428 protein-coding genes, 5 tRNA genes and 1 riboswitch (2 of these 434 cut by a window edge) are annotated in these 461,373 nt (G+C 52.0%); of the genes, 222 read left to right on the top strand and 211 right to left on the bottom strand.

The genetic code is table 11. From position 1 onward, the window contains the following. The 4 genes in view from GQE98_RS04390 to maiA are tightly spaced (at most 14 nt apart) and all read left to right on the top strand, a layout consistent with a single transcriptional unit that may run on beyond the window. A protein-coding gene (locus tag GQE98_RS04390; RefSeq protein ID WP_161314413.1) for an MBL fold metallo-hydrolase crosses the window boundary here: on the top strand, nucleotides 1-524 show its 3' portion. Its footprint begins 427 nt before the window's first position; only the last 524 of its 951 coding nucleotides appear in the window; its start codon lies beyond the left edge, outside the window; its stop codon occupies nucleotides 522-524. A 7-nt stretch (nucleotides 525-531) separates the two neighbouring features. After that, nucleotides 532-2,121 (top strand): FAD-dependent oxidoreductase, encoded by a 1,590-nt coding sequence (locus GQE98_RS04385; RefSeq protein ID WP_161314412.1) that lies wholly within the window; start codon nucleotides 532-534, stop codon nucleotides 2,119-2,121. Then, nucleotides 2,118-2,315: a DUF2783 domain-containing protein gene (locus GQE98_RS04380; RefSeq protein ID WP_161314411.1), complete on the top strand. Its 198-nt coding sequence runs from the start codon at nucleotides 2,118-2,120 to the stop codon at nucleotides 2,313-2,315. Before GQE98_RS04385 ends, GQE98_RS04380 begins: the two co-directional genes overlap by 4 nt. 14 nt (nucleotides 2,316-2,329) lie before the next feature. Continuing rightward, nucleotides 2,330-2,977, top strand: coding sequence for a maleylacetoacetate isomerase (maiA, locus tag GQE98_RS04375; RefSeq protein WP_161314410.1), 648 nt, complete (start codon nucleotides 2,330-2,332; stop codon nucleotides 2,975-2,977). Nucleotides 2,978-2,990: 13 nt separating this feature from the next. Here the strand turns inward: maiA and GQE98_RS04370 are convergent, their stop codons facing one another. Then, entirely contained in the window at nucleotides 2,991-5,387 is a 2,397-nt protein-coding gene (locus tag GQE98_RS04370) for an adenylate/guanylate cyclase domain-containing protein (RefSeq protein ID WP_161314409.1), read from the bottom strand. Between the two features lie 246 nt (nucleotides 5,388-5,633). Between GQE98_RS04370 and GQE98_RS04365 the strand changes: the two genes are divergently transcribed. From GQE98_RS04365 to GQE98_RS04355, 3 genes are read left to right on the top strand one after another with little or no spacing between them, the layout of a single operon-like run. Continuing rightward, nucleotides 5,634-6,416, top strand: a complete 783-nt coding sequence (locus GQE98_RS04365) for a VOC family protein (RefSeq protein ID WP_161314408.1) — start codon at nucleotides 5,634-5,636, stop codon at nucleotides 6,414-6,416. Nucleotides 6,417-6,473: 57 nt separating this feature from the next. Next, a complete protein-coding gene (locus tag GQE98_RS04360) occupies nucleotides 6,474-6,956 on the top strand; it encodes a MaoC family dehydratase (RefSeq protein WP_161314407.1) in 483 nt (160 codons plus the stop codon). A gap of 21 nt (nucleotides 6,957-6,977) precedes the next feature. Then, nucleotides 6,978-7,436 carry a MaoC family dehydratase gene (locus tag GQE98_RS04355; RefSeq protein ID WP_161314406.1) on the top strand — a complete coding sequence of 153 codons (459 nt, stop codon included), beginning with the start codon at nucleotides 6,978-6,980 and terminating at the stop codon, nucleotides 7,434-7,436. Between the two features lie 95 nt (nucleotides 7,437-7,531). On the opposite strand, the gene GQE98_RS04350 is transcribed toward GQE98_RS04355, so the two are convergent. The 3 genes from GQE98_RS04350 to GQE98_RS04340 form a co-directional block, all read right to left on the bottom strand. Then, entirely contained in the window at nucleotides 7,532-8,092 is a 561-nt protein-coding gene (locus tag GQE98_RS04350; protein WP_161314405.1) for an ankyrin repeat domain-containing protein, read from the bottom strand. Between the two features lie 66 nt (nucleotides 8,093-8,158). Continuing rightward, nucleotides 8,159-9,106: a hypothetical protein gene (locus tag GQE98_RS04345; RefSeq protein ID WP_161314404.1), complete on the bottom strand. Its 948-nt coding sequence runs from the start codon at nucleotides 9,104-9,106 to the stop codon at nucleotides 8,159-8,161. Between the two features lie 74 nt (nucleotides 9,107-9,180). Beyond that, on the bottom strand, nucleotides 9,181-10,392 hold the full coding sequence (locus GQE98_RS04340; protein WP_202526075.1) for an MFS transporter: 1,212 nt from the start codon (nucleotides 10,390-10,392) through the stop codon (nucleotides 9,181-9,183). A gap of 172 nt (nucleotides 10,393-10,564) precedes the next feature. Further along, a riboswitch (TPP riboswitch) is annotated at nucleotides 10,565-10,664 on the top strand. Between the two features lie 50 nt (nucleotides 10,665-10,714). Here GQE98_RS04340 and thiM point away from each other — a divergent pair. The 4 genes from thiM (at nucleotide 10,715) to GQE98_RS04320 (ending at nucleotide 13,902) form a co-directional block, all read left to right on the top strand. Further along, a complete protein-coding gene (gene thiM / locus GQE98_RS04335; RefSeq protein WP_161314403.1) occupies nucleotides 10,715-11,452 on the top strand; it encodes a hydroxyethylthiazole kinase in 738 nt (245 codons plus the stop codon). Further along, a complete protein-coding gene (locus GQE98_RS04330; RefSeq protein ID WP_161314402.1) occupies nucleotides 11,449-12,537 on the top strand; it encodes a TRAP transporter substrate-binding protein in 1,089 nt (362 codons plus the stop codon). Before thiM ends, GQE98_RS04330 begins: the two co-directional genes overlap by 4 nt. A gap of 229 nt (nucleotides 12,538-12,766) precedes the next feature. After that, nucleotides 12,767-13,024, top strand: a complete 258-nt coding sequence (locus GQE98_RS04325; protein WP_161314401.1) for a GlsB/YeaQ/YmgE family stress response membrane protein — start codon at nucleotides 12,767-12,769, stop codon at nucleotides 13,022-13,024. A 35-nt stretch (nucleotides 13,025-13,059) separates the two neighbouring features. After that, a complete protein-coding gene (locus tag GQE98_RS04320) occupies nucleotides 13,060-13,902 on the top strand; it encodes an alpha/beta hydrolase (protein WP_161314400.1) in 843 nt (280 codons plus the stop codon). On the opposite strand, the gene GQE98_RS04315 is transcribed toward GQE98_RS04320, so the two are convergent. The 7 genes from GQE98_RS04315 to GQE98_RS04285 form a co-directional block, all read right to left on the bottom strand. Then, nucleotides 13,892-20,077, bottom strand: coding sequence for a type I polyketide synthase (locus GQE98_RS04315; protein ID WP_161314399.1), 6,186 nt, complete (start codon nucleotides 20,075-20,077; stop codon nucleotides 13,892-13,894). The genes GQE98_RS04320 and GQE98_RS04315 overlap by 11 nt on opposite strands. A gap of 72 nt (nucleotides 20,078-20,149) precedes the next feature. After that, nucleotides 20,150-24,658, bottom strand: a complete 4,509-nt coding sequence (locus GQE98_RS04310) for a MupA/Atu3671 family FMN-dependent luciferase-like monooxygenase (RefSeq protein WP_161314398.1) — start codon at nucleotides 24,656-24,658, stop codon at nucleotides 20,150-20,152. Between the two features lie 122 nt (nucleotides 24,659-24,780). Then, nucleotides 24,781-25,416 (bottom strand): glutathione S-transferase family protein, encoded by a 636-nt coding sequence (locus tag GQE98_RS04305; RefSeq protein ID WP_161314397.1) that lies wholly within the window; start codon nucleotides 25,414-25,416, stop codon nucleotides 24,781-24,783. A gap of 17 nt (nucleotides 25,417-25,433) precedes the next feature. Further along, nucleotides 25,434-27,128 (bottom strand): thiamine pyrophosphate-binding protein, encoded by a 1,695-nt coding sequence (locus GQE98_RS04300; protein ID WP_161314396.1) that lies wholly within the window; start codon nucleotides 27,126-27,128, stop codon nucleotides 25,434-25,436. A 99-nt stretch (nucleotides 27,129-27,227) separates the two neighbouring features. Beyond that, nucleotides 27,228-28,022, bottom strand: coding sequence for an iron chelate uptake ABC transporter family permease subunit (locus tag GQE98_RS04295; protein ID WP_161314802.1), 795 nt, complete (start codon nucleotides 28,020-28,022; stop codon nucleotides 27,228-27,230). Further along, nucleotides 28,015-28,821, bottom strand: a complete 807-nt coding sequence (locus GQE98_RS04290) for an ATP-binding cassette domain-containing protein (protein ID WP_161314395.1) — start codon at nucleotides 28,819-28,821, stop codon at nucleotides 28,015-28,017. Before GQE98_RS04290 ends, GQE98_RS04295 begins: the two co-directional genes overlap by 8 nt. A gap of 3 nt (nucleotides 28,822-28,824) precedes the next feature. Continuing rightward, nucleotides 28,825-29,289, bottom strand: coding sequence for a Fur family transcriptional regulator (locus GQE98_RS04285; protein ID WP_161314394.1), 465 nt, complete (start codon nucleotides 29,287-29,289; stop codon nucleotides 28,825-28,827). A 90-nt stretch (nucleotides 29,290-29,379) separates the two neighbouring features. On the opposite strand from GQE98_RS04285, the gene GQE98_RS04280 reads away from it, so the two are divergent. Beyond that, entirely contained in the window at nucleotides 29,380-30,333 is a 954-nt protein-coding gene (locus GQE98_RS04280; protein WP_161314393.1) for a zinc ABC transporter substrate-binding protein, read from the top strand. Nucleotides 30,334-30,335: 2 nt separating this feature from the next. Here the strand turns inward: GQE98_RS04280 and GQE98_RS18375 are convergent, their stop codons facing one another. After that, nucleotides 30,336-30,680 (bottom strand): TraR/DksA C4-type zinc finger protein, encoded by a 345-nt coding sequence (locus tag GQE98_RS18375; RefSeq protein ID WP_161314392.1) that lies wholly within the window; start codon nucleotides 30,678-30,680, stop codon nucleotides 30,336-30,338. A gap of 102 nt (nucleotides 30,681-30,782) precedes the next feature. Beyond that, nucleotides 30,783-31,349, bottom strand: a complete 567-nt coding sequence (locus GQE98_RS04270; RefSeq protein ID WP_161314391.1) for a TMEM165/GDT1 family protein — start codon at nucleotides 31,347-31,349, stop codon at nucleotides 30,783-30,785. Between the two features lie 244 nt (nucleotides 31,350-31,593). Between GQE98_RS04270 and GQE98_RS04265 the strand changes: the two genes are divergently transcribed. Next, nucleotides 31,594-32,490: a DMT family transporter gene (locus GQE98_RS04265; RefSeq protein ID WP_161314390.1), complete on the top strand. Its 897-nt coding sequence runs from the start codon at nucleotides 31,594-31,596 to the stop codon at nucleotides 32,488-32,490. Nucleotides 32,491-32,547: 57 nt separating this feature from the next. On the opposite strand, the gene ddpX (GQE98_RS04260) is transcribed toward GQE98_RS04265, so the two are convergent. From ddpX (GQE98_RS04260) to GQE98_RS04220, 9 genes are all read right to left on the bottom strand, one after another. Continuing rightward, nucleotides 32,548-33,126: a D-alanyl-D-alanine dipeptidase gene (gene ddpX / locus GQE98_RS04260; protein WP_161314389.1), complete on the bottom strand. Its 579-nt coding sequence runs from the start codon at nucleotides 33,124-33,126 to the stop codon at nucleotides 32,548-32,550. An 11-nt stretch (nucleotides 33,127-33,137) separates the two neighbouring features. Further along, nucleotides 33,138-33,941 (bottom strand): ABC transporter permease, encoded by an 804-nt coding sequence (locus tag GQE98_RS04255; protein ID WP_161314388.1) that lies wholly within the window; start codon nucleotides 33,939-33,941, stop codon nucleotides 33,138-33,140. Then, nucleotides 33,935-34,792 (bottom strand): ABC transporter permease, encoded by an 858-nt coding sequence (locus GQE98_RS04250; protein WP_161314387.1) that lies wholly within the window; start codon nucleotides 34,790-34,792, stop codon nucleotides 33,935-33,937. The genes GQE98_RS04255 and GQE98_RS04250 overlap by 7 nt, the downstream gene beginning before the upstream one ends. Nucleotides 34,793-34,828: 36 nt before the next feature. Then, nucleotides 34,829-36,004, bottom strand: a complete 1,176-nt coding sequence (locus tag GQE98_RS04245; protein ID WP_161314386.1) for an ABC transporter substrate-binding protein — start codon at nucleotides 36,002-36,004, stop codon at nucleotides 34,829-34,831. Between the two features lie 32 nt (nucleotides 36,005-36,036). Then, nucleotides 36,037-37,113: an ABC transporter ATP-binding protein gene (locus GQE98_RS18515; protein ID WP_161314385.1), complete on the bottom strand. Its 1,077-nt coding sequence runs from the start codon at nucleotides 37,111-37,113 to the stop codon at nucleotides 36,037-36,039. A gap of 15 nt (nucleotides 37,114-37,128) precedes the next feature. Further along, a complete protein-coding gene (locus GQE98_RS04235; RefSeq protein WP_161314384.1) occupies nucleotides 37,129-39,177 on the bottom strand; it encodes a hydantoinase/oxoprolinase family protein in 2,049 nt (682 codons plus the stop codon). 11 nt (nucleotides 39,178-39,188) lie between these two features. Beyond that, the gene (locus GQE98_RS04230; protein WP_161314383.1) at nucleotides 39,189-40,916 is read right to left on the bottom strand and encodes a hydantoinase B/oxoprolinase family protein; all 1,728 of its coding nucleotides are present in this window, start codon (nucleotides 40,914-40,916) and stop codon (nucleotides 39,189-39,191) included. 164 nt (nucleotides 40,917-41,080) lie between these two features. Continuing rightward, complete coding sequence (locus tag GQE98_RS04225; protein WP_161314382.1) at nucleotides 41,081-43,762, bottom strand: LuxR C-terminal-related transcriptional regulator; 2,682 nt, start codon at nucleotides 43,760-43,762, stop codon at nucleotides 41,081-41,083. A 117-nt stretch (nucleotides 43,763-43,879) separates the two neighbouring features. Beyond that, nucleotides 43,880-44,749, bottom strand: a complete 870-nt coding sequence (locus GQE98_RS04220; RefSeq protein ID WP_161314381.1) for a TauD/TfdA dioxygenase family protein — start codon at nucleotides 44,747-44,749, stop codon at nucleotides 43,880-43,882. 129 nt (nucleotides 44,750-44,878) lie between these two features. On the opposite strand from GQE98_RS04220, the gene GQE98_RS04215 reads away from it, so the two are divergent. The 3 genes from GQE98_RS04215 (at nucleotide 44,879) to GQE98_RS04205 (ending at nucleotide 48,456) form a co-directional block, all read left to right on the top strand. Continuing rightward, nucleotides 44,879-45,643, top strand: coding sequence for a TetR/AcrR family transcriptional regulator (locus tag GQE98_RS04215; protein WP_161314380.1), 765 nt, complete (start codon nucleotides 44,879-44,881; stop codon nucleotides 45,641-45,643). Between the two features lie 123 nt (nucleotides 45,644-45,766). Next, the gene (locus GQE98_RS04210) at nucleotides 45,767-46,846 is read left to right on the top strand and encodes an NAD(P)H-dependent flavin oxidoreductase (protein WP_161314379.1); all 1,080 of its coding nucleotides are present in this window, start codon (nucleotides 45,767-45,769) and stop codon (nucleotides 46,844-46,846) included. Between the two features lie 251 nt (nucleotides 46,847-47,097). Beyond that, entirely contained in the window at nucleotides 47,098-48,456 is a 1,359-nt protein-coding gene (locus tag GQE98_RS04205; RefSeq protein WP_161314378.1) for a DEAD/DEAH box helicase, read from the top strand. A 169-nt stretch (nucleotides 48,457-48,625) separates the two neighbouring features. Here the strand turns inward: GQE98_RS04205 and GQE98_RS04200 are convergent, their stop codons facing one another. The 3 genes from GQE98_RS04200 to GQE98_RS04190 form a co-directional block, all read right to left on the bottom strand. Beyond that, nucleotides 48,626-50,353: a hypothetical protein gene (locus tag GQE98_RS04200; RefSeq protein ID WP_161314377.1), complete on the bottom strand. Its 1,728-nt coding sequence runs from the start codon at nucleotides 50,351-50,353 to the stop codon at nucleotides 48,626-48,628. 430 nt (nucleotides 50,354-50,783) lie between these two features. Beyond that, a tRNA-Ala gene (locus GQE98_RS04195) sits at nucleotides 50,784-50,859 on the bottom strand. A gap of 85 nt (nucleotides 50,860-50,944) precedes the next feature. Further along, complete coding sequence (locus GQE98_RS04190; protein ID WP_161314376.1) at nucleotides 50,945-51,292, bottom strand: TIGR02300 family protein; 348 nt, start codon at nucleotides 51,290-51,292, stop codon at nucleotides 50,945-50,947. A gap of 210 nt (nucleotides 51,293-51,502) precedes the next feature. On the opposite strand from GQE98_RS04190, the gene aroA reads away from it, so the two are divergent. The 13 genes from aroA (at nucleotide 51,503) to GQE98_RS04125 (ending at nucleotide 63,866) form a co-directional block, all read left to right on the top strand. Further along, a complete protein-coding gene (aroA, locus tag GQE98_RS04185) occupies nucleotides 51,503-52,855 on the top strand; it encodes a 3-phosphoshikimate 1-carboxyvinyltransferase (RefSeq protein ID WP_161314375.1) in 1,353 nt (450 codons plus the stop codon). Further along, a complete protein-coding gene (gene cmk, locus GQE98_RS04180; RefSeq protein ID WP_161314374.1) occupies nucleotides 52,852-53,469 on the top strand; it encodes a (d)CMP kinase in 618 nt (205 codons plus the stop codon). Before aroA ends, cmk begins: the two co-directional genes overlap by 4 nt. Before the next feature lie 147 nt (nucleotides 53,470-53,616). Next, complete coding sequence (gene rpsA, locus GQE98_RS04175) at nucleotides 53,617-55,356, top strand: 30S ribosomal protein S1 (protein WP_161314373.1); 1,740 nt, start codon at nucleotides 53,617-53,619, stop codon at nucleotides 55,354-55,356. A gap of 56 nt (nucleotides 55,357-55,412) precedes the next feature. Continuing rightward, nucleotides 55,413-56,318, top strand: a complete 906-nt coding sequence (sppA, locus tag GQE98_RS04170; protein WP_161314372.1) for a signal peptide peptidase SppA — start codon at nucleotides 55,413-55,415, stop codon at nucleotides 56,316-56,318. Nucleotides 56,319-56,372: 54 nt separating this feature from the next. Continuing rightward, complete coding sequence (gene ihfB, locus GQE98_RS04165) at nucleotides 56,373-56,657, top strand: integration host factor subunit beta (RefSeq protein ID WP_161314371.1); 285 nt, start codon at nucleotides 56,373-56,375, stop codon at nucleotides 56,655-56,657. A gap of 70 nt (nucleotides 56,658-56,727) precedes the next feature. Beyond that, a complete protein-coding gene (locus tag GQE98_RS04160; protein ID WP_161314370.1) occupies nucleotides 56,728-57,108 on the top strand; it encodes a LapA family protein in 381 nt (126 codons plus the stop codon). Nucleotides 57,109-57,113: 5 nt separating this feature from the next. Then, nucleotides 57,114-58,052: a bifunctional Delta(1)-pyrroline-2-carboxylate/Delta(1)-piperideine-2-carboxylate reductase gene (gene lhpI, locus GQE98_RS04155; RefSeq protein WP_161314369.1), complete on the top strand. Its 939-nt coding sequence runs from the start codon at nucleotides 57,114-57,116 to the stop codon at nucleotides 58,050-58,052. Between the two features lie 111 nt (nucleotides 58,053-58,163). Beyond that, nucleotides 58,164-58,874, top strand: a complete 711-nt coding sequence (gene pyrF / locus GQE98_RS04150) for an orotidine-5'-phosphate decarboxylase (protein WP_161314368.1) — start codon at nucleotides 58,164-58,166, stop codon at nucleotides 58,872-58,874. A gap of 1 nt (nucleotide 58,875) precedes the next feature. Continuing rightward, complete coding sequence (locus GQE98_RS04145; RefSeq protein WP_161314367.1) at nucleotides 58,876-59,529, top strand: phosphoribosylanthranilate isomerase; 654 nt, start codon at nucleotides 58,876-58,878, stop codon at nucleotides 59,527-59,529. A 27-nt stretch (nucleotides 59,530-59,556) separates the two neighbouring features. Then, entirely contained in the window at nucleotides 59,557-60,768 is a 1,212-nt protein-coding gene (trpB, locus tag GQE98_RS04140; protein ID WP_161314365.1) for a tryptophan synthase subunit beta, read from the top strand. Continuing rightward, on the top strand, nucleotides 60,765-61,583 hold the full coding sequence (gene trpA / locus GQE98_RS04135) for a tryptophan synthase subunit alpha (RefSeq protein WP_161314363.1): 819 nt from the start codon (nucleotides 60,765-60,767) through the stop codon (nucleotides 61,581-61,583). The genes trpB and trpA overlap by 4 nt, the downstream gene beginning before the upstream one ends. A 12-nt stretch (nucleotides 61,584-61,595) precedes the next feature. Next, on the top strand, nucleotides 61,596-62,552 hold the full coding sequence (gene accD / locus GQE98_RS04130) for an acetyl-CoA carboxylase, carboxyltransferase subunit beta (protein WP_161314361.1): 957 nt from the start codon (nucleotides 61,596-61,598) through the stop codon (nucleotides 62,550-62,552). 12 nt (nucleotides 62,553-62,564) lie between these two features. Then, nucleotides 62,565-63,866 carry a Mur ligase family protein gene (locus GQE98_RS04125; RefSeq protein ID WP_161314359.1) on the top strand — a complete coding sequence of 434 codons (1,302 nt, stop codon included), beginning with the start codon at nucleotides 62,565-62,567 and terminating at the stop codon, nucleotides 63,864-63,866. A 6-nt stretch (nucleotides 63,867-63,872) separates the two neighbouring features. On the opposite strand, the gene GQE98_RS04120 is transcribed toward GQE98_RS04125, so the two are convergent. Next, nucleotides 63,873-64,562 (bottom strand): response regulator transcription factor, encoded by a 690-nt coding sequence (locus tag GQE98_RS04120; protein WP_161314357.1) that lies wholly within the window; start codon nucleotides 64,560-64,562, stop codon nucleotides 63,873-63,875. Between the two features lie 298 nt (nucleotides 64,563-64,860). On the opposite strand from GQE98_RS04120, the gene ribA reads away from it, so the two are divergent. The 3 genes from ribA (at nucleotide 64,861) to GQE98_RS04105 (ending at nucleotide 67,494) form a co-directional block, all read left to right on the top strand. Continuing rightward, entirely contained in the window at nucleotides 64,861-65,982 is a 1,122-nt protein-coding gene (gene ribA, locus GQE98_RS04115; RefSeq protein WP_161314355.1) for a GTP cyclohydrolase II, read from the top strand. Between the two features lie 121 nt (nucleotides 65,983-66,103). Continuing rightward, the gene (locus GQE98_RS04110) at nucleotides 66,104-66,934 is read left to right on the top strand and encodes a hypothetical protein (RefSeq protein ID WP_161314353.1); all 831 of its coding nucleotides are present in this window, start codon (nucleotides 66,104-66,106) and stop codon (nucleotides 66,932-66,934) included. A gap of 47 nt (nucleotides 66,935-66,981) precedes the next feature. Further along, nucleotides 66,982-67,494 carry a L,D-transpeptidase family protein gene (locus GQE98_RS04105; protein ID WP_161314351.1) on the top strand — a complete coding sequence of 171 codons (513 nt, stop codon included), beginning with the start codon at nucleotides 66,982-66,984 and terminating at the stop codon, nucleotides 67,492-67,494. Here the strand turns inward: GQE98_RS04105 and GQE98_RS04100 are convergent, their stop codons facing one another. The 6 genes from GQE98_RS04100 to GQE98_RS04075 all read right to left on the bottom strand — a co-directional run bounded on the left by GQE98_RS04100 (nucleotide 67,495) and on the right by GQE98_RS04075 (nucleotide 73,538). Beyond that, nucleotides 67,495-68,190 (bottom strand): YggS family pyridoxal phosphate-dependent enzyme, encoded by a 696-nt coding sequence (locus GQE98_RS04100; RefSeq protein ID WP_161314349.1) that lies wholly within the window; start codon nucleotides 68,188-68,190, stop codon nucleotides 67,495-67,497. A gap of 102 nt (nucleotides 68,191-68,292) precedes the next feature. Beyond that, nucleotides 68,293-69,132 carry a sulfotransferase domain-containing protein gene (locus GQE98_RS04095; protein ID WP_161314347.1) on the bottom strand — a complete coding sequence of 280 codons (840 nt, stop codon included), beginning with the start codon at nucleotides 69,130-69,132 and terminating at the stop codon, nucleotides 68,293-68,295. 37 nt (nucleotides 69,133-69,169) lie between these two features. Further along, nucleotides 69,170-70,006: a sulfotransferase domain-containing protein gene (locus GQE98_RS04090; protein WP_161314345.1), complete on the bottom strand. Its 837-nt coding sequence runs from the start codon at nucleotides 70,004-70,006 to the stop codon at nucleotides 69,170-69,172. Nucleotides 70,007-70,036: 30 nt separating this feature from the next. After that, the gene (locus tag GQE98_RS04085) at nucleotides 70,037-70,876 is read right to left on the bottom strand and encodes a sulfotransferase domain-containing protein (protein WP_161314343.1); all 840 of its coding nucleotides are present in this window, start codon (nucleotides 70,874-70,876) and stop codon (nucleotides 70,037-70,039) included. 114 nt (nucleotides 70,877-70,990) lie between these two features. Continuing rightward, entirely contained in the window at nucleotides 70,991-72,055 is a 1,065-nt protein-coding gene (locus tag GQE98_RS04080; protein ID WP_161314341.1) for a porin, read from the bottom strand. 418 nt (nucleotides 72,056-72,473) lie between these two features. Further along, nucleotides 72,474-73,538 (bottom strand): porin, encoded by a 1,065-nt coding sequence (locus tag GQE98_RS04075; protein ID WP_161314339.1) that lies wholly within the window; start codon nucleotides 73,536-73,538, stop codon nucleotides 72,474-72,476. A gap of 340 nt (nucleotides 73,539-73,878) precedes the next feature. On the opposite strand from GQE98_RS04075, the gene GQE98_RS04070 reads away from it, so the two are divergent. The 5 genes from GQE98_RS04070 (at nucleotide 73,879) to GQE98_RS04050 (ending at nucleotide 79,255) form a co-directional block, all read left to right on the top strand. Further along, nucleotides 73,879-74,424, top strand: coding sequence for a DUF3576 domain-containing protein (locus tag GQE98_RS04070; protein ID WP_202526072.1), 546 nt, complete (start codon nucleotides 73,879-73,881; stop codon nucleotides 74,422-74,424). Nucleotides 74,425-74,537: 113 nt separating this feature from the next. Then, complete coding sequence (gene leuS / locus GQE98_RS04065) at nucleotides 74,538-77,096, top strand: leucine--tRNA ligase (protein ID WP_161314337.1); 2,559 nt, start codon at nucleotides 74,538-74,540, stop codon at nucleotides 77,094-77,096. Beyond that, on the top strand, nucleotides 77,083-77,583 hold the full coding sequence (gene lptE, locus GQE98_RS04060; protein ID WP_161314335.1) for an LPS assembly lipoprotein LptE: 501 nt from the start codon (nucleotides 77,083-77,085) through the stop codon (nucleotides 77,581-77,583). Before leuS ends, lptE begins: the two co-directional genes overlap by 14 nt. A 4-nt stretch (nucleotides 77,584-77,587) precedes the next feature. Next, nucleotides 77,588-78,607 carry a DNA polymerase III subunit delta gene (holA, locus tag GQE98_RS04055; protein ID WP_161314333.1) on the top strand — a complete coding sequence of 340 codons (1,020 nt, stop codon included), beginning with the start codon at nucleotides 77,588-77,590 and terminating at the stop codon, nucleotides 78,605-78,607. 3 nt (nucleotides 78,608-78,610) lie between these two features. After that, nucleotides 78,611-79,255, top strand: coding sequence for an HAD family hydrolase (locus tag GQE98_RS04050; protein WP_161314331.1), 645 nt, complete (start codon nucleotides 78,611-78,613; stop codon nucleotides 79,253-79,255). Between the two features lie 79 nt (nucleotides 79,256-79,334). On the opposite strand, the gene GQE98_RS04045 is transcribed toward GQE98_RS04050, so the two are convergent. Together GQE98_RS04045 and GQE98_RS04040 are read right to left on the bottom strand one after the other, a co-directional pair. Next, nucleotides 79,335-79,883, bottom strand: a complete 549-nt coding sequence (locus tag GQE98_RS04045) for a GNAT family N-acetyltransferase (protein WP_161314329.1) — start codon at nucleotides 79,881-79,883, stop codon at nucleotides 79,335-79,337. Continuing rightward, the gene (locus GQE98_RS04040) at nucleotides 79,876-80,121 is read right to left on the bottom strand and encodes a hypothetical protein (protein WP_161314327.1); all 246 of its coding nucleotides are present in this window, start codon (nucleotides 80,119-80,121) and stop codon (nucleotides 79,876-79,878) included. Before GQE98_RS04040 ends, GQE98_RS04045 begins: the two co-directional genes overlap by 8 nt. Nucleotides 80,122-80,270: 149 nt before the next feature. Between GQE98_RS04040 and GQE98_RS04035 the strand changes: the two genes are divergently transcribed. Beyond that, the gene (locus tag GQE98_RS04035; RefSeq protein WP_161314325.1) at nucleotides 80,271-81,194 is read left to right on the top strand and encodes a LysR family transcriptional regulator; all 924 of its coding nucleotides are present in this window, start codon (nucleotides 80,271-80,273) and stop codon (nucleotides 81,192-81,194) included. Nucleotide 81,195: 1 nt separating this feature from the next. Here GQE98_RS04035 and GQE98_RS04030 read toward each other — a convergent pair whose 3' ends face one another. The 6 genes from GQE98_RS04030 to GQE98_RS04005 form a co-directional block, all read right to left on the bottom strand. After that, nucleotides 81,196-82,302 carry a ParB/RepB/Spo0J family partition protein gene (locus GQE98_RS04030; RefSeq protein ID WP_161314323.1) on the bottom strand — a complete coding sequence of 369 codons (1,107 nt, stop codon included), beginning with the start codon at nucleotides 82,300-82,302 and terminating at the stop codon, nucleotides 81,196-81,198. Nucleotides 82,303-82,324: 22 nt separating this feature from the next. Continuing rightward, nucleotides 82,325-83,140, bottom strand: coding sequence for a ParA family protein (locus tag GQE98_RS04025; RefSeq protein WP_161314321.1), 816 nt, complete (start codon nucleotides 83,138-83,140; stop codon nucleotides 82,325-82,327). Beyond that, on the bottom strand, nucleotides 83,133-83,789 hold the full coding sequence (rsmG, locus tag GQE98_RS04020; RefSeq protein ID WP_161314319.1) for a 16S rRNA (guanine(527)-N(7))-methyltransferase RsmG: 657 nt from the start codon (nucleotides 83,787-83,789) through the stop codon (nucleotides 83,133-83,135). The genes GQE98_RS04025 and rsmG overlap by 8 nt, the downstream gene beginning before the upstream one ends. After that, the gene (gene mnmG / locus GQE98_RS04015; RefSeq protein WP_161314317.1) at nucleotides 83,782-85,644 is read right to left on the bottom strand and encodes a tRNA uridine-5-carboxymethylaminomethyl(34) synthesis enzyme MnmG; all 1,863 of its coding nucleotides are present in this window, start codon (nucleotides 85,642-85,644) and stop codon (nucleotides 83,782-83,784) included. The genes rsmG and mnmG overlap by 8 nt, the downstream gene beginning before the upstream one ends. A 147-nt stretch (nucleotides 85,645-85,791) precedes the next feature. Continuing rightward, nucleotides 85,792-87,123: a tRNA uridine-5-carboxymethylaminomethyl(34) synthesis GTPase MnmE gene (mnmE, locus tag GQE98_RS04010; protein WP_161314315.1), complete on the bottom strand. Its 1,332-nt coding sequence runs from the start codon at nucleotides 87,121-87,123 to the stop codon at nucleotides 85,792-85,794. A 27-nt stretch (nucleotides 87,124-87,150) separates the two neighbouring features. Beyond that, on the bottom strand, nucleotides 87,151-87,396 hold the full coding sequence (locus GQE98_RS04005) for a DUF6489 family protein (RefSeq protein ID WP_161314313.1): 246 nt from the start codon (nucleotides 87,394-87,396) through the stop codon (nucleotides 87,151-87,153). 101 nt (nucleotides 87,397-87,497) lie between these two features. On the opposite strand from GQE98_RS04005, the gene GQE98_RS04000 reads away from it, so the two are divergent. Genes GQE98_RS04000 through GQE98_RS03990 form a run of 3 tightly spaced genes read left to right on the top strand, consistent with a single transcriptional unit; the run spans nucleotide 87,498 to nucleotide 91,017 of the window. Continuing rightward, nucleotides 87,498-89,540, top strand: coding sequence for a thioredoxin domain-containing protein (locus GQE98_RS04000; RefSeq protein ID WP_161314311.1), 2,043 nt, complete (start codon nucleotides 87,498-87,500; stop codon nucleotides 89,538-89,540). After that, nucleotides 89,527-90,006, top strand: coding sequence for a methylated-DNA--[protein]-cysteine S-methyltransferase (locus GQE98_RS03995; protein ID WP_161314309.1), 480 nt, complete (start codon nucleotides 89,527-89,529; stop codon nucleotides 90,004-90,006). The genes GQE98_RS04000 and GQE98_RS03995 overlap by 14 nt, the downstream gene beginning before the upstream one ends. Nucleotides 90,007-90,042: 36 nt before the next feature. After that, nucleotides 90,043-91,017 (top strand): quinone oxidoreductase family protein, encoded by a 975-nt coding sequence (locus tag GQE98_RS03990; RefSeq protein WP_161314307.1) that lies wholly within the window; start codon nucleotides 90,043-90,045, stop codon nucleotides 91,015-91,017. A gap of 70 nt (nucleotides 91,018-91,087) precedes the next feature. On the opposite strand, the gene rho is transcribed toward GQE98_RS03990, so the two are convergent. The 4 genes from rho to hemE form a co-directional block, all read right to left on the bottom strand. After that, a complete protein-coding gene (gene rho, locus GQE98_RS03985; RefSeq protein ID WP_161314305.1) occupies nucleotides 91,088-92,347 on the bottom strand; it encodes a transcription termination factor Rho in 1,260 nt (419 codons plus the stop codon). A gap of 211 nt (nucleotides 92,348-92,558) precedes the next feature. Then, on the bottom strand, nucleotides 92,559-93,008 hold the full coding sequence (gene hemJ, locus GQE98_RS03980; protein WP_161314304.1) for a protoporphyrinogen oxidase HemJ: 450 nt from the start codon (nucleotides 93,006-93,008) through the stop codon (nucleotides 92,559-92,561). Between the two features lie 55 nt (nucleotides 93,009-93,063). Then, nucleotides 93,064-94,095, bottom strand: coding sequence for a ferrochelatase (gene hemH / locus GQE98_RS03975; RefSeq protein ID WP_161314302.1), 1,032 nt, complete (start codon nucleotides 94,093-94,095; stop codon nucleotides 93,064-93,066). Between the two features lie 9 nt (nucleotides 94,096-94,104). Then, nucleotides 94,105-95,142, bottom strand: coding sequence for a uroporphyrinogen decarboxylase (gene hemE / locus GQE98_RS03970; RefSeq protein ID WP_202526071.1), 1,038 nt, complete (start codon nucleotides 95,140-95,142; stop codon nucleotides 94,105-94,107). 396 nt (nucleotides 95,143-95,538) lie between these two features. Between hemE and GQE98_RS03965 the strand changes: the two genes are divergently transcribed. Genes GQE98_RS03965 through dnaQ form a run of 5 tightly spaced genes read left to right on the top strand, consistent with a single transcriptional unit; the run spans nucleotide 95,539 to nucleotide 99,113 of the window. After that, nucleotides 95,539-96,372, top strand: a complete 834-nt coding sequence (locus GQE98_RS03965) for a pyruvate, water dikinase regulatory protein (protein ID WP_161314300.1) — start codon at nucleotides 95,539-95,541, stop codon at nucleotides 96,370-96,372. Nucleotides 96,373-96,386: 14 nt separating this feature from the next. Then, the gene (locus tag GQE98_RS03960) at nucleotides 96,387-97,001 is read left to right on the top strand and encodes a Maf family protein (RefSeq protein WP_161314298.1); all 615 of its coding nucleotides are present in this window, start codon (nucleotides 96,387-96,389) and stop codon (nucleotides 96,999-97,001) included. Next, nucleotides 96,991-97,857, top strand: coding sequence for a shikimate dehydrogenase (locus tag GQE98_RS03955; protein WP_161314296.1), 867 nt, complete (start codon nucleotides 96,991-96,993; stop codon nucleotides 97,855-97,857). The genes GQE98_RS03960 and GQE98_RS03955 overlap by 11 nt, the downstream gene beginning before the upstream one ends. A gap of 1 nt (nucleotide 97,858) precedes the next feature. Beyond that, entirely contained in the window at nucleotides 97,859-98,449 is a 591-nt protein-coding gene (coaE, locus tag GQE98_RS03950; RefSeq protein ID WP_161314294.1) for a dephospho-CoA kinase, read from the top strand. Then, a complete protein-coding gene (gene dnaQ / locus GQE98_RS03945) occupies nucleotides 98,442-99,113 on the top strand; it encodes a DNA polymerase III subunit epsilon (protein WP_161314292.1) in 672 nt (223 codons plus the stop codon). Before coaE ends, dnaQ begins: the two co-directional genes overlap by 8 nt. 5 nt (nucleotides 99,114-99,118) lie before the next feature. On the opposite strand, the gene secB is transcribed toward dnaQ, so the two are convergent. Both secB and GQE98_RS03935 read right to left on the bottom strand, forming a co-directional pair. Next, nucleotides 99,119-99,628 (bottom strand): protein-export chaperone SecB, encoded by a 510-nt coding sequence (gene secB / locus GQE98_RS03940; protein ID WP_161314290.1) that lies wholly within the window; start codon nucleotides 99,626-99,628, stop codon nucleotides 99,119-99,121. A 101-nt stretch (nucleotides 99,629-99,729) separates the two neighbouring features. Next, nucleotides 99,730-100,227 carry an FxsA family protein gene (locus GQE98_RS03935; RefSeq protein ID WP_161314288.1) on the bottom strand — a complete coding sequence of 166 codons (498 nt, stop codon included), beginning with the start codon at nucleotides 100,225-100,227 and terminating at the stop codon, nucleotides 99,730-99,732. Nucleotides 100,228-100,397: 170 nt separating this feature from the next. Between GQE98_RS03935 and GQE98_RS03930 the strand changes: the two genes are divergently transcribed. The 10 genes from GQE98_RS03930 to GQE98_RS03885 are packed head-to-tail and all read left to right on the top strand — an operon-like array spanning nucleotide 100,398 to nucleotide 107,822. Then, nucleotides 100,398-101,090, top strand: coding sequence for a Tim44/TimA family putative adaptor protein (locus tag GQE98_RS03930; RefSeq protein WP_161314286.1), 693 nt, complete (start codon nucleotides 100,398-100,400; stop codon nucleotides 101,088-101,090). Nucleotides 101,091-101,107: 17 nt separating this feature from the next. Further along, on the top strand, nucleotides 101,108-102,340 hold the full coding sequence (gene mltA, locus GQE98_RS03925) for a murein transglycosylase A (protein ID WP_161314284.1): 1,233 nt from the start codon (nucleotides 101,108-101,110) through the stop codon (nucleotides 102,338-102,340). Next, the gene (locus GQE98_RS03920; RefSeq protein WP_161314282.1) at nucleotides 102,341-103,054 is read left to right on the top strand and encodes a TerC family protein; all 714 of its coding nucleotides are present in this window, start codon (nucleotides 102,341-102,343) and stop codon (nucleotides 103,052-103,054) included. 59 nt (nucleotides 103,055-103,113) lie between these two features. Then, the gene (locus GQE98_RS03915) at nucleotides 103,114-103,890 is read left to right on the top strand and encodes a (Fe-S)-binding protein (RefSeq protein WP_161314280.1); all 777 of its coding nucleotides are present in this window, start codon (nucleotides 103,114-103,116) and stop codon (nucleotides 103,888-103,890) included. Then, a complete protein-coding gene (locus GQE98_RS03910) occupies nucleotides 103,890-105,314 on the top strand; it encodes a LutB/LldF family L-lactate oxidation iron-sulfur protein (protein ID WP_161314278.1) in 1,425 nt (474 codons plus the stop codon). Before GQE98_RS03915 ends, GQE98_RS03910 begins: the two co-directional genes overlap by 1 nt. Beyond that, on the top strand, nucleotides 105,314-106,000 hold the full coding sequence (locus GQE98_RS03905; protein WP_202526070.1) for a LutC/YkgG family protein: 687 nt from the start codon (nucleotides 105,314-105,316) through the stop codon (nucleotides 105,998-106,000). The genes GQE98_RS03910 and GQE98_RS03905 overlap by 1 nt, the downstream gene beginning before the upstream one ends. Further along, nucleotides 105,984-106,670 carry a Smr/MutS family protein gene (locus GQE98_RS03900; RefSeq protein WP_161314276.1) on the top strand — a complete coding sequence of 229 codons (687 nt, stop codon included), beginning with the start codon at nucleotides 105,984-105,986 and terminating at the stop codon, nucleotides 106,668-106,670. The genes GQE98_RS03905 and GQE98_RS03900 overlap by 17 nt, the downstream gene beginning before the upstream one ends. A 24-nt stretch (nucleotides 106,671-106,694) precedes the next feature. Further along, a complete protein-coding gene (locus tag GQE98_RS03895; RefSeq protein ID WP_161314274.1) occupies nucleotides 106,695-107,060 on the top strand; it encodes a helix-turn-helix domain-containing protein in 366 nt (121 codons plus the stop codon). Beyond that, the gene (locus GQE98_RS03890) at nucleotides 107,057-107,509 is read left to right on the top strand and encodes an MmcB family DNA repair protein (RefSeq protein WP_161314272.1); all 453 of its coding nucleotides are present in this window, start codon (nucleotides 107,057-107,059) and stop codon (nucleotides 107,507-107,509) included. Before GQE98_RS03895 ends, GQE98_RS03890 begins: the two co-directional genes overlap by 4 nt. Then, nucleotides 107,499-107,822, top strand: a complete 324-nt coding sequence (locus tag GQE98_RS03885; protein ID WP_161314270.1) for a cupin domain-containing protein — start codon at nucleotides 107,499-107,501, stop codon at nucleotides 107,820-107,822. Before GQE98_RS03890 ends, GQE98_RS03885 begins: the two co-directional genes overlap by 11 nt. Nucleotides 107,823-107,825: 3 nt before the next feature. Here the strand turns inward: GQE98_RS03885 and rfaD are convergent, their stop codons facing one another. The 6 genes from rfaD to GQE98_RS03855 all read right to left on the bottom strand — a co-directional run bounded on the left by rfaD (nucleotide 107,826) and on the right by GQE98_RS03855 (nucleotide 113,688). Beyond that, nucleotides 107,826-108,809, bottom strand: coding sequence for an ADP-glyceromanno-heptose 6-epimerase (rfaD, locus tag GQE98_RS03880; RefSeq protein WP_161314798.1), 984 nt, complete (start codon nucleotides 108,807-108,809; stop codon nucleotides 107,826-107,828). An 11-nt stretch (nucleotides 108,810-108,820) separates the two neighbouring features. Further along, nucleotides 108,821-110,296, bottom strand: coding sequence for a D-glycero-beta-D-manno-heptose-7-phosphate kinase (gene rfaE1, locus GQE98_RS03875; RefSeq protein WP_161314268.1), 1,476 nt, complete (start codon nucleotides 110,294-110,296; stop codon nucleotides 108,821-108,823). Between the two features lie 5 nt (nucleotides 110,297-110,301). Continuing rightward, nucleotides 110,302-110,880, bottom strand: coding sequence for a D-sedoheptulose 7-phosphate isomerase (locus tag GQE98_RS03870; protein ID WP_161314266.1), 579 nt, complete (start codon nucleotides 110,878-110,880; stop codon nucleotides 110,302-110,304). A gap of 78 nt (nucleotides 110,881-110,958) precedes the next feature. Next, a complete protein-coding gene (locus tag GQE98_RS03865) occupies nucleotides 110,959-111,759 on the bottom strand; it encodes a DNA-methyltransferase (RefSeq protein ID WP_161314265.1) in 801 nt (266 codons plus the stop codon). Nucleotides 111,760-111,763: 4 nt separating this feature from the next. Next, a complete protein-coding gene (locus GQE98_RS03860) occupies nucleotides 111,764-112,294 on the bottom strand; it encodes an ActR/PrrA/RegA family redox response regulator transcription factor (protein ID WP_161314263.1) in 531 nt (176 codons plus the stop codon). Between the two features lie 62 nt (nucleotides 112,295-112,356). Continuing rightward, the gene (locus tag GQE98_RS03855; protein ID WP_246157208.1) at nucleotides 112,357-113,688 is read right to left on the bottom strand and encodes an ActS/PrrB/RegB family redox-sensitive histidine kinase; all 1,332 of its coding nucleotides are present in this window, start codon (nucleotides 113,686-113,688) and stop codon (nucleotides 112,357-112,359) included. Nucleotides 113,689-113,819: 131 nt separating this feature from the next. Here GQE98_RS03855 and GQE98_RS03850 point away from each other — a divergent pair, with 131 nt between their 5' ends. Next, a complete protein-coding gene (locus GQE98_RS03850; RefSeq protein ID WP_161314259.1) occupies nucleotides 113,820-114,518 on the top strand; it encodes a lipid-binding SYLF domain-containing protein in 699 nt (232 codons plus the stop codon). A gap of 25 nt (nucleotides 114,519-114,543) precedes the next feature. Here GQE98_RS03850 and GQE98_RS03845 read toward each other — a convergent pair whose 3' ends face one another. Further along, nucleotides 114,544-115,089, bottom strand: coding sequence for an ankyrin repeat domain-containing protein (locus GQE98_RS03845; RefSeq protein ID WP_161314257.1), 546 nt, complete (start codon nucleotides 115,087-115,089; stop codon nucleotides 114,544-114,546). A gap of 202 nt (nucleotides 115,090-115,291) precedes the next feature. Here GQE98_RS03845 and GQE98_RS03840 point away from each other — a divergent pair, with 202 nt between their 5' ends. The 4 genes from GQE98_RS03840 to GQE98_RS03825 are packed head-to-tail and all read left to right on the top strand — an operon-like array spanning nucleotide 115,292 to nucleotide 119,352. Next, on the top strand, nucleotides 115,292-116,920 hold the full coding sequence (locus GQE98_RS03840; RefSeq protein ID WP_202526068.1) for a polyhydroxyalkanoate depolymerase: 1,629 nt from the start codon (nucleotides 115,292-115,294) through the stop codon (nucleotides 116,918-116,920). A 48-nt stretch (nucleotides 116,921-116,968) separates the two neighbouring features. Then, nucleotides 116,969-117,376 carry a YcgN family cysteine cluster protein gene (locus tag GQE98_RS03835; RefSeq protein WP_246157206.1) on the top strand — a complete coding sequence of 136 codons (408 nt, stop codon included), beginning with the start codon at nucleotides 116,969-116,971 and terminating at the stop codon, nucleotides 117,374-117,376. Beyond that, the gene (locus GQE98_RS03830; RefSeq protein WP_161314253.1) at nucleotides 117,333-118,112 is read left to right on the top strand and encodes a M48 family metallopeptidase; all 780 of its coding nucleotides are present in this window, start codon (nucleotides 117,333-117,335) and stop codon (nucleotides 118,110-118,112) included. The genes GQE98_RS03835 and GQE98_RS03830 overlap by 44 nt, the downstream gene beginning before the upstream one ends. Then, a complete protein-coding gene (locus GQE98_RS03825) occupies nucleotides 118,084-119,352 on the top strand; it encodes a multidrug effflux MFS transporter (RefSeq protein ID WP_161314251.1) in 1,269 nt (422 codons plus the stop codon). Before GQE98_RS03830 ends, GQE98_RS03825 begins: the two co-directional genes overlap by 29 nt. An 8-nt stretch (nucleotides 119,353-119,360) precedes the next feature. Here the strand turns inward: GQE98_RS03825 and GQE98_RS03820 are convergent, their stop codons facing one another. The 10 genes from GQE98_RS03820 to mutM form a co-directional block, all read right to left on the bottom strand. Beyond that, nucleotides 119,361-121,478 carry a transglycosylase domain-containing protein gene (locus tag GQE98_RS03820; protein WP_161314249.1) on the bottom strand — a complete coding sequence of 706 codons (2,118 nt, stop codon included), beginning with the start codon at nucleotides 121,476-121,478 and terminating at the stop codon, nucleotides 119,361-119,363. Nucleotides 121,479-121,583: 105 nt separating this feature from the next. Beyond that, on the bottom strand, nucleotides 121,584-124,010 hold the full coding sequence (gene gyrB / locus GQE98_RS03815; RefSeq protein WP_161314247.1) for a DNA topoisomerase (ATP-hydrolyzing) subunit B: 2,427 nt from the start codon (nucleotides 124,008-124,010) through the stop codon (nucleotides 121,584-121,586). Between the two features lie 16 nt (nucleotides 124,011-124,026). After that, complete coding sequence (gene recF / locus GQE98_RS03810; RefSeq protein ID WP_161314796.1) at nucleotides 124,027-125,220, bottom strand: DNA replication/repair protein RecF; 1,194 nt, start codon at nucleotides 125,218-125,220, stop codon at nucleotides 124,027-124,029. 42 nt (nucleotides 125,221-125,262) lie between these two features. Beyond that, the gene (gene dnaN / locus GQE98_RS03805; protein ID WP_161314245.1) at nucleotides 125,263-126,381 is read right to left on the bottom strand and encodes a DNA polymerase III subunit beta; all 1,119 of its coding nucleotides are present in this window, start codon (nucleotides 126,379-126,381) and stop codon (nucleotides 125,263-125,265) included. A 252-nt stretch (nucleotides 126,382-126,633) separates the two neighbouring features. Then, nucleotides 126,634-128,055 (bottom strand): MFS transporter, encoded by a 1,422-nt coding sequence (locus tag GQE98_RS03800; protein WP_161314243.1) that lies wholly within the window; start codon nucleotides 128,053-128,055, stop codon nucleotides 126,634-126,636. Nucleotides 128,056-128,202: 147 nt separating this feature from the next. Continuing rightward, nucleotides 128,203-129,615 (bottom strand): chromosomal replication initiator protein DnaA, encoded by a 1,413-nt coding sequence (gene dnaA / locus GQE98_RS03795; RefSeq protein ID WP_161314241.1) that lies wholly within the window; start codon nucleotides 129,613-129,615, stop codon nucleotides 128,203-128,205. Further along, complete coding sequence (locus GQE98_RS03790) at nucleotides 129,615-130,061, bottom strand: rhodanese-like domain-containing protein (protein WP_161314239.1); 447 nt, start codon at nucleotides 130,059-130,061, stop codon at nucleotides 129,615-129,617. Before GQE98_RS03790 ends, dnaA begins: the two co-directional genes overlap by 1 nt. Before the next feature lie 482 nt (nucleotides 130,062-130,543). Beyond that, nucleotides 130,544-130,810, bottom strand: coding sequence for a 30S ribosomal protein S20 (gene rpsT, locus GQE98_RS03785; RefSeq protein ID WP_161314238.1), 267 nt, complete (start codon nucleotides 130,808-130,810; stop codon nucleotides 130,544-130,546). Between the two features lie 156 nt (nucleotides 130,811-130,966). Continuing rightward, the gene (locus GQE98_RS03780; RefSeq protein WP_161314235.1) at nucleotides 130,967-131,743 is read right to left on the bottom strand and encodes an enoyl-CoA hydratase; all 777 of its coding nucleotides are present in this window, start codon (nucleotides 131,741-131,743) and stop codon (nucleotides 130,967-130,969) included. Nucleotides 131,744-131,828: 85 nt separating this feature from the next. Continuing rightward, nucleotides 131,829-132,665, bottom strand: a complete 837-nt coding sequence (gene mutM, locus GQE98_RS03775) for a bifunctional DNA-formamidopyrimidine glycosylase/DNA-(apurinic or apyrimidinic site) lyase (RefSeq protein ID WP_161314233.1) — start codon at nucleotides 132,663-132,665, stop codon at nucleotides 131,829-131,831. A 90-nt stretch (nucleotides 132,666-132,755) separates the two neighbouring features. Between mutM and ubiE the strand changes: the two genes are divergently transcribed. From ubiE to GQE98_RS03740, 7 genes are all read left to right on the top strand, one after another. Next, nucleotides 132,756-133,517: a bifunctional demethylmenaquinone methyltransferase/2-methoxy-6-polyprenyl-1,4-benzoquinol methylase UbiE gene (gene ubiE, locus GQE98_RS03770; RefSeq protein WP_161314231.1), complete on the top strand. Its 762-nt coding sequence runs from the start codon at nucleotides 132,756-132,758 to the stop codon at nucleotides 133,515-133,517. 37 nt (nucleotides 133,518-133,554) lie between these two features. Continuing rightward, the gene (ubiB, locus tag GQE98_RS03765; RefSeq protein WP_161314230.1) at nucleotides 133,555-135,171 is read left to right on the top strand and encodes a 2-polyprenylphenol 6-hydroxylase; all 1,617 of its coding nucleotides are present in this window, start codon (nucleotides 133,555-133,557) and stop codon (nucleotides 135,169-135,171) included. 114 nt (nucleotides 135,172-135,285) lie between these two features. Further along, nucleotides 135,286-136,509: a bifunctional phosphopantothenoylcysteine decarboxylase/phosphopantothenate--cysteine ligase CoaBC gene (coaBC, locus tag GQE98_RS03760; RefSeq protein WP_161314228.1), complete on the top strand. Its 1,224-nt coding sequence runs from the start codon at nucleotides 135,286-135,288 to the stop codon at nucleotides 136,507-136,509. Continuing rightward, a complete protein-coding gene (dut, locus tag GQE98_RS03755; RefSeq protein WP_161314226.1) occupies nucleotides 136,506-136,970 on the top strand; it encodes a dUTP diphosphatase in 465 nt (154 codons plus the stop codon). The genes coaBC and dut overlap by 4 nt, the downstream gene beginning before the upstream one ends. A gap of 2 nt (nucleotides 136,971-136,972) precedes the next feature. Continuing rightward, complete coding sequence (locus GQE98_RS03750) at nucleotides 136,973-137,422, top strand: RrF2 family transcriptional regulator (protein WP_161314224.1); 450 nt, start codon at nucleotides 136,973-136,975, stop codon at nucleotides 137,420-137,422. Nucleotides 137,423-137,450: 28 nt separating this feature from the next. After that, nucleotides 137,451-138,404: a cysteine synthase A gene (gene cysK, locus GQE98_RS03745; RefSeq protein ID WP_161314223.1), complete on the top strand. Its 954-nt coding sequence runs from the start codon at nucleotides 137,451-137,453 to the stop codon at nucleotides 138,402-138,404. A gap of 4 nt (nucleotides 138,405-138,408) precedes the next feature. Beyond that, nucleotides 138,409-139,209 carry a HesA/MoeB/ThiF family protein gene (locus GQE98_RS03740; RefSeq protein ID WP_161314221.1) on the top strand — a complete coding sequence of 267 codons (801 nt, stop codon included), beginning with the start codon at nucleotides 138,409-138,411 and terminating at the stop codon, nucleotides 139,207-139,209. Here GQE98_RS03740 and GQE98_RS03735 read toward each other — a convergent pair. The 3 genes from GQE98_RS03735 to GQE98_RS03725 form a co-directional block, all read right to left on the bottom strand. Then, nucleotides 139,197-140,129: an AEC family transporter gene (locus GQE98_RS03735; RefSeq protein WP_161314219.1), complete on the bottom strand. Its 933-nt coding sequence runs from the start codon at nucleotides 140,127-140,129 to the stop codon at nucleotides 139,197-139,199. The two genes, GQE98_RS03740 and GQE98_RS03735, sit on opposite strands and share 13 nt — an antisense overlap. A 195-nt stretch (nucleotides 140,130-140,324) precedes the next feature. Next, complete coding sequence (locus GQE98_RS03730) at nucleotides 140,325-141,938, bottom strand: phosphoenolpyruvate carboxykinase (protein ID WP_161314217.1); 1,614 nt, start codon at nucleotides 141,936-141,938, stop codon at nucleotides 140,325-140,327. A 182-nt stretch (nucleotides 141,939-142,120) separates the two neighbouring features. After that, a complete protein-coding gene (locus GQE98_RS03725) occupies nucleotides 142,121-142,843 on the bottom strand; it encodes a HugZ family pyridoxamine 5'-phosphate oxidase (RefSeq protein WP_161314216.1) in 723 nt (240 codons plus the stop codon). Nucleotides 142,844-143,045: 202 nt separating this feature from the next. On the opposite strand from GQE98_RS03725, the gene GQE98_RS03720 reads away from it, so the two are divergent. From GQE98_RS03720 to GQE98_RS03650, 15 genes are all read left to right on the top strand, one after another. Beyond that, nucleotides 143,046-143,744, top strand: a complete 699-nt coding sequence (locus tag GQE98_RS03720) for a response regulator transcription factor (RefSeq protein WP_161314795.1) — start codon at nucleotides 143,046-143,048, stop codon at nucleotides 143,742-143,744. 21 nt (nucleotides 143,745-143,765) lie between these two features. Then, nucleotides 143,766-145,436: a sensor histidine kinase gene (locus tag GQE98_RS03715; RefSeq protein WP_161314214.1), complete on the top strand. Its 1,671-nt coding sequence runs from the start codon at nucleotides 143,766-143,768 to the stop codon at nucleotides 145,434-145,436. Nucleotides 145,437-145,460: 24 nt separating this feature from the next. Beyond that, on the top strand, nucleotides 145,461-145,892 hold the full coding sequence (locus tag GQE98_RS03710; RefSeq protein ID WP_161314212.1) for an HPr kinase/phosphorylase: 432 nt from the start codon (nucleotides 145,461-145,463) through the stop codon (nucleotides 145,890-145,892). After that, nucleotides 145,885-146,787, top strand: a complete 903-nt coding sequence (rapZ, locus tag GQE98_RS03705) for an RNase adapter RapZ (protein WP_161314210.1) — start codon at nucleotides 145,885-145,887, stop codon at nucleotides 146,785-146,787. Before GQE98_RS03710 ends, rapZ begins: the two co-directional genes overlap by 8 nt. A gap of 37 nt (nucleotides 146,788-146,824) precedes the next feature. Next, nucleotides 146,825-147,229 carry a PTS sugar transporter subunit IIA gene (locus GQE98_RS03700; protein ID WP_161314208.1) on the top strand — a complete coding sequence of 135 codons (405 nt, stop codon included), beginning with the start codon at nucleotides 146,825-146,827 and terminating at the stop codon, nucleotides 147,227-147,229. Between the two features lie 42 nt (nucleotides 147,230-147,271). Continuing rightward, complete coding sequence (locus tag GQE98_RS03695) at nucleotides 147,272-147,535, top strand: HPr family phosphocarrier protein (protein ID WP_161314206.1); 264 nt, start codon at nucleotides 147,272-147,274, stop codon at nucleotides 147,533-147,535. 157 nt (nucleotides 147,536-147,692) lie between these two features. Then, the gene (gene ahcY, locus GQE98_RS03690; protein WP_161314205.1) at nucleotides 147,693-148,988 is read left to right on the top strand and encodes an adenosylhomocysteinase; all 1,296 of its coding nucleotides are present in this window, start codon (nucleotides 147,693-147,695) and stop codon (nucleotides 148,986-148,988) included. Nucleotides 148,989-149,102: 114 nt separating this feature from the next. Beyond that, on the top strand, nucleotides 149,103-151,259 hold the full coding sequence (locus GQE98_RS03685; protein WP_161314203.1) for a PAS domain-containing sensor histidine kinase: 2,157 nt from the start codon (nucleotides 149,103-149,105) through the stop codon (nucleotides 151,257-151,259). Between the two features lie 8 nt (nucleotides 151,260-151,267). After that, nucleotides 151,268-151,759: a tRNA (adenosine(37)-N6)-threonylcarbamoyltransferase complex ATPase subunit type 1 TsaE gene (tsaE, locus tag GQE98_RS03680; RefSeq protein ID WP_161314201.1), complete on the top strand. Its 492-nt coding sequence runs from the start codon at nucleotides 151,268-151,270 to the stop codon at nucleotides 151,757-151,759. Further along, nucleotides 151,752-152,711 carry an aminoglycoside phosphotransferase family protein gene (locus GQE98_RS03675; RefSeq protein ID WP_161314199.1) on the top strand — a complete coding sequence of 320 codons (960 nt, stop codon included), beginning with the start codon at nucleotides 151,752-151,754 and terminating at the stop codon, nucleotides 152,709-152,711. Before tsaE ends, GQE98_RS03675 begins: the two co-directional genes overlap by 8 nt. Then, the gene (locus tag GQE98_RS03670; RefSeq protein ID WP_202526064.1) at nucleotides 152,711-153,442 is read left to right on the top strand and encodes a sugar phosphate nucleotidyltransferase; all 732 of its coding nucleotides are present in this window, start codon (nucleotides 152,711-152,713) and stop codon (nucleotides 153,440-153,442) included. Before GQE98_RS03675 ends, GQE98_RS03670 begins: the two co-directional genes overlap by 1 nt. Continuing rightward, a complete protein-coding gene (gene addB, locus GQE98_RS03665; protein WP_161314197.1) occupies nucleotides 153,439-156,423 on the top strand; it encodes a double-strand break repair protein AddB in 2,985 nt (994 codons plus the stop codon). The genes GQE98_RS03670 and addB overlap by 4 nt, the downstream gene beginning before the upstream one ends. Then, nucleotides 156,420-159,809 (top strand): double-strand break repair helicase AddA, encoded by a 3,390-nt coding sequence (addA, locus tag GQE98_RS03660; RefSeq protein WP_161314195.1) that lies wholly within the window; start codon nucleotides 156,420-156,422, stop codon nucleotides 159,807-159,809. Before addB ends, addA begins: the two co-directional genes overlap by 4 nt. Before the next feature lie 106 nt (nucleotides 159,810-159,915). Next, nucleotides 159,916-160,236, top strand: coding sequence for a thioredoxin TrxA (gene trxA / locus GQE98_RS03655; protein ID WP_161314193.1), 321 nt, complete (start codon nucleotides 159,916-159,918; stop codon nucleotides 160,234-160,236). Nucleotides 160,237-160,313: 77 nt separating this feature from the next. Next, nucleotides 160,314-161,201: an alpha/beta fold hydrolase gene (locus GQE98_RS03650; RefSeq protein WP_161314191.1), complete on the top strand. Its 888-nt coding sequence runs from the start codon at nucleotides 160,314-160,316 to the stop codon at nucleotides 161,199-161,201. A gap of 3 nt (nucleotides 161,202-161,204) precedes the next feature. Here the strand turns inward: GQE98_RS03650 and GQE98_RS03645 are convergent, their stop codons facing one another. Continuing rightward, nucleotides 161,205-162,698 carry an AMP nucleosidase gene (locus GQE98_RS03645; RefSeq protein WP_161314189.1) on the bottom strand — a complete coding sequence of 498 codons (1,494 nt, stop codon included), beginning with the start codon at nucleotides 162,696-162,698 and terminating at the stop codon, nucleotides 161,205-161,207. 123 nt (nucleotides 162,699-162,821) lie between these two features. Here GQE98_RS03645 and GQE98_RS03640 point away from each other — a divergent pair, with 123 nt between their 5' ends. Continuing rightward, a complete protein-coding gene (locus GQE98_RS03640; protein ID WP_343044157.1) occupies nucleotides 162,822-163,787 on the top strand; it encodes a tRNA dihydrouridine synthase in 966 nt (321 codons plus the stop codon). Next, complete coding sequence (locus GQE98_RS03635; RefSeq protein ID WP_246157147.1) at nucleotides 163,777-164,349, top strand: hypothetical protein; 573 nt, start codon at nucleotides 163,777-163,779, stop codon at nucleotides 164,347-164,349. The genes GQE98_RS03640 and GQE98_RS03635 overlap by 11 nt, the downstream gene beginning before the upstream one ends. On the opposite strand, the gene GQE98_RS03630 is transcribed toward GQE98_RS03635, so the two are convergent. Then, a complete protein-coding gene (locus GQE98_RS03630) occupies nucleotides 164,346-164,666 on the bottom strand; it encodes a VanZ family protein (protein ID WP_161314185.1) in 321 nt (106 codons plus the stop codon). The genes GQE98_RS03635 and GQE98_RS03630 overlap by 4 nt on opposite strands. 285 nt (nucleotides 164,667-164,951) lie before the next feature. Here GQE98_RS03630 and GQE98_RS03625 point away from each other — a divergent pair, with 285 nt between their 5' ends. From GQE98_RS03625 to asnB, 11 genes are all read left to right on the top strand, one after another. Further along, nucleotides 164,952-166,385: an undecaprenyl-phosphate glucose phosphotransferase gene (locus GQE98_RS03625; protein WP_161314183.1), complete on the top strand. Its 1,434-nt coding sequence runs from the start codon at nucleotides 164,952-164,954 to the stop codon at nucleotides 166,383-166,385. Between the two features lie 315 nt (nucleotides 166,386-166,700). Next, nucleotides 166,701-168,341, top strand: a complete 1,641-nt coding sequence (locus GQE98_RS03620; RefSeq protein ID WP_161314181.1) for a lipopolysaccharide biosynthesis protein — start codon at nucleotides 166,701-166,703, stop codon at nucleotides 168,339-168,341. 12 nt (nucleotides 168,342-168,353) lie between these two features. Beyond that, nucleotides 168,354-169,169, top strand: a complete 816-nt coding sequence (locus tag GQE98_RS03615) for a CpsD/CapB family tyrosine-protein kinase (RefSeq protein ID WP_161314179.1) — start codon at nucleotides 168,354-168,356, stop codon at nucleotides 169,167-169,169. A gap of 87 nt (nucleotides 169,170-169,256) precedes the next feature. Next, on the top strand, nucleotides 169,257-170,798 hold the full coding sequence (gene xrtD, locus GQE98_RS03610; RefSeq protein WP_161314177.1) for a VPLPA-CTERM-specific exosortase XrtD: 1,542 nt from the start codon (nucleotides 169,257-169,259) through the stop codon (nucleotides 170,796-170,798). Nucleotides 170,799-170,834: 36 nt separating this feature from the next. Beyond that, nucleotides 170,835-172,160, top strand: coding sequence for a polysaccharide pyruvyl transferase family protein (locus tag GQE98_RS03605; RefSeq protein WP_161314175.1), 1,326 nt, complete (start codon nucleotides 170,835-170,837; stop codon nucleotides 172,158-172,160). Between the two features lie 48 nt (nucleotides 172,161-172,208). Beyond that, on the top strand, nucleotides 172,209-173,618 hold the full coding sequence (locus tag GQE98_RS03600) for an oligosaccharide flippase family protein (protein ID WP_161314173.1): 1,410 nt from the start codon (nucleotides 172,209-172,211) through the stop codon (nucleotides 173,616-173,618). 36 nt (nucleotides 173,619-173,654) lie between these two features. Then, complete coding sequence (locus GQE98_RS03595) at nucleotides 173,655-174,440, top strand: CatB-related O-acetyltransferase (protein ID WP_161314172.1); 786 nt, start codon at nucleotides 173,655-173,657, stop codon at nucleotides 174,438-174,440. A gap of 3 nt (nucleotides 174,441-174,443) precedes the next feature. Next, nucleotides 174,444-175,727 (top strand): Coenzyme F420 hydrogenase/dehydrogenase, beta subunit C-terminal domain, encoded by a 1,284-nt coding sequence (locus tag GQE98_RS03590; RefSeq protein WP_202526062.1) that lies wholly within the window; start codon nucleotides 174,444-174,446, stop codon nucleotides 175,725-175,727. Continuing rightward, nucleotides 175,727-177,091 carry a hypothetical protein gene (locus GQE98_RS03585; RefSeq protein WP_161314170.1) on the top strand — a complete coding sequence of 455 codons (1,365 nt, stop codon included), beginning with the start codon at nucleotides 175,727-175,729 and terminating at the stop codon, nucleotides 177,089-177,091. Before GQE98_RS03590 ends, GQE98_RS03585 begins: the two co-directional genes overlap by 1 nt. Before the next feature lie 93 nt (nucleotides 177,092-177,184). Next, nucleotides 177,185-178,093 (top strand): glycosyltransferase family 2 protein, encoded by a 909-nt coding sequence (locus GQE98_RS03580; RefSeq protein ID WP_161314168.1) that lies wholly within the window; start codon nucleotides 177,185-177,187, stop codon nucleotides 178,091-178,093. 37 nt (nucleotides 178,094-178,130) lie between these two features. Continuing rightward, a complete protein-coding gene (gene asnB / locus GQE98_RS03575) occupies nucleotides 178,131-180,023 on the top strand; it encodes an asparagine synthase (glutamine-hydrolyzing) (RefSeq protein WP_161314166.1) in 1,893 nt (630 codons plus the stop codon). Nucleotides 180,024-180,034: 11 nt separating this feature from the next. Here asnB and GQE98_RS03570 read toward each other — a convergent pair whose 3' ends face one another. Continuing rightward, on the bottom strand, nucleotides 180,035-181,912 hold the full coding sequence (locus GQE98_RS03570) for a right-handed parallel beta-helix repeat-containing protein (protein WP_161314164.1): 1,878 nt from the start codon (nucleotides 181,910-181,912) through the stop codon (nucleotides 180,035-180,037). Nucleotides 181,913-182,012: 100 nt separating this feature from the next. Then, nucleotides 182,013-182,990, bottom strand: a complete 978-nt coding sequence (locus GQE98_RS03565; RefSeq protein WP_161314163.1) for a glycosyltransferase family 2 protein — start codon at nucleotides 182,988-182,990, stop codon at nucleotides 182,013-182,015. 248 nt (nucleotides 182,991-183,238) lie between these two features. On the opposite strand from GQE98_RS03565, the gene GQE98_RS03560 reads away from it, so the two are divergent. From GQE98_RS03560 to GQE98_RS03540, 5 genes are all read left to right on the top strand, one after another. Next, a complete protein-coding gene (locus GQE98_RS03560; protein WP_161314161.1) occupies nucleotides 183,239-183,943 on the top strand; it encodes a polysaccharide deacetylase family protein in 705 nt (234 codons plus the stop codon). Nucleotides 183,944-183,970: 27 nt separating this feature from the next. Further along, complete coding sequence (locus GQE98_RS03555) at nucleotides 183,971-184,471, top strand: UDP-N-acetylglucosamine--LPS N-acetylglucosamine transferase (protein WP_425501079.1); 501 nt, start codon at nucleotides 183,971-183,973, stop codon at nucleotides 184,469-184,471. After that, nucleotides 184,468-184,983, top strand: a complete 516-nt coding sequence (locus GQE98_RS03550; protein ID WP_161314157.1) for a glycosyltransferase — start codon at nucleotides 184,468-184,470, stop codon at nucleotides 184,981-184,983. Before GQE98_RS03555 ends, GQE98_RS03550 begins: the two co-directional genes overlap by 4 nt. 216 nt (nucleotides 184,984-185,199) lie before the next feature. Next, nucleotides 185,200-187,635, top strand: a complete 2,436-nt coding sequence (locus GQE98_RS03545; RefSeq protein WP_161314155.1) for a tetratricopeptide repeat protein — start codon at nucleotides 185,200-185,202, stop codon at nucleotides 187,633-187,635. 53 nt (nucleotides 187,636-187,688) lie between these two features. Further along, entirely contained in the window at nucleotides 187,689-188,639 is a 951-nt protein-coding gene (locus GQE98_RS03540; RefSeq protein ID WP_161314153.1) for an ExeA family protein, read from the top strand. 68 nt (nucleotides 188,640-188,707) lie between these two features. On the opposite strand, the gene GQE98_RS03535 is transcribed toward GQE98_RS03540, so the two are convergent. After that, complete coding sequence (locus GQE98_RS03535; protein WP_161314151.1) at nucleotides 188,708-190,129, bottom strand: TIGR03016 family PEP-CTERM system-associated outer membrane protein; 1,422 nt, start codon at nucleotides 190,127-190,129, stop codon at nucleotides 188,708-188,710. Nucleotides 190,130-190,233: 104 nt separating this feature from the next. Then, nucleotides 190,234-190,866, bottom strand: coding sequence for an XrtA/PEP-CTERM system exopolysaccharide export protein (locus GQE98_RS03530; RefSeq protein WP_161314149.1), 633 nt, complete (start codon nucleotides 190,864-190,866; stop codon nucleotides 190,234-190,236). Between the two features lie 335 nt (nucleotides 190,867-191,201). On the opposite strand from GQE98_RS03530, the gene GQE98_RS03525 reads away from it, so the two are divergent. The 5 genes from GQE98_RS03525 to GQE98_RS03505 all read left to right on the top strand — a co-directional run bounded on the left by GQE98_RS03525 (nucleotide 191,202) and on the right by GQE98_RS03505 (nucleotide 197,952). Next, complete coding sequence (locus GQE98_RS03525; protein ID WP_161314147.1) at nucleotides 191,202-193,268, top strand: type I secretion system permease/ATPase; 2,067 nt, start codon at nucleotides 191,202-191,204, stop codon at nucleotides 193,266-193,268. Next, a complete protein-coding gene (locus GQE98_RS03520) occupies nucleotides 193,265-194,548 on the top strand; it encodes an HlyD family type I secretion periplasmic adaptor subunit (protein ID WP_161314146.1) in 1,284 nt (427 codons plus the stop codon). Before GQE98_RS03525 ends, GQE98_RS03520 begins: the two co-directional genes overlap by 4 nt. Before the next feature lie 225 nt (nucleotides 194,549-194,773). Further along, the gene (locus tag GQE98_RS03515; RefSeq protein WP_161314145.1) at nucleotides 194,774-195,940 is read left to right on the top strand and encodes a glycosyltransferase family 4 protein; all 1,167 of its coding nucleotides are present in this window, start codon (nucleotides 194,774-194,776) and stop codon (nucleotides 195,938-195,940) included. A 65-nt stretch (nucleotides 195,941-196,005) separates the two neighbouring features. Beyond that, the gene (locus GQE98_RS03510; RefSeq protein ID WP_161314144.1) at nucleotides 196,006-196,965 is read left to right on the top strand and encodes a glycosyltransferase family 2 protein; all 960 of its coding nucleotides are present in this window, start codon (nucleotides 196,006-196,008) and stop codon (nucleotides 196,963-196,965) included. Between the two features lie 9 nt (nucleotides 196,966-196,974). Next, nucleotides 196,975-197,952 (top strand): glycosyltransferase family 2 protein, encoded by a 978-nt coding sequence (locus GQE98_RS03505; protein ID WP_161314143.1) that lies wholly within the window; start codon nucleotides 196,975-196,977, stop codon nucleotides 197,950-197,952. Between the two features lie 104 nt (nucleotides 197,953-198,056). On the opposite strand, the gene GQE98_RS17975 is transcribed toward GQE98_RS03505, so the two are convergent. Continuing rightward, a complete protein-coding gene (locus GQE98_RS17975) occupies nucleotides 198,057-200,786 on the bottom strand; it encodes a LamG-like jellyroll fold domain-containing protein (RefSeq protein WP_202526061.1) in 2,730 nt (909 codons plus the stop codon). Between the two features lie 811 nt (nucleotides 200,787-201,597). On the opposite strand from GQE98_RS17975, the gene GQE98_RS03490 reads away from it, so the two are divergent. The 5 genes from GQE98_RS03490 to GQE98_RS03470 all read left to right on the top strand — a co-directional run bounded on the left by GQE98_RS03490 (nucleotide 201,598) and on the right by GQE98_RS03470 (nucleotide 210,858). Further along, on the top strand, nucleotides 201,598-201,975 hold the full coding sequence (locus tag GQE98_RS03490; protein WP_161314142.1) for a hypothetical protein: 378 nt from the start codon (nucleotides 201,598-201,600) through the stop codon (nucleotides 201,973-201,975). A gap of 245 nt (nucleotides 201,976-202,220) precedes the next feature. Then, on the top strand, nucleotides 202,221-203,018 hold the full coding sequence (locus GQE98_RS03485) for a metallophosphoesterase family protein (protein ID WP_161314141.1): 798 nt from the start codon (nucleotides 202,221-202,223) through the stop codon (nucleotides 203,016-203,018). Further along, nucleotides 203,015-204,211: an alpha-amylase family protein gene (locus GQE98_RS03480; protein WP_161314140.1), complete on the top strand. Its 1,197-nt coding sequence runs from the start codon at nucleotides 203,015-203,017 to the stop codon at nucleotides 204,209-204,211. Before GQE98_RS03485 ends, GQE98_RS03480 begins: the two co-directional genes overlap by 4 nt. 390 nt (nucleotides 204,212-204,601) lie before the next feature. After that, nucleotides 204,602-209,437, top strand: coding sequence for an NAD-glutamate dehydrogenase (locus GQE98_RS03475; protein WP_161314139.1), 4,836 nt, complete (start codon nucleotides 204,602-204,604; stop codon nucleotides 209,435-209,437). Between the two features lie 62 nt (nucleotides 209,438-209,499). Continuing rightward, a complete protein-coding gene (locus tag GQE98_RS03470; RefSeq protein WP_161314138.1) occupies nucleotides 209,500-210,858 on the top strand; it encodes an MFS transporter in 1,359 nt (452 codons plus the stop codon). A 3-nt stretch (nucleotides 210,859-210,861) separates the two neighbouring features. On the opposite strand, the gene GQE98_RS03465 is transcribed toward GQE98_RS03470, so the two are convergent. After that, complete coding sequence (locus GQE98_RS03465) at nucleotides 210,862-211,176, bottom strand: YbjQ family protein (RefSeq protein ID WP_161314137.1); 315 nt, start codon at nucleotides 211,174-211,176, stop codon at nucleotides 210,862-210,864. A gap of 25 nt (nucleotides 211,177-211,201) precedes the next feature. Then, entirely contained in the window at nucleotides 211,202-212,800 is a 1,599-nt protein-coding gene (gene purH / locus GQE98_RS03460) for a bifunctional phosphoribosylaminoimidazolecarboxamide formyltransferase/IMP cyclohydrolase (RefSeq protein ID WP_161314136.1), read from the bottom strand. Between the two features lie 157 nt (nucleotides 212,801-212,957). On the opposite strand from purH, the gene GQE98_RS03455 reads away from it, so the two are divergent. Then, nucleotides 212,958-214,268: a nucleotide sugar dehydrogenase gene (locus GQE98_RS03455; protein WP_161314135.1), complete on the top strand. Its 1,311-nt coding sequence runs from the start codon at nucleotides 212,958-212,960 to the stop codon at nucleotides 214,266-214,268. A 3-nt stretch (nucleotides 214,269-214,271) separates the two neighbouring features. Here the strand turns inward: GQE98_RS03455 and GQE98_RS03450 are convergent, their stop codons facing one another. The 3 genes from GQE98_RS03450 to GQE98_RS03440 form a co-directional block, all read right to left on the bottom strand. Continuing rightward, on the bottom strand, nucleotides 214,272-215,924 hold the full coding sequence (locus tag GQE98_RS03450; protein WP_161314134.1) for a heparinase II/III family protein: 1,653 nt from the start codon (nucleotides 215,922-215,924) through the stop codon (nucleotides 214,272-214,274). Continuing rightward, entirely contained in the window at nucleotides 215,921-216,586 is a 666-nt protein-coding gene (gene rpe, locus GQE98_RS03445) for a ribulose-phosphate 3-epimerase (RefSeq protein WP_161314133.1), read from the bottom strand. Before rpe ends, GQE98_RS03450 begins: the two co-directional genes overlap by 4 nt. Before the next feature lie 77 nt (nucleotides 216,587-216,663). Beyond that, nucleotides 216,664-217,950 carry an RsmB/NOP family class I SAM-dependent RNA methyltransferase gene (locus GQE98_RS03440; protein WP_161314132.1) on the bottom strand — a complete coding sequence of 429 codons (1,287 nt, stop codon included), beginning with the start codon at nucleotides 217,948-217,950 and terminating at the stop codon, nucleotides 216,664-216,666. A gap of 110 nt (nucleotides 217,951-218,060) precedes the next feature. On the opposite strand from GQE98_RS03440, the gene GQE98_RS03435 reads away from it, so the two are divergent. Continuing rightward, complete coding sequence (locus tag GQE98_RS03435; protein ID WP_161314131.1) at nucleotides 218,061-218,219, top strand: succinate dehydrogenase assembly factor 4; 159 nt, start codon at nucleotides 218,061-218,063, stop codon at nucleotides 218,217-218,219. A 12-nt stretch (nucleotides 218,220-218,231) separates the two neighbouring features. On the opposite strand, the gene GQE98_RS03430 is transcribed toward GQE98_RS03435, so the two are convergent. The 8 genes from GQE98_RS03430 to tsaD all read right to left on the bottom strand — a co-directional run bounded on the left by GQE98_RS03430 (nucleotide 218,232) and on the right by tsaD (nucleotide 225,834). Further along, nucleotides 218,232-219,146, bottom strand: coding sequence for a DMT family transporter (locus GQE98_RS03430; RefSeq protein ID WP_161314130.1), 915 nt, complete (start codon nucleotides 219,144-219,146; stop codon nucleotides 218,232-218,234). An 88-nt stretch (nucleotides 219,147-219,234) separates the two neighbouring features. Beyond that, a complete protein-coding gene (locus GQE98_RS03425) occupies nucleotides 219,235-220,974 on the bottom strand; it encodes a tryptophan halogenase family protein (RefSeq protein ID WP_161314129.1) in 1,740 nt (579 codons plus the stop codon). Nucleotides 220,975-221,068: 94 nt separating this feature from the next. Continuing rightward, nucleotides 221,069-221,482, bottom strand: a complete 414-nt coding sequence (locus GQE98_RS03420) for an EVE domain-containing protein (protein WP_161314128.1) — start codon at nucleotides 221,480-221,482, stop codon at nucleotides 221,069-221,071. Between the two features lie 8 nt (nucleotides 221,483-221,490). Then, nucleotides 221,491-222,654: an acyl-CoA dehydrogenase family protein gene (locus tag GQE98_RS03415; protein ID WP_161314127.1), complete on the bottom strand. Its 1,164-nt coding sequence runs from the start codon at nucleotides 222,652-222,654 to the stop codon at nucleotides 221,491-221,493. A gap of 85 nt (nucleotides 222,655-222,739) precedes the next feature. Next, nucleotides 222,740-223,027, bottom strand: coding sequence for a YciI family protein (locus tag GQE98_RS03410; RefSeq protein ID WP_161314126.1), 288 nt, complete (start codon nucleotides 223,025-223,027; stop codon nucleotides 222,740-222,742). Continuing rightward, nucleotides 223,027-224,049: an NAD(P)H-dependent glycerol-3-phosphate dehydrogenase gene (locus GQE98_RS03405; RefSeq protein ID WP_161314125.1), complete on the bottom strand. Its 1,023-nt coding sequence runs from the start codon at nucleotides 224,047-224,049 to the stop codon at nucleotides 223,027-223,029. The genes GQE98_RS03410 and GQE98_RS03405 overlap by 1 nt, the downstream gene beginning before the upstream one ends. Beyond that, nucleotides 224,046-224,741, bottom strand: a complete 696-nt coding sequence (rpiA, locus tag GQE98_RS03400; protein ID WP_161314124.1) for a ribose-5-phosphate isomerase RpiA — start codon at nucleotides 224,739-224,741, stop codon at nucleotides 224,046-224,048. The genes GQE98_RS03405 and rpiA overlap by 4 nt, the downstream gene beginning before the upstream one ends. 22 nt (nucleotides 224,742-224,763) lie before the next feature. Beyond that, nucleotides 224,764-225,834 carry a tRNA (adenosine(37)-N6)-threonylcarbamoyltransferase complex transferase subunit TsaD gene (gene tsaD / locus GQE98_RS03395; protein WP_161314123.1) on the bottom strand — a complete coding sequence of 357 codons (1,071 nt, stop codon included), beginning with the start codon at nucleotides 225,832-225,834 and terminating at the stop codon, nucleotides 224,764-224,766. A gap of 68 nt (nucleotides 225,835-225,902) precedes the next feature. Between tsaD and hemC the strand changes: the two genes are divergently transcribed. The 4 genes from hemC (at nucleotide 225,903) to GQE98_RS03375 (ending at nucleotide 230,458) form a co-directional block, all read left to right on the top strand. After that, nucleotides 225,903-226,844: a hydroxymethylbilane synthase gene (gene hemC, locus GQE98_RS03390; protein WP_161314122.1), complete on the top strand. Its 942-nt coding sequence runs from the start codon at nucleotides 225,903-225,905 to the stop codon at nucleotides 226,842-226,844. 11 nt (nucleotides 226,845-226,855) lie between these two features. After that, the gene (locus GQE98_RS03385; protein WP_161314121.1) at nucleotides 226,856-228,937 is read left to right on the top strand and encodes a uroporphyrinogen-III synthase; all 2,082 of its coding nucleotides are present in this window, start codon (nucleotides 226,856-226,858) and stop codon (nucleotides 228,935-228,937) included. A gap of 10 nt (nucleotides 228,938-228,947) precedes the next feature. Further along, a complete protein-coding gene (locus GQE98_RS03380) occupies nucleotides 228,948-230,300 on the top strand; it encodes a heme biosynthesis protein HemY (RefSeq protein ID WP_161314120.1) in 1,353 nt (450 codons plus the stop codon). Between the two features lie 82 nt (nucleotides 230,301-230,382). Continuing rightward, nucleotides 230,383-230,458 (top strand) — tRNA-Thr (locus tag GQE98_RS03375). A 281-nt stretch (nucleotides 230,459-230,739) separates the two neighbouring features. Here the strand turns inward: GQE98_RS03375 and GQE98_RS03370 are convergent. The 7 genes from GQE98_RS03370 to GQE98_RS03340 all read right to left on the bottom strand — a co-directional run bounded on the left by GQE98_RS03370 (nucleotide 230,740) and on the right by GQE98_RS03340 (nucleotide 238,922). Then, a complete protein-coding gene (locus GQE98_RS03370; protein WP_161314119.1) occupies nucleotides 230,740-231,906 on the bottom strand; it encodes a GmrSD restriction endonuclease domain-containing protein in 1,167 nt (388 codons plus the stop codon). A gap of 4 nt (nucleotides 231,907-231,910) precedes the next feature. Further along, a complete protein-coding gene (locus GQE98_RS03365; RefSeq protein WP_202526058.1) occupies nucleotides 231,911-233,062 on the bottom strand; it encodes an adenine-specific methyltransferase EcoRI family protein in 1,152 nt (383 codons plus the stop codon). A 68-nt stretch (nucleotides 233,063-233,130) separates the two neighbouring features. Next, entirely contained in the window at nucleotides 233,131-235,224 is a 2,094-nt protein-coding gene (locus tag GQE98_RS03360) for an AAA family ATPase (RefSeq protein WP_161314118.1), read from the bottom strand. A gap of 182 nt (nucleotides 235,225-235,406) precedes the next feature. Further along, nucleotides 235,407-236,573, bottom strand: coding sequence for a DNA glycosylase AlkZ-like family protein (locus GQE98_RS03355; protein ID WP_161314117.1), 1,167 nt, complete (start codon nucleotides 236,571-236,573; stop codon nucleotides 235,407-235,409). Nucleotides 236,574-236,719: 146 nt separating this feature from the next. Further along, nucleotides 236,720-237,244, bottom strand: a complete 525-nt coding sequence (locus GQE98_RS03350) for a P-loop nucleotide/nucleoside kinase family protein (protein WP_161314116.1) — start codon at nucleotides 237,242-237,244, stop codon at nucleotides 236,720-236,722. A gap of 136 nt (nucleotides 237,245-237,380) precedes the next feature. Beyond that, nucleotides 237,381-238,016 (bottom strand): tyrosine-type recombinase/integrase, encoded by a 636-nt coding sequence (locus GQE98_RS03345; RefSeq protein ID WP_202526057.1) that lies wholly within the window; start codon nucleotides 238,014-238,016, stop codon nucleotides 237,381-237,383. Nucleotides 238,017-238,127: 111 nt separating this feature from the next. Beyond that, on the bottom strand, nucleotides 238,128-238,922 hold the full coding sequence (locus GQE98_RS03340) for an alpha/beta fold hydrolase (protein ID WP_161314115.1): 795 nt from the start codon (nucleotides 238,920-238,922) through the stop codon (nucleotides 238,128-238,130). 391 nt (nucleotides 238,923-239,313) lie between these two features. Here GQE98_RS03340 and GQE98_RS03335 point away from each other — a divergent pair, with 391 nt between their 5' ends. Then, complete coding sequence (locus tag GQE98_RS03335; protein ID WP_161314114.1) at nucleotides 239,314-239,829, top strand: terminase small subunit; 516 nt, start codon at nucleotides 239,314-239,316, stop codon at nucleotides 239,827-239,829. A gap of 121 nt (nucleotides 239,830-239,950) precedes the next feature. Here GQE98_RS03335 and GQE98_RS03330 read toward each other — a convergent pair whose 3' ends face one another. The 12 genes from GQE98_RS03330 to GQE98_RS03275 form a co-directional block, all read right to left on the bottom strand. Beyond that, the gene (locus tag GQE98_RS03330; protein ID WP_161314113.1) at nucleotides 239,951-240,397 is read right to left on the bottom strand and encodes a hypothetical protein; all 447 of its coding nucleotides are present in this window, start codon (nucleotides 240,395-240,397) and stop codon (nucleotides 239,951-239,953) included. 2 nt (nucleotides 240,398-240,399) lie between these two features. Next, nucleotides 240,400-241,908: a DUF3987 domain-containing protein gene (locus GQE98_RS03325; protein ID WP_161314112.1), complete on the bottom strand. Its 1,509-nt coding sequence runs from the start codon at nucleotides 241,906-241,908 to the stop codon at nucleotides 240,400-240,402. Continuing rightward, nucleotides 241,905-242,801 (bottom strand): DUF7146 domain-containing protein, encoded by an 897-nt coding sequence (locus GQE98_RS03320; protein ID WP_161314111.1) that lies wholly within the window; start codon nucleotides 242,799-242,801, stop codon nucleotides 241,905-241,907. The genes GQE98_RS03325 and GQE98_RS03320 overlap by 4 nt, the downstream gene beginning before the upstream one ends. Continuing rightward, nucleotides 242,801-242,998: a hypothetical protein gene (locus tag GQE98_RS03315; RefSeq protein WP_161314110.1), complete on the bottom strand. Its 198-nt coding sequence runs from the start codon at nucleotides 242,996-242,998 to the stop codon at nucleotides 242,801-242,803. The genes GQE98_RS03320 and GQE98_RS03315 overlap by 1 nt, the downstream gene beginning before the upstream one ends. Then, nucleotides 242,991-243,200, bottom strand: coding sequence for a helix-turn-helix transcriptional regulator (locus GQE98_RS03310; RefSeq protein ID WP_161314109.1), 210 nt, complete (start codon nucleotides 243,198-243,200; stop codon nucleotides 242,991-242,993). Before GQE98_RS03310 ends, GQE98_RS03315 begins: the two co-directional genes overlap by 8 nt. A 51-nt stretch (nucleotides 243,201-243,251) precedes the next feature. Next, nucleotides 243,252-243,944 carry a hypothetical protein gene (locus tag GQE98_RS03305; RefSeq protein ID WP_161314108.1) on the bottom strand — a complete coding sequence of 231 codons (693 nt, stop codon included), beginning with the start codon at nucleotides 243,942-243,944 and terminating at the stop codon, nucleotides 243,252-243,254. Continuing rightward, a complete protein-coding gene (locus GQE98_RS03300; RefSeq protein ID WP_161314107.1) occupies nucleotides 243,944-245,137 on the bottom strand; it encodes a tyrosine-type recombinase/integrase in 1,194 nt (397 codons plus the stop codon). The genes GQE98_RS03305 and GQE98_RS03300 overlap by 1 nt, the downstream gene beginning before the upstream one ends. A gap of 274 nt (nucleotides 245,138-245,411) precedes the next feature. After that, nucleotides 245,412-246,296, bottom strand: coding sequence for a formyltetrahydrofolate deformylase (gene purU, locus GQE98_RS03295; protein ID WP_161314106.1), 885 nt, complete (start codon nucleotides 246,294-246,296; stop codon nucleotides 245,412-245,414). 30 nt (nucleotides 246,297-246,326) lie between these two features. After that, nucleotides 246,327-246,899 (bottom strand): sarcosine oxidase subunit gamma, encoded by a 573-nt coding sequence (locus tag GQE98_RS03290; protein ID WP_161314105.1) that lies wholly within the window; start codon nucleotides 246,897-246,899, stop codon nucleotides 246,327-246,329. Then, complete coding sequence (locus GQE98_RS03285; protein WP_161314104.1) at nucleotides 246,892-249,849, bottom strand: sarcosine oxidase subunit alpha family protein; 2,958 nt, start codon at nucleotides 249,847-249,849, stop codon at nucleotides 246,892-246,894. Before GQE98_RS03285 ends, GQE98_RS03290 begins: the two co-directional genes overlap by 8 nt. Then, nucleotides 249,846-250,133, bottom strand: coding sequence for a sarcosine oxidase subunit delta (locus GQE98_RS03280; protein ID WP_161314103.1), 288 nt, complete (start codon nucleotides 250,131-250,133; stop codon nucleotides 249,846-249,848). The genes GQE98_RS03285 and GQE98_RS03280 overlap by 4 nt, the downstream gene beginning before the upstream one ends. Nucleotides 250,134-250,140: 7 nt before the next feature. Beyond that, nucleotides 250,141-251,391, bottom strand: a complete 1,251-nt coding sequence (locus GQE98_RS03275; RefSeq protein WP_161314102.1) for a sarcosine oxidase subunit beta family protein — start codon at nucleotides 251,389-251,391, stop codon at nucleotides 250,141-250,143. Between the two features lie 278 nt (nucleotides 251,392-251,669). On the opposite strand from GQE98_RS03275, the gene GQE98_RS03270 reads away from it, so the two are divergent. From GQE98_RS03270 to GQE98_RS03255, 4 genes are all read left to right on the top strand, one after another. Further along, nucleotides 251,670-252,023, top strand: coding sequence for a hypothetical protein (locus GQE98_RS03270; protein WP_161314101.1), 354 nt, complete (start codon nucleotides 251,670-251,672; stop codon nucleotides 252,021-252,023). After that, nucleotides 252,024-253,256, top strand: a complete 1,233-nt coding sequence (locus GQE98_RS03265) for an HlyD family secretion protein (RefSeq protein ID WP_161314100.1) — start codon at nucleotides 252,024-252,026, stop codon at nucleotides 253,254-253,256. A gap of 268 nt (nucleotides 253,257-253,524) precedes the next feature. Further along, nucleotides 253,525-254,244: a tyrosine-type recombinase/integrase gene (locus tag GQE98_RS03260; RefSeq protein ID WP_161314099.1), complete on the top strand. Its 720-nt coding sequence runs from the start codon at nucleotides 253,525-253,527 to the stop codon at nucleotides 254,242-254,244. 205 nt (nucleotides 254,245-254,449) lie between these two features. After that, the gene (locus tag GQE98_RS03255) at nucleotides 254,450-254,980 is read left to right on the top strand and encodes an Lrp/AsnC family transcriptional regulator (RefSeq protein WP_161314098.1); all 531 of its coding nucleotides are present in this window, start codon (nucleotides 254,450-254,452) and stop codon (nucleotides 254,978-254,980) included. A 17-nt stretch (nucleotides 254,981-254,997) separates the two neighbouring features. Here the strand turns inward: GQE98_RS03255 and GQE98_RS03250 are convergent, their stop codons facing one another. The 9 genes from GQE98_RS03250 to GQE98_RS03210 all read right to left on the bottom strand — a co-directional run bounded on the left by GQE98_RS03250 (nucleotide 254,998) and on the right by GQE98_RS03210 (nucleotide 263,042). After that, nucleotides 254,998-256,134: an ArgE/DapE family deacylase gene (locus GQE98_RS03250; RefSeq protein WP_161314097.1), complete on the bottom strand. Its 1,137-nt coding sequence runs from the start codon at nucleotides 256,132-256,134 to the stop codon at nucleotides 254,998-255,000. 123 nt (nucleotides 256,135-256,257) lie between these two features. Beyond that, nucleotides 256,258-257,163 (bottom strand): polysaccharide deacetylase family protein, encoded by a 906-nt coding sequence (locus GQE98_RS03245; protein WP_161314096.1) that lies wholly within the window; start codon nucleotides 257,161-257,163, stop codon nucleotides 256,258-256,260. Between the two features lie 41 nt (nucleotides 257,164-257,204). Then, nucleotides 257,205-258,440 (bottom strand): Rid family hydrolase, encoded by a 1,236-nt coding sequence (locus GQE98_RS03240; protein WP_161314095.1) that lies wholly within the window; start codon nucleotides 258,438-258,440, stop codon nucleotides 257,205-257,207. A gap of 23 nt (nucleotides 258,441-258,463) precedes the next feature. Next, on the bottom strand, nucleotides 258,464-259,498 hold the full coding sequence (locus GQE98_RS03235) for a 2Fe-2S iron-sulfur cluster-binding protein (RefSeq protein WP_161314094.1): 1,035 nt from the start codon (nucleotides 259,496-259,498) through the stop codon (nucleotides 258,464-258,466). A 47-nt stretch (nucleotides 259,499-259,545) separates the two neighbouring features. Then, on the bottom strand, nucleotides 259,546-260,535 hold the full coding sequence (locus GQE98_RS03230; RefSeq protein WP_161314093.1) for a ferritin family protein: 990 nt from the start codon (nucleotides 260,533-260,535) through the stop codon (nucleotides 259,546-259,548). 52 nt (nucleotides 260,536-260,587) lie between these two features. Continuing rightward, nucleotides 260,588-260,878 carry an MmoB/DmpM family protein gene (locus GQE98_RS03225; protein WP_161314092.1) on the bottom strand — a complete coding sequence of 97 codons (291 nt, stop codon included), beginning with the start codon at nucleotides 260,876-260,878 and terminating at the stop codon, nucleotides 260,588-260,590. A gap of 31 nt (nucleotides 260,879-260,909) precedes the next feature. Next, complete coding sequence (locus GQE98_RS03220) at nucleotides 260,910-261,239, bottom strand: Rieske 2Fe-2S domain-containing protein (protein ID WP_202526056.1); 330 nt, start codon at nucleotides 261,237-261,239, stop codon at nucleotides 260,910-260,912. Nucleotides 261,240-261,242: 3 nt separating this feature from the next. Beyond that, nucleotides 261,243-261,503, bottom strand: a complete 261-nt coding sequence (locus tag GQE98_RS03215; protein ID WP_161314091.1) for a toluene-4-monooxygenase system B family protein — start codon at nucleotides 261,501-261,503, stop codon at nucleotides 261,243-261,245. A 42-nt stretch (nucleotides 261,504-261,545) separates the two neighbouring features. Beyond that, a complete protein-coding gene (locus tag GQE98_RS03210; RefSeq protein WP_161314090.1) occupies nucleotides 261,546-263,042 on the bottom strand; it encodes a YHS domain-containing protein in 1,497 nt (498 codons plus the stop codon). Nucleotides 263,043-263,421: 379 nt separating this feature from the next. Here GQE98_RS03210 and GQE98_RS03205 point away from each other — a divergent pair, with 379 nt between their 5' ends. The 17 genes from GQE98_RS03205 (at nucleotide 263,422) to GQE98_RS03125 (ending at nucleotide 279,173) form a co-directional block, all read left to right on the top strand. After that, nucleotides 263,422-264,285 carry an ABC transporter permease gene (locus GQE98_RS03205; RefSeq protein ID WP_161314089.1) on the top strand — a complete coding sequence of 288 codons (864 nt, stop codon included), beginning with the start codon at nucleotides 263,422-263,424 and terminating at the stop codon, nucleotides 264,283-264,285. A gap of 12 nt (nucleotides 264,286-264,297) precedes the next feature. Further along, nucleotides 264,298-265,152, top strand: coding sequence for an ABC transporter ATP-binding protein (locus GQE98_RS03200; RefSeq protein ID WP_161314088.1), 855 nt, complete (start codon nucleotides 264,298-264,300; stop codon nucleotides 265,150-265,152). Between the two features lie 54 nt (nucleotides 265,153-265,206). Beyond that, nucleotides 265,207-266,250 (top strand): ABC transporter substrate-binding protein, encoded by a 1,044-nt coding sequence (locus GQE98_RS03195; protein ID WP_161314087.1) that lies wholly within the window; start codon nucleotides 265,207-265,209, stop codon nucleotides 266,248-266,250. Between the two features lie 377 nt (nucleotides 266,251-266,627). Continuing rightward, complete coding sequence (locus GQE98_RS03190; RefSeq protein ID WP_161314086.1) at nucleotides 266,628-267,989, top strand: site-specific integrase; 1,362 nt, start codon at nucleotides 266,628-266,630, stop codon at nucleotides 267,987-267,989. 10 nt (nucleotides 267,990-267,999) lie between these two features. After that, on the top strand, nucleotides 268,000-268,581 hold the full coding sequence (locus GQE98_RS03185) for a hypothetical protein (protein WP_161314085.1): 582 nt from the start codon (nucleotides 268,000-268,002) through the stop codon (nucleotides 268,579-268,581). A 78-nt stretch (nucleotides 268,582-268,659) separates the two neighbouring features. Beyond that, entirely contained in the window at nucleotides 268,660-268,878 is a 219-nt protein-coding gene (locus GQE98_RS03180; RefSeq protein WP_161314084.1) for a helix-turn-helix transcriptional regulator, read from the top strand. Nucleotides 268,879-268,881: 3 nt separating this feature from the next. Continuing rightward, nucleotides 268,882-269,061 carry a helix-turn-helix domain-containing protein gene (locus tag GQE98_RS18370; RefSeq protein WP_161314083.1) on the top strand — a complete coding sequence of 60 codons (180 nt, stop codon included), beginning with the start codon at nucleotides 268,882-268,884 and terminating at the stop codon, nucleotides 269,059-269,061. Between the two features lie 170 nt (nucleotides 269,062-269,231). After that, entirely contained in the window at nucleotides 269,232-269,756 is a 525-nt protein-coding gene (locus GQE98_RS03170; protein ID WP_161314082.1) for a hypothetical protein, read from the top strand. 112 nt (nucleotides 269,757-269,868) lie between these two features. Continuing rightward, on the top strand, nucleotides 269,869-271,320 hold the full coding sequence (locus GQE98_RS03165) for a class I SAM-dependent DNA methyltransferase (RefSeq protein WP_161314081.1): 1,452 nt from the start codon (nucleotides 269,869-269,871) through the stop codon (nucleotides 271,318-271,320). Further along, a complete protein-coding gene (locus tag GQE98_RS18365) occupies nucleotides 271,317-272,531 on the top strand; it encodes a restriction endonuclease subunit S (RefSeq protein ID WP_161314080.1) in 1,215 nt (404 codons plus the stop codon). Before GQE98_RS03165 ends, GQE98_RS18365 begins: the two co-directional genes overlap by 4 nt. Continuing rightward, nucleotides 272,528-274,831: an EcoAI/FtnUII family type I restriction enzme subunit R gene (gene hsdR, locus GQE98_RS03155; protein WP_161314079.1), complete on the top strand. Its 2,304-nt coding sequence runs from the start codon at nucleotides 272,528-272,530 to the stop codon at nucleotides 274,829-274,831. The genes GQE98_RS18365 and hsdR overlap by 4 nt, the downstream gene beginning before the upstream one ends. A 147-nt stretch (nucleotides 274,832-274,978) precedes the next feature. Next, nucleotides 274,979-275,407, top strand: coding sequence for a helix-turn-helix domain-containing protein (locus GQE98_RS03150; protein WP_161314078.1), 429 nt, complete (start codon nucleotides 274,979-274,981; stop codon nucleotides 275,405-275,407). Between the two features lie 4 nt (nucleotides 275,408-275,411). Continuing rightward, nucleotides 275,412-275,618, top strand: a complete 207-nt coding sequence (locus tag GQE98_RS03145; RefSeq protein WP_161314077.1) for a hypothetical protein — start codon at nucleotides 275,412-275,414, stop codon at nucleotides 275,616-275,618. Between the two features lie 8 nt (nucleotides 275,619-275,626). After that, nucleotides 275,627-277,024 carry a hypothetical protein gene (locus GQE98_RS03140; protein ID WP_202526054.1) on the top strand — a complete coding sequence of 466 codons (1,398 nt, stop codon included), beginning with the start codon at nucleotides 275,627-275,629 and terminating at the stop codon, nucleotides 277,022-277,024. Nucleotides 277,025-277,218: 194 nt separating this feature from the next. Continuing rightward, the gene (locus GQE98_RS03135) at nucleotides 277,219-277,887 is read left to right on the top strand and encodes a hypothetical protein (RefSeq protein ID WP_246157145.1); all 669 of its coding nucleotides are present in this window, start codon (nucleotides 277,219-277,221) and stop codon (nucleotides 277,885-277,887) included. After that, nucleotides 277,887-278,753: a hypothetical protein gene (locus tag GQE98_RS03130; protein ID WP_161314074.1), complete on the top strand. Its 867-nt coding sequence runs from the start codon at nucleotides 277,887-277,889 to the stop codon at nucleotides 278,751-278,753. The genes GQE98_RS03135 and GQE98_RS03130 overlap by 1 nt, the downstream gene beginning before the upstream one ends. Further along, on the top strand, nucleotides 278,754-279,173 hold the full coding sequence (locus GQE98_RS03125) for a hypothetical protein (protein WP_161314073.1): 420 nt from the start codon (nucleotides 278,754-278,756) through the stop codon (nucleotides 279,171-279,173). Between the two features lie 516 nt (nucleotides 279,174-279,689). Here GQE98_RS03125 and GQE98_RS03120 read toward each other — a convergent pair. The 6 genes from GQE98_RS03120 to GQE98_RS03095 all read right to left on the bottom strand — a co-directional run bounded on the left by GQE98_RS03120 (nucleotide 279,690) and on the right by GQE98_RS03095 (nucleotide 289,410). Further along, nucleotides 279,690-285,197, bottom strand: coding sequence for a DUF4011 domain-containing protein (locus tag GQE98_RS03120; RefSeq protein WP_161314072.1), 5,508 nt, complete (start codon nucleotides 285,195-285,197; stop codon nucleotides 279,690-279,692). A 707-nt stretch (nucleotides 285,198-285,904) separates the two neighbouring features. Next, nucleotides 285,905-285,981, bottom strand: a tRNA-Arg gene (locus GQE98_RS03115). Nucleotides 285,982-286,063: 82 nt separating this feature from the next. Further along, complete coding sequence (locus GQE98_RS03110; RefSeq protein ID WP_161314071.1) at nucleotides 286,064-286,255, bottom strand: hypothetical protein; 192 nt, start codon at nucleotides 286,253-286,255, stop codon at nucleotides 286,064-286,066. A 108-nt stretch (nucleotides 286,256-286,363) separates the two neighbouring features. Beyond that, on the bottom strand, nucleotides 286,364-287,554 hold the full coding sequence (locus GQE98_RS03105) for a metal-dependent hydrolase family protein (RefSeq protein WP_161314070.1): 1,191 nt from the start codon (nucleotides 287,552-287,554) through the stop codon (nucleotides 286,364-286,366). A gap of 135 nt (nucleotides 287,555-287,689) precedes the next feature. Beyond that, nucleotides 287,690-288,328, bottom strand: coding sequence for a peroxiredoxin (locus GQE98_RS03100; RefSeq protein ID WP_161314069.1), 639 nt, complete (start codon nucleotides 288,326-288,328; stop codon nucleotides 287,690-287,692). Between the two features lie 134 nt (nucleotides 288,329-288,462). Then, complete coding sequence (locus GQE98_RS03095; protein WP_161314068.1) at nucleotides 288,463-289,410, bottom strand: ABC transporter ATP-binding protein; 948 nt, start codon at nucleotides 289,408-289,410, stop codon at nucleotides 288,463-288,465. 278 nt (nucleotides 289,411-289,688) lie between these two features. Between GQE98_RS03095 and GQE98_RS03090 the strand changes: the two genes are divergently transcribed. The 4 genes from GQE98_RS03090 to GQE98_RS03075 all read left to right on the top strand — a co-directional run bounded on the left by GQE98_RS03090 (nucleotide 289,689) and on the right by GQE98_RS03075 (nucleotide 294,447). Then, the gene (locus tag GQE98_RS03090; RefSeq protein WP_161314067.1) at nucleotides 289,689-289,868 is read left to right on the top strand and encodes a zinc-finger domain-containing protein; all 180 of its coding nucleotides are present in this window, start codon (nucleotides 289,689-289,691) and stop codon (nucleotides 289,866-289,868) included. A 37-nt stretch (nucleotides 289,869-289,905) separates the two neighbouring features. Further along, nucleotides 289,906-292,767, top strand: a complete 2,862-nt coding sequence (polA, locus tag GQE98_RS03085) for a DNA polymerase I (protein ID WP_161314066.1) — start codon at nucleotides 289,906-289,908, stop codon at nucleotides 292,765-292,767. A 79-nt stretch (nucleotides 292,768-292,846) separates the two neighbouring features. Beyond that, the gene (locus GQE98_RS03080; protein ID WP_161314787.1) at nucleotides 292,847-293,476 is read left to right on the top strand and encodes a MarC family protein; all 630 of its coding nucleotides are present in this window, start codon (nucleotides 292,847-292,849) and stop codon (nucleotides 293,474-293,476) included. A 359-nt stretch (nucleotides 293,477-293,835) separates the two neighbouring features. Continuing rightward, the gene (locus GQE98_RS03075; RefSeq protein ID WP_161314065.1) at nucleotides 293,836-294,447 is read left to right on the top strand and encodes a VPLPA-CTERM sorting domain-containing protein; all 612 of its coding nucleotides are present in this window, start codon (nucleotides 293,836-293,838) and stop codon (nucleotides 294,445-294,447) included. Between the two features lie 61 nt (nucleotides 294,448-294,508). Here the strand turns inward: GQE98_RS03075 and GQE98_RS03070 are convergent, their stop codons facing one another. Together GQE98_RS03070 and GQE98_RS03065 are read right to left on the bottom strand one after the other, a co-directional pair. Continuing rightward, entirely contained in the window at nucleotides 294,509-295,141 is a 633-nt protein-coding gene (locus GQE98_RS03070) for a trimeric intracellular cation channel family protein (RefSeq protein WP_161314064.1), read from the bottom strand. 65 nt (nucleotides 295,142-295,206) lie between these two features. Beyond that, nucleotides 295,207-296,193 (bottom strand): 2-hydroxyacid dehydrogenase, encoded by a 987-nt coding sequence (locus GQE98_RS03065; RefSeq protein ID WP_161314063.1) that lies wholly within the window; start codon nucleotides 296,191-296,193, stop codon nucleotides 295,207-295,209. Nucleotides 296,194-296,373: 180 nt separating this feature from the next. On the opposite strand from GQE98_RS03065, the gene GQE98_RS03060 reads away from it, so the two are divergent. After that, entirely contained in the window at nucleotides 296,374-296,871 is a 498-nt protein-coding gene (locus tag GQE98_RS03060; protein ID WP_202526052.1) for an SH3 domain-containing protein, read from the top strand. Between the two features lie 8 nt (nucleotides 296,872-296,879). Here GQE98_RS03060 and GQE98_RS03055 read toward each other — a convergent pair whose 3' ends face one another. The 26 genes from GQE98_RS03055 to tsaB form a co-directional block, all read right to left on the bottom strand. After that, entirely contained in the window at nucleotides 296,880-297,479 is a 600-nt protein-coding gene (locus GQE98_RS03055) for a DUF3501 family protein (RefSeq protein WP_161314062.1), read from the bottom strand. A gap of 14 nt (nucleotides 297,480-297,493) precedes the next feature. After that, the gene (locus GQE98_RS03050) at nucleotides 297,494-298,831 is read right to left on the bottom strand and encodes a heterodisulfide reductase-related iron-sulfur binding cluster (RefSeq protein ID WP_161314061.1); all 1,338 of its coding nucleotides are present in this window, start codon (nucleotides 298,829-298,831) and stop codon (nucleotides 297,494-297,496) included. A gap of 84 nt (nucleotides 298,832-298,915) precedes the next feature. Then, the gene (locus GQE98_RS03045) at nucleotides 298,916-299,335 is read right to left on the bottom strand and encodes a rubrerythrin family protein (protein ID WP_161314060.1); all 420 of its coding nucleotides are present in this window, start codon (nucleotides 299,333-299,335) and stop codon (nucleotides 298,916-298,918) included. A 142-nt stretch (nucleotides 299,336-299,477) separates the two neighbouring features. Beyond that, a complete protein-coding gene (gene irrA, locus GQE98_RS03040) occupies nucleotides 299,478-299,894 on the bottom strand; it encodes an iron response transcriptional regulator IrrA (protein ID WP_161314059.1) in 417 nt (138 codons plus the stop codon). 116 nt (nucleotides 299,895-300,010) lie between these two features. Next, complete coding sequence (locus GQE98_RS03035; protein WP_161314058.1) at nucleotides 300,011-301,411, bottom strand: nitronate monooxygenase; 1,401 nt, start codon at nucleotides 301,409-301,411, stop codon at nucleotides 300,011-300,013. A 147-nt stretch (nucleotides 301,412-301,558) separates the two neighbouring features. Beyond that, nucleotides 301,559-303,661, bottom strand: a complete 2,103-nt coding sequence (pnp, locus tag GQE98_RS03030; protein WP_161314057.1) for a polyribonucleotide nucleotidyltransferase — start codon at nucleotides 303,659-303,661, stop codon at nucleotides 301,559-301,561. Between the two features lie 214 nt (nucleotides 303,662-303,875). Further along, the gene (rpsO, locus tag GQE98_RS03025; protein WP_161314056.1) at nucleotides 303,876-304,145 is read right to left on the bottom strand and encodes a 30S ribosomal protein S15; all 270 of its coding nucleotides are present in this window, start codon (nucleotides 304,143-304,145) and stop codon (nucleotides 303,876-303,878) included. 14 nt (nucleotides 304,146-304,159) lie between these two features. After that, nucleotides 304,160-305,056, bottom strand: coding sequence for a tRNA pseudouridine(55) synthase TruB (gene truB / locus GQE98_RS03020; RefSeq protein WP_161314055.1), 897 nt, complete (start codon nucleotides 305,054-305,056; stop codon nucleotides 304,160-304,162). A gap of 5 nt (nucleotides 305,057-305,061) precedes the next feature. Next, nucleotides 305,062-305,451, bottom strand: coding sequence for a 30S ribosome-binding factor RbfA (gene rbfA, locus GQE98_RS03015; RefSeq protein WP_161314054.1), 390 nt, complete (start codon nucleotides 305,449-305,451; stop codon nucleotides 305,062-305,064). Nucleotides 305,452-305,496: 45 nt separating this feature from the next. Beyond that, nucleotides 305,497-308,184 (bottom strand): translation initiation factor IF-2, encoded by a 2,688-nt coding sequence (infB, locus tag GQE98_RS03010; RefSeq protein ID WP_161314053.1) that lies wholly within the window; start codon nucleotides 308,182-308,184, stop codon nucleotides 305,497-305,499. Between the two features lie 2 nt (nucleotides 308,185-308,186). Then, on the bottom strand, nucleotides 308,187-308,843 hold the full coding sequence (locus GQE98_RS03005; protein WP_161314052.1) for an RNA-binding protein: 657 nt from the start codon (nucleotides 308,841-308,843) through the stop codon (nucleotides 308,187-308,189). Beyond that, nucleotides 308,803-310,368, bottom strand: coding sequence for a transcription termination factor NusA (gene nusA / locus GQE98_RS03000; RefSeq protein ID WP_161314051.1), 1,566 nt, complete (start codon nucleotides 310,366-310,368; stop codon nucleotides 308,803-308,805). Before nusA ends, GQE98_RS03005 begins: the two co-directional genes overlap by 41 nt. Before the next feature lie 35 nt (nucleotides 310,369-310,403). Continuing rightward, nucleotides 310,404-310,943: a ribosome maturation factor RimP gene (rimP, locus tag GQE98_RS02995; protein ID WP_343044135.1), complete on the bottom strand. Its 540-nt coding sequence runs from the start codon at nucleotides 310,941-310,943 to the stop codon at nucleotides 310,404-310,406. A 111-nt stretch (nucleotides 310,944-311,054) separates the two neighbouring features. Further along, nucleotides 311,055-311,747, bottom strand: a complete 693-nt coding sequence (gene trmB / locus GQE98_RS02990; protein ID WP_161314050.1) for a tRNA (guanine(46)-N(7))-methyltransferase TrmB — start codon at nucleotides 311,745-311,747, stop codon at nucleotides 311,055-311,057. A 10-nt stretch (nucleotides 311,748-311,757) separates the two neighbouring features. Then, on the bottom strand, nucleotides 311,758-312,927 hold the full coding sequence (gene metK, locus GQE98_RS02985) for a methionine adenosyltransferase (protein ID WP_161314049.1): 1,170 nt from the start codon (nucleotides 312,925-312,927) through the stop codon (nucleotides 311,758-311,760). Nucleotides 312,928-313,057: 130 nt separating this feature from the next. Further along, nucleotides 313,058-313,480, bottom strand: a complete 423-nt coding sequence (locus GQE98_RS02980) for a helix-turn-helix domain-containing protein (RefSeq protein ID WP_161314048.1) — start codon at nucleotides 313,478-313,480, stop codon at nucleotides 313,058-313,060. A gap of 117 nt (nucleotides 313,481-313,597) precedes the next feature. Then, nucleotides 313,598-315,166, bottom strand: a complete 1,569-nt coding sequence (gene lnt / locus GQE98_RS02975) for an apolipoprotein N-acyltransferase (RefSeq protein ID WP_161314047.1) — start codon at nucleotides 315,164-315,166, stop codon at nucleotides 313,598-313,600. Then, nucleotides 315,163-316,083, bottom strand: coding sequence for a hemolysin family protein (locus GQE98_RS02970; protein ID WP_202526050.1), 921 nt, complete (start codon nucleotides 316,081-316,083; stop codon nucleotides 315,163-315,165). Before GQE98_RS02970 ends, lnt begins: the two co-directional genes overlap by 4 nt. Continuing rightward, nucleotides 316,080-316,658, bottom strand: a complete 579-nt coding sequence (gene ybeY, locus GQE98_RS02965; RefSeq protein WP_161314046.1) for an rRNA maturation RNase YbeY — start codon at nucleotides 316,656-316,658, stop codon at nucleotides 316,080-316,082. The genes GQE98_RS02970 and ybeY overlap by 4 nt, the downstream gene beginning before the upstream one ends. 7 nt (nucleotides 316,659-316,665) lie before the next feature. Next, complete coding sequence (locus GQE98_RS02960; RefSeq protein WP_161314045.1) at nucleotides 316,666-317,706, bottom strand: PhoH family protein; 1,041 nt, start codon at nucleotides 317,704-317,706, stop codon at nucleotides 316,666-316,668. Nucleotides 317,707-317,714: 8 nt separating this feature from the next. Continuing rightward, entirely contained in the window at nucleotides 317,715-319,076 is a 1,362-nt protein-coding gene (gene miaB, locus GQE98_RS02955) for a tRNA (N6-isopentenyl adenosine(37)-C2)-methylthiotransferase MiaB (RefSeq protein WP_161314044.1), read from the bottom strand. Between the two features lie 161 nt (nucleotides 319,077-319,237). Then, entirely contained in the window at nucleotides 319,238-320,020 is a 783-nt protein-coding gene (locus tag GQE98_RS02950; RefSeq protein ID WP_161314043.1) for a lysophospholipid acyltransferase family protein, read from the bottom strand. Nucleotides 320,021-320,041: 21 nt separating this feature from the next. Further along, nucleotides 320,042-320,527, bottom strand: coding sequence for a Fur family transcriptional regulator (locus tag GQE98_RS02945; RefSeq protein ID WP_161314042.1), 486 nt, complete (start codon nucleotides 320,525-320,527; stop codon nucleotides 320,042-320,044). Nucleotides 320,528-320,620: 93 nt separating this feature from the next. Next, nucleotides 320,621-321,037 carry a Ros/MucR family transcriptional regulator gene (locus tag GQE98_RS02940; RefSeq protein WP_161314041.1) on the bottom strand — a complete coding sequence of 139 codons (417 nt, stop codon included), beginning with the start codon at nucleotides 321,035-321,037 and terminating at the stop codon, nucleotides 320,621-320,623. A gap of 107 nt (nucleotides 321,038-321,144) precedes the next feature. Further along, nucleotides 321,145-321,639 carry a ribosomal protein S18-alanine N-acetyltransferase gene (rimI, locus tag GQE98_RS02935; RefSeq protein ID WP_161314040.1) on the bottom strand — a complete coding sequence of 165 codons (495 nt, stop codon included), beginning with the start codon at nucleotides 321,637-321,639 and terminating at the stop codon, nucleotides 321,145-321,147. A gap of 12 nt (nucleotides 321,640-321,651) precedes the next feature. Next, nucleotides 321,652-322,356, bottom strand: coding sequence for a tRNA (adenosine(37)-N6)-threonylcarbamoyltransferase complex dimerization subunit type 1 TsaB (gene tsaB / locus GQE98_RS02930; protein ID WP_161314039.1), 705 nt, complete (start codon nucleotides 322,354-322,356; stop codon nucleotides 321,652-321,654). A gap of 92 nt (nucleotides 322,357-322,448) precedes the next feature. Between tsaB and ddpX (GQE98_RS02925) the strand changes: the two genes are divergently transcribed. The 3 genes from ddpX (GQE98_RS02925) to GQE98_RS02915 are packed head-to-tail and all read left to right on the top strand — an operon-like array spanning nucleotide 322,449 to nucleotide 324,881. After that, entirely contained in the window at nucleotides 322,449-323,039 is a 591-nt protein-coding gene (gene ddpX / locus GQE98_RS02925) for a D-alanyl-D-alanine dipeptidase (protein WP_161314038.1), read from the top strand. 6 nt (nucleotides 323,040-323,045) lie between these two features. After that, nucleotides 323,046-324,086: a polysaccharide deacetylase family protein gene (locus tag GQE98_RS02920; protein WP_202526048.1), complete on the top strand. Its 1,041-nt coding sequence runs from the start codon at nucleotides 323,046-323,048 to the stop codon at nucleotides 324,084-324,086. Nucleotides 324,087-324,110: 24 nt separating this feature from the next. Further along, complete coding sequence (locus GQE98_RS02915) at nucleotides 324,111-324,881, top strand: HpcH/HpaI aldolase family protein (protein WP_161314037.1); 771 nt, start codon at nucleotides 324,111-324,113, stop codon at nucleotides 324,879-324,881. 52 nt (nucleotides 324,882-324,933) lie between these two features. Here the strand turns inward: GQE98_RS02915 and GQE98_RS02910 are convergent, their stop codons facing one another. From GQE98_RS02910 to GQE98_RS02875, 8 genes are all read right to left on the bottom strand, one after another. Beyond that, a complete protein-coding gene (locus GQE98_RS02910) occupies nucleotides 324,934-325,977 on the bottom strand; it encodes a malate/lactate/ureidoglycolate dehydrogenase (protein WP_161314036.1) in 1,044 nt (347 codons plus the stop codon). Between the two features lie 31 nt (nucleotides 325,978-326,008). Then, entirely contained in the window at nucleotides 326,009-326,779 is a 771-nt protein-coding gene (locus GQE98_RS02905; RefSeq protein ID WP_161314035.1) for a glucose 1-dehydrogenase, read from the bottom strand. 150 nt (nucleotides 326,780-326,929) lie between these two features. Then, complete coding sequence (locus tag GQE98_RS02900; protein ID WP_161314034.1) at nucleotides 326,930-327,928, bottom strand: glucosaminidase domain-containing protein; 999 nt, start codon at nucleotides 327,926-327,928, stop codon at nucleotides 326,930-326,932. Between the two features lie 311 nt (nucleotides 327,929-328,239). Continuing rightward, nucleotides 328,240-328,725 carry a universal stress protein gene (locus tag GQE98_RS02895; RefSeq protein WP_161314033.1) on the bottom strand — a complete coding sequence of 162 codons (486 nt, stop codon included), beginning with the start codon at nucleotides 328,723-328,725 and terminating at the stop codon, nucleotides 328,240-328,242. A gap of 51 nt (nucleotides 328,726-328,776) precedes the next feature. Continuing rightward, on the bottom strand, nucleotides 328,777-329,766 hold the full coding sequence (locus GQE98_RS02890) for a DUF2333 family protein (protein ID WP_161314032.1): 990 nt from the start codon (nucleotides 329,764-329,766) through the stop codon (nucleotides 328,777-328,779). An 83-nt stretch (nucleotides 329,767-329,849) separates the two neighbouring features. Next, nucleotides 329,850-330,848, bottom strand: a complete 999-nt coding sequence (gene trpS / locus GQE98_RS02885; protein ID WP_161314031.1) for a tryptophan--tRNA ligase — start codon at nucleotides 330,846-330,848, stop codon at nucleotides 329,850-329,852. Nucleotides 330,849-330,986: 138 nt separating this feature from the next. Further along, nucleotides 330,987-332,543, bottom strand: a complete 1,557-nt coding sequence (murJ, locus tag GQE98_RS02880) for a murein biosynthesis integral membrane protein MurJ (RefSeq protein ID WP_161314030.1) — start codon at nucleotides 332,541-332,543, stop codon at nucleotides 330,987-330,989. A 37-nt stretch (nucleotides 332,544-332,580) separates the two neighbouring features. Continuing rightward, entirely contained in the window at nucleotides 332,581-335,373 is a 2,793-nt protein-coding gene (locus GQE98_RS02875; protein WP_161314029.1) for a [protein-PII] uridylyltransferase, read from the bottom strand. Between the two features lie 153 nt (nucleotides 335,374-335,526). On the opposite strand from GQE98_RS02875, the gene GQE98_RS02870 reads away from it, so the two are divergent. Both GQE98_RS02870 and GQE98_RS02865 read left to right on the top strand, forming a co-directional pair. Continuing rightward, complete coding sequence (locus GQE98_RS02870) at nucleotides 335,527-335,949, top strand: DUF1801 domain-containing protein (RefSeq protein ID WP_161314028.1); 423 nt, start codon at nucleotides 335,527-335,529, stop codon at nucleotides 335,947-335,949. Between the two features lie 4 nt (nucleotides 335,950-335,953). After that, nucleotides 335,954-336,583, top strand: a complete 630-nt coding sequence (locus tag GQE98_RS02865) for a LysE/ArgO family amino acid transporter (RefSeq protein WP_161314027.1) — start codon at nucleotides 335,954-335,956, stop codon at nucleotides 336,581-336,583. Between the two features lie 8 nt (nucleotides 336,584-336,591). Here GQE98_RS02865 and GQE98_RS02860 read toward each other — a convergent pair whose 3' ends face one another. Next, the gene (locus GQE98_RS02860) at nucleotides 336,592-337,362 is read right to left on the bottom strand and encodes an SDR family NAD(P)-dependent oxidoreductase (RefSeq protein ID WP_161314026.1); all 771 of its coding nucleotides are present in this window, start codon (nucleotides 337,360-337,362) and stop codon (nucleotides 336,592-336,594) included. An 88-nt stretch (nucleotides 337,363-337,450) separates the two neighbouring features. Continuing rightward, nucleotides 337,451-340,117 (bottom strand): DNA mismatch repair protein MutS, encoded by a 2,667-nt coding sequence (gene mutS, locus GQE98_RS02855; RefSeq protein ID WP_202526047.1) that lies wholly within the window; start codon nucleotides 340,115-340,117, stop codon nucleotides 337,451-337,453. A gap of 95 nt (nucleotides 340,118-340,212) precedes the next feature. Here mutS and GQE98_RS02850 point away from each other — a divergent pair, with 95 nt between their 5' ends. Further along, nucleotides 340,213-342,480, top strand: coding sequence for an NADP-dependent malic enzyme (locus tag GQE98_RS02850; protein WP_161314025.1), 2,268 nt, complete (start codon nucleotides 340,213-340,215; stop codon nucleotides 342,478-342,480). 16 nt (nucleotides 342,481-342,496) lie between these two features. Here GQE98_RS02850 and GQE98_RS02845 read toward each other — a convergent pair whose 3' ends face one another. The 3 genes from GQE98_RS02845 to GQE98_RS02835 all read right to left on the bottom strand — a co-directional run bounded on the left by GQE98_RS02845 (nucleotide 342,497) and on the right by GQE98_RS02835 (nucleotide 344,857). Beyond that, complete coding sequence (locus GQE98_RS02845; RefSeq protein ID WP_161314024.1) at nucleotides 342,497-343,273, bottom strand: ABC transporter permease; 777 nt, start codon at nucleotides 343,271-343,273, stop codon at nucleotides 342,497-342,499. Nucleotides 343,274-343,278: 5 nt separating this feature from the next. After that, complete coding sequence (locus GQE98_RS02840; RefSeq protein WP_161314023.1) at nucleotides 343,279-344,181, bottom strand: ABC transporter ATP-binding protein; 903 nt, start codon at nucleotides 344,179-344,181, stop codon at nucleotides 343,279-343,281. Between the two features lie 97 nt (nucleotides 344,182-344,278). Next, nucleotides 344,279-344,857, bottom strand: a complete 579-nt coding sequence (locus tag GQE98_RS02835) for a carboxymuconolactone decarboxylase family protein (protein ID WP_161314022.1) — start codon at nucleotides 344,855-344,857, stop codon at nucleotides 344,279-344,281. A 174-nt stretch (nucleotides 344,858-345,031) separates the two neighbouring features. On the opposite strand from GQE98_RS02835, the gene nthA reads away from it, so the two are divergent. From nthA to GQE98_RS02815, 4 genes are all read left to right on the top strand, one after another. Then, a complete protein-coding gene (gene nthA, locus GQE98_RS02830; RefSeq protein WP_161314021.1) occupies nucleotides 345,032-345,652 on the top strand; it encodes a nitrile hydratase subunit alpha in 621 nt (206 codons plus the stop codon). Between the two features lies 1 nt (nucleotide 345,653). Then, nucleotides 345,654-346,322: a nitrile hydratase subunit beta gene (gene nthB, locus GQE98_RS02825; protein ID WP_161314020.1), complete on the top strand. Its 669-nt coding sequence runs from the start codon at nucleotides 345,654-345,656 to the stop codon at nucleotides 346,320-346,322. Then, nucleotides 346,312-346,674: a nitrile hydratase accessory protein gene (locus tag GQE98_RS02820; protein ID WP_161314019.1), complete on the top strand. Its 363-nt coding sequence runs from the start codon at nucleotides 346,312-346,314 to the stop codon at nucleotides 346,672-346,674. The genes nthB and GQE98_RS02820 overlap by 11 nt, the downstream gene beginning before the upstream one ends. Before the next feature lie 64 nt (nucleotides 346,675-346,738). Continuing rightward, entirely contained in the window at nucleotides 346,739-347,002 is a 264-nt protein-coding gene (locus GQE98_RS02815; protein WP_161314018.1) for a hypothetical protein, read from the top strand. Nucleotides 347,003-347,023: 21 nt separating this feature from the next. Here the strand turns inward: GQE98_RS02815 and GQE98_RS02810 are convergent, their stop codons facing one another. After that, nucleotides 347,024-348,535, bottom strand: coding sequence for a 3-hydroxyacyl-CoA dehydrogenase (locus GQE98_RS02810; protein WP_161314017.1), 1,512 nt, complete (start codon nucleotides 348,533-348,535; stop codon nucleotides 347,024-347,026). 191 nt (nucleotides 348,536-348,726) lie between these two features. Here GQE98_RS02810 and GQE98_RS02805 point away from each other — a divergent pair, with 191 nt between their 5' ends. Together GQE98_RS02805 and GQE98_RS02800 are read left to right on the top strand one after the other, a co-directional pair. After that, nucleotides 348,727-349,185 carry an Hsp20 family protein gene (locus tag GQE98_RS02805; RefSeq protein ID WP_161314016.1) on the top strand — a complete coding sequence of 153 codons (459 nt, stop codon included), beginning with the start codon at nucleotides 348,727-348,729 and terminating at the stop codon, nucleotides 349,183-349,185. 34 nt (nucleotides 349,186-349,219) lie between these two features. Beyond that, on the top strand, nucleotides 349,220-349,438 hold the full coding sequence (locus GQE98_RS02800; RefSeq protein WP_161314015.1) for a DUF1150 domain-containing protein: 219 nt from the start codon (nucleotides 349,220-349,222) through the stop codon (nucleotides 349,436-349,438). A 30-nt stretch (nucleotides 349,439-349,468) separates the two neighbouring features. Here GQE98_RS02800 and ptsN read toward each other — a convergent pair whose 3' ends face one another. The 18 genes from ptsN to GQE98_RS02710 form a co-directional block, all read right to left on the bottom strand. Beyond that, entirely contained in the window at nucleotides 349,469-349,933 is a 465-nt protein-coding gene (gene ptsN / locus GQE98_RS02795) for a PTS IIA-like nitrogen regulatory protein PtsN (RefSeq protein WP_161314014.1), read from the bottom strand. 44 nt (nucleotides 349,934-349,977) lie between these two features. Next, on the bottom strand, nucleotides 349,978-350,571 hold the full coding sequence (gene hpf / locus GQE98_RS02790; RefSeq protein WP_161314013.1) for a ribosome hibernation-promoting factor, HPF/YfiA family: 594 nt from the start codon (nucleotides 350,569-350,571) through the stop codon (nucleotides 349,978-349,980). Nucleotides 350,572-350,731: 160 nt separating this feature from the next. Continuing rightward, the gene (rpoN, locus tag GQE98_RS02785; protein ID WP_161314012.1) at nucleotides 350,732-352,279 is read right to left on the bottom strand and encodes an RNA polymerase factor sigma-54; all 1,548 of its coding nucleotides are present in this window, start codon (nucleotides 352,277-352,279) and stop codon (nucleotides 350,732-350,734) included. Nucleotides 352,280-352,312: 33 nt separating this feature from the next. Next, nucleotides 352,313-353,086, bottom strand: coding sequence for an LPS export ABC transporter ATP-binding protein (gene lptB, locus GQE98_RS02780; protein ID WP_161314011.1), 774 nt, complete (start codon nucleotides 353,084-353,086; stop codon nucleotides 352,313-352,315). Nucleotides 353,087-353,100: 14 nt separating this feature from the next. Further along, nucleotides 353,101-353,658 (bottom strand): lipopolysaccharide transport periplasmic protein LptA, encoded by a 558-nt coding sequence (gene lptA, locus GQE98_RS02775; RefSeq protein ID WP_161314010.1) that lies wholly within the window; start codon nucleotides 353,656-353,658, stop codon nucleotides 353,101-353,103. A 24-nt stretch (nucleotides 353,659-353,682) separates the two neighbouring features. Then, nucleotides 353,683-354,360, bottom strand: coding sequence for an LPS export ABC transporter periplasmic protein LptC (gene lptC, locus GQE98_RS02770; protein ID WP_161314009.1), 678 nt, complete (start codon nucleotides 354,358-354,360; stop codon nucleotides 353,683-353,685). Nucleotides 354,361-354,363: 3 nt separating this feature from the next. Next, nucleotides 354,364-355,365, bottom strand: coding sequence for a KpsF/GutQ family sugar-phosphate isomerase (locus GQE98_RS02765; RefSeq protein ID WP_161314008.1), 1,002 nt, complete (start codon nucleotides 355,363-355,365; stop codon nucleotides 354,364-354,366). 130 nt (nucleotides 355,366-355,495) lie between these two features. Beyond that, nucleotides 355,496-356,110 carry a ribonuclease D gene (locus GQE98_RS02760; protein ID WP_161314007.1) on the bottom strand — a complete coding sequence of 205 codons (615 nt, stop codon included), beginning with the start codon at nucleotides 356,108-356,110 and terminating at the stop codon, nucleotides 355,496-355,498. Between the two features lie 313 nt (nucleotides 356,111-356,423). Then, nucleotides 356,424-357,011, bottom strand: a complete 588-nt coding sequence (locus GQE98_RS02755) for an ANTAR domain-containing response regulator (protein WP_161314006.1) — start codon at nucleotides 357,009-357,011, stop codon at nucleotides 356,424-356,426. Beyond that, nucleotides 357,008-358,144, bottom strand: a complete 1,137-nt coding sequence (locus GQE98_RS02750) for a transporter substrate-binding domain-containing protein (protein WP_161314005.1) — start codon at nucleotides 358,142-358,144, stop codon at nucleotides 357,008-357,010. The genes GQE98_RS02755 and GQE98_RS02750 overlap by 4 nt, the downstream gene beginning before the upstream one ends. A 12-nt stretch (nucleotides 358,145-358,156) precedes the next feature. Then, nucleotides 358,157-359,533 carry an amidase family protein gene (locus GQE98_RS02745; protein ID WP_202526046.1) on the bottom strand — a complete coding sequence of 459 codons (1,377 nt, stop codon included), beginning with the start codon at nucleotides 359,531-359,533 and terminating at the stop codon, nucleotides 358,157-358,159. Further along, nucleotides 359,511-359,669 (bottom strand): hypothetical protein, encoded by a 159-nt coding sequence (locus tag GQE98_RS02740; RefSeq protein ID WP_161314004.1) that lies wholly within the window; start codon nucleotides 359,667-359,669, stop codon nucleotides 359,511-359,513. Before GQE98_RS02740 ends, GQE98_RS02745 begins: the two co-directional genes overlap by 23 nt. A 1-nt stretch (nucleotide 359,670) precedes the next feature. Next, entirely contained in the window at nucleotides 359,671-360,369 is a 699-nt protein-coding gene (locus GQE98_RS02735) for an ABC transporter ATP-binding protein (RefSeq protein ID WP_161314003.1), read from the bottom strand. Then, entirely contained in the window at nucleotides 360,353-362,191 is a 1,839-nt protein-coding gene (locus GQE98_RS02730; protein ID WP_161314002.1) for an ABC transporter permease subunit, read from the bottom strand. The genes GQE98_RS02735 and GQE98_RS02730 overlap by 17 nt, the downstream gene beginning before the upstream one ends. A 9-nt stretch (nucleotides 362,192-362,200) precedes the next feature. Then, on the bottom strand, nucleotides 362,201-363,061 hold the full coding sequence (locus GQE98_RS02725) for an ABC transporter permease subunit (RefSeq protein ID WP_161314001.1): 861 nt from the start codon (nucleotides 363,059-363,061) through the stop codon (nucleotides 362,201-362,203). A gap of 56 nt (nucleotides 363,062-363,117) precedes the next feature. After that, nucleotides 363,118-364,326: an urea ABC transporter substrate-binding protein gene (locus GQE98_RS02720; protein WP_161314000.1), complete on the bottom strand. Its 1,209-nt coding sequence runs from the start codon at nucleotides 364,324-364,326 to the stop codon at nucleotides 363,118-363,120. 397 nt (nucleotides 364,327-364,723) lie between these two features. Continuing rightward, nucleotides 364,724-366,886, bottom strand: coding sequence for an FAD-dependent oxidoreductase (locus GQE98_RS02715; protein ID WP_161313999.1), 2,163 nt, complete (start codon nucleotides 366,884-366,886; stop codon nucleotides 364,724-364,726). A gap of 331 nt (nucleotides 366,887-367,217) precedes the next feature. Further along, nucleotides 367,218-367,304: transfer RNA gene (locus tag GQE98_RS02710), tRNA-Leu, on the bottom strand. Nucleotides 367,305-367,482: 178 nt separating this feature from the next. On the opposite strand from GQE98_RS02710, the gene GQE98_RS02705 reads away from it, so the two are divergent. The 7 genes from GQE98_RS02705 to GQE98_RS02675 all read left to right on the top strand — a co-directional run bounded on the left by GQE98_RS02705 (nucleotide 367,483) and on the right by GQE98_RS02675 (nucleotide 377,615). After that, the gene (locus GQE98_RS02705; RefSeq protein ID WP_161313998.1) at nucleotides 367,483-368,421 is read left to right on the top strand and encodes a complex I NDUFA9 subunit family protein; all 939 of its coding nucleotides are present in this window, start codon (nucleotides 367,483-367,485) and stop codon (nucleotides 368,419-368,421) included. A 312-nt stretch (nucleotides 368,422-368,733) separates the two neighbouring features. Next, complete coding sequence (locus GQE98_RS02700; protein ID WP_161313997.1) at nucleotides 368,734-370,176, top strand: NAD(P)-dependent oxidoreductase; 1,443 nt, start codon at nucleotides 368,734-368,736, stop codon at nucleotides 370,174-370,176. 15 nt (nucleotides 370,177-370,191) lie between these two features. Further along, nucleotides 370,192-374,754 (top strand): glutamate synthase large subunit, encoded by a 4,563-nt coding sequence (gene gltB, locus GQE98_RS02695; protein ID WP_161313996.1) that lies wholly within the window; start codon nucleotides 370,192-370,194, stop codon nucleotides 374,752-374,754. Between the two features lie 210 nt (nucleotides 374,755-374,964). Next, the gene (locus GQE98_RS02690) at nucleotides 374,965-375,237 is read left to right on the top strand and encodes a hypothetical protein (RefSeq protein ID WP_161313995.1); all 273 of its coding nucleotides are present in this window, start codon (nucleotides 374,965-374,967) and stop codon (nucleotides 375,235-375,237) included. 87 nt (nucleotides 375,238-375,324) lie between these two features. After that, the gene (gene fzlA / locus GQE98_RS02685) at nucleotides 375,325-375,993 is read left to right on the top strand and encodes an FtsZ-binding protein FzlA (protein WP_161313994.1); all 669 of its coding nucleotides are present in this window, start codon (nucleotides 375,325-375,327) and stop codon (nucleotides 375,991-375,993) included. After that, nucleotides 375,974-377,140, top strand: a complete 1,167-nt coding sequence (queG, locus tag GQE98_RS02680) for a tRNA epoxyqueuosine(34) reductase QueG (protein WP_161313993.1) — start codon at nucleotides 375,974-375,976, stop codon at nucleotides 377,138-377,140. Before fzlA ends, queG begins: the two co-directional genes overlap by 20 nt. Next, a complete protein-coding gene (locus GQE98_RS02675; RefSeq protein ID WP_161313992.1) occupies nucleotides 377,127-377,615 on the top strand; it encodes a class I SAM-dependent methyltransferase in 489 nt (162 codons plus the stop codon). The genes queG and GQE98_RS02675 overlap by 14 nt, the downstream gene beginning before the upstream one ends. 6 nt (nucleotides 377,616-377,621) lie before the next feature. Here GQE98_RS02675 and GQE98_RS02670 read toward each other — a convergent pair whose 3' ends face one another. The 10 genes from GQE98_RS02670 to GQE98_RS02625 form a co-directional block, all read right to left on the bottom strand. Further along, nucleotides 377,622-378,419: an SDR family NAD(P)-dependent oxidoreductase gene (locus tag GQE98_RS02670; protein WP_161313991.1), complete on the bottom strand. Its 798-nt coding sequence runs from the start codon at nucleotides 378,417-378,419 to the stop codon at nucleotides 377,622-377,624. A 61-nt stretch (nucleotides 378,420-378,480) separates the two neighbouring features. Further along, the gene (locus GQE98_RS02665; protein WP_161313990.1) at nucleotides 378,481-379,719 is read right to left on the bottom strand and encodes an adenylate/guanylate cyclase domain-containing protein; all 1,239 of its coding nucleotides are present in this window, start codon (nucleotides 379,717-379,719) and stop codon (nucleotides 378,481-378,483) included. Nucleotides 379,720-379,772: 53 nt separating this feature from the next. Then, on the bottom strand, nucleotides 379,773-380,570 hold the full coding sequence (gene xth, locus GQE98_RS02660) for an exodeoxyribonuclease III (RefSeq protein WP_161314780.1): 798 nt from the start codon (nucleotides 380,568-380,570) through the stop codon (nucleotides 379,773-379,775). Nucleotides 380,571-380,601: 31 nt separating this feature from the next. Then, nucleotides 380,602-381,195, bottom strand: a complete 594-nt coding sequence (locus tag GQE98_RS02655; protein ID WP_161313989.1) for a hypothetical protein — start codon at nucleotides 381,193-381,195, stop codon at nucleotides 380,602-380,604. Between the two features lie 63 nt (nucleotides 381,196-381,258). Then, nucleotides 381,259-381,879, bottom strand: coding sequence for a LolA family protein (locus tag GQE98_RS02650; RefSeq protein WP_161313988.1), 621 nt, complete (start codon nucleotides 381,877-381,879; stop codon nucleotides 381,259-381,261). A gap of 90 nt (nucleotides 381,880-381,969) precedes the next feature. Continuing rightward, complete coding sequence (locus tag GQE98_RS02645; protein WP_161314779.1) at nucleotides 381,970-384,345, bottom strand: DNA translocase FtsK; 2,376 nt, start codon at nucleotides 384,343-384,345, stop codon at nucleotides 381,970-381,972. A 12-nt stretch (nucleotides 384,346-384,357) separates the two neighbouring features. Then, on the bottom strand, nucleotides 384,358-385,551 hold the full coding sequence (locus GQE98_RS02640) for an aminotransferase class I/II-fold pyridoxal phosphate-dependent enzyme (RefSeq protein WP_161313987.1): 1,194 nt from the start codon (nucleotides 385,549-385,551) through the stop codon (nucleotides 384,358-384,360). A 193-nt stretch (nucleotides 385,552-385,744) separates the two neighbouring features. Then, complete coding sequence (locus tag GQE98_RS02635) at nucleotides 385,745-387,073, bottom strand: ammonium transporter (protein ID WP_161313986.1); 1,329 nt, start codon at nucleotides 387,071-387,073, stop codon at nucleotides 385,745-385,747. 7 nt (nucleotides 387,074-387,080) lie between these two features. After that, entirely contained in the window at nucleotides 387,081-387,419 is a 339-nt protein-coding gene (locus GQE98_RS02630) for a P-II family nitrogen regulator (protein WP_161313985.1), read from the bottom strand. A gap of 206 nt (nucleotides 387,420-387,625) precedes the next feature. After that, complete coding sequence (locus GQE98_RS02625) at nucleotides 387,626-388,972, bottom strand: amidase (protein WP_161313984.1); 1,347 nt, start codon at nucleotides 388,970-388,972, stop codon at nucleotides 387,626-387,628. 79 nt (nucleotides 388,973-389,051) lie between these two features. Between GQE98_RS02625 and GQE98_RS02620 the strand changes: the two genes are divergently transcribed. Then, nucleotides 389,052-390,269, top strand: a complete 1,218-nt coding sequence (locus tag GQE98_RS02620; RefSeq protein WP_161313983.1) for a UbiH/UbiF/VisC/COQ6 family ubiquinone biosynthesis hydroxylase — start codon at nucleotides 389,052-389,054, stop codon at nucleotides 390,267-390,269. 7 nt (nucleotides 390,270-390,276) lie between these two features. On the opposite strand, the gene GQE98_RS02615 is transcribed toward GQE98_RS02620, so the two are convergent. The 5 genes from GQE98_RS02615 to GQE98_RS02595 all read right to left on the bottom strand — a co-directional run bounded on the left by GQE98_RS02615 (nucleotide 390,277) and on the right by GQE98_RS02595 (nucleotide 393,106). After that, a complete protein-coding gene (locus GQE98_RS02615; RefSeq protein ID WP_161313982.1) occupies nucleotides 390,277-390,660 on the bottom strand; it encodes a gamma-butyrobetaine hydroxylase family protein in 384 nt (127 codons plus the stop codon). Further along, nucleotides 390,657-390,860, bottom strand: a complete 204-nt coding sequence (locus GQE98_RS02610) for a Trm112 family protein (RefSeq protein WP_161313981.1) — start codon at nucleotides 390,858-390,860, stop codon at nucleotides 390,657-390,659. The genes GQE98_RS02615 and GQE98_RS02610 overlap by 4 nt, the downstream gene beginning before the upstream one ends. Nucleotides 390,861-390,884: 24 nt before the next feature. Then, complete coding sequence (locus GQE98_RS02605) at nucleotides 390,885-391,544, bottom strand: LON peptidase substrate-binding domain-containing protein (protein ID WP_161313980.1); 660 nt, start codon at nucleotides 391,542-391,544, stop codon at nucleotides 390,885-390,887. Then, nucleotides 391,541-392,446: a thioredoxin gene (gene trxA / locus GQE98_RS02600; RefSeq protein WP_161313979.1), complete on the bottom strand. Its 906-nt coding sequence runs from the start codon at nucleotides 392,444-392,446 to the stop codon at nucleotides 391,541-391,543. The genes GQE98_RS02605 and trxA (GQE98_RS02600) overlap by 4 nt, the downstream gene beginning before the upstream one ends. 159 nt (nucleotides 392,447-392,605) lie before the next feature. Continuing rightward, complete coding sequence (locus GQE98_RS02595) at nucleotides 392,606-393,106, bottom strand: prolyl-tRNA synthetase associated domain-containing protein (protein WP_161313978.1); 501 nt, start codon at nucleotides 393,104-393,106, stop codon at nucleotides 392,606-392,608. Between the two features lie 160 nt (nucleotides 393,107-393,266). Here GQE98_RS02595 and GQE98_RS02590 point away from each other — a divergent pair. Next, a tRNA-Gly gene (locus GQE98_RS02590) sits at nucleotides 393,267-393,341 on the top strand. Nucleotides 393,342-393,502: 161 nt separating this feature from the next. Here GQE98_RS02590 and GQE98_RS02585 read toward each other — a convergent pair. Continuing rightward, entirely contained in the window at nucleotides 393,503-393,964 is a 462-nt protein-coding gene (locus tag GQE98_RS02585; RefSeq protein WP_161313977.1) for a hypothetical protein, read from the bottom strand. A gap of 171 nt (nucleotides 393,965-394,135) precedes the next feature. After that, complete coding sequence (locus tag GQE98_RS02580) at nucleotides 394,136-394,939, bottom strand: formate/nitrite transporter family protein (protein WP_161313976.1); 804 nt, start codon at nucleotides 394,937-394,939, stop codon at nucleotides 394,136-394,138. Between the two features lie 41 nt (nucleotides 394,940-394,980). Here GQE98_RS02580 and arfB point away from each other — a divergent pair, with 41 nt between their 5' ends. Both arfB and GQE98_RS02570 read left to right on the top strand, forming a co-directional pair. Further along, nucleotides 394,981-395,493 carry an alternative ribosome rescue aminoacyl-tRNA hydrolase ArfB gene (arfB, locus tag GQE98_RS02575; protein ID WP_214646483.1) on the top strand — a complete coding sequence of 171 codons (513 nt, stop codon included), beginning with the start codon at nucleotides 394,981-394,983 and terminating at the stop codon, nucleotides 395,491-395,493. A 222-nt stretch (nucleotides 395,494-395,715) separates the two neighbouring features. Further along, nucleotides 395,716-395,922: a cold-shock protein gene (locus tag GQE98_RS02570; protein ID WP_161313975.1), complete on the top strand. Its 207-nt coding sequence runs from the start codon at nucleotides 395,716-395,718 to the stop codon at nucleotides 395,920-395,922. A 180-nt stretch (nucleotides 395,923-396,102) separates the two neighbouring features. On the opposite strand, the gene GQE98_RS02565 is transcribed toward GQE98_RS02570, so the two are convergent. Together GQE98_RS02565 and GQE98_RS02560 are read right to left on the bottom strand one after the other, a co-directional pair. Beyond that, entirely contained in the window at nucleotides 396,103-396,861 is a 759-nt protein-coding gene (locus GQE98_RS02565; protein ID WP_161313974.1) for a hypothetical protein, read from the bottom strand. 239 nt (nucleotides 396,862-397,100) lie between these two features. Continuing rightward, nucleotides 397,101-398,411 (bottom strand): alpha/beta hydrolase family protein, encoded by a 1,311-nt coding sequence (locus GQE98_RS02560; RefSeq protein ID WP_161313973.1) that lies wholly within the window; start codon nucleotides 398,409-398,411, stop codon nucleotides 397,101-397,103. Between the two features lie 343 nt (nucleotides 398,412-398,754). Between GQE98_RS02560 and urtA the strand changes: the two genes are divergently transcribed. From urtA to GQE98_RS02470, 18 genes are all read left to right on the top strand, one after another. Continuing rightward, the gene (gene urtA / locus GQE98_RS02555; protein WP_161313972.1) at nucleotides 398,755-400,041 is read left to right on the top strand and encodes an urea ABC transporter substrate-binding protein; all 1,287 of its coding nucleotides are present in this window, start codon (nucleotides 398,755-398,757) and stop codon (nucleotides 400,039-400,041) included. A 28-nt stretch (nucleotides 400,042-400,069) separates the two neighbouring features. Further along, nucleotides 400,070-401,761 carry an urea ABC transporter permease subunit UrtB gene (urtB, locus tag GQE98_RS02550; protein ID WP_202526042.1) on the top strand — a complete coding sequence of 564 codons (1,692 nt, stop codon included), beginning with the start codon at nucleotides 400,070-400,072 and terminating at the stop codon, nucleotides 401,759-401,761. Between the two features lie 51 nt (nucleotides 401,762-401,812). Beyond that, entirely contained in the window at nucleotides 401,813-402,946 is a 1,134-nt protein-coding gene (urtC, locus tag GQE98_RS02545) for an urea ABC transporter permease subunit UrtC (protein WP_161314776.1), read from the top strand. Further along, complete coding sequence (urtD, locus tag GQE98_RS02540; RefSeq protein ID WP_202526040.1) at nucleotides 402,943-403,716, top strand: urea ABC transporter ATP-binding protein UrtD; 774 nt, start codon at nucleotides 402,943-402,945, stop codon at nucleotides 403,714-403,716. Before urtC ends, urtD begins: the two co-directional genes overlap by 4 nt. Before the next feature lie 2 nt (nucleotides 403,717-403,718). Further along, complete coding sequence (gene urtE / locus GQE98_RS02535; RefSeq protein WP_161313971.1) at nucleotides 403,719-404,414, top strand: urea ABC transporter ATP-binding subunit UrtE; 696 nt, start codon at nucleotides 403,719-403,721, stop codon at nucleotides 404,412-404,414. Continuing rightward, on the top strand, nucleotides 404,389-405,288 hold the full coding sequence (locus GQE98_RS02530; RefSeq protein ID WP_246157189.1) for an urease accessory protein UreD: 900 nt from the start codon (nucleotides 404,389-404,391) through the stop codon (nucleotides 405,286-405,288). The genes urtE and GQE98_RS02530 overlap by 26 nt, the downstream gene beginning before the upstream one ends. A gap of 12 nt (nucleotides 405,289-405,300) precedes the next feature. Next, on the top strand, nucleotides 405,301-405,603 hold the full coding sequence (locus GQE98_RS02525) for an urease subunit gamma (RefSeq protein WP_161313969.1): 303 nt from the start codon (nucleotides 405,301-405,303) through the stop codon (nucleotides 405,601-405,603). 10 nt (nucleotides 405,604-405,613) lie between these two features. Beyond that, the gene (locus GQE98_RS02520) at nucleotides 405,614-405,931 is read left to right on the top strand and encodes an urease subunit beta (protein WP_161313968.1); all 318 of its coding nucleotides are present in this window, start codon (nucleotides 405,614-405,616) and stop codon (nucleotides 405,929-405,931) included. Nucleotide 405,932: 1 nt separating this feature from the next. Next, a complete protein-coding gene (ureC, locus tag GQE98_RS02515; protein ID WP_161313967.1) occupies nucleotides 405,933-407,645 on the top strand; it encodes an urease subunit alpha in 1,713 nt (570 codons plus the stop codon). A 3-nt stretch (nucleotides 407,646-407,648) separates the two neighbouring features. After that, complete coding sequence (gene ureE, locus GQE98_RS02510) at nucleotides 407,649-408,134, top strand: urease accessory protein UreE (protein ID WP_161313966.1); 486 nt, start codon at nucleotides 407,649-407,651, stop codon at nucleotides 408,132-408,134. Beyond that, nucleotides 408,079-408,810 carry an urease accessory protein UreF gene (locus tag GQE98_RS02505; RefSeq protein WP_202526039.1) on the top strand — a complete coding sequence of 244 codons (732 nt, stop codon included), beginning with the start codon at nucleotides 408,079-408,081 and terminating at the stop codon, nucleotides 408,808-408,810. Before ureE ends, GQE98_RS02505 begins: the two co-directional genes overlap by 56 nt. Next, nucleotides 408,807-409,421 (top strand): urease accessory protein UreG, encoded by a 615-nt coding sequence (gene ureG / locus GQE98_RS02500; protein ID WP_161313965.1) that lies wholly within the window; start codon nucleotides 408,807-408,809, stop codon nucleotides 409,419-409,421. Before GQE98_RS02505 ends, ureG begins: the two co-directional genes overlap by 4 nt. Before the next feature lie 123 nt (nucleotides 409,422-409,544). Continuing rightward, entirely contained in the window at nucleotides 409,545-409,940 is a 396-nt protein-coding gene (locus GQE98_RS02495) for a type II toxin-antitoxin system MqsA family antitoxin (protein WP_161313964.1), read from the top strand. A 104-nt stretch (nucleotides 409,941-410,044) separates the two neighbouring features. Then, a complete protein-coding gene (locus GQE98_RS02490) occupies nucleotides 410,045-411,007 on the top strand; it encodes a mechanosensitive ion channel family protein (RefSeq protein ID WP_161313963.1) in 963 nt (320 codons plus the stop codon). Continuing rightward, nucleotides 411,004-411,975 carry a zinc transporter ZntB gene (locus tag GQE98_RS02485; protein ID WP_161313962.1) on the top strand — a complete coding sequence of 324 codons (972 nt, stop codon included), beginning with the start codon at nucleotides 411,004-411,006 and terminating at the stop codon, nucleotides 411,973-411,975. Before GQE98_RS02490 ends, GQE98_RS02485 begins: the two co-directional genes overlap by 4 nt. Nucleotides 411,976-412,018: 43 nt before the next feature. Next, on the top strand, nucleotides 412,019-412,426 hold the full coding sequence (locus GQE98_RS02480; protein ID WP_202526038.1) for an allophanate hydrolase-related protein: 408 nt from the start codon (nucleotides 412,019-412,021) through the stop codon (nucleotides 412,424-412,426). Further along, nucleotides 412,423-413,580 carry a M14 family metallopeptidase gene (locus tag GQE98_RS02475; RefSeq protein ID WP_161313961.1) on the top strand — a complete coding sequence of 386 codons (1,158 nt, stop codon included), beginning with the start codon at nucleotides 412,423-412,425 and terminating at the stop codon, nucleotides 413,578-413,580. The genes GQE98_RS02480 and GQE98_RS02475 overlap by 4 nt, the downstream gene beginning before the upstream one ends. A 79-nt stretch (nucleotides 413,581-413,659) precedes the next feature. After that, complete coding sequence (locus GQE98_RS02470; protein ID WP_161313960.1) at nucleotides 413,660-414,022, top strand: hypothetical protein; 363 nt, start codon at nucleotides 413,660-413,662, stop codon at nucleotides 414,020-414,022. A 6-nt stretch (nucleotides 414,023-414,028) separates the two neighbouring features. On the opposite strand, the gene GQE98_RS02465 is transcribed toward GQE98_RS02470, so the two are convergent. Continuing rightward, entirely contained in the window at nucleotides 414,029-414,562 is a 534-nt protein-coding gene (locus GQE98_RS02465; protein ID WP_161313959.1) for a glycine cleavage system transcriptional repressor, read from the bottom strand. Nucleotides 414,563-414,833: 271 nt separating this feature from the next. On the opposite strand from GQE98_RS02465, the gene GQE98_RS02460 reads away from it, so the two are divergent. Next, a complete protein-coding gene (locus tag GQE98_RS02460; RefSeq protein WP_161313958.1) occupies nucleotides 414,834-416,336 on the top strand; it encodes a cyclic di-GMP-binding domain-containing protein, MshE-related in 1,503 nt (500 codons plus the stop codon). 25 nt (nucleotides 416,337-416,361) lie between these two features. On the opposite strand, the gene GQE98_RS02455 is transcribed toward GQE98_RS02460, so the two are convergent. Further along, entirely contained in the window at nucleotides 416,362-417,090 is a 729-nt protein-coding gene (locus tag GQE98_RS02455; RefSeq protein WP_161313957.1) for a histidine utilization transcriptional repressor HutC, read from the bottom strand. Between the two features lie 323 nt (nucleotides 417,091-417,413). Between GQE98_RS02455 and htpG the strand changes: the two genes are divergently transcribed. From htpG to GQE98_RS02440, 3 genes are all read left to right on the top strand, one after another. Continuing rightward, on the top strand, nucleotides 417,414-419,291 hold the full coding sequence (htpG, locus tag GQE98_RS02450) for a molecular chaperone HtpG (RefSeq protein ID WP_161313956.1): 1,878 nt from the start codon (nucleotides 417,414-417,416) through the stop codon (nucleotides 419,289-419,291). A gap of 228 nt (nucleotides 419,292-419,519) precedes the next feature. Beyond that, on the top strand, nucleotides 419,520-420,623 hold the full coding sequence (locus GQE98_RS02445; protein WP_161313955.1) for a hypothetical protein: 1,104 nt from the start codon (nucleotides 419,520-419,522) through the stop codon (nucleotides 420,621-420,623). Continuing rightward, complete coding sequence (locus GQE98_RS02440) at nucleotides 420,613-420,939, top strand: hypothetical protein (protein ID WP_161313954.1); 327 nt, start codon at nucleotides 420,613-420,615, stop codon at nucleotides 420,937-420,939. Before GQE98_RS02445 ends, GQE98_RS02440 begins: the two co-directional genes overlap by 11 nt. On the opposite strand, the gene GQE98_RS02435 is transcribed toward GQE98_RS02440, so the two are convergent. The 3 genes from GQE98_RS02435 to acnA form a co-directional block, all read right to left on the bottom strand. Beyond that, nucleotides 420,940-421,749 (bottom strand): NUDIX hydrolase, encoded by an 810-nt coding sequence (locus tag GQE98_RS02435; protein WP_161313953.1) that lies wholly within the window; start codon nucleotides 421,747-421,749, stop codon nucleotides 420,940-420,942. 65 nt (nucleotides 421,750-421,814) lie between these two features. Then, on the bottom strand, nucleotides 421,815-422,549 hold the full coding sequence (locus tag GQE98_RS02430) for a DUF1223 domain-containing protein (RefSeq protein WP_161313952.1): 735 nt from the start codon (nucleotides 422,547-422,549) through the stop codon (nucleotides 421,815-421,817). Between the two features lie 118 nt (nucleotides 422,550-422,667). Continuing rightward, the gene (gene acnA, locus GQE98_RS02425) at nucleotides 422,668-425,361 is read right to left on the bottom strand and encodes an aconitate hydratase AcnA (RefSeq protein ID WP_161313951.1); all 2,694 of its coding nucleotides are present in this window, start codon (nucleotides 425,359-425,361) and stop codon (nucleotides 422,668-422,670) included. A 266-nt stretch (nucleotides 425,362-425,627) separates the two neighbouring features. On the opposite strand from acnA, the gene ccmA reads away from it, so the two are divergent. The 11 genes from ccmA (at nucleotide 425,628) to GQE98_RS02370 (ending at nucleotide 434,222) form a co-directional block, all read left to right on the top strand. Next, nucleotides 425,628-426,239 (top strand): heme ABC exporter ATP-binding protein CcmA, encoded by a 612-nt coding sequence (ccmA, locus tag GQE98_RS02420; RefSeq protein ID WP_161313950.1) that lies wholly within the window; start codon nucleotides 425,628-425,630, stop codon nucleotides 426,237-426,239. Continuing rightward, complete coding sequence (gene ccmB / locus GQE98_RS02415; RefSeq protein ID WP_161313949.1) at nucleotides 426,236-426,901, top strand: heme exporter protein CcmB; 666 nt, start codon at nucleotides 426,236-426,238, stop codon at nucleotides 426,899-426,901. Before ccmA ends, ccmB begins: the two co-directional genes overlap by 4 nt. Nucleotides 426,902-426,927: 26 nt before the next feature. Continuing rightward, nucleotides 426,928-427,662 (top strand): heme ABC transporter permease, encoded by a 735-nt coding sequence (locus GQE98_RS02410; RefSeq protein WP_161313948.1) that lies wholly within the window; start codon nucleotides 426,928-426,930, stop codon nucleotides 427,660-427,662. 141 nt (nucleotides 427,663-427,803) lie between these two features. Next, nucleotides 427,804-427,989, top strand: coding sequence for a heme exporter protein CcmD (gene ccmD, locus GQE98_RS18510; RefSeq protein WP_425501092.1), 186 nt, complete (start codon nucleotides 427,804-427,806; stop codon nucleotides 427,987-427,989). Then, entirely contained in the window at nucleotides 427,986-428,426 is a 441-nt protein-coding gene (gene ccmE / locus GQE98_RS02400; protein WP_161313946.1) for a cytochrome c maturation protein CcmE, read from the top strand. The genes ccmD and ccmE overlap by 4 nt, the downstream gene beginning before the upstream one ends. Continuing rightward, complete coding sequence (locus GQE98_RS02395; RefSeq protein ID WP_161314772.1) at nucleotides 428,426-430,420, top strand: heme lyase CcmF/NrfE family subunit; 1,995 nt, start codon at nucleotides 428,426-428,428, stop codon at nucleotides 430,418-430,420. The genes ccmE and GQE98_RS02395 overlap by 1 nt, the downstream gene beginning before the upstream one ends. 4 nt (nucleotides 430,421-430,424) lie before the next feature. Next, nucleotides 430,425-430,958, top strand: a complete 534-nt coding sequence (locus GQE98_RS02390) for a DsbE family thiol:disulfide interchange protein (RefSeq protein WP_161313945.1) — start codon at nucleotides 430,425-430,427, stop codon at nucleotides 430,956-430,958. Continuing rightward, a complete protein-coding gene (locus tag GQE98_RS02385) occupies nucleotides 430,955-431,443 on the top strand; it encodes a cytochrome c-type biogenesis protein CcmH (protein WP_161313944.1) in 489 nt (162 codons plus the stop codon). The genes GQE98_RS02390 and GQE98_RS02385 overlap by 4 nt, the downstream gene beginning before the upstream one ends. Nucleotides 431,444-431,448: 5 nt before the next feature. Then, on the top strand, nucleotides 431,449-432,837 hold the full coding sequence (gene ccmI, locus GQE98_RS02380) for a c-type cytochrome biogenesis protein CcmI (RefSeq protein ID WP_161313943.1): 1,389 nt from the start codon (nucleotides 431,449-431,451) through the stop codon (nucleotides 432,835-432,837). 38 nt (nucleotides 432,838-432,875) lie between these two features. Further along, on the top strand, nucleotides 432,876-433,439 hold the full coding sequence (locus GQE98_RS02375; protein ID WP_202526037.1) for an NUDIX domain-containing protein: 564 nt from the start codon (nucleotides 432,876-432,878) through the stop codon (nucleotides 433,437-433,439). A 24-nt stretch (nucleotides 433,440-433,463) separates the two neighbouring features. Beyond that, nucleotides 433,464-434,222 (top strand): DUF4197 domain-containing protein, encoded by a 759-nt coding sequence (locus GQE98_RS02370; protein WP_161313941.1) that lies wholly within the window; start codon nucleotides 433,464-433,466, stop codon nucleotides 434,220-434,222. Here the strand turns inward: GQE98_RS02370 and GQE98_RS02365 are convergent. Genes GQE98_RS02365 through dapF form a run of 5 tightly spaced genes read right to left on the bottom strand, consistent with a single transcriptional unit; the run spans nucleotide 434,219 to nucleotide 438,709 of the window. Continuing rightward, nucleotides 434,219-435,067, bottom strand: a complete 849-nt coding sequence (locus GQE98_RS02365) for a heme-dependent oxidative N-demethylase family protein (RefSeq protein ID WP_161313940.1) — start codon at nucleotides 435,065-435,067, stop codon at nucleotides 434,219-434,221. The genes GQE98_RS02370 and GQE98_RS02365 overlap by 4 nt on opposite strands. Continuing rightward, nucleotides 435,064-435,639 (bottom strand): septation protein A, encoded by a 576-nt coding sequence (locus GQE98_RS02360; protein WP_161313939.1) that lies wholly within the window; start codon nucleotides 435,637-435,639, stop codon nucleotides 435,064-435,066. The genes GQE98_RS02365 and GQE98_RS02360 overlap by 4 nt, the downstream gene beginning before the upstream one ends. Nucleotides 435,640-435,654: 15 nt before the next feature. Beyond that, nucleotides 435,655-436,596: a signal recognition particle-docking protein FtsY gene (gene ftsY / locus GQE98_RS02355; RefSeq protein ID WP_161313938.1), complete on the bottom strand. Its 942-nt coding sequence runs from the start codon at nucleotides 436,594-436,596 to the stop codon at nucleotides 435,655-435,657. Continuing rightward, a complete protein-coding gene (gene mtaB / locus GQE98_RS02350) occupies nucleotides 436,596-437,870 on the bottom strand; it encodes a tRNA (N(6)-L-threonylcarbamoyladenosine(37)-C(2))-methylthiotransferase MtaB (RefSeq protein WP_161313937.1) in 1,275 nt (424 codons plus the stop codon). The genes ftsY and mtaB overlap by 1 nt, the downstream gene beginning before the upstream one ends. Continuing rightward, complete coding sequence (gene dapF, locus GQE98_RS02345) at nucleotides 437,870-438,709, bottom strand: diaminopimelate epimerase (protein ID WP_161313936.1); 840 nt, start codon at nucleotides 438,707-438,709, stop codon at nucleotides 437,870-437,872. Before dapF ends, mtaB begins: the two co-directional genes overlap by 1 nt. 237 nt (nucleotides 438,710-438,946) lie before the next feature. On the opposite strand from dapF, the gene ffh reads away from it, so the two are divergent. From ffh to GQE98_RS02255, 18 genes are all read left to right on the top strand, one after another. After that, nucleotides 438,947-440,308: a signal recognition particle protein gene (gene ffh, locus GQE98_RS02340; RefSeq protein WP_161313935.1), complete on the top strand. Its 1,362-nt coding sequence runs from the start codon at nucleotides 438,947-438,949 to the stop codon at nucleotides 440,306-440,308. A gap of 34 nt (nucleotides 440,309-440,342) precedes the next feature. Continuing rightward, nucleotides 440,343-440,762, top strand: coding sequence for a 30S ribosomal protein S16 (rpsP, locus tag GQE98_RS18360; protein ID WP_161313934.1), 420 nt, complete (start codon nucleotides 440,343-440,345; stop codon nucleotides 440,760-440,762). 12 nt (nucleotides 440,763-440,774) lie between these two features. Then, nucleotides 440,775-441,320, top strand: coding sequence for a ribosome maturation factor RimM (rimM, locus tag GQE98_RS02330; protein WP_202526036.1), 546 nt, complete (start codon nucleotides 440,775-440,777; stop codon nucleotides 441,318-441,320). 21 nt (nucleotides 441,321-441,341) lie between these two features. Beyond that, complete coding sequence (gene trmD, locus GQE98_RS02325; protein ID WP_161313933.1) at nucleotides 441,342-442,037, top strand: tRNA (guanosine(37)-N1)-methyltransferase TrmD; 696 nt, start codon at nucleotides 441,342-441,344, stop codon at nucleotides 442,035-442,037. Between the two features lie 23 nt (nucleotides 442,038-442,060). Continuing rightward, on the top strand, nucleotides 442,061-442,447 hold the full coding sequence (rplS, locus tag GQE98_RS02320; RefSeq protein WP_161313932.1) for a 50S ribosomal protein L19: 387 nt from the start codon (nucleotides 442,061-442,063) through the stop codon (nucleotides 442,445-442,447). Between the two features lie 66 nt (nucleotides 442,448-442,513). Beyond that, nucleotides 442,514-443,920, top strand: a complete 1,407-nt coding sequence (gene leuC / locus GQE98_RS02315; protein ID WP_161313931.1) for a 3-isopropylmalate dehydratase large subunit — start codon at nucleotides 442,514-442,516, stop codon at nucleotides 443,918-443,920. A 13-nt stretch (nucleotides 443,921-443,933) separates the two neighbouring features. Then, a complete protein-coding gene (gene leuD, locus GQE98_RS02310) occupies nucleotides 443,934-444,539 on the top strand; it encodes a 3-isopropylmalate dehydratase small subunit (protein ID WP_161313930.1) in 606 nt (201 codons plus the stop codon). A gap of 32 nt (nucleotides 444,540-444,571) precedes the next feature. Further along, on the top strand, nucleotides 444,572-445,684 hold the full coding sequence (gene leuB, locus GQE98_RS02305; protein WP_161313929.1) for a 3-isopropylmalate dehydrogenase: 1,113 nt from the start codon (nucleotides 444,572-444,574) through the stop codon (nucleotides 445,682-445,684). 69 nt (nucleotides 445,685-445,753) lie between these two features. Continuing rightward, nucleotides 445,754-446,776, top strand: coding sequence for an aspartate-semialdehyde dehydrogenase (locus tag GQE98_RS02300; protein WP_161313928.1), 1,023 nt, complete (start codon nucleotides 445,754-445,756; stop codon nucleotides 446,774-446,776). Nucleotides 446,777-446,916: 140 nt separating this feature from the next. Next, nucleotides 446,917-448,221: a choice-of-anchor Q domain-containing protein gene (locus tag GQE98_RS02295; protein WP_161313927.1), complete on the top strand. Its 1,305-nt coding sequence runs from the start codon at nucleotides 446,917-446,919 to the stop codon at nucleotides 448,219-448,221. Nucleotides 448,222-448,362: 141 nt separating this feature from the next. Beyond that, nucleotides 448,363-449,238, top strand: a complete 876-nt coding sequence (locus tag GQE98_RS02290; protein WP_161313926.1) for an HpcH/HpaI aldolase/citrate lyase family protein — start codon at nucleotides 448,363-448,365, stop codon at nucleotides 449,236-449,238. A 15-nt stretch (nucleotides 449,239-449,253) separates the two neighbouring features. Then, nucleotides 449,254-450,318, top strand: coding sequence for a MaoC family dehydratase (locus tag GQE98_RS02285; RefSeq protein ID WP_161313925.1), 1,065 nt, complete (start codon nucleotides 449,254-449,256; stop codon nucleotides 450,316-450,318). 102 nt (nucleotides 450,319-450,420) lie between these two features. Then, the gene (gene sdhC, locus GQE98_RS02280; RefSeq protein WP_161313924.1) at nucleotides 450,421-450,810 is read left to right on the top strand and encodes a succinate dehydrogenase, cytochrome b556 subunit; all 390 of its coding nucleotides are present in this window, start codon (nucleotides 450,421-450,423) and stop codon (nucleotides 450,808-450,810) included. A 3-nt stretch (nucleotides 450,811-450,813) separates the two neighbouring features. Further along, entirely contained in the window at nucleotides 450,814-451,194 is a 381-nt protein-coding gene (gene sdhD, locus GQE98_RS02275; protein ID WP_161313923.1) for a succinate dehydrogenase, hydrophobic membrane anchor protein, read from the top strand. 10 nt (nucleotides 451,195-451,204) lie between these two features. Continuing rightward, nucleotides 451,205-452,998, top strand: a complete 1,794-nt coding sequence (gene sdhA, locus GQE98_RS02270) for a succinate dehydrogenase flavoprotein subunit (protein WP_161313922.1) — start codon at nucleotides 451,205-451,207, stop codon at nucleotides 452,996-452,998. 18 nt (nucleotides 452,999-453,016) lie between these two features. Further along, on the top strand, nucleotides 453,017-453,793 hold the full coding sequence (locus GQE98_RS02265; protein WP_161313921.1) for a succinate dehydrogenase iron-sulfur subunit: 777 nt from the start codon (nucleotides 453,017-453,019) through the stop codon (nucleotides 453,791-453,793). Between the two features lie 80 nt (nucleotides 453,794-453,873). Beyond that, nucleotides 453,874-454,428 (top strand): hypothetical protein, encoded by a 555-nt coding sequence (locus GQE98_RS02260; protein ID WP_161313920.1) that lies wholly within the window; start codon nucleotides 453,874-453,876, stop codon nucleotides 454,426-454,428. Nucleotides 454,429-454,527: 99 nt separating this feature from the next. Then, nucleotides 454,528-455,103: an FMN-binding negative transcriptional regulator gene (locus GQE98_RS02255; RefSeq protein ID WP_161313919.1), complete on the top strand. Its 576-nt coding sequence runs from the start codon at nucleotides 454,528-454,530 to the stop codon at nucleotides 455,101-455,103. Nucleotides 455,104-455,117: 14 nt separating this feature from the next. Here the strand turns inward: GQE98_RS02255 and GQE98_RS02250 are convergent, their stop codons facing one another. Together GQE98_RS02250 and zapE are read right to left on the bottom strand one after the other, a co-directional pair. Further along, nucleotides 455,118-456,278 carry an iron-containing alcohol dehydrogenase gene (locus GQE98_RS02250; RefSeq protein ID WP_161313918.1) on the bottom strand — a complete coding sequence of 387 codons (1,161 nt, stop codon included), beginning with the start codon at nucleotides 456,276-456,278 and terminating at the stop codon, nucleotides 455,118-455,120. Between the two features lie 81 nt (nucleotides 456,279-456,359). Beyond that, the gene (zapE, locus tag GQE98_RS02245) at nucleotides 456,360-457,487 is read right to left on the bottom strand and encodes a cell division protein ZapE (RefSeq protein ID WP_161313917.1); all 1,128 of its coding nucleotides are present in this window, start codon (nucleotides 457,485-457,487) and stop codon (nucleotides 456,360-456,362) included. A gap of 354 nt (nucleotides 457,488-457,841) precedes the next feature. On the opposite strand from zapE, the gene mdh reads away from it, so the two are divergent. The 4 genes from mdh to GQE98_RS02225 form a co-directional block, all read left to right on the top strand. Continuing rightward, nucleotides 457,842-458,807 carry a malate dehydrogenase gene (gene mdh / locus GQE98_RS02240; protein WP_161313916.1) on the top strand — a complete coding sequence of 322 codons (966 nt, stop codon included), beginning with the start codon at nucleotides 457,842-457,844 and terminating at the stop codon, nucleotides 458,805-458,807. A 132-nt stretch (nucleotides 458,808-458,939) separates the two neighbouring features. Beyond that, nucleotides 458,940-460,109, top strand: coding sequence for an ADP-forming succinate--CoA ligase subunit beta (gene sucC / locus GQE98_RS02235; protein ID WP_161313915.1), 1,170 nt, complete (start codon nucleotides 458,940-458,942; stop codon nucleotides 460,107-460,109). Further along, a complete protein-coding gene (sucD, locus tag GQE98_RS02230; protein WP_161313914.1) occupies nucleotides 460,109-460,984 on the top strand; it encodes a succinate--CoA ligase subunit alpha in 876 nt (291 codons plus the stop codon). Before sucC ends, sucD begins: the two co-directional genes overlap by 1 nt. Before the next feature lie 76 nt (nucleotides 460,985-461,060). After that, nucleotides 461,061-461,373, top strand: partial view of a 2-oxoglutarate dehydrogenase E1 component gene (locus GQE98_RS02225; protein ID WP_161313913.1) — the beginning only. The gene runs 2,576 nt beyond the window's last position; the window shows 313 of its 2,889 coding nt (coding positions 1-313); its start codon is at nucleotides 461,061-461,063; its stop codon lies beyond the right edge, outside the window.

Genomic DNA, 461,373 nt, shown 5'->3' with positions numbered 1-461,373 from the left:
AGAAAATGACCGTTTATCTCGGAAAGCGACGCGTTGACCTGATGCATCTGGGCCGCGCCCATACAGCGGGAGATGTCGTTGTGCATGTGCCGGATTCCGGCGTGATCTTCTCCGGCGATGTCGTCGAGTATCACTCCGCCTGCTACTGCGGCGACGGGCATTTCAATGACTGGGGCAAGACGCTGGACGCCATTGCCGCCTTCAACCCCAAGTCCATTGTCCCAGGACGCGGCGATGCGCTTGTCGGGGATGAGTTGGTCTCTGCCGCGCTTACCAATACCCGCGATTTTGTCGAAAGCACCTACCGTCCGGTCGCCGCTGTTGTCGCGCGCGGCGGAAGTCTGAAAGAAGCCTGGGACGCGGTTCGAGCCGAATGCGACCCAAAGTTTGCTGATTATGCCATTTACGAGCATTGCCTGCCGTTCAACGTCGCCCGTGCCTATGACGAAGCACAGGGTATCGACACACCGCGCATCTGGACGGCGGAACGGGACAAGGAAATGTGGGCCTCCTTGCAGGGATAGTTCCGTCATGCATTACCAGAACAGGGAATATCCGTATCAAACGCCTCCGGAATTAAAAGGGGAGAACCCCGGAAAATATCCCGTCGCCATTGTTGGCGCCGGCCCCATCGGCATGGCCATGGCCATCGATCTCGCCCTTCATGGTATTCGCTCGGTCATTCTGGACGATAATAACAAGGTTTCCGTCGGGTCGCGGGCCATCTGCTGGGCAAAGCGAACGCTGGAAATCTTTGATCGTCTGGGTATCGGGGACCGAATGCTCGAAAAGGGTGTGACATGGAAGGTCGGTCGTTTGTTCTATGGCGAGAAGGAGGTTTTTAATTTCGATCTTCTGCCTGATGACGCCCATAAAATGCCAGCCTTCATCAATCTGCAGCAATATTATGTGGAAGAGTACCTCGTTGACCGGATCGCTGATTTCCCCGATTTGATCGATCTGCGCTGGCTCAGCAAGGTTACAGGTGAGAAAATTGAGGACGATGGCGTCACGCTGCATGTGCAGACGGCGGAGGGAAACTATGACCTTCGTGCAGGCTATGTTCTTGCCTGCGACGGATGCAAGTCGCAGATACGCCAGCGCATGGGTTTAGCGTTCGAAGGGCAGATCTTTGAAGAACACTTCCTGATAACCGATGTAGAAATGCCCGAACCCCCGTTCGAAAGCGAAACGCCCGAGCGCTGGTTCTGGTTCAATCCGCCCTTTCATGCGGGACAGTCCGCCCTGCTCCACAGGCAGCCGGACAATATCTATCGTATCGATCTGCAGCTGGGTCCTGACGCGGACCCAATCGAGGAAGCAAAATCCGAACATGTCATTCCGCGCGTGAAACAGATCATCGGCGACCGCGAATTCAAGATCGACTGGGTCAGTGTTTACAGCTTTACCTGCGCGATGCTGGAGCGTTTCGTTCATGGCCGCGTGATTTTCGTCGGAGATAGCGCCCATGTGGTCTCCCCTTTTGGCGCACGTGGTGGTAATGGGGGTATTCAGGATGTCGATAACCTCGGCTGGAAGCTGGCCGCCGTTCTAAAAGGGGAAGCGGAGCCCGTGCTCCTGGACAGCTATGATGAGGAACGGCGTCATGGTGCCCGTGAGAATATCAAGAACTCCTCTCGCGCGACCAACTTCATGACCCCCAAATCAAAGATGGAAACCATTTTCCGAGATTCCGTCCTCACTCTTGCAAGCGACCTTCCCTTCGCGCGGACACTTGTCAATTCCGGCCGCCTATCGGTGCCTTGCACTCTGGACGGTATTGGGCTGCAAATGCCGCACCTTAACAAGAACGGCGCGGCCCCGGGAACAGCCTGCCCGGACGCACCACTTCCCGGGGGCTGGCTTCTCAATCAACTGGGCGGGGAGTTTGTGCTGCTCACCATCGGCGAGAAAGCAAGGCAGGCCAGCCTTCCCGGTGTGACGAACTTACATTTCGAGAATAATGCCGCCGTTTCGGCGCATTATGGTGATGACGTGATTTATCTGATCCGTCCGGACCAGCATATCGCCGCAACACTCGACGCGGAGGCAGATAGCGAAACCCTGGAACGGGCACTTGCGTATGCTAAGGGAAAACCCGCATTGGAGACTGCGTCATGAGGAAGACTTTGACCCAAACCGATCGCCTGCAACCCCATGGCGATGATTTTTATGAGTTGTTGATGGCGGCGCATGACGGGTTGGCTTTCGATCAGTCCGCCGCGCTCAATGCCCGGCTAGTCCTAATTCTGGCAAATGAAGTTGGGGATTTCGGCACGCTTACCGCCGCCATCGATCGCGCCAAGAAAACCTGACAGGAGAGAACCCGATGGGGGATATTATTCTCTATGATTACTGGCGGTCCACGGCAAGCTATCGCGTCCGCATTGCGCTTAATCTCAAGGAACTTGCCTATAAAGCCGTGTCAATCAACCTCTTGATGCAGGAAAATCTCTCAGCGGCGCATGTTGCGCGTAACCCGCAAGGGTATGTCCCGGTGCTGGAAATTGATGGACAGTTGATGACACAGTCTCTCGCTATTATCGATTATCTGGAAGAAACACGACCGCAACTTCCCTTAATGCCGGAAGGCGCCACAGCCCGTCAAAAGGCGCGCGCGATGGCACATGTCGTGGCCATGGATATACACCCGGTTTGCAATCTTAATGTTGCCGCCCACGCAATAGCGTTGATGAAGGGCAGCGAGCGGGAGAAAGCCAACTGGATGCGGCATTTCATCGAGAAAGGTCTCTCCGCCCTTGAGAATATGGTCACCGAGGCGGGGGAGAATAATTTCTGTATCGGAAACCGTCCGACAATCGCCGATATCTGTTTAATTCCGCAACTTTATAACGCCGACCGCTGGGGTGCCGATATGTCTGGAATGCCGCGCCTGCGCGCCATCGGGGAGCATTGTGCAGGGATCCCGGCATTCCGGAATGCGGCTCCCGAAGCCATCCATCAGGGCGCCCCCTGAAAGGGGAACCGACTTAACTCGCGCCAACTTCACTCCGCCAAAGCCCGATCATTTCTGCACCACCGGGAATCTGCTGCATCGGCTGTTCGGTAAAGCCAACCTTTAACTGGCCCGTCAGGTCGGTTTCTCTGACCTTCTCCATCAGCAGTTCAGAGACCAGGACACGAGCGCCTTTTGCGGCCACCGTTTTTTCCAGCCGACTTACCAAGCCAATAGTGTAACCCGAGAGGCTGACTTCCGGATCATCTTCATCCCCGCTGATATGAGCCTGCACCGGGCCATAATGCGCACAAACGCAAAAATCCGCTGACTTGTCCGCCGGAATGCCCTGTCGCTCCCCCCATTCAGAAAGTGCGGATGCCAACTCACACGCGGCCCGCAGGCTATGCTCTGCATCGCCGGAACTCCCATTTGGCAAGCCGAAGAGCGCTACGACATCGTCCTCTCCAAACTGTTCCAGAAAACCGTTATGCTTCACCACCGTTTTCTCAATCAGGGAATAAATTGCGTGAAGGAACTGAGCCGAACGTGTCGGTCCGAAACTTTTGGCCAGTGCCTTGAACCCGCCCATATTAATAAACAACACGGCCACATCAAATTTCTTCCCTGCGGAAGAGGGGCTGGCCATTGTCGGCGCCGAGGTAATTGAAACCTTTTCCCCACGTGCAGGTGCATCCATGACCGGGATCAACGACGCTGGTGGCTTTTTGCCTTTCTGCGCCGGGGCATGGCCACCCGTCGTCTCCTTTTCCGCTATCGCCGGTTTGAGCGTGGGTGGCGTCGGCGGAATCGGCAGGGAGCTAGGGACTGGTGCCTGGGGCTTTCGCGTCGGAAACGGGGTAACATTCTGCGACACATGTACTTTTTCGACTTCTCCGGCCGTCTCTGCTTCTTTCATCGGTTCTGGAGCAACCGGCGCGGGCTCTTCACGGGGCGTCGGCTCCGATGCTTCAACTTCCTCCTTTTTGATCGAGGGGCTGGCTAACTCAGGATCCTCCGTTTTCGGGTCAAAGTCGCCATTATCCTCATCTTTTTCCGGGTTCGTCTCATCAGCATCCAGCGGTTTGGCGACACGGTCGAACGTCCATGAGGCGGCGAATTGCGTCTCCTCTGCCGCTTCCGCCGATATAAGGGCGGCGCGGCGGCGGCGGGAGACATGCTTCGCTGTCATCAAGACCGCTGTGCACAGGATCATTGCCATTAACGGGAATGTCAGGCCCAGCCAAAGATTAAAGAAGATAAAGGCCTCTACATTTCCGGCAACGAACAGTGCCGTCGCAATCACAGAAAGGCTTAAAACCGCCCAGATACTTCGCACCGCAGAAACCAGGGCAAAAAAGAGACCGAGCAGTGCCAGCAACAGGATATCGAAGACAATAACCTGTTGAGAGCGGATCAGGGGGTTCATCCGGTTCAGGTTGTCAATAACATTCGCGAGGAATTCCACCTCGGACATACTCGAATCAAAGGGCGTGGTAAAATTATTACCGTTAGCAGAGGCGGCAAGACCGACCAGGATAACCTTTTCCTTGAAGCCGTCCGTGGGAATGGTCCCTTCAGCCAGATCAGAGAATCGTGTCCGCTTATAACTACCTGTCGGCCCGTGATAATTAACAGCCAGACGCATCCGGTTGTCTGTTGGCAAATAAATATTGCCGAAATTCAGGCTTTCGCCGAAATTAACCTCGATGGACTCCATCCGGAACCCGGCCCACTTCCGATAGGTCTGTACCGCCAGGGAGGGATAATAGGATCCACCATAGCCAATGACCGGATAGGCGAATTGACGGGTCAAGGCCTGTTGCTGTGAACTTATCACATGGCCGGATATGACCGACCGCAGCAGCTCTGTATTCGGCGCAAGATACCCGCCTGCTTCAGGTGGTCGCTTGATCGATGCCGACTCCCGCGTTCGAAAGACACTGTAGGCGGTCTGCTGGATAACCGCCGGTAACGCAGTGCGCGCATCAACGGACGGTGTCATGGAAAATATATACGGAACGATCACATTGCCAATGCGGGCAAGTTCATCCGTGAGGGATTTTTCCTCTGGGGTATCCGGCAGCGCATCGCCCGGCGCCTTCATTGGCAATAACATGGGATCAAGAACAATGATCCGCGCGCCTGCGGCGGATATAGCGTTTATTCCCTTCATCAAATCCGTTGCCGAAACCGGAAGATTGTCGCCTGTCTCTCCGGGTTTTGCTTCAATCAAAACGAGCTCAATACTCGTATCCACCGGGATCGGCCCACGGAGGATAAACCGCCAGTCCAGCAATTGCCCTTCAATCAACTGAATGAACGGCTTATCACGTAAATTCACAAAGGCCACAATTAACGCCGCACAAATTCCCAGAACGATCATCGCCTGACTCATTCGGGTTATCGGGGAGGGGAGGCTTTTCGTCATTCTCTGCTACATGAACCTGTTGGCGAGCTGTTCACTATCTTTAAGAATTATCTGGCTAATTGAAGGCCTTAGCCTACCAGTATCGGCTGAATTTACTACTGATTTTTTACATTCTGGACGGAGATAACGTCATGACGCCATGAATAAGCAGGCCTTTACCTCTGCGAATAAATTTGAAATACTCCGAATACCGGCGAAAAACAATCAACAACAACCGGTCTGTCCCGGACGGGAGAGGGAGGAAACATGTCATCCGATAAATATGTTCGGCTGCGACAAATCTGTCTGGCCGCCACCGATATAAGCAAAACAGAAGCTATTTTTAACGATATCCTTGGTCTTGAAGTCTGCCACCGTGCGAAATTAACTGATTTCGGGCTTGAAAACATCATGTATGCAATCAACGGGTGCTTTCTGGAAATAGTTGCACCGACGAAGCCTGAAACAGCGGTTGACCGCTTTCTCGCACGCAACCGCGGCCAAGGCGGCTATATGGCCATATTTGATTGTTCCGATGTGGATCGGCACAAATCACTGGCGCAGGAAGCGGGCGTCAGCCCGATTTTTGAGCGGCGCAATAGCAAAGCCGATCTGTTGCAGTTGAACCCCAAAGAGACGGGCGCCACCATGATGGAGTTCGACCACCACTATGGTGACGACACGTTACTCGGCCATTACGAATGGGCGGGGGATAGTTGGCATAAATATGTGAGCACGGACGTGACCGGCGAAATTCTCGGTATCGAAATTACCAGCCCCGACGCTGCGGCACGCGCAAAACTCTGGGGCCATATCTGCGACCGGCCGGTTAACTTAACGGCTCAAGGACCGGAAATTACCCTGGATCATGGAACGCTCCAATTTGTCGATACAGCCGGGCAAGGGCGCGACCTGTTTACCGCCATTGATCTTACCGCCCAAGATCCACAGGCGATGAAAAGCCGTGCCAAAACGGCCGGCTGTCCGATAACGAATGCGGGATTCAAATTTTGCGGCGTTGAATTCCGTCTGACATCTGCCGCCTCATAAAAACCAAATATAAAACGGCGCCCCGGCGCTATAAACATAACCCTGGGAGGGGAAAATATGACAATTTTGGATCTCGATGATTTTGAAACTGATTTCTGGAAGGACGTAGACAAGCGCGCGACCTGGGACGAAATTATTCCCGGCGAACTGCGCGATACCCGCCCAGTAACACTGACTCAGGAAGTCATTGCCCGCTACGCCAAGGGCGTTGGGGAGGATAATCCCCTTTATTTTGATGAAGAATATGCAAAAACGACGATTTACGGCGGCATTATTGCGCCGCCCTCCATCCATATCCTGTTGATGTTCGCCTGTACAACCACAGAGGATTGGATGCGCTCGCCCGGTACAATTAATGCGGGCCAGAACTGGTCCTATCATGTTCCGATCCGCCCGGGCGATACGATCACCATGCGCGGCACGGCGCTAGACCGCTTTATTCGGAAAGACCGGATGTTCGCCGTCCATGAAAATACCTTCACCAATCAACATGGCGAAGTTGTCTGCACTGGTCGTGGCCAGACCATCCGGCCCGCTTAATCAATAATAGGAATTTATAAAATGACTGCAGAAGAACAGTTTAACAATGTTGATGAGGGCGATGTTATCACAGGCCGCCCTTTTACAGTTTCGCGAGATACGATCCAGGCCTTTGCCGATGCATCCCTCGATTACAACCCGCTGCATTTTGATGACAACTACATGAAGAACAAGTTCGGCAGAACCAGTTTTGATGGCGTCATCATGCATGGCATGCAGAATTTTGCCCTAATCACTCGCACGCTCACCGATTGGCTGATCCCGCGCGGAGGTTTTCACCGGCGGCTGGAAACCCGCTGGCTCAAGCCGGTGCAGCTTGGCCACACGATCACGCCGGTTGTCACCCTCCGGAATAAAAAGAAAACGGAAAAAGGATACTGGCTTCTTTTTGATGTGGAAGTGAACAATCAGGACGGCATGCTGGTTGCAACCGGCAACGCCATGGCCGAGTTTCTTGATGTCATTCCCGGAAAACGGTAACGCGCCCGACCTGATGGGCCCCCTCGATTAAAAGGTCCGGCACTTCGGTGCCGGATCCACCCTCAGACGCCAAACTGATTTACGGCGCGCCATGCTTAACTGTCCTTCCTGTTTGTATCCTCTTGTATTTCCGCGGTTTTCATGACCGCTGCTATCTCGTGATACCCATTATTTTCTGCCTCCTCCAGCGGGGAGGTATAGTTGATTATCCGCGTCTTGATATGCGGATCAGCACCACGGTCCAGCAAGATCCGGACTGCTTCCAGATCCCGTTGCACCGCCGCATAGTGAAGTGGCGTCCAGTCATTAATGCCCCGTTGGTGGATATCAGCCCCATGATCGAGAAGAAGCTCGAGGAGTTCATACTTATCCTCCCGGTCCGTTTCAAGTAGCGTAAATAGCACTGGAAAACCACCATCCACGCAATAATTGACATCAGCGCCGATCTCAAGAAGTTCACGTATCAAGGAGATGGGGGACCAGCAAAAAGCATATTCTAGCGGGGTTCCGGCACAGCCCAGTTCATAAGGTTGTTGGCTATTGGGAAATCCCACTGGATCATAGAGAAGCTGTCGGATCGATTTGAGATCGCCGGCGTGATAAGCGGCATGCAGCGCAATGGCCCGCCGCTGAAGTTCCGAAGGGTCCTCTGCCATAAATCTATAATATCAGGTAAAGGCGAATAGAACAGCGTAAAATTCACCCCTAGCTTACCTAGCTTATTAGGCGGTTGGCGCCGGATAGGCATCGGTTATCACTTTTTTCCAGGCAGAATCCGTCCAGAAGTCCTGCGGGCGTGATACTACTATCCCGCGCTTGGTCAAATCCTCACAGAAAATATCGATGATCAGGTTAGCGTTAAGGTCGTGGCTATGATCATCATAGGCGGAGGCTTCCGCCTCATCCTTGAAACAATAACCCTTCCAAAGCACAGAGAGACGCACCTCCTCGAAGGCAGGTTCGGCGACGGTTTCTCCCGCATCCTCGATCTTCCAGCGGTTGCCTTCACTCAAGGTGAGCGTGGCATCATAGCCAAGATCATCATAGCGATGTTGCTCTGATACAGGGCCGACGCTCCCGACGCGATGAAACATATACTCGTTATCCGCAAGTACACAACAATTGTTGTAGGGGGGTCGTTCCGTCCTCGATTTTTCGCCCAGACCTTCCGGCCAATACTCAAATTCCCCGCCCTCTCCGTTGTAAAACCAAGTGATGGCGGACGCGACGGGAACTGCCCAGTCATGAAACAGGCCGGAATACCCCATCGGCGCCAGCATCCAGCTCGGCACCTCCCGGTTCTGCGCGCCCCTGAAAAAAGGCAGGTCCTGATGCGCCGGCAGCCCTTCTGCGGGCAGATTGAGGTTCGTCATCATCGCGACCGGGCGGATCACCTCGGCCTTAAAGGATTCTTTCGCCGCGTCGATAAACCGCTGATTATGGAAAAAGGGTTCGGCCCCGTCGAAGACAACCTTGCCGCCCAAGGCCCAGAAGTTGCGAAACCAGCCGCCGGACGTCTCGCCAACATTCTTATGAACGGCGGAAAGCGTTTTGTACGGGCTGCCCTTCCTGATCAGGTCAACCACCCCTTGTGGGTCGTCAAACGCCGGATCCAGGCGGATTGGCGGTGCCAGCAGATGCTTTGGTCGGACGGCTACTTCAGTATCCATAATCGCTCCCCCCTTTTTTTATTATGCCCAGTGTGCCACACTATTAAAGGGCGGGTAAAGGCTGGTATTCGCGTCTATTCCGCCGGACTGACTGTCGGCTGGATGGGATGGCGTACCCGGCCAGGCAGCACCAGCGCTGCGAGGGATATCAGTGCAGCGACAATGGCAACAACAGCAATCACACCGGAAAATCCGGCGCCAGATTCCAGTATATAGCGCGCGGCAAGGAGCGACAGCGCGCCAATCACCAGATTTAGCAACAGTTTGACCGACATGACCTTCGCCCGCCAGGCATCCGGCACATAACGCGATATGACGGTATCGGTAATCGGGATCTGGCCAAAAACGAAAGCCATGGCGATCAAAGTGGTAAAGAACAGCGCATAATTCATCTGCGTTGCCATGATCCCGATCAGGATCGGTTGCGCCAACGCGATGATGAGAAGTACCGGCTTGATCCTGTATTTATCAATCAAACGACCGACCACAAGCTGTGCAAAGGCGGCAATTGCGTAAACAAGTGCCGCCAGCAGCCCTGTTGTGGCAATGTTAGAGGTCACATCCGGCAGGCTAACCTCAAACATCCGGGGAATAACAAACGTCATGGTGCCAAACACGAACCCGCCTGCGGAAGTGACCAGCGCAATGGCGATCAGGGCCCGTTGCCACCCCGGCATGAACCCGACCATATCCTTTTCCCCCGCGGGAAAGGCAGGTGGCCTTGCCCCGCCCCGCCGGGCAAAGAAGTAGAAGCCGATGCCGGTCAAAACCGCGATAATGCCCGGCAGGATAAAAGCAAGCTGCCAGTTATAGTCGGCAAGAATAAAGCCAGTAATCAGGGGTGCCGCGGCAACGCCCATATTGCCCCAGACACCATTAATGCCGATACGCCAGCCAATGCGGCCGCCACCCTGAACGACCATGGCAAGCCCAACTGGATGATAAATCGAGGCAAACAGTCCGATCGCCGCCAGACCCATGGCGATCTGGAGGGGTGATTGCGCGAAACTGGTGGCAATTGCGGCGAAACCAATCCCGATAAAAAACACCGTTATCATGGCAACGCGATTCCATTTGTCCGCAATAAAGGCGGCAAGCGGCGCCCCGGCGCCAAATAGGATGAGGGAGGGAATACCGTAGGGCAGCATTTCCGCATAGGCACCATCTTCGGCAAGGCCAAAGTACAGCCCGGCACTAAACGCGGCTTTCGCGAAAATCAGCATGAACAGATGGTCAATAAAGTGACCAAAGTTAAGAAAAGTAAATCGCATCTGCTGCTGGGTCACGAGACTTGTCCTGCTTCTTGGGCGAAACCGGCCGAGCGGAATCCGCACTTTATTGTTATTTTAATTTATCATAAAGGAAAGCCGCCTGTCACAATAGATTTTCTACCTACTCGTGTCAGGAGAACCTGGCTCATTTTCACGTTGCAATGCCACCGAAAACTCCTAGAATAGTTGCTGCTCATCGGGGTGCCATAAGTGGCTGAGAAGCATTAGCTGACCCGCAGAACCTGATCCGGTTAGAACCGGCGGAGGGAATTGAGGCCGGAACATCTTCAAAAATGTATGTCGCGCCCCTCCCCGTCAATGAATGGAAGGAAGAAACATGCGCGATAACCAGGCGGAACAGCTATTAGGCGCGATTAACGCGCAACGTCCCGCCGTTCACTGCCTCACCAATACTGTTGTGCAGGCGCTGACAGCCAATATGTTGCTTGCTGTTGGCGCGGTTCCATCCATGTCCTCGGATATAAAGGAAGTTGCGGATTTCACGGCGAGTGCCAAAGCGTTGATTATCAATCTCGGCACCCTCGACTGGTCGCGGATACAGGCGATTGAGGCCGCCATCGCGACCGCCCGAGAGAAAAATATTCCCTGGATTCTTGATCCTGTTCTGATCGACCGAGCCCCACAACGCCTTGCCTACGCCAAGGAACTGATCAATCACAGGCCTGCCCTGATCCGGGGAAATAAGGGGGAAATTGCCGCCCTCTCTCCAGAAACTGGCGATCTTGCCAGAAAAACCGGTGCCGTAATCGCCGTGACCGGAGTGACGGACCTGATCACCGACGGGCGGAATGAAATTACTTTATCCGGCGGTCACGAGATGATGAGCCGGGTGACCGGGGTCGGATGCGCCGGAACGGCGCTACTGGGGGCCTATCTCGCGGTGGCCCCCTTAGAAAACCGCCTTGATGCCGTTACTGCTGGTCTTTCCCTGTTGAAAAGTGCCGGGGAGAAAGCCGCGCGCCTGTCAAACGGGCCAGGGACCTTTGCCGCGTCTCTGCTTGATGAAATATTTCAAATATGCCAATCCAACCTTCAGGAAAGGAAGGAAAAATGACGAAACCATCTCTCTCCCGCCGGAAATTCCTCGCCACCTCGGGCCTTGGTGCCGCGGGTGTGGGGCTTCTCCCGACGCCAGCGATCGCCAGCGGGGCTAGGCAATGGAAGATGGTCACTTCCTGGCCGAAAGGCGCGCCGGGGGTGGGCGTTACTGCCCAACGCCTCGCGGACCGTATCACCACCATGAGCGGTGGGAAGCTCACGGTTAAGCTTTATGCCGCCGGGGAGCTGGTTCCGGCGCTTGAAGTTTTTGGCGCAGTCGGCGGCGGCACGGCGGAACTTGGGCATACGGCCTCCTTCTTCTGGCAGGGTAAGGCGAAGGCGAGTGTCTTTTTCACCACCATTCCCTTTGGGCTGACGGCATTGGAGCATATGGCCTGGATCAACCAGGGCGGCGGACAGGAACTTTGGGACAGGCTCTATCAACCCTTTGATATCAAACCCTTTATGGCCGGAAACACAGGCATACAAATGGGGGGCTGGTTCAAGAAGGAAGTCAGGTCACTGGACGATTTACGGGGTATCAAGATCCGGAGTGCCGGTCTCGGCGGTGATTTGTTCGAAGAACTGGGCGCGACTTCCGTTCTGCTCGCGCCCGGGGATATTTTCCCGGGATTACAGAATGGCCTTATCGATGCCGCTGAATTTCTCGGGCCCTGGAGCGACCGGGCTTTTGGCTTTTACAAGACCGCTCCCTACTACTACTGGCCGTCCTTCAACAAACCGAACGGGACCGCGGAATGTCTCGTCAACCGCACGGCCTTTGAAGAACTGAGCGATGACCTGAAAGCTGTTGTTGCGAACGCCTGCCAGTCTGAGAATGCCATTGGGCTTTCCGAATCCGATTGGGAGAATGCCCGCGCTCTCGAAGATCTGGTAAGCAACAAGAATGTACAGGTTCGCGAGTTCCCGAAAGACATGCTCCATCGTGCCAAGGCCCTGACCCCGGACCTTCTGGATAAGTTCGTGGCAGGTGATGCAATGGCTGAGGAAATCCTGACATCCTATCGCACGGCCCTGTCCTTATCAGAAAGCTGGTCACGGGTTAGTCGTCAGGCCTTTCTTGCCGCGCGTGATCAATAGCCCGAAAACGCAACCACAATGGTATAATAATTCCGAAATAATGACGCTTTAGATACCACTATGGTATCATTTATGTTTGCCGGATCATGTTCTCACCACCATAATGGACATTGTCCGGAGACTGGACGGCCCGCGTTTGGACCGTCCGCCGGATTTCATTCTTGACAGTATCCCCCGACTAGCGCCCTAATTGAAATAGAGCACAATACAATGATAGGAGTGATGCATTATGGGATTAGAAAGTCTTCTTATCTTTTTGTTGGTCGGTGCTGTGGCGGGCTGGCTGGCCGGATTGATTATAAAAGGCTTTGGGTTCGGATTGATCGGTAATATTGTGGTTGGCATTATCGGTGCCTTTGTTGCCGGATTTATCCTGCCTGCTCTAGGGATTAATATAGGTGGCGGCATTCTTGGGGCGATTATCCACGCTACAATTGGCGCGGTTTTATTGCTATTTGTCATCAAGTTTTTCAAATCACGAGCGTAGGGTTGCCTGCAGTCGGGAAATAGTTGAAGTCTGCCATGTCCCTCCAAAACAGTTTCTTCATTGCCGGCGTCCTGATTGCCCTGACAGTTGCTCTCGGGTTTTTCGGGATGCATTTATTTTATGGCAAGATCTACCGATTTAACCAGGGGATGGAGCAGCCGGGCGATTTCGAGCTTGATGGCGTCCGCGACGTGACGCTCACCTCCGAGGATGGATCGGAAATTGCCGCCTGGATCAAGCCGCCCCTCGAAGGGGCCCCCGTCATTCTTTATTTCATGGGAAATTTTACATCTATCGGCCCGTCGATCAATCGCTTAAAACCCTTTCTGGATAAGGGCTTTGGTGTGGCCGCTCTCGTTTATCGCGGTTCGAGTGGCAAAGGCGGCACCCCATCGGAAGAGGCTTTTGCCGCCGATGCCCGTGCTCTCTATGACCAGCTGGATAAGGTTATGGAGCGTGAAATACCGGAAAATCGACGCCTAGTTCATGGCTATAGCCTGGGCAGCGGAATTGCCGCACGGCTGGCGGCGGAACGGCCCGTAGCGGCACTGACGCTCGAGGCGTCCTTTGCCCGGTTCTGCGATTATTTTACGGATCGGTACTACGGGTTGCCCTTCTGTCGCCTTATGACGAGGGAGCGGTATGATTCTATTGAGAGAATAGCACAGATTAACACCCCGCTTCTCATGCTGCACGGGGAGCAGGACGACGCCATTCGAATTCCATCCGCACAGCGGTTATTCGATGCGGCGACCGAGCCAAAAATGTTTCAAATCTACCCGGATGGAACACATACCAATCTTACCGATCAGGGATTGGTCGAGGATAGCCTCGCCTTTTACCGGGCACATCTTCCCGGTGCCCGGATCAGCGATTAAGTAAAAGCTCGTTCAGGATATTTCCGATCTCGCTGATCGTAGGATCGATCATCATGTTGAAGTGATCACAGTCAAAGATCATCACCTCAATATTCCCGGACGTGTATTTGTCCCACCCCAGTTGAGGCCCTGCCCGCAGGAAGTCGAGACTGGCTTGGCTCCCCTTGAAAAGCAGGATGTCATCAGGATAGTCTTGGGGCCGATAGCGATGCTCTGCTGCAAGATAGGCACGCGTCATCCGCTGACCGACGAGTTCATCCGGAATTTTCTCTCCTTTTGCAAGGAGGTCGGCAATCTGCGCCATTTCATTTCCGGCGGCACGGCTTTGCCATTTTCGGATTGGCCATTTCAGGGCAAAACTCAGGCTCCAATGGCGCGCTGTCCAGATCTTTTCAAGAAAACTGAGCGGTTGCGGGTCAATGTCCGGCGCCAGTGTATCGAAGAAAATCAGCTGTCCCACCTTATGCCCCGCTGCCCGGAGTTGCTGCGCCATCTCAAACGCAATCACACCGCCCCCGGAATAGCCGGCGAGGTTATAGGGCCCTTCTGGTTGGTTCTTGAGCACGGCTGCCACATAGCAGCTCGCCATTTCCTCAATGGTTTCGTGTATTTCCGTTTCGCCATCCGAGCCAAGCGCCCGAAGCGCATAAAAAGGTATTTTCGCGTCAATATAGCCCGACAGGGACCGGAAATTGAGCACATTGCCGCCCGCGCCATGAACAAGATAGAGCGGCTTGACATCCGGCGCTCCTTTCTTGATTCGTACGAGCGGTGACCAGCTATCATCGGCCGCGGACGGGGCTGTGGTGTCGGACATGGCCGTCACGTCAACATCAATATTACCCTTGGAAATCACAACTTCCGAGAGCGACCGCAATGTCGGGGCCTGGAATAACGTGGCCAGCGGCAGATCAGTGTCATATTCCTTGCGAATCTTGGCAAACAACCGAACTGCCGCCAGTGAATGTCCGCCCAGATCGAAGAAGTCGGCATCCGGCTCGGCCTGCTCAACCCCGAGGAGATCAGACCAGAAACCGGCGATTTTCTCTTCGACAGAATTGGCGTAAACGGTATCATTCTCGGAATGATCCTTTCGCTGTCCCTCAACCGTTTTACGCCGCTGTGCGCCGATGCGCGCCATTTCGCGTGAAATATCCGCCATTGAGGTCGGTGAAACAACAACCTCACGCGCATCAGAATTAAGTATCCGGCTGAAAACCGCCGGCGCATCGGCGGCCGAGATACCCTGCGCTATCATGATATCAACAAGCTGATCCGGTGCATTGGTCGCATCGAAGCTGGTGCCTTCAATACGGCTGAGCGCGAAACCCTCCAAAATCAGGAGTGGTGCGCCTTTATCATCGGAGAAAATGACATCGAAGCTCGCAAACCGCCCCGGCGTCTCAGCAACCAGCCGTGCGCGCGCAACAAACCGCGGTGTAAGAGGCCCCAGAATACGGATCCGATCAACAGACATGGGCGCATAGAATGCACCTTCACTGCCGACATCGGATAACAGGTTCAGGCCAATGGTTGCCGCCGTATCAGTTAGTCCCGGATGAGCGGCATATTGATCAAGATCCGCCAAATACGTCTCCGGTAGGGCGAAATCCGCTTCTACAATCTGCGATCCAACGCGAATCTCCCCGACATTGTCCCAGCGCGGTCCGAAATCAAGCAGCTCGCCTTGCGAATCCCGACCGCTGTTATCGGAAATGCTCAAAGTACCCGCGGACATCAATCCGGCAGGTACCTTGCGGTCAGTCAACCGCTTAAGGATAAGGTTCGCACGGCAATGCTCGGTCAACTGTGCTTCGCTTGAGATCCTGCTTTGCACCTGGAATTCATAGCCCCGCTCATTCGGGGTCATGGTGACAACAACCTGCGCCCGGACCCCCTCTGGAAAGATCATCGGGCTTAGCAGGGAGAGAGTCGTAAGTTCCCACTTACGCCCTTTCGCGGCCTGTTCCATGGCCGCGCGGGCAATCTCAATATAGGCCGTACCCGGCAAGACCGGTACGCCGCCAACCACATGCTCGGCGAGAACCCAAAGCTCTGCTGGATCATAAAAGGAGGTAAAGGATATGACGCCATTCTTCTCCGTCACAATCGGGCCGAGCAATGGATGGGCACCGCCTGCGCTTTCCTCCTGACTGCGATAGGCGCGCGCCGCCATGCCGATATCCCGCCATACACCCCAGGAAATAGCAAGCCCATCACTTCGCGAAGCGGCGAGGCTTTCCAGGTAGCTGTTCGCCGCCACATAATCGACCTGTCCCGGAGGGGCAGTAATGACAGAAGTGGAGGAGAAGACCGCAAAAAAATCAAGATCGCCATCGGGGAGCAACGCAGAAAGATTGGCCCCGCCCACTACTTTCGGCGCCAGAACATGATGTGTATCTTCAAGGCTCTTACCCAGCATCGGCGCATCATCCATGATGCCCGCGCCGTGAAAAACGCCGTCAAGGCCGCCAAACTCCGCAACGACTGTCTCAATCGCCGCGCTCAATGCCTGCCTGTCGGCAACATCAGCCGCCAGAAACAAGACCTTTCCGCCGGCAGCTTCAATGGCCAGCGCCGCTTTCAGGGCCACCGCTTCTCGCGAGGCCGGGGCGCTCTCGATCACTTTCTCCCATTCACGTCGCATTGGCAGGGGGGTTCGACCAACCAGGGCGACATGTGCATTCGCTTGCAATGCAAGATAGCGCGCAAGCTCAAGCCCGATCCCACCTGCGCCACCCGTAATCAGATACCGCCCGCCGTCCTTCAGTCGCCGCGGTAAAGTGGACGTAGCATCCACCGTTAACGGGTCAAGCTGTTGCGCGTAGCGTTGATGACCGCGAAATGCAATGCAGTCGTCCGCAGTTGCGCCGCTCTGCTCATCAAGGATCGCCCGTGCTGCCCAGACTGGATCTTCCATGGTTTCCAGATCAATATACTGGGCGCTCAGGCCCGGAATTTCTCGCGGTGCCACCCGGACAGGGCCAATCAGGGTGCCAAGCGCGGGATGCAGAACCGGCTCTCCCGCAACAGAGAAACCACCGCTTCCAATAAAGGTGAGGCGCAGATCCTCGGCCGGATCCGCAGACTGAAGGGCCCGGGCGAGACAGAAACCGCTGTCAAACAGCCCTTCCTGACCCTCTGCTGCGGCCGCCATTGGCCAGCCATGAAGAATATATGTCGGCATTTCGGAAAGGTCCGACAGCAGCGCTTCATAATCCTCGGGCTTATCGGGAGCCAGACGATAGCCGTCGCCGTCCTTGCTGAAATGATCCCCGGGGCGCACGATGGTTACCGTCTCACGCCGTTCGGAAAGTGCCGTAACCAGGGCGTCCGAGACGGGATCACCGCCATGGAAAAGCAGCCAGTGGCCGCCATGACCTGTCTCGGCGGGCGGGATCGGCGCGAATTTCCATTTTTTCGTGACGAACCAGTCATCGGGGTTGTCCCGTCGGGTGAGGTGAATGGCGTTCGCGCCCTCCGCCTCTTCTGCCTCCGCCATGCGTCCTGTTCCCGGCTCAATCCAGTGCCGGTCGCGGGCAAAGGCATAAGTCGGAAGGGAAACACGACGACCGCCTGGACCCGGCAGGTTTTCCCAGTCAAGGGTGCCCCCCGCAGCCCAAATCTGCCCTGCAGCCAGTAGGGCGCGGGCCATGTCTTCATCGACCTCTTTTGGGGGCCGACCAGATGAAATGATAGCGCTCGGCTCATTCTGTCCCCGACACATCTCCGCGAGCGGCCCCAGCGTCTGGCCCGGCCCCACTTCGAGCAGGATCAGGTTCGGTTTTAAGAGAACAGTTTCCACTGCGTCAGCAAAGCGAACGGTATGACGGAGATGATTGACCCAGTAATCAATGGTTGAGAAGTCCCCATTTCCCGGCCAGTCACCACGCAAGGAGGAGACGAAGGGAATGTCCGGATCAGTCAGTTGAATTCCCTGAATCCCTTTGCGGAAATTATCCAGTTGATCATCAAGGATACGGCTATGGGCAGCGACATTGATGCGGACCCGCGTCGCTTCATATTCCGTTCCCTTGAGCTCACTCTCCAGCGCGTCTATTTTTGCTATTTCGCCCGATACCACGCAGAGATCCGGCGCATTCAAGGCCGCAATATCAAGGCTGTCACCGATCAGTTCAGACACCTTTTCACGCGGCGCCGGTATAATACTCATCGCGCCCGCGTCCGCCGCATCCATCACCTTGCCGCGCCAGACAACGATTTTAAGCGCATCCGCGACCGACATCACCTTGGAGATCACCGCAGCCGCATACTCGCCCGCACTATGACCAAGAACCGTAGCCGGTTCCACACCCCAGCTCCTGAACATCATCGCATAGGCATATTCCAGGACGAACAGTGCCGGGATAGCGTAGCCTGACATCTCCATTTTGCCGCGCGCATCCGCATCATCGAGGGTTTTCTCAAACATAACACTGCGTAAGTCGGCGGGCGCATCGGTTGGCATTTGTGTGAAACATTCATCAACTGCCGCCCGGAAGGCATCAGAACTTGCCAGCAGCCCCGCGCCAGCGCCTGGATATTGCGCGCCGCCCCCCGGAAACATGAAGACGACTTCTGCTTTTCCTGTTCCGGCGCTCCCCTCCGTAACATGATGCGGCAGATCATTCCAAAGCGCCCCGGCAAGGCCATCCTTATCCTTCGCAACCAGGACCCGGCGTTCAGAAAACTCGCGGCGCCCATGACGAAGCGTATAGGCGGTGTCAGCCAAATCCGGCATCTCCGGCGATGCGACGAACTCCCGCCATTTCTCCTGCAGGCCATCAAGTGCCTTTTTATTGCGCGCCGAGAAAGGGAACAACCGCCAGCCCTCTACAGACTGTGTCTCAGCCCGGAGAGGCGCCTCCTCAATGATGGCGTGGGCGTTGGTGCCTCCGACCCCAAGGGAGTTGATCGCCGCACGACGCGGGGTGGCGCCGCGTTGCCAGGGTTTCGTCTCGGACACCACATAAAACGGGCTGTTCGCAATATCGAAGCGGCTGTTCGGAGTCTTGTAATTCAGCGATGCGGGTAATGTCTCATGGCGCAGGGCCTCTACTACCTTGATCAGGCTGGTGGTGCCCGCCGCCGTATCCAGATGGCCGATATTACTCTTGACCGAACCAATCCCGCAAAAACCAACGCCCCCGTCGCCATAGACCTGTGAAAGGCCCGCAAGCTCGATCGGGTCGCCGACCGGCGTGCCCGTCCCGTGGGCCTCAACATAGCTGACGGATTCTGCCGGGATATTGGCAATGGCAAGGGCTTCGGCCGCGGCCTCCGCCTGACCATCAACGCTGGGCGCGAGATAGCCTGCCTTCTGCGCGCCGTCGTTGTTCACTGCCGAACCGATCAGCACGGCCTTGATATCATCACCATCGGCGAGCGCATCCTCTAGCCGACGCAAGACGACAAGCGCCGCGCCGGAACCGAAAACCGTTCCCTCGCTATCGTTATCGAACGGGCGGCAAAGCCCGTCGGGCGACTGGATTTCCCCCTCGACGAATTTATAGCCATGGCGATGCGGCAACTCGACCGTCACGCCACCGGCAATCGCCATGTCACATTCCATGGAGAGGAGGCTGGCCGCCGCCTGATGCACCGCAACAAGGGAGGTGGAGCAAGCCGTCTGGACTGCCACGGAGGGACCCTGCAAATTTAGGAGATACGACAGGCGGGTGGTCAGAAAATCCTTGTCATTCCCGGTATGCCGGAGCAGAAACAGCCCAATTTCCTCTACCAAATCCGGGTTAGTGAGCAGATTAAACGGCAGATAGGCCTGCATGCCGGACCCCGCGAAAACGCCGACCCGGCCCTCGAAACTTTCCGGCATATGGCCCGCATCCTCCAACGCCTCCCACGCGCATTCGAGAAAATGACGATGCTGCGGATCAAGGATCGATGCTTCACGTGGGGAAAAGCCAAAAAAGCCGGCATCGAAGCATTCCATATCCGGGAGAAAGTTGGCAGCGCGTACATAATTGGGGTCGGCAAGCTCCCTCGGGCTCACGCCGTTGGAGAGCATTTCCTCATCCGAGAACCAGTGGGTTCCGATGCGCTCACTGGCAAGCAGGTTCCATAGCTGCGCAACATTGCGCGCGGACGGAAACCGTCCAGCCATGCCGACAATAGCAATCTTTTCAGAAGCCTGAATTCCCTCAATGCTGTCTGTCATCTTCCCACTCATTTCCACCGTATGCGGCGGTATTGATTATTGTGGCAGGCTTAAACCCTGCCAAAAACCCTGTTACTGTACAGTCGTCCCGATTCTTTGCGTCATCCGGGCGCGCCGTGCCGCCGCGCGCTGTGCACCGCGCATGGCCGCCGTTGACTCTCCTTCAACCTTCCCGCCACCGTCAAGATGACGGGCCAGCGCTTGTATGGTCGAGAAACGGAACATGTCGGTGATGGCAACTTCCCTGTCGAACAGCTCCTTGAGCCGCCGCTGTACCTGCACCACCAGCAGGGAATGCCCGCCAAGATCAAAGAAATTATCTGTCACGCCAACTTCGGCAATGCCCAGCGCCTCGCACCAGATTTTTGCAATCGCCGCTTCCGTATCGCTCTGCGCCTTTTCGGTGGAAACGTTGGCCTGGGCCTGCGGCTTCGGCAATGCCTTGCGGTCAACCTTTCCGTTCGGGGTCTGCGGCATGACGTCCAGCACAATTACCTGCGAAGGGGTCATGAATTCCGGCAGTAAGGCGCCCAACTTCTTGCGAACCTCCTGCGGATCGATCTTATGTCCTGGTGCGGTTGTCGCGAAGGCAACAAGGCGCTTATCGCTATCGCCTGTCTCGAATACCGTCACGGCGGCATCCTTAACTTCATCCAGCGAACCGAGTTTCGCCTCAATCTCGCCAAGCTCGATCCGATGGCCACGCACCTTGACCTGATTGTCCATGCGGCCATGGAACTCAAGGCGGCCGTCCGGCAAATGACGAACCAGGTCACCAGTCCGGTAGTACCGACCTTCGTCGGTATCGAGGAAGCGTTCCGCCGTCAGTTCCTCCCGCTTCCAGTAGCCATCGGCAACGCCATCGCCGCCGATCCAGAGTTCCCCGGCCACACCACTTGGCAGCGCCTGGCCGAATTCATTACGTACAGAATAGATCGTGTTGGCGATTGCTTCACCGAGCGGGATGGTTTCGCCTACTGTCTCCAGTTTTGCGACCGACGACCAGACCGCCGTTTCCGTCGTGCCATACATATTGAGCAGCGTCCCCTTTAAATGGGAGCGCAGGTTCCGGGCAAGATCCGGCGGGAATCCTTCACCGCCAACCATCATCACCTCCAGCTTGCCAAGCGCCGTCCTGCCCGCCTGCTCCGCCACCAGGAAGGACGCCATTGACGGGGTACATTGGAAATGGGTGATATCATGCTCGATAATCTGTTCCGCGACCGACGCCTGGCGGGCGACACCGCCTTCGGCCAGCAAGTTGTTCTTCAAATCGTTGATATAGGTCAGATGCTTCAGCACCAGATCCGTATCGACACCGAAATCGATCAGGCAGGCAATCTCGTCAACGCCCATGCGGGCAATCTCACGGACCAGTTCCTGACAGCTTTCGGGCGTCCCGAACAGGCCGCTCGTCTGGTAATAGCGCTCAAACGCATGATCCAGGAGGGCATCTGTCTCTTCCTCGGTAAGCTCTTGTTTTTCGAAGACTTCCTGCGGCGTCACTCCCGTTGCGTCCGCCTTCTGCTTGAAAGTCGGGGAGCTCCAGGAGGCGCGTCGCAATAGATCGACCGAGCTTTTCAGATAGCCCTTCATTGGCCCGCGCACCGTTTCGCGCACCTGATCCTCATCCTCGCCCACAAAGGTATGCAGCATGAGGGAGACCTTGCCGTTCCCCGGATGCCCTGCCTCGCGCCAGGCCATGCGGTAGGCACGGATTTTCTCGGCCACATCCTCGAATTTCTGCCCCAGAAGATGGGTCAGCACATAACAGCCCTTCGTCGCCGCTGCGGCAAAGGTTTCCGGATTACCCGCCGCCGTCAGCCAGAGCGGGATATCCCCATTCACCGGGTGCGGCAGGGTGGAAACCTCAATCTCCTCGCCCTTGTGGTTCGGCAATTTAACGCTTTCACCGCGCCAGAGGGAACGCAGCGTGTCGATGCCATCCAGCATCACATCCTTGCGGTTCTCGAAATTCTCCGGTTGCAGCACGAAGTCGTTGGGTTGCCAGCCGCTGGCAATCGCGATCCCGGCACGCCCGCCGGAGATATTATCGACCAGCGCCCAGTCTTCCGCCACCCGGATCGGATTATGGAGCGGCAACACGCAGGAGCCAGCGCGGATATCGACATTCTTTGTCATTGACGCGACAGCGGCGGAACTGACTGCCGGGTTGGGATAGAGGCCACCAAAGGCATGAAAATGTCGTTCCGGCGTCCAGATCGCCTCAAAGCCGTTGTCATCCGCGAATTTCGCACCCTGCAACAGGAGACGATAGGCCTCCGGCCCGCTTCCCGCCGCTTCCGAGGCAAAGTAGAACAGGCTGAAACCTGGCACCGCCGTCGAGGCGGCGCCATCCGTCTGCAGCACAATGGTAAAGCCACGTGCCAGCGTCCAGAAAATCTCCAACACAGAAATATCGAAGGAAACTGATGTAATCGCGAGGAGCCGGACCTCCCCGTCATGGGGGACTGTCAGGTCAGTGCCAGTAAAGAAATTGACAATGTTCTGATGAGTCAGCATCACGCCTTTCGGCGTACCCGTCGAACCCGAGGTATACATCATATAGGCAAGCTCGGAGGGCGTCCCGGTGGGAGCAATGAAATCACTGCCTTTCGCATCCGGGTACACGATCTTCGCCGGATCGAGGCGGAACTTGAACTCCGTTGACGGGCTGGCGACAATCAGCGGCGCGTTGCTGTCCTCAATCATGAAGGCGACCCGTTCTGCCGGGTAGGACGGATCGAGCGGCAGATAGGCCGCGCCGGTTTTCAGGATTGCCAGCAATGAGACGATTAAATCGGTCGATCGTTCCAGACAAAGGCCGACAATCTTGCCTTGCCCGGCACCACGCGCAATCAGCGCCGCCGCAAGGGCGTCCGTGCGCCGATCAAGCTCGGCATAGGTCAGCACATCTGCATTTGCCTTAAGTGCAATGGCATCTGGTGTTTTCTGGACCTGTTCCTTGATCACCTCATGAATACGCTTGTCGCGCGGATAGTCCACGCCCATCGCGTCCATACCGGCCTGTTTCTGGTCCGGATCGGTCAGCGGCAGGTTTTTCAGTGCGGTGTCTTGTTGGGTAACAAAAGCATTCAGGAAGAATGCGAGATCGCGCCCCATGGCGGCATGCATGTCGCGCGCGTAAAGCCCGGTGCGGGCGATCAATCTTGGGTTCGACCCCAATGCCAACACCAGTTGGCGATCCCCCAGAAGGTCGGCATCATCGCCATCACGCGCCGTAACGGCAACATTCAGCGCCCGCAAGGCGACGTCGCGCGCGGCAGAATCTGGCAGGCGTGCGAGCAGATCAATGCTGCGCGGTCCCGCGGCTTCTCCCTCTGCCCGGATCTTTGCACAGGTCGCGATAAGATCGCGAACGCAGGTCTCTGCGTCTACGGCCAAGGTCACAAGCTGGTTCTCTGCGATGAGCGGATGGGATTCCCCCACCGCATCCGCCGCGCAGGAAACTGTTGTCGCCCCGGTCAAAAGCGAATGCCAGGCAAGAAAAGCGGTGGTCGCGTCTTCAAGGCTGATGGGTTGAGTTAGCGCAACTGGTACGGCAACCGCGCCGGATGCCGTATCCCGGTTGGCCGGATAAGGGGATTGTAGTGGTTGCGCCGAAATTAGAGACTGTTGCCAGTAAAGCTCGGCATTCGCGATTTCGGTCAGGGCATCATCGGATAGCGGCGAGAGCGCCGGTACCTGCGATCCTGCCTGAAGGCCGACGGCATTTGGATGGCGCGGCTCCCCGGCCAGGCAACGAAAGGCGGAAAGCTTGACGTTATGATCTAAAGCCGCAATCGTGACACTGTCATCGTCAATGGCAACAACCTGCCCCGGCACAGCAGAGGCGGGCCCGTCCTGAATGACGAGGGTGCCGACAAGCGAAACAGCTTTCCCTGTCCAGAGCTTTGCCGCGCCAAGCGGGTTGGCGTAGGTCCCGAAATCCAGTGCGCGGACCAGCCGGTCCAGTTCCGCAGCAGTTTTGGTAAAATCAAGGGCGCCAAGCTGTGCTGGGCGCTTATCAGCATCATAGCGGGTCTTTTCACCGGTCTGTTCCGCAGGGCGATTGGTGCCAGCCTTAAGTTCACCGACCAGCTCCACAAAAGAGGCAAGCCCGGCCTCATAGCATTTCGCATTGAGGCTCATGGAGGTTTCGCCCGGCGCAATCTCGACGGGACGCATTTTCAGGATACGGCCTTCATCCGGCGTCGCCAACATTTCATGCCAGGTTACGGCATGAGAGGTTTCCCCGTTCATCAACGCCCAGGACGTAACATTGATACCAGAATATTTAGGCAGCGGCCCATCGAAGAAATTGACCGCGAGCTGGCGCGGGCGAACCGGCAAATGCTGCGGAAAAATTGTCAGATTGACAACGCTGAACAGATAGTCAAAGGAAAGATCGCTCAGCCCCGCTTCATCCACGGCACCGAAAAGCAGCAAGCCTTCGGCCTCAGCCCATGCGCGAACACGGGGTTCCCTGCTTAAGATCGCTGTAATTTCACCGCCAGCGCGCCGGAACTCCTCTGCACATTGAACAAGAAGTGTTCCCTCACCAATGAATATCCCGTTCATATTTCAAAAAAGGTCCTTCGCCTTCATATTTTTATAGGTTAATTGAACTCCTTGAACTCACCATAAAAATAACCTGTTTAATAACCCTTAACGGTCGAAATTAAATCCTCATATTCTTGTCGTTAATCTGGCAGGGGAATATCCGACACATAATGCGGGAGATGATAGCCCTTCTGAACCGCAGGACGACCCGCAATGCGGTTGTACCATTCCTTTACATTCAAGTATTGATTGAGATCAATTGTTTGCCACTCAAATCTTGAAATCCACGGCCAGATCGCGATATCCGCAATGCTGTATTCTCCCGCCACATAGTCACGCTCGGCAAGGGCGGCATCCAGTACACCATATAGCCGTTTCGCTTCATTGAGGTAACGTTCCTCCGCGTAAGGAGCCTTGCCCGCATTATATCGGACGAAATGATGCACCTGGCCAAACATCGGGCCAACACCGCCCATCTGCCACATCAGCCACTCCATCATCTGCCAGTATCCGGCCTCATCCGAAGGGACAAGCTTACCGCCCGCCTTCTTTGAGAGATAAAGCATGATGGCACCGGATTCCATCATCCGGATGCCCGTATCATGATCAACAATGGCCGGAATGCGGCCGTTCGGGGAAATCTCCAGAAACTCAGGTGTTTTCTGATCCCCTGCGGTAATATCAATAGGCTTTACCTGATACGGCAATCCCAATTCCTCCAGCAGGATAGAAACTTTCCGTCCGTTGGGTGTGCCCCAAGTATAAAGATCAATCATATTCTTCTTTCCATTTCTTATTGTTGGGATTCCGACGCCTGTCCCTGCGATCGTGCGGCCGAGAGGCTTTGTTCCGGCGTCAATGCTTCCGGATCGACAATCAGTTCAATGACAGCGGCCGTACCGGACGCCTCGGCAGCTGCAAATACCGCTGCGAAATCTTCTGTCCTGGTGACCTTTTCCCCAAAGGCCCCATAAGCCCGGGCAAGCGCCGCAAAATCGGGGTTCGCAAGTCCGGTTGCATGAACACGGGAAGGATAGGTTCGCTCCTGATGCATGCGGATGGTGCCCAGCATACCATTATTTACGATAATAAACATCACCGGCGCGTTGAACTGCATGGCCGTTGCAAGCTCCTGCCCCAGCATCATGAAACAGCCGTCCCCGTTAAAGCTAACCACGGTGCGTTCCGGCTCTGTGAGTTTTGCGCTGATCGCGGCGGGAACACTATACCCCATCGCGCCACTGGTCGGGGCAAGCTGGGTGCGGTATTTCTTATGCTGGAAAAAGCGATGGGCCCAGACGGCATAATTCCCCGCTCCGGCAGTAATAATGGCATCCTCGGGCAGGGTTTCATTCAGATACGCAACGATTTTGCCAAGATTGACCGGTCCCGGCACCTCGGTCGGCTTGATCCGCGCAAGATAATCGGCGTGGGCAGATTTCACCCAGTCCTGCCGCCCCGCAGTTTTCGAAGGCGCCATGGCGCTTGCCGCTGCCGCAAATTCCGGCATGCGGGCATTGATGGCCAGATCCGGCAGGTAAACACGGCCAAGTTCCCCCACCCCCGGATGCACGTGAACCAGCGTCATCGCCGGATTCGGAACCTCGATAAGGGTATAGCCCTGCGTTGTCATCTCCCCCAACCGCGGACCAACGACGAGCAGCAGATCGCTGTCCTTTATCCGCGCGGCAAGCTTGGGGTTGAGGCCAATACCGACATCGCCTGCATAGTTGGGATGACGGTTATCGAAGCAATCCTGCGAACGGAGCGATGCCCCGACCGGAATGCCATGGTTCTCGGCGAAGGTCTCGATATCCCTGACCGCCGTGGCATTCCAGGTTGCGCCGCCGACAATCATGAAAGGCCGCTCCGCCGTCGCGAGCTTTTCTTCCAGCACCGTCATATCCGCCGCCGCGGGCGCGATGCTCGGCGTTTTTGCCGGGTGCGCGATATCCGCCACCTCCACCATATCGGTCAGCATATCTTCGGGAAGCGCCAGCACGACCGGACCCGGCCGCCCCGACATAGCCGTATGAAACGCGCGGCTGATATATTCCGGGATTCGGCGGGCGTCATCGATTTCGGCAACCCATTTCGACATCTCGCCAAAGACACGACGATAGTCCATCTCCTGAAAAGCCTCCCGATCTATATCGGTGCGCCCGACCTGACCAACGAACAGGATCATCGGCGTGCTGTCCTGAAAAGCGGTATGCAGCCCGATCGACGCATTGGTCGCGCCGGGCCCCCGCGTTACCATGCAGATGCCGGGCCGCCCGGTCAGTTTGCCATAGGCTTCCGCCATATTGGCCGCGCCGCCTTCATGGCGCGTATTGATCATGCGAATACTGTTGGCGTGATTGTAAAGCCCGTCGATCAGGTCGAGATAACTCTCGCCCGGTACACAGAAAACTGTGTCCGCCCCCTGGATCGCGAGTTGATCGGCGAGGATTTGTCCGCCCGTCCTGGCTTTTGTCGACCCTGTCATTCCCGTCCCTTGATTATCCTGTTAGCTGGATGCGTGATCCTAACAGATTGTCCGGGCAAGCCAATGACAAGATTTAGCTTTTTATCGTTCTGCGGGAAATTAGGTCCGTCTGCGCGCTACCGCAAAGATAGAGAGGAGCGCAAACATGATCGCCGCGGCCGTAACGATGCTTGGACCCGATGGCGTATCGAACTCTATAGAACCGGAAATTCCGGCCACTACCGCGATAAGCCCAAGGATCGCCGCCCAGATCGCCATATTCTCAGGTGAGGAGACAAGCTGCCGTGCTGTCGCCGCCGGAATGATCAGCATTGAGGTAATCAGCAGGATACCGACAATGCGGATGGAGACCGCTACCACGATTGTCATCAGCAGCATCAGAAGGATATTTGCCCAGACCGTATTCACTCCTTCTGCACGCGCCAGATCTTCATGCAGGGTCATCAGGGTGAGCGAGGACCAGTTCATGACCAGCAAACCGATCACGAAAAGGCCACCGCCGTAGATCCAGTATAGATCACTGATCCGGACGGTCAGGATATCACCGAACAGGTAACTGTAGAGATCGAAGCTGACATTGTTCAAGAAACTCAAGGCCACCATCCCGATGGAGAGCGCCGCATGGGCAAGAATGCCGAGCAGGGTATCCGTCGCCAGCACCCGGCGCTGCTGCAACCAGACAAGAAGAAGCGCGAAAAGGGAGCAGATAATCACGGTGCCAAGGTTGATATTGATGCCGTAGAGCAGGCCAAGGGCGATGCCAAGCAGTGCGCTATGGGCAAGCGAATCCCCGAAATAGGCCATCCGCCGCCAGACCACGAAACATCCAAGTGGACCGGCAATCAGCGCAACACCAATGCCCGCGGCCAGCGCCCGCAGGATAAAATCATCCATCATGCGACTCTCCCACACGGGGGTGATCATGACGATGGTCCTGGGCATCCCCGTGATCGTGAAAATGACCCTCCTCCTCATGATCGTGAGTATGGTCATGATCATGACTGTGGTTATAGACCGCCATCAGCCGGGCCATGTCGTTACCGAACAGGCTTATGAATTCCGGATCCCGTGTAACCATATTTGGCTCTCCATGACAGCAGATATGATGAAAGAGGCAGACCACTTCCCGCGTGCTCGACATCACCAGATGCAAATCATGGGACACCATCAGGATGCTGACATCCCGTTCGGCATAGATTTTCTCTATCAGCTTGTAAAAGGCGAGTTGCCCCGTCACATCGAGATTCTGCGCGGGCTCATCCAGCACCAGAATGTCCGGATCATCCAGCAGCGCCCGCGCCAGCAGGACACGCTGCAGTTCCCCGCCGGACAATACATGAATCGGTTGTTGCAGAATTTCCTCAATCCCGGTTTCCTGAGCCACCTTCTGCAGGACCGCTTTCGGCGCCTTCTTGCGCAGGGTCAGAAACCGCCGCACACTGATCGGCACGGTATGATCCGCCACCAGTCGCTGCGGCACATAGCCGATTTTAAGGCCAGCCCGGCGCACCACCTCCCCTTCGGAAGGGGCATAAAATCCCATCATGCATTTCAGCAGCATGGACTTTCCCGCCCCGTTGGGACCGATGATGGTAATGAAATCCTTCTCGCCAATGCTAAGCGAGACATCCTCAAGGATGGTTTTCCCGTCGCGGATTACACTGACCCGGCGGGAGGCGAGCAACTCTGTCATGTATTAATGAACCCCGCGGCAATCACTGCATTCACCGGTAATTTCCAGCGTGACATGCTCAGCGAGAAACTCATTCCGCCGACTTGTTTTCGAGATCAAATCGGTGATGTCCGGGTTACAGCATTCCTTCGCCTCCCCGCAGTCAGAGCAGATAAGGAAGTAGCATTCGCGATGCTTGAGCGGATGGCCGCAGCCAACAAACGCATTCAGGCTGTTGATCTTGTGCACCAGGCCATTCTCGGTAAGGAATTCCAGCGCGCGATAGACCGTCGGTGGCTTGATCGCCGCAATCCGGTGATCCAGCTTGTCAAGAATGTCATAGGCCTTGATCGGGCCATGGCTTTCCCAGACCAGCTCCAGCACCTTGCGACGAAGGTCGGTAAACCGCAGGTCCCGCGCGTCACAAATTTCCTCTGCCCGCTGGAGTGCCTCGGCTATACAGTCGCTGTGGGTTGTGCAATTATGCATCTCGATTTTCCAAAAATGCCGACTATGAACTTATGTTATAATATAACATTTATACGTCTTCGCAACCCGAAACTTGAAATACTAAGCCATATGACACGTTTTCTTCTCCGACTGGTTATCCTTTTTCTTATACCAACCAGCGCATTTGCCAGCGATTCAGATGCCGTTGTTGTAACCATCAAGCCGCTGCATTCCTTGGTCCAGGGTGTCATGGGCGAAACGGGAGACGCGACGCTTCTCATCACCGGCATTGCGTCACCGCACGGGCTCTCCCTCAAGCCGTCACAGGTAAGCCGCCTACAGGATGCTAAAGTCGTTTTCTATATAGATGACGCGTTTGAAAGTTTCCTTAAAACCGCGCTGGCGTCATTGCCTGAAAAAGTGCGGAAAGTTTCCCTCTCGCACGCAGAGGGAGTTGAACTGCTGGAACGGCGTGAGGGCGGCACCTGGGAGGAGGACATTCACGGGCATGAGCACGGCCATAGCCACGCGCATGACGATAACGACGATCACGGTACTGAAGCAGATAACCTCCATCTCTGGCTCGACCCGAAAAATGCAATTCATATAACCCGCAGCGTCGCGGCGGAACTTGGCCGCCTCTATCCAGAGAACCAGGAAATCTATAACAAGAACGCAAAAAAGCAAATTAGCCGGATCAATGCACTCGATGCGGAGTTACGCGTCAGGCTCGCCTCGCTCGCGGGTCGCCCATATATTGTGCTACATGACGCCTTCCCCTATTTTGAGCGACATTACAATGTGCTGGCCGTGGGCTCCCTCACGTTGGAGCCTGATGCCCCAGCTAGCGCCAAGCGGCTGAAAGACATTCGGGCGAAAATACAGGAATCCGGCGCTACCTGCATTTTCAAGGAGCCGCAGTTCGATGACCGGCTCTTGCAAACCGCCGCAGAGGGAATGCCGGTTAGGCTTGGTATCCTCGATCCGATCGGCGCAGAACTGGAGCCCGGCGCGGATCTCTATTTTGATCTGATGGAGGCTCTCGCGACCGGTTTGCGCGACTGCCTGACGGCCCACTCCTGAGCCTATGAAACCCCGAGGATCCGGTCGCTTCTTTCCCGTGCGCAATTGATGCAAAGGGTCGTATAGGCCAGGGCCTTGAGTCTTGCCGCGTTAATCTGCTCCCCGCAGGAGGAACAGGTTTCATAGTTCCCCGCCTCGATCCGTTCCAACGCCGCCTTGATCATTTCGATTTCATGGATAATGGTTTCTTCCATACGCTCATCAACCTCGTCACCCTCGCGCTCGATGGCCTGCTCCCCGAAGGAGGCGCTATGGGTGCCACGAAGGCGCTGCTCAATGGCTTCCAGCCGCTTTATCTCCCCGCCCAGCTTGTCCCGTAATTGCTTTTCGGTTGCTTTGATATCCACCGCTCGCCCTCCTGATAGACGTTGTATGCTCAAAAACTAATGCTCGCGAACGATAGGGGCATTGATATGGATCAAGGCGGCGGGTAAACAACCGTACCCGTTTTACTGAGCAGAACCAGCCCAAAGGGTATAGATACCGGTTGCAATAAAGACGACGGCGGCGAAAATCCGCGCCGCACGAAAGGGGATATACCGCATCAGGGCCGCGCCCAAAAATACTACTGGAACATTGGCAAGCAGCATACCGACAGTCGTACCAAGGGTAACGATCACCGGCAGGCCGAAATGCGCACCGAGCAGAACCGTTGCTATCTGCGTTTTGTCGCCGATTTCAGCGAGGAAGAACAAAATGGTCGAGACCAGGAACGCGCCATAGCCGTCCCAGCGCGATGTTGGCGTATCTTCCTTGTCCGGGATCAGAAGCCACAGGCCCACAGCAATAAAACTGCCGCTGATAATCCAGCGCCCGGCCTCGCTTTGAAGAAACTGCCCGAGCCATGCCCCGGCCCCTGCCGATGCCGCATGGTTGGCCAGCGTAGCAACGCAAATGCCTGCAATAATGCTCCAGGGTTTGTTGAACCGGGCTATAAGAATGAGCGAGAGAAGCTGGGTTTTGTCGCCAATTTCTGCAAGGGCGACCGTAAAAACAGAGGTAAGAAACGCATCCATAATGTTCTTCCAGCGGGACAATAAACCAAAGACAAACAGCGACCTCTTGCGGATGAGTCAGCATTTGTCTTAGGTCTTGTCGACATTGCACTTCTGATCAATGTGAAAGCGGCGCACTCTATCGATATACACTCTGACTGTCCAAGGAAAATCCAGCATGAATATGATGCCTGATTTCGGATAGTTTTACAGCGCCGGGAGTGGCATGGTAAGCGCATCGGATTTTCGGATATGAGGGTTAAGTATGTCTTCGCGTGCCTGGGCTATATTGCTGACGCTGTCTGTTCTCTGGGGCGGCACTTTTTTCTTTATCGAGCTGGCGCTTGAGGATTTTACGCCGTTTACCATTGTCTGTCTTCGGGTCCTGATCGCCACACTCGCGCTTTTTATCTATCTAAGGATAAAAGGCGAGACAATCCCCCGCGATCTCCAGCTCTGGGGCGTGTTTCTGGTGATGGGGGTGATCAACAATATTATCCCGTTCAGCCTGATTGTCTGGGGCCAGACCCATATAACCGGCAGCGTCGCCTCTATCCTGAATGCCACGACACCTCTTTTTGCGGTCATCCTCGCGCATTTTTTTACGGCAGACGAGAAGCTTCGCCGCCATAAGCTTGTCGGGGTCCTGATTGGTTATGGCGGCGTGGTCGTCATGATGCAGCCAAGTCTGGCAGAGGGGTTCAACCTCGAAAGCATCGGACAACTCGCTATTCTCGGGGCCGCACTTTCCTATGGTTTTGCGGGAATCTGGGGCAAGCGCCTGAAGGGGACCTCCGCCCTTGTCAACGCTTTCGGGATGCTTGCCTGTTCCAGCATCATCATGCTGCCGCTTACGCTCATCATGGACAAGCCTTTTGACACCACCCCGGACTGGATCAGCCTGTCGGCGGTTATCGCCCTCGCCCTGTTCGGGACGGCGCTCGCCTATATCTTCTATTTCCGCCTGCTTGCGCTTGCCGGTGCGGTCAACCTGCTGCTGGTGACCTTCCTGATCCCGGTGACCGCGCTCCTCCTTGGAGTGGGCATCCTGCATGAGACCATCCACCCCTTGGCCCTTGTCGGCATGGCCATTATCTTTGCCGGCCTTGCCCTCATCGACGGCCGAATTCTGACCCTGATCCAAAAAAGAAAAAGGATTTGATCCACCCAATCCGGAGTAATGCGCCTAGCTAGCCGGAGGTATCCCTGCTTGAACCGTTCAGGGGGAGCCGATCAGGCCCGTCGATGCTCCCTCCAGCAAGGGCCAGTCATCTCCGGGCAGTTGATAATGCCACCACTCCGTATCCTGGGGAACCCATCCGCAAAGAGACATGACCCCTTGCAACAGAAAGCGGTTTTTCTGTGCAATTACCGGGATATCGCTGCGGCGGTGATGCGACTGGACCGTCATATCATCGAATCCGGTCCCCATATCCAGCTCGGCACCATCCGAGGTGACCAATGTCATGTCAACTGCAATGCCGCGCGTGTGATTGCTGCCAACCTCCGGCGGAATGATATAGTCCGGATCCGGGCATGCAGCCCAGAGAAGTTTCTGTGCCGCCTCGGGGCGGTACCCATCGAAAATTTTTATGCGCAGCCCGAGCGGAAGAAGAAGCTCGACCGCAATTCGCAGCTTTTCCTCGGCCTCTCTTCGAAGATAACAGCGCGTCAAATCATAAATTGGCTTTCCGGTTATATTGTCGGAGGTCGCATATTTTATATCGAGCATGACCCCGTGCGTTTCTTCGGTAATTTCTACCAGGGAATCCGCCCCTGTAGATGTACTACTTTGCATTAACCGCTCTCCTAGCTTGTTTTTACGACGCGTTTCCATGTTAGAAGCAAGCAAAGCACGACTGCCAGAAATGAAGCAATCAGTATGCTGCCCGACAGCGCATAGATCGTCGGCGACGCGCCCGAGTTCATTTTGCCGAACATGTCCAATGGCCATGTGTTTTGGCGTCCGACAAGATAGAAGGCCCGATTATATTCGTTGAGGGAAAGCAGGAAGCTGAAAATAAACCCGCCAATCAGGCCCGGCCGCACCAGAGGCAAAGTAATGTCCCAAAGGCGTCGGCCCCAGGACGCGCCCAAATCTGCTGCCGCCATGAGATAGGATCGCTTGACCACAGCCAGCATTGTCAGGATAACCGTAAAGGCAAATGGCATCGCCCATAGCAAATGCCCGGCAACAACCGTCGCCCAAAAGGACGGAATCCCTAGTTTTGTGAAAATCACGGATAGGGAAAGCCCCTGAATGACTCCCGGCACGAACATCGAGAAGATGACGAACATGAACCATCCGCTGCGATGCTCTGACATCTCCATATAGGCAAGGGCGGAAAAGAACGCGATGGTTGTCGCGATAACCGCGGTGACCGTCGCCACCAGCAGCGATTCCCCCAATGCCGCCAGAAGCTTGTTCTCCTCGGCGAGGGCTAGATACCATTTAATGCTTACCTGATCCAGTGACGGGATGGCGGGCTGCAACCCCTCGTTAAAGGAGATGGCAAGAAGATATAGTGGTGGCAGATAAATGATCATCAAGGCCACAACAACAGCAATTCTGGCGCCCAGGCGAACAATCGGCCCTTCAAACTGATCTACCATGAGAAATCCTCAAAAAGCTTGGCAAGTTTAAGGTGGCGATTACCGACATACAGAAGGATCAGCAAAAACAGGATGACGACACTCGAAATCGCAAATGCCAAGGGGAAATTAACAACCCGCATAACGTCATTGATCATGACCGAAATCATGGAGGCCGCCGCGCCACCCAGCATTTTTACCTCAGTGGACGACCCCAAAGACATCACGAATACAAACAGGAAACCGGCAAAACAGCCCGCCTTAGTCAAGGGGAGCAGAACCGTCCGCAATGTCTGGAAAAAACTTGCCCCGAGATCAAGGCTGGCCTGAAGGACAGATTTTTCCACTTTTCTCATCGACAGCAGTAGCGGGAAGATGACAAAGGGCAGATAGGAGGCGACCAGACCAACAATGACTGCAAAATCACTGAACAAGAGCCACTCGATCGGTTCGTCAATGAGGCCTGTGCTCATCAGAGTGGAGTTCACCATCCCATTACGGCCCAGTACCAGTCTCCAGGAAAATGACCGGATCAGGTAGGACGTAAAAAAGGGTATGGTAAACAGGCCCATCAACAGGAACGCGGACCGGTTTCCGGCCAGAAAATGAATGCAGTACGCCGCCGGATAGCCGATGACGAGACAAATGAGCCCCGTCAACAGCGCTTTAATGATGGAATCCAGCAGGACTTTCCATCTCCCGGCTTCGAAAATCGCTTCATATGCCGCGAAACTCAAATCGGGCTTGATCCAGTAGGTTGATGGATCCCATGTCCAGAAACTCCAGACAACCACAAGGACAAGCGGTGCCAGGCAGAGCAAACCGATAACGGCTATCGCCGGTGTCGCTAATAACAGAACCGTTCTATTCATATCCGTATCCGTGCTCTGACAGGCATATTCTCTAATTTACGCGTTACGAAGTTTCTGCCACCACTCTTCGTAGAGCTGGAAATTATCCGGGCGTGTATTTTGCCAGTAAACCTTGCCGCTGAACTTCTTCTTCACGTGATTGCTGATTTTCTCGATTTTCTCAGGGTCAAACTGATCGGAATGAGCCTTTGCATATTTCACGTTGTTGTCCGTCGGAACGACATAACCGCGGTTTACAGCCAGATCACAACCGTAGAACCCGCCAAGTAGCCAGTTGGTGAATTCATGCGCCTGATCGGACAATCCCCGTTCAACCGCCCCAGTAGTGAGCAGCGTGTTATTGCCCCAGCCTTCATATCCTTCAACCGGGACTGCATATTCCGCTTTTATGCCCCGCTCACGGGCCGCATAAACAATCGGTTCCCAGCCAGTCATGGCATAAACCTCCTCGTTGGCAACCAGCTGTACGCCCTGTTCCCAACCGCTCCAGAATGTGCGGAACTGGCCGTCCTTCTTATGCTTGATAAGAAACTCCATGACCATTCCAAGCTCGTCCTCTGTCAGGTTGCCCGGCTCCTCAATCTTCGCGTTCTCTGACCCCTTCAAATAAATGGCCGTGAAGATAACACTGTTAATCCAGGTGTCCTCCATGGCGACCTTGCCTTTGAGTTTGGGATCAAAGATTACGCCATAGCTGTCAACCGGGCCCGTTTTCTCGGGAAGGTAAATTATTGAATCCGCATTGACCACGGACGGGATGCCGAATTGTTGTCCATCATGGTAGAGATAAGGAATATCCTTCGCCCAGGACCAGACCGTCTCGTAATTCGGGATCTTGGAAACATCCCAAGGCGCGATTGCATTCTGAACAGCCAGCTCTTTTTCGGTACCGCCCTGCAAACCCAGAGCATCATACAAGTCATTGGCATTGCCAGCGACCATCCGCGCCACGACAGGCCCCGGATCGTTGCCATTGTCGGTAAAATTGGCAATAAGTCCGGTATCCTTGGTCAACTGGTCCCAGTTATTGCCAATGTCCAGTGTCCCGGTTCCCCAGAATGATAGCTCCGTTTCAGCCGCAAGTGCGGAAGAGAAGGGCATACCGGCAGTCGCCGTCAACGCCGCGCCAGCGACGCCCATTGATTTTAGCATTTGCCGCCGGCTTACATTCGTCTCGGCAAACCTGGAATGGATAAGTGATTTCAGTGTCATTTCGTTCTCCTTTAGGTTAGCGTTTTGGTTGACTACTCCTGCAGCAAGATTAGTGGCGCGCCGGGAGAAAATGAGATGTTCACGACCTCACCTGTGGCAGGAAGATTGCCTGCCCCTTCCACCGGATGCGTCATAAGAAGCTGTTCTCCATTTGAAAACTCCGCATGTATATCGTAGAAAAGCCCGCGATATCGGATCGTTTTCACTGTTACTTTTATTGATGTCGGCCCGGATGCCCCTCCAGCTTCAAACCTGATCTGATCAGGCCTAATGGCGAGAACATAATCCCTTCCGGGCACAATTTCGGCATTATTGACTGCCGTTATTCTGGTATCGCCGACAGTGGCGACGGGAGACCCGTTCTCCATCGAAACCCTATCGGGTTTGATCAGGCAGTCCATTCCCATAAAACCGGCAACAAAACTGTTTTTCGGATGCTCAAAAAATGTCGTCGGCGGATCGACCTGGACCAACTGGCCCCCTTTCATGATCGCCATTCGGTTCGAAAGCGAAAGCGCCTCGTCCTGATTATGGGTCACAAGAATAAAGGTAGCGCCGGTTTTCTCATGCAAATAGCCGAACTCGTCGCGCATTTGCTGGCGGAGCTGTTCATCCAGCCCCGTGAGCGGCTCATCGAGCAAAAGGACGCCCGGCTCCATAATAAGGGAACGGGCGAGAGCGACCCTTTGACGCTGCCCGCCCGAAAGCAGATTGACATTGCGATCCTCAAACCCGGAAAGCCCGACCAGGTCAAGAGCGTCAATGACACGCTCGACGATTTCGCTTTTTGGCACCCTTTGTATCTGCAGGCCATAAGCAACATTCTGACCCACGGACATATGCGGAAACAAGGCAAGATCCTGAAAGACGGTGTTTGACGGGCGCTGGTTTGCCGACAGGCTGGTGACGTCTTCTCCGTTAAAAAGAACGCTTCCCCCCGTGGGTTCCTCGAACCCGCCAATTATTTTCAGAAGCGTGCTTTTCCCGGAGCCCGACGGTCCAAGCAGAGTAAAGAATTCCCCCGCCTCAATCTTGAGAGAAACATTGTCGAGGGCGTTAACCGTGCCATAGGCGCGCGTTATATTCTGCAATTCAATGGCAATTGCCATTCTCAATACCCCACTCTATTTCTCAGAAATTTTTAACAGCCCGGTGCCTGTCATTTCAAATTTTTGCCCCGGAAGAACCAGTGTCGTCGTTGTCGCTTCCTCAATAAGGGCAGGTCCGTCCCTTAATTCACCAACCGGCAGAAAATCCCTATCCAGAATGTCACAGTCATGCCAACCGCCATCTTCAGAGAAATATACTTCCCGCCTTCCCTTGCTCGCCCGCTCGAAACTTCTGCCCTCACGAGAGACAGGAGCGATGGAAACAACAGACGTGTGCAACTGGGCCTGCAGATGAACATTGGTAATTTCCACCGACGCATCGTCAATCTTGAAAGAATAGGCCGTTTCATGGGCCTCATGAAAGGCATTCAAGAATGTGCCCAGGTCCCAGTCGAGATCGATTCTGGTCAAAACCGAATGTTCCTGTCCGTGATAGCGGACATCGACCTGATAGACCAGATCCAGTTTATCTTTACTGCCGCAGGAAAAATACTCCACCGCCTCGGTAATCAAAGTCGCAAAAATAGACTTCAGCCTCTCCATCGTATCCGGAGACATGCTTTCAAAATGCGTTCTCTGCAGGTCTACCCGAGGCATCGCCGCAAGCATACCCCAGGCGGAGAAAATACCTGGGTAGATCGGGATAACAGTGGATTTAACACTTAATTCCCGACCAATACTTGCGGCGAGCATCGGGCCGGCGCCACCGCTGGCAACCAGATCCAGGTCTCGAGGATCATGGCCGCGCTGCACACTGATCAACTTCAATGCATTGATCATGTCTGCTTCAGCGATTTGGACGACGGCCGCCGCTGCTTCCGTGATGGAAATATTCAGCCGCGCCGCCATCTTTTCAAATGCCTGTTTTGCTGCATCTACATCGAGGGTCATTTGACCCTTGGCAAAACTGTCTGGATCAAGAATTCCCAAGACAAGCTTCGCGTCGGTCACTGTCGGTTCGGTTCCGCCACGCTTGTAACAGGCCGGGCCGGGCATGGCACCCGCGCTGGAAGGCCCGACATGAAGCCCGTTGTCATCATCCAGCCAGGCGATGGAACCGCCACCGGAACCAATTTCGACAATATCGACAACCGGTATCTGGACAGGATAGCCGGGGGACCGGCGTGACCATTCCAGTTTATATTCCGGATTGAGTTTTGGCTGACCCGACTTGATGAGAGAGCATTTCGCCGTCGTCCCGCCGACATCGAAATAGAGCAAATCATCCGCGCCCAGTTCGCGCCCGATCCTTACCGCACCCGCGACACCTCCGGACGGGCCGGATTCCACCAGGCTGAGCGGCACATCCGTTGCCTGGTCGAATGTTGCGACCCCGCCATTGGATTGCATGGCATAGTAAGTGCAATTAATGTTTTCCTTGGCCAGACTGTTACTCAGATTCGCGAAATATTGCCGAATAATGGGCTGAACATAGGCATTCAGGACCGTTGTGTTGCTTCTTTCAAATTCGCGCCATTGCCGGGAAATTCTGTTACTCGGGGAAACGGTGACGTCCGGCAGCAATTCCGACAGGACCTCAACGCACCTGTTTTCATGGTCTGGATTGACATAGCTATGCAGGAACACAATAGCAATTGCCTTCACATCCAGACGACGGCATGATTCTGCAATTGCAACAAGCTTCTCTTCATCCAGCGGCGTCAGGACATTTCCCTGCCAGTCCATTCGTTCAGGGATTTCAAAGCGCAAATGCCGGGGCACAAAGGGGGCCGGCGTCCGTGTTCTCAGGTTATAGAGGTCAGGGCGGTTTCCACGGGCGATTTCAAGTACATCCCGAAACCCCTCTGTTGTGACGAGGGCTGTCTTGACGCCTTTTCGTTCCGTGATGGCATTAATCACCGTCGTGCCGCCATGGACAAAAAATTCTACCGCAGAAGGATCGAGCCCCTCCATCGTACATGCCTGGTGAATGGAATCCATGACACCGATTGACTGGTCTTCCTGGGTAGTCAGGGTCTTCGCTATCTTCACTTCACCGGAAACCTCGTCATAGCTGACCAGATCGGTAAATGTGCCGCCCACATCTGTTGCTAACCGTGCCATCCCTAGTCTACCTATTTATCCGTTTGAAATGCATCGTCATTGTCTAGCGCCACGCCATATTGGTCCACGGCCTGTTCCGGATTGATCAGGTCGTCCAGGATATCGCGCATAACATCTTCTGTTTTTCTCTCCTTCGGATCCCCCCATCCGCCGCCGCCGCCGGTGATGACCCTGACCCGGTCTCTGTTTTTGATATCCCAGTGCGGTACGCGGTGAAGCCGACTGACAGCCCCGTTCTTGGCATTTTCAACTTCTACAAAGTTGCAGCTGCCTTCCCTGCCATTCTCAACGCCCCAGGGCGGTGTCGTATTTCGGCTCAGGCTGCAGTATATTTCGGCATCATCCGAGAGAATTTCATATTCCCGTATCAACCCGAAACCACCCCGCTGTCGTCCTGCGCCGGCACCCCCCTCTGTATTGAGGCAATATTTCTTGACCCGGAGCGGAAATTTGGCCTCCAGCAGCTCAATCGAGTAATTATAAGTATCTCCATCCGTCAGGGCGATCAGTGCATTTGCCCCATCTGCGTCGGCTGAAGCGCCCCACCCGCCATGCTGTGGCTCAATATGTACGAAGAGGTTTCCATTTTTGTCCTTTCCCGTAATGTAAAGAACAGACAAGCTGGTATAGGAACCCGCAGAAAAGCGATCTTTTTTGAGGTTTGCCAGCGCTTTCCAAACCAGTTCCGACGCATGGACGGAACCCTCATAATACCATCCCGTTGGAGACGGTTTGTTGGCGGAAAAAACCGTCCCGTCCGGCACCACGATTTTTAGCGGACGAAACCAGCCTTCGTTGGAGGGTTCCTGAGGGCCAACCAGTGCCTTGAAGACTGTTCTCACCGCGGAAGAGAGAGCGGTATAACCACAGTTTATCGGACCCGCCGCCGCCGGTGCGCTGCCTGTAAAATCCGCAATCATCTCGTCGTTACGTATGGTTATCTTTACCTGGACCGGAATAGCCGTATCAACGATGCCATCACCATCGATCACTTCGGTTGCGAAATACTCCCCATCGGGTAGGTCCGTGATAACCGCGCGGCTCTTCTTTTCGCCGGAGGTAATGATATGGGTGAACACATTTTCAACGGCTTCCAGGCCGTATTTATCCAACGTTTCGCGGACACCATTTTCCGCCACCCTTGTTGTCGCCAGCTGGGCCATTAAATCGCCAATCGCCATATCCGGCAATCGGACATTTTGTTCAATTATCCGCACCATATCCGGCAAGAGTTCCCCGTTCCGGCCAATTCGGATCAGCGAGAGAGACAATCCTTCCTGAAAACAGGAGTTGGCATTTGTCGGCAGGCTTCCGGGAACGGCGCCACCCACATCAAGCCAATGCGCCACCGTAATGGCATAGGCGATAATGCGATCCCCATGAAATATCGGCCGGATAACCGCCATATCACATGAATGCGTTCCACCATTGAACGGGTCGTTTGTAATGAAAATGTCCCCGGGGGCGATATCGCCCTCATACTGTTTGGCAACGGCCGCAACCTGGCTGCCAAATGTTCCGGTGAAGAGAGTAATTCCGTTTGACTGCGCCACCAGCTCCCCTTGCGACGTACAGATCCCGCACGCGAAATCCAGCACTTCGTATATGACGGGGCTCATGCTGGTTTTGGCCATGATGATGGCCATCTCGTCGACGAGGGCAAGCAACTTTCCGCTGATGATTTCAGCGGTGACGACATCCAGGTCATCAACAAGTCTAGACTGTTGGTGTTGTGACATATCCTCCACCTTCTTCCTCTTGCAGTATCGCAACGCAGCACCGGCCGGAGCCCGGATTTTGCTGTTGGATTATTCATGAGGTTATTGAAGAGGGCCGATCGAGACAACTTGCCCAGAAGGGTGGGGCAGGAAATTACCACCCTACCCAAATGGGTGGGGGAAGGTTAGTTGGAGGTAATTTCTCTCGCCGCCAAAACCGCCTGCGTGCGGGACGTACAGTTCAGCTTCCTGAATATGCTTTTTACATGAAACTTGACCGTGTTCTCGCTAATGTTGAGTGTGCGGGCAATTTCCTTGTTGGATAACCCCTTCTTGAGGCACTGGAGAACCGATTCCTCTCGAGTCGTGAAATGCAGATCACTCTTTGGTTTGACGATTGCCGCCAATCTGGAAGCCAGTTTCTTGTAGCGCTCACCCAGAATGGGCGACAGGTCGCTATTTCTGGCCCTTCTTTGTATGAAATCACCAATAAGGTCACCCTCATCAAGAAATGAGGCGCAGTAGTTCAGGCTCGCGGCATTCAATAGTATCTGGTCGCCCAGCTTGCCTGCAACCTGCATATCCTGCATCGCAAGATAGGTTCGCAGTTTCAGCAAATTCAACTTGAGCTGTCGCAGAAAACTGCTCCGGGAGTCCTGCGCTTCCTCAAGTGCTGCCAGGGTATTTAGCACCAAGTCATATCGCTGCTGCTCGAAATAGATACGCGCCCACATGATGGCGGGAACGTCCCCCCTGAGACGGCTGGGAAGCGTATTGAATACCAGCTTGCTGATGCTCTCCTCGCCAAGCCCTTTTGATTCCGCCAGCGCCGCCGCCTCGGATGGCAGGCCTATGGACGCCAGCAAGCTGATCCTCTCACGCATCACGAACCGACGGAGACGGCCGTAATCCCGACGATGGCCTGTCTGCGCCGCCTGATCGAGAATTGCCAACGCCGCGTTGTCATTCTTCCGTATTTTCTGAATACGGACGGCAGTATAATAACCGGCCGCCAGAATATCGAACCAGCTGTCATTGTCTGCAATATGAGGCAAAGCCCAGTTCAGTATCTGCTCTCCTGCCTCAAGATCGCCCTGCTCAACCAGTGTTTCCGCATACAGAACCTGGCCAATTGCATCCAGGTCAGATTTCTCTCCCAGATTCTGCCGGACCTTCTCGATCATGGTCCGATAGTGCTGAACGGCGCTTTTCAAATCACCGTCAAAATAGTGGGCCTGCCCCAAATGTGTATAGAGGTGTACCTCGCCAAACAACGCTCCGGCATTCTGAAAAGACTGGATGGCCAGGTCCCCGTATCGTCGCGCCTGATCCAGCATGGAGTTTTCCAGATACTGAAAGCACAAGAGGTTATGAGACAACGCTATCTGGACATAATCATCTGTCGCAATGCTCGCGAGGCTGTTTTCAAGCTTCGGCAGTTCACTTAGGGGCACCTGCCGATCACTGTACAGAAACAAAAGAAGCTTTATCAGCCTGAATTCGCGGGCCAGCCCGTCATCCATCGCGGCGACATTTCTCTCGAACCGTTCCAACTGGAACTCCGCGAGAGACAAATTCCCGGATTTGGCGGAGGCAACGGCATGACCCAGTATCAATTTGGGAAAATGCTGCCAACTTTCTTCCGGCAACCGCTCGACAAGGTCAACAATCCGCGGGCCCATATTGCCAAGCCCCTTATAAATCAGGCGCCAGCCACCTGCTGATTCCGCAATATCGGCCGCAAGTGTTACAAGATTAGTCTCCAGGGCGAGGGTAACCGCCTCCTCGATATCTCCCCGGCGCGCAAACCAGGTCGTTGCTTTTTCAAGGATCGCGGGAAACTCCACCTTTTCCATCTCGTTCATGCTGAGAAGAAAGTCGCGAAAAATCGGATGGAGCCTCCGCCAGTTTTCGTTGTCACTATCGCGACTTATCGGAACCCCGCAACTTTCCAGTTCCTGAAGAGTTTCCGCACAGTTCTCAACCGCCGCCATATGCTCAAGCAATTCTTCATTGAAATGAGACAGGGGAACAATGGACTTCAATAGGGTTAGAGCGTCCGCCGACAGATTAGAAACAACCCGCTCCGCAAGGTAGGTTGCAACGTCGGCCTGTTTGCCGTCAAACCCCTTGAACAAATCATAGGATTGTTGTTCTGCGCTTATCAGGCGGGCCATCTTTACCGCGACTGCCCACCCCTCCGTTCGATTATACACCGAGTCAATCAGGCTCTGCTGTGCCGGCTCTCCCGCCGCTTCAAACATCTCGGCGACTTCGTTTCTCGACATCCGCAAATCATTTATATCAAGGCTTTTCAAGTCGCCGCGAACCCATAAGCCGCCGACCGGAATCTCTGGTCGACTATGTGAGCAGATCACGAAGCAATGATTTGTGCACACCTTGTCCCTGGCCAGTGCGCCAATAAAATTATTCAGCTTTGTGGATGACGACATGTGATAGTCGTCCAGAATGATCGTCAAGGAACCTTCGGCCTTAGCCAGTCGGTTCCGGATCAACCGGTAAATATCCTGGTCCGACAACCCGCCCAGATCCGGCAGTTCCTTATCATCACCCAATACGGACGTTATTGAGTTCCATAGATTGGAAGTCAGGACGCTCACCTCGCGATCGCTCTCCCGCAGGTTAAGCCAGCAGGTGAGTTCGCCGCGTTCTGTCCTGTGGTGAACCCATTGCGCTAAAATGCTTGATTTGCCATATCCGGCAGGCGCATGGATAAAAATCAGCCGGCCCGCATTCGCATCATCTAGCGTCTTGAGAAGACGCGGGCGTGCAATTAGCTGCAGATTATCCTGTGAAGATATAGTTCTCAGGGCTTGGGACTCTATTCTAGGCAGTTTTCTGATCAATAAAACATGTTACAAAGCCTGACTGTACAACAGCGTCAGAAACTTCGCTACCCGTTGAAAATAATTACTGCGTCCGGGCAGTAGAAACCAATCCCTCGCCCGGTCGTCGGCGCGTTTTTAGAACGGACGGTCACCCGAAACCGTCACCCGTTCCAGCAACCGGTGCTCCGGGAAGAAATCTCCGACTGCGTAATGCTGGGTGCTCCGATTGTCCCAGAAGGCGATGGAATGCGGTTCCCAGCGGAAGCGCACCTGATAATCCGGCGTCGAGGCGGTCCGATAGAGCTTGGTCAGCAGTTCCATGCTCTCTTCCCTGCTCTTGCCCTTGATATTTGTCGTGAACGGGTTGTTCACATAGATGGACTTGCGGCCGGAAACAGGATGGGTGCGGACGATGGGATGTTCCGAAGGCGGGTATTTGGCCTTCAGTTCCTTGACCAGCGTCTCGGTTCCCGGCTGGGCGTACATCGCCTGACGGAAGGGTTTCCAGTCATGCATGGCGGTCAGGCCCTCAATCTCCTCCTTGGTTTGCTGATCCAGCCCGTCATAGGCTGCCTCCATATCCGCCCAAAGGGTATCACCGCCAACCTTGGGCGAAACAATGCACCGCAGGATAGACCCGAGCGACGGTTCCTTTCGCCAGGTCACGTCGCTGTGCCATTCATCCGCTGTAATCGGCGTTTTCGCCGTGCTTTCCACAACCATGATTTCCGGCGCGATATCCTGTGTCTTGAACCCTTCCTTATGCTGGGTGAGAGGGTGAATTTCCAACTCGCCAAACCGTCGGCCGAAGGCGAGATGCTGCTCGCGCGTAATATCCTGACCCCGGAAAAACAGGACCTTGTATTTAACAAGCGCGTCGGAGAGTTGATTGATTACGTCTTGATCCAGCGTCTCCCGCAAATCCACACCCGACACGACCGCACCCAGACGAACCGTCATCGGCTCGAAATGCAATTTATCCGCGACGACGTCCAGCATCACCATTTCCCTCTCCCTCTTCTTTTTATGCGTTAATGGACCTTCATTAATTGATGTTGATTAATCGCTTGTGATTAATTTGTCAAGGCGATAATATGGTGATAGATACGACTGCATTTTTGGAATTCCGCCTATATGACGAACAGCAATCTTGAAAAGGGAACAGATGACTATCCGGCCAGGATGGACGATGCCCCACGACCGCTTGACGGAACAAAGCTCAGAATAGTCACCGCAGCGGAGAAGTTGTTCGCCATTCACGGCATTGACGGGGTTACCCTTCAGCAAATTCTGAAAGGCGCGGGCCAGCGCAATTCCTCCGCGATGCATTATCACTTCGGCTCCCGCGATGCGTTGATCGAGGCAATTCTCATGTGGCGGGTCACCAAGATTGACGCTCATCGCAACAAGATGATCGATGAGTTGCTGGCGCAGGGCCGCGGTGAAGACATCCGCGGCATTGTGGAAACTGCGGTGATTCCCTTTATTCGTCCGATCGAGGAGTCCGTGCAACCCAGCTATTACAACCGTTTTCTGCTGGAAGTACATCGCAGCCCCACAGTCAGCTTTGATGACATTATCGCCGGCAAGGCCGACCGGGGAATTAAGCGGATGAATGAATTGCTGCTGGGGCAGCTTGACAATATCCCCGCCGAATTGCGCATGACACGGATCGCAACCCTGAGATCAATGCTGATCTTCGCTGTTGCGGATATTGAGGCTGTGCGCGCCCGCAAGTTGAGGGAAACCGGCATGTTCAACTTTGACCGCGCGGTCGAGAACCTGATCGACATGGCCAGCGCCGCCTTCATCGCCCCAGTTTCCCGTGAGACGAGATCCCGGTTGACGCAGGAGCGTCAGGAAGCACCCGGTTGGTCTGCTGATGACCCTACTGACTAAACGGCGATAGTTTTTAGCGCGCCAATGAACAAATCCGCGTGATCAACCGGTCAAGCATTCTTGCAAACTGGCAAAAATTGCTTCAATTTACCACGGGTTATCAACAAGTCGGGAGGGCTTGCAATGTGGCCCAGTCGAAAGCTACTTGATCTACTTCAAATTGAGATACCGATAATTCAGGCACCCATGGCCGGGGCCAACGGATCAGCCCTTGCAATTGCGGTAAGTGACGCAGGCGGGCTCGGGTCCCTACCCTGCGCCATGTTGAACGAGGACAAGATGCGTGCCGAGGCGGGCAACATTCGCCAGCAAACTGCAAATCCGTTCAGCATGAACTTCTTCTGCCATACGGTCACCACGCCGACAGCCGCCCAACAAGCCGCCTGGACGGAGCGGCTCTCGCCTTTCTACGCTGAATATGGGCTTGATCCGTCGGCCATCGCACCCGCCCCGGTCCGCCGCGCCTTTGATGAGGGCATGTGCGCGCTGGTCGAAGATATCAGGCCAAATGTGGTCAGCTTTCATTTCGGCCTGCCCGACGCGTCTCTACTGGCGCGGGTGAAGGCAATCGGCGCACGCGTTATTTCCAGCGCGACAACTGTCGATGAGGCCCGGTGGCTGGAAGCAAACGGATGTGATGCGATTATTGCGCAAGGCTATGAGGCGGGTGGTCACCGCGGCATGTTCTTGACCAAGGATATTACCGCGCAGGCGGGCAGCATGGCGCTGTTGCCGCAAGTGGTTGATGCCGTGAAAGTACCGGTCATCGCGGCTGGCGGCATTGCCGATGGACGGGGTATCGCGGCGGCTTTCGCCTTGGGCGCTTCTGGTGTGCAGATTGGCACCGCGTACCTGTTTACGCCGCAATCCCTGATTAGCGATCTCCATCGCGCCGCCCTTCATCGGGCCAAGGATGACCAAACGGTTATCACCAATGTCTTCTCGGGCAAGCCCGCGCGCGGCATGCTAAACCGGGTGATCCGCGAGGTCGGGCCAATCTCGGACGATGCCCCGCCCTTCCCGAGCGCCGGTGCCGCGCTCGCCCCATTAAAAGCCAAGGCGGAAGAGGCCGGGTCGGGCGATTTCACCTCGCTCTGGTCAGGACAGGCGGCCGCACTGGCGCGCGATATGGATGCCCGCGAGCTCACCAACGCCCTCGCATCGGACGCCTTACAACGTTTGCAACAGCTGGCGGGCAAATAGAGAAAGTTTGACATTCCAGTTAATTAGCGTATAAGTCGCCTCATTGCCGAAGCGATACCAGTAGAGTGTCGCGTTGCAGTCTTTCGCATGGCGCTAATTTCGATCTCTATTAATTAGTCCGTCGAAACCACCCCCGAAACAGCAATACATCCGCCTCGATCGAGAAACTCGACCGGTCGTTTGTTTTTGTTTGGATCGTGGAGCGTCTGCGCTGCAACAGGCCTCATAAAAACTGGAAAGTAACTAAAGTAATGACAAAATTTACAGACCTCGGTCTGAACCAATCCGTCCTTCGCGCTGTCGAAGAGGGCGGTTATGAAACCATGACGCCAATCCAGCAACAGGCGATTCCCGCCGTTATGGATGATAAGGACCTGATCGCGATCGCGCAGACCGGCACCGGCAAAACCGCTGCCTTCTCTCTTCCCCTGATCCAGAAGCTGCTCAGCGGCGAAGGAAAGCGTACGCCGAAAGCTGCCCGCGCCCTGATCCTTGCCCCAACGCGCGAGCTGGCGATACAGATTTCCGAAAATATCCACGCCTATTCCAAATACCTGCACCTGAAGACCACGTTGATCTATGGCGGCGCAGGCGCCAAACCGCAGATCAAGGCGATGACCGCCGGTGTCGATATCCTGATCGCAACGCCGGGTCGCCTGCTTGATCTGATGAACCAGCGCCATGTCGATCTTGGTAATGTTGAATATCTGGTATTGGACGAAGCCGACCGGATGCTCGATATGGGATTTATCCGCGATATCCAGAAGATCATCGCGCAATTACCAAAAACGCGCCAGACCCTGCTCTTCTCCGCGACCATGCCGAAATCTGTTGAAAAGCTCGCGAACAGCATTCTCCGAAACCCCCTTCGCATCGAGGTTGCCCCGGCCGCCACGACGGCGGAAAAGGTGGCGCAGCATGTATTAATGGTGCCGAAAGGCCGCAAGCGCGAGCTGCTCGCCCATGTGCTGAAGGATGAAAACCTCAGCCGCGTGCTGATTTTCACCCGCACCAAACATGGCGCCAACCGCGTCTCGCGCCAGCTCGAACAGCTAGGCATTTCCTCAGCCGCCATTCACGGCAACAAGTCGCAGAATGCACGCCAGAAAGCGCTCAATGATTTCCGCTCCGGCGACACACGCGCCCTGGTGGCGACGGATGTGGCGGCGCGCGGAATCGATGTAGATGGTGTCACCCATGTGATCAATTTCGAGATCCCGAACGAGCCCGAAAGCTATGTCCACCGGATTGGCCGCACAGCCCGCGCCGGCGCGACAGGCGCGTCTCTCTCCTTCTGTGATCATGAAGAGCGGGCGTATCTGAAGGATATCGAGAAAAGTATTCGCCAGCCCGTCCCGGTGCTGGAGGACCACCCCTTTCATGCAGAAGGCATCGCCGAAGCCCCGGCAGGTGAGGAAAGCAAACCTTCGAACAACGGGCGGGGGCGCCGTGGCGCCGGAAATGGTCGTCCAAGGTCGTCGGGGTCCGGCAACAGGCAAAATAATGGCGGTGGCCGCTCCGGCGCACCGAAAGCCCAACGCGCTGGCGCTGGCGCTGGTGCTGGTGGGGGCCGCCAACGCAACCGCCGCACCCAACGCAGCGCAGCCTGAGCTCACAAATAATCCGAGAACGAAAAAGGCGCCTCATTCGGGCGCCTTTTTGACGAATGGTGGACCTGACCGTTGGTAATCCGTCTCCGAATTGGGTAATTGCCACGAGTTTAAGCGCCTTGGTGCCATGGCGAGAGGAATTCGCTACAGCAGGATTGTGCCTTAAAGGTTACTCTTTCGGGGAATTTTTACCGGCAAGGCCGTCATATTCATACGCTCCTTTGGGGTGCGGAACATTTTCCGCGACAAATGTGCCGGCAACAAAATCAAACTCAGCATTCAAGACAGCTGAAAATATCGGCTTGGACTGAATACCAAATGCATAGCTGCGTAATCCTACCTGATCAGCGCGCTTTCTGAAATTGGCAAACCTTGTCCGCGCGTCTCCACTCGAGATCTCCATTGCCTGGCAATTAAACCCGACAACATCCATGCCAATAGCTTTCAAATCCGTGAACCGCGGATTTTTAGAATCCATTTCAAGCGCAACCAGTCGGCCAAACCGCTTTACCGCAGAGACCGCATTCTGGAGCTGCGAATGCCAAAGCCCGGCGCCGCTACTAATAATCTCCCACATGATCAGCTTGCGCATATCTTTTGGGATACCCGCGCAAATCCGCACATAGGCCTGTCGTTGAGAGGAAATGTTCAGCGTGGAAAAATGGACCGGGATGATGATTATGTTAAGCAGCCCTTTATCACGACTATCCAGAAGGTCAACGATTGCCCTGCGCAAGAGAAGCCTGTCGAATCCAGCTATCGTGCTGGGCTCCAATTCCTCTGGAAGTTCCTCAATGCTCCAAAAAGTATTGTCTAACAGGATCTCAGAGGTCAAACGATATGAGTTAATGGCAGATACTGCTGGCTGCAGAACCGGCCAGTAGTAAAACTTCATATCCGGCTCACCCATGTCGTCAACACCATCCGCACCCTGTTTGCCACGGCCTTGTAACTCAAGGCTTGGGAGGACGGTTTCTTCGATGGTCTCATAGAGTTTTTCGGTATCACTGATCAGGGCATTCAATTTCTGTGATAAATTGCCGACCGATACATTACCGGTTTTTTGAGAGTCATGGACAAATGACTGCCATTGAGGCGTTTTCTCTTTCAACTTCATCAACTCAGTTGTGTCGTTGAACTGTGAGACAACCTGGTCAATCCCACTCATCATTTCTTTGAAGTTTTGAAGTTGTTTTTCAGGTTCACTTTCATTAGTCGTGTCGCCCGCCAGCATTTCAATTTCATCAATTTTGGCGGCGATATCTTCAAATGCCTTATTGGCAGTTTCTGGAGCAACCGCATCTAACACATTTTTGGGGTTTATTGTATTTGCAATACGAAGGCTGTCGGCAATACAATCCTTCAAGGACTTCTTTTCCAGAACAATGCTTCCGTCGGTTTTGGTAACGGCAATTGACGCCCCAAATTCATCTGATGACCAGGCATCGCCGAAAATCTGCTCTCCGATTTCCTTGGCAATCAACGAACATTTTATGATGGCTTCCTCTTCCGACAGCCGCGCGAAGACAAAGACATAGACATCCTCACCAACCCGATAAAAAAGATCTTGGCTGGTTATTCGGCGCTCAATGACCTTTTCGGCAAATTCATGCACGAAATCCGAGTATTTTGGCCATTTGTTACCTAGCTTTTCCTTGATCCGGCCCAGATTAACCAAGCTAACCTTGCCGTTTACCAGAAAATCATTTTCTTCAATCAGGGCCAGTATTTCCTGATCGAACTCGGAAAAAGACGCATCGCCTTTTTCCTTTTCTGATGTCGTTCCACCCTTTTTGGGCCCTGTGCCCTCTAGGGAGTCGGACTCATTTTTGGAAAATATGTTCCGCGAAAGTTTTTTCCAGTTGGCCTTTAGTTTTGAAAACCCCGTATTTGACAATTTCGCACCACTATAAATTCATGATTACCATTTATCTTAATAATTATCCGAAGTATCTATACTGATAAACCACAATAGATTGCGACACGGATATGTCAAAAAATCATTTTCAGCTTGTAAAGCATAGCAAAAACACATCGCCCCGGCATTGAATGATGATATTGCAGACCGGACTACCTTGGTGTTGATGCGATCTCTTTATCTTTAAGGGAATAAAGGTAAATAGAGACAGGCTGATCCTACAATAGGAGGATATCTCCAATTCGCCGACCAACAGCCGTAAGCGGCCTGTCCTGATCGAATGGCGTCGCCTTTCTCTTCGGCCTGCATTGTCGAAGAATGATACGCGCGCCTGGACCTGGAATCTTCTTCAAGTATCACTTGGAAAGACAAAGGGCCTAGCCGTTTCCAGCTAAGCCCTTATAAATAATGGTGGAGCCAATCGGGATCGAACCGACGACCTCTTGAATGCCATTCAAGCGCTCTCCCAACTGAGCTATGGCCCCATATTTGGCGAGTATGCTCGCCGCGGGTTCGGAACCTATGCCGAAGCCCGCTTAGATTCAAGTCAAAAATGCAGACCCGCTGAATTCAGCTTTCGTCGTCGCTTTTCGGCTTGATGACAACACCGGAAAGATCATCATCATCATCATCGTCATCTGCGAGATCGACCGTATCCGGATCGACGAGATCATCATCGATATCATCATCCTTGTCGGTATCACTCTCCAGAAGTTCCGCAGCTTTCTTTTTCGCTGCTGCTGCCTTTTTCTCCGCCTCCGACGGCGTTACCGCCGCTGACCGCCGTGGCTTCAACAACCGCTCCGGCGTATTTTCTGCCCCACATGATGGGCAGATGATCGGCGTTTTCTTCATATCGTAAAAAGGTTTGCCGCAAGTACTGCAACGATGCTTTTCGCCCCATTCCGGTTTTGCCATTGTCACCTCATTGTTACCGGGGCGCTAATTTGGATTTCAGAACCCCAACTCACCATAGAAGGGGGTGAATTGCCAGAATAACGGACCGGTGTCAAAAGTTTCTTTCATTTGGTCGCAGCTTTATGTGACATGAACAAAAAAGCTTGCTAAAACCCCGAGGCAGGAGTTTTCGTTTTTTAATAGCCCAAGGGCAAGTCCAGCCAGAAATCCATGACCTCTCAAAATTCACTTCCCGTCCCCGTCACTGCGCAACCGGCAGGCGCTCTAACCGGCACGATTTCCGTTCCCGGCGACAAGTCCATTTCCCATCGCGCCCTTATTTTTGGAAGCCTTGCAGCCGGAACGACAACGGTTAAGGGACTGCTGGAAGGGGAGGATGTGCTGCGAACTGCTGCCGCCATGCGCCAACTCGGCGCGCAGGTTACGCGGAACAAAGACGGAAGCTGGGAGGTTACCGGCAATGGGGTCGGCGCCTTGCGCGAGCCTGATGACGTTCTCGATATGGGCAATTCGGGCACGGCTGCGCGCTTGTTAATGGGTCTGGTCGCGAGTTGCCCATTTACAACTTTTTTCGCCGGCGATGCCAGCTTGCACAAACGCCCGATGGGGCGGGTGGGTCGCCCGTTGGAGGAGATGGGCGCCCTTATTACCAGCCGATCCGGCGGACGATTCCCGCTTGGCGTTACCGGCCGGAACCTGATGCCGATCGACTATGAACTGCCCGTTGCATCCGCCCAGGTGAAATCCGCGATTTTGCTGGCCGCCCTGGATACCCCCGGCATCACCCGCGTTACCGAGCCCAAACCAACTCGCGATCATACGGAAAACATGCTCCGTCATTTTGGCGCCGCCGTGAAAATGAGTGCGCGGGAGGACGGTGGCCGCGTCATTGAATATCAGGGACAACAGGAGCTGACCCCCGCCGATATTATCGTACCGGGTGATCCGTCTTCTGCTGCCTTTATAGCGGTGGCCGCGTCCATCCTGCCGGGCTCCGATGTCACCATTACCAATGTCGGCCTTAACCCTCTCAGGGACGGGATCTTTATCACGCTTAAGGAAATGGGCGCGAATATCGAGATTATGAACTTGCGGGAACAGGCCGGAGAACGGGTTGGCGACCTTCGCATCCGGGCAAGCACACTTCAGGGAATCGAGGTGCCGCCCGAACGTGCGCCGACGATGATCGATGAGTTTCCCGTGCTTTTTGTCGCCGCGTCCTTCGCCAAGGGAAAGACCGTGATGCGCGGCCTGGAGGAACTAAGGGTCAAGGAATCGGACCGTCTCGCGGCTATGGCGGTGGGGCTGAAAGCTTGCGGCGTAACGCTGGAAGAGCTGGACGACGGACTGATCATCGACGGAAACGGCAGTGCGCCCATGGGTGGCGGGCGGGTTGTGACCCATCTCGATCACCGGATCGCCATGTCTTTCCTTATTTTGGGTCTGGCCGCGAATAATCCGGTTACCGTTGATGATGGCCGGGTAATGGAGACGAGCTTTCCGGGGTTTATTGATCTTATGGGCTCTCTCGGTGCGAAGATGGCCCGGGAACAGGCCGAATGATTATCGCGGTTGATGGTCCCGTAGCTGCCGGCAAGGGCACCCTCGCCCGGCGAATCGCTCGTCATTACGGCCTCGACTATCTCGATACCGGGGCACTTTACCGCGCGGTCGGGCTGAAACTCCTCCGCGATGGTAAAAATCCGCTGGATGACACCGCCGCGATCGCGGCCGCGCAAAATGTCGGCGAGATTGCGCTCGATGATCCCGCCCTTCGCGAGGAGGCAACGGGGGAGGCCGCCTCAATTGTTGCCGCCAATAACGGGGTGCGCGCGGCACTATTACAATATCAGCGGGATTTCGCGAAACGGCCAAAAGGCGCGGTTCTGGACGGTCGAGACATTGGTACCGTCGTCTGCCCGGACGCCGATGTGAAGCTATTTGTCACTGCCAGCGCCGAGGTACGGGCGCGCCGCCGCTTTGACGAGTTGATCGCCAAGGGAACGGATACAACATATGAAGCCGTGCTGGAGGATTTGAAGGTCCGCGACGCACGCGATCGGGAACGGGGCACCGCGCCGCTTAAAAAAGCAGACGATGCGCACTTGCTAGATACCTCAAAATTGGATATAGAAGCGGCTGTTACTGCGGCGTGCAAGATTATTGACGCTGCCTGAATGATAAGTTGACCGTTCCGACCACGCCGGAACATATGAATAACAGTGCTTCTCTTGCGTGCGTATCTTGATTTGGAGAAGCCCGAGGCCATCGATCCGCCGGAAGACCGGTTTGGCCTGATATCTGGATCTTGAAGGAAATCAAATATGTCAGATACATCTCTTGCCGAAGAAGGCATGCCCGCTGTTGAGGATTTTGCAGCACTTCTGGACGAATCCTATGGCGCCAGCGACAGCCTTGAAGGCACCGTCATCAAGGGCACCGTCATTAATATTGAAAACGACCTTGCCATCATTGATGTCGGACTGAAGTCCGAAGGCCGCATTCCGCTGAAGGAATTTGCCGCGCCAGGTCAGGACTCAGACCTGAAGATCGGCGATACGGTCGAAGTCTTCCTTGAAAGAATTGAAAACTCCGCTGGTGAAGCTGTTCTGTCTCGTGACAAGGCTCGCCGCGAAGAAGCTTGGGAAAAACTCGAAGTTGCCTTTGGCGAAAACGAACGCGTCGACGGTATTATCTTCGGTCGCGTGAAGGGCGGCTTTACGGTCGATCTCTCCGGCGCTGTGGCCTTCCTGCCCGGCAGCCAGGTAGACGTTCGCCCGGTCCGCGACATTGGTCCGCTCCGTGGTATTCCGCAGCCTTTCCAGATCCTGAAAATGGATCGCCGCCGTGGCAACATTGTTGTTTCCCGCCGCGCCGTTCTGGAAGAAAGCCGCGCCGAAGCCCGTTCCGAGCTGATCGGCACGCTGGAAGAAGGCCAGACGCTGGAAGGCGTCGTCAAGAACATCACCGATTACGGCGCATTCGTCGATCTGGGTGGTGTCGATGGCCTGCTCCATGTGACCGATATCGCATGGCGCCGGGTTAACCATCCGTCGGAAGCCCTCACCATTGGCGAAACCGTCAAGGTCCAGGTTATCCGCCTGAACAAGGAAACCCAGCGCATCAGCCTCGGCATGAAGCAGCTTGAGGAAGATCCTTGGGAAGCTCTCGAAGCGAAATACCCGGTTAGTGCCAAATTCACGGGCCGCGTTACCAACATCACCGATTACGGTGCATTTGTTGAACTCGAAGCCGGTGTTGAAGGCCTCGTCCATGTCTCCGAAATGAGCTGGACGAAGAAAAACGTGCATCCAGGCAAGATCGTTTCCACCTCCCAGGAAGTGGAAGTGATGGTTCTGGAAGTGGATCAGGCACGCCGCCGCATCAGCCTTGGCCTGAAGCAGTGCATGGATAACCCATGGGACAGCTTCGCCCAGACAACGCCAGTTGGTACCGAGATCGAGGGTGTCGTGAAGAACATCACCGAATTCGGTCTGTTTGTCGGGCTTGAAAATGATGTCGATGGCATGGTTCACATGTCCGATATCGACTGGACACAGCCAGGTGAGCAGGCAATCCAGGAATATAAAAAGGGCGATACTGTAAAGGCGAAAGTTCTCGACATCGATGTTGAGAAGGAACGCGTCAGCCTCGGCATCAAGCAGCTGAGCGAGGATCCGTTCGCCGGCGCGGCTGAAATGAGGAAGGGTGCCGTCGTTACCTGTACGGTTTCCAAGATTCAGGATGCCGGCCTTGACGTTGAGGTCAGTGAAGGTGTTGTTGGCTTTATCCGCAAGGGTGAGCTGAGCCGTGATCGCGCGGAACAGCGTCCAGACCGTTTTGCGGTTGGCGACAAGCTCGATGCCAAGATCATGACCATCGACAACAAGACCCGTAAAGTCACCTTGTCCATCAAGGCACGCGAAGTCGCGGAAGAAAAAGAAGCCGTTGCACAGTACGGTTCTTCCGATGCCGGCGCGTCTCTCGGCGATATCCTCGGGGCTGCCATGCGCAAGGCTTCCGAAGATGACGGCGCGGACACCGATGACAAGGCGGATGGGTAATCCATCCATGTTGAATATCGCTATCGATCGTCGTTTTGTTAGTCGAAAGGCCGACCATGTCTGTCGATAGCGAAAACTACCAAGTCAGGCGCCGTCTAAAGCGGCGCCTGACTTTTTGGCGTCTGCTGGCAATCCTGCTGGTGATTATCCTGGGCGTCTGGATTTTCAATGAAATGAGCGAGGACGAGGTCGCAGACCATATCGCCCGGCTCGATGTCACCGAAATCATTGTCGAGAATGACCGCCGGGAAGCGGCCATTGACCGCATTATCACTGATCCGTCAGCGAAGGCGTTGATTGTCTATATCAACAGCCCCGGCGGCTCCACATATGGCAGCGAACGGCTCTATAAGGCCCTGCGCAGGGTGGCCGAGACGAAACCCGTCGTCACGGTTGTCGGCACCGTCGGCGCCTCTGGCGGTTATATGACGGCCCTTGCCGGAGACCGTATCTTTGCGGGAGAATCCTCGATCATTGGCTCAATCGGCGTAATCGTGCAGCTGACCGAGATTTCAGAACTAATGAAAAAGGTCGGCGTCACCGCGACAGCGATCACCTCTGGGGCCCTGAAAGGTGAACCCTCACCCTTCAAGCCAATATCGGAAGCCGGTCGCCAGAACCTTCAGGAAATGGTGACGGCCACTTATGACTGGTTCGTTTCCCTTGTGGCGTCACGGCGCCCGCTTGCGGAAGCCGAGGTCCGCGCCCTTGCCGATGGACGTGTCGTAATCGGACTTAAAGCAATCGAAAACGGCCTGATTGACGAGATCGGCGGCATGACGGAAGCGCAAAGCTGGCTGGAATCGGCGCACCAGATTCCCGATGGACTGCCGCTCCGCACCGTCGATTACAGTGAGCCAAAACCTCTAATTGCGCAGCTTTTAGGGGAAATGATGGGGAAAAGCGTTTTATCAGAAAGACTTACACTTGACGGACTGCTTTCCCTTTGGCAACCTGATTAATATTGGGAATAAGACCGATAAAAGATAGAAAATATCACTGACGGGGAGTGTCGAATGATAAAATCTGAACTCATAGCGATCATTGCGGAAAATAATCCCCATCTGTACCAGCGCGATGTGGAGCGAATTGTAACGACGATATTTGACGAAATTTCTGATGCTCTGGCACGGGGTGACCGGGTCGAGCTTCGGGGCTTCGGGGCATTTTCCACCAAGGAGCGTGCCGCCCGCGTCGGCCGTAATCCGCGCACCGGAGAGGCTGTGCAGGTGGATAAAAAATATGTTCCTTATTTTAAATGTGGAAAAGACCTGCGCGACAGGCTGAATACGGAGAGCTAAGTAAGGTTCGCCTTTGGCTCCAAATACCATTAGTCTGGCAGAAGCCTTTGTCTGACCCAGAAAGACGTCCATGTTGAAACTTTTATCCTGGATCCTGTTTCTTGTTATCGCTCTGGCGATTGCAGCGTTGAGCATTGCCAATCGCGGCAGTGTGACCTTCTCTCTAGATCCACTTCCCTTCGCGTTTGACCTGCCGCTTTATGTCCTGTTGCTGGCAGCAGGATTTATCGGCCTTGTCATCGGCTCCATCGTGACCTGGCTGCGCGGCCATACTGCACGCCATGAAAACCGGGTTCACAAACGCGAGGTGGAAGCGCTTAAGGGCAAGAACATGGCCCTTACCCGCGAGCTTGAAGAAGCCAGAGCCCGCAACAGCAGCGGCCCGACACCAGACGCCCTGGCACCGCCCATCACCGGGAAACAACAAATAGAGCACCAGACAGGCCAATAGCCCCAATGCGAATTATCGAGAATTCCGAGATTGCGGATGCGCTTCAATACCCGGCGCTGATTGACGCACTCCGCGACATGTTCGTCTCCGGCTGTACCCAGCCACTCCGTCACCATCACGGGCTGGATCCGGAAAATGAACGTAAAGGCACGCTCCTGATTATGCCTGCCTGGCAATCGGGTGGATTTCTTGGTCTCAAGACGGTCACCGTGATGCCAGAGAATGGGGAAAAAAACCTCCCCTCCGTTCAGGGAACCTATCTAATTTTCGATGCAAATGACGGCCGGGCGCTGGCCCTGATGGATGCGGGAGAGCTGACAACCCGCCGGACAGCAGCTGCCTCCGCGCTTGGCGCTGCCTATCTTGCTCGAAAAGATGCATCTATGATGCTGATGGTCGGGGCTGGCGCCTTGGCGCCTTGCCTGATCCGCGCCCATGCCGCTGTCCGCGGGATAAAGAACGTTGCGATCTGGAATCATCGGCCGGAAAAAGCAATAAAGCTGGCTGAGGACATGACGCGTGAAGGATTTTCGGCAAGCGCCGTTACGGATCTGGAAGCCGCTGCAAGGAAGGCGGACATCATCTCCTGCGCGACACTCTCCACGGAGCCCTTGATCTATGGCGACTGGCTGAAACCGGGCGCGCATCTTGATCTGGTCGGCGCCTTTACGCCCGCCATGCGCGAAAGTGACGATACGGCCGTAAAAACCGCGACGCTTTTTGTTGATACGCGCGAAGGCGGTCTGCATGAAGCGGGCGATATCGTTCAGCCTCTCAAGTCCGGTGTGATCAAGGAAAGCGATATCCAGGCCGACCTCTTTGATCTCTGCCGCGGGCAGCATCCGGGCCGCACCTCGGAAAAGGAAATCACCCTCTTCAAGTCGACCGGTGCGGCGCTGGAGGACCTTGCCGCTGCGATCCTCGCCTATCAAGCAAATCGTTAGGATTTCCTGCGTAATAACAGCAAAATTCGCCGCTATCACTTTTCATTTTAGCAAAAGCCTCTATTATCGCGGCAGATCTCGCTTATATCTCAGAGAACAGGAGGCTCTGCCATGAGACTGACGCCGCAAAATGCCGTTTTCACCGCGATTGATACGACCGATCTCAACGCTGCGATTGCGCTCGGCAAGTCTCTCGCGCCGATTTCCGGCGGCATCAAGCTGGGCAAGGAATTTTTCACCTCTCACGGCCCACAAGGGATCATGGCCGTCGCAGGGGAGACAACTCCGCTCTTCCTCGATCTCAAATTTCACGATATCCCGAACACAGTCGCCGGCGGTGTCCGGGCCGCCGCGAAGTTTATCAAACCCAACATGCTGACCATTCATGCGAGCGGCGGGCCCGCGATGATCCGCGCAGCCGCCGATGCGTCCGCGGAATTTGGCGAGGGACGGCCGCTGATCCTCGGTGTGACCGTCCTGACCAGCATGGATGACGCGGATTTGAAAGCCGTCGGCGTGGAAAGCCCGGCAGAAGATCAGGTTCTCCGTCTGGCAGAACTTGCACAAAAGAACGGCGCAGATGGCGTCATTTGCTCCCCGCGCGAGATTCAGGCGCTTCGGAACCTGTGCGGCCCCGATTTCAAGCTGGTCGTGCCGGGCATTCGTCCATTGGGCAGCGATCATGGGGATCAGAAGCGGGTCAAAACCCCGGTGGAGGCCATGACTGACGGCGCAAGCTATCTCGTCATCGGGCGTCCCATCACCGGCGCACCCGATCCCGCCGCCGCTGCCAGCGCTATCGTCGGGGGTATTGCCGCTTAAAATGCCCGTACATGCAAAAATCTGCGGTCTCAGTGACTCCGCCGGTGTTGACGCCGCCATTCTGCATGGCGCGGCCTTTGTCGGGTTTGTTTTTTATCCGCCGAGCCCGCGCAATGTGTCACCCTTTGTCGCCGCAACACTCGCGGCAAAGGTGCCGCCCCATATCAAGAAAGTGGGCCTGTTTGTTGACCCCGATGAAAAACTGATCCGCAGCGTCCTCACCAACGTACCATTGGACTGGATACAGCTTCATGGTTCTGAGAGCCCGGAGCGGGTACGCGAGATAAAGGAAACCTACAGCCTGCCGGTGATCAAGGCAATTAAGGTCGATAGCGCGTCGTCCCTTGACGAGATCGCCCGTTATGACGAGATTGCCGATATGTTGCTGTTTGATGCAAAAGAGCCTAAAAGCATGGAAAATGCCCTGCCCGGCGGAAATGGTCTGGCTTTCGACTGGGAATTGCTGGCGGGCGCGAATGTATCCAGCCCCTGGATGCTGGCAGGAGGCTTGAATTCAACGAATATCGCTGAGGCTGTCCGGATCTCCGGGGCGACACTGGTCGATACCTCTTCGGGGGTCGAGTTTGAACCGGGCAGGAAGAACCCGGCGGCGATTGAAACCTTTCTCGCGGCGGTTGCCGCGATTGACGCATGATATTGGAAGTTTGAGGCAATTAAGAATATGGCGAAACTGAACAGCTATAGCACCGGACCGGACGAAACCGGCCATTTCGGTATTTTCGGTGGGCAATTCGTTGCCGAAACATTGATGCCGCTTATTCTGGAGCTGGATGCCGCTTATGAGGAGTCAAAAAATGACCCCGAATTCGCGAAGGAACTTTCCGGTCTACTCAAGCATTATGTCGGCCGTGAATCCCCGCTTTATTTTGCCGAACGGCTGACCGAGCATTACGGCGGCGCGAAAATATACCTCAAGCGTGAAGACCTCAACCACACTGGCGCGCACAAGATCAACAATTGCATGGGCCAAATCCTGCTCGCGCGCCAGATGGGCAAGAAGCGCATCATCGCCGAGACCGGCGCAGGTCAGCATGGGGTCGCCACCGCAACTGTTGCCGCCCGTTTTGGTCTTGAATGTGTTGTTTACATGGGTGAAACCGATATAGAGCGGCAAAAACCGAATGTGTTCCGCATGAAATTGCTGGGCGCCAAGGTGGTCCCCGTGAAATCGGGCGCACGGACCCTGAAGGACGCCATGAACGAAGCCCTGCGCGATTGGGTCACCAATGTGGAAGATACCTTCTATATTATTGGCACGGTTGCCGGACCGCACCCCTACCCGCAGCTCGTCCGTGATTTCCAATGCGTTATCGGCGAGGAAACCCGCCGCCAGTTGATGGAAGCGGAAGGACGCCTGCCTGATACGCTGCTCGCCTGTATCGGCGGTGGATCGAACGCGATGGGCTTGTTCCATCCGTTCCTTGATGACGAAACTGTCGATATTATCGGGGTTGAGGCCGCAGGCCACGGCATCGAGACTGGCCAGCATGCCGCGTCAATAAGCGGTGGCCGGCCTGGTGTGCTGCATGGGAACCGCACCTATCTGTTGCAGGATGATGACGGCCAGATCCTGGAGGCTCATTCCATCTCAGCCGGGCTGGATTACCCGGGAATTGGCCCGGAACATTCCTGGCTCAGCGATGTAGGGCGGGTCAAATATGTGAGCGCCACGGATACCGAAGCGCTTGAGGCATTCCAACTCTGCTGCAAATTGGAAGGTATTATCCCGGCACTCGAAAGCGCCCATGCGCTCGCGTATCTCGAAAAACTCGCGCCGGACTTGCCAAAGGATCATATTATCGTCATCAACCTCTCCGGGCGGGGCGATAAAGACATTTTTACCGTTGCCGATGCGTTGGGAGTTGAGTTGTGAGCGAAACCCGTATTGACCGCCGTTTCAAGGCCCTGAAAGCCGAAGGGCGCGCCGCCTTTGTCACCTATGTGATGGCTGGCGATCCGAATTTTGAGACCGCGCTTGAAATCATAAAGGGCCTGCCCGACGCAGGTGCGGATATTATCGAGGTCGGCCTGCCCTTCACCGACCCAATGGCTGACGGTCCGGCAATCCAGCAGGCGGGGCTTCGTTCACTCGGCGCTGGCATGACCTTGAAAAAGACACTTGAGCTGGTCGCGGCGTTTCGTCAAACCGATGACGAGACACCGATTGTGCTGATGGGCTATTACAATCCGATCTACTCACACGGCGTCGACGCTTTTCTGCGCGATGCCAAAGCCGCCGGGGTTGATGGGATGATTGTGGTGGATCTGCCGTCCGAAGAGGATAAGGAGTTGTGCCTCCCCGCCCGCCAAGCGGGGCTTAACTTCATCCGACTGGCGACACCAACCACCGATGCAGCGCGACTTCCAAAGGTTCTCGCCAATTCTTCCGGCTTCCTCTATTATGTCTCTATTGCCGGAACAACGGGTGCCGCGGCGCCAAGCCCCCGCGATGTGGCAAACGCCCTCACCCGTATCCGCAAGACGACGGACCTGCCGATTGCGGTAGGCTTCGGGCTTCGAACTGGGGCACAGGCCGCAGAGATTGCGAAAATTGCCGAGGGGGCGGTCGTCGGAACAGCTCTGGTGGAGCAGGTTGCTCTCGGCAACAGCGATGAGGATAAAGTAAAACGGGTGCTTGATCTGGCACGCGAGATTTCAGCGGGCATCCGCAGCGTAAAAAAGACGTAACAGGACGCAATTATGAATTGGTTGACGAACAAGGTCCTGCCGAAATTCCGGCAATTGACGACAAAACAGGATACACCTGACAACCTCTGGGTCAAATGCCCCGATTGCGGACAGATGATATTCCACAATGACTTGCAAGCTAATCAGAATGTCTGCACCCATTGTGATTATCATTTGCGCATCACCCCTCGCGACCGGTTCGAGGCGCTTTTTGATGACGCGAAATATGATCTTATCGAGCTTCCCGAAGTGCCAGTGGATCCCCTGAAATTCCGCGATTCCAAGCGCTATACTGAACGGTTGAAGGATGCCCGCCACAAAACCGGCGATACCGATGCAATGAAAGTCGCCCATGGCAGGATGAAAGGCAATTCCGCTGTCATCGCCGTGCAAAATTTTGAATTTATGGGAGGGTCGCTCGGCCTCGCGGTGGGTGAAGCAATCGTCGCCGCGTCAAAACTTGCAATCCTCCAGAAGGCACCGCTGATCCTCTTTTCGGCTGCCGGTGGCGCCCGGATGCAGGAAGGCATACTCTCCCTCATGCAGATGCCGCGCACAACGGTCGCAATCCAGCGCCTTAAGGAAAATCGGCTGCCCTTCATCGTCGTCCTGACGGACCCGACAACAGGTGGAGTCACGGCCTCCTACGCCATGTTGGGTGATATCCAGATTGCAGAACCCGGCGCGCTTATCTGCTTTGCCGGCCCCCGCGTGATCGAGGAAACGATCCGCGAAACCCTCCCGGATGGATTCCAGCGCGCGGAATTCCTGCTGGAGCATGGCATGCTGGATATGGTGGTGCATCGCATGGAAATGCGGGAGACCTTGTGCCGGATCATCGACCTGCTGGGCACCAAACTGAAACTGCCGCCTGCGGTAACGAAAACCAATGGCAAGAAAGGCGCGAATAATGCTTCTGATGCCAAGGCGGTAAAAGAAGAAAAAACCGCCAACACCCGTAAAAAGTAGGCTGACCCCATCGTGACCGGAACCAACAGTGACCGGATTCTGGCGCGGTTAATGACCTTGCACCCGAAGATCATCGACCTCACGCTTGATCGGATGCTGCCGCTGCTGGAAAAGCTCGGTCATCCGGAGCGGCGCCTGCCTCCTGTCCTTCATGTTGCCGGCACGAATGGCAAGGGTTCCCTGCTCGCCTATCTTCGCGCCATGCTGGAGGCAGCGGGCTATCGCGTTCATGTTTATACCTCGCCGCATCTGGTGCGCTTCGCCGAGCGCATTCGCCTGTCCGGGAAAATCATCAATGAAGAAGCATTAAGCGACCTTCTTTTGGCCTGTGAGGCGGCCAACGGCGATATCCCCATCACCTATTTCGAGATTACCACCATTGCCGCGCTCAAGGCCTTTGCAGATACGCCCGGCGATATTCTGTTACTGGAGACCGGCCTCGGTGGGCGCTTTGACGCCACCAACGTGGTGGCACGTCCCGCGCTTACGGCCATCACGCCAATTTCCCATGATCATGCAGAGTTCCTGGGCACCGATCTTGCCGGGATCGCCGGTGAAAAAGCTGGAATAATAAAGCCGGATGTGCCGGTTGTGATCGGTCCGCAGGACGCTGTGGCGCTCAATGTTCTCCGGGAAACCGCAGAAAAGATGGGATCCCCCGCTTATATATATGACGAGGAATGGTTCTGCCACGATGGTAAGGGCGGCTGGGTTTATGACGGGAAGACCGGCGCACGCAGTTTCCCCTATCCCGCGTTGCAGGGTGTTCACCAGATTGCCAATGCGGCAACGGCCATTGCCTGCCTTGATCTGCTGGATGATTTTGATGTACCTGATGCGGCCATCGTGGAAGGATTGCAAAAAGTCGAATGGCCCGCGCGCATGCAACGCCTGACCAAAGGCCCGATTGTCGATAACCTGCCCGCACATGTGGACATCTGGCTTGACGGGGGACATAACCCCGCCGCAGCAGACCAGATCGCAAAAAGTTTCTCGCACTGGAACCAAACGGATCCGAAACCCACCTATCTGGTTGCTGGAATGCTGAACACAAAGGATCAGAAGACATTTTTCTCGAAGCTGACACCCGTGGTCGAGAAAGGCCATTGCATTGCCATTCCCGGCGAAGCGGCAACAACACCGGCAACCGAGTTGGCCGCGCTGGCGCGCTTCGCGGGGATCGACGTAACAGAAATGCCGTCCCTGATGGCGGCAATTGAGTGTTTAAAGCCCACTCTTTCTGAAAAACCCTGCCGTCTTCTGATTACCGGCAGCCTCTATCTCGCCGGGCAGGTCCTCCAGGAGAACGGATAGAGGGGTTTACGGAACGAGACGGTAGCCGCCCGGCTCCGTAATCAGGATCTTCGCCTCTGAGGGTTCCATCTCGATTTTCTGGCGCAGGCGGTAGATATGAGTTTCCAATGTATGGGTCGTCACCCCGGCGTTATAGCCCCAAACCTCGTTAAGCAGGATATCGCGGGTGACCACCTTTTTTCCTGCCCGATAAAGATACTTCAGAATGGCGGTTTCCTTTTCGGTCAGGCGAACCTTTTGTGCCGATTCATTATGCTCCATCAGCTTTCCCGCCGGGCGGAAACTATAGGGGCCAATCTTGAAGACCGCGTCCTCGCTCTGTTCATGCTGACGCAGCTGCGCACGAATACGGGCGAGCAGCACTCCAATGCGGAACGGTTTAGAGACATAATCATTAGCCCCGGATTCAAGGCCTAGAATCTGGTCACTATCACTATCCTGGGCCGTCAGCATGATGACCGGCGCCTTGGTTCCATTCTTGCGGATCAGTTTACAAGCTTCCCGCCCATCCATATCCGGAAGGCCGACATCCAGCAGGATCAGGTCGAAATGACAATTCTTGATCTTTTCCAGTCCCTCACAGGCAGTTGCCGCCTGCTGGGTGACGAATTCTTCATGCAGGTCTAACTGTTCCGCCAAGGTTTCCCGAAGGCTGTTGTCGTCATCGACCAGAAGGATTTTCTTACCGCCCGTCATACGCTTCTTTCCCCACTGCTATTATCTGGCCAATCGTTCTATCAGGGCCGCACCCTTTAAAAATTGGTATCATATGGAGGTATTCAAGGGCAAGTAGGACACACCCCCATAGTATTTCACGTTAAAGTGAAGCCGCGTGATAGTGAGCCAGAACATTGAATAGGATTTTCATACAGGAAACGGCCGAAAAATGCTGGCCCAGACGCAATTGTGATATTATAACATTTGCAGCCGTCAACGTCCGCCTGCTAATAGTCTTGAAGTATCTCCGACATCGCAAACCGGAAACCAGAACAATATGAGTAACAACGATAAAAACGAACTAGAACTCAGGCGCCTGCGCGCCGTTGATCGTGCCATCGCGGATTTGCGCCGTGGTTTAAGTGTGATCGTAACGGGCGAAAAGGAAGCTTCCATTGTGCTCGCGACGGAAATGGCGTTCGATCCGGAGCTCAAGACCCTTGCCGAGCGGAGCGGAGCGGAACCTGTCCTTGCGCTCACAGCCCATCGCGCAAATGTACTGCATATCCAGCCGACGGGCGATGACGCCATCCGCCTGGTGATCGAGGAATGGATGGATGCGCCGTTAATGCGGGCGCTTGCCGATGCGACCCATGATCTCGATCAACCGTTTCGTGGTCCCTTCACCCGGATCAAGGAGGGGTTACCGCCCACCATTCCGGCGGCAATCAAGATTGCCAAGCTTGGGCGGTTGCTTCCCTCGGTCGTGGCTGCCTCGATTGAACTGGATCAGGTGGAAGCCATCTCTCGTAAACATGATCTATCGGTTGTCAGCCTTGAAGATATTCTCGCCTATGAGGACAGCGCGGCCCTCCAGCTAAGAGCCGTTGCCTCGGCGAAAGTCCCTCTTCAGGCAGCGGAAAACACTACGTTTCACGCTTTCCGGCCGAAAGATGGCGGGATCGAGCATATGGCGATAGTCGTTGGCGACCCCAACCGGCGGGAACCCCTGCTGGCTCGACTGCATTCGGAATGTTTCACCGGCGATCTGATCGGATCCCTCAAATGCGATTGCGGGGAACAGCTTCGCGGCGCCCTGAAGGCGATCTCCGAGGAAGGGGGCGGTGTTCTCCTCTATCTCGCCCAGGAGGGACGGGGCATCGGGCTGATTAACAAGCTTCGCGCCTATAATCTGCAGCAGCAAGGCTTTGATACGATTGACGCCAACGAACGACTCGGATTCGACGCCGATGAGCGGGTGTTCCGACCCGCCGCAGAAATGCTGAAACTGCTTGGGTTTCAGAAAATCCGGCTGATGACCAATAACCCGGAAAAGGTAGAGGGGCTGGAACGGCATGGTATCGCGATAACCGAGCGCGTTTCCCATAAGTTCCCCTCTAACACCCATAACGAGTTGTATCTCGCCACAAAGAAAAAACGCAGTGGGCATTATCTGTAGCTTTAAAGGCGACAGCAGGGCAATTTTTGCCGCCTATTTACCCCTTTAGGCTGCTCTGCCCCCGATTTTAGTGCTTGTTTCTGGCACGCTCCTTGCTCCTACACTGGTCAAGGAGATTAAAATGTCGATTAACCCCGTCACTCATGACCAATATGCCTATCTCGACCGAGCCCTGCCGAGCGATCCCATTGCTCAGTATGTGCCGAAGGAACGCGTCGATGAGAATGGCGACAAAATTCCAGCCGACAATGGTTTTGGTGAAGACGGCTTTGGTTTTGACGATTTCCTCGATATCATTAATCCGCTCCAGCATATTCCGGGCATTTCCTCTCTCTACCGGGAACTGACCGGCGACGAGATCAACCCCGGTGCGCGCACCATCGGCGGCACCATATATGGCGGCGCCATCGGGCTCGCAGTGTCATTCATCAATTCCACGATCGAGGATGTAACCGGCAAGGATGTCGGAAAGCATGTGATCAGCCTGTTCTCCGATGAGGGGGAAGAGGCAGCGCCGGAAGAAATGATCGCCGCGGCCCCGTCCGCAATTGAGGCAACACCCGCGGCCGCTCCGGTAGACTTGGAAAAAGCACCTGCGGCTATGCCGCCCATCGTGACTGCGCCGCTTGCAAGCCCGATGGCGCCCGCACCGACCCAGCCGGATGCCCTGGCAGAAGAAATGATGCCGGGCGTTTCCCCGATCGGGCTGGAGTGGAAAGGGGATAAACCCGCCCTTCTCCAGCAACTTGAAAAGGCGAATACACAGGATTTAACGGAAGCACAGCTTCATGCTGTGTTCAAGAGCTTTGGCACGGCGCCGTCCGCACTTGAAATTCCGACGGTTGAAGCCAAGGCCGCCAGCGCCGCCTATCAGAAGACAACCGCCGCAATGGCGACAGCCGCCAGCCCGGTGGTGCGACCGATTGCGCCAATGGAGCGGCCTGCTCCTTAAGTCTATTCCCGGATGACTTTGGCGCCATGACGCTCTAAACTTCGTCCATGGATATAGAAATCACGGATATTGACGGCACCCGCGCGAAGCTTCGCTATGGAACGCTGACGTTTGACTGCGCACTCGGCAAAGCCGGGATTACCACGCACAAGCGCGAGGGCGATCACGCGACACCCGCCGGACGGTTTCCCTTGCGGAAGCTTTACTTTCGTCCCGACAGGCTGACTCAACCACCATGCGCCCTGCCCATAACGGAAATAGAAACCCTCGACGGTTGGTGCGATGCGCCAGACCACGCACTGTATAACCAGTATGTCCGCCTACCTTTTGATGCGAGTCACGAACAACTCTGGCGAACGGATGAGCTATATGATCTTGTGGTTGTGCTGGGCTATAACGATGATCCGGTCGTCCCAAGCGCCGGAAGCTGCATCTTCATGCATGTTGCTCGCGATGGATATAGCCCGACGGAAGGGTGCGTTGCACTTGAAAAAGGCGACTTGCTTGAGCTTCTCGCCGCAATTGGCAAAGAAAGCTTCATCAATATCCCGCAATCCTGATTAGGGGTCGCTGCGGGTCCCGAACAGGGCCGTCCCGACCCGAACAGAAGTTGCCCCAAACTGGACAGCCGTCTCGAAGTCCGCACTCATCCCCATGCTGAGACGGGAGAGCCCGTTCCGCGCCGCGATTTTCGCAAGCAGGGCAAAATGCGGTGCCGGCTGTTCCTCAACCGGCGGGATGCACATCAGGCCAATCACATTCAGGCCGAGGTCGTCCCGGCACTCCTTGATAAAACCATCCGTATCTTCGGGAAATACGCCGGCTTTCTGGGGTTCCTTCCCGGTATTGACCTGTACATATACGGGTATTTCTCGGCCGGCCGCCGCCATCTCCTTGGCGAGAACGCGGGCAAGTTTCGGTCGATCGACCGTCTGAATAATATCAAAAAGCAATACGGCGTCTTTGGCCTTGTTGGTCTGTAACGGACCAATCAGATGCAACTCTATGTCTGAATACTGCTCTTTAAGGGCGGGCCATTTTTCCTGTGCTTCCTGCACCCTGTTCTCGCCAAAATGCCGATGTCCGAGGGTGAGCGCCGCCTGGATCAGCGCGACGGGCTGTCGTTTACTAACGGCAATAAGGTCGACATCTGCGGCGCTCCGTTCCCATTTTACGGCAACTTTTTCAATACGGCTCTTGATATCGTCAAAATTTCTAGCGATTTCACCCTCTTTTTTCAAAGCTTCGCTTGTCATTGGAACTGTCCTGTTTAATCGCCCAAATTATGCAATCTAGCTAAATTAAAACGCCCATTTTTGTAAAACACTGCGCTTTATCGTTAATAATTGCCTAACATCCTATTTGTAGCCGGGCGGAAGATACTTGTATTCCTTCATTACATCGTAATGCGTGGTGACTAATTTCTCAACCTGTTCCGGGCTGAGTACTGTTTTCCACTGCCCGGCCTTGCCGACCCGGAAGAACTTCTCCGCCTTATCCGATCGTTCATTAAAGCCTTTTTCCGCTTCCAGTTTTCGGGAGGTTTCAAAGGACGAGAATTTTATAGCCTTCTTGAGCCTTTCCCGGGGTGGCTTGAGACCAAGAAATTTTGCCAGGGCACCAAACGTCTTCTCCGGTTTATAGAGCATATCCTCATAGCGCAGGATATGGCGGGCCTGTTTGTCTATCGACTGCCAGGAGGTGACATGATTTGACCAGGAACTCAGGAAATCGGGCACTTTGCGATCTGTTTCCGCACTATAGGCCTTATCATCATTCATCATTTCGACGCCCTGATCAATTCCCATCCCATAATGATCCGAGAGGGAAATAACCACATCCAGCGGATTACGGACTATATAGATGGCCCCGGCAGTAAACTCGGGTGTTACCAATGGAACCCCATGCTTCTTACCGAGCCAATTGTGGGTTTTGACAAAAACGGAATCGGGGCGTGTGCGGGCATACGCCTGATGAACCCTTGGGATCAGAGCCGCACTCTCCTCATCCGACAGGTTGCTATAGGGTTTTCCGGTAACCTGCTCGTACCAAACCTTATCCCCGTCCCCGATTGTGAACCTGGTAAGCTCATTAATATCGGCCGGACGATCTGCGTTCAGCAGAAGGTTATGCAAAAATGTTCGCACCCAGGTATTTCCTGACTTCGGATAAGAGGCCAGCCAGATGATTCCACCCATAAGTTAGCTTTCTGGTTCTAAGTACAAAATTGAAGTTCTATTTCGGAAGATAGCCAAAATATTTCATTGTAACCTGATGCATATCAGTAATTTGGTCAACCTGTGCATCGGTAAGAACCTCCTTCCATTGCCCGGCCTTGCCGACGCGGAAGAATTTTTCGTTCTTATCGGATTGCTCCTTAAAGCCTTTTTCTTCTTCCTGCTTGCGGGCAACATCGAAGGACGAAAACTTAATCGCCTTCGCAATCCGCTCCTCCGGCAAGTCAAGTTTGAGAAATTTCACCATCGCCCCAAAGGTTTCTTCAGGTTTATCCTGCATATCCTCATAGCGCATGACATGCATTTTCTCCCGATCGAAATGGGTCCAGCTATTGGCATTTCCCGACCAGGAGCCGAAATACTGCCGGATATTGCCAAGCATCGGCGCTTCATCCAGAAAGGCATTTGTATCACCCATCAGCTTGATGGCGCCGTCGATCGGTAACCCAAAATGAGAGGAAACCGAAATCACCACATCCAGCGGATTGCGAATGACATAGATGGCCCCGGCGGTGCAGTCCATGGTGATCTGCGGCACCCCATGCAGTTGCCCATAAATTGAGTGGGTCTTTACAAAGACCTTGTCTTCCTGCAGATCGGCAATCAACTGATGAACCTTGGGTCGCAAACTGATCACCTGGCCCATCGAAAGCCTATGATAGGGCATGCCACCCGCCTTTTCATACCAGGATTTCCGCGCATCCCCTGGTGTCAGGTCCGAAAGCACATTGATATCCACCGGTTCATCAGGATCAAGCAGCAGATTGTTTATGAAAGTCCGCGTCCATGTATTGCCCGACTTCGGATAGGAGGCTAGCCAGATAATACTGCTCATGAGTTATCTTTCTGATTTTCTACAGTACAACTATAATTCCGTTAAATAGCCGAAGTATTTCATGGTCACTTTATGAGTTTCGATGATTTTCTCAATTTGTTTATCGGAGAGAATTTCCTTCCACTGTCCCGCCTTTCCACTTCGAAAAAACCTATTATCATTACCCGATTGTTCTCTAAATCCATATTCGTCCTCTTGGCGGCGAGCGACATCAAATGAAGAAAACTCGATTGCTTTTTTCAATCTATCGTCAGAAACATCCAATTCTAAAAATTTTACCATTCCTTGAAAAGTTTCCTCGGGATTTTCCAACATGTCTTCATAGCGCATAACATGTAATCGATCCCGGTCAAAATGAGTCCAGCTATTCGCATGACCCGACCAAGAACCATAATGTTGGCGAATATGCGGCTTTCCGCTTACTTCTTCATTGGCAGCATTTGGATCACCAATTACCTCGATAGCTTTATCAATCGTTAACCCGAAATGAGAAGAAAACGAAATTACAACATCCAAAGGATTGCGAATGATGTATATCGCCCTTGCAGTGAATGTTGGCGTAATCAATGGAACTCCGTAAAGCGTTCCGTAAATTGAATGTGTTTTAACAAACACTGGCCCGGAATTTAGATTCGATAAAATTTCATGAACCTTGGGTCGCAAATTGATAACTTGTCCGATTGAGTATGTATCATATGGTTGATTACCAGCCTTTTCGTACCAGGCTTTATTGCTATCTGCGACGAAACGCTTACTAAGACTGTTTATATCTAATGGCTTTTCGGGGTTAGATAACAAGTTATACAAAAAAAGCCGTGTCCAGGTATTTCCAGACTTAGGATAAGAGGCCAACCAGTTTATATTGCCCATAACTGTTCCCGAAATAGAAGATCTTAGATAGTAAAATAGTCAAACTGCCAACTGCGGACAATAAAAAAGGAGGGCAGGAAAACCTGCCCTCCTCTAATTTGATCTTCCTTCAGATTAGAAGGAGAGAGCTGTACCAACGAAGAACGTCTGAGTGTCGCCAGCCATACGGTTAGCTGTAGACGCTGCCAAGTCGTTGTCGTCGAACTGGACACCACCGAATGCGGTGATTCCCGGGCCGAGTGTGTACTGACCACCGACGATCCAAGTCGTCGCATCTGAGTCACCGCCTGCAGCAGGCTCATCAGTTGTTTTGGAGTACTGAACACCAACGGACCATGGACCCATGCCGTAAGTTACGCCAGCGGACCAAGCTTTTCTGTCATCGTCTTTTACGCCTGCGATGTCTTTGTCAACACCGTAGCCACCACCAACGGTGAAGCCAGCGATACCAACAGAAGCACCGAATGCATATTCGCTGTAATCTTCAGATGCGCCGTTCACGTCAACAGACTGGTAACCAGCAGAAACTGCCAAGTCGAACATGCCGAATTTGTTGACATAGTTGGCTGCAACAGAGTAACCGCGGTCGTTACCAGATTTGTACTGAGGAGCTGCATACTGAGAATGCTGTCCGGATTCAGATGTTCCATCTGGAACATAAGATGCACCCAACTGGAAGCCAGCGAAACGTGGTGAGAAATAGGTGACTTTGTCTGTGTCAGAGAACAGGTTCGGGCGAGTTGTGTTGCCTTGGCCTGTAGGATAGATGTTGGCTGAGTCAGCTGAGTACATTGGAACCGGTGATGGGCTCGTGTAATGCATCAGGTATGCAGCGGAGTCTTCAGAACCGAGCAGAACGCGACCGAAAGAACCTTCGATGAAGATGTATGTTTCGTCGATCTGGTCAGTTGCCTGATAAGCTTCGAGCTGAACGTTGACGCCAACTTTAAGACCATTGTCCAAAGTTGTTGAACCGGTGAAGAAGATTTCACCTTCCTGCGTTACACGGTCAGAAATACGAGATGGTGTGCCAGCAGGCTCATCAGAATTCTGATAGAAATAGGTGGACTGCATGTAGCCGCCAACACCCAAGGCGATTTTTTCAGCAGCGGATGCCGGTGCTGCAGCGAGTGCGCCAACGGCAACAAGCGCTGTTGTACCCAAGATTGCTTTTTTCATTTTGTCTCCCCTCTGCTTAGAAAGCCAGAGAACTAAGATTAAAATACAGACGCAAGGCCTAACGACCCTGTTAGTCAAGAGGGAGTAAAGAAGGTTAATGGCTATCTGGTCAAGCGCAAGGCGATGGCGTTTTTGCCAAATTTGCCAAACTGTGTTTAAAAAGTCACATTTTGGCCATGGTTCGCGACATGTATCAGCGATGCTGGATCAGGAAAAAGATATAAGGCCATTATATAGCAGTGTTTTTAACACCTGAACTCGGACATGGCCTTTGTGACCTTTCAGACACCCTGTTTTCAGCGTCAAACGGCCCGAAAGGGCACAATGCCCCTGATTTTCTTTTCCACCAGAATCTTGGGTAAGCAAAAAAGAGGACAGAAAATCTGCCCTCTTTTCACACTGTTCAAACTTTGGGAGCTTAGAAGTTGACTGCTGTACCCACAAAGAATGTATTGGTTTTTCCGGCCATACGGGTTGCCGAGCTTGCTGTCAGGTCGTTGTCGTCGATTTCAACACCACCGAACGCAGTGATTCCCGGACCAAGCACATACTGGCCACCGATCACCCATGTCGTCGCGTCAATATCCGCACCGGCAGCAGGTTCATCGGTCGTTTTGGAGTATTGTACACCAACCGCCCATGGGCCCATGCCGTATTTAACACCGGCTGACCAGGCTTTTCTGTCGCTGTCGGAAACACCGGCGAGATCTTTATCAACCGCGTAACCGGCACCGACCGTAAAGCCGGCGAATCCAACAGACGTACCAAAGCTGTATGCTGACTGATCTTCTGATGCGCCCCCGACTTCAGCCTCTTCATAACCTGCAGAAACGCCCAAATCTACGCCACCGAACTTATTGACATAGTTGACAGCAACAGAGTAACCGCGATCAAGCCCGGATTCATAGGCAGGCGCTGCATAAACGGATGCCTGACCAGTTTCGGAATTTCCGTCAGGAACATAGGACGCACCGAACTGGAACCCTGCGAAACGTGGAGAGAAATATGTGATTTTGTCCGCGTCAGAGAACATATTGTTATATGTCGTGTTGGCCTGTCCCGTCGGGGCGATATTGTTTGAGTCCGCAGAGTACATCGGAACAGGTGACGGGCTGGTGAAATGCATCAGGTAAGATGCGCTGTTTTCAGAACCGAGAAGAACACGGCCAAAGGAACCTTCAACGTAGATGTAGGTTTCGTCGATCTGGTCAGTCGCCTGATAGGCTTCGAGCTGAACGTTGACGCCAAATTTTATGCCATTATCCAGGGTGGTTTCACCCGTGAACCAAATTTCGCCTTCCTGCGTTACCCGGTCGGAAATGCGAGATGGCGTGCCCGCTGGCTCGTCGCTGTCCTGATAGAAGTATGTGGACTGCATGTAACCACCTACTCCAAGCTGAATTTTTTCAGCAGCGGAGGCGGGAGCAGCGGCCAATGCACCAACGGCGACAAGCGCTGTCGTACCCAAAATTGCCTTTTTCATATTGACTCCTGGCAGCTCTAGGAAGGCTGCACAATAGATTGATAATAAACGCGAAAGACCGGGATAATTAGCCGGTCAGCCGAATTAATGAGGATTGAAAAGGGGTCCGTCAAGCAAAGTAGGGCCAGTTGTGATTAGCGTCACAAACTTTGGGATGAATTTTTGGTGACCGCCCTATTCCTTTTAAACGGATGGGAAACAGCCCCTGTCCCCGTATATATAGGGCGGCGACCATTTTCTCCTGTTCTCAAAGACGGAAAGCTGGCATAAACTCCCCTTTTCTTGTTTTCGCCCTAATTTGAGCGTTTAGTAGCCAGAAGAAATGAGGATTCTGACAGATATGACACGACAAAAATTTTGTGCTGTGGCGATGGGTTGCCTCCTGGCGTTCGTGCTGGCGGGTTGTGAATCTGATATGAGCGCTAACTCTACCTTCCCAACGTCAAGCCGCGGACAGGTTTATCAAACAGGGAATGTCCCCGATGATACTATCTTCGGGAAAGGCGGAATTTTCGGCGACGATGAAAAGGAACTGCAGGATGGCATTGGGTCCGGCGGCGGACTTGGGGTCAATGCTTATCTGTGGCGGGCCTCGCTCGATACCATCGCCTTTATGCCTCTCTCTTCGGCGGATCCTTTTGGCGGCGTGATCATCACCGACTGGTATTCCTCCCCGGACTCACCGAATGAGCGCTTCAAGGTTACAGTCTATATTCTCGACCGCCGCCTGCGTGCGGATGGTGTCCGGGTGACCGCCTTCAAGCAGAACCTCGATACCTCGAACCAGTGGATTGCCATTCCGCTCGCCCCCAAGGTCACAGCGGATCTTGAAAATGCCATTCTTGCCAAGGCACGCGATCTGAGGGTAGCGCGCGAAGGCGAATAACCTTATAAGAACTGGGCCCGTCCGCAGTATAATCACCAATCTTTCCATAAGATGAGGAAGGCGGGCATAGATACCTTTTTGTAGATTGACCAGGATTGAACGGGAAACAGCCTATGTCCCGCTATAATGCGAAAGAAGTTGAAGCCAGGTGGCAGGCCAGTTGGGCCGAACATAAAAGTTTCGAGGTAGAGGCCGATCCGGCCAAGCCCAAATATTATGTGCTGGAAATGTTTCCCTACCCGTCCGGGCGCATCCATATCGGCCATGTCCGTAACTACACCATGGGTGACGTTGTGGCGCGCTACAAGAAAGCCCAAGGCTTTAATGTTCTCCATCCCATGGGCTGGGATGCCTTCGGCCTACCGGCCGAGAATGCCGCCCGCGACAAGGGCGTGCATCCGGCAGAGTGGACCTATGCCAATATCGCCCATATGCGCGATGAGCTGAAAGGCATGGGGCTGTCCCTTGACTGGAGTAAGGAAATTGCCACCTGCCACCCCGGATATTATGGGCATCAGCAGAAGCTCTTCCTTGATTTCTTCAAGAAAGGTCTGGTCTATCGCAAGGAAAGCTGGGTCAATTGGGATCCCATCGACATGACCGTGCTCGCCAATGAGCAGGTGATTGACGGCAAAGGCTGGCGCTCTGGCGCCGTGGTCGAGAAACGCAAGCTTGATCAATGGATGTTCCGTATTTCCGACTATAGCGAGGAACTGCTGACCGCTCTTGAAAAGCTCGACCGCTGGCCTGACCGCGTGCGCCTGATGCAGCAGAACTGGATTGGCCGGTCACAGGGCGCCCATGTCGCCTTTGATATTATCGGGGAGGAAGATCCGCTCAATATCTATACCACGCGGCCCGATACCCTGTTCGGTGCGAGCTTTATGGCCGTTTCCGCCGATCATCCGCTGACCCAGCGGCTGGCTAAGGACAATGCGGATGTCGCGGCCTTCGTCGCCGAATGCCACCAGATGGGCACCAGTGAGGAAGCCATCGAAAAGGCAGAGAAAAAAGGTGTGGATACAGGCCTGAGGGTCGCCCATCCCTTTATTGACGGAAAAACACTGCCCATCTATGTCGCCAACTTTGTCCTGATGGATTACGGAACGGGCGCTATTTTTGGCTGCCCTGCCCATGACCAGCGCGACCTTGATTTCGCACGGAAATACGGCCTGGAAGTCACACCCGTTGTATCTCCAGATGATAAATCCCCGGAAATTGACGATGAAGCCTATACCGGCCCGGGCAAGATCATCAATTCCGATTTCCTGAACGGCTTGGAGGTTGAGGCCGCGAAGTCCGAGATTATCCGCCGCTTGGAGGAGATGGGCACGGGCACGGAAAAGATCAATTACCGTCTTCGAGACTGGGGCCTCTCGCGTCAGCGTTACTGGGGCTGCCCAATCCCGATGGTCCATTGCGCAAAATGTGGCACCGTTGCGGAGAAGGAAGAAAATCTTCCGGTCAAACTCCCCGATGATGTCACTTTCGACAAACCCGGAAACCCACTGGACCATCACCCGACATGGAAGCATGTAACCTGCCCCAACTGCGGCGGAGAGGCGACACGCGAGACCGATACCATGGACACCTTCGTGGATTCATCCTGGTATTTTGCGCGCTTCTGTTCCCCCCGGGCCGATCAGCCGGTCGAGCGGGACAAAGTCGATTACTGGCTGCCTGTCGATCAGTATATCGGCGGCATTGAGCATGCGATCCTGCATCTTCTCTATTCCCGCTTTTACTCCCGCGCCATGATGCAAACCGGCTGGTCAGATGTTGACGAGCCCTTTGCCGGGCTGTTTACGCAAGGCATGGTCACTCATGAGACCTACAAAAGCGAAAGCGGTGAGTGGCTGCTGCCCGATGAGGTGGACCATAACGACGCCGGAGAGCTGGTCGAACTCGCCACCGGCAAGCCCGTCACCGTCGGCGGTGTCGAGAAGATGTCGAAATCCAAGAAAAACGTTGTCGATCCCGGCGCGATTATTGAAAAGTTCGGGGCCGATGCCGCGCGCTGGTATGTCCTTTCCGACAGCCCGCCCGACCGCGACATGGAATGGACCGACGCAGGCGCAACCGGCGCCTGGCGGTTCGTCCAACGGCTGCATCGCTATATTTTCGAAAATGCGGATGCCGCCTGCCCGGTCGACACTCCCCTGCCGGAGACGTTTTCAAGCAACGCGAAAGACCTGCGCAAAGCCGCCCATAAAACAGTTGCACAGGTCACCGAGAATATCGAGAACCTGCATTTCAATAATGCCATTGCCCGCATTTATGAATTCATGAAGGTGTTGGGTGATGTCCGGTTCGAAGAAGGCGCAGATACCAAATGGGCCCTTCGCGAAAGCATGGAGATCATGGTCAAGGTGGTCGCGCCAATGATGCCTCATCTTGCTGAGGAATTATGGGTAATGCTCGGACATGACACCATGTTGGTGGATACCCCCTGGCCACAAGCCGATCCGGAACTGATTGTCGAGGACAGGGTAACCATGGCGGTTCAGGTAAAAGGTAAGCTTCGTGCCACCATAGAGGTGGCGCTCGATGAACAGGCTGCAAAAGTGGAAGAAATTGCACTGGCGCAAAAATCAGTCCAGAATGCGATCGGTGAAAATGCCATTCGTAAAGTCATCGTTGTACCAAACCGGATTGTCAATGTCGTTATTTAGGGTAAGCCTTGTCATATTGATCCTGGGTCTCGTTTCGGCCTGCGGGTTCCAGCCGCTTTATGGAAGCGCCACCCAGAATGCCGACGTTCAGAGAAAGCTCGCTCAGGTGTATATCGAGCCGATATATGGCCAGACGGGGCAAATTCTGCGCAATGAACTGCTTGATCGCGGCAATCCGCTGGGTTTGTCGGCAACACCGGCGTATCGTCTGACCGTCACCTATTCGATACTATCGGAAGGCCTTGCCATCCAGAACGATGACACCAAAACCCGCTTTAACCTAACGCTTACCAGTAATTTTCGCCTGACAGATGCCACAGGGCAAGAGGTCATTTATTCCGGGTCTACGCAGAATATTGCGTCCTATAACGTCGTGCAGTCGGAGTTCGCCAATCTTTCCGCATCGAAAAACGCTGCAAAGCGCGCCGCACTGGTTGCGGCTGAACAGATAAATCGGCAAATTTCCGTCTTTTTCGCAGGAAGGTAGTCCAGTGGAGCTGGCAAGCGGTAAATTTTCAGCCTTTCTTGCATCCCGCGATCCGAAATACCGCATTTTCCTTTTTTTCGGGCCCGATGAAGGGCTTGTACGGGAACTCTCGCGGGCTCTCTGTGTAAGTATTGTGGAGAGTCTTGACGATCCGTTTCGCTTTATCGACATGGAGGCGGGTGATCTTTTCGCCGATCCTGCCCGTCTGCTGGACGAGGTAACGGCAATCTCCATGATGGGGGGGGAGCGTGTCGTCCGTCTACGCGGGGCAAGCAACAACGCCAAAGGCTATATCGAGCCTGTGCTGGAACTGGACCTCACCGACAGTATTCTGGTGATTGAGGCGGGGGATATCCGTAAAGACAGCGCGCTCGTTAAAATGATCAACAAGGCACCCTATGGCGCCGTGACGCCCTGTTTTCATGATAAGGCACAAGATATCCTTAGCCTGATAAAGGAGGTTCTGGGCACCGCGAACCTCAATCCATCGCGTGAGATCATTGAGTATTTACGCGAAAACCTCGGGAGTGACCGCGCCATTTCCCGCGGTGAATTGGAAAAGCTGGCGCTCTATATGCGCGGACGGACAGATCCGATGACACTTGAAGATGTGCGCGCCAATATCGGCGATTCTTCTGCGCAAAGTATCTTTGATGTGGTTGATGCGACCCTGCTTGGCGACTTGAATGGCTTGGAAAAATACCTGAACAAGGCCTTTTCGGCTGGAGAAAGTTCCATCGGCTTTCTTCGCATGACCCAGAACCAGCTAAAGCAGCTGCACAAGACCGCAGCACTCCGGGATGCGGGCGCGCGAAGCGAAGATGCAATCCGCAAAGCCGGTATTCCCTTTTTCAACCAGAAAAAGGCGGCGGCGCAAATCGGCGGGAAATCAAGTGCCCATTTTGCGACCTGTCTCGACATTACAATGGATGCGGAAATTAAATGTAAATCAACGGGTTATCCCGACGAAGCCATCTGCCGTCGGGCTCTGATGCGCATTGCGGTGGCCAACCGGAGACGTTAGTCAATGCGCCCCGATCTGGTTATCTTCGATTGTGACGGGGTTCTTGTGGATACGGAACCCACCTCCAACGCTGTGCTTGCTGCTAATCTCACCCGGCACGGCCTTAAACTGTCCACGGAAGATTGCATGCGGATGTTCACCGGATGGAGCATGGCGAATGTGGAGAAAGAGGCATTGAGGCTCGGGGCAACTCTGCCAGAAAATTGGATGGAAGAGATTTATGGTGAGGAATTCGACGCCTTGAAGAAAGGTGTCCCCGCCACAGAAGGTATTCATGAAATTCTGGATCGACTTGATGCCCTCCACCTGCCCTATTGCGTCGTCTCTAACGGGAGCGAGGATAAAATGGCTATTACCCTGGGACAGAACGGCCTGTTAGAGCGATTTATGGGCGCAATATTCTCCGCGCATACGCTGAAAACCTCAAAACCAGACCCGGCGCTCTTTGTTGCAGCGCTCGAAACCTTCCGTGTTGAACCGTCCCGCGCAGTCGTGATTGAAGATAGTGTGTTGGGAGCCATCGGGGCACAACGGGCCGGCATATCCTGCTACGGCTTCGCCCCCCACCACGACGGTGTCGACCTTGCCGCCGCCGGCGCAAGTATATTCAAAAATATGCGCCAGCTGGTTTCGTTATTAAATATTTGAAATAATACCCCGTCCGCCAAAAGTCGGTCCGAAAAATAGACTGACAGGTTGAGTGACGGACGGGGTCACCAGAAACGCGTTATTGCGGCCGCTTGGACCCGGCGACAACCGCATAACTCGAGCGTGGCAAGGCGATAATTGCCTTGGTCATGCCCATCTGGTAGGAGAAATTCGCGCCAAATTTTTGTGTTAGGCGCCGCATTGCCGTGTTATGAGGCAGAAAATTTACCTCCAGCACCGCTATACCGTTGTCCCGGGCACACCGAAGGGCAATTTCCATCAGTTTTGTGCCAATGCCGGTATCTTGCCAGTCGTCTTCAACACTGATTCCCAGCTCTGCGACATTTTGCGGTATATTTTCCCCGAACCGGAGCTCAACCACACCGCAAAGCGTTTCACCGATAAGGGCACCAAAAATAATTGGTTTTGGACGGCCCTTGTTCTGGCAATAAGTTTCAATAAACACACTGGAAACAGGACAACCGAAACGCAGAATACGGCTCTCTGGACTCAGGCGCTGCAGATGGTCCTGCAACAATCCGTGTTCAATCGGCCGCAACTCCCGGAGCATTGGCGTAAGAAAGCCGCTCCGGGGCTGTTGTTTCCTTAATTTCAACGGGTTAGTCATAATGCGCCCGTGTTTGCTGATGACGCTCGGTCATGGTTTCGAGCTTGTGAACCAGCAAGGCGCCAAGATGCTTAACGCCTTTGCCAATTTCGTTTAATTCTTTGCGGACCCATGCGTTGGCAACTCCTAGCAGCCTGTGAACTTCTTCACTTCTTAGCTGCTTCGCCTCCCGAATGCCGCGTTTGATGTCCGCAAAAGTGATGTTTTCGTCTGTGTTGTCTTTAAACAATTCATTCATCGAAATTTCCTCTTATACTCTTGCGTAAAACTTGGACTGCAGCCATATGTATGCTGCACTGCAATAACGTATGTTGCGGCGCGGCATTTGATAAGTGCTAATATTGGCATAGCTGCTGTGCCTCAGAGGAATAGGTAGAATATACGCCAATGGATATCGCCAGTCAGATGATTTTGTACGCCAATGTGGTGGATCACGGTAGTTTTTCGGCCACAGCGCGTAGTCTCGGCCTCACGCCATCGGCGGTGAGCAAACAGATTAGCCAGCTTGAGGATAAACTTGGTGTGCGATTGCTAAATCGTTCTACGCGGCAAGTTTCCACGACGCTGGAGGGACAGACCTTTTATGAACGCTGTGCTCGGATTTCCGCGGAAGTGCACCGCGCGGAGGAACTTGCGCAATCCTTTAGTGGGCGACCGCAGGGAAATCTGCGGATAGCCACGACAGTTGCTTTTGGCAAGGCGCGTCTTCTACCCTTGATTCCTGCATTCACCGCCCGCTTTCCCATGCTTAAGATCAATTTTGAGGTGACAGATCGGCCGATTGACCTGTCTGATTCCGATTACGACGTGGCGATCCGCATTGCGGAACAGATTACGGACACATCGGTGGTCGCTCGAAAAATTGCCAGCAGCAAGCGCCTGCTCTGTGCCGCGCCCTCCTATGTGGCGCATTTTGGACGGCCGGAAAAACCAGTGGATCTCAAGAACCATAATTGTTTGCGCGTTTCAACGGTAAGCCATTGGAATGATTGGCACTTCAATCTCGGAGATGAGACCTGGACCTTTACCGCAAACGGTAATTTTGATTCCAACAGTGCGGACGCGGTCTATCATGCAGCTCTGGCCGGGCTTGGGATTGCGCAATTATCTTCCTACCTGGTGGAGAATGATATTGCCGCCGGACGTCTTGTCGCCCTCCTCCCAGAGTATGAGGAGGACCCGACAGATATTTTCGCAGTCTATTCAGACAGGCGAAACCTGTCCCCTAAAGTTCGTGTTTTTGTCGATTTTCTGGTGGAGAATCTTCGTCCCGATAGTACAAGCGACGCAAAATTATCAAGTGTAGGTTGAATTACTCTTTCAATGCGTTGCCCAAAGCATCCTTGATTTCATCATCGTAATCATATTTGGGCTCGTCTTTCGGAGATTCTTTTGTGCTTTCGCTAACTGCCACTTCCGGCGTATCCTCGGGCGCATTATCAAGCGCTTCAAACTCATCGCTGAGGTCATCGTCCTCCTCGATTGGGTCTTCCGCCGGTTCTTCATTAAGTGACGGGAGCGGTTCCCGGGTAAGGCGCCGACAGGCTTCATCAAGCTGATCGAGATTTTCATAATGGATGGTAACTGTCCCGCGCCCATCTGAAAAATGATCAATAAGCACATCCATACCGACAGCTCTTGTCAGGTCATCTTCCAACTCGCGCACATCTGGACTTTTCTCAACCTTACGGGCAGAGGAGGCCCGTGGTTTCTCCCCACCTTCGCGCTGTTCAGTTGATTTTCCCTTAGCTAGTTTTTCCGCTGCACGAACACTAAGTCCTTCATCTACAATCTTTTTTGCGAGTTTTTCGGCATTCTCATGATTAATGAGTGTCCGCGCCGCACCGGAAGACAGACGCCCTTCCCGAACCATGGTCTGCACTGACTCCGGCAAGGTCAGAAGCCGCATCATATTGGCGACATGGGTCCGGCTCTTGCCGACATGCTGCGACAGGCTCTCCTGGGTATGATCAAATTCCGCCATCAGCCTCTTATAGGCTTCTGCTTCCTCTATTGAGGAGAGGTCTTCACGCTGAATATTCTCGATCAGCGCAATTTCCATGGATTCGGCGTCGGTCAACTCCTTGATAATGACCGGAACGGTATGGAGCTGTGCCTTTTGGGCCGCGCGCCACCGCCGTTCACCCGCAACAATCTCATATTCGCTATAACTGCCCGGATTGCGCCTAACAAGAATAGGTTGCAAGACTCCTTTTTCCGCGATGGAAGCGGCGAGACTTTCCAGTGCCTCCAAATCCCAGTCAAGCCGAGGCTGATACTCGTTTGCGCGTAACTGTTCAACCGGGACTTCCTTGGTTGAGCGCACCTTGTCCAAATCGGCATAGTCCGTTGCCGAATCATCGCCGAGAAGAGCGGATAATCCCCGCCCCAGTTTCTTTTTAGAGGTATCGTCAGACATCACTTATTCACATTCCAGCCCGTCAGGCTGCATTGAGATGGCGTTCCCGCCGGATCACTTCACTGGCAAGGCGGATATAGGCCTGGCTACCGGCGCAACGATGATCATAGATCAACACTGGCTTGCCATGGCTGGGCGCTTCCGAAATCCGCACATTGCGGGGAATAACTGTACGGTAAACCTTGTCGCCGAGAAAATCACGAACATCCTGCGCCACCTGAAGGGAAAGATTGTTTCGCTTGTCAAACATGGTCAGGACAACGCCCTGTATTTCGAGCCCCGGATTAAGGGTTTGCCGGACACGCTCAATTGTTTTGATGAGCATGCTCAGTCCTTCAAGGGCGAAAAACTCGCATTGCAACGGAACGACCACCGCATGAACGGCCACCATGGCGTTGAGCGTGAGCAGGTTCAGTGACGGCGGGCAATCAATCAAAATATAATCATAATCGGCGCGCACTTCAGACACCGCATCATAAAGACGATGGCTTCGACGCGGCAATTCAATCAATTCCAGTTCCGCCCCAGAAAGATCAGCGGTCGACGGCACCAGGTGAAGCTGCGGGATATTCGTCTTATGAATTGCCGCATTAATCGTTGTTGTGCCCATCAGGACGCCGTAAACGTTATTTTCCCGGTCTTCGCGGCCAATTCCAAATCCGGTACTGGCATTACCCTGTGGATCTATATCGATAATCAGGACTTTTTGCCCGATTGCCGCAAGAGCCGTGGCCAAATTGATGGTTGTCGTGGTTTTACCGACTCCGCCCTTCTGGTTGGCAATGGCAAGAATACGCGCCGTTGTCCGATTCTGAAGACTTGCAACACCCTTACTCATGATTCTCTGCCTCTCCTGACGAAGAACGGCGGCGCAATCCCGTGATTTTCAAGATGCAACCGTCTTCACTTGTTAAACTACAGCCTTTTTCCACGTCCATAATCCAACATTTAGAGGCATTGGTCAATTCCTCATCTACATCTTGTCCCTTTAAAAAGAGAAATTCTGTCGTCTCATGAGCGAATGGCGCTGCGAGGTCCAACAATTTTTCAAGAGGCGCCAGCGCCCGTGCCGAAATAACATCTGCCGCAAAGGGTTCAATTTCCTCAATTCGACCGCGATGGACAGAAAGATTTGCCGATGTTTCACGTGAAACATTGGTCATGAAAAGGCATTTGCGTTGATCGCTTTCAAGGGCATGAACGTCGAATTCACTGCAAATGGCCAGAACCAGTGGTGGGAACCCTGCCCCGCTCCCCAGATCAATCCATTTGCCCTTTGTGCGACTCGTATGTGACAGCAGTTGGTAACTATCCAGCATATGTCGCCGCCAAAGATCCGGCAGGGTGGATTTTCCAACCAGATTAATCGCTTTTTGCCATTTAACGAGAAGATCGGCACTTAGTGTCAGCCGTGCCAATGTTTCACGTGAAACATTGGTCGCCGATAAAAATCCATTTGGTCCTAAGGGAGTTGTCTGTTCAGCCATGTCGCCGATGCGCACCGCGCTTAACATGAGACAATAGCGCTGTAATGGCGGCCGGTGTCACGCCGGATATACGAGCGGCCTGTCCCAGGGTTGCGGGCCGAACTTCTATCAGCTTCATGCGAACTTCCGTTGATAATCCGGCAACATCTTCAAACTGAAGGTCCGAAGGGAGTTGCAGCGATTCATCCTTCCTAAAATCCTGAATATCAGATTTCTGGCGTTCCAGATAGCCGCTATATTGCGCGTCAATAGCCAATTGCTCCAAAATATCTTCTTTTATCTCAGAGACTTGAGGCCAAATGCGCGCAATATCCTTAAGCCCTATGTCTGGATAAGCAAGTAGATCAGCAGCGGTACGCCGTACACCGTCCTGGTTGACATTAAGGCCATGCCGTTTGGCTTCATTCGGTGTAAGGTTTAATTCACTAAATAGAGACCGAGCCACAGACAACTGCTTAACTTTTTCAGTAAAGCGGGTCGCTCGCTCCGTTCCCACACAACCAATATCTAAACCAAGTCCTGTCAAGCGTTGATCTGCGTTATCCGCCCGGAGAATTAATCGATATTCAGCGCGAGAGGTAAACATCCGGTAAGGTTCTTTTGTGCCGCGCGTAACCAGATCATCAATCATTACACCAATATATGCATCGGCACGATCAAGAACTATATCGTCCCCACCTCCCGCATTTCGGGCGGCATTAAGGCCAGCCATCAACCCCTGTGCGGCCGCTTCCTCATACCCCGTCGTCCCGTTAATCTGTCCGGCAAGATATAAATTATCCAGACGACGGGTTTCAAACGTCGGTTTTAATTCTCTCGGATCAATAAAATCATATTCGATGGCATAACCTGGGCGGAACCATTCAACCCTTTCAAGTCCCGGAATAGAACGCAAAAAAGCCATTTGGACATCTTCCGGAAGCGAAGTGGAAATACCATTCGGGTAAATAGTATCGTCATCTAACCCTTCGGGCTCCAAAAATATCTGGTGGGTGGTTTTTTCCGAAAATCGAACGACTTTATCTTCAATAGAGGGGCAATAGCGCGGCCCCGTCCCTTCAATCTGCCCTGAATACATAGGTGCGCGATGGAGGTTTTCCCGAATAAGCCTATGTGTTTCCTCAGTCGTCCCCGTAATATGGCAATTAATTTGCGGCGTAGTAATCTGATTGGTTAAGAAGGAAAAGGGTACAGGTATTTCATCCCCCGGCTGTTCCTGAAGTATAGACCAATTAATAGTATTCCGATCCAAACGAGCTGGCGTGCCTGTTTTCAAACGGCCAAGTTCAAATCCAGCACGTTCCAATGTAACCGAAAGTCCATTAGAGGGGGCATCCCCAATCCGCCCCGCAGGAATCTTCTTCTCCCCCATATGGATAAGACCACGAAGAAAGGTACCGGTCGTCAAAATAACCTTTCCGCATAGGATTTCTTCACCCTCAGCGGTTATAACACCATAAACAGCCCCATCACGAACGATTAGATCCTCAACTGCCGCTGCGCGGATTTCGAGATTTTCCTGTTCCTGAAGCGAGGCCTGCATCGCCTCTCGATAGAGTTTTCTATCCGATTGTGCCCGCGGGCCCCTTACTGCGGGCCCTTTTCGGCGGTTAAGCAGCCGAAACTGAATACCCGCCGCATCCGCGACCTGGCCCATTACGCCATCGAGGGCATCTATTTCTCGAACCAAATGTCCCTTTCCCAAACCACCGATGGCTGGATTACAGGACATTTCGCCAATTGTTTCCAGTTTGTGAGTAATCAATAGTGTGGTTGCCCCTAGACGTGCGGAAGCCGCCGCCGCCTCGCAGCCCGCATGTCCGCCACCAATGACAATCACATCATATTTGATCATAACAAAACCCTTATAAACCCGTCGCCCTACATACAGAGAGTCGGTAAATTTGACAAGTCGCGAAAGAAAGCATCTTCAAAATGTTTCACGTGAAACATCGAAGTTTGAATAATTGGCAATGTTTCACGTGAAACATTGCTCGGCCTCCTACTTCCCGATGCAAAAGTCTCCAAAAATAACATCAAGAATATCTTCCACATCTACGCGACCCGTTATCCGGCCCAAGGCGCGGACCGCCAATCTGGTGTCTTCCGCGGCGAGTTCAGATTCTTGAGCTCCCTCAAATCTTTGCAGCGCCGCAACACATTCTTCCAACGCCTGCCGATGTCTAATCCGGGTGAGTGCCGGCGCACCAGATAAATCGAGGCGATTAGTCACATCCGCTTCCAATGCGGATAAAAATGCCTCAATACCCTTCCCGGTTTTGACGGAAAGGGCGAAAATGCGGGAATCCGGGTTATCTTCAACCTTTTGGTCCAGGATGTCAGTCTTGTTAATCAGGCGAAAATCACTTTCTTCAACAAGATCTATAAATTCCTCAGGAATATCGGGTGTCTCCGCCGTTGTCATGAAAAGCCGGATATCTGCCGTTTTGGCCCTATCTCGCGCCCGGCGGACCCCCTCCTGCTCGATTTTATTACCGGAATCCCGCAACCCTGCCGTATCAGCAATCGTTACCGGATATCCCGCAAGATCCATTGGAACCTCTATAATATCCCGTGTCGTTCCCGCCTCATCAGAAACAATGGCTGCCTCTTTCCGGGCAAGCACATTAAGAAGGCTGGATTTTCCGACATTCGGTTGACCCAGAATGACAACATTAAGACCATCGCGAATTTTCTCACCGCGATGTCCATCGGCGAGATGTTCTTCAATTTCACGGCGCAAATGCGCTATTTTCGGTGATATTGCCTTCGCCACCCCGTCTGGTAAATCTTCGTCCGGAAAATCAATATCCGCTTCAAGGTGAGCGAGAGAGGAAACAAGGGAGGACCGCCAGCCTTCATAAAGACGGCCAAGTTCGCCCTGCATCTGACGAAGGGCCTGCCGTGCCTGGGCGTCAGTCTCCGCATTCACGAGATCCCCGAGCCCTTCCGCTTCCGTAAGGTCCATCTTGCCATGTTCAAATGCGCGGCGGGTAAACTCCCCCGGAAGAGCAGGACGAAAGGCCGGCAACAATACCAATTCCTCAAATACCGCGGTCAAGATGGCCGGGCTCCCGTGAAGATGCAACTCCACCACATCCTCACCAGTAAAGCTGTTTGGGCCCGGAAAAGTAATACTAAGTATTTGATCTATAACAGATTTATCAGAAGACCGGTAAATTTGGCAGAGGGTAGCAGAACGGGCCTTTGGAAGGGGCTTCGCGCTAATCCTCTCAAGTGCATCAAAAGCGCCGGGTCCGGAAATACGTACCACGGCAACACCCGCGCGGCCACGGCCACTCGCTAGCGCAAAGATAGTTTCATTGAAACTCATGACGGATACCAATTCAGGGACGTGAGGTTATTTTTCCTCATTTTCATTTTTATTAAACTGGGACCAGAAGATTTTTTGCATCTGGTCAAAACCCTGCATCCCGGCAGGAAGCCAGGTTTTCATCATATTTTCCGGATCGAGGTTCGTGATATTCTCGAGCATCTTCGCCTGCAGTTCCTTCATCACCACTTCCTGCATTTTCTCGACTTCAGGTAGACCGAGAAAAGTTCTTGCTTCCTGTGGTGTGCAATCAATATCAACAGTAATCTTCATAAGCGGCTGACTCCTCATTGATCCGGCGGCGGTAGCTCTGTTACAACAAAGCTCTACTGCCTCCTATATACCGAAACAGGGGGGCAAGAACAGGGTAATAGATGAAAAACTTACTATCAGCGGAAACAAGCCCCTATCTTATCCAGCATCAGGACAATCCCGTGCATTGGCAACCCTGGAGCAGCGAAACGCTGGCACTTGCTAAGAAAGAGGGTAAGCCTATCCTGCTCAGCGTCGGTTATGCGGCCTGCCACTGGTGCCACGTAATGGCCCATGAAAGCTTCGAAAATGAAGAAACGGCCGCGTTGATGAATGATTTATTCATTAATATCAAGGTCGATCGGGAAGAACGACCGGATATCGACCAGATCTATCAGAGCGCCCTCGCCCTCCTCGGCGAACAGGGCGGCTGGCCCCTGACCATGTTCCTGAATTCAAACGGTGAACCCTTCTGGGGCGGTACCTACTTTCCGCCAGAAAATTCTTATGGCCGGCCAGGTTTCAAGAATGTTTTGCAAACCGTTTCGGATATTTTCAAGAATGAGCCTGAAAAAGTTACCAGTAACCGCGATGCGCTTAAAAAAGCCCTGAAAAGTCTGAACGACACGAAGGAAGGGGAACGGCCAAAACTTACCCTTGAGGTATTGGAGCGAATTGCCGCCCGCTACGCGGAGGAAGCAGACCCTGTCCATGGCGGCATCGGTTCTGCACCCAAATTCCCGCAAACCTATGTTTTGGAGAATATCTGGCGGAGTTATCTTCGCACCGGCAATACGGCTCTGTCGGAAGTTGTCATCAAGGCCCTTACCGGTATGTCACAGGGGGGCATATATGATCATCTTGGCGGTGGATATGCGCGCTATTCAACCGATGCAGAATGGCTCGCCCCGCATTTTGAAAAAATGCTCTATGACAACGCCCAAATCCTGGATTTGCTGCTGACTGTTCATCACGAGACGAAATCGGAACTATTCAGGGACCGGATCCATGAAACAGTCGGTTGGCTGCTCCGTGAAATGGTGACTGAGGAAGGCGGATTTGCGGCAACTATCGACGCGGATTCCGAAGGGGTGGAAGGACAATTCTATACCTGGTCCAAGGCCGAAATTGACGATATCCTCGGCGAACATGCCCCGCATTTTAATGAAGTATACGGAATCCTAGCGGATGGTAACTGGGAAAATACTAATATTATCAATCGTTTAAAGTATCCTGATCGCCTTGATGAACAAAGTGAGATGTCGTTGGCGCCATGGCGCCAGCAATTATTCGAACATCGGGAAGGGCGCATCCGCCCGGGACTAGACGACAAGGTGCTGACCGACTGGAACGGACTGATAATTGCCACTCTCGCTCGCGCCGGGCAATATTTTGATGAAGTACATTGGTTAGAGGCTGCTGAACGCGCATTTGTCGCCATTACCACCCATTCCATGGAACAAAATGGCCGCCTTTTCCATAGCTATCGATTGGGCCGGGCTCTGCATACGGGCCTGCTTGATGATTACGCCAATATGGCCCGCGCCGCTCTCACTCTTTTTGAAGTTACAGGCAAGGCATTTTATCTCGAACGAGCAGAGCAGTGGGTCGACATCCTGAATACACACTTCTGGGATCAAAATGGCGGCGGATATTTCTATACGGCGGATGATGCGGAAGCACTGATCATCCGCAGCAAGAATGCTCACGACAACGCCGTCCCTGCCGGAAATGGGACTATTCTTGAAGTCCTGGCAAAACTACATTTGCTGACGGGCGCCCGGGAGCCGTTTGAGAAGGCAACGAACCTGCTCCGCTGCTTCTCCATTGAACTTGCCCGGAATTTCTTCCCCCTCGCCACCCTTCTCAATAATTTCGAAACCCTGGTCAACGCCCGACAGGTAATAATCATCGGTGAGCGAAGTAATCCGGAAGTTATTGATTTATTGAACATATTAAAGGATTACAGCCTGCCTTCCAAAGTCGTGAACATTCTGGCAGATACTGAAAACCTGCCATTTGACCACCCGGCAAAAGGCAAGAAAAAACTGGATGGCAAACCGACTGCCTATCTTTGTACCGGGCCCACCTGTTCCGCCCCGGCCAACAATGTTGCTGCCTTTGCCGCCATTCTAAAGGAAACGACCCAATATGGCCCAACTTAGCCTGCACAGCCCCGTTGGAGATCTCACCGTAACGGAGGAAGAGGGGAAAATCATCTCGCTCGACTGGGGCTGGGTGCCTGAAAAATGGCAGGCATCGACACCGCTCCTTGAACGGGCGATAGACCAACTTAATCGCTATTTTGATGGCGAAATAGGCGATTTTGACCTGCCTGTGGCCCCTCCGGGGACAGAATTCCAGAAAAAAGTCTGGGCGGAAATGCTGAAAATCCCTTCCGGCCAGATCAAGACCTACGGGGAAATCGCAAAAACCCTGAATTCTGCGGCACAACCGGTGGGGACTGCGTGCGGCGCCAACCCGATCCCCATCATCATTCCCTGTCATCGTATACTGGCCGCGGGTGGTAAAATGGGTGGCTATTCCGGCGATGGCGGGCTCGAGACAAAGAAAGCGTTGCTCCGACTTGAAAAAGCCTTGCCAATGGAACAGCAATCGCTTGATATATAAATAAAATTCGTGGGCGCATAAGAAAAGGACAAAAAAATGGTAAAAGCAATTGTACAGCATGAACATGGCGGTCCCGAAGTAATGAAATGGGAGGATGTCACCCTTGGAAAGCCCGGGCCAGGCGAGGCACGTGTGCGCCATACAGCTGTTGGCCTAAATTTTATCGATGTATATTTCCGCACCGGACTTTATCCCTCTCCCCTTCCGCTTACAACGGGCATGGAAGCAGCTGGCGTGATTGAGGAACTGGGCGACGGCGTAACAGGACTGAAAGTAGGCGACCGTGTTGCCTATGCCGGCCGCCCCATTGGGGCCTATTCAGAGGCGCGGATCATGCCGGTTGATAACCTTATTATCCTGCCCGATAGCATCGATGACCAGACAGCAGCGGCCATGATGCTCCAAGGGATGACAACAGAGTATCTTCTGCAACGAACGTTTCACGTGAAACAAGGCGACACAATCCTGTTTCATGCGGCGGCGGGCGGCGTTGGCCTTTTTGCCTGTCAATGGGCAAAACATATCGGCGCGACCGTCATCGGCACCGTCGGATCGGAAGAAAAGGCGGAACTCGCCAAGGCTCATGGTTGCACCCATACAATTCTCTACCGGGAAGAGGATTTTCAGGAAAAAGTCATGGAAATCACCGATGGCAAAGGTGTTCCGGTGGTTTATGACTCAATTGGCAAGGACACATTCGAAAAATCCCTTGATTGCCTCTCCCCGCGCGGTTTGATGGTCTCCTTCGGGAATTCCTCCGGTCCGGTGACGGGCGTCAATCTTGGTATTCTGGGCGCGAAGGGTTCGCTTTATGTGACCCGTCCGTCCCTCATGGCCTATAACGCGACCCGCCCGGAACTTGAAAAATCCGCGGGTGATATGATGGAGCTGGTCAGCAATGGCGCGATCAAGGTCAATATCGGCCAGACTTACCCGCTCTCTGAGGCTCGCAAGGCCCATGAAGACTTGGAAGGACGCAAGACAACTGGATCATCCGTCTTCACTGTCTGATCCATTTTAATTTCCAACAAAAAAAGGCGCCTTATCCGGGCGCCTTTTTTTACGTAACATTTTGATTTTATTATGTATTCATGGAATCGAAGAAATCATCATTGGTTTTGCTGCTTTTCAGTTTATCGAGCAGGAATTCCATGGCATCTGTTGTCCCCATCGGGTTAAGGATACGGCGGAGAACCCACATTTTCTGCAAGGTTGCCTTGTCGACGAGCAGTTCCTCTTTCCGGGTGCCGGATTTGGTAATGTCGATGGCCGGGAAGACACGCTTGTCGGAAAGCTTGCGATCGAGGATAATTTCGGAGTTACCCGTACCCTTGAATTCCTCGAAAATAACTTCATCCATCCGCGATCCGGTCTCAATCAGGGCGGTGGCAACGATTGTCAGCGATCCCCCCTCCTCAATATTCCGGGCGGCACCGAAAAAACGTTTCGGGCGCTGCAGGGCATTGGCGTCCACGCCACCTGTCAGGACCTTGCCACTGGAGGGAACAACCGTGTTATAGGCGCGTGCGAGACGCGTGATACTATCAAGCAGGATCACCACATCGCGTTTATGCTCCACCAGGCGTTTAGCCTTCTCAATGACCATTTCCGCAACCTGAACGTGGCGTGCGGCAGGTTCATCAAAGGTGGAACTTACCACTTCACCGTTTACGGAGCGTTTCATGTCCGTCACTTCCTCGGGCCGTTCGTCGATCAGAAGAACGATGAGGTATACTTCCGGATTGTTGGTGGTGATGGAATTGGCGATATTCTGCAACAGAACGGTTTTACCGGTCCGGGGTGGCGCAACGATCAATGCGCGCTGGCCCTTGCCCTGAGGAGAAACGAGGTCGATCACGCGGGCGGAATTGATATTGTTGGCGGTTGGATCGGGAGTTTCCAGCTTGATACGCTCATCTGGATAAAGCGGGGTAAGATTGTCGAAATTAATCTTGTGGCGGGCTTTTTCTGGGTCTTCAAAATTGATCTTCTGTACCTTCAGGAGGGCGAAATATCTCTCCCCGTCCTTCGGACTGCGAATTTGTCCTTCCACTGTATCCCCGGTCCGGAGTGAGAAGCGACGGATCTGGCTCGGGCTGACATAAATATCATCTGGCCCAGCAAGATAGTTCGCGTCGGGTGAGCGCAAGAAACCGAATCCATCCTGCAGAATCTCCAACACGCCACCACCAGTAATTTCAGCGCCGTTTTCCGCCTCATATTTAAGGATGGCGAAAAGCTGCTCCTGCTTGCGCAGGGTGGAGGCATTCTCAATTTCGCGCGTTTCCGCGAGTTCAAGGATTTCGGCGGGAGATTTTTTCTTAAGCTCTTGAAGATTCATGTATTTTCTACGCTGTCTGTGGAAGATAAAGGGATTAACAGATCACAATATGACGAGAATGTCGGTAACCGTTGAGGTTAGGTCTTATGAGAATTGCTTTTATATTCGTAATGCAATGAGACCGTGGAGCAGAAATTGTCCAGTGAAGTTAAGCCTCTATTGCCAGTTTTATGGTCATTAGTCAAATGAAATATGCGGAACAAAATGATTTTCAGAACGGTTTTACAACAACCAAAATTACAATTCCAATCACGAGAACGGTCGGTATCTCATTGACGAGACGGTAAAATTTCGCTGGTCGTGTATTTTCATCCGCCTCAAACTGTTTGCGCCATTTAGATAAATTTCCGTGAAAACCGGCCATCAGGAAGACGAGTGCCAGCTTCAACCAGATCCAGGGCTCACTCCAGTCAATAATGCCCGGCGTGAGAAGCAAAAGTCCGCCAAATATAAAAGTCATGATCATGGCAGGATTGATAATGCCGCGCAAAAGCCGTCGTTCCATGACCTTGAACGTCTCCGACATCTCGGACCCCGGTGTCGTATCAGCATGATAAACAAAAAGTCGCGGCAGATAAAACATGCCCGCCATCCAGGCAATAACCGAGATGATATGCAGGGACTTCACCCAAGGATAAATGTCGGCCAGAATGTCGTCCAAGGTCGGTTCCTCTTTATAAATTGTCAATTATACCAACTAGTTACGGTATTTTGCGTCATGACGCCAGCATCAAGCAATCTTTATATCCCGAGGGACATATCCGCATCCCGCTCTCGCTTCTGATGGACGGGTCAGACAGCTTTTCAACCATCGCCGCAAGACCAGCAATAAAATCCGCGTGAACCCCAACTGTATTGACCCGGTGATACTCATCGACACCCACTTCCTTGGCAAGTTTGGCATACTCGATATCCAGCTCAACAAGGGTTTCCGAATGCTCCGATACGAAGGCGATGGGAACGATTACCAGGCTGATCCCGTCCTCCCCGGCGCGGTGAATCTCGGTTTCCGTCGAGGGTTCCAGCCATTTCATCGGACCGACGCGGCTCTGGTAGCAGACTTTCCAGTCAAGATTTTCAAGCCCCATCTTTTCAACAACCTTTTCCGCGGTGCGTTCCACCTGCCATTGGTAGGGATCGCCCTGATCAACAATTTTCTGTGGTAATCCATGGGCGGAAAAGAGAAGACGTGCCGGCTTGCCCGAAACTTCCGCAAGTTTTGGCGCAATCAAATCCGCATAAGCCGAAATCAGGCCCGCCATTGTCGGATAGCAACATAATCCAGCGGTCGGAGTATCTAATCCGATCTTTTTGGCAGCTTCCTGCCATTCCTTGATGGAAGACGCGCTGGTGGTTGAGGAAAACTGAGGATAAAGCGGTAGCAGGATCACGTCATCCGGCGCCCAGTTCTTCACCTCCTGCGCGACATCTGCGGCAAACGGATGCCAATAACGCATGCAGATAAAAGTCTTGTAACTGTCCGTTCCGCCCTCATTAAGTTTGTTTTCCAGTGCTTCGGCCTGTGCCTCCGTTTGTGGCAGGATTGGCGAGGATCCTCCCAGAAACGCATAAATCTCCTGCGCGACCGGCGCGCGGCGACGGGATATCAGCTTCGCGACGAGCCAGCGCAGCGGTGTCGGCAGACGAATAATCGCCGGATCATAAAACAGGTTAAACAGGAATGGCTCCACCGCTGCCGGTCCATCGGGTCCGCCCAGGTTAAACAGGACAACCGCTTTCTTCGCCATGACCTCCCCTTAACTGCCGCGGATAATTTCAGCCAGCCGGGCGACATTCTCCGGCGGGGTCTGCGGGACAATCCCGTGACCGAGATTAAAGATAAAGGGCTTCTTGCCGAGCGTCTCCCTTATTTGGACTATCCGTTCCTCCATCGCGGCACCGCCGGTCACGAGCAGCATCGGATCAAGATTTCCCTGCACCGGGACTAATGACTGGACTTCCCGCGCAGCCCAGTCAAGCGGTGTTCCCGTATCGAGACTGACCGCGGTGACACCTGTCTCCCTCACGAAGTCGATAATGTTACCGCCCACGCCCTTAGGAAAGCCAATGACGGGTAAATCGGGATGTTGGGTATGCAGACCCTCTACAATCCGTTTTGTCGGCTCTATGGCCCATTTTCTAAATTCATCGTCGGGGAGGACACCAGCCCAGGTATCGAACAGCTGGACCACCTCGGCCCCGGCCTCTACCTGTTTCAGGAGATACTCGATCGTGGCCTCAACAAGAATATCCATCAGAGTGCCAAAACCTGCAGGATCGCTATAGGCCCAGTTTTTGATATTCGCATAATCCTTGGAACCTCGCCCTTCAACCATGTAGGTCGCCACGGTCCAGGGGGCACCGGCAAAGCCGATAAGCGTACAGTCTTTCGGAATTGACTGGCTCAACCGTCCAACAGTCTCGTAAACCGGATCGAGGGTTTTATGAATATCAGCTACATCCAGTTTGCCAAGCTCTTTGGCGGAGCGGATGGGATCAAGCACCGGTCCCTCGCCTTCACGATAAGCAAGTGGTTGACCAAGCGCATGAGGAATGAGGAGGATATCGGCGAAGAGAATAGCCGCATCCATGCCATATCGCCGCAAGGGCTGCAAAGTGACTTCCTCGGCCAGTTCCGGGTTATAGCAAAGATCAAGAAAATTACCGGCTTTCGCCCGGATCTCACGATATTCGGGAAGATAGCGTCCTGCCTGACGCATCAGCCAGAAAGGAGGCCTATCAGTTACCTCCCCTGATAGGCTGTTGAGCAGGAGCTTGTTATTTGAAACTTTCACGCTGGATACCTTCTCGAAAACTTATCCCTTTAAATAATATATATATTTAAAAGGTAGTAGTTGTTGTTGTACGCGGTGCGTAATGGGGATTAAATTTTATGCACGTCCTTTATAGAAATTCTGGGGATAAAATCCAGTGTTTCAAATAATTGTTGATATCTACGGGTGAAATGTCCTGTTGGCTCACAAAAAAAACGGGGATTATGGGGATAACTTAATTTTGGCAGTGTAGTTGAAGAATTATACCCGCTTTTCACAGCAGGCCATTGATCTTGCGCACAGGCGAATAAATACCCGCCTAAAAAAGACGGCTCCGGGGAGAAAAATTTTGTGCTTTTCCGAATAGCCATGTTATCCCTGTTATTCACATAACTCACAGGATAACCACGCAGCGATATGGACCAATTTCATCTTCATCTGGTGTCGGATTCAACAGGAGAAACCCTGCAATCCATGACCAAGGCCGCGCTGGTTCAATTTGAAGGGATTTCCCCTGTAGAGCATGTCTGGACCTTGACGCGAACCGTACGGCAGCTGGACGATATCCTTGATTCCATTATAAAAAGGCCGGGCCTTGTTCTTTATACACTGGTCAATAAGGAAATGCGGGAAGTCCTGGAACTGGGATGTCAGCGCGTCGGGGTCCCGTGTGTCTCGGTACTGGACCCGGTCCTGACCGCCTTTTCCAGTTTTCTAGGCCAGGAAATACGCCGTTTGCCGGGCCGGCAGCATATGCTGGACAAGAACTACTTCGGCCGGATAGAGGCCCTCAATTTCACCATGGCCCATGATGACGGGCAGATGGCTGAAGATTTATATGAGGCACAGATTGTCCTTGTCGGCGTGTCCCGGACCTCGAAAACGCCCACTTCCTTCTATCTTGCCCATCGGGGATACAAGACGGCGAATATACCGATTGTGCCGGAAATCAAGCTGCCGGAGTCGCTCTTTAACCTCAGCCGGAAGACGATGGTAATCGGGCTGACGACAAGTCCGGACCGGCTCTCCCAGATCCGCAAGAACCGACTGCTGAGCCTCAACCAGCGCGTTGATACAGATTATGTGGATCGGGACCGGATCAAGGAAGAGGTGATTTTCGCACGTAAACTCTGCACCCGCGAAGGATGGCCGGTCATTGATGTTTCCCGCCGTTCGGTGGAGGAAACTGCGGCCCAGATCATGACGCTGTATAACCGTCGCAAGGAAGAAAACAAGGACAGGATGCGGTGACGGGAAAGAGTGCTATGACTGCGGAAACCAATCTTGTTCTGGCGTCGCAAAGTTCATCTCGCGCCCGGATTCTGGAGCGCGCCGGCTTGCAGTTTCATATTCAACCCGCCCGCGTGGATGAGGATGAAGTCAAGCACGCCATGCAGGGCGAGAAGGCACCTGCGGCGGATGCGGCGGTGGCCCTCGCCGAATTGAAGGCGTTGCGAATTTCCCGGCAAGTTCCGGAAGCCTTTGTTATCGGTGCGGACCAGATTCTGGAATGCAATAATATCTGGTTCGACAAGCCCGTGGATATGGATCATGCGCGGGCCCATCTTTTAACTCTTAAAGGCAAGCCTCACCGACTTGCGAACGCGGTTTGCGTCGCCAAGGGCGGCGCGGTTCTCTGGCGCCATGTGGATGAGGCGCGGTTGACCATGCGCAATTTCGACGAGGGCTTTCTGGACAGTTATCTGAAAGCGGCCGGAGAAGATATCCTCTCCTCCGTCGGGGCCTATCAGCTCGAGGCGATGGGGGCACATTTATTTGCCCGGGTAGACGGGGACTTCTTCTCTATTCTGGGCTTGCCGCTGCTGCCGCTGCTGGATTTTCTGCGCGGTCATAAAATCGGGATAACCAATGACGGGTAAAATAACAAAAATCGCCGGTGTGATGGGTTGGCCGATCAGCCATTCCCTCTCCCCCCGCCTGCATGGCTACTGGATCGACAAATACGGTCTGGATGCGGACTATCGCGCCTGGCCCGTGAAACCGGAGGAACTTGGAGGGACTTTTTCGCAGCTGAAAGAAAACTGTGCCGCTGAGGGCGGGGTCTTTCGCGGCACAAATCTCACCATTCCCTTAAAGGAAACAGCGTTTGATGTCGTGGATATCCTCGATCCATCCGCAAAACGGATTGGTGCCGTCAATACGGTTGTCGTGGGCGAGGACGGTCGTTTGACCGGACGAAACACGGATGGGATTGGCTTTATTGACTCCCTGGCCGAGCATGTGAACACAGATGTCTTGCGGGGCGGCACCGCGGTTCTTCTGGGTGCGGGCGGCGCGGCGCGCGCCATTGCGGTGGCTCTCACCGATCTCGGTATGGCAAAGATCATCATCTGCAACCGGTCAACGTCGCGGGCGGAAACCCTTGCCGGTCATGTCGGAACCCATGCGGAGGCTGCACTCTGGGAAACCCGGAACAATCACCTCCTTGATGCTGATATTCTGGTTAATTGCACCAGCCTTGGCATGACGGGGCAGCCCCCCCTTGAAATTTCCCTCGACCTTTTGAAAAAATCCGCGATTGTCAGTGATATCGTCTATGTACCGCTTGAAACAGACCTGTTAAAGGCGGCAAAATCACGGGGAAATATCGCTGTGGATGGGCTGGGGATGCTCCTGCATCAGGCAAAAGCGGGATTTGAGGCCTGGTTCGGCGTAACGCCGGAAGTGGATACGGCGCTACGGCGTCATGTGCTGGATGGATTGAAGGGAAAATAACATGTTACTCGTGGGGCTGACCGGGTCTATCGGCATGGGGAAATCGACGGTTGGCGAGATGTTCAGAGAACTCGGCATTCCGGTCTATGATGCGGATGCGGAAATTCACAAGCTCTATGCTCGCGGCGGGGCGGGGGTTGAACCGATCCGTGCGGCATTTCCGGAGGCCGTTGTTGATGATCAGGTGGATCGGCAACGTCTCAGCAAGCTGGTTGTCGGTAATGACGCGGAGATCGAGCGACTGGAGAAGGTCATACACCCGCTCCTTACCGAGGGACGCGCCGCATTTTTTGAGAAAGCGGAGAAAGAGGGGCATACTCTCGTCGTGCTGGATATTCCGTTGATATTTGAGACCGGCGGCGAAAACAAGGTGCACAAGATTGTTGTTGTCTCCGCCCCGGCCCCGGTGCAGAGAGAGCGCGTACTTGCCCGACCGGACATGACGGCGGAAAAATTCGAGGCGATCCTCGCCCGGCAGGTACCGGATGCGGAAAAACGCGAAAAGGCGGATTTCGTCATCAATACCCATTGCAGCAAGGAAGAGACGTTCGAGCAGATCAAGGCCCTGGTGGAAGACTTGAAAAATGCGTGAAATTGTTCTGGATACGGAAACCACAGGATTTGAGCCAAGCGAAGGGGACCGGATTGTCGAGATCGGCTGTATCGAGCTGTTCAATCATATCCCGACCGGCGAGACCTATCATCGTTATCTCAATCCAGAGCGGGATATGCCCGACGCGGCCTTCAAGGTACACGGTTTGAGTGCTGAATTCCTGCGGGGACATAAGGTGATCGCCGAAGAGATCGACGGTTTCCTTGAATTTATCGGGGAAGACCCGCTGGTCATCCATAATGCGCAGTTTGACATGAAATTCCTGAATGCGGAACTTGCCCTCCTCGGTCGTCCAACTCTTCCGATGACACGCAGTATCGATACGGTCAGCATGGCCCGGCGGAAATTTCCGGGCGCGCAGGCCAATCTTGATGCCTTATGCCGTCGTTTCGGGATTGATAACTCCGCCCGGACCAAGCATGGCGCCCTGCTCGATGCGGAACTACTGGCGGAAGTTTATCTTGAACTGATCGGGGGACGCCAGAGAGGTCTGTCTCTTGAAGATAGCAATGCGGATATCGTGACGAGTGTTGCCGCAGAAACCCGCGCGCCCCGTCCACATGAGGCAAGCGAGGCGGAGCGCGCCGCCCACGCCGCCTTTGTCGAGAAAATTACCGATCCACTCTGGCGCCAGTCCAGATAAGTACGTCAGGCGTGGCCAGCGGGCTGCTGCTGTGCGGCAAGCTGGTTCTTGTGGTCCTGATACAGTCTCGTAAAATCGATTGGGTCGAGCATCAACGGAGAATAGCCACCATCGCGGGTCGCATCGGCCACCACACGCCGGGCGAAGGGGAAGATAAGCCGTGGACATTCGATCATGCACACCATTTCGACGGCTTCCGGCGGAAAATCCTTAAGCAGGAAGAGTGCGCCATAGACCAGTTCGATGACGAACGCCGTTTCTTCTCCGTGATTGCCCTTGGCTTCAATGCGCAGCTCAATCTCATAAAGATCATTTTCCCCGGAGCGCGCCTGGATATTCACCGCGAGCTGCACCTGTGGCTGGCCCTTGTCGGGATCAAGGCTGGCCGGCGCATTCGGGCTTTCGAAGGAAAGATCCTTTACATACTGGCGAATAATCGCAAGTGACGGCTGTGTCTGGGCCGGTTGTCCTTCTGACCCGCCGTTGGCAGTTCCTTCTGGTCCTTCAACTGACATGAACGTGTGACTCCTGTAAAAATGTCGGCCGTCACTGGCCGGCTGGAAAATTTCGCCAAAGTGGCTATCACGGATACGCCGGATCGACAAGTCCGACGCGGTTATTTTTCTTTGTTCCAGGGACTGTCCGGGTTTGGCTTTTTGGTACTCTCGATCGAGATGGCATCCTCTTCGATCACTTCATACTCACCGTCAATTACGGTTCCGCCACCTTGCCTGCTGCCAGGGCGGGCGCCGGCTGCGACAACATTCGAACGACGCGCCATATAAGAGGCGAGAGACCGTCGAAGTGGTGGAATCAGGAGCAAAAAGCCGATTGTATCGGTCACGAACCCCGGAATAATCAGGAACAAACCTGCTACGGCCAGAAAGATTCCCTCGAAAATTTCGTTGACCGGTGCTTCCTGCCGGTCCAGTGTTGCCCGTGCCCGCATCAGCACGCCAAGACCCTGTATCCGGATCAGGGCAACGCCAATGATCGCGGTAACTACTGTAATGATAACGGTATTCAGCGCCCCGATCTCGCTGCCGACTTGTACAAAGACCAGGATCTCAATCAGGGGAATTCCGATCAGAGCCGCCAAAAACAATAAAGCCAAACTTGTTTATCCCTAACAATGTTTCTATGTAACAATCAGGCGCTCAGGAAGTTTGATGGTTGACAAGATGCTGGACCTTGGCCAAGTAACCCTTTAACTTCTTTTACACACCTAATCCTTTACATAAGGGCAATTGGACATTTTACCAAACCCAATTTGAAGATAACATCATGGATAACGGATTTCAGTTCCTCGATATAATTTTGCTCGCTGCGGTTGCCGGATTTATTTTCCTAAGGCTTCGCAGCGTTCTGGGCCGGCGTATGGGCCATGAACAATCGCCCCGCGAAGAAAAGCCACGCCGCCCGGCCGAGGGACATAAGGCAGATTTTGGGGATAAACCGTCCGAGGATAATGTTGTCCTGCTTGGCGACAAAACGCGAACCACTGAGCCAAGCTCATTTTCAGACGCGTCGTTGATGCGGACTTTGAACGATATCCAGCGGCACGACAAGTCCTTCAATCACCGGACCTTTGTTGAGGGAGCGCAGGCGGCTTATGAGGCGATTGTCGTTGCCTTTGCCAGAGGAGATCGGGATACACTTAAAGTGCTTCTTTCCGAAACCGTGTTTGAGAATTTCGAAAACTCCATCACCCAACGTGAGGATCGGAACGAAACCATGTCGACGGATATCGTCGCGGTACATTCCGCTGAGATTACTGACGCGACGCTTGAGGGCAAGGAAGCCGAGATTACCGTCCAGTTCGAGGCAGAAATGATCAGCATGACCAAGGATGAGGAAGGTGTTGTCGTTGCGGGCGACCCGCAACCGCATAAGGTGAACGAGCTTTGGACGTTTGCGCGCAACCTCCGATCCTCCAATCCAAACTGGCTGTTAATCACCACTCGTCGCGCTGATTAGAGTACAGGTGCAACGGAATGGTGGGGCGTCCGTTTTCTCTCGTAAGTAAAAAAGCCGGAGTTATCCTGGCTCTTGTCCTGATTATACTTGTCGGGGTGGCGGTCTGGTTTTTTCAGGTTCGACCACCTGTGGAAGATCAACTCACTCTTGAAAAGGCTGAATTTTCTACGCTACCTGGTTGGCAAGAGGAAAATTTCAGTGGATTCTTTCCGGCTTTCCTGAAATCCTGCGCAAAAATCGCTACCCTTCCTGAAACTCGACAAATGGGTGGTATCGGCATGGCGGGCACAGCCGGAGACTGGCAGCCCCTCTGCGCTGCCGCGCTCGCCCTGCCGCCGGAAGCGGCGCTCTGGCGCCAGTTTTTTGAAAAAAACTTCACGCCCTTTAAAATCCGTAACAATGAAGAGGAATCCGGCCTTTTTACCGGCTATTACGAGGCTAGCCTGAAAGGCAGCCGTGACCGCAAGGCCCCCTACCTCACGCCGCTTTATTTACGCCCGCCTGAGTTGGTGATGGTCGATCTCGGGCGGTTTCGTGATAATTTGAAGGGTCAGCGTATCGCGGGAAAGGTTGTGAACGGCGATCTTTTTCCTTATCCCGACCGCACCGGTATTGAAGAGGGGGCGCTCAAGGACAGGCAACTGGAACTCGTCTGGGTCGATAGCGATATCGATGCCTTTTTTCTTCATATCCAGGGTTCCGGGCTTGTGGAGATGGACGATGGCAGCGAGCTTCGGGTTGGGTATGCCGCGCAAAATGGCCATCCCTATTTCGCGATCGGCCGCGACCTGATAGAAAAGGGCTATGTGCCAAGGGAGGAAATGTCGATGCAGGCGATCCGGACCTGGCTTGAGGAAAATCCCGACAAGGCAACGGAATTGATGCAGAAAAATGCGTCCTTCATCTTTTTTCGGGAACTTGACACAGACGGGCCTATTGGTGCGCAAGGGGTTGAACTCACGCCCGAACGCAGCCTCGCGGTGGATCGCAAGTGGTTACCGCTCGGAGTGCCTCTCTGGCTGGCGACGGAAGTTGCGCCCGCCAGCAGCAGTTCGGAAATTGACAGGTTCGAACGGCTGATGATGGCGCAGGATACCGGCGGGGCGATTGTTGGCCCCGTGCGCGGCGATGTGTTCTGGGGCCACGGCGATTATGCCTATGATATGTCAGGCGGTATGAAAAGCGCGGGCGAGCTCTGGATTTTATTACCGAACGCGCTGGCGGCGACACTGAACGTGACGGAAAAATAAATGGAATTTTTGACCGATTACCAGATTTGGGCAAGTTTTCTCTCGCTGACTGCGCTGGAAATCGTGCTTGGCATTGATAATGTTGTCTTTATTGCCCTTCTGGTCAATCATTTGCCTGAAGCCCAACGGCAGAAGGCGCGTGTAATCGGGGTATTGCTGGCGCTCTTCATGCGGATCGCATTGTTGTTCAGCGCAATCTGGCTCATCGGCCTCAAAGAACCCTGGGTCGAGTTTTTTGGTTATGCCTTCTCGGGCAAGGATTTTCTCATGATGGGTGGCGGGCTCTTCCTGATCGCGAAGGGAACAACCAGTATCCATGATGAAATTTCTGGCGATCGGAAGGACAGTTATCAGGGTTATTCTGCGGGGTTCCATATTACTATTTTGCAGGTCATCCTGATTGACTTCGTCTTTTCCTTCGATTCCATTATTACAGCCGTCGGCCTGACGGAAAATATCTGGGTCATAATTGCAGCAATGGTTATTGCCATGTTGGTCATGTTGTTTTCATCGAAATATATCGCCGATTTCATTGCAGAACACCCGACCCTGAAAATGCTGGCCCTCTCCTTCATCATGATGATAGGTGTATTCCTCGTCGCGGAGGGTCTTGGGCTTCATGTACCGAGAGGGTATATCTATTTCGGCATGGCCTTTTCACTCGGTGTGGAAATTCTTAACATGCTGGTCAAGCGACGGAAAACACTACGCTAAGAGAACTGGCGAAACTGACGAGCAGACAGTATAGTTCTTTGAGGTATAGGGAGAAATACATGTCCGCATCGTCCGTAGAAAACAAGAAAGTTGCCCTTTTCGTTACCTGTCTTGTGGATCTTAATCGCCCTTCCGTCGGCTTCGCGGCGGTGAAGCTGCTGGAGGCAGCGGGGTGCACCATAATGGTTCCGGAGGTCCAGACCTGCTGTGGCCAGATTGCCTATAATTCAGGTGATAAGGAGAGTGCCAAAACCATTGCAACCCAGGTAATCCGGGCTTTCGACGGATTTGACTATGTGGTCGCGCCCTCCGGCTCCTGCGCAGGAATGATCCGCCATCACTATAAGGAGCTGTTCGACGGCGACGACACCATGATGGTGGTTGTTGAGGATCTTGCTAACCGCACTTACGAGTTGACGTCCTTCCTGCATGATATTTGCGGTTATAAACCCGATGGCGTCCAGCTTGAGACTACCGTTACCTATCATGACAGCTGCAGTTCTTTGCGCGAAATGAAGGTCCGGGATCAGCCGCGGGCACTGCTCGGCGCGGTCGAGGGGCTGGAGATCAAGGAGTCGGAGGATCGGGAGGCCTGCTGCGGCTTTGGCGGAACCTTCTGCCTTAAATATTCGGAAATATCCGAATCCATGGTCGATACCAAGATTGATAACCTGCTGGCAAGCGGGGCCGAGACCCTGGCCGCCGGGGATCTCGGGTGCCTGATGAATATCGCGGGGCGCCTCAAACGCCGCTCCGCTCCCCTCAAAGCAATGCATGTCGCTGAAATCCTCGCCGGGATGGGCGATAAACCCGGCATTGGGGAGGGAGAAAACTGATGCAGGTTACCAGCCGCCGCTTCAAGGAGGGTGCGCATGACGCGCTCCATGACGAGAATATCCAGAAGGCTTTTTCCAAGGTAAAGAGCGGGTTTCCTGTTGCCCGCGCGAAAACGGCCAGTGAGCTCCCGGAGTTTGAGGATCTGCGCGATCAGGCACGCGATCTGAAAGATCATATCCTTGGTAATCTTGACTATTATCTTGAGTATTTCGAGGATCAGGTCCTGCTGCAGGGGGGCCGGGTGCATTGGTGCAGCAGTTATGCCGAGGCGCGGGAAGTTATCCTTGAAATTTGCCGCGATGCCGATGCGAAAACGGTGACCAAGGGCAAATCCATGATCACCGAGGAAATGGGGCTCAATGATTACCTTCAGGAAAAGGGGGTCGAGCCGATTGAGACGGATCTGGGTGAGTACATCATCCAGCTTGCTCATGAGTATCCCAGCCATATCGTCGCCCCGGCCCTGCATAAGACCAAAGACCAGGTAACGGAGTTATTTCACGAAAGTCACGAGAAATACGGGTTCAAGGAGCGCCTGACGGATCCGCAAGCGCTGGTGAACGAGGCACGAAGCATCCTTCGAGACAAGTTTGTTGCCGCCGATGTCGGCATTACCGGCGCGAACTTCCTGATTGCCGAGACGGGATCGACCGTTATCGTCACCAATGAGGGCAACGGTGACCTCACCCAATCCTTACCGAAAACCCATATCGCGGTTTCCAGCATCGAGAAGGTTGTCCCGACCCTGGAGGATGTGAGTCTTTTCCTCCGTCTACTGGCCCGCTCCGCGACGGGTCAGGAAATGTCGGTCTACACGACCTTTTCCACGGGCCCCAAGCGGATGGAAGATATCGACGGCCCAACCAATTTCCACGTAGTGCTGGTCGATAGCGGGCGCAGCGATCTTTTAGGTAGCGACAAGCAGGACTTGCTCCGCTGCCTAAAATGCGGGGCCTGCATGAACCATTGCCCGGTTTATCAGGCCGTCGGCGGGCATTCTTACGGCTGGGTCTATCCCGGCCCTATCGGCGCGGCCCTTAACCCCCATATGGTGGGGCTGGAAGAGGCGCGGCATTTGCCCAATGCCTCCAGTTTTTGCGGGCGGTGCGAGGAAGTTTGCCCTGTGCGTATTCCCCTGCCGAAAATCATGCGGCATTGGCGCGAACAGGCGTTTGAGACACAAGTCACCCCAAAGCCGGAACGCTGGGGTATTGGCATCTGGGCCTTTTTCGCGAAACGACCGAAACTTTACCGCCTGATGACCCGGATAAGTGCCCGATCGCTGAAACTGATGGCCGGAAAGAAGGGCGTCGTGCGCAAACTTCCCCTGATGAAGGGTTGGAGCTCGGTGCGGGATTTTCCAGCGCCCGAAGGCACGACTTTCATGGATCAGTGGAAAAAGCAGCAGCGGGAGGGAAAATAATGCCATCGCGCGACAAAATTTTCTCCCGCATCCGCCATAACCTTGGCCGGGGCCCCCTGGCTGAAGAGGCCGTGAATGCCCTCAAGGCCCGGATTGAAGGGCATGTACCCCATACCATCCCGAAGCGCACCGATATTGCCCATAAAGAACAGGTCGATCTTTTCCAGGCAAAGGCCGAAGCCCTGGCCGCGACGGTGGCACGTATCTCGTCGCTGGATGACGTGCCGGAGGCGTTGCGCGACTACCTGACGGCGCATAATCTTGCGACCCGGATCAAAATGTCACCTGACCCGGCACTCGATAACCTCCCCTTCAACATGACGCCAATGCTGGAAATCAACCGCGGGGCTGCCGCGCCCGAGGATGAGGTGAGCCTGACCCCGGCCTTTGCCGGCATCGCCGAGACGGGAACGCTCTGTATGGCCTCAAGCGCGGAGACGCCCTCAACGCTCAATTTCCTGCCAGAAAATCATGTTGTGGTAATCAAGGCGAGCCAGATTTCCGGGTCTCTGGAGGATAGCTGGGCAAGACTTCGCCAGAAATACGGTGCCGGAAACCTGCCGCGCACCGTCAATTTCATTTCCGGCCCGTCGCGCACGGCGGATATCGAGCAGACGCTGATCATGGGCGCCCATGGGCCGCGCCGATTGCATATCCTGATTGTTGACGATGGCCCGCAAGACTAATCGACCGAAAGGCCTGTCCAAGGCTGATCGTGATCTTTGGGATCATGTTGCGCGCAGCGTTGACCCGATAGACTCAAACCGCTTCGTTGGGGATAAAATAGACACCACGATGGTGCCGCCTTCGGAAAAGGAAGCAAATACATCCACCTTTATGGTGTCAAAACCCTCAAAAACTCCCCCTGATACACCAGCACAGCCGCGCCGGACCCTCGATCCGGAGGCGCTTAAAAAGGCGCTTGAAAGCTGGCCAAACGCCAATATGGCCCGTAACGGGCCAAAGGTTGAACCGTCTCTCCGTCAGAATGTGCCGGGACTGGACAAGCGCTCTGCGGAGCGCCTTCGCAAGGGGCGGATGGAAATCGACGCCCGTCTTGATCTGCACGGACTGACACGGGCAGACGCGCATCGCCGTCTTCGCAGTTTTATTACCACTGCCCAGGCTCAGGGAAAGCGTTGCGTCCTTGTCATTACCGGCAAGGGCTCGTCGAAGCATAAGACGGATGATGCGCCGTTTATGAGGAACGAAAAAGCCGGGGTCCTGCGTGAAGCCGTGCCGAAATGGCTGATGGCGCCGGATTTACGCCAACTGGTTATTGACATCCGCAACGCACAGCCGAAACATGGCGGCAGCGGCGCGCTGTATGTCTTGCTTCGGCGCAACCGTTCCTAAATCTGAGAATACAAGGACAGACACATGACCCCCTTTGGCCTTCGCGTCCGGAACCTTCGCAAAAGCCGCGGGATTACCCTCAAGAAAATGGCGGCTGATCTTGAAATCAGCTCGGCCTATCTTTCAGCGCTGGAACATGGCCACCGCGGCCGTCCGTCCTGGTCCCTGGTCGCGCAAATCTGCGATTATTTCAACATCATCTGGGACGATGCGGAGGAGTTGCAGCGCCTCGCCTCCCTCTCCCACCCCAAAGTGACGGTGGATACCAGCGGATTAAGCCCACTTGCGACGGAATATGCTAACCTGCTCGCCAATCAAATCCGCGACCTGCCGGAGCCTCGGCTCAAGGAAATGCTCGCCTATCTCAAAGGCAGAAGGACAGAAGAATGAGCGACACCCGCTCAGACAAGGGAACACGGCTCGCCCGCGGGGTGCAGAAACTTCTCCATGACATGGGGTATGACAGCCTGATGGAGGTAAAACTCCGCATTCGCCGCCGGGTTGACGTCATGGGTATCAATGAAAAGGGGCGGATTATCATTGTCGAGGTGAAATCCGGCCCTGCCGACTACCGTGTCGATGAAAAATGGAGTGAATATCTCCAATTCTGCGATGAATTCTACTTTGCTGTTGATATGGATTTCCCGACGGAACTCCTGCCCGAGAGCCATGGCCTGATCATCGCCGACGGTTTTGGCGGCGCAATAGCCCGCCCCTCCGCTGACTTTAACCTCAATGTTGCGCGTCGGCGCAATGTGACGCTCCGTTTCGCGCGGATAGCCGCCCGTCGTCTACTTGAAGCTGAAAACCCTATAAAGGAGAAGTTCAATGTGTTCTAGCGCCCCTGACGGTTCTGCCATCCCCAGCATCTTTATCGATAACCCCCGCACGAGAGTTACAGAATGGCGCTTTAAAGAGCGCGGCGACGCCACCGGATGGCATACCCATGAATATGATTATGTGGTTGTCCCTTTGTTTGACGGATATCTCGATATCGACCTGCCGAATGGCGAAAAAATCCGCGCCGAACTCAAAACCGGCGTCCCCTATTTCCGCGAGGTTGGTGTCGAGCATAACGTAAAAAACGGCAACGACTTCGAATGCGCCTTTATCGAGGTGGAATTCCTAACGCCAAACCCGAGGGGGTTTTAGGCGCTACCGGTACGGGTCATCCTTCGCGAGGTAGTTGGTGATGTAATCGCTGATGCCGTCTTCCAGGCTGCGGAAATTGCCACCGAAACCTTTGCTGCGGAGTTTCTGCATGTTTGCTTCGGTAAAATACTGGTATTTGTCTCGAATTTGTTCCGGGGTGTCGACGTAAGTAATCTTTTCGGGCTTGTCGGCGGCCTTGAACACGGCGGCGGCGAGATCCTTGAAGCTTCGTGCCTTGCCGGTGCCGAGGTTGAACAGTCCGGAAACCTTCGGATTATCGAGCAGCCATAGAATGACGTCGACGCAATCCTTCACATAGACGAAATCTCGGAGCTGCCCGCCGTCCTCATACTTCGGGTTATGGGACTTGAACAGGGTCACGCCCTCGCCCGCCGCGACCTTCGGGTAACATTGGGCAATCACGCTTTTCATGCTGCCCTTGTGATATTCATTCGGGCCGTAGACGTTGAAAAACTTGAGCCCTGCCCATTGCGGTGGCGTCATGGCGCCACGGGAAATCTCCCGCGTGACGAACTTGTCAAATGCATGCTTGCTCCAGCCATAAAGGTTGAGCGGTTGCAGCTTTTCAAGCGTTGCCTCGCTCTGGTCATCGTCGAACCCGGCCGCGCCATCGCCATAAGTCGCAGCAGAGGAGGCATAGATATAGGGAATTTTGTTATCGGTTGCGAAGCGCCAGAGCATTTTTGTCGGTCGGAAATTGCGCTTCAATATAAGATCGCCATCTGTCTCCGTCGTGGCGGAGATGGCGCCCATATGGATGATACCCTGCAGGCGGCTGTCGTTCCTGTGCAGCCAACCTTCCAGCTCGTCCGGATCGATAAAGTCGGAAATAGTTGATTTCGCGACATTCTTCCATTTATCGCCCTGTTCCAGCCAGTCGCAGACAACGATCTTCTCGCCCCGTTCAGAGAGCGCCGCAACGATATTGGAGCCGATAAAACCCGCGCCGCCAGTCACCAGGATCAGATTTCCCATTTTCACGCCTCTTTCTTGGATGCGAGAAGTCGCTCGATCGTGCCGGTGGTGCTGAACCCCTCCTTCAGGGACGCGAGATGCACCCGCCCGCCATAGGCCTCGACAATATCCGCGCCGACAACCGTTTCCTTGGTGTAATCCGCACCCTTGGTGAGCACATCGGGCCGGATCGCCTCGATCACCTTAATCGGCGTATCTTCCGCGAAGGGCACAACGAGGTCCACATCGGACAGGCTGGCGAGCACAATGGCGCGGGAATTCTCGTTCGTGACCGGCCGTCCCTCGCCCTTTAGGCGGCGGATGCTGTCATCGGTGTTGAGCCCGACGATAAGCCGGTCGCATTCGCTGCGGGCCTGCCGCATCAGCGAAATATGCCCCGGATGCACCAGATCGAAACAGCCATTGGTAAAGCCCACCTTGAGGCCGCGGCTGCGCCAGTTGGAAACCCGGTCCAATGCCTCATCGAGGCTAGAGATCTTGGCGTCCATCCCGCTGATTTCCTGGCTATGCAGCGCCTGCTTCATTTCCGCCTTGGTCACTGCCGCCGTGCCGGATTTCGACACCGCAATTCCGCCGGCAAGATTGGCAAGCCGTGTCGCCGCCTCAAGCGAGGCACCGGCCGCCAGCGCGAGCGCGAGCGCCGCAACCACACTGTCACCCGCGCCGGAGACATCAAACACCTCCTGCGCCTCGGCACTGATATGATGGGCGTTGTCCGCGGTGACCAGGCTCATGCCTGCCTCGGACCGGGTGACCAGAATAGCGGAAACACTGGCTTTGGCCAGGATGGAACGGGCCGCCTGCTCCACTTCCATATTGGAACCGCAGGGCATCCCGCTCGCCGCCATCATCTCCTTGCGGTTGGGTGTAAGAAGGGTAACGCCTGCATAGCGGCTGAAATCGGTGGATTTCGGGTCGGCAACGATGGGAATATTCTTCTCTTTGGCGGCGCTGATAACCTGCCGCAGGACAGTGTCCGACAGAACGCCTTTTGCATAATCCGACAGGACGATGATATCCGCGCCCTGTACGGCTCCCTGAAAGGCTTTTAGCACATTTCCAGCGGTTTGCGGTTGCAGTTGATGGGTCGCTTCATGATCGCTCCGCAGGAGTTGTTGGCCATCGGCAATAAAGCGAGTCTTGACCGTAGTCGGTCGACCGACCGATTTTACCAGATGGGGCGTCGTGGCGCCCTGGATGCTGAAAATGCGTTCAATCTCCCGCCCTTCCGCATCTTCCCCGACGACGGAGATAAGCTGCGCCTTTCCGCCAAGGGACGCAATATTGCGGACCACATTCCCGGCCCCACCCAGCATCTGCGACTGATGGGTGATGCTGAGGATAGGGATCGGTGCCTCGGGCGAAATGCGCGCGGTGCTGCCGTAAACGAAACGATCCAGCATCACATCACCGATCACCAGTACGTTAGCCTTGGCGGCGGTATCGAGGATATTGAGGAAGGAGGAACGGTTTTCCATACAATTCAGACCAGTTTCAACGATTGTTCAAGGGCGCCACAGAGCATATGACCGAAGGTGATATGCATTTCCTGTATGCGCCGGGTGGAGGTTGCGGGCACGATCAGCGAAACGTCGGCAAGTTCGGGCATCCGCCCGCCGTCCCGTCCCGTGAAGGCTGTGGTAACGAGCCCTTTTTTGCGCGCCATTTCGAGGGCATTGACGATATTCGGGCTCGTGCCGGATGTTGAAATGCCGACGGCAACATCGCCGGGCTGTCCAAGGGCGTCAATCTGCCGGGCAAATATATTTTCGAAGCCAAGGTCGTTGGCCCCGGCGGTGAGCGCCGATGTATCGGTATTGAGGGCAATGGCGGCGATGGGTTTGCGATCCTCAATAAAGCGAATGACAAGCTCCGCCGCCAGATGCTGCGCATCCGCCGCACTGCCGCCGTTGCCGAAAAAGAGGATCTTGTTGCCGTTCTGAACAGCCGTGACCCAGAGCGCAAGCATCTTCTGAAACGGTTCGGCAAGCGCTGCCCGGCTTTTTGCCAGCACCTCGCCATGATCTTCCAGCTCGCGGTTAAAATAATCTAGCGGATCCAAAATGCCTCGCCTTGAATAATGTGAAGTGTACTGGTCATAGTATAATCTCGCCGACCCTGCAAATACGGAGTTGACCCGCTATCCGCCTGGAGTCTCTTTTGGTAAATCTTTCGACTGTCGTGCCGCGCGGGGATCCGTGCTGTCAAAGGTCGCGAACGGCTCTTTAAGTCTGGCATTGGCCATGTCGATATAGTCCGGGTTGATTTCAATACCGATGGGTTGCCGGCCCAGAACGCTGGCAACCCGCGCTGTGGTACCGCTGCCAAGAAAAGGGTCTAGGATGACATCTCCGGGATTGGAGGACGCCTTTATGATCCGCTCCAGCAGGGCTTCTGGCTTCTGGGTGGGGTGGGGCAACCGCTCCGCTGCACAGTAATGCACATGGCTGAACTGCCAGACATCGCCGGGGTTCGCGCCCGCCATATTGTTGCGTTTGCGGTAGTACTTCTGTGGTACCCGCACGTCATCAAGGTTAAAGCGTGCGTCCTCGCCCTTCGAAAACCAGAGAATATCCTCATGGCGCGGGGAAAAGCCGCGCTTGCGGCCCATGCCTTGTGTATAGTGCCAGGTGATCCAGCCTTGTGGTATGAGATTAAAGTCTTCTTCCAGCATCAAGTACAGCCGGGCGATAAACTTGACACCCATGAAGCAATAGAATGACCCGCCGGGCTTTAAAAGGCGCACAGCCTCCCGCACCCAGTTTTCCGAGAAAACCCGGTAATCCTCCCGGTCTTTCAGGTCAATATTGTTGCCGTAGTTCTTCCCGAGGTTATAGGGGGGGTCGGCGATGATCAGATCGACGCTCTCCGTCTTGAGCTTGCCCATTTCCGCCACCGCGTCGCCGCAGATAAGGATATTTTTGGGGACAATCTGATCCATCCGGTTACTGCGGGGAGCGTTTTGCCATGATGCGCTGTAGGGTGCGCCGATGCATATTCAATCTGCGGGCCGTTTCCGATACATTATGGTCGCACAGCTCATAGACACGCTGGATATGTTCCCACCGGACACGATCAGCGGACATCGGGTTTTCCGGCGGTGTCGGCATCGCGTCCTTATCCGCGAGCAGGGCACTGACGATATCCTCGACATTTGCAGGTTTGGCAAGATAATCAATGGCCCCGGCCTTCACCGCCGCGACGGCAGAGGCGATATTGCCATAGCCTGTCAGCATGACAATGCTGGCGTCTTCATTGACCTTGCGAAGAGCTTCCACCACTTCAAGCCCGTTGCCGTCCTGAAGCCGGAGGTCGACAACCGCGTAATCGGGTGCATTTTCCACAGCGCATTTCTTGCCGTCCCGGACCGAATGGGCGAGTATCGGCGTGAAGCCCTTGCGCTCCATCGACCGACCGAGCCGGTTTAAAAAAATCTCATCGTCATCAACGATCAGCAGTGACCTTTTTTCGTCCATTACCCGCTCTTTTACTTTAAATGCCCCAAAAACAGGCTGCCGGGGCCAGATTAACACATTTTCTAGTTACTGAAAGGATCAGATTTTTCAAGCTGTCTGCGCGACCAGAGTATTTCGACTATCGCGCCACCATCTTCCTTGTTGGCAAAGCTGAGCTCTCCCCCACTCCGTCTAATCAGCATGTCGGCGATGAAAACACCCAGACCCATCCCGCCCTTTCCACGGCGACTTGACATATAGGGTTCTCCCAGCCGGTCAAGGATTTCTTCGGAAAAACCGGGGCCATCGTCGCAGATTTCCGCCCGGACCAGGTTGTCATTCCAGTAAAGGTCAATTGTGACCTGCAGCGCGGCGAATTCGGCGGCATTGCTGATAAGGTTGCCAAGACCGTGGCGTAGCTCTGCAGTCAGGAAAAGCCGCGGTATATCGGCCTGCTTCCCGTGGGTCTGGATCACAAACTCCTTGTCGCCGTCCTTGTATTTTTCCGTAACCAGCGAAAATAGATTGTCCAGCGCCAGGAAATTATGATGCTCGGACCCCTTGATGAACCGCTCTGTCTCCGGCCCTCTGGAGAGTTGCGCCAGCACCTCGGCGCATTTTTTCGCCTGATCATGGAGGAGAGCGGCATCTTCGGCCGTATCGCTTCCCTCTGGCAGGGCCTGTTTTAATTCCTCTGACACCAGCAGGATAGTGTTAAGCGGGGTGCCGAGCTCATGCGCGGCGGCGGCGGCGATGCCGCCCACGGCAGAAAGCTGCTGCTCCCGCGCGAGTTCCGCCCGGGCGATAGTGAGCGCATCGGACATTTTCCGCGAGTCCGCTGCAATCATCCAGGCATAGCCGGACAGGAATATGGTTCCCAGTACCAACGCGGCCCAGATTGCGAGAATATAGGTATTGGAAAGGTAAAGTGACCCGGATGGCAAGGGCAGCGGTTCATAGAAAACCGCAAGGACGGATAAGCAGGCGAGCGTTGTCAACCCCAGGAAAAAGGTTCCCTGACGGGTCAGGTTGGTTGCGGATATGGTCACCGGCACGAGGAACAGCACTGAAAAGGGGTTGGTGAGGCCACCGGTAAAGTAAAGAAGGCCTGCCAGCTGCAGAATATCATAAAACAGATACAGGATTGCCCCGCGGTTCGGAAGTCGCGTAGAGGATTTCCGGTTAAGACCGACCAGCAGGTTGAGAATGGCGCTGGCGCCGATCAGTAGCGCAATGGGCAGAAGCGGGAGATCATAGCCGAAAACGAGGTGAACAAGGATAACCGTCAATGCCTGCCCCAATACCGCCAGCCATCGGATATACACCAGCGTTTTGAGGCGCACACCACCTGCAGCAAGGTTGATCGCGTCGGATTCGATGTTCGGACTGAGCGTCTGGGGCGGTTTTTCTACCATATTCACTAAAATACGCACGCGGGTCTATTTTTCAGAAGAAAATTCGACATATTAATGCCATCATTGGTGCCTTATCTAATGTCAGTATCCCGTTTTCCAACGATGAGTCAAAAAGGATTAAGAAGATGCAGATGACATTCAAGTCAAGCCGTAGAAAATTCCTGTCACTCATAAGCGCTGGCGCGCTTCTTCTGGGATCCGGTAATCTTGCCGTTGCGGGTGAAGCAGAGGATCAACTGGTGGAAAAGGCGAAATTCACCATTACGGACATTGCCGCTCGATCAGAAATGGACCAGTTCCGTAAATTGCTCGCCGTTGCCAAGGGTGTTGTTGTCTTTCCGCAGGTCCTGAAAGCGGGCTTTTTCCTTGGAGGCGCCGGCGGAAGTGGTGTTCTACTTGGAAAAAATGACGCGGGCGGCTGGTCCTCACCGGCGTTTTACAGGATGGGACAGGGTAGTATCGGTCTGCAGTTCGGGGCGCAGGTCAATGAGTTGGTACTTGTCGTGATGACGGAAAAAGGCCTGCAGGCCATTATCAACAACCAGGTCAAGCTTGGCGGGGATTTGAGCGCGGCCGTGGGTCCGATGGGCACGACACTTGGCGCTTCGACAACAACCAACATGAAAGTTGACGTTTTCTCCTTCGCCATCTCGAAAGGCCTCTTTATCGGGGCATCGGTGGAAGGCTCGGTCCTGTCGTCAAACATGGATTCCAACTCGTCCTATTATGGCAAACCGGTCACCTCGCAGCAGATTGTCATCGAGAGGGCCGTCACAAATGCGCAAGCCGACGGATTGCGGGCCGCGTTGAATTCAGCGGAATTGAAATAAAAGGCACGCGAGGTCCGGCCCTTTTTTAAGGGCTTTTCTCGGAAAGTAGCTTTACAACATCCGGATGACGGTTCTGTTTCGCATGATCCAGAGCCGTCCTTCCCGTGAAATCCGTCCAGTCCAGCGTCGCTCCTTTTTCAAGCAGCAGCATCGCCACGGCTTTATGCCCGCTTTTGGCCGCCTTGATCAGGGCCGTCTCGCCCTGCCGGTTTTCCTCATCAATGTCTGCGCCCCCCTCGATCAGGATCTCTGCTGCGGCTGTTGATCCATAGGCTGCTGCCTGTATCAGTGCGGTATTGCCAAACGGATCGGGCAGGTCAACCTGGGCGCCATTGCGGATCAGAACGCGGACTGTTTTGGGCACGCCGGCTATGGCCGCATGATGCAGCAGCGGTATTTTCTTCAAATCGCGGATATTCGGGTTGTTGCCGGTCAGCAAAAACGCCTCTACTGCGGCGGTATCACCTCGGTCCGCATTCTGGAAAACAGCATCCTCTCCAAGGAGGGATTGGGCAAATGAGGACGGAACGATTGTTAAAGCCAGGAAAAAAACAAGAAAGTAGAACCGCATAACATCATCCCTTACACGTAACTTTTGTGTCACAATCCCCACTGAATTGGGGTTAATTATTACTCAAATAACCGGGTTCTCGCAAAAAAAACTGACATTCCGACATTTTTTCCTATATTATGCTGCACTGCAGCGAAAATTAGCGCAGAAAAACCAGGTATGTTTCAATTAGAAACCTTACCTAAATGTAGGAGAGTACGACGTGCTTTACCAGTTCAATGAAATGCAAAAATTGGCGCTTTCACCCGTACGGATGGCCGCACAACTCTACTCTCAGGTTTTGAGGAGCCCGTTCAACCCGATTTCTGAAACGGCGCCCGCGCAGACCCTGGCCGCAGGGTTCGATCTTTTCTCGGAAACGACGCAGTATCACGGGAAGCCGGCCTTTGGCATCACCTCAACCAGTATCGATTTGCAAACTGTTGCCGTGACCGAGGAAATTCTGCACCGCAAGACTTTTTGCCAGCTCAAGCATTTCAAGCGGGATACGGCACGCAAAGATCCCAAACTGTTGATCGTTGCGCCGATGTCGGGCCATTTTGCAACCCTCCTGCGCGGCACAGTCGAGACGATGTTGCCGAACCATGATGTCTATATAACCGATTGGCGCGATGCGGCCAATGTGCCTGTTTACGAGGGACGATTCGATCTAGACGACTATATCGACTACATTATCGAGTATCTCGATATCCTGGGTCCCGAAACTCATGTGATGGCGGTTTGCCAGCCAGGTGTGCCGGTTATGGCCGCAATTGCGTTGATGTCGGAAGATAAAAATCCAAATGCTCCGCTTTCCATGACCCTGATGGGCAGCCCGATTGATACGCGCCGTCATCCGACGGAACCGTGCAAGCTGGCCATGACCCACTCCATCGAGTGGTTCGAGCATACGGTGATCAATCACGTCCCGCTTGGTTATCCCGGCGCGTTTCGGCGCGTCTATCCCGGATTCTTGCAGCTCAGCGGTTTTGTCAGCATGAATTTCGGCCGTCATATGGAAGCCCATATGAAGCAGTTCGATCATCTGGTCGAGGGTGATGGGGACAGTGCCGACAGGCACCGTGCGTTCTATGCCGAGTATAACGCGGTGATGGACCTGACGGCGGAATACTATCTGCAGACGATTGAAACCGTCTTCCAGAAGCAGTCGCTCGCGAAAGGCGAGATGATGTACCGGGGTGACCGTCTGGTGCGGACGGACATGATAGAGAAAACTGCCCTGATGACAGTTGAAGGCGAGCTTGATGATATTTCCGGCATCGGCCAGACTGTGGCCGCCCATGATTTATGCTCAAACCTGCCCGAGAGCATGAAAACCCATTATGAGCAAAAGGGCGTCGGCCATTACGGCGTTTTTAACGGTAGCAAATTCAGAAGCACGATTGCTCCGCGCATCAGCGATTTCATCCTTAACCATGAACCGAAGAATCGTGCCCATCTTTCCCACAAGCCGAATACAGTTAAATCCAACGGAGCTGCACCCGCGGTGAAGGCGAACGGAACTGCCAAGCCGGCGACCCCCAAGAAAGCGGCTCCGAAGAAGGCGCCTGCTGCCCTGAAGGCGACACCGGCCAAAGCGGCGCCGGTCAAGGCAACCCCGGCGAAGAAACCTGCAGCAGAAGCTCCAACAATCGAGAAACCTGCAGCAAAAGCGCCAACAACCGAGAAAGCTATGGCTGTTGACGCAGCTCCCGCGCCAAAGGCAATGGAGCCGAAGGCCGCGCAGACAACAAAGCCAGCGGCAAAGGCAGCGCCCTTAAAGTCGCAGAAATCTCCAACAAAATCCAAGTCGGCCGCCCGGTCGCGGCGCACGCCAGCCAAGAAGGTCTGAGGTGGGGTGAGCGAAAAACCATTCTGGGAGACGATCGCGCTTGAAGATATGACAGCCGAGCAGTGGGAATCCCTTTGCGACGGTTGTGGTAAGTGCTGCCTCCTTAAGCTGGAAGATGCGGACACACTCGAGCTGTCCTATACCGATGTCGCTTGCCGCCTGCTTGACTTGGGAAGCTGCCGATGCGCCCAATATTCAGACCGCTCCCGGCTGGTGCCCGATTGTGTCACCCTGACACCGGAAATTATCCCGAACCTGCGCTGGATGCCGAAAACCTGCGCCTATCGGTTAATATCTGAAAACAAACCACTCCCCTGGTGGCATCCGCTGGTGTCAAATGACCCGGAAACCGTCCACCAGGCTGGTGTATCCGTTCGTGGACGGGCAATTTCGGAACGCCGGGCAGGCGATCTTGAAGATCATATCGTCGACTGGCCGGATGAAGACGTTGGCTGAGGGAGACACTCTCAAGCTGGTGGCGGGTCCGCCGCCTTATCTCGCCCATCAAGGCCGCAAAATTTCCATTGATATCCGGCGATCTCCCCGTGCAGCACGAATTAAACTCAGGATCGATCCAAGACACGGGGTTGTTCTGATGTTGCCCAAACGGGCTTCCCTCACGGCGGGGCTTGCCTTTTTGCGTCAGGAAATTGGCTGGATTGCCAGTAATATCAATAAACTACCTGAAACCATTCCGTTCCGCGATGGCGCCATGATGCCACTTTTGGGCAGGCCGCATCGGATTACCCATGTCCCGGATCAGCGGGGCCTTGTCTGGGCGGAAGACGGCCATATCTATGTCGCCGGACGGGAAGAACATTTGCCGCGCCGGGTGAAAGACTGGACCCGCAAGATGGCAAAGACGGAAATAGGCGTATGGGCTGCGGATTACGCGCAGAAAATAGATGTGCGCTACAGCGGGATTACCTTGCGCGACCAGGTGTCGCGATGGGGGAGCTGTTCATCAACCGGCCGGCTTAACTTCTCCTGGCGGCTCCTGCTGATGCCCGAAGAGGTTATGAGCTATATCGTTGCCCATGAGGTCGCGCATCTGCGCCATATGAACCATTCCTCCACCTTCTGGAGCTTGGTGCAAGACATGCATCCGTCCGTTGAGGCGGCCAAGAAATGGCTGAAAATTAACGGCGCGGATTTACATAAATATGGCATTGAACAGCCAGAGAGGGTATGACAATGGCGTCCTCACTCGAAAGCCGCCTATGAAACGCCTCTCCCCGTCTTCTGTTCCCTTTACCTTTTATCTCGCCGCTGCTGTGGCAATCGGGCCGCTGTCGACGGATATGTACCTGCCGACCTTTCCGCAGCTTGCCGAATATTTCAGCGCGAGTGCCGCGGAAGTGCAGCTTACCCTCAGTATTTTCACCTTCGGTATTGGCGGATGCCAGTTGGTGTACGGGCCGTTGACCGACCGGTTCGGCCGCAAGCCGGTGATTGTCGTCGGTCTGGTGATCTATCTGCTGGCCAGCCTCGCCTGTGTCGTTGCGGTCAATATTGACCAGCTGGTAATCTCCCGGTTTTTTCAGGCGCTTGGCGCCTGCGCCGCGATCGTTGTTCCGCGCGCCATGGTCCGCGATCTTTTCGCGCGGGAGCAGGCGGCGCGGCAACTATCCCGAATGGGAACAATTATGGGACTTGCGCCGGCTATCGCGCCGGTGCTGGGCGGTTACATCGCTGCCTTTTATGGATGGCAGTCGGTGTTTTTCGTTCTCGGGCTGGCAGCTTTCATCCTCGCCCTGGTTACGATAATGCTGGTAGATGAATCCCATCTGGCGAAAGATCCCAATGCCTTGCGCCCAAGTCATATTCTCCGAAACTATATGAGTTTGATCCGGCATCGCGAATTTCTGGGCTATGCACTGACCGGCGGTCTCTGCTTTGGCGGTCTTTTCTCCTTTATTTCCGGTTCTCCCCTCGTCCTGATCGAGGTGTTGGGCGTGCGCGCCGACAATTTTGGCTATTTTTTCGGAATGGTCGTCCTCGGATATATGAGCGGGACATTGCTCGGTCCCAAGATGACCCAGATGAAAGGGCTCTCCGCCTCCGTCGGGGTCGGCACCGGCATCTGCGCCGTTGGCGGTATTTCCATGGTTGCCGCGGGCTGGGCGGGGCTGAATACCATTCCCGCGGTCGTCGGCCCAATGATTATCTATACCGTCGGCATGGGAGTCGTTCTTCCGCAATCGCAAGCGGGCGCCATGGCGCCATTTCCAGAAAAAGCGGGCTCCGCCTCTGCCCTGATGGGCTTTATGATGCTTGGATTTGCCGCGTTTCTCGGCTTTCTTGTTGCCTATTTCTATGACGGAACGCAGTTCGCCATGGTCTACGCCATCGGCCTGATGGGGATCGGTTCGGTGGCCATCTACCTTCTGACAGTGCGCGGATCGACCGAAGAAATGTGGGACGAGAGCTGAGCGGGGCTTTAAGGCTGCTGGCGCTGTTTATCCATATAGTCGAAGGAGTTCTGCTTTTCTGGCGTGTTCAAATTGCCCGCAGGCGCGTTATCATTCGCGCTCCCGGCGTTTTTGCTTGAAAAAGCGCTGACGATCTTATCCCAAAGGCTGTCTGTGGAGCCTTCCCCTTCATCGACCCGGTTAAAGGCAACCGCATGGGTCGTTTTCGAATGGGTAATGAAGTCCTTCCAGGTAATGGCGGGCAGGTTACTCCCGTTCACCCGCTTGGTGGCGGAACCATCATCATTGCCGAACCAGACCCCGGCAACAAGATCCGGTGTAAAGCCAATAAACCAGGCGTCGCGGTAATCCTGTGTTGTTCCGGTTTTCCCGGCAGCGGCGAAGCCGGGGTTTGCGGCCTTTCCGGTGCCCCACTGAATGGTGGCGCTCATGACATCCTGCATCTTGTTGATCGTGGCGGCGCTGATAATCCGCCCCTGCCCCGAAGTTTGTCTCTTGTATAGGACCGGCCCATTCTTCTCGCGGATCTCTAGAACGCCATACGGCAGGACGGCCGTCCCGCCATTCGCGATTACGGCATTGGCGGCGGTTATCTCCAGCAGGGAGACTTCATTGGTACCGAGAGAGATTGACGGATGCAGCGGGAAATTCCCGGTAAGGCCGAGGTTTTTTGCCATGTTTGCCACTTTGTCCCGGCCGACCCGCTCTGTCACTTTGACGGCAACAGTGTTGATCGAACGGGCATAGGCCTCGCGCAGGCTCATATCGCCGTTATAACGCTTGGTATAGTTATTAGGTGTCCAGCCATCGATATTGATCGGGCCGTCATTGAATATATCGTCCGGCGAAAGACCATTCTCGAACGCCGCCGCATAGACAATGGTCTTGAAGACAGAACCGGGCTGGCGCCGGGCGACCGTTGCCCGGTTATAGACAGAATCCGCGTAGGTCCGACCGCCGACCATGGCATGAACGGCGCCGTCGGTTGACATGGCGACAAACGCGCCCTGTTTTACGGCCATTTTCTTGCCTTCGGCTTTAAGTCGCGCCTCGATGGCGCGTTCCGCATCGCCCTGCATAGCAAGGTCGAGCGTCGTGGTAATCACAAGGTCCTTCTCGGTGCGGCCGATATAAGACTGGACCTCGCTGACCACCCAGTCCGAAAAATAGCGGACATTGCGGAAATCCTGGCTTGCATTGTTCAGAACCGCCGGGTTGGCACGGAGTTTCTCGGCCTCTTCTGGGGTGAGATAGTCTTCGTCCTCCATTCGGGCAAGGACAACGCTGGCCCTGTCTTGTGCGCGCTCCAGATTGCGGGTTGGCGCGTAATATGTCGGCGCCTTGAGAAGGCCCGCCAGCATCGCCGCCTCGGCGGTCGTCAGCTCCGTTGCAGGATGTGAAAAATACTTCTTTGATGCGGCATCAATGCCGTAGGTGCCGGAGCCAAAATACATGCGGTTGAGATAAAGCGCGAGGATTTCATCCTTCGTGTATTCCGTCTCCAGCCAAAATGCGAGAAGGGTCTCGCGGATTTTCCGCCCAAGGGTACGCTCCGGCGTCAGGAACAGGTTTTTCGCAAGCTGTTGCGTGATGGTGCTGCCCCCCTGAACGACGCGACCGGCCTCGTAATTGCGCCAGGCGGCGCGGACGAGGCTGATGGGATTGAGACCAAAATGGCTATAGAAGTGGCTGTCCTCGGTTGCAAGCACCGCCTGCTTTATATTATTCGGGATTGCCTCGATGGGGAGCATGTCGCCATAGAGGTCGCCATAAGTGGAATAACGGATTTTATCGCGCGTTTGCAGTACCATCGACGGGCGTTTCTCGATCACGCCAATGCCCGAAATATCAGGGAGTGTATAGGCAAAGTAGCCAATGAAAAGGCCACCGATCAGAAGTATCCAGAGCGCCGCCGCGCCGCCCCAGTTAAGGACAGGAGCCCATATGCCGGGCTTTTGCGCTGCCTTGCGGCGGCGCGCACCCGTCGTCTTTTTCGGGCTGCGCCTTGAGGTGGTGCCCTTCGAAGCCTTCGCTTTTTGCGCAGACTTCGGACGCTGCGGATAAGCCTTTGATCCCGGCCTGCTGGTCGGTTTTCGCTTGCCGGGTCCCTTGGATGCCTTCTTCATAATCGAACTCAATCGTTACTTTGCATTACTCAAAATGCTGACCAAAGGGTGCTTTATCACTCACATATAAGGCAAAATTGCGATTTTAAACCGCATTTGTCTTCATCAGGTATCCAGAAAGCTGACTTTCAGGGCATTATCCTGGATAAAGTTGCGTCGTGGCTCCACCACATCACCCATCAGTGTGGAGAAGACTTCATCCGCCTCATCCCCGTGATTGATCCGGACCTGTAACAGGGTCCGTGCCTCGTGATCCAGGGTGGTTTCCCAAAGCTGTTCCGGGTTCATCTCGCCCAGTCCTTTATAGCGTTGGATAGCCAGCCCGCGTTTGCCAAGATTAGTGACGGACTCCATTAATTCGAGCGGTGAATAGATCACCTGTCGCTTATCCTTATGAATAAATACTGAGGGTTGAGCGTATATTGTGTGAAGCTCTTCCTTCATAAGGTCAAGCTGGCGTGCTTCGGCCGAATGGATGAGATTGTTGTCCACCATCTGAACTTCTGTCACGCCACGGACTTCACGACTGAACTTGAGGCTGAAATCTGGTAAAACCTCGCCGGTCCAGCCACGCTCTGTCTCCGAGGAAATCCCATCCAGCCTTTCGGCGACAAACTTGGCCGCTTCCGGCCCACGGACAGGATCACTCAACACTTCGTCATTCAGTGCCCCGGCAATGGCAACCTGCTCAACTACAGCACGGTTCTGGAGTCTGGCAATGGCCTCAATGAGATTTCGGGCTTGACGAGCGCGGGCAACCAAGGCCCTCAGGTCCTCGCCGCTGCGTTGTTCGCCGGAGGCAAGCTCCAGCACGACCTCTTCCATACCCTGGTCAATCAGGTAATCATCCATCGCCTGCTGGTCCTTGAGGTAAACGGAGGATTTACCCTTGGTCACCTTGTAAAGCGGTGGCTGGGCGATATAGAGATAGCCTTTTTCGACCAGTTCCGGCATTTGCCGGTAAAAGAAGGTGAGCAGAAGCGTGCGGATATGGGATCCGTCCACGTCGGCGTCGGTCATGATGATAATCTTGTGATAGCGTGCCTTCTCGATATCGAATTCTTCCGGCCCGATACCGGTGCCAAGCGCAGTGATCATGGTGCCGATTTCATTTGAGGAGAGCATGCGGTCAAACCGCGCCCGCTCGACATTGAGGATTTTACCGCGAAGGGGCAGGACGGCCTGATTATGGCGATCCCGCCCTTGTTTAGCGGATCCGCCAGCACTGTCACCCTCGACGAGGAAAAGTTCTGAAATCGCCGGGTCTTTCGATTGGCAATCGGCCAGTTTTCCGGGCAGGCTGGAAATATCCAGCGCGCCCTTGCGGCGGGTCAGCTCGCGCGCTTTGCGGGCGGCTTCACGCGCTGCAGCGGCCTCGATCACCTTTGAAATGACTATTTTTGCATCATTCGGATGCTCCTCGAACCACTGGCTGAGCGCGTCATAGACCGAACTTTCAACGATCGGTCGCACTTCACTGGAGACCAGTTTGTCCTTGGTTTGCGACGAGAATTTCGGGTCTGGCACCTTGACCGAGACGACGCAGGTCAGCCCCTCGCGCGCGTCATCGCCGGTGATTGTCGCCTTTTCCTTCTTGGCGATTCCACTCGACGCCGCATACTGGTTTATGGCACGGGTCAGCGCGGCGCGGAAACCGGCGAGATGGGTGCCGCCGTCGCGTTGCGGAATATTGTTGGTGAAGCAGAGCACATTTTCATGATAGCTGTCGTTCCACTCCAGCGACGCCTCAACCGTCACCCCGTCCTTTTCCCCTACAAGATCGATGGTTTCCGTGATCATCGGATTTTTCGACCGGTCGAGATATTTCACGAAAGCGGAAATGCCGCCCTCATAATGCAGATCGACCGTTACGGGTTCAGCAGAGCGTAAGTCATTGATTTGAATGTAAACGCCGGAGTTGAGGAAGGCGAGCTCCCGCAGGCGATGTTCCAGCGTCGAGAATTCAAACTTGATATTGGTAAAGGTTTCGGGCGATGGGATGAAGGTGATTTCTGTCCCGCTCTTGCCCACGGCATCACCAATGATTTCAAGAGCGCCAACTGGTTCCCCATGCTCGAAACTGAGGCGATGTTCCTTGCTGTTGCGCCAAATCGTCATATCAAGCCGGGTGGAAAGCGCATTCACAACGGAGACGCCAACACCATGCAGGCCACCGGAGACCTTATAGGAATTCTGGTCAAACTTACCGCCCGCATGAAGCTGTGTCATAATCACCTCGGCGGCGGAGACTCCTTCCTCATGCATGTCCACGGGAATACCTCGCCCGTTATCGCGCACGGTGACCGACCCGTCGGGATTGAGCGCAACATAGATCAGGTCGCAATGACCGGCCAGCGCCTCATCGATGGCGTTGTCCACAACCTCATAGACCATATGATGCAGACCCGAGCCATCATCTGTATCGCCGATATACATGCCCGGACGCTTGCGCACCGCATCAAGACCCTTCAGGACCTTGATCGACTCCGCGCCATATTCCTCAGCTTCCATTGGACCTTCTGTCTTACTCATTACGTCGTCTTTCCTTCTAGCTAACAGCCGTCCGGCAAATGGTGCCATTGTCGACTGTTAAAAACTGCGCCCGGTTTCCAAGTTCGGAAAACAGGGCGTAATCGGTACCTGTCATCCAGGCCTGGGTCTTCATATCCTCAATCTCGTCGAACAGCGCTGCGCGCCGTTTCTGGTCGAGATGCGCCGTTATCTCATCAAGCAACAGGACTGGTGCCTGACCCTGCATTCCGGTTTGAAGGCGCGCATCACCGAGGATGATCGAAATCAGCAACGCCTTCTGCTCCCCGGTTGAGCAGAGCCCCGCAGGCATGCCCTTGTCCTTGTGCAGCACGCCAAGATCGCTCCGGTGCGGGCCGAGGGTGGTACTACCCGCCATGGCATCCTGGCGCCGTGACGCCTCCAACTCGCTGCGGTATTTATCTTCCACCGCCAGCGCGCTCATTTCCTCAAGCCAACCTTCCAACAGACCCTCGACACTCACCTCGGCCTTTGGAAAGGCGCCGGCTCCGGGACCCAGCGCTGCCGCTTCCATGGAGCTGTTCAACCGCGCCGCCGTTTCCCGCCGCGCCGCTGCGATAGCTGTACCGGTTTCCGCCAGTGACCGTTCCAGTGATGCCAGCCAATGTCTGTCATAACGACCTTCCTTCAGGAGCCGATTGCGATCCCGCATGACCTTCTCAAAGGCCGTCATCCGCTTGCTGTGGGCCGGATCGAAGCCAAATGTGAGCCGGTCAAGAAACCGCCGTCTGCCAACGGCACCTTCCTGAAACAGGCGATCCATCTGCGGGGTCAGCCAGCTGACCTTTAGATAGTCCGCAAGGGCGGACGACCCGTTCACATTCTGCCCGTCTATTTTAACCGATCGGCGCTCCCCCGTCTCCTTATTTTCCACAGTTCCGGGTACGCTGATCAGGCCAGTTCCAAGCGTGGTTTCGCCGTCATCTGTCGAGACATCCGCGGCCACAGCCCAACCACCGCTCCCTTTCGTGTTAGCCGCATCCGCCAACTTCGCCCGGCGCAATCCCCGCCCCGGGTTAAGAAAGGAGATTGCCTCCAGAAGATTGGTTTTTCCGCTGCCATTGGCACCCGTCAGAACAACGGGGCGACTATCTGCTTCAACCTTCAAATACGTATAATTGCGAAAATTTGTCAAAATCAGGCGCGTAATAGCATAGGCGGACACAAATGGCTCCTCTATGGCGACACCCATCGTCCGAACATGGTAAGCCACGGCACTGTAACGGTTGCCAAGTTATACCCGCATCGGCATCAGGACATAGAGCGCCCCTTCGTCGGCGCTGTCCCGGACGATGGTGGGTGAGCCAGCGTCGGCAAACAGGAAGCGGGCATTCTCGCCGTCAATCTGTCCGGTAATATCAAGCAGATATTTCGAGTTGAAGCCGATTTCCATACCTTCCGATCCATAGGCCGCGGCCACCTCTTCCGAGGCGCTGCCCGCGTCTGCCCCTGTTGCGGAAAGGGTGATCAGATCAGTGCTGAGCGACAATTTGATCGCCCGGGTTTTTTCGGTCGCAACCGTGGAAACACGGTCAACAGCCTGGGCGAAAGTTTTCCCATCCAGTTCCAGTACCTTGTCATTCCCCGCCGGGATCACCCGTTCATAATCGGGGAAGGTGCCGTCAATCAGCTTCGATGTCAGAACCGTTTCGCCAAAGGAAAAGCAGATTTTAGTGTCTGAGAGGGAAATCGAAACCGGCTCATCCCGCTCGTCAATCAGCCGGAGGATCTCGCTCACGGCCTTGCGCGGTACAATCACACCCGGTATCCCTTCGGCATCCGTCGGGATTGGCGTTTCAACACGGGCCAGGCGATGACCATCGGTTGCCACGGCACGGAGCATTGGAACGCCATCTGTTTCCGCGGTATGCAGGTAAATTCCGTTCAGGTAATAGCGGGTCTCTTCCGTCGAGATCGCAAAGCGGGTCTTGTCGATCAACCGTTTGAGAATGCTCGCCGACAGAACAAAATTATGTGGGAGCTGATTGGTTTCCATAATCGGGAAATCATCCTGCGGAAGGCAGGCAAGAGCGAATTTCGACTGGCCGCTGCGCACGTAGATCCGTTCTTCCGCGCTTTTGTAATCAAGCTCCACCTGGCTGCCTTCGGGCAGTTTGCGGATGATGTCATAGAGAAGATGGGCCGGGATGGTCGTGGCCCCTTCGGTTTCGATATTCGCCGCGACCTTTTCATTGATCGCGATATCAAGATCTGTTGCCGTCAGGCCGAGAAACCCATCCCGCGCTTCCATCAGGATATTGGCCAGGATCGGGATTGTGTTGCGGCGTTCGACAACGCTTTGCACATGGCTCAAGGACGTCAGCAAAGCGGTGCGTTCTATTGTCAGTTTCATGGGCTCAATCAGGCTTCAAATAGGTTACTCAAAATGGGCTGCCATTATGCCCGATAAAGGCCGGCGACTTCAATATAATTCTCCCTTGAACCAGCAAATCCGCCAGCTACCTAAGAATTTGATTCATAACCTTGAATCCAATTTCGGACCGGTACGGGAGAACAGGCGCTACTATAACAGAATGAGCCTGGGAAACCTAGGGTTTTCACCAATTGGGGCGAGCCAAAACACAGCCGGAAATTACCTGCAAAATCAGGAGGTTGTAACATCCCGTAGCGGGCGGGTGAACCGGTAGGTCGCCACAAGCCCGATCGCGGCGGCCGGCAGGCTGGCCAGTGGCAACAGCCAGGCAACGAAAATGAAAACCGGCATGTCTGCCTGTTCCGACAGGCCGGCGGCATTGGCAAGAATGCCCGCATAGGCCGCTCCCAGGGCAAATCCAACCCGCTGGAGCGTCGGAATGGCGCTGGCGATCCGTTCATACTCGTCCGTTGGCGCAAGCTTCAGGGCGCGGCGCAAAATGAAGGTCCAGGCCAGCCCGAAACCACTGCCCTGCAAGGCGGCGAAAATACCGATCAGCCATACCGGCCCGTTGGGCAGGCTGTAGGCATAGCCAAGCAGGCTGGCCGTGATGACCGACATCCCGGCTATTATCATTCTGGTGTCATGTTTTTCTGCAATGCCTGAGACCAGGAAAGCAGCAATTGACCAGCCGATAGACAGGCAGGCCATGACATATCCGCCGACGATGGGCGGTTCGTGATGAATGACCGTGATTAGATAGGGGCCATAGACTGTGATGGCGATCGTCGTTGTCGAGAAGGCGAGAACCAGCACCAGCGCTGCGCCGAGTGGTGTCGCCAAATTTAAAGGTCTGTGGGGAAGAAGTCGGTTCTCCTTCTTCTTGCCATCTAGAAACAGAAAAATACACAGCGCCATGACGCCAAAGGTCACAAACAGGCTGGTTTGCAGGATGGAAACCTCGATCCCGCCATAAGCAACCAGAAAAACGCCAAGCGAAAGCCAGGTAAGCCGCCAGAGGGGAAAGCGGATGCGCCTCTCTTCCTCCGGCTTTTTCACCCTGCGTAGGGTAAACTGGATCCAGATCGCCATCAGGACCGCTTGGACGGCGAAAAACCAAAAGCCGCCCTGCCAGGTACCATATTCCACGAAAAGCCCCCCTACAAGGGGACCTATAAAAGCGGAAACGCCCCATAAAGTGCTGATCGCCCCCATTGCGCGCGCGGTAAGCCGTCGGGGAAACAGGGTGCTTACGGAAACAAAGGCCATCGCCATCAGGCCGCCACCGCCGAGCCCCTGAAACAAACGACCGACCAGCACCACCCCCATTTCCGGTGCCAGTGCACTGACCGCGCAGCCCAGCGCGAACAGCAAGGCTGCCAGCGTCATCGGCCCGCGCAGGCCGTAGTGCAGGGTCAAAAGGCCACTGGAAGCGCCGGCAACGATGGATCCAATGCCATAAAGCGCCACTGTCCAGGCAATCAGTTCTGCCCCGCCAATATCCGCGACAATCTGTGGTACCATGGTCGCAACCAGCAGACTGTCCGCCGCGTGCAGCCAGATGCCAAGACAGACAAGCGCCAGCGCTGAACCATAGTCCCGGTTAAGGATTTCGCGCCAACTTACCGCGCTCTCCTGATGAGTTTGATCCATGACAGAAACCCGCTATTCTTATCCTGTTATCGGGGGCTAAAAGCTTCACAGGCCTATACAACAGGCGGTGCGATAGAGCAATTTGCATGTCCATTTTGGCAACGGGTCGTCAATTCTGTTCTGATGGTACCGGGGTTCGGGTTCCCTCTATTCCAGCATCCGCATCAACAAATCAATATCCTCCGACAGGACCATATCCTCCTGTCTCAATTCATCGATTTTTTTGAGGGCGTGCATGACGGTTGTATGATCACGGCCGCCGAATTTCCGGCCGATTTCCGGCAAAGACCGGGACGTGAGGTGCTTGGCGAGATACATCGCCACCTGACGCGGGCGAGCTACGGCACGGGCGCGACGGGCGGAATGCATGTCCGACATGCGGATATTGAAATGCTCCGCCACTTTTTTCTGAATTTCCTCGATTGTGATCCGCCGATCATTGGCACGCAGAAGATCACGCAGCACTTCCTGGGTGCTTTCCAGGGTGACGGCGCGGCCGACAAGATCAGAATAGGCGAGCACACGGTTCAGCGCCCCTTCTAGTTCCCGGACGTTGGACGTGATGCGATGGGCGAGGAATTCCAGAATGCGCGGCTCAATTTCGATTTTCCCCTGCTCTACCTTTGATTGCAGGATACCGAGACGAAGTTCGTAATCGGTTGGGTGGATATCGGCTACCAGGCCCCAGCCGAGGCGGGAGCGCATCCGTTCCTCCATTCCCTCAAGGTCGGTCGGGGATCGGTCGCCGGAGATGATTATCTGGTGGTTCTGGTCAACCAGCGCATTGAAGGTATGGAAAAATTCCTCCTGTGTACTGTCCTTACCGGCAATGAACTGCACATCGTCGATCATCAACACATCGACGGAGCGGAACTGGTCCTTGAAGTTCATCGTATCCTTAAAGCGAAGCGCCCGGATAAAACGATACATGAATTTTTCCGCGGAAAGATAGAGAACTTTCTTTTCCGGGCTGTTGGCGGCAAGGGCATGGCCGATGGCGTGCATCAGATGGGTCTTGCCAAGTCCGACTCCGCCATAAAGATAAAGCGGATTAAAGGGGACGGAATCCTTTGCCTCGGCCACCCGGCGGGCGGCCGCATGGGCTAGCTCGTTCGACTTACCAACAACAAAATTGTCAAAGGTAAAGCGCGGATCAAGCGGAGCCATCAGGGACGGGTCGTGGCTGGCTGTCGTGGCAATGGCTGCGGACTGCCCCTTGAAAGCTGTGGTCGCTTCGGCGAGGCCGAGGGTCGTTTTATGGGACCCGCCATTCTTCTTGTCTAGCGGCTTTACCTGGAAATCGACAGTCGTGATTGTCTCGTCTTCCGCATTCCAAAACTGCCGGATGCGATTGGCGTAATTGTTGAGAACCCAGTCCCGCAAGAAACGCGTTGGCAGCGTCATTGAGACCTTCGCGCCATCGATCTTCTCAAACTCGATATTTTTAAGCCAGGAATTAAACGTCGCATCGCCATATTCGCTGCGAAGTTTTCCCCTGATCTGCTTCCAATTCGCTATTGCGGCGGTATTGGAAGTCCTGGATTCCGTCTCATCAGTCATCAACTTTGTTTCCAATTCAGACCCGCAGCTTTCCAACCGCCAATTTTCCCCCGGTGGCTATTCTGGTCAGGTGCGCCCTCAAAACCTTCCAGTACATTATACGCCCGGCTGTAGCCTGCCTGTGTGGCCGCTTCTGCCGCGGCGATGGAACGTACGCCCGAACGGCAGAGAAAGATCATGGGGGCGGCCTTGTTTGGCTGCAGGGTAGAGATTTCCTCAATGAAGTTTTCATTTTTCGACATATCAGGAAACTGGACCCACGAAATCGGTTGAACGGACTTGTTGAGTGAAGAGAGATCCGGCAGACCTACATAGGCCCATTCCGCTGTTGTTCTGACATCAATCAGGACCGCTTCCGGGTCGCTTGCCAGTAAATCCCATGTTTCCTGGACAGTCATATCACCGGCATAGGTTGCGTTGGTGCCGGAAATTCCCCCATTCGTCATCTAGATATTTCCTTACGTTCTAATAGGTGCGGAATAATGCCCAGAAACTTCTCGACATTACCGACAAAGATTCTCTGGCGTTCCTCCCCCGAGAGCCGCCCAAACTAATTCGCAAAATTGAATTTTATAAAACTAATACGCAACTGAATACAGCAATTCCCTGGCGTTAATTCGCCCCTTCACCACCACTTCAACTATGTGATTTAAGGATTGGGAGTGCTCCGTTAAGACCGCGGAGAGTAAACTTATCCACACCCCCCTTGCAAGGGACGGGAGGCGGGATTATCGAAATTTATTTTTCGAATTGACCGAACATTTTCTTGACCTACAAGATGTTGTGAGCGGTTCCATAGCATCGATGTTAACTGGTAAAAAAGGCGCGAGAAATCACTTCGCAAGCCACGCCTATAAAGCGCAATTGGGCATAGAAAAAGCCGCGATCCGTTTCCGGGTCGCGGCTTGATTCTGATTCGATTCTAGTCTTATGCGGAGAGGGATCTAACCTTCGCATTCAGACGTGAAATCTTGCGGGAGGCTGTATTTTTCTTGTACAGACCTTTTACCACGCCACGGGTAAGTTCAGACTGAGCCGCGCGAAGCGCCTCGTTGGCTTTCGTCTGATCGCCTTCTGTTACAGCCAGTTCCACCTTTTTCACATAGGTGCGAATGCGGCTGCGGCGTGCCCGGTTACGTTCGGTCCGGACGTCTGTCTGCCGGATGCGTTTCAATGCAGATTTATGATGCGCCATGACAATCCTGTCTTTTAGCTTCGAAATTCGGAAGCCGGGTTATAACCAGCGGAAAATACGCCGTCAACAGAAGATTGGATAATATTGGCGGGAAATCGCAATTTTCCACCTAATCAGCCATCTGCTACCGGCCATTTTCCGCGAAATGTGGTATTTTTAGCGGTTTTTGAACTCCGGTGTGCGTTTTTCGGCGAAGGCGGACATCCCTTCCTTCTGGTCTTCGGTCGAAAATGTCGAATGGAAAACCCGCCGCTCGAACATGATTCCTTCCCGTAAGGTGGTCTCATAGGACTTGTTGACGCTTTCCTTGCACATCATGACGATGGGCTGGGAGAGTTTGGCGATTTCACCTGCCACCTTGATGGCCTCATCCATCAAATCATCAACCGGGACAATCCGGCTGACCAATCCGGCCCGCTCAGCTTCCTCGGCTCCCATCATCCGCCCGGTCAGGCACATTTCCATGGCCTTTGACTTACCGACGGCACGGGTCAGGCGCTGGGTGCCGCCGAGGCCCGGAATGGTGCCAAGCTTGATTTCCGGCTGCCCGAACTGCGCATTGTCGGCAGCAAGGATAAAGTCGCACATCATGGCAACCTCGCATCCGCCGCCCAGCGCGTACCCCGCCACCGCCGCGATCACGGGTTTGCGGAACGTGGAGAGCCTTTCCGCATCATTGGTCAGGAAATTGTTCTTATAGACATCCATATAGGTTTTTGGCTGCATTTCCAGGATGTCTGCACCTGCGGCGAAAGCCTTCTCCGAGCCGGTCAGAACAACGGCGCCGATATTCTCGTCAGCCTCGAACTTATCGAGGGCGTCGGCCAGTTCCACGAAAAGTTCCGCACAGAGAGCATTAAGCGCTTTCGGCCGATCAAGGCGAATAATGCCAACGGCGCCCTTCGTATCAGTGACAATATTATTATAGGCCATGGGAATATCCTGTTATTGGTTTCATTACGTAATTTGCGCCCATTATCTCCAAGAAAAGTGCTTTGTCCAGCCTAGTATCGGGACCCTAGCGTTGGCAATTCGGACAGTAAAAGGTGGAACGGCCGGATTGTGTGATTCTTTTGATTATTTCGCCGCATCCTTGTGTCGGACAAGGGGTCCCTTCCTTGTCATAAACGTGGAATCGATGCTGGAAATAACCGAGTTCCCCATCTGTATTGCTGTAATCGCGAAGGGTCGATCCGCCGGACTGTATCGCTTCCTCCAGCACGGTGCGAATGGCGACAGCAAGCAAATCGGCCCGTTTCCCCTTTACATTCTGGGCGAGGCGTTTTGGCGAGATGCCGCTTCGGTACAGAGCCTCGCAGGCGTATATATTACCAACGCCGGCGACGATGCGTTGATCCAGCAAGGCAATCTTTATGGGTGTTTTCCGGCCCGCCAGCCGTTCAGCAAGGACGGGGCCGCTGAATTCGTTACCAAGCGGTTCCGGCCCGATGCCGGCGAGCTGCGGATGGGTGTCCAGCAATTCGGTTCGTGTCAATAACATAAAGCCGAACCGGCGCGGATCATGATAGCGCACCCGAAGACCGCGGCGGGTTTCGAAAATCACATGATCATGCTTGTCAAAGACGCTGCGGGGGTCCGGCTCCGGTTCAATCCGAAAGCTGCCGGACATGCCAAGATGGCCGATCATCACATCCCCGCCCTCCAGCGACATCAGGATATATTTCGCACGTCGGCGAATGGCCTCAATTCTTCGGCCGGTCAGGGTCTCGGCGAAACCGTTGGCGAAGGGAAAGCGCAAATTCTCGCGCCGCAGCGTGACGGTTGTGAACTGATCGCCGATCAAGGCCTGTTCAAGGCCGCGGCAGACTGTTTCGACTTCAGGTAATTCTGGCATGGCGGGACAGTAGCCTTATTTTATGCCTTGCGCTATGCTCTTATTTCGACCAAACAGGGCGATCTATTCAGCCAACAGACGGAAAGTGCGATGGCAGATTCGGACAATTCATCGGATAGCACCCATTTCGGGTTTCGCGAAGTTCCCAGGGACGCGAAAGCCGGACTTGTGCGCGGCGTTTTTGATAGCGTTGCTGAAAATTACGACGTGATGAATGACCTGATGAGTGGCGGAATCCACCGGCTGTGGAAATCAGCGATGATCGATTGGTTGATGCCGCGAAAAGGGCAGCATCTTCTCGATGTGGCGGGCGGCACCGGTGATATTGCCTTTCGTTTCATGGACGCAGTGGAAAGCGACGGCCGGGTCACGGTGCTCGACATCAATCACGCCATGTTAAGTGTCGGGCAGGACCGGGCGATCGACCAGGGCCGCCTTGCCGGTCTTGACTGGGTGAATGGTGATGCGCAGACGCTCCCGCTTGAAGATAAAACGGTTGATGCCTATACCATTGCCTTCGGTATTCGCAATGTGACGGATATCCCGAAGGCGCTGAGGGAGGCCCGTCGCGTGCTGAAACCCGGCGGGCGGTTCATGTGTCTGGAGTTCAGCAAGGTGGAGGCGCCGGTCTTGAAAGAATTTTATGATTTCTATTCCTTCAAGCTGCTCCCGGAAATCGGTGGCATTGTGGCAAAGGACAAGGCGTCCTATCAGTATTTGGTTGAAAGTATCCGTCAGTTTCCGGATGCCGACCGTTTCGCCGATATGCTGGGCGAGGCGGGCTTCGGGCAGGTCAAGTACCGCCGTCTTTCCGGCGGCATTGCGGCCCTGCATTCTGCCTGGCGGCTTTAGGTTTGGTGTGCCCTGACCGTAATAGGAGCGGAATTTCGTGATCCGGACCATTAATAATTCCCTGCGACTGCTCTTCGTGGCCCGGACGCTTGCGCGTCATGACGCCCTTTTCTTCCTCGATAACATCGACCGGTTGCCATTTTATCTGGTTGTGCTTCGGAAAATCATGCCGGTGTTTGCCCTGGGTGCCACCAAAAGCAAGAATTTGCGGGATGGAGAGCGGCTCGCCAATGCGCTACAGGATTTGGGCCCCAGTTTCATCAAGCTGGGTCAGGCCCTGTCGGTTCGCGCCGACCTGATTGGGGAGGAAATGGTCCTTGATCTTGGTAATCTTCGGGACCGCCTGCCGCCCTTCCCGTTTGAGAAGGCGCGCGAAACGATTGAATATGAACTACAGACCCCCCTTGATGAACTTTATGCGGAGTTCAATCCCGAGCCGGTTGCCGCGGCCTCCATCGCGCAGGTGCATTTCGCGAAAGTAAGGGAGACTGTCCCTGCCCCGACCGATGAAGATCCGGACGCGACGGAGGAAATCCTTCGCGATGTTGCCGTGAAGATTCTTCGCCCCGGTATTGAAGATGCGTTCGAGCGGGATTTAAGGTTATTCTATTGGCTGGCGGAGTTGACAGAGCGATATCAGCCGAATTTTCGGCGTCTGCGACTGACCAAGATCGTTGATATCATGGCTGATTCCGTCGAGTTGGAGATAAATTTACGGCTCGAAGCAGCCGCCGCCTCGGAAATGGCGGAGAATTTCGCGGAAGATCCCGAGTTTGATGTGCCTGAAATTGACTGGCAGCGCACCGCCCAACGAGTGATGACGCAAAGCCGCATAGATGGGATCAGTATCTCGAATAAGGCGGAACTGATCGCCGCGGGGCATGACCTTAATGCTCTTGCCGATAATGTTATCCGGGTGTTCCTGCATCAGGTGCTTCGCGACGGCTTTTTCCATGCAGATATGCATCACGGCAACCTGTTCGTAACAGCGGACGGGCGGTTGGTCGCTGTTGATTTCGGCATCATGGGCCGTATGAGCCGGGAAACCCGGTTGTTCATGGCGGAAATGCTGCATGCCTTCCTGACCCGGGATTATTGGCGGGCAGCTGAGGTTCATTTCGAGGCCGGATACGTCCCCAAACATAAATCGCTCCCCAGTTTCGCGCAGGCCTGCCGCTCCATCGGGGAGCCTATACTCGGCCGCCCCGTCAATGAAATCTCCATCGCCCGGCTGTTGGTTCAGCTTTTCCAGGTTACTGAGACCTTCGAAATGGAAACCCAGCCGCAACTCCTGCTTCTGCAGAAAACCATGGTTACCGCCGAAGGTGTCGCACAAAGCCTCAATTCTGAAATCAATTTCTGGGAATCCGCTTCGCCAACCGTTGCCCATTGGATGCGGGAGAATATGGGCGTAGAGGCCCATGCCGCCGAAGTGGTGAAGGATGGCATGGCGCTGCTTCGCAAAATTCCAGCGATCGTGACGAAGGCCGATGGCTTGCTGGCGGAACTGGATGCCCGTGAAAAGGCGCTTAAGCAGGATGCCCAGAATGAGGAAGCCAACATGGCAGCGGAGCGCCATAACCGCGCGGGCTATCTTGTTGGGGGCGTATTTCTCGGTGCCGTTGCCGCTTATCTTCTGATGCTCTCGATCTGATTTTGCAACAAATCGCTTCTAATTAGTGATGCCGTCAAGAAATAGCTTGCGGGATGACGGGGGAATAATTATTTTTCACAGAAAAGATCAGTAAAATTCTGGGAATAGATTATTTTGGGCGAAAATATCGAGAAGAAATCAGTCCTCCTGATTATTGGCGGCGGTATCGCGGCCTATAAGTCTCTGGAACTTATCCGCCTGCTGGCCAAGCAGGGTATTCGGACCCGTGCCATTCTGACCCGTGCGGCGAAAGAATTTGTCACCCCCCTGTCCGTTGCCTCGCTGACAGGTGAGAAAGTTTATGATGATCTCTTTTCCCTCACTGATGAAGCTGAAATGGGGCATATCCAGCTCTCGCGCAGTGCCGACCTGCTGGTCGTCGCCCCGGCAACAGCGGATTTGATGGCGAAAATGGCAACAGGTCAAGCGACCGACCTTGCTACGACTGCTCTGCTCGCGACGGATAAGCCGGTCCTGATCGCGCCTGCGATGAACGTCCGCATGTGGCAGCACCCGGCGACGCAGCGCAACCTGACGACATTAAAGGACGATGGCGTCATGACCATTGGCCCCGATGAGGGGGATATGGCCTGCGGGGAATATGGACCCGGCCGGATGGCGGAACCGGAAGCGATATGCGGTGCGGTCCTGGATTTTTTTCAGAAAAATGCCGAGAAACCCCTTAAGGGGCGCAAGATGCTTGTGACCGCCGGACCCACCCATGAACCAATTGATCCGGTGCGCTATATCGCTAATCGTTCCTCGGGCAAGCAAGGCTACGCGATTGCCGCGGCGCTCGCAGATCTGGGCGCCGATGTGGTGCTTGTCTCGGGACCGACACGGTTGGAGACACCGCGGGGAGTAACGCTGAAATCGATCGAATCCGCAAAAGACATGCTTGCTGCCTGCGAGGCCGCCCTGCCCGTCGATGGCGCCATATTCGCCGCCGCCGTCGCCGACTGGCGTGTCGAGACGGAATCGGACCAGAAAATCAAGAAGCGCGATGGCCAGCTCCCTCACCTGTGCCTTGCCGAGAATCCGGATATCCTTGCTACGGTCAGCACACTTGGCAAAAACCGCCCCACGCTGGTGGTCGGGTTTGCAGCGGAAACGCAAGCGATCATTGAGAATGGCAAGGCCAAGCTGGCCAAGAAGGGCTGTGACTGGATTCTGGCGAATGATGTCGGGATCGGAACCGGCACCTTCGGCGGTGATGAAAACCAGATAATCCTGCTGACAGATAAGTTGGTGGAGGAATGGCCAAAGCAAAGCAAGGAGGCTGTGGCACGCACAGTTGCCGCCCGAATTGCGACCTATTTTCAAGGGGACGATGTATGAATGAAGTAACAATTTCCATTACGCGCCTGCCCCATGGTGAAAGTCTGCCACTGCCATCATACGAAACAGTGGATAGCGCCGGGATGGACCTTCGCGCTGCCGTTGATGATGATGTGGAAATTCTGCCGGGTGGTCGAAGGCTCATTCCGACAGGCTTCAAGATTGCCTTGCCGCGTGGGTATGAAGCGCAAATTCGCCCTCGTTCCGGCCTCGCGCTCAAAAAAGGGATAACACTGCCCAACAGCCCCGGTACGATTGATGCCGACTATCGCGGTGAAGTCGGCATTATTCTGCTGAATGCAGGCGAGGAAACCTTCGTCATCCAGCGCGGTGACCGTATTGCGCAGATGGTGGTGGCGCCTGTGTTACAGGCATGCTGGCGTGAAGTGGAAGATCTTGATGAGACCGCGCGCGGTGAAGGCGGCTTCGGTTCCACCGGTGTGGCGGAAGAGGTGACCTGACCATGCTGCATTTGCCGAAAAAAATGCTTTATGCGCTGGAGGCCGTGGTTGATATCGCTTTTAACGCCCGCCCCAATCCGGTGCAATCGAAGGAAATTACCAAGCGACAGGGTATTCCGCTCCGCTATCTGGAACAGGTGATGCAGCAGCTGGTGCATGGCGGCATCCTGAAAGGGGTCCGCGGGCCCCGTGGCGGCTATCGTCTCGCGCGGGAGAGGCGGCGGATCACGGCGGGCGATGTCGTTCGGGTGATCAGCGCCGCCGAGGCGGAAGAGGATGCGCAGATATTTACATCCGAAATTGGCCAGAATGTCGTGGGTCCTTTGTGGAACGAAGCACAGGCGTGCCTACTGGCGGAGCTCGATTCAGTGACATTGGAAGACCTCTGTCAGCGAGCCATGGAAAAAGGGAAGGTTGAAACCCGCAGCGACGGCTCTTATTTTGAAATTTAAATGAAAAACCAACAGGTTGGGCAAGAACATGAAGAATGATGCACCGCGTGGAAAAATATATGATTCCATTATCGATACAATTGGGGCAACCCCGCTGGTGCGGGCCCGGGGTATCACCGCGAACAGCGCAAAAGATGTTAACATCCTGCTGAAGCTGGAGTTTTTTAATCCGCTGGCTTCGGTCAAGGACCGCATTGCTGCCGCCATGATTGAAGCCATGGAAGAGGCGGGCGTGATCGGCAAGAATACCGTGATTATCGAACCAACCTCCGGCAATACCGGTATTGGTCTTGCCTTCGTCTGTGCGGCGAAGGGATACAAACTGACGCTGGTGATGCCTGAAAGCATGTCGATTGAACGACGCAAGATGCTGAAACTGCTGGGTGCCACCCTTGAACTTACGGAAGCGGCAAAGGGCATGAATGGCGCGATTGCCCGCGCCGAGGAACTTAAAGCGGAAATCGGTGATGCGGTCATCCCGCAACAGTTTGAGAACCCGGCCAATCCGGCCGTTCACAAAGTGACGACGGGAGAGGAAATCCTCGCCGATACGAATGGCAAGGTAGATGTTGTGGTGATGGGCGTCGGGACCGGCGGGACACTGACCGGAGTGGGATCGGTCCTGAAGGCAAAGAATCCCAATATCCATATTGTCGCGGTGGAACCTGAAGACAGCCCGGTTCTTTCCGGCGGACAGCCGGGACCGCACAAGATTCAGGGTATTGGTGCCGGGTTCTCCCCGAAGAATCTGGATGAGAGCCTGATCGATGAAGTTCTCACCATCGGAAATGAAACAGCATTTGAGACCGCGCGGGAAGTGGCCCGCCTTGAGGGTATTCCCGTTGGTATTTCCTCCGGTGCGGCGGTTGCGGCGGCTCTGGAGATTGCCGACCGCCCTGAAATGACCGGCAAAACTATCGTCGTCGTTATCCCGTCCTTCGCTGAAAGGTACCTCACGACCGCCCTTTTTGACGGCCTCTGACTCTATGGCGCTCAGCGACGATCAGCTTGACCGTTACGCCCGTCATATAATCCTGCGGGAGATTGGCGGCGCCGGTCAGCAGAAACTATTGCGATCAAAAGTCCTGATCGTCGGGGCAGGGGGGCTGGGCTCCCCCATGCTGCTCTATCTGGCGGCGGCGGGTGTCGGCACTATCGGGATTATCGATGACGATGTGGTGGATCTCTCCAACCTGCAGCGGCAGATCGCCCATGGCACGGCGGATATCGGCAATCCAAAGGTGAGAAGTGCGGCCGAGGCAGCGGTGGCGATCAATCCGGACGCGCAGATTATCCAGTATCATGAACGTATGACAGCTGAAAATGTTGCGGAAATTATCGCCGATTATGATCTTGTAACCGATGGCACCGATAATTTCGAAATCCGCTTCCTGCTCAACGATGCCTGTTACTTTGCGCGTAAGACCCTCGTTTCGGGGGCGATTCTGCAGTTCGATGGACAAATCACCACCTTCAAACCTTATGAGGAAGGGGCAAACCCCTGCTATCGCTGCCTGTTTCCCGCACCGCCACCGCCCGATGTGGCGCAGACCTGTGGCGAGGCCGGAGTTCTCGGCGCGCTCGCCGGTGTCGTTGGCACCCTGCAGGCGGTCGAGGTGGTGAAGGAACTGCTTGGCATCGGGGAGGGGCTTTCGGGCCACTTACTTCTTTATGATGCGCTTGCCGCTGAGTTTCGCAAAATCAAAACCCCGCGCAATCCCGTCTGCCCGCTCTGCGGCGAAAATCCGACAATCACGGATCTTTCCGCTCATCGTCACATGAAATAGGCCGCGGCGAGGGTGAGGGAGAGGGGCAGGGTGATCATGGAGATCATGGTCTGCACAGTGATGATCCCTGCCATCACCTCGGCGTCTGCGCCCAGGAGCTTGGCGAGCGCATAGCCGGAACTCGCCGTCGGGATTGTGCCATAGATAATCAGGACCATGGCTGCGACCCCTTCTGTTCCTGTGGCAATCGCCGCGCCAGCGACGATCAGAGGGAAGATCATGAGCTTGCTGATCGTTGAAATAAGAACATAAGTCGCGCCGGTATGGATGGACTTGATCTTGAGGCCTGCGCCAACGCAGAGGAGTGCGAAGGGTAGCGCGGCTTTTGAGAGCAACTCGGCAAAATTATTGATAACGGGCAGGGGGCCGATACCGGAAAAATTGAGAAACGCCCCAACGGCAATCGCAATAAGCAGGGGGTTGCGGGCGATCTCCCCAATCAGGCGCCGCTTGAGCGAATGCGTGCCGGTGCGTCCCTGATAGCCCACAAGGACAGTGACGCAAAAAAGATTGGTGGGAGGAACCAGAACAGCGGTGGCAACCGCCGCCAGCAGGACGCCCTCCACACCGTAAAGATAATCGGCAACTGCGAAGGCGATAAAAGTGTTATGGCGCGTCGCACCCTGAAAAATGGATCCGCCGATGCGGGGGTCAATGCCAAATATTTTGACGGTTAGCAGGGAGATCGCTGCCGTTGCCACAAGCCCGCCGAGAAGGGCGAGCGCATAGGTGCCGACAAGTTCGTTACTGAAGGGAGCCGTCGTTGTGGTATAGAAAAGAAGCGCCGGGAACAACACCCAATAAACGACCCTGTCCGCATGATGCCAGAAATCACCACCCGGAAAACCGTTCCGCCGAAGCAAGTTGCCTAGTACCAACAACAAAAAGATCGGTAGGACGGAAAGCGATATCGCCCACATGTTCGAAAGTCCTTTATTATTATTGGTATAGGTTCGGGGTCAGCCTGTTTTGTGGTCGATAATGAGCCATTTGACCAGCAGAAAAATTTCTGGACCTATTTTATTGTGCGTTTTGGTATCACAAAAGCGATTTCACCACCGTTAAAAAAACCCGGCCAGAAGCCGGGTTTTATTGGTTTGTATGAAGGAGAGGCGTTACGCGATTTTCGGCGCGGATTTCAACACGTCATCCTCGACATAATCGGTGAACTGCTCGAAATTCTCGATAAAGCGGGTTACCAGGTCTTTTGCCTTCGTGTCATAGGCCTCCTTGTCTGCCCATGTGTTGCGCGGGTTCAGGATGTCAGACGGAACGCCAGGGCAGGATGTTGGCATGGCAAGGCCAAAGAACGGATCCTTTTCGGTCTGCGCGTTGGCAAGCGTGCCATCCAGTGCGGCATTGACAAGCGCGCGGGTATGGCCGATCGGCATGCGATGGCCGGTGCCGTATTCGCCGCCGGTCCAGCCGGTGTTGACGAGCCAGCAGTTCACCCCATGCTTGGCAATTTTCTCACCGAGCAACTTGGCATAGACAGCCGGGTGACGCGGCATGAAAGGCGCACCGAAACAAGTGGAGAAGGTCGCTTGTGGCTCGTTCCCGAGGCCTTTTTCCGTGCCAGCGAGTTTCGCGGTATAACCCGAAAGGAAGTGATACATCGCCTGTTCCGGCGTCAACTTTGAGATGGGAGGTAGAACGCCAAAAGCATCGGCGGTCAGCATGATGACATTGGTCGGAAAGCCCGCAACGCCGGTTTCCGAGGCGTTTGGAATAAATTCGATCGGGTAGGAGGCGCGGGTATTCTCCGTCAGGCTGTTATCTTCAAGATCCAGTTCGCCCGTGTCAGGGTCCATCACCACATTCTCAAGAACAGTGCCGAAGCGGCGCGTGGTTTCATAGATTTCCGGCTCAGCTTCCTTGGAGAGGTTGATCACCTTGGCGTAGCAGCCGCCCTCGAAATTGAAAACACTGTCGTCGGACCAGCCATGCTCGTCATCACCGATCAGCATCTTGCTCGCATCGGCGGAAAGCGTGGTTTTGCCGGTGCCGGACAGACCGAAGAAGACACTGGAGTTACCTTCCTCGCTGACATTGACAGAGCAATGCATTGGCAGAATGTTTTTTTCCGGCAGAAGATAGTTAAGGATGGAGAAAACCGATTTCTTGATTTCGCCGGCGTAGGACGTGCCGCCGATAATCACCAGCTTTTCCGCAAAATTGGGAAGGACAAACACTTCAGAACGGGTGCCATCAACGGCAGGGTCGGCCTCGAAGGAGGGAACCTGAAGAATGGTGAATTCCGGTTCGAAATTTTCAAGCTCTTCCGGCGCGGGCTGGATAAACATGTTGCGGGCGAAAAGATTATGCCAGGCGCATTCGGTAATGATCCTGACCCGCAGGCGGTTGTTGGCATCAGCACCGGCATAGCAGTCCTGTACGAAGACTTCTTTTCCGGAGAGATAGTCGCACATTTTCTTATGCAGACCGGCAAATTTGTCAGCCTCGATCGGCTTATTGACCTTTCCCCACCAGATATTTTTCTCGCTGCCGGGTTCCTTGACAATGAATTTGTCATTGGCGGAGCGGCCCGTATGCTGACCGGTCAGGGCGACGAGAGGGCCACCAGCGGCCAGGGAAGCCTCTCCGCGCAGGAGGGATTCTCGGTACAATGCCGGCGTTGATAAGTTCCAATATGCTTTGCCCACGTTGCCGAGGCCGTTTCGATCCAGCCCATAGCTACTTTTACGGGGTCCAATTTGCTCCACAATCATTCTCCAGTGTTAGTTATCGATAATGTCCGGTTCCGGAATTTTTTTTTAGAATAGGCCGCATGTATAAGGCGCGCAATAAAACTGTCACTAAAAATAGCGAAATAAAAACCCTTCATTATTTGCGACTGTTTCATTTTTCCATTGAATTTGTTTCACTTAGAACAAAACCGTTGAATTTTCTATTAATTTCTTGCGGTTTTTAAAAGCTCGATCACGCGCAATCGAACGTCATCGGGACTGGTAACGGGTGAACTAAAAAGAATCCGTTCATATTGCCAGCCCCGCCTAAGGTCAATTCCGTCGATATCAATGCCGCAAATTTCCCATCCATCGGTCCCTTCGCCTGTGGATGCGGTCATTAATTCCTGCACGGCGCCAGCATGATCCTCATTCATATGTTTGATGATATCCGTCTCGGCATCGCCATTTGCCAGAAATCCCGGGTTGGTGAGAAACTCATCCTGACCAATCCAGTGAATCTTGCCAAATCCGGCAACCAGATGTGCTCGGGCAACGGTCATCCGGTAAAGACGGAAATCCGCAAATTCCGCAAAATCTCTGGCCGATGGGTAACGGCGCAGATATCGCGCTTTCAAGACACTTTCCTCAACCGGGTCAAGGACGCCTTCCACCGATATACGCGACAAGGTGAGTGGGTCGCGGTTGTCCGGTTCCTCTGAAATGAGCAGGGAAACATGCGCGTTATTGGCAATATTACGGCTGTGCACGGCGAGGTCAGAGAGCAGGAGCAGCGGTTGCCCTGCAGGATCGGTCGCCATCAGGACCAGGGACGCGTAGGGATATGTATCGGTCGACATATTGGTGGCGAGGGAGGCGGTGGTGGCCCGCCGAAGAAGCCAGCGCACCGTTTCCGCCTTTGTGCGAGGAGAGGATGAATCTGTCATCGGTCTGTTTTGCGAGAATTTCTCAAAAATGCAAAAGAAAAAGTAAATTCTGGCGCTATTATCGTGTTTATGACAGTTTTCGGTGCCTTTTGGCCGGTAAATTCGCCTCGGACATTCTGTTGCCTTAATTTGACTAAATGTAGATGGCAATTAGATGCGACAGATCATACAATAAGGTGATGACATGAATCTGGGGACTGATATGGCCACGAAAGTAGCCTTGGTCGATGACGACCAAAATATCCTGACCACCGTTTCAATTCTTCTGGAAAGCGAAGGATTTGAGGTGGCTAAATATTCGGATGGGGAGGAGGCCTTGAAAGCCTTTGCTGACAACCCGCCGGATCTTGCTGTGCTCGATATCAAGATGCCGCGCATGGACGGGATGGAGCTTTTGAACCGTCTGCGCAGAACTAGCAGCCTGCCGGTGATATTCCTGACCTCCAAGGATGACGAGATTGACGAGTTCCTCGGCCTCAAGATGGGAGCGGACGACTATATTCGCAAACCCTTTTCGCAGCGCTTGCTGGTGGAGCGCATCCGCACGGTTCTCCGGCGGCATGGCGCATCCAAGGAAACCGAAAACGAAGGTGAGGAAGATATCATGCTGCGGGGCAAGCTGAAGCTTGACAGCATCCGCCATACCTGTTTCTGGGATGGCCGGGAAGTGACCCTGACAGTGACCGAATTCATGCTGCTTCATGCGCTGGCGTTGCGCCCGGGCCATGTTAAAAGCCGGGATCAGCTTATGGACGCGGCCTATGATGATAATATTTATGTGGATGATCGCACGATTGACAGCCATATCAAACGGCTGCGCAAGAAGATCAAGGCAACGGACCCCGACTTTTCCGCCATTGAGACATTGTATGGCGTTGGATATCGGTTCAAGGAAAAATAGTACCGAAGCGGTGCAGACTGAATGAACGTGGATCCCAAGCTCCATTTAGGAGACTCAGCTTCTGACGAGAAAAAATCGGAGAATCCGGAGAAAAAGGTAAGGCGTGGCCCCTTTTCCTCTCTTGGTCGCCGGATCATGGCGATCAATCTTTTCTCCGTTGTTTTTCTGGCAGGCGGTATTCTGTACCTTGATCAGTTCCGTGACGGCCTGATCGAGGCGCGGTTCCAGGCCTTGACGACCAACGGCCGGATGATTGCTGGCGCCTTGGGTGAAGCGGCTTTGCAGGAAGTTTCCCTCGACGGGCAGGTGCAGTACTTGACCCTTGATTCCCTGCCCATAAAACGGGTTCTGCGGCGGCTTTCCATTATCACCAACACACCGGCGCTACTATTTGATCGGGAAGGGGTCCTGATCGCTGATAGTCGCCGCCTGATCTCGGCAGGCCGTAACATCGTATCCGAGCAGCTTCCGCCACCGGAAGTCAAAAGCCCCGTACGGCTCTTTTTTGAGGAACTCTATGATGGCTGGGAAAAGTTGTTCCCGACGAAAAATGATTATCCTCTCTTCCCGACGAACCCGATCCCGAGTGCGGCGGATTTCCAGGAAATAGGGACAGCCATAAATGGCGATAATGCCCGGATGACCCGCCAAACATACAAGGGGGAGCTTGTCCTGTCCGTTTCGGTGCCGGTACAGGGGTTCAAGCATATTCTCGGGGGGCTCCTGCTCACGGAAAACGGAAATAGCATTGATGAAGCCGTTCGTTCGGCGCAGGTAACGACCCTCATCGTTTTTGCAGTCACTCTTGTCATTACCCTGCTCCTCTCGCTGTTTCTCGCACGAACCATTGCGTCACCCATTCATGTGCTGGCGGAAGCCGCAGACAAGGTGCGCCGGGGTATTGGCCGACGGATGGTAATCCCCGACTTTTCAGACCGAAAGGATGAAATCGGCGACCTTTCCACCTCATTTCGGGCCATGACATCGGCGCTTTATGACAGACTCGACGCCATTGAGGCCTTTGCAGCGGATGTATCGCATGAACTGAAAAACCCTCTCACCTCGCTTGGAACGGCTGTGCAGGCTTTTGAGCGGGTGAAAGATGAGGAAATACGCGAAAAACTCCGGGCAGTGATCGTCAGCGACGTGAACAGGCTGGACCGGCTGATCACCGATATCTCTGCGGCCAGCCGCCTGGATGCCGAGCTTTCCCGTGCGGAGGGCGAACCGGTCGACCTGATCAAGCTGGTCGAGGGCGTCCTTGACAGCTACCGGACGACGCAGATGTTCACCCCGATATCCTTTGATTTCAAACGGCCTGATAAAGCGGTAAAAATTACGGGTCTGCCCGGAAGGTTGGGGCAGGTTCTGCGGAACCTGATCGATAATGCCATCTCCTTCTCTCCGGAAAATGGTCAGGTGCTGATTCGCCTCAGGAACAACGATGATACGGTTGAAATCAGCATCGAAGATGAGGGGCCGGGCATTCCCGAAAACAAGCTGGATGCCATATTCAGCCGTTTCTATACAGAGCGTCCGAAAGCTGAAGGCTTCGGTCGCCATTCGGGGCTTGGTCTCAGCATCTCCCGATTGATCGTGGAAGCCCATGGCGGCAAGATCACCGCCCGCAACCGCCTGGATGATTCTGGTGAGATAAAGGGCGCGACCTTCCTAATACAGTTGCCAAAATAGGACGTTCTGGCTAGGGTCGGGGCCATGATTAACTGTCACGCAAGTTCTGTTGAAATAGAGGGCAGGGGCGTCTTGTTGCGCGGACCTTCGGGGGCTGGTAAATCAGACTTGTCACTTCGTCTTGTGGATGGCGGAGCCAGGCTTGTTTCAGACGATTATACCGAAATTCACGTGCGCGAGGGCCTGGCCTATCTCAGCCCGCCCGCGGAAATCGTGGGCAAGATCGAAGTGCGCGGCCTTGGACTGATGCCCCTTCCCGCTGTACATGACATTCCTCTTGCGCTTGTCTTCGATCTGATGCCCTATAGCCAGATTGATCGGGTACCGGTTGCTGGATTTGCCGTTTTTGACGGGGTGGAGATACCGTGCCGCGCGCTTGATCCTTTTATGGCGTCCGCGGCAGCGATTGTCCGTCTTGCGCTTCGTCAAAACCCTTTGCTGACAGGTTATGAGTGACATGGACCCCGCGCAATTAACTCCAAATCAGGTGGTTATTGTTTCCGGCCTATCAGGGGCGGGTAAAAGCACAGCGCTTCGCCAGTTTGAAGACATGGGCTGGGAGGTTGCGGACAATATCCCGCTGTCTCTTCTGATGTCGATGGTTGAGGAGGCGGGTGAGGGTGGTGGTGCCAATCTCGCGATCGGAATTGACCTGAGAACACGGGGCTTTTCTATCGAGCAGGTGCTCGGCGTGATTAAGGAGCTGCGTGCCAACGGTTGTGATCCCGTGCGCCTTTTATTCATGGATTGTGACGAGGCCGTTTTGCAGCGGCGTTTTACGGAAACGCGCCGCCGCCACCCCCTGGCTACTGACCGGCCCGTGGGAGACGGAATTCGGTTAGAAAAACAACGGCTGGCCGGCCTGAAGAATGCGGCGGACCTGCGCATTGACAGTACCAACCTCTCCCAGCCTGAGCTGCGGCGCATTCTGACCGGGCATTACAGTTTGCAGCGCGCCTCCCGCCTTTCAGTAACGGTGATGTCCTTTTCCTATGTTAACGGGATTCCGCGCGAAGCCGATTTGATGTTCGATGTCCGCTTCCTGCAGAACCCCTTCTATGACAGCAGGCTTCGGCCGATGACCGGTCAGGATCCTGACGTTGCGGCCTTCATTGCGGGTGATCCGGCATTTAATGATTTCATGGCACAGGTGGAGAAACTCCTACTTCTTTTGTTGCCCCGCTATGTGGAAGAAGGGAAATCCTACCTTACCATTGCCTTCGGCTGTACCGGGGGACGCCACCGGTCTGTGTGCGTGACGGAAAAGATTCATGATCTGGTGGTAAAATCCGGATATTTTGCTAACTTGGTGCATCGCGATTTGGTAGAGACCAGTTTGACAACGAAATAAGGCAACAGATGCCGTTTCAATAAGGAATGAGGGCAATATGATCGGAATGGTTTTGGTGACCCACGGTCGGCTGGCGGAGGAATTCGTCAACGCGACGGAACATGTGGTGGGTCCGCAAACCCAGGTGCGCGCCATATCCATTGGCCCCGATGATGATATGGAGCAGCGGCGTCAGGATATTCTGGCAGCCGTGGACGAGGTGGAAAGCGGCGCCGGAGTGATTATTCTCACCGATATGTTCGGCGGCACCCCCTCCAACCTTGCCATATCCGTGATGGAAAAGGCCAATGTCGAGGTGATCGCCGGTATCAATCTGCCGATGCTGATCAAGCTGGCGAGTATGCGCGGAGAGGATAATATGGCCAATGCCGTCGCCGCGGCGCAGGAATCGGGCCGCAAATATATCAATGTTGCCTCACATCTGTTGGCCGATAAATCCTGACATGTCTGTGCCGAGAACCTATCCAGCAGGAGGCACAGAGCTATGAAACGCGATTTGGTTATCGGCAATACCCGTGGTCTGCATGCTCGTGCCGCCGCCAAATTCGTCAAATGCACGGAAAAATTCGATGCCGATATTCAGGTGATAAAGGGGGAGAATCAGGTCTCCGGCAGCTCGATCATGGGCCTGATGATGCTTGCCGCGGCAAATGGCACGACCATTTCCGTTGAAGTCACAGGGCCCGACTCCGCCGCCGCTCTCGACGCCCTCACCGAGTTGGTCGTCGACAAGTTCGGGGAAGAGTGAAAGACAGACAGAATTTGTCGTTATAACGATATAAATATTTCTTTATATGGATATTGATAAAACGGACCGAGGTTGCTATACAGACAGCAGCTATGGTCGGCCCCGCATGTCCGAGGGCGTTCCGTTTTAATTAGAATTTGACGCGAAAGAGCAGAAAATGACGAAATTTGAAGATTTCAAGGTCGCGGATATGTCGCTGGCCGACTGGGGACGCAAGGAAGTCAAGATTGCGGAAACTGAAATGCCGGGGCTGATGGCGCTCCGCGAGGAATTCGGCGAAAAGAAGCCGCTGAAAGGTGCGCGTATTGCCGGTTGCCTGCATATGACCATTCAGACCGCCGTTCTGATTGAAACCCTGACGGCACTTGGTGCCGAGGTGCGCTGGTCGTCATGCAATATTTTCTCCACTCAGGACCAGGCCGCCGCCGCCATGGCGGCAGCGGGCATTCCGGTTTTCGCCTGGAAGGGCGAAACGGAAGAAGAAGCACACTGGTGCATCGTCCAGACGATCGAAGGTCCTGACGGCTGGCGCCCGAACCTCATTCTCGATGATGGGGGCGATCTTACACAGGTGATGCATGATGACTACCCGGAACTGATGAAAGATGTATTGGGCCTGTCCGAAGAGACAACGACCGGCGTGCATCGCCTCTATGAAATGGCCAAGGCCGGCACGTTGAAAGTTCCGGCGATTAATGTCAACGATTCGGTCACCAAGTCGAAATTCGACAATCTCTATGGCTGTCGCGAAAGCCTGGTTGACGGGATCAAACGCGCAACCGATGTGATGATTGCGGGCAAGGTTGCCGTGGTCTGTGGCTACGGCGATGTTGGCAAGGGATCTTCCGCCTCACTGCGGAGCCAGGGTGCCCGGGTCATGGTCACTGAAATCGATCCGATCTGCGCATTGCAGGCCGCAATGGAAGGCTATGAGGTCGTTACGCTGGATGAAGCCGCAAAATATGGCGATATCTTTGTGACAACGACCGGCAATATCGACGTCATCACGCTCGATCACATGCGGGACATGAAAGATCGGGCCATTGTCTGCAACATTGGTCATTTCGATTCTGAAATCCAGATCAATGCGCTTCGCAATTACGCCTGGCACAATGTCAAGCCACAGGTGGACGAGGTTGAGTTTCCTGATGGCAAGCGCCTGATCGTTCTGGCCGAAGGTCGTCTGGTTAATCTTGGTTGTGCGACGGGTCACCCCAGCTTCGTAATGAGCGCGTCCTTCACCAACCAGGTGCTGGCGCAGATCGAGCTTTGGGAACGTCACGACAACTACAAGAATGAAGTCTATGTGCTGCCCAAACATCTGGATGAGAAGGTTGCGCGGTTGCATCTGGACAAACTGGGTGTACAGCTTACGGAACTGACGACGGAACAGGCAGACTATATCAGCGTGCCTCAAGCCGGGCCGTTCAAGCCGGATCACTATCGCTACTAATTGTGGTTGGGGTGATGCCCTGACAATTTAGGATAAATGGTCGGCGGGGCTATCCCTCCGGCCATTTTTTTTCTATTCTCTTAATAGATGCTGCCGGGCTTTGACGGTGGCACCATGAACAACAGCACCATCATGGTGGGGTGGATAGGCAGAAGCGTTGAGCCGACAAGGATGACAGAAGAATTTACCTCAACACAGCTGGTACTTGTCTGGGTGCTGTCGCTTGCCGTAATTGGCTTGCTGATGGCGTTTTTCGTTATGCGCAAGAAAGCGCTTTCCCTCCTCGCTCAGATTGATCGGGATAATGAAAAACTGCAAACTTCTGAAGAAACCATCGACGCCCTGAAAGCGGATCAGCAACGTTCACAATCAGACATTATCTCGCTGAAATCCTCTCTGGCGACGGCGCGGGAGGAGCGGGACGACTTTATCGAGCTATTGAACGCTGCCCCTATCCCGATTTGGCGTCGGGATCAGAATTCCCGGATAATCTGGCGAAACAGGAAGTATTCCGAAATTGTCGGAATTGACGATGCGGAACCATCGGTGCCGGAACTGGCCCCCAGCCGCGACCCGGACCAGGCGCGAAAGCTGGCGACGAAAGCACGGGTAACCGGCATGACCCAGAGCGAGACCCGGCGTTATATTGTTGATGGTGACCGGGTTAGCTTCAAAATCGTCGAATCCCCGTTGGAATATGAAAACCAGCTTGCGGGATTCGCCCTTGATACCACCGGTGAAGCGAACCTCTCCGCAGAGCTTAAACGGCATATTGACGGCCATGCGGATGTGCTCGAGAATATGGCCAGCGCCATCGCGATCTATGGCGCCGACCAGCGTCTTGAATTTTTTAACCAAACCTATGCCAAGCTTTGGCGGATCAGCGACGATTTTCTTTACAGCAAGCCAACCATCAGTGAAGTGCTGGACAAACAAAGGGAGCTGCGTCGGTTACCTGAGCAGGCGGACTTCGCGTCGTATAAGGAAAAGCGGCGGGCACTCTTTACGACCGTAATTGAAATGCGGGAGGAACTGGTGCAGCTTCCCGACGAGACAGTCCTGCGCAATATCATCACACCGCATCCCTTTGGCGGCCTCCTTTTCATGTCTGAAGATGTGACCGATAAGGTCGTGCTGGAGCGCGCGCGAAATACCCAGATTGCAGTCCAGCGTGCGACACTTGATAATCTGTATGAAGGCGTCGCGGTGTTCGGGTCCGATGCCCGGCTGAAACTCTATAATGCCGCTTATTGCGCGATTTGGGGTTTTAGGAGCGAGGATTTGCAGGAAGATATCCATATATCGCAGATAATTGACCCTTATATTGAAAAAACCGGCGTTGTATGGACGGATGAACTCAGGGAAAAATATATTGCCAATGTTACGCTCCGGGACGCGGCCAGTGGGCGTCTTGAACATCCGGGCGGTAATATCATCGATTATAACCGGGTTCCCCTTCCGGACGGGAATGTGCTCTTCACCTACATTGATGTTACCCATGAACTAAGAGCCCAGCGGGCGCTTCAGGAACGCAATGAGGCCCTGGAAGCCACTGACAAGATGAAAACCGAGTTTGTGGCTAGCGTCAGCCATGAGTTGCGGACTCCATTAAACACCATAATTGGATTTGCCGAGATTCTGGTGAAGGAGTTCTTCGGTCCGCTTAATGACAAACAGGTGGAGTATGGCCGGGGTATTCTGGACAGTTCCGATCATCTTCTATTGTTAATCAACGATATCCTCGATATGGCGAATATCCAGGCGGGCAAGCTGGAGCTGGAAAAAGCACCTATCGATCTTTCGGCAATGCTTCAGAGTGTCGTTACGCTGGTTCAGGAGCGCGCCAAAAAGCGGCATCTTGAGATCAGGACGGAAATCGACCCGGACCTTGGGATTGTCGAGGTGGATGAACGGCGCATCAAGCAGGTGATTTTTAACCTGTTCAGCAATGCCATCAAATTTACCCCGGCTAAAGGAGAGATAGTCCTCGGCGCCAGCAAAACGCCGGAGGGCTATGTCATGAAGGTCAGTGATAACGGCAAGGGTATCGGTGAAGACCAGATTGAGCAGATATTTGAGCGGTTCACCAAAGGCGATACCACCAAGCAGAATGCCGGCGCGGGACTTGGCCTGTCGCTGGTGAAAAGCTTTGTTGAGCTGCATGGCGGCCGTGTAGAGCTGACCTCGCAGGAAAACATCGGGACCACAGTTTTCTGCTATCTTCCCGCAACCATCGCCGGCAGGCCGGCGCAGATGATAGAAAGCTCCTGACGGGCGCCATGACACATTCATTTATTCTCGACAGGCGTGTAAACTCACTTGCCGGTACGGCCAAGCTGGCGGGCAGGATCGCAGAACTTCTGAAACCCGGCGACGTTATTGCTCTTGGTGGTACGTTGGGGGCGGGCAAAACGGCCTTTGTTCGCGCGCTGGTGCGGCAACTCGCGCAGGAGGAAATTGATGTCCCCAGTCCAACCTATAATCTTCTGCTGACCTATGATTTCGATGACTTCTGTCTCTATCACTATGACCTTTACCGCCTTGAGAGCCCGGAAGAGGCGTTTGAACTGGATATTGACGAGGCCTTCGATACAGGGGTTTCACTGATTGAATGGCCGGACCGTCTGGGGAAATATCTGCCCGAAGATCATCTTCTGATCAAAATTGACACGGAAGACGGGGCGAATAGTGACGTTCGGATATTCCGTTTTTTTGGCGCGGAAGCCTGGCGGCAGCGGCTCGCCGACATTGGGGTGGATGACGATGCGTGAGGCTCTTCTATCCGCCTTTCTTGGCAGGAATGGTCTTGACAGCGCGAACAGGTATCCTCTCGCTGGCGACGCCTCCTCCCGGCGGTATGAACGGATAGAGGCGCCTGATAAGACCCTGATCCTGATGGATGCACCGCCGCCGGAAGCGGTGGACGCCTTTGTCGCGATCGGAAGCGCTCTGAACGAGAGAGGCTATAGCGCGCCTGCAATATATGCCAAAGACATCGAGCAGGGATTTTTGCTTCTGGAGGATTTGGGGGATGATCTGTTTGCGCGGTTGATAGCTGCCGGCGCGGATGAAAAGCCGCTCTACCGTCTCGCCGTTGATTTTCTTATTGATCTTGGGAACTCACCCCCGCCACCCTTTCTCCCGGAATTTTCTGACGACTATGTGATGGCGCAGAATGAGATGTTTCTTGATTTTTATGTGCCCGACAAACTCGGTGCGCCGCTCGAGCGGGAGCCGCGGGAGTTTTACCGGGAAATCTGGGAAAACTTGATTCCCAGAATGCGGGTGGGTCCTGATGTAATGCTGCTCCGGGATTTTCACTCGGAAAACCTGATATTTCTTAAGGACCGGGGCGGGGTGGAGGCCCTTGGCCTTCTTGACTTCCAGGATGCCCTGAAGGGCCCTGCCGCCTATGATCTGGTTTCGCTGCTGCAGGATGCGCGGCGTGACGTTGATGAGGTTATGGCGGAGGAGATGGTCTATCACTATCTTGATGAAACCGGCATAAACGAGGTAAGTTTTCGCGAATCCTACGCAATTTTGGGCGCTCACCGGGCGCTTCGGATCATTGGAATCTTCTGCCGCCTTGCAAAGGTCGATGGCAAAAAGCGGTATCTTGAGTTGATCCCGCGCATGCAACGGCATCTTAAAGCAAATCTGGCACATCCGGGCCTCGCGGCTCTTCGCAACTGGTTAATGCTGACCATTGGAGAGGGAAAGTAGTGACAGACCTGCCGGATCTAACAAAAATGCGGGCGATGATCCTGGCAGCCGGGCTCGGGACCCGGTTGCGTCCGATCACGGACAGGACACCGAAACCGCTGGTCAGGGTCGCAGGGCGGGCGTTGATCGACTATTGCCTCGATTTGCTTCGGGTCGCTGGTATTCGCCGGGTCGTCGTGAACAAGCATCATCTGGCGGGGCAGATTGCCGACTTCGTGGGGAATGTCACGGATCTTGATATCAAATTGTCCGACGAGACGGCGGCGTTGCTGGAAACCGGTGGCGGGGTGAAGAAGGCCTTGCCGGTTCTGGGGAAGGACCCTTTTTATGTGCTTAACTCCGATGTAATTGTTCTGGATAGCGGCACGAGTTCCCTTAAGGAAATGCATGACGTCTGGGATGGCGAGAAAATGGATGCGCTTCTATTGCTGCATCCGGTTGAAACCGCCGTCGGCTATGCGGGGGGCGGAGATTTTCATCTGGGCACGGATGGCAGTCTGACCCGCCGACAAAAAGGAGAGGGCGCGCCCTATCTCTTTACGGGCGTTCAGATTTTAAACCCGAAGCTCTTCGAGGATACTCCCGGCGGGGCGTTTTCGCTCAACCTTCTCTATGACAAGGCGCTGGAGAACGGACGGCTTTTTGGCCTCGTTCATCAGGGGCACTGGCTGCATGTGGGCACGCCGGAGGCGCTGGAAGAGGCAAGCGACAGGATAGGAAAACTATCATGAAGGAGCAACGGACATCACCCCGGATCCTCAATATTCCGCCAGAGTATGCCTTCGTCGATGTCCTTGCCAAGGAACTATTGCGGCGCCATGGCGCCACTAGCCAGTCTCTTGGCGAAATCACCATCCTGACGACAACGCGCCGCGCCGCGCGGGCCTTGCAAAGCGCGTTTCTCCGGGAGACAGAGGGTAGACCGTTGATGTTACCCCGGATGCGTCCCATCGGCGACGTCGAAGAGGATGAGCTGCTGTTGGAAAGTGATATCGGCATTGGTGGCGTGGGAGAAAAGCTGTTGTCTCTACCCCCGGCGATTGATCCGCTGCGGCGGCAGTTATTGCTAAGCCGCCTGATCCAGGCCCGGAACGATAGCGCAGGCAGCATTGCGGAAGCCGCGGGGCTTGCCACCGCCCTCGCCCGCTTTCTGGATCAGATACAGACGGAAGGGCTGGATCTTGCGGATCTTGAAAAGCTGGTTCCCTCTGAGTATGCGGCGCATTGGCAGATTACGCTGGAATTTCTTGAAATCCTCAGCCTGAACTGGCCGGCCATCCTCTCGGAAGAAGGGGCAATTGATCCGGCCCTGCGGCGGGATCTACTGCTCCGGGCGCAAGTGGCTCATTGGCAGGAAAAGCCACCCGAGGGGCCTGTTTACGCGGTGGGGTCCACCGGTTCCATCCCGGCAACGGCACTTTTGTTGAAAACCGTCGCGGAATTGCCGAACGGAACCGTTGTCTTGCCCGGTCTCGATCGCCATCTTGATACAGAAAGCTGGCAAACCCTGCGTCGCGATCCCACCCATCCCCAACATGGCCTCGCCCTGCTTTTGGATAAGCTCGGGGTTTCACGGGACGATGTCGTGGACCTTGTTGACGAAAACTGCCGGTCCTCCGCGACGGCGCGGGCGGCGTTGCTTGCCGAGGCATTAAGACCGGCGGCGACGAGTGACCAGTGGCAGCAGGCGGCCGTTCCGGTAAAGGCCGCACTTGAGGGGGTCCGTCGTCTCGATTGCCTGGATGCGCAAAGTGAGGCGCAGTCGATTGCCCTTCTAATGCGGCAAGCCCTGGAAACTGACGGCAAGACGGCGGTTCTGATCACGCCTGATCGCGACCTTTCCCGCCGTGTGGGAACGGAGTTGCGCCGGTGGGACATTGATGTCGATGACAGCGCCGGGATCAGCCTTGATCAATCTCCACCCGGTGTGTTTCTGCGCCTTCTCGCCCGTCTAATCGAAAGTGAGGCGGAACCGGTCGCCCTTCTGGCCGCGCTCAAGCATCCACTGGCGGCGGGCGGCAGCGCGCCAGAGCAATTCCGGCGCCATGTTCGTGCGTTGGAGCGCGCTGCCTTGCGTGGACCGCGCCCTGCTTCCGGCTTCGATGGTATCGCGGGGGCACTCTCGATGAGTTCGGCGGACGAGGACGTCAAGAGCTGGTTTCAAGATTTGGCTGCCATGGCCGCGCCGCTGGAGGCGCTTGTTCGTCACGAGCATGTTGATTTTACGGAATTCCTGACGGCTTTCATTCGGTTTGCGGAGGTTATGTCAATGCCGGCGGAGGCGGAAGGACCAGCGCTGTGGCGCGGAAATTTTGGCGATGCGACGGCGAATTTCATCTCGGAACTTTTGCGCGCTGCCGATGTCCTGGTGGATTTTGATCCGACCGCCTGGCCGGAACTTCTTGATAACCTGATGCGCGGGCGTATGGTGCGGCCGCAGTACGGCCTCCATCCCCGCTTGCAAATCTGGGGCCCGATCGAGGGTCGGCTGGGCCGTGCTGATCTTGTTATTCTTGGCGGGCTTAATGAAGGAAGCTGGCCTCCCGATGCGGGGAACGATCCCTGGATGAGCCGCCCGATGCGTGAAAAATTCGGTCTTCCGCTTCCTGAACAGAAGATTGGCCTCTCCGCCCATGACTTCCAGCAGGCCTTCGGCGCACGAGAGGTCGTGATGACGCGGGCTGGAAAAATAGACGGTACGCCCACGGTTCCCTCCCGCTGGCTTTTGCGGCTGGAGACGTTTCTTAAGAAATTTGACATGGCGCTGGACAAGGGCGCGGCACAGGCGATTTTCGACTGGCAACAGCAGCTTGACCAGCCGGTGGTGGTTCAGCCCATCCTGGCACCCCGCCCGACCCCGCCCGTAGATGCGCGACCACGCCGTCTGTCTGTCACCCGTATTGAGAAATGGATTAAGGACCCCTATTCGATTTTTGCTGAGCAAATCCTTAAACTCTCCCCGTTGGATGATATCTCGACAGATCCGTCCGCTGCGGACAAGGGAACCTTTATTCATGCCGCGTTGGAAGACTTCATAAACTATTACCCGGTGCAACTGCCGCCCGATGCGCGGGAGAAGTTACTGGAATTTGGCCGCGACGCCTTTGGTGATGTGTTGTCCTATCCAACCGTCTGGGCCTTCTGGTGGCCGCGGTTTGAACGGATTGCGGATTGGTTTATCGAGTTTGAGACGGCCCGCCGCAAAAAGTTCAAGACCTTGGGTACCGAGGTAAAGGGACAGATTAAAATTCCGGCGCCGCACGCGGACTTTGTGCTTAGCGGTACTGCCGATCGTATTGACGCGTTGCTTGTGGACGGCAGTCTTTCCATTGTCGATTACAAGACGGGGGCGCCACCGTCGATCCGCGAAGTGGAAACCGGCGTTGCGCCGCAGTTGGCACTGGAGGCGGCAATGCTGGCACGCAATGGCTTTCCCGATACTGCGGTAGCCCCGGTTGAGGAGCTTGCCTATATCCGTTTGAGCGGGAGTGATCCCGCCGGGGAGTTTCGGACCGCTGGTGGGAAAAAGGCGCCGCCGGCTGAAACTTTGGCGAATGAAGCTTACGACGGCCTGCTGCGCCTGATCGCGCAGTTCGACCGGCAGGCGACACCTTATTTAAGCTGCCCCCGTCCAGATCTGCCATACCGTTTCAATGACTATGAGCACCTAGCGCGGGTCAAGGAATGGTCGAGCGGGGAGGATCAGGAATGAGTTTAACTGATCTTGTCGAAAACGGCATCGCCCGACAGAAACAGGCGGCGGATCCGGGAAAATCGGTCTGGGTGTCCGCCTCCGCCGGGTCAGGCAAGACGCGGGTGCTGGTGGAGCGGAGCCTGCGGCTGATGCTAGCCGGGACGCCACCTGAGAAAATTCTCTGTATCACCTTCACAAAGGCGGCAGCCGCGGAAATGTCAAATCGGCTGAATGCCATGCTGGGCGATTGGTCAGTGATGGATGATGCCCGTCTCGCAGAAAGCTTGCGGGACTTGATGGGCCGACCCGCCACGGATGCAGAGACGATCTGGGCGCGGCGGCTGTTCGCGAGCGTACTGGATGCGCCGGGTGGCCTCAAGATCCAGACGATCCATTCTTTTTGCGAATCCGTGCTTGGCCGCTTCCCCCTGGAAGCACAATTGTCACCCAATTTCGAAGTGATGGATGACCGCAGCGCCAATGAAATCATGCAGATCGCCCGCGATGATACGCTTCTTGAATGCCAGAGGCCGGAAAATGCGGCCCTTGGCGCCGCCCTGCGACTGGTCAGCGAAAAGGTCAATGAGGACGGCTTTTCCAAGCTTCTGAAGGATATTGGGGATAAGCGCAGCCAGCTAATGCGTCTTCGTCGCGATTATGGCGGGGTAAATGCCGCCATCAAGGGACTAGCTGGGAGAATAGGGATTGATCCTGACCTTACGGAAGATCACCTGATCAGTCGCGCCTGCCGGGAGACGACCTTTGATGGTCCGGCTCTTCGCCGTGCCGTCGACCGTCTGCTGATGGGCAGCAAGACGGATGTCGCAACGGCGGAGAAAATGGCGCCATGGCTCCTCCAGCCGGATCGGAGGGCGGCCCTGTTTGACGAGTACTGTCTGGCGTTTTTTACCCAGAAACAGGAATTCCGGGCGCGGTTTGTGACCGAGAAAGTGGCCAAGGCCAACCCAGAGATTGTTGATACCCTGCAGGAAGAGGCAGAACGGCTACAGAAGGTGCGAGAGAGCGTCAAGAAGGCGCGGGTGCAGACGTCGACTGCCGCCCTGATCCGGCTTGGCATGGCCCTGGTCGATCGATATGAGGAGGAAAAATCCCGGCGCGGGCGGCTAGACTATGACGATCTTATCCTGAAAACCCGCGATCTTCTGACCGGTGACGGCGTGGCGCCCTGGGTGATGTTCAAGCTTGATGGCGGTATCGAACATATTCTGGTCGATGAGGCGCAGGATACGAGCGCTGAGCAGTGGCAGGTAATTGCGGCCCTTGCCGAGGAGTTCTTCGCAGGAAAGGGCGCCTTGGAGACGGAACGGACCCTCTTTGTCGTCGGCGATGAAAAGCAATCAATATATTCTTTTCAAGGGGCGGACCCCGCGACCTTTGACGTTATGCGACGCCAGTTCGAGGAACGGGCTCTGGCCGCGAATAAGGGCTGGCAGAATGTGCCGCTCGACCTGTCGTTTCGTTCCACGGAACGGGTGCTTGATCTTGTCGACCGGGTGTTCGCGGATGAGCCAGCACGCAAGGGCCTAACTGCGGCGGGCGATATGATAAAACATCTTGTCCGGCGGGCGGGAGAGGCAGGTCTTGTGGAAATCTGGCCGACAGTCAAGCCGCCGGAGGTTGAGGCCGCTGATCCTTGGGATATGCCGATGGCACAGAATCTCGATAAAAATCCCGCAGCGCAGTTGGCCAAGAACATTGCCCTGCAAATTCGCGACTGGCTCGATAAGGGGGAGGTCCTGAGTGCGACGGGGCGACCAGTTGAACCAAGGGACATCATGATTTTGGTGCAGAGCCGGAACGCTTTCTTCGCGCATATTGTCCGCGCCCTGAAACTGGCGGATATTCCGGTTGCCGGGGCCGACCGGATGGTACTGACCGAGCAACTCGCCGTGATGGACCTGCTGGCGCTGGCGCGTTTTGTCCTGTTGCCGGAAGACGATCTTAACCTCGCCGTTATTTTGAAAAGCCCGTTCGTCGGGTGCGATGATAACCAGCTGTTCGAACTTGCTTACGGTCGCAAGGATAGCCTGTGGCGCGCCCTGCGGGATAACAGGACGGGGTTGCCGGTTTTCGATAAGGCGCGGGCATTTCTGGGTGAATTGCTCTCGCGGGCGGATTTTGTGCCTGTTTACGAGTTTTTCGCCGATATTCTCGGTCGGCTTGGCGGTCGCAAGAAACTGCTTGGTCGGCTTGGGCAGGAAGCGGCGGACCCGATCGAGGAATTTCTCTCGCTGGCATTGAATTTCCAGCGAACGGAAGCCAGCTCCCTGCAGGCTTTTCTGCACTGGATCGGCGCGGGCGCGTCGGAAATCAAGCGGGATATGGAGCAGGGACGTAATGAAGTCCGGGTGCTGACTGTGCATGGATCGAAAGGCCTTCAGGCGCCCATTGTCTTCCTGCCTGATACCTGTCAGGGGACCCGTTCCCAGCCGTCTATTTTCTGGACGGAAGAGGAAGCACCCTTTCCGCTCTGGCCGGTGAAGACTGAGAATGATGATCCGCTTACCGCGCGGATGCGTCAGCTCGCGAAGGATCGACAGCTCGAAGAGAAGAAGCGGCTCCTTTATGTCGCACTGACCCGGGCGGAGGACCGGCTTTATATCTGCGGTTGGGAAGGGAAAAATAGTCGCCCGGCTGATTGCTGGTACGAATTGATTGATCCGGCCTTCGGGGAAGGGGTCGAGGAAGTGGAGCTCCCCTGGGGTGAAGTAGCGCGGCGCTGGTCAAGCGGAACCGTAACCGAGCGGGAGGAGGCACCCGATATCGTGCCTGTGACGCCTGCGCCCCTGCCGGACTGGATTTCCCGCCCCGCCCCGGAAGAGCCGGTGCCACCGCGGCCGCTGGTGCCCTCACGCGAGGAGGACGAGACAATCGCCTCGTCTCCGCTTGGAGTTGATAACGGTCAGCGGTTCCATCGCGGGCTCCTTGTGCACCGATTGCTGGAGACACTTCCTGCGATAAATCCGGAAGATCGGGAACAGGCGGCGAAAGCCTGGCTGGCCCGGCCGCTTCACGGCCTGGATGAGGCGCGCCGGGATGATATCTTGCGCGAGACCCTCAATGTGATCAATGATCCCGGGTTTTCTGCTATTTTCGGTCCTGATAGCCGGGCAGAGGTCCCTATTAGTGGCGTGATCGACGGGCGTGTTTTGTCCGGGCAGATTGACCGCTTGCTTGTCAGCGAAGAAGAGATTCTCATCATTGATTACAAGACGAACCGCCCGTCACCGACGGAAATCGAGGCAGTTCCGGCCATGTATCTGAGGCAGATGTCTCTCTACCGGCGCGCGTTAATGGGCATGTATCCCGGAAAAGTGGTAAAATGCGCCCTTCTCTGGACTGAAGGACCACATCTTATGGTGTTGCCGGAGGCGGTACTGTGATCTTGTTCACTTGACGATAGGACAGGTGATACGTAATTATAGGGATAGGAAGTTTCCGCCGGGGTGCCGGAGAGCTTTTAATCTTTTTGTCTGAAATGAGGATATTATGACCACTACGAAAGTCACCGACGCTTCTTTTAAAGAGGATGTCCTAGATAGTTCCGGCCTGGTGCTGGTCGATTTCTGGGCCGAATGGTGCGGTCCTTGTAAACAGATTGCCCCGGCCCTTGATGAGATCTCCCAGGAAATGGGGAGTGATCTGAAGGTTGCCAAAATCAATATCGACGAGAACCCGAATACGCCGACAAAATACGGTGTGCGCGGTATCCCGACCCTGATGCTGTTCAAGGATGGCCAGATTGCGGCGACAAAAGTCGGTGCCTCGCCAAAAAGTGCCATTGAAGACTGGATCAAGTCAGCTGGCTGATTGAAGTATCAGATTAAACAGAACAAAAAGCGGATCTTTCGGGTCCGCTTTTTTCTTACGGAAGCGGGGACAACAGGATGGCAAAGCTGATTAGTAATAACCTCTCACTGGAATATGAGAGCTTTGGCGCGCCCTCGGACCCTACGGTAATACTGATAGCCGGACTGGGGTTTCAGTTAATCGACTGGCCAACAGAGTTCTGTGAGGCGATAGCGGCGCAAAATTTTCATGTTGTCCGGTTTGATAACCGGGATATCGGCCTTTCCCAGAAACTGGAGGAAAAAGGTATTCCCGATATGGTGCGCCTCATGCAGCAACTTCAAACGGGAGAGGCGCCGACAGTTCCGTATCATTTGAGTGATATGGCGGCCGATGTGGCAGGCCTGATGGACGGGCTGGAAATTGATGCTGCGCATATGGTCGGAATGTCGATGGGCGGAATGATCGCCCAGTTGATGGCGATTTTTTACCCCGAAAAGCTGCACTCCCTTACCTCCATCATGTCGTCGAGTGGAAACCGCCATTTACCGCCGTCGACCCCGGCGGCGACTTCCGTCCTGATGTCGGCCCCGGCGAGCCAGGCCGTTGAAGACGTGGTGGAATTCGGTCTTCAGGTAAATGATGTGATCGGCAGCCCGGGCTTTCGCTGGAACCGTGATGCGTTGAAAGATCATATTCGGGCTTGCGTCACACGGAATTACTCACCAAGCGGATATTTGCGGCAATATGCAGCGGTTATGGCCTCAAATCCCCGGGTATCGGAACTTCCTGGCGTCACGACGCCAACTTTGGTGATCCACGGAAAGGATGATCCGCTGGTTCCTTACGCGGCCGGAGAGGATACGGCGCGGCTGATCCCGGATGCAAAGCTGGAACTGGTGGACGGTATGGGCCATGACCTGTCACCCGCCCTGTGTGTGCATCTCGCGGACCTTCTGATCCCTCATCTTGCCGCCAACCGATAATTCCTATCGGAAGGCCGGCTCATCAAAACTCCTGAGCTTGCGCGAATGGAGACTTTCGACACCCTGAAGGCGGAGCTGCTGGAGCGTATCGATGCCGATATGCAGATGCTTGGCGGTTCGCCCTTCATAGAATTTATTAGCCATTCCGGGCAGTTTGATCTCCCCGTGGATCGGCTTGTCGGAAACGCAAAGCAGGGTGCCGTAGGGTACACGGAAGCGAAAACCGTTCGCGGCGATGGTGGCCGATTCCATATCCACTGCGATGGCGCGGGTCTGATTGAACCGGATCGCGAGTTCCTTGTGACGCAGTTCCCAGTCCCGGTCATCCGTTGTATAAACGGTTCCGGTGCGGAAATGTTCCTTGATATCCGCGGTGGTACTGATGCCGTCGGAGGCGCGCGCCACGGCCGTGGTAAGGGCCACTTGTATCTCGGCAATAGCGGGGAGCGGAACGGAGGGGTGAATATCCTCATCCAGCACATGATCCTCCCGCACATAGGCATGGGCAAGAACGAAATCGCCGAGCCGCTGTGTATGCCGGAGACCGCCGCAATGACCGACCATGAGCCAGCAATGGGGCCGGAGAACGGCTACATGATCGGTAATGGTCTTCGCATTCGCCGGTCCCACGCCGATATTGACCAGCGTAATACCCATATGCCGATCGGCGACAAGATGATAGGCAGGCATTTGGGGCAGATGGGTTGGCGCAACGCCGCTCGCAGGATCATCCGTCAGGTTTGGGTTCGGTGTAACGACATTACCCGGCTCAACAAAGGCGCGGTATTCCTTGCCGTCAAGAACCTGCTTCTTGCCGTAGTCGATGAACTCATCCACATAGCGCTGGTAGTTGGTAAACAGAACGAATCGCTGGAAATGCTCTGGCACGGTACCGGTATAATGGGCCAGCCGGGCGAGTGAATAATCCACCCGCTCCGCCGAGAAAAGCGAGAGCGGCCGGGGAGTCCCATTGATCGGGACATTCGTTCCATTGGCGATGCTGTCGTTGATATTGGCAAGTTCGGGCATGGTGAAAATCGACTGTAACGCGGGCATATCATTGGCGGAAACATCGGAGGAGGCTGCCTCTATCACAAAGGGAAGTGGCATCTGGCGCATGCTTAGCCCCACATAGACAGGCCGCTGATGATTTTTCAGGATCAGCCGGATTTGTTCCTTGTAATAGCTTTCGAACAGTTCCGGTTGTGTCAGCGTCGTCCCGAAGGTTCCCGCAGCGTCAATCTTGCCGTAAGATCGCTTGCCTGTACGATTGATGTCAGTGGAGTCGACCGTAAGGCCAAGATAGGGGTAATAAGCAGGTTCGGCGGGGCTGGTTTTGTCTCCTGCCTCAAAGGCGCTGAAGCGGGTTTTCACCTTCGCGGCATTTTCTTCATACAGGGCCTTGATCCGCTCATAGGCGGCGTTTTCATCGGTGAATTCCTGAAGATCCGTTACATTTCCGTGTAGAAGGTCTTCACCATTCAGAAACTCACTCATATATGTCTTCCTTTTGCCGTGAACTGCCCCTATGACAGTTCTATAATTTATATCTTTGTCTTCATTGGCATTTTACCATTAAAATATGACAAGGAAAATAGAGGAAAAGACGCTTTGGCAACGGTGACGCTGGCCCCTATGGAGGGGGTCGTCGATGTTTATATGCGCGATATTCTGACGCGGATCGGAGGCTTTGATCTATGCGTGTCCGAATTCGTCCGTGTCAGCCAGCATCTTTATCCTGCTTCTGTTTTCTATTCCCTCTGCCCGGAACTGCAAAACGGCGGTAAAACCGCGGCAGGTGTCCCCGTCCATGTTCAGATCATGGGGGGAGAAACCCATGTAATGGCGGAGAATGCGGCCTTTGTCGCGGAGCTCGGTGCGCCGGGGATTGATATCAACTTCGGCTGCCCGGCCAAGACCGTCAACCGTCATAATGCCGGGGCAACCCTTCTGCAGTGGCCGGACCGATTGTTTGACATTGTCTCTGCGGTTCGCCGCGCGGTGCCGGACACTATCCCGGTCAGCGCCAAGATGCGCCTCGGGTTTGCGGAAAAATCTCTGGCGCTTGAAAATGCCGTCGCCATCGCAGAGGCTGGGGCGGAAAAGCTCACTATACACGCCCGCACGAAGATGGAGGGATATCGTCCACCGGCCCATTGGCACTATCTTCGGCCCATTACCGAACGGCTTTCCATCCCGGTTGTGGCAAATGGGGAAATCTGGACACCAGCAGATTATGTCAGCTGTCGTGATGCCAGTGGCTGCGCCGATGTGATGATTGGCCGGGGTGTTATTGCCCGTCCGAGCCTTGGCCAGGAAATCGCTCAGTTGCGCAAAGAACCAAAAATAGGAACTGCCTTTAATTGGTCGCAAATCCTTAGCATACTTGTGGAATATCATGATCTTATCGAGGGTATGGCCAATCCACCAAGGCAGGCGGGACGGTTGAAGCAATGGATAAAGCTGCTTTCCCGCAGCTATGAAGAGGCCGGAGCGCTGTTCACGCGCATTCGCCGGTTTGAGGATCCGCGGGATATTCTGGCAGAGGTCGTATTAACACGTGAGAGAGTTTTGGATGCCGCGTAATAAGGGAGATAAAATGCCGGAGGGGAATTTGATGGGTGGAATGTCTCGGTCTGGACGGAGGCCGGGCCTATTTCGTGGCTTGGCCGCTCTCGCGGCGTCTCTTTTTCTGATAACGAGCTGCGTCATGCCGCCGCCCGCCCCGCCGCTGCATGAAGCACTCCTTCAGGAAACCGGATATCAATTAGGCGGAAAAGGCCCTGAGGATGGCAGGGGACGGCCGGAATGCGCCGCCGAAAGCCGCTATGATGGGCCTGATGGCCCGTTATTACTGCTGATCTGCGTGGCGCCCCTTGACGGACATGACAGTCGAATTCGATACCGTGTCAGCTATACGCCGCCGGAGGCAGGGCATCGGATCTGGAAGATTGACGCCTCTATCCCTGACGCAACCACACAGGACCTCGATATCCTGAATAGCCTGGATATGAAGTACGGGCCCGGTCGCAAGCTGACGGCAACGCAGACCTGGCGCTGGCATTTGGAGACCGCCTATCTTGAAGTCCGGGAGGACCAATATGGCGTTCATTTCATGCTGTGGGACCGCAGCCTGCGGCAAAGTTAAAGGTGGACTTTTCGGCGGAGGTATTGAAAGGCCAAGGCCGACAGGCCCATTCCTGCGATGATCCCGGATAAATTTGCAACAATGTCCAAAAGTTCGAAATTCCGACCGGTAAAGGGTTGCAGAAATTCGACAAGAATGCTTACCATCAATGTAAGTACACAAAGTATAAAACGTTGCCGCCAGTTTCGGCCTGCATGGCACGCTGCGATGGCGAGAAGTGCATACGCGGTGAAGTGCCGGACCTTGTCATTGAACAGATGAGAGAAATCCGGTTCATTACCCGGCGGGAGCAGGGAGAGGATAACCAGGGACAGCATTCCCGCTCCCCAAAGAAAATATGCAATTCGGTAACTATTTAAATTATGATTATTCAATAAGGTCATGGGGTAATTTTACGGGCCTGTGATTTAGGAAAAATTAACGTTAAGCGATATAAATTGCTACCAAGCGATGTATGGTTTGTAATATTTTCTGCGGGCGCAGTCGAGACAAGCTTTACCAACCCATTTATGACCATAGGTTTTGAAGCGGGGTTTACGAGCGCCTGTTGTCGGAGAAATTCTTTGAACAAGATTTCGAATAGTAGACTGAGCAGTAACAAAATGACTGCCGAGAGTGGCTCAGCATTTGGGGGAGGATACCCCCTTTCTTCACGCGTCCTGTCTCCCATTTTCACTGTTCTTGATCTATTCTGGTTGTTTCTGGCCGGGTACCTCAGCCACTATTTTGTGATCGGTGGAAGCCTGATAGCCCATGAAAATTATTTGTATGCGATCATTCTTGCGTTGATTATTTTCTTCTTTCTAGGACATTACGCACGGATTTACTCTTTCTCGACATTGCTGGCGCCGCTTACAAATCTGCCTAACCTTGCAATTGTCTGCATGACGACTTTCATGCTGCTTCTGGCGGTGGCTTTTTCGCTTAAAGTTTCAGAGGATTATTCGCGGATCTGGATGTACAGCTTTGGCCTTGCTTCGTTTGCGACCATTTTGTCTTACCGGCTGGTCGCCTTTGTCATTATCAACTATCTGGCAGGCCGAGGAATTTGTACGCGAAAAGTCGTTGTTCTGGGCGGCGGCAAACAGACAGAACAGTTGCTGCGCCAGCTTGAAAATGAAAAGCCGGCGGTTAACAAGGTTGTCGGCATCTTTGATGACCGCATAGGCCGCGTTGGTCCGACCGTTGCCGGTTATTCCCTGCTGGGGAATATGAAGGCGCTGATAAAATTTGTCCGGGAGAACCATGTCGACGATATCATCGTTGCGCTGCCCTGGAACGCGGATGAGCGGCAGCTGGCGATTGTCAGCAGATTGCGTGAATTGCCAGCTCATGTCCATCTGGTTTCCGACCTGGTGGGTTTTCGCTTTCCGCACCGGCCGTCTCCCAATCATTTCGGCGGGTTGCCGATGATTGAAGTGGTGGATTCGCCGCTTTCCGGCTTTAAGGTTGTTGTTAAGGCGCTGGAAGACCGCATTCTTGGGTCCCTGGCTCTTCTTCTATTTTCCCCGGTATTGCTTGCGGTCGCTATCGCGATCAGGCTGGAGAGCAAGGGGCCTGTGCTTTTCAAGCAGAAGCGCTATGGCTACAATAACAAGATTTTCGAGATCTATAAGTTCCGGTCCATGTATCACAATGGAGAGGAACAAAAAAAGACAGTTCAGGCCTCCAAGGACGACCCGCGCATTACCCGTGTCGGCAAATTTATTCGCCGGACCAGCCTGGACGAACTTCCGCAGCTTTTTAATGTTGTGAACGGTACCATGTCGCTGGTCGGCCCGAGACCGCATGCCGTTGATCATAATGAGGAATATTCCGCCCTGATCGAGGGTTACTTTGCGCGTCACAAGGTCAAGCCGGGTATTACGGGCTGGGCGCAGGTTAAAGGTTATCGCGGGGAGACGAACACACTGGAAAAAATGGAAGCCAGGGTGAATTACGATACATATTATGTTGAGAACTGGTCGTTGTTTTTCGACCTTCAGATATTAGTCATGACAGTCTTTGTCGGCTTCATCAATAAAAACGCCTATTGATCGTATCAACCCTTGACATTTTCGCCTGTGATGCAGAGAAAGAGGCGCGATAAAAGTGATGTAAAGTTCCCGTAATGTTGGTGTGTGGCTGAATGGGTCATCCATGCAATCTTTTGCAGACAAAAGTAAAATTTAGCGCAATGTTGCCAATTTATATCAGTTACCAACCATTCTTTAACTGTTTAAGCCTAAAAAGGCACGAGGCATTTGTTGATCGGCTTGGATGGTTGTAAAATTTTAACCATAAAGACGGACTATACGGCGTCTGATGGATATTAATTAAGTCGATTAAATTTACAAAAATCGAGCAATAGAATGAGCCAAGACTATACACTCCCAGAAGAAGAATCTTCGCCGATTAATATTGAGCGGATCCTTTCGGCCGCCAAGAGGCGGTTTCTGTTTTTTCTGATCCCGTTCGTTGCGGTTCTGGCGGCAAGCGTCGCGGTAATATTAATATTACCGCCGCTGTATACGTCATTCGGGACAATTCTTGTCGAAACACAGCAAATCTCCACAGATCTTATTGAATCGACCGTGAACTCGGATCCGGATCAACGGATCCGGATGATCGAGCAGCGGGTCATGACGCGGGAAAACCTGCTCAGGATTATCGATAAATATAACGTCTATGGTAATGATCGTCAGTACATGACGGTTTCCGAGCTTGTATTTAGAATGCAGGAGGAAATCGGCATTGAGGTTATTACATCGTCACTTGGCGGGAGCCGACGGGGGGACACGACAATTGCTTTCATGGTGGCCTTTAATCATGAGAATCCACAGATTGCGACCGATGTTGCCAACGAGTTGGTTACCCTTTTTCTAAGCGAGAATGTACGAACACGGACAGAACGGGCATCAGAGGCGACGGCCTTTCTATCTGATGAAGCGGATAAGGTGCGCCGCCTTCTAACCCAGGTTGAAAGTGAGATTGTCGCCTATAAACAAAAGTATAAAGACGCCTTGCCCGAGCATCTTGGTCTTCGGCAGAGCATGCTGGAAAGATCAGAAGGAGAAATTCGCGATCTGCGTCGCGATCTACGGGCACTTGAGGAAGATAAACGCTATCTGCAGATCGAGTTGACCTCCGCTCGGTCAGGGATTACCGCGAGTGGCGGAGAGCAGTCAGAGCTTGCGCGGAATTTGTCGACCTTGAAGGATAACCTTGTGGAATCTTCCACCAGGTTGACGGATTCACATCCGAATATTATTGCCTTGAAGAAGCGTATCGCGGCGATGGAGAAACAGGTGGAGGAGGAATCCACCGCGGCACTTGCGGCAGCGTCTCAGGAACAGACAGCCGCGAGCGGCGTTTACAATCCTGTCGTCGAGAAGCTGCAGATTCGCATTTCTGCGACGGATGATAAAATAGCGGAAACACGCCGCCAGATCTCTGCAACCACCCAAAAAATCGCTGATCTTGAAGCGATCATTCTTGAGATCCCGCAGGTCGAGCGGGGTCTGACCGGCCTTGACCGTACTTATTCGGATTTGCTGGACAAATTGAATTCACTTGAATCGAAGCAGGCTCAGGCTCAGCTATCTCAAAATCTTGAGGAAGAAAAGAAGGCAGAACGTTTTGTCCTGCTTGAACCACCGATCGTGCCAACGGAGCCGGTATCCCCGGACAGGAAGAAAATTCTGGGTATCGGCGGCTTTCTTGCCTTTGCTCTTGGCGTAGCCTGTGTCTTTTTAATCGAGTTGATCGATCGGCGGATTCATAGTGCGTCTGAACTGGAAGCCGTGCTTAAGCATCCGCCTATCGTGTCTATTCCCTATATTCACACCAAGAAGGAAAATGTGCAGCATCGGATGAAGGTTGGTATTTACTTTCTCATCCCGATTGCCATCTTCGCGCTTTTGCTGTTGGCAGTACATTTTTTCTACATACCGCTGGATGATCTGTTTTACCGGGCCTGGGTGGCCATCGACAGATTATTAGTCGCATTATAAAAGGGGACTTACGTGGAGCGTATTAAGGAAGCCATCGCCAAGGCCAAGGAAAAACAGTCCGGCAGTTTTCCAGTGCGCGGGAAAGCAGCGAGCAAGGTTGCGCGAAATGCGGAAATTATTGACCGTCCAATTGTATACGATCAGACACGCGTTATCGATCTCGACATTACCCATCTGGAAGCGAACAGGATTATCACGCTTGATAGCGAGGACCCCAACTCAATCAGTTTTGATATTCTGAGAACACAGGTTCTGGCAAAAATGGAGGCCAACAACTGGCGGACACTTGCCATCACCTCACCGACGCCGGCGTGCGGTAAGACGGTTGTCGCCATTAATCTCGCGCTAAGTATTGCCAAGCAAACCGATTATACCGCACTTCTCGTGGATTTCGATTTACGCCGTCCGCAGGTTGCCAGTTATCTGGGGTTGCCGATAGAAAACAGCTTTGCAGACTATCTCGATGGCAAGATCGAGTTTAACGACGCTTTGGTTAATCCGGGCATTCCCCGGTTTGTCGTTTTGCCTAACCGTCGGCCGGTCAAGAATTCTACTGAAATTCTGACCTCACCCAAAGTCAAGTCCATGGTGGTGGACCTCCGTGACCGGTATGAGAAGCGTATCTGCATTTTTGATTTGCCACCCTTGAAAGCGACAGATGATGCTATTGCCTTCCTTCCGCAGGTTGATTGCGTTCTGATGGTGGTGGCGAGCGGAGAAACCAAACCGAGTGAAGTTAAGGAATGCCGTCGCCAGCTGCAATCGAGTAACCTCTTGGGCGTCGTCCTGAATAAATCACAGGAAGTCGAAAAAACATACTACTACTAGGTCTCATTAGAGGGTCGGATTGCAGGAAGCTTGCCTGTGGTATTTCTGGCGCGATGATTGAGGAATGGAATAGTAGCGGGGGCATGAATGGAGCTGGTTTTACAATCGATTGATCGAACGCGACTGTTGTTGCCTGCCCTCCTGTGTGTGGTTCTCTTCATTTATTTACCCGATGGCAGCTTGCTATGGGATGCCTGGATGAATGTTGAGGAATTCAGCCACGGCCCGCTGATGCTGGCTGTTGCTCTCTATTTGCTCTGGGCGCGACGCGCACTCCTGAATTCCCATGATAGACGGGGCAACTGGATAGGCCTGGTTTTTTGTCTGCTTGCGGCGGCGGTCTATGCGCTGGCGGTCAAGGCAGGTATAGAGAATATCCGACATCTCAGCCTTTTTCTTATGATTCTCGGCCTGTTTGTTGTGTTTGGTGGATTGACCTATGGCCGATTTGTTCTGCCGTCCCTCATTCTTTTGCCTTTCGTGGTGCCACCCCCGGCTTTTCTGAATGCCAACCTGACCTATGGTTTGCAGCTTTTTTCAACGGATATGAGCGTCGCTTTATTGCGGTTTGCGAACATTTCCGTCTATCAGGACGGAAATGTTATTGATATGGGGACCATCAAGCTGGCGGTTGTTGAGGCGTGTGCCGGCCTTCGCTATCTTTACCCGATGATCGGGCTTGGTGTCCTCCTGGCGATGTTGTTCGATATACCCCTGTGGAAAAGAGCCCTCTTCGTTGCCCTTGCGGGGGGTGTTTCCATCATTATGAACAGCGTCCGGATATTCCTGACCGGGGCGATCGCGGAATGGACAGATACGGCGGTCTCTGACGGATTTTTTCACCTTTTCGAGGGCTGGGTTTTCTTTCTTTTTTCCTTCGGGGTCATGCTGGTGGTTTGCTATTTCATACTCAGCAAACGCGAAAAGGCGACTATTGGGAATGGTGTCCTGAAGGTGTCTGTTCCCCAAGCGCAGCAAACAGAAAAACCGGCGCGCCTGGGGCCGATCATTGGTGCGATGCTGATATGTGCCGTCTTTGCTTCGGCCATCGTAATGGTCCGGGGAATCGAGCCTGAAATTCCCGATCGTCGCACATTCAACAGTTTTCCTCTGAAAATTAAGGAGATGATCGCCGAGGAAGATGTGCTCCCCGGTGTGGAACAAACGATCCTCAATATGAGTGATTATTTTCTCGGTCATTACCGCGGCGGTGAGTTGCTTCCGATTACCCTGTTTATGGGGTACTATGACCAGCAATCCGCAGGCAGTACGCCTCATTCTCCGCGCGTCTGCATCCCGTCGGGTGGCTGGGAGATTGAGGAACTGTCAGAAATCACGCTTGAAAATGGCGCGCATTCGGTTCCTGTCAACCGGGTGCTGGTGACCCATGGCGAGGACAAGCTACTGGTTTATTACTGGTTCAAGCAGCGCGGAAAGTATATCGCGAACGAGTATAAAGCGAAATTCAATCTCCTGTGGGGCGGGCTTTCCTCTGCGCGGACGGATGGTGCCCTCATTCGGCTCTCGATGCCGGTGAAGTCGACCATGTCGGAAGTTCTTGCAGATAAGGAACTTACTGCATTTGCAGAAGAATTGTTTAAGATTCTCCCGGTATATGTACCGGACTAGACGGTTAAGTGTATAGCAATTGGTAAGTACAAAGTAATGTCCGACAACAATAAATCACAAATTAAAATCGGGTTGTTCGGCGCGGCGCCGGATACATCGAACATGGGCGTCTCTGCTCTATTTGCCTCGACTGTTGAAGGCATCACAGAGCGGCTGCCTAATGCCCGATTTTCCGTCTTCGATAATGAGCTCGGCAAACGCTCGAAGAATCACCTGTTTTCGGAAGGGCATCAATTCGAGGTGGAGCATATCGGCATTCGTGCCGGTCACCGATATTATCTTCAGGAAAATATCGTCACCGTTTCTGCGGCCTCGCACTTGGGGGCGTTTGGGGCAGTGATGAATTCCGTGGTGCGGGACATCGACAATTTTGACGCCGTTCTTGATATCTCCGGTGGGGACAGCTTTAGTGACATATATGGCGTGAAACGTTTTATGAGCGTTGTCCGCCCGAAACTGATTTCCCTCAAACGGCATATTCCGCTGGTACTGCTGCCGCAGACATATGGCCCATACAATGACCCTAAGTTGAACCAGATCGCCATAAAGGCCGTCAAGGGGGCGGATATGGCCTGGGCGCGTGATCCCCACAGCTTCAATATACTGAAAAACATGTTAGGAGAGGAGTTTGATGCCGCAAAACACAAGAGCGGCGTTGATTTCGCCTTTGCTCTCGGAATCCGCAATGCCGAGGGTTTGATCGATGCCTCTCTTCTTGAGACGGTGCAGGAAAAACGGGCGGAAACACCACTTGTCGGCCTGAATGTCAGCGGTCTTATATATAACGACCCCACCGCGGCCTATTCCCAGTATGGTTTTAAGGCCGATTATAGTGAGATAATTCACGCCTTCTGTGACTGGCTTCTTCAGGAAACCGGCGCAAAACTTGTCCTTATTCCACATGTTATGAGTGATCGCCAATATACGGAGTCAGATTTCGCGGCTTGTGAAAAAGTGGCGATGAGGGTTGAGGAAAAATACAAGGATCGGGTATTTGTCTCCCCCGATACGCTCGACCAGAACCAGGTCAAATGGCTGATCTCGAAAATGGACTGGTTCTGCGGAACCCGGATGCATTCGACAATTGCCGCTCTTTCGCGGGGTGTTCCCACCTCTGCCATTGCCTATAGCGACAAAACGAAAGGGGTCTTTGAAACTTGTGGACAGGGCGATGAAGTCTTCGACCCCAGAGCGCTTGATACCGAAAAGGTTATTGAGGGGCTGAAAGGCTCGTTTTTGCGCCGAAATGATCTTCTTGCATCCCTGGAACAATCGCTTCCCACCGTAAAACAACGGGTTGATGAACAGCTGTCGATCATCTCGAATTGCATTCTGGATATTGTGAACAGCAAGACCAACTAGTTTGAAAGGCCACCGAAATTGTTACTTAAAGGCCATCTAAGAAGCGGATTGTTTCTCTCGTTCGGTGGCGCAGTTGGCGCTTTGAGCACATTTGCGCGGAATATTATCATTGCGCGGCTGATCAGCGTGGAAGATTTCGGTATCGCGGCGACCTTTGGCATCACGATGGCCTTGGTGCAGATGTCGACCGGGCTGGGTGTGGACCGGCTGATCGTTCAGGCAACGGATGGAAATGAGCCCAAGCTTCAGGCGACGGTCCAGGCATTCAATATCCTGCGCGGTGTGGTGCTGGCCATCATAATGTATGCGGTGGCAAGCCCGATCGCACATCTTTTTGACCTGCCGGAGCTTATCTGGGCCTTTCAATGGCTGGCTATCTTGCCGTTGATAACCGGGTTCGTGCATATGGATGCTGCCCGGTTCCAGCGGGAAATGAAATTCGGACCGTCTGTCCTGGTGGAAAGCATCCCGCAAATTATTGCGGTTGCCCTCTCTGCCCCGCTTGCCCTGTATTTCAAGGATTACCGGGTAATGCTGTGGATCATCACAGCGCAGGCTGTTTCCACAGTCGTTCTTTCATTTATCGTTGCGAAACGGCGGTATTCCGTGGCGATTGATCGGGAATTCCTGAACAGGATTTTCTCTTTTGGTTGGCCCCTGATGTTGAACGGGATACTGCTCTTCGGCATTTTCCAGGCAGACCGCGGCATTGTGGGTATCGCTTACAGCATGGAAGATCTTGGCTGGTTTAGTGCGGCCTTCACTCTGACCCTTTTCCCATCGATGGTTTTCGCCAATGCGGCGCAATCCTTCTTTATGCCGATGCTCTCCAAGGTGCAGGATGATCCGGAAAAACTGGAGGCTGGTTCTATCGCGACAATCAAGGCCTGCCTGATGATTGGAATCACAATTAGCGTTGGACTGTCACTCGCAGGACCGGCGTTCCTTCTCCTGTTGTTCGGAAGCGACTATGTTGGGGGCGTCGCGATTATTGCCTGGCTTGCCTTAATGCAGGGGATTAGGATGGCCAAGGCCGGGCCGACAATTGTCGCGATATCCTGCGGACAAACCAAACTTCCCCTGTACGCAAACATTGTGCGAAGCTTTGCGCTCGTTTTCGCACTTATCGCTGTTTGGCAGGGTTGGGGAGTTCTGGGTATTGTCATCGGGGGCATAATTGGCGAGACAATGGCCGTTATTTTCTTTCTCGTTCTGTTATCCCGGAAATTTGGCGTAGATTTATCTTTGCTTTACAAATCTGTCGTAGTTTCAATTGTTCTTGTCGCACTGGCAATTGTTCTGTCGTCCAATTTTGCAACGGGTCAGGACCCCGTTCTCGAAATTGCCGGATCGATTTTACTGACGCTAGTTGCCTTGGGCATATTTTTGCTTTTTGCAATGGACCTGGTGAAATGGCTCAAGCAGTCCGGTGAAGGACAGCCGGAGACGCAGGTCTAAAGTGATGAGCCCGTTTATCAAAATGGATTGGGATTTATGAAGGACAGATTTTCAGCCGAAAAAATCGAGTGGGCGCAACTTCGGCATGACCAGTCCCTCAGCCCGTTATCGAGTTTGATTCTCCGCGCCTACAAGTATCGTGCACTTCGTCGAATTTGTTTGTCTCTCTGTGACCGGTTGGAGGGAAATTTCTTCTATTCACAGACGCGCCGAAAGATCATGAAGCAATATTATGGTGTATCGGTTGGACGTTATAGCTATGGTCCCTGCCTTGATCCGGGCGTCTTTCCTTCTGGGTCGGTGATCGGGGCCTATTGCTCCTTCGGCAGTGATTTGATGGTTTTCAGGCGGAACCATCCGGCTGAGACCCTGACGCAACATCCGTTTTTCTATAACCGATATCTCAATATCGTTGATCAGGACACGATCCAGCTCGATCAAGACAACCCCCTTATTATCGGGAATGATGTTTGGATTGGTAGCCGGACCACTATCCTGCCAGGGTGCCGGAGAATCGGGGACGGCGCGATTATCGGGGCCAACTCAGTGGTTACGAAAGACGTTGATGATTTTGCAATTGTTGCCGGCAACCCGGCGAAGGAATTTCGCCGACGCTTTACGCCTGAAGTGGCGGAGTTGGTAAAAAAATCCGAATGGTGGGACCTTAGCCTTCCTGAACTCATGAAGGCCAATGACCTCCTCTTGGAGCCTGTCACGAAAGAGGGGATTTCACTGTTTATTCAAAATTTGGATAAGGTGGATAAGAATATAGTTCCCGAAGTGGAGCTCCCAACAGACGAAAGCGAAAAGGCAGGGATTTAGGTCGTGAGTAAGAGTATCAAGGAAATTACTGACGTTACCAGCCGTCAGCTATGTACCGGTTGCGGCGTCTGCGCGTTCATGGAGCCAGAGCGGTTTCAGATGGGCGATGCGCTGGAGCTGGGGCGTCGGCCATTTGTCCGAGACGATGCGGCCGCGGAAACGGGACGGGCGCTGAAATCCTGCCCCGGCGCCAATCTTACGCATGACTATAACAGCGATGCGCCGCGTCTCCAGAAAGAACTGGTGGATGGCTGGGGCCCTGTATTGGATGTCTGGGAAGGTTTTTCCGCCGATGACGGCATTCGCAAGGGCGGTTCCAGTGGCGGCGCGGCAACGACCCTCGCAGTATTCGGGATCGAGAAAAAGGGATTCGCAGGCGTCCTCCACACAAAGGCCCGCGCGGATGTTCCCTATCTTAACGAAACAACATTAAGCCGCAGCCGTCCAGAGCTTGCTGCGGCCACCGGCTCGCGTTATGCCCCTGCCAGCCCGTGTGATGGCCTGGATCTCATGCTGAATGAAGAAGCGCCATCTGTTTTTATTGGCAAACCCTGCGACGTTGCCGCGGTTCAGAAAGCCCGGAAGCTGAATCCTGAACTTGACAAGAAGATCGGTGTGACCATCGCCTTTTTCTGCGCCGGGACGCCGTCGACAAAGGGAACGCTGGATCTGCTGAAGAGGGAGAGAATCCCTGACCCGACAAACCTTAAAAGCCTGCGCTTTCGGGGCAATGGCTGGCCGGGTATGTGGCGGGCGGTTTATGAGGATAACGCCGGTGAGGAAAAGTCGGTCGAAATGACCTATGCAGAGTCGTGGGGCTTTTTGCAGAAATACCGTCAATGGCGCTGCTACATCTGCCCGGATCATACCGGCGAATTTGCGGATATCGCGGTGGGTGATCCTTGGTACCGGCCGATCGAGGAGGGGGAACCCGGCAAGTCCCTGATCGTTGCACGAACTGAAAAAGGACGGCAGTATATACTCGATGCGGCGGCAGCGGGCTATATCACGCTCGAAAATAACGATCTGTCGCTTTTTCCGCGATCCCAGCCAAACTTGCTTGGGTCGAGAGGGAGCGTATGGGCAAGATTACATATGCTGCGCCTTTTCGGTGCGGCTGTTCCCAAATATATTGGGTTCAAGATGGCGCGTTTCTGGTGGAGCGATTTAAGTCTGAACGAAAAAAGACAATCGATTACCGGGACAATTCTCAGGATTTTCAGAAAGCGCTTGAACAAGCGGATTAATGTGGAAAGCTGGACCCCGCCAGCAAAGGAAAAGGGATAATGGTCGGTGTAACCGCCTTTGTTACAGTTGCTTTAGGCATACTTGCCCTGGCCGTTCGGCCGGGAACAGCGGTTGGTGTCCTTATTGTTTCCATGATGATCTGGCCGGAATATCTTCGTGTCCCTATGGGACCGGCGGATATGTCTGCGCCACGTCTTATTGCTCTTGCGCTTTTGATCCGTTTTATCGTGCAGGGCCGCCATATAAGGATGAATGTCTGCTCGGTTGATTATTTGGTGTTTTTCCTATGGGCCTGGACGGTTATCGCGACAATAATGGCGGGGGCGGAATCGGCCAAAACCATCGAGATGATTGGCTATGGATTTGATACCGTCCTGATGTATTTTGTCGCCAGATTGGGAATCCGGTCCATCCAGGATGCCGGCGGCTTGGCGTTTCCCTTATTTGGCATTGCCGCCTTTATGTGCGTCATGGGTTGGCAGGAATCCTATACCACCAGTTCACCCTATGTCGGGCTGGACAGCTACCGGACATGGGTCTGGATTGCGAAAGAGCCGGAATTCCGCCTCGGGATGATGAGGGCGAAGGTCAGCACCTCTGTGCATATCTATTTCGGTATGGCGATGATGTTGATCGCCGGTATCGCCTGGGCTATTCGAAGTAATCCGCGTGTCCGGAAGATGAGCACATTTACCGCAATCTTTGCGGCGGTTGGTGGCTTGGCCTCTATGTCCAGCGGCCCCTGGCTTGCTATCGTCACATTGATATTCTGCAATCTGTATATTCTGCGCCCAAGTTTGATCAAGCCAACGCTTTATTTGATGTTGGCTGTCGCCATATTCCTGGAGTTGGCCTCGAACCGTCATTTCTACAATCTCATCGACTATCTCGCGCTTAACTCGACGACGGCCTGGTACCGGACCCGGTTGCTTGAGGTCGCAGTGGCGCAATGGCGTGACTACTGGATTTTTGGCTCCAGCGGGATAGACATCAACTATTGGGGTGGCCTGCTCGATGGGCGGCGCCATATCGACCTGGTTAATCATTTCGTAATTGTGGCCGTGAATGGCGGTATTCCGGCCTTCCTAATGTATGTTTTCTCGCATGTTAACGCTGTGCGCTATGCGGCAAAGGCCAGAAAGACATCGAAGGATCCCTATCGTCGGAAACTGATTTTCTTCCTGATTTCCGCCCTGATCGCCCTGGATGTGTCCAGCATGTCTGTCGGCCTGTTTGAGCAGCCGTTAATCCTGACCAATATCCTGCTAGGTATGCTGGTGAGTGCCGGTGTTGCCTGGAATGAAGTTCCTGCGCGCCGGGGACAACCCAGTGCTGCATCGCAAATGCCGCAGGAAATGGCCCAAACGGCTCAACAATCGTCGAATGTTTCTAAACCATTATAACTGAAAGAACTCTAGGGGCCAAAACGGGCGTGCCTTTTAATAAAAATTAACTCGAGATGATCTAGGTTTGCATCGAAGGGGATTAAGACCGAAATGGAAAAACTCGAGTTAAGCGTCGTTATACCGCATTATAATGATCCGGTCGGCCTGGCGGCATGCCTGGCAACGCTGGAAGCGCAGACCTATGATAAGAGCCGGTTCGAGGTTATTGTGTGTGACAATAACTCTACCAAGGCGGTTGAGGGGCTGGACGCCTATGATTTGAATGTCACCCTTGTCGTCGAGACGGCTCGCGGCGCCGGGCCCGCCCGTAATGCCGGGGCAAAGCTTGCCAAAGGAAAATTTCTCGCCTTTACGGATTGTGACTGCCTGCTTGATCCGGATTTTGTGAAAAACGGCCTCAAGCATATGCAGGACGAGGGCGAACGCAGTGTGATGGCCGGGGAAATCATCATCTATCCCGAACATGACCGCCCCAACAGCGTAGAGGCGTTTGAGATTACCTATTCCATGGACCAGGAAGGCTATACCAAGAAAGGCGATGCGGCGACCGGCAATATGTGGACAAGCCGCGTGCTTTTTGAAGAAGTCGGGCCCTTTCATGCGGGAGTTGCCGAAGACACGGACTGGTGTCAGCGCGCCTATGCTATCGGTGCGAAGTTTCACTTTGGCGGCGACTGCATTGCCAAACATCCGGCGCGTGCGACACTTGAAGAGTTGCGGGCGAAATGGAAACGGCAATCGGCGATGACCTTCAACATGTGGAAGAAGGGGTCGGGTTTCGCACTTAAATGGCCCGCGCTTTGTGTGGCGACGGCCGTCTCCGCCGCACCGCATAGTGTTCGGGCGCTAAAGGACCGGAAGCTTCCATATTTTTCAGACAAGCTGAAGGCGATTTTGATATTGTTCTGGTGTCGGTTCTTTCGCGCGAAAATCATGTTGGGATTTTACTTCAGTGGACTTGACCACATAGACCCCAATAAATATTGGACCAACACGTAAATTTGTTCAGCGGTACGCTGATTTTAGGATTTTAGCCATGTGCGGTTTAGCCGGATTTTTGAATTTCCCGAACCATGTTGACCATGCGAAAGCCGCATCTGTCATCCAGCAGCATCGCGGGCCGGACTCACAGGATGTCTGGTCTGAGGAGAATTTATCGCTCGCTCATCAGCGGCTGTCGATCATCGACGTTGATCCGCGGTCGGACCAACCGATGCAGAAGGATAAGTATGTCATCGTTTATAACGGCGAGTTATATAATTATAAAGAGCTTAAAAGGACGCTTGAGTCGCAATATGGAGTCCAGTTCAAGACGAATTCCGATACCGAAGTGGTGTTGGAGCTGTTCCGACTGAAGGGCCCGAAATGCCTTGAAGAGTTTATCGGCATGTTCGCCTTCGCGATTTATGATCGTGAGAAGAAAGAACTCTTTCTGGCCCGCGACCATTTCGGCATCAAACCCCTGTTTTTCTTTAAAAAGGGGAAGAATTTCTGCTTCTCCTCCGAGCTGAAGACAATTGCGAAAATCATTGAGGAACCTTTCGCGGTGAATTTCTCGGCCCTTGCCGCCAGCATGCAACTCCTCTGGTTACCGGATCATTTCTGCATTCTAGAGGGCGTTCAAAAAGTACAGCCCGGGCAATATCTGGTTGTCGATACGGATGGGAATATCAAGGAGACCACTTATTGGGAGCTGCCGGATTATCAAGCAGGCCCGATAGATGAGCGGGATGCGGTGGAAGAGCTGACAAAAAGCTTCGAGAGTTCCATCGACCGGCATCTGGTGTCCGATGTTGAGGTCGGCAGTTTCCTGAGTGGCGGCCTTGATTCATCACTGGTCAGCACCATCGCGCGGCGCAAGCTGGGTAAGCTGAAAACCTTCACCATTGGTATGTCGGAGGCGGACAAACGCGTTGAACAGATGGCCGATGACCAGAAATATGCGGAAATGCTGGCCGAAAAAGAAGGGTTCGATCACGAGTCAATTGTCGTCAATCCTGACTTGATGTCGCTACTTCCAAAAGTCATCTACAGCCTGGATGAGCCCATTGGCGACCCTGCTGCGCTCAACACCAAGCTGATTTGCCAGTCGGCGAAAGATATGGGAATCAAGGTTCTTTTGTCCGGTATGGGCGCCGATGAATTGCATTTCGGGTATCGCCGGCAGAAGGCCTGGCTGATGGCTGAAAAATACCGCAAATTGCCAGGAATTATTCGCGGTCCCATTCGTGCGGTAACGAACGCCCTGCCGGTTCAGGTCGGCGGGCGGGGATTTCGCCTTGGACGCTGGGCAAAGAAATTCCTGTCATTCGCAGAACTCCCCTCCAATGAAGCCTATCTCAGGAGTTATGCGCAGTATGATCAGCAGTCCCTGTCTGCACTGATGCCGGATGTTGCCGAGAGTTCGCTCGGTGCGCTCGCCGACTATCATGACAGTGTGATGGAATCCGCCTATCAGGACGACCCTTATAACAAGCTTTGTCAGACAGATATCAAGCTCTTTATGTGCGGCCTTAACCTCACCTATACGGACCGTTCCTCGATGTCGGAATCAGTAGAGGTGCGGGTGCCTTTCATTGACAGGGAATTTGTCGCCAGCAGCATGAACCTTCCGGGGCATATGAAATATACCAACGGCACCTCTAAGTATCTGCTGAAGAAAGTGGCGGAAAAATATCTGCCGCAGGAAATCATCTATCGTCCGAAATCAAACTTCGCGGTGCCAATCCGTAGCTGGATTTCCGGCGAACTGTCTGAAATGCTTCAAGATACGCTCAGTCCGGCGCGGCTTAAATCGCGCGGCTGGTTTGATGCCGATTATGTGCAGCAGCTTATTAAGGATCATAAGTCGGGCCGCCTCGATAACTCCGCCCGGATCTATCAACTCCTCACTGCTGAGATCTGGGCCCAGCAGATGATGGACGGGTAGGTCACCGGTTCTTACGGACTGGTAATCACGCGGGGTCCAATGGGGCGCGCCTCTTTCCAAAAGCTGAAATCATAAGCCTTGAACTGGGTGACGGGGAGAAGCTCATATATATTATCGCCCATCCCGCGCGCGACATTCTCCTGTTTTTTCGTGAAGAAACCCCAGACCTCGTCCGTAATGCCCTCATTGATATCGCCGCCGGGTTCCAGGCTCCAGCCATATTTTGAGGACTGCAGCCAGCTCAGGCCCGAATAGATATTGTGCGAGAAAACCCAGTCTTCCGGCGCGGGCGAAGCGATCAGGCCATCAATGATGTTGTTCTTGATGATTGTAGACGGCTCTTCGCCGGGAATCTGAATGGATTTGCCGGGCTCTACTTCAGCCAGGACCATGTTATGCAGAAAATGCATCGATCCGAACTGACTGCCCCAGCTGCGAACACGCCCAAGGAAGATATTGCTCAGGAGCCACATGCTGTTGGCTTCCTCAATATGTCCCGTGCCGTGATACGTAAAAGCGAAGGGAACATTATCGAACATATTCTCGGCGACAAGGATCGTCTTGTTTTTCAAGTAAACCGACATGCCGTTACCATGGACGCCAAGAATGTCGGACAGAGTATTACCGGTCACCTGAATATTCTCTGTCTCGATCAGGCGGATACCCGTCCGGCCGATCTTGTGAATAACATTGTCGCGAATGATAATGTCTTTTGAAAAACCAAACCGGATGCCGGAGCTTTTCTGACTATTGGTGATCGTATTATTACTGACAATCACATTTTGGGCCTTATGGAGCTGTATGGCACCAATCCCCTCAACCGAGCGAAGATTTTCGATATAGTTGTCGCGAATGACCACATTCCGGACCGGGTGCTCTGAGTTGATAATGGCGGTTCCACTGGCCCAGCCGTCATGATCGCCAAAATAATGGCTGATATGAAACCCCTCGATGACGAGGTTACTGCTTCCGTTGATATTAAATCCGGCCGGGAGCTTGTTGACATAAAGACGGCTTTTTGCGGTTGTCGCCGGGTCCTTCGGCCAGATTATAAGCTGCCGTGCTTCATTATCGATAAAATATTCGCCCGGCTGATCAATGTCGGACGGTCGATTGAACAGGGCATAATAGGATTCCCTATCTGTATAGGGATCGTTACCGGGCGGGTTGAATTTTATCGTACCCGTCGCCTTGTCAATCCCGGTCACTTCGGTCAATAACACCAGATTAGGTTTCATCCAGACTGCAATCCGGGCGTTACGCCAGTTTGATTCATCTGTACTATCGAGACCGCTGCCCAGGGTGATATAGTCCTTGCCCATGACCGAGGCGGCGCCGTCACCGCCGACCACATTGTAATGCTCGTAATCGTCAAACCAGAACGGGTCCGGCTGATTCGGTTCGCGCGCAATCCACACGCGTTCCCTAGAGAGAAACATGGGCGTAAATGGATTAACTTCTTCTTCCAGACTGGACTTGTAAAGCTTCTGCCAGTTGGGATTATTGTAGCAGTCGCTAGCGGAGGTGCAGGGCGTTAGGGCCGCTGTCAGTTCCTCGGCACCGCTGAGGATAGCGCGTTCCTCACCCCATCCACTACCCTTGTAGGTAACAGGTTCAGCTTCCGATCCGCCTGCCGGGACAATGATTTGGCCGAAATATTCAACGCCGCCCTTGAAATTGACAACGTCACCGGGGCGCAATTTGTAGCTACCGGCTTTTGATCCCGCGTTTGGATCGCCGGGTGCATGCTGCCATGGCGCCTCCCGCGAGAGGCCGCTGTTGCTATCCTTGCCATTTTCGAAATCGACAAATAGATCCTGTGCGACGGCAGCGTTCACAGAGACAAAAAAAAGTATCGTGATTGATAATGTAAGATCCCGAATGCGCACGTCCCCGTTACCCCTTGGTTGTTTATGGTTTGAAATAACTATAGTGGACTGAAGTTACAATTCTTCAAAAATTTTGTTGCGTGAACCGGCGGCGGGTTTGCTAGTCGTTCACATTTGTCCAGATATTCCGTCGGTCCCAGACGCTTTTCCAGACCGCTACTGATTCTTTTGAACTTTGGCGACCAATCTTGCTGAGAACAAGATGCGCGAGATAACGCGACAGCGGCCAGAGTTTCATCAACCACATCGCCATGCCGCGCGTCGTCGCCGGAAAATGTTTATGGATGAGCGTCATTTTCGCCTTTATCAGACGAACAAGCTTGTCAGACTGCACGGTCTCGGATGCGCCGCCATGATGGATGATCGTTGCTTCCGATGTAACCATGGGTTTCGCGCCGGCCCTCGCTGCACGGGCGCATAGGTCCGCTTCTTCGGCATACATGAAAAAGGCTTTATCGAACCCGTCGAGGCGATTCCAGAACTCGCGCCGGATCAGGAAAAAGCATCCAGTGACGATATCGACCTGGCGAATCCCTTCACGATTCCAGCTGCCCATGCCCTCTGGATTAAAAAAACTGGAGTTACGGAACATGGAGGAAAAGCCGAGGGCTTGGCTGACAAGGCTCCAAAGGCTCATTTTCGTCCAGCACGATGTTGGGTTGAGGCTTTTATCGGCAAACAAGGTCCGCCCACCCCAGATTCCGGCATCCGGGTATGTTTTGGCAAAGGCCATTAATTTGTCGATGGCGCCATCAAGCACCTCAGTATCGGGATTGAGCAGCAGCAGGAACTCGCCCGTTGCATCCTTCGCGGCAAGGTTATTGGCGGCGGCAAAACCAAGATTCTCATCCAGGCACATGACCTTTGCTTTATCGCCATACTGTTCGGTGAGAGCTTCGGCCGATCCATCGGTTGACGCATTATCGATAACAATAACCTCAAACGATGTGTCCCGGGTTTCCGCAAAGGCTGTTTCGAGAGCCTTCAGTGTCATGTCGCGTGTATTGTAGCTAATGACGATAATCGAAATCGAGGGTGCCTTTGCCAACTCTGTATCCTGCTGCGATGAAGGGCTCATAAACTCCAGATCCTAAAAACTAACATACCTGTTGTAACGGAATTTCGGTACGACTTTCCATTAACCGTCTTCTGACAGGGCAAACTATTACGGAATTTAATTAAAATCCTGTTGCGAAGAATGAATTTTGCCTGAAGGAAGTAAATTCATTGCCGTAAATTTTAACAAATTAACTAAATATCGATATTCTGCTACCTATATTAAGGCTTGATGTTGGGGAAAGAGAATAACTTAATCAGGATTCTGAAATGCTTGCAGTAATAACACTTGGCTTGGTGGGTTTTGCCGCGCTGGGAGTCTGGATTGTCCTTCCCTATCTGTACCGGATTGCCAATGTCAAAAACCTGGAGGCGCGATGCCGGGCATCCAAAACCATCGTTTTGACTTATGATGATGGGCCGAGCGCCAATTTTACGCCTGAGCTTCTGGACTTGTTAAAGGAATATGACGCGCCAGCCACATTTTTCGTGCTGGGGGTCCAGGCGGACAATAATGTGGGTGTGGTGCCGAAGATTGTTGAGAACGGCCATGAGGTCGGCAGCCATTCCTACCGACATCTGAATGCATGGAAAGATCTGCCATGGAAAGTGGCAAGTGATATCGAGGCCGGGATAGACTGCCTGAACCGGAAAGATGTCCAGATTACCTATTTCCGGCCGCCAAACGGGAAAATCACCCTCGCAACGCTTTTGCAAACTCTTTTAAAGGGTCGTCGCATGGCTTGGTGGACAATTGATTCGACGGATACCTGCCCAGAAACCATTTCGGCCGAAAAACTGGCTGAAACTGTAAAAGACGCGGGCGGGGGCGTCATTCTTCTGCATGATTTTGAACGCAAAACCGATAAAGACCGGAACCGGTTTGTGCTGGACGCGACGCGACAGTTGCTTGAAATGGCGAAAGCGGAAAAGTTTGCTGTACGCACCTTCGGGCAGCTAGAGCAGAACGCCTGACTTTGAATTTAGTGATAACGAGATAAAATGTTCATGCCTAAAAAACCAAAAGTACTGGCGATTTCCTCAGCGGGTGGACATTGGGTTCAGTTGCAGCGGCTGCGCGCGGCGTGGGATGGATGTGACGCCATCTACATTACCACGAAGGATGGCTATCGAGAGGATCTGGTGGCAGATGCAGAACGCCGCGGACAAACCCTTCCAAAATTTTACCGGGTGGTGGATGCTAACCGATGGCAGAAATTCCGGCTTCTTCGGCAGCTATTTAGTATTTTGGTGATTTTGCTCCGTGAACGGCCGGATGTCATTGTTTCAACTGGTGCCGCCGCGGGCTTTTTTGCCCTTAAAATTGGCAAGCTTATGGGGGCGCGAACCATCTGGGTGGATAGTATTGCCAATGCCGGGGCGTTATCCTTGTCTGGTCAGAAGGCAGGCGGTTGCGCTGATCTCTGGTTGACGCAATGGGAACATCTGGCCGGAAGCGATGAGGGCAAAAAAGGGCCGGAATTCAAGGGGTCTGTCGTATGATTTTTGTCACTGTTGGACATGAGCTTCGCTTTGACCGCCTGATTAGGGGTCTTGATGAATGGGTGAAAGAAACCAGCTATAAGGATATCTTCGCACAAGTTGCGGAACTCGGTGACGAGGGCTACAAACCTCGTAACTTTGAATGGCAGAGTTTTCTCGACCCCGAAACCTTCAAAGCCCGTTTTGACAAGGCGGACCTGATTGTTGCCCATGCCGGGATGGGGACAATTATTACCGCGCTGACAATGAAGAAGCCATTATTGATCATGCCGCGCAAAGGCGCACTTAAGGAAACGCGGAATGATCACCAGATAGCAACGGCGGAACAATTCGCGCGGCGAAACGGCATTTACGTCGCCAATGACGAAACCGAACTGGGATCTGTTCTCGATCAGTTAATTACCAATCCGCCGCCCATAATTAAAGAAGCTGCTAGTGAGTTTGCAGAACCGCAGTTAATTCAAACGATACGTGGCTTTATCTATGACGGAAAGGCTCCGAAAAATGTGTAAGTGTCGGCAATATTTGCGGGATGAGTAAGCATTTTTTGAGGAATCACAGATAGAAATGAGCCGTGCGGCGCAAAGCTGTTAGATCGCTCGTTGGTTTTGTATTGCACTCTCTTTGCAGTGTATCAATGAAATAGCGCGATTGAAGCCACAATCCGTTGTATATATGTTTAATATTGGTAATCCATAATTTATGGAACAGGGACAGAAAGTTAAGTAATGACACTTGGAAGGACATTTGCGTATCTAGGGTCACGGCTGACCCGTGTCGTCGCGGTGGTGATGATAATATCCACTCTTGCCGCCTGTGACACACCAGAGGAAAAAGCGCAGGGCCATTTTACCAAGGGAATGGCTTTCATTGATGAAGGTAATTATGTCAAGGCTGGCATTGAATTTCGCAATGCCCTGCAACTGAAAGAAAATTACGCGGATGGTTGGTATGGTCTGGCCCTTGTCGAGGAGAATGAAGGGAACTGGAGAAAATATGCGGGTGATATTCTCAAAGCGATTGAAATTGATCCTAAGCATCTGAAAGCGCAAGTGCGCTATGGGAAGATCTTGCTGCTGTCGGGGCGGCTGGAGGATGCGCTGAAAACCAGCGATCTCGTGATGAAGATCGCACCGGAGAATTCAGAAGCCCTGGCACTTAAATCTGCTGTCATGTTCCGTTTGGGGGATAAGACGGGCGCAATCTCGGCGGCGGAAAAAGCTCTCACTGCTGATCCATCAAACATTGACGCGATCCTGATTCTGGCAGCGGAAAAACTGTCAACAAACGATCCCACTGCCGCCGTCAAAATTCTTGACGATGGCCTTGTTCATAATGAGGGAAATGCCCAGCTGCAGATTGTCAAAATTCGGGCGCTTGAGAATCTCGGGCAAACGGACGAAATTGTTAAGGTGTTTTCACAGCTTATTAAAGACAACCCGGAAAATTCCGCCTTTCGCAAGAGTCTCGTCCGCTTCTATTTGAAGAATGGCCAACAAGATGAGGCCGAACAGGAAATCCGGAGAATTGCAACGGAGAATCCGGAAGATATCGCTGCTAATCTGGATGTTGTCCGGTTTGTCAAGACGACGAAAGATGATGCGGCCGCCGCTCTTGAGTTGGAGCAGCTTATTGAAAAGTATCCCGACGCCGTCGACTATCGCTTTGCCTTGGCGGCATTGGCAGAAGCGGCAAAGGATGATGAACGCGCGATGGTCATTCTCGGGTCTATTATTGACCGGGCCAAAACAGTCGAAGACGAGATTGCCGCCAGAAACAAGCTTGCGCAGCTTCATTTCACTCGCGGAGATCTCAAGGAAGCCAAAGCCTTGGCTCAAGATGTGTTGAGTATTGATTCCACCAGCAGCGACGCCCTTATCCTGATTGGGGCCATGCAGATTGATGATGGTGAAATAGATCCGGCGATCGCAAATCTGCGCTCTTCCATGCGGCAACAACCACAATCCGTGAGGGCGTCCCTGCTTTTGGCCAAGGCCCATGAAATTAATGGTAGCCTTGAGTTGGCGGAGGATCGTTTCGCGGCGGCCTACCGGTTTAGCAAAGAAGCACCAAGGGTCGGCGTGGCCTATGCCCAGTTTTTCATGCGGCAGGGTGAATTGCTGCGGGCAGAACGATTGCTGGAAAGGCTGGCCGAGAAGAATCCGAATGAAACGGAAGTCCTTAAAACGCTCGCAGAGGTCTTGCTGAGAAAGCAGGATTGGGTCAGGGCTGATGAAATCGCCCGCAAACTGCAGACGATGGATGGAGAGGATCCAGCTGGATACCAGATTAGTGGAGCCGCGTTGGCGGGTCTTCAAAACCTGGCGGATAGCCGGAGCGCGTTTGAGAAGGCTTATGAGGTGACACCGGAAGCCGGGCAGGCGATGAAGGCCTTGGTGCAGTCCTATCTTCGTGAAGGCGATGTTGAGAAAGCCGAAAATTTCCTCAATAACGTTCTTGCCAGTAGCCAGACCAACTATCTTGCGAGAAGTCTTCTTGCCGAAATCAAGTTCGCCAAGAACGAACCCGAAGCGGCAGAAAAGCTGATTAGGGACGCCATTGCTGGCGATCCGACGGAACAGTCCGGCTATGTCATGCTGATGAAATATTATCTGTCAGCGGGCAAAAAGAAAGAGGCACAGGAGATTCTAAGTGAAGGCCTGAAGGCGGTACCGGACGGTTTTATGCTGAATATGAGTCAGGCCGGCATATATGAGACCGATGGAGCGTATGAAGAGGCTATTCGGATCTATGAAAAATTGCTCGAATCCCGGCCGAATTCCGACATTGTCGCGAATAACCTCGCAAGCCTGATCGCGGAAAATTCCCAGAATGATGCAGAACTGCAGTGGGCATATAGTCTGGCGAAACGATTCCGGAATTCGAAGGTGCCCTATTTTCAAGACACTCTCGGCTGGATCCATTACCGCATGGGGGAATTGAGTATGGCAACCCCGTTATTGCGGAGCGCTGTTGAAAAAGAACCCAACATGGCGATACTTCGGTATCATCTTGGGATGGCGCACAAGGCTGAAGGTCATCGCGACAGAGCGATTAAAGAGCTGGAAAAAGCTGTAATGCTCGGCACGACGCAACATTTTCCGCAAGGGAAGAAAGCACAGGAAGCACTCGCGGAGCTGCGTGCGATGCCGAAAACCAATTGATTTGAAACATTATTTATTGAGTAAATCGTATTTACGGGTGAAGGCAGATTTAAATGTATAGAGAATTCTACGGACTTGACCAGAAACCCTTTTCTATCCTGCCTGACCCAAATTACCTGTATTGGGGGCACAGCCACTCACTCGCCTATTCGATGCTCGAATACGGGGTTATGAACCGTGCAGGCTTCACTGTGGTTACTGGTGAAATTGGTTGCGGGAAAACAACTCTTATCCGACATCTTCTCGACCGGCTGGATGAGGAATTCACGGTTGGCCTGGTTTCCAATATCCAGGATGGGGACCTGCTGCAGTGGGTCTTGATGGCCTTTGGCCAGACCTATGAAGGGAAATCCCATGTTGGCCTTCATGATGAGCTACAACAATTCCTGATCCGTGAATATGCGGAAGGCCGCCGGACAATCCTTATCGTCGATGAGGCGCAGAACCTGGGCCCCAAGCTTCTTGAGCAGTTACGGCTACTATCGAATATCAATGCGGATAATGACCAGCTACTACAATTAATTCTAGTTGGACAGCCGCAGTTAAAGGGCTTGTTGCAGGCACCGGAACTTATCCAGTTTGCGCAGCGTATCGCTTCGGATTTTCATCTCGCACCTTTGACCGCGGAGGATATCGACGCCTATATCAAGCATCGTCTCTCCATAGCGGGACGTGAATTACCGTTATTCACGATGGATGCTTGCGAACGATTGTTTGAAGCCAGCCGCGGCATTCCCCGGATTATCAATATTCTTGCGGATACCTGCCTGGTTTATGGGTTTGCGCGCATGGCACCGGAAATTGACGGCGCTATCGTTGGTGAAGTGATTCGGGATAAGCAGACTCACGGTATTTTTGATGTCGGGGCGCCGAAAATGACTGAGGAAACAACCCGACTGCCGGTTCAGTCAAAGGATGAAGTGGCGGAAGAACAGCCGGCACTTGTCATTCACGACAAGGAGCTTGCCAAGCTTATCGCCAAGAAACTAGGGTCTCTCGGCTAAACGCAACAACGCCCGGACCCATTTGGCGGCAATTGACCGCGCATTGGTTCCGGGCGTCGTTTAAAGCTCTAGAATTCTTTCCGAACAGAGATGGAAACCGTGTTTTCCCGAAGGTCGTTGCCGTCGGTGTCGCTATCACGGTTGTAATAGCCATAGGAAAGTTCCCCGACCAGGCTTGCCGTGAACTGGTAGTTAATTCCTGTCTGGCCGTAATATGCTGTCTCTTTGCCACCGGTAACCTGTGAATCCAGGATTTCCGAATAACCACCGAGCAAGGACCATTCAAGTCGGCGCGACAATTGTCTGGCATAGCGGCCGTCGAAGGAGACAACCTCTTCATCCGTGCCATCATCGAGAAATTCGCGGACAATATAGCTGGTAGCGACAGTATATGTATTCCGGCCCTTCTCTCCGGTTAAGCCCAAGGATGCTGTTTTTGACTTGGTAATAGCATCCGTATAGCCGCCCGGGAAATAGTTTGGATTAACGAGTTGACCGTTTGTGTCCAGAACGCGCGCATTGGCGAAGGAATCTCCGGAACCCGCGACATCAACATGATATCCGCCAACCAGGCTTGCTTCGCTCGATATACGGTAAGTCAGGTCCGCATCCACGACCCCGCCGCCGAAACGATGGCCAACCTGAACGCTTAAATCGGTTCTGGGGCCGGGTGTCAGGCGGACACCGCCGCTGTAAAAGGCGCCACTGATTTTATCGTTATTGATATTCTCGCCATCAAACTCGTCCCAACCGGCCGACGCGAGCAGGGCAACATACCGGTTGATCGGCATCTGGCCCGAGCCCTTGAAGGTGGCGCGTTTGAGATCATCGCCATCATTGACCTGGTTATCAAGCGCGAAGGCTTCCGCTGCCCATTTCGTCCGGGCGAACTCACGCCCGCTCAGCAGGCTTAGGTCAACCCGGTGTGTCTGCGTATCCGATGGTTCAGATGACGCGATTTCCGAGTTTGTATCGGTAAAGTCAACGATGCTGTAGGTATAGCGCGCAATACCTGTCGCGTATCCACCAAAATCATGCTGATAATAGGGGCTGACCCGGCCATTTATTACGCGGGTGCTGTCACCTGAGGTCGTCCGGTCGGAAAAGGCAGTATCCCCGTCACTGGAGAAGCGTTCTTCCGTTATGGCGATTTCCGTGTCGAGAAATAAATGCTCGGCAAGAAGCTCGGTGTTCGCGGATCCCAGCAAATTATGAGTGAACCCGTTGAGTTCAGAATACCGCGCATACATGTCATAACCGAGGTCATATGCGGCAGTAAGTTGAAGGCGCCGACCGACGCCCTCTATTGTGAAGCCGGTACTCAGATTCGTAATGAAATCATCTTTTCTGTCTGAAGAGGTACCGAAAGCATTATCAGTGAATGTTTCACTCAAGCCGATATAAGGACTGAACATCCATTCTGCGGCCCGGGCGTTTCCGGATAAAACCAGCATTCCGCCAGCGACGACACATCCGATCGCCAGCGTCATGCGAGATTTTTTCCCAAAAACTAGCTGGTTTGCATTTAACACAATGCGACTACCTTCTATTTGATTCCACCCTCAACACACGGCAATCGAAATTGCCGCCAATCCTAGAACCAACTTTGTGGAATAATGAGAATGTCGCCCGGCAACAGCGGCACATTGGCTGAAACATCACCGCTGATGATCAAGTCATCAAGACGAACATTGTAGGATTTTTTCTCACCACCCTCATTACGGACAATAACGGCACGGTTGCCCGCGGCGAATTCTGTCATACCACCAACAGCGATGATGGCATCGAGAACCGTCATGTCATTGCGATAAGGAATAGCTTTGGGTTCTGCTGCCTGTCCAACAATACGAATCTGTTGGTCATACGGGCCATTAAAGGTTCTTACCGTAACGGTGACCAGTGGGTCCTTCACATATTTGCCGAGGACTTTTTCAATATCGCGCGCCAATTCCTGCGAAGATTTAGAGGCTGCCATCATGTCGTCGACCAACGGTGTCGAAATGCGACCATCGGGACGAACTGGCACAGTGACGGAAAGATCCGGATTCTGCCAGACAAAAACATCCAGCTCATCTTGTGGGCCAATGACATACTGTGGCGTAGCAGCCAAGGAAGCAGGCGCATCCGTAGCTGCTTGGTTTTGTGCTGCACAAGCTGAAACAAACAATGCGAGCGATACCAAGATGGTCCGGGTTGCAACGGACTTTATCTTTAGAAGTGTAAACACGAAAGTGCCTCCCCCTTAACAAAAAGCTTCTGATACGGTTATCAGAGTCGGTTTAAATCTATAATAGCGTTTTGTAACACAGCATTTCCTCAATTTCTAAGGGTAATGCCATACTTTTATCCAGTATTTCCCTAAAAATGGCCATAATGCAACAATAGTTTGAGCCTTCGTCACCGTGGTGGTATCACAATATCGCGGGATTGGACGTTTTATCAGTTAATATTTAATCCTTATTTCAGCATTTTAATGTACGATGAAGGACCATCGGGCATTGGCAAATATGCTGACAATCAATATGATCCAGCAAGAGCTGGATACGATGTATAGAGGGAAGCGTGAGCATTCATAAAAACCCGCTTCTGAAGGAAACTTTAGATAAATGTTCCCGGGTCTTCATTATCCTGGCGGTTTTTGGCCTGGCCATTAACCTCCTGATGCTGACAGCACCGCTGTTCATGATGCAGGTGTTTGACCGGGTCATCACAAGCCGCAACACCGACACGCTTATGCTGTTGATGTTGATTGCGGCTCTGGCTCTGTTAACTATGGCACTGCTGGAGGGGGTTCGCACGTTTATACTCGTGCGGATGAGCCGCTGGCTGGATAGCCAGGTCGGCGGCGCGGCGCTTACTGCCAGCATCCTGTCGTCCCTGACTACGGGTCGGGAAGCAAGCATTCAGGCACTTCGTGATCTTGGCAATTTCCGGTCTTTCCTGACAGGGCCCGGTATTTTCCCGATCCTGGATGCGCCTTTTGCCCCCATTTTCTTGGGCGTGATGTTCCTGTTGCATCCAGTCCTCGGCTGGATTGCCCTCCTGGGGGCAATAGTTTTGCTTGTGCTGGGGATCGTCAACGAGAAAGCAACGCGTAAACTGCTTGCGGAATCCAGTGGCCAGCAGATGGTTGCCATGAAACAGGCTGAAACAGCGTCACGAAATGCTGATGTCATCGAAGCCATGGGCATGATGCCGCAATTGATCAATCGCTGGAACGTTCGTCACGCCGATTCACTCGCGCTACAGGCGCAGGCGAGTGATCGTGGCGGCATTCTTTCAGCGGCTTCCAAATTTGTCCGTGTCATGCTGCAAATCGGGGTAACAGGCGCCGGCGCATGGCTGGTTATCCAGGCAGAAATGAGTCCCGGCGCGATGATTGCCGGCTCGATCATCATGGGGCGTGCCTTGGCGCCGGTCGAACAGGCAATTGGTTCCTGGAAGGGATTTTTGGGAGCGCGGGCGGCCTATGGCCGGCTGAAAGGCCAGCTGGAAAACAGTCGTCCGACGGGAACTGACCTGATGCCCTTGCCTCGGCCGAACGGTACTGTCTCGGTTGAAGGATTGAGCTATACACATCTCAACACTAAGGAGCCGATCCTCAGGAATATCAATTTCCGTCTCGATCCTGGTGAAATACTTGGAATAATTGGTCCGACGGCCGCAGGTAAAACGACACTTGTGCGGTTATTGGTTGGAAATCTGAAACCCCGCTTCGGCCATGCGCGACTTGATGAAATGGATGTCGCGGAATGGAGCGCCGATGATCGCGGCCAGTATATCGGGTACCTACCACAGGACATTGAACTCTTCTCTGGCACCATTCGCGAGAATATCGCGCGGATGAACGACGGAGACCCGGCGCTTGTCATTGCGGCGGCGAAAAAAGCCGGCATTCATGAAATGGTGCTGCGGTTGGAAAAGGGATACGAAACTGAAATCGGCGAAGGAGGGGCGGCGCTCTCTGGCGGGCAGCGTCAGCGAATTGCCCTTGCGCGGGCTCTGTATGGAAATCCGAGCCTACTCGTTCTGGATGAACCCAACGCCAATCTCGACAGCGTGGGCGAGTCTGCCCTGATGCGCGCGATGGATAATCTCCGGGCTGAGGGGATGACGATTATCGTGATTGCCCACCGCCCGAATATATTAAAGCATGTCGACAAGATTCTCGTTCTCAAGGACGGCATTATGCAGGAGTTCGGCCCGCGCGATGAAGTGATGATGAAACTTCAGGGCGTGCAAAGAGCCCTGCCGGGACCCGGTAATCAGGCGATCCAGGTCAAGAAAGACCAGACGCCAAGACCCAAACCTGCGATGAAAAACGCGAAGAAGTCGGAACAGTCATCCTCTTCAGATATCAAGGTTGCGAGAAAATACACGTCATCTTTTAGCGAGCCTGCGTCTGATTTGGCACCACGAAAAGCGAACGGGACACATCTAAACGGCACGCCGAAACCGAAAAACCGGGCGGCGGTGCTAACGATGGGACCAAGCGACAAGATCAAAGCCAAGATTCAGTCCCTGACCACGGAACCCTTAACCGATGCTGATATTTCCAAAATATACTCTCTGTTCGTCAAGGGCGACCAGAAAGGCGCATTGAAATATATTGAGGAAATCAAACAATGATGAATATGCGCGGACCAATCATGTTCGGGTTGGTAATTATCTTTCTGTTCTTTGGTGCATTTGTAGGTTGGGCGGCGTTTGCTCCACTTGGCAGCGCGGCCATCGCGCAGGGTGTTGTCAGTGTTGAGGGAAACCGTAAGTCCATCCAGCATCTTGAAGGCGGCATTGTTTCGGAAATCATAATCAAGGATGGTGATTTCGTGAAACAAGGCGATGTCTTGATTGTCCTGGATGAGGTGCAATCCAAGGCGTCGATGGAAATCGTTCGTAGCCGTCGTGCTATTGCCTTGGCGCAGAAAGCACGCTTGATCGCCGAGCGGGATGGTCTCGATGAAATTACCTTCCCCGAATGGCTTCTGGAGCGCAAGGATGAGCCAAACATTAAAGAAGCAATGGAGGGTCAGCAGAATATTTTCGAATCCCGCCGAACCTCCCGCAATGGCCAGATCACGATCCTGAAACAGAAGGCTGCTCAGCTGGAGGAGGAAATAAAGGGACTGGAAGGGCAGGTCGACTCTTCGGATCGGCAGATAGCGTTGATTAGCGACGAAATCAAAGACGTCGATAGTCTGGTCAAAAAGAATCTGGCGAAACGCCCTCGACTTCGCGCGTTACAACGTAACCTCGCAGAACTCAGTGGCAATCGAAGTCAGAATATCTCAAGAATCGCCCAGACCCGTCAGGCTATTGGCGAAGTGGAATTGCAGATAAATGAGCTGACAAATGCCCTTATGGACGAAGTGGTTGCGGAACTGAAGGATGTTCAGTCGCAGATTTTTGACCTCGCTGAACAAAACCGCGCGTCTGAGGATGTCCTCGACAGAACCGAAATTCGTGCGCCGACAGACGGGTATGTCGTTAATCTGCAGGTTCATACGACGGGTGGCGTGATCAAGCCGGGTGAAACGATACTTGATATTGTCCCGGACAATGTGCAGCTCATTGTAGAAGCGCAGGTTAATACCAAGGATATTGACTCCGTCTACATAGACGCCACGGCCCAGATCCGGTTTCCAGCGTTTAGTCAGCGATTTTCACTGCCAGCGGAAGGCAAGGTAATCAGCGTTTCAGCCGATAGCCTTGAAGATGAGCGCACAGGAAACTACTATTATCTGGCTCGCGTTCAGATAGAAAATCTCGAGAATGCTGAAATCAAGGTTACGCAGTTACGCCCGGGAATGCAGGCGGATGTCATGATCTTGACCGGGGAGCGGACGGCACTTGATTACTTTATCAACCCTATTATTCTCAGCTTTAATCGTGCGCTAAGGGAAGATTAGATGTTACAAGGGGGAATAGACTTCCTATTAGTCTCGCAGTAACAAGCGGTCAGCCATTTAGTCGTCAAATTATCGGACATCTTTTATCGGATATCGTGATTTATATGTAACATCTGATGGTTGGAATTACCGATTGTGTAAAACTAACATGACAAAACTTTACTATTTTTAAATAGGACATCTCTAGGTTATGGATTACTGAATCTGGAATTGAAAGCGTCTGTAATGAAAATCGCGATAGTTTCACGTCATGACCCGACGAATGTATCCGCATGGTCGGGAACGCCGTATTTTATTACGCGTGAAATTAAAAAAATTTCTGACGATGTAGTCATTGTTCGGGCGACCCGTTTGTCCTGGGTTCTGATGCTGACAAAAATTTGCCGGTATATTTTCAAGCAGTTTGGTTTGAGCGTTGATTTGTCTGTTACCAAGGCCTACAGCAAGGCTGCGGGTAGGGAAATCCAGAAAAAGCTGGACGATTTGAAGCCGGAGGTCGTTGTTGGTATTGCCGCATCGCCTGAACTGGCCAATGTTAAATCCTCCGCTCCCATACTGCATATTTCCGATGCGACTTTTGCCATCATGACGGACTATTATCCGGAGGTGAGCCAGGTTCCACGTTGGCTCTTGCGTGAGGGCAATGAAATTGAGCGCAAGATTATTGAGAACTCTTTCTATTCCATTTTCCCATCGCATTGGGCGATGAACTCCGCGCATAAAGACTATCATGCCAATCTGGACAAGCTGCGGTTTATTCGACTTGGTGCAAATGTTGGCACGCTACCGACTGTGAACGAGGAGTATCTTGCCGCCAAGTTCAACAACAGATGTAATATTCTGTTTATGGGAAAAGACTGGGGTCGCAAGGGGGGCGATATCATTCTCTCCGCTTTTGAACATATCGGGAAAGCAGGAGTCGATGCTCAGCTTTATATTGTGGGCTGTGACCCATTTTCGGGTAATCCACCCGAGGGTGTGACTGTTTACGAGAATATCAAGAAAAGCGATCCGGCACAGTTTGAGCTTTATAACAAACTGTTCTCAGAGGCCTCTCTCTTTGTACTGCCGACCCAGGCCGAGGCCTATGGATTGGTGTTTGCGGAGGCGGCCGCCTTTGCAACCCCGGTAATCGCGCCGGAGACCGGAGGGATTCCGTCCGTCGTTGATGAAGGGAAGTCCGGCCTGCTGTTGCCGCTATCGGCAGATGGCAAAGAGTATGCAGACACGATTATGGCGCTATGGCAGGATAAGGCAAAGCTGCATGAGATGGCGACCTACGCGCGTGACAAATACATGAATGAATTGAATTGGGACAAATGGCGGGACGATTTTGGGAGCCTGCTGAAAAGCTTAGAAGCGACGTCGCCAGAGAAAACGCCGTCGCATTGAGCGACAGTAAACTGTTGACCTCTGAGCTGTTTGTTACTGGAACCAGACTATTGGGCAATAGAAGAATGTCGAACAACCGGATTTCAGTCGTTATGCCGGCGTATAATTGCGACGCGACAATTTGCGTTACGCTTGATTCCCTGATCAATCAGCGACGACGTCCGGATGAAATTATCATTGTCGATGATCACAGTGCAAATCCTGTTACAAGTGTCCTGGGCAATCGTTATCCGGATGTGCAGATTATCCGCCATGAGGCAAACAAGGGCGTTCAGCATGCACGTAACACCGGGTATGCGGAAGCGGTGGGAGACTATATATTCTTCCTGGATGCTGACGATATCCTCTGTCCCGAATTTCTGGAGGTAATGCTTGCGGCGCTCGAGGAAAACCGGAATGCTGCGGCAGCTTTCAACAGCTTTTACAAGTGTTTTGATGGAAATGCCGCACCGATTTTAGAGAAACATCAGGAACAGGCACCGGAAGTTGCTGTGCTTCCAAAGGGCGACGGCCTGACCTTTTACTTGAATAATACCGGCGCTTTCATTCCTTCCTTCAGTATCTTTCGGAAATCCGCCCTTGATGAAATCAGTCGTGACGGCAATCTTTTCCTTCCGGACTTAAGCAATAATGAGGACTTTCAGATGTTCGCGCGCATTCTCGCGACATTTGATGTTCTTCACATTAAGAACCCGATGGGCGTCTATTTCTTGCGGCCGGACAGCATCTCACGCAATCTACCGAAGGTATGGTCATCCCGGACGGTAGCGGTGGAGTCCTTGATCGGGATTGCGGATGATCTTTCACTATCTGCCTTCCATATTGCGTTCTTAAAGAGGATGAGGGCGTCGGCGTCCCGGCAGTATGCACGCGTTCTCGCAAATAGCGGGGCACGCAAGCAGGCGTCCAGTCATCTGGTTAATGAGTTTAAGAGATCGCCGGAGATAAAGACGATGGGACTTCTTCTTTTGATTTTTTTCGGGCTACAGAAAAAGAAGATTGAATATGGCGGTGCAGAATATTAGAGCTAGTCTATGAGTAAAGAAACCGTATCCGTCATTATCCCTGCTTATAACTCGTCGGACACCATCTGCGAGACGGTTGATTCCGTGTTGAACCAGACACGGGTTCCAGATGAAGTTATTATCGTTGATGATTGTGGCCCCGATGATGTAGTTGCAGCGCTTGGTGACCGGATGGAGCGGATAAAATATATTCGCCATAGCCAGAACAAGGGTGTTGGCGGTGCGCGCGATACCGGATTTCAGGCCTCAACGGGGAGCCTCATCGCCTTTCTTGATGCTGATGACCTTTTCTTTCCGCAGTTTATCGAAGCGGCGTCACGTATTCTGGACGACAGGCCGGATGTTCCTCTTTGTTTTGGCGCTTTCTACAGTGCTTATGACCATCAGTTTGCCTCGATCAAGGATCGGAGTATTCCTGCGTCACCTGATGTACGATTTTACCGGCCGGAAGAAATACTGGAAGCATATATATATGACGCTACATCTCCCCTGATCAATTTTGGCCTGGTCAGGCGAAGCGCAATTGATCAGATCCTGAAGGATGGCCTGATCTTCGACCCTGCTATCAAACTGACTGTTGATTTCAACTATCTTCTAGAACTGTTTCTCAAGTTCAATCTTGTCACAATTGAAAATCCATGCGGCATATGGCGGCTGAGGCCGAATAGTATGTCCCAAAATCAACTGGCGCTCTGGGAAAGCCGGGTGGATAGCCTGAAAGCGGTTCTTGAAACGGCGGCTGCGAGATCCGCGACCCCGAGGGGACGTAAATTATTGGAAGATAACAAGCATGCATCCGTAAGGTATTGTGCCAAAATTCTTGCTCAGTCTGGCCGACGGGTAGAAGCGGTGAAGACTCTTAAGCGGGAGTTCCAGGATTATCCCAGTACCAAGACCCTAGCCCTGCTAGTTCTTGTTGCTCTTGGGATTTCCTACAGGAAGCAACAGCAGGTCGGTGAGGACTGGCGCGGAAGTTCTATCAAATAATCCACACAGTTAGATGAAATGAAAAACGGCCCGGCGAATAAACCAAACGAGGTTGGTGTTCGCCGGGCCGCTATTTTTTCAGCCTCTTGGTCTAATACTTTGACCTAGGCAAAATCGAGTGAGTCTTCGGTCAACGCAACGCCAATAATATCCAGGTCAGAGCCGTTGTGCTCATCGAAGGAGTCGACATAGGCTGTCCGCTCGAAAACAGACTGGCTTGCATCTATATCCAGGGATTGGTCGATAATCGAATAGTCAGCGATTTTACCCTGGAACTCATCCGTGTTCTGGAAGGCAGTACCGCCAACGGTGACGTCCCACCATTTGGCATCTGCGATGCCACCGGTAACCGCATCGTCAACTCGCAAGGCTTGACCATCCAGATAAACCGAGAAGGTGTCCGCGTCGCCATCGAGCACCAACTGCACATCATGCCAATCCGTGTCAGTGATCGCGTTTTCAAAGGTGTAAACCTTCATCTGGCCACCGTCTTCGGCGAAATAGATTACGAGATCGTCGTCCTCTACCTGAACGCCGTAGTTGGTGTGATTCCAAAGCAGTCTCTGGCGCCCATCATCTAGGCTGTCCAGGGCAAAGGTAACGCTTGCCGTGAAATCTTCATGGCCGAAATATTCCTCGCCCATTCCAAGATTGATGATGCCATCGCCGATATTGGATGCGGCCTGGTCAAGCGCGGCAATTTCAATTTCGTCTTCAAGAGAAGGAATATCACTATTGCCGTTACCGCCATCAACTGGCTCTTCTGGGGTCTCGTCGACTGGTTCCTCAGGCTCCACCGGAGTTTCGTCAACCGGTTCTTCTGGAGTCTCGTCCACAGGCTCTTCAGGCACTTCGGGAGTTTCATCGACGGGTTCTTCGTTCGATGTATCGGTGCCATCCACCATATTTGCGTAGGCTTCCCCGGCTTGGTCTGCCGTGATTGCACCCTGTGCGAACATTACGTTATCGACAAGCCCGTTAAAGGAGTCGCCGAATTCACCGCCGACGTAGAAGTCATGCCAGGCACTCCCGGACTGAGTTGCCCCTTCCAGTCCGGAAACAGTCGCCACTTCTTCGCCATCGACGTAGAATATGGCTTCACCCGCTTCACCGGAGAAGGTCAACGTCATCTGATGCCAGTCGGTATTGTTGATATCGACATCATCGAGCGTTACCCAGCTGGTTCCATTTGACGTTACAACCGCCGCCATAATCGAGTCGGCATTGATTTTCACAACGAAACTGGAGGAGTAATAGATCGCATAGCCCGATGCATCTTCAGCGCCGGCCTCTTTCTTGAAGTCGAAGGTCAGGGTGTAGGCATCGTTATTGATAAACTTGTCGTTGGCGTCATAAATGATGACCCCATCATTAAGTTTTGCGGCTTCCCGGTTTCCAACCTGTTCGAAGGAAACACTGGATGAAGCCGTGTCATCGTCACTGTTCGCATCCGCTGCATTGGCAGTCGAGCCATTCATGGCCGCATTGATTAGAACACTTGTTTCTGTAGGCGTTGTCGGGCCGGTGTTATCGTCGACAGGCTCTTCCGGTGTTTCATTTACCGGTTCCTCCGGGGTTTCAACCACCGGTTCGTCCGGCGTTTCGTCCACTGGTTCCTCAGGGGTTTCCGTTGTCGGCTCTTCCGGTGTGTTGTTGTTGCCACCAGTATTGCCACTGGAAGTGCCGGTACCAGCTTCTGTCAGGCTTGCGCCTGTATTCAGATTGTCTGATTGCTGCAGATCGCCGAGATCCGGGTTATAGGCCAACGCATTATTGAATAGGTCGCCGACATAGTTGGCACCGTTCGGATTTGTGTTCTGGACAATGATGTTGTTCGATTCCGATACGATCTGGATATCATTGGTAAGCTCCGCGATCGGGGCGGAAAAGATATTATCCGTAATAACGGCACCAGAAACGCCTAATGACAGAACAACACCCGGTGCGTCATTCGGAGCGCCGCTGCTCTGGAGCATGGTGTTATTGGTTATGTCGATACCCTGGGCACCTTCAACCAGTATGGACTGATGGTCGGCAAGGTGGAAAACGTTGTTGTCAATTACGACATCTTCGAATGAGGCGCTTTCACCCCAGTGATCTTCAAGATAAACGCCCATCATCCGATCACCTTCGGCCTCTGCGAAGAAGTTGTTGGTGATGTTGATGTCGCTGCTGTTCTGTGACTGGCCGGTGTTGATCCAGAAATGGATATAGTCGCCATGGTCACCTGCGCCACCATAGTTATACGGCGTTACGGCGCCAAGATAGTTGCCGTCGATAGTAACGTCATGAACATCGGCACCGGCGATATGCGACAGGCGAAGGTTTTCAATAGAGTTATTCAGAATATCGATATTCTCAGCTTCGATAAGGATAATGCCCTTCTGGAAGTAGGAGATATCGTTGTTTTCGAAGGTTATATTCTGGGAATACTCTGCGGTTACACCGCGACCAACAGGATATCCGGCAACGCTGCCGACACCGTTCTGAGTGGCGACATCACCTTCGATATGTGAATTGCGAACCGTAATGTCAGACGAATTCGAGATCAGCAGCGAGCTTTCATGCGAATAGGTATTAACAGTGGGGTTGAAATCTACTTCGATGCTATCGAATGTGAGGTTCGCTGAATTGTTTACAGTGATCGTTTCGAAAACCGCCATATTATCGGGGTTGGCGGAGATGACTGTGACTTCCGAGTTGAAGTCTGCATTGTAAACACTTAAATCGCCATAATATCCGCTGTTCAAAACAATGGTTTCACCACCGGTGGCGCTATTAAGTGCGGCACTGAGTTCTGCACTATTGGAGACTGTAATTGTCGTATTTGCCATTTTAATTTTGCTCGCTCTTACCAGAATAGTCCGGAATTAATAAAACCTGAATATCAGCCGCAGTTTTCCTGTAAGCTCTTAAAAGATCGCCTATATTTAACGTGCTTCCAATAAACAGTATATTTGTTAACATGAAATTAATTTTGTAACCTTTACTAAATCGTTCCGCTCAATATTAATAAAACGTTCATATATATTTCGATTTTTCTTCTTTCTGAAATTATCAGTAATTCTGAGAAACCAGAAAAGCCGGAAAAATTTATGATTTTGCCAGTATCTATATGAATAAGGCTAGATTATGACGCATTAGAGAGCGTTTTGTGGCAGTTACTTTTGTAAATCTTTTGTTAACCCAAACATCTATTCTTAATAACCTTGTCCATTTATTTAAAAATTTGTAATTATGAGTAAATTTTTTGTTAAAAAATAGATACTGTAATCTCTCTACGAAGGTTTTCTCATAAAAGTAGAATCAAGTAACATTCTTGATTTGGCGAATTATTAGGGTATTTCTTGAAACTGCTTTCTGAATATATTGTAGGGCATCAAACATATTATTTTTTTAGGCCCAAATTTTGAATTACTGCGGCAGTATTTGGTTTATTGGGGGGCCGTCTCTATGACGACGCTGCCTTAATCTGTGTGAATTATTTTAGATTTTTTTTTCGGCTAATAAAAATTAAGCGCCGGACCTGCTTTTTGACTCATCCCCCAGTTTTTTTTGACTCATCCCCCATATGAGGGATGCGAGCACTTGCGGAACATCATATTTATTTAGGCAACTAGAAATTTCATAAATACCGTCAGGAGTTTGAGCGGTGATGAAACCGGGAGTGAAATGGTGGGTTTTCGTAAAGCAACGTTGACATTGGTAGTGGGATTCTTTGCCTGCATGACTGTTGCGGTTGGCGCGCCGCTTGCGCTTGAGAAAAATTTGGTTGTCGAGACCGGATTAGACACTGCGGGTGTCAGCCAAAAAGTAGAGACCGAAATTGTTGCCGCATCTCAGGCAACGGCGTTTGCCCTTGTCAGTAATAAGCCGGCAAGCGAGCTTATGGAGAGAAAGTCAACTGGCGGAATTATGAATTCGGTTCCATTTTCGCCGGCTCTTATTTTGTTTGGGGCTGCGCTAGGCGCGATTTTCTGGCTGGGGCGTCGCCGCAAGTCTGAAAACTCAGGTTGGCAATAATGCTATTTCGAGCGATACGTTAATTTAAGCAGGAAATTTTATAGTAGAAGAACAGCCTTTACGGGCGACGCTTCAAAAGTAACATTTCAGTACCTATATAAAGTGGTGGTCAAATGGCCACCACTTTTTTTTGGCGATTACATCCTTATCGGTAGAATACTACACAAGATAGAGTTAGCTTAAGACCCTCTGAACATGAGGGACGGCGCAATTCCCGCCGTTGCAAAAACTGAAAGAAGAATTGAATGCCACTGACTCGGCTAAACAAATTTATTTCCAGAAGATCACCGGAAGTGAATGACGGCAGCGCTGAAGGCCCTGTCTCTGTTGCCGCGGCCACTCTTCCGGAAGGGCAACGCGCATATGTCATAGGCGATATCCATGGGCGAAAAGATTTACTGTCTTCCTTGCTTGACAAGATTGCGCGGGATCGGGCCGCAAAGGAAAAAGCGGATACGCATCTTATCTTTCTTGGTGATTATGTAGATCGTGGACCCGATAGCGCCGGTGTCATTAACATGCTCTTAGCTCTTGACCAGTCGGATATGAATGTCATTACGCTAAAGGGAAATCATGAAGCAGCGATGAGGTCCTTTTTGCAGGATCCGGTAAAGGGTAAGCGCTGGCTATATTACGGAGGCGATGCAACGCTTAGAAGCTATGGCGTTGATTTTGCTCTTCGGGATATAACGGAAGATAAGATTGTTCAGGCGGGCCGGAAACTGAGAAAGAATTTGCCTGATTCTCATCTAAAATTCATATGCTCGTTAAAAAGCAGCCACATGATTGGGGACTACTTTTTTGTCCACGCGGGTATTGAGCCAGGAAAATCGATCGATAATCAGAAAGAACACGACCTTCTCTGGATCCGCGATGCCTTTCTTGAGCATGAAGGGCTATACGAGAAAGTCATTGTTCACGGCCATAGTATAATTCCGGAGCCCGAGCTCAAGGACAACCGGATCGGTATTGATACAGGGGCTTTTTATTCCAACCTGCTGACTTGCCTTGTTCTAGAAGGGGGGACCAAGGAAATTCTATGAGATTCAGGCTTTATCTCTTTTTATCCCTGGGCTTTCTTTACTGTTTTACCTTCCTTCCTCAGAACCAGGTGCTCGCAGAGCAAAGCGAGTTTCCTCCAGCCCAGTTTCTGGAGCGCCCGGATGTTTTCCCGATAGGGGTCTGGTTACAGGATCCCGAAAATGCGCTTGAATACAAAGCAATCGGTATAAATTTCTATGCCGGCTTATGGCAGGGTCCGACGGAAAGTCAGCTCAGCCAGCTGCAGGCCGCAAGGTTGGCCGTATTTACTCCCCAAAACATCCTCGCGCTCCAAAATAAATATCGTGATATTATCGCTGGTTGGATGATGCCTGACGAGCCGGACAATGCACAGGCACGGGAGGGTGGTGGGTTTGGCCCTCCTGTCCTCCCGGATACCTTGATAGATCTGTATCGGGAGATGAAGGCGCGCGATCCAGAGCGGCCCATCCTTCTCAATCTGGGGCAAGGGGTTGCCTGGGATCAGTGGCATGGGCGCGGGACACGAACCAACCATCCCGAGGACTATCAGGACTATGTTAGAGCCGCGGATATTCTATCCTTCGATATATATCCCGTTACTCACCGTGACAGTAGTGTTCGCGGCCGTCTGGATTTCGTGGCGCGTGGCGTCAATCGGCTTATCGGCTGGTCCGAAGGCACAAAGCCGGTCTGGAGCGTGATTGAGGCGAGCCGGGTTTCCAACGCAGATATCCTGCCAACAGGAAATCAGGTCCGGAATCTGGTGTGGCTCAGCATCATACATGGCGCCCAGGGCATCATTTATTTTGTGCATCAATTCACGCCTAATTTTGTGGAAGCATCCCTTCTTGAGAACGACATCCTCCGTGAGGACATCACGGCTATTAACAAGCGGCTGCAGAGCCTCGCGCGCGTTCTCAAAAGTGAAACCTTGGTGGATGCGGTCTCTATTCAACCGGGAAGGTCGTCCAATCAAAGTGTTTCTGCGCTGGTAAAGCAAGACAATTGCCATCTTTACATTTTTGCAGGCTCCATCAGTAAATTTTCAAATGAAGCGCGATTTGAGATCAAGGACAGCCAAGGCTTGCGCGATGTCGAAGTGATGGACGAAGCGCGCCACATCCCGCTCGATGGGGGGAGCTTTCAGGATAACTTCGGTCCTTACGCAACCCATCTTTACAAAGTCTCGCGCAACGCAGCCGGTTGCGAATAGCTTTCGTACCCTTTCTCAGCCCAGGCCGGAATACAACAGCCTGAATGGTTTCAACCGGCTTAATTTCATAACAACCTGTAGTAAGCAAACGTTCGTTTTGTTTAATAAATTATTCTCTTATGTAAAGGCGGATGCGTGCTGACAGGTTGAAATGTCAATAATAACAATCTGTGGAAGATTCCTTGAGTTGCGATCGTTTCGCCATTCTGAAAAAAGCCCAAATCAGATTGGCCTAATTCTTGAGAACACATAAAATAACATCTTGAAAAAATAAGAACTTTTTTTGCTCTCTAAAATTATTTGCAAATTAACTCTTAGAAGATAGGGTAGGCATATATAGTCATTTTTAATGACAGTCACTGCAAAATCTGAAGAAGTGGGATTCAGAAAATGGTCGCAAAAGCACAAGATCTCAAAGCAGAGCAAATAGATAAAGTTCTCGCAATAATTGAAAGTCGGCTGGATAAAAAGACGGCGGAGGATGCGATTAACTTCGTACGCCTTTTCTATGAGCGCCCGACGCCCGAAGACCTTCTGGAGATCTCGCCAGAGCACCTTTATGGTTCTGCAGTTTCGCTTTATAAATTTGCGGCGACGCGCGCGCCGGGCAAGACAAAGCTACGGGTCTTCACGCCCAATTTGGAAGAGCATGGATGGAAGACGACCCACTCTGTCGTTGAAATTGTCAATGATGACATGCCCTTCCTCGTCGACAGTGTTACCGCCGCCTTGAACCGCCGCGGTCTTACTGTTCATCAGGTTATCCATCCGGTTGTCTATGTGGAGCGGGATGCGGATGGGAATTGCCTTCGCACTTATGCGGGCGAGCCAAAGGGAAAGCAAAAAAGCGTTCGCGAAAGTATTATGCACTTTGAGATTGATGAACAATCTGATCCGAAAGTGCTGCTGGAAATTGAGGACAGTCTGCGGGCTACTTTAGATGATGTCCGGGTTTCGGTCGCGGACTGGAAACCGATACTCGCTCATGTTGATGCGATTAGCACGAATCTGAAGAAAACTCCTCCGCCGCTGGATAAAGCCGAAATTGATGAAGCGCTGGCCTTGTTGCATTGGATGTCGGACAATCATTTTACGTTCTTGGGTTATCGGGAGTTTGAGTTTGCCGAAGACGGCAAGGGCCGGTCCGATAAATGGAAGCTGGTTGAAGAGTCCGGTCTGGGCATTTTGCGTGATCCGACACGCCGGATCATGACTGGTGGGACGGAAATGTCGCCGGAAGTAAAGGATTTCCTGCGCCGACGCGAGCTGATCATCGTAACAAAAGCCAATGTCCGTTCGACCGTGCATCGCGCTGTCCACCTTGATTATGTTGGTGTTAAAAAGTTTAATGAAAAAGGAGAGGTGATTGGTGAACACCGCTTTACAGGCTTGTTCACCTCGGCGGCCTATAATCGCATACCCCGGGATATTCCCTATTTGCGCCGTAAAGTCAGCCAGACGCTGGAAATGGCGGGATTCTCGAAAAACAGCCATGATGAAAAGGCCTTCACCCATATCCTCGAAAGCTATCCGCGCGATGAGCTGTTCCAGATATCTGTCGAGGATCTGTTGGAAAATGCCACGAAGATCATGTCATTGCAGGAACGACCGCGCATCGGTGTCCTGTTGCGACGGGACCGGTTCGAGCGTTTTGTTTCCGTCATCATCTATATCCCGCGGGAAAAATTCAACACCGATCTCCGCCGGAAATTCGGTGAACTGCTGGCCGAAGAGCATAACGGGACGCTGTCGTCCCATTACGCGCTCGTCGGCGACGATGTGCTGGCGCGTATTCATTACATCATCTCGCTCAAAAGCAAGCGCAAGCCGGTTGTCGATGAAGAAGATCTGGAGCGGCGTCTTATAGAAGCTTCACGCAGCTGGGCCGATGATCTTATTGATTCGCTGCTTGAAAAATGGGGCGAGGAAAAGGGCCTGCACCTAAGATCCCGCTATGGCAACGCATTTCCGGCAGGGTACAAGGAACGCTTTAACGCTGATCTGGCTCTCTATGATATTGAAAAGATAGAAGCGGTTTTCAAAACTAAAGAACTGGGCCTCAATCTGTATCGCTGGGTTGAAGATTCAGAAAACACGGTCCGGTTTAAGGTGTATAGCCATGAGATACCCTTGACGCTTTCCGATTGCCTGCCGATGCTGGAGAATATGGGCTTGAAGGTTCTTTCTGAGAACCCCTATCTGGTCACGTCGGAGGAGCTTAAGGGGAAGGTATGGATCCATGACTTCGAGTTGATTGAACCCGGCGGCTTTGCCCTGGACCTGCACGATCTGAAAGCGAAGTTCGAGGAAACTTTCCGCCGTGTCTGGACCGGCAATATGGAGAATGACGGGTTCAACCGTCTGGTATTACGGGCGGGACTGGACTGGGCCAACATTGTGGTGCTACGGGCCTTTGCGAAGTATTTGCGGCAGGCAGGTATTACCTTCAGTCAGACTTACATGATGAATACGCTTTCGGGGAACCCGGAAATATCCCGTCGCCTCATCGATCTTTTCTACGCCCGTTGCGATCCTGCGCAGGAAGATAATCGGGATGCGAATGTTGTTCGCATCGTGGAAGAGATCTGGCAACTGCTTGATGAGGTCTCCAGCCTTGACGAAGACAGGATCTTGCGCCGTTTCGTCAATCTGATCGTCAACACCCTGCGAACGAATGTTTTCCAAAACTGCCAAGATGAGCAGGGAAAACCCTACTACTCCTTCAAGCTTGATAGTCAGAAGCTGGACGAACTGCCATTACCGCGGCCAGCGGTGGAAATCTTTGTCTATAGCCCACGAGTGGAAGGGGTGCATCTGCGGGGTGGTAAGGTTGCCCGCGGGGGACTGCGCTGGTCTGACCGTCGGGAGGATTACAGGACTGAAGTTCTTGGCCTGATGAAAGCCCAGATGGTAAAAAATACGGTAATTGTACCTGTCGGGTCCAAAGGGGGCTTTTATCCCAAGAATTTACCGACTGCAGGCTCTCGCGAGGAAATTCTTGCGGAAGGCATCAATTGCTACAAGATCTTTATCTCCGGCCTGCTCGATATTACGGATAATTATGTCGGCAGCGAAGTGGTGCCCCCGAAAAATGTTGTCCGCCATGACGGTGACGACCCCTATCTCGTGGTCGCGGCGGACAAGGGAACAGCGACCTTCTCGGACATCGCAAATGCTGTGGCTATTTCATATGGATTCTGGCTCGGCGATGCCTTCGCCTCAGGCGGGGCGGCGGGTTATGATCATAAGAAAATGGGGATTACGGCACGGGGTGCCTGGGAATCCGTGAAGCGGCATTTCCGCGAAATGGGCATCGATACCCAAAGTCAGGAATTTGACGTTGCGGGCATCGGCGATATGTCCGGCGATGTGTTCGGCAATGGCATGCTGCTATCGAAGAAAATCAGGCTGGTCGCCGCTTTCGATCATCGTAATATCTTTATTGATCCGACGCCGGATGCCGCCAAAAGCCATGCGGAGCGTGAGCGAATCTTCGCCCTGCCCCGTTCCTCCTGGGAGGATTACAATCCAAAACTGATCTCGGCGGGCGGCGGTATATTTGATCGAAAGGCAAAATCCATTTCCCTGTCGCCGGAGATTAAGAAACTTCTGGATATCAAGACGGATAATGTCACGCCGAATGAGTTGATAACCACTATTTTGAAGATGAAAGTCGATCTCTTGTGGTTCGGTGGCATTGGAACCTATATCAAGGCCACGCATCAAAGCAATGGTGAGGTGGGTGACCGCGCCAATGACGCCATTCGCGTCAATGGCAAGGAAGTGCGTGCGAAAGTCATTGGCGAGGGAGGTAACCTTGGGGTCACGCAGCTTGGGCGTATTGAATATGCGCTAAACGGCGGTCGACTGAATACAGATGCTATTGATAACTCGGCGGGCGTCGATTGCTCCGACCATGAAGTGAATATAAAGATCCTGCTTCGTGCCGTTCTCGATGACGGAGAGATGACGGAAAAGCAGCGCGACCGTCTGCTCGTCGACATGACAGACGCTGTTGCTGACCACGTCCTGATAGATAACTACCTGCAGTCACAGGCTTTGACGATGGCCGAACGTCAGAGCGTTGATAATTTTACCGATGATGTTCTTTTCATGAGGGATCTGGAAAAGAAAAATCGGTTGAACCGCAGCGTTGAAAATCTGCCGGATGATGATGAGATCACCCGTCGGCTGGCGACTAATATCGGTCTTTCGCGGCCGGAAATATCTGTTCTTCTCGCCTATGCGAAAATGACACTCTATGAGGATATCCTCGAAACGAGCCTGCCGGACGATCCTTTTTACGAAAACTGGCTGGCCGGCTATTTCCCCCCACAACTCCGCGAGAAATATGCCGCTTATGTGGCAGGACACAGGCTGCGCCGTGAAATCATCACGACCGTCATTGTCAATCAACTCATAAATCGGGGCGGTCCCACGTTTGTGCTGCAAATGCAGGAAGAGTTGGGATGCAAGGCTGAGGACGTAGCACGTGCCTTTGCAATAGTCTGTGAGGTTTTTGACCTTGAAAAACTCTGGGCGGGGATTGAGGCGCTTGATAACAAGGTCAGCACTGATATCCAGGGTCGCATGATTGATGTGACCCAGAAGTTGGCACGTCGTGTAACGCTTTGGTGTCTGCGGCATCTGTCCCGTACGGGGAATATTGCTGCTGAAGTTAAAGGCCTTGCCACAGATATGCGTAAGCTGGAAAAGGGTCTTGAAGGATTGCTGAGTAACGACGGCAAGACTCGCTTCGTATCCCACATCAATCAGCTGGTCGCCGATGGTGTACCGGAACCGCTTGCGCGGCGGGTGGCGGCGCTTGGGCCATTGCGCTCCTCGCTGGATGTAATCCAGGCCGGCAAAACGTCGACTCAACCGATTACGGACGTGGGTGAAGTTTACTTTGCTGTTGGTGCTGAGCTCAATCTCGATTGGTTGCGGACGGCTGCTGAAACAATCGAGCCGGACGACAATTGGGACCGCCTTGCCATTACGGCGATCATTGATGATCTCTATGGCCAGCAACGGGCGATCACGACAGCGGTTTTTACCGGATCTAACGGTCATAAAGGCCGGGATGCCTTCGATTTCTGGTGTAAAAATAACCAGATGACCATCAAGCGTACTTCTGAGCTCATCAAGGAGTTGAAATCAACAGGCGGGCTGGATATTTCAAAGCTTGTCTTCGCCAATCAACAGTTCCGCTCGTTTATTACGTGATTGTTTATCCTGGCTCGTTAGCGTAGCGTGAAAGCTGTCGAAGGGTCAGTAGGGGGAACGACATGAGCGTTATGAACGAGGGGGTTCCGTCTGAGTCGGGCAAGCTCGGAAAATTCTCCTGGGCGTTGTTTGACTGGGCGAATCAGCCGTTTTTCACCGTTGTTACCACCTTTATCTTCGCCCCCTATTTCACGTCTTTTGTCGCGGATACACCGGCGGAAGGGCAGGCGTACTGGGGCTATACTCAGGCGATCGCGGGGGCCTTGATTGCAATTTTAAGCCCGGTTTTTGGCTCTATTGCCGACGCTGGGGGTGCCCGAAAACCCTGGATCCTGTTTTTTTCAATTCTTTGTGCAATTGGCGCCTTTTCACTTTGGTGGGCAGTGCCGGACCAGCAAAGCGGTATCATATGGATACTGGCGGGAATTGTGATCGGGACTATTGGGGTGGAGTTTAGTATTGTCTTCAATAACGCGATGCTGCCGACCCTGGTATCGCCAGAGCGGATGGGCCGACTTAGCGGCTACGGCTGGGGTCTTGGCTATATCGGCGGGCTTATCGCATTGTTCATCGTGCTATTTGGATTCTCCCTGCCGGAAGTTCCCCTCTTTGGCCTGAGCAAAGCCCTGCATGAGCCCGACCGGATTACCGGGCCAATGGCCGCCATCTGGTTGTTGGTATTCATTATTCCGATGATGCTGTTCACGCCGGACCGGGCAGCAAGTGACATATCGAAGAAAGAGGCGGTGCGTCAGGGGCTGGCATCACTGATGACAACGCTTCGATCCTTGAAAGCCTATCGCAACATTGTCTACTTTCTGGTCGCCCGGATGTTCTATAACGACGGTATTCTCGCCCTTATTGGCTTTTCAGGCATTTATGCTGCCGGGCTCTTTAGTTGGGGGATAACGGAGCTTGGTATCTTTGGCATCCTGATCAATTTCTTTGCGATTGCCGGATGCTTTATCGGTGGCTTCCTGGATGACAAGCTCGGCTCGAAACCGACAATTGTCATTTCCGTGCTGGGACTTGCCTTTGCTTCCGTCGGTATTCTATCAATCAGCGATGGCCAGGTCCTGTTCGGATTTCCGGCGGCTATGCCAGTGGAAGGGGACGCATTATTCGCAAGCCCCGCCGAAATGGTCTTTATGGTGTTCGCCTTTATCATGGGGCTGTTCTTTGGGCCGGCACAGGCTGCAAGCCGAACCCTGATTGCACGTATGTCTCCACCGGAGAAGGCGGGAGAATTTTTCGGTCTCTTTGCGCTTTCCGGCAAGGCGACCGCATTTGTTGCGCCGCTTCTTATCGGGATTGTTACAACCGCCACCGGCCAGCAACGCCCGGCGATGATTGTGATCTTCTCGCTGTTGATTTTAGGCGCCGCCTTGTTGAGCTTCGTGCGCGAACCCGACCACAGATAGCGATCAGGCCAGCTTGACCGCCGTTCCCGAAACCGTGACCATCAACATGCTATCGCCGATGACCTCGACATCAAGGCTGATCCCGACAATGGCGTCGGCACCAATGTCGGCGGCTTCTTCCTTCATATCGCTAAGCGCATGGGCGCGCGCATTCCGGATTTCCTTCTGGTAGGCGTTAGACCGCCCGCCAAGCGTATCGGTCACCCGCGCGAAAAAATCACGGATAAAGTTGGACCCCATTACCGCCTCACCGCCAACAACACCTAAGTAAGAGGCGATGGCGTGCCCCTCAACGGACCCGGTTGTGGTAATAATCATTGCCGTGCTCCTCTAACCAGAAAACTTAATGGCGGAAATGTCGCATGCCGGTAAATACCATGGCAAGCCCGGCTTCGTCGGCGGCGGCAATCACTTCATCATCACGCATGGAGCCACCGGGCTGGATCACCGCTGTTGCGCCCGCCTCTGCCGCGGCGAGCAGGCCGTCCGCAAAGGGGAAGAACGCATCGGAAGCAACCACCGACCCTTTGGCCCAAGCTGTTGTCTCACCCGCGTTCTGAGCCGCTTCCAGAGATTTGCTGGCGGCGATCTTCGATGAATCAACCCGGCTCATCTGCCCGGCACCGACGCCTACAGTCGCGCCGTCCCGAACATAGACAATCGCGTTCGATTTTACATGCTTGGCGACCGTAAAGGCGAATTTAAGGTCCTTCATTTCCTGATCGCTTGGCGCGCGTTTAGTAACGACCTTAAGTTCAGGGCTTGCAGTCAGGGCATTGTCACGATCCTGGATGAGATAGCCGCTGGCCAGTGATTTGACCATCTGACCCGGTATACTTGGGTTCGGCAAGCCACCGGTTAGCAGTAAGCGGAGATTCTTCTTTGCTGCAATAATCTCTTTCGCCGCGTCATCCGCATCTGGTGCAATAATAACTTCGGTGAAAATCTTGACAATCTCCTTGGCCGTTGCGGCATCCAATGGTTGGTTGAGAGCGATAATGCCACCGAAGGCCGAGGTGGTGTCGCAGGCAAAGGCCGCTTTATAAGCATCCGCAAGGGTTGGCGCCATGGCGACACCGCAAGGATTGGCATGCTTGATGATGGCGCAGGCTGGTCCGCTTACTTTCGGATCGAATTCCGCGACCAGCTCGAATGCGGCATCTGTGTCGTTAAAGTTATTGTAGGAAAGTTCCTTGCCCTGAATCTGCGTGGCTGCAGCAACGCCGATGCGTTTTTCATCATTGGCATAAAAGGCGGCGGACTGATGAGGGTTTTCCCCATAGCGCAGGACTTGTTGACGGGTACCGGCAAGGACTAGGCGATCAGGATACGTTTCGCCAAGCTGCGCGGCATACCAGTTGGAAATGGCCGCGTCATAGGCGCCGGTGCGTGCATAGGCCTTGGCGGCCAGCTTCTTGCGAAGTTCAATGCTTGTCTTGCCGCCGGTTTCCGTTAATTCGTTGATAACCGCCTGATAATCACCGGTATCGACAATAACGGAGACGAAGCCATAGTTCTTCGCCGCGGAGCGGATCATGGCCGGGCCGCCGATATCGATATTCTCGATGCAGGTATGGAAATCAGCGCCCTTAGCAACCGTTTCCTCGAACGGATAGAGATTAACAACCACCAGATCAATACCGCCGATATTATGATCGGTCATTGCCTTGGCGTGATCCGGATTATCACGAAGCGCCAGGATTCCGCCATGAATTGTCGGATGCAGAGTTTTTACACGGCCGTCCATCATTTCGGGAAAGCCGGTGTGCGCGGCGACTTCTGTCACTTTGACGCCCGCCTCCATCAGCATTTTGGCGCTGCCGCCAGTAGAGAGAATTTCGACATTAAGCGCCGCCAGCGCCTTGCCGAGATCAACCAGGCCAGATTTATCCGAAACAGAAATAAGGGCGCGGGAAACAGGTTGTAGATCGGTGCGGGACATCGATGGAATACATCCTTTGAAATAGAAATTGCGGGAGTATGCGCCCTATAGCATGGAGCGGGAATTTGCGGAACCTTTTAACGAAAAAAAAACTTGGACAAACTAATATCCCGGCGTTACCAACTACGGACGCAATTTTTACAGGACAGAATAGCCTATGGCGAATACAGCACCGGCGGCCCTGCAAGGGCGCGATAAGGTTAGCGGCAAAACCAAAATTTCAATTGTAGGCCTTGGATACGTGGGCCTCCCACTTGCCGTTGCGCTGGCGAGAAGTTTTGACGTCATCGGTTTTGACGTAAATGACGGTCGGGTTGAGGAGCTTCGCCATGGCCACGATCGGACAATGGAGATCGATACGCCTGCGTTGCGGGCCAGCAGCGTGCGCTTCACGACCGATATTAATGATACGCGCGATGCGGATATTCATATCGTAACCGTGCCGACTCCCGTGGACGACGACGACAAGCCTGATCTGAGCCCGCTGAAAGGGGCTTGTAAGGCTGTCGGGCCTGTCCTCAAGAAAGGCGCGATCGTTGTGGTTGAGAGCACGGTTTATCCGGGCGTGACCGAAGATGTTTGCGGCCCGATTTTAGAGGAAACCTCCGGCATGAAGTCGGGAGAAGATTTTTATCTCGGCTATTCGCCGGAGAGGATCAACCCCGGTGACAAGATTCATACCGTGGACAAGATCATTAAGGTTGTTGCAGGCCAGACAGAGGAAGTAACAGACATCCTTGCTGATATTTACGGTGCGGCGACAACGGGCGGAACCTATCGTGCGCGCAATATCAAGACAGCCGAGGCGGCGAAAGTGATCGAGAACGCGCAACGCGATATCAATATCGCGTTCGTTAATGAGGCGACGATGATTTTCCAGAAACTCGGCATTTCTGCCTATGATGTACTGGAAACGGCAGGCACGAAATGGAACTTCCTGAATTTTACGCCAGGGCTCGTCGGTGGCCACTGTATTGGCGTCGATCCTTTCTATCTTGCGCATCGAGCCAATGAAGTCGGTCATTTCGCCGACCTGATCCTGACTGGGCGGCGTATTAACGAGAATATGGGCAAGTTCATTGCGGACAGCATCCATGAACAACTTACCGGTAAGAGCAAAATTCTTGTTCTTGGTGTGACGTTCAAGGAGAATGTGCCGGATCTTCGCAATACCAAGGTTGTCGATATCATCAGTGTGCTGCGTGAACATGGCCATGAGGTCGATGTACATGATCCGCTTGCCGACAAAGATGAGGCGCAACAGTTTCTTGATATTGATCTTATTGAGAGCCTGTCCAACCTGAATGGTTATGACGCTATTGTTGGGGCGGTTGCCCATTCCGTTTACCGCGATCTTTCTCCTGCCGCGCTGGAAGAAATGATGGGCGGGGAAGGGTTGATTGCCGATGTGAAGGGCATCTGGCGTGATACGGAATTTTCATCCAGCATCAAGCGCTGGCAGCTTTAGGTCTTAGTCTGAAAGACGGGTCAATGCCCATTTGATCAGGATTGGTTCCTGATCGATGAGCTGGCCGGTGATGACAATCTGCTGATTATGACGACGCTCCCCGGGCTCGCTGCAATAGACGCTTTCTTCAAGTGAAAGACGGGGCGCGGCGGTCAGGAACTTCCAGCCCGTTCCGCTCGGCGTACGGATCAGGATTTTTTTCCCGCTGGCACTTCGTGAAATACTTAAATCCGGATGCAAATGAAAACGGAGGCTGAAATGTGATCGGCCGGAAGGCGGCATTCGCTCCGGGATGATCTGATCCTCCCCCCGAAGAGCCAGGCCGCTTGCATCCAGATACAGGCGGCGGCGATGGAGTACGCCGACAGTATCCAGATAACTCTTGCTCTCCAGATCGAGCCAGGTATTCCCGTCATCTTCATTGCGGACGACTTTGCTGTGCTCCTCGCTGGACGAGTTGCGCGGCGGGAACACAGCGTTGATATTGTCAAACCCGAGAGTAGAATGCGCCGCCGTTGCTGCGAGTGCCTTGCCCCAGGCGGAGTCCGGGTCGCGTACGGCGCCGCAGTTAACAATCAATCGCTCCCGCCCATAGCTGAACTCAAAACTCAACAGCCCGGCATGGGTTTGATCGTTGGTCGAACGGCCCCCTTCGCCGCTTTCCAGGATAAGGAGCGCACGTCCCGCCTTTAATCGCTCGAACCCACCTTGCGGGAAACGCTGCGGTGCGCGGCCTGTTGCATCTGAGAGAGCGAGAAGGTTGTCGCAATATCCTTCCGGCAGCTTGAGGCCGCCATTAAAGAGTGCGAGACAGCCATCGCCATGCTGGAAAAAGCGGATTGCCGGAGCCAGCCGATCGATGGCATTGTTGATTGCGACCGGTACCATTTCATTGGCCGCCATTAACGTATTGCGGATGCCGATAAGATCCCCCAGCAGGGTCAAATGGCGTTCCGGGTTGCGGCTGATATGACAACCATCGGCAAGGACGACGCGATTGAGTTCTGTTTCAAGTGAGGACAGATACTTTCCACTGTTCTTTACCATATCGGGAAAGCAAAGTGCGCCATATAGAAGTGCTTGCCAGCTCGCCACTCTGTCTTCGCCTTGTGGCTTGTTTTTTGCGATCCGGCTCAAATGGATATACTGGCGGCGGGCGGCCCGCAGAAATTTATAATTGAACTCGCCTTCCTCATTTTCAAGGAGAAACTGGCCATAGCAGAACCAGGCGACCAGACGCCGCGCGAGGACATCTTCATCCCAGACATAGGGACGATAGACGGCAAAATGATCAATCCAGGAAAGGATCAGGGCGCGGGAATGGTGCCGTGCCGCCTCGGTTCCATTTGCTGAAAAATCCCGGAGCCAGCCGAACTCATGCAACTCCTTATGCCAGACGAGGGGCATTCCTTCCGCTTGCCAGGGTTCCTGATCATCCTGTTCAAGGCTGAAACCGGCAAACTCGAAATGGCTTTGGTATATTTTATCCGCCCGCTCTCCATTACCAGGGAAAACATCCACAGGCGTATGGATGAGCCGCTTTGGAACGCGGCTTTTCAGTAATGCCTGATAGGCGCCGCTTGCATAAATTACATCGGAAATCAGTCGCCGCGACGGTAAGCCTCCTTTCGCAGGAACTATCGCCGCTTTGCTCATGTCCGTCCCAGCACCGCATTAATATTTGCGGCATATTGTTCCGGCCCGCCCTTGAAAGCCGCGCTGCCTGCAACCAGAAGATCAGCACCGGCTTCGATCACCTTCGGGGCCGTTTCCGCGTTAATTCCGCCATCTACTTCGAGGTCGATATCCCGGCCCGAGGCGTCAATCATGTCGCGAATAGTCCGGATTTTATCGAGTTGGGACGGAATGAATTTCTGTCCGCCGAAGCCGGGATTTACGCTCATCACCAGAATGAGGTCCACCTCATCCATCACATGCTCAAGCGTGGAGGCAGGTGTTGACGGGTTCAGTGAAACGCCGGCCTTCACGCCGTGGGATTTGATCAACTGGAGACTGCGGTGAAGATGCGGGCCCGCTTCCTGATGCAAGGTGATGATATTTGCGCCTGCGTCGACAAATTCCTCAATAAAGGGATCAACCGGCGTGATCATCAGATGGCAATCAAACGGAATATCGGTATAGCCTCGCACGGACTTGGTCACCGCAGGGCCAAAGCTGATATTTGGAACGAAATGGCCATCCATGACATCGACATGGATAAAATCAGCTCCGGCTTTTGTAATATTACTTACTTCTTCGCCGAGTTTCGCGAAATCGGCGGCAAGGATGGACGGGGCTATTCTGACCGGTTTACGCATTAGGGGTCCTTCAAACCAAAATTTCTGCAACCATGGTGCAAGTTACACCATGTCTTTACCATGACCAAATAGGGTGCTCAAGCGGAGGAGGTAGATATTTTTCTAAGGCGTGCTGCGTAAAATCCATCCATGCCGCCAAGATGAAAGGGCAGAGAGCGAAGATCACCTTCAGAATTAATGAGGTCGCCAGCACCACCGATTTCTTCCGCCTTGATCGCTTCCCTTACGAATAGTGGGTTACGCTCAAGAAAAGCCGCGACTTGCGCCTCTCCTTCCTCCGGCTGCAGCGAACAGACACTGTAAACCAGAAGTCCGCCGGTTTTGAGCATTTGCGCTGAATTGTCCAGAAGGCGAGCTTGCAGCCCGCTCAGTTTTTCGACATCGGCCTGGGATTTGAGATAGGCGACATCAGGATGGCGGCGGAGGGTTCCAGTGCTGGAGCAGGGAGCATCCAGCAAAATGCCGTCAGGTTGCTGATCTGGCACGAAACTCTCAGCATCGCCCACATCCACTATGACCGGCAAGCGGAGGCGCTCCATATTCTCAGTCAGGCGTTTCAACCGATTTTTCGATCGGTCAAGAGCAATGACCTTTGCGCCTGCGGCGGCGAGCTGTGCGGTTTTGCCGCCAGGAGCAGCACAAAGATCAATGATCAGTTTGCCAGAAATATCGCCAAGAAGCTTTGCTGGCAAGGCTGCGGCCGCATCTTGCACCCACCACTCGCCGTCATCGTAACCAGGAAGCTCGTTTAGTGTTGTAATCGTTGCCCGGCGAAGAGTCCCTGTCGGTAGCAACTCTGAGTTAAGTTCCGCTTCCCATTTTCCGGGATCTGTTTTTACGGAAATATCAAGCGACGCTTCGGTTAAATGTGCCTTTGCAATCAGGCGCGCCGTTTCGTCACCATAATGTCTCACCCATGATTCCCATAGCCAGGCAGGTGTATTGACTCTCGGGATATCAATTTTCGCCAGCAGTTTTTCGCCCTGTCGGTCGATGCGTCGAAGGAGTGCGTTTACCAGCCCTTTATGTTTGCTTCGATCCGGTACAAGCGCGACCGTATCATGCACCGCCGCATGGGAAGGGATGTTCAAATAGAGTATTTGCGTGATCCCGATCCGCAGGATATGGCGAATTTCCTGCGCCTTTTCAGGTAAAGGTCGATCCAGCATCTTGTCGATAAGGGCATCGATAACACCAAGGTGGCGCAATGTTGTTGATGTAATGGCCCGGGTCAGGGCCCGGTCTCGTGCCGGAAAGCCTTGTAATACAGGATCAAGTGCGTCTTCCAGTGGCTGCTGTTTCTGAAGCACACGTATGAGAAGCCGAACGGCGGCAGCACGGGAGTTGGCGGACGATTTTGTCATGTGCGGCTTCTAGCGGAAATTTGCCTTGCGGTCTATAGACGCATCAGAAATACTGGCAAGAGGAAGCAAATGTATTCCAACCTTAACAGTATTTTGGATTAATCAAGCAGATGACAGAAAAAAAGACGGATAGCGATTCCGTGAAGAAAGACAAGAAGGAACCCGCTATCAAGCAAAAGCAGGCAACGGGCGAAATTGGTGGTCCCTCCGGCTTAGAGCCGACACGCTATGGTGATTGGGAACGTAAAGGCATTGTTAGCGATTTCTGATAGCTGAAACTGTCAGGCTGGTTTTCCCCGTTCAGATAGCCAGATTCCGAACAATACGAGGACTAGCGCCACGCCGTGGAATATCTCGAATGGCTCATCGAGCAGCGTAACCGCGAAAATTGATGCGAAAATTGGCACGAGATTGACAAAAATACCGGCACGCCCGGGCCCTAGTATGCTTACGCCGTTCATAAAGGATATTTGTGCGACGATAGACGGAAAGAGAGCCGCGATAGCAACGATAATCCAGCCATTGACCGTCGGCGCCAGGAAATACCCCATTTCGATTTCAACAAAAATAAACGGAAGGGACGTAAAGAACGCAGCGGTCGCCATAACATAGAGAAAGGATAGCGTTGATATGTCTGGTCGGTAGCGAAGCGCTACCGTGTAGCCGGAATACAGGACGCAGGCTGCCAGCATCAGGGCGTCCCCTTCATTAATCTCAAATCTGGCGAGGCGCGCAAAGGAGCCACCCGATGCGACAATCCCCACCCCGATGATCGTCACTGCCACGCCAATATACTGAAGTAAGGAAACCTTGGTTTGAAAGATTAGAAAGGCGCCTATCAGAACGAAAACAGGAATAGATCCCTGAATAATTCCAATGTTGACAGCCGTTGTTGAATGGGCGGCGAGATAAAATAGCATATTAAAGCCGGTGTAGCCGAAGGCTCCCATTGCAAGCATATAGCCGAAATGCTTTTTAAGAATAGGCCAGTCACGACGAAGATGTCGATGCGCGACAAGGGACAGTATAACGACAACGAGTAACCAGCGTAAACAAACCAGCGCCATTGGCGAAATGTTCCCGACGGCAAGGCGACCCAAAATGGCATTCATTCCCCAGCATGTTGTCGTGAGAGTAAGGAGCAAATAGGCGCGCAAATTTGACGCTTGACCCGGCAGTGACTTAGTAGGGGACATGACGACTTCCGTAGGATAACCAAGGGCGGCTGGCGACTTTACGCGATAAGATGCCTATCGCCAACTGCTTTCAGGAATGAGGCTTTGTTTAGAGGATATGAGAGCCGGAGAGGTCGTCCTTTTCCATTTCTTTCTCGTCTTTCTTCAAGGCAAATTTGATGCTTGGCTTTATTTGTGAAGCGCCTATTTGCACTGTCGCTTGCGGCATTTGATAATTGCTGGGCTGGCTTCCGAAGACAGGTCCATTAACGCCACCAAAAGTAAAGCCTCCCTGCGGCGTTGCGACCTCATCCTCCCCCCGTATTTTCCGGAGCAATTCATAATGATTGGGTAATCCGGCAAGTTGTTTTTGTTCATACCGGATGAAGTCAGCCATCCGTTGTTCCCAGTCTTTTCGGTCAATAAATCGTTCAGCCGGGTAACGAATATCCTTTAAATACCCTTTAGCGAAAAGAATGACATTATAGCTGAAGTAGTTAAACAGATATACGCCATCAAAATCTGTGTTAATCGGTAAGGTGTGTCGGTATTCGTCGAGAAGTTCCTTAACACTGTCCGGAACCTCCATTTCCTCGCGGGCCACCCGCCAGTATTCGCTGTCCTCGCGATTATTCGTGCAATAGTGCAGGATGATGAAATCCCGAATGGCTTGCATCATCTTTTCGGTTGTCTCATTGAACCGTTTGGCGAGGATAGGCGCGAAGCTTTTATCCGGGAAGTTAATCAAAAGAAGTTTTACAAAATTCTCAATCATATAGATCGCAGTTGACTCCAGCGGTTCAATAAAGCCGGCGGAAAGTCCGATCGCGATACAGTTCTTCTCCCACGCCCGTTCCATTCGGCCAATACGGACGGGGATGACGCGGGGGTCGGCATCTTTGGCATCATCCCCTAGATGCTTGAGAAACTCATCGCGAGCCTCTTCATCAGAACGGAAATGACTGGAAAAAACATAGCCGGTACCGATCCGGTTATAAAGCGGGACCCGCCAGGTCCAACCAGCGCCCAATGCGGTCGAGTTTGTACATGGCTCAATCTGGCGGACATCCTGGTGGGGAACTTGAACGGCCAGCGCCCGATTATTCAGAAGATATTTGCTGTAATCCTTAAAGGGAACGCCAAGCACCTGATTTATAATGACACCTTTAAACCCGGTGCAATCGATCACCAGTTCTACAGGTCGGCGACCCTGCCGCTGTAATTTAAGGGCAGAAATGTATCCGCGCTCGTCCTGCTCCACTTCCTCGACGTCATCAAGGACATGATTTACACCACGTTCGATTGATATCTCCCGCAGGAACTCTGCAAATTTTCCGGCATCCAGATGATAGGCATAATTCAACCTGGTGTCGAAATCCCCATGGGTCAGCAATTTGGGGCCAAGTTTCGCCTTGATGGCGGATCCGCTGAACGCCATGCAATCATCGAGGTTTTCACGGCCCGGGGGGCCGCCGTACTTATGGAAATGATATGCCGGATTTTGGCCGCCAAGCTGTGTTCGGATAGCTTCAAACGGATGAATAAAGGAGGTGCTCCGTCCCTTTTCATCATGGTTCCAGTTGGTAAAGCGCACCCCAAGCTTGAAGGAGGCATTACACCGTATAAAAAATTCTTTCTCAGAAATCCCGAGGCTTTTCAGTAACGCCGGCATTGTCGGCACTGTCGCTTCGCCCACGCCGATGGTAGGCACATTCGGTGATTCGATAAGGGTTACCTTGGTCGGGTTTTCTTTGTTGCGCAGATTCATGAAGCGGACAAAAAAGGCGGCCGTAAGCCATCCCGCTGTTCCGCCTCCGACAATCGTTACTTCGTTGATCTGGTTGTCCATACCAGGTCCCCCCACGAATATATGCCTAAAATACTATGGTGTGCCCATAGGTCCGTCAAGCACATCGCGGGGAAATCTGGAAAGGGGAAGCCGGTTAGAGGCCGCCCATTTTGCAAATCAGGTGCCATGATGGCTCGTCCACCGGAACCACGGAAAGGCGACTCTGACGGACCAGTGCAAGATTTTCAAGGCGCGGTTCAGCCTTGATATCCGCGAGCGTTACCGGGTTTGGAACAGATTTAACAGCCTTGACATCAACCATGCCAAAGCGTCCCCTTTCATCGGTATGATCGGGATAATATTCCTTGATCACCTCGACGATACCGACGATTTGTTTCTCCTTGACGGAGTGGTAGAAGAAACAAAGGTCGCCGATTTTCATTTCCTTCATGTTGTTCGACGCCTGATAGTTCCGCACCCCGTCCCAGAAAGTGCCATCCTCTCCTGCGTCAAGTTGGTCCTGCCAGGACCATGTCCCCGGTTCTGATTTTACTAGCCAGTATTGCATCAAGGTTCCTATTTTTTGCGCTTACCCGGAAAAATACCCATCTGCTTGGCGACAATTTCGAGCATGATTTCATTTGCACCGCCACCGACTGAAGACAAGCGCAGATCGCGATATCCACGGGAAATCCAGTTCTCTGACATAAAGCCCTGTCCGCCCCAATATTGCAAGCATTCGCTCGGAACTTTATTGCAGAGGGTGCCGACGAGATATTTGGTCATGGAGGCAAGCTTGGTCACGTCGTTGCCGTTGATATATTCCTCGACTGAGCGGTAAAGCAATGATCGGGCGGATTCGACCAAAGTCTGCAATTCCGCCATTTTGTGATACACAATCTGCTTGTCGAGGAGCGTTTCACCAAACACCTTGCGTTGGCTTGTATATTCAATCGTATCTTCGATCGCCATCTCGCAGCCACGCAGCGCGCGGGCTGCCACATACAATCTTTCCTCCTGGAACTGTCGCATCTGATAGGTAAAGCCCATGTTCTCTTCGCCGATCCGGTTGCGGACCGGGACGCGGACATCATCGAAGAACAACTGCGCGGTGTCGGAGCAGTGCAACGCCATTTTGTCGAGCTTTCGGGCGATTGAAACCCCCTTGGTTTTGAGCGGCACAATGATAAGCGATTTGTTCCGGTGCGGGCCGCCATCCTCCGACGTATTCGCCAAAAGGCAGATCCAGTCGCCCTGCACCCCGTTTGTAATCCACATCTTGGATCCATTGATGACATAATCGTCACCATCGCGCCTCGCATGGGTGCGGGTATTGGCAACGTCAGAGCCCGCCGATTCCTCGCTCACACCGATGCAGCCAACCAGTTCGCCAGCGATTGTCGGCACCAGAAATTCCTGTTTCAGTTCTTCGCTTCCATATTCGGTGAGCGCCGGGGTGCACATGGTTGTCTGTACACCAATCGAGGTTGAAACCCCGTTTGCACGAATGCTGCCAAGTTCTTCTGCAAAAACCATTTCGTAGGAAAAGTCGAGATCCAGCCCGCCATATTGCACGGGCTTTCCGATGCCTAGCAGTCCGGCATCCGCCATTCGTTTCATGACCTCATGGGCGGGGAACATCCCCTCTTTCTCCCATGCGTCAACATTCGGATTGATATGTTCGTCAATTATTCGGGTGACGGTATTCTTGAGCGCGATATGCTCTTCTGAAAACAGCATGTGACCACCTTTTTGGTTTTTTATTATTATTCACGGTGGCCACTACATCATAATATTATGGGAAACGCAATTAGCGCCAAGGCGCTTAAATGCCGTCACCGATGGCATGTTTCCAGGGTTTGACAATGACATTTTCAAAGAGGCCCGCGGCGGCATAGGGGTCCTCGGCAACCCAGGCTTTTGCGGTGTCCAGATCCGCATCCTCGAAAATCAGCAGGCTGCCGGCCGGCGTTTCTCCGTCTGCGTCCAGTGTCGGGCCCGCGAGCTTAAGCGCTTGCCCTTTGGCCTTTAGAAATTCCAGATGATCGGGCCGGGTATCCAGTCGAACCTGTAAATGATCCGCCTTGTCCGTGCAGTGAGCTATGAACAGCATTATTTTCTCTCCTTCTCTGGTGAAAAGCCTGCAAGCCGCTCATCACGGAACGGCCGGGCCAGTAATTCCTCGACAGCGCTGGAAACGGCAACGCCGCCATTTAAAATCTCGTCTACCGCGCAGCATATTGGCATCTCAATATTGAATCTCTCCGCGAGACGGCAGATGGCGGAGGCGGTGTAGACTCCTTCGGTCACTGCCGTGCGTTGTTGCAGGATTTCGCCAAGGATATCTCCCTGACCGAGCGCTGCACCAAGTGAAAAGTTCCGGGATATGGGGGAACTGCAGGTCAGCACCAGATCACCCAGCCCTGAAAGCCCCATCAATGTTTCGGCTCGCGCACCAAGTTTTTCACCCAGTCTCAAAATTTCCGCCATACCCCGCGTAATCAGGGCGGCGCGCGCATTTTCGCCAAGCTTACCGCCCGATACAACACCGCAAGCAATGGCCAGAACGTTCTTGACCGCACCGCCTATCTGCGCGCCAACGACATCATCCGTAAGATAGGGACGAAACGTCGGAAGGCCGACGGCATCGACAAGTTTTTCGCCGATCTGTTTGTTTTCTGTAGCAAGAGTAGCCGCCGCCGGGAGCCCAACAGCAATTTCCCGCGCGAAATTTGGCCCAGACAGGATTGCGAGAGGATTGTCCGGCGTTACTTCCTGCACCACCTCGCTCATCAGGCGGCCGCTGTCCTGCTCGATCCCTTTTGCGCACATGATTAAAACGGTCTCAGGCGCAAGCGACGGCTTGAGGCGGGTGAGGATTTCACGGGTCCGTTGCGCTGGCACGACCAGCAGGAGGATATCTGCATCGCTCGCAATGGCCAGATCACTTGTCGCAGTTATACCGGGGGCAAGCGGGACATTTCTAAGATACTTTTGGTTGGTTTGTTCACGGTTTAGCGCGTCCGCATGGTCTGCCTGCCGCGTCCAGAGCAGCACGTCATTACCGCATTTTCTTGCGACAATCGCCAGCGCCGTTCCCCACGCGCCTGCACCAATAACATTAATCTTTGTCATCCGCCTGGCTCGTCTGCTATCTCGATGACCTCAACACCCGCATCTGTTCCAATCAGGACAATATCGGCGAAACCGATAAACAGGCCGTGCTCGACCACACCCGGCATCGTGCTGAGGGTCAGGGCCAGATCTTCCGGTTCATCAATCTTTTCAAAATCGCAATCGTAAATATAGTTGCCTTCATCGGTGGTAAAGGAGGTGCCGTCTTTTGCGAGGCGGAGTGTTGGCGTTGAGCCGAGCGCTTCAAGCCGGGGCTTCAATGCCGGCGCGGCAAACTGGACAACCTCGACCGGGAGCTTGAAGGCGCCGAGTTGCGAGACCTTCTTCTTCGCCTCAGCGATCACGATCATCCTGTCTGAGAGGGAGGCAACGATTTTCTCCCTGAGATGCGCGCCGCCACCGCCCTTGATCAGGCGTCCTTGCGGGTCTACTTCATCGGTGCCGTCAATTGTGAGATCAATGACGTTCACCTCATCCAGGCCGACGACAGGAATACCAAGATTGCGGGCCTGTGTCGCCGTTGCTTCCGATGTCGGCACGCCGGTGATTTTCAGGCCTTTTGCAACCATTGCGCCTACGAGGTCAACCATCTTAGCTGCACAGGATCCTGTGCCAAGGCCGACAACCATGCCATCTTTGATATACTCGACGGCCTTTTCTGCGGCGGCCTGCTTCTGTTCGTCTTCTGTCATTCCAAAATTCCAGTTTTGTGTTTTAAGCTTTATATCCTGCGAAGGGAGCGGGCTCCGCATTGGGATCCAGCGGCCATCGGGCGCGTGCCATCAGGTCCAGATCATCCGTAAATCCGGCGTTTAAACGCTCGAGCCCCGCCCAGGCGATCATCGCGCCATTGTCGGTGCACAGCTTTGGTGGCGGTACTTTCAGCGCAGCCCCCTTGCTATGCACGAGTCCTCCAAGTGCACCATTCAAATATTGATTAGCGGCAACACCACCCGCAACGACCAGAGTTCCGCCCTCGCCATAATCTGCGATAAATTGTTCAAGCGCCTTTGCGACCCGGTCTATCAGGCTATCCACTGCCGCTTTCTGAAAACTGGCGGCGAGATCGGCAATGTCCGTATCACTGGCAGCATCCCCCAGCTTTTCATGCGCCTGCCGAACGGCTGTCTTAAGTCCGGAGAAGGAAAAATTACATCCTTCACGCCCCTTCATGGGCCGGGGAAAATCGAATCGATCCGGATTGCCTTTTGCCGCAGCCTTTTCAACAGCTGGGCCGCCAGGAAAACCCAGCTCAAGCATTTTCGCGGTTTTATCAAACGCTTCGCCCACCGCATCGTCAATCGTAGTCCCGAGACGCCGGTATTGCCCCACACCCTCGACCACCAAAATTTGCGAATGTCCGCCTGAAACCAGTAAGAGGAGATAGGGAAATGCTACATCGTCTGTAAGCCGGGCTGTCAACGCATGACCTTCCAGATGATTGACACCGATCAGCGGTACGCCCGCGACCGAGGCGATTGCCTTCGCGGTCATCAGCCCGACAAGAACGCCGCCAATAAGCCCCGGCCCTGCTGTCGCCGCCACAGCGGAAAGATCGGAATAGGACACTCCAGCCTCGGTCATCGCCTGATCAACCAGCCGATCCATCTCGGTTACATGGGCGCGCGCAGCAATTTCCGGCACCACGCCGCCAAATGGGGCATGGGCGTCGTTTTGCGACAGGACGACGTTTGAGAGAATTTTCTTCTCCCCCGTCACGACCGCGGCCGCTGTTTCATCGCAGCTGCTTTCCAGCCCGAGGACGATGACTTGTTTGTTTGGCATTTGTTATCTATTACAAGGGCAGTGCAAAAGTGCATTTGGCTCTAACATCTGACGGAATATCCCGCAACATGACCTTTGTCAAAAAATACAGGATTGGAACCCGGGGAAGCCCGCTCGCGCTTGCGCAGGCTGAGGAGACACGTACGCGACTTTTAGAGGCGCATAAGGACGCTCTTGACCCGGCGCAGCTGGAAATCGTTATCATCAAGACAACGGGTGATCAAATTCAGGATCGCGCCCTCAGGGAGGTCGGTGGCAAGGGCCTGTTCGTTAAGGAGATAGAAGAGGCTTTGCTTTCAAACAAGATAGATTTCGCCGTGCACTCCATGAAGGATATGGAGACGCGGTTGCCTTCTGGCCTTGTTATCGATTGTATCCTGCCACGTGAAGATGCGCGTGACGCTTTTATTTCTGCGACAGGGAAGAGTCTTGCCGAGTTGCCTGCCGGAGCGCTTGTTGGTACATCCAGCCTTCGCCGGCAGGCGCAGGTACTTAACCGGCGCCCAGATCTTCGGGTGGGTATTTTCCGCGGTAGCGTCCAGACGCGGCTTCGCAAACTTGCGGAAGGGCAGGCGGCGGCCACCATGCTGGCGCTGGCCGGACTCAAGCGCCTTGGCAATGAAGGTGTGATTACGGAACTTCTCAACGTCGAGGATATGTTGCCTGCGGTGGCGCAGGGCGCGATCGGGATAGAACGCCGGGAGGCGGATGAGGAGGTTGCGACACTGCTCGCGCCAATCAATGATTCGGTCAGTCAGTCTCGAATCTCTTGTGAACGCGCCATGCTGGAGGTGCTTGATGGCTCCTGTCACACGCCCATCGCGGGCTATGCGGAACTCGTTGACGGCAATAGCCTTAATTTACAGGCGAGCCTGCTTGCGGAGGATGGTTCTATCCGGCTGGATGCTGGTGGGCGCGGAGATATCGCCGATGCCGTTAAACTTGGCCAGGACATTGGCCATAATCTAAAGAATCAGGCAAGGGGTGCCAATATGTCTTTTGGTCTGTAAACTGAGTTGTAATGAAAATACTGATTACCAGACCCGAACCGGACGGAAGCCGTCTTGCCCGCATTTTGAAAAAGATGGGACACGAAACGCGACTTGCGCCGATGATGCATATCGAAACCTTTCGCGGCAAGCAGGTGGATATCACCGGTGCCCAGGCATTGCTTGTAACGAGTGCGAATGGCGCAAGGGCGCTTGGTCCGGCGTTGAAGTCGCGGGACATTAAGGTTTTGGCCGTTGGTGCCGCAACGGCCGAGGCGGTGCGTCATGAAGGCTTTACGGATGTTGCTGCGGCGGACGGTGACGTCAACTCGCTGGCTGCTAAGGTGATTGCTGACTGCCAGCCGGAGAACGGCCGACTTATTCATGTCGCCGGTTCCGAAGTTGCAGGGGATCTTTCCGGCATGCTTTCGGAAAAGGGATTTCAGTGCGAGCGCATCGTCCTGTATGAAGCGTTGCCGGTCACCTCTCTTGATGCAAAGATTGTTAGGGAGATAAAAAGCGGCGACCTTCCGGTCGTGCTATTTTATTCCCCGCGAACGGCAGCCATCTTTGTCGACCTCGTGACGGCGGCTGGCCTTGCGCAGCATATGAAAAATATAACGGCCTATTGTTTAAGTCAGGCCGTGGCTAGAAAACTTGAAACACTATCTTTTGCGGGCATCCATGTAGCGGCGACGCCCGACCAGGAAAACCTGCTTGCCTTGCTTGCGGCTGTCAGCCAAGCTAGGAATCAGGAAGATAATGCCGATTTGCCAAGGGAGCGAAACATGTCCGATAAAAATTCTGGCAAGACCAAGGGTGAAGGCAAAACCGCCGTACCTACTGCCGGTACGGATAGTAGAATGAAAGAGGAAACCGGCGCGGATACCAACAATGCAGCGGGAACAGAATCGCCTGTGAAAGCAGAACCGGTGGCGCCGAAATCCCGTACTGGCCTTGTTCTTCTGTTATTGCTTGCTGTGTTTTGTCTTGGTCTCGCGGCATGGCCGCTTCTGTACCCAAAAGTGGAACCTTATCTGCCGACGGAAACGGCGGCGATCATTTCCGGCCAGTTCGGAAAGGCAACTGGGGCGGATATGTCGGATGCAACGGCGGCGATTGAGGCCGTGAGGGACAACCTGAAATCGGATTATAACGCCCTGTCGGAACGAATTGCTAAAATTGAAGAGCAGGCACCGGCGGCGGACGCAGGCAGCACTGTGGATGATGGCAGGCTCGCGGAAGTTTCGAAATCGCTAAAAGAAGAACTCAGCGGACTTTCAAGTGAACTTGCGGAACAGCAAAAGAAACTCTCTGCCGCGCTGGAGCAACTAACCCAGCAGCGCGAGAGTCTTGGCGAGCTGGAGAATGCGGATCCGGTGGTTACCGATCCTAGCCCGGAAATCCAGAACCAGATTGTCGACCTTAAAACGGCGCTTCTGGATATAAAAACGCAAATAACCAGTCTGGAAACCACGATTGATAGTGATCGGGAGGCCGTGAAATCTCAGGCGCAGCAGCTTTCCTCGCTTGCAGGCACACTGAAAGCGGAGATTGCCAGCAAGTCTGAGGATGTAGCGGAAAATCAGCGGACCCTGATGCTTCTCGCCATCGGTCAGCTTCAACGGGAGACCCGCGGAAGCGACCCTTTTGAAAATGGTCTGAAACAGGTTGCTGCTGTCGCCAATGATAAGTTTGAGGGGACAATTGAAAAGCTGCAACCGATTGCCCCGGTTGGTGCGCCAACACTGGCAAATCTACAGAAAGATTTCGCCGAGATTGCGTCGGATATCAGTCAGGCGGCGCGGCTTCCGTCTGAGGAAACCTGGTACGGGCAGGCGCTCCACCGTATAGCGTCTGCTGTCAAGTTCCGTCGTGTCGATGATGTCGAGGGGAGTGATGTGGATGCCGTGGTCGCCCGCGCTGAGCGGGACCTTGCGAACAATGATCTCGACAAGGCTGTCACGGAAATTGAAAAGCTCTCCGGTGCCGCGAAGGAGGTGGCCGCCCCCTGGCTCGAGAAAGCGAAGGTCCGGCTAACCGTCGAAAGTTCCATTGCTGGATTGCTGCAGGAAGCAACGACGACAGCCATTTCCAAGCCAACGTCTAACTAGAGGGCCTGACATGATACGCACAATCCTTGTCTTTGCCCTAATTGTTGTCATCGCGGTGGCCGCGGTTTGGCTCTCCGACTACCCTGGCGATGTTCGCCTGACCTGGGGCGGTTATGTGGTGGAGACTTCAGTAATTATTGTCGGGGCGCTCGCCTTTGTCTTTGCGGTATTTGTGGCGCTTATTTACCGGTTCTGGATCTGGTTGAAACATGGACCCGGTCGTATTGGCGCTATTTTCTCTGCACGCCGCCGTAACAAGGGCCTTGAGGCAATTTCAAGCGGGATGGTCGCCATCGCCGCCGGAGATGCAGTAGAGGCCCGTCGCCAGGCCGTCGCCGCTGAAAAGCATCTGTCGGGTGAACCGATGACGCTGTTATTGGCGGCACAGGCCGCTGAGCTCAACGAGGATAATCGAGCGGCGAGTATTTATTATGACCGCATGATGTCCCGCGATGATACGGAGTTTCTGGGTCTTCGAGGGTTGATAAACCGGGCGATCAAGGAAGGAGATCTCGAAAAAGCGCGAGATCTTGCGAAGAGGGCGGATGAGTTGCGGCCCGGCACTTCCTGGGTTCTGAAAGAACTCTATGAACTGGCCCTGAAACTCCGCGACTGGGAAGGGGCGGAGAGTGCGCTCACGCGCCTTGCTCGCGGAAAGAGCGCGAAAGGCGATGCGGTCAAGCGCGCGAAGGCAGTGATTACGTATGAACAGGCACTTTCTGCCATGAAAGAAAAAGAAACGGCAAAGGCTCTTTCGCTTGCACAGCAAGCGCATGAGCTAGCCCCGACTTTTGTGCCGGCTGCCGTGCTAGATGTTGAATTGACGGCGGAACAGGGGTCGACACGCAAATTGCATAAGCTGATCGGAGAGGCCTGGAAACACGCGCCGCATCGTGATCTTGCAGAAGCGATACGCAGCTCTGTATCTGGCGAGCAACCTTCTGATTGGTTCCGGCGGGCGAAAGAAACTGTGGCACCACATAACCCCGATCATGTTGAAACACATCTTATGCTGGCCAAGGCTGCTCTCGCCTCCAATAACTGGGCTCCGGCGCGTGAACATCTGATGAGGGCAGGAGGCGACAATCCGTCGGCAAGTATTTTTCGAATGCTGGCGGAATTGGAGGAAAAGGCGAATGCCGATGCCTTCGCCGCGCGCGAGTGGATTGTGAAAAGCTCACTTGCACCGCAGGACCCCCTCTGGATTTGCAACTCCTGCGGACGTCAGGAAGAAAAATGGCAAGCTCATTGTCCAGCCTGCGACAGCTTTGATAGTTTTGCCTGGAAAACTGCGGACAGAGGACCACATAATCCTGATGTGATCGAGGCAGAGATCGTCCGCGAGATCAGCGCTGACCGTTAATCGCGAGGCAATTGGGGTAAGCCGTACGAAACGCTTGCTCTTCTTTTCGAGACAGACTATATGTTGCCGAAATTCACGATGTGCCGCTGTAGCTCAGTTGGTAGAGCACCGCATTCGTAATGCGTAGGTCGGGTGTTCGAGTCACCCCAGCGGCACCATTTATGTTAGATAATCTACTGAATAATAATATATAATATGACAAAATAGTTTTTATATCCCCCTAATTATCCCCCTTATATGCCATGGTACCCTCCATGACTTAGTATCTGCGAAGCGTAGAAAAGCGGAAGTGGCGTATGACCATGAAAAACTTTTCAGTTTGGCCCGAAGCATCTATAAAAAGTATACCAACGAACGCTTATCATGGGCGGAAAGCTGACGTTCGCGGAGCGAACGCCCAACACGAAATTGTTCTGCGTAAAGCCCACTGCGACCCTTTTTACCGATTACCCTTGGCACGATTGTGAGTCTTGCAAAGCATTTCACAATTTTTGACAGAAGTTGTACCGCCTTTGCTCCAAGCGGAGACATGGTCAGCTTCCATTTCCTTCATCGACCATATCTTACTTTTGTTAGCGTCGTGGCCTAACGCGCAATGCGGACAGTTCGACGTACCCTTTGCTTTTGCGGCCTTGGTTTGTTGTTCATAAACAGACCGCTTCATGGCTTCATCAAAAACCCTAATGTCCAAAAGCTTAGAGTCCTGAGACCCGCCTAGAACATATTCAAACACCCCACGCCTGTTTTTAACAAAGGGGTCTCCGTACAGCTCCACTACCTCTGCGGAAACGGCGGCTGGATCATAGGATGTTTTGTGGTGGTTTTCGTACAGCCTCCCCCATTCTAGTCCCTGCATCTCCTTCTCAACGTCCGTGAAGACGCTCGAAACCCAGTCGATTACGCTGTCGAAATAGCTCTTTAATTCGGTGATGGTGTTGTCTGTACGATGGCTGCTCATATAGGTCCCAACATCGCCCTTGCTGACCCAATCCAAAGCGCGTTCAAGGTAGTCCTGCCGGTTGGCACTACCCTTGATATAAGTCGACCATTTTTGAATATTTGCATTCTGGCTGTTGCTGAACTCGGCCTTTGCTAGTGTCACAAACGGGCCGGAATAGATCGCATTTAACAGTTCTTGAGGTTTCAACGGAACGCCTGCGATGTTGATCGTCTCAAACCACTGTTTGATTTCGGTCTCCGTACCTTCGCAAACATAGATCAGCATTTTTGAATCGAGTATTCTTGCCTGCTGGTCCTTCGGAAGGCTGTCAAAGAGCTTGGGGTTCTCGCCATCCATGATAGCGAATTTATTGGTGACAAACCGTCCAATGCTGGTGATGCGTTGTTGGCCGTCCAGAACCTCGAACTTTTCGTCACCCACTTTGTTGAAGTAAATCAACCCCAACGGATACCCCTTCAACAGGGACTCAATGACTGCCTGTTCACGTTTGCCGTTGTCTTCCGCATAGATGTAGTTGCGCTGATACTCTGGCTGAATCGTGAGTTTGCCCGCCAACCCGAACAGCCCTTTGCCTTCGAGCTGATTAAACAAGAAGCCTTCGCAAATGTTTGCGACGCAAATTTCAGTTTCTAATAATGTTTGCATTAACTCAACGTCTCGCCTTTATAAAAATTCGATCATAGGTGCGTTTGCCGCCAAGGATCGAACAGCCTCCGCGATCATCTTTGTGGCGCGAATAACCCATTCGGATCAAAATATCTTGAGGAGTGGATGCGCGCGTATTTCCACTCGCCTGCCAGATTATTTCAAACTGATCCGGCGAGTATTTATCTAGGAAACTGATGGGAACCCCCATAATGCCATCATAATCAGCAGGTATGGCCGCAGTGAATGGGACTTCTATTGCATCATAGTTTTCGTATTTTTCATATGCCAGCTTCCCTTCAAGTTTCTTGTTAAATTTGAGATTGTCGGCCTTTGACATAAGATTCAGGGGTTCATGCCTTCGCCCATGGTCCAGATTGGTGAACCATCGCACACCCTTTACTCGGATATACTTATTCCCATCATCGCCAACACGCGAACCGGCGGCGTTAAGCGGGTAACTCTGAGGAACTTGAAACTCACGATCTCCGCTAGAAATACTCGGACCAAGCCACAAGCGATTGCTTTGAATGTGAGGAAAAACAGCCTTGTACTTGATCGCATTCATATTTCCGATCACCAGTATTTGTTTTCCGTGCTCCATCAATAAATCTAAGTATTCTCGGAAGAGAGAGAATGGCGGGTTCGTAACTATAATGTCTGCTTCGGCGAGCAATTCAATGCATTCTTCGCTTCTAAAATCACCACCTCCCTCGAGAGGCCTATGGGAATGCGGGTTGTTTTCCAGAAAAAATTTGACGTCTTCAATCCCGACTGCCCCGTCTCCGTCGAAGTCAGTTACTTCTTCAATCTCTACGCAAATAGCCTTGGGCTTTTCACGCTCCTCGTTACCAGCAGTGTACTCATCAAACGTAACTTGCCCACCGGCAATGGAGGAACCATCATAACTAGTGCTGATCAGCTTACGCAGGCCCAACCGATTGAAGTTTGCTGCGAAGTATTTGAAAAAGTTGCTTTCAAAGGGATCGTCACAGTTGCAGTAAACCGTCTTGTCGCGAAACGTATCATGGTCATACTCAAGATACGCCTCAACTTCCTTCTGAATGTCGACATACTGTGTGTAAAACTCGTCCTTCTTTGCCGTCTTCGCTGCGGTTAAGCCGAGGTTCATCGATTTTTTTTCTGTCGTCGCCATGATCCCAACTTTCTAACTTCTAGCCTATTTTAGGTTAATGCTTCAGCTAAAACAATGCGTTATGAGCACTACGCGTCCTGCAAGAGCCTAGAACATTCTTCAACGACATATTCTGGCACGCTCTCAAACTTGTGGGGGTTGAGTTGCATAACATACTCATTTTCGATGTGGTACGATTCATTGATAAATTTCGAAATGATGTCGTCTTGATGCTTGCCTCTGATGATCCTGAACAGTTGGATTTTCTCGTATCCAACGTCAGTTCCAAGGAATTTCGCCTTCATCACTTCATCATCACCAACCTGCTGTACCAATGCATCGTAGGCGAATGATGGTATCAGTGTCTTAATTTTAGTCTCGGCGTCGGTTTTCTCCTGTGCTGTCATGTCACGATTTTCAGTTGCGGTTGCTAAAGTCGGAACCGCCCGCCCTTTGAACAAACTAGCAAGAAGATTGTACTCTAATCCTACGTTGTCCAAAATTTCATAATGCCTACGTAGGTAAATAGCTTTGATCACATCGTCGATGTTTTCCGACAGGATGTCTTTGCAGATTTTTGCAAATGTGCGGATGTCATCGCTTGTGATTAGCGTTTCCTTGACCTCGCCTTGCCGACAAGAGAGGAAAGTCGCTGATGGCTTCGGGTCTTTAAATTTGTGAGCCATGCCTTTGACGACATCGATAGCTGGCTCAATGTCGTGAGTAAGCATCAAGGTAGTCCGATCTCGAAGACTACCTTTCCGCCTGAACAGCTGATGTATGATCGCAAATTTCTTGTTCTTGTCGAAGGATGAGATCGGATCGTCTAGTATGACGATGTCGGGGTCTTCGCTAATCACCTGATGCATGAAGAGTACCAAAGCGAAAGCGTTCTTCTCGCCGTAGCTAAGATGTGCTGAGGCAGAGTCGACGAATTCTGATAGGTCTTCGTGGATCAGTTTCATCTTGTAAGAATCTGGTTCAGATATGATCTGCACGGAGTACTTGTAGCCCGCAGACTTCAAGAACCCATTGATGCTATCTTGGTTCTCTTCGATGGTTTTTTTGATCTTCGCTTTGTGCTTGTTGATCTGACCTTTGAGGTTGCCGACTTGCTCAATCAGCTTATCCAATTGGGCATTTATCGGGTCGGTGACTGCCCGAGTCTGATCGGAATCGAGCTTATCAATCATACCAAGGTCAATTTTAAAAAGGGGCATTTTCTTGTCGATCTCATCCACGTCGCGGAGCGAAAAGAATGAAATTGTTCTCAGCCCATCTAGCTGCTGGATCAACGCTTCAATGCTATTTTTGAGATCACTCAGGAAGCTTTTTTGCGGTGCAGTCAGCTCCGTTTTTGCTTTTGTGATCTTTGCTAAGTTCTCTTGGCAACCATCACTAAAGTACTTTCCCAAACGCTCGATGACTTCCTTCAAATTGTTGAGGTGACTGATGGCTGTCGCATCGTATTCCTTGGCAACGGCCAGTGCTGTTTCCTTTTGCTCAGGTTTGGGCAGTTCAGTTGCGCAATAGGGGCAGGTATCTCCTAACTCTAGAAACTCCTTGCCTTTGATCTGCCACCCTATCCATTTTGATGGGTTGGCGCTCTTCACGAACATCTCAAACGGCATCAACGCATCTGGAATGTTGTCAATCTTATTGCCTGAACCAAATGCTTTGAGCACTTTGCTGGACTTCGCGATTGAGCCATCTTTGTTAGGCTTACCGAAGGCATCTCTAAGGTCTTTGAGATCCTTTGTCGTTTGTTCGATTTCTGGGCGATCTGCAAAGGCCTTCTTGATACCATCAAAGAGCTTTTCAATGTCAGCCATTGCTGTGTCGTACTCAGGCGTTTTGATGAAAATATCAAAGCTGTTTTTGACAACCTCATCCTGCTGAAAAGCAAACAAATTAACGTATGCTTCATCGAAAACAAGCGCAGAACTGATATCCCCAATCCCATCAACCTTTGGCTGCGCTGCATCGGCTTTTCCACGGCTCTTGAAAGGTACAAGATCTGCCAAAGTACCATCGTCACGGGCTTGGCTAACTATTGCTTTGGCGATCGTACTTTTTCCAAGCCCATTGGGTCCAAACTTGATGTTCAAACATCCCTTTTTCACGCCAATGTTTGCAGTGTCGATACTGTTGCAGTTTTCGATGACAATTTCATAGTCGTCCATTGATACTTCCATAGTTGTTTGAACCTATTGTAGAGACTAAGAACGGGCGATGAAAGTGTCGGTTGCCCAACTGTCTGGATATTTTTTCTAGCAAAGAGTTAGCATGTTGGATGCCAATGTCCGCTAAGGGCCGGAAGTGCCGCTGTCAATCTGGGCGGTTTGCTTATCTTTGTATCATGTACTTACACAGTCCAGACAACGTCATTGACTCCGACAAATTTCTTCATACGTTCCAACTCCGATGTCAGTTTCTGGTAACGGCTGCCGGGCCATTGGCATCCTTTTTCAGGCCAAAAGTTGATCACGTTTAGAAAAGAGTTTTTGCGATCCGCCTTTACTTCTATGCGACCAACAAACCGGTGGCCTTCTAGGATTGGATAGACATAGTAGCCCCAAATGCGTTTAGCCTCTGGCACGAACATTTCCACCCGATACTCAAAACCAAACAAACGAGATAAGCGATCCCGATCGCGAATAACTGGATCAAAAGGATTGAGAATACGAAGCCGACTAGTGGCAGGCTTCAAAACATCTATTCTTTCTTCTATGTCCGCAAGTGCAAACGCAGTAATCCTGCTTCTTTGCGCTGTTTCGATTTCAACAGTTTGAAGGGTTGAATCCGAACGAGCGAGCCAGTCGCGCACTTCTGTGGCGCTCAACGCATCCCAATATCTTTGAACTTCACCAACAGTACCAAAACCCATTCGATCCAAGGCAGCACGACATAACCAGTCAATCTGCTCTTCATCACTCATTTTGGTACGGTGCAATTCCGCAGGAAAGACACGTTCTGCCAGATCATAGAATTTGGTGAAATTCGCTCTGTGGCAAGTCGCAAGTTCGCCGCTGTACCACATGTAGTCCAGCGCAAGTTTATGCGGTGGACGTGACCACATCTTCTTCTCTCCGACAGCTTTCGTATCAAAGGCGTGTGTCGACAATGGTCCCTCTTTGCGAATGCGTTCTAATATGGCTTTGCGAATAGATTTATCAGGTGGGTTTTTTAACCATCCTGGGCGATCCATCTGCTCCTTTTTACGTCGAAACTGGCGGCGCCACATCGGAAGATAGTCCATCGGAATAACTGATGCATCATGGGTGAAGTGCTCGAAAATAGACCGGTCTTGTCCAAGCAATTGATCAAGCATGGGTTCGCGGTAGTGCTGATTGCGACTCCAAAGAATATGATGATGCGCTCGCGAAACAACTTGTATCGTATCAAGCTGTACAAAACCAAGTTTCTTTATGATCCCCAGTACATCTAGCGGTCCGGTTGGAGCATCGCCTAACCCTTGCGATGAAAGCCAAAGCTGGCGTGCTTCTTTATTTGAAATGGATATCGGTTTCACGAAATTCTCAGTCTATGCAGGAGGTAGCGCATTCTTGATAGAACATTCGTAATAAGTCTGCAATCTAAGCAGTCAATCAGATAAATACCCAATTCGATAGCAACAAACGCCCGCTGCCGTTGCCTAAGTCCGAAATGCGCCCAAGCCTAAGAAATTGTGGGCTGCAGGTTTGCCATTTCATCTGCTATAATAACTGCACATTTTTCGATTGAATCTATGCTGGTATCCACAATTAAACGATCTTCGTGCCAAGGTTCGTATATTCGACTGGTTATTTTTCTCCAGTTGGGAACAACGAGGCCTTCGATGTCACTTTCACGTTTCTCTACTCTGTCGTGATGAACGGATAGATCAGAGCAAACCACCTCAACGTTCAACAGGTGAGCCTCGCCAGCGGTGGCAGTTTCAGCCCATAATTTTCTCGATATATCAATTGGATTGACCGTATCCGCGATTACGTCAAAGCCAAGTAAGAGATTGTCTATCGCGACAGAAGCTATTACCAAGTAGCCTGCTTCTTCAGCTGGATGGATTCTCAGGGAACTGTTCTTCAATGCTGCCTCAACGGAATCTACCCGTAGATGGATGGCTATGACTTTCGCCGCCAATTCCTTCGCTAGAGTTGTCTTGCCCACTCCAGGAAGGCCAGAAAGAGATACCAATATAGTCATATTTCAAACATAACAGGGTTCCATTTTGCAAGCTACGCTGATGTCGAAAAGTCAGTTTTGGAGAAACTCAAAGTACAAAACAAATAGGGCTAAAACGACTGCTTTGGGCCGGTTGTTCAACCGACCCAACAGGCAGTTAGATCTCGACATCTTCAGAAATGGCTAGTGCGTCTTCCAAATCTACTCCAAGATAACGAACGGTACTGTCCATTTTTGTGTGGCCAAGTAGAAGCTGAACTGCTCTGAGATTGCCCGTCTTTTTATAGATTTGTGCAACCTTGGTTCTGCGCATCGAATGCGTTCCATAGGCACTAGGTTCAAGTCCAATAGACATCACCCAGTCTTTTAGCATTCGTGCGTATTGTCGCGTCGAGATGTGCGGACGGTCTTGGAACCGACTAGGCCACAAATAGTCATGACCACTCATAAGCGGATGAGCAATCCAATCAGAAACGGAGATCCTTGTCCCTTTAGTGATTTCAAATCGAACAGGTGTTTTCGTTTTGCTCTGCAAAATCGAGGCGCGTTCTTTGACTGAACCAGCCGAGAAGACATCCGCCACTCTCAATCGAACGAGATCACACCCTCTCAATTTACTGTCGATGGCCATATTGAACAATGCCAGGTCACGCAACCGTTTTGAAAGCTCAAGCCGGACTCTAATTGCCCAAACATGTTTAGGAAGCAACGGTCGTTTTTGTCCAATTATTCGACAGTGGTTCCAAGCATGTTTCGAGGGGATGATCATCGGGAGATTGTTGGAAGCAGACATAGCTAGTCCTTTGTTCCATACCCTCCATCCTCAACACTGAGACATTCAGCAACACACTCTTCACCTCTGTAGCAAGAATTGCAAATTCCGCTTCGAGCCCAAAGGGACATCTTAAGTGAGCGCGTTTGCTACGATCGGGTTGATTAAATCAGGCTTCGTTAGAGCAGCCATATGTCCACCACGGTTGATCTGTTCGTGCTTCCAGTTGGGGATGTTTTGCTTCATTAACGCACAAATCTCGCGGATAGAGCGAACGGTGTCTGCGGCAGAGATGACGGTTGTTGCTTTGGGCAGGCTAATTTCCCATTCTGCTAAAGAAATCTCTTCGTTCATTACCCCATCCCATTCATGGAAATTAGGTTCTAGGTTTTTGGTGAACTTGGATTTTCTGTCGTCAGGCATCGCGTCCCAACTTCCTTCTCCCGTCCAATAGTTAGCAAATACCTCTGCGGCGATACCCCATGATTTGGTTCTCCCTTTTTCCATAATCACATCTCTTAAATTAACCGCCTCTTGATAGGCTTCGGATCGCTCATGTTGTCTAAGTAAATAAAAAGGGTTTGGTTCGATCAATACGAGGCGGTCGACCTGATCTTTGAACAACGCGGCCGCTTTCATGGCAACACTTCCGCCAAAGGAATGCCCTACGATTGAGACGGCGTCGCCATTTTTCGGTAGGAATGGAACCATAAGTTTCGCCTGATCAGCTAACGATTGCGGCCGGCTATCATCCCATGCAACTGTTTGTCCATAGCCATACAGATTGATTGCAATCAGATGGTACCTATCCGCAAGCGTATTCATCAAACTGCGCCACTGTCTTGCCCCCGCAGCAGTTGAATGGAAAAGGATGACCTTTTGCCCTTGCCCCACCTCAATAAAATCCGGCTTTGCCTGCCTGATCATAGTAATCCTCCCACTCATTTGAGGGACAAGGCATATCATAAGTCAGCAGCTTTTGATACTTAAACAGCTTGATGGGAGAATAAACGTTTTGTCCGCTCTGTTGCCATACAACTGGTCAAATTGTTGGTCTTTGCCCGAATGTCCGCTTTCGGGAGGATGCATGCTGATCGCTATTGGTAAGTGAAGGTTGGCTATGGGCCGAAATTGCCAATGCGAGTATACATACCGAAAGTCTAGAAAGGGCTCGGAGTTGTTATTCGCTTCAAATCCAGCCGATATTCGCAATGAGATTATCCGCAGAGGTATAAAATCCCACGGGTTGATTTCGCCTCATGCCTTCGGCACCGATATCAAGTATTATTGCCTTGGAATTGATGATTAGGAGAATATCATGGGGAAGAAAGCAGAACCCGAAGATAAGCGGCTTGGAAACCAGTTTTGGCGCATCCGCTCAATCCATGGCCGAAACCCTGATTTCCCGACGCCCGAAAAGCTGGAATCCGCATGTGAGGAATATTTCGATTTCGCCGAGAGCAATCCGCTGATCAGCGCAAAGCCGCACGTCATTGATGGCGAGATCGTCTATAGTCAAACGCCGATTTTGCGCGCCATGACGATCAAGCATTTATGCCGCTTCTTGGGTATATCGCACCAAACATGGCTGAATTATAAAAACCATCAAAATAAAGGTTTTCTTGTAGTCATTACGCGCGTCGAGAATATTATATATTGCCAAAAGTTTTCCGGAGCCGCTGCAAACCTTTTAAACGCCAACATAATCGCCCGCGATCTTGGCCTCAGGGATGAAAGCAGCGTTAAGCTAAAAACGTCCAATTGTGAACTTCCGTCCGACATATCGCCGGAGAAGGCTGCTGATAAGTACAAGAACTTTTTAGACCGGAAATAGCATGGTCGCAAAAGCCGGACGGCAAAAAGCCTCACCAACGATCATCCCGCCTTCGCTCCCAGTTGCTTCTAGGTTGGCACGCTCCTTCGCTACAGTGACATGCGACACTCGAAGATCTTCTTCAGCCATCTGCTGATTGCGACATTGCCTCGTTGCTTCGTTTACGTCTCCATGCTTTCCAGCATTTCTTACCGTGTTTCCCGCTGTAATGAATAAGCGCGCCATCCCCAAGTATGACCCAACCTGTGTCATAGACAGGAGTGAACTCACCACATTCAGCGCAATTGTTCTGAACTATTGGCAGGCCAGGTGGGTGGCTATTTATCCAAGCGATAATTTTCGCTTCTGCATTATCAGGCGTGACAATAGTGATTTTAGTGGCACGTTTTTCAATTTCACCTGTATCAAGCGGCTCGGTGTTTTCGGAATATATCGCTGCTAAAGTTGCTAATCTTTTGTCTGGCTGGGGTGTCTCGTGCCAAACTTTAGCAGGATTAGCAACTTTAGCAGGGCTGTGTCCGGGATTTGGCAATTCTGAAAATGGGTCGAATTTGGGGAGTATGCTCATCCTTATTCCTCCCAAACTTTCCAGGCATCACGGTATTTGTGCCCGTCAATGACCGCGCCACCATCGGCGGATGCAACCCAATTATGTTCCTCTAGAATTTTCATCACCTTCCGGGCAGCGGAAGCCGTGCGTATTTGGGAAGGGCCAAACTGGTATATGTATGACAACGGCACTGTTGAGCCAGAATATCTTGAAAGCAACCAATCCAGCACGAATTGAGCGGTTCTCAGGTTCTCTGAAACCATCCCTATCGAAAATAGCCGCATTGCTTCTTCGGCGTAGAACTGGGCAAGGACAATGCCAGCACCCATATGATCTGGCGACAGTAACCGTGTGTTGAGGTTATCCACCAACGCAATTACTGCTCCCAGACGCGCCGCGTGTTCAGGTAGTTTCCCGGCAAGTCCCCGTATAGGATCAAAAGCACCGCCTGAACCAAGCCCGCCCTCAATATGATCAGCAAATTGCACCCACTTGCTTCGTGCCTCAGCGGATAGTTTGATAACGTGAGGCGAAAGCTCGTTTCGTGTATTCTCCACCAGCGGAAAGGGTGTTTTCAGGATACTGAGGAGACGCGCACTGTATTGTGTCAGCGCGATGTCCGCCCTTGCATCGGCCTCTTTCCACAACCTTGTTCCAGCGGCAGATTTTGGAGCTACAACCAGTAAGCGTGAGAGAAAGCCCTGGTCCGCGAGTACACGGTCAGACAGCATAATTGCCGCAACATCAGGTTGGGCCATCAAATGGATTGCGAGGCGTCGTCCGGAAATTATCACGGAGCCATCGCCAGCTCTGATCCTCCGGATTGGTTCGCCATCCCAAAGAGAAGAATAACCTGCGACCGACAACAGCTTTTTCTCCTCTCTCATTCCGTGACCACCAATGAATTGACCACCTTCTGCAGAAAAAACACCAACGGATGGCTGACCATGGAGAAAATGCTTCGCCAACCCTTCAATAGTCGGTTCGGGTGCGAACAACATGGGACCTAGCGGCGGCTCCGGTTTCGGTCCGAGTGCAGCGAGAGCGATATTCTTTTCGTCGGTGCCGGGATACTTTTGCTTATCAGACAAGATTTGCTGGCGCTGCTTATCCCATGCGTCAAACCTGTTTTTATGGTCCAGAATCTCTACCCAATATTCCTCGCGTAAATCAGCTTCGTGTTGAATGATCGCTCTAAGCGCCTCGGAATCACAGGCAGACTTCCTTTCGCCCGATCCGGCCACGGTTACCAGGAAGTTCGATAAGGGCTTGATTTGACCTGTCGGTAGCTCAATATCCGCGTGACCCTGAACTGCCAACGTAGCGGCTCCCAAAACGCTTTGAGCACATATCGCTATCGGGGCTTGGGTCTTTTCGTGAATTGCCAGGGCCGCTTTTTCGAGTGTTGGGCCTAAATGCTGCACCGGGTACGATTCGGGATCAGGAAGCTCACGCATCAACGGTCGCGGCCCCTCAATCTTAAAATTTTCAGCTGCGTCTGAAAGGCGTTCTATGACGTTCGTTTTCACAGTATGCCACCATTAAGTAAATCGTTGAAATCAGCACCTACCGGGGGCAGGACTATTCGGACTCGATGGCCAATTCGTATCCACCGTTCGGCTGCTTTTTCGGCTGCGCGGTTGCCGCGTCCGTTCTTGTCGTTGTCTGCAAAAATTCTAATTTCCGGCACCACCTCACGCGGCGGGACTATGAGCGATTCAATTCCGCCCGCTGACAATGCAGCCCAGGTCGGGATGCCGGTTTCTTGTTGGACAGAAAGGCCGGTTTCAATGCCTTCTGTAATGGCAAGGATTTTGCCAATCGTGGCCAGGCGAACTGCTCCACCAGCGCATTGGCCCATCATTTTCTTGGGACTTGATAGCTGGGCTTTTCCAGTGCCGTCAGGAAGCAAAAATGTCCGATGGAGGCCCGAAATTTTTGATGACGGCCATTGAGTAACTGCCGCCACCATTGCCCCAAAGTATAAGCCAGTGTCAGCGTGTCTCAGGGCCTTGTGGAATCTGATTGTCGGGGGTGCTTCATCGATACCCCGAGATGCTAGATAGACCGCTACGGGCGTCTCTGTGGCCTCTTGGGACTCTTTCCAGATAGACCGGCACCATTTGAAGCGTTGGCGGTCCTTTTCTCGTGTTTCGGCGTCACGTTTGCGGCGTTCCGCATCAATACGGGTTTGCCGTTCCGGGTCAACTTCTGATAATTGCCACTCAGGGAGAAGCCCGCGACGGCGGAGCTCGTCTTTGATATCAGAGTATTCACAACCGGCGAAGCAGTGGACAATGACATTTCCGTCCTCACTATCAATAATAGACAGGCTTGGCTTTCTATCGTTATGGGCAGGACAACAACAAACACCATTGCGACCGCCTAATGCTGTTATAATTTCTGAGGCGGTGCTACGCATCAGGCCGCAATCGCTTCGCATTCAGCGTTGCACGCTTCAATCCAGTCGAGGGTTTCCTGGAGGGGCCACCCCGGTCGCCCGTGGCGAAGTCGGACCATGTGCCAGCTAAAACGAAGGTTAAGCCCGCGAATGCCTGAAGTCGAATGCGCCGCCCATACCGTCGCAGGCGCGCCCAGGGTCGGGGAAGGGTCAGCCATTGCTTGCGCCCCCCCATGCCAGAGCGACCTTGTCGCGCATTGCGCGCAGGTGTGTGTCAACGTCACCTTCTGGCCAATAGAGCCGCCCGCCTAGCTTTATCGGCTGCGGCAGTCGGCCCGCTTCGAGGTCGAGATAAATTGCAGAACGTGAACGCCCGCCAAGCTTGGCGCGCAGTTCGGTGAGGGTGAGATACTGTTGCATTTCGCACTGTCCTTTCTCGTAAGGTGCAGTGTGAATGTGTCGTTTCCCGACCTAACGAGCGTGGGGTTTATTCATAGCCGCTGTCGCCCCCACAGCTTTTTGGTATTCTTTCCACGCGTCCCGAGCAGCATTGTATGTCGCGTTAGGCCAGTTCTCGCCGTGTGCCCGCCTTTCTTGAACAACCCCATTCCAGATTTCGGCGGCTATATCGCAACCCGACTCAGAGTGACCGGTTGCTGAATTGCGAGTTGGGTCAATGCCTGCCCGGTCGCGCAGGACAAGGATTGCAGCTACAAGTGAACTATCTCGGGAACGCGTTTCTGGGCTAGACGTGCGAGTTCGCTTGATACGGCCGTTGAGCACCCAATTTTTTACTAATTGCGTCATTGGTTTTGGAATGGGTCGAGAAAAAGCAAGCGCATTGCAGAAAATCGTCAACAGGACTTCCAAGGCATATGGATTCCGCGTCTGTTCGTAAACCTCAACAAGTTCCGGCAACTTATCTACGTTGAAGGTCAAGTCATAGGTTTCTGGTCGATAATCTTTCCCTTCACCCGGAGTTGTCTCGGGCAGTACGGCAAATAGCTCGATTTGCTCGCGAAAGGCGAGTTCTTGGCGGGGCCTTGGTTGAGAACGTACACTTCGCAACATGCGTGTGGCGAAGTGTATGACGGTCTTCCTATTATCAGATAAGCTTGGCTCGTCTGACGGCATATTGGCGGAACTGAAATTTTTCCGTGCCATCACACCGCCCCCGCCAGCTTAACCACCTGCCCAGCGCCGCCGGTCACATGGTCGGCCCAGCGTTCGGCCAGAGCGCGGCGTTGCTCGATAAAATCAGTGCGCCGATAGGCGCGTACCACGCCGCCATCCACAACATGCGCGAGCATTGTCTCTGCCACTTCATGCGGGGTGTCGGTCGCCTCTGCCAGCCATGTGCGCAGGCTGGTGCGAAATCCATGCGGGCGCGCTTCCAGCCCGCGCCGTTCCATGTGCCGCGAAAGCGTCATGTCGCTGATCACGCCGCCGCGCGTGTTGGGAAACAAAAAGCCGCCTCGGGCATGCGGGCGTGCAAGGTCGATAATGCGCTGGGCTTCACGCGACAGCGGTACGCGGAAAGCTTCAGTTGCATCTTTGCGGCCCTTCATGGCTTCGGCTGGCACGGTCCATATGTTGCCTTCGATCTGGTCCAGCCGCAAAGTGCGCAAGGGGGTTGATCGCAGTCCGGTCAGAATAACAAGGCGTAAGGCCAGATGGGTTAGCGTTGGCTCTTCAAGGCTGGCATAGAAGCCCGGCACATCGGCCCAAGCCATTGCTGGAATATTCTTTGGGACATGCCGCGATTTCCCCAGAAGTGCTTTTGCCTTGTCGGTCGCTTGTAAATCTACATCCAAGCCCAGCGCCGCTGCATGACGCAGCACGATTGAAAGCCGGTTCATTGCCTTGCGTGCCGTGTCGGCCTTAACATGCCAGATTGGTGCAAGTGTGTCTCGGATATCGCGCTGGTCAAGGTCGGTTACAGGCATGCGGCCCAGTTTCGGTAGCACGTGAAGGGTCAGAGGCGAAAGCCATCGCCCCGCCGTTCCGTCGCCTTTCAGTTCAGCCTTGCGGGCTTCGAAAGCATCGGCGGTTAACACGTCTAGTGATATATTTTCGCGCCGTTCGGCCCGTTCTTCAGCTTTGCGTACCTTCACCGGGTCACTGCCAGTCACCGCCACGTTACGCCAGCGTTCGGCCTGTTTGCGGGCTTCGGCCAGAGATAGGGCGGGATAACCACCGAGACCCATTTCCCGCCGCCGTCCGTGAACGGTCACGCGCAGCACCCATTGCGCGCCGCCATCTTCGCGCTTCACCAGCCAAAGCCCCGCCCCGTCGCAATGTTTGCCTACTGGAGCGGATTTTAGAAAGGCTGTCGTCAGTCTGTTTTTTGCCCGCATTTTTCATCCCCCTAAATATCCACCTTAGGTTAGTGGGTGCGGAAGAACACGGCAAGACAATTATGGATACTTTAACCCACGTTTTAGGGGGAATATATGCAGAATTGGATAGCTAAAAACAATATGAAACAAATGGCTGGTGCCCCCCAGCGGCACCATTTCCAAATAAATTACAGCAACGTTGACAGCCGCACCTGGTTTGGCTGATGTCTGTTGCCTTCTCGTGAATTCATTCTGGCCTATGTGGTTTCCTCAAAAGGGTGCGCCGCTCCGTCTATCCCATGCGTTCAGAGGCGTAGCTGCCAGGGCTTGCCGGAAAAACGACTGTCTTGTTGCCGTTCAGAAAAACCCGCCGGTGAATATGGGCATGAATAGCACGGGAAAGAACCTGGCTCTCCACATCGCGGCCGAGACTTACGTAGTCCGCCGGGCTCTGCGCATGGCTGACACGGATGGTGTCCTGCTCGATAATCGGGCCTTCATCAAGGTCCGCCGTGACATAATGCGATGTAGCGCCAATCAGTTTAACACCCCGTTCAAACGCCTGTTTATAGGGATTTGCGCCCTTAAAACTGGGCAGGAAGGAGTGATGGATATTTATGATCCGTCCCGACATCTTCTGGCACATCTCATCGGAGAGAACCTGCATGTAGCGAGCGAGGACAATAAGCTCGGCACCCGTTTCCTCGACTATTGCCATTTGCCGGGCTTCGGCCTCTTTCTTGTTTTCCTTTGTTACCCTGATTTGGTGAAACGGAATATCGTGATTGACGACAACTTTCTGATATTCGAAGTGATTGGAAATGACGGCGACAATCTCGATTGGCAGCGCCCCAATCCGCCACCGGTACAGGAGGTCGTTCAGGCAATGGCCAAAGCGCGATACCATGATAACGACTTTCATTTTCTCGGCTTCATCATGGAAGCTGAAATCCATGCCCAAGCGCTCCCCGACTTCCGCAAAATTCTCCGATAGTGTCGTCAGATCCTTGCCTTCTTCGCTTTGGAAGCTGATCCTCATAAAGAAGTTACCGGTTTCCTGATCGTCGAACTGGGCGCTATCAGTAATATTGCAGCCGTTTGTGGCAAGGAAAGCAGAAATGGCGGCGACGATACCGCGGGTAGATTTGCATTTTACTGTAAGCGCAAATGATTGCATGACGGAAACACCTTCCTAACAGGCCCGATGTCAGGCGACGTTATGTGCGACCTTGACGAGACTATGATAAAGCGAGGCCGCCGAGGAGCGGGGGCCAAGAATAGTGAACTTCCTAAAGGATTCACGGCAAATGATCAAGCAGCCCAGATGTTCGATTAAACATCTTGTGGTATCGCCTGCCATCATGGCTTTGCCGTTCAAGTTGCAAAGACGCTCCATTAGCGGGATCAGATTATTGCCGATGATATCAAAAACAACCCAGCCATCTGTCTGTTCGGTCACGCTGGCTGTATCTTTGATGAGGCTCTTAATTTCGCGCGCAAAATCGGGATGCGCGGCATATGACGCGATCAGGAACCATTGGCCAACACCGGTCCAGATCGTGGAGACATCGCTTGTAAAAACGGACCGGCCCGGACTTGGCAGCTCTCCGCCAAGCGCTGGCATTAGAAAAGTCTGAAGATCCTTATCCCGCCTGTGCCGAACCGCAATGGAGGTAATCGCGAGATCGGGATTTTCTTCTATCGTGAGACTGCCGATTTTCTCAATTCTTGGCGAATGGTCTCCAAGTGCAGCGAGGGGGGTAAGTATTTGATCAGACACGAAGCCGCTCTCCCTCAGGATCGATGAAATGGGGGCTGGTGACTTCCCCTTCAATTTCAAGATTATCAATTGGGCTTACGATGCGGATCACCTCGCCAAGGCGCTGATCGCCTTTTTTGAGGAAAGCAAGGGCGATGGAGGCGCCGATATGCGGCGAATAGGCGGCGGAGGTGACCCAGCCCTGATCATTCGCCGCATTTGCGATTTCCCCGACATTCATCAGATGCGCTCCTGAAAGGATCGGATCCCCTGCGTTTACCGGCTTTAACCCGACGAGCCGGTAATCGTCTTCCCGCAGAAGATGCGGCCTGCCTGTGAGAACTCGTCCGATGCTATCTTTCTTTTGGGAAACCATCCGTCCCATCCCGAGCATGGCGGCGGTGCTCTGGCCGTTTAATTCATTCCCGGCGGAATGCCCCTTTTCGATCCGCAACACACCAAGGGCTTCTGTGCCATAAGGAACGACGTCAAATTCCTTCCCTGCCTCCATCAGGCGACGAATGAGGGCATCACCATATCTTGTCGGTACAGCGATCTCATAGGCCAGCTCGCCAGAGAAGGAAATACGGAACAGCCGTGCGCGCAAACAGCCGCAAATGGTGATCTCCCCGCAGGCCATATAGGGAAAGCCCTCGTTAGAGATATCATGGGTGGGATCGACAATCTTTTGCAGGAGGTCGCGGGCATTTGGTCCCGCGACTGCGAACTGCGCCCAGGCCTCTGTCGTTGAGATAAGCTGCACATCAAGCCCTGGCCAGAGGCACTGTCGGCAAAACTCCATATGCCGGAAGACGGGGACGGCATTGGCGGTTGTCGTCGTGACGATAAAATGATCCTCGGCGAGGCGGGCAGCTGTCCCGTCATCCATCGCAAATCCATCCTCACGTAGCATCAAACCGTAGCGGGTCTTGCCAACTGGCAATTTAGCGAAGCCGTTACAATAGATATGGTTGAGGAATTCTGCAGCATCTGCACCCTGCACATCGATCTTGCCCAGCGTCGTCACATCGCAGATGCCGACGGATTTCCGAACGGCTATCACTTCCCGATCGACGGACTGTCGCCAGTGGGATTCTCCCTCAATCGGGAACCATTGCGCGCGCAGCCAGTTGCCGGCCTCGACAAAGACCGCACCCTGTTCCTCCGCCCATTTATGGCTGGGGGTAAGGCGGTAGGGGCGGAATTCCTTGCCGCGGGACCCTCCGGCGAATGCCCCTATCGACACCGGTGTATAGGGAGGCCGAAAAATGGTGGTGCCAACATCGGGGATGGTTTTCCCCTCCATTTCGGCAAGGACTGCGAGTGCGCCGATATTGGCAGTCTTGCCTTGATCCGTCGCCATACCAAGTGTGGTGTAGCGCTTCACATGCTCGACAGATTTAAAACCTTCCTGATGGGCAAGCTTGATGTCCTTGACGGTCACGTCATTTTGCAAGTCCAGCCAGGCGCGTCCTTTCCCACCCTTCACATACCAGAAGGGAGCAATATTGACGGGTGCGTCTTCCGCCTTGGGAAGGATTGGCGTTCTGGCGGAAATATCCAGCTCCTTCAGGGCCTCGATGGCTTTTCCTGCGCCCGATAGAAGCGCGCCATGGGTTGAGAGGATACCTGCCGCCGCGCCCGCAGCACGCAATAGGGGGTCGGTGTCTGTTGCGGGTACAAAAGCGGAGATTTTGTCATTCCAGATAGGCCTGCCGCGCTTGTGACAGGTGAGATGCACATTCGGGTTCCATCCGCCTGCAAGCCCAAGTGCTCCGCAGGCGAGCTCCTTCATTGATCCATCCCGAAGCTGGACTTGTATTGATTTCAGGCCGAGGCGACCACGGCTATTCACAACCTGTGCGCCTGAAAGAACCTCGAACTCGGTGGAGGGAGGGGCATCAATGCGACAATCGACCAGAGCGACGATATTGACCCCTTGGGCACTCAGGTCCCGCGCGGTGCGATGTCCGTCATCATTATTGGTGAAGATGGCAATGTCCTGCGATGCCGTCGCGGCCCAACGGTTGGCGTAGGCGCGCATCGCGCCCGCCAGCATAATGCCCGGCCTGTCGTTATTCTCAAAGGCGATGGGTCGCTCAGTTGCTCCGGCGGTGAGCAGGGCGCGTTTCGCATAAATCCGCCAGAGTACTTGTCGAGGTTTATGAGAGATTGGCTCAGGAAGATGATCTGATACACGCTCTACTGCGCCGAAAATGCCGTGGTCATATTGACCGAAAACGGTTGTCCGCGACAAAAGCCTGACATTTGCAAGCGATTGGAGCTCTGAAATAACAGTGGCTGCCCATTCGCTGCCGTCCTGTTCAGATAGCAGATTTCTCTCCGCCAGCAGCCGTCCGCCAAATATAAAATCCTCCTCCGCAAGGATAACCTCTGCGCCTGCCCGCCCCGCTGTCAGGGCGGTGGCAAGCCCGCTCGGCCCCGAGCCAATAATCAACAGGTCGCAATGCAGAAAGCCCTTATCATAGTTATCCGGATCTTCTTTTCCATACAACCTCCCTAGTCCCGCCGCACGGCGGATAGCCGGTTCATACAGCTTCTCCCAGAAGGCCGCTGGCCACATAAAGGTTTTGTAATAAAATCCGGCGGAAAGGAAGGAAGAGAACGCGTCGTTAAAGGCAAGTGCATCGAAGCGAAGGGAGGGAAAGCGGTTCTGGCTGCTCGCTTCCAATCCATCAAAAAGTTCCGCTACGGTGGCGCGGGTGTTTGGCTCGCGCCGAGCGCTGCTTCGAAGTTCGACAAGGGCGTTGGGTTCTTCCGATCCAGCCGAAAAGACACCGCGCGGACGGTGATACTTGAAACTCCGCCCCATCAGGCGGACATCATTGGCGAGCAGAGCGGACGCCAGCGTATCCCCCGCGTAGCCGGTATAATTCTTTCCATCGAAGGAAAAAGAGAGTGGGCGGCTCCGGTCGATCAGGCCCCCATCGAGGCGGCTTTTCTGGCTCATTTGTCCCGCCCTCGCCGTTTCGCATATTCAAAGGCCAGCTCGACATGAGTTATCTCATGCGTTCTTGTGTCGCGTGTCACCACCAGCCAGGAACGATCCCCCTGCTCATGAAACCAAAGCTCCTTATGGCTGCCTGCGGGGTTATCCCGCAGATAGAGATAGTCGTGAAAGTCATCGAGCGCGGTCTCCCCACTTGCGTCCGGACGGTCGATCAGACTGGCATCACCCAGATAGACAAATTCCTGTGCATCGCGCGGGCCGAGTAAGGGGTGATTGATAATCATGCGCGCCTCAATGCAGGTTCGGCTGGGCGCCCGCGCCCTTTTCATCGATCATGGCGCCGGCTCGGAAGCGGTCCAGCCGCAACTCGGTTGCCGTTTCATGCGGAGCATCAGTTGCCAGCAGATGCGCAAACGCATAGCCGGAAGCCGGCGTTGCCTTGAACCCGCCATAGCACCAGCCGCCATTGAAGTAGAGCCCCTCAATCGGTGTTTTATCGATGAAGGGGGAGCCATCCATCGACATATCCATCAGCCCACCCCACATCCGCAAGAGTCTTGCCCGGCCGATCATTGGCATCAGGGCCATGCCGCCCTCAAGCACATCCTCCACTACCGGCAGGTTGCCGCGCTGGGCATAACTGTTGTAACCGTCAATATCGCCACCAAAGACAAGCCCTCCCTTGTCCGACTGACTGATATAGAAATGCCCGGCACCAAAGGTTATAACGCCAGGGATAAGGGGCTTCAGCCCTTCAGAAACAAAAGCCTGCAGGACATGGCTCTCGATCGGAAGGTGGAGCCCGGCCATTGCCATCACGCGGGAGGAACTGCCCGCGACAGCGACGCCGACCTTCTTCGCGCCAATATATCCACGGCTAGTCTCTACCCCTTTAACGAGGCCCTTTTCGATCTTGAATCCGGTTACTTCGCAGTTCTGGATGATATCCACCCCATGGCTGTAAGCGGAGCGGGCATAGCCCCAGGCAACAGCGTCATGACGTACGGTGCCGCCGCGCCGCTGCAACAGACCACCCTTGATGGGAAATCGCGCATTTTCGAAATCAAGGAAGGGTGCCATCTCGCGCACTTGGTGCTGATCCAACAGCTCTGCATCTGCACCATTCAGGATCATCGCGTTGCCCCGTCTCCGAAAGGCATCGCGCTGGGCATCGCTGTGGCAAAGGTTAAGGATTCCGCGCTGGCTGACCATGGCGTTATAGTTCAGGTCCTGCTCCAGCCCCTCCCAGAGTTTGAGCGCAAATTCATACAGAGGCTCATTCCCGTCAAGCAGATAGTTGGATCGGATAATCGTTGTATTGCGCCCGACATTGCCGCCGCCGATCCAGCCTTTTTCCAGCACGGCAATGCGCGCTTTCTTATAGATCTTGGCAAGATAATGCGCAGTGGCCAACCCGTGCCCGCCACCACCCACAATTATATAGTCGTAATCCGGTTGCGGCGCGGGATCTCGCCACACGGGTTTCCATCCAGTGTGACCTCGTATGCCTTCAAGTAGTATCCTAAGAGCGGAATAACGCAATCAATACTCCTTACTATCTTCAACCGACCATCGCATAAAGTTAATCGGCTCATTGTTCTGGCAGGGTCATGATTGACATCAAAAAAGACATGAGATGCATAATAATAATTGGGAAAAACCGTCGGAGAAAGAAAAAGTTCCCGTCGACTGAGATTATGTCAATGTCAGTTTCTTTATACTTACAGTTGTTGAGGCGTTACAGCCCCAGGTTTTTAGAAAAAATTTGTAGCAATATAAATTAATTGAATATAGTTTTGCTCTGATAAAGGAATAAGAGCATGAATGAACTGAAAAACGTTAGAATGCCCGAGAACTTACCTTCTTTTTTTACGGCGCCTGGGGAAACTGACAGGCTATTCGTGATTGTTGTCATTCTTTTGATTTTGGCATTACTCGTCTTTGGAAATTTATATTTCAAGCTCCACGCCCTGCCGGAAAAAATGGCGCACGGGGTAAACAGCATCCAGTTTCAGCTTGTCGGTATTTTAGCGCTTTTAGCGCTTTTTACTCATATCAATCTCTTCTGGGTACTTGCCTTGATCTTAGCCGTGGTTCGCATCCCGGATTTTATTTCCCCCTTAAATGCCATTGCCCGAGCGGTTGAGCGGCTGACGGATCGGAGTGATAAGTAAGTGATTGAAATTATTCTCTGTTCTTTAGTTACGATACTTCCAGATTATCTTTATCGGCGATATATGCAGGACATGCGCTGGGGGAGAGAACTGACTATTTTCTCGGTTTGGTATCAGCTGCGTTGGGGCATTACCGCCTGTGTTTTGTTGTCTGTATCATTCATCACAATCATTTTCTATTATCACCCTACAACAGAAAATGTTTCTTCCTTTTTTCGCACAATTACCATTGTCCCCGAAACAAATGGTCGAGTGAGCAAGATATTTGTAGAGAATAATGAAACGGTAGAAGCTGGTGATCTTATCTTCAAGCTCGATGACATGCTGCAAACAGCAAATGTCGAGATTGCGCAGCGGAAGATTGAAGAAATCGAATCCGCTATTCTCGTAGCAACTTCGGAACTGGAGGCAGCTAAGGCGAAAATTAGTCAGGCGGAGAGTGCCTATGCAAAAGCCCTGGATGACCTCACTCGCAAGGAAGCTCTCAGCAAAAGAAACAACAGCGTTGTGTCAGAGAGTGAATTAAAGAGTTACCAGTATGACGCTGATATTCAAAAAGCGGCAATCGCCGACGCAATTGCCAATGCCAGCGCAATTGAATCGAAACTGACCAGCCTTCTGCCGGCACAACGTGAAAGCGCCATCGCGTCTCTCGACCGGGCACAGGTCGAGTTGGAGAAGACTAATGTTTATGCGGGCGTATCGGGTAAGGTACAACAGTTTGCTCTTCAGGTTGGAGATTATGTAAATCCATTTCTTCGGCCTGCCGGCATTCTTGTTCCTTCCGTTCGAGATGTCCGGCGCTTTCAGGCTGGCTTCAACCAGATTTCCGCGCAGGTTCTGAAGCCGGGCATGGCGGCAGAACTCACCTGTGTTTCCGCTCCATTTGAAATTATACCAATGGTCATTGTTGAGGTTCAGGATGTAATTGCGTCAGGGCAGTTCCGGCCCACGGATCAGCTACGGGATATCCAGAGTGGAGCTCGCCCGGGCACATTGCCTGTGTTGATGGAACCTCTTTACCCGGAACAAGTAAGATCAATACCGCCCGGCAGCGCGTGCATTGCGAATGCCTATACCGATAACTACAGGGTGTTAGAGGAACCCGAGACGGGATTCATGAAGGCCCTTTTCCTGCATGTTGTTGATGCCACTTCGGTTGTTCATGGGGCCATTTTGCGTATTCAAGCTTTGCTGCTGCCCGTCAGAGTACTTGTACTTTCCGATAACTAGAGGTTTCTCTGATATCCAGGCCCGCCCCTTCCGGGAATTGATTGTTATGGTTATCAACCGCTAGCAAGATAAACCAGCTTCTAGGAAGCGGGCAGTCTTCGTTGCATCAAGCAAGACGTTTGTTTCATCGAAGTCCAGCTTTTAAGAGTTTGTTTTCAGGCTCATCGAACACGTAAATTAGCTGATATCCGTAATCCCCGAAAAAGTATTATCTTCTTTGAGATGATTTTTAAGAACTAATGCACAATTTTTTGTAGGGCATTAGTCATTGAAAAGATTGGCGCACCCGACACGATTCGAACGTGTGACCTCTGCCTTCGAAGGGCTATTGGGGGGAATATTCTCGTTTGCTTTTGATGGCGGCCTGATCAAAGAAAATCCGGTTCGCGGGGTAAAGCGCTTTGCTGACAGGAAGGGGCAACGGTATTTAAGCCAGACGGAACTGGTTTCGCTTGGAAAAGCGTTGAGAGAGGCCGAACAGAAAGGTGAAAACCTATTTGCAATAGCCATCTTAAAATTATTGATTTTCACAGGATGCCGCAAAGGTGAAATTGAATCCCTAAAATGGAGCGAAGTGGATTTTCAAAGTGACTATTTGTGGCCTGAGGATTCTAAGACCGGGGCAAAAGCCATACCGCTTAATGCTGGGGCAATGGAAACTCTAAATGGTATTGCCGCGTTGGATGGATCGGATTTTGTCTTTCCGGCACATCGCGGCGATGGATATTATCAAGGCACACTGAAAGTTTGGATGCGAATTAGAGAAGAGGCCGGGTTAAACGACGTAAGGCTTCACGATCTGCGACACAGCTTTGCAAGTGTGGCTGTATCAGGTGGAGCTAGTCTGCCGGTCATTGGAACATTGTTGGGTCATAGCAGCACGACTATAACACAGCAATATGCTCATTTACACGACAATCCATTGCGTTTAGCAACAGAAGCCGTTGGTATTAAAATTACAGAAGCCTTTTCAGAGAACGACATCTAATTCACAAACCCAAGGAATAATTACAATAGGGTTACGAGGTGTCTAGTGAATCTATGTCTATTACAGTTGGTAATTACCTACATTAAATTGTATTTCTAGGGAGGCATAATGGGTTAGAACAACTCTTAAAATATTTCGAAATACATTGAGCGAAACTTTTTGACTTAAGAATGTATTCCTCAACGAAAAAGGTAAGTTTAGACAGATGACAAAGAAGACAAGCGCGACCGAAAATACAGAAAAAACAAGCGCTAATAAAAACGGAACTGCGCAGCAGCAATCTTCTCAATACAATACTGATAAACTTAGCAGACAAATTCTAGCTCTCCTGCAAGAAAATGGACGACGTTCTTACACATCGATCGCCAGAGAATTAGGTGTGTCGGAAAGTGCTGTTCGGTCGCGGGTCAGCCATCTTGAGGAACACGAACATTTACGCTTTATCGCGGTAATCGACCCTGTTCATATTGGATATAAATGCTGGGCAGTACTTGGGATAACTGTGGTGGCGGGCAGCAGCCCGCATGAACTTGCCTTGGAATTTTCCAAAATACCGCAGGCGATATGGGTAAGTGTTATCGGCGGAAAATTCGACCTGATGGTTGAGGTCTGGGCCGAGTCATCGACTGAGCTTCAGGAGTTTCTTGAGGAATTCTGTTATTCAAATAAAAATATTGCTTCGGTTGATACGATGGTGGGAATGCAAATCTACAAATGGGGCGCCCCTCCATTGTAAAATGGTTGGATGTCAATTCAGATAGTTAAACACCACCGTTTCAATATTGATGTGTAGATTTCCACCGCTTGGTGAAGTTTATCAATTTCGCAATACTCGTCTGTTTTATGTGCAACAGCGGCATCACCAGGCCCGATTATTATTGTTGGCGGATTTCCAAATGCCGGGGTTAGCACCGATGCATCGGTAAAGTACTTTGCTGTCTCTCCAGTCAAAGGAGTACCAAGAATTTTTTCGGTGCAATTAAATACATCCTGAATCCACAAATCAGAGAAATCAGAAATTACGCCATCAACATCGACAGTTGCTTCAAGCGATACGTCCTGGCCAATATATTGTCCGAGATGCGTGATAATCGTTGAGTGATCCTGGCTGGGGATTGTCCGGATATCTATGTCAAATTCTGCGTAATCTGGCACCGAGTTCACATTTATCCCACCTTGTACTCTTCCAACATTAATTGAGGGACTCCCAATAACACTGTGTGGAGGAACGTTAAAGCCAAAGTTTTCAATTTTTCCGATCGCCTGACATGCGGCATAAACTGCATTAATGCCGAGTTCTGGTGTTGAGCCATGGGCCGTGATACCGCGACAAACCGCCCTTAGCCACAATGCACCTTTGTGCCCGATTAACGGCTTGTTTGAGGTTGGTTCACCGACAACAATCGCACCTGCGCGACCAAGAATTTCCGGCCTTTCAGATAGGGCTTTCGCGCCGTCACAACCTGTCTCTTCGCCACCTGTTAAAACAAACACTATCCCTTGTGTATCCGATATTTGCTCGGCAAGATCGATTGCCGCAACGATCATCGCCGCGACCCCCCCTTTCATGTCGGTCGTTCCGCGCCCGTATATCTTATTGTCGTGAATATCGCCGGCAAAGGCATCGAATGACCACGGTTCCGTGCCAAGAGGTACTGTGTCGAGATGACCTGTAAAGCAAATGGGTAGGTCATCTTTATCTTGCCGTCCCAACCTTGCGACAAGATTGGACCGTCCTTCGGCAAATTCAGCCAAGTCTACGTCAAACCCGGCTTGCTTCAATAAATCAGCAAGATAGCTGTTGCATTGATGCTCATTCCCCGGCGGATTGATGGTATTCATACCCACCAACGCGCGGGTCAATTCAATTACATTGGGATACGCGGTCACGTCGGTTCCTACTCTGTCGTTGAAAACCCAAGGCAAAGGACACCTGAAAACTGGGACCTTCGCCTTGGGTCATGGCAAACCCTATGTCACCATCTCATGGCAAGCAAAGAGAGTACTGTTTGACTAGGCAAGCGGGCGGTCTTTGATTTCGGGAATCGGCCCATCGTAATATGGCAGTTCATCTACTCTTGGTGTCCAACTGCCGTCATCGATACATTTTTGCACATGGAGTGCAATCTCTTCCATGGTTGCAAACCATACGCCGCCACGATTCTGCATTTCTTCAATCATCTTCGCAACCCGTTCACAGCGAGCGAGGCGTCCCGACACAAAGGGATGCCAAATGGTGACCCACAGTCCGCCATACTTCAGCATTGCCTCGAATTCTGCCATGAAGACATTCATCGCTTCATCAGGTGACTTGATCGGCATCATGTAATTCATATCCGGTGAATGGGTATAATGTGGCCAATCATCCATTGCCCATTGGCTTGGCAATTCGATGACTTTCCCTTTACTAGTTTTCAACACATAAGGGATGTCATCGCCCATCAAGCTTGCATCATAGATAAAGCCCTGTTCGACCAGATAATCAATTGAGTGCTTCGAGAAATTGTAGAGTGGCGCCCGCCAACCACGAGGACGCTTCCCTGTCATTTTCTCGATCACGGCAATTTGCCGCTCAAACCAATAAAGCTCGTCTTCTGCACTCAGATTGTTCGGGTTTTCGTGAATATAACCATGTGCGGCAATTTCGTGACCACCCTCAAGAATCATATCAACAAGATGCGGGTAACGCTCCATGCACCAAGCGGGATAGAAGAAGGTCTGCTTTATCTCAAAGCGTTTATACATCTCAAGAATGCGTGGAATAGCGACCAGATCATATTTGAGCCAAGACATCGTCGATAGTTTCGTCGGGGCCTGTTCACGATGTTCGAGATGCAGAATACTGTCTGTATCTATGTCAAAAGTGATAGCACAGGCGACCTTATTGCCATTTGGCCAAGGCACTGGATTACTGATCATAATATCTTCTCCTTAATATACCGATTTTAGCCACTAAATTGTCATTTCAAGGCAATACAATCTGCCTGCACCAGCAAACCCGGACGCGCGAGTTCGTGCACCCTGACAGGTGTCAGTGCGGGATGGGCGTTTGGTGCCATTTCAGACCAGACCGCCAACAGTGTATGGAAAGCGTCTTCTGCATCCGGACCCTCTCCGACGATGAATAGATTGAGTTTCACGATGTCATCCAGAGTTGCGCCATCTTGGGCGAGCACTTTCTGCAAGCGCTCAAATACAATTCGCGCCTGCCCGGATATATCATCAGGACACAAGACTGAATTGTCTTCATCGAGCGCCACCTGGCCACCTACATATATTTCTCCGGCAGCACTTACTCCATCTTCAAACTTGGCGGGTTGATAGCGCCCACCTAATTGACCATCAGACAGAGTTTTCCGATTGGGATCTATGATGGCCATTGCATCTATTTCCAAATCCAGCCCCGGATAAAGCAAGTCGACGGAAAATGCACTGAGAACGGGTCCCGGCTGATCGATAAACTCGGCCGATATATCCATGATTTTATCCGCGAACGTTTTTCCAGAGGGCTCAACGCTATCGTGTTTAAAACAGACCTTGATACGAACCAGATCCTCGAATGACGCACCGGCATCTTCCAGCACATTGCCGATAAATTTGTATATTTCGCGGGTTTGCGCCTCCAGGTCACCAACATGCACAGGGTTGGCCGCCTTGTCGGCAGAAATCTGACCACCGACGAAGATACGTTCACCAATTTTCCAACCTTGCGAAAGGGGGACGGCAATGCTCCAGTCCCAGCTATCATCAGGCATGATACGCTCACGATTTTTCCGAGACTCACCGCGCAAAGCGACACCCTCGATCTGAATTAGCTGGCCCTTGTAAGGCATCCCCTTGACCCTTACTGCTGTTGCCGCGGGACCAGGATCTGGAAAATATTGGAGCCTTACTTGGGTCATGCTTTCCCAATAAGCTGTCGCCTCTTCGTCAGGTCCATCGAATACGTAATAGGTGTTCAGACGAACAAGGTCGCTCATTTCAAGCCCGACTTGCGCCAGGCTGGCTTTCATGTTTTCAAAGACGTTACGTGTCTGGGCGGCGATATCACCTGGATCGAGCACATTACCATTTGCGTCCAGCGATTGCTGGCCACTGATAAAAACTTGGTCGCCGACGATCACTGATCGTGCGAACGGCGAACTATTTCGCCAGCTCCACGCATTTTCCTTTGGGTACACAATCTCTTTACTCATAAGTCTGTATGTCCTCTTAATTATTAAAAGAATCGGTCGTAATGGAGCTGATCCACAGGAATTTTGCGGTCGAGAATTAGATGACGTCGAACCGCTTCAACCATGGGCGGCGGACCGGCGATATAGAAATCCATTTGACTGCAATCGTCTGGTAGAGCCTGCGCCAAGTATTCGTGAACGAAGCCAGATGGTCCTACACAGTCTGCGGAAGGTTCAGAGACTATCGGAATATATTGTGTTCCAGGGTCGAACCCCGGAACGCTCAAAAAGTAATCTGGATCAACGACATCTCTCTGTGAGCGAGCCCCATAATATAAAATCGGTTGATCTGCTCGGTCCTGCAACTCGGCAACACCGCGCAAGATTGAAACCATTGGGGCGAGCCCAGAACCGCCGGCGATGCAAATGATCGATCGTGGTGAGTTGGCGTCCAGGTGGGCGACGCTATAAGGCGCGTCAATTGTGATGGATAACTCAGCTAGATTGCTCTCAAACAAAACGGCGGTTGCTTTGCCACTTGGAACTCGCTTGATTTGGAACTCCCAAATGCCCGCGTCGTTTGGCGTATTTGACATGGAATAGCTGCGCGCACCTGAAACACCCGGAATATGCATCCTGCTATACTGTCCAGACAGGAAGTTCGCTGGCTCTTCTGATTGAAACCGGAATGTCCACAGGTCGTGCGTCAAGGGCGTACGAGATATGAATTTTAGTGCTTTTATTGAGGGACGAATTTTTGGTGCATAGGAGCTGTCAAGCTGGAGTTCGATGACACAGTCACTCTCGGCCCGGCAAGTACATGCCAGATGTTTATTTTTGCGACGGTCAGAAGGTCGCAGTCCTGGACAAGTTTCATAGTCTTCCCTTATCGATCCTTCGATAAGTTTAAACTTGCAGCTCCCGCAGCCGCCGGAATTGCACTCATAAGGAGCACCGATACCAGAGCGCAACAAACTTCCGAGAATTGTATCCTTGCTATTCGTCTCAAATGACAAATCGCTGTTTGCAATTGATACCCGAAATGTATCTCCCTTGGTAACGGCTTTCAGTTCCTGCAATTCCGGTTCCTCCTGCGGCTAACAGTCAAATTGTCTGATCCAATGACTCAATCACCCAAACCGAGGCTTCGGTGGAACGCCTCGACATTGGCGATCGCATTGTCGGCCGCACCATCACTCTCTGGCAGAGCGGAACAATAGGTTTCAATCGCCTTGCGGGCGAGCGGCATCCATTTGTCGATCCAACCCGCTATTACTTTGTTGTTTCCAGGGTGACTGAGAGAGAAGGCGACCGTCGCCGCGCTCCATCGACGAGATCGATCACTGTCGAGGAGTTGGTTGTCAGCCAGGTGACTTAATAGTTGATCACCATTGTGTCTTGCCGTAGCACCAAGTTGTCTAAGTGTTTCATCCACGGCTACTTTTGCCACCAGATTGGAGGCAACAAAATTTTCCCCCCAGTCGTAGGTGATCAACACCTTCTCCATGAGTTCCCGGATACCTTGCCACGCGGGATCATTTTCCCAATAGTCACGTTCCTTTTTTCCAAAACCGCGATCAGGATGGGCAATCTGCAGCTCACGAGTGCGGTAAGCGATCCGCGACATCCAGCGGAATTCATCACCTTCCTGAAAGCCGGCAGCAGCAGTAAGTGTGCTGGCTGGTGCAATCTGCACGAGATATGCAGCATTCATTTGCAGTGCGGACTGAAGATAGCGTCTGGGGGTGTAGAGACGCTCTAAAACGTCCAGCCATCTTGGTTCTAAGTCTTGGTCATGTCCAATTTCGTTGTGCTCATTTACAAGACCATCAACATACTCTTCCTGTGAGTCCTGCTTGCGAGTATAAACCCGATAGATCAACTCATCGGGGTCGCGAAATTCTTCCCAGTCTTCATGCTGCAAGGCGCTATTGAAAACGTTCTTTTCGTACCATTCATTCATTGCCAGATCAGGCGCTGGTGACAATTCATAGGCCTGGTTGGCGTGGCGATTTCGAGTTTGCAAGTTGGTCGTTACGATCTCGTATTCACTGGGGCGGCGTTTCCTTGCTGCCAATTTGCTCCAGGTTTTCATTTTTCTTAGTTCAACAGGCATGTGTCATCTCCTTGATGGGGGCGATCTGAAACTAAACTGCGCCAACAAATAGTTATTTTGATAAGAAGCGGATCTGATCGGTGCTAACGCGGATAAAGCCCTCGAATGCCGGCATGGCAGATTCGATGTCACTGGAAGCAACGTCGCTTCCGAGCATGTCGCCAACAGTTTCAAAACGAAGCAGACATTCACCTTCAACTTTTATCCGAAAGTAGGATTCATGCTCTTCAATGATGATGTCGCGTCCTTTGTTGTCTTCCTGGATTGCTTCAATAACAGCATCACCAATTTCGCCTTTACGCATGACAGGCCCGACATATCGGTCTTCATTTACATTCGCCATCACATAGCTCCTTAATTAGGTGCCCGCTGTTTTAGTTGTTTGCGGGCAATACGGCGTACACATGGTCATTTTCTACTTTTGCCGGATAGGCATTGAGAGAGACACCTTCGGGATTAACCCCTTTGCCGGATATGGCATTGAACTGCCACAAATGGGCCGAACAGGTTAGAATGCAGTTCTCAAATTCACCCTCAATCAGCGGGTGATCCTGGTGGGGGCAGACCGGGTCGTAAGCTCTGATTTCACCACCCTCGACATGAACAATCAGTACCTCCTGTCCATCAACCTCAAAGACGTCCATTTCTCCTTCCCAGACGTCGTCAAGCGCGCATATTTTCGTGAATTCGGTTGTTTCGCTCACCGTTCATGCTCCCATGGAAATATCGATTGCTTCCATCTTGAGAAGGTTCGCATCCTTCACTGTTACATCATTCGGCAACAAGTCATCCGAACCATGGATCCGCGCATGGAATATGGTATTTTCAGGAAATGGGGCGACTAGATAACCGACGACACCGGCCAATGCCTTTTTTACAACCTCGGCAATGGTATCTGTTTCGCTGACCATGATGATTTTGTATCCGTAGTCACCCTGGACACAGCATGCGAGTGGAAAATTGTCCATTTGAGATTACTCCTTGAACACTTGATATCGTTGGGGGATTAACTATTCGGCGGCTTCGCGTATTACGTTGTATCCGTCGATCCATTCATAATCGTAACCATCGACACCGCGCTCGGCCTCGCTTTGGCCCATATACTCAAACAATCCGTCAGGTCCTGGCGGAACAGTACCGTCAAGAACTCGATCAATGATGCTTGTGTGGCCTTTGTAGCGCTCTGGCTCTTCCTCAAATATCCATTTGCAGACAGAAGAGCAGAAATGATAACGACGACCGTCTAGTTCCAGATTGTAGTTGACGGGATGCCAGTGATCTCCCACACCTCCGGCAACCTCTAGCCCGCACATGTTGCAAACTAGCGGCGGAACGGGAGGGACCGTTTTCTCCAGATCACCGTTGCGTATGTTCTCGGTGACAACGTCCCAGCACTTCCCGTAGCTTTCATTCCAGCCAGGGTATTTTTTCTCCAACCACTCACGTTCATCTGGAGAGACACCTGCAATTGGCCGCCACCATTGCAATGCACGATAAACATAAAGACCGATTTGCTGTGCATGATGAAATGACTCAATGTCTTTGTGGAGTTCGTCCCAATACCATGGAAGATCCAGCCCCAGTGCGACGACGGAACGACCGAATTGTCCGATCACCCATTCTTCCATAAACTCCTTTAATGAGTGTTCGCGATGCTCAATCGGTGTGTAGTAATCCATACCAACGCCACTCAGAACAGAGAACTGCTTCCACATCCGCCAGAAGGCGATATCAACCAATTTCTGTGCTTCTTCTTTTTTCCCGTTCGCGCACATAATCCGAACAAGAGGCTCGCCAATCTGGGCATGGCGGGCCTCGTCCGTCTGGACGCTAGTCAGCATCGTGGCAAATGTGTGATCGCCGCACTTGGCAGCATCTGCCGACAACGCCACAAACTGAAGGTTTGTAAAAGACTGCTCAAACCCTACGGTTAGCATGATCGCCGCAGTGGTTGCGTCACGGGTATGACAGATGTCATCTAGGGCGTGGCGAAGGCTGATTGGAATCCAATTCTCGGTTTTCGATGATTTGTGGCACCAGTCAAAAACGGCATCATGTTTAAGAAATTCATAGCCAAAGAAAATCTGGATCTGTCCATGGCGAATCTCGTCCAGCGTTCCAAAGGTTGCCATGTTCCGCATGCCCGGGCTTCGGCCAAATCGGGATTGTCGTGCGAAGCAGGATGCAGAGTGAAACTCTGACCAACCGACAGTGCTAAAATGCAGTGCCAACAATGCCTTCCAGTGAGGAGATGCATTCTCGAAAAATTTCGATCGCGCCAAAGCAGCCTTTACAGAGTATGCAGAGACATCTTTATCCCGCTGCATGCGCACATATTCTCGGTAGCTAATTTTATAGGGCTCGTCGAATTTCTCCCATTCTGAAATTGGGATGTCGAAATCATTGGACATGGGTTTGGGGAACATTTCATCTACGCGAACATAGCTCGGCGTCCAACTGGTCTCGCGCGCTAGATCGTACCAATCTTCCATTTTCAACATAGCCATTTGCTTAAACTCCTAATTATTCAAGTGCTTCACGTCCGAAAATACTTTCGAAGCATCACCGCGTTGGCGCAATTCCAACCCACGAGAAATAAGTTTTGTTGGCAAAACAACTTTTGCGTATCACCCAGACTCGAAAGGCAAGCAGATAAAAACGAATACTGCCTCGATTCCTTAAAATGATAACGTTAATCGTTTTTATATTGCAACATAAAAACGAATAACGTTGCAAAATAAATTTATATTGACGTAATTCGTTTTTTATATAATCTGTTTATAAGCATTTCTTATTGCCGGTTTTCCGGGCGACTGGGCCTCGGGATGGCAATGTGACCAGCCGCTTTGATCTATGTGGAAATTCAAGCTTTATAGGAGCGCGTGCATGTCAGTTAGTGAAGATTTCTCAAGGGAAGCGGAGCCGGGCCGCGGCGCGCCGCGCTTCATACCTCCGAGACAACATTTTTTCGAAATACTTGGAAGTGTTTCAAACTCACAGGCAGCAGTTCTTGCTGTTCTTGGTGTGGTAGGTTGGCTAGGCGCTTGGGAGTTAGTTCATTTTTTCACACCAGAAGCGCATCAAAAATTTGTGCCAGGGCCCGGTCAGGTTATTAGTGAAATATTTCATTTAATTGTTGAGAAGAATTTTGTGCCTGATGTCGGCAAGAGCCTGTACCGAGTTTACCTGAGTTTTGCTGTTGCGTGTTTAGTCGCTGTTCCGCTTGGATTGTTTATGGGTGCGTTCGTCAAGGTTAAGGCTTTAATCAATCCGACAGTTGGAGGCTGGCGTTATCTGCCGGCCGCTTCGTTTGTCCCGCTATTGCTGGTTTACTTTGGCCCGACAGATCTAGCTAAATTGACTCTGCTTTTTCTAGGGTGCGTTTTCTTTCTGATTGCCCTGATTCTAGATGACGTCCTCTCAGTACCAAAAGAACTTATCGAGTCTGCACAAACTATGGGTGCGTCACGCGGTCATATTATCTGTAGAGTCATTTTTCCTGCGGCGGCTCCCAGAATCTTGGACTCCATGCGGAACATGATTGCTGTATCATGGACATATCTCGTCATTGCAGAGATTGTCGCTGCAACCGATGGTATTGGCGCTGTAATGATGCGCGCGTCACGGTTTTTCCACGTAGAAACAATTATGGCCGGAATTCTGGTAATCGGAATTCTGGGTGTAATGACGGATATTATTTTCCGACAGGCAAGCCGCATCTTATTCCCATACACATTTATGCGCCGGTAAGGAGACTTCAGTATGAAACTTGTGGAACCAAGGCATCCTGCAGCATTTGATAACAATTCAATTGCCGGCCAATCATATAATCAACTTGAAGCCCCAATATGTGTCGATCGCGTTACCAAAGAATATCTGGGTGGGCGCCGGACAGCACTTGATGCTGTTTCCGTTGACATAAACGCCAATCAGGTAACGGCGCTAATCGGTCCATCAGGCTGCGGTAAAACAACCTTGTTGCGGTTGATTGCCGGACTTGAGTATCCGACATATGGTGACGTCAAAATGCATGGCAAGTCGATACGGGGTCCAGGGCCGGAGCGCGGTATGGTGTTTCAGGCATATACCTCATTTCCGTGGCTTACTGTCGCTGAGAATGTTGCGCGTGGAATGAAGATTCAGGGTGTGCCTAAAAAGGAACAACAAGAGCGTGCAGAGCATTTTCTTCGCTTGGTTCACTTGGAGGAGTTTGCCCGATCCTACCCTATAGAGCTTTCAGGCGGCATGAAGCAGCGTGTCGCAATTGCCCGGGCGTTGGCTCAGAATCCAGAAGTCCTGTTACTTGATGAACCATTTGGAGCGTTGGACGCACAGGTGACGTGGGAAATGGAAGAGATGGTTGTTGAGATCATCGAGAGAGAAGCAAAAACCATTATTCTCGTCACACACGATATTCAAGAGGCGATCTACCTCGCCGATCGGATTATATTTTTCACACGCCAGCCCGGGCGAATCAAAGCTGATTTACAAATGGATTTCAAAAATGGGCGACGTTTCCTCAAGAAAGAAGACCTGCTTGCGGAACCTGGTTATTTAGACATGGAGAAACAACTCTATTCGATGATGCGGGAAGAAATAAAAGGACAAACTAGCTAACGAATGACGGATTCAACTGTCGAAATTTAACTACGTACAACGAATAGGAAATATATGATGCGGAAAATTAAGTTACTGACCGTCTCTTTGGCCCTAATGGTTTCGGCAATTTTCGTAACTACGCCAAGTGCGGAAAGCGCAGAAACTGTTAAAATTGGACATTGGAGTTGGCCCGGCTACGGATTTTTCTATGTTGCTCAAGAAAAGAATTTGGCACCGGATATTAATTTTGAATTTACCGTTCTTGAAGATCCCGTCCAGCTATTTGCACTTCTATCGACAGGCAAACTCGATACAGTATTGAGTACAATTGAGTTTGGCCCGATTGCAGCCGCAGAAAAACTGCCGATCAAGGTCGCAGGTCTTACTAATTTGGGATATGGATCCGACCACATCATAGTCCATCCGGATATCAAAAGCCCATCCGACCTGAAAGGGAAGCAAATAGCAGTTCTGGAGGGGGGTCTTTCTCAAATCTATATGGCGATATGGTTGGAGCAGAACGGCGTTAAATGGGATGAGGTAAACATGGTCAATCTCATCGCTGGGGACGCGGCTGCCGCCATGATCAGTGGCCAAGTTGCAGCGGCTGAGCTTTGGGATCCGTTTGGCGGGCAGGTCTTGAAAGAACTAAAGGGTTCTAAGGAGCTCAGTAATTCCAAGGAACCAGAATGGCTAAAACTTGGACTTATAGCTGATGCCATTTATGTTTCCGATGAGTTCGTTGCTAAAAAACGTGATATTGCCGTTAAAACCATGCAGGCATTATTTGCTGGCGTTGAGTATTGGCGGGAGAACCCAGTCGAAGCCAACCAAATCATCGCAGAAGCAACTGGTTTTTCGGTCGAAGACGTACAAGGCATCCTCGGTGGTGTAAACAATCCTGAGGACGGCACCATGTATATGTATAATCTGACTGAAGCTTCCCAATTCTGTGGGGTTGTTCCGGGTAATCCACCGTTTGGCCAAACAAATGGACAAATGATCGATCACTGGAAACTGACCAATAAATGGTGGATCAATTTTGGCCTTATGAGCGAAACTATCGACCCGAGCGCTGGCGTTGATTGCAGCCTGATAAAAGATGCTGGTAACTAGTCTCGCATAGATATTCTCAGACGGTGAAAACACATCGTCAATAATAGAGGTTCCTCTATACTGCCTTATGCGGATAAAGAGGGGCCTCTTTTACTCTTGTATTACAACGTCCAGCTGGTGCTACATGTTCGGCACGGAATTAACATCGGATAACACTGACGATTCACTATTAAAGTAAATTGGCGCACCCGACACGATTCGAACGTGTGACCTCTGCCTTCGGAGGGCGGTGGTATATGTTTCTCTAAATATTCTAATATCCCCGTAACGATTATATTTCAATGAATTACTTTCCGCACCTTTCCGTTCGTTTCCTGTATTGTGATTGCTGGTGATTGCTATATGATTGCTGGACGGCAAATTTCGAGAGATTGGAAATGCAGGCAAAAATCATCAAGCGGAATGTCGATGCGGCGCGCCCGAAAGAGCGCGACTGGTTTATGTGGGATACGGAGCTGAAGGGGTTTGGTCTTAAAGTCACCCGTTCGGGAAATCGTATCTACATCGTGCAATATCGTATGAGCGGGCGCGGTGTACCAACGCGGCGGCTGACGATCGGAAAGCATGGATCTCCCTGGACACCGGAGAAAGCACGCGAAGAGGCAAAACGTGTGTTGGGAGAAATAGCCGACGGGCAAGATCCACAGCAAGTGAAGATGGCGGACAAAGCGGCGATGACGGTATCCGAGCTTTGCGAGCGATATCTTGAAGAAGGCTGTGCGACCAAAAAACCATCAACGATTGCGACAGATAAGGGGCGGATAGAACGCCATATCAAGCCATTGTTGGGGAGGCAACGGGTCAAGGATCTTACCGTAAATGACATAAAGCGTTTCATGGCGGATATTGCCAAAGGGAAAACGGCTGCCGATGAACGGACAGGACCTCACGGGCGCGCTCGCGTGGTTGGTGGGAAAGGAACGGCGACACGAACAGTTGGCTTGCTAGGCGGTATCCTCTCCTTTGCGGTTGCGGAGGGAGTTCGGAGTGATAATCCGGCGCGCGGTGTGAAAAGATTTCCTGATCGAAAAAATGAACGCTTTCTCAATTCGCATGAATTGGCGCGACTTGGTGAAGTTCTTCGGACTGCTGGCGAAGCGGAAAAGGAACGCGTCAATTTGGAGCGTACTTTAAGCAGCACTAAACTGGAAACAGAAAGAGCGGCACTTCGCGACCGGATAAGTACATTGGCTAAGGGAGGCGAAAATGAAATGGCGATTGCGGCCATTCGGATGCTGATCCTGACGGGCTGCCGCAAGACAGAAATTCTATCGTTGAAATGGCATGAAGTTGATTTTGAATTCGGGTGCTTGCGTCTTGATGACTCCAAGACAGGGCAAAAAACTATTATGCTTGGAGCCCCCGCATTGCAGTTATTGGCGGGACTGTCGCGAGACGAAAAATCGCCCTATGTTTTTCCGGCACTGCGAGGGGAAGGGCATTACGTTGGCTTACCAAAAGTCTGGATTAGAATCCGGGAACGCGCCGGGTTGCATGATGTCCGGCTTCATGATTTACGGCATACTTTTGCAAGCGCAGGAGCGGGAAGCGGTATAGGGTTACAGGTGCTGGGAAAACTGCTAGGGCACTCGGACCCTAAAACCACTAGCAGGTATGCTCATATTGCGAATGATCCAATCAAAGCTGCGGCGGATCGAACGGCCGGGCGGCTTGCGGATGCGATGAATGAGCGCGACTCTAGCAGAGCGGAAGTAATCGATTTAGTCAAAAACAAATGACAGGTTTACAATGGAGAAGAACAATCCTTACTTCGATATCTACGATGAAATTTTCTTCTTTTTATGGGATTTCACAACCGGAACGGCCAAATCTAAGAGAGAGGCATACAAAGGAGCGAGGCTATATGGAGAGTTCCTTTTAAGCGAAATTAGCCGATATGAGCAGGTGAAGAAAGACGGCGGGCATTCAATCGAACGCCATGGGTTAGTGGCCCCAATGTCGATCATGAAAGCTTGGACCTTCAATGTTCTAGAAGATTGCTTCCAATATCGAATTACGCCTCCACTTGAGCTATGTCATGCAATCTATCTTTTAATGGGCTGTAAGCACCTCAATTCGAAAAGAGGAAAAGATAAAGAAAGAGAAGCGTTTTCCAGACTTTCAGGAGATGTCGGAATAAGAGAAGCTTCGCGCAAGCTTGGGGTAAATCCGACAACGATTTTAAGGTGGAAAAACGAACCCCGTCAAAGATTTTACCCTGAGTTTCCCGGTGGTTCAGATGAACGGATGAAAGAATATCAACGAATAAGAAAATTAACCAATGTCGAAGATTTTCACCCGATGAAGTATAGGGTGTTGCAGAAGAAATAATTAGCGCAACACGAGCGGGATGTTCCATAGTTTGCCTTAAGCCATACAGGCTTTCGTAAACGACCAAAGGAACAGCATTTGCAGAAAACAGTATCGTACTCCCGTCGTCTAAGAACCCTTGATGCCGCATCATATTGCGGCTCCACCAAATCAACTTTTGAAAAATTCAGATTAAACGGTGACGGTCCGACTTACGCGAAAATAGGCCGGGTCGTTGTCTATGATGTTGAAGATCTTGACGCATGGGTTGAGAGCAAAAAGCATCGCTCGACGTCTGAGTATACAGTATTGCCATAATTCGTGGAGTTGTCGCGGCTAATATCGATTTATGAAGCCGCCCGCATACTCGGAATCTCCGTTAGAACATTAGAACGCCATCGCCAACAGAAAACCGGTCCGGTTTATTGCCGTCTGGGCAGGCGGGTGCTCTATGACGTCTCAGAAATTGTCCGCTGGTGTGAGGAAAACAAAACCGTTTGAATTGATCGGATATCACTCCTTTCATTGCCGGATGTTTCCGCCACGAGCCGTCATGAATTGAGACATTTCATAAGAGTAGAATTCATGAAAATAGAACAAAATCAATATCTTACTTTGAGCTCATACGAGCCCCTACTTTATATAGTTATATTTAGACTAAATGTTTTGAAATGAAGGTATCCCACTACATTCATTACCCGGAAGCCAGCCGTTTTCTGAAAGCAGCGAGGGAAAGTAAAAAGCTGGGGAAACCGGTCAATACGCTCACGACTGTCAACCTGGAGCAATTAGGCATTCCTCCGATGGAATGTTCAAACTACCTTCGAAATTCGTTGCAGAAGCTTAGAAAGCTGTTTGAGCGCCGGGAGTGCCCCTGGTTCGTTGTTTGGGTGTTGGAGAACAGCGACAGGAACGGCATTCATGCCCATATCCTCATTCACCGGAACGCGCCTTTGATGAACGACTGGCGGGAGTTTCGAACACTGGTTCTGCGGGCTTTCAATCAACCCAAGCCTCCGCCCGCCACCATCCGATCCTGTAAGTTCAGGACATGGTTTCAGACCTATGAGCAAAGTCGCGGCAATCTTGAAAACTATCTTTTGAAGGGTATCCGTCCGGAGGTCGCGTCTCTATTTGATATCAATGCGACGTCGCAGGGTGTTATCTATGGGAAAAGGGTTGGATGGAGCCGGTGAATTTGAAAACAGGTTTGCGGTTGAGGCCAAAATATTTCACACTCAGTTTCGGTGTCTTTTTTCAAGTATCGTAATACTAGTTTTTGCTCGCAATAGCAGTATCAGGGGAAGCATGTTCGAACAAACCTTCAAAAACATTGATGACGTTTTATGGAAAGAGGCGGGCTGCACGACGGAACTCGACTATACGGAGCAAACCTCATGGATGCTGTTCCTGAAATATCTGGATGATCTTGAACGCGAGCGGGCTTTGGAAGCCGAGCTTAACGACAAGCCCTATATTTTCATTATTGACGAACAACATCGGTGGAACCAATGGGCCGCTCCAAAAAAGGCGGATGGAAGTTTCGACCATGACAGAGCCGTAACGGGGGATGACCTGATTGCATATGTTGACGATGAGTTGTTTCCCTACCTCAGAGGTTTCAAGCAGCGCGCCTCCAGTCCGGATACAATTGAATATAAAATCGGCGAAATCTTTGGGGAGATTAAATCCAAGTTTCAAAGCGGCTATAGCCTGCGGGATGCGTTGGAGTTGATGGATCAGCTGCACTTCCGCACTCAGGACCAGAAACATGAACTGTCCGCCCTGTATGAAGAGAAGATCAAGAACATGGGCAACGCGGGCCGGAATGGCGGGGAATATTATACGCCGCGTCCTTTGATCCGTGCCATGGTTGCCGTGACGAAACCGAAGATCGGGGAGCGTATTTATGACGGTGCGGTTGGTTCAGCGGGGTTTCTGTGCGAAGCCTTTGACTATATGCGAAAAGGAGACTTAAGCGCGGGGCAGCTTGATATACTTCAGCGGAAAACCTTCTACGGCAAGGAGAAGAAGAGCCTCGCCTATGTCATCGCCATCATGAATATGATCCTGCATGGCATTGATACGCCCAACATCCTTCATACGAATACGCTGTCCGAGAATATCACGGATATTCAGGAGAAAGACCGGTTCGATGTTGTGCTTGCCAATCCTCCTTTCGGAGGGAAGGAACGCCCGGAAGTCCAGCAGAATTTCCCTATCAAGACGGGTGAGACGGCGTTCCTGTTCCTCCAGCATTTCATCAAATCTCTGAAGGCAGGCGGGCGCGGTGCCGTAGTCATCAAGAACACCTTTCTCTCCAACTCAGATAACGCCTCCCGCGCCTTGCGAAAGGATCTGCTGGAAAGTTGCAACCTTCATACCGTGCTGGATTGTCCGGGCGGCACGTTTCAGGGCGCTGGTGTGAAGACTGTGGTTTTGTTCTTTGAGAAAGGCGCGCCAACACGGAATATCTGGTTTTACCAGCTCGATCCCGGCAGGAACATGGGCAAGACCAATTCTCTTAATGACAACGACTTGAAAGAGTTTGTTGAGCTTCAGGCGGATTTCAGGGAAAGTGAGAAGTCATGGTCGAGCGCGATAGAGGACGTTGACCTGGCGACTTTTGACTTGTCTGCGAAGAATCCAAATACGCCAGAAGAAGCTCCGCTCAGGAAACCGCAGGAGATCATTGCAGAGATCATTGCCCTAGATGCTGAGACTGGGGATATCCTCTCGAACATCAGAGGTATGTTGTGAAACACGGGTGGAGAATAGAATCAATTGGTGCTGTTGCAAACATAGTTAGTGGAGGAACCCCTAAAAGTCGAGTTGCGGAATATTGGAACGGAGGGGTGCCTTGGATTACGCCCAAAGACATGGGAAAACTTCGAGATGAGCGGGTAAGAAGAACAAGCCGAACATTATCAGAAGTTGGAATAGCAAATTCTTCAGCAAAACTTGTTCCTGCGAACTCTGTAATTCTATCTACTAGAGCACCAATCGGTCATTTAGCGATCAACGAAATACCTATGTCATTCAATCAAGGTTGTCGCGGGCTTATTCCAAGCGAACGGTTGGATTCCAGATACCTATTCTATTTTCTCAGAGCAAACGTAAACCTTTTAAACGAATTGGGAACGGGTGCGACGTTTCGTGAACTTTCAAAAACCGCTTTGGAAAGTGTGGAAATCCCTATTCCGCCGGTTCCAGAGCAGCAGCGGATTGTTGCCATTCTGGATGAGGCCTTTGCAGGCATCAACGCGGCGATTGCGAACACGAAGCGGAACTTGGTGAACGCACGAGAGTTGTTCGAGAGTTATTTGAATGATGTTTTCACTCAGAAAGGTGATGGATGGTCTGAAAAACGACTTCGTGAGATTTGCGATAGAATTACTGATGGAACACACCAAACTCCTAAATACTATGATAATGGATTTATCTTTTTGTCTTCGAAAAATGTGAAAGAGGGCGTGATCGATTGGGATAACATTAGATATATAGATGAAGTGCAGCATGTGAATATGCAGCGACGCTTAGCGCCACGTATCAATGATATATTACTTAGAAAAAATGGAGCGGGATATGGCAAGGCAGCAATAGTAGATAAAGATGTAATTTTTGATGTCTATGTTAGCTTGGCCGTTTTGAGGCCTCTAGAGTTTATATTGCCAAGGTATTTACTTCATTTCATAAATTCGCCGTTTGCAATGCAGCAGTTTAATAGTCGTATAAAGGGCACAGGTGTGCCAAACCTTCACCTAGAAGAAATTCAGGCAGTTATTGTGGCCTTTCCAGACGACGTTAAAGAGCAACAAAGAATTATTGACGGCTTGGACGCCTTCAACACGGAATTCCAACTTCTAGAAGCCGTTTACCAAAAGAAACTTGGCGCTCTCGCGGAACTTAAACAATCCATCCTACAAAAAGCCTTCAGCGGTGAACTTACCAGAGAAGAGGTTGCCGCATGAACGAAGCGGAGACTCGGGCTGACCTTATCGACCCCGCCTTGCGGGAGGCTGGATGGGGTGTGGTTGAAGGAAGCCGGGTCAAGCGTGAGGTTATCTCTCAGGGTCGCCTGGTCGGCGGCGGCAAGCGGGCGAAACAGGAAATCGCCGATTATGTTCTTGTCTATCGCGGGATGAAGCTTGCGGTTATTGAGGCGAAAAGAAGAGATCTTCCGGATACCGAAGGCGTTGGACAGGCCAAGCAATATTCCACAAAGCTGCAAACGCGCTACGCCTATTCGACAAATGGCATTGGCATCTACCAGATTGACATGCAGACAGGCGCGGAAGGCTACGTTCTGGCCTATCCGACGCCCGATGATCTCTGGAGCATGGTCTTTGCCGAACAGAATGAATGGCGGGACCGCTTTGCGGAAGTTCCCTTCGAAGACAGGGGCGGCGCATGGGAGCCACGATATTATCAGGATCTTGCGATACAGAAGACCCTGCAGGCCATCGCGGACGGCAAGCAGCGCATTCTCCTGACCCTCGCCACGGGCACGGGCAAGACGGCCATCGCCTTTCAAATTGCCTGGAAGCTCCATTACAGCCGCTGGACCCTCGCCCGTGACGGCGGGCGCCGTCCGCGTATCTTGTTTCTGGCAGACCGCAACATTCTAGCTGATCAGGCCTACAATTCCTTTTCTGCCTTTTCAGAAGATGCACGGGTGCGGATTGCGCCGGATGAGATTCGCAAGAAAGGCCGGGTGCCGAAGAACGGAAGCGTTTTCTTTACGATCTTTCAAACCTTCATGTCCGGTCAGGACGCGGATGGGAATCCCGCGCCAAACTTTGGTGAGTATCCGCCTGATTTCTTCGATTTCATCATTATTGACGAATGCCACAGGGGCGGCGCGGATGATGAAGGGAACTGGCGCGGCATATTGGAATATTTCTCCCCCGCCGTTCAGCTTGGTTTGACCGCCACGCCCAAGCGCAAGGACAACGTTGATACCTATGCGTATTTTGGGGAGCCCGTCTATATCTACAGCCTGAAAGAGGGGATCAACGATGGCTTCCTGACACCGTTCAAGGTGCAGCAAATAGCGACCACGATGGATGACTATGTCTATACCTCTGATGATGATGTGCTTGAGGGCGAAATAGAAGAGGGCCGCCGGTACAGGGAAGATGAGTTCAACCGCCTCATTGAAATAAAAGAGCGGGAAGCCTACCGCGTCCGGCTCTTTATGAATGCCATAGACCAGTCACAGAAGACATTGGTGTTTTGTGCGACGCAAACCCATGCGCTGGCTGTGCGGGACTTGATTAACCAGATGAAGCAAAGCAAAGATCCCAATTACTGCGTCCGGGTGACGGCCAATGACGGAGCGATAGGTGAGCAGCATTTACGGACTTTTCAGGATAACGAAAAAACGATCCCGACGATCCTGACAACATCACAGAAGCTTTCAACCGGCGTCGATGCGCGAAATATCCGCAACATTGTGCTTATGCGCCCGGTGAATTCGATGATTGAGTTCAAACAAATCATCGGGCGAGGAACCCGGCTCTTTGACGGCAAGGACTATTTCACCATCTATGACTTTGTGAAGGCCTATGAGCATTTCAATGATCCGGAATGGGATGGCGAACCTCAGGAGCCCGTTGTGACGACAACGACGCCTGGAACGGGTGGCGGCGGCAAAGACGAACCGGGCGGTAGTGGTGAACCTCCATCGCCTCGCCAGAAAATCAAGATCAAGCTGGCCGACGGGAAGGAACGCACCATCCAGCATATGACGGCGACAATGTTTTACAGCCCGGATGGCAAACCCATGTCGGCGGCGGAATTCATCAGGCGGATGTTTGGCGAGTTGCCGGAGCTGTTCAAAGATGAAGATGAACTTCGGAGGCTTTGGGGGCAGCCTGATAGCCGTCAGGCGCTATTGGAGAGCCTATCAGAGCGAGGCTATGGCCGGGATCAATTGGATGAAATCAAGCGTATGATCAATGCGGAGAAAAGCGACGTTTACGATGTTCTTTCCTATATCGCCTTTGCTCTTGCGCCGATCACGCGCCAGGAGCGCGTAGACAGCCGCAAAGCGAAAATTCTCGATCAGTATGATGGCAAACTGCAAGCCTTCCTGGATTTTGTTTTGTCTCAATATGTCAAAGAGGGGACAAGTGAGCTGGAAGTTGCCAAGCTCACATTACTCCTTAAAGCCAAATACGGCACAACAACGGACGGCGTAGAGACGCTGGGCGGCACCCAAAGAACCCGTGACGCGTTTATTGGATTTCAGCAGCATCTCTACGAGTGATGCATTGACGCAAAAAAGCCAAAAATATCGACTAAATGGCCGGCAAATAGTTGTTAACATTATATAAAAATGCTATAATGTTAATATGAAAAACTTCTTCTATTGCGCACTTTTTTCGTGCTCTACAAAGAGCGTATAGAAGGTGTCATGACGCCTGAAATCGCAGTCAATAACAGCGTGGAAGAGCTTGGCCGGGAAGAGAAGAAATCTCTGTTCGTTCATATGCGAGCGACGGGCAAATCGTATTCGCAGATTGCCGATAAGCTTGGCGTTTCGAAGAGTGCACTATCCAACTGGAATGCCGAGCTTGAAGAGGAGGTTGCCTCTGCACGGGCGATAGAGCTTGATGCGCTGCATGAAGAATTCTTTATGAGCAAGGAACGGCGTATCAACCTTTTGGGCGAGCAACTGAAGCGGATCAATGCTGAATTGTTTGATCGTAAGATGGAAGATATCCCGACGGACAAGCTTTTTACCCTTCATATGCAATACGCCATGGCCTTGAAGGAAGAATTTATCGAAACGCGCCCGTTGCCGGAGAATGAAATACAGGAACTCAAGAAGTTGAAGAGTTAAGCAATTGGAAGAAACTGGTATGGAAGTAAACGGGGCGAGTATTTTACAGGATTTGAACCGGACCCTGCAGAAGTTCCGGGCGGGGATGATATCGGAATCCCAAGCCACGAAAGAAATGACTATCCTCAATGCGATGTTGCGCGCCTATGACGTCACGGAGCTGCAACGGAAAGTTGAGGCGCTGGAAGCCGTTGTCGGATCCCGGAAATAGCGGAGTAAGTGGGTGATATGGCAAGTATGCGTAAACTGAACGCGGTCACTTCCGGCAACCTCACTGGGCGGGAAGTCGCGATGCTAAGGCTGGGAAGCTGGGCACAGGAACTGCGAGGTGAAGAGCCGACATTTGGTGATGCGGAACTTCAGGAAATAGAGCGGCGCAATCTATCCGGCCAACCGGCTAAGGCAAAAGAATATAATGGCTGGATGGAGCTATCCCAGGGCTTGCAGGTTGAGGTTTATTCCATATTGACATTGTGCCTTGATGCCCGTCTGGAGATCAACAGGGCGCTTGCGAGCCTCCAACAGGCTACATTGGCCTACCTCTATCGAATAGATACTCACAGCCGCCCACTGGTGATGACAGAGGCCGCCGCGAAGACCTACAGGGAAGAAAGCGTTAAGCGGCAGATACAACGTCGCCTGGAGGGTTGGTTCACTATCCAGGAAGTCTTCGACCAGCGTGCCTACGCACTTGTACCAGAAAAATTAAAGGCTGAGGTTAAGACCAACAACTATGTTGATGCTCCGTGGTGGAATTTCGTCGATACATTTCCAGAACGGGCGATGGAGATAGCGAGGGACGCTATTCAAGAGATCCAAGGCCTTGTTGATAATGGGAAGCTGAAGTTCGAAATCAATAATCCATCAAGCGCTATGTTGGAACGGTGGCCTATGTTGACGGATTGTTCCAAGGAGGAGGCAATTTACGTTAGCGCGGAATGGCTGGATCTGAGCACGTTAATGGATGAAGAGAAAGATGAGGCACTCACAGATTTGCATGGCGAGTTTACTATATGCGGCTGTCAGGGAAAAAATCTGTTTGCCCTAAATCAGGAGCTGCCTGAATGGCAACAGATCATCACAGAATATAAACAGGCCGAAACCAACGACGATCTCCCCTATGGACGCCCTGTCGCCATTATCCAGGAACCGTATGACGGTGGTTTCGTGAATGATGATGGTAAGTTTGAGTCATTTGGAGATGACGCTGAAATGCGATTGGAAGCTATTGCCAAGGGAATGGATAAATTGAGTCCTGAGGTATTGTGGAAGATCAATGAAAAGATACGGGGTTATGTGAAAGCATTTATGGTGAAGTTGGGCGTTCAAGATGTTCTGACAGAGGAAACGGGAATAAATTTTACGTCACATTTGACTGATAATTGGGCACCAGAACTCAAACGAGACGTAGAGGTTTTTAACAAGAGTTTGCATTCGATGTATTTGCTAAAATGGGAGGGAAGCGCTGAATACCTATGGGGTAGTAATTCTCGCGGGATTGTTCGGAAACCTATTGAGGTAGAAAGTTTTGTACTAACTGAAGAATACGAAACGCAACTTAGAAACTCTTTAAGGGCAGTGCCAGGGCCAAATTTTTTTATCGGTACCGAAGTTTAAGGTATTAAAAGAATTAATAAAAAATGAACTTGAAAGCTACTATATCAGCAAAAAAGGAATTTCAATTATGTTTGGAAAATGCAACTCAGCATTTCTTTTTATGTTTCTTATGTTATTGAACAGAGTTAGAACATTCCCAGCGATACGATTTGGGTGTTAAGGTAATTGTTACGAAAGTCCACTATTCTGAGGAAATGATGGTTATTGAAGATACAAGCATTAAATTTGTGTCATGCGACGTTGTGGTTTTAGCCAGCAACCATAATCCGTCTATTCTAAATCCGGATATGCTTAAAAACAACCACATTGTCCCGATGGAGTGGGAAGTTTCTGAAACAATTACCACGCCTCCTCTTTCTTTAGTTCAATTCAAAAATGGCATTAGCATACGTGTAGAAGAAAGAAAACTAACAGTCAGTGAGAACTATTCAGATTCATCTCAGTTTGAGAAAAGCGCTGGCGCAATTGCTCAAGATTACGTAACGAAGTTGAGCTTTACAAACTATACAGACTTAGGATTGAATTGGGCCGCCGTGATCGAGCGGCAAGAACCTGTGAAATGGGTTTCGGATAGATTTTATGTTCCGGGAAAGTGGAAAAGTGAGCCCTACGAGATGATTGGGTGTGAAGCGACCTTTTCTTTCGACTGCGGTCAGTTTGTTTCAAACGTAAAGATTTCCCCCAGAGTCGTTGATGTTCAGGACAATGCGTCAAATGGAATGATTGTATTTAATATAAATCATAATTTTCGCGGCGGGGGAGCAATCTTGGCTAAAGAGGGCAACATTGCGAAGTTACTTGAAAATAGGAATATTGCATTTTCTCAAATTAGGGATTTGGTCATCGGCGGGAGACTGAGTTAATGAACAACCAGGCTTTCTTCGAAAGCTCGTCGACACAGACTGAGCCACCAAAATTTAAGGCGGAGTTATCTAGCACGAAAGAAGAAGATATTAAGACTAGAGCGATCACAATTATTATGTCCGGAATTGAAAACGGCAGATACGAAACACTAGCCGATCTTGGCCGTTTAAAATCAAAATCGGATCCGGAGAGTTACAAAGCGACAACGGTAGATTCAGCTTCTTTGAAAAAGGGCGGCATTAATATTGACTTGGTTGATACTCCGCTGCTGACGCAGTTTGCTGCTCATAGAAGCTATTTGGCGACTATTTCAAATGACTTTGCATCAATATGGAACACGGTTTCGTTGAAGCTTGACGAAATCCAAGAAATTGTTCCGCTAACACTAGAAATGAACCGGCAAATTCATCAATTTAGTCGCTCAATATTCTCTGATTTAGATTTATCGTTAAAACTGCTTAATCCGGATAAAATTCTAAGTGAGGCAAAAACATTTGAAGAGTTAATCGCAATAACTGACCGATGGATATCTTCTCCTATTGCTGACCGATTAAAAGGTATCGCTGAATTTGCAAAATATGATGATGAGTCAGAAGAGATCGATATTATGTCACTCAAATTGCTTCTTCGATTTCTACGAAATAAAAAAACACACAAGGAGCTTGCTATAACAGCAACTGTAAATGGACATTTACAGGCTGATTGGGAGCAGTCCATAACAAAAGAAAAGTGGTCGATTAGGTTCGTAGATACGAATTCTATTTTGATATCGGTACTGAGAGATGGCGCGGAGGCATTCGAAAAAACTTCTATGGAAGAATTTTTATCTGGGGAAAATTTTTTGAAGTTGAGCGAAAATAGATAAATGGCTGACGGGGATAGCTTACCTCCAACAGACACCGTAGTCAGGGCATGTAAAAAGTCCACCTTCGACAAGGGAATAGTTACTTCAGCGGCGTTTGCATTGAGATCAAACATTGATGAAAAGGCATTGTCTGTGAATTGGGTCGAGTGCCCTTCCGTACCAAAGGAAAGGCAAACTATTCTGGAAGCTGTCAAAGATTTTCCTGAAGGGCTTAGTAAATTACCGGCGGCGACACTAAATGCAGGAGATATACAAAATATTAAAATTGAAGACGAAAAATTGGATGTTAAAGAAGACAGCCATAATGGCAGGAGACCTCGCCATTCACTAATAGTAGGTCATTATAAATCTTTGCGTGCGTTTTCATTCGAAACAAAATTAGCCCAGCTTGCCAACGAAGGTGAGTTTATTTTTCTATGATGCATAGTAAATTTTGCTTTGCAGGAGAGTGGATTGTGATTGTTCACTTTTTAGAGTGGGAAGACTTTGCTCGAAAGTCTGATTTCATTGGGATCACTGTAACCCCAAAATCCTTATTGTATCTCGATAGAGCTCCATGACGTAAAAGCCGTCGGCGTTTCCGGTTTGGACATAAGTATATTCTAAGTACTTATTATTCCAATTTTCTAAACTGTGCATTTCATGATTTATAGAATAAATGCAAATTATGTTATCTGTATTAATGAATACACTATTCCCACTTTTACGAAGGTACCATTTACTGTCGTTACCTAACTCAGCTTTCGCCACCTCAATTTCGCACCATGACATTCAATGGTTCCTCTCGCGTTTAGAAATACTTATTTTGATACAACGGAAAATTTGCGTTAAAAATTTCTCTCCGACGCTCCCTCCCGCTGTAGACACTTCCCATAATTTCAATAGTCGTTCTATAGTCGCGCCATTTCCATTATCGGCGTGTCGGCAATAGTATTATCAACTGATTTCAATAACACGTACTTCCTTGATATATGAGCCGACTTGGTATTCGACTTCATCTCCTAATTGGGCGTCAATTAAGGCGGCTCCAAGCGGCGTGTGAATACCAATAAGACCTTCTTCAGGATTGTTGAGGCCTTGCACCAGCTTAAAGGCAAACTTCTTGCCGCCATCGCTCAAATTTTCGACTTTTACTTTGCTACCGACCGCAACGGTCGGCGCAACTTGCCCCATTGGCACACCTTGAACAACTTTAGTCCGTCCTTCTTCTACTGGTCGATCTGAAAAAAGATCATCCCGCGCCGGGCCCATTGGTAAGCTAACTTGCGAGGGGCGTGTTTTTTTGACGGTGGTCAGTTCGCTCGAAGATCGCTCCGATTTCGAGAAGGTCTCATCAATATCACTTAATGGCTCCACTTGGGCGCGACGCTTTGAGGAAACATCCACACTGCTTTTAGCGGCCTCAAGATGTCTATTTATCGCTTCGCGCAACTTTTCAATTTCGTTTTGCGGATTTCTGAACCAATCAGTTGACCAAATTCTATGCAGATTCCAGCCGAGTCCTTCCAGAACTTCCTGTCTTAGTCGGTCCCTATCGCGGCTTGATTTAGAAGAATGGTATGTGGCCCCATCACACTCAACGCCAAGTATGTATCCATATGGCCAGTCCGGATGCCGTACGCCAAGATCGATACGGAAGCCAGCGACACCTACCTGTGGCACAGCGACACAACCCATCGCCTCAATTTGTCGAAAAACAAAATCTTCGAAGGGACTTTCTGTTTCTCTACGGTCACCACTTGGCTCCGAAATACTGCCAGTCTTGCTGTATTCAAGCCAAGCCCGGAACATCTGTACGCCAACATTTTTGCTTCCATCGACAATAATATCGCTGGGCTTCATAGATGTGAACGTGACTATCTTTCTTTTAGCCCGAGTAAAAAGTACATTTAGACGTCGGTGACCCTGCGCCGAATTAATTGGCCCAAATCTTTGAAGGACCCGTTCGCCAAACTTTTCAGGACCGTATAGTGTCGAGATAAACATAACATCTCTTTCGTCCCCCTGAATTGTCTCGAGATTTTTTATGAAGAATTCTTCGAGCCCATCATTCTCTTCTTCCCAAAATGCAATGAACTCTTGAACTTTGGGGTTGCGATCGCGCTCGCGTTCAAACGCCTCAAGAATTAGGTCCTTTTGGTCCGAATTCATTGCGCAAATGCCTAATGACTGATCCGGCCAGTTCGTCATGTGCTGTATTGTAGCTTTGACAATACTAGCAGCTTCAATCTCATTTCGACGTGATTTATATACGCCCGGCACTTCAACGAGTTCAACGCCAAGTGCTGAATTATTATCTTGTGCAGACGGGAATATCGTCAGCTCACCTTTATACATCCATTGGTTCGAAAACTGTATAAGAGATGGATGCCGAGACCGATAATGCCAGCGTAGTTGACGGATAGGTGTAAACGCAATATTCGCCAAGTCGAGGATACTCTCGCTGTCTTCTCGTAGGTCTTCATCTAAATCGCCGTCATCCAATACCTTCTGGAAAAAGCTCGTAGGGGGCAATTGCTTCGTATCACCTACGACTACCGCCTGCCGCGCGCGACTGATCGCGCCAATGGCATTCTCAGGCGTCATTTGAGATGCTTCGTCGATTACTACTAGATCAAATTCCAGTCCTTCGTGCAGATATTGCGCAACCGCAAGCGGCGACATCATCCAACATGGCTTGAGTTCAAGCAATGCCTCACCTGCACGGTGTGTTAGTTCTCGAACTCCAATTCGGTTCTTTTTTTTATTCATCTCGTTAATGATGAGGCTCATATTCGTAAAAGTAGATTTTCTGCCGAGATTGTTGCCGACGGGTGGATTGGCATTGGCGAGAAGCTCGCTTCGGATAACATCGCGCGAAATTTGTATAAGCTCATGATCTTTAGCAGAAATTTCCTTACGAACACGATCAAAATCCTGCCCGTCATAACCTTTCAGCACGGAAGCATGCAACTCAAACACTCTATCCGCCATGTTTTTGGCAATGATAGATCGCACTATTGGTCCTAGAAGATGGGTATCGAAATCGACCTCTTCATCAATAATCCAATCTACAAGCACGTTGAAGCCCCGATTGCGAAGCGCGTCTTCTGCTCTTTTGATCTGGGCACGGTCGAGAAGCGCGTCAGGATTGCCGGAGGCGGCCTTTAGGTCGTCCAAATGTTCATAGAGCCCAGTCGCTGAGCGCATGTGCTCAGGTAAATTGAGTAAAGTCCAAAGTTCTTCAGAAATATTCCCGATTTTATTGCGCCGACCTCGAAATTCATCAAGCGTTCGTAATAGTTCCAACGCTGTGCCGGACCGCATAATTGAGATTGCTTGAGCTGGCGCAGGTGTCGCCGAAATTAATTCGGCCAAAGCGCATTCATTTTGTAAAATCTCAGAATTTGTCTCTATACCAGCAAACTGTGAGCCAATTATGTCTCCTGCTTCAGAGGTCTCGATCAATTCAGAGAGTTGTTTGACTTGCATTGCAAGATCTACTGTCTGCTCAAGATCTGTTAGGCTAAAACTTGTTTGATCCTTGAAAAGAGTTAAATGCTCCTCGGCCTCATTCAAAAGATCTTTTTCTTTGGTAAGGATGACTTTTTGGGATTCAACATGAACCTCTAACTCAGCCAAAGTCATGTCCAAATTGAACTCAAGGGCGCAAAACGTTTCGATTTCTGAAATGCTACCTTCTTCAATCGCGCGCCGGAGATCTCTGTCGTCGTTCGATATCTCTTGTGTTTTTCGATAAAAAGCAACTGTCTCGTCGATCAAACTAAGATTGGTTGCAAGCCCTTTGAATATGTCTCCAAAAGCAGAAATATATCTTTTGTCGCCTTCAAAGTTTCGTCGCCTTTCTAGCCAATTGGCGTACGTTCCAAGCCTATTCGCCATTATATATCGGTCGTCCACAAGCCGACCTCGGAGGGTATTACGATAAGTGTTTCTTGCATGCTTGAACTTGCTTGAAAGGAACCGGAATGCACCAGCATCAAGAATAGTTCGCGCAGCATTTCGTATCTGCGCTGGATCATGATTATCTGCGTTAGGGAGACTTTCTTGTATCTGCCCAAGCTCTGATGCAAGCTTTCGTACAGTATCAATAAGTTCGGTAGCAAGCTTTCCAATTTGGCGAGCTTCGTCAAATCTCCTAAGTTTTTTTATAGCTTCTGGGAAATCGCGGAGAGTACGGGCATTTTCGCGGATACGATTAAGTGTTGCGCCAGGCTTTTCAGTCCAAACTAGAGGCAGCGCCTTAGCCAGAACAACGACCTTTTCCTCAACTATTATTTGCTTTTCAATTTCTTCAATTATATTTTTGTGGGTCAAAGCGGAGAGGCTTTCACCGTTAGCAGCCGCGAAGTCACGCGCAGACAAAAGACGGTTTAAAAGATTCCAGCCTTTAACATCGCGCAAGATTCGTTCCAACCGTATCAAAGCTACGCGACGTTCTTGGAGTTGGCCGCAAAGTCTTTGCACAACTTGACGATGCTCCGAATTGACAAGAGTCTCTACGTTCGACGGGTTAATGCGGTTGGCCTCAGCGGAAATAATCTTTAGAAATGAGTCTATTTTTTCAATGTCATCGTCAAATGGCGAGATTGAAACAAAGGGTTTTAAGCTAGAGGCATTTATGTCACGAATGTAAGCTTCTAATTCATTCGCTAACTGGCCTGCAGTGTCACTTGCGTCTTCCGCGTCGTCTCGGCTTAACACTGGGGCGCTAGAGGCAAGCCAGAGTTTGGGCATTTGATGAATCTTATTTAGTCGTTCTGCAAAGGCTTCAGCATCGGCGACGATCGCTTCCATGGAATTGGGGCCCAATTCTTCTGGATTCAATATACGGATTCGGCGTACTTCTTTTGGGATTTTTCTGAGAATCTCAGCTGTCTCAATTCCATGGCCAATCGTCTCATAAACTGTCATGCCAGTGGCGCCAAACTTAGATCCCAAAGCATCCAAGTAGCCTTTTAGTATCGAGCGGTGTCCCTCTAATGCGTCCTTGCGATTGGTGAAATCAATTTGGAATCTTTTAGATCCACGACTAACTGAAAGTCGCTCTTGTAGGCTCTCGTAAATTTTCTCTCTAGTACCGCGGCCTGCTTGAAGAGGTAAAACAAATTCCGCAAGGTTTGTAGCGTGTAAGCGGTTTTTTACTACATCAAGCGCTGTCAATTTCTCAGCTACGAATAATACTTTCTTACCATCGGCAAGTGCGGCCGCAATGATATTGACAATAGTCTGACTTTTACCGGAACCCGGTGGACCCTCAATTGCTAGGCTTTGTCCGTCCGCAACATCAACAAGTGCTGAGTATTGTGAGGCGTCTGCATCAAGAATTAGGTACGGAACCTTTTTAGATATTTTAGGATCGTCGGTTTCATAAACATCCGCATACGCGCCGTCACCACCTCCAGAGCTTGCCAAGAGTCTTGCGATTAATTTGTGTGAAGCAATTGGCCTCTTTTTTGGGTCTAGATCGTGATACATTGCGATTTTTGAAGAAGGAAATATCCCAAAAACTACTTCACGACGAACTTTCCAATGCCAACTTTGCGGACCTTTGTTCTGGATCTCTTCAAAATATTCTTCGATGCTACCAGTTTCATATTCCGGGATAGTTAACCTATGTTCAGAGAAAAGCTTTAGCGCAAGCGTGGTGTTGATAAAAACCTTATCAACCCCGGAAACATAAAACTCTGCCCCACTTGCAGATTGTTTCCGTTCAATGCGGATCTCAAGCAACAGCAGCGGACTTAAAAAATTTGTATCCTCTGAGGGATCTTTCCATTCGAGAAGTCCAAACGCCGCGTGAAGAACATTTACGCCAGTTTCTCGTTCGAAGGAGCGCCCTTTCTCCAAGATTCCCTTAGCAACCCTTATTAATTTATCAGGCAATAATAGAGTTTGAATATCCTTGTCCTGGTGGCGACCATCTTCATGCTCGTCTTGCGGCATAGGCAGACTGTAGCTAGGTTCTAAGCCATGATTTTTAGCGTGCAATGTGAGCGAGAGATCATCTTTAGTTTGGCGCGGCGGCAGGCCGAGTTGCTCCCTAATTTTATCTTTTAGCGCCCTTTCTATTCTGAAGAGTTGCTCTTCTGCCTTCTCTGAGGCTGATTCGAGCTCTTCGACCTGTGAAAGATAATCTTCATCCTCCTCACGCGCGATATACAATGCATTAAGAAACTCGTTGGTCAGCTCATCGGGTAGTTCTACTTCTAGAGCGGGAAGTGGCCTCAATCGCATGGAATTACCGTTTGTCAAATTAAAACGCAACACGTCTGGTAGCTCATCAATTACACGCAAGTTCGACGTAGATGTTGGCCGAAAGCGGGCGTGTATCAGTGGATTACGACGTGTCGAGTCCAAGAGCCGCTTGCGAAGCTCCACTAGCTTTTCGGATACATAGGATTGTATCTCTGGGCTGGAGAGTCCCTCCTCTATGCGACTCAATTTGAGCCTCCTTTAAATAAATTACTCTGTCGCTATCGTATCTTCACTTTTACAAGTGCCACAAATTATGAAGCATAAGTACGCGAAAATCAGCATGGTTACTTCAACCTAGTTATCAGAGTTACAAGCTTTATGGCAAATTTTTCAATTTAGGGTATATTTTACCGCCAAGCAGTTAGTTTCAAAATCAACTTGTTTCTTTTGCTGCGTTACTCATGTCCTGCCCCCCGTAACTAAACTACAAATTTTGTAATATTCTACAAATCTTCGGAGCACAATAGACACTCACTCGCGAGACTCTTCGCAAGTTTATTGTAGATTTTCCCTGAGTTACTCATTGAGTGTTTTTCCACCATGTGCACCATGCGGTCTTGCAAAATAATAGAAATCCTCCCATTCAGCGATTTTAGTCTCCAGATCGGTATCATCCTCGGGCTCACCAGCGGGCCAGAAAAAAAGGGCGCCTTCTCAGCCACATAACAGAATACAGTTCTTTGCTTGATTCTCGGATTGTGATGCGCACTAAATATCCTGACCGCCTAAGTTATTAATCGCTACACTACAAACAAAAGGTAATTGGGAAAGATTTACTAACAGAGCAGAATAGGCACATATTTTCCAGCCACACCATTCGCGTCGCGTGATTGCTATATGATTGCTAGAAGAAAATTTCTTCAATCATTAAACATTTAAGTCATTGAAAAGATTGGTGCACCCGACACGATTCGAACGTGTGACCTCTGCCTTCGGAGGGCAGCGCTCTATCCAGCTGAGCTACGGGTGCTGAGATGAGAACCTTGCTATAGCCCAAGCGATCCACCGTTGCAATGATTTTAGGGGGCAGCTCAGATCAAATACACATAATCTCAGCGGCTGCGCTTCAATCTGTCGATCTTGTCTTTATTCACAGCTCTCTTGTGATTGGCCGTTACCGTGACCATCAGATCTGCGTCACGCAGTTCTGATGAGCCTTTTTTGAGGTTTGCCTCCCCCTCAACACGCTGACGGCGGCGCAGGCTTTTTTTCTGAAGGCGTTCAATATCTGCTTGCATTGACATGAAACTCTCCTTTCCGAACATGACGGTTCAATTATATACAACGTAGTTCGGATTGGGCTTGATGCCAATCAATTCTCAGAAAAAAAGCCATTGCGCCGGCGAGTCCATTTACGGAAAGTCGACTTTCCGTCCATTCTTGATGACCATACGATGGTTTTTCTTCGCGGCCGCCATCAGGATGTCTTCCGCCGGATTACCGTTCACGATGAGCATGTCCGCCTTGAAGCCGGTCTTGATCTGTCCCCGGTTTTCGAGCTGCATCAGGCTGTGCGCGACCGAGGTTGCGCTGTTGAGGGCATCAACCGGGGTCATGCCGCAATCGACCATATAGGACATTTCCATCGCATTTTCGCCATGTAGGTTAAAGGGGGTGCCGGCATCCGTGCCCATTGCAATCTTGCCGCCAGCTTCATAGAACATCTTGAAGCTTTCCTTGTGTTTTTCGAAGACGCGGCGCGATTTTTCGACAACGTAATCCGCAATTCCCTTATCAGCGTTGTTCAGAATATTTTGAACCGCGGCAAGAGTAGGGACAAGGTAGGTTCCCCGCTCCATCATCGCATCCAGACATTCCTGGTCCATAAAGATACCATGCTCGATAGAGGTAATTCCGGCCTTTACCGCATTCATAATTCCTTCGGCACCCTGGGCGTGGCTAGCTGAGGTTTTATGAAACCGGCGCGCTTCCGCGACGCCGACCCGCATTTCATCGGCGGAGTAATGGGCGTCTTCCGGATTGACGCGGGGTGTCATGACGCCACCTGTAGCCATGATCTTGATGAGGTCACTCCCTGCGTGGATCTGCTCGCGCACGGCTTTTACCACTTCGTCGCAGCCGTCGGCCACACGACCATTCTTATTGCCATGGCCACCGGTCATGCAGATCATCTTGCCGGACGCCATGATGTTCGGACCGAAAAACCGTCCGCTGTTGCAGGCATCGCGAACCGGAAACTCCAGATATTCGCGCCCACCGCAGTCGCGCACTGCTGTTATGCCGGATTTGAGAGAGAGCTGCGCATTCTCGAGAACCCGAAGCGTGATTTCGCCTGGGTTTACCCCCTCGATGCTACCGCGGGGATCGGCCTCTCCTTTATAGACGAGATGAACATGACAGTCGGCAATTCCGGGCATGAGGGTTCCGCCGCTGGTATCGACACGTTCCCCCTGATAGTTTGTGAATTTTTCTGATGGGGCAACATCCTTGATCGTATCGCCGTCCGTCAACACCGAATGGTTTTTGAGAAGATTGCCAGTGCCGTCAAAAACATCGCCGCCACTATAGAGAATTTCAGTCATGTTATTTGCCCATACTATTGTTTGATTTCCACCAATATCGCATGATTATCGGCAGTAACTCCAATAAAAAAACCGGGCATCTATTGTGCCCGATTTAGTTTGTGATTTCACTGCCTACTGCAGCCTGAGTCGCCCCTACTTATTTGGTTGAGGGGTCATCCGAAGATAAGGTTTCAGTTCCTTCCAGCCCTTTGGAAAGAGTTTTTTCATTTCCTCGGGGTCGGTAATTGCCGGGACGATGACGCAATCGTCGCCATTTTCCCAGTTCACCGGAGTCGCAACCTTGTGATACTCGGTAAGTTGAAGGCTATCGATGACGCGGAGGATTTCCGCGAAATTACGCCCGGTGCTTGCCGGGTAGGTTAGGGTGAGCCGGAGCTTTTTGTTCGGATCAATGATATATACCGATCGCACCGTCAGCGTATCATTCGCATTCGGGTGGATCATCCCGTAAAGATCGGATACTTTGTGGTCTGCGTCGGCGAGGATCGGATAGTTTACCGCACTCCCTTGCGTTTCTTCAATATCACCAAGCCATTTGTTGTGGCTGTCCACGTCATCGACGCTAAGCGCGATTGGTTTTATATTTCTTTTACTAAATTCAGGCTTTAGGCGCGCAACCTCTGCCAGTTCAGTGGTGCAGACAGGCGTGAAATCTTTGGGATGTGAAAAAAGAATAGCCCAGCTATCGCCAATCCAGTCGTGAAAGCTGATGTCACCTTCAGTGGATTTCTGCGTAAAATCCGGCACGACATCTCCAAGTTGAATAGTCATCATATCCTCAATAAAGTTAAAGTATATTTTGGGGGAGATTTATAATATTAGCAGAAGGCGAATTATGCAATTGGTAATGACGGGTGTTTACAATTTTCAACTCTAGATTCCGGTATGAAATTGAGGAGGTGGCATTAACCGGCTGATGTCATCTGCAGAAAGGCATCTTCAAGGTCCGGCTCCTCTGTCGTCAGGTCGATAATGTTCAGGCCATCATCCGCTGCTGCTTTAAGAATCTTCGCCATTTCTGTCTTGCTCGGGGAATAGGAAATATTAAGCCGCCGGCCATGAGTGAGAGTTGCATTAAACTGCTTCAGATTCTCCGGCACTTCCGTGATGTCATGACCGAGTAGCAGGCAGACGTTTTTCATATCTAGCTTGCTGAGGAGTGATTCCGTTGGTTCGCAGGCAACAACTTCGCCGTGATTTATGATGGCAATTGTGTCGCAAAGTTCTTCCGCTTCCTCAAGATAATGCGTTGTGAGAATAATTGTCGTTCCCTCGTCGTTCAGTTTCTTGACATAACTCCACAGCTGCTGGCGGAGTTCTATGTCCACACCAGCGGTAGGTTCATCAAGGATCAGAACTTCAGGACGATGTACCATCGCTTTGGCGACGAGCAAGCGCCGCCGCATACCGCCGGAGAGCGTGCGGGCATACACATCTGCTTTATCACTCAGGCCCATTGCCGCAAGGATTTCATCAGTCCGTCGCGCCGATGTTGGAACGCCGTACAGCCCGGCTTGAAATTCCATTACTTCGCGTGGCGTAAAAAAAGCATCTAGATTGAGTTCCTGCGGGACCACACCAACCGCACTGCGCGCGGCGCGCATGTCTTTCACCGTGTCAAAGCCACAAATACTGACCTCGCCACTGGTCTTGTTAACGAGTCCCGCGATGATATTGATCAGGGTGGATTTGCCAGCACCATTTGGGCCCAACAGTCCGAAGAAAGATCCTGGCTTTACCTCTAGGTTGATGCCCTTTAACGCGGTTTTGTCAGGGGCAGAGCCTTTAACTTTATATATCTTCGTCAGGTTGTGGACCAGTAAAGCCGGCGTTATGGACGCTGTCTCAGTCATTCTTAATTTCTACTCTATTTTAAATTTCTGGCGGATCGACCGAGAATAATATACGGAAGGTCAACGCGAGCGCGCCTAGAAACTAGCGAAGTCAGCACGGCAACGCAAATTTTTCATCTGGATTAAATTAGTCGGGAGGGCGCAAAAGTTATATTGCGTCATTTCTCGGTTGCGTCGCCGCGTTCAATCGATATCATCCATGCGGTGCCAGCAGCCCGGAAAATTCGGAGAAGCCTCTGGCTATCAGCGTTAATCAGCAGAAGAAGTGAGACGGCTTTATGCAAGCTTTTGAGACAATTGAAGTTGACAGCACGAAGGTCGCCTGTGATGGCGGAAAAGGACCGCTTGGGCATCCGCGCGTCTATCTCAATATGGGGGATAAAGGCCAGGTTGAATGCCCATACTGCAGCCGGGTTTATGTTTTGAAGGCTGGCGCGAAAGTTGGCGGCGGACACTGATTTTTGCGGAACTTGAAGTAACAGGCGGGAAAGCGGCATGACCGAACCGGACGTCACGGGCGATCCAAATCAAAAACATAGGATTTATCTGGTCGACGGATCGGGATATATTTTTCGTGCCTATTTTGCGATGATTCGAGGGCGGCAGCCTATGTCGCGGTCCGATGGGACTCCGACAGGCGCAGTTCTCGGTTTTTCCAATATGTTGTTTAAGCTTATCCAGGATACCCAGGCGGATGGTCGGGTCAGCCACCTTGCGGTCATCTTCGATACCAGCCGTAAAACATTCCGTTCCGAAATCTACCCTGAATACAAAGCTAACCGGGATGCCCCGCCGGAAGATCTGATCCCACAGTTCCCATTGGTTCGGGAAGCAACCCGTGCTTTCAATGTGCCGGCGATCGAAAAGGAAGGCTTTGAGGCCGATGACATTATCGCCACCTATGCCGCGCAGGCGCGTGCGAAGGGAATGGAATGCGTGATTGTCTCCTCGGACAAGGATTTGATGCAACTGGTGGGCGGCGACGTGACCATGCTCGATCCGATGAAGAACCAGCTGATCGGTGCGGATGAGGTGCAGGAGAAATTCGGTGTCGGGCCGGATCGGGTAATTGATGTACAGTCCCTTGCCGGGGATAGTGTCGATAACGTTCCGGGTGTGCCCGGCATCGGCATCAAGACGGCCGCATTGCTGATTAATGAGTTTGGAGATCTTGATACCCTGCTTGAACGGGCAGAAGAAATTCCACAAAAAGGCCGTCGTGAAAAGCTCGTTGCGAATGTAGACAAAGCCCGGATCAGCCGCGACCTGGTTACGTTGAAAAATGATGTGGATCTGGATATCGATGTCATGGACCTGACTGTGCAGATGCCAAGCGCCGCAGATCTGATTGCTTTTCTTCAGGAAAACGAATTCAAGCAACTCATTGGCCGTGTCACAGAATTCTTCGGTGAGGGATTTCGCGAAGAAGCGGCGGTGTTGCCCGATCGTGAAACAGTGGAGTCGAGCAATGGTGCGCCGAAAGTCGAAACAGTCAATTATACTACCATCCTTGATATGGAGGCGCTTCAGGCCTGGATAAAGGAAGCAATCCGGGTTGGCCATGTTGCTGTTGACACCGAAACGACCAGCCTGAACGCCATGCAGGCATCCCTTGTCGGAATTTCTCTTTCAATTCACCCTGGTAACGCCTGTTATATTCCGGTGGGCCATGTAAATCCGAAATCGCAGGGCGGGTTCGATTTTGATGGGGCGGCCGAAAAGGGAACAGAGGATAACCCGCACCAACTAGCAAAGGCGGATGTTCTTGCGGCGTTAAAACCGCTCCTGAAGGATCCTGGCGTGATGAAGATTGGCCAGAATATTAAATATGACCAGGTGGTCCTTTCGCAGGAAGGAATAGAGATCGCGCCAGTCGACGACACGATGCTGCTTTCCTATTGTCAGGAAGCCGGGCTGCATGGTCATGGTATGGATGAACTTGCCAAGCTTCATTTCAATGTTACCCCGATCCCGTTCAAGGAAGTGGCCGGAACCGGGAAGTCACAGATTACCTTCGCCGAAGTTCCCATCGATAAGGCAACGGAGTATGCGGCGGAAGATGCGGATATTACGCTCCGCCTGCATCAGTGGTTGAAACGTCAGCTTGTGAAAGCTAAGGCTGTCAGCCTGTACGAGACAATTGAACGCCCGCTTGTGCCCGTTATCGCCAAAATGGAGCAGGAAGGTGTTAAGGTGGACGCCAAGCTGCTTAGCACACTTTCTTCAGATTTCGGGGCGCGGATGGAAGGATTGGTTGCGGAAGTTCATGATCTCGCGGGGGAGGAATTCAACGTCGGGTCACCGAAGCAACTCGGTGAAATCCTGTTCGATAAAATGGGGCTATCCGGCGGAAAGAAGGGCAAGAATGGTGCCTATACCACGGATGTTAATGTGCTGGAGGGGCTTGCGGCCGAAGGGGTGGAGCTTGCGCAGAAAGTGCTCGACTGGCGACAGCTTTCCAAGCTGAAAAGCACCTATACGGATGCACTTCAAAGCCAGATCAACGCCAAGACAGGCCGAATACATACGTCTTTCTCGCTTGCCGCGGCGTCAACTGGCCGGCTTGCCTCCAGCGAACCTAATGTACAGAATATCCCGGTCCGGACGGAAGAAGGCCGCAAGCTTCGTCAGGCATTTATCGCGGAAGAAGGCAACAAGTTGATCAGCGCAGACTATTCGCAGATTGAACTGCGTCTACTCGCGCATATCGCTGATATCTCGTCTTTGAAGGAAGCATTTTCTGAAGGCATTGATATTCACGCGAAAACGGCTTCTCAGGTGTTTGGTGTCCCGTTGGAGGGGATGGATCCGATGATGCGGCGTTCGGCCAAGGCGATTAATTTCGGTATTATCTATGGAATTAGCGCCTTTGGTTTGGCACGTCAGCTTGGGGTCTCTAGAACTGAAGCCCAAGGCTATATAGATCAGTATTTCCTCCAATATCCGGGTATCCGAAGTTATATGGAAACGACAAAAAGCTTTTGTCATGAACATGGCTATGTGCAAACTCTATTTGGCCGTAAAATTCACCTCCCGGGCATTAATGACAAGAATGGCGCAAGGCGGAGCTTCTCTGAAAGGGCGGCTATTAATGCCCCTATTCAGGGATCCGCCGCTGATATTATCAAACGCGCAATGGTTCGACTCCCGGACGCACTGAAATCAGAAAATCTCTCGGCTCGAATGCTTCTTCAGGTCCATGATGAACTGATATTCGAAGTACCGAATAATGAAGTCGACGAGACAGCTGCCATCGTTACATCGGTCATGGAAGATGCGGCTTTTCCAGCGGTCGAGCTCTCCGTTCCCTTAACCGTTGATGCGGGTATTGGGGATAACTGGGGCGAAGCCCACTAGGTTGCCGCAAGCCTTTCTTGCGACCGGTGCTCGCGCGGGTTAGGGTAACAAAAGACCCCGCCGGATGGTGAAAGATTTAATGCTGGAAACCGCGCTTGTAGCCTTTACAACTTTTTTTGCGACCATCGGGCCGTTGGATGTAGCGGCCCTGTTCGCTGCGCTTACAGTGAAGGCGACACCACGTGAACGACGGCAGATGGCTCTAAAAGGGTCGCTGATTGGCGGCGGCATCCTCCTGTTTTTTGCGCTCTTTGGAAAAGCGGTGCTGACCAGCTTTGGTATAACCTTACCGGCATTACAGGCCTCAGGCGGCATTTTGCTGCTGTTAATCGCGATCGACATGGTCTTTGCGCGTGACTCCGGAAGTACCACTGCGACGGATGAAGAAAAAATAGAGGCCCAGGGCAAAAAGGATGTATCGGTCTTTCCCCTAGCGACTCCCTTGATAGCCGGTCCAGGCGCAATTGGGGCGGCGGTATTGCTCGTTGCCGATACAAAAGGGGATACATTACTGTCGGCCGTGGTTATCGCCGTTCTTTTGGGCACAATACTGCTGACCTTTTTGCTCATGTTGCTGGCGACACAGGTGCAGAAACTTCTCGGTGTGACCGGACTTCACGTAATTTCCCGGGTTGTTGGTGTCCTGTTGGCCGCTCTTGCGGTGCAATTTATTTTCAATGGTATTCGCGACAGTGGTCTATTGGGATAGCTAATTCGTTTGTCGGTAGCAAAGCTCTGAATCGAATCAGGAAAGATTAACTATAATTATAAAAAAATTAACTATATCAATGATATAGTGGAAAATATAATCGCACTTATAAAGACAGAAATTTCTCATGATTTTACAAAAGTTTATATGAGTTTTTGCGTAAATACTGGTTAAATTGTGTTGACAATAGGGCGGCAAATTGTCACTTATGTGTCATTAAATTAGAGAATTTGCCTTTACCATTACTTTGGGTGCGCAGGATGCGCTGAGGTTAAGAAATATTTTTCGACCGTCGGGCATAATATTTTTTGAATTTTCGTTTGTTGCATGATTTAGCACACGAGTAGGAGTACCTAACTATGATTAAATTCGTTAAAACATTTATGGCGGTGGCAGGCCTTACTTTCGCCTTTACCCTACCGGCCCAATCAGCAATCATTTCCTGGACAGTTGATGTACCCACAGCCGATACAGGCGTTCCCGCTCCGACAACGTCCGTTGGCACGGTTAATCAGAACCTGACAACGTCTGTGCCGAATGAATACCGCTCGCCTTGGCAGGGGACCGCTCTCGATGGGATTGGCACCTACACTTCTATACAGAAAAATTCCTACGCCTCCTATGTTTTCGACACTGGATACTACGCAGTGGATTTCATGTGGGGATCTGTCGATACCTACAACGGCCTGGAATTTTATTATCAGGGCAACTGGGTAGACGCCCTCTCTGGTGATGACAGTCAGCTTAGCAGCGTCAACAATGGTCTTGGATTTATCGTTGCCTCTATTATGGCAACAGGCGTTTTTGATGAAATCCGCTTCACGTCTGAAAGCAACGCATTTGAATATGCGAATTTGACTGTCTCGGCTGTGCCGCTTCCTGCTGCTTTGCCTCTTTATGGTGCAGGTCTTGCTGCACTCGGGTTTATTGGCTGGCGCAAGCGTCGTAAATCCGTAGTTTCGACAGTCTAGACTTTAGACGAAATACTCCTATTTCAAACGGTGGCTTATAGAGCCGCCGTTTTTATTTGCGCTATTTGTAGTTCCTTCCCGCGCGCTGTCTATAGCGCGGTAAAGTCCACCTAAACAGGATGGCACCGGCGCGGATACTGAACCCAATCCCAATCGCAATGCAGGCGGCAAGGATGGGCGCAATATCTGTGTTATCGACGGTAATGATATAGACTGTCGCACTGACGAGCGCCGCCGTTGCGTAGATTTCCTGTTTAAGCAGAAGAGGCGGCTCCCCTGCGACGAGGTCACGCGCAAGCCCTCCAAATGTGGCAGTGATCATACCGAGCACAATAGCGACCATGGGGCTTGCTCCACTCGATTGTGCAATCTCGGCACCCAGCACAGCAAAGGCGGCTAAACCGATTGCATCGCTCCAGATCAGGACGACATAGCGCTTTTGAACATGGGAGGCGAAGAAAAAGAGAAGCACTGCAATTGTCAGGCAAACTAGCAGGTACCGTTGATCTGCAATCCAGAATACGGGCCGGTCCAGTATTACATCGCGCAATGTTCCGCCGCCGATGCCAGTAAAGGTGGCCATCATACCGAAACCGATCAGGTCCATTTCCTTGCGGCTAGCGACCAGACTACCTGTTGCGGCAAAGACCGCGACACCAACCAGATCGAGAATGGTGACGAAATCCGAAAACATGGCGCCCCCCTTCAGTAAAAGGCGCATGATCCGTCAGAACGAAGGAAAGCGCAAGAATTCCCGTTTTAGAGCATTGCCTGTAAAACCCGGTCGGGCGGTGTATGCCCATCAATAAAGGTTTTGATATTTATCAGCACCTTCTCGCCCATATCAATACGTCCCTCGATAGTCGCGGAACCCATATGTGGCAACAGGATAACGTTATCAAGCTCCATAAGGCGCGGATTGACAGCAGGTTCATGTTCAAACACATCAAGACCAGCACCAGCAATCTTGCCGTTTCGCAGGAGACGTGTCAGGGCATTCTCATCGACAACTTCACCGCGAGAGGTGTTGACCACGTAGCAGCTTGGCTGCAGGAGGGCTAGGCGGCGCGCGTTGAGAAGATGGAATGTTGCCGGTGTGTGCGGGCAGTTAATGGATACAATATCCATGCGGGCCAGCATTTGGTCGAGACTTTCCCAATAGGTCGCTTCCAGCTCATTCTCGACAAATTCAGGCAGTCGGTTACGGTTATGATAATGGATGGAGAGTCCAAAAGCCCGTGCGCGGCGGGCAACGGCCTGGCCAATCCGGCCCATCCCTACAATGCCCAGACGTTTTCCCCAGATCCGGTGTCCAAGCATGCTGGTTGGTGACCATCCCTTCCAGTTACCAGACCTCATCATACGTTCCCCTTCGGTCAGGCGGCGTGGCACCGCCATAATCAGGGCCATGGTCATATCCGCGGTATCTTCCGTCAGGACACCTGGTGTATTCGTTACGATAATGCCGCGCTGACGGGCTGTCGCAAGATCAATATGGTCAACGCCTGTGCCGAAGCTGGCAATCAGTTTTAGATTGGGATTCGTCTGGCTGAGCACCCCAAGGTCGATTTTATCAGTTACAGTTGGCACCAGAACATCCGCCATCTTCACCGCTTCGATCAGCTGGCTTTGGGTCATCGGTACATCATCATGATTCAGCCGCGTATCGAAAAGCTCCATCATTCGGGTTTCGATTACGTCTGGAAGCCTTCTTGTAACAACAACGACGGGTTTCTTCTGCGGCATATGATGACTCTCTTGTTCCTGGATTATTGACAAGACCAACTGACATTATCTAGCAGATCATGTTGGCGGATACAATTGCGACCTTGGATTAAGAGGCTGGGTTTTTTGTCCTCTTGACCCGATACCCTGTCACACGGCATAAGATGGGCGAACGCCTGTTATACAAAAGGTACTGGCACATTGAAACGCAGCATCCTCCTTCTTGGCTTTTTTGTTTTAATTTTTCTTGCTCCGCAGGCCAATGCTGGCTCGACCGGTTCCGAGACCGGCTTGCCAATACCGCGCTTTGTTTCCCTGTCGTCCGACAAGGTTAATGTTCGCGCGGGGCCGGGAACCCGTTATCCTATCAAGTGGGTATATGTCCGCGAGGGCTGGCCGGTAGAGATTATTGAGGAGTATGAACTCTGGAGGCAAATTCGCGATATTGATGGTTCCGTCGGTTGGGTTCACCGAAATCTAATTAGCAGTCGGCGCACCTTGATCATCACGAGCGAGGTACGCGCGGTCTATGAAGCTCCGGACGAAGGTAGCCCGGTTGTGTTGCTTGCCGAACCAGGCGTTGTGGGTAAGCTTGAGGAATGCGACGGACGCTGGTGTGAAATCGAGATTGCCGGCCTCACCGGCTGGCTTTTGGCCAGCCAGTTTTATGGCGTTTATGAGAGCGAAAAAATCCGCTAACAGCGCGTCTAGTTGTCCAGATCCTCGGCCAAGGCTATGCGGGTATCGCCCTTGATCAAGGTAATATGCCCGTATTTTTCATGCTCTATGCCAAGCTGAACTTCTGTTGCGTGATCCTTGAATGCCGATTTCTGGGCGTCCGTCAGCGGAAAATGCAGGAAATGGATTGAGGAGGCTTTCCCATCCTCTGTTGTACGCTCCACTTCCTGTTCTGGGACCGCGTAAATTTTCTCTCCGCCGACAGAGAGATAGATCGTCTTCTCGATATGGCCAAGTTGGCGCAGCATAAAATCACGACGGACCGGGTCATCAATCTCAATCATGAAAGTTGCGACTAATTCCGATCCGTTTGGAATGAGGGGGTTATAAGCCGCGAGCTCGTCTTGAAGTTGTTCATCGCCACCCTGCTCGATATACAGCATTTCCTGGATCTGCGACCACATGGTCTCATAATTCTCGAAGTAAAAGGTCGCAAAGGGACCAATCTCTACCCGACGGTTCTTCTTGATTGGAATAAGTTTCTGCTTGTGCTCTTTGCGGATCCTCTTGTACTCGCCGAGCGGCAGAATATCTTCTGCCGTAATTTTAAGTTTCTTAACTGCAGTCATGGTTTTCGTTCCTCTTAAAGGCCGTAGGCTTTCGCCAATAATTCTATTGGATGTAAGGCGGATTTCGCATTTACCCCTTCGGCATCAAGGTTTTCAATTCCCTGCATCAAATGTTCCGCCGCCAGCGGGCATTCCGATGCAATATATTTCGCATTGGATTTAAGGGCATTCCGGGCGGCTGGCTTGCCAACCTTAAGCGCCGTCTCATAATTCCCTTTCATGATGCCCCAGGAGCCGCCGTGGCCGGAACAGCGTTCTACAACCGTAACCTTGGCATCCGGGATGAGGCGTAGTATTTCAGCTCCCTTGGCGCCCATATTCTGAGCCCGGGCATGGCAGGCGAGATGCATGGCCATGCTGTCGCCAATCGGCTGCATGCCGTCCGCCATGCCTTCCTTTTTAGCAAACTCCATCACATATTCAGCGACATCAAATGTTGCCTTGGAAAGTTTTTCGATTGCGGCGTCGTCAGGGGCGAGCAGGGGCCATTCGAATTTCAGCATCAAGGCACAGGAGGAAACAAGTGCGATGACGTCATATCCCTTGTCAATCCAGCCACCAAGTTCGGCGGAGACTTTTTTGGCGTTTTCCACGACGCCTGCAAGGTCGCCCTGCTCCATCAGGGGCATGCCGCAGCATCCCGGATAGACAATTTCCGTCTCAATACCGTTTTTGGCGAGTACTTTTCGAGTGGCCTCACCTGTGGCGGGATTATTGTAATTGCCAAAACAAGTTGCGTAGATAACCACTTTGCGGCCATAGGCAGGCGCATCCTTGTTGATCTCCAGCGGATTGTCCTTGGCGCGGGCTTCAAGGGTCTTCGATTGGTATTTTGGTAGAGCGGCATGTTTATCGATGCCGAGTGTGGCCTCCATAATCCCGCGGGTCATCCCGTTTGATTTCTTCGTTGCCCAATTTGCGATAGGCGCAACAGGGGCGGCGAGTTTCCCATTCCGATCCGTTTTGGCGAGTTCGCGGCTTACGAACTTGTCTTTGCCGTTCTTTTTTTCAACGGCGCGATATCGCAGCATCAAATGCGGGAAATCAAGATTGAATTCATGTGGCGGCACATAGGGGCATTTGGTCATGAAGCACATATCGCAGAGCGTGCAGGCATCGACGACGGGCTTGAAATCTTCCGATGCGACGGAGTCGAGTTCCTCTGTCTCTGAGGCGTCGATCAGGTCGAACAGGCGGGGGAAGGAGTCGCAAAGATTGAAACAACGGCGACAGCCATGGCAGATATCGAATACGCGGCGTAATTCATCATCCAGCTTTTGCTCGTCATAGAAGTCGGGATTATTCCAGTCAATAATGTGCCGTGTCGGCGCGTCCAGGCTTCCTTCGCGCATAATATTCCCCCGAATGTAGGTGATTGACAACGGGGTAGCGAATTTCTCAACCCGCTACCCCGGAAATTAGAATTCGAAACCGAATTAGTCGTCGAGGTTATCGAGTGCTTTCTGGAAACGGCCAGCGTGACTCTTTTCCGCTTTGGCAAGGGTTTCAAACCAGTCGGCAATCTCGTCATGGCCTTCATCGCGTGCGGTTTTAGCCATACCAGGATACATATCTGTATATTCGTGGGTTTCACCGGCAACCGCAGCTTTCAAGTTGTCGGCAGTACCACCAATCGGTAGACCGGTTGCCGGATCGCCGACTTCTTCAAGATATTCTAGATGACCGTGCGCATGGCCGGTTTCACCTTCTGCAGTTGAGCGAAAAACCGTAGCAACATCGTTGTATCCTTCAACATCGGCTTTTTGTGCGAAGTAAAGATAACGGCGGTTTGCCTGTGATTCTCCTGCAAAGGCATCTTTCAGATTTTGTTCGGTTTTGCTTCCCGCTAGAGACATGAAGTCCTCCTGGAATGAAAATTTGGAATGAGTCTGTTCAAGGCAGAACAGGATTACCCAAATAATATAGGTCCCGGAAAAAGGGCTGTCAATAAACTAGAATTCTTCTAAAAAAGAAACTTCGCGGTGAGCTTGGATTGCCTTATCGGCGGGAAGAATTCACCCGAACAATTACGTCAACGCTGCTAATTTCCATTCCTTCGGGGAGCGGGGGAATGTTATCAACCTTGAGATCGTTTACGGCAATATCTTCCAACTTGCCGGTTTGTTCATGGAAAAAATGATGGTGCGGGGCGATATTCGTATCAAAATAAGACCGGCTGGAATCGACTACCACCTCTCTCAAGAGGCCTGCGGAGGTAAATTGATGGAGGTTATTGTAAATAGTCGCAAGGGAAATTGCGACCCCGGCTTCAATCGCTTCACTATGCAGACGTTCAGCTGTGATATGGCGGTCGCCATCGGCATACAACAACTGCGCCAGCGCCAAGCGCTGCTTGGTCGGTCGCAACTGTGCATTCCTTAGTTTTTTTTCCAAATCAACCAATTCAGACTGCATGATTAGACTATACTCTATAAATCGTACACCTTCCCAGCGAAGGATATCAATATAATTATATAGTACTTATTTTAATAATTCAAATCTGCAACAGAATGTTTATGAGCGTTTGTGGTTTATTTTCCTGTCATAATCCGCTCAATAAGCTGTTTTACCGTTGGAATAAACCCATTTGCGTAGAACGGATCGGTGGCGAAGCGATATGCGCCATGTCCGGCAAACATGAGGTTATTCTCAATATTCGCTTCGGAATGAATGACATCCTGCAGGGTTTTCTGGATGCAGAAACTCCTCGGGTCAGCTTTTCGGCCTGTATTGCCCTTGTCGCCTTCTGCCCAGTTTGAGAACGAACATTGGGATAGACAGCCCATGCAATCTATCTGATCCTTGCGGATTTCACCCATTTTTCCAGGAGAGACGAAAATCAGCGTTGAATCTGGCGTTTTCATTGCTTCCGTATAGCCTGCGGCAACCCAACTTTCTGCGCGGGATTTATCATCCGCCGTCAGATATACCTCCCGCTTGCGCGCACCGGTTCCGAACGCGGTATTATGCGCTCCGACTGGCTCATTCGAAAAGGCAACCTGCCGTTCCGAGCGGGCTTTTAGTTCATCCAGGAAGTCGTTACGTACCGCTGAAGACCAGAAACCCGTCGGGCTGAATTTGTTGAGAAAGACATCGCCCTTACTCAGGGTACCCAGCTTTTTCTTCCAGGCGTCGGATATGGGGCTTTCCTTCGTGAGCAACGGCCGTGTGCCGAACTGGAAGGCGATCGGGCCAATTTCCGGGTTATCCAGCCAATGTTCCCATTCGTCGACATGCCAAACCCCGCCAGCCATGATGATAGGGACATTGTTCAGGCCAATCTCATTCATCAGCTTTCGCAGATCCGCAACGCGTGGGTATGGATCCTCGGGAACTAATGGATCTTCACTGTTGCTGAGACCGTTATGCCCACCGGCAAGCCACGGGTCTTCATAAACGACGCCGCCCAGCCAGTCGGAGAATTTGTGGTAGGCCCGCTTCCAAAGAGCGCGAAAAGCGCGCGCGGAAGAAATAATCGGGTAATAATGAACTTTGTAGTCAGAGGCGATCTGCGCGATCCGATAAGGCATGCCTGCACCACAGGTGATACCGTGGATAAGGCCTTTCGTTCCTTCTAGAACACCGTGCAGTATGCGCTCTGCGCCGCCCATCTCCCAGAGCACATTCATGTGAATGCGCCCTTCGCCGCCGGCTAGTTCATGGGCAATCTGTGCCTGCGTAATGCCACCCTGAATGCCATAAGCAACCAACTCTTCATGGCGGTCACGACGGGTGCGGCCATGGTAAACCTGTGGGATAATGTTGCCAGCATCGTCAAAACTATCGGCATTGACACCGGAAAATGTTGCAACACCGCCCGCTGCCGCCCAAGCACCTGAACTCTGGCCCGATGAGACAGCAATTCCTTTTCCTCCCTCAATAAGGGGAAGAACTTCCTTGCCTGACAAGATAATTGGATTTAACGGCTTCACGAGACATTTCCTATGGTTGCATACCTGAGCACTAACCTAACACTTAAGGCATGGTAGCCCAAGCATCAAGAGACATCTAAAAACAAGGGCGGCCGGACAATCGCGTCCGCACCGCCCTTGATACTTAATATAGTTGACGTCGACGTATTATTCCTGCGTCGCTGTCTTTTCTTCTTCTGCAAGGACAGCCTTCATGGAAAGCCGTACTTTACCGCGACCGTCTATCTCAAGGACTTTTACGCGGACTTCGTCCCCTTCGTTGACCACATCAGTGACCTTACCAACGCGTTGCGGCGCCAGTTCGGAAATATGGACAAGACCGTCCCGATTGCCAAAGAAATTTACGAATGCACCAAAATCAACAACCTTCACGACTTTACCTGTATAGATCACGCCAACTTCCGGATCATCCACAATGGACTTGATCCAGTTGATGGCCGCATCGGCACTTTCGGTGGTTGTTGCTGCGACTTTGACGGTACCGTCATCTTCAATATCGATTTTTGCGCCAGTGACTTCGCAAATTTCGCGAATAACCTTGCCGCCTGTACCGATAATATCACGAATTTTGTCCTTATGGACTTGCAGCTGCGTGATGCGCGGTGCACCGTCGCGGACGCCATCGCGGGCGCTGTCGATGGCTTTACCCATTTCCTTCAGGATATGAAGGCGGCCTTCTGTCGCCTGGTCCAGCGCAATGCGCATGATTTCCTCGGTAATTCCGGAAATCTTGATATCCATCTGCAGGGATGTAATCCCCTTGTCGGTTCCAGCGACCTTAAAGTCCATATCACCGAGATGGTCTTCGTCGCCGAGGATATCGGAAAGAACCGCAAACTTGCCGTCTTCTTCCAGGATAAGTCCCATGGCGATACCTGCAACAGGGCGGTCCAGTGGAACGCCTGCGTCCATGAGAGCAAGTGACGTTCCGCACACCGTCGCCATGGAGGAAGAGCCGTTGGACTCAGTCACTTCCGAGACAATCCGCAATGTGTAGGGAAACTTGTCCTTGGCAGGAAGCAGCGGATGGATTGCGCGCCAGGCGAGCTTGCCATGTCCCACTTCACGACGGCCGGTAAAGCCGATACGTCCCACTTCGCCGACTGAGTAAGGCGGGAAGTTATAGTGGAGCATGAAGTTTTCGCGATATTCGCCTGCAAGTGCATCGACGATCTGTTCATCCTGACCAGTACCGAGCGTCGCAACAACGAGAGCCTGTGTTTCACCGCGTGTGAAAAGGGCAGAGCCATGACTACGTGGCAGTGAACCAATTTCTGCAACGATCGGACGAACCGTCTTGGTATCGCGTCCATCGATGCGGTTTCCGGTTGCGATGATGTTTCCGCGAACGATCTTTTTCTCGATCTTTTTCAGAATTCCGCCTGCCGCATCACGCTCTTCTTCTTCAAGAGACTCGATAGCAGCTGCCTTTGCGGCAGAAATTTTGTCTGAACGCGTCTGCTTGACCTGTTCTTTATAGGCTTCGGTGAGGGCGGCTTCAGCAGCGGCCTTAACTTTAGCTTCCAGATCTTTATCGGTTTCCTCAGGCGCAAAATCCCAAGGCTCCTTTGCACAGGCTTCTGCAAGTTCGATAATCGCATCGATGACCGTCTGCATTTCCCGGTGGCCATACATTACGGCACCGAGCATTTCTTCTTCGCTGAGCTCATGGGCTTCTGATTCAATCATCAAGACCGCTTCGGACGTTCCGGCGATGACAAGATCCAGTTTGGTGCCGTCCATTTGTCCGGCAACAGGGTTCAGCACATATTCGCCGTCCACATAGCCAACACGGGCTGCGCCAACCGGGCCGAGGAAAGGTATGCCGGAAATCGTTAGTGCGGCAGAGGCGCCAACAAGAGCGACGATATCCGGATCATTTTCCATATCATGGGCAAGAACCGTACAAATAACCTGGGTTTCATTTTTGAAACCACTTACGAATGAGGGGCGCAGAGGCCGATCGATCAGGCGAGAGGTGAGCGTTTCTTTTTCGCTCGGGCGACCTTCGCGTTTAAAAAAGCCGCCTGGAATTTTACCGGCAGCAAAAGCTTTTTCCTGATAATTAACCGTCAGCGGGAAGAAATCCAGCCCCGGCTTCTGTTTTCTTTCGGCAACAGCGGTACAAAGAACCTGCGTGCCACCATATGTGATCATAACTGCACCGTCAGCCTGACGGGCAACTTTTCCAGTTTCCATTACGAGCGGACGTCCGCCCCACATCACTTCCTTGCGATGTACTTCAAACATTTTTTTTCCTTCCAACGCAGGATCAGCCCCATGCTGTCCTGCCTAATCTGAGACCCTATGCCTCAGTCCTTTTCCTTATCTCATCTTAACTTTGCATCTAAATGAAGCTTTGCTTCCTAAACGCGGCAAACGCCGATGTGCAATGGGTAAACCCAAGGCAGACACCGGCGCTTGTTGGGAAAGCGGCTGTATGACAGATCCGCACAACTCTTTATTATTTACGAATACCAAGGCGTTTAATCGTTTCCTGGTAACGTGATTCTTCGACTTTCCGGAGGTAGTCGAGCAGGCGACGACGGCGGCTGACCATTTTTAGGAGGCCGCGGCGTGAATGTACATCGCCTTTATGTTCTTTGAAATGATCCGTGAGATTGCTGATCCGTTCGGTCAAAATGGCAATCTGCACTTCCGGGGAGCCAGTGTCCCCATCCTTCGTCGCATATTCCTTGATCAGGTCTGCTTTTCTTTCTGCAGTGATCGACATCGTGTTCTCCTGTGTTAAATATTGAAAATCCGGACTGGATACAGCCTTTCAGTCTCGACCTTTGCGATACCAATAGGGATGTCTCCGTCCATGGCGCAGACAATACCGTCTGCTTGATTTGGGACCGCCACGTCATTGCCGTGCCGCAAACGAACTGCCTGTGGTTCCGTTACGGCCAGAGCCGGGATGTCGTCCAGCGCGGTCGTAAGAGGAAGCAAGCCTCCAAATTCTGCGGGACACTGCCACAGCTTTGTTAATTTATCCAGTGAAATCGCATCCTGTTCCCAAAAAGGACCGACACGAATGCGCCGAAGGGCTGACAGATGTGCAACAGTACCGAGTTTTAACGCGATATCGCGTGCAAGTGAGCGGATATAGGTGCCCTTTCCGCAGGTTACCTCAAAAATGGTGTGATCATTATCTATAACCTCGATTATCTTCAAGGTCTCTACTTGGACCTCTCGCTCGGGCATATCAATGTCTTCTCCGGCACGCGCAAGCTTGTAGGCGCGTTCTCCCTTTATCTTGATTGCTGAGAATGCGGGGGGGCGTTGACGGATTGTGCCCATAAATGACGGTAAGATCGCCTTGATATCTATCAGATCCGGACGAACTTCAGATACCTCCTGCACTTCGCCTTCGATATCATCGGTATTGCGGGCTTCTCCCCAACGCATGGTAAAGCGATACTGCTTGGTGTCGTCGACGATATAACCAACGGTTTTTGTCGCCTCACCGAGAGCAATTGGTAAAACTCCCGTCGCAAAGGGATCAAGTGTGCCTGCATGCCCGGCTTTTTGGGCATTTGTGATGCGTTTGATCCGGCTGACGACCTGAGCGGAGCTTAAGCCCGCTTCCTTGTCTATATTAAGCCATCCGTGAATAGGGATGCCGCGCCGCTTTCTTGCCATAGATGTTAACTGGGCTCTTCGGGCAACCGATTTTTCCGGATCAGGGCGTCAATATGGCTTCCATACTCAAAGGAGTCGTCCTTCCTGAATACAAGCTTCGGTGTGAATTTCATGGTAAGTTGCCGACCCATTTCGCTCTGAATGACGCCTGCTGTGCGATTAAGCCCGGCAATAACAGCCTCTTCATTCACGCCGCCAAGGGTTGTCAGATAGACAGTCGCATTTCGCATATCCGGGCTGGGTTTAACTTCCGTTATCGTCACCGAGTTACCTGCGACATCCGCGTCATGAATCAGGTCTTTCGCCAGAATACCCGAGATAATGTGACGGAGTTCTTCTCCGACACGCAATTGCCGCTTGCTCGCGGTTCTTGGACCGCGTTTCGAATGTGCCATGAGAATTCTCCCGCGAATTTAACGCGATGTTATGAAAAAGGGGCCCTAAAGCTCGCGGGCCACTTCCTCGATTTCAAAGCATTCGATGAAATCGCCAACCTTCAGATCATGATAATTCTCGAACGCCATACCGCATTCCATGCCGGATTTCACCTCTTTGACTTCATCCTTGAAGCGTTTAAGAGTTGAAAGCGTTCCCTCATGAATTACCACATCATCACGCAGAAGGCGCACTTTTGCACCACGCTTGACGTTGCCTTCGGTAACCATGCAACCACCGATCTTTCCGACTTTCGAAATGTTGAAGACTTCGCGAATCTCTGCATAACCGAGGAAATTCTCGCGTAAAGTCGGTGCCAACATACCTGAAAGCATCGCTCTCATATCATCGATGACATTATAGATCACCGAATAGTACTGAATGTCGATGCCCTGCTGCTCAGCCTCATCACGAGCCTGTTTGTTCGCGCGGGTGTTGAAGGCAATAATGATTGCCCGTGACGCCGCTGCCAGGGCAACATCGGATTCCGTAATGCCGCCGACCCCGGATAAGAGTACCTTCACCGCAACTTCATCCGTCCCGAGATTTTCAAGGGCGGTGGTGATGGCTTCAGCAGAACCTTGTACATCGGCCTTGATCAATACCGGCAGTTCATCCGCGGTACCTTCTTTAATGGCTGTGAACATCTGTTCAATCGTGCCCCGAGCGGTCGCCGTAACCTTCTTGTCCTTATCCAGACGCTGACGGTAAGTGGCAATTTCTTTCGCCTGACTTTCCGTTTCGGTGACAACGAAATCATCACCTGCTGTCGGAGTTCCCTGAATACCCAGAACCTCAACAGGGACGGAAGGACCGGCTTCTTCTACATTCTGGCCGCGATGATCGAGCAGAGCACGTACTTTACCCATTGCCGGGCCCATCACGAAGTAATCACCAACATGCAGTGTACCACGATTGACAAGAACGGTGCCTACCATGCCGCGGCCTGTCTCGAGCTTAGCCTCGACAACCGTACCGTGCGCCGAACGGTTAGGGTTGGCTCTCAGCTCAAGCACTTCCGCTTGAAGCAGGATTGCTTCTTGGAGCTTGTCCAGTCCGGCGCCTGTTTTCGCGGATACTTCCACATCCAAGACGTCGCCGCCCATATCCTCGACAAAGATCTCATGCTGGAGCAGTTCCTGCCGCACCTTGTTCGGGTCTGCAGCTGGCTTGTCGCATTTGTTGATGGCGACAATAATCGGCACTCCGGCCGCCTTCGCGTGTTTGATGGCTTCAATGGTTTGCGGCATGACACTGTCGTCGGCGGCAACCACGAGAATAACAATATCGGTTACCTGAGCGCCACGCATACGCATGGCCGTAAAGGCCTCATGACCGGGGGTGTCAAGGAACGTAATGACTTCACCTGCGGCAAGAGTTACCTGATAGGCGCCAATGTGCTGTGTGATACCGCCTGCTTCACCGGAGACGACATCTGATTTTCTCAGGGCATCCAGTAGGGACGTTTTACCATGGTCGACATGACCCATGACGGCAACAACCGGTGCACGGGGCTGAAGAGTTTCCGGTGAATCTTCCTCTTCACCACCAAGTCCGATTTCAACGTCGGATTCGGCAATACGGCGCGCTTTATGACCCAGCTCCTCAACCACCAGTTCCGCCGTATCCGCATCAATAGTCTGGTTGGCTGTTGCCATGATTCCCAGTTTCATCAACGCCTTGATCACATCAACAGAGCGCTCTGACATGCGGTTGGCAAGTTCCTGTACGGAGATGACCTCCGGAATGGTAACCTCGCGGAAAATCTTCTGCGGCGGTTCAGCAACCTGCTGCTGCTTCTTGCGGGCGCGTCGAAGAGAGGCCAAAGACCGTTGCTTTGGTCCGCGGTCATCCAGCGCTTCGCCGATGGTGAGACGGCCTGAGCGGCGACGTTGCTCGTTCGGCTTGCGAGTTGGGGAGGGGCGCTCCTCAGCTCCGCGTGTTTGTTTCGGCGCTTTCTTGCGGCCACCAGCGAGATCATCACTTGGCTGGTTACCACCTTCAACTGTTCGAGGAGCACGTGGCGTCGTTTTTGCTTCGCGACGAAGTTCCTCATCTTTCGCAGTTGATTTGACTTTCTCGCGATGGACGGCAACTTGTGCATTTTTGGTTGCGTTTGCCTCTTCCAACAGGCGGCGCGCCTCTTCTTCTTCCGCACGCCGTCGTTCTTCGGGAGAGCGACGTTTTACCGGTTTTGCAGGCTCCGCTTGCGCTTCTGCTTCTTGTGCAGTTTCGGCGTCTTCAGGCGGCTGCTCTGCAGCTTTTTTCTTTGCCTCTTTGGCTTCTGCCTCTTCGCGGGCTTTTCGCTCTGCGGCTTCGCGCAGGGATTGCTCACGTGCGATCTCTAACGCCGCTACGCGCGCCGCTTTTTCGTCACTGGTCAAAAGATCCTTCGCATCTTTTGGAGCTCTGGATTTAGGGGCCTCCGGCGCTTTCTTCCGGTCCGTTGCAGGTTTTGCAACATGCAGGACTTTCTTTTCCGAATCCGGAGCTGCAGGTTTGGTCGCCGCCGGTTTTTGGTTGCCAAGGCCCAGAGTGCTGCGTTTTTTGCGCACTTCCACCTGCACGGTCTTTGAGCGACCATGGGTAAAGCTCTGACGGACCTGACTATTGCCGCCAGCAGTCTTTTTCGCTTCTAACGGTTTATTCAGGCTAAGCGACTTACGCCCATCCTTGTCATTTGTCTCAGTCATTCTTACTCCGACACTTCGGTATTTAATTTGCTTTGGCCCCTGTACTTTTTCAGTCGGGAGACCGCCGTCAAAATCTTTTTCGTCATCATGCCGCTTGCCAAGCAGGCATGAACTACGTTCTCTTTACCCAACGCCTGACTTAGTTCAGCGACGCTGAATATGTCAATCACTGGCAATGGCCCGGCAATACGCCTGAGCTTTTGCCGTCCATCTTCTGCGCCATCGTAGGCAGCAATTAACAAGGCCGCCTTGCCAGATTTTAGCGCCTTTTCGACTTTGGCGAAACCGGCCGTTACCAGCCCACCTTTACGCCCTAGCCCCAGCAGCGCCAGAATTTGTCGCGCCAGAGATTGATCGACGGTCGTCACCAGATCTTCCGGTACTGTCACCGCCCGCTTCGCTGCTTTAGCAAACAGGCGCTTATTGACCGCCAGTTCGACTGCTTTCGCATCGCAGCTTACCCAAATTCCGCGTCCAGGCAAGATAAAGCCAATATCGTGAACCAAAAGTCCGTCAGGCGATACCGCAAAGCGAAGTAGTGCGTCTTTTTCCCGTATCTGTCCAGTGGCTATACACCGGCGCTGCGGATCACTCAAGTCTACTTCTCCGCTTCCGGCTTCAATCAGCTGGAATTTCTTCCTCTGTTTCTTCTGTTGCATCAGCATTTTCATCTTCGAACCAATGCGCACGTGCAGCCATCACGATCTGGTTAGCCTCGTCTGCCGTCAGTCCAAAGTCCCGCAAAATGCCGTCCTCAGGGCTGATGAGCTCATCGCCAGACAAATCCGCAAGATCATCAAGTTCCTTAACACCGGCTTCACCAAGGGCAACAATCATGGCTGGATTTAAAAGCTGCAAATTCACGATATCATCGCTGACACCCATTTCCTGCCGCTTTTCCTCCAACTCGGAATTGGTCTGTTCCACATGTTCCCGGGCCCGGTTATTAAGCTCCGCGGCGATTTCCTCATCGAAGCCTTCAATCTCTGCAATTTCGTTGACATCTACATACATGATGTCTTCCACAGAGGTAAATCCTTCCGAGGCCAATAGTTGGGCAATCGTCTCGTCCACATCAAGGGCTGTCATAAAGTTTTGTGTGCGCTCAGTGAACTCGGCCTGGCGTCGGTTGCTTTCCTCTTCCTCGGTCAGGATATCAATATCCCAGCCGGAAAGTTGTGAGGCAAGGCGGACATTCTGTCCGCGCCGGCCAATAGCGAGGGAAAGTTGATCGTCCGGGACAACAACCTCAATGCGGTTAGCATCTTCATCCAGTACAACTTTGGCAACTTCCGCCGGAGCGAGCGCATTGACGATGAAGCTCGCCTGATCCGGGGACCATTGGATGATATCAATTTTCTCACCCTGCAACTCGTTAACCACCGCCTGTACGCGAGAACCCCGCATACCAACACAGGCGCCAACCGGATCAATGCTCGGGTCGCTGGAGAGTACGGCAATCTTCGCCCGGCTTCCCGGGTCGCGGGCAACCGCCTTCACCTCAATAATGCCGTCATAGATCTCTGGTACTTCCTGACCGAACAGCTTCGACATAAACTGCGGATGGCTGCGCGAGAGAAAAATCTGCGGTCCGCGTGGTTCCTGACGCACGTCATAGATATACGCCCGGATGCGGTCTCCTTGCCGGAAGGTTTCCCGTGGCAGCATTTCATCGCGGCGAACAACGGCGTCGGCCTTGCCAAGATCAACGGTAACATTGCCATACTCGACTCGTTTGACGATGCCGTTGACAACCTCGCCGACGCGGTCTTTATATTCGTGATACTGGCGTTCGCGCTCTGCTTCACGCACCTTTTGGACAATAACCTGCTTGGCTGTCTGTGCAGCAATCCGCCCAAAATCAATCGGCGGGAGAGGATCTACCAACAGGTCTCCGATTACAGCGCCTTCCTTTTCGTGCTGGGCATCGGCAACAGAAATCTGTGTGGCCTCGTTCTCGACCTCTTCGGCAACTTCGCGAATGCGGGCCAGACGAATTTCACCTGTTCCCCGGTCAATATTGGCACGAATGTCATTTTCATGCCCGTATTTGGCGCGCGCCGCTTTCTGGATGGCCTCTTCCATGGCTTCCAGAACGATGTCCCGGTCGATGACCTTTTCTCGGGCAACCGCGTCAGCGACTTGCAACAATTCCAGGCGGTTTAAACTAGCTGCGTTTTCCATGACCAAATGTCCGTCTAAAAAACATGTTCACGAACTCAAGCGCTGCGGCTACTTGCTGCAATCAGTTCGTCTGTCAAAATTAATTTTGCCTTTCTCACCTCTGAAAAAGGCAGTTCCAGTCGATCGCCGTCGTCGGTCTGCATCAGGATATTGTCATCCTTAAGACCCAACAGCTTGCCGCGATATCGGCGCTGGCCTTCAACGGCCTGCTCCAATTCCACTTTTGCTTCAAACCCGGACCAGCGATCGAAATCCTTAAGCCGGGTAAGCGGCCGATCGATCCCCGGGGAGGAGACCTCAAGATCATAGGCGCCGGAAATAGGATCTTCTACATCCAATAGTGCTGAAACCATCTGGCTGACTTCCGTACAGCCTTCGATCGTCATAGTTCCATCCGGCTTTTCAGCCATGATCTGGAGCACTTTCTTTTCGTTTCCCGTCAAGCGCACCCGCACCACTTCATAACCCATGTCGTTTAGGGGTGGCGTGATCAAATCTTTAATTTTCTCGATCGCGTTCAGAGTACTTCTCGCATTTGTAACAAACCATAAAAAAACAGCGGACCAGAGGCCCACCGTCCAAACAAGCTCATCCTAACGGTGAGCGAACAGCATGTATGAGATGTATAATAGCTGAGATGCCAGCAAAGCCAAGCTTTTTCTTGCGTTAGCGATGCTGTATTTGGCCTAGAGCCGGCGGAATCGGTAGTAGACGGGTCGCAACCCCTTTTCAACCGCCTTCATCTCATAGCGCGTAGATGGCCAGTCAGCGCCGCGTTCCCGCCAATCCTCCGAACTCTCGGCAATCCAGGCAAACTTGTCGGATTGTAGCATATGCCAAAGGATCCACGTTCCGTAATCCGTGTGGTCAGTGCCGATTCGAAGTTCTGCGCCAGATTTCATGATTTGGGCAAGGGCTTCAATATTGGATCTTGAGACGAATCGTCGTTTATTGTGACCACTCTTCGGCCAGGGATCAGGGAAAAGTATGAATACACGATCGATGCTGGATTCGGGCAGTTTCTCGATTAACATCTCCGCCGCTTCATTGTGCAACCGCACATTCTGCCCGCCGTCCTCCTCAAGCTTACCAAGCAGGGTCGCAACGCCGTTGATATAAGGCTCACACCCGATAATACCAACTTCCGGATTGGCATTCGCCTGCCAGGCCAGATGTTCCCCACTGCCAAAACCAATCTCCAGCCAGAAACTGCGGCAATCTTCCGGGAAGAGAGACGGAAGATCTAGGCGATCGGTATTGAGGGGAATGGCGAGCTTTGGGAGTACGCTCTCGATCAGGCGTTTCTGGCCCTTGCGAAGGGGCTTCCCTCGGCGTCGACCATAGAGGATACGTCCGCCTTTCACCTGCCGGTCTGACATAATCAGGCTTTCAGGAAAGCGCGGATTTCAGACTATCCACAAGATCGGTTTTCTCCCAGGAGAAACCACCATCCGCATCCGGCGTCCGCCCAAAATGTCCATAGGCGGCGGTTCGGGCATAGATTGGTTTGTTAAGGCCAAGATGCTCTCTTATACCGCGCGGGCTCAGATCCATAACTTCCATCAGGGCCTTGGCGAGTTTGTCCTCGTTAACTTTCCCGGTCCCGTAAAGATCGACATACAGCGAAAGTGGTTTGGAAACACCGATGGCATATGACACCTGGATGCAACAACGGTCGGCAAGGCCAGCTGCCACAACATTCTTGGCGAGATAGCGAGATGCATACGCAGCGGAACGGTCAACTTTGGTCGGGTCCTTGCCCGAGAAGGCTCCGCCGCCGTGCGGTGCGGCACCGCCATAAGTATCAACAATAATCTTGCGGCCCGTAAGGCCAGCATCGCCATCGGGCCCACCGATTACGAATTTGCCAGTCGGATTGACATAAAATTCTTCTTCAGGGCACATCCAGCCATCGGGAAGTACATCTACAACATAATTGCGGACAATCTCCCGAACCGTTTCAGTATCAAGGTCATCATTATGCTGGGTGGAAACGACAACAGAAGTTGCGCGCACAGGCTTTCCGTTTTCGTAGGCCAGCGTAACCTGGCTTTTTGAATCCGGTCCCAAACCTTTTTCTGCGCCGCTATGGCGCGCATCTGCAAGCGCTTTCAGGATGTTATGAGAATAGTAGATCGGTGCGGGCATAAGAACTTCGGTCTCGTTTACAGCATAGCCGAACATGATTCCCTGGTCGCCGGCTCCCTCATCCTTGTTGCCTGCGGCGTCAACCCCTTGGGCGATGTCCGCAGATTGTGCATGTAGATACACATCGACTGCGGCGTTCTTCCAATGGAAGCCATCCTGTTCGTAGCCAATATCCTTGACAGCGGCGCGAGCGGTTTCCTCTATCAGGGATTTCGTAATGTTGCCCGGGCCGCGGACTTCGCCTGCAAGCACAATTCTGTTCGTCGTGGTCAGCGTTTCGCAGGCGACGCGGGAAAATGGGTCTTCCGAAAGATATAAATCGACAATACTGTCTGAAATCCGGTCACAAACCTTGTCAGGATGCCCTTCCGATACCGATTCACTGGTGAAAAGAAAATTTTTGCCTGGCACGCGAACATCCTCTTGTTTTAGTCAATAGCGCCTAGTGGAGGCCAAAGGGGACGGCGCCGACCACCCGATTTGAAAATCAGCCGCACTCTATCAAAATCGATCAAAGGGTCAAGAAATTCTGCCCCATAGTTTATAGCGACGTTGTCGAAGTCTTTTTTTCCGTATCATCCGCAGCCAATGCCTTGATAACATCAAACACACGTTTGCGAACATCCATATTTTCAATTTTGTAGTAGGCGCGAACGAGCTCCAATGTCTCGCGTTTTCCGAGAAACTCATGCTCAAATTCACTTGGCTGTTCTTCAACGCCGGAAATTTGAGGCGTCTTTCCTGTGGGCATTTCTTCAAAAAAGAACGCGGGTTTTACTTCAAGAATGCGGCTGAGCTCAAAAAGGCGGCTGGCGCCGATACGATTGGCGCCGCGCTCATATTTTTGAATTTGCTGGAAAGTAAGGCTCAACTTTTGCCCCAGCTTCTGCTGGCTAAGGCCAAGCAACGTCCGACGCATCCGGAGCCGGCTACCTACATGCACATCCACCGGATGATTTGGCATTTATATCCCTCTTGCTATCTGGCGGTCGAAAAATAAACTTTACGTGCTAACACTTCGAACTTCTAATCCTTCAAGTTGTTTTAATCAGTATCGTCAAAGAAATTTCTAGTCAAGAAGTCAAGATAGTGATTTTCGGGAGTAGCGATGAATTCCGATCCCGATTCCGATAAAGGCGATAACCAGAAAAATCGGAACAGCTTCGCCATAACGGGCATAGAAAGTCCGGTCCGATAGGGGCAGAGGCAGTTCGACGTCGATAATGCCGGTTTCATTCAATGCAAGCTTTTTTCCGACGCGGCCGTAAGGACCAATAATCGCTGAAATTCCTGTATTTGCAGCTCGCACGACGGCAACGCCTTGTTCAATGGCGCGCGTTCGTGTCATCGCAAAATGTTGATAGGGGCCCGACGTCGTTCCAAACCAGCCATCATTGGTGATGTTGAGGATCCAGGAAAAAGAAGTTTCAGCGGCAACCTCCCACGGAAAAACAATTTCATAACAGATCATAGCCCGCGCCGGGGGGAGGCCCGGAATGGATATAACCTTCTTGGCGGACCTGTCCGGAGTGGCGAAATCTGACATCTGGTCAAGCGCCGGGATAACATTTGCAAGGCCGGTTGCCGCCATCACGGATCTAAGTGGCATATATTCGCCATAGGGCACCAAATGCTGCTTGTCATAAATATCTAGTATTTCGCCGGTCTCACCCAGAACCGCAAGGCTGTTCCAGTACTGGCGGATTTCCGGATCACGGCGCGGGGCGCCGGTTACGATGGCACCGCCTGACGGAATGATCTGTGATAATTCTTTTTGCAGGGGTTTTGTCGTTGTCAGATAATATGGCACCGCTGTTTCCGGCCAGATAAAATATCGCGGTGCGGAGCCATTATCAATCAGGCTCAACTCTACCAATTTTCTTAAATGATCAAGGAGGAGATCGGGTTTCCATTTATCGGTTTGAGGGATATTTGGTTGAACGAGCCTGAGTGGTGCGGCTTCAAAATTCTTTACGGGAGACGTCGGGATTCGGACCATGCCAATGCTGTAGAAGGTGACAAAGAGTCCCGTCGTAATAAGCAACGAGAGAGTAGCCGTTCTTCTGGATGTGCCAACTTCCCCAAATAGAGCTGGCAGAGAGCTGAGAAAAACGGTGAACAGGGTCAGGCCGTACGCACCGATAAATGCCGTCGTTTGTAAAATAGGGAGTATATCGCTCCAACTATAGCCAATAGCATTCCAGGGGAATCCTGTGAATAGAACACCCCGAATATACTCGAAAACCAGCCACAAACCGCTAAAGACAAATACTCTGGCCAGAGATCGCGTGCGGGAAACGTGAGTCAGAAGGGTCGCGCAGCCAGAGAGGATGGCAAGAAATGCAGGAAGAACCAAAACCGGCAGCGGCATAAGCAAGGCATGGGTCTTTGCATCAACCGTGAAGGCGACCCCAATCCAGTAAAGGCCGGCAATAAATTGGCCCCAACCAAACCACCATCCCGCGAAAAAAGCCTGTTTGCGGGATTTTGCAGCGCTTAAAATCCAAATCAGACCGGTAAAACTCACGGGCAGGAGGAATATAAGATTAAGCGGCGGCAGTGCTGCCGCGACAAGCACACCTAATACAAAGGCAATAAGTGATTTTTTAAACTGAGAAAGGTTTGAAACCCAGGCATTCAAGGCTGTCATTCAGCCAAATCCGCATCCGGCGGACGACGCCGGATTCTGACTTTTTTAACCTTTCTCAGATCTGCATCAATAATTTCAAAGTCCAGTCCGTCTGAGTGGGAGATGATTTCCCCGCGGGCCGGTATCTGTCCTGCTAGCTGGAAAACGAGTCCGCCAACGGTATCCACTTCATCGTCTTCCTCTTCCGGGAGCAAATCCATATCAACGAGGCTTTCCAGTTCCTCTATTGAGGCACGGGCGTCAGCCTCTAACATACCGTTTGCCCCGACGATGATCAGTGGACCTTCCTTCTCATCATGTTCGTCTTCAATATCGCCGACAATTTCCTCAACTAGATCCTCGATGGTAACAAGACCATCGATACCACCATATTCATCGACGACAGCCGCCATATGAATATGCGTCGCCCGCATTTTAAGAAGGAGGTCCGGTACAGTCATGGACGGCGGAACAAACAGGATTTCACGGCGGAAACTCAACCAGTCTCCGGCATCCTTATCGCCCCAGAAATTAATCAGATCCTTGATATGAAACATGCCCGTAACATTATCGAGGGTCTCGCTGTAGACCGGCATGCGTGAATGGCTTGTTTCCTTGAATCGTTTCACCACTTCATGCAAATTTGAGTTAGCATCAATTGCCTCAATGTCGGCACGAGGCACCAATACATCACTAATACTGAGTTCGCTAAAACTCAGGATGTTGGTCAACATCAGCTTCTCAGAAGCATTTATGGATTGTTCGGGGTCGTTATGCTCCTCAATCAGCTCTTCCAGCGTAGATCGTACGCTACTTTCCGTTTGCTGACCTATTCCCAGTACACGTTTTAGAATGTGTAAGACAGCATTAGTGGGCTTTTGGGATGGCGGTTCTACTGGTTGTTCAGAAAGGCTTTCGCGCGACATATTGTCAGTCATTTTTGGTCAGGGGTCTCCTGTCGCGGTTGATTAGAGAGCTCATAAGGATTAGTGATATTTAAGTCTTGTAAGATGACGATTTCAAGATGCTCCATTTTCTCGGCTTCATTTTCTGTCATATGATCAAAACCGGCAAGATGTAAAACGCCATGGACCAGCAAATGTGCCAAATGATTACGGATGTCTTTGGTTTGCGCTGTGGCTTCGCTGACCAAGGTTTCGCGCGCTAGGACAATGTCACCCAGCAATAATGGCTCATTCATGAGGCTGGCACTTTGTAGTTCCGCCTGGCTGAGCGGCGCATCTGGAAAAGAGAGGACATTTGTCGGCGTATCCTTACCGCGATAATCCCGGTTCAATATTTGAATTTCGGCGTCATTCGTAAAAACAACGCTCACCTCAACAGTTGGCTTTTGACCATCGGCAAGGGGAACGAGCTCAAACTCCCTGCTGACTAAACCGAGGGTAATAAGAGCGGCTTCTTTCGCCAAGGCATCAATGTCCGAAACAAGATTTCGCCATGATGGATCTGCAACTGAGATAGCAATATCGAGAGTAAAGGGAAGGTCATCCATCAGTATGTCATGGTTTCCTTGACTTTAATGCCAGTTGCTTTTCGCGGTCGTGTTCCCCGTAGGCGCGAACGATGCGGGTGACCAGCGGATGCCGGACGACATCTGATTCGCCAAAATTAATGAAATCTACGCCTTTAACGCCTTTTAGTATCTCGACAGCTTCATGCAACCCGGATCGCATTCCGAGCGGCAGGTCAATCTGGCTAAGATCGCCAGTGACGGCCATGCGGGAATTTTCACCCATCCGGGTGAGCAGCATCTTCATCTGGACGGGAGTCGTATTCTGCGCTTCATCAAGGATAATCGCGGCATTCGATAGTGTCCGTCCCCGCATAAATGCAAGGGCTGCAACTTCAATCTCCCCGTTTTCGAGGCGTTTAACGACCTCTTCGGCAGGGAGCATGTCATAAAGCGCATCGTAAAGCGGCCGAAGATAGGGGTCTATCTTATCCCGCATATCGCCGGGTAAAAATCCAAGCTTTTCGCCGGCTTCCACGGCAGGACGGGCCAAGATTAGTCGATCCACCTTGTTTTCGATCAGCATGGCCACCGCATTGGCAACAGCGAGGTAGGTTTTACCCGTGCCAGCCGGACCGAGACCAAAAACCAGTTCATGTGTGCGCAATGAATTTACATAGACACCTTGATTGGTCGATCGTGGTGTGATTCGCCGACGCTTGGTGACAATCATTGCGCCTTCACCTGAAACGGTGCCTCGGCTGCCATCTTTCGCAGGGGCATCATTTGCCATGCGTATGGCGCCGTCGACTTCGCCTTCGGTTACATCGAAACCTTTCTTGAGCCGTTCATAAAGGTCCAGCAATACGGTTTTTGCCGCTGCCTTTGCTGATTGACTACCCGAAACTGCCATTTTGTTCCCGCGGGAGGCAACAGAGACATCAAGGCCCTGTTCGATCCGCGCAAGATAGCGATCATGTTCCCCAACGAGTTGGGCAAGCAAATGATTGTCGTCAAATTCAAGAATGGTCGCGCTGTTCTTGTCGGGTTCGGACTTTGGGGAATTCGAGCTTGATTGATGTTTTGCCACGTTTGTTCCTATGCCGCGTCGGCGACACTACCGGGTTTCAATTCGCCACGTAGAGAATTTGCGTTACCCTCTCGTACAATGACAGTTGCAATATTACCGATTCGATGGGAAGGCGACGGCACAAAGACGGATTGCATATAAGGGCTCCGACCGACAAGTTGTCCTTCGCGTTTTCCTTCTCGTTCCAGCAGCACGTCAATTTCCTTGCCAACGAATGACCGGTTATAGGCAAGCTGTTGTTCATTCAGCAGGGCCTGTAGTCGGGCAAGGCGTTCGGATTTCACAGCCTCGTCAATCATCTCGCCGTCCAGCGCTGCTGCGGGCGTCCCTGGACGGGGGCTGTATTTAAAGCTGTAGGCTTGCGCATATTCGACGTCACGCACCAGTTGAAGGGTATCCTCAAACTCCTGATCCGTTTCGCCAGGAAATCCAACAATAAAATCGCCGGAAAGCGCCAGGTCGGGACGGTAATGACGCAGTTTATCAATAATGCGCCGATATTCATCCGCCGTATGGCGACGGTTCATCGCGGCGAGAATACGGTCAGAGCCAGCCTGCACCGGAAGATGAAGGTAAGGCATCAGGATATCTATATCCCGATGAGCGCTGCAGAGATCTTCTGACATCTCCAAAGGGTGGGACGTGGTGTAACGTAGCCGGTCCAGCCCCTCTACCTCTGCGAGTTCCTTTATCAGGCGCGCAAGGCTGACCGATTTACCGTCAGCCCCTTCGCCATGATAGGCGTTCACATTCTGCCCGAGCAGCGTTATCTCTCGCGTTCCCGCGGCAACCATGCGCTTTGCCTCATCGATGATCGCGGCAACGGGGCGGGAGAATTCAGCTCCCCGGGTATAAGGCACGACACAAAAGGCGCAGAACTTGTCACAGCCTTCCTGAACAGTCAGAAAGGCGCTGAGGTTTTTGTCAATTGCCTCTTCAGGCAGATGATCGAATTTGGGCTCAACGGGAAATTCCGTTTCCAAAATATGGCCGACGCCGCGTGTTGCCTGCGCCACCATTTCCGGCAGATGGTGATAGGATTGCGGCCCAAATACCATGTCCACATAGGGCGCACGTTTCATGATTTCCGCCCCTTCGGCCTGTGCAACACATCCGGCAACGGCGATAATCATATCACCTTCGTCGCGGGATTTTTTATCCCGGCGTAAATTGCGCAAGCGGCCCAACTCCGAAAAGGTTTTTTCCGATGCTTTTTCCCGTATATGGCAAGTATTGAGGATTGCCATATCCGCGTCAGCCGGTTTGTTTGTCAGGGAGTAGCCGAGAGGGGACATCAGGTCTGCCATGCGAGCTGAATCATAAACATTCATCTGGCAGCCATAAGTAGAGATATAAAGTTTTTTGTTCACGCTTCCTAGTCAACCTCACCGGTTCTGAAGACTTTGTCCGTCATTCTGAAATGCTGTTCCATAACATGGATAAATTAGCAGTAATATGACAAATAGAGAAGCACGGCCTGTAATTCACGGGAAAAATCGTCAAATTCGTAATTTTCTGCATTTGCAGGGCATTATGGCTCTTCCCGACCCGTTAACGCCCGACTAAGGCTTTTGGCTATGCTCAATTGACAGTCACTTGCCATCGTTTTTCGAGAATCATAGTCGTCAATTGTGACGGGAGGGTGAAAGCGTAACTCAGCCGTTATCGTGCCGCGTTTTAAAAACGCCCAGACATGGCTGAGTAATTCTTCATCTCCGACCCAGGCGATAATTCCCATTGTGCCGCGGGTTAGTGCAATACCGTTCAATCGGCTGTAGGCGATGGTCACTGGTTGAACTTTTAGATGGTGACCGTTGATCTCCCGCTCTGCGAGACCGAAATACGCACTCTTGAAATTCTGGATAATAATCCCGTTCGACGAGGTGCCTTCCGGGAACAGGAATAAATTGTCGCCATTTTCAAGATGCTCCTGCATTTCACCTTTGTGACCCTTGATGGCAGGCCGCGTACGCTTGATAAAAATTGTTTGCTGAAGTTTTGAAATCGCGCCAACAAAGGGGTAGCTCTGAACCTCTTTCTTGGCGACAAAACTTCCCTGAATGACCTTTCCGATAACGGGAATATCTAGCCAGGAAATATGATTAATCACAAACAGCGTTGGCTGAGTCTGTTCAATTTGACCCGAAACAACAACTTTGACCCTGAGCAGCCAGCAAATTCCCTTATGGAAAATTTGAGGAATGCGGTATCGATGCTGCTTAAAGGCCAGCAAGGTGATGATCTGAAATGGTATCAGAATTCCCGCCCATAAAAGGACGGCCAACACGGTAAGAAATGGACGAATGTTACTCATAAATGCAGGTGCGCCGAACCTTTAATCAAGTTTCTTGCTGTGTGATGTCTGTTTGATATTGACGACCGATTCCTCGGGAGGCACGTTCGCCATTGCCGATTTTGAAAGAGGCTTCCCATAAAGTTCAAGCCGGTGGTCAATCAGTTCAAAACCAAGTTCTTCGGCAATCTTCTTTTGTAAATCTTCGATCTGCTCGCTGGTAAACTCAATGACCTGGCCGGTTTGCACGTTGATCAGGTGATCATGGTGCTCTTCCGACGCTTCTTCATATCTGGCCCGGCCATCACCAAAGTCATGCCGCTCAAGTATGCCATTTTCTTCAAACATACGAACGGTGCGATAGACAGTTGAAATACTGATAGTTTCGTCGATCTCGGAGGCTCGTTTATAAACCAGTTCTACATCCGGATGATCTTGCGATTCCGATAGTACGCGCGCAATTACACGGCGCTGTTCTGTCATGCGCAAGCCCTTGTCCAGGCAGATTTGTTCCAGGCGAGTAGACATTTGAACCTCAGTTAACTTTCAATGACCGCTGATTTACTGTCAGCAGTATTGATTTTATACAAATTAATTTTTTAGGGCCAGCGAAAGTAGATATTACTTGGACTTTGCTTTCTTGCGGCGGGTTCCAAGACCTATTTTCTTAGCAAGATTGCGGCGCTGTTCGGCATAATTGGGCGCAACCATAGGATAGTCAGCAGGCAATCCCCAACGCTCCCTATATTCATCGGGCGTCAAGTCGTATGATGTTTTTAGATGTCGTTTGAGCATCTTTAGCTTCTTACCATCTTCTAGACAAATAATGTAATCTGGATGTATGGATTTGCGAATAGCAACGACCGGTTCCGGCTTTTCTTCCTCTTCCGCAGCTTCACCGATGGTTGAAAGAGTTTTATAAACATCATTAATCAAGGGTGCGATTTCCCCGGTGCTGACGGGGTTGCGAGACAAGTGTGAGGTAACGATATCCGTAGTTAGGGCGAGAAGCTCTAGCTTTTCTATCTTTTCGGACATTGTAATAAACCTCCTTCAATATCAAATGACTTAAAGTGTATAGTCAATATAAGTGTAAGTATGAAATATAAAATAGAATAAAGAAAAAAAATAATATTGGCTAACACTTATTCCGAACTAACGATTTTTTCCCCTTTTATAGGTTGAAGAATCTTTTTCATCGTAATCGCATCTTCAGTTCCCGCGTAATGGTTGTAATAATTTCTCCTTCGGCCAATTTCTTTAAATCCTGTTGTATAATAAAGACGTTGCGCTGCCAGGTTTTGTGAGCCGACCTCAAGGTAAAGGAAGCGAACGTTGGATTCTCTAAGTTTTGCAATGCCTTGGTTCAGAAGATAAGTGGCTATCCGCTTCCCGCGATATCCCGGCAGGGTGCCGAGCGTAAGGATCTCGGCTTCATCCATTACGGTCCGATAGAGCGAAAAGGCGGCGGGCTCTCCGGAGACACTCAATATCTCTAACAGGGTTCCGGGAATTTCGAGCGCGGAGATAAAATCATTTTCGTTCCAGGGTGCCGTGAAGCAATGTGCGTGCATGGCGGCGGCAAGCGGCGCAACAGACGCGTCTGTGAAAAAATCAGTTGAAAAATTATCTTCCTGCATAGGTTGCCCTGATTAGTTGGGTGCGGGGTCTCTTCCCCCTGGTAACTTTGCATCCGGCGCGCGAAGATAAAGTGGCGCTGGCGGAGGGGAGTTTCTTTCCGGTAGGCCGCGAGCATGAGCAAGGCGGGCAATATTGCTCGCATCAGGATCCTCATCAAGCTCAAGAACTTCATATTTCTGTGCATTGAAATCCGGCAGGCTTTGCAGGAGGGGAATGCCGGAGCCGATAATTATGGCCGACTCAATGTCCAGCGTCGCCAGTGCGTGCTCTATCTTGACTGCGGCGGGCCGGGAGAGCGGGGCAATTATCTCGCCGGTATCCAGGCGATTGAAGGCCTGCAGGTATACCTCTCCCCGTCTTGCATCCGCCGTTACGATAACGGGACGACCTTGCGTTAAGGTCATCGGCACAGCCGCAGCAAGCGCCTCGAGTGTTGTGATGCCAATGATTGGTTTCTTCGCAGCAATGGCGATCCCACGTGCAGCGGCGAGGCCGATCCTGAGCCCGGTAAAGGTACCTGGCCCAACAGTTACAGCAATCAGGTCGAGATCTTTGTATGCGAGGTCGGCTTCCAGCAGTTGAGCTTCTATCATCGGTAACAGGGTTTCCGCATGTCCTCGGCGACGTTTCTCATGGGTTTGTGAGAGGATCTCGGTTCCGTTGGTAATAGCAACAGAGCAGGCATTTAGCGCAGTATCAAATGCCAGTATCTTCATTATATTGCCTTCCGTAATCCAGCCATGTAGGGTCACCGTGAGGCGAGAGTGTTACGCTCAATGCCGCGTGATTTCAAGTCAACAGGTTCAAGATGCCGTTAAATGAAAACTTAACCGAAATAACCCCGGAAGAATTCAATGTGGAACTGGATCTGCGTTATGCCACCGCAAATAATTTCACTGGCGCGGCGATATATGGTCGGAGAGCCTGTTTTTTGAATCTGGAGGCGGCGGAGAACTTGCGCAAAGCCGTGGAATTGGCGGCGGATATAGGATTTCGGTTCAAGATATTTGACGCCTTTCGCCCGACGGAGGCTGTCCAGGCGCTATGGGATCATTCACCAAACCCCGATTTTTTGTCCGCCCCGAGCAATGGCTCGCCGCATTCACGGGGGGCCGCGATAGATCTTACCCTGATCGATGGGACAGGGCAGGAGCTTGAAATGGGAACCGGATTTGATGCCATGACGCCAATGTCCTATCATGGGGCGCGTGATATTGCGGCGGAGGCACAGCGAAACCGGGCCATTCTGCTGGGCCTAATGACGGCGGCCGGGTGGGACTTTTATCGAAATGAGTGGTGGCATTACCAATTGTTTACTCCCCGCCGATACCCTACCCTCTCGGATAAAGCAGCCGGAAGCCGTTTAATGGGCGAAACTGGCCAATCAGGGGCGGAATAACGAGCCATGAGAAAGACAGCTACAGGAATCATGCGAGCATTTGGTTTTATTTCCGTGGTCGTCACGATTGTAAGTATGAGTGGTCTGGCACGCGCAGCTGACTGGGCGAGCGTGATTATGTACCATCGTTTCGGCGAAGATCAGTACACCTCAACTAATATTCGCATCGATCAGTTCAAGGAGCATATTCAGGAATTACAGAATGGCCAGTATACCGTTCTGCCTCTCAATGAAATTGTTGATCGGCTTGCGAAGGGTGAGAATCTGCCTGACCGTACAGTCGCGCTCACAATTGATGATGCCTATTCGTCTGTTTATGAAGTAGCTTGGCCAATGCTGCGCGCGGCGAACCTGCCCTTCACGGTTTTTGTTGCTGTCGAAGGCGTGGACAAGCAGTTTCCCGGATATATGACCTGGGACCAGATCCGGGAACTGCGGGATGCGGGCGTTCATATCGGCCATCATACCTATTCGCATGGCCATTTGCCGCTTATGAGTTCGGAGGAAATCGAGGCTAATATAAACCTGGCGAGTGAACGATACCAGGCTGAATTAGGCTTTGTGCCCGCCATATTTGCCTATCCCTACGGTGAGTATGGGAATGACGTAAAAGCGGTAATTCGTAAAATCGGTTTCAAGGCGGCGTTCGGGCAGCAGTCTGGAGTTTTCTATTCTGGCCACGACAGGCTCGAGTTACCACGTTTTGCCATGAGTGAGAATTATGGGGGTATAGGCCGTTTTCGCCTTGCGGCAAACGCCTTGCCTCTGCGGGTTAAGGATGTAACCCCGTCAGATAATGTATTGACGCGAAATCCACCTAATTTCGGCTTCACCATAGCTGAGAGTTATGGCAACCTAAATGGCCTCTCCTGTTTCTCTTCCAACCAGACCGGTGGTGCCGTACCGATAGAGAAAATCGGCGACGCGCGGATCGAATTAAGGTTGGCCACAGCTTTCAAACCCGGGCGTGGCCGAATAAACTGTACACTTCTGGGACCGGACCGTCGCTGGCGGTGGTTTGGCTCCTTGTTCTACATCCCGAAGTAATATTAAACAAAATGGGGAATGCCGATGTATCGTCCAAACAAGCTAAAAGAAAAACTAAAAGCTGGTGAAAAAGCAGCAGCCTGCTGGCTCTTTTCGAATTCCTCGGATATGGCGGAAATTGTGGCCGGTGCCGGGTTTGATGCCCTTATGATTGATCATGAGCATGGCTCAGGAAGCTTGGAAACGGCGATTGATCAGCATCGCGCCGCGCGTTCGGTTAGTGATGTGACCGTTTTGATGCGTGTCCCTTGGAATGATACCGTCCTGATCAAGCGGGCGCTCGATACTGGGATGGAGGGCATCATGATCCCTTCCGTCAATACAGCGGAAGAAGCAAAAGCGGCGGTGGCAGCGTGCCGCTATCCACCAACGGGGATCAGAAGCGCGGGCTTCGGCGCTGCACGAGCTGGCGGATACGGGCGTGCCTCGCAGGAATATCGCGACAATCTGGATAAGGATCTGATGATCATATGTCAGATTGAAACCAAGGAAGCGGTTGGAAACATTGAGAGCATTGCTGCTGTCGATGGGGTGGACATGCTGTTTATAGGGCCGAATGATCTTTCGGGAAGTATTAACAAGCTCGCCGAATTCGACGACCCTGAGGTTAAGGCGCTCTTTGAAGAGGCGCGGGACCGCATTATTGCAAGCCCCGCTTTTCTTGGATGTATCTCGAAAGGGCCAGAGCAGACCAATGATCTTTTTGCGCAGGGTTTCGATTTTCTGCTCTGCGCTGGTGATACAGGCCTCGTATCGTCTGCAGCTGGCAATCTGCTGAAAAGCCTCAAGAAATAGACAAAAATGCCGCTTATATATATGGCTCTATAAGCGGCATTTTTTTTGGCGGTTACAGGGTTACATTGTAACTCTCGGCAGCTGCTGTAATCTGGCGCCAGGTTTCCTCGTCGATCTCGATTCCGTGGGCCTGGCGCAGTTCCCGTTGTTCCCGTTCTGGATCGCCCGGCACAATGACATTCCCATACCCTGTGCGAGGCGGGGACTCGCGAACATAGTCACACATGGCTTTCATTTCGCTCCCGATATAATCGGCCTCCGTCAGTCGCGCGGGGTCGATGACGATGGAAAGCATATTATTGATAATACGGGTATCGCGGATGTTCCCGGGCTGGATTGTTCCTCCGCCGCCGATTGCACCGGTCAGCAATTCGCACATTAGTGCCAAACCATATCCTTTATGCTCTGCTAATGGCAGAAGGGATCCGACATCTTCCGAGAACATCACGCCCGGGTCCGTCGTGGCATTTCCCTTGCTGTCAATCAGCAGGCCATCCTCCACTTTCTTGCCGCTGTTATGGGCAACTCGTATCTTTCCGAGCGCAACCTTGCTTGTTGCAAAATCGAGGATGATGCGGGGCTCGTCCTTGGTAGCGGGGAGGGAGATACAGATCGGATTGGTGCCGTAGCGGGCATCACTGCCACGATGCGGTGCGACAAGTCCGCGATGTCCGGTAACATTAACGAAATGAATGGAAACGAGGCCCGCATCGGTGCATTGCTCCCCATAAGTGCCAACGCGGCCAATATGATGAGCATTTCGTAGCGCAGACAGGGCAAGGCCGGTTTCTTGTGCCACGCTAATTGTCTCCGCCATTGCTTCGCGGGCAACAACCTGTCCAAAGCCGGCCCGACCATCAAAAACCAGGATAGAGCCGTCTTTCTTGATCTGCTCAACATGTTCGTTTGGCTTGAGATAACCAGCTTTTAAATTATCGACATAGCGGGGGATCATCCCAACACCATGGCTATCATGCCCAGAAAGATTGGCAAGGACGAGGTGATCGGCAACGATTGCTGCCTCAAGGGGGGCGCTGCCGGCAGCCTTTAAAATTTCTTCGATAAAAGCCTGTAAGATATCATGCTCAATTCGCATAGATCGATTTCTCCCGTTTATTGTTATTGTTTTAGATTGCTGTCATGCCGCCATCGACGATGAGTTCTGTCCCGGTGACATGGCGTGCCTCATCAGAGGCAAGGAATAGAATGCAATTCGCAATATCTATGGGCTCGGCTGGCGTTTTAAGGGGGACCCGCGCCGGAATAGCCTTCCAGCCCGCATCGACATCGCCGCCATACATACTCATTAAGTCATCCCCCATGTTTGTGCGGACAGGGTCGGGGTGAACGGAATTACAGCGAATGCCATATTCTTTCTTGGCGCAGTGAATAGCGACTGTCTTCGTAAGTTGCCGCACGGCAGCTTTTGATGCGCCATAGGCGGCAAGCGTCGGCGTGCCAACGATTGCAGCAACGGAGGAAATATTGACGATCGATCCACCGTGATCCTTCATTGCCTTAACCGCCGCCTGGCAGCCGAGAAAGACACCTTCTACATTTACTTGCTGGATGGCCTGCCAATGGGCAAGATCAGTATCCTCAATGGTTTGGTGATCCCCAATGGCGAGGATACCGGCATTATTAACCAGGATATCAAGTCTTCCAGGATCCGAGGATATTGTAGCCATCACCCGTTGCCAGTCGGTCTCCTTTGTAACGTCATGCGTTAAAAAGCGTGCATTGGCACCAAATTCCTTAACGGCATTTCCGCCGGCCTCGGCATCGATGTCAGTCATCACGACAAAGGCACCTTCTTCTATGAAACGGCGTGTAGTGGCCAGCCCAATTCCTGTTGCAGCGCCTGTTACCAGTGCGATTTTTTTTATTAAACGAGTCATGTCATGACCCCCCATTTTTATTTTTTGTGTCCTGGGTGCAGGTATACCCTGCTTATCAGGCACGACATTATCTGCATTTTTTCACATCCCGATGTAATTTGCGAGATGGAAAGTAGGGTAGGGTACGTATAGGGGGGGGCGATGGGCGCCTTAAGTGCGATTGGCAGCCAGTCGTTCAGGCGCCAGTGTAGCATCCTCAAAATCGCTAAGCTGGTTTATCTCGATCAACGATCGCAGGTTTTTCACATATTCCTGCCCCTTTTCGGAGTAGACATGCAATGTATCGATGAGGGTAAGACCATTGGGTGTAGCACCCGAGTTTGAATACTGGCGCGCCCGAATTTTCCGGAACTCCGCATAGGCCGGATGGGAATTGAGGTTCTGGATATATGCCCTGATCGAGTCGGCGATGGATTTAAACGCCTTAACTTCATATGTCTCATTTTCAGCTCGGTCTTCCGGTACTATCCCTCTTCCGGTGACCCAGACACGTTGACCGAAAAGCGCATTCCCTTCACGGGCAAAGCGCGATGTTCCCCAGCCAGATTCTTCCACTGCTTGCGCAAGTGCCATGGAGACCGGCACGCGATCTACTTTTACCAATAAACGTTCAGGGTTAGCCGGGTCCCCGCGGTAGCGTGTGGCCATTTCTTCAAGCCATTTACGATCCGCAGGAGGGAGGCTCTTCCCTTGCATTTTTTGGTTGATCAATCCCTTAAGCCGTTCCCGTCTCTCCATAATTCTTTCATTCGCGCTCAGGACGAGGGGTAAAACAACCTTTATAAAAGTGGATTTGCGTTTACTCACATCCTCAATATCGACGATATCGACCGGGATCTGATCAACATAAAAGCGCGGCACAAGGTCACCATTGCGAATGTCTTGCAGCCGATAGTCCAGCGTGTTAAGCGCGGTGTTTAGTGACGCCATGTCGAATTGGTCCGGCTGTTCCAGGGTGGGCATATCCCCTGGTTTGCGGACGGGAACGGGCACGCTTTTGGTGAACAGTGTTTTGCTGAGACTGAAAGACGTACTCTGAGTATCAAAAGTACGTTCAATAAATTCAGGTAGCAGATACGTCACCGCCAGAACAAGTCCTGCTAATGTCGCTATCTTGTTTGATTTGATACCGGATTTAAATAACTGCATATCCAAAAACTTGTGCTGCCTTAAGCTCTGGGAAAAGCGCTATAACTAAATTTATACAAGATATAGCATTCCAATACTATAATACACACAATATATAGGCCCAAAGTGCATTTTCCTCACTTTGAGCCAGAAACGGAATATGTGGTCCTCCACTAGTAATATCAAGAGTAGTTTTTAGTAATTGAATTTATCCAATTAATTCAGTCTGTTATGAAAGTATCGGCAACTTTCCGCTAATTAAGTCCAAATAAAAAGAGGAAAAACTGCGAATCAACATTGTTGTGGCGGGCAATGTGTGGAAACCAGGAAAGTCAGGTTACGGCATCGAGCTGCCGGTTGGTCAGATTGCCCGGTACAACTGTAATTGGGATCGCAAATGTACCCGACATTTCCCCGACGAGGCTTTTGATCAGCGGCCCGGGACCACCAGTATCAGGAGAAGCTGCAAGAACGAGAACTCGAATATCGGAATCTTCTTCGATAAGTGCCAGTACTTCCTCTTTTTTAAGGCCATCGCGGATCGCAAATTCCGGAACAATAGTGGTTTCCTTCTGAATTTCCTCTGCAAGATTCTGCAAAAGCTCTTCGGCAGCCTCGCGTGCCTCCTCCCGCATAGCTTGCTCAACACCCATCCAATGCTGAAATTCAGGGGGTTCAATAACGTAAAGCAGGATTACCCCGCCGCCAACATGCCAAGCGCGGCGGCTGGCGAAGCGGATCGCTGATTTACATTCCGGTGTATCGTCGACGACGACAAGGAATTTGTTGCGCATGCCGCTATGGGTCTCCTCTGACATAAAGACTCCGTCAGTTATTCTTGGGAGGGTATCCTGCCACTATCGGCGAGGTTATTTCAAGAGAATGTTGCTGATCTCCTGCAACTGCGTGCGGGCGCGTAAGATGTAGAAGCCCTGAGCTGTCAGGTGATTGGGAAGAAACTGGGAATCTGGCGCCGCGTTAACAATGATAAAGGGGTTGAGATCGATAACTGATTTTAAGCTCGCCAGCATCTGCGACCAGGCATTGGTAAGCCCGCGCTCCTTAATCAGGCTTTCATAGTCTTGCGACAGGGCCTTTAATAACAAATAGTAGCCGTAGGCCTGCCCCTTTACGCCATAAAAGATATTATCCGCCTGAAAATCAATTATATCACCGGAATTTTCGTCAACATGCTGATCGATGGTCGCCGTGGAAGAACCCATATCAAGTGCTATCCGGTCAAGCGTCGCCAGAAGATTATCGGCGCGCTTCTCGAAAACGGCCTTACCTGCGGCCAGCCGCTTATTGTAGCTGATCAGGGAAGAGCGCGCCTTCTCATACTGTTCTTCTGATGCAGCAGTCGGCAGTAGGGAAATTGTTGGATCCCATGCCCATTTTGTACCGGAGTATTGGAGCAGGCCCGCCGCTTCCTGCAAATCCGGGTCTGTCTGGCTTGATCCGCGTGTTCGGCCAATCTGGTCTGTTAATTCAAACCCGAAGCGGGCAAGGGCCGAAATAATACCTTGCTGATAATTTGGCATATTATCAAGGAGGGAGGAGGGCATGAAAAAAGGATCGTTTGCCGTCCAGCGATTGACATTGATTTCCCGATCGATGAGGCCAGCCATCATATCCACCGCATGACTGCCCCCGGCAACGACATTTGTACCGGTCGGCACGAAATCCGTATCATCCTCGATATTATGGATCATTAACATGCCAACAGGATAATAGAGGATTAGAAAAAGCAGGATGAGGAATGCAAAGACTTTCCAGCTTCGCTTCGCGCTTTCCCGAACGATTTCAGCGCGTCGACCAATCCGTTTCGTTTCCTTGCCGTTACTACCGATCTCGCTCATATATCTCGCCCGTTTGTCATTCCTGGTCACTTGGCATCCTCTAAGGATGTATGTTGTTTAAGCTCAACTTACAAGCGCTGCCCTTACGGACGGATGAGGCCAACGACTTCCTTGACCTCGTCAATTACGGGTGCGGCGATAGCTGAAGCTCGCTCGGCACCCTCTCTTAATATAGCGTCTACATGGCCTGGGTCGGCCATAAGCCTTTTCATTTCCTCACCGATTGGCCCAAATTTCTCAACCGCCAGATCGGTAAGCGCCGGCTTGAAGGTGGAGAAGGCTGCGCCTGCAAATTCATTCAGGACTTCCTGTCGGGTGAGATTGGCAAGGGCGGCATATATCCCAACCAGATTGGCGGCCTCTGGCCGATCTTTCAACCCTTCCTCTGCGTCAGGAAGTGGATCAGCATCCGTCCGTGCCTTGCGGAGTTTTTTCGCAATGCTGTCGCGGTCATCCGTGAAGGTAATGCGCGAATAATCACTTGGATCGGATTTGGACATTTTTTTTGATCCATCGCGTAAAGACATGACACGTGTTGCCGCCCCAAAAATAAGCGGCTCCACCAGAGGAAATGTCTCTGTCCCATAGTCATTATTGAATTTCTGGGCAATATCGCGGGTCAATTCCAGATGTTGTTTCTGATCCTCGCCCACGGGGACATGGGTTGCCTTATAGACCATAATATCCGCTGCCATCAGGGAAGGATAAGCGTAAAGGCCGAGAGACGCATTCTCCCGGTTCTTGCCGGCCTTTTCCTTGAACTGGGTCATCCGGTTCATCCAGCCGAGCCGGGCGACACAATTGAAAATCCACGCGAGTTCGGCGTGAGCCGGAACTGTGCTTTGGGCAAAAATTATGGATCGTTTCGGATCAACGCCGGCGGCGATGTATGCTGCTGCGACCTCACGGGTGTTGTTGCGCAGTTCTTCCGGGTCTTGCCAAACGGTAATGGCATGCATGTTGACGGCACAGTAAATGCATTCATAGTCATCCTGCAAACCAACGAAATTGCGGATGGCGCCAAGATAGTTACCGAGATGAAGATTTCCGCTTGGCTGGACGCCGGAAAAAATACGAGACATGACTTAAAGCTCCTCACGCTTTGGACGCGGGCCCCAAAAGTGACGGACTGACAATCAGATCGTCGGGGCCGGGGATTGGGCATTGCCCGGGAATTGATCTCGGCCTTATTGCAGGCGTCTTACGGATCGTCAACAAATTTACGCGTCCGGGCGTTGTTTCAGCATGGATTTTATCTCCTTTAGGCGCGCTGTGCCGGTGAAAATGATACCGATGGCATAAAGTAGGCTCCCACATATAATGAGTGACACAAGGGCGCCAATCCTTGAGGTTAGATCACCGTTGAAAAGCTCGGCCAAGTTTTCCCGGGCGATATAGAGTCCAACTGCCATAATTGCGGTGGCAATGAGTATACCGAGGAGGCGTCGCAAGAGCCGGGTGTCGGCGGTGTAATGGCCGCGCCGGCGCAAAATCACAAATAGAAGAAGCACGTTAAACCATGAGGAAAGAGATGTCGCAAGCGCGATCCCCACATGATCGAAAAACCGGATCAGGATAAGGCTCAACACCACATTAAGGATCATGGCAAGGACGCCGACAATGACCGGTGTCGTGGTATCCTCACGGGCAAAAAAACCAGGGGCGAGTATTTTCACCAATACATAGGCGGGGAGACCCGTCGAGAAGGCCAGCAGTGCCGCTGCCGTGCTTTGGCTGGCTGCGGGGGTAAATTCCCCATGCTGAAAAAGGACGGATGTAATCTCCTCCGGAATGACCAGTAATGCCGCCGCCGCCGGCAGCGTCAGAAGCAGCGAAAGCTCCATTGCCCTGTTCATGCTGTTGAGGGCTGTTTTCTCTTCTCCCGCCCGGAGTTGACGGGAGAGCATGGGCAATAGCGCGGTCCCAACCGCTATACCGATCACACCCAAGGGGAGCTGGTATACCCGGTCTGCATAATAAAGATAGGAGATGGAGCCCGTCGCGAGAAATGAGGCGATAATCGTTCCAACCAGAATATTAATTTGCATCACCCCTGCGCCTAATGCGCCAGGCAGCATCAACCGGAATAACCGTTTAATATCGGCGTTGAAAACAGGTCGGCCGGGCTTGATTGCAATATCTGCGCGCCAGCAAGCGATAGCGAGGAAAATAACCTGCGCAAGTCCGGCAATCGCCACCCCGACGGCAAGCAACATCCCGACCTGACTCTCCGCCTGGCCTAAGCCATATAGTAGGCAGCCGATCAGAATGATGTTGAGCAGGATTGGTGCCGCCGCCATGGCTGCGAACTTGTAAAAGACATTTAATACGCCACCGAGGAGGGCAACAATCGCCATTGCTGTCAGATAGGGAAAAGTGACACGCGTAAAGTCGACGGCCAGGTCAAAACGGTTTCCGTCCGGCGTGAAGCCGGGCGCCAACCAGAGCATCATGAACGGCATGAAAATCATGAAAAGCGCGGAAAATATGAGTAGGAAGCCGACCAGTATACTTAACGCCTGACCCGCAAATTCAAGCGCAATATCCTTACCTTCTGCCTCTAGTTTACGGGCGAAAAGTGGGATAAAGGCGGCCGAAAAAGCGCCTTCTGCAACCAGGCGGCGAAACATGTTCGGAATGCGAAAGGCAACAAAAAAAGCATCCGCCACCGGCCCTGCGCCCAATACTGACGCCATCAGGATATCGCGCAAAAAACCGAGGACGCGACTGATCATGGTAAAGCCACCAACTGTGGCGACGGATTTAATCAAACTCATGCGCTCTCCTATAGCACAGGTGAGGCAGAGCTGCCCATTAGCTTCCGCTGCTCGCTACTTTTTTTGCGCGGCTCCCTTTTTTCTTCGGCTCCATATCTTCATTGAGAGCAAGAAGCAGCCTTTTCTCGATGTTGGCGAGCTTGACCTTGTTGGTAATTTTCAATCCAAAACTGTCTTTGACATAGAATACGTCGACGGCGCGCTCTCCGTAGGTAGCAATATGTGCCGACGAAATGGACAGGGAGAGGGTGAATAATGTACGGGTCAACTTGGCAAGCAAGCCGGGGCGGTCCCGACCCCGAACCTCAATCACCGTATGTGTATTAGATGCCTTGTTATCCAAAATAACCGCGGGGTGGACGGTAAAGACTTCCGTTCGGCTCGGCAGGCTTGATTCCCGTAGCTCCACTATCTCCAGATGTGGTTTCCGGGTCCCTTGCAATGTTTCTTCAATCGTTTGGCGCAATTTTTTCATCCTGCCGCGTTGATCATAAACCTTGCCTTCGGAATCCTGAATACAAAAGGTATCGAGCGCCATTCCATCTGTTGTCGTATGAATTTTTGCATCGACAATGTTTGCACCGCTAACTGACATCGCGCCGGTGATCCGGGAAAACAATCCTGGATGGTCTGCAGTATAAACAATAACTTCCGTAATGGACCGGAACGGATCACTCTTCGCTTCGATAGTGAAAAGAGCCCCTTCCTTGTCAGCCTTTTGCATGAGTGTGGCATGAACGATACGGTCCTCACTACTGCTTCCAATCCAGTATGATTGGTAAAAACGGCTGATATGAGTCTCGATTTCCTCTTCTTTCCAGTTCTTTAGAAGTTCGCGTAATTCTTCCTGATAATGCTTGGCGCGTTCTGCCCGGCCTTCGGAGATATGACCCCCTGTAAGGGCATTTTCGGTTGCATAATAAAGCTCGCGAAGTAGCTGCCCTTTCCATCCGTTCCAAACATTCGGTCCGACTGCGCGGATGTCTGCGACAGTCAGAACAAGAAGAAGCCGCAAGCGCTCCGGGCTTTGAACGATTTTTACGAAATCCTCAATGGTCTTCGGGTCCGAAATATCCCGCTTAAAGGCGAATGCACTAAACGCTAAATGATAGCGGACAAGCCAGGCAACCGTTTCCGTCTCAGACGGGGATAACCCAAGTCTGGGGCAAAGTCTCTCCGCGACATCGGCCCCCAGTATCGAATGATCTCCGCCGCGCCCCTTGGCGATATCATGTATCAGCACTGCGCAATAAAGAACATTCCGCGACACTATTTTAGGCATAATATTATGGGAGAGCGGGTGTTCCTCTTTTAGTGCGCCATCCTCAATTTGGGAAATGATGCCAATGGCGCGAATTGTATGCTCATCCACTGTGTAGACATGGTACATGTCATGCTGCATCTGGGCGACGACACGGCCAAAATCGGGCACAAAGCGACCAAATACGCCGGCTTCATTCAGGCGCCGCAGGGTCGTTTCAGGATCCTTGCGGCTTGTCATCATATCAAGAAATAGCTGGTTGGCCTTTTCATCATTCCGAAGACTTCGATTGATCAGCTTTAAGTCCTGGCGAATAAGCCGCAATGCGTTAGGATGGACATCCAGGCCTTTTTCCTGGGCCAAATGGAATAGCTCGAGCATCCTGGTAGGGTCTTGCTTGAAGCTATCATCATGCGCCACATTGATGCGTCCGCTTTCAACGACATAGCCTTTTAGCTTTCTTATAGCGAGACCGAGCCGTGGAATTGGTAAACGGCTTTTTTTCTGCTGCTCAGCTTCCAGGCTGGCGCAGAAAATTCGTGTCAGATCTCCAACATCCTTTGCAACAAGGAAGTAATGCTTCATGAACCGCTCGACCCCGCTGGTCCCGGCATGATCCTTATATTGAAGACGTCGGGCAAGTTCTGTCTGAACGTCAAAGGTAATCCGTTCTTCGGGTCGCCCTGTCAGATAGTGAAGATGACATCGTACAGATCGAAGGAAATTAGATGCCTTGGTGAACCTGCGGCGCTCCTTTTCAGTGAAGACGCCCAGCTTAACAAGTTTTGAAATATCAGTTGTTCCATGCAGAAACTTTGCTATCCAGAACAGGGTTTGCAGATCGCGGAGACCTCCTTTACCCTCCTTTATGTTCGGTTCCACAACATAGCGGGAATTGCCGAACCGTTCATGGCGTTCCTTTCTCTCCTGCAGCTTGGCCTCAATGAATTCGCGGCTGCGCCCCGAGACTACCTCCTTCATATATTTGCGATACATCTCGTTGAACAATTCCTGGTCACCCCAGACATAACGCGCCTCCAGCAGGGCGGTTTGAATGGTTGCGTCTTTTTTCGCGAGGCGGACGCATTCATTTGCTGTGCGTGTTGAATGGCCAACCTTCAGGCCGAGATCCCAAAGCATATAGAGTACGAATTCAATGACCTGTTCGCACCAGGGCGTCTGCTTATATGGAAAGAGAAAAAGCAGGTCGACATCTGAATAGGGAGCGAGTTCGCCACGACCGTATCCTCCAACTGCGACGAGTGACAGTTTTTCTTCCGGCGTTGGATTGCTGAGCCGATAGATATATTGAGTGGCGACATCGTAGATAGCTCGAATTAATTGGTCGACCAGGAAACACTGGGCGTACATCATTGTACGGCCCTTGTTGGAATGCATGAACCGGGCTTGAACGACCTTGCTTCCATGGTCGAGACTTTTCTTGAATAGCTTTAAGATTTCCTGCCGGAACTCGAAGCTGTCCGGGTTATGCTTCTCGACAATTTCCGCAATCGACAAAACCAGTGCGCGCCGATCAATAATCTCTTTTCGATTAGGAATTTTTTCCATCTATAATCCAATTGGCCGTTCAGACTTGCCATGTAACGCAGGTGCTTTTAGACTTTTCTACCTAGTTATCTAGCAAATATCGGGACCGAATGCCCGAAATATATAATCAGGTATTTTTTGGGAACTCAGTATTTTGCTGACCGGACGCTTATCATGAAACAATATGATATTGAGGATTTATCGGTCGCAACTGCATATAAATCCTATCCAGAGACCATAAGAACTACATTGTTGGCACTGAGGCATCTTATTTTTGAGGTCGCCGACAGCATGGACGATGTGACGTTAACCGAAACCCTAAAATGGGGAGAGCCAAGTTATAATGCAAGCGGGAAAGCGGGGACACCCATTCGGCTAGCCCCGTCCAAGGAAAAAGACCTATGTGGCCTTTTCGTGCATTGCCAGACAAGTCTAATCGATGAATTCAGAAGCAGATATCCAGATGCTTTTCAATACAGTGGTACGCGCGCCATTCTTTTTGCTCCTAATGATACCGTTATAAAACCTGAACTCCGGGAATTTATTTCTGCGGCACTGACATATCACCGACGCAAATCTCTTTTGGTCAAAAGCTGACTTTATGAATTTTTGGGCATTTACAGATGGCGCAATGCTTGGCGCTGCGCTTATCATCGCTATTGGCGCGCAGAATCTGTTTGTCCTGCGACAGGGCGCGCGACGGGATCAGATATTTATTATTTGTCTGTTATCGTCCCTGATAGATGCATCGTTAATTCTGTTGGGGGCAATGGGTCTCGGCTCTGCTATTGCGGCTTTTCCCGAGTTGGTGCCCTGGGCGAGTTGGTGCGGAGCGATATTCCTGATCCTGTTTGGACTTCTTTCCTGCCGGCGAGTTATTTGGCCGGACGTTGTGCGGACGACGTATGATACGCCGGTTGTGACCTCAAGGCGAAAAGCGGCTCTTTTGACACTTGCGTTCGGTTTCCTGAATCCTCACGTTTATCTGGATACGGTTATATTGCTGGGAGGAATTGCGGCGGGATACGAAATAAATGCACGTATCTATTTTGTCATCGGAGCGATCCTTGCGTCCTTTATCTGGTTTTTCGGTATTGGGTATGGCGCTCGTCTACTTGCTCCGTTGATGCAAAACAGGACGGGTGCCCGCAGTCTTGATCTGATTGTCGCTGTAATGATGTTTTTTATTGCGGCCAGCCTGATTTACGAGCAGCTGACCGCAATAGAATAAAGGCTTGATCAGGCGATTGTCTGACCACCGTCAATCACAATCGTCTGGCCGGTCAGGAAGGTGCCCGCGTCTGAGGCCATTAGAATGGCGGCACCGGCAATCTCTTCGGGTTGACCGATACGCTGCAAAGGCGCGCGTGCCGTTGCCCGTTTAAGATATTCCGGATTTTCCCAGAGTGCCCGCGCAAAATTCGTCTGGATAAGTCCAGGCGCAATCGCATTGACGCGGATATTATCGGCACCATGTTCTACGGCGAGGTTCCGGACAAGCTGCATATCTGCAGCCTTGGAAATGCTATAGGCACCCAAAACGGATGATCCACGTAGCCCGCCGATAGAGGAAACGATGATGATGGCGCCGTCCTTGCGGGCCTTCATTTCCGGAAGGACCATATTGCAAAGCCAATGGTTAGACTTGATATTGGCAGCCATTATCTTGTCAAATGCGTCATCGGGGATGTCGGTGGACGGACCGTAAAATGGATTGAGTGCAGCGTTGCTGACGAGTGCATGAATATCGCCCAGCTGTTTGTGCGTTTCGTCTACAAGGTTCTGCAGTGATTCCTTGGAATTGATATTGCAGGGGATAACGATTGCCTGACCGCTGCTCCCGGCGGGCAGGCTGTCATTGATTTCCTTGGCAACTTCTTCACAAATGTCAGCTTTCCGGCTCGAGATTGTCACTTTCGCGCCGGCAAGGGCCATTTGATGAGCTATCGCCTTGCCGATTCCCTTGCTGGAACCGGTTATCACGATATTTTTTCCGGATAGATCAAACATATGGTTTCTCCTTTTTTATTGTTTTTCTTGTTATAAATTTTGACATCAACGTAAACGATCACCGCGGGCGTTGTCATTAACTAGATAATCATTTGTCCATTATTTCCTTAAACTCGTAAAGTAGGTGCAGGGCATCACGCGGCGAAAGGTCGTCGACATTGATGGCCTTGATCCTTTCCTCAAGTTCGGATGGAACCATGTTCTTTTCCTGCGTGGCCGTTTCAGCAATTACGGTTGAGAAAAGCGGCAGGTCGTTTGCGAGCCGCATTGCTGCCGAGCCCTGATCTTTTTCCTCCAAAGCTGTCAGGACAGTTTCAGCGCGTTTTATAACCGCTTTGGGAAGGCCCGCGAGTTTCGCAACCTGAATACCGTAAGATCGATCCGCTGAACCCTCTCCAACTTCATGCAAGAAGATGACGTCGCCCTTCCATTCGCGAACACGCATGCTGTGATTTTGCAGGGCGTTCAGATTGGAGGCCAGTGTTGTCAGTTCGTGATAATGGGTTGCGAAAAGCGCCCGGCATTGATTGACATCATGCAGATTTTCAACGGTCGCCCAGGCAATGGAGAGACCGTCATAGGTTGCTGTTCCCCGTCCGATTTCATCAAGAATGACGAGGGCGCGCGGTCCCGCTTGATTCAGGATGGATGCCGTCTCTACCATTTCTACCATAAATGTTGAACGACCACGGGCAAGATCATCGGCGGCGCCGACCCGGCTGAACAGTCGATCAACTATGCCGATATGTGCTGAGTCCGCCGGAACAAAGGCACCCATCTGGGCCAGTATTGCAATAAGCGCATTTTGCCTTAAGAAAGTACTCTTACCTGCCATGTTTGGGCCGGTCAGCAGCCATAGCCTCTGCGCCTCATTAAGGCAGCAGTCATTCGCGACAAAATCAGCTTCCGCACCTGCTTTCAGTGCGGCTTCAACAACGGGGTGGCGACCGCCAGCAATGTCAAAGCTGAGGCTGTCATCAACCACAGGACGGCAATAGGATTGCTCAATTGCCAGTTCTGCGTGACTTACGGCAACGTCGATACGGGCAATAGCCTCGGCAGCAGAGAGGATAGCCGTGCCTGCCTCCTTCACCTTTTGGACAAGTTCCTCAAAAAGAGTAATTTCCAGGGCAAGAGCTCTGTCCGCTGCACGAGATATCTTGTCTTCTAACTCTCCAAGCGCAACCGTCGAATACCGCACAGCGTTTGCCATGGTTTGACGATGAATAAAATTCTCCGTCATTTTGTCAACGAATCGCGGCGTGATCTCAATAAAATAACCAAGCACATTGTTATGCTTGATTTTCAGAGATGGAACGTCGACTTCCTGCGCATAGGCCGCTTGAAGGTTGGCAATATGACGGCGGCTTTCGTCACGCAGGGTTCGAAGTTCATCCAGGTCCGCTCGAAAACCCTGGGCGATAAAGCCGCCATCGCGAGGGAGGAGAGGGACATCCGGTGCCAGTGCATTACGCAAGAGTTCGACAAGTTCCGCATGATACCCAAGCTGTTCGCTTGCCTCCGCAAGGCCGGCCGGCAGGGAATCGAGGCCGCTCGCCGCCATGCCGGCGCGTATGTTTGCGGTTTCACCAAGGCCATCTCGAATAACGGCAAGATCACGAGGGCCTCCGCGGTCCAACATGAGGCGCGAGAGCGCCCTTTCCGTATCCGGGCAGCGTCTTAGAATTTCGCGAAGTTGTTCCCGTCGACCATGATCGCTTGCAAAAAAGCTTACCATGTCCAGCCGGTTAATAATCTGGGAAGGATCAGTAAGGGGACTCGACAAATCGGCGGCAAGGCGTCGTCCACCGCTACCGGTTACCGTCCGGTCAATCGTTGCCAGCAAGCTTCCGCTCCGCTCTCCTGTCATCGTGCGGGTCAGTTCAAGATTACGCCGGGTCGCGGCATCGATTGACATGACATCAGATGCCGCCATCTTTACCGGTGCTTTAATCAGCGGAAACTTACCCTTTTGGGTCAATTCCACATAGTCCACAAGTGCGCCCGCAGCCGCCAGCTCTGCGCGATTGAAGGCGCCAAAGGCGTCGAGGGTTGCCACATTGAACAGGCTCTTGAGACGCTTTTCTCCATTCTGGCTCTCAAAACGGACAGAAGGGAGCGGGGTCAGCGCTTTTCCCCAATCATTTATGAGTTCCGAAAAATTATCTTCATCCAGCCATTTGTCCGAAACCAGTATTTCGCCGGGGTGCAAGCGGGCGATCTGCGCGGCCAGTTCTTCAGGCGATGTTGCGGCGGCAAAAAACTCGCCTGTGGATATGTCAAGCCAAGCCATCGCATAGTCTTTACCAGCACGTGCCAACGCCAGCAGGAAATTATGACTTCTGGCATCAAGCAGGCTATCTTCGGTAATCGTGCCGGGCGTAACCAGGCGCACAACCTCACGCGCGACAACCGCTTTATATCCGCGCTTCTTGGCTTCTGCAGGGCTTTCCGTCTGTTCCGCTACTGCCACCCGATGTCCCTTGCGGATCAGTTTTTGCAAATAGTTGTCCGCCGCATGGACGGGAACACCGCACATCGGGATGTCCTCCCCGCCATGTTTGCCACGTTTGGTGAGGGCAATATCCAGCGCATTTGATGCAATTTCTGCATCGTTAAAAAAGAGCTCATAAAAATCACCCATCCGGTAAAACAGCAAGCTGTCCGGGTGCGCCTCCTTGATGGAGAGATACTGTTCCATCATCGGCGTGACTGATTTATTCGGTTGCGACTTGGTTTTGACTAGGGTAGGCATGAGGGAAAACTATCATAGCATGCCATTTTGCCAACTGCTTAATCGTAAATTTTAAACTCATTTTGATGACATGAGCTTTGTGAGGACAGGGGTCGATGAACGATAAACCGGATCTTAGCCAGTATGAAGAGGCGTTGCGCTATCATGCGCAGGGCAAACCTGGGAAACTTGAAATCGTCGCGACCAAGTCCGTTGCAACCCAACAGGATCTGTCGCTCGCCTATTCGCCGGGTGTTGCGGGGCCTTGCCTTGCAATCGCCGACGATCCTGAATGTGTTTATGATTATACAACCAAAGGCAATCGGGTTGCCGTAATCTCCAATGGTACCGCCGTTCTTGGTTTGGGTAACCTTGGCGCGCTAGGCTCAAAACCTGTAATGGAGGGTAAAGCTGTACTGTTCAAGCGGTTTGCCGATATCGATTGCTTTGATCTTGAGTTGGACACGGAAAATGTGGATGAGTTCGTAAATTGCGTCCGTTTGATGGGCCCGAGTTTTGGCGGAATTAATCTGGAGGATATCAAGGCGCCGGAATGCTTCATCATTGAGCAGCGCTTGCGTGAAGAGATGGATATCCCTGTTTTTCATGATGATCAGCATGGCACCGCCATTATCTGCGCTGCCGGGATTATTAATGCGCTGGATTTGACGGGTCGAACGCTTAAAGACTGTAAAGTGGTGGTAAATGGTGCGGGTGCTGCTGCCATTGCCTGTCTTGAGTTGATCAAGGCCATGGGGTTGCCGAACGAAAATGCCATTCTTTGCGATACAAAGGGTGTCATCTTCAAGGGCCGCGAAGACGGAATGAATCAATGGAAATCAGCCCATGCAGTAACCACCGACCTTCGTTCACTGGAAGAGGCTATGGTTGGCGCTGATATATTTCTGGGCTTATCGGTGAAGGGTGCCGTTAGTAAGGAAATGGTTCAAACTATGGCGGATAAGCCGATCATTTTTGCCATGGCCAACCCGGACCCGGAGATCCGGCCTGAGGAAATTGCCGAAGTGCGTAAAGACGCTATTGTGGCGACGGGACGCTCGGATTTTCCAAACCAGGTAAACAATGTTCTCGGCTTTCCATATATATTCCGGGGCGCGCTCGACGTCCGGGCAACAACGATTAACGAGGAGATGAAAATTGCCGCCGCCGAAGCCTTGGCGGAATTGGCACGGGAGGATGTCCCGGATGAGGTGGCCGCTGCCTATAAGGGGAAGCGACCAATCTATGGCCCTGAATATATTATTCCCGTGCCGTTCGATCCCCGACTGATCAGCCATGTGCCGACAGCGGTCGCGAAAGCGGCGATGGATAGCGGCGTTGCCCGGCGCCCCATTATTGATGAGCAGGCGTATCGGAACGTGCTTCGTGCGCGCCTTGATCCGACCGCGGGCTCTTTGCAGCTCATCCTGGATGAAGTGCGTGCTGCCCCGCGACGCGTTGTCTTTGCGGAAGGTGAAGAAGAAAAAGTGATCCGCGCAGCGGTTGAATTCCTGAAGGCTGGATATGGCATTCCCGTACTTATTGGCCGAGAGGATGAAATTCGGAAAATCATGGCCGAAATCGGCATTGAGGGTTCTGAGAATATCGAGATTTACAATGCTCGGGAGATGGAACATCGGGAAAAATACTACAACTTCCTCTATGAACGGCTGCAGCGGAAGGGCTATCTGCGCCGGGATTGCGCCAGACTCGTAAACCGGGACCGTAATATTTTCGCGGCATGTATGGTTGCTATGGGGGACGCGGATGCGGTTCTCACAGGCGTCACCCGGCGCTTCTCCGTTGCTTTCAAGGAAATCCAGAAAGTGATCGATCCTAAGCCCGATCAATTGGTCATCGGTGTTTCCGTCATTGTCGGCCGCGATCGTACTGTTTTTATGGCCGATACGACCGTCACCACTTTGCCAACGGCAGAAGAGCTTGTCACAATTTCCAAGGAAACGGCGGAAGTTGCAAGGCGTCTAGGGCATGAGCCACGTGTCGCACTGCTTTCCTATTCCAATTTTGGAAATCCAAAACATTATACCGCTGACAGTGTTCGCGAAGCGGTGGAGATGATGGATCGCGAAGAACTTGATTTCGAGTATGAAGGCGATATTTCCGCAGATGTCGCGCTGGATCCGGACTTGATGGCGAGCTTCTATCCGTTTTGCCGTTTGTCTGGCCCAGCCAATGTACTGGTTATGCCCGGGCTGCATTCTGCGAACATTGCGTCAAAACTGATGCCGGTGCTAGGAGAGAGCAAGGTGATTGGTCCGCTGCTTGTTGGGTTGTCAAAGCCAGTGCAGATCGTCCCGATTGGTGCAACCGTTTCCGATCTCGTCAACATGGCGGCGCTCGCCGCGCATGAGGCTGGTCAGTAAAGACACGATCCATCAATCAATCATATAGCCTCTGACGTAGCTTGCGGTGAGCAATCCAGAATGCGGCCACGCTAAAGGCAATGATGTAGCCCGTATGCAGTAAGATTGCGGTGACACCCACCTCTGTCCCGGCGGTAAGCGGGCGGATGGCCGCGACCAGATGAGTCATGGGGAAAAACCAGGCGAAATACTGGATAACGTCCGGAAAGCGGCCAATATCAAAGAATACGCCGCAGAAGACAAACATGGGCGTCACCCAGAAGGTGAAGAAATAGCTGAAAAACTCATACCCCTTTGCGTAGGCGGTTGCGACCAACCCTGCGCAGGAAAAGCAGATTGCGCCAAGAAAGACAATCGGCAGGGCTATCAGCGGTTCAAATGACGTCGGGACACCGCCCCATAACCAGCCAACGATCAGGACGCAAATAGCTGAAAAAAGTGCCTTTACAGAAGCCCACAGAATTTCTCCCATCATCAGTTCCGCAAGGGTCACTGGGGTTGAGAGAATGGCATCCCAGTTCTTTTGCAGGAAATAGCGGGTGAAGGCACCAATTGACGTCTCGAAACTCGCGGCGAAGGCAGCCGAATAGCCAATCATGCCGGCAACGACGAATGTCAGGTAACTCATTCCTGACATGGTGTCGATGAAGGAACCCATGCCAAAGCCAAAAGCGAATAAAAACAGAATAGGGTTGGCAACATTTGAGACAAGGGAGGAGCCCAGAAGTTTTCTGAACACCCGATACTGTCGATCATAAACTGCCAATACATAAACAGATTCCGGCATTTTCATCGGACTTAATTCTCCCTTAGCTTTCTTCCGGTCAGGCGCAGGAAAACATCCTCAAGATTGGCTGGGCGATGCAGATAGATGGCTTCTTCGGGCAGGTCGGCGATGAATTCCGCGGTGTCATCAACAAAATAGAGCACGGAATCCCCAATATCCTCCTGTTCCCACCGGTTCTCGGGGGAGGCGGCGAGGTTGGGTTTTTGAACTTCGAATACAAATCCCTTCACATGGCGGGCGATCAATTCATCAGGCGTGCCCTGATCAAGGATCATCCCGCTATCAATAACAACAATCTGGTCGCAAAGCCGCTGAGCTTCATCCATATAATGTGTAGTTAGCAGGAGAGTCCGACCGTCCTTTTTGAGTTCCGTCAGCTGTTTCCAGATGAGGACGCGCGCCTGCGGATCAAGACCCGTTGTCGGCTCATCAAGGATAACCATTTCGGGATCGCCGATGAGCGCCCGCGCAATCGTAAGCCGCCGCTTCATGCCGCCCGAGAGAGCGTTGACTGGGGCAAACTTCTTGTCATTAAGCTGCATGAAATCCAGCAGTTTTTTGCTTCGCTGATCGATGATGGATTTGGAAAGTGCAAAATAACGACCGAAAGCGACCAGATTTTCCAGAACCGTGATATCCGGATCGAGATTACTTTCCTGCGGCACCAAGCCGATTTTTGCCTTTACCTCCCGGCTCATGGCGCTCGCGGACTCTCCGAAGACTTCCAGTTCACCGGAAGATACTTCTGAGAGGCCCATGATCATTCGCATGGTTGTGGATTTGCCCGCGCCGTTGGGCCCAAGCAGGCCAAAACACTGGCCCGCCGGTACGGAAAAATTTATTCCCTTGACCACTTCTAGTGTCCCGTATCGCTTGACAAGGTTAGTGGCAGTGATGACGGAAGGTCTTTTCATGGTTCCCTCTTGCGCGACCAAGGCCGGAGGGTATGGATTTTAGCGACAAAGAGCAAGTCTTTGCTTTTCTTTGCAGAGCCGGGAGATCTCTGGGGAACTAGGTGTAGGCGGTCTGCCGATCGTCAATGTCACTCTTGTCATACACCCCGAGGCCGAGCACGGTGCGGTTAACGTATGAAAAATAGGAAACAGCCTGATTGATCTCGAGAATTTCTCCGTCGGAAATACCGGAATTTCGAAGCTCGTCAATCATATTTACAGCAATCTGGTTTGGCCGTGTCGTCAGTAGATTGGCATAGAGTATCATTGCCAAATCTGCGCCAGAGAGAACGCGATCAGGCTGATCCGCTTTCAATGCGGACCAAAGCCGGCTTGAGGCGTCTTCGTCATCCAGCCGCTTACGCAGTTCCTTATAATAATACTCTGCGCAATAATCACATCCGTTGAGCAGGCTCACATATACCCCGATCGTATCGAGTTTCCATTTCTCGAGCGCATTGGCGCTATTATTCAGGATCTTCTGGGACAGAATCCTGTGTCCTTCCATGAGATGGGGACGAAGGGAATGAGCGACCATAACGGTGTCGAGCTCGCCATCCTCTCCCTTGATGCGTTCATAAATATTTTTAAGAGGGCCATCCGCCTGTTCCAAAGGAATGGTTCTGATCCAGGTCATGTTGTTCCCCTCACAATAGGACTTTGGGACGTCTTCGGAGTAAAAAGCCAGCTAACAAGAGTGGTATCTATATTTTGCAATTGCTTTTGTACTCCATAAAAATGCAGCCTATATTCACTGATAGAGCCTTAACGAACTATTAAGAAACATGCGTAGCAGCCAGGAGAGGAAAAGATGGCATCCAATCACAAGCACGGCGATCCGCTACCCGAGACAGTTCTTCGTGTGAAAAGCCTTGAATCCCTGTTGATTGAAAAAGGGCTCGTCGAGGCCGAGGCGCTAGACGCGCTGATAGATCGTTACGAAAACAAGGTAGGGCCGAAGAATGGCGCCAAGGTTGTTGCACGGGCCTGGGTGGATGAGGAGTATCGTCAGCGCCTGTTGACCGATGCGACAGCAGCGGTTGCGGAATTTGGATTTACCGGCGCGCAAGGCGAGGAATTGGTGGCGGTCGAGAACACAGACAAGATCCATAATGTCGTCGTTTGTACGCTCTGTTCCTGCTATCCCTGGCCGGTGCTGGGCCTGCCGCCGGTCTGGTATAAATCAGCACCCTATCGCGCGCGGGTGGTACGGGAGCCACGCAAGGTGCTGGAGGAATTTGGAACGTTGTTGCCTGATGATATGGAAGTCCGGGTTTGGGACAGTACAGCGGAAACCCGATATCTCGTTATCCCGAAACGACCAAAGGGGACAGACGGAATGGATGAAGAGGCTCTTGCACAGCTTGTCAATCGCGACAGCATGATTGGTACCAGAGAAGCCGGGAAGCTGCCAGTTGCGGAGGGCACTTGATATGGATGGTGTGCATGATATGGGCGGCATGCATGGCATGGGCCCGGTTAAACCTGAGGAGAATGAACCGGTTTTCCATGCGGATTGGGAAAAGCGGATGTTTGCGATGAACAACGCGATTTCTGCTGTCGGCGTGCGTAATCAAGATGAATCACGTCATGCCCGGGAACGCATGGATCCGGCGAAATATCTCGGCAGCAGCTACTATGAAATCTGGCTTGATGGCCTTATCCGCATTTTGAGCGAGAAAGGTGTAATCTCGGAGGAGGAACTCTCCGGCACTGTTCCGGCAAAACCGGTATCAATACCGCGTCCCGCCCTGAAGGGAGAGGATGTCGATACTGTGATGGATAAAGGCGGAAACTATATTGCGGAAAGAGGAAAGTCTGCCCGCTTCAAGGTGGGGGATAAAGTGCGCGCAAAGAACATTCATCCTGTGGGACATACACGCCTGCCCCGTTATGCGAGGGGGCATATTGGGGAAATCGTTGCGGATTACGGACCACATGTTTTCCCGGATGCAAGCGCGCAAGGAAAGAGTGATCCACAGCCGCTTTATAGTGTGAAGTTTGCTTCCACTGAGCTTTGGGGACCGGATGGCACCGAAGGCGATTATATCTTTATCGACCTGTGGGATGACTATTTGGAGGCGCCGGGCGATGCAGCTTGACCCCGCACTTCAGGCTATCGATATCCCGCAGGATGGCGATGGCCCGGTCTTTGAAGAACCATGGCAGGCGCAGGCCTTTGCGATGACAGTGAAACTGAATGAAGCTGGCCAGTTCAGCTGGAGCGAATGGGCGGATGTTTTTGGCGCTGAAATTTCAGCTGATACTGCTTCAGGGCATGGGGTCGGAAACACGGCCTACTATCTTTGCTGGCTATCGGCGCTTGAGAAAATCGTCACGCAGAAAAACTTACTAACGACAGAACAATTGTCGACACGTAAAGCCGAATGGCACGAAGCCTCGGAACATACCCCACACGGTCAGCCAATTGAAATTCATAAATCCCGGAAATAGATTTGCGTATCGAGGGACAAAGCCTTATGTCTCTGGTTAAATCAATCTAAAAACTGGAAAGCCCGTGACTGACAATATTTCAAACCTCGTGCCCGATGATGATACCCAGAGCAAGTTGGAGAAAGCCGCCGAAATAATCACTGGCCACCTCGACACTGCGTTACAGGATTGCTTGACCGCCGGACTAGAGCGCGAACATTTCACGGCTGCAGTTATTGCCACAATGATGCAGGCCGTGGAAACCAGTCTTGGTGGTAATGCCGCCGGGGCACTTCAGGAAATGGCACAGATGGCATCGGAAAGAGAAGAAGAAACGCCCGTCCAATAAAAGACGGGCGCTCGTGCTGTGTTAATCCAGGGTATGGATCGGTAGATCCAGAAGGGCGCGACGGCGAAGCCACTGGCTTGGCCGATACCGGTCTTCCCCAGTAATTTCCTGTAGCTTTTCCAGAATTTGAAGGCAGTTTCGGGTGCCCATATTCTCGGCAAGCTCGACGGACCCTAGCGGATAATTAAGTCCCAGCTTCATACCTTTATCAATATCTTCCGGCGTTGCGACGCCGATCTGGGCCATTTCGCAGCCGAGGTTCGCGATCATGGCGCGTATGCGCTGGGCAACGAAACCCGGATTGTCCTTAATGCGGGTAACGCCGCCGGAAACCCCACCCAGCATTGCCATGACGGATTGAACAATTTCCTCATCGGCACCAGGGGCTGCCATCACCGTTGCACGAGAGAAGACACCGGTATGGGTATCAATTGCAACCAACCGCTTCGAATCAAGGCCAAGTCGGGTCGATAGAGCCGTACAATCCTCTCCTATCGGATCCGCGAGGATAGGAGAAACACCATCATCTTCTGAAAGAACACTTACGCCGAGGTCGCGTAAAAGACCGTCCAGTACCGCAGAGGGTTCAGCAAGGATTACGCGGCGGGCCGGGCTTGCGGAGATTTCTTCCGTCACGTCCGGGCGTATAATAGTGCTATCTTCAGTATACTCATAGAAACCGGCCTTTGTTTTCTTCCCAAGGCGGCCCGCTTCCATCATGCTTTCATGCAAGGGGTAGGTGGAAAGGCGCTTATCTTGGAAGTAGCCATTGTAAATAATCTGGCTGACCGGAAAGTTGACGTCGATCCCTGTGAGGTCAATAAGCTCAAATGGGCCCATGCGGAACCCGCAGGCATCGCGCATGATGGCGTCCACTTGGAAGGGCGTCGCAACGCCTTCAGAAACAATCCGCAAAGCCTCGGTTGTGTAGGCGCGTCCGCCAAGGTTAACCAGGAAGCCCGGAGCATCCTTGACGACGACGGGTACGCGACCCATGCGCTTTCCGATGACTTCCAACGCTTTCGTAACGTCATCACTGGTATCGGTACCGTTAATGACTTCGACGAGTTTCATTAGAGGAACGGGATTGAAGAAATGCAGTCCTGCAATCCGGTTGCGATGCGTGCAGGCGGACGCAATAGAGGAAATGCGGATACTGGAGGTGTTAGAGGCAAGGATGGTTTCAGGGCGAACTATCGTTTCTAGCTGCTGGAAAACCTTCTGCTTTATATCAATATTTTCGACGATCGCCTCGACTACCAGGTCGCAATCAGAGAGATCTTCCATTTTTTCTGCGGCATGGATGCGTCCAATGGCGGCATCACCTTCGCTTTTCTCCATACGGCCTTTTTCAACTGACCGGCTAATCATTGAGGCAATAAAATCCTTTGCTGTGGCCGCGGCGCCGTCAGCTGCGTCAAAGATATACACCGGCATGCCGCCAGTTGCGGAGACCTGGGCTATACCCCGGCCCATTGCGCCGGCGCCGACGATACCAATTTTCAAATCCTGCTTTTGCGGGTCGATGCTCATATTGTTTTCCGTTTTTGTTTTTGCCGAAACTGTTGACGACTTATAACGTGCGCATGAAATTTGTAAAACCCTACCTTGATGCTATGGCGCGTAATACTTACATATTCTATCAATAGTGCCATTTTGGGCTATTCATAGTTGCGGTTGATGGCTAACCGACAACTAACTCGCTCGTTTGGAGGAGAAAGTTTATGCCACGCGCGTCGTCATTTAATCACCCGCTTATGCTGGGGTTTGGTCGATTTGAACAGATTCTCGATCAACTCTCGAAGTCTTCGAATGAAGGCTATCCGCCTTATAATATTGAACAGATGGGTGATAATGAAATACGAATTACCCTTGCTGTTGCCGGTTTTACCGAGGATGATTTACAGATAACACTGGAACAAAACCAGCTTATCATTCATGGTAAGCAAAGAGATGAATCGGACCGTGTCTTTCTTCATCGTGGTATCGCTGCCCGCCAGTTCCAACGTAAATTTATTCTTGCGGAGGGATTAAAAGTTACCGGCGCTGATATCGAGAACGGGCTTTTGCATATTGATTTACAATTACCGACACCGAAAACGGAAAGTCGCGAAATCAAGATCAGAAAGAAAAGTTCAAAGAAAGAAATGAAAACTGTTAATACAACGGAATTCATTGACTAATAATTTGTTGGGGTCGCGTTAAGGAGTTTTAATAATGCAATATCAAGAAGCTACTCTCCGCCATTTAAGTCCCGCCGCCTTCGGTATGTTGGGCTCTATGGATATGGCTTATATACGTGCCGCTGAGGAAAACGGGGCTGTCATATACCGCATTTTTGCCGCGAATGGTCAGCAACTCGGTGAAGAAAAGTCAGCCGATGCTGCGCTGGTCGTTGCCCGCCAGAATGATTTCGAGGCGTTCCTCGTCAACTAAGCGCGTATTCTGAGATTTCTCTTTGTTAATTCAGGCGGCGGATTGCGCGCCTTCTTCGGTCAGGATAGCATATAGAGCATCTGCATCCTGGCTGCCTCTCAGCTTCTCGCAGCGGCCCTTGTCTCGAAGAGTGCGGGAGACACGGGCAAGTGCCTTGAGATGATCGGCACCGGCCGATTCAGGCGCCAGCAACAAAAACAGAAGATCAACGGGCAGATTGTCCATTGAATCAAAATCGACACCGGTATTCAGCTTTGCGAAAATACCATAGACTTTATCAATTCCGGGAAGCTTTCCATGGGGGATGGCAATACCTTTCCCAATCCCTGTGGTCCCCAGACGTTCCCGCTCAATAAGAACGTCCAGAATATCCCGTTCAGAGCAGCCGGTAGCAACTGCGGCACGACGTGCCAACTCCTGCAATGCTTGCTTCTTGCTTGTGACTTTCAGGTCCGCAAAGACTGTTTGCGGCTGAATAAGATCGCTGATTTCCATGATACCTGATCTGGTTGCTCGGATAGACGGCAACAAATAAATATTTATGCGGACTTTTCGACCTTGGGGTCGATCCAGCCAAAATTGCCATCTGGCCGCCGGTAAACCACATTCAGCTCTTTCGTCGAGGAATTAAAGAACATCATTGCGGGAAGATTTGCAAGGTCCATACGCATCACTGCTTCACCGACAGAGCAATCCGGTATATTTGCGTTGCTTTCCGCAACAATCATGGGCTGCCAATCCTCTTGCGTTTCGTTCTCGGACGTATCCTCTTCGGGCTCTGGGGCCAGAACATAGCTCTGCGCGGCAAGAGCCCTTTTCGCCTGAAAGCGTTCTTTGCCATGGTGGCTTTTAAGACGCCGCTTATACCGGCGGAGCTGCTTCTCTATGCGCTCCAGTGCTGAATCAAAGCTGCTATAAGCATCCTCGTGATCGGCAGAGGCCGCGACATCGATGCCGGAACCGATGTGGACATTACACTCTGTATGGAAATTATGGCCTTTTCGGCTCAACGTTACCTGCGCATCTATCGCATTATCAAAATATTTGGAAACGCCATTCTCCAGATTCCCTTCGATATGCTCGCGAAGGGCATCGCCGACATCAATCTGCTTACCTTTTACAATCACATGCATCACAACGATCCAATCCTTGAAGTGAGAACAATATCCGCCGAAAAATAGTGCTAAATTCCATTTGAGGGCGGGACCATAGTTTTTGCGCGTGGCAATGTCAACACACGCTATTTGAAACGGAAAAATGCTGTGCCGATGGCACCATTAACTGCATCCCCATTTATGAAGCAATCAGCTGCTTTTTCATTTTTCGCCGTTCAACGGACGACGGTATCTTCATAGCATCACGATACTTTGCAACGGTGCGCCGTGCAATATCTATCCCTTGAAGTTTCATCAATTCGACTATTTTATCGTCCGAAAGGATGCGATTTGGCGCTTCGTCGTCAATAAGCTGTTTTAATTTGTGCCGGACTGAGGCGGCCGAATGGGAATCACCGCCAGATGTTGCGTTGATAGCCGAGGTGAAGAAATATTTCAGTTCGAACACGCCGCGGGAGGTTGCCAGATATTTATTAGACGTAACCCGGCTAACGGTGCTTTCATGCATCGAAATTGCTTCGGCAATGGTTTTAAGGTTTAGCGGACGGAGAAATTCAATGCCCTGCGTGAAGAACATCTCCTGCTCTTCGACAAGCGCGGTGGCAACTTTCAGAATAGTATGCGCGCGCTGATCCAGCGATTTTACCAGCCAGTTTGCCGAATTCAGGCATTCGGACAGATACTCTTTTTCTTCCTTACGCCGCGATCTGTTATTGATGACTGAATAGTAGCGGTTGTTGACGAGTACCTTAGGCAGCGTTTCGCTATTCAATTCGATTTGCCAGCCGCCGTCTGGCCTCCGATGAACAAAAACATCCGGCACAACTGTCTGGGCGACCTCGCCACCGAATTGTAGCCCGGGTTTCGGGTCCAGCATTTTAATTTCTGCAATCATTTCGGCAAGGTCTTCCTTGTCGACACCACAGACTGCCAGCAGTTCCTTGAGGTTTCCTTCCGCGAGCATCTGCAGGTTTTGCAGAAGCGCCGCGATCGCCGGGTCGTACCGGTTTCTTTCCATTAGCTGCAAAGCGAGACAGTCCGCAAGGTCAGTCGCAAAGACCCCCGTTGGTTCCAGGCCCCGCAGGGTTTGCAGGACAGATTGAAGCCGTGCAAGCGGACAGCCGAGATTTTCCGACGCTTCGTTCAGATCGCCAATGAGATATCCCGCATCGCTCACCATATCAATCAGATAGGAAGCGATAAGCTTGTCTGCAGGAGAGAGGGAGAGAAGATTTAACTGCTGGCTGAGATGATCGCGCAGAGACAGATCCTCACTCAGGGTATTCTCAAGATTAAGATCAGTTCCAGAAAATGAATTTCCGCCCCCTGAACTTGCGGCGAGTACGCCAGTATTTGCGGCATCCGCGCCGATGGCGTCTGATGGCGTATCCAGTGGAGCGTCACTGGTATAGATGTTGTCGTAATCCGTATCTATCGCGGAATTTTCAGCCGCGGACAGTGGGACGTCGTCAGAAATACTTAGTTCCTTGAGTGCTCCAGTGTCCCCTTCGTTCTCAAAATCCGCCCCGTCGTCTGCTGAGTTAAAATCATCCTCATTGGGAAGGGCGTCCGCCCGCTCGAGAAGCGGGTTCTTCTCCAGTTCCTGCTCCACATAGGCGGCAAGGTCCAGATTGGATAATTGCAACAGCTTGATCGCTTGTTGCAGCTGTGGTGTCATCACAAGCTGCTGGCTTTGCCTTAGATCAAGTCTCGGCGTTAGCGCCATTGTCACTCCCGATCTCTGTCAATCTCAATTGGTCTAGAGATTGAATCGATCCCCCAAGTAAACGCGTCTCACTCCTTCGTCGGATACAATCTCCGACGGGATCCCCTCTTTTATGACACGACCTTCGTTAAGAATATATGCACGGTCAATGATATCAAGTGTTTCACGTACATTATGTTCAGTAATCAGAACGCCGATGCCGCGGTCCTTAAGATGGGAGACAAGATCACGGATGTCACCAACCGCGATTGGATCGATGCCCGCTAAAGGTTCATCAAGCATGATATAATTTGGTTTACCTGCCAATGCGCGGGCTATTTCCACCCGGCGGCGTTCGCCGCCAGAAAGAGCTATTGAGGGCGTGCGCCGAAGATGGGATATGGAAAACTCGGCCAACAGGCTTTCCAATTCGTTCTCCCGCTTTTCACGAACCGGCTCGATAAGCTCCAAAACGGATCGAATATTCTGCTCTACATTCATTCCACGGAAAATCGAGGCTTCCTGCGGCAGGTAGCCGATACCAAGACGCGCCCGCCGATACATTGGAAGTTCCGTCACGTCCCGGCCATCAAGGTAAATCGTACCATAATCCGGTCGCAGCAACCCCGAAATGATGTAGAAGCTGGTGGTTTTCCCTGCTCCATTAGGACCGAGAAGGCCAACGGCTTCACCGCGATTGACAATAATGTCTACTCCGCGAAGGATTGGCCGCTTTTTAAAGGATTTCCCAATGTTCTTCGCTCTTAGACCGGTATTTTCGGCTACTAGCCGAGGGCCCCGATCCAATTCTTGCGTTCCTGTTGTCATTTGCGCCTCATACTCTACTCTCCGGCTTTCTTTTCAGGAACAAATATTCCTTTGACGCGGCCCGTGCTTCCGTCTGTTGTACCAACGCCTTCAACCCGGCTCTTTCCAGTAATCAGGTCGAGGGTCAGTTTGTCACCGCGGAGCACATTCTTTCCTTGTGTTAATACCACATTTCCCAACAAATCAATTTGCTTATTTGTGACGTCATAGACGCCTTTATCCCCCTGTGCCGTTTCACGTGGGCTGGCCAGGAAAACGTCCCCCAGAGCATCAATCCGGTGGATGTTGGTGGGGCCCCCTTCTTTCGATTGATTCTTGTCAACATAATGAACTGTCAGCTGGGCGGCCCTCATCCGGATTTCTCCCTGAACGACCTGAACGTTACCTTCAAAAATCGCGAGCTGATTAGCCTGCTGAACTTCAAGTGTGTCCGCCGTGATTTCAATCGGTTGATTGGTATCAAGGCTTCCTCCTGTAAGAGCTGATTGGGCCAATGCGCCATAAGGCAAACCGGCAGCAAACATGCAGGTGACAAGAGTTAGTATTTTTGCTTTTTTGATCAACCTGCGCATTCGGTGATTATCCAAGATTTGTTGTTAAGGATTGATAACCATTTTGACGTTGCCGCCAAAGCGTATGTTACCAGTAATCTGGTCCGCAGCAAGGCTGTCAGCTTCAATGGTACCAAGTGGACCATGACCTTTCAGCGGATTCTCGCTGGTAATTGTTTGTTTCTTCAAGTTAACTTGCGCCGAATTTGCGTAAAGCTGATTGCCGCTGTCACTATATATTTCTATTTTACCATACAGATTTAGAATGCCGGTTTCGGTATCAAGTTCTCCATTCGGGGCGCTGATAGATATCCAGTCGTCGCTCGGAAGTGTTATGTCGGCCTGCAAATTCTCGAGCGATACCAAAGAGGCTGTGGCAGATTTCTGCGTCGCCGTATCCGCCGTAACGACGTATTGTCGCTCGTTTATATCGCTTGCGACATACTGCGGGTTTTTCATAGTCAAGCCATCATCTGAAACAGTTACGTCCGCATAGTCGAATGTAAAGCCCTCAGGTTTATCGAGGTTGGGCAGAATAAAGGCGAGGCCAATCAACAGGATTGCGAGGCCTAACAATATGAATTTGATGATAGCGACAAAATGGCTGTAGCGCGCATTGAATTTCATTTCCACCAGCCCGGCGGTGCCGATGAAATTAGGTTTTCCTGTCGGCGGCTTTTTTGGAATTTCGTCTTTTGCCGGGATTGCATCCGCGCGCTTCATCTTTTACATGACCCCGCTGCGCAGGCAATCATGTACGCTGATTATGCCGATGGTTTGATCCTCATCGACCACAAAAAGGCAGGTAATGCCATTGAAGCCGGTCGAATTCATTTTCGCAAGTGCTTCACCTGCGAGCGCCCTGGAGGTAATGGTTTGCGGATTATGGGTCATCACTTCATTGACAGGTTTCCCCAAAAGGTCTGCGCCCATATGGCGACGCAAGTCACCATCCGTTATGATTCCGACTAGCGCTTTGTCTGAATTCAGAATTCCAACACACCCGAAACTTTTAGTTGATATTTCAATCAGGGCTTCGCTCATTAACGTGTTTTCATTAACAAGCGGCATGGCGTCCCCTGTATGCATCAGATCCGCGACCTTGATTAGGGACCCTCCCAATTTGCCGCCCGGATGAAAGACACGGAATTGCTCTGCATCGAAGCCACGGCGGGAAAGGAGGGCCACGGCCAAGGCATCCCCGATCGCCAATGCCGCAGTTGTCGAGGTTGTGGGTGCTAGGCCCATCGGACAGGCTTCCGGTGCATCAGGTAACAACAATAGTGCGTCTGAGCGCCGTCCGAGGGTGCTATCTGCCTTGCCGACGATTGCGATAAGCGGGATATCGAAGCGTCTGGTATAGGCAATAATATCGCTCAGTTCCTTGGTGCCGCCAGAATTGGACAGGCACAACACGACATCATTTCTGGTGATCATTCCTAAATCGCCATGGCTGGCTTCGGCAGGGTGGACAAATTGTGCGGGCGTTCCGGTGGAGGCCAATGTTGCGGCAATCTTGCTGCCGATATGTCCGTTTTTGCCCATGCCACTAACGATCACGCGGCCCTTTGACTTGAAGATATAATCGAGGGCTTTAATAAATTCGCCGTCGAGATCGTCAAGAAGCTGTAAAAGTGCATCCGCTTCTGTTCTAAGGACTTTCCGGGCGGCCACAAGATCAGGGGAGTCTTGCTCCCTTGTCGTTACCGCTTCCTTTGAAATTGCCATTAATTGATCCGTCGTCTGTTTGCATATCCCGGTAAAGGCTCTACCAGTCAGACACGCTATCTCTGAGTTCATTAATATATAAGAAAATTACGCCTTTTTAACAAGGTTAATAGCTTTTTGTCACTCAGTCTTAGCTATGTGAGAAGATGTCTGTGTCCATCCATCCCGCAAGATCGAGTTTCGCTCTTGTCGGAAGAAACCTGAAGCATTGCTCAGCCAATTCGACGCGTCCTTCACGTATTAACATTTCGTCTAGGCGTGATTTAAGCTGGTGAAGGTATAACACATCGGAGGCGGCATACTCCATTTGCGCCTCACTCAGGTCATCTGCACCCCAGTCAGACGACTGCTGTTGCTTGGAAATGTCGATGCCAAGGATTTCCTGGCACAGATTTTTCAGCCCATGCCGATCAGTGTAGGTTCTGACGAGGCGCGACGCGATCTTCGTGCAATATACAGGCGCGCATGTCACGCCGAGATAATGTTCCATCACCGCAATGTCAAACCGGCCAAAGTGGAAGATTTTAAGCCGCTCCGGGTCTCCAAGCTGCCGCACAAGATTCGGCGCATCATAATTTTTCCCGTCAAACTTTACGAGATGAGCATTGCCATCGCCGGAAGAAAGTTGAACCAGACACAGCCGATCACGATGAGGAAGTAGCCCCATTGTCTCACTGTCCACTGCAATGGACGAACCAAGGTCGACATCGTCGGGAAGGTCACCATGATGCAGAAAAATTGCCATATTATCCTCCGGTACCGGCTAGTGTGTGAGAAGGATAGAGGCTTAACCGTAAATATATGCTAAAGCACGCGTTACAAGAAGAAAAATTGAGTGCTTTAAGGCTATATGTTGTTGAAAAACAAGAGAAAAAATCTCCACCTTCTTTTCATTGTATAACAGCAGTATTTTGGGAACACAAGGAGGGATTTAACTAACGTTTCACCGTTCTTGGAACAAGAAATCCAGCGATAAGCTTCGCCAGCACTAAAAATTCGTAATTTGAGCATTAGTTCACGCTAACCGCTGTGGCCGCGATCTGAAAATCAGTCGAGGTTTAAAGATCGCTCGAAACGATGAAAGCTTCAGCAAGTTCACTAATTGGAATGCGATCCCTCATCGATTTTTCTCTCAATAGGCGGTAGGCCTTCTCTTCAGAAATTCCTCGGGATTTTCTTAAAATGCCGATTGCTGTTTCAACTTTTCGCCGTCCTTTGAGGGTTTCATCTTGCAGCCGAATTCGGCGGCGCAGGCGGGCGATATGGTTGGAAACCTGAATGGAATTAGTGACAGCTGCAAGAACGCCAAAGTGTCGAATAGGTTTCGTGAGTATACTATGAGCATTCAGCTTATCCAGTTGAACCAGAATTTCAGGCGTCTCATAGGATATAATAGCAATGCGTGCCACATCCGCTTCTGAACTCATCCATTCATATGAATTGCTGTCTTCATCCGGGCTTAGCAGAAACAAGACCACACTAACTTCTTGCGGCAATTCGGCCGGAGCGGGCCATACCCGTTCAGCGGCACAGCCGACGCGAACCAAATGCCGTGTCAAAGCAATACCGTCCTCGTCATCGGGATGTAAGACGAGTGTTCGGGTTTTTCGCAAATTTCTCAGAATTGATATCTCTGAGTCGGTCATGTCATCCTATTAGCTACAATCAGGCGGTCATAGCTCATTAAGTAGGGATCAGGGTTAACAACATCCGGGCTGCTCCAAACTATTTTGAACGCGCCGTTTTTGTCGGACTCGCCGATCAGCCTTCTAAGAATAGTATGATTTGTATCACTGTCCAGAGAAATTCTCCCGCCGGGTACCTCAAGGGAAACGCTGGATAGAGAGCTCAGAATATCTTCGCTTGAGTCGCTCGCTGACCATTTCAATGCCTCGGAAAGCATGTGGATTTGATTGTAGGTTGTCTGTGTATAAACACTTGGTTGCCGTGATTTTCCAAATTTCGATTTATAAAGTTCCACGAATTTCTTGTTATCTGGATCCTCTTCCGAGCCAAAGTAAGAAGAGACTGTCAAATGCCCGGCGCGTGCGTTTTCCGGTAGGGTTGCCAATTCTGACTCTGTAGTCGTCAGGGAGGCAATTTGGGGCAGTTTGTGGGTGTCCGACAAATCCGAAAAGCATTCATAAAATTTCTGAATTTCACCCCCAACAAAAGTAGACAGGATAATGTCAGGCTGGCTTTCAATGGAACGAAGGGCAATGTTTCTAAATGCTTCTTTCGGTGTTCCCAGCGGGACATAATCTTTAGTAACAAATGAGCCACCACTTTCAGTTAAAAACTCGGCGACTATTCGATTGATTTCACGGGCGAACAGAGTATCCGTTCCAATAAGGACGGCTTTTTTCTGACCTTTGGAAAATAAATACTCCAATAGTGGAATGATCATCTGGTTTGGCGTAGCGCCACCGTAAATCACATTTGGTGAATATTCGAACCCCTCATAGACTGACGGGTAGAAGAGCACGCCATTGAATCTTTCCACGATTGGCAATACACGCTTTCGGCTTGAGGAGAGACAGCATCCGAAAATAACATTGACGTTATGGCGCAATAGCAATTCTGTTGTCATTCGCGCGTATGTCGACGCATCACTCTTCGGGTCAAGAATTATCGGATCAAGCAGCCGATCGTTGATACCGCCCGCGTTGTTGATTTCCTCACAGGCAAGAAGAATTCCTTGCAGATGCGCAGTTTCGGTTACTGCCATTGTCCCTGATTGCGAGAACAGGACTCCAAAGCTGAACGGCCTCTGTTTCATATATCCATCCTATCAAGGATTAATGGCCAAATCCAATTGACGCGCTGCATTGAACAGTTTCTCATCGTCTCCGGCTCGCCCCATTAACATCATGCCGACCGGCAGGCCTGCGTGGGATAGCCCGCAAGGGATAGAGAGGCATGGCAAACCGGCCAAGTTGCCGAGCCAGCAAAACCACGTCATGCTATCCTGGCTTGTCACTCGCAAATTTCCAAATTCCTGCCAGTCTTCACCAAGTTTTGGCGCGGTGACGGGGAGGGTCGGCAAAACCAGAGCATCCGCATTTTTCAATAGTTCATCTATTGCACGGCAAAACTCAGTTCGCAATTGTTGTGCTTTTAATAACTCGGTCGCCGACAGCAATTTTCCAGCCTCAAGATGTGATCGGGTGATCGCGCTATATCCGGACGGATCGTTGGCAAGCTGTTCGGCATGAAAGCTCGTGGCTTCGGCGTGAAGGATTGCCTCCCACGCCGCGAAGTAGGAGCCGAGATCCGGGATTTCGCCTGTATTTACTTCAGCAAAGGCTTGAACCTGCTGCAGGGCATGATTGAGCGTTGCATTGACTTCCTCGCTTCGTTCCAGTCCGGCGCCAACAAGATTTACCAGCTTTGGGTGCTCGATAGTTTTACCGGCTGTGTAGGGTTTGGAATGGATCGTGGTTCCATCTGCCTGATCAGCGCCAATAAAATACGGAAGTAGGAGTTCAAGGTCATGTAATGTAGTGGCCATCAGTCCCGGCGCATCCAATGACCAGGATAACGGCAATACTCCATGCCGTGATGCACGGCCATAGCTTGGCTTAAATCCATAAATCCCGCAGGCCCCGGAAGGAATGCGGACAGATCCACCGGTATCGCTTCCTAAGGCAGCAGGTACAATTCCGGCGGCAACCAACGCCGCGGAGCCACCGCTGCTTCCCCCGGTTATATGCTCGACGTTATGGGGGTTCCTTGTCGGGCCAATACTGGACGTTCCATTTGTTGCGCCATATGCCCATTCATGCATGTTTGTCTTGGCAAAAATTATGGCACCTGCAGACCGAAGTTTTTCCACAACCGATGAATCTACGTTTTCCGGATATACGGGTGCCGCGTTTGAACAGGCCGTCGTGGGATAATCTTTCGTCCAAAAGTTATCTTTTACAGCGATGCAAACACCATCAATCTCGCTCAAAAGGTTTCCTGATTTCCGGCGTACATCCGACGCTTCAGCCTGCTGGCGAACAATTTCCGGATCCAGTGACACAATCGCATTCAGGACAGTCTGATCAGCAGCCAACTTAAGCGCGACGTTCGCTAATTCCATTGCTGAAACATCGCCAGCCGCCATTGCCTTGGACTGAGAGCTGACAGTCCAGTTCTTCTCAACGCTCAACTCTTTTCTCACTAAACGCCTCCGGATTAAAGATATGAGACGGCTCCAGATCTGGATCGCATTTTTTTGCTAGCCCTTCTGTAATTCTCTTGAGGGTCGCCTCGATATGATGCTTTTGCTGTTCGGATAAAGGTACTTTCTGCGTCATGTCACACCCCAAGCAACTCTTGCTGCAGAGCCTTGTCCTTACGCAGGTTTTCCCGGTCAGTTTCCAGACGGATAGTACCTCTCTCCATGACATAGGCTCTTTCAGCAATGGACAGGCAGAAATCTAAATCCTGTTCAGCGACAAGCATGGAAATGCCCCGTTCCTTGTTTATTCGAAGGAGTGTTCCGGCAATTTCATCAATTATTGAGGGCTGAACGCCTTCCGTTGGTTCGTCCAGCAACAATATACAGGGGTCTGCCGCCAGTGCGCGTGCTAAAGCAAGGACTTGCTGCTGTCCGCCGGACAGGCCACCTGCCAACGCTGTTGCTTTCGGCCTGAGGAGTGGAAATTCCTCCAACGCTTCCTCGACCGCCATAGTGGCATTCTTGCCATTGGTGGCCGCCGCGACAGCAATGTTCTCGGTAACGGACATGCGGGGAAACACAAACCGCCCTTGCGGTACATATCCCAAACCGGCCCTGGCGCGGCCAAATGTTGTGTTCGGGGCCGGGCATCCAGCTATTTCCACTTTGCCTTTCTTTGCCGGAATAATGGCGGTCATATATTTCATTAATGTCGATTTGCCGACGCCGTTACGCCCAAGGAGCGCGACAATCTCGCCTTCCCGAACATTAAGGCTTACATCATGAATAATGATGGTTTTCCCGTACCCGCCTGTCGCGTTAGATACTTTGAACATGTGCGCGCCTCCCCAAATAGATATCCAGAACTCGGTCATCGGCTCGCAATTTTACGATATCGCCCTTCGCAAAAAACGCACCTTGGTGAAGGACGGTCACCATTCCTTCCAGAGTGCGTACAAATTCCATGTCATGCTCTACTACCAGGACCGTTGTTTTCTTCGCGAGAATTCTAACCAGGTGAGATAGTTCGCGGGTTTCCTCATTTGTCATCCCGGCAGCGGGTTCGTCGAATAGAATCGTTCGCGGAGTCAGGCAGAGCACCATGCCGATATCCAGCCATTGCTGCTGCCCGTGAGACAGGGCGGATGCTTCCACATTTCCCTGCTCATGCATGCCCAGCATGGTCAGGATCTGATTGGCGATCTGATTGGCCTTATTCTTGTCGCGGGTCATCGAAAAGGCGGCGGTCCATAAATTTTCGAATATGGACAATTCACCAAATACCTGAGGTTTTTGGTTTTTAACTCCCAACCCTTTGGCAACGCATTGGAAAATAGGCGAATGCGAGACGTTTTCGCCGCCGAGCAGAACGTCACCGGAATCCGGTGGGTACATGCCAACGCAGACTTTAAGGAAGGAACTTTTTCCAGCGCCATTCGGACCAATAACGGAATGGGGGAGGCCTGGCTCAAATTTCAGGGATACGTTGTTGACAGGAATGACGCCGCCAAATGCCTTGGTAGCATTTTTTGTCTCCAGGGACTTTGGCGGGCCTGCCGCTATTTCCGCATCTGCAAGAATATTCTCCACTACCGAGGCATCTATTGTCACAGGCTTGATGGAGTTTACGGCTCGATTGCGATCTGGAAGAAAACGGAGCCATAAGCTATTCAGCGCACCAAGAATACCATTTTTCAGGAAGACCACGAGGACAATCAGTACCAACCCTAATATTAATGTGGTCTGTCCACTGATGGCGCCACCACCAAGCCAGAACGACAATCCACCGATAAGCACAGATCCAATAAAAGCACCTGACAAGGTTCCGGCGCCGCCGACCAAAACATATATCGGCACCATCAATGCTTCTTGTACTGAGAAAATCGACGGGTTGAGGTAATTTGACCAGGCCGCGAACAAGGCGCCTGCAATGCCGGCGATTGCACCGGCAATCATAAAATTCTGAAGTTGATATTTCCGGATATCGTAGCCGAGCAATTCAGTCTTTTCCCCGTCAATCCGTATGCAGTCTATTACCCTACCGAAAGGGCCGCTCATAAGCATGCGAACGGCAAAATATATGACAGCAGAAATAACAACCACAGTTGCAAACATAGCGTTTGGCTCGAGCGCGGCTGCATCCTTTCCAAATGCCAATATCATGCCGGGAATATTGGCCATGCCGTTGTCACCCCCAATTTTGGCCTCGCCGATGGTAATTTTGAAGGACTGCGACAACGTCCATAGCAGGATAGTGAATGTGTAGGTGAGAATTGTCGTCTGAAGAGGTCCGGTGCGGGCGTAGAATATCAGATACCCGATCACAGCCGCAGACAGCGCACCGCAAACCGCCCCTGTTGGCAACGCCCAGATAAGGCTGTTGCCAGTAAGGTCGGAGAAGTTGATGGCGACAACTGAGCCAAAATACCCGCCTAATCCGTAAAAGGCGGTTTGACCGAGACTCAGGACACCGCCGCGGCCCCATACCAAATCAAGGCTCATACCCAGAAGGCCATATATTACCCACAAGGACGCGACATACGCCAAATAGGGGTCAAGCAGGCCGGAGATGCCAAGCGCGATGACAACTGCGATAGCGGGCGCTGAAATGCCGATTGACCCATGAATTTTTTCGGCGGTAGTTAGATTGTGTTTCATAGTTGCCCCCTAAAGCTTCATACGCCACTTGGCGGAAACCCCCAGAGGGTATAGCCGTAGCAGGACAACAGTCAGGATGAAGAAGAAAAGGTCGCCAGCAACTGATGTCATGAAGCTGGCAACAATGCTGGCACCGGTACCTACGCCGATAGCGGCCAGAGCACTGCCTGCAAGAGTAACCGGCCCGGCAATGACAACCGTCAAAAATGCCTTGATCACAAATGCAAAGCCCATAGAGGGGGTTGCGGGAACAATAGGGAGGAGGATTGCTCCCGCAAACCCGGCCAGTCCGCAACCAATGGCGAACGTCAGTGTATTTGTTCGGGCGGAATCAATTCCTATTGCCCGCGCCATATCAGGCACCTGAATGGCAGCGCGTGCCTTCATACCGTAGACAGTCCGTGTAAGAAGGACATATATGCCTGCAAGCATTACGACGGCAACGAGAATCATAAATATTGGATATGCCGCCAGAGTGTAGTCTCCGACGTTGAAGTTAATTTGGGGCATGCCAATTCCCGGAGAAACCGAGCCAAAGATCAACACCGCGCCTTGATAGAGAGCCAAGCTTAGTCCCCAGGTGGCCAGCATTGTGTCAAACAGTCTTCCGTACAGGCGCCTAATAATGATTATTTCCACGAGCGCGCCGAAGATCATTGTCACCAGCACTGCAACCGGAATAGCTAGAATAAAGGGGATGCCCAACTGCGTGGCGGTGAGCGCAGAGTAGGCGCCCATCATGATAAACTCACCATGCGCCAAGTTAATCACGCCCATCAAGCCGAACACTACAGCCAGTCCTAGTGTCGCGATCAATAAGATTGATGCACTCGAGAGCGATGAAATTAATACCGTCGCAAAATAATCCATTTTCTTTTCCGATGAATATGGAGTGCCGCGGATTGTCGCGGCACTCCCTTAAAAAATCAGCTTTCAGGTGTGAAATGCTCTGCCAACCCAGGATCTTTAACCAGGTTGCATTTGTCCGCTTCGAATACGGCCGGTACGTCCGTAAACGTAACCAGGATATCGAAGCCGTGATCCTCATTACCTTCTGCAATGTAGATGTTCTGGTTCAAATGGTGGGATTTGGAGTCCAAGGACACCTTACCATTCGGAGCGTCAAAGGTTAGGCCGCTCTCCAAGGCGTTAATGACAGCTTCGGTCTCCGAAGAATTTGCCTTGTTTACAGCCAATGCCCACAGGTGAACGGCATTCCAGACGTCCACTGCGCCGGAAACGATAGGCGTATCCGTGCCGTACTTAGCCTGCCATTTTTTTACGAATTCGGCGTTCTGGTCGTTCGCCACTTCCATGAAGTAACCGGCGCTTGCAATTATGCCTTTGCCAGCCTGAGGCGAGACAACGACTTGTTGGTTGCCCGAACCATAGTTGGTGGAAACAATTCCAATGCGGTCTTTCAGGCCAGCGGCTGCGAACTGTTCAAGAAAGCCGGTTTGGTTGGCGCCGACCGGCAGGGCCACGACGAAATCCGGCTTTGCCGCCTGGATTTTTTGAAGGGTTGGCGCGTAATCAGAAACGGTGAGGGGCAGAAAATCTTCTCCAACAACCTCGCCGCCGTTCCGTGTTGCATATTCATGGACCCAATGGGCAGAAATCGTTCCAAAGTTGTAATCTGGTGCCATAATGTAAATTTTCGGCCCATATGTGCTTACGCCCCATTCGATCAATTTGGACATTTGCTGTGAGGCCGATGATCCGGTCACGAAGGTTACCTTGTCGCAAGCGCCGCCCTCATAGAGGGAAGAATAGAAATAGGGGATGTTGGCTTTGCGTACGATGGGCCGGATGGCTTCGCGGGAAGAGCTCGTCAAGCCAGCGAAGAGCGCGGTGATCTTGTCCCGGAGAATGGCCGTGTTGGCAAACTGGGTATATTTACTGAGTTCGGACTGTGCGTCATACGAGATGACTTCGATGGGTTCGCCCAACACGCCACCGTTAGCATTGATTTCCTCAACAGCCAATTGCAGGGCATTGTTCTGTTGAATGCCATATATGTTCAGACCGCCGGTCAGGTCAAAAATTGCGCCAATCTTGGTGCCGGCAACTGCGGTCCCCATAGATAGGCTTGCCGTGAGCGCGAGTGCGCATACTCCTGATAGAATTGTTCTCATTAACCACGTCCTCCTGTTAATTTGGACGCGACCGAACACAAAAACAAAAAAAGCGACAAGCATCACCCAATTGAATGGTGTTCAGCTACGTCGCTTACAATTTTCTACGCTTCAATGCGTGTAATAAAGCTATCATAGGATTAGATTATGTCAAGGGAGTTTTGTATTACGAAATTCTATATTAAGTTTACCTCTTATTGTTTGCATAAATTTCTGCATTCCAGCTTTCCTCCATCAACACAGTTACGTCGGGAATCCGTCGATCTACATTAGAAATTTCGTGAGCCTAAACATACGCATATATAGTTCAAATATAACAACAAACACCTAATTAGTGTATTCTCAGATAAAAAAATCCCCGCACGATGGCGTCCGGGGATTAGGTCGTTAGCGTTCTTTATTCAACTTTGTGGGTCGCGGGATCAAAATTTGGATCGTATTCAGGGTAATCGCGGTTGAAGTCGAAGTTTTCTGTAATAATTTTAATTTCATTATGGAGAAAAATACGTAAAACGGAGTCAATTGCCGTTCGGAAGGCCGGTTCCACCCAGCCAGCATCGACATGATATCCTTCGCCAGCAAAGTAAAGTTTTGAGTTTTTGCTGTAATGCTGGTTATACATCATCGGCGTTTGTGTGCTTTTCCAGGTCCGTTGATCATAGAGCCGCGCTGCGCCTTTAAAGTTCTTTTGCAATTCCCAATGATGGACCCAGCCTTTGTAATTGATGTTGCCAAACTGGTCCTTGGTATGTTTGACATAATTCGAAATTTTATGTCCGCCCATATTCTTGCAGTTATCCAGCATCCGGTCCGCTTCCTTGACCGCGAGATTGATCAGTTCCTGATCATCGTAACCAACGAGTTTTGTCGCGTCGCGCCACCAAGTATAACTCAGTAGCAGAATGCCAGTTTGTTTATCTTTGGTGCCTTTGTTAATTTTGACTCCATAGGTATCCCGGATAAAGGTTTCACTCTCAATAATCTGCGGGATCGGGCATTTGGGATCCTCCCAATAAGCCTGATTTAACTCAACAAATACCTTTACGCAGGGTTCCCAATGAGCTTGGGCCAGATAGGCCTGCAGATCATACGGCCATTCGGTTTCGGGATTGAAACCACTTACCTCAATTTCCGTCCCGAACTGGTGGGTTGGCACAGTAATAATGACGGCGTCATATTCTTGGGCTTCAAAATTGAAGTTAAGTGATTTATCGATACCATATTTCACATGCAGCTTGACTTTTCCATTACTCAATTTCTCGATTTTGGAAACCGGGCTATCAAAAAACAGGTGCAACCCGTTGCCTCCCGGTTCTTGCGAGAGAGCGCCTTCGAGATGTTTTCCATAAAGCGCGGGCGTTTTACTCTTTCCACCAATAGGCCCGAAAAGGAGGCATTCTGTAATCGTCGATGTTCCGAGATAATTTGGTGTCGCAATTTGTCCGCTAAGGCTATCGTACACATAGGTATTCTGCCCTGGTCCACTCAAGCGGTTTCCCTCTTCGTCAAACAGTCCTTCGATTACTTGCAGGTCTGTTCCAAAACCGTGAATAAATGTTCTATAAACATATAAGAAGCTGAGATTAAAGAAGGACCCCCATCCACCGTCGCCCGCGCCGATCACGTAAAATATCCGGGCCTCTTCTTCTGTCATTCCAAGTCCACCAAAATTGCCTTTTTTATGTTCTCCTTCGTCGTCAACTGTCGGCAAAAAAACAACATCACGAAACGTTTTATCGTAATAATTGGCGACGATTTTCTTCCAGAACACAGGCCATTCGGGCGTAGGGTAAGCCTTGCGGACCTGTTGTTTTACTTTGTTTCCCCAGTCGTCCCATTTTTTTTTAACGTTCCGCAGCTTCTCGTTTGGAGGGTCATCTTGATCCTCGTGCCAGATAAGCATCGTCCCCTTCCCGTTTGAGTTGGTTTCCTGATAGTCTCGACTGCGTGTTTCTGCCCCTTCTTCTTTGGCTTCTTCTTTGGTGTCTGGTTTAAGCGAACCCTCATTATAATATATCCCCGTTTTCGCAATTCTTGATCCGGGGTTGGGAAATTCACCGGTCGATATTTGGAACTTGTTCAGGTAGTAAGACAATATGGAGCAGCCGCTCAGAATTTCTGCGCGCCTTTCCGATAGAGTTGGGTTGTCTTTTTTCTTTGTCTCATCAATAAACGGCGGCATTCTCATGGCGCCTGCATCCATCGCGGAGAATTGTTCCTCTCCGTAATCCGGAGCGAGCGTTTTGGTCCAGAATCGCCCGCCATACCGGTTGCTTGCCTCATATAAATGAATATTCTTCAACCCACTGCGAGCTAACTCATGGGCAGCTGTCAACCCGGCAGGCCCCGCTCCGATAATCGCAACTTTGATCGGGGATTCGCTGGCGTCACCAATTCCGCTTTTTGAGCTATCAAGCAGCTTCCTGTAGTTGAAATTCCGATCGGCTGGCCCGGGATAGGTAGCGCACCATGCCTTGCTGGTCGAGCGGCCAGTCGCAAGCGTGAGGCCGCTTTCTGAGCTTCTACCCGATTCGCTAACTTCTTCTTTCCTCTCCGACATATAGGTATTTCCTTTCTAATATTAAGTTCAATACTTGAATAGCCTGCAGTTATTTTGTGTATCGGCTAATAAACGATTAGAAATATGGGTTGTGATTATTTAGATTATTATTTGACCATTACCATCGGAGTAAGTCGTGGCCTGCTATATTTTTTGTGAGGTCCGGTTAAAAAGGGAAAGAGCCCTTAGAGTAATTTTGTAAACGAAAGGAGAGGCAAGGCAGTCGAGCCACGCGGTGCGTTGGGAATAACGGCCTTATCGGCCTGGCCGGCATCCACGCGTGCCGGATTAACAGGCAAAACCTGCCAACTTTCTAGTTAGTAAAGGGGGATGGTGCCCAGGAGAAGACTCGAACTTCCACTTCCATACAGAAACTAGCACCTGAAGCTAGCGCGTCTACCAATTCCGCCACCTGGGCAACTTGTTGTCGCCTCTGATATAAAGCGCATGGCCGGATGTCAACAAACTTCGTCAAAAGAAATGAAGAATTTTGCTGTTTGCTCTTGGCGTTGTTGTCCTAAGCAGGTAGATAATGGCTCCAATCTATATGAATTGGGCGCAAGGTTGATGTTGCCCGCGAGCAGAGGAACAAAGGAATGTCGGATCATTTGATTACCATTTTTGGAGGTTCCGGTTTCATCGGCCGTCATCTGGTGGGACGTTTGGCAGCGAAAGGCTATCAAATTCGTCTTGCGGTGCGGGATCCGGAAAGTGCGACTCAGCTGATGACACAGGGTGTTGTTGGCCAGATAGTCGGCTTCAAGACTAACGTCCGGGATCAGCGTTCCGTTGAACGCGCGGTCAAGGGCGCGGACATCGTGATCAATCTTGTGGGCATCCTATATGAGAAGGGTGCGCAGAATTTTGGCCGGCTGCATGTAGATGCGGCGGAAAGGGTTGCTGCTGTTGCAAAAGCGGCTGGCGTAAAGCAGCTCATTCATATGTCAGCGCTTGGTGCGCGAAAAGATCACGAGGCAGCTTACGCGCGCAGTAAGGCAGTTGGTGAGGAGCTTGCCGCAGCGGAATTCTCGGGAGCGACTATCCTCCGTCCGTCAGTTGTGTTCGGTCGTGATGATGATTTTTTCAACCGCTTTGCAAGTATATTGTCCTTGGCGCCTGTCTTTCCGTTGGCGGATGGCGGGAAAATGAAAATGCAGCCAATTTGGGTAGAGGACCTGGCAGACGCAATCGTCCGCATTATTGACACACCTTCACAGCAGGGGAAAACCTGGGAACTGACAGGACCGGATGTTTATAGTTTCAAGGAGCTCTTGGAAAAGGTGCTGCGTTTTACAAAGCGCAAATGTATCTTGTTGCCCGTGCCTTCTGGCGTGATGTCGATCATGGCGAGCTTTATGGCGCTTGCTCCGGGTCGCCCGCAATTGACGCCGGACCAGGTGAAGCTATTAAAGTCTGACAATGTGGCGAGTGGTAATTTCCCGAATCTTCAGGACCTCGGTATTCAGGCGGCCACTATCGATGCGATAGTGCCTGAATATCTACGACGGTATCGACGGAGTGGCGGCGTAAAATAAATCAAGGCAAAAAGGTCCGATCCGGACTTAAAATATTGCATGTATCTATAAATCGCCATAATATGCAAAAAAATAAATAAATACTATCTTTATTATGTCAGTACTAGTGACCTAAATTGATTTTTTTTCTGGCATTTCCCAGATAATTAGGCTATTCAAAATTCGCATCTGGTAGATGCATGCGGTTCCTTGTCTTTTTTACAGGCGATGGTGAGCCCTTACGGGTCTGTATCCGCTTCTTTTTGTAACTTGAACAACGCAGTTAGTGTTATTGCCCGGCCTAGTTTTAGAGGTTCGGAACGGGAAAGCCTGATGACTGAAAAAATGCTGAAATTTGTTTCGCTGGAAAAGAAAATGCCAACGAAGCGTGCGGCGGATACGCGGCGCCAGGATTTCGACGAGATATATGACGAGTTTGATAACGATCGGGCAACCGAGCAAGCAAGCCGTTGCTCACAATGCGGCATACCCTATTGTCAGGTACACTGCCCGGTTCAGAATAATATTCCGGACTGGTTGATGATGACAGCCGCCGGGCGTCTGGAAGAGGCGTATGAAGTCAGTCAGGCGACAAATAATTTTCCGGAAATTTGTGGACGCATCTGCCCTCAAGATCGGCTTTGTGAGGGGTCCTGTGTCATTGAAAAAGGTTTCGAGTCGGTCACGATCGGTGCCGTTGAAAAGTATATTACTGATACAGCCTGGGAAAAGGGCTGGGTTAAACCAACAGTTCCGAGCGTGGAACGCGAACAAACTGTCGGGATTATTGGCGCTGGTCCGGGCGGCCTTGCCGCCGCAGATCAAATGCGCAAAATGGGCTACCAGGTACATGTCTATGATCGGTATGACCGGGTTGGCGGACTGATGATCTATGGTATTCCGAGCTTTAAGCTGGAAAAGGAAGTCGTCGAGAAAAGGGCCAAGCTGCTGAAGGATAGTGGCGTAACTTTTCACTTAAATTTCGAAGTGGGGCGCGAGGCGACACTTACCGACCTCCGGGCAAAGCATGATGCAGTCATTATTGCGACAGGCGTTTACAAGTCACGGGATATTTCGGTGCCCGGTAGTGGTCTCGACGGAATTGTGCCGGCACTTGAATATTTGACGGCGTCAAATCGAAAGGGGCTTGGTGATTCTGTCCCGGCGTTCGAGAATGGGACCCTGAACGCTTCGGGCAAGAATGTCGTTGTAATTGGCGGTGGTGACACGGCAATGGACTGTGTCCGCACGGCGGTCCGGCAGGGGGCGAAATCTGTTAAGTGCCTGTATCGCCGCGACCGTAAGAATATGCCGGGCTCGCTTCGCGAGGTTGGAAATGCGGAAGAGGAGGGCGTAGAGTTTGTTTGGCTCTCCGCACCGAAAGCCTTTCTTGGCGATGGCCGGATAACTGGTGTCAAAGCGATCGACATGCATTTGGGTATTGCTGATTCTACCGGTCGTCAGGTGCCAGTAGAGATAGAAGGGTCGGAGCATGATATTCCCTGTGATCTTGCGATCAAGGCACTGGGTTTTGATGCAGAAGATATTCCGCAGCTTTTTGATGAGCCGGGACTGGAGGTTTCTCGTTGGGGCACCGTGTCGGTAAACTTCAAGACTTCGATGACTAATCTTGAAGGGGTATTCGGCATTGGAGATATCGTTCGTGGGGCCTCCCTGGTGGTCTGGGCTATTCGGGACGGCCGGGATGCGGCAGAGTCTGTGCATCGCTACCTCGCGGAAAAGCTAATCAGTGAACAAACTGAGCTGGCGTCGTAACGGATTGGATGAAAAATGAAAAAACATATTGATAATCAGCCGGTTAATCTCTCTTCAGGCGAAGAGTTTGTTAAATCCTGGACGGAAAATGCGGCGCACCTTGAAGCCAACGGACTTTATGATCCGGCAGAGGAAAAAGATAACTGCGGCGTTGGCCTTGTGGCTGCGATTGATGGAAAACCTTCGCGTGCCGTTGTCGCGGCGGGCATTGATGCGCTGAAAGCCGTTTGGCATCGGGGTGCTGTCGATGCGGACGGAAAAACCGGTGATGGTTGTGGTATCCACGTACAGATCCCGCAGGACTTCTTTAAAGAACATATCGCGCGTACCGGACATGAACCTATCGACGGTAAGTTGGCCGTAGGAATGGTATTTCTGCCTAAAACAAATTTTGAGGCGCAGGAAACCTGTCGAACAATTGTCGAAAGCGAAATTCTCGCTTTTGGCTATTATATCTATGGTTGGCGGCAGGTCCCGGTGGATGCAAGCATTATTGGCGAAAAGGCCAACGCAACACGGCCTGAAATCGAACAGATTATGATCGCCAATACGCGCGGTGTGGATGACGACGAGTTTGAACGGGACCTCTATATCATTCGTCGAGGGATCGAAAAGAAAGTGCTCGCGGCGCATATCAGCGGATTTTACATTTGTACATTGTCCTGTCGGTCGATCATCTACAAAGGCATGTTCTTGGCCGAGCAGCTTTCGAGCTTTTACCCGGATTTGTTGGATGAGAGGTTTGTCTCAACCTTCGCGATCTATCATCAGCGCTATTCCACAAATACATTTCCAACCTGGAATCTGGCCCAACCATTCCGGATGCTGGCCCACAACGGCGAGATCAATACGATTCGCGGTAATGTCAATTGGATGAAAAGCCATGAAATCCGGATGGTATCAAATACCTTTGGCGATAAATCCGACGATTTAAAACCAATCGTTCAGGCCGGAAGCTCAGATAGCGCCGCCCTGGATGCTGTGTTCGAAGTGCTGGTCCGCGCCGGTCGTAGTGCTCCAATGGCGAAAACGCTTCTGATACCCGAGAGTTGGGGCAATAAGGAGAATATGCCGGCAAAGCATAAAGCCCTTTATGCCTACTGCAATTCAGTAATGGAGCCATGGGATGGACCTGCGGCTATTTGCGCGACAGACGGGCGCTGGGTAATTGCCGGGATGGATCGAAATGGTCTGCGCCCCCTTCGTTACACAATCACTGGTGATAATTTGCTGCTGGTTGGGTCTGAGACGGGCATGGTGCCGGTGAACGAATCTAAAATTACGCGCAAAGGCCGGGTCGGCCCAGGTGAGATGATTGGAGTGGACCTGAAAAAAGGTCGCTTCTATTTCGATCGTGAATTGAAAGACAAATTATCCAACGCGCAGCCATTTGATAAATGGATTGAGAATACAGTTGACCTCGGCAGCAAGTTCGAGGGCGCCAAAGAAGCACGAAACTTCAACCGACAGGAGCTGCGCAAACGGCAACTTTGCTCTGGCTGGTCCATGGAAGACCTTGAGTTGATTGTTCAGCCAATGGCGGAGGACGGGAAAGAAGCTATCGGGTCGATGGGGGATGATACCCCGCTTGCTATTCTTTCCAAGCAATACCGTGGGCTACATCATTATTTCCGCCAGCGTTTCAGTCAGGTCACAAACCCGCCGATTGACAGCCTGCGTGAACGTCGGGTCATGACGTTGAAAACCCGTTTGGGCAATTTGAACAATATTCTGGATGAGGATAAAAGCCAGGCCGAGATCCTGTCTTTGGAATCACCAGTGCTGACAAACGGCGAGTTTGCCGCCATGCAGGAATATATGGGCGACACCGCGCAGGAGATTGACTGCAGTTTCGACGTCACAGACGGTCCGGAGGCATTAGCCAACGCTCTTCGTTCCATCCGGGTTGAAGCGGAAAACGCGGTCAGAGGGGGTTGCTCTCACCTGATCCTGAGCGATATGAATTCGGGTGAAAACCGTGCCCCTATTCCGTCTATACTGGCGGCAGCAGGGGTTCATACACATCTTGTGAACGAAGGGCTGCGTACGTTTACGTCGATAAATATTCGCTCTGGTGAATGTCTGGATGTACAGTATTTCGCGGTTCTCATAGGTGTTGGTGCGACAACGGTCAACGCCTATTTGCTACAGGAATCGATCATGGATCGCCACGAACGGGGCCTCTTTCCCGGGCTCGATCTCCAGGCCTGTCTTGCGCGGGCGAAGGAAGCGGTCGATCAGGGTCTGCTGAAGGTCATGTCCAAGATGGGGATCTCGGTCATCAGCTCCTACCGCGGTGGGTATAACTTCGAAGCTGTTGGCCTGTCACGCGCGCTGGTCGCAGAATTTTTCCCAGGCATGCCCTCGCGAATTTCCGGCATAGGTCTTCCCGGCATTCAGCACAAAGTCCTTGAGCAGCATGAAAAAGCATATCGCCAGGATGTCATCAGCCTACCCGTTGGCGGATTATACCGCTTTAGGGCGTCTGGCGAAGTTCACTCCTTCGATGGGGAATTAGTCCATCTGTTACAGTCCGCTGTAGAGAAGGATAGCTACTCTCTTTATAAAAAATATAGCGATGGAATGCGCCAAATGGCGCCGGTCAATCTACGTGATCTGCTTGACTTCAAGGCGCAGCGCAAGCCTATCCCAATTGACGAAGTTGAAAGTATCACGGAAATTCGCAAACGGTTTGTGACGGGCGCGATGAGTCTTGGCGCGCTTAGCCAAGAAGCCCATGAAACCTTGGCTATCGCTATGAACCGGATTGGCGGCAAATCCGATTCTGGTGAAGGCGGTGAGGATGTCAATCGTTTCAAGCCTCGGTCCAATGGTGACAACGCCAACTCCGCGATCAAGCAGATCGCCTCGGGCAGGTTCGGCGTGACCGCAGAATATCTCAATAACTGTGAAGAGATTGAGATTAAAATTGCGCAAGGGGCCAAACCGGGCGAAGGCGGGCAGCTCCCCGGCTTCAAAGTTTCGGAAATGATTGCGAAATTAAGAAATTCGACGCCTGGTGTCACATTGATTTCGCCGCCGCCGCATCATGATATCTACTCTATCGAGGATCTGGCGCAGCTTATTTATGATCTCAAGCAGATTAATCCGGAGGCCCGGGTTTGCGTCAAGCTGGTGGCAGAGGCAGGTATCGGAACGGTTGCTGCAGGTGTCGCCAAGGCAAAGGCGGATGTTATCATGATTTCCGGAAATTCAGGCGGTACTGGGGCTAGCCCCCAAACCTCGCTGAAATATGCAGGTGTCCCCTGGGAGATGGGATTGCCGGAAGTAAATCAGGTTCTTACCCTGAACAAGCTTCGGCATGGAGTGTTGCTCCGGGTCGATGGCGGCATGAAAACCGGCCGGGATATCGTCATGAGCGCGATGATGGGCGGCGAGGAATATGGTCTTGGCACAGGTGCGCTGGTGGCGATGGGCTGTATTCTTGTGCGCCAATGTCATTCCAACACCTGTCCTGTCGGTATCTGCACGCAGGATGAAGACCTACGTAAGAAGTTTGAGGGGAATGCAGACAAGGTCGTCAACCTTTTCAGCTTCCTTGCAGAAGAAGTGCGCGAAATTCTCGCAGAGCTTGGTTATCGTTCCTTGCAGGAAATTATTGGACGCAGCAGCCTGCTTTCTCAGGTCAGTCGTGGCTCGGCCCATCTGGATGATCTGGATCTGAACCCGCTCTTGGCAGAGGCAGATGCCGGTAACAACCCGAGATACTGTGTCAATAAGGGACCGGTTCCTGTTCCTGAAACGCTAGATGCACAAATGATCATGGATGCTGCCAGTGTTTTCACAAAGGGCGGTGAGAAAAAGCAGCTTGCCTATAGTATTCGTAACACGCACCGGGCTATCGGCACGAAACTTTCTTCGCAGATCGTTCGGACATTCGGTATGGCGGGGCTGGAGCCAGGTCATATTACCGTTCGGCTTCGTGGCTCGGCGGGTCAGTCTCTTGGCGCGTTCGCGGTGCAGGGCCTGAAACTGGAAGTGCTGGGAGATGCCAATGACTATTGTGGCAAGGGCCTCTCTGGCGGAACCATTGTGGTTCGACCGCTAACCTCCAGTCCGCTAAAGTGGAATGAAAACGCCATTATCGGCAATACGGTTCTTTATGGTGCCACGTCAGGCGCGCTCTATGCTGCCGGTCAGGCGGGTGAACGATTTGCTGTCCGCAACTCTGGCGCCGTCACTGTGGTTGAGGGATGTGGAACAAACGGCTGCGAGTATATGACAGGCGGAATGGTAGCAATTCTGGGCGCTGTCGGTGATAACTTCGCTGCGGGAATGACCGGGGGCATGGCCTTTGTTTATGATGTCGATGACGTATTACCTGTTCACATTAACGATGAATCGGTTGTCTATCAGAGACTCGCTTCCAGCTATTGGGAAGACGTGCTTAAGAAAATGATTTCGGATCATGTCGAAAACACCCATTCCAAATTCGCGCAGGCACTGCTTGCTGATTGGGGGTGGGAGCGCGATCGTTTCTATCAGGTATGTCCCAAGGAAATGCTGAACAAGCTTGCCCATCCGCTTTCCGATGAGCTTGCCCAGCAGCGCGCCTAGGCGATTAATTATTAATTCAAGAAAGCCGGAGCAGTCATGCCCCGGCTTTTTTTTTGTGGGCAGAATTTTCCCGCAACCGGACAAATACTCCATTATGTTTACCTCAGCTTGATGGCAGCCAGCAGACGGCAGGAGGTTTGTTTTGGCATGGACCTTGCTTGAACTAAGAAAGTAAAAAATGATTCAAGTATTCTAGGAGATAAACCTAAAATGGAAAACTCAGCTGCTGTCGACCATGGTAAAGCGCATAAACTATCCATGAAATTCTCGGATCCAATCATCAACACGGAAGACGTAAAATGGGCGGCGCGGCGATTTATCCTGATTTATGGAGAAGAGGCGCCGGAAATGGTTCTTCGGCAAGTCACCCGTCTTGATCAGCGTGGCAAAATTCGTGTTGCTGAGATGTTTGAGCGTATTCGGCGTGAATGTGCCCGGCTTTTAAAGCGAAGTGAAAACCTCAGGATTTATCCCGTTAACTGAGATCCGCTCCTTATTGTTCCAACATTTTTTTTCGAAACCTGCAATCACCCTATTCTACATTCGATCTGCATGAGGTAATGTCCCCCCATGCGAACACTCTATCATTTTTGGATATCCCCGGCCTGCCGTAAGGTTCGGCTAGCGCTTTCAGAGAAAGGTCTTGAATTCGACCTTAAAATCGAAAAACCCTGGGAAAGAAGGCCGGGCTTTTTAGCTATAAACCCTGCGGGTGAAGTTCCCGTTCTGGTCGAGGAGAATGAAAACATTCTGGCGGACAGCCAAGCCATTTGCGAGTATCTGGAAGAAAACTACAAAGATGTGAGCTTGCTTCCCCAAGATAAAATTGCCCGCGCAGAAACTAGACGGCTCATCGGCTGGTTCGATCGGAAGTTTTTTGTGGAAGTTACCGATAACCTGGTCGAGGAAAAGATCATGAAGCGGCTGACAAAATCGGGAACGCCGAATACGGCGGCCATCCGAGCTGGCCATCACAACATCCACTACCATCTCGAATATATAACCTATCTGGTGGAGCGGCGGTCCTGGCTGGCGGGCGATGATTTCAGTCTTGCTGATATCGCAGCTGCGGCACAGCTTTCCAGTGTCGATTATCTCGGTGATGTGCCATGGGAACAACATCCGGCTGCTAAAATCTGGTACGCGCGCGCAAAATCGCGGCCAAGCTTTCGCGCCATTCTGGGAGACAACCTGCCAGGGATGCCGGCACCATCTCATTATGCCGATCTCGACTTCTGATTTGTCCCGGGGGGCCGTAAATAAGGCCGATCTGCGGGCCGCAGCACTAGCGGAGGGGTTTGATGCGGTGGGTTTTGCAGCAGCTGACTTTGGCACGCAACCAGGCGAGTTTCTGGAAAAGTTTATCGCGGAAAAGCGCTACGGTGATATGGACTGGATTGTTGAAAAGGCAGCTCGCCGACGCCATCCGCAAGCACTCTGGCCGGAGGCAAAATCAGTCATAATGCTTGGGTTGAACTATGGCCCGGAAAAAGATCCTCTAGCTTATACTGAAGAGCAGGAACATGGTGTCATTTCAGTTTATGCACAAGGCCGGGACTATCATGACATTATCAAGAAAAAATTGAAGCGCATCGCGCGCGGCGTTGTCCGTGACTATGGCGGAGATGTAAAAGTCTTTGTCGATACAGCGCCGGTGATGGAAAAACCACTGGCGGCCAAAGCAGGACTTGGCTGGCAGGGAAAACATACTAACCTTTTAAGTCGGGAGTTTGGGTCCTGGCTATTTCTAGGGTGCATATTTACAACTCATGAAATTACCCCTGATAGAGAGGTTGATGGAAGTTGCGGGTCTTGTCGTGCTTGTCTGGATATTTGCCCGACAAAAGCTTTTCCCGCGCCTTATCAGCTCGACGCCCGAAGGTGTATCTCCTACCTCACGATTGAAACGAAGTCGCATATTGATCGGGAGATGCGGCCACTAATTGGGAACCGAATTTATGGATGCGATGACTGCCTGGCGGTTTGTCCCTGGAATAAATATGCGGAAAAATCACGCGAAATAAAGCTCCAGCCTCGGCCAGAGCTGATCGCTCCAAGGCTTGCCGACCTTGCGATACTTGACGATGCTGCTTTTCGTTCCCTTTTTACGGGCTCGCCTGTTAAAAGGCTCGGCCGAAATCGCTTTGTACGCAACGTCCTTATTGCAATCGGAAACAGTCGGAAATCGGCTTTTCTGGACGTAGTGACGCCACTACTGAGCGACGCCTCGCCAATTGTCCGTGTCGCTGCGATTTGGGCATTCGGGCAGTTGGCGGACCGCAAAATTTATAGCCGCGAACGGAAAAAGCTGATAGGGCGGGAAACCGACGAGGCGGTGCGGTCGGAATGGAATCTGAGCAAAGGGATTGAGAATGAGCAGGCTTGACAGTTTTATCCGGCGCGTGAGTGCTCAGCGGGATTGTCTCAATTATGCGGCGGAGTTAATAAAGGATTATCCGGGCAGTGTGTTAGAGCTGGGTTTGGGAAATGGCCGGACTTTTGACCACCTGCGCAGCCTGATGCCAACGCGGGATATTTATGTTTTCGACCGTCATGTTAAAGCGCATCCGGACTGCATCCCAGATAATGACCATATGATTGTGGGAGACTTTCTGGAAACCGTTCCCTCGGCGCTTGAAAAAATGATATCGAAGGCAGTTCTTGCCCATTGCGATATCGGCTCGGGCGACAAGGCGGCAAGCGTGGCCCTTGCAAAAGCACTTGGCACAAGCCTTCCAAAATTACTTACCCCTGGTGCGATCATTGTCAGTGATCAACCCTTTAATATGGATAACTGGCAGACGTTACCGCTTCCTGAAGGGGTGGCCGAAGGGCGATATCACCTTTACCGCCAGATTTGATCTTTGTTATTGGGCCAGATATCCCCCGTCTGCAACAAATTCAGCACCCGTCACGAACCCGGCCTCATCGGACGCGAGGTAGAGGATCATGGAGGCAATTTCCTCCGGCTTGCCGAGACGGCCCATCGGGTGTGCCTGTTTCAATCTTGTTTCTTCTACCTCCCGTTCCGTCTCTGCGATTTTATCAAACCGTCGCATGACCATTGGCGTTTCAATATAGCCTGGGTGGACCGAGTTAATACGTACATTGTACCCTTTTTCAGCGCACTCAATGGCTGCTGCTTTTGTAAACAGCCTGACGCCGCCTTTGCTGGCGGAATAAGCCGAGATGTTGGACATACCGACAAAGCCGAGAACGGATGAGATATTGACGATTGAGCCGCCACCTGTCTCTTTCATGCTGGCTACGGCGACTTGTGTTCCTAGAAATGTTCCATCGAGATTAATGGAAATAGTCTGGCGCCAGAAATCATAGTCCATCTCAAGAAGACCCTTTGCCCGCCCGATACCCGCAGAATTGATCAGGATATCCAGCTGTCCCCAGCGGACCGTAACCGCCTCCAAGACCGCTTGCCATTCCTGCGGATTAACTACATTCAAGTTCTGGTAGAAGGTTTCTCCGCCCGCTTTGTTCAGGCTTCGGGCTAAGGCTTCGCCCCTATCCGGATCGATATCAGAGAGAGCGACTTTTGCGCCTTCCTGCACGAACCGTTCCGCTGTTGCTTTTCCAATTCCCGAAGCAGCTCCTGAAATGAGGGCGATTTTTCCTTCCAAACGGCGGCCGTTTGGCAATACCGTTGCCATATTTCCCTCCCTTTTATTATTATATTCTGACTTTGCCGCAAGCTTTCGCCTCGAGCAAGCCTTAACCGCCGATTGATTTGGAGAGCAAGGTATAGGTCACGACGGGGGTGTGGCCTTTCAGTCCGGTTTCGCCTTGAGGCTTCAGCGTGAATGCATTTTCGAGTAATTGCGCCGTTTTCTCGGATATTAGAATGTCGCCGGTCCTTGCCGTTTGCTGGAGTCGCGCGGCGATATTCACAGCATCACCCCATATATCGTATGAATATTTGCTATGGCCGATGACGCCAGCAACCACCGACCCTGTGTTGATCCCGATTCTGAGGCCAAGTGGCTCGGGCGATGCCTGAGCCAGTTGTTTAACATACGTCATGATTTCGAGGGCAAAGGCAGCGGCCTCGTTCGCGCCGGCTTTTGCATCGTCATTAAGGCCACCACAGACCATATAGGCATCGCCAATGGTTTTGATCTTCTCAAGCCCATGTTGACTGATAATATTGTCAAAATGCGAGAAAATCCTGTCCAGTAGGGAAACAACTTCCTCCGGTGGACGGTTCATTGCGTAGCTGGTGAACCCGGATATATCCGCAAAGAGGATCGTGACATTGTCGAGCCGGTCTGCGATTGGGCGCTGTTCCTGTTTCAGCCGCTCGCCTATTGCTTCGGGTAGCATGTTACGGATCAAATTTTCACTGCTCCCCCGTTCCATCTCCAAAAGGCTGTATGTCTTCTCTTTTTGGGTGACAAAGTAGACGAGCAATATAAACGCAACAATGGATACCCCGCTTAAATTCATCACAAAAAGGATTGTAACCAATTCGGGGGGCAAGCCCTTTTCCAATGCGGGAGCGTGATAATTGATGGCGGCGCCGATGAGAATCAGAAAAATAAAGGCGACGAACCAATATATCGCCGTCTTCCGGCTTGCAAAAACCAACGCGCCCATGGGGCTGATCAAGGACCAGACAATGACGGCGGAAGAATTGATAAACCCGTCAAGCTCTAGCATCACCAGAAAGGGAAGCATGAGGGTGAGGAAAAGCTGACTCTCCCGGAGAAGGCGATAGCCTTTTGCCTTGCGGAAAAGAAACAAGGTGGCAATGGAGATGACTGTAAAGGCCCAGGCAATGGCAGCAGCTTTGTATTCCCCGAAATAGGCATAGATACCGCCCCAGAAAAAAGCTGGTATCGCCATCATCGTCGCACAAAGCACCAGAAGCCGGTGGGATAGCTCCGAATCTCCCAAACTTGCATCCATCGCAAATCGCGGCGATGGAGCCTCAGGTTTTTTGTCTCCGCTCATCAATGGATTATCCAGCTAATCACCGGCAAGGACAAGCCCATGCAGCGGAAGGTCTAGGCGAGGTTTGAAAAATCAACAACGACGGGTGCATGATCCGAGGGCTTTTCCCAGTCTCGGGCGTCGAGGGTGATTTCCATATTCTTTAAATGGGGTTTTAGGGCTGGCGTTACCCAGACATGGTCGAGTCGCCGCCCCCGGTTTGATGCGCGCCAGTCCCGTGCGCGATAGCTCCACCAGGAAAATAGAGGCTCCGGCTCCGGCACAAAATGGCGCATTGCATCGACCCAATCGTGCGAACTAAAGATTCTCTCCATATGTTCAACTTCTATCGGCGTATGGCTGACGACCTTCAAAAGTTGTTTGTGGTTCCAGACATCAGTCTCGAAAGGCGCAACGTTAAGATCCCCCACAAGGATTAATTTATTGTCCTCTGACCTACGTTCCGTAAACCAGTCGGTCATCTCCGTCATGAACTCGAGTTTATGCGCAAACTTATCGTTCACCGTTATATCTGGAATATCGCCACCAGCAGGCACATAAAAATTATGCAACTCCACGCCGTTTTCCAAGGTGACGGCCAGATGTCTCTTGTCATCCTTGCCGCACCATGACTTGGATTGTGACGGGACGAATGGCAGTTTAGAGAAGATGGCAACGCCATTGTAACTCTTCTGTCCTGCGATAGCATGATGCGTAAACCCCATTTTTACAAAGGCCTTGAGGGGAAACTCGTTATCAGTCACCTTGGTTTCCTGAAGGCAGAGAATGTCGGGCTGGTTTTGCGCAACAAACTGCTCGACATGAGCAAGGCGAGCCCGGACAGAATTGACGTTCCAGGTGACTAGGCGCAGATCGTTCATTAAAATACTTTCTTGATTACTCTCAGAATATATTAAAACTGCTGCCCGTGATGGCAATTGGCCAATGCCCTTGCTCAAACAGCTTGTATTTAAGGGCGAAGGGATGAGTGTCTTCTTCTCCGGCCGCAAGGACAAGAGCGGCCTGATGGCAGCTTTGCACGGCTGAGCCGATTGCTGCACGGATCAGTTCTTGATCCTCAATACCGGCATCTTCCGCCATGGATTCTACTGCAGCGGAGACTGTTTCGGACGCCGTTGCCGAGACATGGGTAAGGGCAAGATTGAGATCCTCCTCGCTCATGAGCTCGAGCGCCGCTGTCGTCAATCCCATGCGAAGCTGTTCCTCCGCTTCCCACCATTCGCTGTTAAATTCAGGATTACTGGCAGCGAAGCCGGCATCTTCCCAAGTCTCCACCTCGGCAACAAAGGCATCTGGAAACCCAAGGGTGTCCATATAATCTCGGGCTGTAGCCATGGTTTCCCTTGGCAACGGCTCGCCTACTTCAGCGAACCAGGGAATAGAGGGGATAAGTTTATTAAAACGAACAACAGATACTAACGTTGGATAATCTTCGATATCAGGTAGGTCTTCATCGAAATCGTCATCATAATCCATATTGGTCTCTCGATTAATCAGCATGCCGGCCTATGTAACATGGATTTGAGTGTCAATTCATACTTATTCGTAGTCGCTGTCGAAGAAGGTAAAGAGTTCAGCTTTCAACTTGATGTTTTTCTCGACCTTGCCGAGGCTGATACTCGTAACCTGACCTTGAGCGTCAGTTACCAGCCATTGGCGCAACTGAAGCGGGTTATCGCTGAAAATCAGGACGATATTGCCTTCGTCAGGATTATCTGTGTCGACAATGGTAATCCGCAGGGTATTGGCATCATGCTCCACCTTGGTGACTGTAACATCGCCACTCAATTTAACATCTTCCTTAAGCAGGATACTAACCGGAGTTGCCGACAGCGGCAGCCGTGTCGTCTCCTTTAACTCCTTGTCGTGAAACACCAGCCAGAGCCCATCCGCAACAACAAGAATTTGCGCGGGCGGCTTATATTCGAAGCGCATCCGGCCGGGTTTTCGCATATATACCGCGCCTTCGGCAATGCCACCTGCGGAGTCGATCTGTAGAAAATCGGCCCGCATTGTTTTTATGGTGTCAAGATACGCCTCGACACGCGCGATTTGCGCCTGATCCTCCGCCTCCAGTGCCGCAAGAGTAAGGGTTGGTCCAGACATCATGGTCATCATTATCGCAAGCGAGAAAAAGACTGTTTTTTGTAATAATCGCATGACGTCTCACTTCAGGTTTGGTTTTGGTTGCCGGGTTACTCCCCCTGATATGGGAAGTGCATGACAAAATGCCAGTAGATTGACAGCGGTCTAGCGCTCCCGGTCGTTGATATCTCGTGCCAGCACCTCACGCTTACCAACATGGTTGGCCGAACCGATCACGCCTTCCTTTTCCATCTGGTCAATAATGCGGGCGGCGCGGTTATACCCGATTTGCAAGTGGCGCTGTACGAAACTGGTCGACGCTTTGCGCTCCCGGCAGACAAGTTCTACAGCACGATCATAAAGCTCATCACCAGAATTTCCGCCGGACCCACCGCCCATCATGCCATCGAAATCGCCTTGATCCTCTTCGGTGACCTCTTCCTTATAGTTCGGCTCGCCCTGCGATTTCAGGAAGCTGACAACCTGCTCGACTTCCTCATCGGATACGAAGGGACCATGGACACGCTGCACGCGTCCGGCGCCCGGCATATAGAGCATGTCGCCCTGGCCGAGTAGCTGTTCAGCCCCCTGTTCACCCAACACTGTCCGGCTGTCAATCTTGGACGTTACCTGGAAGCTGATCCGGGTCGGGAAGTTGGCCTTGATCGTACCGGTGATAACATCAACGGATGGTCGTTGCGTTGCCATAATCACATGCAACCCGGCCGCGCGGGCCATCTGGGCGAGGCGCTGCACTGCCACTTCGATATCCTTGCCGGCGACCATCATCAGGTCGGCCATCTCATCAACAATGATCACGATCATCGGTAGCGGCTCTGTATCGAGGGCGCGTTCTTCAAATACGGGCTCGCCGGAGGCGGCATCAAATCCCGTTTGCACTGTGCGTTTCAGCACTTCCCCTTTTTTCTGGGCTTCGCGGATACGCTGGTTATAACCATCGACATTCCGGACGCCGAGTTCGGCCATCTTGCGATAACGGTCTTCCATCTCCTTCACCGCCCATTTAAGCGCGACAACGGCTTTTCCGGGTTCGGTCACCACCGGGGCCAGAAGATGCGGGATGCCATCATAAACGGAGAGTTCCAGCATCTTCGGATCGATCATGATAAAGCGGCATTCATCCGGAGATAGCCGGTAGAGCAGCGACAGGATCATGGTGTTTACGGCAACGGATTTACCCGAGCCCGTTGTACCGGCGATGAGAAGATGCGGCATTCGGGCGAGATCAGCAACGACCAGATCACCGCCAATATCTTTACCGAGCGCGAGGGTGAGTTTTGAATTCGTGCTCTCATAAGCCGCGGCCGAGAGAAGCTCGCGTAGGAACACAGTTTCCCGCCGCTGATTGGGAAGCTCAATGCCGATGGCGTTGCGGCCGGGAATAACAGCGATACGGGTTGAAATCGCACTCATGGAGCGGGCGATATCATCGGCCAGACCTATTACGCGGGAGCTTTTCAGGCCCGGCGCGGGCTCCAGTTCATAGAGCGTGACAACGGGGCCCGGCCGAACCCGGCTGATATCCCCCTTGATCCCATAATCATCGAGCACGGATTCAAGAAGGCGCGCATTTTTCGATAAGGCTTCCTCACTTACGGGTTTGGACACCAGCTTGGTATCGGGAAGCGAGAGCAGGTCAAGTGGTGGAAGCTGATACTCACCGGTTGGGCCTAGGTCAAGCGCAGGCTGTTTCTCAGCCGCGACCCTTTTGCCAACGGCGGCTCCGGATTTGCGCTGCTCGATTTGTGGTTCCACGGCTTTGCGGATAATCGGCTTTTTCTCTTTTTTGATCCGGGTCTTTTTCTTCTTGGGTGGTGTGACCACATCATCCAGTTCGTCATCTTCCTCTACATCCGGATCACGCCGGAAGCGGAAGTCGCGTAAATATCCAGGCGCGAGCAAAAGTGTTTGCACAACAGCCTTAAGTGACAGACCCACAACCCGCCATTCCTGCCTAGAGACGCCAAAGGATACAAGAAGAAGTGCAATCGCAATAACCAGCATAACCGATCCAAGGAGAGCCGAATGAATATCCAGACCAATCTGCTGACCGCCAACGATGATTGAGTTGAAAATCACTTCACCGACGATGCCGCCGTAACCCGAGTTTAGGGGCCAGTTCTCGGCAACAGGTAGCGCTGCCAATGTCGCTGAGGTAAAGGAGACACCAAACGGCAGTACGGCAAGGTGAACCCACCCCCAGCGCAATCCCCGATGTGACATCACGCGCCATGCCCAGGCAATCAGTCCCAGTATAAGGGCAACTGATCCAAAGCCGATCGTCTGCAGTAGCAGGTCGGCAAGGTGAGCCCCGCCCAGACCCAGAAAATTGCCCGGTGGATTGTCTGTTGCATGATTGAAATTGGGATCGTCCGGCGAGTAGGACACAAGCGACAGAATGCAGATTAACGCCAGCAGTAATAGCGACAGCCCGCCCAGTTCAACCAGCCGCCGGTGAAGAAAATCCACGCTTCCACTCGGCAATAGGGAAATCGATTTGGAGCCTTTTGATTTAAACATCATACGGACATTCTATAAGCTATTGGCAAGCCTAGTTAAAGCTTCTTTACTGTTCTCTGGCGGTGCGACCAGGGCAACACGAATATAGGGGTCGCCGGGATTTACACCATCGGAGCCAGCCACACTCAGGAAATGGCCCGGCAGGACACGGATTGCGGCTTTTGTCCAAAGTCGTTTTGCGGCTTCGACGCCATCTCCAACATCTAGCCAGAGAAAGAAACCACCCTCAGGGCGGTAAAATCCGAACCTTGATCCGAAGATTTCCTCGGCTATATCGAATTTTTGCCGATAAAGGGCACGGTTTTCCTCTGCGTGGTCATCGTCATTCCATAATGCCGTTGCCGCGGCGCATACGGGCAGCGGTGAAGCAGCACCGGCAAAATTGCGCAAGTTTAGAAACGTTTTGATAATTGATGCCTCTCCTACACAAAAACCGGATCGCAGCCCCGCAGCACTGGAGCGCTTGGAAAGGGAGTGGAAGGCCAGCATGTGATCAAGCGATCCTCCAAATTCTTTGCAAATTTCCAGGATGCCGGTCGGAGGCGTATGATCATAAATCTCGGAATAACATTCATCAACGATCAACATGAAATCATGCTTGCGTGCCAGTTCAAGTGCCGCTTTGAGATATTCCGCGCTAGCGACTGTTCCCTGCGGGTTGGACGGGTTGCATAAATAGAAGGCGGATGCGCGATCAAGCAGCTCTGGTGCTAACGCATCGAGGTCGGGGAAAAAATGAGTATCCGGGCCAGCTGCAAGAAACATCGGCTCTGCCCCTGCCATCACCGCTGCCGCATGATAGACGTGATAATAGGGTGTCGGCAGAAGGATAACCGGCTTGGTTTGATTATGACCGGCCCGCTCAGTAATGACCGATGCAATCATATAAAGCGCTTCTTTAGTGCCGTTTACGGGGGCGATATTCTGATCGGCTTCGATCATGCCTTCGGATAACGAATAACGGCGGGTTAGCCACTTAGTGATTGCAGCTCTTAATTCCGGTGTCCCCGCGACCGGTGGATACTTACCATAGAGATGTTCATTGGCGCGTAGTGCATCGATCATCAACTGCGGCGGTTTGTGCTGCGGCTCGCCAATTGTCAGGATAAGGGGCTCAAAATTCTGTGCGGGCGTCAGCGGATCAAGAAGCGATCGAAGCGCATCGAAGGGGGAACCACGTAAATGGGACAGTTCGGAGTTAATCATATACGCAAGATACCGATGTCGAAGGGATTAAAAGGCCCTCGAATTTAGATAAATCACCCGCAGTATACAAGTACCTTACACCAGATACATAAAAATGCCCAAATTCCGACAATGTAACACTGCTGGAATTTGGGCGGCTAGACTATTATGGCTGCACGAAACTTGATCCGTGCAGCCATTATTTTTGTTGGGTTTAGAAGGATTTTGATCCCTGTCCAAACTCGGGATAGGCTTCAAGGCCAAGCTCTGCCTTGTCAAGACCTTCAACTTCATCCTCTTCACTCGCCCGGATGCCGATGGTGTATTTCAGTAGCAGCCAGAAAATAGTGCTAACGACAAGGACAAAGGCGCCGATAGCAACGATACCAGTCAGCTGTGTGACGAATGTAGCTTCTGAATCGGAAAGCACAACGGCCAACGTACCCCAGATACCGCAAAAAAGATGGGCTGGTATGGCGCCGACAACGTCGTCAATTTTCAACTTGTCAAGCAGCGGAACCGCGAAGACCACAATGGCACCGCCAACAGCGCCAATTGCGATTGCCATGCCGATAGTAGGGTCTGCAGGCTCAGCCGTAATCGATACGAGGCCACCAATGGCACCGTTTAACGCTAACGTCAGATCGACTTTCTTGTACATGATCTGGGTTACGACCATCGCCGCGAGAACGCCGCCGGCTGCTGCCATGTTGGTGTTAGCGAAGACGTTAGCCATTTCAATGACGCTGGCCGCGGAGCCGAGTGCGAGCACAGAACCACCGTTAAACCCGAACCAACCGAGCCACAGAATAAATGTGCCGAGGGTGGCAAGTGGCAGGTTTGCACCTGGGATTGGGTTAACCTTGCCGTCAGCTGTGTACTTGCCTTTACGGGCACCGAGGATAATTGCACCAGTCAACGCAGCCCAGCCACCAACGGAATGCACCAAAGTGGAACCTGCATAATCGGAGAAGCCCATTTCAGCGAGCCAGCCACCGCCCCATACCCAGGAACCCTGGATTGGATAGATGATTGCAGTCAGCAGGACAACAAAGGCGAGGAATGACCACAGCTTTGTCCGCTCGGCCAGTGTACCGGATACGATAGAGGCGGCTGTCGCCACGAAGACCATTTGAAAGAACCAGTCTGAAGAGGCTGAATAACCGCCATCGGAGAAGGTTCCAGCAAGTGCATCTGCGTCATCAGGACCCCAGAATGGACTAAAACTCCCGATAAACCCGGTAACATCCATATACATCAGGTTGTAACCAACCAGATAGAAGGTCAAGCCTGCGATCGAATACAGGGCAATGTTCTTAAGGCAAATGGTCGCAGTATTCTTGGACCGGACAAGGCCACTTTCCAGCATGGCAAAACCGGCCGCCATCCACATGACGAGGGCGCCATTCACCAGAAACGAGAATGTATTGAGCACATAGGCTGTTTCACTATCGACGGCAGCATAAGCGGGCGCTGCGCCAATAAGAGCGAATGCCGCAACGGATGCGGCGGCAGATTTCATATAGTTCATTGTACGCATCATTAATCTCCTAGAGCGCGTCTGCGTCGGTTTCGCCCGTGCGAATACGGACAACGTTCATCAAATCGAAAACAAAGATTTTGCCATCGCCGATCTGTCCGGTTTTCGCAGCGCCAGCGATTGCTTCGACCACCTGCTCGGCAAGATCCTCTCTAACGGCAACCTCAATTTTAATTTTGGGGAGAAAAGAGATTGCATACTCCGCGCCGCGGTATATTTCCGTATGCCCTTTTTGTCGCCCATACCCTTTGACTTCAGTTGCGGTAAGCCCATCGACACCGATTGATGTCAGGGCTTCACGCACTTCGTCCAGTTTGAAGGGCTTAATAACAGCCATTACCAGCTTCATGGTGGTCACCTCATTGACTTGTCTTGTTTGACCGGGGTGAAAAACTCCGGTTTCGGTTGTTTAGTCTTCAAGACCCGTGCCAGTTGAGGTTCGTTTTAAAAAATGTTTTATTATCAATGTATTAGGAAGGTAGTGCCAAAAAAATGGGCGCAGTACGGCGTATTTATTGCCTAAAAATCGTGCAAATGAGATGTTTTGCCTATAATTTAGGCGTTTAGGGGTTTGAGCGCAATTTCCGCAGCAGATGAAAGACGTAGAAGTTTGCCTTCGGCGTCGCCTGGTGCCATTAACATAAGCCCGACCGGTAATCCGCTTTCCTGGCCACAGGGGAGAGTCGTGGCACATAACCGCAATAAATTTGCAAGTCGTGTAAGGCTGATCGACATCATTGTCGCCTGCAAATAGGTATCAACACTTTCAAGGAGAGGTGCTATCGCCGGCGGATGTTCCGGCTGCGTCGGACCAACGACCAGATCATATCCAGACGTCTGAACTAGATATTCCGCCGTAAGCGTCTCCATTCCCCGATAAAGAGCTGCTGCATCGACCGCAGTAAAATTATCGGCCGCAAGGATGCGTTCTTCAATTGGGGTGTACATACAGCCCCGATTGGCGCGGATTTGATCTCCATACATCATGCAGGCCTCTATAGCGGCGGGGCTGCCGTGTTTGGCTGTGAGTGCCACAACATCATCGAATGCTTGCACTGGGCCTTCTGTCACTTCGGCCCCTGCGGCCTCTAGTAGTGCGAGACCCTTTCTTACCTGTTTTGTAATTGCAGGATCGGTCAGGTTATCGAACTGGCTGGTTGCGCGCAGTATTCGCACGCCCTTCAAGGACGCTCCGGCGAGGTCCGCGGCGGGTCGGCCAGACAAAATGCTATAAAGGATATTCGCATCGGCGATGTCTCGTGTCAGCGGTCCTATAGTATCCTGTGAATAGGAAAGCGGAACGGCTCCTTCAAGGGAGACCTGCCCATGCGTTGTCTTGAGGCCTGTAATCCCGCACCAGGCGGCGGGGATTCTCACCGAACCTGCCGTATCGGAACCGATTGCTGCGGGAGCCAGCCCTTCTGCAACGGAAAGTGCTGCGCCCGCTGATGATCCGCCTGGCACACGTTCTGTTTCGCGGTCAAAAGGGTTGGGTCCTGTCCCTGTCCAGGGGTTGACCCCAATACCTGAAAAAGCAATATCCGGCATATTCGTCTTGCCAAGGCAGACCAACCCAGCACGGGCGGCCCTTGTAAGGCACTCTGCGTCCGTCGTTGGGGTGCGCCCTTCGTACAGCCTTGTTCCGGCTTCGGTTGCGATGCCGGCAGTATCGAACAGATCCTTCCAGGAGATTGGGACACCATCCAGAGGGCTAAGGCGCGCGCCGTTCTTGGCTCTGATGGAGGCGGCATGCGCCTCGTTTAAAGCTCTTCCCTCAGTCAGGCGAACATAAATGCGCCGCTCTGGATCCATAACTTTAATCCGGTCCAGAAAATATTGCGCAAGTTCAATTGGATCAATCGATCCATCACCTATAAGATGACCCAATTCGAGGGCTGTCATTTCGTGCCAGAGCTTTGTCATGGCATCAAATTAAGCATATATTATAGATGTGGCAAGAGACACGGTGAGAATTGTTCGCATGACGAAAAATAAGGTAAACGCAGATGTTTTGGTGGTGGGCGGCGGTCTCAACGGATTACCGTTCGCGATTGCTGTTGCTGCGGCTGGCTTGGAAGTTGTTGTGTTGGAGCGAGAGGAACCAGCGCATCTTGTTGGTGCTGAATTCGATGGTCGCGTATCCGCCATTGCCCATGCTTCGCGAAACCTGTTTCGCTCCTGCGGTGTTTGGGGCCACGTCAAGGCGAAGGAGCCAATGCTGGATATCCGAATTACGGACGGTCCCTCAAAATTCTTTTTGCACTACGATCACCGTCAGTTAGGGGAGGAACCTTTCGGCCATATGGTGGAAAACAGGCATCTGCGTGAGGCTCTCTATAAGCGGGCTGCCGAGATACCAACACTGACTATCATGGCGCCGGAAGAATATAAAAGGATTACACGGGATGGCTCCGGTGTTGTCGCTGCCCTTGCATCGGGCGGCACGGTGCGCGCCCGACTGGTTGTTGCGGCGGATGGGCGCAATTCTCCCTTAAGAAAACAGGCCGGCATAAAAACCGTTGGTTGGTCTTATGAACAAATGGGTATCGTCTGTACTATTGCTCATGAAATACCGCATCATGGCGTTGCGCAGGAACGGTTTTTGAAACCCGGCCCCTTTGCCATATTGCCGATGACCGGGAATCGTTCCTCACTTGTCTGGACGGAACCAACTGAGCGCGCGAAAGTAATTATGGCCTTGCCGGATGACGAGTTTTGCCGGGAGATGACTGAACGGTTTGGTGATTATCTTGGCAAACTCAATGTGGTTGGCCCGCGCTGGAGCTATCCTCTTAATCTGCATCAGGCGGAGCGCTATACCGATCTGCGCCTTGCCCTGATTGGAGATGCGGCCCACGGCATGCATCCAATCGCGGGGCAAGGGCTTAACCTTGGTTTGCGGGACGTCGCCGCGCTGGCGGAGGTGGTGATCGATGCGGCCCGGCTAGGGCAGGACATCGGTGGTGCCACGGTCCTGGAGGATTATCAACGCTGGCGCCGATTTGACAGTATTGTCTTGCTGGCTATTACTGACGGGCTGAACCGCCTCTTCACAAATGATCTTCCGCCGGTTCGACTGGCGCGTGATTTGGGTCTTGCCGCGGTCAACAAGATGCCGAAGCTCAAGGGGGTTTTTATGGAGCACGCACGCGGCACGGTCGGAAAGATGCCACGGCTGCTGCGCGGCGAGGCCCTCTGAGCAGGATTTATGGGTCCCGACTGAGTCCTGCCTTCGCAAGATTATCGACATAGGTTGACCAGATACTCTCCTGATTAAGGCCAAGTTCATACAAATAGGCCCAGGAGAAAAGGCCTGTGTCGTGCAAATCATCAAAACTAATGCGCACGGCATAATTGCCAACCGGTTCCAGTCCCATTATGCCGACATGCCGGCGTCCGGCGACGATCTGTTTCTGGCTGGCCCCGTGACCCTGGACTTCCGCCGACGGGCTTTCCACCCGTAATAGCTCCGCAGGCAAATGAAAGGAATTCCCATCTTCAAATGAGACAATCAGAGCTTTTTCCGCTTTCTTAAGGCGGATCTCAGCTGGTTTGGGCCGCCCGGCCTGATCGTAAATTTCTCCGCTCATTTCACTATGGTCTCATCAATTTCGCGTGCTTCATCCATCAGCATGATAGGAATACCGTTGCGTATCGGAAAGGCAAGCCCCGCGGCTTTACTGACCAGTTCATTGTTCTCCCGATCAAAGATGAGCGGGCCTTTAGTGAGAGGGCAGACGAGGATCTCCAGAAGTTTCGGATCAACTGCCAGTGTCTTATTGTCGGGCATAGCGCGCTTCTCTTTAAACTGGGGTTATTGCACAGTGCGATGTGTTTCGACCTGTTGAAGCATCATTTGGAGCAGACTGATCAACAAATGCGACCTCGTCGTGATATCAACGGCTTCAAGTAAGGCCTGCTTTTCAACAGGAGAGAATGGGCAGATCATGGAAAGCGAGTTGATGAGGCTGTCGTCTTCCAGATGATTGAGGGTTTGCCAGTCGTCGGCATCTTCTTCAAATTCCAGAAAATGATGCAGGGCTTCATGTAAAGCCAGACGGTCGATGCTATTGCGATGCACCGGTTCCATATCATGGATAAATTTACGATAGCCTGCCTTAACCTGCCGGTAGGGTGTTGTAACATCCAGTTCCTCAATGACCTCGAAACGGCAGACACCTTCCAAGGTGATGCGCAGCATTCCGTTTGGCAACTCCCCATATTCACAGATTTTGCCAGCGCATCCGACCCGATAGACTTCCGGGGTCATCTGATCAGCTTCCGGGTCTCGCGGTTGGACCATGCCAATCAAGCGATGGGTGGCCATGGCATCCTGCACCATAACGAGATAGCGGGGCTCAAAAATATTCAGCGGTAAATGTCCGTTGGTCAATAGGAGCGCACCGGTCAGGGGGAAGATCGGTAAAGCGGTCGGAAGTTCTTCCAGTCCCGTATTTGCGCCCGTGTCCGTCATGCGAAGAGGATCGATGATAATTGCCGGCGGAAGCCTTTTGTGAGCGGATTTGTCGGTCCCATTACTTCAAGCATTTTAAGAAGCTCCTGCCGCCCCGCTGCTTCGTTCCAGTCCCGATCACGCCGAATGATTGTCAGTAGTTCAGCGCCCGCGGTTTCATATTCACCTATACCAGCCAGTGCTTTCCCGTATTCCAGGCGGGCGGCAAGATCATCCGGATTTTCCTCAACCTTCAGGCGGAGCGGTTCCAGCTCTCCCGCACTGGCGGCATTTTCGGCGAGGGAGATTGCGGCCAACGTCGCTGTTACCGTGGGTGCGTTCTTCGAATCCTCGGGGATCATTTCCATGAGGTTTTTAGCAGCCTCGATCTCTCCAAGGTTGACATAGACACGGGCAAGCTGCGCTTTGGCGTCGATATGATCTGGATCCAGCTCCAGTATTTTTGCAAAGGCCGTCAGTGCAACTTCTGTATTCCCGGCTTCCAAAGCCTCAGTCCCTGATTGATAAGCCTCTTCCACAGGCGTTGGACCAATTGGTCCGGCGTGGCGTTCAACAAATTCCTTTATCTTGCTTTCCGGCAATGCCCCCATGAAACCATCCACCGGTTTGCCATCCTTAAAGGCAAACACAGCAGGGATGGATTGCACCTGTAGGCTCTGGGCAATCTGTGGGTGCTGGTCAATATCGATCTTGACCAGTTTCGCGGCGCCTTTCGCATCCTTGACCACTTTCTCGATCATCGGGCCTAGCTGCTTGCAGGGGCCACACCAAGGCGCCCAAAGATCGACCAGAACAAGGGTCTCTTTGCTGTCCTCGATCACATCCTGCATAAAGCTCTCGGTGGAGCCGTCTTTGATCAAATTATCGCCTGCGTTGGCGCTTTCGCTAATCAGAGTTTCCATAAGTCTAATTTACCAGTGTCTTTTTGTTTTCAAAGAAGAGCGAGCCATCAGAGCAGCCATTGCCCGACCCATGGGATAGCACCATAAGACGGCTTTGTTAAGAGGTCCTGTGGATGATTTAGGCCAGGCATCAAGACAGTCAAGACGCGGACGAAATTCTTATATCCGTTCCGGTAGCTCCAGAATGGAGGGTTGATGCCCGCAGTTGCGGATAAATTTCTCTAGATCACCGGAGGCAACCTGTGTCGTCATTGTATTACGCAAAGGATGGTAATTGAGTAAGTCATGCGCCATCATCCGTTTTTCCAGGATCACTGTAACTTTTTGTTCCTCGTCATTGATGAGAGAGAAAGGCGTCACAGACCCGGGCTCAACGCCCAGTATTTCCATGAGAAGGTCCGGTTTTCCAAAACTTAGGTTTTTTGCGCCGACCAAGGGCCGAAAGGCTTTTAGGTCGACTGCCGTTTCCTGTAGGCAGACAATCAGATATAAATCGCCATTTTTGTCTTTCAGGAACAGGTTTTTGCAATGCCCGCCGGGGATATGATCGGTCTGCGCTTGCGCTTCCTCGACTGTGAAAACCGGCGCATGATGATGGGTTTCATAACTGATTCCCAATGCATCGAGTTTTTCAAATAATTCTTCTGGTGTTGCAGGCATTCTCACTCCTCAGGTCTGCTTTGCAGAAAGGAAAATTAACGGTTCCGCCCGCGCATGAAAATAAAGAAATGGGAAAAGCCGCATTTTTTGATAAATCGCGCTTGCATTCATAGGCTATTTACGTATTATCCCGCCTCGCAACGGATTGTTGCACGCTCGAGCGGGCGTAGCTCAGGGGTAGAGCATAACCTTGCCAAGGTTAGGGTCGTGAGTTCGAATCTCATCGCCCGCTCCAATTTTCAAAAAAGGCCCTGCAGAAATGCGGGGCTTTTTTGATTTACGGTTAATTATTCCGCTCAGATTTTTCCCTCAAGCAACCGAAACACCCCACTCGCGGTTTAGTCGGCAATCGCTACGGCGGTGGCCAGCAGGCCATTGGCAAAACATTAATTCATGTCAGTTGACTTCTTGTTGTCTCTTCTGCTTGCGTTGCCATAGCCAGACGTCAAGTGAGAAGTGATTCCGATAACGTAGTAACCAAAGCGCGGCAAAGCCTGCGAGAGCAGCCAGAGCAATGGCATTGTTGCGGTGGACGGGAAACCCATCCTCAATCACAAAAGGGGCGATCAGGGTTGGAAAGATCACAATCACGGTCACCAGATGCATCAGGAAAAGCAGGCCATAAGATAATGTGCGCCAGAGTCCCAGGGCCGCCAGGATGCAAATAACTATCTGTGCGCTTCCCATGAAATAGGGCATGGTCGCGCCAATATCGATTCCGTGGAAATAGCCCCATATGCGGACATATTGGCCGGGTTCGATAATCTTATTAACCGCCCAGACGAAAAGAAACCATGTGAGGCCGAGACGCAGGATCAAGAGCGCAACAGCATCGCGCGTTTCAGGGTATTTTATCATCAGTTCCCTCTAGATATGCCATCAATTCCTACGAAACTGATATCAGAGTTCATGATAGAGGAGACCACACGTTCTCTCACTATCACGTGAGTCGTTTTAAGGCCCGAAATACATTTTGTGGGTGAGGGGAATGAGAAATAGCTCCGCTGTCTGCGTCTTGCTGAAAAGGTCCTAAGGGCTTTTCCTTAAATATATGAGCCAATAAACCAGCGCGACGAGGACGCTCCCGCCTAGAATGTTACCTGCTGTTACAATGAAAAGATTTATTAGGAAGCCGCTGACCGTAATGGCCTCCACACCTTCAAAATAGGCAATTGGAATAAGGTACATATTGGCGACGGAGTGTTCAAATCCGAGCGAAACGAAAGCGGCAATCGGGAAAATTATTGCCAGGATTTTACCGCTGACACTATGCGCAGCGAAGCAGAGCCAGACGGCAAGGCAGACAAGAGTGTTACACAGGACAGCTCGAAAAAAAGCTTCCTGCCAAGGTAGAGATAACTTAGTGCTTGCAATACTGATTGCCGTTGCGGCGACACCCCCGTCGTTCATCGAAAGGATGCCGGAAAGGCTTACCAGAACGGCAGTACCGATGGCGCCAATAAAGTTTCCGACATAAACGATAATCCAGTTTCGGAGGAGTTGACGATGGGTAACTTTGCGGCTCGCCCAAGCCATGACAATGAGGTTATTACCCGTAAAAAGCTCTGCTCCGCCAACAATAACCAAAATGAGCCCGAGTGAAAAAGCAATGCCGCCTGTAAAGCGTGTTGGGCCAAAGCCCAGATCACTTCCCGTCACGACAAGTGTATAGAACGCCGCGCCCAAGGCAATAAATGCGCCTGCCAGAATCGCGAGCATGAGGGTTTGTCTAAATCCAAGCTGTGCTTTCGCGATACCGGTCGTCTCGACCCTTGTCGCTATCTCTTTCGGACTATAGGCGTCAATTCCGAGGTCCGTATGGTTGTTGGCCATATTCGTACTCCTATCGAAGGAATCGGTAAGTATTTTCGGCAATGCCTTATGTATTGCAGTGTGGTCGCGATTGCACACCAGGCGCCGAAGGCCTTGCCTTTATACTCGTTTTTCTGTTTAACCGGGGCATTATGATCAAGATTAATGGAAATATCGAACTGGCTGACTGGGAGTTTAAGGAGACTTTCCTTCGCGCCTCCGGTCCGGGTGGACAGAACGTCAATAAAGTGGAGACAGCTGTTCAGCTGAGGTTTGATGCCAAGAACAGCCCGAACCTTCCGCCACGTGTTTTCGAAAAGTTAAGAGAACTGGCCGGCCAGCGTATGACAAAAGATGGAGTTCTTGTCCTGACAGCGAGCGAATACCGCTCTCAAGACCAAAACAGGAAAGCGGCGCAGGAGCGACTGATTGCGTTAATCAAAGAATCGGCAGTTATCCCAAAGTATCGGCGGCCGACAAAACCTACATACTCTTCTAAAATTCGCCGGCTCGAGAAAAAGCAAAAGCGCGGTAGTCTCAAGAAAAGCCGCGGAAAGGTTGGTTTTAACGATTGAAGGAACTTCCGCTGTCTTTAACGAGCGGGATGCATTTCAATAGGTTATTGACTTTTGAAAAAAAATCGTTAGATACATCCCACGTGTTACATTCGTTTTGACTTGCCTAAATAATCGGTGCGCTGGTTACCTTAGTTATTCCCTGACAATGTGATCGTTAAGAAAATCGTAGACCCGCAGGGTGTGGGTCGCGCGTTTCATGTTGCTATAAAGGAAAATACTATGGCTACTGGTACTGTAAAATGGTTTAACCCCACAAAAGGTTTTGGCTTTATTGAGCCTGAAGATGGCTCTAATGACGCATTTGTTCATATTTCGGCCGTTGAGCGCGCCGGGCTGCAGAGCCTGAATGAAGGTCAGAAAGTTTCTTATGAACTTGAAGCCGGCAAGAATGGCAAATCTTCAGCTGAGAATATCTCGCTGCTCTAATTTGCGTTAATAAAGGCCGTCGCCAGCTATTGCTGGCGGCGGCTTTTTTTATGCCCGGCTCCATTCGATACGGCGGTCAGATAGGGTTGCGGCGTTTATTTTGGTCCCAGCGTCGGTAACCTTAGACGCAACAATTAAGGCGTAAGCTTTGGCCTTAAAAATAACCTAAAGGTGATGGGATTAGCTGCCGCCTACTGAGGGCGTTCCGCCTAAAGAAATATAGAGGCCTTGCCACCGTATATCTATATAGCTGAGCAAGGCGTATATAAAAGTGGCTATTCCAAGCATTTCCAAAGATTCTTCTATGCCTGAGATCGTGAAATATTTCGCATCATAAACGGCATAATCAGTATTGAACGATGCGATGTCACCTCTGAACCAGGATTGGTCGACATACAGCGCACCGAAAAACTCCATCCCTGCTGCACCAAACACATAAAGGCCAGCGGATAAAAAGATGAGAATACAGATTTTTCTGGGAAGCGACGTGACAAAGCGCCAATAAAGAAATGAGATTGCGAGAAAAATCACTCCATAGACAGCAATCCAAACATAGTTATCTAGTCTGTTATCAAGGCCTTGCCCAAAGAAATACCAATAAATTTTGACCACTTGTTCGTGGATTTTTGTGCTTTCATCAACCGTAAGAAATGAGAAAATAAAGGCGAGAACTAGCCAGTATTTAGAGCTTTTAGATTTCTCTTGGTAAGATGAATATGAGATTATGTATAATAGTATTGTTGAAAGTAGCAAAATAACGGACGAAAAAAAAGTTGATATATTTTGCTCTGAGTCCAGATTGATTGCGTCAAATACTGGTTCGGTGTTGTAACCGAATGTATAGGTGGACAGGATTAGAATGAAGTGACTGAATATTAAAAGAATTGCTGTGCAAAATACTGCGATAGAAATTGCTTTGGTTTCAAGTTGAATGGACATTCCATATCTCATATTTGCAAAAACGCAGGAAAGTACCGATGCTAGGGAAGGTCTTCGTACCGATTTAAAGAAAGCTTAGAATGACGATAATCGAAAATGCTTTCAATAAGTTTAATCTTTAGTTGATGCAGGCGATTCTGCGTCCATGTTCAGATTGTGTCACTCAGCTGAGGCTGTTTCACATAGGGCCGCCGGACCACAACAACTATTTGCGAGATGATCCGACGGCTATGGGAGACTTAATTCGCCTTTGATCTGTACTCCAGTCTCAGTCCCTTGGCGGTGCGGTTCTGAAACCCTTTCCAGTAATTGTGCTCAGGTTTTGGGGTCCCATCTTTTTCAAGAGCGAATACGCCGTCATTAGCCGTTTCGATAATTGCCAGATAACTCTGCATGCTATCATCGGCTTTTAAATGGTTATCGAAATAGGCAGTAACAAAATGTTGCGTGATATTGTTCATGCGGAGAGTATCCCATACCGCATCCGCGTAATGTTCGAAGGGAACAAAATCAAGATTATCGACCGGCTTCCATGATTCTGCAGGTGCGGGAATTGGTGCTGCCGCGTTGTGGTTTGCGTTTTCAAATGTCAGCAAATAGCGATCTGCATTCACTGTATTCTCAAAAATTGCCCTGACGCCTTTTTCATAGCCCGAAACATCATCAACGCTGCCCGCAACAAAAAACATGGGAACACGTACCCCAGCCAAGCCCTCTGCATCCCAGAAGCCATAGGTCATACCCCAGGGTGCAATAGAGACGATTGCCTTGAAGCGGTCATCCAGCAGCGCTTTATGTTTCTCACTCCCGGCCATCATTCGTTCTAGGGTGCCAGCGGGGGCGCCCCAACTGAGCTCGGTTGCGGCTTTCGTGACGCCACCGCCCGCCGTAATAACCGAACCATAGGCGCCCATGGAATACCCGATTAATCCGGTATCATCCGCATTCACCAGGCCATTCAGAAAACTGTTAGGATCCTTGCCCAGGCGATCCATCTCTTCCAGCATGAATTTCTGATCGAGCGGTCTGTTGACCAGCGTGCTGCCAAAGGCGGCTTTGTCATGATACATGCTGTCCGTATGATCGATGGAGGCGACGACATATCCTTTGGACGCCAAATTCTCCGCAAGGTGACTCAATAAAAAGCGGTTGCCCGGGTAGCCATGCGAGATAAGGATCAGGGGGTAAGGGGCCTCTGCATTTTCGGGCACCGCATCGCGCGCGGCCTGACCATAAAGTGTCACCTGCGTTTTGCCATCGCGTAGGTAGACATTATCATATTTGCCTCCCCGCACGGCGCCGTCTGAGGGGTACCAGACTTCCACAGTTAAGGGTCGGTCATAAATGGGGAGCGGTTTGTCAGCCTCGACCTTCAAGATATCGGTCTGGCCTTTATTGACAAACTGCAGGGTTCGTACACCAATCGCGTACTTGCCGGAGGCGGCGAGCTCCGGCGCATCCGGCCTTAATCCATCAACTCGGTTATCTGTTGCAGATGCTGTCCCACTCATCATTAGGCCCAATATTAGAATACCAACTAATTTTCTCATTTTTTTACCTTCCCTAAAGTGATCCTATGCTCCTTCCGCTTAGCCAGCATTTGCATGCGTCGCGTGGTAGTGCATAAACATTAAGGTGAAATCTACGGGATAAAGCACAAAAAATAGACAAGTTCAGAGAATATGCCGAGAGTCGCCTAAATTATAGGCAAATGTAGATTCTCTGATCATTTTCTCATCAGAAAAGTATATTCGACTATGATAGTTAATTCTTATATTACTATATTTATCAATAGATTAATATCTAATTTCCTAGTGCAGATTCAATCTGGCACATCCCTTGCTCTTCATAATGCATTGCAAAATAACAATGTGCTAATGGAGGCATCATTAAATGTTAGGACTAAGCAAAGTCGCAGGTGTGATTACCGGCGCGGCCATGTTGGCGACAAGCGCGCTTGGCCTGGGAACAGCCCAGGCTGCGGATGACGTGATCAAGGTGGGGGTCTTGCACTCCCTGTCCGGCACGATGGCAATTTCGGAAACCACATTGAAGGACGCTGTCCTGATGATGGTTGATGATCTCAATAAAAACGGTGGTCTTCTCGGCAAAAAAGTTGAAGCGGTCGTGGTTGATCCCGCCTCTGATTGGCCATTGTTTGCTGAAAAAGCGCGCGAATTAATTGAAGTTGATAAAGTAGACGTGGTTTTCGGGTGTTGGACATCGGTATCCCGTAAATCGGTTCTGCCGGTGTTTGAAGAGCTAAACAGCATGCTTTTTTATCCGGTCCAGTATGAAGGCGAGGAAAGCTCTCGCAATGTGTTCTACACCGGCGCCGCACCGAACCAGCAGGCTATCCCGGCAGTTGAGTATCTGATGAGTGAAGAAGGCGGAAGTGTCGAGCGCTGGGTATTGGCCGGTACTGACTATGTCTATCCGCGCACGACGAACAAAATCCTGGAGGCATTTCTCAAGTCAAAGGGTGTCGCCGAGGAAGATATCATGATCAACTACACGCCGTTCGGTCACTCCGACTGGCAGACGATCGTGTCCGATATCAAGAAATTCGGCTCCGAAGGCAAGAAAACTGCCGTAGTTTCCACGATTAACGGTGACGCCAACGTTCCTTTCTACAAGGAACTGGGTAACCAGGGCATCGATGCTGCGGACATTCCGGTAGTTGCATTCTCCGTTGGTGAAGAAGAGCTGGCGGGCCTCGATACAGCCCCTCTGGTTGGCCACCTTGCCGCCTGGAACTACTTCATGAGCATTGAAACCGAAGAGAATGACGCTTTCATCAAGCAGTGGAAAGCCTTTATCGGCGACGATAATCGCGTGACAAACGACCCAATGGAAGCAACCTATATCGGCTTCAAGATGTGGACGCAAGCTGTTGAGCAGGCCGGTACAACGGATGTGGACGCAGTTCGTCAGGCGATGTATGGCCAGGAAGTAAAGAACCTGACTGGCGGTACGGCAGTCATGAATACCAACCATCACCTGTCAAAGCCGGTTCTGATCGGCGAAATCCAGGACGATGGTCAGATTGAAACCGTATGGCGGACAGACGATGTGGTCGTGGGCGATGCCTGGAGCGATTATATCCCTGAAAGCGCCAAGCTGATTGCTGACTGGACATATCCGTATGTTTGCGGTGGCTGTGAAAAGCCAATGTACTAATCGATCTCGTTAAAGCCGGAGGGCCGGCATGCTGTCGACCCTCCATCCCTTCATACAGTATTGCGAGAATCCGGTTACCCCCATGCGGATTACAATCAAAACCATAATTGCGGCTATGCTGTTTCTGTTGGCGACACAAGGACCCGCATTTGCGGACCTGACGGACGCTGCGCAGGGCCTGCTCTCAAAAAAATACAGCGAAAAAATTCAGGCGACAGAGGCAATTGCCGATTTCGGCGACCCACGATCTATAGTCCTGCTTGAAACCCTGCTCGACGGGAAACTTTACGCGACAAAATCTGATGGACGGCTCGTCTCTCGCAAGAAGGTGAGTGATGGATACCAGATTACGGACATCCTCACGGAAGAGGATTTCGGCGTCGTTAAAAGCGGCGATCTCACCAAAATTCGTATTAACAACAAGATGCGTGGCCTTATCAAGGATCTACTCGGGCGATTGACGCTCCTGAATGAGGATCCTGCGCTGCGGTTGAAGGCGGCAAATGCTGTTTTCAAGAGCCGACCCAAAGAAATGGCGGTTCCGTTAAGAGATGCCCTGGCCGCAGAAACTGAGGAAGATGTGGCGACCGCCATGCGCCGGGCGCTGGCGGCGCTTAATTTCGTTCACGGTGAAACCACGACGATCAAGGCCGATGCGCTACTCATTTTACAAGAGCAGCACGGCCCGGAAGTCAAATTTCTGCTGAATGGCGAGGCGAACAAGATTGCCGCCTTACAGAACCCGTCACATGAAATTCAACAATTCGCACTGAGTATCGAGACGGCATTAGCTAGAATTGAGGAAAAGCTGGCCTTTATGGCCGTTATCGAAAATATTTTCCAGGGCCTGTCTCTGGGGTCGGTTCTGTTGCTTGCGGCCATTGGACTTGCCATCACTTTCGGGGTGATGGGGGTGATCAACATGGCCCATGGCGAAATGGTGATGATTGGCGCTTATACGACTTATGTGGTGCAGGAGCTTTGCCGTAATTTTGCGCCGGACCTTCTCGTCTATTCACTGGTTGCGGCTATTCCGGCGGCATTTATCGTTGCTGGTCTCTGCGGCGTTGCGATTGAACGGAGCATTATCCGGTTCCTCTACGGCCGACCGCTGGAAACCCTGTTGGCAACCTGGGGGCTGAGCCTGATACTACAGCAGTTCGTACGAACGATTTTCGGGCCAACGAACAAGGAAGTATCCTCTCCGGAATGGTTGAGTGGTGCGTGGGAGATTACCGGCGGGCTTGCTCTTACCTATAACCGTATCGGCATAATCCTGTTCGCGGCGGCGGTGCTATTCATGTTGTTGTTGGTGCTGCGCAAAACCTCTTTCGGTCTGCAAATGCGCGCAGTTACTCAAAATCGAAAGATGGCGGCCTCGATGGGCATTCGGACCGGGTGGGTGGACGCCATGACCTTTGGTCTTGGGTCCGGTGTTGCGGGAATGGCTGGCGTCGCTTTGAGCCAGATTGATAATGTCAGCCCCAACCTCGGTCAGGCTTATATCGTCGATAGTTTTATGGTGGTTGTTTTCGGTGGCGTTGGCAACCTCTGGGGTACGCTTGTTGCGGCACTCAGTCTCGGTGTCACCAACAAGTTCCTGGAACCTTATACCGGCGCGGTTCTCGCCAAGATCTTTATTCTGATTTTCATTATTTTGTTTATCCAAAAGCGACCCAGGGGGCTGTTCGCCCTAAAGGGTCGGGCCGTGGAGAATTGAGCTATGGTTGACATGATAAACAAACCTAACAAAGGCCCGTTCGTATCCCTCATGACGGGTCTTCCAGGCGGCGGCAAGACGTTTTTGGGGATTCTTCTTGTTGCCGCCTTCTTCGTCCCCTTGAGTAATACCTTTCTTCCAGAGAGCTCCCCATTCTATGTGCCGACCTATCTGGTCAGCCTGATGGGAAAGTATGTCTGCTTTGCGCTCCTTGCACTGAGTGTCGATCTCATTTGGGGCTTTGCGGGTATCCTGAGTCTAGGCCATGGCGCCTTCTTCGCGCTAGGCGGTTATGCGATGGGTATGTATCTGATGCGGCAGATCGGCGATCGCGGTGTATATGGCAATCCCCTTCTTCCAGATTTTATGGTTTTCCTTAACTGGACGGAATTGCCCTGGTACTGGTTCGGCTTCGATATCTTCCCATTTGCAATGTTGATGGTCATTCTCGTGCCGGGCCTGCTCGCGTTTATCTTCGGCTGGTTTGCGTTCCGCTCCCGTGTGACAGGGGTCTATTTGTCGATTATCACTCAGGCCATGACCTATGCTCTCCTGCTTGCATTTTTCCGAAATGACATGGGATTTGGAGGTAATAATGGCCTGACGGACTTCAAGGACCTTCTCGGGTTTGATTTGCAGGCGACTGGCACTAGGCTTGGGCTTTTTGTGGCCTCTCTTATCGCCCTCGCTCTTGGCTATCTGGTATGCTGCTTTATTACCCAATCCAAGCTAGGGCGGGTACTCATTGCCATTCGGGATGCGGAAAGCCGGACTCGATTTTCCGGTTATCGGGTGGAATATTATAAGCTTTTTGTCTTTGTTGTCTCAGCCATTCTGGCCGGAATTGCCGGGGCGCTTTATGTCCCACAGGTCGGTATCATCAATCCATCGGAATTCTCTCCGGCCAACTCAATCGAGGTTGTGATCTGGGTCGCGGTCGGTGGCCGGGGCACCTTATGGGGCGCCGTTCTTGGCGCTTTCCTCGTCAATTGGGGCAAAAGCTACTTTACCGGCAGCTTTCCAGATGCATGGCTTTACTTTCTGGGAGGTCTCTTCGTTTTCACGACATTATTCCTGCCAAAGGGAATTGTTGGTACCGCTGCCGTCTGGATCGAGAAATTTAAGAACAAGCAGCAAGGAAGCTCGCCAATGCAAGCACCTGTCCCTGTGAAAGAAGAACAATGACAATGCAACTGAAAGAGTCAGCGGAGCAGAATTTATCGTCAATCCTTTATCTTGACGGTGTCAGTGTGAGTTTTGACGGCTTCAAGGCCTTGAATAATCTCAGCTTCGTGGTGGAACCTGGAGAGATGCGGGCGATAATCGGGCCAAACGGCGCGGGTAAGACGACCATGATGGACGTGATCACAGGTAAGACCAAACCGGACACTGGTGATGTCTTTTTCAAGGGGGCGATTGACCTAACAAAGCATGATGAAGCCTATATCGCCAATCTTGGGATTGGTCGAAAATTTCAGAAGCCAACTGTGTTTGAAAGCCAGACCGTCTTTCATAACCTTGAACTTTCCCTGAAAGGTGAAAAAGGGGTTATTGCAACCCTGTTTGCGGCACTGAATGACGTGGAAGTCGGCCGGATTATGGAGGTTCTAAATATTATCCGCCTGACGGAGAAGGCAGGCGATCTTGCCGGTAGTTTGTCTCATGGTCAGAAGCAATGGCTGGAAATTGGTATGTTGTTGATGCAGGATCCTGATCTCCTACTGGTGGATGAACCCGTTGCGGGGATGACTGACGCGGAAACAGAACAGACCGCCATATTACTGCGTGATATATCGGCGACACATTCAGTTGTGGTGGTTGAGCATGATATGGAGTTTGTTCGCGCGCTCAAATCAAAGGTAACCGTTCTGCACGAAGGATCCGTGCTTGCTGAGGGGAGCCTTGACACCGTGCAGAATAACCAACGCGTTATAGAAGTCTATCTGGGGCGCTGATCATGTTAGACGTTGAAAATATAGATCTTTTTTATGGTGCGAGTCAGGCGCTGCGTCATGTTTCCCTAAAAGTAAATAAGGGGGAGGTTACCTCGCTGCTCGGGCGTAACGGGGTGGGGAAGACGAGTACTCTTCGCGCTATTGTTGGGCAACATCCGGTTACAAACGGAAAAATTACCTGGGACGGTAAGGATATCACGAGTATGAGTGCCCATCAGCGCGCCCGTGAAGGCATCGCGGTAATTCCCCAGGGTCGGGAAATATTCCCGCTTTTGACCGTGCATGAAAACCTGAAGACGGGCTTCGCCGCTCTACCTCTCAAAGATAGATTTATCCCCTCTGAGATCTTTGACCTGTTTCCCATACTTAAAGATATGCTAAGAAGAAGGGGCGGTGACTTATCCGGTGGACAGCAGCAACAGCTCGCGATTGGCCGGGCGCTGGTTATGCGGCCCAAGCTTCTTGTCCTCGATGAACCAACGGAAGGAATTCAACCGTCCATCATCAAGGATATCGGTAATGTTATAGAAATACTGAGGGAGCGGGGGGATATGGCTATTCTGCTGGTTGAGCAGTATTTTGAATTCGCTCGCGATCTTGCTGATCGTTTTGCCGTTATGGACCGCGGGGAAGTTGTTCTGGCCGGGGCAAAAGAGGATATGCTGGAAAGTGATGTTCGAAAATACCTTACTGTCTGACCCCGTTTTAGAGGCGGTACCGTTGGCTCCCGAGAAGAAAGAACCTGTCGCTCTTGCCCGCTCCGAAGGGAGGGTGGAATTACGGTATTGTCAAAAAGAGTCAGGTTCGAAACTCGCGCATCTTTATCAACGGGGTTGCGGCAGGGTTCGATTTCCGACTGTTGATCATGCCGAATATCCGGAGGCTGTGCTGATTAACACGGCGGGTGGCCTGACGGGTGGTGATTATATGGCCTATCAGATTTCCCTCGACGAGGGAGCGGCGCTTACCGTATCAGGCCAGGCCGCAGAAAAAATCTATCGGTCCGTCGGCTCAACGACAGTTATTGATGCGGAAATAAACATTGCCAAAGGCGCTCTTCTTGAATGGTTGCCGCAGGAAACAATCCTGTTTGAAAAAGGCCGCCTTCGTAGAATGAACAGTGTACATCTAAAGGCCGGAAGCCGCCTGCTTGCGCTCGAAGCAACGCTGTTTGGTCGGACGGCTCATGGGGAGACCCTGCGGTCCGCCAGCCTGAGCGATGGTTGGAAGATATGGCGGGAAGGCAAGTTAGTTTGGTTTGACAAATTTGTTTTGGACGGGGACCTTCATGCCAAGGCAATGCATCCGGCAGTTCTGGATGGCGCAAAAGGAATGGCGACTATTCTTATCGCAGATGACTATGCCGATAGCTATCTTGAGACGGCGCAGGAGGCGGCACGGGATTGCGGTGTGCGGGCAGCAGTGACCTCACGCGATACTTTACTGATAATAAGGGTATTAGCTGAGAACGGGTATGACCTTCGGAAGGCGCTTGCCCTCATATTGACGAGAATGCGAAGTGAAATAGCGGGATATCCCGTAGATCTGCCAAAAGTGTGGGAAAATCAATAAAAGGGACTAAAGATGCAATTTACACCACGGGAAAAAGATAAATTGCTGATCTCGCTGGCGGCTATGGTGGCGCGCGAGCGGCTGACGCGCGGGGTGAAGCTGAACTACCCTGAAGCGATTGCACTGATTACGGACTTCGTTGTTGAAGGCGCACGTGACGGCAAATCTGTGGCCACCCTGATGAGCGAGGGCGGGACTGTTGTCAGCCGCGAGCAGGTTATGGACGGGATTGCGGAGATGATCCATGAAGTCCAGGTAGAAGCCACTTTCCCAGACGGGACCAAACTGGTCACCGTGCATGATCCCATTCGATAAGGAGCGCGAGATGAAACCAGGAGAAATTATTCCGGCTGAAGGAAGTATCGAGCTCAATGCCAACCGTCAGTCGATGACTTTAACCGTTGCCAATACCGGGGATCGTCCCGTGCAGGTGGGCAGTCATTATCATTTTGCCGAAGCGAACAGCGGTCTTGAATTTGACCGTGCGGCAGCGAATGGTTTTCGTCTCGACATCCCGTCAGGCACAGCTATCCGGTTTGAGCCTGGCCAGACACGGGATGTGACGCTGGTTGCCTTTACGGGCACGCGCACGGTTTATGGATTCAATCAGGCTGTTATGGGCCCGCTGGATAAGGGAGAGTAAAATGGCGGTAACCTTTTCACGAGGCGCCTATGCAGGCATGTTTGGCCCAACAACAGGCGATAAGGTCCGGCTCGCAGATACGGAACTTTTTATTGAGGTTGAGAAGGACTTCACGACCTATGGTGAGGAAGTCAAGTTCGGCGGCGGTAAGGTTATTCGGGACGGCATGGGTCAGTCGCAAGTAACGCGCGCTGGCGGCGCTGTTGATACGGTCATCACCAATGCGCTGATTATTGATCACTGGGGGATCGTGAAGGCTGATGTTGGCCTTCGTGACGGCAAGATTGCGGCGATCGGCAAGGCCGGTAACCCGGATATCCAGTCTGGCGTTAATATTATCATTGGTCCATCAACCGAAGTGATCGCGGGAGAGGGGAAAATTCTTACCGCGGGCGCGCTTGATGTGCATATTCACTTCATCTGTCCGCAACAGATTGACGATGCACTCTACAGCGGTGTGACAACCATGATGGGTGGCGGCACCGGCCCGGCCACAGGGACGAACGCGACGACATGTACGCCCGGCGCCTTTCATCTCGCGCGGATGATGCAGGCGGCAGAGGCCTTCCCTATGAACCTCGGATTTTTCGGTAAAGGCAATGCCAGCTTGCCGGATGCCTTGGTAGAGCAGGTGCAGGCCGGCGCGTGCGGCATGAAGCTGCATGAGGACTGGGGTACGACGCCCGCCGCCATTGACTGTTGCCTGTCCGTTGCTGATGACATGGATGTTCAGGTGCTCATCCATACGGATACCTTGAATGAATCGGGGTTTGTGGAAAATACTGTCGCCGCCTTTAAGGATCGCACGATCCATGCTTTCCATACGGAAGGCGCGGGCGGGGGGCATGCCCCGGATATCATCAAGGTGGCGGGGGAGCCGAATGTTATTCCCTCCTCAACCAACCCAACGCGCCCTTTCACAGTTAATACGATTGACGAGCATCTCGATATGTTGATGGTATGCCATCATCTTGACCCGAATATCCCTGAAGATGTGGCCTTCGCCGAGAGTCGTATTCGAAAAGAAACAATCGCGGCTGAAGATATCCTTCATGATCTGGGTGCATTCTCGATTATTGCCTCCGACAGCCAGGCCATGGGCCGTGTGGGTGAAGTCCTGATCCGCACCTGGCAGACCGCGGACAAGATGAAGAAGCAACGTGGTCGTCTCGTGGAAGAAACAGGGGATAACGATAACTTCCGCGTCAAACGCTATATCGCCAAATACACAATAAACCCGGCTATCGCACAGGGTGTTGATACATATGTCGGCTCTGTCGAGGCAGGCAAGCTTGCAGATCTTGTTCTCTGGTCCCCCGCATTTTTTGGGGTGAAGCCTGATCTGGTATTAAAATCCGGAACAATCGTCGCGGCGCCGATGGGAGACCCGAACGCCTCCATTCCGACGCCGCAGCCCGTTCACTATCGTCCCATGTTTGGCGCATTCGGCAAAAGCCTGACGGCAAGTTCGGTCACTTTCGTGAGCGAGGCATCACTTCAATATGACCTGAAAGGCGAATTGGGGTTGGAGCGAGATCTATTGCCGGTGAAGAATACGCGCTCAGGTATTGGCAAAGCGTCGATGATTCATAACAGCGCGACACCGAAGATAGATGTCGACCCGGAGACCTATATGGTTCACGCAGACGGGGAGTTGCTCACCTGTGAGCCGGCATCGGAGCTTCCCATGGCTCAACGCTATTTTATGTATTAAGTCATGAAGCATGCACAGGCAGTATATAAAGCCGAGGCGCCATTTGCCGGTGTAATCGGCGACACAGTGACCCTTGACTTTGACCACAGGCGTCGACGGAGATTGAAGCTTAAGACGGATAAGGGATTAGATTTCCTGCTTGATCTACCCGAATTGAAAACCCTGCAGGATGGTGACATTCTCCTCTTGGAGGATGGATCGGCGATTGGGGTTCGCGCGAGAAACGAGGCGGTTGCCGATATTCGCTGTAATGACCTGGCACATCTAGTGCGGGTTGCCTGGCATTTGGGAAACCGCCATCTACCAACTGAATTGATGGGCGACCGATTGCGTATTCGGCAGGATCATGTGATCGAGGATATGGCGGCAAAATTAGGAGCGACTGTGACCCGGTTGGAGGCCCCCTTTAATCCGGAAGGCGGTGCTTACGGGCATGGCGAAACGGAAGGGCATAGCCATGGGCATAGCCACGGGCATCATCATGGATAATCGCGCCCTTTTTAACCTTATGTCCTGGATGTCACCGTCCTATCCCATTGGTGCCTATACCTATAGTCACGGGATCGAATTTGCGGTGGAAGAGGGCTTGATCAAGTGTCTTAAAGATCTGGTCCCCTGGATCGGGGATGTACTGGAATTCGGAAGTGGTAAATCAGATTGTATTCTGTTGGCAGCAGCTTACCGGGCTGCGTTGCATCAGGATATCGCGGGATTAAAGGAGATAGCGGAGATCGGCTATGCTTTCGCCCCCACAAAGGAAATTGCACTTGAAGCGGCACAGCAGGGACGCGCCTTTGTTCGTGTTGTCTCTGATGTCAGTACGACAGTTAATACTTTAGAGGCGTTGAAAGCGACCTGGCAGGGCGACTTGATTCATCCGGTTGTTGTCGGGATTACGGCTGCTGACCATGGCGTTCCTCTTAAAGAAACACTCACCGCCTATCTGCACGGGTTTGTCTCCAACCTTGTTTCGGCGGCGGTGCGTCTTGTCCCGCTTGGTCAAACGGATGGGCAGCGGGCGATTGCGGCGCTTGCCGATGAGGTGGATCGGGTTGTCGCAAATTCGCAGGAGTTATCTTTGGACGATTTAGGGTCCGCGACCCTGATGGTTGACTGGTGCTCCGCGTCACATGAAACACAATATACGAGGTTATTCAGATCATGAGTTCAACATTAAATGGACCGTTGCGAGTGGGAATTGGCGGCCCGGTGGGATCAGGTAAAACGGCGCTTACTGATGCACTTTGTAAATATCTTCGCGATGACTATAACCTTGCTGTCATCACCAATGATATTTATACGCGCGAGGATGCGGAGTTCCTGACCCGCTCTGGTGCGTTGTCCCCAGACCGGATAGTTGGCGTAGAGACCGGAGGATGTCCGCATACGGCCATTCGCGAGGATGCGTCTATCAACCTTGCGGCTGTTGCGGATATTTCAGAGAAATTTGACGGCCTGGAATTGATACTGATCGAATCTGGTGGTGATAATCTTGCGGCAACCTTTAGTCCGGAGCTCGCAGATGTTACGATTTATGTCATTGATGTTTCCGCTGGCGATAAAATTCCACGTAAAGGCGGACCCGGCATTACTCGGTCCGACTTACTCGTCATCAACAAGATTGATCTGGCTCCTTATGTCGGGGCTGATCTGGGCGTCATGGATAGGGATTCCCAAAAAATGCGGGGTGAGCGGCCATTTGTCTTCACCAATATCAAGGCGGGAGACGGAGTCGCCAGTGTCGCAAAATTCATCATAGACAAGGGTGGGTTGTGACGATACGCCATTGAAAGATAATTGAAAAAAGGCAGGCGCCATAATGGTGCCACAGTCTGTTGTTATCGACGCCGCTCTTTGATAATTATTATTTTTCAGTGAATTTATTTTTTGAGGATTAGTATGGCCTGTCCCTTATGCGGCGGCGACGTCGAACGTCAAATTCGAACATATGAGATTAAATATAAACATTTACAAAGCTACGCCGATCTTCCTGGTCTTTATTGCAGCAATTCCGAATGTGGTGAAGGTATGGTGGAAGAGAGTGCCTGGGGTGACGTTGAACGGATTAAGGCAGATTTGAAGGCTGAGTATCTTGGCGTTATGCCGCCAGAGCGTATTCGTGAGATTCGTGTCGATCTCAATCTGTCGCAACGACGTGCGGGCCAGATTTTTGGTGGCGGACCAAATGCCTTTCAAAAATATGAAACGGGCAAAGTTACTATTTCCAAGCCGATGAATAATTTGCTCCGGCTTGTTGCTAAATATCCAGAATTGATGGTCGAGTTGCAACGCTGAAGCCAGACTCATTTCTTCGGATTTAATCACAACAAAAAAAATTAGCCAAATGTGGTATCTACAGTATTATTCCCTAAAGTAATTGCGGGAGTAACGCGTCACGTATGGCTAGATTCTTGAGTTCGCTTATCAAACCGCGCGCGTGGGTCGCCAAGCTGCTACTGGTGTTGATGATTGCCGGGTTCCTCGTCTTTGGGTACCTCGGCTATCTCGATCCAATCCGGGCGTTTCTCGATTCCGAAGATTTTTCCTTTAATATTGGGGATGTACGGTTTTCCGCCTATCTCCTGGTGAAGGCGGCTTTTATCGTCATCCTTCTTTTCTGGCTGGTCGGTATCTTGTCGGAAATGCTGGAAAACCGAATTAAATCGCTCCGCCGCATCAAATCAAGCAACAAGGCACTGATTATCAAGGCGATCCAGATCGTCATCTATTTCCTGGCGTTCCTGTTTGTGTTGGGGGTGTTGGGCATAGACTTGACGGCGCTTACTATTTTCAGTGGCGCTGTCGGTATTGGCATCGGTTTTGGTCTCCAGAAAATTGCTTCCAATTTTATTAGCGGTATTATTCTGCTCTTTGAAAAATCCGTTGAGGAAGGCGACCTGATTGAGCTGAATGACGGGATTATCGGGTTCGTTCGGGAAACCGGCGCGCGGTATACTCGAATTGAAACATTCGAGGGGCATGAAACCATGGTCCCGAATGAGGATTTTATTACCAACCGCGTAACAAACTGGACTTTTAGCGATTCCCGCACACGTGTGGACATCAATATCGGCGTCGCATATGGGACTGATCTTGATCTTGCCTCCCGTTTGATTGTCGAGGCGGCGCGGGAACATCCGCGATGCATGGAAACCCCATCGGCTGAATGTTACCTTGTGGAATTCGCGGACAGCTCGATTAATTTCACGCTTTACTTCTGGATTGAAAATGTGACTGAGGGGCGAATGCGGCCCCGCAGCGACGTTTTATTTGCGATATGGCGAAAATTTGAAGAGAACAATATCGAGATTCCGTTCCCGCAGCGAACTTTACATCTCAAGAATCCGGAGGCATTGAAATGAGCAGCCCCATTCTAATGGCTTTTGATTTCGATGGGGAAGGAGGCGGGAATTCAGTCAGCGACAAGGCGATTTCACGTGAACTGAAGAACAAGAACCTTGCCTGGGTGCATCTGGATTTGACCCATGAAGAGACCAAACCTTGGCTCGATAATGAGATTTCCTATCTTGATCCTTTTGTTGTTGATGCTCTGGTGGCGGAGGAAACCCGCCCGCGTATCGCAGAGATCGGTGATGGGGCGCTCATCATACTAAGGGGTGTTAATCTGAATGAAAATGCGGATCCGGAAGATATGGTCTCCATTCGGTTATGGATTGATGCAGAGCGGATTATCAGTGTTCAGAGGCGTCAGTTAAAAGCGGTTCAGGAAATCGAAGAGAGGATCTTGGCCGGCAAAGGCCCAAAAAATTCCGGTGATTTTATCAATATGCTTCTGGCGCGATTGTCGGAAAAAATGGCGTTTGTCCTGACTGAACTTGATGATGCCACTGATGACGTTGAGGAAAAAATCCTGGAAAATCCGGATACGGCATTTCGTGAGAAAATTATTGATATTCGGAAAGAGGCAATCGTCCTGCGTCGTTATATGGCCCCGCAAAAGGATGCGATTGCGCAATTGCGTTTATGTGAATTTTCATGGTTGAGTTCCGGGCACAAGCGGCATTTGCAGGAAAACTTTGACCACCTTTTGCGCTATGTTGAGGACCTGGATGCCATTCGTGAAAGGGCGCAAATCGTCAAGGACGAACTTGCCAATATTATCGCGGACCGCCTGAATAAGAATCTCTATGTACTCTCGGTCATCGCCGCTGTTTTCTTGCCGCTTGGTTTTCTTACAGGACTCCTCGGCATTAACGTCGGCGGAATTCCCGGGGTCGATAACCCTTACGCCTTTTTTGTATTTTCCGGGATACTGATTATCCTTGTTGTTATTCAAATTCTTCTCTTCAAGAAATTCAAATGGTTTTGATAAATGGCAATGCCTGCCGTCGTTGCAGAAATGGGAGTAGAGCGTGTCGTCTTTATTACTGGCTGTAAATGGCACATTGATGCGGGGGTTGGAACTCAATGGGAATTTGCTCGCGATCAACGCGAAATTTATCAAAGAAGCAAAAACGGCCCCCCATTATCGCCTCTGGTCAATCGAAGACCGGCATCCGGCAATGCAGAGAGTGGAGCAAGGTGGCGTTTCGGTAGAGCTTGAAGTATGGGAAGTCCCGGCAGGCGGCCTGGCATCTGTTTTGATGGAGGAGCCAGCCGGGCTTTGCATCGGCAAGATCGAGCTCTCTGATGGTGAAACCGTATTGGGCGTTATTGGCGAAGCCGCTCTTTGTGAAGGCCAGCGGGAAATTACAGAATACGGCGGTTGGCGGGCTTATTGTGCTGACCGTGAAACAACCATGTCCGGAACGACAACATGATCCAAATCAATAGCCATTTTGATGGCGGAAATATTATCTGTGATGCCTGCGAGGATGCTGGCGATATTCGGTTGCGGATCCGTTCCGATACAAAGGCCGACTTTTTGCAATGGTTTTATTTTCGTTTGAGCGGCGCAAAGGGTATTGACTGTAAAATGCGGCTAACCAATGCGAAAGATTCTTCCTACAGCAAGGGTTGGGAAGAGTATCGCGCAGTCGCATCCTATGATCGGAAAAATTGGTTCCGTGTTGAAAGCCAGTACCAAGACGGGGGCTTAGTCATTCTCCATAAGCCCGAACTTGACTCCGTCTACTATGCTTATTTCGCGCCCTATTCCATGGAACGTCATGCGGACCTTATCGCGCGTGCAGGCCAATCACCCCGAGTGTCGCAATCCGTTATTGGAAAGACTGTCGAGGGTCAGGACCTGGATCTGCTGACCATAGGGGAAGTTGGTGGAAATAAGCGGAATTTCTGGCTGATTGCGCGCCAGCATCCAGGAGAAACAATGGCAGAATGGTGGATGGAGGGATTTCTGGACCGACTCCTGGATCCGAATGATGCTGTTTCAAATGCTTTGCTGGACCGTGCAAGATTTCACGTTGTGCCGAATATGAACCCAGATGGCAGTCGAAGCGGGAATCTTCGGACAAACGCAAAGGGCGCCAATCTAAACCGGGAGTGGCAAGAGCCGGATATGATGCGAAGCCCCGAAGTTTATTTGGTGCGAGAGAAAATGAGGGAAACAGGCGTTGATTTCTGCCTCGATGTCCATGGTGACGAAGCGTTGCCGCATAACTTTATTGCAGGCGCCCAGGGAGTACCGAGCTGGAACGCCCAGAAAGACATGCTGCTAACGGATTTTAAGCGAACGTGGCAGCAAATAAATCCCGATTTTCAAACCCGTCATGGCTATCCGATAGCCAAAAAAGGGGAGGGAAACATGAAGATCTGCGTAAACCATGTCAGCGAATATTTCGATTGCCTTGCCATGACCCTCGAGATGCCTTTCAAGGATACCGCTGATAGGCCCGATCCTGAAAATGGTTGGTCACCGGAACGTGCCCGGAAGCTGGGGGCCTCAGTTCTCGACGTTATTTATCGGCTATTTGATCGCCTTGAAAGCAGTGTTGTGAAAAAGAGTTTAGATTAAAAAATAAATTGCAAGATTTATAAAATTATACTTCTCTTTATTAGCTGAAATATTTCATGGACTAGGATGGGGGTAAGTTATGCTTGCAGATAGGTTTATCAAATCAGCGGCGGTTTATATAATTCTTGGAATGATTATGGGTATCTATATGGCCGCCACTAAAGACCATTCCCAAATGCCAACACATGCACACCTTAATTTGTTGGGATGGGTGACAATGGGGCTTATGGGGCTTGTCTATAAAAATTGGCCGGCCGTCGCAGAGGCGAAGCTCGCGAAGCTGACCTACTGGCTGGCCCATGTTTCCGTCATTGGAATTACAGTCGGCATTGGTCTTCTCTATGCGGGTATGATGCAGTATGAACCAATTGCCATCATCTCATCGCTGGTCGCGCTTTTTAATATGGCTCTGTTTGCTTTCTTGTTTTTTAAGAACACGTAAACAAGATCAGATAGCCGACCGTTCGGCGGATAAAGTCTGTCCAAGTGCGCTTGCAGTGTTGTCCAGTGCGGCGAGACAACTCTCGGCGCGGGACGACGGAATGTAAACGGCAATGCGCGTGATGAATACTGTCTCACCGTCCTGGTCTATCTGGTCGGATTTCAGGCGGACAATATTGGCATCGAAATCAATAAAAACTTCGGATATCCTTGCAAGGAGACCCGGCTGGTCAGGTCCGGAGCATTGAATGTGATGGGTGATATCTGTTGGCGGAGTATCCTCATTTCCGAAGGCGATACGCCGGACATCGATATCGGCGTCTTTCATTCCATCCAACGATCGTAATTCGTTGGCCAACTCTTCTTCAGAAAGATCCGCCGGGATTTCAATAATACTCGTGAATTCTCCGCCTTTGCCAAGGACGGCAAAGGAAGTATCCCCGAGATTGATAGCTTTATCAAAAAGATGGCCTGTAACAAGGGAAATCAAGCCTACTCGGTCTTTGGAAAAGATAGATAAAAGCGCTTTATAGTCTGACATAGCGTTACTCGCAAAGTTCAGTTTTCAATGAGCGTTGGAAGTACAGGATTACAACCTTCTCGCCGATTCAACAACTAATTAACTTTTCCTCCTGTCATTTGAAAGATCACAAGAAAGGGAAAGAATACGACGCCTATTTAATCTTTTCTTGTATTGGATAACCTTGCGTTAACGAAAATCAGCTATGTCTTAAAGGCAAAGTGGCGGATTGCCTGCCGTAATCCTGTGTATTGAATGCACTGTAGGGCAATAACAGAATTGGAGAAGATTGATGCTCATCGGTGATGTCTTGTTGGCGCAAAATTTAGTCACGCATGAGGATATAAAGATTGCATTGCACCGCCAAAAGGAAAATGGCGGTCGTCTTGGCGATAACCTGGTTGCGCTTGGCGCCCTGACACAGGAGCAGCTTGAAAAAGCAATTTATGAAGCTCCGCGTGCGCCAAAATCTATTGAAGATACCGGTATTCCCGGCGGAAACTTGCTGCGTATTCTGTTGAAACTGATGTACGCGAATACCTTGGAAACCGCCTCTGAACTTTCCGCTGCGATTAAATTGCCGATCGGGGTGGTCAATCGCATGATTCAAGAGGCAGGAGATCGCAAGTTCCTTGAATCGCTGGGTAATGCGGATCAGTCAACCTTCTCTGAAACGCGCTATGTCATGACCGAGGCGGGTAAACGCTTCACTATCGAGGCGTTGGAGCAGAACCAGTATGTCGGGCCGGCACCCGTTTCCCTAAGGGATTATCAGGCGCGGATTAACCAGCAGAAAATTACGAATGAGTGGGTTGAGCAGAAGAAGATTGAGAAAAGCTTCGAAAACCTGGTCATAGCGGATGATTTCGTACGACGTCTCGGGCCTGGCGTGAATGCGGGCAAAAGCATTCTTTTATACGGTCCCCCTGGCAACGGTAAAACAACGGTGGCGGAAAAAGTCGCCGAGATTTTCGCAAATGTTATCTATGTACCTTATTGTTTCGAAGTGGATGGCCAGATTATCAAGGTGTTCGATCCTGCGATCCATAAGCCGAAATTCACCAGCGAAACCGACAAGAGGAAGAATTCCGGTCTGCGCCGCGAGGAATTTGATGGTCGCTGGGTGCCCTGCGAACGCCCTGTTGTTATTACCGGCGGTGAATTGACGCTGGAGATGCTTGATCTTAGCTTTAATGCCCATGCTAAATACTATGAGGCACCATTGCATGTGAAAGCTTCCAACGGCACGTTCATTATCGACGACTTTGGCCGTCAGCTTGTTAGTCCGGAAGACCTGCTGAACCGGTGGATCGTTCCGCTTGAAAGCCGTATTGACTATCTTAAGCTACATACAGGGAAAAGCTTTTCCTTGCCTTTCGATGAACTGGTGATCTTTTCGACCAACCTGTCACCGGATGACTTGATGGACCCTGCATTCTTACGGCGTATTCCCTATAAACTTGAAACAGTCGGGCCGACCCGCGAGCAATACTATGAGATTTTCAAAATCGTAGGCAAAGGGCGCGGGCTGGAAATTACGGAAGAGATTCTGGAAACCGTTATTGAGGAACTGCAGGTAAATAATAATTTCGATCTTGCATGCTACCAGCCGAAATTTATCGTGGAACAGATTATTGCAGCTTGTAAGTATCAAGGATCGGATCCCTATATCGACAAAGAACTCGTCGTGGACGCCCTGAAAAACCTCTATACCACCTCTGCGAAAGGGGCGGGTAAAACGGCCGCAAAATCGGGAAATAGGGGCAAGTCAACACCTGCGGTAGCAGCTGTCTGATCTGACAGGTGACAAAACGGCTTTTTCAAGTGAGCTGAATTCTATTGCCGGGAAGCACAAGGCGGGCAACTGATACGATTTCATCTCCAAGCCAACTTTTGCGATTGATAACGATGCAGGCGGTCGTAGTTTCCAATTCAAGAAAATGGTTTATTTCGGCGTTTGATACGGCGGCCTGAATCACATGTGAATGGGAAAGCTGGGTGAATTTTTTGCTGATATGTGTGTCTGCGGTTGTGTCAGCAAAGTCCGTTTCAATATATTCCGGCATGAATTTTGGGTGAACATAGCGATCTTCCACCATCACGGGTAACCCATTTTCTCGATGGACAAAGTAGGAGCGGTAGACCTCCTCTCCCGCCGTCATGGCCATCATCGCCGCTGCGTCCGGCTCGATCGGTTCTACCTGAAGAAAATGCACGTCGCATTGATGTCGTGCACCATGGCTTCGGATAATATCATCAATTTCCCGAAGCTCGATCTTTTTTGGCTGCTTTTTGGGGGCGGCGACAAAAGTGCCAACGCCCTGAATGCGTTCCAGGTAGCCAGCCTGGGTCAGTTCGCGAAGGGCCCGGTGGATTGTCATGCGAGAGATACCCATTTCGCGGACCAAAGTATGTTCAGAAGGCAGCTGGAAGTAGGCAGGCCATTCTCCAGACTCCATATTCTTCAGTACATAGGATTTAACCTGTTCATACAGTGGTTTTGGTGGGGAATAGGGGTGATCGTCATTTTGCGTTCTAAAATACGGCATCGGCGAAGTCCATCTTCTCTGTTAGCATATCCAGAAGGACGTTACATTTCGGCTAAATGTGAATTCACCATAAAGACAGGACAAAAAATCAAAATAATACTTGAACGATCGTTCCAATTATATATATGATTGGATACTGATCACCTCCATCTACGCAAAAATGTTGTTGATCTGTGAATGGCCTGCCCCGATTTTCTGCGCCCCTCGGGGTGGGCCAACTTCATCTGCACCTTGACAAAAATCCTCTTTTTAAACCTTGAATGAATTTACCTCATTGGTCATATAGACTGCAGAGGAAAATTTTTCTGAGGAACAATAAGTAGATGACAGAGCAAACACATGAATTTCAGGCGGAGGTCGCCAAGCTTTTAGATATTGTGACGCATTCCCTCTACAGTGAAAAGGAAATTTTCTTAAGGGAGCTTGTCTCTAACGCTTCCGACGCCTGTGACCGATTGCGCTATGAAGCGTTGACTAATCCGGAGTTGATAAAGGATGATCCGGAGTTCAAAATCACAATCGCCATAGATGACAAAGCCCAGACCCTGACCATTGAGGATAATGGTATTGGCATGTCTGAACAGGACATGATTGAAAACCTGGGGACCATCGCCCGCTCAGGCACTTCTCGATTTTCCGAACAATTGACAGGTGACTCAGCGAAAGATGTGACTTTGATCGGTCAATTTGGTGTTGGCTTCTATTCCGCCTTTATGGTTGCCGACAAGGTAACGGTTACCAGTCGCCGGGCCGGGGAAACTGCTGCTACGGTTTGGTCTTCTGAAGGGCAGGGGGCGTTCGCAACCGGGTCCGGTACGCGCGAGAGCCGCGGCACCCAGATCGTTCTGCATATGCGTAAAGAAGCCAAGGAGTTTCTGGAGGCAGCGCGCCTACGCCAGATTATCAAGACCTATGCAGACCATATCGCAATCCCGGTTACCTTGAAATCTACCAAGGAAGATGAAGAGGATGAAATTCTCAATACCGCAAGCGCCTTGTGGACACGCCAAAAATCAGAAATTACACCCGAGCAATACACAGAATTCTATCATCATGTCGGGCAGGCATTTGATACACCCTGGCTGACACTGCATAGCCGGGCAGAAGGTCGTATAGAGTATACGATGCTCTTGTTTGTTCCTGAGCAGCCGCCGTTTGATTTGTTTAATCCGGACAGAAAGTCGAAGCTTAAGCTTTATGTAAAGCGGGTTTTCATTACGGATGACTGCGAGGAATTGATTCCGGCCTATTTGCGCTTCCTTCGCGGTGTCGTGGATTCCGAGGATTTGCCGCTCAACGTCAGCCGGGAAATGCTGCAGCATAATCCAGTCCTCCAGAAAATCCGCAATGGCCTGGTTAAGAAGGTTCTTGGCGAACTTGAGAAGAAGGCGGCCAAGGATGCGGAAAACTTTGCAAAATTCTGGGATAATTTCGGCGCGGTGCTGAAAGAGGGCATTTATGAAGATGCCGTCAATGGAGAGCGTATTCTCAAGATGGCGTTGTTCAATAACACGGCCACGGAAAGCCGGACCAATCTTAATGACTATATTGGCCGCATGAAAGAAGGCCAAGACGCTATTTACTACATCACGGGCGAGGATCTTGATGCGCTTAAATCCAGCCCGCAGCTTGAAGGATTTGCGGCGAAAGGTATTGAGGTTCTACTGGTCGCTGACGCTGTGGACAGCTTCTGGCTGAGTCGGACAAGCGAGTTTGATGGCAAGCCCTTTAAATCAGTAACCCGCGGGGCTGCCGATCTCGACAAGATTGCCGATACGGAAGAGAAAAGTGAGGAAGCGGAGAAGACACAACCGGAAGAGTTGGATAGCCTTATTGCATTGTTTAAAACCGTGCTCGAGAACAAGGTTAAGGATGTACGCGTTTCCTCTCGTCTAACCGGAAGCCCGGTTTGCCTCGTCGCGGATGACGGTGATATGGACATACATCTTGAAAAGCTGCTCAAGGCTCATAAACAGTTTGGGGCCGGCGACAGCATGCGCATTCTGGAATTGAATCCCAAACATCCGTTGATCAAGAAACTGGCAGCTGGTGCGCAGAAAAATGGGTCTTCGGATGCCATGACAGATGCTGCTCTTCTCCTCCTTGACCAGGCGCATATTGTTGAAGGCGATCCGGTTGCTGATCCGGTCGCTTTCTCTAAGCGCATGGCCGACTTTATGGCGAACAGTCTCGCCATTTAAACGGAACCGGGGACTTTAGCGGGCTGGAACCTGATCTAGTGCCAGCCCGCCTTGCCATCTCTTATAGATGAGGGACACCGACCTTGGTGGCAGGAGAAAGCATCACTTTCTCCTTCGCAATTACTATTTTTGGCGGCATAAATGTACAACAATAAATTTTATACGTTGAATTTAATACAACCAACATCCAGATAAGACAGTAAGGAATAATCATGACTGTCTTATCAAATGCTCTCACCGCTGCAAATCGTCGTACTTGCGCTCTTCCCGCTTGGACTTTCATCCTGTAGCGTTATCGATGATACCTTATTAACGGAGGAAGTCAGTGATTTCTCACTCGGTGTCGTTGCGCTGTCCTCCATAATTCAGACGGAATTTTCCCTCGCTGAAGATGTTAATACACTTGGATTTACCGACTATTTACAATTCCAGCTAGAGTTGGGAGGCAACCCTAACACTAATTTGAAGCCGTTGTTCAGCGTTGCGGATATTGCCGCGCGGCGGGACTTGTTAGCGGGGCTTGATGGGTATGCGGACACACTGACGGCGGTAGCCTCAGAAAAATCTCCCTCTGAAGGCTATTCAGTTCTGGATGGAACTTTAAAGAATCTGAAACTACTGGATTACGGTGATTTTAACCTTTCACATTCCCTATCCTTTTTGAACTCAAACCAGCTTGTAAATGACATCAGCTTTCTTGACGAACTGTTAATCCTGCCGGAGCGCGATAGGCGGTTGCTTCCCATTCTCGAAAAGGGAGGGGAAACGTTAAAGAAGATGGCATTACTGTTGTATTTCGATATTGGCGCGATTGCAGATCAATCCAGCAAATGCCGCTATACTTACCCTGAGAACGATTTTAGTGCGAAGATGTCTAGTCTGCGGCTCTGCAAAGGCGGCCTGCGTTCAATCGTTAGCAGCGCTGTTAAGTTCGACACAAACATATGGAAGGATAAACTGGCGTATCTAAAGGGGCACGAAGCCGGTAGTTCAAAAATACGCCGTGACGCTATTAATCGCCTCGTATCTATTCAGAAGCTGGGGCAAAGCATGGATCAATTGCTTAGCGAGACGCAACTAGCCCTGATTGCTATGATTGACGCACATGAAGCTATTGAAGCAACACTGCGAGCAGCCCAAAAATCAAGCATCGTATCCTTCACTTCGACAACTAAAATAATCCTTTTCCGCAAAAAGTTGCGTGAGCTCTTAAAAGCTGCAGCAAATGTTCAAAATGCATTGTCGGAGCTATCCGGCACAACAATGTCTCCTCAGGATTTCCTGCCAACCGACTTCACACAAAACGGTACCGGAGAAAACAATGGCGAATAGTTATAAGGATGCTCTCACACAGCTTGAAAAGGCGCAGGAAGCGATGAATGCGCAGGATATCTCTCATGTCCCAGCCGCTCAACTTGTAAACTTTGAAAGATCAAAAGCCGCCGTATATGGGGAAATACAGGCGCTTCAGGCTAGGCAGATCTCGGCGCGGGACGAGGATTACGCTGCAATTACAACCGAGTTTCGTGACTGTAAATCTGAATTGACTGATCTTTCAAACTGGGTATTTGCGAGAGAGGCCCGGGATCGCAATCTCTTAACGATGCTGACTAAAGGCGTCAGCATCGCGCTATCAATTCTTATTTAGCTATTTATCCATAATCGCGTCGACGCGGCGACGGGTGACGCTGTAGCCAGCCTCTTTCGGTATAAGAAGAAATTTACCTTCATCGGTCACTTCCATTTGCGGGAGCACCGTAAAGGTATCGGTTCCATGCGCATGCGCAACGGCGGCCTCACTGGAATCATAGCGTCCGAGAACTTCCACATTCATGCGGGTTGGGAAAATCACCGTGTAATTTCCTTTATCGGCCTCTTCCATTACTTCATTCGGGCCAACCCAAACAGAATCCACTGATTCTTCGCCATCATGCGCCGCGAGTTGATGTGGCGGTGCCTTGGCAATGAAGAAATGGGTATCGAACCGCTTTGGCATATGCGTTGGCGTAATCCAGTGTGCGAAATGACCCAGAAGATCGGTAGCAAGTTCAAGGTTTTCGGCACGCACCATATCAATTATCGGCAGCTCACCATTCTGGAGTGGCATTCGATATTTCGCAGCAAGTTCCTCCAGCCGGGTATGGGTGACAAGAGCGCCTGTGTCCCGATTTCGCGCGAGAAGGATGTTGGCTTCCTCAAAACTTTCGCGGATAGAGGCTATTTTAAAGGCGCGCAAAGGGTCGTCCCCTCTCTCGCTTTCAGGCAGAAAGCCGACCAGAGCGGGATCCGCATCACCCTCATCAACCTTGCCGCCAGGAAAGACCAGGGCGCCGGAGGCAAAATCAATCTGATGGTGGCGGACCACCATGAAGACTTCGACTTTGTCGCATGTCTTGGCACAATCGCGGATCAGTAAAACCGTTGCGGCAGGTTTAAGGGGAGCTTGTTTGTCTATCATATGGCACCATTCTTTTTTTGATCAGCATAGTGCCTGAGAGTTAGAGGAGGATCAACTAATTGCTTTCAAAGCCTTACTTCAAGTGCGGCCAGAATAGGTCCGTAGTCTCCTTGCTGGACGATCAATGCACAGCCATCGCGGCCTTCAGCCCGCATTTCCGCAAGGTTGAGGGAAACAGTTTTTGTATCTCCGGTCCAGCTTCCAAGGGAACGGATTTTGCGAACCACATTATGATAGGTGATGATTTTGCCTGTATTTTCCCCTTTACGAATATCGACGTCCTTTTCGCCATCAATATCAACAAGCCAAATGGTGGCATTGCCAGAACGTGAAGGCAGGGTTACATCAAGACGATCATTTTCGAACGCCCACACAAGTGGCAGGCTTTTCGCATGATCCGCATGTTTCTTGAGGAGCGCTTCGACCGTGCTTCGATCTGATCCGACGGCGTGTGCTTCCCCGCCAACGACCATTTGGGGGGTATAAACATAACGTGAATTAAAACGGCCACGATATGCCGCCTGGCGGTCATCGTTGTCAGGGTTGCCGAAGATATCTTTCCAACCAATATAGTCCCAATAGGTCACGGCAAAGGAAAGGCCGAGAATCGTGTCGTCCTTGACAAGGTCTCCCAGAAGTTTGTCTGCCGGTGGACAGGAACTGCATCCCTGTGAAGTATAGAGCTCTACTACCGTTGAAGGCTGATGCGCGCTTTCAGCCAAGGCGACCCCTGTTCCGCCGGCTAACATCAGCACGGTGACATATATCGAAGCGACTAAACTGATAAGGGATTTATTCATACAACCTGCTTAGCTTAAAAATACTTCACAAACAAATCACCAGTGAGTGAGAGACAGGTGAACAAAAAAAACGACGACCCTTTCGGGCCGCCGTTTTCTTTTAGCAAACAGTCGGGAATTAACTTGCCGACAGATTTCTCAGCACATACTGCAAAATGCCATCATGACGATAATATTCAGACTCATCCAGTGTATCGATGCGGCAGAGAAGGTCAATTTCCTGTGAAGAGCCATCGATCCGCGTAATCTTGCAGGTAACATTCATACCTGGCGTAATGCCAGCTTCAATACCTACGAGATCAATCACTTCGCTACCGTCGAGGTTGAGCGTCTTGCGGGTAACGCCTTCTGGAAATTGTAGCGGCAATATACCCATTCCAACCAGATTGGAACGGTGAATACGTTCGAAGCTCTCTGCGATAACGGCCTTGATGCCGAGCAGCAAAGTACCTTTCGCCGCCCAGTCACGGCTGGAACCCGTGCCATATTCTTTTCCGGCAAAGACCACCAGCGGGGTGCCTTCCTCGCGGTATTTAACCGCAGCATCGTAGATCCACATCTGTGTGCCATCCGGCATATGCTTGGTCACGCCGCCTTCAGTTCCCGGCGCCACTTCGTTGCGAAGCCGGATATTGGCGAAAGTCCCACGGGTCATGACCTGGTCATTACCACGACGGGAACCGTAGGAGTTGAAATCCTTTTGCGCAACCTGATGTGATTTCAGATACTCACCGGCTGGTCCATCGGCCTTGATCGCGCCTGCAGGCGAGATATGGTCGGTCGTAACCGAATCCCCGAGCAGCGCCAAAACACGTGCGCCCTTGATGTCTTCGAAGGCGCCCGGTTGCTTCTGCATTCCTTCGAAATACGGAGGATGCTGAACATAGGTGGAGCTGCTGTCCCAGGTGTAGGTCTGGCCTTCTGCAGTCGGAATAGACTGCCAGGTTTTGTCACCAGAGAACACATCGGCATATTGCGTCTCAAACATTTCACGTGAAACAGCCTCGCGGACAGTTTTATGAACTTCTGCATTGCTTGGCCAGATGTCTTTCAGATAGACCGGATTGCCCTCTTTGTCTAAGCCAAGGGAATCCTTGGTGATGTCGATGTTGAGCGATCCTGCGATGGCATAGGCGACCACGAGCGGAGGAGAGGCGAGATAATTCGCTTTTGCCTGCGGGCTCACACGGCCTTCGAAGTTGCGGTTTCCTGAAAGGACTGAACAGGCGACAAGCTCGCCTTCGGCAATTGCATCTGCAATCGCTGGCTCAACAGGTCCGGAGTTTCCGATACAGGTCGTACAGCCGTACCCGACAAGGTTAAACCCGAGGGCATCCAGGTCATCCTGAAGCCCTGCTTTTTCAAGATAGTCCGTTACCACCTTGGAACCCGGCGCAAGCGAGGTTTTCACCCAGGGCTTGACCGTCAGGCCTTTGGCAAGCGCATTGCGAGCCACCAGACCAGCCGCCAGCATCACATTCGGGTTAGAGGTATTGGTACAGGAGGTAATCGCCGCGATAATCACGTTGCCATGACCGATTTTGTAATCCGTGCCAGCGACAGCAACCTGTTTGTCGAGATCGGCGCTCGTTCCTGCAAGTTCTGGCAGGGCACCCTGGAAGGCGTTGGTTGCGTCGGTCAGTAGAACGCGGTCCTGTGGCCGTTTCGGGCCAGCCAAGCTTGGTTCAACGGTAGAGATATCCAGTTCGAGCGTCGCGGTGAATTCCGGATCCGGCGTGTTATTGTCACGCCACATGCCTTGTGCCTTCGCATAGGCTTCTACCAGTTTTACCCGTTTCGGATCACGTGCCGTGAAGTTTAGGTAGTTAATTGTCTCGGCGTCGATCGGGAAGAAACCGCAGGTCGCGCCATATTCTGGCGCCATGTTTGAGATGGTTGCCCGGTCGGCAAGACCAAGCTCTGCAATGCCCGGGCCATAGAATTCGACGAATTTGCCAACAACACCCTGCGCACGCAGCATCTGCGTTACGGTCAGAACGAGGTCGGTTGCCGTTGTCCCTTCCTTCAGCTTGCCGGTCAGCTTGAAGCCGACTACTTCCGGGATAAGCATCGAAATCGGTTGACCGAGCATAACAGCTTCGGCCTCGATCCCGCCGACACCCCAGCCAAGAACCGCGAGGCCATTGACCATGGTTGTATGGCTGTCCGTGCCAACCAATGTATCCGGATAAGCGACTTCATTGCCGTTCTGGTCTTTTGTTGTCCAGACCGTTTGGGCAAGATATTCGAGATTGACCTGATGGCAAATGCCGGTTCCGGGCGGAACAACGCGGAAGTTGTTGAAGGCCTTCTGACCCCAACGAAGGAAGGCATAACGTTCGCCATTCCGTTCCATTTCCAGCTCAACATTCTGACCGAAGGAGGCCGCTGTCCCGAATTTGTCAACCATCACAGAATGGTCAATAACCAGGTCGCACTGGGCGAGTGGGTTAATCTTTTCCGGATCTCCGCCAAGGGCAACCATAGCATCGCGCATTGCGGCGAGGTCGACAACGGCCGGCACGCCGGTGAAATCCTGCATCAGCACACGGGCCGGACGATAGGCAATTTCACGATCCGCTTTACGGTCCTTTAGCCAACCGGCGATCGCACTTACATCCTCCGACGTGACGGTGCGGCCATCTTCATGCCGCAATAGATTTTCAAGCAGGACTTTCAGGGAAAACGGAAGGCGGGAGACATCGCCAAGGCCAGCTTTTTCAGCTTCCGGGATGCTGTAGTAGTCAATTTTTTCGCCGTCGACATCGAGTGTGCGGCGAATGTTCAGGCTGTCGTGACCAGTTGTTGTCAACTTATCGCTCCTTGAAGGTAGGGGGAACGTGGAATGCCGAGTGAGCGGCACCGGTTCAATAATGTGCGTTATGTGCCTTAAATTTGAAAAATTCTCAAGTGTTAAGGTAAGGAATGATCATTTCAGTTGAATTTATCTTGTAACTTAGCCGTGATCGAGCGGCAAAGGGTGGTTCTATCTATTTGCGAATCTGGACTAGTTGCTATAGTCAGAGAAATGGGTCGATGCCCTTAGTTCTCGCAATTTTGGAGTGAAATACTGCCGCAATGAGTTTTGCCGTTCGGAATTTGGCCTGTCAGCGCGCCGAACAGCTGGTGTTTGAGAATGTTTCGTTCTCACTTGCCTCTGGCGAGGCGATTTGGGTGCGTGGACGTAATGGCGCCGGTAAATCCTCGCTTCTTAGAATATGCGCCCGACTCCTAAGCCCTTTGGCCGGTGAGATTACCTGGAATGACGAGGACATTTTTAAGGATTCCGAGACTTATGTTGGATCATATCATTACCTGGGTCATCAGGAGGCCCTTAAATACGCAATGACGGTCCGCGAGAATATTGGATTCTGGTCGATGTTCCATGGCACAGAAGATGTTGTGTCGGCACTTGAGCAGTTCGACCTTCAAAAGCTTGCCGATACGCCGACGGGCCTGCTCTCCCAGGGACAGAAGAAAAGGACCAATCTTGCACGGCTTGTCGCGTCGTCTGCAAAACTCTGGATCCTGGATGAACCTTTGAGTGCCCTTGATAAACATTACATCGCGCTGTTTAAAGAAAGGCTGATGCGACATTTAGCGGCGGGCGGCATGGCTCTTTTCGCAACCCATCAGGATCTGGAGCTCGAACAGGTCAAGTTGCTTGATCTTGATGATGGGGCATTATGAAACGATTTTTCAGTCTTATCGGCCGTGATCTGACCTTAGCGGTCCGTCAGGGAAGTGCTGTCACCTTAGGCCTTTCCTTTTTCGTCATTGTCATCATTCTTTTCCCGCTTGGGGTCGGGCCTGAACTTGCTGTTCTGGCGCGGATTGGGCCCGGTGTTCTGTGGGTCGCGGCCTTACTTGCCTGCCTCCTCACTCTCGATCGAATGTTTCAGGCGGATTATGAGGATGGATCACTGGATTTGTTGATGATCGGGCCCTTGCCGTTAGAAATTTTGGTACTTGCCAAGGTAATCGCGCATTGGTTGACATCTGTCCTCCCTCTTATTGTGATCGCCCCGATTCTTGCGTTATCCCTCAACCTGCCCGGTGAGGGAATAAGTGCGCTGGTTGTCTCCCTTCTCATTGGAACTCCAACCTTGAGTCTGATCGGATCTGTCGGGGCGGCATTGACTATGGCAATGCGCCGAGGTGGTGTTTTGTTGTCACTTTTGGTACTTCCGCTATATATACCTGTATTGATTTTCGGCGTCGCGGCCGTTGAGGCGGCGGTTGCCCAGTTGTCCGTGACGCCCCATCTATTGTTGCTCGGCGGCGTTTCGCTTGGTGCGCTGGTCGTTGGGCCGCTTGCAGCTGCGGCGGCGCTGCGTTTGTCTCTGTCGTAGGGTAGTTTGAGGAACTGATTGAAATCATGGCCATTGATTTACATAGATATGCCAACCCGAAGCGGTTTCTGGCCATAACAGCGGCGATCTATCCCTGGAGTGTTTGGCTGACCGCAATTTTGCTGTTGTCCGGACTTTATCTGAGCTTGTTCGTGGCACCGCCGGATTATCAGCAGGGGGATACGGTACGTATCATGTTTGTCCATGTCCCTGCGGCCTGGATGGCATTGATGATTTATACCATGATGGCAATCTCCTCAGCGGTCGGGTTGATCTGGAAGCACCCGGTAGCTGACCTTTCAGCGAAAGCTGCGGCTCCCATCGGCGCTTGCTTTACCTTTCTGGCTCTGGTGACGGGGTCGCTCTGGGGGCAACCCATGTGGGGGACGTTTTGGGTCTGGGATGCCCGATTGACCAGTATGTTGATCCTGCTGTTTCTATATCTCGGTTATATGGCAATTTGGGAGAGTTTTGACGATCCGGCCAAGGCGGCCAAGGCCGCCGCAATTCTGGCGCTGGTCGGGGTTATCAACATACCGATCATCCGATTCTCGGTCGATTGGTGGAATACCCTGCACCAGCCGGCAAGTGTTGCGACCATGGCGGGGCCAAAAATCCACAGCAGTATCCTTATTCCTCTCCTGGTAATGGGGCTCGCCTATACTGCCTTTTTTGTCATGGTTCTTATTATCCGGGTGAAGGCAGAAATTTTAAAACGACGCCTTCGCGTCCTGCAGATTGCGGAGCTAAGGGAAAGCTAGGGAAACGGGATTATTGCCTGATCGCGGCATTGTGACGCAGAAAGTGCGTTACGTTATGTATTTTATACGCGATATAACTATATTTGCCCAAAACAACAGTCTCTGAGGACAATATTGGATCAGGTTGCAACATATTTTGAAATGGGTGGATACGGGCTGTTTATCTGGCCGTGCTTTGCTATTTCTGCCTTTGTGCTAACGGCGCTATATTTACGCAGCCGCCAACGCCTGAAGGTGATTGAGCAGAAACTTGCCGTAATCGAAGGACGGCGACAGAAAGGCTCCAGACGGAATACTTCTGCGCAAGCCAGAGAAAGTCAGACATGACCCGCAAGAAACGCCGTTTATATTTTGTGCTTGCTGGCATGGGTATCCTTGCCATCGCCACGGCACTTGTTTTGACCTCTTTCGAAGATGGTCTCGTGTTTTTCCGGAGCCCCTCCGACCTTGTTGAAAAACCTATTCCCTCAGGCCGGAATTTTCGCCTTGGCGGTTTGGTAGAGGAGGGTAGCGTTGAGAAAAACGGCGTCCTGACGCGGTTTCGCGTGACTGACCTGAATATGGCAGTCCCCGTCACTTTCGAAGGATTGCTTCCTGACCTGTTCCGCGAAGGGCAGGGGGTCGTCACGGAAGGTGCGCTCAACGAAGACGGTATTTTTGTCGCTACCAATGTCCTTGCCAAGCATGATGAAAATTATATGCCGCCGGAAGTGGCGGAGGCGCTCAAGAAGTCGGGACAATGGAATCCGGAGGGGAGCGACTGATGGTTGCCGAGATCGGTCAATTCGTGCTCATTCTGGCGCTGGTCACCGCTTTTTTTCAGGGTACTCTCCCACTTGTTGGCGCGGCACGGGGCAATCAACCGATGATGCGATTTGCGAGTAATGCCGCTTTCGTTCAATTCGCGGCGGTAACGGGGGCTTTCATCTGTCTGACAGTTGGATATGTCACCAGTGACTTTTCAATTCTTAACGTCGCAAACAATTCCCATTCCCTGAAGCCAATGCTTTATAAAATAAGCGGTGTTTGGGGAAATCATGAAGGATCGCTCCTGCTATGGAGCTTGATGTTGGCATTCTTCGGATTTGCGGTCGCACTCTTTGGGCGCAACCTGCCGGATAGCCTGAAGGCCAGAGTGCTCTCGATACAAGGGCTGATCGGCGTCGGCTTCCTGATGTTCATTCTGTTTACTTCCAACCCGTTTGAACGGTTGGATCCTGCCCCACTTGACGGTAGTGGCCTGAACCCGCTTTTGCAGGATCCGGGTCTTGCCTTCCACCCGCCATTTCTTTATCTCGGATATGTGGGGCTTTCGATCACTTTCTCGTTCGCCATTGCAGCGCTTATCGAAGGCAAGGTGGACCCCGCCTGGGCACGCTGGGTGCGTCCTTGGACGTTGGCGGCGTGGGGATTCCTCACGATCGGAATAGCGCTGGGTTCCTGGTGGGCCTATTATGAACTCGGCTGGGGCGGCTGGTGGTTCTGGGACCCGGTAGAGAATGCGTCGTTTATGCCCTGGCTGGCGGCAACCGCGTTGCTGCATTCCGCCATCGTTGTTGAAAAGCGCGATGCCCTTAAAAACTGGACGATACTTCTCGCCATCATTGCCTTCAGCCTGAGTTTGTTGGGGACCTTCCTTGTGCGATCCGGTGTGCTCAATTCAGTGCATGCATTTGCCTCGGACCCGGCGCGCGGTGTCTTCATTCTAATGTTCCTGATTGTTGTGGTTGGCGGCTCTCTTTTGCTCTACGGGATTCGTGCACCAATGATGAAGGGTGGAGGGTTATTTGCTCCGATCAGCCGAGAGGGCGCACTGGTTCTCAATAATCTGCTGCTGTCTACCGCGACGGCAACGATACTCCTCGGGACATTGTATCCGATTTTTCTGGATGCGTTCACCGGAGACAAGGTTTCCGTTGGCCCACCTTATTTTGAAGCGACCTTTCTACCGCTGGCCATCCCGCTCATTATCGCCATGGCCTTTGGGCCTTTCCTCGCATGGAAGCGGGGTGATCTTGCCGGGGTGTTGTCGCGTCTAAAGTTTGCACTTCTTCTTGCGTTGTTGCTTGTTGGGTTCATCTGGTGGCAGCAGACTGATACGCCGATCATGGCGCTTGTCGGAATGGGATTATTTGCCTGGCTTCTTGTTGGGTCGCTCCTGGAATGGGCTGAGCGCATAAAGCTCTTCCGGGGATCACTTTCCAGCAGTTGGCGGCGTATGAAACAGCTTCCCAGAAGTGCGCATGGTATGACCGTTGCTCATATCGGTGTCGCGTTAGTTGTTCTGGGGGTCACAGCGTCGGAAACCTGGCAGACGGAACATCTTGGGGTTATGCGACCGGGTGAAATCGTTTCCGTTGGTGGGTATGATTTCCGTTTTGACGGCGCAGAGGCCGTTGCAGGGCCCAACTATGAAGCGGTCCGTGGAACCTTTCTCGCGTCAACAGGTACTGAGAAAGGCGTTTATCTTTATCCGGAACAACGGCGCTATACTGACCCACCCATGGAAACAACCGAAGCTGCCATCCGGCCAATGCTGAGTGCAGACCTATATGCGGTCGTTGGGGAGGCCGATGGAAAGGGTGGTCATGCAGTGCGGATATATCACAAACCTTTCATATCCTGGATCTGGATCGGGGCATTCGTCATGTTCTTGGGCGGGGGGCTGAGCTTGAGCGATAGACGGTTACGCATGGGCGCTCCGCGGCGGGCTCGTCAGCAGGCGGCGGCGTCTGATTTGTCCAGGGCGAAAGGATAGGAAGATGCGGTTACGGTTTCTTATCCCTGTTGCGACTTTCGCTGGTATTGCTGTTGTGATGTGGTATGCGCTTTTTAATCTGAACCCGACGGAAATTCCAACCGAGCTGGTAAGTAAACCCGCGCCAGAATTTTCTTTGGAGCCAGTTCCGGGTTACGGGACGGGATTGGCGAAAGAAGACCTTGCAACAGGGAAGGTTGTGTTGCTGAATGTTTTCGCGTCATGGTGTGTAGCCTGTATGGCGGAACATCCCTTTTTTATGGAGTTGAAGGCGCAGAATACAGTCGATATTTATGGTCTTAACTACAAAGACACACCGGAGGCGGCCGCCAAATGGCTGGAACGCCATGGCAATCCCTATAAAAGCACGGGGATGGACCTTAAAGGTCGCGTAGGTATAGATTTCGGCGTCTATGGTGTTCCCGAAACCTTTGTCATTAGTGCGGACGGAAAAATTCTCGATAAAATCATTGGGCCGGTTAGCCGGGCAATGTTCGAAACCCGTGTTCGACCATTTTTGAATGAGGTGGGGTCGTGAAGGTTTTGGCCCGCCCCCTTATTCTAGCCGCGCTGCTGGTTCCGTTCATAGTCCTATCCTCTTCAGCTATTTTCATAGAGGAGAACCTTAAGGATCCGGCGCTCGAATCAAGAGTGCGGGCAATCTCAGCGGAGATACGTTGTCTCGTTTGCCAGAACCAGTCTATTTTAGACAGTAATGCTGATCTCGCAAAAGACCTTCGTCTGATTGTTCGGGAAAGAGTTGCTCTGGGGGACACAGATCAGGAGGTGCGAAGATATCTTGTCGATCGCTATGGGGATTGGGTCCTTCTTGATCCTCCCTTTAAACTCACGACAGTCCTCCTTTGGCTGGGACCTGTGATGATCTTTATCTTTGGCGCGATTGCAATGGTAATCTTCCTGCGCGGCCGAAGTCACGCATCCAAAGAAGACGTAGTTGTTAAACTGTCTACGGAAGAAGAGATGGAAATAAACCGCATACTTGATTCGGACAGCCGCGGGTAAAAGCCATGATTTGGATCATTCTTTCACTAATTCTGCTTGTGGCAATAGCTATACTCGTCTGGCCTTTTCTAGGCGCGGGCCGAAGTGCGCGTGGCCGCGTGGATCAAGGTCTTGAAGTGTATCGGCAGCAGCTCAACGAACTCTCTGCTGATGTCGCGCGTGGAGCTATCGGTAAGGTAGAAGCCGATGCCATGGAAACGGAAATCAAGCGGCGCTTGCTTCGTCTGGGAAGAGTGCAGGAGAAGAAGTCCACCTATTCCAGAGGGTGGGCCAGTTGGCAACTGGCGTTAATTCTCGCCATAGCGTTTCCGGTAATCAGCCTGGCAATTTATAGTGATCTTGGTACGCCCGAAGCACCTGCCCGTCCGCTGGCATCGCGCGATATTGAGGCGGAGAAGGCAGCCGTGAAGTCGCAGGATGTCGCCTCGCTGATTCAGCGATTAGTTGATGCACTAAAGGCACAACCGGAAAATCTGGAGGGATGGGTTCTTCTGGCGCAGACGTTAAGCCGCCTTGAGAGATATGATGAGGCAGCTGAAACCTATATTAAGGCGACTCTGCTTGCGCCAAACGCAGCAGAACTTTTTATCAGTGCCGGTGAAAATTACTATTTCGCCTCAGAGGGAACTATCACGCCACAGGCAGAGAAGGCTTTTGAAAAAGCATTTGCACTGAATCCCGATAATCCCGGAGCCCGCTATTACCTCGCGCTTCGTGATGCGCAAGAAGGGGATTCAACCGGTGCGCTGAAAAAATGGATCGCGCTTTATGAGGAAAGCCCGGCGGGGGCTCCCTTCATGCCGGTTCTTGCCCGTCGCATAGAACAGACAGCAGAAATGACAGGCACCGATATTGGGGACCTTCTTAGCAGTAAAACGGTTCCGTCGGTTCAGGCTGGACCGACCAGCGAGGACATGGCCGCTGCTGCCAATATGTCGCCAGATGAACGGCAGGCGATGATCACATCCATGGTTGAAGGTTTGGCATCCCGTATGAATGAGGCGCCTGACTATGAGGGGTTAATGCGCCTTGGCCAGGCCTATGGCACGTTGCAGGAGTACGAAAAGTCTGTGGACGCCTATCGTCGGGCACGGGAGCTTAACCCGGAAGACCTTACGGCCTTGCAGGCCGAAGCTTTCGCGCATGTTCAGGTGGCCGGAGATGCTGGCGTGCCACCAGCCGCCGCCGTAGAACTATATAATATGATACTTGAACGAATTCCTGATCACCAGCAGGCTTTGTGGTACCTTGGCGTTGCGGAAGCGGCGAGCGGGAATAACGCGGAGGCAATCGATCTCTGGACCCGACTTCAGGCCCTGACAGATGCCGAAAGCCCCGTGCATATTGCGGCGACAGAAGCAATAAAGAGCCTTTCCGCTTCGGATAAAAATTGATAGCGTTATCTTTTTAAAGGACGGAAAGAAGTTACCCTGTGTCTTCACCAAATCCAGATGATTATGCTTTTGAGCGAAAGATTCCCGCAGGGGATAACATGGAGCGCCATGTGTGCGTCGATTGCGGCTGGGTACATTATGATAATCCAAAGATTGTTGTGGGGTCAGTTGTCACTTACGAGGGAAAATTCCTGCTTTGTAAGCGGGCAATAAACCCGCGCAAAGGATTCTGGACATTGCCCGCCGGCTATTTGGAGCAGAATGAAACGACGGCCGATGGCGCGATGCGCGAGGCATTCGAGGAGGCAAACGCCAAGATCCGAATACGTGATCTGCTCGCACTTTATAGCGTTACCCACATTAGCCAGGTCCAGATTATGTATCGGGCGGAACTGGACAATCCGGAATTTTCGGCGGGGCCGGAATCTTTGGAAGTCCGCCTTTTTGAGTGGTCTGACATTCCATGGAACGATCTTGCCTTTCCTACTGTCTATTGGGCCCTACATCAGTATAGGCAGATTAAGGACAAGGATTATTTCGCGCCCTTTGCGAATGCAAGCGGGGAAATGCTTGAAAAATCATTAGAGGTTTTACGTCGCTAACAGACTTATTGGAGGATTTCTATCATGAACAAAACAATAGCAGTCGTGGCGATGGGGGTCGCTTTGGCATTTGCCGGTGCAACAGGCGTGCAGGCAGGCTTGCTCGATAAGCTGCAAAAGACGATTACCGATACGACATCCTCTGTATCGGGTGGTTCCGGGAGCAGTGCGGCGAGCAATCTGTCAAATAGCCAAATCATTGACGGTTTGAAAGAGGCGTTAAAAGTCGGTACTGAAACGGTTGTTGGGCAGATCGGCACTGTTGATGGCTATAATGCGGACCCCGCCATTCATATCCCTCTTCCTGAAAAAATGCAGCAGGCCCAATCATTGTTGAGGAAATTCGGTCTCTCAGGCATGGCGGATGAGGTGGAAGAGCGGTTGAACAGGGGCGCAGAAGCTGCCGCTCCAAAAACAAAGGAAATCATCTACAACGCGATTTCAGAAATGACACTTGAGGATGCGCAAGCGATTTATAGCGGCCCCGATGATGCCGCGACACAATATTTCCGTAAAGTTTCTACGGCGGACCTGACGGAGACTGTTCGTCCGATTATGGAACAATCATTACAGGACGTTGGCGCTATGACCGCTTATGATAATCTGGTGTCGCAATATAAAACCTACCCCCTGGTGCCGGATATTAAATCCGACCTGACGGGTCACGCGACGGAAATGGCGCTGGAAGGATTGTTTTATTACCTTGCTCGGGAAGAGGCGGCCATCCGTAATGATCCCGTCAAGCGAACAACGGAAATCCTGACGACCGTATTCGGAAACTAGATCATCGCCTTTTGTAAATAGTCTGTTATTTGCGCTTCGTATCGCGGCAATGATTTGTACTGGCGCATTTGTGGGCTCATGGTTTGAAGGCCATGGAGAAGCTTTTTACTCTGGCCAGTATTTTCACAAATCTCGGCAAGGCTGTTATTGAATATCCGAATGGTAAAGAGAATGTCGGAACTCTCTCCCAGCCGCTGCAGCGTTTGGCGTTCGACCCGGAAGAATATCTTCTCACCGATATTTTTCGCATTTACTGATGTGTCGATAGGTCGGTTGCTGCGCCACCAACCGGGTTGAAACAACGCGTCACTATCGTATAGGCCCCAGTTGAACCGCTCTACTTTTTTCCCTGGTTTCAGATTCCGAAAGAATCGATCAATGGGAGCGCCCAAGCGGTCATTGAGGCCAGGTACCGGTTGATGGATGGTCTGCATGGGGCGCCCAATTTTCTCTATTAGATCCCATCCGGTTGGAAAGCAGACGCAGGCGGCCGCCAAGACGTAACCGTCAGCAGATTCGCGCATAAGGACTAGATCTTCCTGCACCTGAAGTGACGCGCGGATAATTGGGCTTGGCTCGTTTTCTGATTCCGTTATGGGTAAAATTTCAGGATGATTTGCTGTGATCTCATCGGTGACAAGAGCAAGAATTTTTGTTTGCGCCGTCAACGTATCTTCGATTTCTGCAAATACCTGATCACGATGCTGGCGCAGAAGTCGCTGTTTCTCCGCAATATCCCGGTTGTACCCATTGTCCACATCGATCCATGATCGTGCCTTCAATGCCTGTAAGCCCATACTCAGGCGAAAGTCCGTGCCATCAAGAGGGAAGTAGCGAAGCGTCATGCGTCCGTATCGGGCTTTTCCTGGTTCATATGACGTGTAATCATGGGAACTTGAGCGAGGAAAAAGAGGAATGTTGCGGCCGTGAAGCCGAACACCTTGGCATTTACCCAAATCTCGGTTGAGAAATTTCGCCAGAGCGCCTCATTCGCAAACGCCATTAACAGGAAAAAAGCGGCAAGTCGCACAGTGAGTTTTCTCCAGCCCTCATCATCCAGGTTCCAGAAATTATCGAACAGGACTTTGACGAAAGATTTTCCAAGCATAAGCCCTGAAAACAGAACTACGGCAAAAATGCCATAGATTATTGTCGGTTTCATCTTGATGAAAGTCTCATCATGGAGGTAGAGCGTCAGCCCGCCAAAAACCATCACGACTACTGCTGTGACGAGCGGCATCATCGGCAATGTACGGGTATAGTAATAGGAAATGGCAAGGGCGACCAAAGTGGTGATCATAATTGCCCCTGTCGCAATCATCAGATCACCAAAGTAGTAGGCCGCGAAAAAGACAAGTATCGGACCAAGTTCCGTTGTTGGCTTTAAGCCTTTCGGCATTGGCTTTCCATCGGCCATTCTTGTAATTTCCTTCTAGTTACTTTCTACACCTGAGAGAGCCCGCGCAAAATCCTTGGCGGCAAAGGGTTGTAGGTCATCTTCACTTTCGCCAACGCCGATGGCATGGACAGGCAGGCTAAAGCGATCCGCGATAGCGACCAAGACCCCGCCGCGCGCGGTACCATCCAGCTTCGTCATCACGAGCCCAGTGACGTTACAGACTTTCCCGAAAATTTCCACCTGGTTCAGCGCATTCTGTCCCGTTGTCGCATCCAGTACGAGAAGACAGGAGTGCGGGGCGTCAGGGTCAAGTTTTTTGATCACCCGAAGAATTTTTTCAAGCTCGGCCATCAGGTCGGTTTTATTTTGCAGTCTTCCCGCGGTATCGATCAGCAGTAAGTCGGCCTGCTCTGCTTTCGCTTTTTCAAGCGCGGTAAAGGAAAGGCCGGCCGCATCACCGCCGACTTTAGTGGTGACAACATCGCAGCCGGTACGCTGGCCCCAGACTTGAAGCTGTTCAACCGCTGCCGCGCGAAATGTATCTCCTGCGGCAAGTACCACTTTCTTACCTGCTGAGCGGTACTGCTTGGCGAACTTGCCGATGGTCGTTGTCTTGCCGGAGCCATTAACGCCGACAACGAGCACGACATGCGGTTTCCGGCTTTCATCCAGCAGAAAAGGTTGGGCGACCGGGTCCAGAATTGTGGAGACCTCATCGGCGAGGGCGCCGCGAATCTCTTCTGGTGCGATTTCCTTGTCAAAGCGGTTCTTCGCGATATTGGCAGCGATACGGGCTGAAGTGGCAACGCCAAGATCCGCACTGATCAGAAGTTCTTCCAGTTCCTCGATGACGTCGTCGTCGAGTTTGCGTTTAGTGAAGATATCCGTAATTCCGCCCGAAATAGCTGAGGAAGAACGTTTGAGCCCGTCACGCAGGCGGCTGAACCAGCCTTTCTTCTCTTCTGTCTTACTCATTATTCTATGCTCTCGGCGGGTGCAGCAAATACTTTTTTGCCGTTTGTTCCGGTAATTTCGACAGTGATAATCTCACCGCCGGTCGCCGAAAAGTCCAGCTCGACAGGTGCGTAATGTCGTGTTCTTCCTGTTGTGTCGTTTTCAACGAGGACAGTTTGCTTCGTTCCGACAAGACTTTCCAAAAATCGTGACAGGTTTTTATCGCCAGCGGCGCGAAGGCTGGCCGCGCGCGCTTTTCGGAGGTCGCCGGGGACTTGCGGCATTTTTGCGGCTGGTGTGCCGGGGCGTGCAGAATAAGGGAAGACGTGCATATAGGCAATGTCGCAGTCTTCAATTAGCTTGAGGCTGTTTGCGGCCATTTCGTCCGTTTCCGTCGGAAATCCGGCAATAATATCAGCGCCAAAAACAACATCAGGTCGGAGTTGACGTGCCTTCTCGACGAAAGCGTAAACGTCATCTCGTAGATGCCGCCGCTTCATTCTTTTAAGCACCATATCATCGCCCGCCTGCAGGCTGATATGTAGATGCGGCATCAGGCGCGGTTCTGTCTCAATCAAGCGCCACAGGTCGTCATCCACCTCAACCGGGTCGAGGGATGAAAGACGCAAATGCGCAATTTCGGGAACAGCGGCAAGCAGTCGGCGGCACATCTGGCCCAAGGTCGGTGATCCTGGTAAATCCTCTCCATAGGCGGTGATATCGACCCCCGTGAGGACAAATTCCTTATACCCATTCTTGGTAAGGGAGCGGGCCTGATCGACAATCGCGCCCATAGGCACGGACCGGCTATTGCCACGGCCATAAGGAATGATGCAAAAAGTACAGCGGTGATTGCAGCCATTCTGGATCTGCAGAAAGGCGCGGGCGCGACCATCAAATCCTTCAATAAGATGCCCGGCGGTTTCTTCGGCGGACATGATATCATTAACCTGCACGCGCTCCGTTTGCTTCAGACCGAAGGATTCCGGCTCCAGCTTCTCCATATTGCCGAGGATCTGGTCCACCTCCGGCATATTGGAGAATTGCTCCGGTTTGGTTTGGGCCGCGCAACCGGTGACGATGATCTTGGCATCGGGATGTTCCCGGCGCGCTTTGCGCACGGCCTGCCGGGCCTGTCGCTCCGCTTCATTCGTGACCGCGCAGCTATTGATGATAACGGCATTGGTCATCCCGGCCGACATCGCATGGCCGCGCATCACTTCAGATTCATAGGTATTCAGGCGGCAACCGAAGGTAATGATTTCAGGTGCAGCAAGCGGTTTATTCTCACCCATTATGCCGCCCCTTTCAAAAGGTTTGCATCGAGCGTGCCGTGATAAGCGGTGGCGATTGGTCCTCCCATAAAGACATGGCCATTCTCGCCAAGACGCAAATCAAGTGGACCACCGTTCAGATGTAACGTTGCTTCCTTGCCCGCTAATCCGCGGATATTCGCCGCCACTATGGTTGCGCAGGCGGCTGAGCCGCAGGCAAGCGTAATGCCAACTCCACGCTCCCAGACGCGCAGACGAAGGTCGCCATTCTCCATTTTGCTGACGACACTGATATTCGCTTTTGCGGGAAATATCGGATCCGTTTCAGCAATGGGTCCCCATTTTTCAAGATCCACGGCTTCGGCGTCTTCAACGAAGAAAACCACGTGGGGATTGCCCATATTGACACCCACCGGATCGCTGAGCGGGCCGACGGTCAGATTGATATGCTTTGTATCCTCCTCCCGCGAGAGGGGGATGTCCTGCCAGCCCAGCTTCGGCAGGCCCATATCTATCACAATATGTTGCCGATCCTCGGTCGTTGCGGCAAGAAACCCGGCGCGCGTCTCAATTGTGACAGCATTCTTGTCCGCTTCCTCCATCAGGAGATGAGCGACACAGCGGGTCGCGTTGCCGCAGGCCTCTGCTTCGCTGCCATCGGAGTTGTAGATACGCATAAAGATGTCGGCGTCATGCGCCGTTGGCTCCATAACGATCAACTGGTCATAGCCGACGCCACGATGCCGATCAGCAATGGCGCGAAGGGCCGCGCCAGAGAGTTCTGGTGGCGTTGCCCGTCCGTCAATAATGACGAAATCATTGCCGAGGCCATGCATCTTTATGAAGGGAATCTGTTCCATAACCCGCGATATAGGCGTTTAGAGGCGTCCGGTCCAGCATATTTATCAGGATGAATCGTTGAGTTCTGCTTGACTTATGGCCGGGTCTATGGCTAATTCCGGCCAATCACGACAACCGAGTCGCAACATAAAAGTACCAAAACGGTACCCGTCAGCCCGCGAGTTTCGCGCCCTGGCGTTTTTTGCGTTGTTTGATTCGACGACTGAAATGTGGATTTTGAACGGGTTTAGGGCTGAATGTTTGAAAGTTTGACAGGCAGACTGGGTGATGTGCTTGGGCGGTTGACCAAGCGCGGTGCACTCACGGAAGCAGACGTCACGGAAGCGTTGCGCGAGGTTCGTGTTGCTCTTCTTGAGGCGGATGTTGCGCTGCCTGTTGTCAAAAGCTTCATCAAGCGGGTCAAAACCAGAGCGGTGGGGACGGAAGTCCTGAAATCCGTTAACCCGGCGCAAATGGTGATCAAGGTTGTTCACGACCAGCTCATCGAGATGCTGGGGTCGGAACAACAGGAACTTAACCTTGTTGCCGTTCCACCAGTCGTCTACATGATGGTCGGCTTGCAAGGCTCTGGTAAGACCACTTCAACCGCGAAAATTTCCAAGTGGCTGACGGAGAAGCAGGGCAAGAAGGTCATGATGGCCTCTCTCGACGTACGTCGTCCCGCAGCTCAGGAGCAACTCAAGATTCTGGGTGAGCAGACGGGGATTGCGACTTTGCCGATTATCGAAGGGCAGATGCCGGTCGATATCGCCAAGCGCGCCGTTCAGTCCGCGAAACTGCAGGGCGTTGACGTTATCATGCTCGATACTGCTGGTCGCCTGCATGTCGACGAATCACTGATGGCCGAGATGGAAGCAGTCCATAAAGAGACGGGTCCGACCGAAACTCTACTGGTTGTCGACAGCTTGACGGGTCAGGACGCAGTCAATGTGGCTGAGCAGTTCAAATCCCGCGTCGATGTTACCGGTATCGTCATGACCCGGATCGACGGTGACGGACGCGGTGGTGCCGCGCTATCCATGCGCGAAGTGACGGGTTGTCCGATTAAGCTTCTTGGTACCGGTGAAAAGTTGGATGCACTGGAAGCTTTCCATCCCGACCGGATCGCTAACCGTATCCTCGGTATGGGCGATATTGTCTCACTGGTTGAGAAGGCGGCGGAGACCATTGAAAAGGACGAAGCTGAAAAACTCGCCCTTAAAATGCAGAAGGGCATGTTCGACCTTGACGACCTGGCAAGCCAACTACGCCAGATGCGTAAAATGGGTGGCATGAACGGTCTTATCGGAATGCTTCCCGGTGTCGGCAAGATGAAGAAGCAACTGGATGCGGCCAACCTTGATGACCGTTTGCTGGTCCGTCAGGAGGCCATGATCCAGTCCATGACGCCAAAGGAACGGCGCAACCCGCAAATTATAGCCGCCTCCCGCAAGAAACGTATTGCCGCGGGGTCCGGCATGACTGTTCAGGATGTCAATCGTTTGCTTAAACAGCATAAGCAGATGGCCGGCATGATGAAAAAAGTGAAGAAACTTGGCAAAAAAGGCATTGCACGCGGAGGCATGCAGGGGCTTTTACCGCCAGGAATGAAATTATAACTGAATTTGAGTTTGTTGAAGGAAAGAATGTAATATGGCACTGAAAATTCGCCTAACCCGTCAGGGAGCTAAAAAGCGCCCTTTTTACCGCGTTGTTGTTGCTGAAGCGAGCAGCCCGCGGGATGGACGGTATATCGAACGGCTCGGCACCTATAACCCGATGCTGCCGAAAGATGATGAAAATCGCGTGTCCCTGAATGGAGAGCGCATCCAGTACTGGGTCGGCAATGGTGCGAAGGCAACAGACCGTGTGGCCCATCTGATGGCAATCGCGGGTCTTGGCGAGAAGCCGGTTCGGAATAACCCGGAAAAAGCCAAGCCAAAAGCAAAGGCACAGGAACGTTTGCGCGAACAGGAAGAAGCGCGCCAGGCGGCCGCGGAAGCTGCTGCTGAAGCCGAGGCTCCTGCTGAAGAAGCGCCGACTGAGGATGCGGAAGAGAAGACTGAGGCTTAGGGGCGAATTTCTGTGCCAAAGGCAGATATGTTGCTGCTGGGGGTGATCGTCGGCGCAAAGGGCATTAAGGGCGAGGTGAAGATTAAAAGCTTCACCGGAATTCCAGAGGATATCGCCGCTTATGGTCCATTGCAGGATGCATCCGGAAAGACGACTTTTAATTTGAAGGTCGTTAGTCTCAGCAAAGGTTTGCCGGTTGTGCGAATTAAGGGTATATCAGACCGCAATGCTGCCGAAGCCCTGAAAGGGACTGAGCTGTATGTGTCGCGGGATAAATTACCTGAAACGGAAGAAGAGGAAGAATACTATTATGCTGACCTGATTGGTCTGCCAGTATTCTTTCAGGACGGAACGAAATTCGGATCAATCTCTTGCCTTCATGATTTTGGCGCAGGGGATATGCTGGAGATCGTACCGGAGGGAAAAGGCGCGAAGGCTGCGGTTCTGGTTCCCTTTACCGCTGAAATGGTGCCCGAAGTGGATGTTTCGACCGGTCGGGTGGTTGTTGACCTGGGTGAGGATTTCTTTGAGATCCCGGAGAACCCTGAGAAGGCTTAGGCCGGGAAAGCGAGAAAGCGGATGGTCTGGACCGCCCATATCTTGAGTCTTTTCCCGGAGATGTTTCCGGGACCGCTGGGGGTAAGCCTGGCGGGCAAGGGCCTAAAAGATGGGGCATGGGACCTGAAGGTCAGAGACATTCGCGATTATGCCATTGGCAAGCATCGCACCGTCGATGACAGTCCTTTTGGCGGCGGCGCCGGAATGGTAATGCGGCCGGATGTGCTGGGGCCCGCTATTGATGCGGCTCTTGCGGGTTCGGAAGAGGTTGCGAGGGTGATTTATTTCAGTCCCCGTGGCCGAGTCATGGATCAGGCCTTCGCACGTGAACTGGCGGAGGGTCCGGGTGCAATTATGGTTTGCGGCCGCTTCGAAGGGGTCGATCAGCGGGTTTTGGAAACCCGAAATGTGGAAGAAGTTAGCCTTGGCGACTTCATTCTGTCCGGCGGCGAGATTGCGGCGCTGGCATTGTTGGATTCGGTGGTTCGCCTGTTGCCCGGCGTAACGGGAAACAGGGAATCGCTAGAGGAAGAAAGTTTTGCGGACGGGTTGTTGGAATATCCCCATTATACCCGCCCTCCGGTCTGGGAAGGCCGTTCGGTTCCGGAAGTTTTGCTTTCGGGCCATCATGAGAAAATCAGGGAATGGCGGTTACGCCAGTCCGAAGAGTTGACCAAGGCACGACGGCGGGACCTGTGGGACCGTCATAAAGCGTAATTTTTGATAAAAGGGTGAAAGCCATGAATACGGTTGAAAAGCTAGAGCAAGAGCAAATCGAGAAGCTGACAGCGGAACGTCCGGTACCTCAGTTTCGTTCCGGAGATACACTTCGGGTGCATGTAAAGGTCGTTGAGGGCACGCGTGAGCGTATCCAGGCTTTTGAAGGCGTCTGCATTGCCCGTAACGGCGGTGGGATCAATGCCAACTTTACGGTCCGGAAAATTTCCTACGGTGAAGGCGTGGAACGTATTTTCCCGCTTTATTCCCCGCGTATCGATCGTATTGAAGTCGTTCGCCAGGGTGTTGTTCGCCGGGCGAAGCTTTACTACCTGCGCGAACTGCGTGGTAAGAAGGCTCGAATCCGGGAACGTCGCGAAGACCGCTACGGTAACCAGAACGCTGGCTAATTGAGTAGTGGGCACGCCTGCGGGAAATTAATGATAAGAAAATTTGACGATTTGCGAGGATAGAAAATGGGAACCCCTAGGACCTTGTACGATAAAATCTGGGACAGTCATGTTGTGGACCAACTGGAAGACGAAGCCTATATTCTATACATCGACCGTCATCTTGTTCACGAAGTAACCAGCCCGCAGGCATTTGAAGGATTACGTAATTCAGGCCGCAAGGTTCGCCGTCCTGATGCGACATTTGCCGTTGCTGACCATAATGTCCCCACCAAGGATATCGAGAAGGGAATTACTGACCCTGAAAGCAAGCTGCAGGTGGATACGTTGGAAGCCAATACGGCGGAGTTCGGTGTCCCCTACTTTTCGATGACCGATGACCGACGGGGGATTGTCCACATTATTGGGCCGGAACAGGGTTTGACCCTGCCGGGCATGACCATCGTATGTGGTGATTCTCATACCTCCACCCACGGTGCGTTTGGTGCGCTCGCACATGGCATCGGGACGTCAGAGGTTGAGCATGTGCTTGCGACGCAGACCCTGGTTCAGGAAAAAGCCAAAAACATGCGCGTGACGGTCCATGGTGATCTTCCTCTCGGTGTTACGGCGAAAGACATAGCGCTTGCCATTATCGGCAAGATCGGAACCGCTGGCGGTACCGGGCATGTGATTGAATATGCCGGTGATGCGATCCGTGCCCTGTCGATGGAAGGGCGCATGACGCTTTGTAACATGACGATTGAGGCTGGAGCGCGTGCCGGTCTGATTGCTCCGGATGAAACCACTTTTGAGTACGTAAAGGGCCGCCCATATGCGCCAAAGGCCGGTATGTATGAACAGGCTGTCGCGTATTGGAAGTCGCTGAGTACCGATGAGGGCGCGCATTTTGACAAGGAAGTTGAGCTCGATGCGAGCGACTTGATTCCTTACGTCACCTGGGGCACAAGCCCGGAAGACGCTCTGCCGATTACAGGGTCTGTGCCCGCACCGGGTGACTTTGCTGATGAAGGCAAACGTGGCGCGGCGGAACGGGCGCTCGGTTACATGGGCCTGACCGCGGGCATGAAGCTCACCGATATTGAGGTAGATCATGTTTTCATTGGCTCCTGCACCAACGGGCGGATTGAAGATTTACGTGAGGTCGCCAAGATCGTTGAAGGAAAGAAAGTCAAGGAAACAGTCAACGCCATAATTGTACCTGGCTCTGGACTGGTTAAAATTCAGGCGGAAGCGGAAGGCCTCGACAAGATTTTTGAGGCCGCCGGATTTGAGTGGCGTCAGCCGGGCTGTTCCATGTGCCTTGCCATGAATGCGGACAAGCTCGATGAGGGAGATCGTTGCGCGTCCACGTCAAACCGTAATTTTGAAGGTCGTCAGGGGCGCGGCGGTCGGACGCATCTCGTCAGCCCGGGCATGGCCGCAGCAGCAGCGGTAACTGGCCGTCTGACCGATGTTCGGGAACTGATGTAAGGGGAAAATAATAATGGAAAAGTTTAACAAGCTAACAGCAGTTGCCGCGCCAATGCCCCTGGTCAATATCGATACCGATATGATCATCCCCAAACAGTTCCTGAAGACAATTCAGCGTGCTGGACTGGGTAAGAATTTGTTCGCAGAAATGCGCTATGACAATGATGGGAATGAGAAAGAGGACTTTGTCCTCAACCAACCGGCCTACCGGAATGCAGAAATACTGATTGCGGGCGATAACTTCGGCTGTGGCTCCAGTCGTGAGCATGCTCCCTGGGCGCTTCTCGATTTTGGTATCCGTTGTGTCATTTCCACAAGCTTTGCGGATATTTTTCATAACAACTGTTTCCGTAACGGAATTCTACCGATTGAGGTATCTCCGGAAGAACTCGAAAAATTAATGGAGGATGCAGAGCGTGGCGCTAACGCGACAATCTCCATTGATCTGGAGGCTCAGGAAATACGGGGGCCGGATGGCGGCGTCATTCATTTCGAGGTTGAGCAGTTTAACAAGCATTGCCTGCTCACAGGTCTTGATGAGATTGGCCTGACCCTGAAAAAGGAAAACAAGGTTGCGGAATATGAAGAGTCCCGCAAACTACAGCAGCCCTGGTTGTAATCCGAGTTCCGAATATTAGAGAGTAATTTGTTATGGCATCGAATAAATCCCTGTTGATCCTGCCTGGTGACGGCATCGGCCCCGAAGCTATGGGCGAAGTACGCCGTATTGTTGGCTGGATGGAAGATAACCGCGCTGTTTCCTTTGATATCGATGAGGATCTCGTCGGTGGGTCATCTATTGACAAGCATGGTATTCCGATAACAGACGAGGTTGTCGATAAAGCGCAGAATGTGGACGCGGTCCTGCTCGGTGCGGTTGGCGGACCAAAATGGGATAATCTTGATTTCTCGATCAAGCCGGAGCGGGGGCTTTTGCGTCTTCGCAAGGATCTGGAGCTTTTTGCCAACCTTCGCCCAGCAGTGTGTTTCGATGCGCTGGTTGATGCGTCCAGCCTGAAACCAGAACTTGTGAGCGGTCTTGATATCATGATCGTTCGAGAGTTGACTGGTGGCGTTTATTTTGGGGAACCTCGCGGAATCGAGGATCTCGGAAACGGAATTCGCCGGGGTGTGAATACCCAGGTTTATACGACTCCGGAAATTCACCGGGTTGCCCGCGTCGCCTTTGAGCTTGCTAAGAAGCGCAATAATCGCGTTTGCTCCAGCGAAAAGGCAAACGTCATGGAATCGGGCGTCCTCTGGCGTGAAGAGGTTACGAAAATCGGTGAATCGGAATTCCCGGAAGTCGAGCTTAGCCATATGTATGCGGATGCAGCGGCAATGGAACTCGTCCGCAAGCCCAAGCAGTTTGATGTTATTGTCACTGATAATCTTTTTGGCGACATTCTTTCTGACTGCGCGGCGATGTTGACAGGTTCACTTGGTATGTTGCCGTCGGCATCTCTCGGCGACGTCGATGAGACGGGCCGGCGCAAGGCACTCTATGAGCCCGTTCATGGCTCCGCCCCGGACATTGCGGGTCAGAATATTGCGAATCCTATTGCAACCATCCTCTCCTATGCCATGGCGTTGCGTTATAGCTTTGATATGGGCGAAGAAGCGGATCTTGTTGAGGGTGCAGTGCAAAAAGTCCTTGAAAGTGGTATACGCACTGGCGATATCATGGCAACGGGCATGACGCAGGTATCGACCACGGAAATGGGCGATGCCATTATCCGTGAGCTGGATAAAGCGAACGGTTAATTCACGCTAAATGCGCGATTGATTTAACCATCGGTGCTAATGCATCGGGAAAGAGAAGAGATTAAAATCATGGGATACAGAGTTGCGGTAGTCGGTGCCACTGGGAATGTGGGCCGCGAAATGCTGAATATTTTGCATGAAAGACAATTTCCTGCGACGGAAGTTATCGCGCTCGCCTCGAAACGTTCTGTTGGGCGCGAAGTGTCCTTTGGCGATAAAACGTTGAAGGTGAAGGCGCTGGAAGATTTTAATTTCACGGGAACAGATTTCGCTCTCTTTTCCGCAGGCGGTACGGTGTCGGCAAAATTCGCCCCGATTGCGGCCGCTCAAGGGGCAATTGTGATCGATAACTCGTCTCATTTCCGTATGGATCCGGACGTCCCATTAATCGTGCCGGAGGTTAATCCGCAGGATGCCGCTGGATATACGCGCAAAAACATTATTGCCAACCCGAACTGCTCGACGGCGCAGCTTGTCGTGGCGTTGAAGCCACTTCATGACGCGGCTGTCATCAAGCGTGTCGTGGTTTCAACCTATCAATCAACATCCGGCGCAGGCAATGAGGCAATGGACGAATTGTTTACCCAGACCAAGGGTATCTATGTGAATGATACACCGACCCCATCAAAATTCACCAAGCAGATCGCCTTTAACGTGATCCCGCATATTGATGTCTTTATGGATGACCGTTACACCAAGGAAGAATGGAAGATGATGGTTGAGACTAAGAAAATTGTCGATCCGGCGATTAAGCTGACGGCCACTTGTGTACGTGTTCCGACGTTCGTCGGCCATGCTGAAAGCATCAATATCGAGTTTGAGAATGAATTGACAGCGGATCGTGCACGAGAAATCTTGCGCGAGTCTCCGGGCATTATGGTCGTCGATAACCCGGAAGAAAACGGTTATGTGACGCCGGTCGAATGCGTCGGCGATTACGCGACTTTTATCTCCCGCATTCGGGATGATTCAACGATCGAAAATGGCATCAACCTGTGGTGCGTTTCGGATAACCTTCGTAAGGGTGCCGCGCTTAACACCGTTCAAATCGCTGAATTGGTTGGACGTGAGTATCTGAAAAAAGCGGCGTAGTCGTCGCCACGACCTAAAAACTAAGCCGGCCCGACGTAAATTAATTAACGTCGGGCCGGCTTGTTCATTTCTTCACCTTGTCATAGTCTTTCAGAATGTCAAAACAGTCGCACGGCTGTTTCCAAATTCCGGAGATCGTTATGACGGTACATATTCTGAATCTCACTAGATCATTCCTCATTTTTTTGGCGGTGGCCTTGATGGTAATCCCGACAGCTTTGGCGCGGGATCACTTTGTGGATCCAGAGGCGTCTGCTGATGTGGCGAATGGAAGCAAAGGCGCCCCCTGGCGCAGTTTGCAGACGCTACTTGATGAAAATGTAATCCAATCCGGTGATCGCGTAATTCTCGCGGGCGGGTCCTACGGTCGACTCGTCATTCAGAATAAGGCGCTGTCCGATACGACGTGGATCGTTGCCGCCGAAGGTCAGCAAGCCATCTTCGAAAATCTGGAAATCAGGGGAAGTGCCAATTGGGCCTTAATGGGCCTGACCGTGACGTCTAAGGGGATGCGAAAGTCGGAAGAGAAATACCATGTCCGTATTGATAAGAACTCCCGCAATATCAAAATTGTCGGCTTTACCATTTATACAGTAGAGGATATCACCGATTGGTCAGCGGATGACTGGAATGAAAAAGCGCTGGACGGTATTTTTTCCGAGGCGGACTATACGGACATTCACGAAAACAAAATCCGGAATGTTAATTTTGGCATTTCAACCTTGGGCGCGCATAGCTCCGTCGTTGGCAATGAGGTCAAGAACTTCTCCGGGGATGGCCTTCGGGGTTTGGGAGACCATAGTTTGTTTGAAGGAAATGTAGTGAAAAACTGCTACCAGGTAAATCCAAACCATTCCGACGGTTTTCAATCCTGGTCTGTCGGTGCGGACGGGCGGCCCGGAACAGGTGTAATAAAAGACGTGACTTTGCGTCGAAATCTCATCGTTAATTACGAAGATTTTTATCAGCCCTATGCCTGCAAGCTTGAGGGAATAGGCATGTTTAACGGTGTCTATGAGGATTGGACCATCGAGAACAACATAATTGTGGTCGATAACTGGCATGGAATTTCCGTATTCGGTGCGAAAAACGTGCGTATCAAAAACAATACGGTGATGGACATCGACTACTTCCCGCCCGGCCCTGCCACGATTACAATTATTTCAGTCGCTGGTGATGATCCGGCGGAGGCGAGCCTGATTGCCAATAATATTGCAAATGAGATAAAAATCGAAGGGGATGGTGTTGAGCGCTTCGGCAATCTTGAAATCGATGATCTGGATGATGTTTTCGTCGACATTGATGATGGAGATTATCAACTGCCGAAGGATAGCGAAGCCATTGACAATGGGGTGCCGGACCCCGCGATGACAGTAGATTTTTTTGGTCATCCCAGGCCCGCGGGGAAAGGCCCGGATGTTGGCGCGGTTGAGCGGCAAAACTGAGATTTTTAGATTGCGGCTGTTTGGAACAACTGGATTTTTGTCCCTAATTGTTGCGTCGCAATAAAAACCCTTTATGATGCGGCTCGCATTTCTCAAGTTGCTGATATTTATGAATAGGGCGATGCGCCCGAGGGAATAACAATGACAAAAACAATTCGCCCCCGTCGTTCGGTTCTTTATATGCCGGGTTCCAATGCCCGAGCCCAGGAAAAAGCGAAAACACTCACGGCAGACGCCCTTATTCTGGATCTTGAAGACGCGGTTGCTCCGGATGCAAAGGCAGAGGCCCGCGAAATCGTCTGCGCCAATGCGGCTTTGGGCGATTATGGCAATCGTGAAATCATTATTCGGGTCAACGGTCTTGATACGCCTTGGGGAAAAGAAGACATTATCGCGGCGGCGAAAGCAGGTCCCGATGCGATCCTGCTGCCTAAAGTTGAAAGCGCTGCGCAGGTTCATGAGCTGGAAAAAATCATGACGGACGCCGGCGCGCCGGAGACAACGACGATCTGGTGCATGATGGAAACGCCACTCGGCATGCTGAAGGCTGAGGAAATTGCCTCATCGAGCCCGCGAGTAGACTGTTTGGTCATGGGCACTTCAGACCTTGTAAAGGAATTACAGGCGCTACATACACCGATGCGCCTTCCGGTGGTCACGTCGCTTGGCTTGTGTTTGCTGGCGGGTCGCGCCTATGGGCTCACGGTTCTTGACGGTGTTTATCTCGATCTTGCAGATGAAGACGGCTTTCATGCTTCCTGTGTGCAGGGGCTGGAATTCGGGTTCGATGGCAAGACCCTGATCCACCCGAAGCAGCTTGCGTCTACAAACGAAGTATTTGCGCCTTCAGAGGCTGAAGTGGCCCATTCTCGAAAAGTCATTGAGGCTTTCGAAGCTGCTGAGAAGGAAGGCAAGGGCGTTGTCCTTGTTGACGGCAAGCTTGTCGAAAACCTTCATGTTGAGATTGCAAAAGCGAAAGTCGCCATGGCCGACGCCATCGCAGCCGCCGCCGAGTAAGGAAAAAGAAAAACAATGAGCAAAACAAATCCCGGAAATTATTTCGAAGATTTCAAAATCGGACAAGTGCTCGATCATGCAACACCGCGGACCATAACCGAGGGCGATGTCTCGCTCTACACCGCGCTTTATGGCGGACGATTTGCGCTGCAATCGGCGGATAGTTTTGCCATGGAATGTGGCCTTGAGGCGGCACCGGTTGATGACCTTCTGGTCTTTCATATTGTATTCGGCAAAACCGTGCCGGACGTTTCACTGAATGCGGTCGCTAACCTTGGCTATGCGGATGTTCAGTTCAAGGCTCCTGTCTTCCCGGGCGATACCGTAAAGACCAGTTCAACGGTGATCGGGCTTAAGGAAAACTCCAACGGTAAAACCGGCGTGGTGTATGTTCGATCGACCGGCACCAACCAGATGGGCGCAATCGTTCTTGATTATGTGCGCTGGGTGATGGTCCGCAAGAAAGATGAAGCAGCGCCAGCACCGGAAGCTGTCGTGCCGGAGCTGCCCGATCGCGTTGATCCATCGCAGATTTCCCTGCCGCATGGAATTGATTTCTCAGGCTATGATTCCACGCTCGCCGGATCTCCTCATTTTTATGAGGATTATGAGGTGGGTGAGAAGATCGATCATGTGGACGGTATGACGATAGAGGAAGCCGAGCATATGATGGCGACGCGGCTGTATCAGAACACAGCCAAGGTTCATTTTAACCAGCACCAGATGCAGAATGACCGCTTTGGTCGGCGCTTGATATACGGGGGCCATATCATCAGTCTTGCACGTGCGCTTTCCTTTAATGGTCTTGGCAATGCGCAGCTGATCGCGGCTATCAATGGAGGCTCCCATACGGCACCGACTTTTGCAGGTCATACAATCTATGCCTGGAGCGAAATACTCGAAAAATCTGATCTTGCCGATAATCCAACTGGCGGCGCCCTGCGTATTCGAACAATAGCCACAAAAGACACTCCTTGTGAGGGATTTCCTGATAAACAGGATGGCGAAAAGCGCGATCCCGCAGTCGTGCTCGATATTGATTATTGGGCGGTCTTGCCAAAAAGGACGATCGCGGTGTAAATAGGCGCACAGCTCTATTGACTTGAGATAGTTGAGGTTTAAAATCCTCAGCGAAAAAAGAACAAGAATTAACGGAATTTTATCAGCGAGAAAGACTTCCAAATGGCGAAAATTGAAAGACCGCTGTCGCCGCATCTGCAAATTTACAAGCCGCAGATCACGATGGTTACCTCAATTACGCATCGCGCGACCGGTATAGCCCTTGGGGTGGGAACGCTGTTGTTGGCGTGGTGGCTAATCGCTGTCGCAAGCGGACCAGAGGCGTATGAGACAGTCAGTGCGTTTATGACTTCCTGGTTTGGACAGATTATCCTGTTCGGGTTTACCTGGTCGCTGTTTTACCATCTCTGCAATGGTATTCGTCATCTTTTCTGGGATATGGGCAAGGGATTTGAACTGCCGACCATGCGGAAGTCCGGTATGGCGGCGATTATTGCCTCTGTCGTGCTGACCCTGCTTACCTGGATTATCGCCTACGCTATGGGAGCCTGAACTATGGGAATGAGAGCCCCTCTTAAAAGTGTCCGCGGCCTGGGTTCCGCGAAAGAAGGCACGACTCACTGGTGGTACCAGAAGGTGACGGCTATCGCTTTGATACCGCTCTTTTTGATCGCACTTGGTTTTTTTGTCAGCTTGGTTGGCGCTGAATATACCCATGTGCGTTACGTGCTTGGTCAGCCCTTTATTTCGCTTGTGATGTTACTGCTGATTGGTGCGATGTTTTATCATCTAAAACTCGGCCTTCAGGTTGTTATTGAAGATTATATTCATACGGAAAGCACGAAAGTCTTTCTGCTGTTGCTCAACAGTTTTTTATGCGCGGTCGTCGGCTTGGCCTCTGCGCTCGCAATATTGAAGCTGGCCCTCGGGGGATAAAGAGAAGATCATGTCAGAAGCCTATCCAATTACAGAACATAAATATGACGTGGTCGTTGTCGGTGCCGGTGGTGCGGGCTTGCGCGCGACCATGGGCATGGCGGCCGCCGGTCTGAAAACAGCCGCTGTTACCAAAGTATTCCCCACTCGAAGCCATACTGTTGCGGCGCAGGGGGGAATCTCTGCCTCGCTGGGTAATATGGGTGAAGATAACTGGCAGTGGCATATGTATGACACGGTCAAGGGTTCCGACTGGCTCGGCGATCAGGACGCTATCGAATATATGTGTCGTGAGGCACCTGCATCAGTTCTTGAACTAGAGCAATTCGGCATGCCTTTCAGCCGGACTGAAGAGGGCAAGATCTATCAGCGCGCTTTTGGCGGGATGACAACCCAGTTCGGGGAAGGTCCTGCCGCGCAGCGGACTTGCGCCGCAGCGGACCGGACCGGTCATGCGATGCTGCATACCCTGTATAGCCAGAGTCTCAAGCATGACACTGAATTCTTTATCGAGTATTTCGCACTCGATCTGATCATGGACAAGGATGGTGCTTGCAAGGGCGTGCTCTGTCTCAGCCTTGAAGATGGCACCTTGCATCTATTCCGGGCGCATATGGTCGTTCTGGCGACGGGTGGTTACGGACGCACCTTCTTCTCTTGCACCTCTGCACATACCTGTACAGGGGATGGTGGCGGCATGGTACTGCGCGCCGGGCTGCCCCTTCAGGATATGGAGTTTATCCAGTTCCATCCAACCGGCATTTATGGTGCGGGTTGCTTGATCACTGAAGGTGTGCGCGGTGAAGGCGGCTTCCTTGTGAATGGCGAGGGCGAACGGTTTATGGAACGCTATGCGCCTCATGCGAAGGATCTTGCCAGCCGTGACGTGGTAAGCCGGTCCATGACTCTTGAAATTCGCGAAGGGCGTGGCGTTGGCTCACGTAAAGATCATATCTATCTGCATCTGGATCACCTTGATCCGGCAATGATCGATGAACGCCTGCCCGGTATCTCCGAAAGCGCTCGTATTTTCTCTGGTGTTGATGTTCATAAAGAGCCCATTCCGGTGCTGCCGACCGTGCATTACAACATGGGAGGTATTCCGACCAATTATCATGCGGAAGTTGTTGACCTGAAAGACGGCAATCCGGACGCAGTTGTCCCTGGCCTGATGGCTGTGGGTGAAGCAGCTTGTGTTTCCGTTCACGGGGCGAACCGTCTTGGATCCAACTCCCTGATTGACCTTGTGGTGTTTGGGCGGGCTGCCGCGCTTCGTGCGAAAGATGTGGTGACACCTGGCGCCGCTCATGCGCCGCTTCCTGCGGATGCCTGTGATGAAGCGCTGGCGCGTCTTGACAAATTCCGCAATGCAAATGGTGATAGTTCCACGGCAACCATTCGCGACAATATGCAGCGGGTGATGCAAGATGATTGTGCCGTATTCCGGACCAGCAAGACCCTTGCCGAAGGTGTTGAAAAGATCAACAAGGTGTGGGAGCAGATGCCGGATATCAAGACGACGGACCGGTCTCTTGTGTGGAATTCCGACCTTGTAGAAACGCTAGAGCTGGACAACCTGATCCGACAGGCGGTTGTTTCAATGACAGCAGCGGAAAACCGTAAGGAAAGCCGCGGGGCGCATGCCCATGAGGACTTCCCTGATCGTGATGATGAAAACTGGATGAAGCACACGCTCACCTATCACAGTGATGAAGGCGGCGTGAAACTCGATTACCGACCGGTGCATGATTATACGCTGACGGATGAGATCGATTATATCAAACCAAAGGCACGTGTGTATTAAGCGCGTTAGGAATGAAACATGGTTGAACTGACATTACCAAAAAATTCAAAGGTCGGTACCGGCAAGACGCATCCGAAGCCGGACGGAGCGACAAATACCAAGGCATTTAATGTCTATCGCTGGTCTCCAGATGATAACCAGAACCCGGCCATTGATAAGTATTACGTCGATCTTGATACTTGCGGGCCGATGATTCTGGACGGGCTGATCAAGATCAAGAATGAGATTGATCCGACCCTGACGTTCCGGCGCTCCTGCCGGGAAGGGATTTGCGGCTCCTGCGCGATGAACATCAACGGAACGAATACCCTGGCCTGTACCACGGGCATGGATGAGGTCGAGGGCGATATCAATATCTACCCACTCCCGCATCAACCGGTCGTGAAAGACCTGGTGCCGGATCTCACAAATTTCTATGCACAGTATGCGTCGATCAAGCCTTGGCTACAGGCGGAAACACCATCGCCTTCCAAGGAACGACTGCAGTCGAAAGAGGATCGTGAAAAGCTCGACGGGCTTTATGAGTGCATTCTCTGTGCCTGTTGTTCGACTTCCTGCCCGAGCTACTGGTGGAACTCTGACCGCTTCCTTGGCCCGGCCATCCTGCTGCAGGCCTATCGCTGGATCATTGATAGCCGCGATGAGCATACAGGCGAACGTCTCGATAATCTTGAGGATCCCTTCCGGCTCTATCGTTGCCATACGATCATGAACTGCGCGAATACCTGCCCAAAGGGCCTGAACCCGGCAAAAGCTATTGCCGAGATCAAGAAGATGATGGTGGAACGCCGGTAGGGAATTGGGAATAACAAAAAAGGCTGCTTCTTTAAGCAGCCTTTTTTTAGATCAATTTTTACCATTTTTACGAGATCAATATGTTCTTAAAAGCAATCAAAGAGAAGTTTTTATTTATCTTAATAATGGTCTTTGCCGTCAATTTAGCTGCTTGTGCAACCGAAAGAACAGCTGCAGGCGATCCTATCGAAGAAGGGACAGTAGAATACGGCATATCTACTGAAGAACGTGCCAGACTGGATAGCATTCCAATTTCTATACGGTTTTGGCAGGACAGTCTTATACCTGCGTTCGGTCATGATCCTAACGACGCGCGTATTTTGGAAATCTCTCTAGATATGGACGTCCAAAGTGCCACACTGTTATTTGAGATTTCTTTTGAAGAGGTTGGAACGTTATCTAAACCGGATAATGTGGGAAATCTGGATTACATTGGGAGAATCGGATCCGGCGTCTTGAACATGAACCCTGCTCTCTTTCTTGCGGAAATAAAACCTTCCAACAATGCGACAGCTATTTCAATTTTAGTCGTCGCTTTTGAGGGAATGATTAAGCAATACACCATTGGAAAAGCTATTGAGCGGTTGATGATAAGTATGGAATCAAATTCTAGTGGTAAAGTTAATTGGCAGTAATTGGTTCTTTGAAAATGAAAAAATTGGCTCTGTTTTCTAGCCAATTTCACGATAAAGTAAGGCCGCTCTTTGAAGCGGCCTTTTTTATGGATTAAATCAATGTATGTCCCACCGCACTTTTCTGTTCCGGGTAAGGAAACCCTGACCCGGCTTTTGCCTGAGGCCAGTTTTGCGCTTCTTGTCTCCACTGGCGAAGATGGCGCGCCCGTTGCCTCGCATCTTCCCTTTTCATATGATGAAGATCGTGGGGAATATGGCACCTTGATTGCCCATATGGCACGGGCCAACCCTCATGGAAAATTGCTCGAAAAAGGTCAGGCGCTTGTCATATTTCAGGGTCCCCATGCCTATATCTCGCCAAGTTACTATGCGACGAATGTGAACGTGCCGACCTGGAACTATGTCGCGGTGCATGCCTATGGCATGCCTTCGATCATTGAAGATAGAGAGAAAGTTCGCACAGTGCTTGACCAACTGACAATGGATAACGAAAAGGGAACCGCGCAGCCATGGAGCGCCGACCAATTGGATCAGAAACGGCTCGACGGGTTAATGCGGGGTATTATCGCCTTTGAAATCCCGATCGACCGGCTTGAGGGGAAAGCCAAGCTCGGCCAGAATAAATCCGCCGAAGACCAGGCCGGGGTAGAGGCGGCCATCGGTAAAATCTACTGAGGGCCAGTCGACATTCAGCCTGAGTAGCTCATAATCTCCGCGACATCCTCAACCGTCGAGATCCCTCTTGGGTTTGCTTGAACAACCGGATGAATAAGAGCGCTTGATTGTATCTCCGCAAGTGCCTCATCGGATATCCCGAGGGAGCTGAGCTGATTTGGCAGGCCAAGACCGCCAATGAAATCTTTCAGTGTCTTTGGGACATCCTCGGCGGAGAAGGCGCCCAATACATCCGCAATTTTCGATTGCGGTTCTTTGGTTTCCGGCAGGTTATAGGCCAGGACGGCTGGCAGGAATACGCAGGAGGTAATCCCGTGGGGTACATGCCCGATCACGCCGAGCAGATACCCGAGCCCGTGGCTGGCGCCCATGCGGTATTGCGATATCCCCGCCGTCGAATAATAGACGCCTAGCTGGCTGTTCTCTCGATGGACCAGGCTCGCCGGATCTTTCTTTGTGCCCTGCATACCGGTGTAAAGTAACCCCAGGCCTTTCAAGCAGAAATCGGCAATTTCCGGATCAACGCCCGGCGCGCAAACCGTCTCTACCGCATGATCAACTGCGCGGATACCTGTCGATAGCCAAAGCCGTTCAGGGGTGTACTTGCTGAGGGTTGAGCTAAGGATTATATGATCGGGCAACAGATACGCATGCGCAAAGCCGGTCTTGCGTCCGGTAATGCTGCTTGTGGCCCCGGCGATTGGTGTAAATTCAGCGCCGGAGAGTGTTGTCGGGACTGCAATATGCTGTATCGGCCAAGAGGTAAAGCTGAGATCGGCTTTGCTTGTTGACGTCAATTCTTCAAGTTCTGCCGGGTCTTTCATCTTCAGATTTGCAACAAGCAGGGCTATTTTTCCGCCATCAATCACACTGCCGCCGCCGATCGAGAGAAGGTGAGTGGCCCGGCTACTGGTAATAGCGTCTGCAAGTTCAAACACCGTGTTATAAGGTGTGTGTTCTGTGAGGACGCTAATCACATCGACGATGGTGTTGGCGAAATTATTGTTTAGATCGTCAATGATGGGAGCGTTGGCCCGCAGCGAGCGAGAAATGGAAATGAGAATACGTGGTTGTTCGGAATTAGCGATAATTCCTGATACAGCATTCAAAATATCCTGATCAATTACCAAGCGGCTCTTTATATTAGCCATATCTGGAAAAGCGAGTTTAGTCATTTTTCCTGCCCTTATTGTTTTATTTATTAGCTTCCCTTAAATTATAATCATAAATACCTGCAAAGGATATGGCTGGATTAGCTATTTTCCTTTTCGACCTTTCAGATAGTCCTCCGATCGCATCTCCATCAATCGTGATACCGTCCGGGCGAACTCGAATTTTCCGTCGCCTTCCGGATAGAGGTCTTCCGCTTCCACGTCGGCGGAGATCACCAGATTGGCGCCGGCCTCATACAATATATCGACCAATGTGACGAAGCGTTTGGACTCATTGCGGCGCGCGGCACTGAGCTGAGGGACATCTTCCAGAAGCAGGGTGTGGAAATGCTCGGTCAATGTCAAATAGTCGGATGCGCCAAGTGGGCGCGCACAAAGCTCTTCAAAAGTAAATCTGGCCACGCCATGGGCAGCCCTTTTGACATCCAGATTCCGGCCCTGTGTTGTCAACGTCTGGGGGGCCGGTTTGTATCCCTCTGTCATTTCTGTGAATATCCGATCCATCTCGTTGGCAGCGGCGTCATCAAGAGGAGTAAAATAAACCGGATGCTCGGCTAACCTTTCCAGCCGATAGTCGCGACCGCCAGCTAGATGGAGAATATCCAACTGGTCTTTCAGTAAGTCGATAAAGGGAAGGAATAACTGACGGTTCAGACCGTCCTTGTAAAGATCGTCAGGCACCCGATTGGAGGTTGCCACAACCACGACACCCCGATCGAACAACATTTCGAATAACCGGCCGAGTATCATTGCATCGGCAACATCGGTGACTTGGAATTCATCAAAACAGAGAAGCCAGGCATTCTCTGTAATGGAGTTCGCGAGCGCAATCACCGGATCTTCGTCACCCCGGCTCTGTTTCTGACGCTCTTGATGCATGAAGGCATGCACTTCCAGCATAAAGGCGTGAAAATGCACACGTCTTTTATGAGTGACGGGCGCCGTTTCGAAAAAAAGATCCATCAGCATGGATTTTCCGCGGCCCACATCGCCATATATATACAAGCCCTGTGGCGGCTCAACCCTTGGCTTGCGTGGGCCTAAGCGGAATATATGGGTCCATTTTGGGCTGGTACCGGGATCGTAGTTCACAAGGCGCCGATGCAGGGTTTGGAGTTTCTCGACAGCGAGCAGCTGTATGGGGTCATGCTGCAGTTGATTGCTCGCGATCAGTTTGCGGTACGCGTCGAGGGGGCCGGTTACATCAGTCATGAAAACGTAAATATTTACTAGCTATTGAAAGCGACAGGATTGACGCAAGTCATGATCTGTACAGATATGATCCGTTTCTGGCAACGGCCAGACAGATTTTTGATTCATTTTACATCGCATTTCCCAGAAAAGTGTGTTCTAGACAAGATATAAACCGCCTCTAAAATCGCAAAAGAAAAGCACTTTTCCGCCTTTGGGAATGCGTAATCTCACTTGCTGTAAAAAAGTGGTGATAATTTGTTCTGGCGACCTTGCTCTTGGTCGAGAAACGCGCTAGTACCCACAATAATAATCACAAGAGGACTTTCTGTCTTCTCAGAGAGCCCTCCAATCATACTGACTTCGGAGAATATAATGGCTCGAAAAAAAATTGCCCTGATCGGCAGTGGTAATATCGGCGGCACCCTTGCGCACCTTGCCGGCCTTAAAGAACTTGGCGATGTGGTTCTGTTTGATATTGCGGAAGGCCTCCCTCAGGGCAAGGCTCTTGATATCGCATCTTCCGCTCCTGTGGATAGGTTCAATGCTAACTTCTCCGGCGCCAATGATTATAGCGCAATTGAAGGCGCAGATGTCTGCATTGTAACGGCTGGCATCGCACGCAAGCCCGGCATGAGCCGTGATGATCTGCTTGGCACTAATATTAAGGTCATGCAGTCAGTTGGTGAAGGCATTAAGAAATATGCCCCGAACGCCTTTGTTATCTGTATCACGAACCCGCTCGACGCCATGGTTTGGGTATTGCGTGAAAAATGCGGCCTGCCTCACAACATGGTTGTCGGCATGGCAGGTGTTCTAGACAGTGCCCGTTTCCGCCTCTTCCTGGCTGAAGAATTCAATGTCTCTGTTGAAGATGTTACTGCATTTGTTCTTGGCGGTCACGGGGATACGATGGTTCCGCTGATCCGGTATTCCACAGTCGCCGGTATTCCGGTTCCGGACCTGATCAAAATGGGTTGGAGTACTCAGGCGAAAATTGATGCCATCGTCGACCGGACGCGTAATGGCGGGGCGGAAGTCGTGGCGCTTCTGAAAACGGGGTCCGCATTCTACGCGCCTGCGTCCAGCGCGATCACAATGGCAGAGGCTTACCTTAAAGACAAAAAGCGGGTTCTGCCTTGCGCTGCCTATGTCGATGGTCAGTATGGTCTTGATGGTATGTATGTCGGGGTGCCTTCCGTGATCGGTGAAGGCGGGATTGAACGGATCGTCGAAATTGACATGAACGCTGAAGAAAAGGCCATGTTCGATAATTCAGTGAATGCCGTTAAGGGGCTTGTTGAAGCCTGTGTTGGCATCGATCCAAGCCTGAAGGGATAGGCGCAAAATAAGGGGGCACATCAATAACCGGTTGTGCCCCTTTTTATGGTGCTATACCGTAAGCCTCATGCTTTGCATAATATGTGGTCAATGAAAATCGATGTCTTTGAATAGCAGCAATAACGGAAAACAATGAATATTCATGAATATCAGGCAAAGAGCCTGCTCGCAAAATACGGCGTGACCGTTCCCAAGGGCGGCGTTGCCTATACTTCTGAAGAAGCTAAAACCGTTGCGCAAGAACTCGGCGGGCCGGTTTGGGTTGTGAAAGCCCAGATCCATGCAGGCGGACGCGGTAAAGGCGGTGGGGTAAAAGTTGTTAAATCCACTGAAGAAGTATTGTCCACTGCCAAGGCAATGATCGGCATGCAGTTGGTCACACATCAGACGGGACCGGAAGGCAAAGAAGTCAAGCGTGTGTATATTGAGGAAGGTTGTGACATTGCGCGCGAACTTTATCTCGGTGCCATCATTGACCGTGCCAAGGATTGTGTAACGTTCATGGCCTCAACCGAAGGCGGAATGGAAATTGAGGAAGTTGCTGCGGAAACTCCTGAAAAAATCCTGATGGTCAGCATTGATCCGGCAACGGGTATTATGCCTTTTCACGCCCGCAAAATTGCTTTTGGGCTTGGCCTTGAAGGCAAGCAAGTCGGCGCAGCCGTTAAATTTATCATGGCGCTGTACCGGGCAATCATCGACACGGATGCAAGTCTTGTGGAGATCAACCCGTTAGTGATCACCGGAAGTGGCAACGTCATCGCGCTGGATGCGAAGATGAACTTTGATGATAATGCGCTTTTCCGTCACAAGGATATCGCCGAGTTGCGCGATCCGGACGAAGAGGATCCGGCTGAACTTGAAGCTGCGCAATACGACCTTAACTATATCAAGTTGGATGGCAACATCGGCTGCATGGTGAACGGCGCAGGGCTTGCCATGGCGACCATGGATATCATCCAGCTTAATGGCGGTACGCCAGCCAACTTCCTGGATGTTGGGGGCGGCGCGACGAAGGAAAAGGTAACGGAAGCCTTCAAGATTATTTTGAAAGACGAAAATGTCGAAGGCATTCTCGTCAATATTTTTGGTGGCATTATGCGGTGTGATGTGATTGCCGAAGGCGTAGTTGCTGCCGCAAGGGAAGTCGCGCTCAGCGTTCCGCTGGTCGTTCGGCTTGAAGGGACGAATGTGGATCTGGGTAAGAAAATTCTCGCGGAATCAGGATTGCCTATTCTGTCGGCTGACGACTTGGGCGACGCCGCAGAGAAAATTGTTAAAGCAGTGAAGGAGGCAGCGTAATGGCCGTTCTCGTCAATAAGGACACAAAGGTCATCTGTCAGGGTTTCACGGGCTCTCAGGGGACATTCCATTCCGAGCAGGCAATCGCCTATGGTACTAAAATGGTTGGCGGCGTAACACCGGGCAAGGGGGGCGAGAAACACCTCGACCTTCCGATCTTTAATACCGTCGGTGAGGCCCGGGAGACAACCGGTGCCAACGCGAGTGTGATTTATGTTCCGCCGCCATTCGCTGCTGATGCCATTCTTGAGGCAATAGATGCCGAGATTGAGCTGATCGTCTGCATCACGGAAGGTATTCCTGTTCTCGATATGGTTCGGGTCAAGCGAGCCTTGAAAGACAGTGGATCCCGTCTGATCGGACCAAACTGTCCGGGTATTATCACGCCGGATGAATGCAAGATCGGCATTATGCCAGGGCATATTCATCGCCGTGGCAATGTCGGTATTGTCTCGCGTTCTGGTACTCTGACCTATGAAGCGGTTGCACAAACCACCGCCGCAGGCCTCGGCCAGACAACCTGTATTGGTATCGGTGGTGATCCCGTCAATGGGACTAACTTTATTGACTGCCTGGATTTATTCCTTGGCGATGATGAGACTGAATCTATCATCATGATCGGTGAGATTGGTGGATCGGCTGAGGAAGAAGCCGCAGAGTTCCTCAAAGCGTCCAAAACCAAGAAACCGGTCGTTGGCTTTATCGCCGGTGTGACGGCACCTCCCGGCCGGAGAATGGGCCACGCCGGTGCCATTATTTCCGGTGGTAAAGGCGGCGCGGAGGATAAGATGGATGCAATGCGGAGTGCCGGAATTACGGTTTCTGATAGTCCGTCTGCACTGGGCTCAACTTTGGTAAGGGTTTTGAAAGGTTGACCTATTATATGGTTAACCATTAATTCTTTAAACAGGCTCTTAAGGGGGCGGGTACGGACCCGCCCAATCACAGGAAATGTCTCAGCAACTGGAAAACTCTTCTTTCCTCTTTGGATCCAACGCTGGATTCATTGAGCAGCTCTATGCGCGCTATCTCGATGACCCTTCTTCAGTCGATACAAGCTGGCAAAAATACTTTGCCTCGCTGGGGGATGACGCAGACTCAGTCATTGCCGAAACGCGTGGCGCTCCCTGGACACCTTCAAACGGAATAGAGCCGGAAGATGAGTATGAAATACTCGGCGATGCGGCCAACCGTGCAACGAAGCAGGCGGTTGTGTCGGGCGCATCACAAGAGGATGTACGCGCCGCCGCGATTGATACCATTC

Source organism: Sneathiella litorea, assembly GCF_009882915.1.
GTDB lineage: Bacteria > Pseudomonadota > Alphaproteobacteria > Sneathiellales > Sneathiellaceae > Sneathiella > Sneathiella litorea.
Note: the sequence above shows the minus strand (reverse complement) of the source record. Positions and strands in the feature narration are given on the sequence as shown.

Coding starts and splice junctions, on each gene's coding strand:
- GQE98_RS04385 (WP_161314412.1), top strand. CDS start 532: ATGCATTACCAGAACAGGGAATATCCGTATCAAACGCCTCCGGAATTA.
- GQE98_RS04380 (WP_161314411.1), top strand. CDS start 2,118: ATGAGGAAGACTTTGACCCAAACCGATCGCCTGCAACCCCATGGCGAT.
- maiA (WP_161314410.1), top strand. CDS start 2,330: ATGGGGGATATTATTCTCTATGATTACTGGCGGTCCACGGCAAGCTAT.
- GQE98_RS04370 (WP_161314409.1), bottom strand. CDS start 5,387: ATGACGAAAAGCCTCCCCTCCCCGATAACCCGAATGAGTCAGGCGATG.
- GQE98_RS04365 (WP_161314408.1), top strand. CDS start 5,634: ATGTCATCCGATAAATATGTTCGGCTGCGACAAATCTGTCTGGCCGCC.
- GQE98_RS04360 (WP_161314407.1), top strand. CDS start 6,474: ATGACAATTTTGGATCTCGATGATTTTGAAACTGATTTCTGGAAGGAC.
- GQE98_RS04355 (WP_161314406.1), top strand. CDS start 6,978: ATGACTGCAGAAGAACAGTTTAACAATGTTGATGAGGGCGATGTTATC.
- GQE98_RS04350 (WP_161314405.1), bottom strand. CDS start 8,092: ATGGCAGAGGACCCTTCGGAACTTCAGCGGCGGGCCATTGCGCTGCAT.
- GQE98_RS04345 (WP_161314404.1), bottom strand. CDS start 9,106: ATGGATACTGAAGTAGCCGTCCGACCAAAGCATCTGCTGGCACCGCCA.
- thiM (WP_161314403.1), top strand. CDS start 10,715: ATGCGCGATAACCAGGCGGAACAGCTATTAGGCGCGATTAACGCGCAA.
- GQE98_RS04330 (WP_161314402.1), top strand. CDS start 11,449: ATGACGAAACCATCTCTCTCCCGCCGGAAATTCCTCGCCACCTCGGGC.
- GQE98_RS04325 (WP_161314401.1), top strand. CDS start 12,767: ATGGGATTAGAAAGTCTTCTTATCTTTTTGTTGGTCGGTGCTGTGGCG.
- GQE98_RS04320 (WP_161314400.1), top strand. CDS start 13,060: ATGTCCCTCCAAAACAGTTTCTTCATTGCCGGCGTCCTGATTGCCCTG.
- GQE98_RS04315 (WP_161314399.1), bottom strand. CDS start 20,077: ATGACAGACAGCATTGAGGGAATTCAGGCTTCTGAAAAGATTGCTATT.
- GQE98_RS04310 (WP_161314398.1), bottom strand. CDS start 24,658: ATGAACGGGATATTCATTGGTGAGGGAACACTTCTTGTTCAATGTGCA.
- GQE98_RS04305 (WP_161314397.1), bottom strand. CDS start 25,416: ATGATTGATCTTTATACTTGGGGCACACCCAACGGACGGAAAGTTTCT.
- GQE98_RS04300 (WP_161314396.1), bottom strand. CDS start 27,128: ATGACAGGGTCGACAAAAGCCAGGACGGGCGGACAAATCCTCGCCGAT.
- GQE98_RS04295 (WP_161314802.1), bottom strand. CDS start 28,022: ATGGATGATTTTATCCTGCGGGCGCTGGCCGCGGGCATTGGTGTTGCG.
- GQE98_RS04290 (WP_161314395.1), bottom strand. CDS start 28,821: ATGACAGAGTTGCTCGCCTCCCGCCGGGTCAGTGTAATCCGCGACGGG.
- GQE98_RS04285 (WP_161314394.1), bottom strand. CDS start 29,289: ATGCATAATTGCACAACCCACAGCGACTGTATAGCCGAGGCACTCCAG.
- GQE98_RS04280 (WP_161314393.1), top strand. CDS start 29,380: ATGACACGTTTTCTTCTCCGACTGGTTATCCTTTTTCTTATACCAACC.
- GQE98_RS04270 (WP_161314391.1), bottom strand. CDS start 31,349: ATGGATGCGTTTCTTACCTCTGTTTTTACGGTCGCCCTTGCAGAAATT.
- GQE98_RS04265 (WP_161314390.1), top strand. CDS start 31,594: ATGTCTTCGCGTGCCTGGGCTATATTGCTGACGCTGTCTGTTCTCTGG.
- ddpX (WP_161314389.1), bottom strand. CDS start 33,126: ATGCAAAGTAGTACATCTACAGGGGCGGATTCCCTGGTAGAAATTACC.
- GQE98_RS04255 (WP_161314388.1), bottom strand. CDS start 33,941: ATGGTAGATCAGTTTGAAGGGCCGATTGTTCGCCTGGGCGCCAGAATT.
- GQE98_RS04250 (WP_161314387.1), bottom strand. CDS start 34,792: ATGAATAGAACGGTTCTGTTATTAGCGACACCGGCGATAGCCGTTATC.
- GQE98_RS04245 (WP_161314386.1), bottom strand. CDS start 36,004: ATGACACTGAAATCACTTATCCATTCCAGGTTTGCCGAGACGAATGTA.
- GQE98_RS18515 (WP_161314385.1), bottom strand. CDS start 37,113: ATGGCAATTGCCATTGAATTGCAGAATATAACGCGCGCCTATGGCACG.
- GQE98_RS04235 (WP_161314384.1), bottom strand. CDS start 39,177: ATGGCACGGTTAGCAACAGATGTGGGCGGCACATTTACCGATCTGGTC.
- GQE98_RS04230 (WP_161314383.1), bottom strand. CDS start 40,916: ATGTCACAACACCAACAGTCTAGACTTGTTGATGACCTGGATGTCGTC.
- GQE98_RS04220 (WP_161314381.1), bottom strand. CDS start 44,749: ATGGTGATGCTGGACGTCGTCGCGGATAAATTGCATTTCGAGCCGATG.
- GQE98_RS04215 (WP_161314380.1), top strand. CDS start 44,879: ATGACGAACAGCAATCTTGAAAAGGGAACAGATGACTATCCGGCCAGG.
- GQE98_RS04210 (WP_161314379.1), top strand. CDS start 45,767: ATGTGGCCCAGTCGAAAGCTACTTGATCTACTTCAAATTGAGATACCG.
- GQE98_RS04205 (WP_161314378.1), top strand. CDS start 47,098: ATGACAAAATTTACAGACCTCGGTCTGAACCAATCCGTCCTTCGCGCT.
- GQE98_RS04190 (WP_161314376.1), bottom strand. CDS start 51,292: ATGGCAAAACCGGAATGGGGCGAAAAGCATCGTTGCAGTACTTGCGGC.
- aroA (WP_161314375.1), top strand. CDS start 51,503: ATGACCTCTCAAAATTCACTTCCCGTCCCCGTCACTGCGCAACCGGCA.
- cmk (WP_161314374.1), top strand. CDS start 52,852: ATGATTATCGCGGTTGATGGTCCCGTAGCTGCCGGCAAGGGCACCCTC.
- rpsA (WP_161314373.1), top strand. CDS start 53,617: ATGTCAGATACATCTCTTGCCGAAGAAGGCATGCCCGCTGTTGAGGAT.
- sppA (WP_161314372.1), top strand. CDS start 55,413: ATGTCTGTCGATAGCGAAAACTACCAAGTCAGGCGCCGTCTAAAGCGG.
- ihfB (WP_161314371.1), top strand. CDS start 56,373: ATGATAAAATCTGAACTCATAGCGATCATTGCGGAAAATAATCCCCAT.
- GQE98_RS04160 (WP_161314370.1), top strand. CDS start 56,728: ATGTTGAAACTTTTATCCTGGATCCTGTTTCTTGTTATCGCTCTGGCG.
- lhpI (WP_161314369.1), top strand. CDS start 57,114: ATGCGAATTATCGAGAATTCCGAGATTGCGGATGCGCTTCAATACCCG.
- pyrF (WP_161314368.1), top strand. CDS start 58,164: ATGAGACTGACGCCGCAAAATGCCGTTTTCACCGCGATTGATACGACC.
- GQE98_RS04145 (WP_161314367.1), top strand. CDS start 58,876: ATGCCCGTACATGCAAAAATCTGCGGTCTCAGTGACTCCGCCGGTGTT.
- trpB (WP_161314365.1), top strand. CDS start 59,557: ATGGCGAAACTGAACAGCTATAGCACCGGACCGGACGAAACCGGCCAT.
- accD (WP_161314361.1), top strand. CDS start 61,596: ATGAATTGGTTGACGAACAAGGTCCTGCCGAAATTCCGGCAATTGACG.
- GQE98_RS04120 (WP_161314357.1), bottom strand. CDS start 64,562: ATGACGGGCGGTAAGAAAATCCTTCTGGTCGATGACGACAACAGCCTT.
- ribA (WP_161314355.1), top strand. CDS start 64,861: ATGAGTAACAACGATAAAAACGAACTAGAACTCAGGCGCCTGCGCGCC.
- GQE98_RS04110 (WP_161314353.1), top strand. CDS start 66,104: ATGTCGATTAACCCCGTCACTCATGACCAATATGCCTATCTCGACCGA.
- GQE98_RS04105 (WP_161314351.1), top strand. CDS start 66,982: ATGGATATAGAAATCACGGATATTGACGGCACCCGCGCGAAGCTTCGC.
- GQE98_RS04100 (WP_161314349.1), bottom strand. CDS start 68,190: ATGACAAGCGAAGCTTTGAAAAAAGAGGGTGAAATCGCTAGAAATTTT.
- GQE98_RS04095 (WP_161314347.1), bottom strand. CDS start 69,132: ATGGGTGGAATCATCTGGCTGGCCTCTTATCCGAAGTCAGGAAATACC.
- GQE98_RS04090 (WP_161314345.1), bottom strand. CDS start 70,006: ATGAGCAGTATTATCTGGCTAGCCTCCTATCCGAAGTCGGGCAATACA.
- GQE98_RS04085 (WP_161314343.1), bottom strand. CDS start 70,876: ATGGGCAATATAAACTGGTTGGCCTCTTATCCTAAGTCTGGAAATACC.
- GQE98_RS04080 (WP_161314341.1), bottom strand. CDS start 72,055: ATGAAAAAAGCAATCTTGGGTACAACAGCGCTTGTTGCCGTTGGCGCA.
- GQE98_RS04075 (WP_161314339.1), bottom strand. CDS start 73,538: ATGAAAAAGGCAATTTTGGGTACGACAGCGCTTGTCGCCGTTGGTGCA.
- GQE98_RS04070 (WP_202526072.1), top strand. CDS start 73,879: ATGACACGACAAAAATTTTGTGCTGTGGCGATGGGTTGCCTCCTGGCG.
- leuS (WP_161314337.1), top strand. CDS start 74,538: ATGTCCCGCTATAATGCGAAAGAAGTTGAAGCCAGGTGGCAGGCCAGT.
- lptE (WP_161314335.1), top strand. CDS start 77,083: ATGTCGTTATTTAGGGTAAGCCTTGTCATATTGATCCTGGGTCTCGTT.
- GQE98_RS04050 (WP_161314331.1), top strand. CDS start 78,611: ATGCGCCCCGATCTGGTTATCTTCGATTGTGACGGGGTTCTTGTGGAT.
- GQE98_RS04045 (WP_161314329.1), bottom strand. CDS start 79,883: ATGACTAACCCGTTGAAATTAAGGAAACAACAGCCCCGGAGCGGCTTT.
- GQE98_RS04040 (WP_161314327.1), bottom strand. CDS start 80,121: ATGAATGAATTGTTTAAAGACAACACAGACGAAAACATCACTTTTGCG.
- GQE98_RS04035 (WP_161314325.1), top strand. CDS start 80,271: ATGGATATCGCCAGTCAGATGATTTTGTACGCCAATGTGGTGGATCAC.
- GQE98_RS04030 (WP_161314323.1), bottom strand. CDS start 82,302: ATGTCTGACGATACCTCTAAAAAGAAACTGGGGCGGGGATTATCCGCT.
- GQE98_RS04025 (WP_161314321.1), bottom strand. CDS start 83,140: ATGAGTAAGGGTGTTGCAAGTCTTCAGAATCGGACAACGGCGCGTATT.
- rsmG (WP_161314319.1), bottom strand. CDS start 83,789: ATGGCTGAACAGACAACTCCCTTAGGACCAAATGGATTTTTATCGGCG.
- mnmG (WP_161314317.1), bottom strand. CDS start 85,644: ATGATCAAATATGATGTGATTGTCATTGGTGGCGGACATGCGGGCTGC.
- mnmE (WP_161314315.1), bottom strand. CDS start 87,123: ATGAGTTTCAATGAAACTATCTTTGCGCTAGCGAGTGGCCGTGGCCGC.
- GQE98_RS04005 (WP_161314313.1), bottom strand. CDS start 87,396: ATGAAGATTACTGTTGATATTGATTGCACACCACAGGAAGCAAGAACT.
- GQE98_RS04000 (WP_161314311.1), top strand. CDS start 87,498: ATGAAAAACTTACTATCAGCGGAAACAAGCCCCTATCTTATCCAGCAT.
- GQE98_RS03995 (WP_161314309.1), top strand. CDS start 89,527: ATGGCCCAACTTAGCCTGCACAGCCCCGTTGGAGATCTCACCGTAACG.
- GQE98_RS03990 (WP_161314307.1), top strand. CDS start 90,043: ATGGTAAAAGCAATTGTACAGCATGAACATGGCGGTCCCGAAGTAATG.
- rho (WP_161314305.1), bottom strand. CDS start 92,347: ATGAATCTTCAAGAGCTTAAGAAAAAATCTCCCGCCGAAATCCTTGAA.
- hemH (WP_161314302.1), bottom strand. CDS start 94,095: ATGGCGAAGAAAGCGGTTGTCCTGTTTAACCTGGGCGGACCCGATGGA.
- GQE98_RS03965 (WP_161314300.1), top strand. CDS start 95,539: ATGGACCAATTTCATCTTCATCTGGTGTCGGATTCAACAGGAGAAACC.
- GQE98_RS03960 (WP_161314298.1), top strand. CDS start 96,387: ATGACTGCGGAAACCAATCTTGTTCTGGCGTCGCAAAGTTCATCTCGC.
- GQE98_RS03955 (WP_161314296.1), top strand. CDS start 96,991: ATGACGGGTAAAATAACAAAAATCGCCGGTGTGATGGGTTGGCCGATC.
- coaE (WP_161314294.1), top strand. CDS start 97,859: ATGTTACTCGTGGGGCTGACCGGGTCTATCGGCATGGGGAAATCGACG.
- dnaQ (WP_161314292.1), top strand. CDS start 98,442: ATGCGTGAAATTGTTCTGGATACGGAAACCACAGGATTTGAGCCAAGC.
- secB (WP_161314290.1), bottom strand. CDS start 99,628: ATGTCAGTTGAAGGACCAGAAGGAACTGCCAACGGCGGGTCAGAAGGA.
- GQE98_RS03930 (WP_161314286.1), top strand. CDS start 100,398: ATGGATAACGGATTTCAGTTCCTCGATATAATTTTGCTCGCTGCGGTT.
- mltA (WP_161314284.1), top strand. CDS start 101,108: ATGGTGGGGCGTCCGTTTTCTCTCGTAAGTAAAAAAGCCGGAGTTATC.
- GQE98_RS03920 (WP_161314282.1), top strand. CDS start 102,341: ATGGAATTTTTGACCGATTACCAGATTTGGGCAAGTTTTCTCTCGCTG.
- GQE98_RS03915 (WP_161314280.1), top strand. CDS start 103,114: ATGTCCGCATCGTCCGTAGAAAACAAGAAAGTTGCCCTTTTCGTTACC.
- GQE98_RS03910 (WP_161314278.1), top strand. CDS start 103,890: ATGCAGGTTACCAGCCGCCGCTTCAAGGAGGGTGCGCATGACGCGCTC.
- GQE98_RS03905 (WP_202526070.1), top strand. CDS start 105,314: ATGCCATCGCGCGACAAAATTTTCTCCCGCATCCGCCATAACCTTGGC.
- GQE98_RS03900 (WP_161314276.1), top strand. CDS start 105,984: ATGGCCCGCAAGACTAATCGACCGAAAGGCCTGTCCAAGGCTGATCGT.
- GQE98_RS03895 (WP_161314274.1), top strand. CDS start 106,695: ATGACCCCCTTTGGCCTTCGCGTCCGGAACCTTCGCAAAAGCCGCGGG.
- GQE98_RS03890 (WP_161314272.1), top strand. CDS start 107,057: ATGAGCGACACCCGCTCAGACAAGGGAACACGGCTCGCCCGCGGGGTG.
- GQE98_RS03885 (WP_161314270.1), top strand. CDS start 107,499: ATGTGTTCTAGCGCCCCTGACGGTTCTGCCATCCCCAGCATCTTTATC.
- rfaE1 (WP_161314268.1), bottom strand. CDS start 110,296: ATGGAAAACCGTTCCTCCTTCCTCAATATCCTCGATACCGCCGCCAAG.
- GQE98_RS03865 (WP_161314265.1), bottom strand. CDS start 111,759: ATGGATCAGATTGTCCCCAAAAATATCCTTATCTGCGGCGACGCGGTG.
- GQE98_RS03860 (WP_161314263.1), bottom strand. CDS start 112,294: ATGGACGAAAAAAGGTCACTGCTGATCGTTGATGACGATGAGATTTTT.
- GQE98_RS03855 (WP_246157208.1), bottom strand. CDS start 113,688: ATGGTAGAAAAACCGCCCCAGACGCTCAGTCCGAACATCGAATCCGAC.
- GQE98_RS03850 (WP_161314259.1), top strand. CDS start 113,820: ATGACATTCAAGTCAAGCCGTAGAAAATTCCTGTCACTCATAAGCGCT.
- GQE98_RS03845 (WP_161314257.1), bottom strand. CDS start 115,089: ATGCGGTTCTACTTTCTTGTTTTTTTCCTGGCTTTAACAATCGTTCCG.
- GQE98_RS03835 (WP_246157206.1), top strand. CDS start 116,969: ATGACAGCCGAGCAGTGGGAATCCCTTTGCGACGGTTGTGGTAAGTGC.
- GQE98_RS03825 (WP_161314251.1), top strand. CDS start 118,084: ATGGCATTGAACAGCCAGAGAGGGTATGACAATGGCGTCCTCACTCGA.
- GQE98_RS03820 (WP_161314249.1), bottom strand. CDS start 121,478: ATGAAGAAGGCATCCAAGGGACCCGGCAAGCGAAAACCGACCAGCAGG.
- gyrB (WP_161314247.1), bottom strand. CDS start 124,010: ATGAGTAAGACAGAAGGTCCAATGGAAGCTGAGGAATATGGCGCGGAG.
- recF (WP_161314796.1), bottom strand. CDS start 125,220: ATGGGTGTCGCCATAGAGGAGCCATTTGTGTCCGCCTATGCTATTACG.
- dnaN (WP_161314245.1), bottom strand. CDS start 126,381: ATGAAACTGACAATAGAACGCACCGCTTTGCTGACGTCCTTGAGCCAT.
- GQE98_RS03800 (WP_161314243.1), bottom strand. CDS start 128,055: ATGGATCAAACTCATCAGGAGAGCGCGGTAAGTTGGCGCGAAATCCTT.
- dnaA (WP_161314241.1), bottom strand. CDS start 129,615: ATGACTGATGAGACGGAATCCAGGACTTCCAATACCGCCGCAATAGCG.
- GQE98_RS03790 (WP_161314239.1), bottom strand. CDS start 130,061: ATGACGAATGGGGGAATTTCCGGCACCAACGCAACCTATGCCGGTGAT.
- rpsT (WP_161314238.1), bottom strand. CDS start 130,810: ATGGCGCATCATAAATCTGCATTGAAACGCATCCGGCAGACAGACGTC.
- GQE98_RS03780 (WP_161314235.1), bottom strand. CDS start 131,743: ATGGCCTATAATAATATTGTCACTGATACGAAGGGCGCCGTTGGCATT.
- mutM (WP_161314233.1), bottom strand. CDS start 132,665: ATGCCAGAATTACCTGAAGTCGAAACAGTCTGCCGCGGCCTTGAACAG.
- ubiE (WP_161314231.1), top strand. CDS start 132,756: ATGGCAGATTCGGACAATTCATCGGATAGCACCCATTTCGGGTTTCGC.
- dut (WP_161314226.1), top strand. CDS start 136,506: ATGAATGAAGTAACAATTTCCATTACGCGCCTGCCCCATGGTGAAAGT.
- GQE98_RS03750 (WP_161314224.1), top strand. CDS start 136,973: ATGCTGCATTTGCCGAAAAAAATGCTTTATGCGCTGGAGGCCGTGGTT.
- cysK (WP_161314223.1), top strand. CDS start 137,451: ATGAAGAATGATGCACCGCGTGGAAAAATATATGATTCCATTATCGAT.
- GQE98_RS03740 (WP_161314221.1), top strand. CDS start 138,409: ATGGCGCTCAGCGACGATCAGCTTGACCGTTACGCCCGTCATATAATC.
- GQE98_RS03735 (WP_161314219.1), bottom strand. CDS start 140,129: ATGTGGGCGATATCGCTTTCCGTCCTACCGATCTTTTTGTTGTTGGTA.
- GQE98_RS03730 (WP_161314217.1), bottom strand. CDS start 141,938: ATGATTGTGGAGCAAATTGGACCCCGTAAAAGTAGCTATGGGCTGGAT.
- GQE98_RS03725 (WP_161314216.1), bottom strand. CDS start 142,843: ATGACAGATTCATCCTCTCCTCGCACAAAGGCGGAAACGGTGCGCTGG.
- GQE98_RS03720 (WP_161314795.1), top strand. CDS start 143,046: ATGGCCACGAAAGTAGCCTTGGTCGATGACGACCAAAATATCCTGACC.
- GQE98_RS03715 (WP_161314214.1), top strand. CDS start 143,766: ATGAACGTGGATCCCAAGCTCCATTTAGGAGACTCAGCTTCTGACGAG.
- GQE98_RS03710 (WP_161314212.1), top strand. CDS start 145,461: ATGATTAACTGTCACGCAAGTTCTGTTGAAATAGAGGGCAGGGGCGTC.
- rapZ (WP_161314210.1), top strand. CDS start 145,885: ATGAGTGACATGGACCCCGCGCAATTAACTCCAAATCAGGTGGTTATT.
- GQE98_RS03700 (WP_161314208.1), top strand. CDS start 146,825: ATGATCGGAATGGTTTTGGTGACCCACGGTCGGCTGGCGGAGGAATTC.
- GQE98_RS03695 (WP_161314206.1), top strand. CDS start 147,272: ATGAAACGCGATTTGGTTATCGGCAATACCCGTGGTCTGCATGCTCGT.
- ahcY (WP_161314205.1), top strand. CDS start 147,693: ATGACGAAATTTGAAGATTTCAAGGTCGCGGATATGTCGCTGGCCGAC.
- GQE98_RS03685 (WP_161314203.1), top strand. CDS start 149,103: ATGAACAACAGCACCATCATGGTGGGGTGGATAGGCAGAAGCGTTGAG.
- tsaE (WP_161314201.1), top strand. CDS start 151,268: ATGACACATTCATTTATTCTCGACAGGCGTGTAAACTCACTTGCCGGT.
- GQE98_RS03675 (WP_161314199.1), top strand. CDS start 151,752: ATGCGTGAGGCTCTTCTATCCGCCTTTCTTGGCAGGAATGGTCTTGAC.
- addB (WP_161314197.1), top strand. CDS start 153,439: ATGAAGGAGCAACGGACATCACCCCGGATCCTCAATATTCCGCCAGAG.
- addA (WP_161314195.1), top strand. CDS start 156,420: ATGAGTTTAACTGATCTTGTCGAAAACGGCATCGCCCGACAGAAACAG.
- trxA (WP_161314193.1), top strand. CDS start 159,916: ATGACCACTACGAAAGTCACCGACGCTTCTTTTAAAGAGGATGTCCTA.
- GQE98_RS03650 (WP_161314191.1), top strand. CDS start 160,314: ATGGCAAAGCTGATTAGTAATAACCTCTCACTGGAATATGAGAGCTTT.
- GQE98_RS03645 (WP_161314189.1), bottom strand. CDS start 162,698: ATGAGTGAGTTTCTGAATGGTGAAGACCTTCTACACGGAAATGTAACG.
- GQE98_RS03635 (WP_246157147.1), top strand. CDS start 163,777: ATGCCGCGTAATAAGGGAGATAAAATGCCGGAGGGGAATTTGATGGGT.
- GQE98_RS03630 (WP_161314185.1), bottom strand. CDS start 164,666: ATGCTGTCCCTGGTTATCCTCTCCCTGCTCCCGCCGGGTAATGAACCG.
- GQE98_RS03625 (WP_161314183.1), top strand. CDS start 164,952: ATGACTGCCGAGAGTGGCTCAGCATTTGGGGGAGGATACCCCCTTTCT.
- GQE98_RS03620 (WP_161314181.1), top strand. CDS start 166,701: ATGAGCCAAGACTATACACTCCCAGAAGAAGAATCTTCGCCGATTAAT.
- xrtD (WP_161314177.1), top strand. CDS start 169,257: ATGGAGCTGGTTTTACAATCGATTGATCGAACGCGACTGTTGTTGCCT.
- GQE98_RS03605 (WP_161314175.1), top strand. CDS start 170,835: ATGTCCGACAACAATAAATCACAAATTAAAATCGGGTTGTTCGGCGCG.
- GQE98_RS03595 (WP_161314172.1), top strand. CDS start 173,655: ATGAAGGACAGATTTTCAGCCGAAAAAATCGAGTGGGCGCAACTTCGG.
- GQE98_RS03585 (WP_161314170.1), top strand. CDS start 175,727: ATGGTCGGTGTAACCGCCTTTGTTACAGTTGCTTTAGGCATACTTGCC.
- GQE98_RS03580 (WP_161314168.1), top strand. CDS start 177,185: ATGGAAAAACTCGAGTTAAGCGTCGTTATACCGCATTATAATGATCCG.
- asnB (WP_161314166.1), top strand. CDS start 178,131: ATGTGCGGTTTAGCCGGATTTTTGAATTTCCCGAACCATGTTGACCAT.
- GQE98_RS03565 (WP_161314163.1), bottom strand. CDS start 182,990: ATGAGCCCTTCATCGCAGCAGGATACAGAGTTGGCAAAGGCACCCTCG.
- GQE98_RS03560 (WP_161314161.1), top strand. CDS start 183,239: ATGCTTGCAGTAATAACACTTGGCTTGGTGGGTTTTGCCGCGCTGGGA.
- GQE98_RS03555 (WP_425501079.1), top strand. CDS start 183,971: ATGTTCATGCCTAAAAAACCAAAAGTACTGGCGATTTCCTCAGCGGGT.
- GQE98_RS03550 (WP_161314157.1), top strand. CDS start 184,468: ATGATTTTTGTCACTGTTGGACATGAGCTTCGCTTTGACCGCCTGATT.
- GQE98_RS03545 (WP_161314155.1), top strand. CDS start 185,200: ATGACACTTGGAAGGACATTTGCGTATCTAGGGTCACGGCTGACCCGT.
- GQE98_RS03540 (WP_161314153.1), top strand. CDS start 187,689: ATGTATAGAGAATTCTACGGACTTGACCAGAAACCCTTTTCTATCCTG.
- GQE98_RS03535 (WP_161314151.1), bottom strand. CDS start 190,129: ATGACGCTGGCGATCGGATGTGTCGTCGCTGGCGGAATGCTGGTTTTA.
- GQE98_RS03520 (WP_161314146.1), top strand. CDS start 193,265: ATGATGAATATGCGCGGACCAATCATGTTCGGGTTGGTAATTATCTTT.
- GQE98_RS03515 (WP_161314145.1), top strand. CDS start 194,774: ATGAAAATCGCGATAGTTTCACGTCATGACCCGACGAATGTATCCGCA.
- GQE98_RS03510 (WP_161314144.1), top strand. CDS start 196,006: ATGTCGAACAACCGGATTTCAGTCGTTATGCCGGCGTATAATTGCGAC.
- GQE98_RS03505 (WP_161314143.1), top strand. CDS start 196,975: ATGAGTAAAGAAACCGTATCCGTCATTATCCCTGCTTATAACTCGTCG.
- GQE98_RS17975 (WP_202526061.1), bottom strand. CDS start 200,786: ATGGCAAATACGACAATTACAGTCTCCAATAGTGCAGAACTCAGTGCC.
- GQE98_RS03485 (WP_161314141.1), top strand. CDS start 202,221: ATGCCACTGACTCGGCTAAACAAATTTATTTCCAGAAGATCACCGGAA.
- GQE98_RS03480 (WP_161314140.1), top strand. CDS start 203,015: ATGAGATTCAGGCTTTATCTCTTTTTATCCCTGGGCTTTCTTTACTGT.
- GQE98_RS03475 (WP_161314139.1), top strand. CDS start 204,602: ATGGTCGCAAAAGCACAAGATCTCAAAGCAGAGCAAATAGATAAAGTT.
- GQE98_RS03470 (WP_161314138.1), top strand. CDS start 209,500: ATGAGCGTTATGAACGAGGGGGTTCCGTCTGAGTCGGGCAAGCTCGGA.
- GQE98_RS03465 (WP_161314137.1), bottom strand. CDS start 211,176: ATGATTATTACCACAACCGGGTCCGTTGAGGGGCACGCCATCGCCTCT.
- purH (WP_161314136.1), bottom strand. CDS start 212,800: ATGTCCCGCACCGATCTACAACCTGTTTCCCGCGCCCTTATTTCTGTT.
- GQE98_RS03455 (WP_161314135.1), top strand. CDS start 212,958: ATGGCGAATACAGCACCGGCGGCCCTGCAAGGGCGCGATAAGGTTAGC.
- GQE98_RS03450 (WP_161314134.1), bottom strand. CDS start 215,924: ATGAGCAAAGCGGCGATAGTTCCTGCGAAAGGAGGCTTACCGTCGCGG.
- rpe (WP_161314133.1), bottom strand. CDS start 216,586: ATGCGTAAACCGGTCAGAATAGCCCCGTCCATCCTTGCCGCCGATTTC.
- GQE98_RS03440 (WP_161314132.1), bottom strand. CDS start 217,950: ATGACAAAATCGTCCGCCAACTCCCGTGCTGCCGCCGTTCGGCTTCTC.
- GQE98_RS03435 (WP_161314131.1), top strand. CDS start 218,061: ATGACAGAAAAAAAGACGGATAGCGATTCCGTGAAGAAAGACAAGAAG.
- GQE98_RS03430 (WP_161314130.1), bottom strand. CDS start 219,146: ATGTCCCCTACTAAGTCACTGCCGGGTCAAGCGTCAAATTTGCGCGCC.
- GQE98_RS03425 (WP_161314129.1), bottom strand. CDS start 220,974: ATGGACAACCAGATCAACGAAGTAACGATTGTCGGAGGCGGAACAGCG.
- GQE98_RS03420 (WP_161314128.1), bottom strand. CDS start 221,482: ATGCAATACTGGCTAGTAAAATCAGAACCGGGGACATGGTCCTGGCAG.
- GQE98_RS03415 (WP_161314127.1), bottom strand. CDS start 222,654: ATGCTGTTTTCAGAAGAGCATATCGCGCTCAAGAATACCGTCACCCGA.
- GQE98_RS03410 (WP_161314126.1), bottom strand. CDS start 223,027: ATGCTGTTCATAGCTCACTGCACGGACAAGGCGGATCATTTACAGGTT.
- GQE98_RS03405 (WP_161314125.1), bottom strand. CDS start 224,049: ATGACAAAGATTAATGTTATTGGTGCAGGCGCGTGGGGAACGGCGCTG.
- rpiA (WP_161314124.1), bottom strand. CDS start 224,741: ATGACAGAAGACGAACAGAAGCAGGCCGCCGCAGAAAAGGCCGTCGAG.
- tsaD (WP_161314123.1), bottom strand. CDS start 225,834: ATGCCAAACAAACAAGTCATCGTCCTCGGGCTGGAAAGCAGCTGCGAT.
- hemC (WP_161314122.1), top strand. CDS start 225,903: ATGACCTTTGTCAAAAAATACAGGATTGGAACCCGGGGAAGCCCGCTC.
- GQE98_RS03385 (WP_161314121.1), top strand. CDS start 226,856: ATGAAAATACTGATTACCAGACCCGAACCGGACGGAAGCCGTCTTGCC.
- GQE98_RS03380 (WP_161314120.1), top strand. CDS start 228,948: ATGATACGCACAATCCTTGTCTTTGCCCTAATTGTTGTCATCGCGGTG.
- GQE98_RS03370 (WP_161314119.1), bottom strand. CDS start 231,906: ATGCAAACATTATTAGAAACTGAAATTTGCGTCGCAAACATTTGCGAA.
- GQE98_RS03365 (WP_202526058.1), bottom strand. CDS start 233,062: ATGGCGACGACAGAAAAAAAATCGATGAACCTCGGCTTAACCGCAGCG.
- GQE98_RS03360 (WP_161314118.1), bottom strand. CDS start 235,224: ATGGACGACTATGAAATTGTCATCGAAAACTGCAACAGTATCGACACT.
- GQE98_RS03350 (WP_161314116.1), bottom strand. CDS start 237,244: ATGACTATATTGGTATCTCTTTCTGGCCTTCCTGGAGTGGGCAAGACA.
- GQE98_RS03345 (WP_202526057.1), bottom strand. CDS start 238,016: ATGTCTGCTTCCAACAATCTCCCGATGATCATCCCCTCGAAACATGCT.
- GQE98_RS03340 (WP_161314115.1), bottom strand. CDS start 238,922: ATGATCAGGCAGGCAAAGCCGGATTTTATTGAGGTGGGGCAAGGGCAA.
- GQE98_RS03335 (WP_161314114.1), top strand. CDS start 239,314: ATGGGGAAGAAAGCAGAACCCGAAGATAAGCGGCTTGGAAACCAGTTT.
- GQE98_RS03330 (WP_161314113.1), bottom strand. CDS start 240,397: ATGAGCATACTCCCCAAATTCGACCCATTTTCAGAATTGCCAAATCCC.
- GQE98_RS03320 (WP_161314111.1), bottom strand. CDS start 242,801: ATGCGTAGCACCGCCTCAGAAATTATAACAGCATTAGGCGGTCGCAAT.
- GQE98_RS03315 (WP_161314110.1), bottom strand. CDS start 242,998: ATGGCTGACCCTTCCCCGACCCTGGGCGCGCCTGCGACGGTATGGGCG.
- GQE98_RS03310 (WP_161314109.1), bottom strand. CDS start 243,200: ATGCAACAGTATCTCACCCTCACCGAACTGCGCGCCAAGCTTGGCGGG.
- GQE98_RS03305 (WP_161314108.1), bottom strand. CDS start 243,944: ATGGCACGGAAAAATTTCAGTTCCGCCAATATGCCGTCAGACGAGCCA.
- GQE98_RS03300 (WP_161314107.1), bottom strand. CDS start 245,137: ATGCGGGCAAAAAACAGACTGACGACAGCCTTTCTAAAATCCGCTCCA.
- purU (WP_161314106.1), bottom strand. CDS start 246,296: ATGCAATCATTTGCGCTTACAGTAAAATGCAAATCTACCCGCGGTATC.
- GQE98_RS03285 (WP_161314104.1), bottom strand. CDS start 249,849: ATGAGCCAGAAAAGCCGCCTCGATGGGGGCCTGATCGACCGGAGCCGC.
- GQE98_RS03280 (WP_161314103.1), bottom strand. CDS start 250,133: ATGATTATCAATCACCCCTTACTCGGCCCGCGCGATGCACAGGAATTT.
- GQE98_RS03270 (WP_161314101.1), top strand. CDS start 251,670: ATGAATGAACTGAAAAACGTTAGAATGCCCGAGAACTTACCTTCTTTT.
- GQE98_RS03255 (WP_161314098.1), top strand. CDS start 254,450: ATGACAAAGAAGACAAGCGCGACCGAAAATACAGAAAAAACAAGCGCT.
- GQE98_RS03245 (WP_161314096.1), bottom strand. CDS start 257,163: ATGATCAGTAATCCAGTGCCTTGGCCAAATGGCAATAAGGTCGCCTGT.
- GQE98_RS03240 (WP_161314095.1), bottom strand. CDS start 258,440: ATGAGTAAAGAGATTGTGTACCCAAAGGAAAATGCGTGGAGCTGGCGA.
- GQE98_RS03230 (WP_161314093.1), bottom strand. CDS start 260,535: ATGCCTGTTGAACTAAGAAAAATGAAAACCTGGAGCAAATTGGCAGCA.
- GQE98_RS03225 (WP_161314092.1), bottom strand. CDS start 260,878: ATGGCGAATGTAAATGAAGACCGATATGTCGGGCCTGTCATGCGTAAA.
- GQE98_RS03215 (WP_161314091.1), bottom strand. CDS start 261,503: ATGGACAATTTTCCACTCGCATGCTGTGTCCAGGGTGACTACGGATAC.
- GQE98_RS03210 (WP_161314090.1), bottom strand. CDS start 263,042: ATGGCTATGTTGAAAATGGAAGATTGGTACGATCTAGCGCGCGAGACC.
- GQE98_RS03205 (WP_161314089.1), top strand. CDS start 263,422: ATGTCAGTTAGTGAAGATTTCTCAAGGGAAGCGGAGCCGGGCCGCGGC.
- GQE98_RS03200 (WP_161314088.1), top strand. CDS start 264,298: ATGAAACTTGTGGAACCAAGGCATCCTGCAGCATTTGATAACAATTCA.
- GQE98_RS03195 (WP_161314087.1), top strand. CDS start 265,207: ATGATGCGGAAAATTAAGTTACTGACCGTCTCTTTGGCCCTAATGGTT.
- GQE98_RS03190 (WP_161314086.1), top strand. CDS start 266,628: ATGCAGGCAAAAATCATCAAGCGGAATGTCGATGCGGCGCGCCCGAAA.
- GQE98_RS03185 (WP_161314085.1), top strand. CDS start 268,000: ATGGAGAAGAACAATCCTTACTTCGATATCTACGATGAAATTTTCTTC.
- GQE98_RS03170 (WP_161314082.1), top strand. CDS start 269,232: ATGAAGGTATCCCACTACATTCATTACCCGGAAGCCAGCCGTTTTCTG.
- GQE98_RS03165 (WP_161314081.1), top strand. CDS start 269,869: ATGTTCGAACAAACCTTCAAAAACATTGATGACGTTTTATGGAAAGAG.
- hsdR (WP_161314079.1), top strand. CDS start 272,528: ATGAACGAAGCGGAGACTCGGGCTGACCTTATCGACCCCGCCTTGCGG.
- GQE98_RS03150 (WP_161314078.1), top strand. CDS start 274,979: ATGACGCCTGAAATCGCAGTCAATAACAGCGTGGAAGAGCTTGGCCGG.
- GQE98_RS03135 (WP_246157145.1), top strand. CDS start 277,219: ATGATGGTTATTGAAGATACAAGCATTAAATTTGTGTCATGCGACGTT.
- GQE98_RS03130 (WP_161314074.1), top strand. CDS start 277,887: ATGAACAACCAGGCTTTCTTCGAAAGCTCGTCGACACAGACTGAGCCA.
- GQE98_RS03125 (WP_161314073.1), top strand. CDS start 278,754: ATGGCTGACGGGGATAGCTTACCTCCAACAGACACCGTAGTCAGGGCA.
- GQE98_RS03110 (WP_161314071.1), bottom strand. CDS start 286,255: ATGTCAATGCAAGCAGATATTGAACGCCTTCAGAAAAAAAGCCTGCGC.
- GQE98_RS03105 (WP_161314070.1), bottom strand. CDS start 287,554: ATGACTGAAATTCTCTATAGTGGCGGCGATGTTTTTGACGGCACTGGC.
- GQE98_RS03100 (WP_161314069.1), bottom strand. CDS start 288,328: ATGACTATTCAACTTGGAGATGTCGTGCCGGATTTTACGCAGAAATCC.
- GQE98_RS03095 (WP_161314068.1), bottom strand. CDS start 289,410: ATGACTGAGACAGCGTCCATAACGCCGGCTTTACTGGTCCACAACCTG.
- GQE98_RS03090 (WP_161314067.1), top strand. CDS start 289,689: ATGCAAGCTTTTGAGACAATTGAAGTTGACAGCACGAAGGTCGCCTGT.
- polA (WP_161314066.1), top strand. CDS start 289,906: ATGACCGAACCGGACGTCACGGGCGATCCAAATCAAAAACATAGGATT.
- GQE98_RS03080 (WP_161314787.1), top strand. CDS start 292,847: ATGCTGGAAACCGCGCTTGTAGCCTTTACAACTTTTTTTGCGACCATC.
- GQE98_RS03075 (WP_161314065.1), top strand. CDS start 293,836: ATGATTAAATTCGTTAAAACATTTATGGCGGTGGCAGGCCTTACTTTC.
- GQE98_RS03070 (WP_161314064.1), bottom strand. CDS start 295,141: ATGTTTTCGGATTTCGTCACCATTCTCGATCTGGTTGGTGTCGCGGTC.
- GQE98_RS03065 (WP_161314063.1), bottom strand. CDS start 296,193: ATGCCGCAGAAGAAACCCGTCGTTGTTGTTACAAGAAGGCTTCCAGAC.
- GQE98_RS03055 (WP_161314062.1), bottom strand. CDS start 297,479: ATGACTGCAGTTAAGAAACTTAAAATTACGGCAGAAGATATTCTGCCG.
- GQE98_RS03050 (WP_161314061.1), bottom strand. CDS start 298,831: ATGCGCGAAGGAAGCCTGGACGCGCCGACACGGCACATTATTGACTGG.
- GQE98_RS03045 (WP_161314060.1), bottom strand. CDS start 299,335: ATGTCTCTAGCGGGAAGCAAAACCGAACAAAATCTGAAAGATGCCTTT.
- irrA (WP_161314059.1), bottom strand. CDS start 299,894: ATGCAGTCTGAATTGGTTGATTTGGAAAAAAAACTAAGGAATGCACAG.
- pnp (WP_161314057.1), bottom strand. CDS start 303,661: ATGTTTGAAGTACATCGCAAGGAAGTGATGTGGGGCGGACGTCCGCTC.
- rpsO (WP_161314056.1), bottom strand. CDS start 304,145: ATGTCGATCACTGCAGAAAGAAAAGCAGACCTGATCAAGGAATATGCG.
- truB (WP_161314055.1), bottom strand. CDS start 305,056: ATGGCAAGAAAGCGGCGCGGCATCCCTATTCACGGATGGCTTAATATA.
- rbfA (WP_161314054.1), bottom strand. CDS start 305,451: ATGGCACATTCGAAACGCGGTCCAAGAACCGCGAGCAAGCGGCAATTG.
- infB (WP_161314053.1), bottom strand. CDS start 308,184: ATGACTGAGACAAATGACAAGGATGGGCGTAAGTCGCTTAGCCTGAAT.
- GQE98_RS03005 (WP_161314052.1), bottom strand. CDS start 308,843: ATGCAACAGAAGAAACAGAGGAAGAAATTCCAGCTGATTGAAGCCGGA.
- nusA (WP_161314051.1), bottom strand. CDS start 310,368: ATGGAAAACGCAGCTAGTTTAAACCGCCTGGAATTGTTGCAAGTCGCT.
- trmB (WP_161314050.1), bottom strand. CDS start 311,747: ATGTCAGACCGGCAGGTGAAAGGCGGACGTATCCTCTATGGTCGACGC.
- GQE98_RS02980 (WP_161314048.1), bottom strand. CDS start 313,480: ATGCCAAATCATCCGGTGGATGTGCATGTAGGTAGCCGGCTCCGGATG.
- lnt (WP_161314047.1), bottom strand. CDS start 315,166: ATGACAGCCTTGAATGCCTGGGTTTCAAACCTTTCTCAGTTTAAAAAA.
- GQE98_RS02970 (WP_202526050.1), bottom strand. CDS start 316,083: ATGACTGACAATATGTCGCGCGAAAGCCTTTCTGAACAACCAGTAGAA.
- ybeY (WP_161314046.1), bottom strand. CDS start 316,658: ATGGATGACCTTCCCTTTACTCTCGATATTGCTATCTCAGTTGCAGAT.
- GQE98_RS02950 (WP_161314043.1), bottom strand. CDS start 320,020: ATGAGTAACATTCGTCCATTTCTTACCGTGTTGGCCGTCCTTTTATGG.
- GQE98_RS02945 (WP_161314042.1), bottom strand. CDS start 320,527: ATGTCTACTCGCCTGGAACAAATCTGCCTGGACAAGGGCTTGCGCATG.
- GQE98_RS02940 (WP_161314041.1), bottom strand. CDS start 321,037: ATGTCCGAAAAGATAGAAAAGCTAGAGCTTCTCGCCCTAACTACGGAT.
- rimI (WP_161314040.1), bottom strand. CDS start 321,639: ATGCAGGAAGATAATTTTTCAACTGATTTTTTCACAGACGCGTCTGTT.
- tsaB (WP_161314039.1), bottom strand. CDS start 322,356: ATGAAGATACTGGCATTTGATACTGCGCTAAATGCCTGCTCTGTTGCT.
- ddpX (WP_161314038.1), top strand. CDS start 322,449: ATGCCGTTAAATGAAAACTTAACCGAAATAACCCCGGAAGAATTCAAT.
- GQE98_RS02920 (WP_202526048.1), top strand. CDS start 323,046: ATGAGAAAGACAGCTACAGGAATCATGCGAGCATTTGGTTTTATTTCC.
- GQE98_RS02915 (WP_161314037.1), top strand. CDS start 324,111: ATGTATCGTCCAAACAAGCTAAAAGAAAAACTAAAAGCTGGTGAAAAA.
- GQE98_RS02910 (WP_161314036.1), bottom strand. CDS start 325,977: ATGCGAATTGAGCATGATATCTTACAGGCTTTTATCGAAGAAATTTTA.
- GQE98_RS02905 (WP_161314035.1), bottom strand. CDS start 326,779: ATGACTCGTTTAATAAAAAAAATCGCACTGGTAACAGGCGCTGCAACA.
- GQE98_RS02900 (WP_161314034.1), bottom strand. CDS start 327,928: ATGCAGTTATTTAAATCCGGTATCAAATCAAACAAGATAGCGACATTA.
- GQE98_RS02895 (WP_161314033.1), bottom strand. CDS start 328,725: ATGTCAGAGGAGACCCATAGCGGCATGCGCAACAAATTCCTTGTCGTC.
- GQE98_RS02890 (WP_161314032.1), bottom strand. CDS start 329,766: ATGAGCGAGATCGGTAGTAACGGCAAGGAAACGAAACGGATTGGTCGA.
- trpS (WP_161314031.1), bottom strand. CDS start 330,848: ATGTCTCGTATTTTTTCCGGCGTCCAGCCAAGCGGAAATCTTCATCTC.
- murJ (WP_161314030.1), bottom strand. CDS start 332,543: ATGAGTTTGATTAAATCCGTCGCCACAGTTGGTGGCTTTACCATGATC.
- GQE98_RS02875 (WP_161314029.1), bottom strand. CDS start 335,373: ATGGAAAAAATTCCTAATCGAAAAGAGATTATTGATCGGCGCGCACTG.
- GQE98_RS02870 (WP_161314028.1), top strand. CDS start 335,527: ATGAAACAATATGATATTGAGGATTTATCGGTCGCAACTGCATATAAA.
- GQE98_RS02865 (WP_161314027.1), top strand. CDS start 335,954: ATGAATTTTTGGGCATTTACAGATGGCGCAATGCTTGGCGCTGCGCTT.
- GQE98_RS02860 (WP_161314026.1), bottom strand. CDS start 337,362: ATGTTTGATCTATCCGGAAAAAATATCGTGATAACCGGTTCCAGCAAG.
- mutS (WP_202526047.1), bottom strand. CDS start 340,117: ATGCCTACCCTAGTCAAAACCAAGTCGCAACCGAATAAATCAGTCACG.
- GQE98_RS02850 (WP_161314025.1), top strand. CDS start 340,213: ATGAACGATAAACCGGATCTTAGCCAGTATGAAGAGGCGTTGCGCTAT.
- GQE98_RS02845 (WP_161314024.1), bottom strand. CDS start 343,273: ATGAAAATGCCGGAATCTGTTTATGTATTGGCAGTTTATGATCGACAG.
- GQE98_RS02840 (WP_161314023.1), bottom strand. CDS start 344,181: ATGAAAAGACCTTCCGTCATCACTGCCACTAACCTTGTCAAGCGATAC.
- GQE98_RS02835 (WP_161314022.1), bottom strand. CDS start 344,857: ATGACCTGGATCAGAACCATTCCTTTGGAACAGGCGGATGGCCCTCTT.
- nthA (WP_161314021.1), top strand. CDS start 345,032: ATGGCATCCAATCACAAGCACGGCGATCCGCTACCCGAGACAGTTCTT.
- nthB (WP_161314020.1), top strand. CDS start 345,654: ATGGATGGTGTGCATGATATGGGCGGCATGCATGGCATGGGCCCGGTT.
- GQE98_RS02820 (WP_161314019.1), top strand. CDS start 346,312: ATGCAGCTTGACCCCGCACTTCAGGCTATCGATATCCCGCAGGATGGC.
- GQE98_RS02810 (WP_161314017.1), bottom strand. CDS start 348,535: ATGAGCATCGACCCGCAAAAGCAGGATTTGAAAATTGGTATCGTCGGC.
- GQE98_RS02805 (WP_161314016.1), top strand. CDS start 348,727: ATGCCACGCGCGTCGTCATTTAATCACCCGCTTATGCTGGGGTTTGGT.
- GQE98_RS02800 (WP_161314015.1), top strand. CDS start 349,220: ATGCAATATCAAGAAGCTACTCTCCGCCATTTAAGTCCCGCCGCCTTC.
- ptsN (WP_161314014.1), bottom strand. CDS start 349,933: ATGGAAATCAGCGATCTTATTCAGCCGCAAACAGTCTTTGCGGACCTG.
- hpf (WP_161314013.1), bottom strand. CDS start 350,571: ATGCATGTGATTGTAAAAGGTAAGCAGATTGATGTCGGCGATGCCCTT.
- rpoN (WP_161314012.1), bottom strand. CDS start 352,279: ATGGCGCTAACGCCGAGACTTGATCTAAGGCAAAGCCAGCAGCTTGTG.
- lptB (WP_161314011.1), bottom strand. CDS start 353,086: ATGACAACAGGAACGCAAGAATTGGATCGGGGCCCTCGGCTAGTAGCC.
- lptA (WP_161314010.1), bottom strand. CDS start 353,658: ATGCGCAGGTTGATCAAAAAAGCAAAAATACTAACTCTTGTCACCTGC.
- lptC (WP_161314009.1), bottom strand. CDS start 354,360: ATGAAGCGCGCGGATGCAATCCCGGCAAAAGACGAAATTCCAAAAAAG.
- GQE98_RS02765 (WP_161314008.1), bottom strand. CDS start 355,365: ATGGCAATTTCAAAGGAAGCGGTAACGACAAGGGAGCAAGACTCCCCT.
- GQE98_RS02760 (WP_161314007.1), bottom strand. CDS start 356,110: ATGGCAATTTTTCTGCATCATGGTGACCTTCCCGACGATGTCGACCTT.
- GQE98_RS02755 (WP_161314006.1), bottom strand. CDS start 357,011: ATGACCGACTCAGAGATATCAATTCTGAGAAATTTGCGAAAAACCCGA.
- GQE98_RS02750 (WP_161314005.1), bottom strand. CDS start 358,144: ATGAAACAGAGGCCGTTCAGCTTTGGAGTCCTGTTCTCGCAATCAGGG.
- GQE98_RS02740 (WP_161314004.1), bottom strand. CDS start 359,669: ATGACGCAGAAAGTACCTTTATCCGAACAGCAAAAGCATCATATCGAG.
- GQE98_RS02735 (WP_161314003.1), bottom strand. CDS start 360,369: ATGTTCAAAGTATCTAACGCGACAGGCGGGTACGGGAAAACCATCATT.
- GQE98_RS02730 (WP_161314002.1), bottom strand. CDS start 362,191: ATGAAACACAATCTAACTACCGCCGAAAAAATTCATGGGTCAATCGGC.
- GQE98_RS02725 (WP_161314001.1), bottom strand. CDS start 363,061: ATGGATTATTTTGCGACGGTATTAATTTCATCGCTCTCGAGTGCATCA.
- GQE98_RS02720 (WP_161314000.1), bottom strand. CDS start 364,326: ATGAGAACAATTCTATCAGGAGTATGCGCACTCGCGCTCACGGCAAGC.
- GQE98_RS02715 (WP_161313999.1), bottom strand. CDS start 366,886: ATGTCGGAGAGGAAAGAAGAAGTTAGCGAATCGGGTAGAAGCTCAGAA.
- GQE98_RS02705 (WP_161313998.1), top strand. CDS start 367,483: ATGTCGGATCATTTGATTACCATTTTTGGAGGTTCCGGTTTCATCGGC.
- GQE98_RS02700 (WP_161313997.1), top strand. CDS start 368,734: ATGACTGAAAAAATGCTGAAATTTGTTTCGCTGGAAAAGAAAATGCCA.
- gltB (WP_161313996.1), top strand. CDS start 370,192: ATGAAAAAACATATTGATAATCAGCCGGTTAATCTCTCTTCAGGCGAA.
- GQE98_RS02690 (WP_161313995.1), top strand. CDS start 374,965: ATGGAAAACTCAGCTGCTGTCGACCATGGTAAAGCGCATAAACTATCC.
- fzlA (WP_161313994.1), top strand. CDS start 375,325: ATGCGAACACTCTATCATTTTTGGATATCCCCGGCCTGCCGTAAGGTT.
- queG (WP_161313993.1), top strand. CDS start 375,974: ATGCCGATCTCGACTTCTGATTTGTCCCGGGGGGCCGTAAATAAGGCC.
- GQE98_RS02675 (WP_161313992.1), top strand. CDS start 377,127: ATGAGCAGGCTTGACAGTTTTATCCGGCGCGTGAGTGCTCAGCGGGAT.
- GQE98_RS02670 (WP_161313991.1), bottom strand. CDS start 378,419: ATGGCAACGGTATTGCCAAACGGCCGCCGTTTGGAAGGAAAAATCGCC.
- GQE98_RS02665 (WP_161313990.1), bottom strand. CDS start 379,719: ATGAGCGGAGACAAAAAACCTGAGGCTCCATCGCCGCGATTTGCGATG.
- GQE98_RS02655 (WP_161313989.1), bottom strand. CDS start 381,195: ATGGATTATGATGACGATTTCGATGAAGACCTACCTGATATCGAAGAT.
- GQE98_RS02650 (WP_161313988.1), bottom strand. CDS start 381,879: ATGCGATTATTACAAAAAACAGTCTTTTTCTCGCTTGCGATAATGATG.
- GQE98_RS02645 (WP_161314779.1), bottom strand. CDS start 384,345: ATGTTTAAATCAAAAGGCTCCAAATCGATTTCCCTATTGCCGAGTGGA.
- GQE98_RS02640 (WP_161313987.1), bottom strand. CDS start 385,551: ATGATTAACTCCGAACTGTCCCATTTACGTGGTTCCCCCTTCGATGCG.
- GQE98_RS02635 (WP_161313986.1), bottom strand. CDS start 387,073: ATGATGCGTACAATGAACTATATGAAATCTGCCGCCGCATCCGTTGCG.
- GQE98_RS02630 (WP_161313985.1), bottom strand. CDS start 387,419: ATGAAGCTGGTAATGGCTGTTATTAAGCCCTTCAAACTGGACGAAGTG.
- GQE98_RS02625 (WP_161313984.1), bottom strand. CDS start 388,972: ATGACAGCCCTCGAATTGGGTCATCTTATAGGTGATGGATCGATTGAT.
- GQE98_RS02620 (WP_161313983.1), top strand. CDS start 389,052: ATGACGAAAAATAAGGTAAACGCAGATGTTTTGGTGGTGGGCGGCGGT.
- GQE98_RS02615 (WP_161313982.1), bottom strand. CDS start 390,660: ATGAGCGGAGAAATTTACGATCAGGCCGGGCGGCCCAAACCAGCTGAG.
- GQE98_RS02610 (WP_161313981.1), bottom strand. CDS start 390,860: ATGCCCGACAATAAGACACTGGCAGTTGATCCGAAACTTCTGGAGATC.
- GQE98_RS02605 (WP_161313980.1), bottom strand. CDS start 391,544: ATGACGGACACGGGCGCAAATACGGGACTGGAAGAACTTCCGACCGCT.
- trxA (WP_161313979.1), bottom strand. CDS start 392,446: ATGGAAACTCTGATTAGCGAAAGCGCCAACGCAGGCGATAATTTGATC.
- GQE98_RS02595 (WP_161313978.1), bottom strand. CDS start 393,106: ATGCCTGCAACACCAGAAGAATTATTTGAAAAACTCGATGCATTGGGA.
- GQE98_RS02585 (WP_161313977.1), bottom strand. CDS start 393,964: ATGATAAAATACCCTGAAACGCGCGATGCTGTTGCGCTCTTGATCCTG.
- GQE98_RS02580 (WP_161313976.1), bottom strand. CDS start 394,939: ATGGCCAACAACCATACGGACCTCGGAATTGACGCCTATAGTCCGAAA.
- arfB (WP_214646483.1), top strand. CDS start 394,981: ATGCCTTATGTATTGCAGTGTGGTCGCGATTGCACACCAGGCGCCGAA.
- GQE98_RS02570 (WP_161313975.1), top strand. CDS start 395,716: ATGGCTACTGGTACTGTAAAATGGTTTAACCCCACAAAAGGTTTTGGC.
- GQE98_RS02565 (WP_161313974.1), bottom strand. CDS start 396,861: ATGTCCATTCAACTTGAAACCAAAGCAATTTCTATCGCAGTATTTTGC.
- GQE98_RS02560 (WP_161313973.1), bottom strand. CDS start 398,411: ATGAGAAAATTAGTTGGTATTCTAATATTGGGCCTAATGATGAGTGGG.
- urtA (WP_161313972.1), top strand. CDS start 398,755: ATGTTAGGACTAAGCAAAGTCGCAGGTGTGATTACCGGCGCGGCCATG.
- urtB (WP_202526042.1), top strand. CDS start 400,070: ATGCTGTCGACCCTCCATCCCTTCATACAGTATTGCGAGAATCCGGTT.
- urtC (WP_161314776.1), top strand. CDS start 401,813: ATGACGGGTCTTCCAGGCGGCGGCAAGACGTTTTTGGGGATTCTTCTT.
- urtD (WP_202526040.1), top strand. CDS start 402,943: ATGACAATGCAACTGAAAGAGTCAGCGGAGCAGAATTTATCGTCAATC.
- urtE (WP_161313971.1), top strand. CDS start 403,719: ATGTTAGACGTTGAAAATATAGATCTTTTTTATGGTGCGAGTCAGGCG.
- GQE98_RS02530 (WP_246157189.1), top strand. CDS start 404,389: ATGTTCGAAAATACCTTACTGTCTGACCCCGTTTTAGAGGCGGTACCG.
- GQE98_RS02525 (WP_161313969.1), top strand. CDS start 405,301: ATGCAATTTACACCACGGGAAAAAGATAAATTGCTGATCTCGCTGGCG.
- GQE98_RS02520 (WP_161313968.1), top strand. CDS start 405,614: ATGAAACCAGGAGAAATTATTCCGGCTGAAGGAAGTATCGAGCTCAAT.
- ureC (WP_161313967.1), top strand. CDS start 405,933: ATGGCGGTAACCTTTTCACGAGGCGCCTATGCAGGCATGTTTGGCCCA.
- ureE (WP_161313966.1), top strand. CDS start 407,649: ATGAAGCATGCACAGGCAGTATATAAAGCCGAGGCGCCATTTGCCGGT.
- GQE98_RS02505 (WP_202526039.1), top strand. CDS start 408,079: ATGGCGAAACGGAAGGGCATAGCCATGGGCATAGCCACGGGCATCATC.
- ureG (WP_161313965.1), top strand. CDS start 408,807: ATGAGTTCAACATTAAATGGACCGTTGCGAGTGGGAATTGGCGGCCCG.
- GQE98_RS02495 (WP_161313964.1), top strand. CDS start 409,545: ATGGCCTGTCCCTTATGCGGCGGCGACGTCGAACGTCAAATTCGAACA.
- GQE98_RS02490 (WP_161313963.1), top strand. CDS start 410,045: ATGGCTAGATTCTTGAGTTCGCTTATCAAACCGCGCGCGTGGGTCGCC.
- GQE98_RS02485 (WP_161313962.1), top strand. CDS start 411,004: ATGAGCAGCCCCATTCTAATGGCTTTTGATTTCGATGGGGAAGGAGGC.
- GQE98_RS02475 (WP_161313961.1), top strand. CDS start 412,423: ATGATCCAAATCAATAGCCATTTTGATGGCGGAAATATTATCTGTGAT.
- GQE98_RS02470 (WP_161313960.1), top strand. CDS start 413,660: ATGCTTGCAGATAGGTTTATCAAATCAGCGGCGGTTTATATAATTCTT.
- GQE98_RS02465 (WP_161313959.1), bottom strand. CDS start 414,562: ATGTCAGACTATAAAGCGCTTTTATCTATCTTTTCCAAAGACCGAGTA.
- GQE98_RS02460 (WP_161313958.1), top strand. CDS start 414,834: ATGCTCATCGGTGATGTCTTGTTGGCGCAAAATTTAGTCACGCATGAG.
- GQE98_RS02455 (WP_161313957.1), bottom strand. CDS start 417,090: ATGCCGTATTTTAGAACGCAAAATGACGATCACCCCTATTCCCCACCA.
- htpG (WP_161313956.1), top strand. CDS start 417,414: ATGACAGAGCAAACACATGAATTTCAGGCGGAGGTCGCCAAGCTTTTA.
- GQE98_RS02445 (WP_161313955.1), top strand. CDS start 419,520: ATGCTCTCACCGCTGCAAATCGTCGTACTTGCGCTCTTCCCGCTTGGA.
- GQE98_RS02440 (WP_161313954.1), top strand. CDS start 420,613: ATGGCGAATAGTTATAAGGATGCTCTCACACAGCTTGAAAAGGCGCAG.
- GQE98_RS02435 (WP_161313953.1), bottom strand. CDS start 421,749: ATGATAGACAAACAAGCTCCCCTTAAACCTGCCGCAACGGTTTTACTG.
- GQE98_RS02430 (WP_161313952.1), bottom strand. CDS start 422,549: ATGAATAAATCCCTTATCAGTTTAGTCGCTTCGATATATGTCACCGTG.
- ccmA (WP_161313950.1), top strand. CDS start 425,628: ATGAGTTTTGCCGTTCGGAATTTGGCCTGTCAGCGCGCCGAACAGCTG.
- ccmB (WP_161313949.1), top strand. CDS start 426,236: ATGAAACGATTTTTCAGTCTTATCGGCCGTGATCTGACCTTAGCGGTC.
- GQE98_RS02410 (WP_161313948.1), top strand. CDS start 426,928: ATGGCCATTGATTTACATAGATATGCCAACCCGAAGCGGTTTCTGGCC.
- ccmD (WP_425501092.1), top strand. CDS start 427,804: ATGGGTGGATACGGGCTGTTTATCTGGCCGTGCTTTGCTATTTCTGCC.
- ccmE (WP_161313946.1), top strand. CDS start 427,986: ATGACCCGCAAGAAACGCCGTTTATATTTTGTGCTTGCTGGCATGGGT.
- GQE98_RS02395 (WP_161314772.1), top strand. CDS start 428,426: ATGGTTGCCGAGATCGGTCAATTCGTGCTCATTCTGGCGCTGGTCACC.
- GQE98_RS02390 (WP_161313945.1), top strand. CDS start 430,425: ATGCGGTTACGGTTTCTTATCCCTGTTGCGACTTTCGCTGGTATTGCT.
- ccmI (WP_161313943.1), top strand. CDS start 431,449: ATGATTTGGATCATTCTTTCACTAATTCTGCTTGTGGCAATAGCTATA.
- GQE98_RS02370 (WP_161313941.1), top strand. CDS start 433,464: ATGAACAAAACAATAGCAGTCGTGGCGATGGGGGTCGCTTTGGCATTT.
- GQE98_RS02365 (WP_161313940.1), bottom strand. CDS start 435,067: ATGACGCTTCGCTACTTCCCTCTTGATGGCACGGACTTTCGCCTGAGT.
- GQE98_RS02360 (WP_161313939.1), bottom strand. CDS start 435,639: ATGGCCGATGGAAAGCCAATGCCGAAAGGCTTAAAGCCAACAACGGAA.
- ftsY (WP_161313938.1), bottom strand. CDS start 436,596: ATGAGTAAGACAGAAGAGAAGAAAGGCTGGTTCAGCCGCCTGCGTGAC.
- mtaB (WP_161313937.1), bottom strand. CDS start 437,870: ATGGGTGAGAATAAACCGCTTGCTGCACCTGAAATCATTACCTTCGGT.
- dapF (WP_161313936.1), bottom strand. CDS start 438,709: ATGGAACAGATTCCCTTCATAAAGATGCATGGCCTCGGCAATGATTTC.
- ffh (WP_161313935.1), top strand. CDS start 438,947: ATGTTTGAAAGTTTGACAGGCAGACTGGGTGATGTGCTTGGGCGGTTG.
- rpsP (WP_161313934.1), top strand. CDS start 440,343: ATGGCACTGAAAATTCGCCTAACCCGTCAGGGAGCTAAAAAGCGCCCT.
- trmD (WP_161313933.1), top strand. CDS start 441,342: ATGGTCTGGACCGCCCATATCTTGAGTCTTTTCCCGGAGATGTTTCCG.
- rplS (WP_161313932.1), top strand. CDS start 442,061: ATGAATACGGTTGAAAAGCTAGAGCAAGAGCAAATCGAGAAGCTGACA.
- leuC (WP_161313931.1), top strand. CDS start 442,514: ATGGGAACCCCTAGGACCTTGTACGATAAAATCTGGGACAGTCATGTT.
- leuD (WP_161313930.1), top strand. CDS start 443,934: ATGGAAAAGTTTAACAAGCTAACAGCAGTTGCCGCGCCAATGCCCCTG.
- leuB (WP_161313929.1), top strand. CDS start 444,572: ATGGCATCGAATAAATCCCTGTTGATCCTGCCTGGTGACGGCATCGGC.
- GQE98_RS02300 (WP_161313928.1), top strand. CDS start 445,754: ATGGGATACAGAGTTGCGGTAGTCGGTGCCACTGGGAATGTGGGCCGC.
- GQE98_RS02295 (WP_161313927.1), top strand. CDS start 446,917: ATGACGGTACATATTCTGAATCTCACTAGATCATTCCTCATTTTTTTG.
- GQE98_RS02290 (WP_161313926.1), top strand. CDS start 448,363: ATGACAAAAACAATTCGCCCCCGTCGTTCGGTTCTTTATATGCCGGGT.
- GQE98_RS02285 (WP_161313925.1), top strand. CDS start 449,254: ATGAGCAAAACAAATCCCGGAAATTATTTCGAAGATTTCAAAATCGGA.
- sdhC (WP_161313924.1), top strand. CDS start 450,421: ATGGCGAAAATTGAAAGACCGCTGTCGCCGCATCTGCAAATTTACAAG.
- sdhD (WP_161313923.1), top strand. CDS start 450,814: ATGGGAATGAGAGCCCCTCTTAAAAGTGTCCGCGGCCTGGGTTCCGCG.
- sdhA (WP_161313922.1), top strand. CDS start 451,205: ATGTCAGAAGCCTATCCAATTACAGAACATAAATATGACGTGGTCGTT.
- GQE98_RS02265 (WP_161313921.1), top strand. CDS start 453,017: ATGGTTGAACTGACATTACCAAAAAATTCAAAGGTCGGTACCGGCAAG.
- GQE98_RS02260 (WP_161313920.1), top strand. CDS start 453,874: ATGTTCTTAAAAGCAATCAAAGAGAAGTTTTTATTTATCTTAATAATG.
- GQE98_RS02255 (WP_161313919.1), top strand. CDS start 454,528: ATGTATGTCCCACCGCACTTTTCTGTTCCGGGTAAGGAAACCCTGACC.
- GQE98_RS02250 (WP_161313918.1), bottom strand. CDS start 456,278: ATGACTAAACTCGCTTTTCCAGATATGGCTAATATAAAGAGCCGCTTG.
- zapE (WP_161313917.1), bottom strand. CDS start 457,487: ATGACTGATGTAACCGGCCCCCTCGACGCGTACCGCAAACTGATCGCG.
- mdh (WP_161313916.1), top strand. CDS start 457,842: ATGGCTCGAAAAAAAATTGCCCTGATCGGCAGTGGTAATATCGGCGGC.
- sucC (WP_161313915.1), top strand. CDS start 458,940: ATGAATATTCATGAATATCAGGCAAAGAGCCTGCTCGCAAAATACGGC.
- sucD (WP_161313914.1), top strand. CDS start 460,109: ATGGCCGTTCTCGTCAATAAGGACACAAAGGTCATCTGTCAGGGTTTC.